Origin of the sequence: Pseudomonas sp. FG-3G (assembly GCF_901007645.1) — a bacterium.
GTDB classification, from domain to species: Bacteria; Pseudomonadota; Gammaproteobacteria; order Pseudomonadales; family Pseudomonadaceae; genus Aquipseudomonas; species Aquipseudomonas rhizophila.
This window is the reverse complement of sequence record NZ_CAAKGZ010000025.1, coordinates 1-381,372: the sequence shown is the minus strand read 5'-3', so window position 1 is coordinate 381,372 and position 381,372 is coordinate 1. Positions and strand designations below refer to the sequence as shown.

Below are 381,372 nucleotides of genomic sequence, written 5' to 3'. Positions count from 1 at the left end.
GAAGGCCTGGACACCGAAGGCGGTGAGCTGAACCTTCAGGAGAAAAACCTCAGCGACGGCACCAGCCCGGACGCTCCAGCGCTGACCCAAAGCGGCACCTTCACCATCACCGCGCTGGACGGTGTGCAGACCCTGAGCGTGGGCGGCATCAATGTCGTCACGGGCGGTGTTGCGGCCGGTTTCCCACAATCCATCACCACGGCCTTGGGCAACACACTGACCATCACCGGCTTCAACGCCGCCACCGGCGTGGTGAGTTACAGCTACACCTTGCTGGACAACGAAGCCCACGCAAACGCCAACGGCGCCAACAGCCTTAGCGAGCAATTTGCCGTCGTGGTCACCGACGACAACGGCACCACGGCCACCGGCAATCTGGATGTGAATATCGTTGATGATTTGCCCACCGCCCATGCTGATTCCGCCTCGGTGGACGAAGGCGGGACGGTCAGCGGCAACGTCCTGAACAACGATGTGGGCGGTGCCGATGGACCCGCCGCAAGCGGCGCGGTGATCGGTGTGCGTGCTGGCAGCGACACCTCAACCTCGGCGGTTGGCGGCCTCAACACCCAGATCAACGGCACCTACGGCTATCTCACGCTGGACGCCAATGGCAACGCCGTTTACCACAGCAACCCGAACACCGTCAGTGCACCCGGTGCCACCGACGTATTCACCTACACCGTGCGCGATGCCGACGGCGATGAAAGCACCACCACCATCACCATCGATGTCTACAACAGTTGCCTCGTTGCCGAAACTGATCAGGACATCACCGTCTACGAAAAAGCCTTGGACCTGAACCAGGACGGTCAGGACCTGGCCCCCGGTACCGTCACCGGCAGCGCGCCGAACGCTACCACTGAAACCGCCAGCGGTAGCCTGGTCGGCTCGGTCACAGGTGCAATCGGCGCCGTCACCTTCGCCCTGGTAGGCAACGCCACCGGTGCCTATGGCCAACTGCTGCTCAACCCCGACGGTTCCTACACCTACACCCTGACCTCGCCAGCCACCACCGCACCTTCGGCCAACGATGGTCCGAATGTCCTGAGTGAAAGCTTTACCTATCAAGCCACCGATTCGCTGGGCAATACCGTCACCAGCACCATCGTTATCAACATCGTTGACGACGTACCCAACGCCCAGGCCGATTTGGCTTCGGTAGTGGAGGGCGGCACGGTCAGCGGCAATGTGCTGGACAACGACGTACTCGGCGCCGACGGTGGCGCAGTGATCGGCGTACGTGCTGGCAACGACACCTCAAACCCTGCAACAGGTGGTCTCAACACCCAGATCAACGGCACCTACGGCTATCTCACGCTCGACGCCAATGGCAATGCGGTCTACCACAGCAACCCGGACGCCGTCGGCGCGCCGGGGGCCACTGACGTATTCACCTACACCGTGCGCGATGCCGACGGCGATGAAAGCACCACCACCATCACCATAGATGTCTACAACAGCTGCCTCGTCGCCGAAACCGATCAGGACATCACCGTCTACGAAAAAGCCCTGGACCTGAATCAGGACGGCCAGGACCTGGCTCCCGGCACCGTCACCGGCAGCGAGCCGAGCGCCACCAGCGAAACCGCCAGCGGTAGCCTGGTCGGTTCGGTGACCGGTGCCAGTGGTGCGCTGACGTTCAGTCTGGTGGGCAACGCCACCGGCGCCTACGGCCAGTTGTTGCTCAACCCCGATGGCTCGTACACCTACACGCTGACTTCGCCCGCCACGACGGCGCCCAACGCCAACGACGGCCCAAATGTATTGAGCGAAAGCTTCACCTACCAAGCCACGGACGCCTTGGGCAACAGTGTCACCGGCAACCTGGTGGTGAGCATCGTCGACGACGTGCCCACGGCCGTCGCGTCCGAGCGTTCGGTGACGGCGGTGGAGATCGACTCGAACCTGTTGATTGTGCTCGATGTGTCCGGGAGCATGGCCGACCCCTCGGGTGTACCGGGGCTCTCGCGGCTGGACCTGGCGAAACAGGCCATCAGTGCCTTGCTCGATAAATACGACGATCTGGGGGATGTGAAAGTCCAGCTCGTGACCTTCAGCAGCAGCGCCACCGACCAGACTTCCGTGTGGGTGGACGTGGCGACCGCCAAGTCGCTCCTCTCCGGCCTGTCAGCGGGCGGTGGGACCAACTACGATGCGGCGGTAGCGGCGGCCAAGACCGCGTTTGTCACCTCGGGGCAACTGACCGGCGCACAGAACATTGGCTATTTCTTCTCCGACGGCAAGCCCACGACGGGCCAGGGGATCGATGCGGCGGACGAAGCGGCGTGGAAAGCATTCCTCGACGCCAACGGCATCAAGAACTACGCCATCGGTCTGGGCGGTGGGGTCAGTGACACTCACCTTGACCCGCTGGCCTACGACGGCAGTACCCACACCAACACCGACGCGGTGCTGGTCACCGACCTGAACCAGCTCAACTCGGTGCTCTCCGGCACCGTGCAGGGTGTGCCGGTCACTGGCAGCCTGCTGGGCGAGGGCGGCTCGTTCGGCGCCGACGGCGGGTTTGTCAAAAGCCTGGTGGTCGATGGCACCACCTACAGCTACGATCCGGCCGCCAACGCCGGACAGGGTGCGCTGACCGCCAGCGGCGGGGCCAACCATGGCACCTTCAACACGGCCAACAACACGCTGAGTATCGCCACCGACCACGACGGCACGCTGGTGGTGAATCTCGACACCGGCGAGTACAGCTACACCTCCCAGACCGCCACCAGCACATTGATCACCGAGACCATCGGCTTCACTGTCAGCGACCACGACGGCGACCTGGCCAGTTCCAGCCTGGTGATCAAGGTTCTCCCCAACAGCCCGCCCGTGGCAGTCGACGACAACATCATCACCAACGTCCTGTCGGGCAACATCGTGATCCCGGGAGAAATGCTGCTGGGCAACGACAGCGACGCCAACGGCGACCCGCTCACGGCGTCGCCCACCGGCTTCAACACCGGCTGGGTTGCCAGGGGCGCAGACTTCACCGGCAGTACCGGCACGGTCAGCTTCACCGGTAACAACGTGCAGTCGATCAACCTCAACCGCGGCGCTTTTGTCGCCAATGCCGCGACCATGACCGCGGTGCTGGTGGTCAGCGGCGCACTGGGGATGGTGTCCAACCACAACACCAACGATGAAGACCGGCTCAACATCAGCCTCAAGCAGGGGGAAACCCTCACCCTGGACCACAACCTGGCGGCCGGACGGATCGCCCTGGAGTACTCCCTCAACGGCGGGCCTTTCATCGCGATCACCGACGGTGCCTCGTTCACCGCGGCGGCGGATGGCAACTACCAGATCCACGTCACCAACATCGCCAATGGCAGTGGTGGCAACCCCAACGGCGCGGAAAACTACCAACTGACCTTGACCGTCAACTACGCCGGCGCCCAGGACAGCACGCCGGATTACCACGGCAGCTACACCGCCAGCGACAATCACGGTGGCAGCGACAGCGCAGCGGTCGGCATCAGCTATCAGGCAGGCCACACCCTGACGGGCACGACAGGGGACGACGTGCTGATCGCCGGCGAGGGGGACAACATCCTCAACGCGGGCGACGGCAACGACATACTCAGCGCCGGTTCGGGCAACAACGCCTTGCACGGCGAGGCGGGCAACGACTTGCTCTACAGCGGCGCCGGCAACGACCTGCTCGACGGTGGCACCGGCAACGACACCGCCAGCTACGCCCACGCCAGTGCCGGGGTTACGGTGAACCTGGGTCTGTTAGCCGCCCAAAACACCGTGGGCGCCGGCATCGACACCCTGGCGGGCATCGAAAACCTGGTCGGCTCGAACTTCAACGACACCCTCACCGGCGATAGTGCCAGCAACCGCATCAACGGCGGCCTGGGCGACGACGTGCTCAATGGCGGTGGTGGCGATGACGTGTTGATCGGAGGCCTGGGCAACAACACCCTGACCGGAGGCAGCGGCGCTGATACCTTCCAATGGCAGGTGGGCAACAGCGGCCATGACCTGGTCACGGACTTCACCCCTGGCCTCGACAAACTCGACCTGTCGCAACTGTTGCTGGGGGAGAACGGCAGCAGCGCGTCCCTGGACGACTACCTGCACTTCAGCGTCACCGGCAGTGGTGCGTCGGTCATGACCAGCATCGACGTCAGCTCCACGGCCGGCGCCGCACCGAACCAGACCATCGACCTGGCCGGCGTCAACCTCGCCAGCTACTACGGCGTCACACCGGGCGTGGACGGCATGATCGCCGGCGCGGATACAGCGACCATCATCAACGGAATGTTGAATGATCATTCGTTGAAGGTGGACACCGTGTGAGGTGAACTGAAACGACAAAACCCGTCATGTTCAAATAGGACATGGCGGGTTTTGTGTTTTTGAGGGGATGCACACTTTTGCGTGAACGGCATGCATGCTTTTGTGGTGAGGGAGAAGGTGTGTCGACTAGCGCGGCTCGACGTTATCCAGCGCGCGGTTTGCCAGCAATCCGCCCAGTTCGATCAATTGCTGAATACCCAGCGCCACATGCCGTCGCGAGCCGTCCAACTCGAAGGCCAGGTCACTGATCATGGCATCGGCCGAAGCCAGGGTTTCGCGCAGGTTGGCGAGCAGGCATTCGGTGTCGACGCCGTTGACGACAGTGAAGAGTTGGCCTGGAGGCGGATCAGTTTCGGGTTGGGTCGGTTTGGGTTTCAGGTAAAAGTCGAGGGCGCGTTCGGCGGCTTGATCGAATGCTTTTGAATCGAGGGTGTCGCAGGGGGATGACGGGGCGGTGTCTGGTGGGTTGGGGGTTACTTTGAACATGATGAAACTCCTTGATGAGTGGAGCCGTCATCCATCGCTGCTAAACGAAGAAGGTGGCGGCTGTACGCGGGTTAGCAGACCAGGCATCAAGGAACCCGGCGCACCGAAGTGCCCCACGCATAGCCGCCATAATGCTGACCAGCCGAAGATGATCGACTGATCAATGGCGACACTGGCGTGCCTTGATGGTTCGAGCTGCTAAACCCGATCGCTGATTCATCAGCGACCAGGAAACGATAAAGCCCGACCCCAAGGCGCACAAGCCGGCGGATTCTGGCGCAGTTGTAGGCAATGGCGCAAGAATCGGTGGTTTGAGGGTGAGGCACGCTGGGAGTCTCACCGGTTTAGTGGATTATTCCTTCAACTGCTTCTTTATCTTGGCTGTGAGATTGAAGCTTGAGCGAGGTACCGCGTGATGCCGGGGGCGTAATAAGAGACCTGACCGCGCAATTGCCCTCGGCGCGCCCGTTGTGGCGACTGGCGTGGGTCAACGTAGCTTCGCGCCGGCTTCAGGGCTTATGCAGGGTTTTTTGCTTGAGGATATAAACCGTCACCAGCACCGCACTGGTGAGCATGAACACCCGCGCCCACGGCAGTGGCACCAGATAGCAGGACAACAGGATGCTCACCCACATCAGCCCGATGGCGTAGACCTTGCCCTTGAGCGGGATGCCGTTGCCGCTGAGGTAGTCAGCGATCCAGGGCCCGAGCCGCGGATGGCCCACCAGCCAGCGATAGAAGCGTGGCGAGCTGCGGGCGAAGCAGGCCGCGGCCAGTAGCAGGAAAGGGGTAGTGGGCAATACGGGAATGAAGATCCCGATGACCCCCAGCACCACGCTCAACCAGCCAATGGCCAGCAGGGCGTAGCGCAGGATCAGCGAGCGGTTGCCGATGGGCGCGGGCACCCGGTGGCTCAGTGGTGGCGCGGCTTGAGGATCGCCGGTTTCTCGTCCGGGGCGTTGCACAGCAGGTACAGGGCGGTGAGGGCTTCAGGGATCTGCACGATCATGTCGTCCATCAGGTTCGCGTCGGCGGCGATGTCGGAAAACTCCGGTTGCTCGTCGAACAGACCGGAACCGACCATGATCGGCAGCAGCATTTCGCTGACTTCTTCCTCGGCGGTTTCGAACCAGGCGGCTTCGCGCAGGAACACGCCTTCCATGAAACCGATGCACCAGCCACGCAGTTCCGAATCGTCCGGGTCATCGCCCAGGTCCAGCTCGCATGGCAATTCGAATTCTTCGTCGGAAGCCAACTGACGGGCGATGTGGGCCTTGAGCAACACCAGCGTGGTTTCGATGACCTCACGCTCGGCATCGTCGGCGTAATGCGGCTCTTCGGCGAACAGCGCGTCGATCCACTCACGCTCCGGCACCTGTTCGGAGCAGATGGACAGGGCGGTCAGGTAGCCGTGAGCGGCCACGTAATCCAGCGCCTCTTCGTGCAGCTCATCGGCGTCGAGGAAGACTTGCAGGCGGGTCAGTTGCTCAGCGAAGGACATTACAGGCTACCTTGGGGAATAAACAATGCGGGAATTCTAGGCCTTCTTGAGCGCCCAGGCCAGCCGCGTGGTGTATTTGCCTCTCCAATGCCCGGGGTGGACACAAATTTGCGCTCGCCCACAGATCAAATGTGGGAGCGAGCCTGCTCGCGATAGCGGTGGAGCAGCTTGCATTGATGTTGAATGGGCCGATGTCATCGAGAGCAGGCTCGCTCCCACAGGGACTGATGGCAACCGGAAGACCCCCGACACCTCTTGTCAGCATCACCCTTCACAACGAAACCCTCGGGTATACTGCCGCGTTTTGTGATGCCCTGCGGCGTCCCGGCGTTTCGAAACGCGCACTTACGATTTGCCGGTGCAGCGTTTTTGATTCTGAACCAGCCTTGCAGGGATGTTTCGGTGATTTTTGGAGTTTTTATGCTCGAACAGGCTCAACGCGTCCTCAAGGACATCTTCGGCTACGACAGTTTCCGTGGCCGCCAGGGTGCCATTATTGAGCGCGTGGCCAGCGGTGGCGATGCCCTGGTGCTGATGCCCACCGGCGGCGGCAAATCGTTGTGCTTCCAGGTGCCGGCGCTGTTGCGCAACGGCCTGGCGGTAGTGGTCTCGCCGCTGATTGCGTTGATGGACGACCAGGTCGCGACCCTTGAAGAGCTGGGGGTTGCAGCCGCTTCGCTGAACTCGACCCTCAGTGCCGAGCAGCAACGGGACCTGGCGGCGCGAATCAAGCGCGGTGAAATAAAAATGCTCTACCTGGCCCCGGAACGCCTGGTGCAGCCGCGCATGCTGGCGTTCCTGCAGAGCCTGGAAATCGCACTGTTTGCCATCGACGAAGCCCACTGTGTGTCCCAATGGGGCCACGACTTCCGTCGTGAATACCTGCAACTGGGGCAACTGGCCGAACTGTTTCCCGACGTGCCACGCATCGCCCTGACCGCCACCGCCGACAAACGTACCCGCGAAGAAATCGTCGATCGCCTGCATTTGCAGAACGCCGAGCGCTTCCTTTCCAGCTTCGACCGCCCCAACATTTTCTATCGCATCGTGCCCAAGGAGCAGCCGCGCAAGCAGTTGCTGGCGTTTATTGCCGAGCGGCGCAGCGATGCCGGCATCGTTTATTGCCTGTCGCGCAAAAAGGTCGATGAAGTGGCGGCGTTTCTCTGCGAACAAGGTTTTCCGGCGTTGCCGTATCACGCCGGCCTGCCCAATGACTTGCGGGCCTATCATCAGAAACGCTTCCTCAATGAGGAAGGCCTGATCATGGTGGCCACCGTGGCGTTTGGCATGGGCATCGACAAGCCCAACGTGCGTTTCGTCGCGCACCTGGACCTGCCCAAATCCCTCGAGGCGTATTACCAGGAAACCGGGCGCGCCGGCCGTGATGGCTTGCCGGCCGACGCGTGGATGGCCTACGGCCTGCAAGACGTGGTGATGCTCAAGCAGATGCTGCAGAACTCCGAGGGCGACGAGCGCCACAAGCGTCTTGAACAGCACAAGCTCGACGCCATGCTTTCGCTGTGCGAAGAGACCCGCTGCCGGCGCCAGACCTTGCTGGCCTATTTCGACGAAGACATGCCCCAGCCTTGCGGACATTGCGACAACTGCGTCGACGGCGTGGAAACCTGGGACGCCACCGAACCGGCCCGCCAGGCGTTGTCGGCGATTTATCGCACCGGGCAGCGCTATGGCGTGGGGCATCTGGTGGACGTGCTGCTGGGCAAGGACAACGAAAAGGTGCGCAGCTTTGGCCACCAGCATCTTTCGGTGTTCGGTGTAGGCAAGGCACGCACGGAAAGTGAGTGGCGTTCATTGTTCCGCCAGCTCGTGGCCCGCGGGTTGGCCGATATCGACCTGGAAGGCTACGGCGGCCTGCGCCTGAGTGCGAGTTGTCGGCCGTTGCTCAAAGGCGAGGTCTCCCTCGAACTGCGCCGTGATCTCAAGCCGGCAACGGCGATCAAGAACAGCAAGAGCCAGGCCAGCCAACTGGTGCGCGGCGAAGAGCGGGACCAGTGGGAAGCCTTGCGCGCCTTGCGTCGCAAGCTGGCCGAAGAGCATGGCGTGCCGCCGTATGTCATCTTCCCCGACTCGACGCTGCTGGAGATGCTCCGCAGCCAACCCACGTCCCTGGCGGAAATGGCCCGGGTCAGTGGCGTGGGCGCGCGCAAGCTGGAGCGTTACGGCGAAGCCTTCCTCCAAGTGCTGGGCGGCGAGGTCGAGGCGCCGAAAGCGGTGGCCGATGTTCGTCACGAATTGATCACCCTGGCCCGCGCCGGCATGACCCCGTTGCAGATTGCCGGACAACTGCAATGCTCGGAAAAGAACGTTTATACGATGCTGGCCGAGGCCATCGGCAAGCAGCAGTTGTCTTTGGAGCAGGCGTTGGATTTACCCGAGGAATTGATGGGCGAGGTGCAGGATGCGTTTCTGGACGGCGAAGGCGAGTTGCCAGCGGTGTCGGAAGTTGCAGCACTGTTTGTCGGTCGGGTTCCGGAAGGTGTCCTGTATTGTGTCAGGGCTGCGTTGCAGTCGGAATTTGAAGTCTGATCAGTGAGTTACCTTCCTTTAACGATTCACTACAGGGTAAACCTTGCCTGAATCCGAAGCTCATGCTTAGCTGACTAATAATTAGTTTTTCTCTATTTCAGATCTGATGAGTTTTTTTATGCCGTTAACCGATCAACACCGTTTTGGCATGCAGTTGGCACAGATGTCTCGAGGCTGGCGCGCCGAGCTGGATCGTCGCCTGGCCGGGTTGGGTCTGTCTCAGGCCCGCTGGCTGGTGCTGTTGCACCTGGCCCGTTTCGAACAGGCGCCGACCCAGCGCGAACTGGCCCAGAGTGTCGCTGTCGAAGGCCCGACCCTGGCCCGGTTGCTCGACAGCCTGGAAGCTCAGGGCCTGGTGCAGCGTCAGGCCGTGGCCGAGGATCGTCGTGCCAAGAAAATCGTGCTTTGTGCACCGGCGCTGCCGCTGATCGAACAGATCGAAACCATTGCCACGCAACTGCGCCGCGAGTTGTTCGAGGGGGTCGATGAAGCCGACATGCGCGTGTGCATGCGGGTCCATGGCACGATTCTGGCCAATCTGGAAAAATCCTGAGGCATATCCCAGGCATCAGACTTTTGAGATTCGGCGGTTCGCGAACTATAACCAGTACTTAGGCGCTCAGTCTGGTAATCAAAAGGGATGCCCATGCTTGTAAGTTTGCAGTGCACGTTGCGCAGTTGGCTCAACGTGTTGGTAGTCGTGGCAGCCATGGGGTATTCGGCGTTGGCATCGGCGCTGGGGCTTGGGGAGATCACCCTCCATTCCGCGCTGAATCAGCCGTTGCGTGCCGATATCGCTCTGGTCGATGTGACCGGGGTAAGTGAAAGCGATTTGTCGGCCAGCCTGGCGAGCGCGGACGATTTCAGCCGTGCCGGCGTGGAGCGGGTGTTCTATCTCAATAGCTTGCGCTTCACGCCAGTGCTGCGCGGCGAGCGCGGCTACATTCGGGTGACCTCCAGCAAACCGGTGGAGGAACCCTTCCTCAATTTCCTGGTGCAGCTCAATCAACCCAACGGGCGTCTGCTGCGCGAATACACCGTGCTGATCGACCCACCGGGCACGCCGGGTATCGTACCGGCGCGGGACGAGCCAGCCGCCGCGGCCCAGGCAACGCCTGCGATCAAGCCGCCTGCGGCTACTCAAGGCAAGCGCTATACCGTCGTGCAGGGAGACAACCCCTGGTCCATCGCCAAACGACTGCATGACGCCGGCAGCAATGCTTCGGTCAATGAGCTGATGCAGGGCATCCAGGCCCTGAACCCCGGCAGTGACCGGCTTTCCGTGGGCCAGCGTTTATTGCTGCCCGATTCTGCGGTGCTGCCATCAGCGGCAGAAACGGCTGCCGTCCCGGCCTCCGCCGTGTCCGACGAGCAACTGGCCGCCAGCGTGCTGCAAAACGAGCAGCAACAAAAAACCATCGAGCAACTGCAGGCGCTGCTCCAATCCCAAGACGAAGAAATCGCGAGTCAGCGCAAGCAGATCAGAGAGTTGCAGACACAACTGGCCGAGGTCGCGCCAGCCCCTGCTGAATCTGCGCAGCCGGAGTCTGTGCCTGCCGCAACCCCCGCGCCGCCAGATCAAGCACAACCCGTCACAGAACCGGTCCCGGAACCAGAGGAGGGCATTAACTGGTTGTGGATAACGGCGCTGGTGGGGCTGTTGGGGTTGCTCGGGTTATTGCTGTTTCTTCGTCGACGGCAGCAAGAACAGGCGGAAATGGAGCCCCTGCCCGAGCGTCCTGAACCGATGCTTGAAGACGACACCCAAACCTACGCTTCGACCGCCGACACGGAACAGCCTGAGGCCGCCACGTCGTTCAGCAACGGTGATGCACCTTTGGGGGACGTGCTGGAAGGGGTCGGGATTTACCTGACCTACGGTCGTTTCACCGAAGCGGCGGGATTACTGCGCGCCGCGCTGCTGACAGAGCCCGCGCGCACCGACCTGGGCCTCAAGTTGCTGGAAGTGCTGGGCAAGCAGGGCGATACCATCGGTTTCCAGGCCCAGGAGCATCATTTGTTGGCGCAGGGCATTGACGTCAGCACACTCGAAGAAATCCGCGGGCGTTATCCGAAGGTCGCCGCGGTGGCCGCGCCCATGGTCACAGAACCTCAGCCGCCGCTGACTGACGTTGCTCCTGCGTCCAGTGACGAGTTCGAACTCGATCTGGATGCGCTGTCCATGGAAACCAGTTGGGACCTTGCCGAGCCGCAGCACAGCACCACTGAAAGAACACCTGTTGCGCCCGAAGGCTTTGGGGACTTGTCGCTTTCGAGTTTCGACGAGCCCGACCTGCAGTGGAGCGCGCCGTCGGAAACCGAATCGCTGGACGATGCATTTCTCGATGGGTTTGCTGATGAAGAACAGTCGCTGGAACTGGAGCCGATGGCCCTCGAACCTGTCCGCCAAGAGCCTCAGGTACCGGAACACTCCGACAAGCTGGAGCAGGCGCAGAACTGCATTGACGATGGCGATCTGAAAACCGCCGTCGAACTGCTGGAAGAGTTGCTCGAAGAGGGCAACGAACCTCTCAGGCAGACCGCGCGCGTGCTCCTGGCGGGGATTCGCTGAAGTCCTTTATTAGTGAGCCTGCAGGCCCCTTCGCGAGCAGGCTCGCTCCCACAGGGGATTTGCGGTGAACGCCAAGCCCGCGAACGACACGAAACCAATGTGGGGGCTGCTGCGGATACAGGGCCATCAAAACGTCTGCCCCAGATTCAGATACACCGCCTGCTCGTCATCATCGTTAAACCCATAGCTGAAATTCAGTGGCCCCAACGGCGTATCAAACCCCAGGAAAATACTGGCGGCATTGATGTAGCCGCTGTCGAACTCATTGTCGTTGTTCCACGCCCGGCCGCGTTCCAGGGAGCCGCCGATGTACAGCGGGAAATCCAGCGGCAGGTAGGCTCGCGGTGTGAGCCTTCGGTAATACACGGCGCGCATCAGGCTCATGTTCTGCCCGGAGATGCCGTCTTCGCGAAAGCCCGACAGTTGCCGCGCACCACCGAGTACAAAGCTTGAGGTCACCACTTCAGCGGTGTCCAGGGTACGCCCGTAACGCCCGCCGAGGATGAAGGTGTCCGGGCCGTGGCTCAGCGCCTTGTCCAGATTGAGTTCCCATTGGCGGTAACGCTGGTCGGAACCCAATCCCGGCTCATACTGGCGCCAGGTCAGGCCGATGTCTTCGCCTTCATGGGGGAAGTACACATTGTCGAAGGAGTCGAATGAATACTTCAGGTCGTAGAAGCCTTCATTGAAACTTTCGCTGGGCTGGTCGTGATCGCCAATGCGTACATCTGCCTCGCCCCAGGCTTGGCCGACACCGAAACGGATTTCGCCGCTGTTGCCAATCTGCCGGCCCAGGTTCAGGCCAAAGCCATAACGTTCGACGCGGTACTGGGCCACCGGGTCGTTGTCCAGGATGGACTCGACGTTGCGGGATTCGAATTGTCCGTAAGGTGCGATGAAGTAGCGCGAGCCGACATCCAGCGGCTGGTAGAACTCGCTGTACAGCTCCTGCTTGTCGCCAATCTGTGCCCGGGTCAGCCACTCGGCGCCGAGGCGATTGATGCCATTGACCCGATAGCTGGCGCCAAGGTTGAAAGCGCTGTCGCCGCGCATGTCGTCCGACAGGCTCAACCCCAGCCGCAGGTAATCGGTGCCGGTGCGTTTGCCCCGGGCACTGATGACCAGCGTATGGTCCGGGGCCTTGTGCACTACGCGGTACTGCACCTGCTCGAAGTAATCCAGCCCGTACAACGTGCCCATATCGGTCTGCAAACGACCCAGGTCCAGCGGCTCGCCGACTTGCTGGCGAACGTAATAGCGAATCACGTCGTCACCGACTTTGGAGTCATTCTCCACACGAATGGCGGTGATGACCGGCGTGCGCTCGCTTGGGGTACGCGCCGCCATGAGCTCGGGGTCGGCCGGCTCCGTGGGGCGCAGGTGCGCCAGGCGGGCCTCGAGTATTTGGGTGGCACGGTAACCGGCGTCGATCATTTCCTGGGCGCGGCCGAAGTCTGTGGCGCCGAAGCTCGCCAGCGCCGGCTGGATCAGCACATCGTCTTCTCTGAGCGTTGCCAATTGTTCTTCTGAGTTGCGCCGGGTCATCAGGGTGGTCGACTGGTTCAGGACGTCGATCACGGTGACCAATTGCTTGCGGGTGCTCAGCGGGGTGCCGATGTCCACCACGATGGCCCTGTCCACGCCCATTTCCCGGGCCACATCCAGCGGGATGTTGTCGGTCATGCCGCCATCCACCAGCAACCGGCCGTCCAGTTCCACCGGCGCGAATACCGCCGGGATCGACATGCTGGCGCGGATGACCTTGGGCAGGTGGCCCTTGCGAAACACCACCTTCTCGCCACTGGCGATGTCGGTCGCCACGGCGCGGAAAGGGATTGGCAGTTTGTCGAAGTCCCGGGTGTCGCTGGCGTGGGCCAGCAGGCTTTCAAGCAGCAGGGCCAGGTTCTGCCCCTGGATAACGCCCAAGGGCAGGCCGAGGCTGCCGTCATCACGAAAGCTGAGTTTCTGTTTCACCAGAAAGTCCCGATCGTCCTGCTTGCGCCGGAACGGTACGTCCTTGCGCGGCGGAGCGTCGGACAGGGCCTGTTGCCAGTCGATGCCCAGGGCGAGTTTTTCCAGCTCGTCGATTTTGTAACCCGAGGCATACAGCCCACCGATCACTGCGCCCATGCTGGTGCCCGCGATGGCGTCGATCTGGATGCCTTGTTCTTCCAGGGCCTTGAGCACCCCGATGTGGGCCAGGCCCCGGGCGGCGCCGCCGGACAGTACCAGGCCGATTTTCGGACGCGGCGCCTCGACGGCGGGCTCGTTGGCATGAACGAGCAGGGGCAGCAGTAGCAGAAGCAGGCAAGGCAGCAGGCGGCGCATCGTCAATCTCGGGGCGGGCAATCAAAGGCAGGTATTATAGCGATGCCTTTGCCCCCAGGAGTTCACCCGCAATGACCGAGCACAAGCCGGAAGTCGTCATCACCTATTGCACCCAATGTCAGTGGCTGCTGCGCGCCGCCTGGCTGGCTCAGGAACTGCTCAGCACGTTTAGCGACGACTTGGGCAAGGTGTCGTTGGTTCCGGGCACCGGTGGGGTGTTTCATATCAGTTGCGACGGCACGCAGATCTGGGAACGCAAGGCCGATGGTGGTTTTCCCGAGGCCAAGGTTCTCAAGCAGCGGGTCCGCGACCGGATCGACCCGGAGCGGGACCTGGGCCACAACGACCGGGTTCAGTGAGACGCGGCTTGGGCGCTTACACCCGGTTTCTTTGTGCCGCCACTGAGTTGGCTCGACATCACGATCGCGACGATGATCAGCGCGCCACCCAGCAGCATGCGCAACGTCGGGTTTTCATCGAATAGCAACCAGGCGATGGTGATGCCGTAGACCGGTTCCATGGCAAACACCACCGCCGCCGTGCGGGCCTTGATCACCGCCAGGCTGGCGACAAACAGGCTATGGGCCAGGCCGGTGCAGAACACCCCCAGCAGGGCGATCCACAGCCAGTCGACAGGGCGCACGTCAATCAGTTGCGGCGCTGCCATTGGCAACAGGCAAAAGCCGACCACCAGGTTCTGGCACAAAGCGGCCTGTACCGGCGGCACCCGTGTGGAACCGGCGCGGTTGACCAGCGAAAGCAGCGAGAACAGCAACCCCGAAAGCACGGCCCACAGCAGGCCGGTGGTGGCGCCGCTGGCCAGGTCGAAGTGCGGTGTGACCAGCACCAGGCCGATGCTTACCATTGCCACCAACAGGATTTCATTGGCACGGATCCGCTCGCGGAAAATCAACCCTTCGAGCAGCACCGTGAAGGCCGGGAAGCTGGTAAAGCCCAACGTGGCGATTGCCACACCGGCGACTTTGACCGATATGAAGAAGCTCACCCAGTGCCCGGCGAGCAATAGGCCGCCCAGCAGCAGGCGTCGAAGGTCCTGTGCGTGGAGCTTGTGCCAGCGGGCGCTGCTGGCGAAGCGGGCAAAAAACGCCAGGGCCAGCACGGCGAATACGGCGCGGCCGAACACAATGACCGCTGGCGAGGCGGCGGCGAGCTTGCCGAATACACCGGTCAGGCCAAACATGAGTGCGCCAATGTGCAGGGCGCCGAGGGCGGTACGGGGAGTCATTGCGATCCTTGTCCAACGGTTGAGCGTCTGGGTATTGAACCCGCTACCGGCCGTTCATGTCTGTCGCGATCCTCGCGTTTTTTAGCGCGAAGCTAGCGCTGGCGCCGCAGCTTGCCCGGTGAGGCGCCGAATTCGCGCAGCACTGCGGCGGCAAAGGCGCTTTGCGAGCTATAACCGACCCGGTGGGCGATTTCACCGATGGGCAGTTGCGAATCACGCAGCAGGTCCACCGCCTTGTGTAGACGGCGACTGCGGATGTAGTCCATCGGGGTTTGCCCGCATTCGGCGACGAAGCGGGCATGCAAGCGGGCACTGGAGAGCCCGGCGACCTGGGCCAGGTCCGCCACTTGCAGCGGATAGGCGGCGTACTGGTCAATGTGGGCGTTGAGCGCCGCATAGGGCAGGCGCCGGCCGCCGACGATGTCCTGGCCAGTGCCATTGAGGCTGGCCAGGAGCAGCACGGCCCCTTGTTGGGCGATCACCGGGTCGTCCACCGGGCTGCCCGCCAGCCAGCTGACCAACTGGCTTTGCCCCGCATCCAGGGGCCTGCGCGCGGCATTGTCGAGCAATCGGCGGCTGGCGTCGGCGTGATCACCCAAGGCTTGCCCGATCCAGTCATCGCTCGGCACATCCAGCACCAGGCAACGGCTGCCACGGGGGCTGCCGCAGGCGTGATGGGCACCGGCGGGTATCACCACGAAACTCTGCTGCACGACCTGGCTGCCACAACCTTCGACCTCGAAATCCAACAGCCCGGACAACCCGAACACCAGTTGGGCGTGGTCGTGGCTGTGGACAATCAGGTCGTGGCTGTAATGGCGTAGCGTCAGGGTCGGTCTCATCTCGGTCTCCCGGGGCAGGCCGTCAGCATACACCGAGGCCACGCTGCTTCGCGCTGTCATGTAACGGACTTGTGTTTGTCATGGGGTATTAACCGCAGGAAGGCACAGTGGCTAAAACGATCAGAGGGTTGCCCATGACCAGCGCCGAGCTCGCCAGACCCAGCCGCAAACAGCGTGTTCGCACCTTATGGATTTCCGATGTGCACCTGGGCACCCGGGACTGCCAGGCCGAGCATTTGTCGCAGTTTCTCAAGGGCTACCATACCGACAAGATCTACCTGGTGGGTGACATCATCGACGGCTGGAAGCTGCGCGGCGGCATGTACTGGCCACAGGCTCACACCAACGTCATTCGCCGCTTGCTGACCATGAGCAAGCGCGGCACCGAGGTGATCTACGTCACCGGTAACCATGACGAATTTCTGCGGCGATATTCGAAGCTGATCCTGGGCAATATCCAACTGGTGGACGAAGCGGTGCACGTGACCGCGGACGGCCGGCATTTGCTGGTGATCCATGGCGATCAGTTCGATGTCATCACCCGGTACCACCGTTGGCTGGCATTCCTTGGCGATTCGGCCTACGAGTTCACCCTGACCCTGAACCGCTGGCTCAACCATTGGCGGGCCCGTTATGGCTACGGTTACTGGTCGTTGTCGGCGTACCTCAAGCACAAGGTCAAGACGGCGGTCAGCTTCATCAGCGACTTCGAAGAAGCCATCGCCCATGAATGTGTGAAGCGTGAGCTGCACGGCGTGGTATGCGGGCACATCCACCATGCCGAGATGCGCAGGGTGGGCGAGGTGGAGTATCTCAATTGTGGCGATTGGGTCGAGTCGTGCACGGCGCTGATCGAGCATTGGGACGGGTCGATCGAGTTGTATCGGTTGGCCGATGCCCAGGCGCGGGAGGCGTTGATCCGGGCTGAGTTGAAAGTCACCGAACCGGCGTGAGCCGATCTGACGCCATCGCGGGCAAGCCTTGCTCCCACAGGTATTCACAGCCTGCGAGAGCAAGCACCAGCTGTGGGAGCAAGGCTTGCCCGCGATGGACGGCGCCGCGATCCCCAGCAATCAGTCAGGCTTGAGCCTGTTCAGCCATCGCCGCCTTGTAGATCGACTGCTTCGGTGCGGCAAACAGCCTTTCCAGCATCGGCTCGAAGAAACTCAACGGCAGGGTGTCGTACTCGGCATCGAACGCCGCGGCGTCGTATCGGGCGCAGAAATCAATGGTCGCCTGGTATTGGGGATGCGCTTTGAATTGCTCGCGCAGGTGCCGGTCCATGCCCAGGTGATGGAAGAAGTAATAGCCCTGGAATATCCCGTGTTTCTCCACCATCCACAGGTTTTCGGCGCTGACGAACGGCTTGAGGATGGCGGCGGCAATGTCCGGGTGGTTGTAGCTGCCCAAGGTGTCGCCGATGTCGTGAAGCAAGGCGCAGATCACATATTCCTCGTCCCGTCCGTCACGATAGGCGCGGGTGGCGGTTTGCAGGGAATGGGTCAGGCGATCCACCGGAAAACCACCGAAATCGCCGTCCAGCAACTTCAAATGGGTCAGGATTCGACCCGGTAATTGCCGGGCATAGGCGCTGAAGTCGGCAGCGATGATTGCCCAGTCTTCCTCAGTACCGTCCTTCATGTGGGTAAAGCGCGCGTGGGAGTTCATGGGCAGTCCTTTGAGAGTGGCTAGAACGCAACTTTGCCCCGCAGCATGTCGCGGTACATGACGAAATCGCCGAGCAGGCTGTAGAACGGGTGCTGGAACGTGGCGGGACGGTTCTTTTCAAAGAAGAAATGCCCGACCCAGGCAAAGCCGTAGCCGGCAATGGGCAAGACGATCAGCCACCAGCCGTTGCCGACGATCAGAGCCAGGGCAACAATCAGGATGACCAGAGAGGTGCCGATAAAGTGCAAGCGCCGGCAGGTGCTGTTGCTGTGTTCGCTGAGGTAATAGGGATAGAACTCAGCGAACGTATTGAAGCGTCTGGTGTTTTCCACGACTGCGGGCTCTGTGGTTATTGTTCTGTTGGTTCTGGGCGACCAACGGTTTGATTGAAGTCTAGAGCGATCACTTGCAACGACCAGTGACAATGGGCGCCACTTTAGTATCCTTCGCAAATCCAGCCGTACCCTGCGGCTCGTCATGCAAGTAAAACGTCATGAGCGAACGAACGACTTCTTCAAGCTGGGCGATGGGGATTGTCAAGGCACTGGAAATGGACGGCCTGGATTGTCGGATGCTGTTCAAACAGCTGGGGCTGGACTATGACGCGCTGGAAGATCCGGATGCACGTTTCCCCCAGGATTCGATGACCCGACTCTGGCAACGCGCCGTGGAGTTGTCGGGCAACCCGGCCATCGCCTTGAACATGGGTAAAGTGGTGCGCCCGGCGTCGTTTCACGTGGTCGGGTATGCCTTGATGTCCAGCCGCACGCTGGTCGAGGGTTTCCAGCGGCTCGTGCGTTATCAGCGGATCATCGCTGAAAGCGCCGACCTGAGCTTTCGTCAGATGGAGGGGGGCTACGGGTTGGTTCTGACAGTGCATGGCGACCATCTCCCGCCCACCCGCCAGAGTGCCGAGGCTTCCCTGGCCTGTGCACTGGCCATGTGCAACTGGTTGACCGGACGCACCCTGCACCCGATGAAGGTGCTGTTCCAGGGCGCCGAACCGGTTGATCTGGCGCCTTATCAACAGGCGTTTCCCGCGCCACTGATGTTCGGCGCACCTTACGACGCGTTGATCTTCGAACGTAGTGACATGGAAGCACCGTTACCCACCGCCAACGAGGCCATGGCGCAGCTCCACGACCGGTTTGCCGGTGAATACCTGGCGCGTTTTTCCGAAAGCCGCGTGACCCACCAGACCCGGCAAGTGTTGTGCCGGCTGCTGCCACGGGGCGAGCCTAAGCGTGACGTGGTGGCGCAGACGCTGCACCTGTCCCAGCGCACCTTGCAGCGACGCTTGCAGGAAGAGGGCACCACGTTCCAGAGCTTGCTCGATGATACCCGCCGCGAACTGGCCGAACAGTATCTGGCGCAGCCGGCCCTGACCCTGTTGGAAATCGCCTATCTGCTGGGTTTCGCCGACCCGAGCAATTTTTTCCGGGCCTTTCGACGCTGGTTCGACACGACGCCCGGCGAATACCGGGCGCGGTCAAACGGCCAGGCCGGTCAGTGACGCCAGAACGCCGGGATACACAGCACGAATACGGTGATGATCTCCAGTCGGCCCAGCAGCATGCCAGCCGACAGAATCCACTTGGCCGCATCCGGCAGCGGCGCAAAGTTGCCGGCCGGGCCGATGGTCTCTCCCAGTCCCGGGCCGACGCCGGACACGGTGCTGGCCGCGCCGGTCAGGGCGGTCATCCATTCCACGCCCAATAGCGAGAGCAGCAGGGCGATCACGCAGATGGTGATGGCGAAGAAGAACGAGAAGGTGAGAATCGAGCGTACGATTTCTTCGTCGAGGCGGTGGCCGTTGTATTTTTGCTTGATCACCGCGCGCGGGTGGATCAATTGCTTGAGGTTGGCCCTGAGCAGGATGTAGGCAACCTGGAAGCGGAAGATCTTGATCCCGCCGGCCGTCGAACCGGAACAGCCGCCGACGAAACCCAGGTAGAAGAACAGCATCAGCGAGAAATTGCCCCACAGGCTGTAGTCTCCCAGCGCGAAGCCTGTGGTGGTGACGATCGACGTCACGTTCAACGCCACGTGCCGCAGGGCCTCCAGCCAGTGCAGGTCGGTTGTCGCCCAATACCAGGTGCCCAGTACCACCCAGGTCACCAGCAGCACCGCCAGCAGGCCTTGGACCTGTTGGTCCTTGATCAGCGCCCGGCGATTGCCCCGCAGTGTCGAGACGTACAAGGCAAACGGCAGGCTGCCGAGGATCATGATGACGATAGTGACCCAATGCACCGCCGGTTCGGTCCATTTGGCCAGGGATTTGTCCGACGTCGAGAACCCGCCGGTGGAGATCGCCGACATCGCATGGTTGATGGCATCGAACAGGTTCATCCCCGCCCACCACAGTGCGAGGGTGCCGAGAATGGTGATGCCTACATAGGACGCCACGATCAGCCGCGCCACCATGTGGGAGCGGGGCATGACTTTCTCCGAGCGGTCGGAGGATTCGGTCTGGAACAGCCTCATGCCACCGATGCGCAACAGCGGCAGGATCGCCACCGCCATCGCAATGAAGCCGATCCCGCCGAGCCAGTGCAACAACGACCGCCACATCAGGATGCCGGGGGACATGTTATCCAGGCCGCTCAGGACCGTGGCGCCGGTGGCGGTGATCCCGGACATGCTTTCGAAAAACGAGTCGGTGTAGCTGATGTGCTGGGTCAGCAGGAAGGGCAACGCGGCAAAGATACACACCACCAGCCAACTGCTGACGGTCAGCAGGTACATGTCCCTGGGCCGCAGATGCACGTGTTCCGGGCGTCCGGGAAGGATCAGGGCCAGGCCGGCGACAAAAGTGATCATGCTCGACCAGAGGAACGATGGCAGGTCGTTGGTGCGCTCGAAGATCAGCAAGGTGGCCATGGGCACGACCATGAAGATCGCCAGGGTGATCAGGAAGATGCCGATGATGAAACCAATGATCCGTAGGGTCGGCAACGCCATGAAGTCCGCTCGGGCTGAAAGGGAAGGGCGTCATTCTACCCGCGACAAGCGGCATGTAAACCGGCACCCGGTGGCGCGTGAGGCCAGTGGCCTGCGCAATGGACTTCTGGTTGCGGAATTTGAGCTAACGAACTCGCCGTACAAGCCACTAGAATAGCTGGACATTTTTTCAGGAGGTGGCCGATGCAGGCTCTCGACGCTTTGCTCAACCGTGTTTCCGTCCCGCGCCTGGTGGACCCGGCGCCTACCGCCGAACAGCGCGAGGTCATGTTCGCCGCGGCGATGCGGGCTCCGGATCATGGCCAGTTGCGGCCATGGCGTTTTCTGACGGTCGAAGGGCAGGCGCGTCATCGCATGGGCGAGCTTCTGGCCGAAGCAGCGCGGTTCAATGATCCGCTGGTAGCCGAGGCCGTCGTGGAGAAGGCGCTCAACGGCCCGCTGCGCGCGCCGCTGGTCGTGGTGGTGATTGCACGGTTGCAGGACCATTTCAAGATTCCCAAATCCGAACAAATGCTGGCGGCCGGCTGTGCGGCCCACGCAATCCTGTTGGCGGCGTATGCCCAAGGGGTGGGCGGAGTCTGGCGTACGGGTGAGCTGGCGTATTCACCTCATGTGGCCAAGGGGCTTGGTCTTGAGGACGGGGAAGAGGTGATCGGTTTTCTCTACTTGGGCACACCGCAGAAAGAAGCACGCACGGCGCCGAAGGAAGACGTCGGTCAGTTTGTCCGGGAGTGGACGGGCCCGCAGGTCTAGCGTCTGGCGCAGCTCTTGTGGTGAAAAGGACTTATCTGTGGCGAGGGGATAAATCCCCCTCGCCACAAGGGGATGTGTTCAGCTATTCAAAGGCTGGTTACTTGCACACGTCAGCAATAGCCTCAGCCAGCAAATCCAGGCGCGTGGCGTCGATGCCTGCCACGTTGGCCCGGCCTGTGCCGACCATGTACACGCTGTGGCGTTCGCGCAGGAGCCTGACCTGTTCCGGCGTCAGGCCGGTGTAGGAAAACATTCCCCGTTGCACGCCGATATGGGCGAAGCGCTCACGCAACCCGTGGGGTTCGAGCGCTTCCAGCAGGCCGCTGCGCAACTGCGCAATGCGCAGGCGCATGGTCTGCACTTCGTCGGCCCACAGGCTTTTGAGGTCCGGGTTGCCCAGGATCGTCGCCACTACCGCCGCGCCATGATCCGGCGGCGTCGACCACAGGTTGCGAGCGATGTTCGCCAGTTGGCTGCGGATATCCACCAGTTTGTCGGCATCGCCGGCGCAGACGATCAGCGCACCGGTGCGGTCGCGGTACAGGCCGAAGTTCTTCGAACAGGAACTGGTGATCAGAACTTCAGGCAGTGCCTGGGCAAACAGCCGGACGGCCCAGGCGTCCTGCTCCAGCCCATCGCCGAAACCTTGATAAGCGAAGTCGATCAACGGCAGCAGGTTGCGGCTGCGCATCACTTCCAGCACCTGGCGCCATTGTTCCTGGGTCAAGTCGAAGCCGGTGGGGTTATGGCAGCAGGCATGCAGCAACACCACATCGCCCTTGGGTGCCTGGCTCAGGGTCGCCAGCATCGCTTCGAAATCCAGGCGGTTGTCGGTGCCTACATAGGGGTAATGGCTGGCTTTGACCCCGGCGGCGGCGAAGATGGTTTCGTGAATCGGCCAGGTCGGGTTGCTCAACCAAACGCCGCGGCCCGGCAGGCACTGGGCAATGAAGTCGGCACTCAGGCGCAGGGCGCCGGTGCCGCCCGGCGTCTGGGTCGCACCGGCGCGTTTGTCCTTGATCAGCGTCGAGTCGGCGCCCAGCACCAGTTCATTGATCAACTGGCCGAACGCGGCGTCGCCATGACCGCCGATGTAGGTCTTGGTGCTCTGGCGGTCCACCAGGCGCTGCTCGGCCTGTTTGACTGCCGCAAGAATCGGCGTCAGGCCTTGGGCGTCTTTATAGACGCCCACGCCCAGGTCGAACTTGCCCGGATTGCTGTCAGCCGCGTAAGCCTCCATCAGGCCGAGGATCGGATCGCCGGGCACCCGGCCGATGGCATCGAAATGCATTACTTGCGGCCCTCGGCGGTCTTGGCCACGTCATCGGTGCGGGCGGCCATGATGAAGTCGTTGCGGTGCAAGCCCTTGATGGAGTGGCTCCACCAAGTCACGGTGACTTTGCCCCATTCGGTGAGCAGACCCGGGTGATGACCTTCGGCCTCGGAGATTTCCCCAACGGCGTTGGTGAAGGCCAGGGCGTGCTTGAAATTCTTGAACAGAAAGACTTTTTCCAGCTGCATCACGCCGTCGCGCACTTCGATGTTCCAGTCCGGGATCTGCTTGATCAGTACCGGCAGTTCTTCGTCGCTGACTTGTGGCGCGTCGGCGCGGCAGGCTTCGCAATGGGCTTGGTTCAGAGTGTTCATGGTGTGTTCCCGGATCGAATATTTGAAAAACGTCGATGCACTCACGCTAAAGCAAAGCCGCGTTGTGCAACAGACTCAATTGAGATTAAAAGACGCGGTTCACGCAGCTTTTGGCGGAAATTTCGGAGCGTGCAGGCCCAGTTCGCGACCGCGCTTAACCATGCCCATGATGTCTTCGTGGGCCAGGTCGAACAGGCGCTTGAGCTCGGGGAGCACGAAATACACCGGCTGCAGGATGTCGATGCGATACGGCGTGCGCATGGCTTCCAGCGGATCGAAGGCTTGATGCTCCGGCTCGTCCGACAGGCAGTAAACAGTTTCCTTGGGCGAAGACAGGATGCCGCCACCGTAGATGCGTCGGCCTTGCGGGGTTTGCACCAGGCCGAACTCAATGGTCATCCAGTACAAGCGCGCCAGGTAGACGCGTTCTTCCTTGGAAGCCTGTAGGCCGAGTTTGCCGTAGGTGTGGGTAAATTCTGCAAACCAGGGGTTGGTCAGCAGCGGGCAGTGGCCAAATATCTCGTGGAAAATGTCCGGCTCTTGCAGGTAATCCAGTTCTTCGCGGGTACGAATAAACGTCGCGACGGGAAACTGCTTGCTGGCGAGCAATTCAAAAAAGGTCTGGAAGGGGATCAGCGCTGGTACCCGGGCCACTTGCCAACCGGTGGTTTCGCCCAACACCTTGTTGATTTCACCCAATTGCGGAATACGGTCGTGGGGCAGGCCGAGCTTGTCGATACCGTCCAGGTACTCCTGGCACGCACGGCCTTCGATGACTTTGAGCTGGCGGGTGATCAGCGTGTTCCACACCGCGTGTTCTTCGGCGGTGTAGTGAATAAAACCTTGCGCATCGGGCTCGCGGGCCACGTATTGCGTCTGCTTCATGCTGCTCTCCTGCTGATTTCCCTCGGGGGGACGGCTTGTTTGTTGTTATGTCCAGCGATGCATTAGAGATAACCCGAAGCAGGGATGTGTGCAGCAGGCAGACAAGAGCGGGTATCGCGATAAAGGTGTGGTTTCGTAAAATTTTCGTTACAGGGCTGGCTGTTCTTCGCTATTGTCGGGTTTTTCGACTGGGAAATGGCCTACAACTGTCACATAATCTTGACGTTTATTTGCGCTGCCACGCAGAAAAAACTTGTGGCGAGGGAGCTTGCTCCCGCTGGGCTGCGAAGCAGCCCGCTCTCCCATGCTTGCATACACATCGATATCGGGCCTTTTCATGCGCATCAAAGTCCATTGCCAGAACCGCATCGGCATCCTGCGGGACATCCTCAACCTGCTGGTGGAGTACGGCATCAACGTCGCCCGCGGGGAAGTGGGCGGTGAGCACGGCAATGCGATTTATCTGCACTGCCCGAATCTGATCAACATCCAGTTTCAGGCGCTTCGCCCGAAGTTCGAAGGCATTGCCGGGGTCTTCGGCGTCAAGCGGGTGGGGTTGATGCCCAGTGAACGTCGGCACATGGAGCTCAACGCGCTGCTCGGCGCCCTGGAGTTTCCGGTGCTGTCCATCGACATGGGGGGTTCCATCGTCGCCGCCAACCGGGCTGCGGCGCAGTTGCTCGGGGTGCGAGTGGACGAAGTGCCGGGGATTCCACTGTCCCGGTACGCCGAGGATTTTGACCTGCCGGAGCTGGTGCGCGCCAATCAGTCACGCATCAACGGTTTGCGGGTCAAGGTCAGGGGCGATGTGTTTCTGGCGGACATCGCGCCACTGCAATCGGAGCACGACGACAGCGAGGCCATGGCCGGTGCGGTGCTGACGCTGCATCGGGCAGACCGGGTTGGCGAGCGCATTTATAACGTGCGCAAGCAGGAACTGCGCGGCTTCGACAGCATTTTCCAGAGTTCGAAGGTGATGGCCGCTGTCGTCCGGGAAGCCCGGCGCATGGCGCCACTGGATGCGCCGCTGTTGATAGAAGGCGAAACCGGCACTGGCAAAGAGTTGCTGGCTCGCGCCTGTCACCTGGCGAGTCCGCGCGGGCAGTCACCGTTGATGGCACTCAACTGTGCGGGGTTGCCCGAATCCATGGCCGAGACCGAACTGTTCGGCTACGGCCCCGGTGCTTTCGAGGGGGCCCGGGCCGAAGGCAAGCTCGGTTTGCTCGAACTGACCGCCGGAGGCACGTTGTTCCTCGATGGGGTAGGGGAAATGAGCCCGCGCCTGCAAGTGAAATTGCTGCGCTTTTTGCAGGACGGTTGCTTCCGTCGTGTAGGCAGCGATGAAGAGGTGTACCTGGATGTCAGGGTGATCTGTGCGACCCAGGTGGATTTGTCTGAGCTCTGCGCCCGAGGGGAATTTCGTCAGGATCTGTACCACCGTTTGAACGTCCTTTCGCTGCACATCCCGCCTCTGCGCGAATGCCTCGACGGCTTGATGCCGCTGGTGGAGCATTTTCTTGACCAGGCCAGTCGGCAGATTGGTTGTGCGCTACCGAAACTGGCCCCGGCGGCGATGGACCGTCTCAGCCACTACCATTGGCCAGGCAACGTTCGGCAGCTGGAGAACGTGCTGTTCCAGGCTGTCTCCCTGTGTGATGGCGCAACGGTGAAAGCCGAGCATATCCGTCTGCCGGACTACGGCGTGCGTCAGCCTCTGGGGGACTTTTCCCTGGAGGGTGGGCTGGACGACATCGTCGGGCGATTCGAGAAAGCCGTGCTTGAGCGGCTGTATTCCGAACACCCCAGCAGCCGGCAACTGGGCAAGCGGCTGGGGGTTTCCCATACGACCATTGCCAATAAGTTGCGTGAGTATGAGGTGGGTAAGGCCGGCTCATAATAGTTGCTTACCTGTTGTGTTTGGTGGGGACTTCTATTGCGAGCAGGCTCGCTCCCACAGGGGTATCGAGTGTTCAAAAATCCTGCGAGCACCCAAGATCCATGGTGGGAGCGAGCCTGCTCGCGATGACGGCAGTAGCCGTTGCCAGAAGGTCAAGCGTTGCCACCAAACGGCATGACACCGCCGGTTTTTCGTCTTCGATACATTTACCCAAATCCCTTCAATAACCCTGAAGCCCTTTGTTTGTGCGGCTCGACGGCGCCAGAAAAAAGTTGGTCTGCAAATTGCTTAGTGCTCAGCAGTACAGCAGTGGACGGCAAACGTCCGGCATGCAGAGGAACGACAGTGGACAAGTACCTTTATGTGGCAATGACCGGCGCCAGCCAGAACGCACTGGCGCAGCGGGCCCATGCCAACAACCTGGCGAACATCTCCACCAACGGTTTTCAGAAAGACCTGGAGCAGGCTCGTTCGATGCCGGTGTTTGGCGACAGCTTTCCGGCGCGGGCATTTGCCATGTCCGAGCGTCCAGCCACCGACTTCACTCCTGGCGCGCTGGTGGAAACCGGTCGCGACCTTGACGTGGCAGTCAGCGGGCCGGGCTGGATAGCCGTGCAGAACCCTGAAGGCGGCGAAAGCTACGTGCGCACCGGCAGCCTCAACGTTGACGCCCTGGGCGTGCTGCGGGCCGGCAACGGTATGCCGGTGATGGGCAACGGTGGTCCGATCGCCGTGCCGCCAGAGCAGAAAATCGAAATCGGCCAGGACGGCACCATCAGTATCCGCGCCATGGGTGAAGGCCCGCGCGTGATGGCTGAAGTCGACCGCATCAAGCTGGTCAACCCGGATCTTCGCAACATGACCAAGGGCCTGGACGGCACCATCCGCACCAAGGACGGCCAGCCGGCTGTCATTGATGCCAACGTGCAACTGGTGTCGGGATTCCAGGAAGCGAGCAACGTCAATGCCGTGGACGAGATGACTTCGGTGCTGGCCCTGGCCAAGCAGTTCGAGCTTCACGTCAAGATGATGAACACCGCCAAAGAAGGCGACGAAGCCATGGCTCGGGTCTTGCAGATCTAATCATTAATTACAGCGTCGCGCCGAAAAACAGGCGTACGAGGAGAATCGAATGCTTCCGGCTCTTTGGGTTGCCAAAACAGGTCTGTCCGCCCAGGACACCAACCTTTCTACTATTTCCAACAACCTGGCGAACGTGTCGACCACGGGCTTCAAGCGTGATCGCGCCGAATTTCAGGACCTGCTGTACCAGGTCAAACGCCAGCCAGGCGCCCAATCGACCCAGGACAGCGAATTGCCGTCGGGCCTGCAAGTGGGTACCGGTGTGCGCATCGTCGGCACCCAGAAAAACTTCACCGCCGGTAGCCTGCAAACCACCGAGCAGCCGCTGGACATGGCCATCGACGGTCGCGGTTTCTTCCAGATCCTGCAGCCCGATGGCACCACGTCCTACACCCGTGACGGTACGTTCCACCTCGATTCCAATGGCCAGATCGTCAACGCCAGCGGTTTCGCCCTGGAACCGGCGATCATCATCCCGAACGACGCCCAAACGTTCACCGTGGGCCGCGACGGCACCGTGTCCATCACTGTGGCGGGCAACCCTGCTTCGCAGGTGATCGGCAACCTGCAGACTGCCGACTTCATCAACCCGGCCGGCCTGCAAGCGGTGGGTAACAACCTGTTCCTGGAAACCGCGGCCAGCGGCGCGCCACAAGTCGGCACGCCAGGCCTGAACGGCTTCGGTACCACGCTGCAGAACACCCTGGAAACGTCCAACGTGAGCACCGTGGAGGAGATGGTCAACATGATCACCACCCAGCGCGCCTACGAGATGAACTCCAAGGTGATCTCCACCGCCGACCAGATGCTCTCGTTCGTTACGCAGAATCTGTAATCACGTCTATAGGGCGGCCTGAGGCCGCCTGCAACACCAAGAGGTAGGGTCATGAATCGCTTCGTATCTGTTCTGGCACTGAGTGGAGTTACTGCGCTCGCGGGCTGTGTCGCGCCAACGCCCAAGGCCAATGACCCGTACTACGCTCCGGTGTTGCCGCGCACGCCGTTGCCGGCCGCTGCCAACAACGGTTCGATCTACCAGGCTGGCTTCGAGCAGAACCTGTATAGCGACCGTAAGGCTTTCCGGGTTGGGGACATCATCACCATCACCCTGAACGAACGGACCCAGGCCAGCAAGAACGCCAACTCGCAGATCGACAAGACCAGCGAGACCAGCGTTGGCCTGACGTCGTTGTTCGGCTCCAGCCTGACCACCAACAATCCCATCGGTGGCGGGGACCTGAGCCTCAACGCCGGTTATGGCTCCGACCGGGCCACCAAGGGCGACAGCAAGTCCGGACAGAGCAACAGCCTGACCGGCTCGATCACCGTGACCGTCGCCGATGTGTTGCCCAATGGCATCATCGTTGTGCGGGGCGAGAAGTGGCTGACCCTCAACACCGGTGACGAACTGGTGCGCATCGCCGGCATGGTTCGCGCCGATGATATCGCTACCGACAACACCGTCTCGTCGACCCGTGTAGCCGATGCACGTATTACCTACTCGGGCACCGGTGCTTTTGCCGATGCGAGTCAGCCAGGCTGGTTCGACCGTTTCTTCCTCAGCCCGAAGTTCCCTTTCTAGGTGGCCCAGTTGAATCTTAAGCGGTTGAATCTCAAGCAGCTGTTGATGGGGGCACTGCTGATGTCGGCGGCCTTCACCGCTCAAGCCGAGCGTCTGAAGGACATCGCCAGCATTTCCGGCGTGCGCTCCAACCAGTTGATCGGCTATGGCCTGGTCGTGGGTCTCAATGGCACGGGCGACCAGACCACCCAGACCCCGTTCACCCTGCAAACCTTCAACAACATGTTGTCGCAGTTCGGCATCAAGGTGCCGGCGGGTTCGGGCAACGTGCAGTTGAAGAACGTGGCGGCGGTGTCGGTCAGTGCCGACCTGCCGGCGTTCGCCAAGCCCGGGCAGCAGGTGGATATCACTGTTTCGTCCATCGGTAACTCCAAGAGCCTGCGCGGCGGCACCCTGTTGTTGACGCCGCTCAAGGGTATCGATGGCAACGTCTACGCCGTCGCCCAGGGCAACCTGGTGGTGGGTGGCTTTGACGCCGAAGGCCGTGACGGTTCCAAGATCACCGTCAACGTTCCGTCGGCTGGCCGCATTCCTGGTGGTGCGTCGGTGGAACGTGCGGTGCCGAGCGGTTTCAACCAGGGCAACAGCCTGACTCTGAACCTCAACCGTTACGACTTCACGACCGCCAAGCGCATCGTTGACAAGATCAATGACATGCTCGGCCCTGGCGTGGCACAGGCCATCGACGGCGGCTCGGTGCGCGTCACCGCGCCTCTGGATCCGAGTCAGCGGGTCGACTATTTGTCGATCCTGGAGAACCTCGAAGTCGATCCGGGCCAGGCGGTTGCGAAAGTCATCATCAACTCGCGCACCGGCACCATTGTGATCGGCCAGAACGTCAAGGTTTCACCCGCCGCGGTGACCCACGGCAGCCTGACCGTGACCATTACCGAAGACCCGATCGTCAGCCAGCCTGGACCCTTGTCCAACGGCCAGACCGCCGTGGTGCCCCGTTCGCGGGTCAATGCCGAGCAGGAAGCCAAGCCGATGTTCAAGTTCGGCCCGGGCACCACCCTGGATGAAATTGTCCGGGCGGTGAACCAGGTCGGCGCGGCGCCGGGCGACTTGATGGCGATTCTCGAAGCCTTGAAGCAGGCCGGCGCGTTGCAAGCCGACCTGATCGTGATTTAAGGAACGAGCCATGGATATGCGCAAGGGCGCTTTGATCAGCGGGGATTCGGGTTCCTACTCGGACCTCAATCGCCTGAACCAGCTCAAGGTCGGCGACAAGAACAGTGACGGCAACCTGCGCAAAGTGGCGCAGGAATTCGAGTCGCTGTTCATCGGTGAAATGCTCAAGTCCATGCGTGCGGCGACCGAGTCGATGGGCAAGGACAATCCGCTCAATACCGCTGAAGCCAAGCAGTACCAGGAAATGTACGACCAGCAGTTGGCCGTTTCCATGTCTCGCGAGGGCGGTGGTATTGGCCTGGCTGACGTGCTGCTGCGCCAGATGTCCAAGAACAAACCCCTGGTGTCAGGCGAGGCGGCAACGCTGTCGGCCGGCAAGCAGGAGCAAGCGTTGGACGAGGCCGTCAAGGCCCCGGTGCCGACGCCCATTGCCGCCGGCACGTTGCCCGACGGGCCATTGTCGCGCTCCAACGGCCAGCGTCCGCTGTGGGCTTCGCGGGCCGTGAGTGCGCCGCAAGGGGCGGGCGAGGGCGTTCACCGCAACGACATGGAATTGCTCAACCAGCGCCGCCTGGCTTTGCCGCCAAAACTGGCCGATCGGCTGCTTGCCGGGTTGGTGCCTTCGGCTGCCGCCGCGCCTGACGTCAAGGCGCAGAATATTTTGCCGGATCGTGCCATCACCGCCGTCAAGCCTGCCACCGGCGAACTGGCCAATGGCGACTGGTTGGCCGCGCTCAAGGCGTCAGAACCGAGCGGGTCCATGCAGGTGTACGGGCGTGCCGTGGCGCAGCCACCCCTGGCGCCAGCCCGCAAGGCCTTCCGCGATGCTGACGAATTCGTCGATGCCATGCTGCCAATGGCCAAGGAAGCCGCGGACCGTATCGGCGTGGACCCTCGTTACCTGGTGGCCCAGGCGGCCCTGGAAACCGGCTGGGGCAAGTCGGTCATGCGTCAGCCTGATGGCAGCAGCAGCCACAACCTGTTCGGTATCAAGGCCAGCAAGAACTGGACGGGCGATTCGGCGCGGGCGATCACCAGCGAATTCCGCAATGGCGAGATGGTCAAGGAGACGGCTCAGTTCCGTTCCTACGCCTCGTATCGCGACAGCTTCCATGACCTGGTCAATCTGCTGCAAAGCAACAGTCGCTATCAAGATGTGCTGAAGTCGGCCGATAACCCGGAACAGTTTGTGCGTGAGTTGCAGAAGGCCGGTTACGCCACCGACCCGAACTACGCCAGCAAGATTTCGAATATAGCCCGGCAGATGACCAGTTACCAAAACTACGCTTCGGCTGGCGCCACTACGACTTTATAAGGTCTGAACCATGAGTTTGCTCAACATCGGGATGTCGGGTCTGTCCGCAAGTCAGACCTCATTGGTGACCACGGGTAACAACATTGCCAACGTTGATACCGCCGGTTATTCGCGTCAGCAGACCGTGCAGACCACCAAGGCGTCCAATCAATACGGCAACGTCTTCATCGGCTCCGGCACCACCCTGGCCGATGTGCGCCGGGTCTATAACGCCTACCTTGAAGCGCAGTTGAAGACCACGACCTCGCTCAACAGCGATGCGGCCGCGTATCAAGGGCAGATCACCCCGCTCGATGCCTTGCTGTCGGACAGCGGCACGGGCCTCAATGGCGCGCTGACCAAGTTCTTCGCCTCGGTGCAGAACGTCAACGCCAAGCCGGGCGATGATGCATCCCGTCAGTTGCTGCTCAGCGATGCGCAAGCCTTGAGCAATCGTTTCAATTCGGTCGCCAGCCAATTGACGGAGCAGAATCAGAACATCAACGGCAACCTGTCGAGCATGGTCGATCAGGTCAACAAACTGGCTACCACCGTCGCTCAGTTGAACAAGAAAATCGCCGAAGTCTCCAACTCCGGCGGTGCTCCCAACGACCTGCTCGACGCCCGCAACCAGACCATTCTCCAGCTCTCGGCCTTCACCGGCACTCAGATCGTGGAGAACGGCAGCAGCCTGGACATCTACTTGGGTTCCGGCCAGCCGTTGGTGATGGGCAATACGGTCAACACCCTGGAAACCGTGCCGGACAAGAACGATCCGGGCCGCCTGGGGATCCAGCTCAATAGCGGTTCCAGTGTCATGGACCTCACCCAGGTACTTACCGGCGGCGAGATCGGCGGCCTGATGCGCTATCGCAGCACTGTGCTTGACCCGGCCATGAATGAACTGGGCCGCGTGGCCCTGGTGGTCGCCGACCAGATGAACGCGATCCAGGCCTCGGGCATCGACAAGAACGGCGCCTTCGGTTCCAACCTGTTCACCAACATCAACAGTGCCGCGCAGATGAGTCAGCGCAGTATTGCCGCGTTGAACAATAGCGCCGGTTCCGGCAACTTCAACGTGGCCATCGAAGACACCGGCGCGCTGACCACCAATGATTACAAGGTGAAGTTCACCAGCGCCACCGACTACACGGTCCAGCGCCTGCCTGACGGCACTTCGATGGGTTCGTTCAATACCGCGACGACGCCGCCGCCGGTGATCGACGGTTTTTCGATGACCTTTGCCAATGGCACCGCTGCCGCTGGCGATTCGTTCAAGATCACCCCGACCCGCAACGCGGCGACCAGTATCAAGACCGAGATGACCGACTCCAAGCGGTTGGCGATTGCCGCGCCGCTGGGCGCAGCCATCGTGCCGGGCGGCAGCGGTACGCTGACCATTCCGGCCAGCGGCCAGCCGACCATGACGTCGCAGTTGGACATCTACGACGAAGCCACCACCACCATCATCCAGAACGGCATCAAGACCTCGATGCCAGTCAAGGTAGTCTTCGGCGCGACGTCCGCCGACGGCACCAGCCAGGCTTACCAGTTGCTCGATGCCACGGGTGTCGAGATCAGCAATGGCACGATCAAGCCCGGCCAGAGCAATACCTTGAGCCTGAGCGTTCCACTCAAGGATGCCAGCGGCAACCCGATCATGGATTCCTCGGCACCGCCGGTGCAGCGTACCGTCACCTTCGACATGTCGATTGCTGGCGCGCCGTCCAACGGTGCCGCGATCGATGTGAGCGTCAGCCAGGCCGGCAGCCTGGATAACCGTAACGGCACTGTCCTGGCCGGTTTGCAGACTGCCAAGACCGTGGACACCGGTTCCGCCAGCAAGGGCATTTCGTTGAACGATGCCTACGGCAAGCTGGTGGAGGGCGTAGGTTCCAAGGCCGCCCAGGGCAAGCTCGACAGCGCTGCCACCGGCGCGATCCTGGATAACGCCAAGGGCGCTCGCGATTCGCTGTCGGGCGTGGACCTGGACGAAGAAACCGGCAACCTGGTCAAGTATCAGCAGTACTACACCGCGTCTTCGCAGATCATCAAGGCTGCGCAGGAAATCTTCAGCACATTGATCAACAGTCTTTAAGGAGTCGTAGCCCATGCGAATTTCTACCGCCCAGTTTTACGAATCCACGGCTGCGAACTATCAGAAAAACTTCGCCAATGTGGTCAAGACCAGCGAAGAGGCCAGCAGCCTGGTGCGCGTCAATACCGCTGCCGATGACCCGGTAGGGGCTTCACGTCTGCTGCAACTGGGCACACAGGCCTCGATGCTGGCCCAGTACGAAACCAACGCCAACACCATCAAGGCAACCCTGGGCACCACTGAAGCAGTGATGACCAGCATTGGTAACGTGCTGCAGCGCGCCAAGGAATTGGCCGTCGGTGCCGGCAACGCTGGCTACACCGACGCCGACCGCCAGGCCAACGCCTCGGAGCTGGCGCAGATCGAAGAGCAGTTGCTCAGCCTGATGAACAGCAAGGACGAAAACGGCAAATACATTTTCGCCGGTTCCAAGGGCGACACCATCCCGTTCACCCGCAACACCGATGGCAGCTACAGCTACAACGGTGACCAGGTGACCCTCGACCTGCCGGTCGGCGATACCATGTCGATGGCCACCAACAGCACCGGCTGGGAAGTGTTCCAGCAGGCCGTCAACACCAGCCGCAGCCAGGTCACCATGACCGCACCGGCGGTGGACGATGGTCGCGTGGTGCTGTCCAACGGTCAGGTCTCGTCCAGTGTCAGCTACAACAGCAAATTTCGCAGCGGCGAACCCTATACCGTTGAATTCACCAGCGGCACGCAGCTGAGAATCACCGACTCCGGCGGCAACGACGTCACCGCCGAAGCCAGCCAGGGCGGCGCTTTTGATCCCAGCAGCAAAAAAGGTCAGGCGGTGCAGTTCCGTGGTCTGGAACTGACCCTGAACATCAATCTGCAAACCGGTGATGATGCCAATACCGTGTTGCCGGGCCATACCTTCACCCTGGCCGCCAAGCCGGACACCTTTGCCGCGACCCGCAGCCCGGGCAACCCGACCACCGTCCAGGTCACGGGCAGCGAGATCACCGACCCGGTGGCGTATCACGCCAGTTTCCCTACCGGTTCGGCCGTATTGAAGTTCACCAGCGCCACCGACTTCGACCTGTACGCCGCGCCGTTGACTGCCAACAGCCAGCCGGTGTCCAGCGGCACCCTGGCCGGCAACGTGGCCACCGCCTCGGGTGTGAGCTTCACCCTGGACGGTACGCCCGGTGCGGACGATCAGTTCAGCATCGCGGTCAATACCCACGAGACCCAGAACATTCTGGACACCGTGAACCAACTGAAAACCGCGTTGAGCACGCCAACCAACAACGATCCGATTGCGCTGCAAAAGCTGCAGGCTTCGCTGGCCTCCGGTATTGGCAACCTGGCCAGCGGCACCGACCAGTTGTCCAGCGCCTTGAGTTCGGTAGGTGGGCGTGGCCAGGCTCTGGAAACCCAAAGCGACACGAACCAGAGCCTGTTGTTGGCCAATAACCAGACCCAATCGTCGATCCGCGATTCCGATCCGGCCGAAGTGATGACCCGCTTGACCTTGCAACAGACCATGCTGCAAGCCTCGCAACTGGCGTTCAGCAAGATCACCCAACTGGGCCTGTTCAACAAGATCTGAGCCGGTATCGACCGAGCCGCCAACCGTCTTTTTTAAGCGGTTCCGGGGCTCCGGCCTGAAAAGGTCGGGGCCCGCCGCTCGAGAGTTTTCGCCGTGAAACCATTGCCCCTCGTCAGTATTGTCATTCCTGCGTACAACCCCCGGTTCTTCGACCAGGCACTGCTCAGTGCCCTGGCCCAGACTTACGAGCAGATCGAAATCGTTGTTTGCGACGATTCGCCTGGCGATGAAATTCGCCGGACAGTCGATTCCTTCACTGAGCCGTCCCATCCGATCCGCTATCTGCGAAATCCGCAGCGACTGGGGCTTCAGGGCAACCTGTTGCGTTGTGTCGAAGAGGCCAGGGGCGAGTTCATCAAAGTGTTGTGCGACGATGATCGGCTGTTTGCGCCGAGCATTGCGATGCAGGCCCAGGCGTTGATGGATCATGCTGACGTCAGCGTTGTGTTCGCGCTTCGGTTGTTGTGTGACGCCGGTAACTTCATCTTGCCGCCTCGCGTCGATAATTGCCGATTCTCGCCGAACGATGCTCTGCTCAAGGGCGATGACATGCTGGCGATTTTCGAGAGCACGCCGACTAATTTCGTTGGTAATTTCAGTTCCGCCCTGATGCGCCGGGCCGATGTGCTCGAGCTGCTGCCAGCGCTGGTCCAGGGCGGAGCCGGTTTCGTTGCCACCCTCGACTTTGCCTTGTTTGTCTGTCTGATGCGCCGCGGTAACCTGGCAGCGCTCAATACGGTTTTGAGTATCGAGCGCTTGTACCCTGAGCGTTTGAGCAAGACTGCTGAAATGCTCAAGGCTGCGAAAGTGGAGTGGCAATGGTTGGCGCAGATGCTCGCCGCACGCAACGGTGAAGCGGCTCCGGCCTCTGGCTGGGTGCGTTGCGTTGATCTGGACAAAGTCACCGATCAGCCTCACGCCTGGCAGGAATTATGTGTGACCCGCGTGCTGGGCAATCGCAATACGGTCGTCAATGGCCGGGTAGGTGCCCAGAGCGAGAGTTATGCCGAGTTCTACCGCGAGTGGCTGTCGATTCGTCGCTTCAGCGAGGTCGAGCAGCGTGTCATGCCTGCGCGCATCGACAGTTGGCCATTGCGTCCGAACATCGTGCCGATTGTCATCGACAGTGCCGGCGACGACGTGGCATTGGCGACCACGCTGCGCAGCATAGAGGGCCAGCTCTATCCGGCCCAGGCTGTCGTGGTGCTTTCCGACGCCCGTTGTGAGGTCAATGATCGGGTGTTGCAGTTGCCTTATCAGTCCGACTGGGCGCGGCAACTCAATGCCATCGTTGCGCAGTTGGAGGGCGCACATTGGTTCTATCTTCTGCGTGCTGGCGATACCCTCCGTGATTCAGCGTTGTTGATCCTGGCCGAACGCGTGGCGGGCAAGAGCGGAATTCTCTGCGCTTACAGCGACGAAGGCGCGCTGGTAAACGGCGAGTCCATCGAACCGGTGTTCAAGCCTGATTTCAACCTCGACCTGATGCGCGCCTATCCCTACGTCGGTCGGGCACTGGCCTTCGAGCGTGAACGCTTCATGACCCTGGGCGGGTTCGACCCGGCTCGCGGTGAGCTGGCGCCTCACGATCTGCTCTGGCGGCTGGTGGAAGAGGCCGGCCCGCAAACCATCGAACACATTGCCGAGATCCAGGTTGAATCCACACTGAGCTTCGCCCAGTGGTTGTCGTGGCCCGAGGTGATCGAGGGCAACGCTCCTATGGTCGGCGCTCACCTGGAGCGTATTGGCGCACCTCATGAGATTCGCCAGGATGTGTTGCCGCTGATCAATCGCATCGACTACCGCTACGGCACCCGTCCGTTGGTGTCGATCATCCTGCGCACGGGTGATTCACTGGCAGCCTTGCAGCGCTGCTGCGAAAGCCTGATCGAGCGCACTGCCTATACGCACTATGAAATCCTGATCGTGGACAGCGGCGTCCGGGATTCGGCCATGCTTAGCTGGCTCGAGGACATGGCGCAGCTGGGCGCGAGCATGCTGCGCGTGCTTCGCTACGCCGGTGACGACAATGACGCCTCGGTGCGTAACTTTGCCGCGGGTCAGGCTCAGGGCGACTACCTGGTGCTGCTGAGCCCGCAGATTGTCATTTGCGAAAGTGACTGGTTGGACGAGATGATCAACCATGCCCTGCGCCCGGAAGTCGCGGTGGTCGGCGCAAGGATACTCAGCCCCCAGGGCACGGTTGTCGGTGGTGGGCAAATTCTTGGGTTGGCCGGGCCGGTGGGAACACCGTTTTATGGCGAACCGGCGGCCGCTCGTGGCTACATGCAACGTCTGCACACGACCCAGAACTGGAGTTCGGTCAACAGCGACTGCCTGATGGTGCGCAAGCAGGTGTTCGAGGAACTGGGTTGTCTTGATGACGCGACATTCAGCCAGGGCCTCAGTGACGTCGATTTGTGCTTGCGTGCAGGTAAAGATGGCTACCTGGTGGTCTGGACACCCTACGCCAGCGTCATGCAAACGACCGGGCAATCGTCAGCCCAGTCGGAAGAAGTGTTGCAGGAGCGCGAGCGCGAAGTTTTCTATCGCAAATGGTTGCCGCAGATTGCTCGTGACCCGGCTTACAGTCCTACCTTGAGTCTTGGGGCTTCCAGTTTCAGCCTGGAACCGTCACTGCGCAATAACTGGAATCCGTTCTGCACCCGTGCATTGCCCTTGGTACTGGGACTGCCGGTCAACTCCACCGCGGTCGGCCACTATCGGGTCACCGCCCCGCTGGCCGAACTCGAAGCCAGCGGGCGGGTGATTGCCCGGGTGGCCTACGAGTCGCCTTCGACCGTGGAAATCGAGCGGCTGTCCCCGGATACCATCGTTTTGCAGGGGCGCTACAGCGAAGGCGCTGCCGGTGACATCCTGCGGATGAAGAAGTACTCCGGCGCCTTGCGGATTTTCGAGCTCGATGACTACGTCGTCAGTGCCCCCAAGAAAAATACCCACGCCCGCAACAAACCGGTCAACACTGAGCAGATGCTGCGCGAGGGAATTGGCTTGTGTGACCGGGTGGTGGTGACGACCCAGGCGCTGGCCGATGCCTTGTCGAGCATGCATAGCGAAATTCGGGTAGTGCCCAACATGCTGCCGCCCGAACCGTGGACCCGGTTGACCAGCCGGCGCGGAACATCTTCCAAGCCGCGGGTTGGCTGGGGCGGCGGGACCAGCCACAGCGGTGACCTGGAAATCATTGCCGACGTCGTCCGCGAACTGGCCAATGAGGTGGAGTGGGTGTTCTTCGGGATGTGCCCGGACGCGTTACGCCCCTACATTCATGAGTTCCACGGCTCCGTCGGGTTGCAGACGTACCCGTTCAAACTGGCCAGCCTGAACCTTGACCTGGCGCTGGCGCCCCTGGAGTTCCACATCTTCAACGACTGCAAGAGCAACCTGCGCTTGCTGGAATACGGCGCCTGCGGCTACCCGGTGATCTGCACCGATACCAAGGCTTACGACGGCTTCCTGCCGTGTACCAAGGTACGCAGCAACAGCACCGAGGAATGGATCGCGGCGATCCGCATGCACCTGGCCGACCCTGACGCCAGCTACCGCATGGGCGATGAACTGCGCGAAGCGGTGCTTCGTGATTTCATGCTCAGTGGCGACAACTTGCAGCATTGGTTGTGGGGTTGGTTGCCGGACTGAGCATGAGCTGTTTGGGCCGGAAGGCCGTGGCGAGGGGATAAAATTCCCTCGCCACTAAGATCAGTATTCAACCCTGTTTTGATTCAAATCCCCTCCGGCGAGCTGGCGCGTTTCCTGCAAGCCCCCCTCATATCGCCATAAAACGAGCGCTTGCGGCATACCGCGGCGCCCGGATCGGCATCGAAGGTGTAATCCCCGCGCCCGCAAAGCGAAACAACGCTTGGCCGAGCCCGGTGATGGACAAGAGGGGAGACGATGAAGGCAGTTATCTTGGCAGGTGGTCTCGGCACGCGGATCAGCGAGGAGTCGCACCTCAAGCCAAAACCGATGATCGAAATCGGTGGCAAGCCAATTCTTTGGCACATCATGAAGCAGTATTCCGCTCATGGAATCCACGACTTCGTCATTTGCCTGGGCTACAAGGGCTACGCCATCAAGGATTTCTTCGCCAACTACTTCCTGCACACCTCCGATGTCACGTTCGACATGTGCAACAACCGCATGGACGTTCACCAGAACTACAGCGAGCCGTGGCGCGTGACCTTGATCGACACCGGTGAAGACACCATGACCGGCGGCCGGCTGCGGCGGGCGGCGCGTTATCTGGAAAACGAAGAGGCGTTTTGCTTTACCTATGGCGACGGCGTCTCGGACCTCAACATCGGTGCGCTGGTGGATTTTCACCTGGCGCACGGCAAGCTCGCCACGGTGACGGCAGTCCAGCCTCCTGGACGTTACGGTGCGCTGGAGCGCGACGGCGATAGCGTCCTGGGTTTCACCGAAAAACCTCGGGGTGACGGTGGCTGGATCAACGGTGGTTTTTTTGTCCTCTCGCCGAAGGTCCTGCCCTATATCGCTGACGACCAGACTTCCTGGGAGGCCGAGCCGCTGGCAGCGTTGGCAACGCAACAGCAACTGCAGGCGTTCCAGCACGACGGTTTCTGGCACCCGATGGACACCCTGCGCGATAAAAATCATCTTGAGGCCCTGTGGCAAAGCGGGGAGGCCCCATGGAAACAATGGGGTTGAGCCCGGAGTTCTGGCGCGGCAAGCGGGTGCTGGTCACCGGCCACACCGGTTTCAAGGGCAGTTGGCTGGCGCTGTGGCTGCAAAGCCTGGGCGCTCGGGTCAGCGGTTTTTCCCTGGATCCGGCCACCGAGCCCAACCTGTTCGAGCTGGCAAGGGTGGGCGAGGGCATCGATGATCGGCGCGGTGATTTGCGCGACCTCGGCGCGTTGCTGGAAGTGCTCGCCGACGTGCAGCCGCAGATCGTCCTGCACCTGGCGGCTCAACCATTGGTACGCGAGGGTTATCGCGATCCGCTGGGCACTTATTCCAGTAACGTCATGGGCACCCTGAACCTGCTCGAAGCGGTCCGCCAGATCGGCGGCGTGCGTGCCTGTGTCCTGGTCACTACCGATAAGGTCTACGCCAATCAGGAATGGCTGTGGCCCTACCGCGAAAACGAAGCCCTGGGTGGCCACGATCCTTACAGCAGCAGTAAGGCCTGCTGCGAGTTGCTGGCGCAGTCTTATGCCGCCTCGTTTTTCTCCGCCGATCGTTACGCCGAACACGGCCTGGCCCTGGCCACGGCCCGGGCTGGAAACGTACTGGGTGGCGGTGATTTTGCCCCTGAGCGGCTGATTCCAGACGTGCTCAAGGCCTGGTCGGCGGACGAACCGGTGACGCTGCGTTATCCCCAGGCCGTACGCCCCTGGCAGCACGCCCTGGAGCCGTTGGCCGGTTACCTGCAATTGGCCGCGCGCCTCTATGAGCAAGGCCCGGAGTTTGCCGGTGCCTGGAACTTTGGCCCCGGCGAGGCCGACATGTGCAGCGTCGGCGAAGTCGTCCAGTTGCTCGCCGAACGCTGGCCGCTGGCGCCGGGCCTGCGGATCGAAGCGAGTGATTTGCATGAAGCCGGCCTGTTGCGCCTGGACAGCAGCCGCGCCCGACAGTTGCTGGGTTGGCAGCCGCGTTGGTCGTTGCAGCAGTGTCTTGCCCAGACTCTCGATTGGCATTTGGCGTGGCAGAACGGCGATGACATGCGCCAGGTCACCCTCGGCCAATTGAACCTGTACCGAGGCGCGGTGTGAGCGAGTTTTTGTTAAAGGCATTGCCTCTTGCCGGACTGTTCAGCGTCCAGCACAAACGCTTCGAAGACCAGCGCGGGCATTTTGCCCGGCTGTTCTGCGAGGGCAGTCTGAGCGCGTTCGGCCAACCGTTTCATATCCGTCAGATCAACCATTCCTGCACCCGCGAGCGAGGTAGCGTACGGGGTCTGCATTACCAGAGCGCGGCGCAACCGGAGGCCAAATTGATCGCTTGCCTGCGCGGTGAGGTCTGGGATGTGGCGGTGGATTTGCGTCCCGATTCCGACACTTTCCTGCGCTGGCATGCCGAGCATTTAACGGCGGGTGACGGCCGCAGCCTGTTGATCCCGGCCGGGTTTGCCCATGGGTTCCAGACCCTGACCGACGATGCCGAGCTCCTGTATCTGCACAGTGCCGATTACGCCCCGGAGCATGAGGGTGGCGTATCGGTCAATGATCCGCGGCTGGCGATTGCCTGGCCGCTGCCTGTCAATAATCTGTCGATGCGGGACAGCAGCCATCCCTTGCTCGACGAGCATTTCGCTGGAGTGCGTGTATGAATTGCCGAGGTTGCGGGACTGCCCTGGTGTTGCCACTGATTGACCTTGGCACGTCGCCGCCGTCCAACGCATACGTGCGGGCCGACCAACTGGAGCAGGCCGAGCAGTGGGTGCCGCTCAAGGTTGCGGTATGCCAGCAGTGCTGGCTGGTACAGACCGAGGATTACACCCGCGCCGACAGTCTGTTCGATGCCGACTACGCCTATTTCAGTTCGTTCTCCAGTACCTGGCTGGCCCATGCCGAGCGCTATGTGGCCGAGATGGTCGAACGCTTCGATTTGACCTCGGACAGCCGCGTGGTGGAGATTGCCGCCAACGACGGTTACCTGTTGCAGTACGTGGCCAAGCGCGGCATTGCGTGCCTGGGCGTCGAGCCGACCCGCAGCACCGCCGAGGCGGCTCGTGAAAAAGGTCTGGAAATTCGCGAGCTGTTCTTTGGCCGCGATACCGCGTCGCAACTCATGGGTGAGGGTTGGGCAGCCGACCTGATGGCGGCCAATAACGTGCTCGCCCATGTGCCGGACATCAATGATTTCCTCGCCGGTTTCGCCACGCTGCTGAAGCCGACGGGCGTCGCGACGTTTGAGTTTCCGCAATTGCTCACGCTGATGGCCGGGCAGCAGTTCGACACCCTGTATCACGAACATTTTTCCTACCTGTCGCTGACGGCCGTGCAAGCACTGTGCGAGCGCAACGGGCTGGAAGTATTCGATGTCAGCCAACTGTCGACCCACGGCGGTTCGTTGCGGGTGTTCGTCCAGCGCGCCGATGGCGAGCGTCGTCCGGTGCTGGCCACGGTGCAACAGCAATTGCAGGCTGAGCTATCCGCAGGCGTGAAAACCTCTGCGTATTACGCCACTTTGGCGCCGGCCGCTGAGGCCATCAAGCATGGTTTGCTGCGCTTCCTGTTGCAGGCCAAGGCTGATGGCAAGCATGTAGTCGGTTATGGCGCGGCCGCCAAAGGTAATACGTTGCTCAACTATGCCGGGGTCAAACCCGACCTGCTGGCATGGGTAGCCGATGCCAATCCGCACAAACAGGGCAAGTACCTGCCGGGCAGCAGAATCCCAGTGGTGTCGCCCGAGCGTATCGCGCGGGAGAAACCCGATTACGTCCTTGTCCTGCCCTGGAACCTGTTGAGCGAAGTCAGCCAGCAGTTGGCCGAGGTTCGTCAATGGGGTGGGCAGTTCGTGATCGCCGTGCCTGAGTTGACGGTGCTATGAAGGTCCTGGTGACTGGCGCTTCGGGGTTCGTCGGCCGTCATCTGGTCCAGGCGTTGCTAGCGCGTGGCTGTGAGGTAAGGGCCGTTGCCCGTCGGGTCGAACCGGCGAGAGCATTGCCTTGGTTCGACCAGGTCGAGTTCGTGGCGGCTGATGTCCACGACGAGGCGCTGGACGTCGCGGCGCTGGTCGAAGGGGTCGATGCGTTAGCGCACCTGGCCTGGCCTGGGTTGCCGAATTACCAGGCATTGTTTCATTTCGAACACAACTTGATGGCTGATTATCGCTTCATCAAAAAGGCAGTCGAGGCAGGCACCTCCCAAGTGCTGGTCACTGGCACCTGTTTCGAATACGGCCTGCAAAGCGGGCCGCTCGACGAGCAGACTGCGCCGCAACCGGCCAATCCTTACGGATTGGCGAAAAATACTTTGCGCCTGTTTCTCGAACACCTGCAACGCGAGCATCCCTTTACCTTGCAGTGGGCCCGCTTGTTCTACCTGCATGGCGCTGGCCAGAACCCCAACAGCTTGTTGGCGGCGCTGGACCGGGCCATCGATACACAAGCAGCGGTATTCGATATGTCCGGGGGTGAACAGTTGCGCGATTACCTGCCGATCGAGACTGCGGCCGCCCATTTGGCTGGCCTGCTGCTGCGGCGCCGATTTAATGGCGTGGTCAATTGTTCCAGCGGCAAACCGGTGTCAGTGCGCGCGCTGGTGGAAGCACACCTGCGCGAGCGTGGTGCCGCCCTTCGCCTGAACCTGGGCCATTATCCTTACCCGACTCACGAACCCATGGCGTTCTGGGGCGTGGCTGACCGTTTGCAAACCTTATTGGGAGCCGCACATGACGCGTGAGCTGTACCGGGCTACCGGTCTTCCGGTGCTGCAAAACCGGACCTTCGCCGATGAGCAGTCGGCCAAAGCGTCGGCGTGTGCCGATATGGTACTCGTCCAAGACGAAGTGAGCGGGTTGGTCTTCAACCAGGCATTCGATGCCGACAAGCTCAGCTACGACAGTGATTATCAGAACGAACAGGCCCACTCGGCTCAGTTCCAGCGGCACCTGTCTGAGGTAGAAGGCATCATTGCCCGGCACTTCAGCGCTCAGGAGCTGATCGAGGTCGGTTGTGGCAAGGGCTATTTCCTGGAACTGCTCAAGCAGCGTGGCTACGCCATCACGGGCATCGACCCGGCCTACGAGGGCGATAACGCCGATGTGATCAAGGCGCCGTTCACTCGTGACCTGGGCCTGTCGGCCGACGCGGTGGTGCTTCGTCATGTGCTTGAGCACATCCAGGACCCGCTGAGCTTTCTCACCGAAATCGCAGCGGCCAATCAGGGCGGCCAGATCTACATCGAAGTGCCATGCCTGGACTGGATCCTGGAGCATCGCGCCTGGTTCGACCTGTTCTACGAGCATGTCAATTATTTCCGCCTCGATGACCTGCGCCGAATGTTCGGCACGGTGCATGAAGCCGGACATCTGTTCGGCGGCCAGTACCTGTACATCGTGGCTGACCTGGCTACGTTGCGCCTGACGCCGGAAGAACCCGCGGTGGAACTTGCGTTGCCGGACGGCTTCACTGCCAGTCTCGGGCGCGCGGTGCAGATTATCCAGGCTGCGCCGCAGCAGGGCTCGGCGATCTGGGGGGCTTCGTCCAAAGGTGTGATCTATTCGCTGTTCCTGCAACGCGCTGGTGTTGCGGTGGACTGCGTGGTGGATATCAACCCGGCCAAGCAGGGACGGTATCTGCCCTTGAGTGGCGCACGTGTCTGCTCACCGGATGAGGCGATGGATACCTTGCCTGAAGGGGCGCACGTGTTTGTGATGAATTCCAATTACCTTGAAGAGATCAAGCGGATGACCGGTGGGCGTTACGTCTACCACGCCGTTGACAGTGCTTCGTTCCAATAACCACGAGATTCGAACATGACCGACAACACGATCCATAAAGCCTTCGAAGCCCAATGCCAGACCGAAATCGCCGGTCAAGGCCAAGACCAGAAACTCGTTGGCCTGGCCAAAGAGTTCTTCAACGAATCGGCCCGTCACAAGTACAGCTACCATTTTTCCTGGATGGGCCGCCCCATCATCCAGTTGCCGCAGGACATGATGGCCATGCAGGAACTGATCTGGCAGATCAAGCCTGACCTGATCATCGAGTGCGGCATCGCCCACGGCGGTTCGATCATCTACTACGCCTCGTTGCTGGAACTGCAAGGCCACGGTGAAGTGCTGGGCATCGACCTGGATATCCGCCCGCATAACCGTGAAGCCATCGAAAACCACCCGATGAGCAAACGCATCTCGATGATCGAGGGTTCGAGCATCGATGCGGCTATCGCCGAGCAGGTCCATGCAGCGGCCAAAGGCAAGAAAGTCATCCTGGTGCTCGATTCCAACCACACCCACGACCATGTGCTCGAAGAACTGCGTCTGTACGCGCCGCTGGTTTCGGTAGGCAGCTATTGCGTGGTGATGGACACCGTGGTCGAGGACATGCCGGCGGACTTTTTCCCGGATCGTCCATGGGGCCCGGGCGACAACCCGAAAACCGCGGTGTGGAAATACCTCGAGGAAAATGGCGATTTCGAAATTGACCGGCAGTTGCAGAACAAGCTGCTGATCACCGTCGCACCGGATGGCTATCTGCGCCGGGTTCGTTAATTCATCCGTATCAAATCATTGGCGTCTGGCAGGTTGTGGGGACAGGAAATATGCAGGTTCGAAACAATGCTCAAAGCAACGTGGCACCGCTGAACGAGCGGTTCACAGTGGTGGTGATCTCCCACAACCGCAGTGCGTTCCTGCGCCGGACATTGCATTACTACAGCGGTTATCCATGTTCGGTGCTGGTGCTTGATTCATCGGTCGAGCGCGATGAGCAAATTGCCCGGGACTTTCCCTCGGTCGATTACCGGCACTTGCCTCAGTTCACCTACAAGGGGCTGCAAGACAAGCTGGTGTACGGCGTCAATCAGGTCACGACGCCCTACATGGTGTTCGCCGCCGATGACGATTTCCTGCTGCGCGATGCCTTGACCGAATCGGTGGAGTTCCTCGAAGCCAACCCTGACTATGGCCTGTGCCATGGCTACGGGATCATGTATTTGTCCTGCGCCACAGAAGTCTGCTATTTCCGCCGTGATCGCAAGGTGCATGAGGACTACAACAGCGAACTGGCCGAGGACCGTGTGATTCGCTTCATGGATCAGTTCCTTCCGCCGTTCTACGCCGTGACCCGCACCGACCTGCTGCAGCAGTGGTACGGCATGCTGCCGCCAGGCACCAGTTTCGAATGGCAGGAAATCGGTCATACCTTTTACTTGCTGGCGTGCGCCAAGGCGCGGATCCTGCCGATTCCGTTCGCCGTGCGCGAACTCAACTACGGCGGTTCCGAACACAACACCAATGTGTTGACCGTGCTTAGCTACAAGGACGCCAAAAGCGTTGCCGAGCGGGAACAGTTCGCCGAGTTTCTCGCATCCGTGCCTACCCAGCTTACCGAGCAGGCTCCGGAGCGTATCAAACAGATTGCTTTGGACAGTTTTGCGGCCATGGCTGACTGCTTGCAGCAGGGGCGCTCACTCAAAGGTACACAGATCATTCGTTCCGCCTGGCTGGAAGCAGGGGGCGAGCCGATACGTTCGTTTGGCCCACAGCAGTTTGTCGAAATGCCATTTTATAATCAGAGGGTTTTCGATCTGCTGACCCAGTTTGAATTCCTGCTGCATGCAATGCCGGCCGGTCGCCTTCAGCTTCAGCAACTGGAAGGCATCCTGCTGCGCCAGCACGAATTGATGCAGGTGCAACCCAACGACAACGAACGCACGATACGCAGCCGCTTGTGGGAAGCCCAAGGTCTTTATGCGTTCAACCGTACCGTGGTCAAGCGCCTGGCCGAGTCGTTGAAGAACAGCGACGAGCCTGAAGAGGCGGTGAAATTGCAGGCCTGGCTCGAGCGTCTGGACTCGGTGCCGGGGCAGCAGGATCGCCGGTTACTGGAGAACATGCACTCTGGTCGCTTGTTGAGCTGGCTTGAAGCACGTAACCCTGATGAACAGCAACTCAAGTCCATCGCCGCCCACCTGGTCGAGCATCAGGGCGGGCCGCGGTTTGGCATCCTGTTGCTGGATCTGGACGCTGACATGTTCAAGTTGCAGGCCACCTTCGACAGCCTGGTCAACGGCCATTGCAAAGCATTCAACGTCGTGGTGTTCACCACGGGTGACTTGCCGGCGACCACCACCGTGCGTGACACCGTGCACTTCGTCAAAGTCAGCACCACCAATTACGTCGAGCGCATCAATCAGATCGTCGGGCAATCCACAGCCGACTGGCTGTTGCTGGCCGAAGCGGGTGACCAGTTCACCCAAAGCGGCCTGCTGCGCGCCAGTCTCGAACTGATCGGTGCCGAGGGCGTGCGCGCGGTGGCCATGGATGAAATCCAGCGCAAGGCCGATGGCGGCCTCACCGACGTATTCCGTCCGGGGGTCAACCTCGATCTGTTGCAATCGGTACCTTCGTTGATGGCGCGGCACTGGCTGATTCGCCGTGAGGTGCTGACCCAGGCCCGTGGCTTTACCGCGCAATACACCCAGGCCCTGGAACTGGACCTGCTGTTGCGCCTGATCGAGGACGAAGGGCTCAGCGGCCTGGCGCATCTGGCCGAGCCGTTGTTGATCTGCAACGCCCCGACGCAGGAAGAAAACCCTCAAGAGCGTCAGGTGTTGACCCGTCACTTGACTGCCCGGGGCTATCGCGCCCAGGTCACTTCGGCCCAGCCGCTGACCTACCAGATCGATTACCAGCACGCCGAACGGCCGCTGGTGTCGATCATCCTTGAGAGCCGCGACAACTTCGAACACATCCAACAGGCGTTGGTCAGCGTGCTGCAGCGTACCCGCTACCATCGTCATGAAATCGTGATTGCCGACAACCACAGCCAATCCGAAGACCTGATCCAGTGGCTGGATAGCCTGGAAGGCAAGGGCGACCGGATTAGCATCCTGCGCAGCGACCGGCGCTTGAGTACTTCGGCGTTGTACAACTGGGCCAGCGGCCAGGCCAAAGGTGACTATCTGGTGCTGCTGTCGGCCCAGGTGCAAGTGATCAATGCCAACTGGCTCGACAGTCTGCTCAACCAGGCCCAGCGGCCTGAAGTGGGGATCGTCGGCAGCAAACAGATGGACATCCGCGGTGTCACCACCCAGGCCGGTCTGGTGCTTAAACCCGACGGCCAGGTGGGCTCGGTGTTTGTTGGCGAACGCAAGGACGCCAAGGGCTACCTCAACGGTCATCAGGTGGAGCAGAGCTACTCGGCGGTGTCGGGCGCTTGCCTGATGATCCGCAAGGAGCTGTTCGAAGCCGTGGACGGCCTGGACGAGGAGCACTTCGCTGACGCGTTAGCCGATGTCGATCTGTGCCTGAAAGCGGCCGATGCGGGGTATCTCACCGTCTGGACCCCTCAGGCCCAGATGCTGCACCCCGGCACATTCGCCCAAGCGCCACAGGCTGCCGGCGCTCTGCAGGACAAATGGCAGGCGCGCTTTGAACACGACCCGGCCCGTAACCCCAATTTGGCCTTGACCGGCACCGGCTTTGCGCTGGGCACTGCTACGGTCGTGGACTGGGCGCGGTTGCTTGCATAGGCCTGGCTGTCAGGCAAAGGGACTCAAGGTATGCTCAACGACAAGCTGAAAGTTAACGAAACTCGCATGTGCTGGCTGGATACGTCTTGTGTTGAGTGCCAATTATGATGCCGTATCGGATTCCTTATGGCAGGCAAAGCATCAATCAGGCGGATATCGACGCTGTTATGGAAGTGCTTAATTCGCCTTGGCTGACACAAGGCCCCACTATTGAGCGCTTTGAGAAAGCCCTGGCCGATCATTGCCAAGCGAGTTATGCAGTCGCCGTTTGCAATGCCACTGCAGCTTTGCATATTGCCTGCCTTGCCGCAGGGTTGGGGCCAGGAGATCGCCTTTGGACGAGCCCCAATACCTTCGTAGCGTCGGCAAATTGCGGCCGCTATTGCGGGGCAGAGGTCGATTTCGTTGACATTGATCCGGGCACGCTCAACCTTGACGCGAATTTGCTGGCAGACAAGCTCGCAGCAGCTGAGGTAGCCGGAAAGCTGCCCAAGGTGGTAGTAGCTGTTGCATTTGCAGGGCAGAGTTGCGACATGCGGGCTATTTCGCAGTTGTCTGTGCGTTATGGATTCACGTTGATAGAGGATGCTGCTCACGGAGTAGGTGCCTCATACCTTGGACGACCGGTAGGCTGCGGCCAATACGCTGCGATGACCATCTTCAGTTTCCATCCTGTCAAAATCATCACCAGCGCCGAAGGCGGCATGGTACTCACTAATCATGCGGATCTTGCCGAACGCCTTCGACGATTGCGAAGCCATGGAATTACAGGTGATCCTGCGCAGATGAACCTGCCCGCCACTGGCCTATGGTATTACCAGCAGCTGGAGTTAGGCTTCAATTACCGAATGACCGACCTTCACGCCGCGCTGGGCTTGTCTCAACTGGCGCGTCTGGATGCTTTTGTTGCCAGGCGTCGTCAACTGGCTACACGTTATGAGGTGCTGTTGGCGGATGTAGCGGTCACCTTGCCAGCCATTCAACCGGGCGCCGAGTCCGCATGGCACCTTTATGTGGTGCGATTGCAGTTGGCTCAGATCAAATTGAGCCAGACACAAATTTTTGATGCCTTGAGAGCTGCGGGACTGGGTGTGAACTTGCACTACATTCCGGTACATCTACAGCCTTACTATCAAGCCCTGGGATTCAGACAGGGTGACTTTCCTGAAGCCGAGCGCTATTTCAGTGAGGCTCTCAGCTTGCCACTTTATCCTGACCTCACGGACGAACAGCAGGTTGAAGTGGTGGAGATTTTGAGGCGGGTGTTGGGTTGAACATGGGAAAAAGTCGGTCAAAAGCGATTTGTTCAAGGGGCCGGGGGCGACTTTTTTATGGCCAAAGAACGTCGTCGAGAAGTTTCACTTGAACGCCATCGCGATCATTCCCGCCCGGGGCGGCAGCAAGCGGATTGCGCGCAAAAACCTGAAGCTGTTCGCTGGCGTACCCATCATTGTCCACTCGATTCGCACGGCCCTGGCCTCGCGGCTGTTCGATGAGGTGATTGTCAGCACCGACGACGAAGAAATCGCCGAGCTGGCGCAGGTTCATGGCGCGCGGGTACCGTTCATGCGTCCGGGCGCGCTGGCTGATGATTTCACCGGGACGGCAGCGGTGATCGCCCATGCGGTGGGCGAGTTGCGCGAGCGGTCGTTCGATTTCGCCTGTTGTATCTATGCCACCGCGCCGCTGTTGCAGGCGCGGTTCCTGCGTGAGGGATTTGAGTTGTTACGCGAGCACCCCGACAAGTCGTTCGCGTTTTCAGTGACCGGTTTTGGTTTTCCCGTACAACGGGCCTTGACCCTGGATGAGCAGGGCGCGCTGACCCCGCTTTATCCGCAGTTTCGCGACACTCGCTCTCAGGACCTGCCGGAAGCTTTCCAGGATGCCGGCCAGTTTTATTGGGGGCGTCGGGAGGCCTGGTTGCGGGGTGACGTGCTGTTTTCTCCCAACAGCCTGCCGGTGATCCTGCCCCGCCATCTGGTGCAGGACATCGATACCCCTGAAGACTGGAAACGGGCCGAATACCTCTACGCCGCCTTGAAAGCAGGCGGGGAGCTGCAATGAGGGTACTGATTCGCGCGGACGCCTCGCCAACCATTGGCAGCGGGCACATTGCTCGCTGCCTGACGCTGGCTCGCGTGCTGCGCGGGCAGGGGGCGCACGTCGCGTTTGCCTGTCGCTCGCTGTCAGGGCATCGATTACAGGCACTAGAAACCGAGGGCTTTGAAACATTTGCCTTGCCGGATCTTTATCCCAGCGAGGACCCGCTGCAGGCGATCGAGTCGTTGCTGCCCTGGCAGGCGGATATCACTGCGTTGGAACAGGCCTTGAGCGCTCAGCAGCGTTTTGACTGGATCATCGTCGACCATTATGGCCTGGATCATCATTGGCAAACCGCCGCACGGCGCTTTGCGCCCCGGATCATGGCCCTGGACGACCTGGCAACACGCACCTATAGCGTCGATCTACTGCTCAATCAGAACCTGTCCGGCACCCGGGACGCGTACGCAGGGCTATTACCCGAGCACTGCCAGACACTGCTCGGGCCGCGGTACGCGTTGTTACGTGATGAGTTTTGTGGTCGGGCGATTGAGCCAAAACCCAATGTCAGACGGGTACTGGTCAACTTCGGCGGGTTTGATGCCGCGATGCAAACCCATCACGCCATGCAAGCGCTGGCGGATTTTCATGATCTTGACGTCGATTTTGTCGCCGGTGCCGACAACCCGGCCTGGGCTCAGATGCAGGCGATGGTGGCGACTCGGCCGCGCTGGCGGTTGCACAGTTTCGTGCGCAACTTTCATCAGCTCATGTTCGAGGCGGACCTGTTCGTCGGCGCCGGTGGAGGTACCAGTTGGGAGCGCGCCGCGATGGGCCTGCCTACGATTTGCATTGCGGTGTCGAACAATCAGCAGGCCAATGGCGAGGTGATGGCGACGTTCGGCGCACACGTTTATCTCGGACCTCGGGAGACGGTCAGCATCGAGCAGTTGCGCCAAGCCATCGGGTTCGTTGCGGACAATCACGGCATGCGCTGTAGTTTGGCCCAGCGCTCACGGCAATTGGTCGATGGCTTGGGCGCAAAAAGGGTCGCAGCGACGCTGGCCGGTGCTTTGCTGCGGATTCGCCCGGCCACGCAAGCCGACGCCCGGCTGCTTTTTGACGGACGTAACGCCGAGGCCGTGCGCCGCGTATCGCTGGATACGTCGATCATTGACTGGGACGGCCATTGCCAATGGCTGCAAGCAAGCCTGGTGAACGCACAGCGCCTGTTGCTGATCGGTGAAACCACGGACGGGCCCGTGGGCGCGTTACGTTATGACTTGCAAGGCACCGAGGCGCTGGTGTCGATTTATCTGTTCGAAAGTCGCCTGGGGCTGGGGTGGGGCAGGGCGCTGCTGGCCCATGGCGAAGCCTTTGCCAGCGCCCATTGGCCTCAACTGCGGACTCTCACCGCGCAAATACTGCCCGGTAATCAAGCATCCCTGAACCTGTTTCGGCAGGCCGGTTTTATTCAAAGTACCTGCGTGTTTACGCGTGTATTGAAGGATCACCCCCATGAGTAGTTTCAAGATCGGCCACCGCAGCATCGGGTCGCAGGTGCCACCGTTCATCATTGCCGAGATGAGCGGCAACCATAACCAGTCCTTGGACGTGGCGTTGCAGATCGTCGAGGCCGCCGCCCGGGCCGGTGCCCACGCCTTGAAGCTTCAAACCTACACCGCCGATACCATGACGCTGGATTTGAGCGAAGGTGAGTTCTTCATCAAGGACCCCAACAGCTTGTGGGCCGGGACCTCGCTTTATGACTTGTACGAAAAGGCTCATACACCGTGGGAATGGCATGCGCCGATTTTCGCCCGGGCCAAGGCGCTGGGCATGCTGGCGTTCTCGACGCCGTTTGACGAGACAGCCGTGGATTTCCTCGAGAGTCTGGAGGTGCCGGCCTACAAGATCGCCAGTTTCGAAAACACGGACCTGCCGCTGATCCGTCGGGTCGCCGCCACCGGCAAGCCGTTGATCATTTCCACCGGCATGGCCAGCATCGCAGAACTCGACGAAACCGTGCGTGCCGCCCGCCAAGCCGGCTGCAAGGATCTGGTGCTGCTCAAATGCACCAGCACCTATCCGGCCACGCCGGCCAACAGCAACGTGCGCACCATTGCTCATTTGCGAGAATTGTTCGGCTGTGAGGTGGGCTTGTCGGACCATTCCATGGGCGTCGGGGTGTCTGTCGCCGCCGTGGCGTTGGGCGCCACCGTGGTGGAAAAACATTTCACTCTTGACCGCGCCGCCGGCGGAGTGGACGCCAGTTTCTCGCTGGAACCGGCGGAACTCGCGGCGCTGGTGATCGAAACCGAGCGCGCCTGGCAGGCGCTTGGGCAGGTGCACTATGGCGTGACGGAGGCTGAGCGCAAGTCGCTGGTCTATCGTCGTTCGCTGTACGTGACGCAAGACATGAACCCTGGTGATGCGTTTACACCGCAGAACCTGCGGGCCATCCGCCCGGGTCTGGGACTGGCTCCCAAGCATGCGGACGCCGTGATGGGCCGGCACGCGCGCCAGGCGATCGCGCGGGGTACACCCCTGGCCTGGGCACTGGTTGAATAGCTTTGTGATCGAGCTAATCAGTAAAATCGCGTGACCTGTGAGTCATAACGCGCATCTTCACTGTATTGTATTGACCGGGAAGATGGCGCCTGGCCCTTATCAGGCCCAGTGATAGCCCTTTACACTTCCCGTTTGTCGGCGCCCCTCGAATCCTTGCGAGCGGTGGTATTGGGCTGTTTTTAATTGGGAAGCCGTAATGATTGGCATAAAAGGCATTGCGAGCTACGTTCCTGTAGCCGGCGTGGACAATTACGCACAAGGTGCGAAGTTCGACAAGGATGAAGAATTCATCCTGGGCAAGATCGGTTCCGCCTTCTTGCCGCGCAAGGATGACGGGCAGGAAACCTCGGACCTGTGTGTAGAAGCGGCCAATGCGCTGTTTGCCAACAATCCCGGACTGAAGCGCGAATCTGTCGATGTACTGATCGTCGTTACCCAGAACGGCGACGAAGAAGGCTTGCCTCATACGGCGGCCATCGTTCAGGACAAGCTCGGTTTGCCGACCACCGTGGCGGCGTTTGATATTTCCCTGGGCTGCTCGGGTTATGTCTATGGCATCTACGCCATCAAGGGCTTCATGGAAGCCGCCGGCCTGAAGAATGGCCTGCTGATAACGGCGGACCCGTATTCGAAAATCGTTGATCCAGAAGATCGCAACACCACGATGTTGTTTGGCGACGCCGCTACCGCTACCTGGATGGGCGAGGATGCACCGTGGCACCTGGGCAAGGCCAAGTTCGGCACGGACGGTTCCGGTGCGCCGCACCTGAAGGTCAGCGACGGGGTGTTCTTCATGAACGGTCGCCAAGTGTTCAATTTCGCCTTGATCAAGGTTCCGGCTCATTTGCATGAGTTGCTCGCCGATTCCGATCTGCAAGCCAGCGACATCGATGCGTTCTGCATTCACCAGGGCAGTGCGGCGATTGTCGATGCGGTGGCGCGGCGTTTCGAAGGCGAGCCGGAGAAGTTCATCAAGGATATGGTCGAGACCGGGAACACCGTGTCGTCGAGCATTCCATTGCTGCTGGAAAAGCACGTGCTCGATTCCGACTGGAAACGCGTGGCGTTAAGTGGTTTTGGCGTGGGCCTGTCCTGGGGGTCGGCGATCATTTATCGTCCTTGAGCCGTTAATGCCCGAGCACAAAAAATAGCGTCCAAGGTGTAACCTTGAACGCTATTTTTTTGCCTGATGGAAAAGCGAGACGCCATGAGCGAGTTCTTTGAGCGCAATTTTCAGGTGATCGAGCAACGCTGGCCGGCCGTGGCCCAGCGGCTGCTGCTGGAGAATGCCGGTGAGTTGCAGGCCGATCTGGTGGAGGGCCTGGGTTCGACCCTGAGCATCAACGGCATCCAGCTGACCAGCCGGCATGACCGTCTCGCCGAAGCTGATCTGCAAGCCGGCAGCCTGCCGCCAGACGCCACTGCGGTGCATGTCTATGGCACCGGGCTGGGGGATCTGCAAAACCGGCTGCTGGAGCAGGCAGAGGTTGAACGTCTGTACGTGCATATCCTCAATGGCTCAGTGTTCGCCCTTGTGTTGCAGTTGCTGGACCAGTCGTCATGGCTTGCTGACCCGCGTGTCGAAATGCTTTATGCCGGCGATCTGGCGGAGCTCCAGTTGCCGTTTTTCGCCCTGCCCGCCGAACTGGTGCTGGCCGACGATTTCAACGCGAAGATACGCGACCGGCTGATCAGTGAAACGCATCTGGCCTTCAACAACCGGGAATTCGACCCACGGGCTCCGGAGATCATCGAGCGTCTGCAATCCACCTTCGGTCTCGTGCAAAGGGATCGCGATGTCGCCGAGCTGTTTGGCACCCTCAATGGACGCGAAGTTTTTGTCATCGCCACCGGGCCAAGTCTCGAACAGCACTTCGAGCAGCTGCGCGGCTTGAATAGCCAAGCCGAGCGGCCGCTATTGATCTGTGTCGATACGGCTTATCGGCCCTTGATCACCCAGGGCATCCGACCGGATATCGTGGTAAGCATTGATCAACGCATTTCGGCGCGCCACCTTCCGCCCGAAGACACTGGTGCCATTGCACTGGTTTACCTGCCAATGGCGGACCCATCGGTGATTGAAGCCTGGCAGGGCCGCCGTTATGCCGGTTATTCCGCCAGCCCTGTCTATCATCAAATGCGCCAGCAACTGCCTCGGGGCGAGCTGTACGTAGGTGGCAGCGTGATTCATCCGGCCGTGGACCTGGCCGTCAGGATGGGCGCAGAGCAGGTCACTTTGTTCGGAGCCGATTTCGCTTTTCCCCATGACAAGACCCATGCGGGTTGGGGCGACGGCGACCTGGGGCCACAGTTGGACGCATCCAGGCACTGGGTGCTTGATGGCCATGGCCAGCGGGTCAAGACTCAGCTCAACTTCCGTAGCTATCTGTGTGAGCTGGAGCGATTTGTCGCCGGGCACCCTCAGGTGCGCTTTTATAACAGCAGTCGAGATGGAGCGATGATCGTGGGCACTGCTTTTCATCCGGAGTTTGTGCGATGAGCAGCCTTGAGGTGGTCATCGAAGACGCGCGCGGGTGTGCTCGGCTGTTTCGTCTTGGCCGCGATGTCGAGGCGGGGCTGGCGATGGTTGCAGTGGTCGAGGCGGCCCAGCCTTTTGTCGAGCTTATGCCAGGCGATGTCCAGTCATCGTGGGGCGGTTTGCTTGGCTTGATGTTCAACGATCAGCAGGCTCAGAACTGGCTTTCACTGGCGGACTATCTGGAGTTCGAGCTGGTTGACCTATTGACCGCTGGTCAGGCGGTTTAAGTCTTTTCTCCCTCAGCTAGGGCCGCCGCCTGGACGAGTGGCGGTTCCGGCATTTCCCTGTCGTCATTTTTTTACCTTCTGAGCGCTGCCAAGTCCTTGATTTACGAGGGGTGGCACCCTGATGGCAAATTATTTGAAAAAACAGCTAAAGCAAGTTCCGATTACGACGATAACTATTACGAAGGTTCTCTAGGCCACACCCGGCGGTTGCCAGGGCCGGAAGCCGCAGTACCCAACCAACGAGGAATTCGTCATGGCTTTAACAGTAAACACCAACGTCACATCGTTGAACGTTCAGAAGAACCTGAACCGGGCTTCCGATGCTCTGTCCACTTCGATGACCCGTCTGTCTTCCGGCCTGAAAATCAACAGCGCCAAAGATGACGCCGCCGGCCTGCAGATCGCTACCCGTATGACTTCGCAAATTCGCGGTCAGACTGTTGCGATCAAAAACGCCAACGACGGTATCTCCATCGCTCAGACCGCTGAAGGCGCTCTGCAGGAATCCACCAACATCCTGCAGCGTATGCGTGAACTGGCTGTCCAGGCTCGAAACGACTCCAACGGTACTGCTGACCGTGAAGCTCTGAACAAAGAATTTGCTCAGATGTCGGACGAACTGACCCGTATCGCCGAGTCGACCAACCTGAACGGCAAGAACCTGATCGACGGTTCCGCTGGCACCATGACTTTCCAGGTCGGCTCCAACACTGGTGCTACCAACCAGATCACTCTGACCTTGGATAGCGGCTTCGACGCTGCAACCTTGAGCGTTGACTCTGGTGCCATCGCCATCACCGGTAACAGTAGCGCCACTGCTGAAGCAAGCACTTCGGCTGCAATCGACGCAATCGACGCTGCTCTGGCAACCATCAACTCCAGCCGTGCTGACCTCGGTGCTGCACAAAACCGTCTGACCAGCACCATCTCCAACCTGCAGAACGTCAACGAAAACGCCGCTGCTGCACTGGGTCGTGTACAAGACACCGACTTCGCTGCTGAAACTGCCCAGCTGACCAAGCAGCAGACTCTGCAACAGGCTTCCACTTCGGTTCTGGCCCAGGCCAACCAACTGCCATCCGCTGTACTGAAGCTGCTTCAGTAATCGTCGGATGAGTTTTAGCGGGGGAGTGCGCTTGCGTACTCTCTCGCTTTTTCCGTTCAAGAGGTGATGGACATGGATATGAGCGTGAAGCTGAACTTGTCTTATCCAGCTGCGAAGCCGGCGACGACATTTGCCGACAAGCCAGTGGAGAAGCCTCGAGCCGATGCTGCCACCGTGGTACCGGTCAAGGATGAGCCAAAAGACGCTGAGGCCGAGCAGGAAAAGCTGAAGAGAGCGGTTCAGGAAATCGAAACCTTTGTTCAGTCGGTCAAGCGCAACCTGGAGTTCTCAATCGATGAGCCTTCAGGCAAAGTGGTCGTCAAAGTGATTGCCAGTGGTTCCGGTGAAGTGATTCGCCAGATCCCTAACGAAGAAGTGCTCAAACTGGCGAACAGTTTGAATGATGCAAGCAGCCTGTTGTTCAGCGCACAAGCCTGATAGCTGGCACGAATTTTGTTGTTTGGTTCTTTTGACGTTTAAAGGTCAAAAGACCGGCGGCACACTGAAGGGAGTCCCACATGGCAAGTCCAATTCTACCTGGCTTGGGTTTAGGCTCTGGCCTTGATACCGGTGCTATCGTCAAGGCATTGGTGGATTCTGACAAAGCAGCCAAGCAAGGTCAGATTGACCGTGCCACCAAGACCAATACGGCCAATATTTCGGGGATCGGCACCCTGAAGTCACTGTTGGCTACCTTCCAGTCCGCGCTTGAAAGCCTGGGCAGCACGACCACGCCTCAATTCACCGGTGTTTCTGCTACTTCGGCCAATACCAGTGCGCTGACGGTGACAGCCGGGAACTCGGCGGTAAGTGGTATCTACTCGGTCGACGTCACTCAGCTGGCAACCTCCTCCAAAGTTGCCACGGCGGCTTTTGCAGGTGGTGCTTCCAGTGCGGTGGAGACCGGTACGCTGACCATCAGTCAGGGCGGTACGGATTACACCCTTGATATCCCTGCTGATTCGACGCTGCAGTCGGTTCGGGACGCTATCAACAGCAAATACTCCTCCAGCGGTCTGACCGCCAACATCGTGACCGACAGTTTTGGTTCACGTCTTGTGGTGGGCTCGACTAAAACTGGTGCGGGTAACGATATTTCCCTCAGCGGTGTTGCCAGTCTTGCGGCTGACGGCTCTGTAGCGATGGCTACCCCCCCCACCGCGACTTCTTCAGGTTCTCTGGTGTTCGCACAGGATGCCGAGTTCAGCGTCGACGGCCTGGCGATGACCAGTCCGACCAACAAGTTGGATAACGTGGTCTCAGGCTTGAGTATGACGTTAGTCGTTGCCGATACCGGCCCGACGACCGTCACCGTTGCTGCCAATACCGACGGTCTGAAAGCTTCGATCCAGAAATTTGTCGATGCTTATAACGCGATCGCGAAGGCCGTGACTTCCCTGACCAAGCCATCGACAGATGCCGAAGGTAACTCGGTTCCGGCAGCATTGACCGGCGACTCATTGCCTCGTTCGCTTTTGGCGGCCATTCGCGCGCCTTTGTCCGAAACCGGTGCTGGCGATAAGCTGACCGTGTTGTCGCAGCTGGGTATTACCACCAATCAGACGACTGGTGCCCTGGATTTTGACAGTACAAAGTTTGCAACCGCTGTGAACGAAAAGCAGTTGGGTGGGGAAATCCAGACCCTGTTCACTGGGGAGAATGGCCTGATCGAGCGCATGCAGAATGCACTCAATCCCTACACGGAGACCAGTAAGAAGGACTCCAACGGGAAGACCGTGGATAACATCCTGACGGCTCGATCCAAGAACCTGGAAGTTCTCAAGGCGAAACTGAGCGAAGATCAGTTGGCCCTTGATCGCCGAATCGAGACCCTCACCGCGGTGCTGACCAAAAAGTACAACGACATGGACACCCTGGTGGGCAGGCTGAAAGCCACTGCCAGTAACATCACCTCGATGTTCGAAGCCATGACGGCACAGCAGAAAAACAGCTGATTCTGGTCGATACACAAAAGCCCGGTAGCGTCTCAGGACGCTCCGGGCTTTCGGCTTTTTCGATCTAAAGTTTTTTGACGCGGCGTCGATACGCTGTTTATACGAACCGAAGTTTTTTTGATGAGGTAGAACATGAATCCGATGTTAGCCCTTCGCCAATACCAGAAGATTGGCGCCCAGGCGCAAACCTCCGAAGCAAGTCCCCATCGTCTGGTGCAGATGCTGATGGAGGGCGGGCTGGACCGCATTGCCCAGGCCAAGGGTGCGATGGAGCGCAAGGATATCGCCAATAAAGGCGTACTGATCAGCAAGGCCATCGGCATCATTGGCGGTTTGCGTGAAGGCCTGGACCTGGAAAACCAGGCTGAGTCGGTCACCGAGCTGGATAGCCTCTATACCTACATGATGAAGCGCCTGGCCGAAGCCAACGCCAAGACTGATCCGAAGATCCTCGACGAAGTCGCCGATCTGCTGAGCACGGTCAAGGAAGGTTGGGATGCCATCGCCGTACCGGGTCCGCAATTCTAAGGAGCACGCTCATGAGTCTTGTCTTGCAGCGAATCGAACAAACCCGTGATGCCCTGGTCGGTGCCCTGGCCGAGCGCAACTGGGAGGCAATCGGTCAATTGGACCTGGCTTGCCGTTCCTGCATGGAAGACGTTCTGAGCGAGCCTGAGGTAGACGAGGCGGCGTTGCGGAGCAATCTTGAGGAGTTGCTGGGGGTCTATCGGCAGCTGCTGGAGGCGGCCACTGGCGAGCGTCAGGCGATTGTCGACGAGATGTCGCAGATCCATCAAGCGCAGAACGCGGCAAAGGTTTACCATCTGTTCGGTTAACGCTCAGTTAATCCGAACAAAGTGCGCCATAAATTTGACTGTGCACGGTTTTTTGACTTAACTAGTGGCTGTTTACAGATTTCAGGCGTCTACAGGCATGACAAGTCTGCAAGCGTCTAGCTTGCCCCCAAATTCCGGGCATTGAGTTGACTAGGGAAGTTGCTATTGCATGTGGCGTGAAACCAAAATTCTCCTGATCGATGACGATAGCGTCCGCCGCCGCGATTTGGCGGTGATCCTAAATTTTCTTGGTGAAGAAAATTTACCCTGCGGAAGCCATGACTGGCAGCAGGCCGTCGGCTCTTTGTCGTCCAGTCGTGAGGTCATTTGCGTTCTGATCGGAACCGTAAATGCACCCGCAACGCTTTTGGGCTTGCTAAAGACACTCTCAACCTGGGATGAGTTCCTTCCGGTTTTGTTAATGGGCGAAAATTCTTCCGTTGACTTGCCTGAGGACCAGCGCCGCCGGGTGCTTTCCACGTTGGAAATGCCACCCAGCTACAGCAAGTTGCTCGATTCGCTGCACCGCGCCCAGGTTTATCGCGAGATGTACGACCAGGCGCGCGAGCGCGGCCGGCATCGCGAGCCCAACCTTTTCCGTAGTCTTGTTGGCACCAGTCGGGCGATCCAGCATGTGCGCCAGATGATGCAGCAGGTCGCCGATACCGACGCCAGCGTGTTGATCCTGGGTGAGTCGGGCACCGGCAAGGAAGTGGTTGCGCGTAACCTGCACTACCATTCCAAGCGTCGCGAAGCGCCGTTCGTGCCGGTCAACTGCGGTGCGATTCCGGCCGAGTTGCTCGAGAGCGAACTGTTCGGACACGAGAAGGGAGCCTTCACCGGCGCCATCACCAGCCGGGCCGGGCGGTTCGAGCTGGCCAACGGGGGCACGCTGTTTCTCGATGAAATCGGTGATATGCCGTTACCGATGCAGGTCAAGTTGCTGCGAGTCTTGCAGGAACGCACCTTCGAGCGCGTGGGCAGCAACAAGACCCAGAGCGTCGATGTGCGAATCATCGCCGCGACCCACAAGAACCTCGAGAGCATGATCGAGGTGGGCAGTTTCCGCGAAGACCTCTATTACCGCCTCAATGTTTTCCCGATTGAAATGGCACCGCTGCGTGAGCGGGTCGAAGACATCCCGCTGCTGATGAACGAACTGATTTCGCGCATGGAGCACGAGAAGCGCGGCTCGATCCGTTTCAACTCGGCGGCAATCATGTCCCTGTGCCGCCACGGTTGGCCGGGTAACGTCCGTGAGCTGGCCAATCTGGTCGAGCGCATGGCGATCATGCATCCCTACGGTGTGATCGGCGTGGTCGAGTTGCCGAAGAAATTCCGTTATGTCGACGATGAAGACGAGCAAATGGTTGATAGCCTGCGCAGCGATCTGGAAGAGCGCGTGGCGATCAACGGCCATACGCCCGACTTCACCGCCAATGCCTTGCTGCCACCAGAAGGCCTTGACCTCAAGGATTATCTGGGAGGCCTGGAACAAGGCCTTATCCAGCAGGCCCTGGACGATGCCAACGGTATCGTGGCCCGCGCCGCCGAACGCCTGCGCATCCGTCGTACCACCCTGGTGGAGAAGATGCGCAAGTACGGCATGAGCCGTCGCGAAGGAGATGAACAGGCGGATGATTGACGCCTGTTTTCCAACCGCCTGATTTTTCAGGCGGTTTTTTTTCGGCACGGGTATTGCTACATCCCTCGCAACGTTCCGTTTAACTGACGGTCAGCCAAGCGAGAGAGCACGATGACCCAAGCCGCCCAGATCTCACCTGTCCCCGAGCCGGGGATCATGCCGTCCGCCGAGCAGGCAAGCCGGGTTGGACTTGAGCAGGCCTTTTCGCTGTTCGACCAGATGTCCAGCCGGTTGACCGATTCCTACAGCCTGCTCGAAGCTCGCGTCACTGAGCTCAAGGGCGAGCTGGCAGTGGTCAGTGCCCAGCGCATGCAGGAGCTGGCGGAAAAGGAACGGCTGGCTAATCGGCTGCAAAATCTCCTCGACCTGTTGCCCGGTGGCGTTATCGTCATCGATGCTCATGGGCGCGTGCGCGAAGCCAACCCGGCGGCCTGCGAGCTGCTTGGCCTGCCATTGGAGGGCGAGTTGTGGCGTCACGTCATCGCCCGCTGCTTCGCCCCACGTGAAGACGACGGCCATGAAGTGTCGCTCAAGGACGGTCGGCGCCTGTCCATCTCCACTCGTTCGCTGGACGCCGAGCCCGGGCAGCTCGTGTTGCTCAATGACCTGACTGAAACCCGTCACCTGCAAGATCAACTGGCCCGCCACGAACGCCTGTCTTCCCTGGGGCGGATGGTGGCCTCGCTGGCTCATCAGATTCGTACGCCGCTGTCGGCTGCTTTGCTGTACGCCAGTCATCTGACCGAGCAGCAACTGCCGGTGGAAACCCAGCAACGCTTCGCCGGGCGCTTGAAAGAGCGGCTGCACGAGCTGGAGCATCAGGTGCGCGACATGCTGGTGTTCGCTCGTGGCGAGTTGCCATTGACCGATCGCGTGACCCCCAAGGTCTTGCTGCAATCCTTGCAAGCCGCCGCATTGACTCACGTGCAGGACCTGCCAATTCGCTGGCAATGCGACAGCCATGATGGCGAGGTGTTGTGTAATCGCGACACCCTGGTGGGCGCAGTGTTGAACCTGATCGAAAACGCGGTCCAGGCCAGCGGCGGCGACGTCCGGCTGAAAGTGCACTTGTACACACGGGGCAACACCTTGCGCTTGTGTGTCAGTGACAGTGGTAGCGGCATCGAGCCAGCGGTGCTGGCGCGTTTGGGCGAACCCTTTTTTACCACCAAGACCACAGGCACGGGCTTGGGCCTGACCGTAGTCAAGGCAGTGGCGCGTGCCCATCAGGGAGAATTGCAACTGCGCTCGCGTCTGGGGCGTGGCACCTGTGCACTGGTGCTTTTGCCATTGTTTTCCAGTACGCCGGGAGTGGAGTGAAGGTCATGGCGATCAAGGTGTTACTGGTTGAGGATGACCGGGCCCTGCGTGAGGCGCTGGCCGATACCCTGGTGCTGGCCGGGCACGATTACACCGCCGTCGGTTCGGCGGAAGATGCTTTGCTGGCCGTGGCTCAAGAGACCTTCGGCCTGGTGGTCAGTGACGTCAACATGCCGGGCATGGATGGGCACCAGCTGCTTGGTTTGTTGCGCGCCCGCCAACCTCAATTGCCGGTCCTGCTGATGACTGCCCACGGTGCCGTCGAGCGCGCCGTGGATGCCATGCGCCAGGGGGCTGCGGATTATCTGGTCAAGCCGTTCGAGCCCAAGGCGCTGTTGGACCTGGTGGCCCGCCATGCCCTGGGCAGCCCTGCCGTCGAGGGTGAAGGCCCGGTCGCGATCGAACCGGCCAGTGCGCAGTTGCTGGCGTTGGCCGCGCGGGTGGCTCGCAGCGACTCCACTGTTTTGATTTCCGGCGAATCCGGCACCGGCAAGGAGGTGCTGGCGCGCTACATTCACCAGCAATCCCGGCGTGCCAGCGAACCGTTCATTGCCATCAACTGTGCGGCGATTCCCGACAATATGTTGGAGGCGACGCTGTTCGGTCACGAGAAGGGCTCGTTTACCGGCGCCATCTCGGCCCAGGCCGGCAAGTTCGAGCAGGCTGACGGTGGCACCATTCTGCTCGATGAAATTTCCGAAATGCCCCTTGGCCTGCAAGCCAAGCTGTTGCGCGTGTTACAGGAGCGGGAAGTGGAGCGGGTGGGTGCGCGCAAGCCTATCAGCCTGGATATCCGCGTGGTGGCGACCACCAACCGCGACCTGGCTGGCGAAGTGGCGGCAGGGCGTTTTCGCGAAGACCTTTACTACCGTCTGTCAGTATTTCCGCTGGCCTGGCGACCGTTGCGCGAGCGCACCGCCGATATCCTGCCGCTGGCCGAGCGTCTGCTGACCAAACACGTCAATAAAATGAAGCATGCGGCAGCCAGGCTGTCCCCCGAGGCCCAGGCGTTTCTGATCGCCTACCCTTGGCCTGGCAACGTACGGGAGCTGGATAACGCGATTCAGCGGGCATTGATTCTGCAGCAGGGCGGTCTGATCCAGCCGGAAGATTTTTGCCTGAGCGGTCCGGTGGCCTGCGCGCCATTGCCGGCCGTGTCAGCGGTCCCGGCGTTCGCCCCTCCGGCGGAAGTGGAGGGCGAATCGGCCGGTGCTTTGGGAGACGACCTGCGTCGTCGCGAATTCCAGATGATCATCGACACCCTGCGCGCCGAGCGCGGGCGTCGCAAGGAAGCGGCCGAGCGCCTGGGGATCAGCCCGCGCACCCTGCGCTACAAGCTGGCGCAAATGCGTGACGCCGGCATGGACGTCGAGGCCTACCTGTTCGCCAGTTGAGTGATGTGCACCGAATATCCCTTGTGGGAGCGGGCTTGCTCGCGAAAGCGATTTACCAGTCGCCGTTGCATTGACTGAACCACCGCCTTCGCGAGCAAGCCCGCTCCCACATGCATTTGTTTTTTACGGTCACGGAGCTGGCACCCTTGTTGCTAATACCTGTGTACCCGCTGAGTAAGTGTCAAAAAAATGCGGGCCGCCAGAGAGAGTAGACCATGAGCCAAGGTATTGAATTTAATCGGTTGATGCTGGACATGCGGGCCATGCAAATGGACGCCATGGCACAGCCTAAGTCGGTCGCGGTCCCGGAAGTGGGCGCCAGCAGTTTTTCCGACATGCTCGGTCAGGCCGTCAATAAAGTGAACGATACCCAGCAGGCATCGAGTCAGTTGGCCAGTGCTTTCGAGATTGGCAAAAGTGGCGTCGATCTGACGGACGTGATGATCTCTTCGCAGAAAGCCAGTGTCTCGTTTCAGGCGTTGACCCAGGTTCGTAACAAGCTGGTTCAAGCCTACCAAGACATCATGCAGATGCCGGTCTAAGGAAATTATTGAGTCATGGCAGAAGCAGTCGCTGATAACGTTCCGGCCAAGGCCACTCCGCCCGACGGCAAACCGCCGCTGTTCGGTCTGTCCTTCCTGGAAAACCTCTCCGAGATGACCATGCTGCGTCAGGTGGGCCTGTTGGTCGGCCTGGCTGCCAGCGTGGCGATCGGGTTTGCCGTGGTGCTGTGGTCCCAGCAGCCAGACTACCGTCCTTTGTACGGCAGTCTGGAGGGCATGGACGCCAAGCAAGTCATGGAAACCCTGGCTGCCGCCGACATTCCTTATACCGTCGAACCCAATTCCGGCGCCTTGCTGGTCAAGGCCGACGACGTGGCGCGCGCGCGCCTCAAGCTCGCCGCTGCTGGCGTAACGCCCACCGATGGCAATATCGGTTTCGAGATCCTCGACAAGGACCAGGGCCTGGGTACCAGCCAGTTCATGGAGGCGACCCGTTATCGTCGCGGCCTTGAAGGCGAATTGGCGCGCACCATTGCCAGCCTGAACAACGTCAAGGGTGCCCGTGTGCACCTGGCGATTCCAAAAAGCTCGGTGTTTGTGCGCGATGAGCGCAAGCCAAGCGCCTCGGTACTGGTTGAACTGTATTCCGGTCGCTCTTTGGAGCCCAGCCAAGTCGTGGCCATCGTCAATCTGGTGGCTACCAGTGTTCCCGAGTTGAGCAAGTCCCAGATCACCGTGGTCGACCAGAAGGGCAACCTGTTGTCCGATCAGGCGGAGAACTCTGCTCTGACCATGGCCGGCAAGCAATTCGACTACAGCCGTCGCATGGAAGGCATGCTGACTCAGCGTGTGCACAACATCCTGCAACCGATCCTGGGTAACGACCGCTACAAGGCCGAGGTGTCGGCCGATGTGGATTTCAGCTCCGTCGAATCGACGTCCGAACAGTTCAACCCCGATCAACCGGCGTTGCGCAGCGAACAGTCGGTGAACGAGCAACGCACCGCCAGCAATGGCCCGCAAGGCGTGCCTGGTGCGCTTAGCAACCAACCGCCGTCGCCGGCCAGCGCGCCCCAGACCACCGGTGGTGCCACTGCGGCCGCTGGCATGGTGCAACCGGGCCAGCCGCTGATCGACGCCAACGGCCAACAGATCATGGACCCGGCCACCGGTCAGCCGATGCTGGCGCCATACCCGGCCGACAAGCGCCAACAATCGACCAAGAACTTCGAACTCGACCGCTCCATCAGCCACACCAAGCAGCAACAGGGCCGTTTGAATCGCCTGTCGGTGGCGGTGGTGGTGGACGATCAGGTCAAGATCAACCCGGCCAATGGCGAAACCAGCCGTGCGCCGTGGAGTGCCGACGAACTGGCGCGGTTCACTCGCCTGGTGCAGGACGCGGTCGGTTTCGACGCCAGCCGTGGCGACAGCGTGAGTGTGATCAACGTGCCGTTCTCCCAGGAGCGCGGCGAAGAAATCGCCGACATTCCATTTTATTCGCAACCCTGGTTCTGGGATGTGGTCAAGCAAGTATTGGGTGTGCTGTTCATCCTGATCCTGGTGTTCGGCGTGCTGCGTCCGGTGCTCAACAACATTACCGGTGGCGGCAAGAACAAGCAGTTGGCTGGCTTGGGTGATGTAGAGCTGGGAGGCATGGGCGGCCTGGATGGCGAATTGGCCAATGATCGCGTCAGCCTCGGTGGGCCGCAGAGCATTCTGCTGCCAAGTCCGAGTGAAGGCTATGACGCTCAGTTGAACGCTATCAAGAGTCTGGTGGCAGAAGACCCGGGTCGTGTGGCCCAGGTCGTGAAAGAGTGGATTAACGCAGATGAGTGATAATCGAGCCGCTGTTGCCAAATTGTCCCGGGTCGACAAAGCCGCGATTTTGCTGCTGTCCCTGGGGTCGACCGACGCCGCCCAAGTGTTGCGTCACATGGGGCCCAAGGAGGTCCAGCGCGTGGGCGTGGCCATGGCGCAGATGGGCAACGTGCACCGTGAGCAGGTCGAACAGGTGATGAGCGAGTTCGTCGACATCGTCGGCGACCAGACCAGCCTGGGCGTCGGATCTGACGACTACGTGCGCAAAATGCTCACCCAGGCCCTGGGCGAGGACAAGGCCAATGGCCTGATCGACCGGATTCTGCTGGGCGGCAATACCAGCGGCCTGGACAGCCTCAAGTGGATGGAGCCGCGCGCGGTGGCTGACGTGATTCGTTACGAGCACCCGCAGATCCAGGCGATCGTGGTGGCTTACCTCGACCCGGACCAGGCCGGTGAAGTGCTGGGCAACTTCGATCATAAGGTGCGCCTGGACATCATCCTGCGGGTATCGTCGCTCAATACCGTGCAGCCGGCGGCCCTGAAAGAATTGAACCAGATTCTCGAGAAGCAGTTCTCGGGTAACTCCAATGCCTCGCGCACCACTCTGGGTGGCATCAAGCGCGCGGCGGACATCATGAACTTCCTCGACAGTTCGATCGAAGGCCAGCTCATGGACTCGATCCGCGAGTTCGACGAAGACCTGTCCGGTCAGATCGAAGACCTCATGTTCGTGTTCAACAACCTGTCCGATGTCGACGATCGCGGCATTCAGGCGCTGTTGCGCGAAGTGTCCTCCGACGTCCTGGTACTGGCCCTCAAGGGGTCGGACGAAGGCGTCAAGGAAAAGATCTTCAAGAACATGTCCAAACGGGCGGCCGAACTGTTGCGCGACGATCTCGAGGCCAAGGGCCCGGTACGTGTCAGCGACGTGGAAACCGCACAAAAGGAAATCCTCACCATCGCCCGCCGTATGGCCGAAGCCGGAGAGATCGTGCTCGGTGGCAAGGGCGGCGAAGAGATGATCTAAGGTCGTTATGTCTGCCAAGAGTGATGGTTCACCCAGCGACCTGATCCGCGCTCGGGACGTCGGTGGTTTTGACGTCTGGTCGCTGCCCAGCTTCGATCCCCACGTGCCCGAGCCTGAGCCTGAGCCCGAGGAAGAACTGCCGGAAATGGAGGAGGTGCCGCTGGAAGAAGTCCAGCCACTGACCCTCGAAGAAGTCGAAAGCATTCGTCAGGAGGCCTACAACGAAGGCTTCGCCATTGGTGAAAAAGAAGGTTTCCATAGCACCACGCTCAAGGTTCGCCAGGAAGCCGACGTAGCGCTGACAGCCAAGCTCCGCGCGCTGGAATCGCTGATGCTCAACCTGTTCGAGCCCATCGCCGAGCAGGACACTCAGATCGAGAAGTCCCTGGTCGGGCTGGTGCAGCACATCACTCGACAAGTGATCCAGCGGGAACTGGCCATTGATTCGAGCCAGATCGAACACGTCATGCGCGAAGCCCTCAAGCTTTTGCCGTTGGGCGTGGGCAATGTGCGGCTGTACATCAATCCTCAGGATTTCGAACTGGTCAAGGCGCTGCGTGAGCGTCATGAAGAAACCTGGCGCATCGTCGAGGACGAATCCCTGCTGCCGGGCGGTTGCCGTGTGGAAACCGAGCACAGCCGCATTGATGCGACCATCGAAACCCGCATCAGCCAGATCATGGCCAAGCTCTTCGACCAGTTGCACGAACAGGCACTGCACCCGGCTGCTGCCGACCTGAGCCTGGAATTGCCGGACGAGCCCCAGGTTGACACCTCTATTGATCCAGACGCCGCAGAGTCGGATGCTCTTGAACTCAGTCCCCCTGAACTGGACGGCCGCGATGCGCCTTGAGCGAACCAGCTTCGGCAAGCGCCTGGGCAGCTACGCCGAGGCCACCGAGCTGGCCGGGCAGCCGATCCTGGAAGGTCGCTTGCTGCGCATGGTTGGCCTGACCCTCGAAGCCGAGGGCCTGCGTGCCGCCATGGGCAGTCGCTGCATGGTGATCAACGACGACAGTTATCACCCGGTCCAGGTCGAAGCCGAAGTCATGGGCTTCTCCGGCAGCAAGGTCTTTCTGATGCCGGTGGGCAGCGTAGCCGGCATCGCACCTGGCGCGCGGGTTGTGCCTTTGGCTGACACCGGTCGGCTGCCCATGGGCATGAGCATGCTCGGACGGGTGCTGGACGGCGCCGGGCGTGCCCTGGACGGCAAGGGCGGCATGAAGGCCGAGGATTGGGTGCCGATGGACGGCCCGACGATCAACCCCCTCAAGCGCGACCCCATCAGCGTGCCGCTGGACGTGGGCATTCGTTGCATCAACGGTTTGTTGACGGTCGGGCGCGGTCAGCGTCTGGGCCTGTTTGCCGGTACGGGGGTGGGCAAGAGTGTGCTGCTGGGCATGATGACCCGATTCACCGAGGCGGACATTATCGTGGTCGGGCTGATCGGCGAACGGGGCCGCGAGGTGAAGGAGTTCATCGAGCACATCCTCGGCGAAGAGGGCCTCAAGCGATCAGTGGTCGTGGCTTCGCCAGCCGATGATGCGCCGTTGATGCGCCTGCGGGCCGCCATGTACTGCACGCGAATCGCCGAGTATTTCCGCGACAAGGGTAAGAATGTCCTGCTGCTGATGGACTCGTTGACCCGTTTCGCCCAGGCCCAGCGGGAAATCGCCCTGGCCATCGGCGAACCGCCGGCCACCAAGGGCTATCCACCCTCGGTATTCGCCAAGTTGCCCAAGCTGGTTGAGCGCGCCGGTAATGCGGAAAAGGGCGGCGGTTCGATCACGGCGTTCTATACCGTGCTGTCCGAAGGCGACGATCAGCAGGATCCCATTGCCGACTCGGCCCGTGGCGTGCTCGACGGTCACATCGTGTTGTCCCGGCGTCTGGCCGAAGAAGGGCACTATCCGGCCATCGACATCGAGGCGTCCATTAGTCGGGTCATGCCGTCGGTCATCAGCGCCGAGCACCTCAAGCGTGCCCAACAGTTCAAGCAATACTGGTCGCGCTATCAGCAAAGCCGCGATCTGATCAGCGTCGGTGCCTACGTGCCCGGCGGTGATCGTGAGACCGATACCGCCATCAATCTCTATCCGGCAATGGCGGTCTATCTGCGCCAGAGCCTGAACGACAACATCGGCATGGGCGCCAGCGAGGCGCACCTGCAGAGCATCTTCACTCCGGTCGCCGGCGGATAACCGGCCATGGCCACGAGTCGTGCGGCGCGTCTGGCGCCCGTGGTGGAGATGGCGGAAAAAGCCGAAAAAACCGCCGTCCAGCGTCTGGCATATTTCCAGGGGCAGGTGGCCGTCGCCGAAAGCAAACTGGCGGACCTGGAAAACTTCCGTCTCGAATACCAGGAGCAGTGGATCGCCCGTGGCAGCCATGGGGTTTCCGGCCAATGGTTGCTGGGTTACCAGGGCTTTCTTGCGCAATTGGGCACCGCCATTGACCAGCAGCGCCAGAGTCTGGTCTGGCACCAGAACAACCTGGAAAAGGCTCGCCAGAGTTGGCAGGAGGCTTTCGCCCGGGTCGAAGGGCTGCGCAAACTCGTACAGCGTTATATCGACGAAGCGCGGCGATTGGAGGACAGGCGCGAGCAAAAACTGCTGGATGAATTGTCCCAGCGTCTGCCGCGTCAGGATCCGTATTGATCATCGGGCCGGGATTTTGAGAGGGAAGTGTTCCAAACCTTGCTCAGACTTCTACCAGGTGCTAAACCTTGTACACGTATGTCCATGACAAGGAAGCCGAACATGTCAGTCGTTACCGAAGTATCCCCCGATGGGCAAAAGCTGACGATCTCGATCAAGGGTCGTTTCGATTTTGGGCGGCATCAGGAGTTTCGCGAGTCTTACGAGCGGCTCAACAAAAAGCCCGAATCCATTGTGGTGGACTTGAAAGAAGCCACTTATCTCGACAGTTCCGCCTTGGGCATGCTCCTGCTGCTACGCGATCATGCCGGCGGCGAAGATTCGGATATCCGGATCGTGAACAGCAACAGTGACGTCAAGAAAATCCTCGCGATCTCCAACTTCGACAAGCTGTTCGATATCTATCCGAAAGAAGAAGCAGGGAAAGACAGCTCGGGAGAAAAAGACAAGCCACAGGCAGGCCATCTCCAGGACAAACTTCATCCCGGAAAAGCTTGACCGGCAGCCATGTTGTCCGACCTCGAACCGCTGACGGTCCTGATTGCCGAAGACAGTGCCGCTGACCGACTGCTGCTGTCGACTATTGTCCGTCGTCAGGGCCATCACGTGCTCACCGCGGCTGACGGTGCCGAAGCGGTGGACATCTATATCCAGCAGCGTCCGCACCTGGTGCTGATGGATGCGATGATGCCGGTGATGGATGGTTTCGAGGCGGCGCAAAAGATCAAGCAACTGGCCGGGGAGCAGTTGGTTCCGATCATCTTTCTCACCTCGTTGACCGAAAGCGAAGCCTTGGCCCGATGTCTGGAAGCCGGGGGTGACGATTTTCTGGCCAAGCCGTATAACCAGGTCATCCTGGCCGCCAAGATCAAGGCCATGGACCGCTTGCGTCGGTTGCAGGCCACTGTCGTGGAACAGCGTGACCAGATATCCCGGCACCATGACTACCTGCTCAACGAGCAGCGCGTGGCCAAGGCCGTGTTCGACAAGATCGCCCATTCCGGCTGTCTGAGCGCACCGAACATCCGTTACCTGCAATCCCCTTACGCCCTGTTCAACGGCGATCTGCTGCTGGCCGCATTCAACCCGGCGGGCGATATGCACATCCTGCTGGGGGATTTCACCGGACACGGTTTGCCGGCCGCTGTCGGCGCGATGCCGCTGGCGGAGGTGTTCTACGGCATGACCGCCAAAGGTTATGGCCTGGCGCAGATCCTGCGGGAGATGAATGCCAAGCTCAAGCGCATCCTGCCGGTGGACATGTTCTGTTGCGCGACCCTGTTATGCCTGAGTTTCCAGCGCTGCACGGTGGAAGTCTGGAACGGCGGCATGCCCGATGGTTACCTGCATGACAGCCTCAGCGGTGTGCGCACGCCATTGCCAGCGCGGCACCTGCCGCTGGGCGTGCTCACTCCCCAGTTGTTCGATGACCGCACTGAAGTACACCCCATGTCGCTGGGTGACCGGGTATTCCTGCTGTCCGATGGCGTGATCGACACCGCTGACGACAATGAGCAGCTGTTTGGCGTGGAGCGTTTGCAACAGGTCTTTTCGGCCAATCGTGAGCCCGACTGTCTTTTCGAAGACATCCAGCAAGCCTTGCGGGACTTTCGCGGCGAGCCGCGGGACGACTTCAGCATGGTCGAGGTGCGCTTGGTCGCGCCGACGCAACTCAACCCGCCACCGCCGGTCTATTCCGATAGCGGCCAGTCCAGTCCCCTGGACTGGTCGATGAGTTTCGAGTTTCGCGCGCAGACGCTCAGGCGGTTCAACCCGATGCCGTACCTGTTGCAGCTGTTGCTTGAGGTTCATGGGCTCAGGGCTCAGAGTGGCGCTCTTTACAGCGTGCTGTCGGAGCTCTACTCCAATGCGCTGGACCATGGCGTATTGGGGCTCGATTCGAGTCTCAAGCGCGACGCGTCGGGTTTCGCCCGTTACTACAGCGAGCGCAACCAGCGCCTGGATGAATTGAACAGCGGTCACGTCCGGGTTCATGTGCACGTCACGCCTCACGGTGACGGTGGTCGTCTGGTCATTGAAGTCGAAGACAGTGGCCAGGGGTTCGATGTCGCCCGGGTGTTGGCACGACCTGCGGACAGTAACCGGTTGTCGGGGCGCGGCGTGAGCCTGGTGCGTCAGTTGAGCCATCAGGCCTGCTGGTCCGACGATGGTCGTAGTGCACGCGTGGAGTTTTTCTGGGAGGCTCTGGCATAATCGGCGCCATTCTTGATCAGGGAGCGAACAAGTGAGTGAGATTCATCTGGACCGCGACGTACTGAGTACGTTGAAGGAAGTCATGGAGGACGGGTATCTGGAGCTGCTGGATACCTTTCTTAACGATTCCGAAGCACGCCTGCGTGTGCTGCATGAGGCTCGGGACGCGGAAAAGCTCAGTGCCACGGCCCACAGCTTCAAGGGCAGCAGCAGCAACATGGGCGCCATCCGCCTGGCAGAACTGTGCGGCGAACTGGAGCAACGTGCCAAACAGCCGTCGTTAGGCGGGATTGAAAAGCTGGTCAGCGAAATCGACAGTGAATTCGCCCACGTTCGCAAGCTTTGCAGGGAAGAGCGTGAAGGGTTCCACTGCTGAGATTCGAGCATTGCCAATAGGTTGGCCCGTCCCTTGCATTGTCCTCTCTCGACTGTACCTATGATTCCAGTGCAGCGGAGACCTTTTTATGCCCGTAACGCCCAATACACTGCTTCAGGCCACCCCGCAGGCCAAGCCTCAGGCCGCCGTCAATTCACCGGCAGCGGCCCCTGAGTTCGGGAATAAAGCCTCCAGCTTCGCCCAGGTCTTCGCCCGCCAGGCCCCCGCCAAGTCGTCGACGGCCCCCGAGCCATCGGTTAAACAGGTACGCGACCAGGCTTCTGATAACACCGTCAAAAAAGACGAAGGCAACGAAACGGCTGCCGCCTCCGAGACGACGGTTGCCGATAGCGGCAAATCCTTGCCCGCCGACAAACCGTCAACGGCCGATGACAAGGTGGCCAGTGATGACGGTGCCGACACGACTGAAACCCCAGTGGCGGAAGTTGATTCTGACGATCCGGCTGTGGACCCCGCGCTGCTGCCGGATATGATCGCAACGGTTGTCGCAACCGAGGCAGAACCCGCCCCCGTGGTGGCCACGACGACGCCTCAAGTCGCCGCTGCGGCGGCGCCGGTTGCTCCATTGGCCACAGCGGCCCAGGCTTCGGTGGCGGTCGATCCTGAGTTCGATCCGGCGGCCGATCCGCTCGATGCATTGCCTGCCTTGCGCCTGGCGATGGAGCAGAGCGGCCATGTTTCCGCTGCCAGCCAGGCGCAGTCCAAGACACCTGCCCCTGCATCGCTTGACGGTGAGCCGACATCGGCCCAAACCTTTGCCGCTGGCATGGCAAGCATGCTCACCGTCCAGGCTGACCAGAACAGTACTGGCCCCGGCAGCCAAGGCGGTGAAAAGGCATTTGGCGGCTTGATCAATGAGGGCCTCAAGGATCTGACCGCTGCTTCCAGCGATACTCGCGTGGATGACTTCGCCAACCGTCTGGCAGCGCTAACCCAGGCCGCCACGCCAAAAACCGCCAATGCGATACCGGTCAACCAGCCTATCGCCATGAATCAGAGCGGCTGGACCGAAGAAGTGGTCAATCGGGTGATGTACCTGTCGAGTGTCAACCTCAAGGCGGCCGATATCCAGTTGCAGCCGGCCGAACTCGGTCGTCTGGATATTCGGGTGAACATGGTTCCGGATCAGCAGACCCAAGTGACGTTCATGAGCGCTCATTCCGGCGTTCGCGAAGCGCTCGAAGGTCAGATGCATCGCCTGCGCGACAGTTTTGCCCAGCAGGGCATGGGCCAGGTCGACGTCAGCGTGTCCGACCAATCCCGTGGCTCCCAAGGGCAGGAACAGCAAGCGCAGCAACAGGCTCAGGCTGGGCGCACAACATCGTCCGGCGGGCGGGTGGATTCGGTAGAGGAAGACCTGCCAGCCAGCATTGCTGAAGTAGCAGCCACCGCCACCAGCGTGATCGGCACCAGCGCGGTCGATTTCTACGCCTGACCCCAAGATGCCCCCAATGTGGGAGCGAGCCTGCTCGCGATAGCGGAGTGTCAGTCACCCATTTGGGGGACTGATCCATCGCTATCGCGAGCAGGCTCGCTCCCACATTGGTTTTATGGCGTTCTGCAGATTGCATCCCAATCGTGATCCTTGTGCCCCGACACTTCTGGCATAACACTTGCTCCTGCCTTGCCGTGCAACAGTGAAAACCCCGATTAGTGACGGATTATTGGCATGGCGAAGAGCGAAGCAGCAGCTGTAAAGGACCCGGCAACCAAGGGCAAAATCAAGCTGATCATCTTGATCGTGGTGGGCTTGCTCCTGGCCATTGGGGTCTCTGTGGGGGCGACCTGGTATTTCATGCACAACGCTCAAAGCAAGCCGGCCGTGGCGGTCGAAGCCGCGCCAGTGGGCAAGCAGCCGGCGATTTTCGAGCCGATGGCGCCCGCTTTCGTGACCAACTACACCCAGAACGGCCGCCAACGCTACATGCAGGTCAGTATCACCCTGTTGGGCCGCAATCAGGCTGATCTGGAAGCGCTGCGGGTGCACATGCCACTGATCCGCAATAACCTGGTGATGCTCTTTTCCGGACAGAATTTCGACACCCTGGCCACGCCCGTCGGCCAGGAAATGCTGCGTCAGAAAGCCACGGCCAGCGTGCAGGAAGTGGCTCAGAAAGAGCTCGGCAAAGTGGTGATCGAACAGTTGCTCTTCACTAACTTCGTATTGCAGTAGGAACCCGACATGGCCGTGCAGGACCTGTTGTCCCAGGATGAAATCGACGCGCTGTTGCATGGTGTCGACGATGGCCTGGTGCAGACCGAAAACGCTGCTGAGCCGGGCAGCGTCAAAAGCTACGACCTGACCAGCCAGGATCGCATCGTTCGCGGACGGATGCCGACCCTGGAAATGATCAACGAGCGTTTCGCCCGATACACCCGCATCAGCATGTTCAACATGCTGCGCCGTTCGGCCGATGTGGCCGTCGGTGGCGTGCAGGTGATGAAGTTCGGTGAATACGTGCACTCGCTGTATGTACCCACCAGCCTCAACCTGGTGAAGATCAAGCCGTTGCGCGGCACAGCGCTGTTCATCCTTGACGCCAAACTGGTGTTCAAGCTGGTGGACAACTTCTTCGGCGGTGACGGTCGTCACGCCAAGATCGAAGGGCGTGAATTCACCCCGACCGAGCTGCGGGTAGTGCGCATGGTGCTGGAGCAGGCCTTTGTCGATCTGAAGGAGGCCTGGCAGGCGATCATGGAAGTGAACTTCGAGTACATCAACTCGGAAGTGAACCCGGCCATGGCCAACATCGTCGGCCCGAGCGAAGCCATTGTGGTTTCGACCTTCCACATCGAGCTCGATGGCGGTGGTGGCGATCTGCACGTGACCATGCCGTACTCGATGATCGAGCCGGTACGGGAAATGCTCGACGCCGGCTTCCAGTCGGATCTCGACGATCAGGACGAGCGCTGGATCAATGCTTTGCGTCAGGATGTGCTGGATGTCGACGTGCCGATCGGCGCGACGGTTGCCCGGCGTCAGCTGCGCCTGCGGGACATCCTGCATATGCAGCCGGGGGACATTATTCCTGTCGAGATGCCTGAAGACATGATCATGCGCGCCAACGGTGTACCGGCCTTCAAGGTCAAGATGGGCTCTCACAAAGGCAACCTGGCGTTGCAGGTGATCGAGCCGATCGAACGCCGCTGAGCGGTGTCGAATCCTTACGTTTTTAACTGAATTTTTGCCCGCCGAGGACAAATGATGGCTGACGATATGAACACCCAGGATGACCAGGCGCTGGCCGACGAGTGGGCTGCGGCCCTGGAAGAAACCGGCGACGCCGGGCAGGCCGACATTGACGCTTTGCTGGCGGCCGACACTGGCGCTCACGCCTCCAACCGCCTGCCGATGGAAGAGTTTGGCAGCGTGCCCAGAAGCAACGAACAGGTGACGCTGGACGGGCCGAACCTGGACGTGATTCTCGACATCCCGGTGTCGATTTCCATGGAAGTGGGCAGCACCGACATCAACATCCGCAATCTGCTGCAGCTTAACCAGGGCTCGGTGATCGAGCTGGATCGCCTGGCTGGCGAGCCGTTGGATGTACTGGTCAACGGCACGCTGATCGCCCATGGCGAGGTAGTGGTGGTCAACGAGAAGTTCGGCATTCGCCTGACGGACGTGATCAGCCCGAGCGAACGCATCAAGAAGTTGCGCTGAGTGAAAGGTTTTTTCGCCGCAGCCTTGATGCTGCCATTCAGAGTGCTGGCGGCCGAACCGGTAGCCACCGTAGCGGCTGCGCCGGCGGCGGGTAGCGGGATCGCCGGGCAACTGGCGCAATTGGTGCTCGGTCTGCTGCTGGTGCTGGGGTTGATCTTCTTCCTGGCCTGGTTGCTGCGGCGTGTGCAGCAGGCGGGGCCAGCCGGCAAGGGGCAGGTCATCGACATCGTCGGTTCCCGCGCGCTTGGCCCGCGGGACCGGCTGGTGCTGGTTCAGGTTGGCAACGAGCAGATTCTGCTGGGGCTGAGCCCGGGCACCATTACTGCATTGCATGTTCTCAAGGAGCCGGTGCAGGTGCCTGCCACCGACCAGGCCACCCCCGAGTTTGCCCAGCGTCTCATGGAACTGTTGGGTAAAGATCAGAAGGATAAAAAGTAATGCCATTGCGCATTCTGTTGGCGGTGGTCCTGATGCTGGCCGCGCCGTTGGTGCTTGCCGCCGATCCACTGTCGATCCCGGCAATTACCTTGGGCACCAACGCCGAAGGAGCTCAGGAGTATTCGGTCAGCCTGCAGATCCTGCTGATCATGACCGCGCTGAGTTTCATCCCGGCGTTCGTCATGCTGATGACCAGTTTCACTCGGATCATTATCGTCTTTTCGATCCTGCGCCAGGCCCTGGGCTTGCAGCAGACGCCGTCGAATCAGATTCTTACCGGCATGGCGCTGTTCTTGACGATGTTCATCATGGCACCGGTCTTCGACCGGGTGAACCAGGATGCGCTGCAGCCCTATCTGGCGGAAACCATCACCGCCCAAGACGCGGTGGCCAAGGCTGAAGTGCCGATCAAGGATTTCATGCTGGCCCAGACCCGCACCAGCGACCTGGAACTGTTCATGCGCCTGTCCAAGCGCACTGACATTGCCAGCCCGGATCAAGCGCCGCTGACCATCCTGGTGCCGGCGTTCGTGACGTCCGAGCTCAAGACCGCGTTCCAGATTGGTTTCATGATTTTCATCCCGTTCCTGATCATCGACCTGGTGGTCGCCAGTGTGCTCATGGCCATGGGTATGATGATGCTGTCGCCATTGATCATTTCCCTGCCGTTCAAGATCATGCTGTTCGTGCTCGTGGACGGCTGGGCCCTGATCATCGGCACCCTGGCGGGCAGTTTCGGCGGTGTTTAGGCCATTTGTGCGGGTAGCAAGAATATGACGCCTGAAGTAGCGGTAGACCTGTTCCGCGAAGCGCTCTGGCTGACGACCATGATGGTCGCCGTGCTGGTGATACCCAGCCTGCTGGTGGGCTTGCTGGTGGCGATGTTCCAGGCCGCGACCCAGATCAACGAACAGACCCTCAGCTTCCTGCCGCGCCTGCTGGTGATGCTGGTGACGTTGATCGTCGCCGGTCCCTGGCTGGTGCAAACTTTCATGGAATACATCCTGCAGCTTTACGGCAGTATTCCGCAGTTGATCGGCTGACCGATGTCGATGCTCGAACTGACGGATACCCAGATCAGTACCTGGGTGGCGTCATTTATCCTGCCGCTGTTTCGTGTCACCGCGGTGCTGATGAGCATGCCGGTGTTTGGCACTACCCTTGTGCCGACCCGCGTACGGCTGTATTTCGCCCTGGCGATTACGGTGGTCATCGCGCCAGGGTTGCCGCCTATGCCGCCGGTCAACGCTCTGGACCTCAGTGCATTGATGCTGGTGGCCGAGCAGATTCTGATTGGCGTCTTGATGGGCTTTTCGCTGCAGCTGTTTTTCCAGGCGTTTGTGGTGGCCGGGCAAATCATTTCGATCCAGATGGGCATGGCGTTCGCCTCCATGGTCGACCCCACCAACGGCGTGAACAGCGCTGTGATCGGGCAGTTCCTGACGATGCTGGTGACCCTGCTGTTTCTGGCCATGAACGGGCACTTGGTGGTGTTTGAGGTGTTGACCGAGAGCTTCACCACATTGCCGGTGGGCAGCGCGATGCTGGTCAATCATTTCTGGGACATCGCCGGCAAGCTTGGCTGGGTTCTAGGGGCGGCGATGGTGTTGGTATTGCCCGCGATTACCGCGTTGCTGGTGGTCAATATTGCCTTTGGCGTGATGACCCGGGCGGCGCCGCAGTTGAACATTTTCTCCATTGGCTTTCCGTTGACCCTGGTGCTGGGCCTGGTGATTTTCTGGATCAGCCTGGGGGATCTTCTCAATCAGTACCAGCCGCTGGCGACCCAGGCCCTGCAGCTGTTACGCGACATGGCACAGGCGCGCTGAACCATGGCCGAAAGCGAGAGTGGGCAGGACAAGACAGAAGACCCCACGGAGAAGCGCAAGAAGGAGTCTCGGGACAAGGGCGAGATTGCGCGCTCCAAGGAGCTCAATACCCTGGCGGTGATGTTGGCCGGGGCGGGCGGTCTGTTGATTTATGGCGGCGGGCTGGCCCTGGATCTGCTGGAAATCATGCGCCTGAATTTTTCCTTGCCCCGCGAGGTACTGCTCAGTCCCGGTGCCATGGGGCAATACCTGCTGCACTCCGGCAAGATCGCGATCCTGGCCGTGCAACCGGTCCTGATCTTTCTGCTGTTGGCGGCCATTATTGGCCCGATTTCCCTGGGGGGCTGGCTGTTTGCCGGTAAGAGCCTGGCGCCCAAGTTCAGTCGGATGAACCCGGCCAACGGCCTCAAGCGAATGTTTTCCAGCACGGCGCTGATGGAGTTGCTCAAGGCGCTTGGGAAGTTTTTCCTGATCCTGTTTGTCGCGCTGACGGTACTGCAGGCCGATATCGACGACTTGCTGCGCATCGCCCATGAACCCTTGGAGCAGGCGATTATCCACAGCGTGCAGCTGGTGGGCTGGAGTACCTTGTGGATGGCTTGCGGCTTGATTCTGATCGCCGCCATCGACGTGCCGATCCAGCTGTATCAGAGCAAGCAGAAGCTGATGATGACCAAGCAGGAGATCCGCGACGAGCATAAGGACCAGGAGGGCAAGCCGGAGGTCAAGCAACGGATTCGCCAGTTGCAGCGTGAAGTGTCCCAGCGCCGGATGATGGCGGCGATCCCGGATGCCGACGTGGTCATCACCAACCCGACTCACTACGCCGTGGCACTCAAGTACGACCCCGATAAAGGCAATGCTCCGGTGTTGCTGGCCAAGGGCAGTGATTTCCTGGCGCTGAAAATCCGCGAGATTGCCGTAGCCAACGAAGTGATGCTGCTCGAATCCCCCGCGTTGGCGCGATCGATTTACTACTCCACCGAACTCGACCAGGAAATCCCCGGAGGCCTGTACCTGGCCGTGGCCCAGGTGTTGGCCTACGTCTATCAGATCCGTCAACACCGCGCCGGCAAGGGCAAGCGCCCCGAGCCTCTCAAGGATTTGCCGATTCCACCGGATTTGCGCCGCGACTCCTGATTCGGGCCTGCGTTGATTGCGCTCGGATGCAGAACCAGTGGGAGCGAGCCTCGATTGCATACGGCGCCTTGGCTAGCGCCTCTATTTCAGCCTCTGACAAAAGTTGGAAGGCTTCTTGCAATACCCCGTCTACGCCCGTTCCGGGCGTCAAAAGTTTGCTTCACAGGAACGGGGATTATTGGTGGATCGCTCTCAGTTATTCAACACCGCGCGCAACAACGTAGCCGACCTCAGCCGGGGTAATCTGGGCGTGCCGTTGTTGCTGCTGGTCATGCTCGCCATGATGATGCTGCCGGTGCCACCGTTTCTGCTGGACGTGTTCTTCACGTTCAACATCGCTTTGTCCATCGTTGTACTGCTGGTGTGTGTGTACGCATTGCGGCCACTGGATTTCGCGGTGTTCCCGACCATTCTGCTGGTGGCGACGCTGATGCGCCTGGCGCTCAACGTGGCGTCCACCCGGGTGGTGATGATCCACGGGCATGAAGGCCACGCCGCTGCCGGTAAGGTGATCCAGGCCTTCGGTGAAGTGGTGATCGGCGGAAACTACGTGGTGGGTATCGTCGTCTTCGCCATTTTGATGATCATCAACTTTGTCGTGGTGACCAAGGGTGCCGGACGGATTTCCGAGGTGAGCGCGCGTTTCACCCTCGATGCAATGCCCGGCAAGCAAATGGCAATCGACGCCGACCTCAACGCTGGCCTGATCGATCAGGGCCAGGCCAAGGCCCGTCGTCTGGAAGTGGCCCAGGAAGCCGAGTTCTATGGCTCCATGGACGGTGCCAGTAAATTCGTGCGCGGCGATGCCATCGCCGGCCTGCTGATCCTCTTCATCAACCTGATCGGCGGTATGGCTGTCGGTATCTTCCAGCACGGCATGACATTCGGCGATGCCGGCAAGGTTTACGCGCTGTTAACCATTGGTGACGGTTTGGTGGCGCAATTGCCATCACTGTTGTTATCCACAGCTGCCGCGATCATGGTGACCCGTGCGTCCGGCTCCGAAGACATGGGTAAGCAGATCGGCCGGCAGATGTTTGCATCGCCCAAGGCGTTGGCCGTTGCAGCCGGACTGATGGCCGTGATGGGCCTGGTCCCCGGGATGCCCCATTTCTCGTTTCTGAGCATGGCCGCATTGGCGGCGGGTGGCGCCTACCTGTTCTGGAAGAAACAGAACGTACAAAAGGTTCAGGCCCTGCAGGAGGTCAAGCGTCAGCAGGAACTGTTGCCGTCGCCGGCTCGTGCCATGGAAACCAAGGAGCTGGGCTGGGACGACGTGACGCCGATCGACATGATCGGCCTGGAAGTCGGTTACCGTCTGATCCCCTTGGTGGACCGCAATCAGGGTGGTCAATTGCTCGCGCGGATCAAGGGTGTGCGCAAGAAGCTGTCCCAGGACCTGGGCTTTTTGATGCCCACTGTACATATTCGTGACAACCTCGATCTGGCGCCAAGTGCCTATCGCTTGACGCTGATGGGGGTGATCCTGGCCGAAGCCGAGATTTACCCGGACCGTGAACTGGCGATCAACCCGGGACAGGTCTACGGTTCGCTCAACGGCATTACCGCCAAGGATCCGGCTTTTGGTCTGGAAGCGGTATGGATCGAAATCAGCCAGCGGGCCCAGGCCCAGTCCCTTGGCTATACCGTGGTGGACGCCAGTACCGTGGTCGCGACCCACTTGAACCAGATTCTGTACAAGCACTCCAGCGAGCTGATCGGTCACGAAGAAGTCCAGCAATTGCTGCAAGTGCTGGCCAAAGGCTCGCCGAAGCTGGCCGAAGAGCTGGTGCCTGGCGTGGTTTCGTTGTCGCAATTGCTCAAGGTGTTGCAGGCGCTGTTGGCTGAGCAGGTGCCGGTGCGCGACATTCGCAGCATTGCCGAGGCTATCGCCAACAACGCTTCCAAGAGTCAAGATACCGCCGCTCTGGTGGCTGCGGTGCGGGTTGGCGTATCCCGCGCAATCGTCCAAAGCATTGTAGGCACTGAGTCGGAGCTGCCTGTGATCACGTTGGAGCCAAGGTTGGAACAGATATTGCTCAATAGTCTGCAGAAGGCAGGACAAGGCTCGGAAGAGGGCGTTCTGCTGGAGCCAAGCATGGCCGAGAAGCTGCAGCGTTCGCTGATCGATGCAGCCCAGCGGCAGGAGATGCAAGGCCAACCGGTGATCCTGCTGGTGGCCGGTCCGATTCGCGCGATGCTTTCGCGATTCGGGCGCCTCGCGGTCCCGGGGTTGCATGTGCTGGCGTACCAGGAAATACCGGACAACAAGCAAGTGACCATCGTTGCGACAGTAGGGCCCAACGGCTGAGGTAGTGGTTTATGCAAGTGAAGCGTTTTTTCGCCGCCGATATGCGTCAGGCCATGAAGCTGGTTCGTGACGAGCTGGGCGCTGAAGCCGCCATCATCGGCAACCGTCGGATCGCCGGCGGTGTCGAGCTGACGGCGGCTCTGGATTACAAATTGTCGGCGCTGGCCCCACGTGTTCCCAACATGGAACTCGAGGATGAGCTGCGCAAGACCCAGTCGCGCATCGCCAGTGCCCAGGCCGAATTGAGCTTGCGCAGCAGTGACGGCGAAGCCAGCGCGGGCACCAATCGTCAATTGTTCGCCGGCCAGCCTCTGACCGCCGGATTGCCGTTGACCGCTGCTGAGCCACTGGTCGAGCAGGCCAAGGCCGAGCCGCGTCGTCCGGCGCCGGTTCAGGCTGCCTCAGGCGGTGGCGTCGACCCGCGCGCCCTGGACTCGATGCGCTTCGAACTCAACAGCCTGCGTGAACTGATGGAAGTTCAGCTCGGCTCCCTGGCCTGGAACCAGTTGCAAGGCAACCGTCCGGCCCAGGCAAACCTGTGGCGTCGCCTGCAACGTATCGGCCTGTCCGGTCCGTTGTCCCGCGACCTGCTGGCGCTGATCAACGATATCGAAGAACCTCGTCAGGCCTGGCGCATGTTGCTGGCGCACCTGGCGCGGATGATCGCCACGCCGGAAGTCGAGCCTCTCGAAGAAGGTGGCGTCATTGCCATGGTCGGCCCGGCCGGCATGGGCAAGACCACCACCCTGGCCAAGCTCGCGGCGCGTTATGTACTCAAGTACGGCGCCCAGAGCATCGCCCTGGTGAGCATGGACAGTTTCCGTATCGGTGCCCAGGAACAACTCAAGACCCTTGGCCGGATCCTCAATGTGTCGGTGACCCATGTGGATCCGGGCCAATCCCTGGCCCAGGCGCTGGAACCGCTGTTGCGCAAGCGCGTCGTGCTGATCGATACCGCCGGCCTGCAAGCCAGCGATCCGGCCCTACGCATGCAGCTTGAAAGCCTGGCCGGGCGTGGGATCCGGTCAAAAAATTATCTCGTGTTGGCAACCACCAGCCAGAAACAGGTTCTAACCGCCGCATACCACAGCTACAAACGCTGCGGGCTGGCCGGCTGCATCCTGACTAAGCTGGACGAAACGGCAAGCCTGGGCGAGGTGTTGAGCCTGGCGATCGGTCATGATTTACCGGTGGCCTACCTGACCGACGGGCCGCGGATCCCGGATGATTTGCATCTGCCGCGCCGTCATCAACTGGTCAGTCGTGCCGTGAGTGTGCAAATGCAGGAAGAACCCAGCGAAGAAGCCATGGCTGATATGTTCGCTGATATCTACCACAGCCCGACCAAGCAGGTCGGCTGAGGTAATCATGAATATTTTTTGTACCTACATCGATGGTCTGCCATGCATTGTTCCTTCATGCGAGCGCGCAGCCAGTAATGTGGCCTCCGTCTAAGTAAGACAAGGTAAAGAACGAACATGGGCAGCATGCATCCCGTACAGGTGATCGCGGTGACCGGCGGCAAAGGTGGCGTCGGCAAGACTAACGTGTCAGTGAACTTGTCCCTGGCTCTGGCAGAGCTTGGCCGACGGGTCATGCTGCTGGACGCCGACCTGGGCCTGGCGAACGTCGACGTGCTGCTGGGGCTCACGCCCAAGCGCACGCTGGCGGACGTGATAGAGGGCCGCTGCGAACTGCGCGACGTGCTGCTGCAAGGGCCGGGCGGGATTCGCATCGTGCCGGCTGCCTCGGGCACCCAGAGCATGGTTCACCTGACCCCGGCTCAACACGCCGGCCTGATCCAGGCCTTCAGCGACATCGGTGACAACCTCGATGTGCTGGTGATCGACACCGCTGCCGGTATCGGTGATTCGGTCGTCAGTTTCGTACGCGCTGCCCAGGAAGTCTTGCTGGTGGTCTGCGACGAACCGACGTCCATCACCGACGCCTATGCCCTGATCAAGTTATTGAACCGTGACTACGGCATGAACCGCTTCCGCGTCCTGGCCAACATGGCCCAGAGCCCGCAGGAAGGTCGCAACCTGTTCGCCAAGTTGACAAAGGTCACGGATCGTTTCCTGGACGTCGCCCTACAATACGTCGGCGCTGTGCCCTACGACGAAAGCGTACGCAAGGCCGTCCAGAAGCAACGTGCGGTTTATGAAGCCTTTCCCCGTTCCAAATGCGCACTGGCGTTCAAGGCTATTGCCCAGAAGGTTGATACCTGGCCACTGCCAGCCAACCCTCGCGGGCATCTGGAGTTTTTCGTCGAGCGTCTCGTGCAACAAACAGCAGGGCCCGTGTTATGACAGCCAGCGGTTACAACCATCTCTACAAGAAATCGGCACGGGACGCCCAGTACGAATTGATTGAGCGATACGCGCCTCTGGTCAAGCGTATCGCCTATCACTTGCTGGCGCGGTTGCCGGCCAGTGTCCAGGTTGAAGACCTGATCCAGGCGGGCATGATCGGCCTGCTCGAAGTGTCGAACAAATACGACGCGAGCAAGGGCGCCAGTTTCGAGACCTATGCCGGTATTCGCATTCGCGGGGCGATGCTCGATGAAGTCCGTAAGGGTGATTGGGCGCCGCGTTCGGTGCATCGCAATACCCGCATGGTCAGTGACGCCATTCGCGCCATTGAAGCTAAAACCGGGCGTGACGCTAAAGATCACGAGGTTGCGGCCGAACTCCAATTGAGTCTCGATGATTATTACGGGATTTTGAACGATACCTTGGGCAGTCGCCTGTTCAGTTTCGACGACCTGCTGCAGGACGGCGAACACGAAGGGCTGCACGAGGACGGCGCGAGTGCTCACATGGAGCCATCGCGTGACCTGGAAGATGAGCGTTTCCAGAGCGCGCTGGCGGATGCGATTGCCAATTTGCCGGAGCGTGAGCGACTGGTCTTGGCGCTGTACTACGACGAAGAGCTGAACCTCAAGGAAATCGGTGAGGTCCTGGGTGTCAGCGAATCGCGGGTCAGCCAGTTACACAGCCAGTGCGCGGCCCGTTTGCGGGGGCGTTTGGGGGAGTGGCGAGCGCGCTGACAGCAGTGTGGGGACACTGCGAACGAGGCTGGCCTGGCATGTGCTGAGCCAGTCTTCCTCTGTTGTCCTCCAGACCGTTGTCGAGTGTTGTGCCGGATTGATTGAAATGGCGCGTTCAGGTGCTGGGCGCGTTTAAGACTGCTTGGAGGTCGAATTGGACAAGAACATGAAAATCCTCATCGTTGATGACTTCTCAACGATGCGGCGGATCATAAAAAACCTGTTGCGTGACCTTGGGTTCACCAACACGGTCGAGGCCGACGATGGCACCACTGCCATTCCGGTTCTCAACAGCGGAAGCATCGACTTTCTGGTGACTGACTGGAACATGCCCGGCATGACCGGTATCGACTTGCTGCGCCATGTGCGCGCCGACGAAAAACTCAAGCACCTTCCGGTGCTGATGGTCACTGCCGAAGCCAAGCGCGAGCAGATCATCGAAGCGGCCCAGGCCGGTGTGAACGGCTACGTGGTCAAACCCTTCACGGCCCAGGCGTTGAAAGAGAAGATCGAAAAAATCTTCGAACGCATCGGTTAACGGCGCCACGGGGGAGCTATGGATAACGAATCTTCAATGGGTGATTTCGAATCGACCCTGAAAAAACATGCCCGCGAACTGGTCGACAGCCTTGAGAAAGGCCGCTTTGGCGATGCGGTTCAAATGATCCATGAGCTCAACCAGACCCGTGACCGCGGTCTGTATCAGGAAGTGGGCAAGCTCACGCGTGAACTGCACAGCGCGATTGTCAATTTTCAGATCGATCCGAACATGCCGCAGGCCGAGGAGGTCTCGCAGATCACCGATGCGACCGAGCGTCTGGGTTATGTGGTCAAGCTGACCGAGGCCGCGGCCAACCGCACCATGGACCTGGTGGAGAACGCAACGCCGCTGGTCAATGGCCTGAGCGATGAAGCCCAGGCCTTGAGCACCGACTGGGGTCGCTTCATGCGGCGCGAAGTCGGGGCTGAAGAGTTTCGCGAGCTGGCCCGTCGGGTCGACGGTTTCCTGACGCGCAGTAGCGCCGAGAACCGCGCCGTGGCGAGCAACCTCAACGACATTCTGCTGGCTCAGGACTATCAAGACCTGACCGGCCAGGTGATCAAGCGGGTGACCCAACTGGTCACCGAAGTGGAAAGCAACCTGCTCAAACTGGTGTTGATGGCCAGCCAGGTAGACCGCTTTGCAGGCATCGAACACGACCGTGAAGCGATGCTCGCTGAAAAAGATCCACAAAAACATCTCTCTCAGGGTGAAGGTCCGCAAATTCATGCCGATAAAAGAGAAGACGTTGTGTCCGGTCAGGACGATGTGGACGATTTGCTGTCCAGCCTTGGATTTTAGGTTTTAGACCTCTAGGAGCACCCATTAATGAGCTTCGGCGCCGATGAAGAGATCCTTCAGGATTTCCTGGTTGAGGCCGGCGAGATTCTAGAGCAACTGTCCGAACAGCTGGTCGAGCTGGAAAGCCGACCTGATGATGCGGATCTGCTCAATGCAATTTTTCGCGGTTTCCACACTGTAAAAGGAGGCGCCGGCTTCCTCCAGCTCAATGAGCTGGTGGAGTGCTGTCACATTGCCGAAAACGTGTTCGACATCCTGCGCAAGGGTGAGCGTCGCGTTGACTCGGAATTGATGGACGTGGTGCTCGAAGCGCTGGATGCGGTCAACAGCATGTTCAGTGAAGTGCGCGAGCGCTCACCGATCACCGCTGCTACGCCTGAGCTGCTCGCCGCGCTGTCGCGCCTGGCCGAGCCGCAGTCGGCTGACGAAGCTGCACCGGTAGCCGCGCCAGTGGTTGAGGAACCGGTCGCCGAGGAATCAGGCGACATCACCGATAACGAATTCGAACAACTGCTGGACTCGCTGAACGCCGTCAAGGCTCAAGCCCAGGCTCCGGCAGCGCCTGCTGTCCCGGCTGCGCCGGCCGCCGATGCTGCCGCCAGCGATGAAATCACCGACGCCGAGTTCGAGTCGCTGCTCGATCAGCTTCACGGCAAGGGCCAGTTCGCCGTGGATGCCGTCGTCCCCCCGAGTGCCCCGGCCGCCCCGAAAGCGGCGGGCGACAACTCCGATATCACCGACGATGAGTTCGAGGCTTTGCTCGATCAGTTGCACGGCAAGGGTAACTTCGCCGTGGACGCACTGGATTCGGCCATCGCCTCCGCGCCGACCCCAGCCAAGCCTGCCGCCGCCGCAGCGGGCAGCGACCTGATCAGCGATCACGAATTCGAATCACTGCTCGACGAACTGCACGGCAAGGGCAAGTTCAGCGAAGTCGGCACCGCCTCAACAGCCACTGCGCCCGCCGCCACTGCCACAGCGGCTGCGCCAGCGGAGAAGGCCGCGGCCAAACCCGCTGCCAAGGCACCGGAACCGAAGGCTGAGACACCCAAGCCTGCTGCCGCCGCCCCGGCGCCAGCCCGCGCACCGGCGGCCGCGCCGGCGGAAAAGCCGGCCAGCGAAGCCGAGACCACTGTACGGGTCGACACCGCTCGCCTGGACGAGATCATGAACATGGTCGGCGAACTGGTGCTGGTGCGTAACCGCCTGGTGCGCCTGGGCCTCAACAGCCAGGACGAAGCCATGGCCAAGGCCGTGTCGAACCTGGACGTGGTCACGGCTGACTTGCAGACGGCGGTCATGAAGACCCGGATGCAGCCGATCAAGAAAGTCTTCGGGCGCTTCCCGCGCCTGGTTCGCGACCTGGCACGCCAGCTCAAGAAAGAAATCAACCTGGAACTGGTGGGCGAAGAGACCGACCTGGACAAGAACCTGGTCGAGGCTCTGGCCGATCCACTGGTCCACTTGGTGCGCAACGCGGTCGACCACGGTATCGAGTCGCCGCAAGAGCGCGAAGAGTCAGGCAAGCCCCGCAGCGGCAAGGTGGTATTGGCCGCCGAGCAGGAAGGCGACCACATCCTGCTGTCGATCTCCGACGACGGCAAAGGCATGGACCCGAACGTACTGCGCTCCATCGCGGTGAAGCGCGGTGTGATGGACAAGGATGCCGCCGACCGCCTGAGCGACACCGAGTGCTACAACTTGATCTTCGCCCCGGGGTTCTCGACCAAGACCGAGATTTCCGACGTGTCGGGCCGTGGCGTGGGCATGGATGTGGTGAAAACCAAGATTTCCCAGCTCAACGGTTCGATCAACATCTACTCGACCAAGGGCCAGGGCTCGAAAATCGTCATCAAGGTCCCGCTGACCCTGGCGATCATGCCGACCCTGATGGTGATGCTGGGCAACCAGGCATTCGCCTTCCCGCTGGTCAATGTCAACGAAATCTTCCACCTCGACCTGTCGCGCACCAACGTGGTGGACGGCCAGGAAGTGGTGATCGTGCGGGACAAGGCACTGCCGCTGTTCTACCTCAAGCGCTGGCTGGTCAGCTCCGCCGCTCATGTCGAGCAGGGTGAAGGCCATGTGGTGATCCTTTCGGTGGGCACCCAGCGGATCGGCTTCGTCGTCGATCAGTTGGTGGGCCAGGAAGAAGTGGTCATCAAGCCGCTAGGCAAGATGCTCCAGGGCACCCCGGGCATGTCCGGCGCCACCATCACCGGCGACGGTCGCATCGCGTTGATTCTCGATGTGCCAAGCATGCTCAAGCGTTACGCCGCACGGCGTATTTGATTCTGGAGGGGCGCGGCCCGCAGCCGCGTCTCGTCTAACGGAGTGTTTATGGTAGTTAAAGTCCTGGTGGTGGACGATTCGGGGTTTTTCCGCCGCCGCGTCTCGGAAATTCTCTCGGCGGACCCGAGTATTCAGGTCGTCGGTACGGCGACCAACGGCAAAGAGGCAATCGATCAGGCGCTGGCGCTCAAGCCGGACGTGATCACCATGGACTACGAGATGCCGATGATGGATGGCATCACGGCGGTGCGGCATATCATGCAGCGCTGCCCGACCCCAGTATTGATGTTCTCCTCCCTGACCCATGAAGGCGCCCGGGTGACCCTCGATGCGCTGGACGCCGGGGCGGTGGATTTCCTGCCGAAAAATTTCGAAGACATTTCGCGCAACCCCGACAAGGTTCGGCAGTTGCTGTGCGAGAAGGTCCACAGTATTTCCCGCAGCAACCGGCGTGTCGGTGCCTATAGCACACCTGCGCCAGCGCCTGCACCAGCCCCGGCTTCATCGGGCAGCTTCAATCCGGCCCCAGCGCGCAGTGCCCCGGCCCCAGCGCCAGCTCGTTCCGCGCCCGCCAGTACGTCATCGTCACCGGCCCCCAAGCGCAAAGCCTACAAACTGGTCGCTATTGGTACGTCCACCGGCGGCCCGGTGGCGTTGCAGCGGGTCCTGACCCAGTTGCCGGCCAACTTTCCGGCGCCGATCGTGCTGATCCAGCATATGCCCGCGGCCTTCACCAAGGCGTTCGCCGAGCGTCTGGACAAGCTGTGTCGTATCAGCGTCAAGGAGGCCGAGGATGGCGACATCCTGCGTCCGGGCCTGGCGCTGTTGGCGCCAGGCGGCAAGCAGATGATGATCGATGGTCGCGGCGCGGTGAAAATCCTGCCCGGCGATGAGCGGCTCAATTACAAACCGTGCGTGGACATCACTTTCGGCTCCGCCGCTAAATCCTACGGCGACAAAGTTCTGGCGGTGGTGCTCACCGGCATGGGCGCCGACGGTCGCGAGGGCGCGCGCCTGCTCAAGCAGGGCGGCAGCGCCATTTGGGCCCAGGATGAAGCCAGTTGCGTGATCTATGGCATGCCGATGGCGATTGTCAAAGCGGAACTGGCCGACGCGGTGTACGGGCTGGACGACATCGGTAGACACCTGGTCGAGGCGTGCCTGTAATGGATGTGCTCAGCCTGATCGGCATCATCATGGCGTTCGTCGCCATTATTGGTGGCAATTACCTGGAAGGCGGTCACCTGGGGGCCTTGGCCAACGGCCCGGCGGCGTTGATCGTGATCGGCGGCACCGTGGGCGCGGCGCTGTTGCAGTCGCCCATGAGCGCCTTCAAGCGCGCCATGCAGGTGCTCATCTGGATTCTGTTCCCGCCGCGCGTCGACCTGGCCGGTGGCATCGACCGTGTGGTGAACTGGAGCCTGACCGCCCGCAAGGAAGGTTTGCTGGGTCTGGAAGGGGTGGCCGACGCCGAACCCGACAACTACTCGCGCAAAGGCCTGCAACTGCTGGTGGACGGCGCTGAGCCGGAAGCCATCCGCAGCATCCTGGAAGTGGATTTCTACACCCAGGAAAGCCGTGACATCGAAGCGGCCAAAGTCTTTGAAAGCATGGGTGGCTATGCGCCGACCATCGGCATCATCGGTGCGGTGATGGGCCTGATCCACGTGATGGGCAACCTGGCCGATCCGTCGCAACTGGGCAGTGGTATCGCCGTGGCTTTCGTCGCGACCATTTATGGTGTGGCCAGTGCCAACCTGGTGCTGCTGCCGATCGCCGCCAAGCTCAAATCCATTGCGTTGCGCCAGTCGCGTTATCGCGAAATGTTGCTGGAAGGGATCCTGTCGATCGCCGAAGGTGAAAACCCGCGTTCCATTGAGTTGAAGCTTCAGGGCTTCATGGACTGATGGGAGACATGGAAAATGGCACGTCGCAGGCATCGTGAAGAACACGTCAACCATGAACGCTGGCTCGTCTCTTACGCCGACTTCATCACGCTGCTGTTCGCTTTTTTCGTGGTCATGTATTCGATCTCGTCGGTCAACGAAGGCAAGTACAAGGTTATTTCCGAGGCGCTGATCGGCGTGTTTACCGACTCCGACCGCGCCCTCAAGCCCATCCCCATTGGTGATGAGCGGCCCAAGACCACCACGCCGGCCAAACCGCTGGTCAGGGATTCCGAGCAGGTCGATGCCGGTATCGCTGGCGGCAGCGATCCGTTGAAAAGCATTGCCGATGACATCAGCGCGGCGTTTGGTGATCTGATCAGCTCCAATCAGATGACCGTGCGCGGCAACGAGTTGTGGGTTGAGATCGAACTCAACTCCAGCCTGTTGTTTGGCAGCGGCGATGCCATGCCCAGCGACATGGCGTTCAACATCATCGATAAAGTGGCCGCGATCCTCAGGCCGTTCGACAACCCGATCCACGTAGAAGGCTTCACAGACGATCAGCCGATTCGCACTGCGCAGTACCCGACCAACTGGGAACTGTCCTCGGCGCGTTCGGCGAGCATCGTGCGCATGCTCGCGATGCAGGGCGTAAACCCCGGCCGGCTGGCGTCGGTGGGCTATGGTGAATTCCAGCCGGTGGCCAACAATGCCACCGCCGAGGGGAGGGCGCGCAACCGGCGAGTGGTGTTGGTGGTGTCGCGCAACCTTGAGGTGCGCCGCAGCCTGACCGGGACCGGTACGGCCCATGCAACACCGGATGCGGCATTGAAGCGTGCTGGCACACAAACTGCACCGACCCAGCCCAAGTCGCCGGGAAGACAGAGCGCCGTCAATTCTCCGTCACCCGCTTTATAACCGAGCTATTTCTCGGTCGAGCCTTTATCGACCGGGAGGAACAATCCGAATGAGAGTCTGGGCAGTCGCCAATCAAAAAGGTGGTGTGGGTAAAACCACATCTTCCATCGCTTTAGCCGGATTGCTGGCCGAGGCGGGCAAGCGCGTGGTCATGGTCGATCTGGACCCCCACGGCTCGATGACCAGCTACTTTGGTTACGATCCCGACAGTCTGGAGCACAGCAACTACGACCTGTTCCTGCACAAGGGCGGTGTGCCCGAAGGCCTGCCGGGGCAGTTGCTGCTGTCCACCAGCGATGAGCGGATTTCCCTGTTGCCATCCAGCACCGCCCTGGCGACCCTGGAACGGCAGTCCCCGGGACAAAGCGGTCTGGGCCTGGTGATCGCCAAGAGTCTGGCGCAACTGTGGCAGGATTTCGATTACGCGATCATCGACAGCCCGCCGCTGCTGGGCGTGCTGATGGTCAACGCCTTGGCGGCCAGCCAGCAATTGGTTATCCCGGTGCAGACTGAGCATCTGGCAGTCAAGGGCCTGGAGCGCATGGTCAATACCCTGGCGATGATCAACCGCTCACGCAAGCAATCGTTGGCCTTCAACATCGTGCCGACCCTGTTTGATCGTCGCACCCAGGCGTCCCTGGGCACCCTGCGCGTGCTACGGGACATGTACCCGGATGACATCTGGCAAGGCTACATTCCGGTCGACACGCGTTTGCGTGACGCCAGCCGTGCCGGTGTGACCCCTTCGCAATTCGATGGCAAGAGCCGCGGCGTGCTGGCCTACCGGGCGCTGCTCAAGCACCTGCTGGCCCAGCAGCTCGTTTCGCAGCAGGTGGCTTAAGGTGACGAGGCTTACCAAAGGCATTGCACTCGCTTGTGAGCGCTCAAGTCCTGGCGCATACATGCCGATAACCTTTTCAAGTGGCGCACTGTTCCCATGAGCCGCCCGATAAAGACAACCTCGCGTCCGCAACTGGCCCTGCAGTCTTATCTGGATGGGCTGCTGCAGGAAGCAACCGAAGAACTGCCACCGCAACCGAGCGTGATCGAGGCGTTGCCCGAGACCGTCGAAGCCGAAGGTGGACTGGATGAATTTCAGGCGGCCGTGCTCGAAGAGCAGGCCCGTGATGCACACAAAACAGTGATTGCCGCGGCAGTCGAGGCTCCGTTCATCAAGCCTCAGGTGGCAGTGATGCAAGCGCCTGCGCCGATCCTGGCGCCGGTCTCGACCGTTGCACCGTTGCTGCAGGGCCTGGTGACGCCGGTGGTGGAAGTCCATCTGCCACCAAGCAGCCCACCGCCGCCGGTGCCGACCGACGACCGTCCGGCCTGGGCCGCCGAGCCGTTCGAGTGTTTGTTGTTCGATGTGGCCGGGTTGACCCTGGCGGTGCCGCTGGTATGCCTGGGATCGATATATTCCCTGGCCGGGCAGGAACTGACGCCTTTGTTCGGTCAGCCGGAATGGTTCCTGGGGATCCTGCCGAGCCAGGCCGGCAACCTGAAGGTGCTGGATACCGCGCGCTGGGTGATGCCGGACCGTTATCGCGATGATTTTCGCCAGGGCCTGCAATACGTGATTTCGGTGCAAGGGTATGAATGGGGATTGGCGGTGCATCAGGTCAGTCGCTCGCTGCGCCTGGACCCGAACGAGATCAAGTGGCGTAGCCATCGAGGCCAACGGCCATGGCTGGCCGGTACGGTGATCGAGCACATGTGCGCCTTGCTGGACGTTTCCGAGCTGGCCGAATTGATCGCCAGTGGCGGGGCAAAACACCTGGGCGGCGCCAAGCCGGTTCAGAAACCGAAATAAGACAACCCGTGGCGCACCACGTCACGGGGCAGAACACACACCGCCACAGGCGGTTTTTCGAGGGGTCAGGGTATGAATGATAAGGCGTCGTCTCTCAAGGGTTCCGAAGATCCGATTTTGCAATGGGTGACCTTCAAGCTCGATAACGAAACCTACGGCATCAACGTGATGCGCGTTCAGGAAGTGCTGCGCTATACCGAGATCGCCCCGGTACCCGGTGCGCCAAGCTACGTGCTGGGCATCATCAACCTGCGCGGTAACGTGGTCACGGTGATCGACACTCGCCAGCGGTTTGGCCTGAACTCCACCGAGGTCAACGACAACACCCGTATCGTGATCATCGAGGCCGACAAGCAAGTGGTCGGCATCCTCGTCGACAGCGTCGCTGAAGTGGTTTACTTGCGTCAGTCGGAAATCGAAACCGCGCCTAACGTCGGTAACGAAGAGTCGGCCAAGTTCATCCAGGGCGTGTGCAACAAGAACAACGAGTTGCTGATCCTGGTCGAGCTGGAGAAGATGATGAGCGAAGAGGAATGGTCGGAACTGGAGAGTATCTGATTTGATTCTTGAGGTAGCAGTCATTGTCCTGTTCCTTTTCTGGGCAGGCACGCTGGCGATGTTTGTCGCGTACATACGCGGCCAGCGGCAGATCGCCGCTCAGCAGGCCCAGGGCGATGCGTTGCGTGATCAACGCATCCGCGACCTGGCCAAACGCGTCGACGATTACCAGAACGGCACCGTGCGCATGGGCGAAGCCCTGCACGAGCTACGCGCCGTGGTCGCTCCGTTGCCGGACAAACTGGCCCAGTTGGAGCAGCGCGACCCCTCCAGCCTGTCCTTCGCCCAGGCCGCTCGCCTGGTGGGCATGGGCGCCAGCGTCGACGAACTGACCCAAGCCTGCGGCCTGACCCAGGCCGAGGCGGAGTTGATGAGCAAGTTGCATAAGGGCGGCTGATAGTTTCAAGCGGCAAGCTGCAAGAAAGATCAAGAGATCGCAGCCTTTGGCAGCGTCTACAGGGTTCACATTCCCCTGTAGGCGTTGCTGAAGGCTGCGATTTTTTTTTACAAAGGCCCACCTATCTTCAGTGAATACATCACCGTGGCGAGGGAGCAAGCTCCCTCGCCACAAGAGCGGTCCTTGCTGGATCTGGAGATCAATAATCGTCGCCGCGATCGGTCACATCCTTCTCGACACTTGGCGCGTTCGGGTCATAGCCCTGGGGGAATTTGCCTTTCAAGTTCCAGGCAAAGGCAATGATTTCGGCAATGGTGCGATACAACTCTTCCGGGATGCTGTCGCCCAGTTCCATCCGCGCCAACAGCTTCACCAATTCAGCGTTTTCATAGATCGGCACTTCGCTTTCGCGGGCGATCCGCAGGATTTCCTCGGCAAGGGCTTCGTCGCCCTTGGCGGTGAGGGTCGGGGCGTGGAGGCCGTCGTACTTGAGGGCGATGGCCTGGCGTGGTGCGGTGTCGGTTGTCATGCGGTTTCGTCCACCCAGCGTTGTTCCAGTCGCGTCTTGGGGCCTTGGGGCGGGGTGCCGAGGTGGCAATCCAGGTCGCCAACGTTCAGGCCGCAGGTCACCAGGCGTTCACGCAGCGCGGTCAGATTGTTTTCGATCAGGTTGGCGGTATACGGCCGCTCTGCCCATAGCTGGCTCGACAGGCTGCCGCTGAGCAACTGGGCCTGAATCTGCAGCGGCCCCAGTGGCTCCATGTCGAACGCCAGCTCGACCCGCCAGAGCTGCTGTTTCGGCTCGCGCTCTTCACGGCGTTCCGGTGACTCCTCCCGGGGCGGGGTTTCCTCGCGCTGGAACTTGACCTGCAGCGGCACGATGTCCTGCAGGTTGCGCATGGGGATTTCCAACTGCCAGGTGCTCATCAGCCGACCGTCGTCGGTCAGGCCCGTCTGTTCCAGGCTCGACAACTGATGGCTTTGCAGGCGCGACACGGCAGCGGCGGCCAGGCGCAACAGCTGTTCCAGATCGCCTTCATCGTCCTGGCCTTTCAACAGGCGCGAGGGCAGGGGGAAACTGGTGGGTTGCGGCTTGACGCTGACCTGGCCGAGGGTGCCGAGGGCGTTACGCACGAAGCTGGGCAGCGCCTGGGCCAAGGTGTTGGCGGCGATGATGGCGGCGAGGTTGGTTGAGGCGGGCAGAGCCGGGGTCAGTTGGGCGATCAGTTTCAGCAGATCGCCCTTCATGTCTGGCGCCAGGCTCGGTACTTGCCCGGCCAGCAGTTTGCTTTCCAGGAACGCGCCGCTGGCGGCCATGGCCTGGGCCAGGCCCTTGGGTGTACTCAGTTGCTGGATGTCCGGCAGGCCCGCCAACAGGCGTGTCACCGCAGCGCGCAACTCGACGCCAGTGTCGTCGCTGGCCGGAAGCTTTTGCAGCGAGGTGTTTTGCAGCGCGGTGACCAGGCTGTCCAACGAGCCCTGGCGGCTCATCTGCGTGACCAGTTGCTGACTCACCGCCAGTTGTTCCTGGCGGTTGCTCAAGGGGACAAATTTCAAGGTTTGGGCATCTTGTACCTGAGCGCTCAATAGCGTGCCGATGCGCAGCGGTTGCGGGCTGTCGATGTCCAGGGTACTTCCGGCCTGGGCGGTGTTGAGCAGGCTCACCAGCGACCGGTACACCGCGGGTTGCCCCGGCAACTGCGGCAACGCCTGGCTGGTCAGTACCTTGCCTTGCAGCAGCGTGCCGACCGGCATCTGTGCCGTGTTGATACGGGTCAGGGTGGCGACGCTCGAGGCGATGGCCTGCTGCACGGTAATCGCCAGGTTGCTGGCGGACGGCTGAGTCACGGCCAAGCTGGTGCCTTGGGGCAATGGCTGGGTGCTGGTGGCTTGCACGGTGGTTTGGCGACCGCTCTCCAGGGTGACCTTGAGCAACAGCTGGAAGGTCTGTTCCGCCTGCTTGAGCGACAACACCTCGGCCTTGGCGGTCTGGCCCGCACCGATAAGGCCTTCGACCGGCGTCAGCAATTTGAGCAGCTCGCCCGTGACCGCCGGCATACGGGTTGTTGCCGAGGCCTGAGGCAACGGCGGGATGTTCATGTCGCCTGTCATCTGCGGTCTTACCTTGGGAAACTAATTGAGCACGCCCCCTGGGGCATGACATGTATAATGCCGCCGGTCTTTCAGGGAGTGGCGAAAACCTTGCAATTGTTTGACGCAGCTCTGTGGAACCGGCCGCCAAAGCATCTATGCTGCACCTCTTTAACGGCCGCTGCATTGCCGACTTGAACCGTATAAGGCCCGCTATCCCTTGACCAGTCCTCTCCTGCAAACCGTTGGCCTCGCCTGTGAGCGAGATTTGCGGCTGCTTTTCGAGAATCTCCAATTGAGACTCTTGCCTGGCGATATGGTGCAGATCAGCGGCCCCAACGGCAGTGGCAAGACCAGCCTGTTGCGCCTGTTGGCCGGGTTGATGCAGCCGACCGCCGGCCAAGTGCTGCTCAATGGCCAGCCGTTGCACAGCCAGCGCAGCGAACTGGCCCGCAATCTGCTCTGGATCGGCCATGCCGCCGGCATCAAGGATTTGCTGACGCCTGAAGAAAACCTCAGTTGGCTCTGCGCGTTGCATCGACCGGCCGGGCGCGAGGCGATCTGGCAGGCGCTGGCGACGGTGGGCCTGCGCGGCTTCGAAGACGTGCCGTGCCACACCCTGTCCGCCGGCCAGCAGCGCCGCGTGGCCCTGGCCCGGTTATATCTCGACAGCCCGCCGCTGTGGATTCTCGACGAGCCGTTCACCGCTCTGGACAAGCAGGGCGTGGCGCAGCTTGAGGAGCACCTGGCCGGGCACTGCGAGAGGGGCGGCATGGTGCTGTTGACCACCCACCACACATTGGCGCGGATGCCATCCGGTTATCGCAACATCGATCTTGGGAACTGGGCTGTATGAGTGTGTTTGGCCTGCTGCTTGCCCGCGAGGCGCGCCTGTTGTTCCGCCGTCCGGCCGAACTGGCCAATCCGCTGGTGTTCTTCGCGATTGTCATCGCACTGTTCCCGCTGGCGGTCGGTCCCGGGACTCAATTGTTGCAAACCTTGTCGCCGGGGCTGGTCTGGGTGGCGGCCCTTTTATCGGTCCTGCTCTCGCTGGACGGGCTTTTCCGCAGTGATTTCGAGGACGGATCCCTGGAACAGTGGGTCCTTTCGTCGCACCCCCTGGCCCTTCTGGTTTTGGCCAAGGTACTGGCACACTGGGTTTTTTCCGGCCTGGCACTGGTGCTGCTCTCGCCGCTGCTGGCAATGATGCTGGGCTTGCCCGCTGCCTGCATGCCGGTATTGTTGGTATCGCTGTTGCTGGGCACGCCGGTGTTGAGCCTGCTCGGCGCAGTCGGCGCGGCATTGACGGTGGGGTTGAAGCGCGGCGGCCTGTTGTTGGCGCTGCTGATCCTGCCGCTGTATATCCCGGTGTTGATCCTCGGCAGTGGCGCCTTGCAAGCCGCGCTGCAAGGCATGCCGGCAACCGGTTATCTGCTGTGGCTTGGGAGCCTGACCGCCCTGGCGATAACCCTGACACCCTTTGCAATAGCCGCTGGCCTGAAAATCAGCGTCGGCGAATAATAATGAGGCCTGGTCAAGAACTGACCACTTCTTTTGAAGTAAAGGCAGACCTGGCGACTCGTAATGACGAGTCGCAACCGTGATGGAAACAGCAATGAACTGGACCTGGTTTCATAAGCTCGGCTCACCCAAGTGGTTCTACGGCATCAGCGGCAAACTGCTGCCCTGGTTGAGCATCGCCGCACTGCTGCTGATCGGCATCGGCGTGGTCTGGGGCCTGGCCTTCGCACCGCCGGACTACCAGCAGGGCAACAGCTTTCGCATCATCTACATTCACGTTCCCACGGCGCTGTTGGCCCAGTCCATCTACGTGATGCTGGCGGTGTGTGGCGTGGTCGGGCTGGTGTGGAAGATGAAACTGGCGGACGTGGCCCTGCAATGCGCCGCGCCGATCGGTGCCTGGATGACCGCCGTAGCGCTGGTCACCGGGGCGATCTGGGGCAAGCCGACCTGGGGCTCATGGTGGGTCTGGGATGCCCGACTGACGTCGATGCTGATCCTGCTGTTTCTGTACTTCGGTCTTATTGCGCTGGGCAACGCCATCAGCAATCGTGACAGCGCCGCCAAGGCCTGCGCGGTACTGGCGATTGTCGGCGTGATCAACATCCCGATCATCAAGTACTCGGTGGACTGGTGGAACACCCTGCACCAGGGCGCGACCTTCACCCTCACCGAAAAACCGGCGATGCCTGTGCAAATGTGGCTGCCGCTGTTGCTCACCGTGCTGGGTTTCTACTGTTTCTTCGGCGCGGTGCTGCTGCTGCGCATGCGCCTGGAAGTGCTCAAGCGCGAGTCCCGGGCCAGTTGGGTGAAGGCCGAAGTACAGAACAGCCTGGAGGCCGCTCGATGAGTTTTGCATCATTCGGCGATTTTCTCGCCATGGGCCATCACGGCCTGTATGTCTGGTCCGCCTATGGCATCTGCCTGGCGGTGCTGGCCCTCAACGTGGCGGCGCCGATCCTGGCCCGCAAGCGGTATCTGCAACAAGAGGCGCGTCGTCTGCGCCGGGAGAATGGTCAGTGAATCCGCTGCGCAAAAAACGTCTTGTCATCATTCTTGCCATCCTGGTGGGGGTCGGCGCCGCAGTCGGCCTGGCCTTGAGCGCCTTGCAACAGAACATCAACCTGTTCTACACCCCGACCCAGATTGCCAACGGCGAAGCACCCAAGGACACGCGCATTCGTGCCGGCGGCATGGTGGAGGAGGGGTCCCTGGAGCGTTCCGGGGATTCGCTGGACGTGAAATTCAACGTCACCGATTTCAACAAGACCGTGACCATCACCTATCGTGGCATCCTGCCGGACCTGTTTCGCGAAGGGCAGGGCATCGTCGCCCTGGGTAAGCTCAATGCCGAAGGCGTGGTGGTGGCCGATGAAGTCCTGGCCAAGCACGACGAAAAATACATGCCGCCGGAAGTGACCAAGGCTTTGAAAGACAGCGGCCAGTCGGCGCCCGCTCCCGTGAAGGAGGGTTGATCGATGACCGGTCTGTTTATTCCCGAGCTGGGTCACCTGGCGATGATCCTGGCCTTGTGTTTCTCCATCGTTCAGGCGGTGGTGCCTTTACTCGGTGCCTGGCGTGGCGATCGTTTGTGGATGAGCCTGGCCCAGCCGGCGGCTTGGGGGCAGTTCGCCTTCATGTTGTTCGCCTTCGGTTGCCTGACCTACGCGTTCATGGCTGATGATTTCTCCGTGGCCTACGTTGCCGGTAACTCCAACAGCGCCTTGCCTTGGTACTACAAGTTCAGCGCGGTGTGGGGCGCCCATGAAGGGTCTCTGTTGCTCTGGGCGTTGATCCTCGCCGGCTGGACCTTCGCGGTCTCGGTGTTCTCCCGGCAGTTGCCCCAGGTAATGCTGGCCCGGGTGCTGGCGGTGATGGGGATGATCAGCATCGGTTTCCTGTTGTTCCTGATCGTTACCTCCAATCCGTTCGAGCGCATCCTGCCCCAGGTGCCGATGGACGGTCGCGACCTCAATCCGTTGCTGCAGGACATCGGCCTGATCGTTCACCCGCCGATGCTCTACATGGGCTACGTTGGATTCTCCGTGGCCTTCGCCTTCGCCATCGCCGCGTTGCTGGGCGGTCGTCTCGATGCCGCCTGGGCGCGCTGGTCGCGTCCCTGGACCATCGTCGCCTGGGCCTTCCTGGGCATTGGCATCACCCTGGGTTCGTGGTGGGCCTACTACGAACTGGGCTGGGGTGGCTGGTGGTTCTGGGACCCGGTGGAAAACGCCTCCTTCATGCCCTGGCTGGTGGGCACCGCGCTGATCCACTCCCTGGCCGTCACAGAAAAACGTGGCGTGTTCAAGAGCTGGACCGTGCTGCTGGCCATCGCCGCATTCTCCCTGAGCCTGCTGGGAACCTTCCTGGTGCGTTCCGGCGTACTGACTTCGGTGCATGCCTTTGCCTCTGACCCTGAGCGTGGCGTGTTCATCCTGATGTTCCTGCTGTTCGTGGTCGGCGGCTCGCTGACGCTGTTCGCTGTGCGCGCACCGGTGGTGAAAAGCCAGGTCGGCTTCAACCTCTGGTCCCGGGAAACCCTGCTGCTGGGCAACAACCTGGTGCTGGTGGTTGCCGCGTCGATGATCCTGCTGGGCACGCTGTACCCGTTGGTGCTCGACGCGCTGACCGGCGCCAAGCTGTCGGTCGGCCCGCCGTACTTCAATGCTCTGTTCATTCCGCTGATGGCGATCCTGATGGTGGTGATGGCTGTCGGCATGCTGGTGCGCTGGAAAGACACACCGGTCAAATGGCTGATGGGCATGCTGACGCCCGTGCTGCTGGGCACTGCTGCCCTGGCCGTCATCGCCGGGATCGCGTATGGCGATTTCAACTGGGCGGTGCTGGCGACCTTCGTGCTGGCGGCCTGGGTGTTGCTGGCCGGGGTCAGGGATATCTTCGACAAGACCCGCCACAAGGGCTTGATCAAGGGCCTGCCAACCCTGACCCGCAGCTACTGGGGCATGCAGCTCGCCCACCTGGGTATCGCGGTCTGTGCCTTGGGCGTGGTGCTGTCCAGCCAGAACAGCGCCGAGCGCGACCTGCGCCTGGCGCCCGGAGAGTCCATGGATCTGGGTGGCTATCAGTTTGTCTTCGAGGGTGCCAAACATTACGAAGGCCCGAACTTCACTTCGGACAAAGGCACCGTGCGGGTGCTCCGCGACGGCCAGGAAGTGACCGTGCTGCATCCGGAAAAGCGCCTCTATACCGTGCAGAATTCGGTGATGACCGAAGCCGGGATCGATGCCGGTTTCACCCGCGACCTCTACGTAGCGCTGGGTGAGTCCCTGGGCGATGGCGCGTGGGCTGTGCGGGTCCACGTCAAGCCGTTCGTGCGCTGGATCTGGTTCGGCGGCTTGCTGACCGGCCTGGGTGGCGTGCTGGCGGCCTTGGATCGTCGTTATCGGGTCAAGGTAAAAACCCGGGTGCGTGAAACCCTGGGCATGACGGGAGCCCCTGCATGAAACGTTGGTTGATGCTGTTGCCGCTGGCGCTGTTTTTGTTGATGGCGGTGTTTTTGTACCGGGGGCTCTACCTGAACCCGGCCGAATTGCCCTCGGCGATGATCGGCAAGCCGTTCCCTGAGTTTTCCCTGCCGTCGGTGCAGGGCGACAAGACACTGACGCGGGCGGACCTGTTGGGTAAACCGGCACTGGTCAATGTCTGGGGCACCTGGTGCATTTCCTGCCGGGTTGAACATCCGGTATTGAACAAACTGGCCCAGAACGGCGTGGTGATCTACGGCGTCAATTACAAGGACGTCAACGCCGATGCCTTGAAGTGGCTGGCCGAATTCCACAACCCGTATCAACTGGATATCCGCGATGAAGAGGGCTCCCTGGGCCTGAACCTGGGCGTCTACGGGGCGCCGGAAACTTTTTTCATCGACGCCAAGGGTGTCATCCGCGACAAGTTCGTCGGCGTGATCGACGAACAGGTCTGGCGCGAGAAGCTGGCCGCCAAGTATCAGGCGCTGGTCGACGAGGCCAAGCCATGAAGCGCTGGTTAGCAGCCCTCATCCTCGGGGTGAGCCTGGCTGGCGTGGCCCACGCCGCCATCGATACCTATGAATTCGCCAACGAGGGCGAGCGCGAGCGGTTTCGTGAATTGACCAAGGAGCTGCGCTGCCCCAAGTGTCAGAACCAGGACATCGCCGATTCCAACGCACCGATTGCCGCCGACCTGCGCAAGGAAATTTTCCGCATGCTCGGCGAAGGCAAGGACAACCAGCAGATCATCGATTTCATGGTGGACCGCTACGGGGAGTTCGTACGCTACAACCCGGCCTTGACCTCCAAGACCGCGCTGCTCTGGTTTGGCCCCGCCGGCTTGTTGCTCGGTGGTTTCGTTGTCATCGCGGTGATTGTGCGCCGCCGCCGGGTCCAGCGCACGGCTGCCCCGGACACGCTTTCTGTCGAAGAGCGCCAGCGCCTCGACCAACTGTTGGATAAAACCAAGCATGATTGATTTTTGGCTCGCCGCAGGTCTGCTTCTCCTGGTTGCCCTGAGTTTTCTGTTGATCCCTGTATTGCGCGGTCGCCGCGCCCAGCGCGAAGAGGACCGCACCGCGCTCAACGTGGCGCTGTACCAGGAGCGTGTCGCCGAGTTGCAGGCCGAGCAGGAAGAGGGCGTGCTGAACGCCGCGCAACTGGACACCGGCCGCGCCGAAGCCGCGCGTGAACTGCTCGCCGACACCGAAGGTGCCGATGCGCCGCGCGAGTCTCGCTTGGGGAAACCGTTGCCGTTACTCGCCGCCGTGCTGGTGCCGGTGTTGGGCCTGGGGTTGTATCTGCATTTCGGCGCCAGCGACAAGGTCGAGCTGACCCGTGAGTTCGCCCAGGCACCGCAGTCGATGGAAGAAATGACCCTGCGCCTGGAGCGCGCAGTGGCCGCGCAACCGGATAACGCCGAGGGCTTGTATTTCCTCGGTCGCACCTACATGGCCCAGGACCGACCGGCGGATGCGGCGAAGATCTTCGAGCGCACCGTGGTGGTGGCCGGCCGGCAACCCGAGCTGCTCGGGCAATGGGCTCAGGCGCAGTATTTCGCCGATGGCAAGAAATGGTCGGACAAGGTCCAGGCCCTGACCGACGAAGCGCTCAAGCTCGATCCCAAGGAAGTCACCAGCCTGGGCCTGCTGGGAATCGCCGCGTTCGAAGGCGAGCGCTATCAGCAAGCCATTGATTATTGGGGCCGCCTGCTCGCGCAACTGCCGGAAGGCGACAAGTCCCGTGAGGCGCTGCAGGGCGGTATCAACCGCGCCACCGAGAAGCTTGAGGCCAGCGGCGGCAAGGTCGCCCAAGCGCCAGTGAGCAAGGCTGCGGCATTGCTCAAGGTGCGCGTCGAGCTGGCGCCAGCGCTCAAGGCCAAGGTGCAGCCGGGCGACAGCGTGTTCATCTTTGCCCGCGCCGCTTCCGGCCCGCCGGCGCCGCTGGCGGCCAAGCGCCTGACCGTCGCTGATCTGCCTGTTACCGTGGAACTGGGCGACGCGGACGCCATGATGCCGCAACTGAAACTGTCGAACTTCCCTGAAGTCCAACTGGTGGCGCGCATTTCCCGGGCCGGTCAACCGACCGCCGGTGAATGGATCGGCCGCAGCAAGCCTCTGGCGAGCAGCACCACGGCGCAGCAACAACTGACTATCGACAGCCCGGATAAATAACAGGAATTCGCACCATGACCGCCATCGCTCGTATCACCCTGCTCACGCTCGTCCTGGGCCTGAGTGCTTGTGCGGTCCAGCGTCCGCCGCAGCCGTCGGCGCCGCTGCCTCCCATCCCGTCTTCAGGCCCGGCCACCAAGCCGGGGCCGTCGACCGCCCCAAGCAAGCCCGTCACGCCGAACACACCGGCCAAGCCGTTGCCTCGTACTTCCGCCAGCTTCGCCCCACCACCCGGCGGCAATAGCCACTGGGACGCCAAACTTGGGGTCTATGTGCTGGACAACCACACCAACACCTTCTATCGCCAGCGCACCTATTACCGCTGGAGCAACGGCTGGAGCCGCTCCATCAGCCCGAACGGGCCGTGGGAAGAAACCACCATCGAAGGCGTTCCGGCGGGGTTGGGGCGTCAATTCCACTAAGAGAGACCAGCCTGTGGCGAACCGGCTCGCCCCGGCTGGGCTCGACAGCTGCTACGCAGTTTGGCCGGTGATGAGTTCAAGGTTCGACCTGTCATGCCCGGCGTCGTAGAATGCGCGCCTTTGCGAGCCTTCACCGGCCAACCGCGTATTTATCGGAGCACCTGACCATGACGACTACCCCGACCGGCGACTACCTGGAAACCCTCTACGAAGGCTACGGCCAGCGTTTTCGGATGGACAAGCTGCTGCACGAAGTGCGCACCGAGCACCAGCACCTGGTGATTTTCGAGAACCCGCGCATGGGCCGGGTGATGGCGCTGGATGGCGTGATCCAGACCACCGAAGCCGATGAATTCATCTACCACGAAATGCTGACCCATGTACCGATCCTCGCCCACGGCGCGGCCAAACGCGTGCTGATCATCGGCGGTGGCGACGGCGGCATGTTGCGTGAAGTGACCAAGCACCTGGGCGTTGAGCACATCACCATGGTGGAAATCGACGGCACCGTGGTGGACATGTGCAAGGCGTTCCTGCCCAACCACTCCAAGGGCGCCTACGACGACCCGCGCCTGAACCTGGTGATCGATGACGGCATGCGTTTCGTCTCCACCACCCAGGAGAAGTTCGACGTCATCATCTCCGACTCCACCGACCCGATCGGCCCGGGTGAAGTGCTGTTTTCGGAAAACTTCTACCAGGCCTGTCATCGCTGCCTGAACGAAGGCGGCATTCTGGTGACCCAGAACGGCACGCCGTTCATGCAACTGGGCGAAGTACAAACCACTGCCGGGCGTCTGCGTGGCCTGTTTGCCGACTGGCATTTCTACCAGGCCGCCGTGCCGACCTACATTGGTGGCGCCATGACTTTCGCCTGGGGCTCGACGGATACTGGCTATCGCAAGCTGACCCGCGAGACCCTGCGTGAGCGCTTCATTGGCAGCGGCGTTGTTACCCGCTACTACAACCCTGAAGTTCACATCGGCGCGTTCGCCATGCCGCAGTACGTCTTGCAGGCGATCAACAAGCCAAGCAACGACTGATCAGGACTCACAAGCTGTGGCGGGGGTTATATCCCCTGACCACAGAGAGGTTCGACACAGACTCATCGGGCAATCCGGAGTTTTTTGTGTTTACTAATAGCTATTGAACAAATTTTTCACAGGACCTTGCGGACAATCCCGGGCGCCTGTTGCCGTCGGTGAATGAATGGCGATGCTCAGCCATTCATTCAACGCTCGCGCACTCGCGCAGACCCAGGGACCCGGGTGATGGTCGGCATAGGACGCGCCGTTGTTCTATTCGCCCTCAACCCCATTAGGTCCTTACACGACATGGCAATCCCGGACGCCCTGAGTCAGCAACGCACCACGCATCGCCTGCTGCAACCGACCGTCAAATCTCACCTGGCCTACACGTTGCTCTGTGCCCTGGTCATGATGATCATGTTCAGCCTGTTGCGCGTTGCGCTACTGGTCTACAACCGCGAAATGATCCTCGACACCCCGGCCTCGACCTTCGTCGAGGCGTTCGTCAACGGTCTGCGTTTTGACCTGCGTCTGGTGGTCTATCTGTGTATTCCGCTGCTGCTGGCCTTGTTCAGCGCGCGGGCCATGGCGGCTCGTGGTTTTTTTCGTTTCTGGCTGACCGTGACCGCCAGCATCGCGCTGTTCCTCGGTCTGATGGAGATGGACTTCTACCGCGAGTTTCACCAGCGTCTCAACGGCCTGGTCTTCCAGTATGTGCAGGAAGACCCGAAAACCGTGATGAGCATGCTCTGGTATGGGTTCCCGGTGGTGCGCTACCTGTTGGCGTGGGTCGTGGGCACGCTGATCCTCACGATGGCGTTCAAGGGCGCCGACCGCGCGACTCGACCGCGCGGGCCGTTCAGTGGCGGCACCATTGGCACACGCCAGGTGGCTCCGTGGTACGGGCGTGTCGCGGTGTTCATGGTCTGCTTGGTCGTGGCCGTGGGCGCCGCCCGGGGCACCTTGCGCCAGGGGCCGCCGCTGCGCTGGGGTGACGTCTACACCACCGATTCGAACTTTGCCAACCAGTTGGGCCTTAATGGCACGTTGTCACTGGTGGCCGCGGCCAAGAGCCGGATGTCCGAACACCGCGACAACATCTGGAAAGCCACCCTCGAGCAACCGCTGGCCCAGCAGACGGTGCGGGACATGCTGGTGATGCCCGACGACAAACTGGTCGATGCAGACACCGCCGCCGTACGTCGCGACTACACGCCACCGGCCGACAAGACTTTGCCGATCAAGAACGTGGTAGTGATTCTCATGGAAAGCATGGCGGGGCACTCGGTAGGCGCCCTGGGCGCGCCGGGCAATATCACGCCTTATCTGGACAAACTTTCCAAGGAAGGTCTGCTGTTTGACCGCTTCTTCTCCAATGGTACCCACACCCATCAGGGCATGTTCGCCACCATGGCCTGCTTCCCGAACCTGCCGGGCTTCGAGTACCTGATGCAGACACCTGAAGGCAGCCACAAGTTTTCGGGGCTGCCGCAACTGCTCAGTGCCCGCAACTACGACGACGTGTATGTCTACAACGGTGATTTCGCCTGGGACAACCAGTCGGGTTTCTTCAGCGGCCAAGGTATGACCACGTTCATCGGGCGCAATGATTATGTGAACCCGGTGTTCTCCGACCCCACCTGGGGCGTGTCCGACCAGGATATGTTCGACCGCAGCCTGATCGAACTCAAGGCACGGGAAAACGGCAAACCGTTCTATGCGTTGCTGCAGACCCTGTCCAACCACACGCCGTATGCGCTGCCGACACCGTTGCCGGTGGAACCGGTCACTGACCGTGGCAGCCTGAATGCGCACCTGACTGCCATGCGTTATTCCGATTGGGCCTTGGGTCAGTTCTTCGAAAAGGCCCGCAAGGAGCCTTATTTCAAGGAGACGCTGTTTGTCATCGTCGGAGACCACGGCTTTGGTAACGAGCGCCAGATTACCGAAATGGACTTGGGCCGTTTCAACGTACCGATGCTGTTGATCGGCCCGGGTATCCAGGAAAAGTTCGGCCAGCGCAACCACACCGTGGGCACGCAGGTCGATATCGTCCCGACCATCATGGGCCGGATCGGCGGGCAAGTGCGTAACCAGTGCTGGGGCCGCGATCTGTTGAACCTGCCGCCAGGCGACAGCGGATTTGGCGTGATCAAACCGTCGGGCAGTGATCAGACCACGGCGATCATCCGCGACGACAAAATTCTGGTACTGCCAAGGGAAAAGGAGATGGCGCCGAAGCTGTATCGCTACCAACTGGGTACTCAGCCACGCGCGGATGTCATTTCCGACGCGCCGCAGGCTGCCGAAATGAAACTCAAGCTGGAGGCGTTTCTGCAAACCGCCACCAAGAGCCTGCTGGATAACACTGCCGGCGTGACACATGGTGTTCCAGACTGAGAAGTTCCGCCCATAAAAAAGAGGCCTTAACGGGCCTCTTTTTTTTGTCACTTAGTGGTTCATATCTTGCCCAGTAATAGCAGGATCAACAGCACTACCAGTACGACACCGATGATTCCGGACGGACCGTAACCCCAACTTCTAGAGTGCGGGAAGACCGGCAGGCCACCGATCAGCAGGAGGATCAGGATAATGATGAGTATTGTGCCCATTGTTGATTTCCTTATTGGTCAGTTCTGGAGTGATGCAACTTTCAACTACCAGCACGCATGCGTTAAATCCGGGCGGCTTAATAAGTACGACCGTAACGTCCTGTAAAAAATTCAAAGTCTTTTTGAGGCGTGAAAGAACCCGTCTTCGGGAGCAAAGCGGGCTCGCGCTGCAAACGACACCATCTTCCAGAACTGCGTCGCGCCGATCGTGAGCAAGCTTTGCTCCCGCAGGCGGTTCCACTGGGTTGTTCCCCTCAAAACCTATTAAGGTTTGCCCTCGCCATTCAGCACTCTGATGGAGCGTGGGTGCGGCGGGGTCCTTCGCTACACTCGGCGCATCTCTCCCGGAACAACAAGGCTGTTTCCTATGCAAAATCGCATGATGATTACCGGTGCCGGTTCTGGCCTGGGTCGCGAAATCGCGCTGCGCTGGGCCCGCGAAGGCTGGCGCCTGGCCTTGTCGGATGTCAGTGAGCCGGGCCTTCAGGAAACCCTCAGGCTGGTGCGTGACGCGGGCGGCGACGGTTTTGTCCAGCGCTGCGACGTGCGCGACTACAGCCAACTGACGGCGTTTGCCCAGGCCTGCGAAGAGAAGCTCGGTGGCATCGACATCATCGTCAACAATGCCGGTGTGGCCTCGGGTGGGTTCTTCAGTGAACTGTCCCTGGAGGATTGGGACTGGCAGATCGCGATCAACCTGATGGGCGTGGTCAAGGGTTGCAAGGCGTTCTTGCCGTTGCTGGAAAAAAGCCGCGGTAAGATCATCAACATCGCCTCCATGGCCGCCCTGATGCAAGGCCCGGCCATGAGCAACTACAACGTGGCCAAGGCTGGCGTGGTGGCGCTGTCGGAAAGCCTGTTGATCGAGCTGGCACAGCAGGAAATCGGTGTGCATGTGGTGTGCCCGTCGTTTTTCCAGACCAACCTGCTGGACTCCTTCCGCGGCCCGACTCCGGCGATGAAAGCCCAGGTTGGCAAGTTGCTGGAAAGCTCGCCGATTAGCGCTGCCGAGATTGCCGATTACATCTATGAACAGGTCGCCCAGGGCCAGTTCATGATCCTGCCCCACGAGCAAGGGCGCATGGCCTGGGCCATCAAGCAGAAGAATCCGCAATTGCTGTACGACGAAATGACCGTCATGGCCGACAAGATGCGCGCCAAGGCTCGACAGAACCCGAGTTGACCTGAGTGTCCGGCGTCCTCAGGATGGCCGCATTCGGCCCTCCTGATGGACGCTCACATGCTCAACTATTTTTGGTTCTTTCTCGCCGCGCTGTTTGAAATCGCCGGCTGTTACGCGTTCTGGATGTGGCTACGCCAGGGCAAGAGCGCCTGGTGGATTGTGCCGGCCCTGTTGAGTCTTACGCTGTTCGCCCTGTTGCTGACCCGCATCGAAGCGACCTACGCCGGTCGTGCCTACGCCGCTTATGGCGGTATCTATATCATCGCCTCGATCGGCTGGCTGGCCGTGGTGGAGCGAGCGCGGCCGCTGACTTCCGACTGGGTGGGGGTGGCGCTCTGCGTGTTGGGGGCGAGTGTGATTCTGTTCGGTCCGCGGTTTTCCGCCTCTTGAATAAGCCCGCTAGCTGACAGGGTTTTGCAGGACGTTTCCTTCAGTTGCCAGAGTGTTGCTTGTAGGGCGTTACTGAATTCTTGAAGGTGGCTTGAGAACCTCAGGCGGGGCGGGCATGGTCAAGGTCCAGATATTCTTAAGGACAAGAACCATGCTCGTACTTAGCCGCGCTGTGGGTGAACTGATTTCCATCGGTGATGATATTTCCGTCCGAGTGCTCTCGGTCAACGGCACCACTGTTCGTTTTGGCGTGGAAGCGCCACGGCACATCGACGTTCATCGCTCCGAGATATACGAAAAGATTCAGAAAAAAAGGGCCCTGGCCAGTCGCAAGGTCTGCTCAGTCGAATAGATGCTTGGGCACGTCGTGCTTGAGCATCAACTGGCACTGTTCGCTTTCCGGGTCGAAGACGATCATCGCCTGGCCTTTGGTCAAGGCCTGCCGGACCCGCAATACGCGGGTCTCCAGCGGCGTGTCATCGCCATTGTCGGTGCCGTCGCGGGTCACGAAATCTTCGATCAGGCGAGTGAGCGTGTCGACTTCGAGTTGGTCGTAAGGGATCAGCATGGGGTACCTCGGCTAGACAATGTCGCGATGCTACGACCAAAGGGCTTTTGCGGCTAGCCTGGCTTGGGGCTTGCGGTGTCTGTTGCGGCGCTATCGCGAGCAGGCTCGCTCCCACAGTGGGCCTGCGTCGGGCACGAACTTTATGCTCACGAAGGTCTCCTTGTGGGAGCGAGCCTGCTCGCGATGGCGTCATGACGGGCACTGAGATTCTGGAACTGTGCTCAGTTATCCGACCGCTGCCCAATCAAACTATCCACCGACGGCACCCGGGTATCGCTTTCCATCTGCGCATCGTGTTCGAGCTGATGGCTGAAGCGGTCCAGCGAACCCTGGGCCGGTTGGGCGTCGCTGGCGAATACCGGTGGGCTGAGGATGTAGGCGCCCAGCAGGCGGCTCAGGGCGGCCAGGCTGTCGATGTGGGTGCGTTCGTAGCCATGGGTGGCGTCGCAGCCGAAGGCCAGCAGGGCGGTGCGGATATCGTGGCCGGCGGTGACAGCGGAATGGGCATCGCTGAAGTAATAACGGAACAGGTCGCGGCGCGCCGGCAGTTCGTTTTCCCTGGCCAGCTTCAGCAAGTGCCGTGACAGGTGATAGTCGTAAGGGCCCCCGGAATCCTGCATCGCCACGCTCACCGCGTGTTCGCTCGAGTGCTGGCCCGGTGCGACCGGCGCGATGTCGATGCCGACGAACTCGCTGACATCCCAAGGCAGTGCAGCCGCCGCGCCGCTGCCGGTTTCTTCGGTAATCGTGAACAGCGGGTGGCAGTCGATCAGCAGTTCTTCGCCACTGTCGACAATCGCCTTGAGCGCCGCCAGCAGCGCCGCGACCCCGGCTTTATCGTCCAGGTGCCGAGCACTGATATGGCCACTCTCGGTGAACTCCGGCAAAGGATCGAACGCCACATAGTCGCCAATGCCCACCCCCAGTGTTTCGCAATCGGCGCGGGTGGTGCAGTAGGCGTCCAGGCGCAGTTCGATGTGATCCCAACTGATGGGCATTTCGTCCACGGCGGTGTTGAATGCATGCCCGGACGCCATCAGCGGCAGTACGCTGCCTCGGATCACCCCCGTGTCCGTAAACAGGCTGACGCGACTGCCCTCGGCAAAGCGGCTGGACCAGCAACCCACCGGAGCCAGGGTCAGGCGCCCGTTTTCCTTGATGGCACGCACCGAGGCGCCGATGGTGTCCAGGTGAGCCGACACGGCCCGATCGGGGCTGCTCTTGCGGCCCTTGAGGGTGGCGCGGATCGTGCCGCGCCGGGTCATTTCAAACTCGATACCCAACTCTTCGAGCCGCTCGGCGACGTAGCGCACGATGGTGTCGGTGAAGCCGGTGGGGCTGGGAATGGCGAGCATTTCCAGCAGGACTTTTTGCAGGTATTCGAGATCCGGTTCGGGAATTTTGCTGATCATGGAAACTCCTGATGAGTTGAGCGCATCGATGGTTTCGATGAGGAAGGGAATGTCTCTGACCTATGAAAGGTTGGTGTCCTTCAAGCCGCCATCGCGAACAGGTTCGCTCCCACAAGGTTTCTGCGGCGGTGCATACCCCCGGGTGGGAGCGAGCCTGCTCGCGATGAGGCCCGCCCAGGCACTACACCTCTATTGGGCCACCGCCTGACTATGGGGAAACAACAAATCCACAAAGCGTTCGGCAGTGGGTTGCGGTTCGTGGTTGGCCAGGCCGGCGCGTTCGTTGGCTTCGATGAACACGTATTCGGGCTGATCGGCCGCCGGCACCAACAGGTCGAGGCCAACCATGGGAATATCCAGGGCCCGCGCGGCGCGTACCGCAGCTTCGCTCAGGGTCGGATGGAGGATGCCCGTGACATCTTCCAGCACGCCGCCCGTATGAAGGTTCGCCGTACGCCGTACGAACAGGTGTTTGCCGGCGGGCAGCACACTGTCGTAGTCATAACCTGCCGCGCTCAATGTGCGTTGCGTCTCGGCGTCCATGGGAATCTTGCTTTCACCTCCCGTGGCCGCTTGTCGGCGGCGGCTCTGGGCTTCGATCAGCGCGCCGATGGTGTGCCGACCGTCGCCGATCACCTCCGCTGGTCGCCGGATCGCCGCTGCCACCACTTCAAAACCAATCACCAGCACGCGCAGGTCCAGGCCCTCGTGGAAGCTCTCCAGCAGCACCCGGCTGTCAAACTGGCGGGCCGTTTCAATGGCGCTCTGCACCTCTTCAATCGTGCGCAGATCCACCGCCACACCCTGGCCCTGTTCACCGTCCAGTGGCTTGACCACCACCCGTTCGTGCTCATCGAGAAAGGCCAGGTTGTCATCGGCGTTGCCTGCCAACTGTTGCGCCGGCAAGTTCAAGCCGGCGTTTTTCAGCACCTTGTGGGTCAGGCTTTTGTTCTGGCACAGGGTCATGCTGATAGCGCTGGTCAGGTCGCTGAGGGATTCACGGCACCTGATCCGGCGGCTGCCGTGGACCAGGGTAAACAATCCACCTTCGGCGTCGTCCACCTGGACTTCGATGCCCCGGCGGTGAGCCTCTTCGACAATGATGCGCGCATAAGGATTGAACTGCGCCTCGGGGCCCGGCCCCAGGAACAACGGCTGATTGATGCAGTTCTTGCGTTTGATGGCGAACGTCGAAAGATTACGGAACCCGAGCTTGGCGTAGAGACTTTTCGCCAGGCGATTGTCGTGCAGCACCGAAAGGTCCAGGTAACTCAGGCCCCGGCTCATGAAGTGCTCGATGAGGTGGCGCACCAGGACCTCCCCGACACCGGGCCGCGAGCACTGCGGATCCACGGCCAGGCACCAGAGGCTGCTGCCGTTTTCCGGGTCGTTGAAGGCTTTCTGGTGATTCAGGCCCATGACGCTGCCGATCACCGCGCCGGTGTCATCATCTTCGGCCAGCCAGTAGACTGGCCCGCCCTCATGGCGCGGCGTGAGTCGTTGCGGATCGATGGGCAACATGCCCCGGGCCTGATACAGCAGGTTGATCGCCTGCCAGTCGGCGTCGCTTTGCGCCCGGCGAATCCGGAAACCGCGAAATACCCGGGTGGCCTGGCGATAGTCGCTGAACCACAGGCGCAAGGTGTCGGATGGATCGAGAAACAGCTGCGCCGGTTCCAGCCCGAGTATTTGCTGGGGGGCGGCGACGTACAAGGCAATGTCGCGCTCACCCGATTGCTCATTGAGCAGCTCTTGGGCCAGGCTTGCCGGGTCCGGGAAGGTGTGGCCGATCAGCAATCGGCCCCACCCGCAGTGCACCGCGATCGGGTCGGCGCCCAGTTCGCTGCCGTCTTCGGCCAATCGCGCCTGTAGGCGTTCATAGGAGGGCGCCTGGCCCCGCAGCAGGCGTTGATTGTGGGGTTTCATCGATCAGATTCCTTGCTCGCTGAGCCACAGGTTCAGCGCCGCCAGTTGCCACAGCCTTGAGCCGCGCAACGGGGTGAGCTGGCCGTTGGGGTCGGTCAGCAGTCGATCAAGCATCGCCGGGTTGAACAGGCCGCGATCCTGGCTCGGGTCCAGCAGCAGTTCGCGGACCCAGGCCAAGGTGTTGCCTTCCAGATGCTTGAGACCGGGTACAGGGAAATAGCCTTTTTTGCGGTCGATGACCTCGCCGGGGATCACCCGTCGAGCGGCTTCCTTCAGGACCTGTTTGCCGCCGTCGGGCAGCTTGAATTTCGCCGGGACCCGTGCCGAGAGTTCCACCAGTCGGTAATCCAGGAATGGCGTGCGCGCTTCCAGGCCCCAGGCCATGGTCATGTTGTCGACGCGCTTGACCGGGTCGTCCACCAGCATCACCGTGCTGTCCAGACGCAGGGCCTTGTCCACCGCTGCGTCGGCGCCCGGTTGGGCGAAGTGTTCCTTGACGAAATCACCGGCCGCGTCATTGGCCGTCAGCCATTTGGGCTGCACGGTAGCGGCATATTCTTCGTAGCTGCGATCAAAGAATGCAGCGCGATAGGCCGCGTATGGGTCACTGGCGCCGTCCACTTGTGGATACCAGTGGTAACCGGCGAATAGCTCATCGGCGCCCTGGCCGCTTTGCACCACTTTGCAATGCTTGGACACTTCCCGCGACAGCAGGTAGAAGGCGATACAGTCGTGACTGACCATCGGCTCGCTCATGGCCCGAAACGCCGCCGGCAGTTGCTCGATGATTTCTTTTTCGTCGATGCGTAACTGGTGGTGATGAGTGCCGTAGTGCTTGGCGATCAGGTCCGAATACTGGAACTCGTCACCGCGCTCGCCACCGGCATCCTGGAAGCCGATGGAAAATGTGGAAAGGTTTTCCACACCGACCTCCCGCAGCAGGCCCACCAGCATGCTGGAGTCCACGCCGCCGGAAAGCAGCACGCCGACATCCACGGCGGCACGCTGACGAATGGCGACCGCTTCACGGGTGCTGTCGAGCACGCGGTCGATCCAGTCTTGCAGATCCAGGTGCTGTTCGTCGGCCCGGGGACCGTAGGGCAGGGTCCACCAGGTTTTCTGCTCGGTGGTTCCGTCGGCTTCGACCCGCATCCAGGTGGCAGGCGGCAGCTTTTCAACGCCGGCCAGCAGGGTGCGAGGAGCCGGGACCACGGCATGGAAGTTCAGGTAATGGTTCAGCGCCACCGGGTCGAGCATCGGACTGATGTCGCCGCCCTTGAGCAGCGCCGGCAACGCCGAGGCAAAGCGCAGGCGCTGGCCGGTGCGCGACAGGTACAGCGGTTTGACACCGAGGCGGTCGCGGGCGATGAACAGCCGCTTGGCGTCGCGTTCCCAGATGGCGAAGGCGAACATGCCGTTGAGCTTGGGCAACAGTGCTTCGCCCCAGGCGTGGTAGCCCTTGAGCAGCACTTCGGTGTCGCCACCGGAATAGAAGGCGTAGCCCAGGCCTTCCAGCTCGGCGCGCAATTCAGGGTAGTTGTAGATCGCGCCGTTGAAGGCCAGGGACAGGCCCAGTTGATTGTCGATCATCGGCTGGGCCGAGCCGTCGGACAGGTCCATGATTTTCAGGCGCCGATGGCCCAGGGCAATGGGGCCCTGACTGTGGAAACCCCACGCGTCGGGGCCGCGAGGAGCCAGGTGATGGGTGATTCGCTCTACGGCCGCAAGGTCCGCAGGTTGTTGATCGAAACGTAACTCTCCAGCTAATCCGCACATAAGTCCTTACCGGTTTTTCCGTTGGGGAGGGTCAAACAGCATACGCCAAAATGGCGGGTACTTTGAAACTGACCGGTGGGATTGGTGTGAGTTTTAGATCAATGCGTTATAAGCAGCTGAAGTAGGGGCGCTCGGGCGGCTGAAAAACCACGGCAAAACATCAACCTGTGGGAGCGAGCCTGCTCGCGATCGCGGTGTGCCAGTCACTTGGATGCCAGATGATCTGGTGCAATCGCGAGCAGGCTCGCTCCCACAGGTTTTTGTGGCATACCGGCAATCTGCATTAGGCCTTGCCCCGAACCAGCGCCCGCAACGCAAACCGGTTCGGATGGCAGGCCTCGGCCACGCTTCGGGGCAGGGGCAAAGGTTCGTTGTCCAGCCAGGCGGCAATCAACTCGCCCGACAATGGCGCGGTGATCAGGCCTCGGGAGCCGTGGCCGCTGTTGATGTACAAGCCGTCGAGCCAGGGGCATGGGCAGTCCGGCACCTGACGGGCGTCCTTGCTCAGCGCCGAGTACGCCTGGGTGAAGGCCTGACTCTCAGCCAAGGGACCGACAATCGGCAGATAGTCCGGACTGGTGCAACGGAACGCTGCGCGGCCCTGAAGGTGTGCCGGGTCCAGGGTGCCGGCGTCCAGGCGTTCCACCAGATCAGCGGAGATTTGCTCCAGCAGCTGCAGGTTGCCGGCGTGCTCGGCGGCGGTAGGGGTCAGGTCGTCGTTCTTGAAATCGAAACTGGCACCCAGGGTGTGCTCGCCCAACCGGGCCGGAGCCACGTAGCCTTCGGCGCAGACCACCGTGCGCAGTGCCTGGCTGTGGGTGGTTTGCGACAGGCGGGTGATTTGCCCGCGAATGCGCTTGAGGGGCAAGTCGGCGGCCGCATCGAAGCGTTTGATCTCGGCGGCGCTGGCGAGGATCACTACCTGTGCGCTGGCCAGGCAACGTTCACCGTCCCAGGCCTGCCACTGACCGTCGACGCGGCGCAGCTCGAGGACTTCATGGTGGTTTTGCACCTCAATCTTGGGGGCGGATGCCTGCCAGCGGCACAGCGCGGGCGGATGGACCCAACCGCCTTGCGGGTAAAACAGACCGCCACAGGCCAGGCCGATACCGGACTGCGCCTCGGCCTGGGACTGATCCAGGACGTGCAGCAAATCCTCGGCAAAGGCCTCGGACAATTGCGTCTGGCGCTCGGCTTCCTTGGCGCTGAAGGCCAGTTGCAAGACACCGCAGCCGTCCCAGTCCACACCTCGCTGCAGATGTTCGAGCAGGCGCCGGGTGTAACCGAAACCGCTGAGGATCATCTGCGACAGCGCCGTACCATGGGCCGAAAGCTTGAGATACAACACGCCCTGCGGGTTGCCGGACGCTTCTTCGGCCAACCCGGCATGCCGTTCCAGCAGCGTCACCTGCCAGCCACGGGCCGCGAGGCTGGACGCGCTGGCGCAACCGGCCAGGCCGCCACCGATCACCAGGGCCCGACGCTCGCCGCTGTGTGCCGTGGGGCGGGTGTACCAGGGTTTTACCGGGGGCGGTGCGGGTGTCAGTTGCGGCCAGCCGAGAAACACCCCGCGAAGGATTTCCCATTTATGGCCGATGCCCGGCGTGCGCTTCATCTTGAAGCCTGCCGCGTTCAATAACCGTCGCACCCAGCCGGTGCTGGTGAAGGTGCTGAGAGTCGCGCCGGGGGCAGCCAAGCGCGCCAGTTCGGCAAACAGCTCGGCGGTCCACATCTCGGGATTTTTCGCCGGCGCGAAACCGTCCAGGAACCAGGCATCGATTTGCGCATCCAGCTGCGGTAATTGCTCCAGGGCGTCGCCGATCAACAACGTCAGGGTCACCCGGCCACCTGCCAGCGTCAGGCGCTGGAAGCCCTGATGGATAGCGACGTACTGCGCAAGCAATTGATCCGCCTGAAGCTTGAGTTGCGGCCACAAATCCAGTGCCCGGCGCAGGTCGGGGGGGCTCAAGGGGAATTTCTCGACACTGACAAAATGCAGCCGCGCCCCGGCCGGTGCGCACTGCTCGAACAACTGCCAGGCGCAGAGAAAATTCAGCCCGGTGCCAAACCCGGTCTCGCCGATCACCAGCCGCCCGTCGTCCGGCAGCGCGGCAAAACGCTCGGTCAGGTTGTTCTGTTCAAGGAACACATAGCGGGTTTCTTCCAGGCCCGACTGATCGGAAAAATACACATCGTCGAACACCCGCGAGCGCGGGCGACCCTGATCGTCCCAGTCGAGTTGGGCGTGGTGCTGTACGGGTGTCATGGCAGGCTCGGTCAAAACTGGGAGGCCATTCTAGCCGATCGGTATGGGCTTGCTTGACCCATCGCAATACAGCGTTCGTCTGGATGGAATCTGCTGCACCGGCCCGCGTCCAATCCGCTAGTCTTGCCCCATTCCCTGGAAGGAGCTGTCCATGTTCGAATCCGCTGAAATCGGTCACGCCGTCGATAAAGACACCTATGACGCCGAAGTGCCGGCACTGCGTGAAGCGTTGCTCGAAGCCCAGTACGAGCTACACCAGCAGAGCCGTTTTCCGGTCATCGTGCTGATCAACGGCATCGAAGGCGCGGGCAAGGGCGAAACGGTGAAATTGCTCAATGAGTGGATGGACCCGCGGCTGATCGAAGTGCGTACCTTCGATCAGCAGACCGACGAGGAGCTGGCGCGGCCACCGGCCTGGCGTTATTGGCGGATGCTGCCGGCCAAGGGACGCATGGGGATTTTCTTTGGCAACTGGTACAGCCAGATGCTGCAGGGGCGCGTTCATGGCCAGATCAAGGACCCACGACTCGACCAGGCCATCAATGGCGCTGAACGGTTGGAGAAAATGCTCTGCGATGAAGGCGCGCTGATCTTCAAGTTCTGGTTTCACCTGTCCAAGAAACAGATGAAAGCCCGGCTCAAGGGGCTCAAGGACGACCCGCTGCACAGCTGGCGCATCAGCCCGCTGGACTGGCAGCAGTCCCAGACCTACGACAAGTTCGTCAAATACGGTGAGCGGGTCCTGCGCCGCACCAGTCGAGACTACGCCCCGTGGCATGTGATCGAAGGCATGGACAGTTATTATCGAAGCCTTACGGTCGGACGGATCCTGCTTGACGGGATGCGCCAGGCCTTGCACCGCTCGAGGATCAAAGCGGAAAAGGTCAATGTGGCGCCACTGCCGCCGCTGGACGACCAGGTCACGCTGCTGGACAGCCTGGACATGACCCTGCGTCTGGACAAGGCCGATTACGAAGAACAACTGATCGCCGAGCAGGCGCGTTTTTCCGGCCTGTTGCGCGATAAACGCATGCGCCGCCATGCCCTGGTGGCCGTGTTTGAAGGCAACGATGCGGCGGGCAAGGGTGGGGCGATCCGGCGGGTCGCGGCAGCGCTCGACCCGCGCCAGTACAGCATCGTACCGATTGCCGCACCCACCGAGGAAGAGCGCGCCCATCCCTACATGTGGCGGTTCTGGCGGCATATCCCGGCGCGGGGCAAGTTCACCGTGTTCGATCGCTCCTGGTACGGCCGGGTGCTGGTGGAGCGGGTCGAAGGTTTTTGCAGCAAGGCCGACTGGCTGCGGGCCTACGGCGAGATCAACGATTTCGAGGAGCAGATTGCCGACGCCGGAGTCGTGGTCGTCAAGTTCTGGCTGGCCATCGACAAGGAGACTCAACTGGAGCGCTTCCAGGAACGCGAGGAAATTCCTTTCAAACGTTTCAAGATCACCGAGGACGACTGGCGCAACCGTGACAAATGGGATGCCTACCGGGCGGCGGTGTGCGACATGGTCGACCGCACCAGCACCGAGATTTCTCCCTGGACCCTGGTGGAGGCCAACGACAAGCGCTGGGCGCGGGTCAAGGTGTTGCGCACGCTTAATGAAGCGCTGGAGGAGGCCTTCGAGCGCTCGGCAAAGCAGGCTCGCAAGGCGAGCAAGGGCAAATAGTGGGCGATGGGAACGCATACGCGGGGTGAATGATCGTCGCGGTCGGTTATGCAGTGGATTTATGCTCAATTGACTCCTAACCGACAATAACAATTGAGGTACAGCCATGCGTGAAGTGGTGATCGTCGACAGCGTGCGGACCGGCCTGGCCAAGTCTTTTCGCGGCAAGTTCAACATGACCCGTCCGGACGACATGGCGGCTCATTGTGTCGATGCATTGTTGGCGCGCAACGGGATCGATCCGGCCAGCGTCGAGGACTGCATCGTCGGCGCCGGTTCGAACGAGGGCGCCCAGGGCTATAACATCGGCCGTAACGTGGCGGTGCTTTCGCAATTGGGCATCGGCACCGCCGGCATGACCCTCAACCGCTTCTGCTCCTCGGGCCTGCAAGCCATCGCCATCGCCGCCAACCAGATCGCCTCCGGTTGCAGCGAGATCATTGTTGCCGGTGGCGTGGAATCCATCAGCCTGACAATGAAAAGCGTCAATACCGATCACCTGATCAACCCGCTGCTCAAGGAGCAAGTGCCGGGGATTTATTTCCCCATGGGCCAGACCGCCGAGATCGTCGCCCGCCGTTATCAGGTCAGCCGTGAAGAACAGGACCGCTACGCCTTACAGAGCCAGCAGCGTACTGCCCAGGCCCAGGCGGCCGGGCTGTTCGACGACGAGATCGTGCCGATGGCGGTCAAGTACAAGGTCGAGGACAAGAACACCGGTGCGGTGCAGATTCTCGACGGCGTGGTTGATCGCGACGATTGCAACCGCCCCGACACCACCTATGAAAGTCTGGCGGGCTTGAAGCCGGTGTTCGCCGAAGACGGCTCGGTGACGGCAGGCAACTCGTCACAGTTGTCCGACGGGGCTTCGATGACCCTGGTGATGAGCCTGGAAAAAGCCCTGGCCCTGGGACTCAAGCCCAAGGCGTTTTTCCGTGGCTTTACCGTGGCCGGTTGCGCGCCGGACGAAATGGGCATCGGTCCGGTGTTTTCGGTGCCCAAACTGCTCAAGGCCAAGGGCTTGCATATCGATGATATCGACTTGTGGGAACTCAACGAAGCCTTCGCATCCCAGTGTCTCTACAGTCGTAACCGGCTGGAAATCGATAACGAGAAGTACAACGTCAATGGCGGTTCGATTTCCATTGGCCACCCGTTCGGCATGACCGGTTCGCGCCAGGTCGGCCATCTGGTGCGCGAACTGCAACGGCGCAGCCTGCGCTACGGCATCGTGACGATGTGCGTGGGCGGCGGGATGGGGGCGACGGGGTTGTTTGAGGCGGTGAGATAACCGGGCGCTGACAGTTAGCGAGATGATTACTTGTGGCGAGGGGATTTATCCCCGCTGGGTTGCGCAGCAACCCTAAAATCTACAACCGAGGTATATCAGGCTGACAGAGTGGTTTGCTTTGGGGCTGCTTTGCAGCCCAGCGGGGATAAATCCCCTCGCCACAAGGGGGGCTGCGTCAGCTGCGCTAGCTGGCAACCTGGGTCAGTTGCTGCATCCGCGCGATATACGCTTTTATCTCCCGTTCTGCCGCCTCGCGGCTGGCGAACGGGCCTTCCTGCGTGCCTTCTCGGGTATTGAAATAAAACTCGCCGTTTACCCGGCAGATCCGGTCGCTGCGAAAAATCGTCGTAGGGGCGGGATCCTGGGCGCGTTTGCCAAACATGGCGGTCTCCAAAGGCAGCGGGGCAATGTCATTTGAGCTTATGCGCAGTCCTTGATTTGCGCCTGGCCAGGCGATCGACGGCAACGACCCGTACAGTCCCATGGACGTCCACGGCCTAACTGTCCCTGTGTCCTGAAGCGATCCGCGCCTAGAATGGGGGCTCTTTGTCTTGAGCTGCGAGGGTTGCATGCACATATCGTCCGGTCGCTGGGTCTACGGCCTGTTCCTTGCCCTGCTGACCGCCCTGCTGTGGGGCATCCTGCCGATCAAGCTCAAGCAAGTGCTGCAGGTGATGGATCCGGTCACCGTGACCTGGTTTCGCTTGCTGGTGTCCGGTGGCTTGCTGTTCATCTACCTGACGGCCACTGGCCGTTTGCCCAGTCGCAAGGTGTTGGGCCCCCGGGGCGGCTGGCTGGTGGCGATGGCGGTGTTGGGGCTGGTCGGCAACTACGTGCTGTACCTGATGGGCCTCAATCGCTTGAGCCCCGGCACCGCGCAACTGGTGGTGCAGATGGGGCCGATCATGTTGCTGGTGGCCAGCCTGTTTGTGTTCAAGGAGCGTTTCAGTGTAGGGCAGGGCATCGGCCTGCTGGTGTTGTTGATCGGCTTCACGCTGTTTTTCAACCAGCGCCTCGGCGAGCTGCTGACTTCCCTGAGCGACTACACCGCCGGGGTCTTGATGGTGTTGCTGGCGTCGACGGTCTGGACCTTCTATGCCCTGGGCCAGAAGCAACTGCTGACGGTGTGGAATTCGTTGCAGGTGATGATGGTGATCTACCTGTTCTGCGCGCTGCTGCTCACGCCCTGGGTACATCCGCTGGAGGCGCTGCAACTGAGCCCGTTGCAAGGCTGGCTACTGCTTGCTTGCTGCCTCAATACCCTGATTGCCTACGGCGCCTTTGCCGAGGCCCTGGCTCACTGGGAAGCGTCGCGGGTCAGCGCGACCCTGGCGATCACGCCGTTGGTGACCTTCGCCGCGGTGGCGTTGGCAGCCTGGTGGTGGCCTGACTACGTGCATGCCGAGCAGATCAATCTGTTGGGGTATGGCGGGGCGGTGCTGGTGGTGTTGGGATCGGCATTGGTTGCCCTCGGGCCGTCGCTGATTGCCGGGCTCAGGGCCCGGCGTGAGCGACTGGCTGTCGGGCGATGACCGCGACCACAAAAAGAACCGCTCTTTTGTGGGAGCGAGCCTGCTCGCGATAGCGGTCTGGTCGTCGATAATGTCGAGCCGACCGGCCTCATCGCGAGCAGGCTCGCTCCCACAGGTGGGTTGTGTTGAGCGCACGCTTTGCGTCCAACCAAGCACACATCTCAACCCTGGCTTCCGGCCTCCAGCATATTCTCCGGCCGCACCCAGGCATCGAACTCTTCGTCGGTCAGATACCCCAACTGCAAGGCCGCTTCGCGCAGGGTCAGCCCTTCGCCGTAGGCTTTCTTGGCGATTTCGGCGGATTTGTCATAGCCGATGTGTGTGTTCAGGGCGGTGACCAGCATCAAGCCACGTTCCAGATGCGCCGCCATCTGCTCGGCATCCGGTTCGAGCCCGGCGATGCAGTGCTGCTGGAAATTGCTGCAGCCATCGGCCAGCAGACGGATCGACTGCAACAGGTTGTGAATGATCACCGGCTTGAACACGTTCAATTGCAAATGACCCTGGCTGGCGGCGAAACCGATGGTCACGTCGTTGCCCATGACCTGGCAGGCCAGCATCGACAAGGCCTCGCACTGGGTCGGGTTGACCTTGCCGGGCATGATGGAGCTGCCCGGTTCATTGGCCGGCAACTTCACTTCGGCGAAGCCGGCCCGTGGCCCGGAACCCAGCAGGCGCAGGTCATTGGCAATCTTCATCAGGGTCACAGCCAGGGTTTTCAGCGCGCCGGACAAGGTGGTCAGGGGCTCATGGCCGGCCAACGCCGCGAACTTGTTTGGCGCGGTGACGAAGGGCAGGCCAGACAGCGCCGCCAGTTCAGCGGCGATCGCCTCACCGAAGCCGTGGGGCGAATTGAGCCCGGTGCCCACTGCCGTACCGCCCTGGGCAAGTTCGCAAACCGCCGGTAGAGCCGCACGGATCGCCCGTTCGGCGTAATCGAGTTGAGCGATGAAGGCTGACAACTCTTGGCCGAAGGTGATCGGCGTGGCATCCATCATGTGGGTGCGGCCGGTCTTGACCAGTTTCATGTGGCGCGCCGCCAATTCCGCCAGTGCGCCGGACAACTCGGCGATCGCCGGCAGCAATTGCTGATGGACCGCCTGGATGGCGGCGATGTGCATGGCGGTGGGGAAGCAGTCGTTGGAGCTCTGGGAGCGGTTGACGTGATCGTTCGGGTGCACCGGGCTCTTGCCGCCGCGGGGATTGCCCGCCAGCTCGTTGGAGCGCCCGGCGATCACTTCGTTGACGTTCATGTTGCTCTGGGTTCCGCTGCCGGTCTGCCAGACCACCAGCGGGAATTGGTCGTCATGCTGGCCGGCCAGGACTTCGTCGGCGGCCTGTTCGATCAGGCGCGCGATGTCGGCAGGCAAGTCGCCATTGCGGTCATTGACCCGCGCGGCGGCTTTCTTGATCAGCGCCAGGGCGTGCAGCACCGACAGCGGCATGCGTTCGTTGCCAATGGCAAAGTTGATCAGGGAGCGCTGCGTCTGGGCGCCCCAGTAGGCTTCATCCGGGACTTCAACCTGGCCAAGGCTGTCGGTTTCGATACGGCTCATCGGGTCAAACTCCTGTAGGTCTGAATGCGCAGTTTAGGCCCTGAAGGGCGACACGGGTTCCCTCAATCATTTTTCGATCGTTTCGGCCCGTCAATCGGACGCGCAGAGCAATGGGGTTGAGGGCCGGCGTTTATTAGGCGCAGAATGATCGCCCTTGGGGTTTTACCTCGCCTGTAGAAAAGGAAACTCGATGACCCGTCTTCGTGCCATCTGTACCGCAGTTGCTCTGGTGTGTGCCAGCAGTCCTGTTTTTGCCGATACCGCCAGCCACAACGCAAGTGCCGAAGAGTTCCTGACCCTGGCGCACGCCGACAAACTGGGTACCCCGGTGTACATGCAAGTGCAGCAGATGTTTGCCCAGCGCTTTGAGCAGACCAAGGCTCCCGAGTCGAAAAAAGCCACCCTCGAAACCTACCAGGCCAAGGCCAACGCCGCACTGGACCAGGCCATCGGCTGGAAGAAGCTCAAGCCGGACATGGTCAAGCTTTACACCTCCAACTTCAGCGAGCCGGAACTCAAGGAACTGGTGTCCTTCTACCGTTCGCCCCTGGGCAAGAAAGTCCTGGAAAAAATGCCCCAGCTGACCCAGCAATCGGCCCAGTTGACCCAGGCCAAGCTGGAAAGCGCGGTGCCGGTGGTCAACAAGCTGCTGGCGGACATGACCGCCGAGCTTGAGCCCAAAGCCGCCCCTGCCAAGAAAAAGCCGTAAGCGGAGCCCGGTATGAGCATGCAACAACGCATCGAATCGACGCTCGGGCTGTTGCAGCCCGAGCACCTGCAAGTGCTGGATGAAAGCCACATGCACAGCCGTGGGTTACAGACCCACTTCAAGGCCGTGGTGGTCAGTCACCAGTTCGAGGGGCTCAATCGCGTCAAGCGTCATCAGAAGGTCTACGGCACGCTGGGCGAGCTGATGGGTGAGTTCCATGCGTTGGCGCTGCACACCTATACCCCCGAGGAATGGGCGCAGATCGATACAGCCCCGGCTTCGCCGACTTGTGCCGGTGGCAGCAAGCACTGATCTGCAGAGAATGACTGCTGTTGTGGCTGTTGTCGCTGCACTCCTGCAACCCGTCTGTTTTTTGTTAGAATCCGCAACGCGCCTCACGGGGCGCGTTTTTTTTCGCATCCGGTTCACCCTTTGCGAGGGTAGCCACCTGGAGAAATACCCATGACACCATCCATTGTCGTGGCGGCACTGTATAAGTTCGTCACCCTTGAAGATTACGTCGAGCTGCGTGAGCCATTGCTCAAGGCCATGCTCGACAACGGCATCAAAGGCACGCTGCTGATCGCCGAAGAAGGCATCAACGGCACCGTTTCCGGCACTCGCGAAGGCATCGACGGATTGCTGGCCTGGCTCAAGAACGACCCGCGCATGATCGACATCGACCACAAAGAGTCGTACTGCGATGAGCAGCCGTTCTATCGCACCAAGGTCAAGCTCAAGAAGGAAATCGTCACCCTCGGCGTCGAAGGCGTGGACCCCAACAAACAGGTTGGCACTTATGTCGAACCGCAGGACTGGAACGCACTGATCAGCGATCCGGAAGTCTTGCTGATCGACACGCGTAACGACTACGAAGTGTCCATCGGCACCTTTGAAGGCGCGATCGACCCCAAGACCACCAGCTTTCGCGAGTTCCCCGAGTACATCAAAGCCAACTTCGACCCGGCCAGGCACAAGAAAGTCGCGATGTTCTGCACCGGTGGCATTCGCTGCGAAAAAGCTTCCAGCTACATGCTCGGCCAGGGTTTCGACGAGGTCTATCACCTCAAGGGTGGCATCCTGAAGTACCTTGAAGAGGTGCCTCAGGAAGAAACCAAATGGCGCGGCGACTGCTTCGTGTTCGATAACCGCGTGACCGTTCGCCATGACCTTAGCGAAGGCGACTACGATCAGTGTCATGCCTGTCGTACACCGGTGAGCGTAGAAGACCGTGCTTCGGAGCACTACGTGCCAGGCATCAGTTGCCCGCATTGCTGGGACAAGCTGAGCGAGAAGACCCGGCGCAGCGCCATCGACCGGCAAAAGCAGATCGAACTGGCCAAGGCCCGCAACATGCCGCATCCGATCGGCTACAACTATAAGCAATCACCTTCCGAGGCTTGAACCATGGCGCCACGCCTGCTCTATGTGATGGACCCGATGTGTTCCTGGTGCTGGGGTTTTGCGCCGGTTGCCGAGGCACTGGTCGAGCAGGCGCAGGCCGCCGGGGTAGAACTGCACCTGGTGGTGGGCGGTTTGCGCACCGGCAGCGGTTCGGCCCTGGAGCCGACCACCCGACGCTACATCCTCGAGCATTGGCAGGCCGTCACCCAGGCCACCGGCCAGACGTTCAAGCTTGAAGGGGCGCTGCCGGACGGTTTTGTCTATGACACCGAACCGGCCTGCCGGGCACTGGTGACGGCCCGTGGCCTGGCGCCGGACCTGGCCTGGAAGCTGTTGAAGCTGATCCAGCAGGCGTTTTATGTCGAGGGTCGTGATGTGACCCACGCCAGCGTCCTGGTGGAACTGGCCGAACAGGCTGGACTGCCACGCATCGAGTTCGCCGCAGCCTTTGACCGCGCCGAGCAACATGCGGCCACTGCCGCGGATTTCACCTGGGTGCAGGATCTTGGCATCGCGGGTTTTCCTACGCTGCTGGCCGAGCGTGACGGTCAATTGGCTTTGCTTACCAACGGCTACCAGCCCCTGAGCCAGTTGTCTCCACTGTTGGGCCGCTGGCTGGAGCGCGCGGCCTGTGCCTGACCGGGCGGATGACGCATCCCCTGGGCAGCGCGTCGACGGTTTGAGCTGGGCAGAAATCCGCCGTCTGGCCCTTAAACACAAGAAAGCCCTGTGGATCGCCAACGGCGTGGCCGTGCTGGCGACGCTGTGCAGCGTACCGATCCCGCTGCTGCTGCCGCTTTTAGTGGACGAAGTGCTGCTGGGCCAGGGCGACGCGGCGTTGAAGGTCATGAACCATGCGTTGCCCAGCGGCTGGCAAAGCGCGGCCGGTTATATTGGCCTGATGCTGGTGGTGACCCTGGTCCTGCGATGCGGCGCTTTGCTGTTCAACGTGCTGCAGGCGCGATTGTTCGCCAGGCTGGCGAAGGACATCGTCTATCGCATTCGCGTCAGGTTGATCGAACGGCTCAAACGTATTTCCCTGGGCGAGTACGAAAGCCTGGGCAGCGGTACCGTGACCACGCACCTGGTCACCGACCTGGACACCCTGGACAAATTCGTCGGCGAAACCCTCAGTCGTTTCCTGGTGGCGATGCTGACACTGGTGGGCACTGCCGGCATCCTGGTGTGGATGCACTGGCAACTGGCGCTGCTGATCCTGTTGTTCAACCCGTTGGTGATCTACGCCACGGTCCAGTTGGGCAAACGGGTCAAGCACCTCAAGAAGCTGGAGAATGACAGCACCTCGCGCTTCACCCAGGCCCTGACCGAAACCCTGGATGCCATCCAGGAGGTGCGTGCCGGCAACCGCCAGGGTTATTTCCTGGGTCGATTGGGGACACGGGCCAGGGAGGTCCGTGATTACGCAGTGAGCTCACAGTGGAAAACCGATGCCTCGAACCGCGCCAGCGGTTTGCTGTTTCAGTTTGGTATCGATATTTTCCGCGCAGCGGCGATGCTCACCGTGCTGTTCTCCGACCTCTCCATCGGCCAGATGCTGGCGGTGTTCAGCTACCTGTGGTTCATGATCGGACCGGTGGAGCAACTGCTTAATCTGCAGTACGCGTTTTATGCCGCCGGGGGCGCATTGTCGCGGATCAACGAGTTGTTGGCCCGTGCCGACGAACCGCAATACACCGGCAGTGTTAACCCGTTCCAGGGGCGTGCCACCGTGGGTATCGAAGTTCAGGGGCTGAGTTTCGGCTACGGCGACGAACTGGTGCTGAACCAGATGAACCTGTCGATTGCCCCCGGTGAGAAAGTCGCGATTGTCGGGGCCAGCGGGGGTGGCAAAAGTACCTTGGTCCAGTTGCTGTTGGGGCTGTACACGCCGCTGGCCGGGACTATCCGTTTCGGCGGTTCGACTCAGCAGGAAATCGGCCTGGAAACCGTGCGCGACAATGTTGCCGTGGTCCTGCAGCATCCCGCGCTGTTCAACGACACGGTACGGGCCAACCTGACCATGGGCCGCGAGCGCACGGATGAGGCCTGCTGGCAGGCACTGGAAATCGCCCAACTGCACCAGACGATCATAAGTTTGCCCAACGGTCTGGACAGCATCGTCGGCCGTTCCGGCGTGCGTCTGTCCGGCGGGCAGCGCCAGCGCCTGGCCATTGCCCGGATGGTACTGGCCGAGCCCAAGGTGGTGATCCTCGACGAGGCGACGTCGGCGCTGGACGCCGCCACCGAGTACAACCTGCACCAGGCGCTGGCGCGGTTCTTGAGCAACCGTACCACCTTGATCATCGCGCACCGGTTGTCGGCCGTGAAGCAGGCCGACCGGGTGCTGGTGTTCGACGGCGGACAAATCGCCGAGGATGGCGACCATCAGCAACTGATTGCTGACGGTGGTTTATACGCCAAGCTCTACGGGCATCTGCAGCAGCATTGATCGCCAGGGATCAATCGGATTCGGTTGAAGAGCTCATTTCAGTTGCCGGACGCTTACGGCGCTGTCCCCAGATGACGTTCAACGCAGCGGCTCCGCGCTCATGACCGAACTCCTTCATGACAATCGCGCAGGATTCGCAGGGAGGCAGGGTGGTGGCAAGCGTGATCGACTTGATGTCTTCAGGGTTTGGATACTTTTCGCTGATGTAGGCAATCAGTTTGCTTTCACTGTCCGCAGAGGTCACTCGACTGAGCCTGTCCGAGGTGCCCGGAGCATCCATCAGATGAGGGATGGCGAGCAATTTTCCATCGGCGCTCAGAGTGAGGGAGGCAGGGTCAATCGCGTTCCTGATGCCATCAACATTGAAGTAAGTGGCATCTTTGACGTTGACTTGCGTATAGCCACTGTGGGATTTGAACAGCGGCAGGTGCCGGGTGTAGTCCTCGATTCCGGAAACACTGACATATATTTCGTTGTTTCCGGATGCCGTGATGACGTGGGCAAAAGCTATGTTCTTTTGATTTTTGGTCGGAAGGGTTTTTTGCAGTTCTCGCATGGCGTCATTGATGGTCACCGCTCGGGTGGTGGATTGAGACGGGCCGGCAATGGCCGGCGATGTAAAAAGCGCGTTGAAGATGCTTGCGGTTGATTTTTGTATGGCTTCGGGCGCTTGTGTGGTGGGTTGCCACACGGCTGCTCCGTTAGGCAAATCAGAGACAATCATTCTGGTGCGACGATCGAATAACACCGCCTCGGCGGGGTAGGTACTGACTTTCAACCACTTCATATTGGAGGGTGGATGGCTCGGTGCGCCAATGGGTATCGAAATTTCATCGATCTTGTCCAGTGCCCGTTCGACCTGGTCTTTGCCGTAGATTCGCGCGGCGTTGTTGGCGTTCAACGAACCGATATAAACCCGTTGCAGCTCCTCTCCCAAAGAGCCGGGCGTCAGGTCGCTTGGGCCAAGCCTTTTCAGGCTCAGAGCAGCCTCGACACTCTCAGTGGAGAGCAATCTGGTCATGTAATAATCATCCGTGTTCAAGCGGGTGAATATGTACGTGAACTGCTCATCGATCGAGGGAATGATGAGCGCGCCGGTTTGATGGATATCGTCAATTTTTTCTGCCGAACCGGTTACTTTGATGCCACCGTACAGACCGGTTTGAAATTCCAGGGTCGCCGTAATGGTTTCTCTGGGGATGGGGATTCTGCTGGAGAGACCGATCCATTGCGGTTTGCCTTTGTAGGTGTTGAGCTTGCCGTCCTTGAGTTCATAGATTTTCCCTTCGAAGGCGAGCAGGGCGCGATCGTTGGGATGCTTGGGCGTGGAGGGATAAAACGTTGCGTCACCAAACCAGGGCGCCCAGCTTAACTCAGTGCTGAATTCTCCGGCGGGTGGGCGCTCGGCAGGTTTGTCTTGCACTACATACCTGGTTTTGCACACCTCATCCGGCGCACGACGAACACGGCACGCCAGTTTCCTGAAGGGTGGATTGTCATCCGGGTGGCTGATGCGACGCAGGGTTCCGGCCTTCAAACGATAGGGCACGCCATCCACATAGAAGAGGCGGCTGCCATCGGCTTCAAGCACTTCTAGTACCCGGGCATTTTCCGGTAACTCAACGAGGGTCTCGGTGTCGGTTTGCGCCCGTGTGTTGAAGTGGGAGCGGCCCGGTGACACGTCAGCACCCAGCCCAGGGCCGTAAGGCCTGGACGATAAAGGGTCAATCAAACGGTAATCGGCGCTGCCTGTGGCTGTGGTGTTGCGCACAGGAACATCGTCAACTCCGCGCACCGTGCTCAACTGGTCATTCATTGTCAGTGGACGCCAGCGGCCCGGGTCCGTGGCTTGGGCCATGCCTTGGACGAAATCGTATTGGCCGGCGCGCCCGGACAACGTCTTGAGACTCAGATAGCCCTTTTTACTGAACCTGTACACGCTCTGGCTGCCTGCCCGTAGCAAGGACGCAATGCCGTCGAGCGGGTTCAGGGTGGCGTTGAGCAAACTACCTGTCAGCGTTGCAAAGGCAGGCAGTGCTTTGCCAATGCTCAACTTGCCCGCGGCGCTGACCAACTTCAGCGAGCCTGACGCAAACTTGCCCATGGGTCGGGCGAATGCAACAAAATCTGTGAACAGGCCAAAGGCTCCACTCACCAGGCGATCACGGTCCCCCGAAGCCAAGTCTTCGATACTGCCCCAGAAGGGCACAAACATTTTGAGGATTTCCAGGTTTTTTTCACGCCTGGCCTTTTGACGGTCGAATTCGGTTTTGCCATAACAACTGTCGTAGAGCTGTTTTTCGTCAACGAAAAGCAGCTTCTCGCAAATGTACCGGGCCAGGTCCAGGGTGACTTTCGACTCCAATGTCCGCGGTAGAGTGTGGTTGGCGTCGCTATTGTTCGATTCGCCGAACGTGCCGCCAAGTGGGTCCAGGATGGCTTGGCATTCTTTGTGAGCGCCGGGGAGGGTGCCTTTTACGTGGGCATCCCAATCGAACGGAAGGGTTTTATGGCGAAGAACATCCACACTCACTGCCGAGCCGTGGCTGATTCTCCACTTTTCGATTTTGCGCTCTGCGCCAATATGGTGTGGCTGAATATCTGGGCGTGGGCGGATCACCCCAGCCCGCGGGAGCAGTTCGTAGTACGAGGTTTTGCGCTGGCTCGTCGTTTCCAGAATGAAGCCATTACGCGCGCGCAGGGGCAGCGTCTTATCTTCGGATTCATTGTTTGCTTCAATGCCCGTGGTTTCTTTTCTGAGGGTGTAGACCTTTGTCACGCCGTACTCCAGGGCTTGGCGATCAGCCAGGGGTAGGGATGCGAGCAGGTGGGTGATCAACGTGCGATAGGAACTTCTGATGAAGCTGAGGTAGATGTCGAAATGGGTTTTGAACGTTTGCTCGATATCGGTGAGCTTCCTGTCCTGCTGGGCAATAGCGCTAAAGCCGGGCCCGGCAAAGTTAGTCTGTAGGGTCGTATCGTGGTCGATCTTGAACCAGACATCGGTGATGACTTTTCCATCGGGCCGGGTGACGAACCATTTATGCTCAGTGAGTTGGCCGGCTGCATACACATCCACGAATGTGTAGGTTTGGGGGGCGAGTCTTGCGATGGGGCCGCTGAGCCGAGTCACGGGAGCGGCATAAGTGCTGGCCTCCTTCACCAGCTTCCTGCCATCCGTCACGAACCGGCCGTCTGCGAAGAGCTTCGCCATTTTAAGCCTGGCGATGTTCAGCCTCTCGGGGGGGCGGCTATCCAGCCAGTTGACCGCCCGGGTCATGCTATCGATGGTGAAGTCGAGCTTTTCTGCAGCAGTCTGTATGTCCTGCAGGGTGTAGTGTCCGTCGGCCTTATGGGCAACCAGGCCGTTTGTCACGGCCCATTCCAGCATGGGTTTCAATCTGGTCAGGGTGACCAGTTTCAGGTCATCAGCCGTGGCTTCACTGGCGTATTGGCCAGGGAAGTCGACCAGTTGCTGGAAACTCAGTCTTTGCAGCAATGTCGGGTCGATCGCGTCAGCCAGATACACACCATGAGCAAAATTTACCCAAACGGTAGAGCTTCGGTAAGGCAGTTGCGACGGTATATCGTGAATCTGGAAGTGCGGCGGGAACAAGGGTTGATAAAGACGCGCGAGCAGAATGGATTCGTTCACTGACGCGGCGCGTTTTGAAGACAGCAGATGCACCTCGAACTCGGCCCGAATCTGCCCATAGCTTTTCCCCCAGTTGGACGAACGTTGCCACGGGTAACCGGCGATACTGTCCGGGCTCTCGTTTTGCCCGTTTTCAAGCCAAAGACGAATGGCGTGGGCGAGCAGCTTGGTGCATATCCCTGCAGCCGTGTCCTCACCGGGTCTGCCGCCAAACCAGCCCAGCACTTGCAATAACCTGGTTGCCAGCTGCCGGGCGTTCGTCGATTGCAGAATAGCCTCCAGATACGCCGAAGGCTTCGCCCGGATTTGCGTCGTCGTCAATGTGTCGATATCCGAAGCGCCGAGGTAGGCCAGCAATGGGGTGTGCGGCGTAGGCAGGAATTGACGCACTGTGTCAGTGATCAGGTTCTCAGTGTGGGGGCTCAGGGCGTCGATGTTTATTCCATGTCCAAGCCCCAGCGTGTGGTGAGCGCGTTTCTCTTCCAGCGCATTCATCGTGGCGTGGCGTTGCTCGGTGTTTTGCCGATTGCATGGGGTAATACCGTAAAACCAGGTCATTCGTGCAAATGTTACTTGGCCGTCGAAACGAATTTGCCCGCCTAATAGTCGAGCAGTTTTTTCAATCTTTGCACGCAGCCCGTTCCAAGAGGGGTCGTTGTTCAGTGGAATCTGAATGGTGGTTTCTCTGTTTCTTGACAGTGTCTCGTAGAGGGCTTTGCCGTCTTTTAAAGTGACGATCAAGTGGTAATGAGGGGCGCTTAGCGTTTTGCACAACGCCTGATAGTTTTTATCCTGGATGAGCGTGTGCAGTGCTCGTTGTCCGGTTTCATTTTCCAACGCCATGGGTGAACAAAGCCTGGGCTTGACCAGGCTGTCGGCCAACGTCTGCAGCGGTATCTGATGGTTTCGAACGAGCGATAGCATGGCCTCGTAATCGCCCAGCAAACCCTGATGTTTCTCGGCATAAGAGGGTGTCGGGCTCAGACTCGTTGAAAGGCCGGGGGCGGCGGTAGATTGCATATGAAGGTTTCCTGGTGATTAACGAACGTTTCTCTACGCGCCTCGATAAAGTGCAAGGTCTAGAGAAGTTCCGTATCAAAACAGTCCAGGCAAACCCGGGGTGGTAGATATGTATGGGGTGCAGGAAAGTTGTAACGGCGTTTGGCAATTACCAGGGCTTTATCACCGCTGTTGTCTCAGGCATCCAGGGGCATGGGGTGTCAAATAGTGTCCGGCCTCTTGCGGGGAGCTGCTACGCCTCCTAGTCTTGCGGGAATGAGCGGTCTGAATGCTGATCGCCTACGCCTATGCAAGGGATCTCATGACTCAAGCGCGGACTCTCGGAACCCCCCGGTTGTTGGGCATCGTCTGGCCTTTTATCGCCGTCGTCCTGTTTCAGGCATTGTTGGGGGGTGTCAGTCTTTACGTGTTGTCTGCGGTGCGCGGCTACGTGGCGGGAGAAAGCCTTTGGTCCAAGGGGCAGAAAGACGCCATTTACTACCTCAATCTTTATGCCGACAGTCGTGACGAAACAATCTTTCAGAAGTACCAGCGGGCTATCGCCGTACCTGAGGGTGGGCATGAGCTGCGGGTGGCCCTGGACCGTCAGCCGCCGGATCTGGAGGCGGCACGGGCGGGAATCCTCAAGGGCGGCAACCACCCGGACGACGTGTCCAGTCTGATCTGGCTCTACCTGAATTTTCGGCACTTCAGTTACCTGGAAGAGGCTATCGATCTCTGGACGGTGGGCGACGGCTACCTGATTGAACTGGATGACGTCGCCCGCCAGATGCACAGTCGGATTACCGCAGGTCAGGCTTCTGAGGCCGATATTCGTGGCTGGAAGGCGAAAATCTTTGCCATCAACGATTCCGTCACCCCGGCAGCCAAAGCTTTCAGCGATGCGCTGGGGGAGGGGTCGCGCTTCATCCTGCGCCTGTTGCTGGTGACCAACTTCGCCACCGCACTGGGGTTGATCGTGCTGGCGCTGTTGCGCACGCATAAACTGCTGGCCCAGCGGCAGGTCTTCGCCAATGCCCTGCAACTGGAAAAGGAGCGGGCGCAGATCACCTTGCAGTCCATTGGCGACGGCGTGATCACCACCGATGTGGAAGGGGCAATCGCCTACATGAACCCCGCCGCCGAAGCGATGACTCACTGGAAGGCCGAGCACGCCACGGGATTGCCTCTGGCCGCCCTGTTCAATTTGCTCGATGACAACGCCCAGAGTGAAGGGCTGACCCTGATCGAGCATATTCTCAGCGGCCGGCTCGGTGGCGGCAGCGAGCATTCCAAACTGATCCAGCGCCTGGATGGCAGCACTGTGTCCGTCACGCTCGTAGGTGCGCCGATCCGCCACGCCGGCAAGGTCAGCGGAGCGGTGCTGGTGTTGCACGACATGACCCAGGAACGCCAATACATCGCCAACCTGTCGTGGCAAGCCACCCATGATGCGCTGACCGGCCTGGCCAATCGCCGGGAATTCGAATATCGCCTTGAGCAAGCCTTGCACAATCTGACGCGCCAGGTGGGGCGCCATGCATTGATGTTCCTCGACCTGGACCAATTCAAGCTGGTCAATGACACCTGTGGTCATGCCGCCGGTGACGAACTGTTGCGGCATATATGCGCACTGTTGCAATCGGGGCTGCGGGAAAACGACACCCTGGCCCGACTGGGGGGCGATGAGTTCGGTATCTTGCTGGAGAACTGCTCGCCGGAGGCCGCGGAAAAGATCGCCGAAGGGCTGCGCCAGACCGTACAGAACCTGCATTTTGTCTGGAAGGGCCGGCCATTCGTGACCACCGTTAGCATCGGTCTGGTGCATATCGCCCAAAGCCCGACGACGCTGGAGGCGTCCCTGCGTGCCGCCGATATGGCCTGTTACATGGCCAAGGAAAAGGGCCGCAATCGCGTCCAGGTCTATCACGCCGACGACTCGGAGCTGTCCCTGCGCTTTGGCGAGATGGCTTGGGTCCAGCGCTTGCACATGGCTCTGGAGGAGAATCGCTTCTGTCTTTATGCCCAGGAAATTGCCGCGCTGGGTCCGGGCGACCATGGCGGCGGGCATATCGAGATCCTGTTGCGCCTGCATGATGAAGCCGGAAGGATGATTCTGCCGGACAGTTTCATTCCTGCGGCAGAACGCTATGGCTTGATGACTTCCCTGGATCGCTGGGTGGTGGAAAACGTCTTCAAGATCATCCGCCAGTGCCTGAACGATTCGCGACAGGGACCGATGGCCATGTGTGCGATTAATCTGTCAGGCACAACTATCGGAGATCAGGCATTCCTTGATTTCCTGCGTAAACAGTTCGCGGCCTACTCGATTCCACCAGAAATGATTTGTTTTGAAATAACCGAGACCAGTGCTATTTCGAATTTGGGCAGCGCCATCCGCTTTATCAATGAACTCAAGAGCTTGGGTTGTTACTTTTCGCTCGATGACTTTTGTGCCGGAATGTCTTCATTCGCTTACCTGAAACATTTACCTGTAGACTTCCTGAAGATCGACGGGAGTTTCGTAAAGGATATGCTGGACGACCCGATTAACCGTGCAATGGTCGAGGTGATCAATCACATCGGCCACGTCATGGGTAAGCGCACGATTGCCGAGTTTGTTGAAACTACCCAGATCGAGCAGGCGTTGCTGGAGATTGGGGTGGACTACGCTCAAGGGTATGTGATTGAACGCCCGCAGTTGTTTACCTGTGATACGTTGCAATGCAGGCCGGCCCGGCCGCAGCCGCTGTTATTCAAGGCCCCCGGCACGTTCCGCTGAACCTCTTGTTGATCCGGAAAAAATCACAATCAAAAGGAGCCCGACAGTGATCGACACATTCAACCGAACAGGCCCGCTCATGGACGCCACAAGCTATCCGAAATGGGCACAACAGCTCATTACCGATTGCAGCGAGAGCAAGCGCCGGGTTGTCGAACACGAGCTGTATCAACGCATGCGCGATAACAAGCTCAGTGCCAAGACCATGCGCCACTACCTTATTGGTGGTTGGCCGGTCGTTGAACAGTTCGCCTTATACATGGCACAGAACCTCACCAAGACACGCTTTGCCCGCCATCCCGGCGAGGACATGGCGCGTCGCTGGCTGATGCGCAACATTCGTGTCGAACTCAACCATGCCGATTACTGGGTCAACTGGAGCGCCGCCCATGGCGTGACCCTGGAAGATCTGCAGGCGCAGCAAGTGCCACCCGAACTCCATGCGCTGAGCCACTGGTGCTGGCATACGAGTTCTTCGGACTCGCTGATCGTGGCCATCGCCGCGACCAACTATGCCATCGAGGGGGCAACCGGGGAGTGGTCGGCACTGGTGTGTTCCAGCGGTATCTACGCGGCGGCTTTCGCCGAGGAAGACCGCAAGCGAGCCATGAAGTGGCTGAAGATGCACGCCCAGTACGATGATGCCCATCCCTGGGAAGCCCTGGAAATCATCTGCACCCTGGCGGGCATGAACCCGAGCAAGGCCTTGCAGATCGAACTGCGCCAGGCTGTCTGCAAGAGCTACGACTACATGTACCTCTTCCTGGAGCGCTGCATGCAACTGGAGCAATCGGAATCGGTGGGGAAAACCTCATCGCCCCGTGAGCGCCTGGCACTGGCCGGAAGCTGATATCCGATAGCCAGCCCATGTGGGAGCGAGCGTGCTCGCGAAGGGGTCAGGACAGTCAACGGGGAGGTTGATTGCCTGATCGCCATCGCGAGCACGCTCGCTCCCACATTTTTCGACGGTGTTCACAGAATCTGTCATTGCTGGCTTTCAACCCGCCATCGCCAGCCGGTTGCGGCCCTCGCGCTTGGCCACGTACAACGCGTTGTCGGCCCTGCGCAGCAGGCTTTCGACTGACTCACCCGGCAGCAGCGTCGCGCAACCCAGGCTGACCGTCAGTTCGATCCGCGTACCTGCGGCAAAATAATCCTGCGCCTGGGCGGCATGACGCAGTCGTTCTCCGACCAAGGCCGCGGCGTCCCTGCTGGTGTTCGAGAGCAGAATCAGGAATTCTTCGCCGCCGAACCTGAACACCATGTCCACATTGCGCAGCTGATTCTTGATGGCCTCGGCTACGCCCTTCAACACCTCATCGCCGATACCGTGCCCATGACTGTCGTTGACGCGCTTGAAATGATCGATGTCCAGCATCAACAGTGACAGCGGTTGCAAATGACGCTTGGCCATATCAATTTCACGGATCAGCGTCTGGTCCATGGCGATGCGGTTGCCGGTGCCGGTCAGTGGGTCACGCAGGGCACTTTGGGTCGCAGCGCGGTAGAGCAGAGCATTGCGCAACGGAAACAGCAGCGTCGACAACACAGATTCAAGGTCGGCTTGTTCGGTCTCGGTGAAGCGTTGATTGCGGCGAAACACCAGCTCGCCCAAATACTCGCTTTCATGGCTGAGGTTGTAGGTGAGGGTGTGATGCCCGCGTTGCCCCAGCTCCAGGCGCAGATCGCTGGGGCTGTGGCGGTAGATCAGCGCGTCCAGCGGCACCAGCCGCTGAACCTCACGAAAAAACAGCCCCAGGATCCGTTGCGGCTCCAGGCTGGTTTGCAATTGCTGGCTCAGCTGCTGACGCAACTGCGAAAGATTGACAGAGCGTGCCACCAGCGGTGACGGCTGGCCAAAGCCCAGGCGCTGCAGTTTGGCGCTGTCGAAATCAATCGCGTTGATCTGGGTTGGCGTTTTCATATGGCGTGAGCCCCTAAGCAAATCTGTCCTGACAGGTTGGGTGAGGCGGCTTTGGGCGGCGCGTCGTACTGGTCCTTCAGTCCCGTAGGACATCTGATTTGAGTTTAGTCCGCTTTACCTGGCAGGCATAAGTCTCATCTCAACATCCATTACCCGCCGAACATGGCGTGTTTGAGGATCTTTAGAGCGAAAGTCGTGCCATTCGGTTCAGTAGAATAAAAACCGATTGTAAATCAATGTATTGACTACAAACGGCGAGCGCGTCGTCGGCATGGGGCGACATGGACTTGGCGGTTCGCCTGGCTACGTATCGGGCGCAGGGACGTCGCGACGGTAAACCGACGCGACGCGAAGGTGAACAATTATTGGGCGTTGAACGCCTGACCGTTGACGCCTGTGCTATCCGGCCCCATGAGGTACAGGTAGACCGGCATGATTTCTTCAGGCGTAGGGTTGTTGAGCGGATTTTCCCCCGGATAGGCCTGGGCGCGCATGCTGGTGCGGGTGGCGCCGGGGTTGATGCTGTTGGCGCGCATGGGTGCGACGGTCTCGACTTCGTCGGCCAGGGTTTGCATCAGCCCCTCGGTGGCAAACTTGGAGACGCCATAAGCCCCCCAGTAAGCCCGTCCCTTACGCCCGACGCTGCTGGAGGTGAACACCACGGACGCGTCCTTGGACAGCTTGAGCAGCGGCAGCAAGGTGCTGGTGAGCATGAACATGGCGTTGACGTTCACCTGCATCACCCGCATGAAGTTCTCGCCGGACAACTGCTCCAGCGGCGTACGCGGGCCGATGATCGAGGCGTTGTGCAGCAGGCCGTCCAGATGGCCGAATTCGGTTTCAATCATCGCCGCCAGTTCATCGTACTGATGGGGCAGGGCGGTTTCGAGGTTGAACGGGATTACCACCGGCTGTGGATGCCCGGCCGCTTCGATTTCATCGTAGACCTGGGTCAGGTTGGCTTCGGTCTTGCCCAGCAGCAATACAGTAGCGCCGTGGGCGGCATAGGCCTTGGCGGCTGCGGCGCCGATGCCGCGACCAGCGCCGGTGACCAGGATGACCCGGCCATTGAGCAGGTCGGGGCGGGCGGAATACTCAAACATAAAAAAACCTCAACAATTAAAGCAGCACGGTTCCTGTGGCACAGAACTGTCATGGCGAGTGAGCTTTTGTGGCGAGGGAGCTTGCTCCCGCTCGGCGGCGAAGCCGTCGCCAGCTGACTCAGGGACCGCTTCGCGGTCCAGCGGGAGCAAGCTCCCTCGCCACAAGAGCGGTCAGCTCAGCAACTGCACAGCGCGTTATCCAGCACTTCACGCAGCGCCGAGGGGTGATCGATCACCACATCCGCGCCCCAATGGTTCGGGTTGTCGTCTGGGTGAATGTAGCCGTAGGTCACCGCGCAGGTCCTGGTGCCGGCGCTGCGGCCAGACTCGATGTCCCGCAGGTCGTCGCCTACGAACAATACGCTGGCCGGATCCAGGTCGAGCATCTTGCACGCCAGGGTCAGCGGTTCGGGGTCCGGCTTGCTGTTCTTTACATGGTCGGGGCAGATCAGCACTTTCGAGCGTTCGGCCAGGCCTAGCTGCTGCATGATCGGCTCGGCAAAGCGCACCGGTTTGTTGGTGACCACCCCCCAGATCAGGTTGGCGGCCTCAATGTCGGCCAGCACCTGGGCCATGCCGTCAAACAGGTGGCTGTGCACCGCGCAGCCCTTGAGGTAGCGGTCGAGGAATTCCTGGCGCAGTTCCTCGAAACCCGGCGACTCCGGGTCCATGGAGAAGGTCACCGCGACCATCGCCCGGGCGCCCCCGGAAATCTCGTCGCGAATATGCTGCGTGTTCATCGGTGGCAGGCCACGGTCGGCACGCATGGCCTGGCAGATGGCGATGAAGTCCGGCGCGGTGTCGAGCAGCGTGCCGTCCATGTCGAAGAGAACCGCTTTGAGACGCATCGACTTACTCCTCGCGCAAGGTCTGGATCATGTAGTTGACATCAACGTCGGCGGCCAGCTTGTAGTGCTTGGTCAGCGGGTTGTACGTCAGGCCGATGATGTCCTTGACGGTCAGCCCGGCCATGCGGCTCCAGGCCCCCAGCTCCGAAGGGCGGATGAATTTCTTGAAGTCGTGAGTGCCACGTGGCAACAGCTTCATGATGTATTCGGCGCCGATGATGGCGAACAAGTAGGCCTTCGGATTGCGGTTGATGGTGGAGAAGAACACCTGGCCACCGGGCTTGACCATGCGAAAGCACGCACGGATGACCGATGATGGATCCGGTACGTGTTCAAGCATTTCCAGGCAAGTGACCACATCGAACTGCTCGGGCATTTCCTCGGCCAGGGCTTCGGCGGTGGTCTGCCGGTATTCCACGCTGACGCCGGATTCCAGTTGATGCAGTTGCGCAACCGCCAGCGGTGCTTCGCCCATGTCGATGCCCATCACCGTCGCTCCGCGCTGGGCCATGGCTTCGCTGAGGATGCCGCCGCCGCAGCCGACATCGAGCACCTTCTTGCCAGCCAGACTGACTCGCTCGTCAATCCAGTTGACCCGCAGCGGGTTGATATCGTGCAGCGGTTTGAATTCGCTTTCACGGTCCCACCAGCGATGGGCCAGGGCTTCGAATTTGGCGATTTCAGCGTGGTCGACGTTGCTCATGTGCAGATCCTCGAAAAACTTGAAAAATCGTAGGGCCCGAGCCGTGGCTCAAGGGACCTGGTTATTCGTTGTGGCCGCTGATGCGACGACCCCATGCCTGTGCCGTGGCACTGAGCTGCGATTCGTCCAGGCGGGTCAGGCGGCCGTCCTCAAGCAAGGGCTTGCCGGCCACCCACAGATGTTTCACGCAGTCGCGACCGGTGGCGTAGATCAGTTGCGACACCGGGTCATAGACCGGCTGCTGGGCCAGTCCCGACAAGTCAAAGGCCACCAGGTCGGCGGCCTTGCCGACTTCCAGCGAGCCGACCGTCGCTTCGATGCCCAGTGCCCGGGCGCCATTGAGCGTGGCCATGCGCAACGCCCGGTGGGCGTCCAGGGCCGTGGCCGAACCGGCGACGGCCTTGGCCAGCAATGCGGCGGTACGCGTCTCGCCCAACAGGTCCAGATCGTTGTTGCTCGCCGCCCCGTCAGTGCCGACCGCGACATTGACCCCGGCCTGCCACAAGCGCTCCACCGGGCAGAACCCGCTGGCCAGCTTCATGTTCGATTCCGGGCAGTGGATCACGCTACAGTTGCTTTCTACCAGCAACGCCTGGTCTTCATCGCTGACCTGAGTCATGTGCACCGCCTGAAAGCGTGGCCCCAGCAGGCCCAGGCGCCCCAGCCGGGCCATGGGTCGCTCACCGGTGTTATCCACAGCCTGCTGTACTTCGAACGCGGTTTCGTGAACATGCATATGAATGGCCGCGTCCAGTTCTTCGGCGATCACCCGGATTTTTTCCAGGTTCTCGTCGCCGACGGTGTAGGGCGCATGGGGGCCGAATGCCACTTTGATTCGTGGATGATGCTTGAGGTCGCCAAACAATTCGATGCCCTGACGAATGGCATCGTCGGCGCTGGCGGCACCGGGGATCGGAAAATCGAGGATCGGAATGGCGATTTGTGCGCGGATACCGCTGTTATGCACACGCTCGCTGGCAACCTTGGGGTAGAAATACATGTCCGAGAAACACGTGATGCCGCCCTTGAGCTGCTCGGCGATCGCCAGGTCAGTGCCGTCGCGAACAAAATCTTCGTCGACCCATTTACCCTCGGCCGGCCAGATGTGTTGTTCAAGCCAGGTCATCAAGGGCAGGTCGTCGGCCAGCCCGCGGAACAGGGTCATCGCCGCATGGCCGTGGGCGTTGATCAATCCGGGGCTCAGGAGCATGCCCGGCAGTTCGCGGACCTGGGCTGAGTCACACTTCAGGGCTTCTGCCCGTGGACCGATGAACACAATGCAGCCGTCGCGGATGCCCAGGCCATGATCCTTGAGCACGACACCGGCGGGTTCGACAGGCACCAACCAGGTCGGCAGCAGTAATAAGTCGAGCGCAACGGCAGGCTTGGGCATCGTGGAACGGTTCCATGGCGTATAAAGGATGGCGAAGTATACCCGAGCGTCTTCGCGGAGGGATCGCTATAATCGGCGGCTTTTGTTCATGAGTGCGGGGTGTGGGATGCGCGATCGACTGTTGGCTGCGGAGAAGGTGAAGGCCATCGATTGGCGTGATGGCGCCCTCTATCTGTTGGATCAGCGTATTTTGCCGTTCGAGGAAACCTGGATCGCCTATACCTCGGCGGCCGGCGTGGCCGAGGCCATTCGCTCGATGGTGGTGCGGGGCGCGCCGGCCATCGGCATCAGTGCGGCCTATGGCGTGGTGCTGGCAGCGCGGGCGCGGGTGGCCGAGGGCGGGGACTGGCAGGCGGCGCTGGAAGCTGATTTTGCCCTGCTGGCCAACTCGCGGCCGACAGCGGTGAACCTGTTTTGGGCGCTTGACCGGATGCGCGACCGGCTGGGGCGCTTGAAAGAGCATGCCGAACCGCTGGCTGCCCTTGAGGCCGAAGCCATCGCCATCCATGAAAGCGACCGCGAAGCCAACCTGACCATGGCTCAGTTGGGTGTCGACCTGATCCGCAAGCATCAGGGCAACGCCCAGGCCATCCTGACCCATTGCAATACCGGCGCCCTGGCCACCGGCGGCTTTGGCACGGCCCTTGGCGTGATCCGGGGGGCGTTCCTCGAGGGCATGGTCGAGCGCGTCTACGCCGACGAAACCCGTCCGTGGCTGCAAGGCTCGCGCCTCACCGCGTGGGAGTTGGCCAATGAAGGCATCCCGGTGACCCTCAATGCCGATTCCGCCGCCGCCCACATCATGAAGACCAAGGGCGTGACCTGGGTCATCGTCGGCGCCGACCGCATCACGGCCAATGGCGACGTGGCGAACAAGATCGGCACCTATCAACTGGCGGTCTGCGCCATGCACCATGGCGTGCGCTTCATGGTGGTGGCGCCGAGTTCGACCATCGACATGAACTTGGCCAGCGGCGAAGACATTCCGATTGAAGAGCGCGACGGGCGCGAACTGCTGGAGGTTGGCGGCAAGCGGGTCGGGGCGGAGGTGGATGCCTTCAACCCGGTGTTCGACGTCACCCCGGCGGACCTGATCGACGCCATTGTCACCGAGAAAGGCATCGTCGAGCGCCCGGATACGGCGAAGATGGCGCAGTTGATGTGTCGCAAGCGGTTGCACTGAAGGCTTTGAGTGGCGGGTCTGCCGCTATCGCGAGCGGGCTCGCTCCCACATTGGATCGGTGTTGTGGCCGGAATCTTCGGCATACACAGATCCCCCGTGGGAGCGAGCCCGCTCGCGATGAGGCCCTGAAAGTCAGCAAATGAGCCTGAATTGAACCTCAAATCTGCTTTCGGCAAGCCTCTAAGCCCCTCTCGTCCCATATCAGCCTGTCACCGGTCAACTAACTATGCTCCATGCGCATCAGGGGGATAGGTGCGTGGCGGCTCTTGTGATAACATCCGGCGGTTTCCAGGGCTGCCTCACGAGGTGGCCTTTACTGCGCAGATCCATGGCATAACTCGTTGATTTGTCGTAAGTCGCTGCATGGCACTTGTTCTGCAGCGGCGAGCTTCGTTCGTCCCATCTGGATGTGACGAGGTTTCACCAGAAAAAGGAATCAGGCTTCTCATGGGCGAACTGGCCAAAGAAATCCTCCCGGTCAATATCGAAGACGAGCTGAAACAGTCCTACCTCGACTACGCAATGAGCGTAATCGTCGGGCGGGCGCTGCCGGATGCGCGCGATGGCTTGAAGCCCGTGCACCGGCGCGTGCTGTTCGCGATGAGCGAGCTGGGCAACGACTTCAACAAGCCGTACAAGAAATCAGCCCGTGTCGTCGGTGACGTGATCGGTAAGTATCACCCCCACGGTGACACCGCCGTGTACGACACCATCGTCCGGATGGCCCAGCCATTCTCCCTGCGCTACTTGCTGGTAGACGGCCAGGGCAACTTCGGTTCCGTGGACGGCGACAACGCCGCGGCCATGCGATACACCGAAGTGCGCATGACCAAGCTGGCCCACGAACTGCTGGCCGACCTGCATAAGGAAACCGTGGACTGGGTGCCGAACTACGACGGCACCGAAATGATCCCGGCGGTCATGCCGACCCGTATCCCGAACCTGCTGGTCAACGGCTCCAGCGGTATCGCCGTGGGCATGGCGACCAACATCCCGCCGCACAACCTCGGTGAAGTCATCGACGGTTGCCTGGCCCTCATCGACAATCCCGAGCTGACGGTCGATGAGTTGATGCAGTACATCCCTGGTCCTGACTTCCCGACCGCTGCGATCATCAACGGTCGCGCCGGTATCATCGAAGCCTACCGCACCGGTCGCGGCCGCATTTACATGCGCGCCCGCTCGACCATCGAAGACATCGACAAGGTCGGTGGTCGCCAGCAGATCGTCATCACCGAACTCCCATACCAGCTGAACAAGGCCCGTCTGATCGAGAAGATCGCCGAGCTGGTGAAAGAGAAGAAGCTTGAAGGCATCACCGAGCTGCGGGACGAGTCCGACAAGGACGGCATGCGCGTCGTGATCGAACTGCGTCGCGGCGAAGTGCCCGAGGTGATCCTCAACAACCTCTATGCCCAGACCCAGCTGCAAGCGGTGTTCGGCATCAACATCGTGGCGCTGATCGACGGCCGTCCGAGGATCCTGAACCTCAAGGATCTGCTGGAAGCCTTCGTGCGTCACCGTCGCGAAGTGGTCACCCGCCGCACCGTGTTCGAGCTGCGCAAGGCCCGCGAGCGTGGTCATATCCTCGAAGGCCAGGCCGTTGCCCTGTCGAACATCGACCCGGTCATCGCTCTGATCAAGGCCTCGCCAACCCCGTCGGAAGCCAAGGAAGCGCTGATCAGCACGCCTTGGGAATCCACCGCGGTAGTGGCGATGGTCGAGCGTGCCGGCGCCGACTCGTGCCGTCCGGAAAACCTCGACCCGCAATACGGCCTGCGCGATGGCAAGTACTTCCTGTCCCCGGAACAGGCGCAAGCCATCCTGGAACTGCGTCTGCACCGCCTGACCGGCCTGGAACACGAGAAGCTGCTGGCTGAATACCAGGAAATCCTCAACCAGATCGGCGAGCTGATCCGCATCCTCAACAGCGCCACGCGCCTGATGGAAGTGATCCGCGAAGAATTGGAAGTGATCCGCGCCGAATACGGCGACGTGCGCCGCACCGAGATTCTCGATGCGCGCCTGGACCTGACCCTGGGTGACATGATCCCGGAAGAAGAGCGCGTGGTGACCATTTCCCACGGCGGCTACGCCAAGACCCAGCCGTTGGCCGCCTACCAGGCCCAGCGTCGCGGCGGCAAAGGCAAGTCGGCCACAGGCGTCAAGGACGAGGACTACATCGCTCACCTGCTGGTTGCCAACAGTCACACCACGCTGTTGCTGTTCTCCAGCAAGGGCAAGGTGTACTGGCTCAAGACCTACGAAATCCCCGAAGCGTCTCGTGCCGCCCGTGGTCGTCCGCTGGTCAACCTGCTGCCGCTCGATAGCGATGAGTACATCACTACCATGCTGCCAGTGGAGGAATACACCGAAGGTCACTACATCTTCATGGCCACCGCCAAGGGCACCGTGAAGAAGACTCCGCTGGAATCCTTCAGTCGTCAGCGCAGTGTCGGCCTGATCGCCCTGGAGCTGGACGAAGGTGACGTGCTGATTTCCGCTGCCATCACCGACGGTGAGCGTGAGGTCATGCTGTTCTCCGACGGCGGCAAGGTTACCCGTTTCAAGGAATCCGACGTTCGCGCCATGGGCCGTACCGCCCGCGGTGTGCGCGGCATGCGCCTGCCGGAAGGTCAGAAGCTGATTTCCATGCTGATCCCCGAAGAAGGCAGCCAGATCCTCACCGCTTCGGCGCGTGGTTATGGCAAGCGCACGGCCATCAGCGAATTCCCTGAGTACAAGCGTGGCGGCCAGGGCGTGATCGCCATGGTCAGCAACGACCGTAACGGTCGTCTGGTCGGCGCTGTCCAGGTGCTCGATGGCGAGGAGATCATGTTGATCTCCGACCAGGGCACCTTGGTGCGCACGCGGGTGGCCGAAGTGTCGAGCCTGGGTCGTAACACCCAGGGTGTGACGCTGATCAAGCTGGCCAGCGACGAAACGCTGGTCGGGCTTGAGCGGGTGCAGGAGCCATCGGAAGTCGAAGGCGAGGAGCTGGAAGGCGAGGAGGGCGTGGCGTTCGACGGCACTCTTGCTACCGACGTTGACGACATGACCGGCGACCAACCGCTCGACGCTGCCGCAGACGAAGAAGAACCGCAGGACTAAGCGGACATGCGGGGGGCGGATGAAGATTCGCCCCCTTGTTGTTTGTCCCGTTTGAAAATTTGCGACACTGCACATGACGCGCAACTGTGGGAGCGAGCTTGCTCGCGATTTCGGTGGATCAGCAGCATTGATATTGACTGACACACTGCAATCGCGAGCAAGCTCGCTCCCACATTGGGCCCTATGTGCAGAACACAAGATTGATGTGACCACCAGATCAGAGCGAGATTGGATGTGAGCAAGAGAGCCTATAACTTCTGTGCCGGCCCGGCGGCGCTTCCTGAAGCGGTCCTGAAGCGTGCCCAAGGTGAACTTCTCGACTGGCATGGCAAGGGCCTGTCCGTCATGGAAATGAGCCATCGCAGCGATGAGTTCGTGTCCATTGCCACCAAGGCCGAGCAGGACTTGCGTGATCTGCTGAACATCCCCTCCAACTACAAGGTGCTGTTCCTGCAGGGCGGCGCCAGCCAGCAGTTTGCGCAGATCCCGCTGAACCTGCTGCCTGAAAGCGGCAAGGCCGACTACATCGACACCGGGATCTGGTCGCAGAAAGCCATCGAAGAAGCCTCGCGCTACGGCCACGTCAATGTCGCGGCCACTGCCAAGCCCTACGACTATTTCGCCATTCCCGGCCAGAACGAGTGGAACCTGTCCAAGGACGCGGCCTACGTTCATTACGCGCCGAACGAAACCATCGGCGGCCTGGAATTCAACTGGATTCCGGAAACCGGCGACGTGCCATTGGTGGCTGACATGTCTTCGGACATCCTCTCGCGCCCTGTGGATATCTCCCGTTTCGGCATGATCTACGCCGGCGCCCAGAAGAACATCGGTCCCAGCGGCATCCTGATCAGCATCATTCGCGAAGACCTGCTGGGGCGCGCCCGTTCCTTGTGCCCGACCATGCTCAACTACAAGGTCGCCGCCGACAACGGCTCGATGTACAACACCCCGCCGACCCTGGCCTGGTACCTGTCCGGCCTGGTATTCGAGTGGCTCAAAGAGCAGGGCGGTGTCGAGGCCATCGGCAAGCTCAACGAAGTGAAGCAGCGCACGCTCTATGACTTCATTGACGCCAGCGGCCTCTACAGTAACCCGATCAACAAGACTGATCGTTCGTGGATGAACGTACCGTTCCGCCTGGCCGACGATCGTCTCGATAAGCCGTTCCTGGCCGGTGCTGACGAGCGCGGGCTGCTGAACCTCAAGGGTCACCGTTCGGTCGGCGGCATGCGCGCTTCCATCTACAACGCCGTCGATATCAACGCGGTCAATGCGTTGATTTCCTACATGGCAGAGTTCGAGAAGGAACATGGTTGATGTCTGAGCAAGAACTCAAGGCGCTGCGCCTGCGCATCGATGCCCTGGACGAAAAGGTCCTGGAGCTGATCAGCGAGCGCGCGCGCTGCGCCCAGGAAGTGGCGCGGGTGAAAATGGCCTCCCTGGCCGAAGGCGAAGTGCCGGTGTTCTATCGCCCGGAGCGTGAAGCGCAGGTACTCAAGCGTGTCATGGAGCGCAACAAGGGGCCTCTGGGCAACGAAGAAATGGCGCGGTTGTTCCGCGAGATCATGTCTTCGTGCCTGGCCCTCGAGCAGCCTCTGAAAGTCGCTTACCTGGGCCCTGAAGGCACCTTCACCCAGGCGGCCGCCATGAAGCATTTCGGCCACGCCGTGATCAGCAAGCCGATGGCGGCCATCGACGAAGTCTTCCGTGAAGTGGCGGCGGGCGCGGTGAACTTCGGCGTGGTGCCGGTGGAAAACTCCACCGAAGGCGCGGTCAACCACACGCTGGACAGTTTCCTTGAGCACGACATGGTGATCTGCGGCGAAGTCGAGCTACGCATCCACCATCACCTGCTGGTGGGGGAGAACACCAAGACCGACAGTATCAGCCGGATCTACTCCCACGCCCAGTCACTGGCCCAGTGCCGCAAGTGGCTGGATGCCCACTACCCGAATGTCGAGCGCGTGGCGGTCTCCAGCAACGCCGAGGCGGCCAAGCGGGTCAAGGGTGAATGGAACTCGGCGGCGATTGCCGGCGACATGGCGGCCGGCCTCTACGGCCTGACCCGCCTGGCGGAAAAAATCGAGGATCGCCCGGACAACTCCACGCGATTCCTGATGATTGGCAGCCAGGAAGTGCCGCCGACCGGCGACGACAAGACGTCGATCATCGTCTCCATGAGCAACAAGCCCGGCGCGCTCCATGAGCTGCTGGTGCCGTTCCATGACAATGGCATCGATCTGACACGGATCGAGACCCGTCCGTCGCGCAGCGGTAAATGGACCTACGTGTTTTTCATCGATTTTGTCGGCCACCACCGCGATCCACTGGTAAAAGGTGTGCTGGAAAAAATCAGTCAGGAAGCAGTGGCACTCAAGGTGCTGGGTTCCTACCCCAAAGCAGTTCTTTAAGGGCGGATAGCTAATGAGTGGCAACTTCCTCGCTCTGGCTCAGCCAGGCGTGCAACAACTCTCGCCTTACGTTCCAGGCAAGCCGGTGGACGAATTGGCCCGTGAGCTTGATCTGGACCCGGCCAGCATCGTCAAGCTGGCAAGCAACGAAAACCCTTTGGGGGCGAGCCCCAAGGCGCTGGAGGCGATCCGGGACGAGCTGGCCGAGCTGACTCGTTATCCCGACGGTAACGGTTTCGCCCTCAAGAGCCTGCTGGCCGAGCGCTGTGGCGTGGAGTTGAGCCAGGTCACCCTGGGCAACGGTTCCAATGACATTCTCGAGCTGGTGGCGCGTGCCTACCTGGCGCCAGGTCTCAATGCCGTGTTCAGCGAGCATGCGTTTGCGGTCTACCCGATCGCCACCCAGGCCGTCGGCGCCGACGCCCATGTGGTGCCGGCCAAGGATTGGGGGCACGACCTGCCGGCCATGCTAGCGGCCATCGACGCCAACACGCGGGTCGTCTTCATCGCCAACCCAAACAACCCGACCGGCACCTGGTTCGACGCCCAGGCGTTGGACGACTTCCTGCAGGACGTGCCCGAGCACGTGCTGGTGGTGCTGGATGAGGCCTACATCGAATACGCCGAAGGCAGCGATTTGCCCGATGGCCTGGATTTTCTCGCCGCCTACCCGAACCTGCTGGTCTCGCGCACGTTCTCCAAGGCCTATGGCCTGGCGTCTTTGCGGGTTGGCTATGGCTTGTCCACCGCCGTGGTGGCCGATGTGCTCAACCGCGTGCGTCAGCCATTCAACGTCAACAGCTTTGCCTTGGCCGCTGCCTGCGCTGCGCTCGGGGACGACGCCTACCTGGCCGAAAGTCGCCGCCTGAACGAGACTGGCATGCAGCAGTTGGAAGCCGGATTCCGCGAGCTGGGCCTGAGCTGGATTCCATCCAAAGGCAACTTCATCTGCGTCGACCTGGGCCGTGTCGCAGCCCCGGTGTTCCAGGGCTTGCTGCGCGAGGGTGTGATCGTGCGTCCGGTGGCCAACTACGGCATGCCGAACCACCTGCGCGTCACCATTGGCCTGCCGGCGGAAAACGGCCGCTTTCTCGAGGCGTTGAGCAAGGTTCTGGCTCGTGGTTGATGTCACTTCACTGCAACCTGCTGCACCTATGATCGGTCGCCTGGTGGTGGTCGGTCTGGGGTTGATCGGCGGCTCTTTCGCCAAAGGCCTGCGCGAAAGCGGTCTGTGTCGTGAAGTGGTGGGTGTCGATCTGGACCCGCAGTCGCGTCGGCTGGCGGTGGAACTGGGAGTGGTGGATCGCTGTGAGGACGACCTGGCGATTGCTTGCCAGGGTGCGGACGTGATCCAGTTGGCTGTGCCGATCCTGGCCATGGAGAAGCTGCTGGCACGCCTGGCGACCATGGACCTGGGGCAGGCGATTCTCACGGACGTCGGCAGTGCCAAGGGCAATGTCGTGCGGGCGGCCACCGAAGCCTTCGGCGGGATGCCGGCGCGCTTTGTGCCCGGTCATCCGATTGCCGGTTCCGAGCAGAGCGGGGTGGAAGCCTCCAACGCCGAACTGTTTCGTCGTCACAAAGTGATATTGACGCCTCTGGAGCAGACCGATCCGGCTGCGCTGGCAGTGGTGGATCGCCTGTGGCGCGAGCTGGGTGCGGACGTCGAGCACATGCAGGTCGAGCGCCACGATGAAGTATTGGCCGCCACCAGCCATTTGCCGCACCTGTTGGCGTTCGGTCTGGTGGATTCATTGGCCAAACGCAATGAAAATCTTGAGATCTTCCGTTACGCTGCCGGCGGTTTCCGCGATTTCACGAGAATCGCCGGTAGCGACCCGGTCATGTGGCACGACATCTTCCTCGCCAACCGCGAAGCTGTCCTGCGCACACTCGATACATTTCGCAGCGATCTCGACGCCTTGCGCGACGCGGTCGATGCAGGGGACGGGCACCAATTGCTGGGCGTTTTCACACGCGCCAGGGTGGCCCGCGAGCATTTCAGTAAAATCCTGGCCCGTCGGGCCTATGTGGACGCTATGAACTCCAACGATCTGATTTTCCTGGCACAACCTGGTGGCTCCCTGAGTGGGCGTATTCGTGTACCGGGCGATAAATCGATTTCCCACCGTTCGATCATGCTCGGCTCCCTGGCCGAAGGCGTGACCGAAGTGGAAGGCTTTCTCGAAGGTGAAGACGCCCTGGCGACGCTGCAAGCGTTCCGCGACATGGGCGTGGTCATCGAAGGCCCGCATCACGGTCGCGTGACCATTCATGGTGTCGGCCTGCACGGCCTCAAGCCGGCTCCGGGGCCGATCTACCTGGGCAACTCCGGCACGTCGATGCGCCTGCTGTCAGGCCTGCTGGCCGCCCAGGACTTCGACAGCACCCTGACCGGTGACGCTTCGCTGTCCAAGCGGCCGATGAATCGCGTGGCCAACCCCCTGCGGGAAATGGGTGCGGTGATCGAGACGGCGGCCGAAGGTCGTCCGCCAATGACCATTCGCGGTGGCAACAAGCTCAAGGGCCTGACCTACACCATGCCGATGGCCAGCGCCCAGGTGAAATCCTGCCTGCTGTTGGCCGGTCTCTATGCCGAAGGCAAGACCACTGTCACCGAGCCGGCCCCGACCCGCGACCACACCGAGCGCATGCTGCGCGGCTTCGGCTACCCGGTCACGGTCAACGGTGCCACGGCCTCCGTCGAGTCCGGCAGCAAACTGACCGCGACCCACATTGAGGTGCCGGGCGATATCTCGTCCTCGGCGTTCTTCCTGGTGGCCGCCTCGATTGCCGAAGGCTCCGAGCTGGTGCTCGAGCATGTGGGCATCAACCCGACCCGTACCGGTGTGATCGACATCCTGCGCCTGATGGGCGCTGACATCACTCTGGAAAACCAGCGTGAAGTGGGTGGCGAGCCGGTTGCAGACCTGCGCGTACGAGCAGCTGAACTCAAGGGTATCGAGATTCCCGAAGCGCTGGTGCCACTGGCCATTGACGAATTCCCGGTACTGTTCGTGGCGGCGGCCTGTGCCGAAGGGCGCACCGTGCTGACCGGCGCCGAAGAGCTTCGGGTCAAGGAATCGGATCGTATCCAGGTGATGGCTGACGGCCTGATCGCGTTGGGCGTGAAATGCCAGCCGACGCCGGACGGCATCATCATCGACGGCGGCCAGATCGGCGGCGGCGAAGTCCATGGTCACGGTGATCACCGTATCGCCATGGCCTTCAGTGTTGCGTCTTTGCGCGCCAGTGCGCCGATCCGCATCCATGATTGCGCCAACGTCGCGACGTCGTTCCCGAACTTCCTGGCACTGTGTGCCCAGGTCGGTATTCGAGTAGCACAAGAGGCACAGTCGTGAACATCAAGGCACCGGTTATCACCATCGATGGCCCAAGCGGTTCAGGCAAGGGCACCATCGCCGGAATACTGGCCAAACAACTGGGCTGGAACCTGCTCGATTCGGGTGCCTTGTATCGTCTGCTGGCGTTCGCCGCGGCCAATCATGGCGTCGATCTGACCAACGAAGAACTGCTCAAGGCCTTGGCTGCGCATCTGGATGTGCAGTTCATCGCGGCGACCGACGGTCAGCTGCAGCGCATCATTCTGGAGGGTGACGAAGTCAGCAATGTCATTCGTACCGAAAGCGTCGGGGCCGGGGCCTCCCAGGTCGCCGCACTGCCGGCGGTGCGCGAGGCGTTGCTGCAGCGCCAGCGCGCTTTCCAGGAGCCACCCGGATTGGTGGCCGATGGGCGCGACATGGGTACCGTGGTGTTTCCCGATGCCCCGCTGAAGATTTTCCTCACCGCCAGTGCCGAGGAGAGGGCTCGTCGCCGATATTTGCAGTTGAAGGGCAAAGGCGAGGATGTTAGTCTGTCGAGTCTGCTAGATGAGATCCGTGCACGCGACGAGCGTGACACCCAGCGCGCAGTAGCCCCGCTCAAGCCGGCGGCTGACGCGATACAGCTGGATTCCACGGAGTTGTCCATCGATCAGGTGTTGCAACGCATCATGAGCGAGATCGCCATTCGCGATATCGCCGGGTGACCAGGAAGCTCCGCAGGGGACCAGTCATAGTCCTGCGGTGCTTCTTTTATATGAAACTAACCCACACCGTCTGGGGTGTGGAGGCGGGCGTATTCTTCGCCCTAATCAACAGGAATTAAAATGAGCGAAAGCTTTGCGGAACTCTTTGAAGAAAGCCTGAAAACCCTGAACCTTCAGGCAGGCTCCATCATCACCGGTGTTATCGTTGATATCGATTACCAAGCTCGCTGGGTAACCGTTCACGCTGGTCTGAAGTCTGAAGCACTCATCCCGCTTGAGCAGTTCTACAACGACGCTGGCGAACTGAACATCAACGTCGGTGACGAAGTTCACGTTGCGCTGGACTCGGTTGAAGATGGCTTCGGTGAAACCAAGCTGTCCCGTGAAAAAGCCAAGCGCGCTGAATGCTGGATCGTTCTGGAAGCGGCTTTCGCAGCTGAGGAAGTGGTCAAGGGCGTTATCAACGGTAAGGTTAAAGGCGGCTTCACTGTCGACGTTAACGGCATCCGTGCGTTCCTGCCAGGTTCCCTGGTTGACGTCCGTCCAGTGCGCGACACCACGCACCTGGAAGGCAAAGAGCTGGAATTCAAGGTCATCAAGCTGGACCAGAAGCGCAACAACGTTGTCGTTTCCCGTCGCAGTGTCCTGGAAGCCGAGAACTCCGCCGAGCGTGAAGCTCTGCTGGAATCGCTGCAGGAAGGCCAGCAGGTCAAGGGTATCGTCAAGAACCTCACCGATTACGGCGCATTCGTCGATCTGGGTGGCGTCGATGGCCTGCTGCACATCACCGACATGGCCTGGAAGCGTATCAAGCATCCTTCGGAAATCGTCAACGTTGGCGACGAGATCGATGTCAAGGTTCTGAAGTACGATCGCGAGCGCAATCGTGTTTCCCTGGGCCTCAAGCAACTGGGTGAAGATCCATGGGTTGCTATCAAAGCCCGTTACCCAGAAAGCACCCGCGTCACCGCTCGTGTTACCAACCTCACCGACTACGGCTGCTTCGCTGAGCTGGAAGAAGGCGTTGAAGGTCTGGTACACGTTTCCGAAATGGACTGGACCAACAAGAACATCCACCCTTCGAAAGTCGTACAAGTCGGCGACGAAGTGGAAGTCATGGTTCTGGACATCGACGAAGAGCGTCGTCGTATCTCCCTGGGCATCAAGCAGTGCAAATCTAACCCATGGGAAGATTTCTCTGGCCAGTTCAACAAGGGCGATAAAATCTCCGGCACCATCAAGTCGATCACCGATTTCGGTATCTTCATTGGTCTGGACGGTGGCATCGACGGTCTGGTTCACCTGTCCGACATCTCCTGGAACGAAGTGGGCGAAGAAGCCGTACGCCGCTTCAAGAAGGGCGACGAGCTGGACACCGTTATCCTGTCGGTTGACCCAGAGCGCGAGCGCATCTCCCTGGGCATCAAGCAACTGGAAAGCGATCCGTTCTCCGAATACGTTCAAGAGAACGACAAAGGCGCAATCGTTAAGGGCATCGTGAAAGAAGTTGACGCTAAAGGCGCCATCATCACCCTGGCCGACGATATCGAAGCGACTCTGAAAGCCTCCGAAATCAGCCGTGACCGCGTTGAAGACGCGCGCAACGTTCTGAAAGAAGGCGAAGAAGTAGAAGCCAAGATCATCAGCGTTGACCGCAAGAGCCGCGTAATCCAGCTCTCCATCAAGTCGAAAGACGATGCTGAAGAGAAAGAAGCAATCCAGAGCCTGCGCGACAAGCCAGCTACCTCTGACATTGCTGCTGGTCCTACCACTCTGGGCGACCTGCTGCGTGCACAAATGGAAAAGCAGAACTGAGTTCTGTCAGACCATAGAAAAAGGGCGACTTCGGTCGCCCTTTTTTGTGGGCGCGATTCGGCAAAAACGGGCCTGTTTGTAAGTTGGCTCCTCTGTCTGACTCGGCAGTGAAACCAATCCTGCAACCAAACTGTCTCTTTCTTTAAGCAGATCAATCACCTATTCAGGGCTAGACTGCGGATGCTCCCCTGGGCCAATGTGGGAGCGAGCCTGCTCGCGATAGCGTCAGATCAAACACCACCCCGTCGGGTGCTGCATATTCAAGGAGATTAATGAACAGGCTCATCCTGGTATTCGCGGCATTGACCTTGGCAGGTTGTACCACAAGCGCCAAGACCCATGCGGTGCGTGGCGTCAGTGGCATCGAGGTCGATTGTTCCGGCCTGGGATCGGGCTGGGAGAAATGCCACAAGCGCGCTGCGAAAGAGTGCAAGGGCGCAGGGTACAAAGTCATCACTCGCTCCGATGATGCCAAGGATGAAGATCAATACCCATTCGGCTTCAATCCAGCAGGCTACCTGACCCGCACAATGTTGGTCATTTGTCGCTGAATGCGCTCAAGTGCAAGGCTTGTGCAGAAATGGGGCAAATACGACAGGGTGAAGATATGTCAAGACTTGGGCTGTTCAAAATCTTCCGGTCATGCTAAAACCTTTTCAAGCGATTTTCCTAGCTGCTTGAAAAAGAAGGGAAAAATATGACGAAGTCGGAGTTGATCGAACGAATTGTCACCCATCAAGGGCTACTCTCATCTAAAGATGTGGAGCTGGCCATCAAGACCATGCTTGAGCAAATGTCCCAGTGCCTGGCGACCGGAGACCGCATCGAGATCCGTGGCTTCGGCAGCTTCTCTCTCCATTACCGCGCCCCGCGGGTGGGCCGCAATCCTAAAACCGGTCAGTCCGTGAGCCTGGACGGTAAATTTGTCCCGCATTTCAAGCCGGGCAAGGAACTCAGGGATCGCGTCAATGAGGAGGAGGGGGATGACCTGTAAGGAGGCGTTTATGCAAGGGGAAATTCATGCGCAGCTTTAAACGTTTTGCCCTCGTCTTGCTCGCGTTGCTAGTGGCTGCAGTCATCGTTCTGTTTGTGCTTGAAAATACCCAACCTGTCGCGCTGTTGTTCCTGGGCTGGTCGGTTCCGCAACTTCCTGTTTCAGTTTGCGTGCTAGTGTCACTTCTCGCTGGTATGATGGTTGGCCCGTTGCTCGCGTGGTTCATGGGGGCGCGTAGGCGATTGAAATAAATGGATGCGTGGCCCAGCAGTCTTGGTAAGGATCACTGTCTACAATTTTTTCTGACTTTGGGTGCGTTTTGTTCGTATTTAATCTAACTCAGTTTGCCGCTCAGTCCGACGCGGCCTTGCCCGTCTTGCCTTTTGATGCGTTTGGTGTGTACACGAACGTGATGCCAAGCGAGGCTTTCCATGCAAAATGATCGTATTGATGCGCGTCGTGATGATGAAATTGATCTGATCGAACTTGTTCGGGGGCTCTGGGCACAAAAATGGCTCATTCTGGGTGTCTCTCTTCTAGTTACTGTTGGCGCTGGCTTTTATGCGTTTCTCAGTAAGCCTGTCTATGAAGCCAAGCTTTTTATTGTGCCGCCTACTCAGAATGATATTGCTGAGTTGAATTATGGTCGTGGGAAAAGTACGGAGCTGGATATTTATTCTATCCGACACGTTTATGATGTTTTTGCTCGCAATCTTCAGGCGGAGACGCTTCGTCAGAAGTTCTTTAATGAGGTTTACCTTCCTTCACTTGATGAGTCTAGGCGGAAGGGGACGCTTGATAGCTTGTACGATCGCTTCTCCCGAGATCTGGTAATAAAGGGGCCTGGTAAAGATACGCCTGACCGTTTCTCGATTGTCGTTCAAGGCGCAGATCCTGCTCAAGCCGCTGAGTGGGCGAAGAGCTATGTCCAGCGTGCTAGTCAGGCCGCTGAGTCTGAGTTGATTAAGAACGTCACGGCTGAAGCCTCGGTCAGGGCGCGTAACCTAGAGCAACGAATTGTCAGCTTGCGTGAGAATGCACAGCGCGTACGCGAGGACCGTATTCAACAGCTGCGCGAAGCGTTGAAGGTTGCTAAGTCCATTGGTCTGATTACCCCGGCAATTAACTCCACCGCCGCAGTAGATATCACCGTAGAAACTGGAAACAAAATGGACTACCAGCGGGGAAGTAAAGCGCTGGCGGCTGAGATTGATGCATTGGAGACTAGATCTTCCGATGATGCTTTTATTAAGGATTTGCGCTCGTTACAAATGAGGTACAGCTTTTATCGTAAATTAAATATCGACGCTGAAAGTATTGCGGTGTATCGGCAGGATGGTAGTGTTGAGGTGCCCGATAATCCGATAAAGCCTAAAAAGGGTTTGCTCCTAGTGTTGGGGTTCTTGGCGGGGTTGCTATTGGGAGGGTTTGTCGCATTGATCAGGTTTGTATTGAATCGCAATGCGGAAGAGCAACGTGGTGGCCAAACCAGTCTCGACTGAATGCCATTCACCGGCATGAATTATATAAAGTATAAGTGATCTCTGTTCGGTTTTATCGAGCCTGTCGGCATTAGGTATTATCCAGTGCAGGCAGGCTTTTTTGGTGCGCAAGAAAAGTTCAACGCGCTGTTGTCTAATTTTTATGTCACGCCCGGGCTAGCTTGGTGCCTCCCGACGGGGTTGGAGTTGGTGTGTGATCGTCTCGATGGTCATGTACAAAAAAGACGAACTGCTTGGCGAAAGCGGGCTCCGGCTAATATGGACATTGCCTGGATCGGACATCCAAGCTCGTATGTGGGTGACCCTAAAGCCATTTTGATCGAGAGCAGGCATAATACGCGTAGGCTGAGTGTGCCTTCTGAGTGGTTACTGGCCTGGGGCCAACTGGGTCACTGCATCATCGAGCAGGATGACAAGTTGATGGATGCCATCACTAACCAGAATGGATTGTGAAGCAGGTGATCACCTGGGATGAGAAAGGGAGGGAAATGCAAGCTAGGCCACGATACCCAAGCGCCTGATGACCCAGATTGACGCGGGTATCTTGTGCAGTGCAAGCCTCGTCAAGATTAGAGTGCGCAGTGCGCAAGACAACCTTGGCCGGCAAGGTTGCGAGTGCGTGTGTTCTATTATGCAAGCGTGAGCGCCTCGTGTGTTGACAGTTGCGGATAGGAACATCCCTCTTTCTGGGTGAAAAACGTCTGTGTCCTACACTGCGATCATGCTGGGATAGCTGCTGTGCATCTGGCCATGGACGGGATGAAAGGGGCATTTTGCTGGTCAGGTGCTCAATCGCCAACTAACCAATTGTACCGTTGGTGCCTGTTGTTGCAGCCTAATCAAGCAGTCATGAGAATGGAGGCGACAGATAGTTAAGTGATCGCTTTCTCATGAAAGCGACGGCGTAGTCTTGGGAGCGGCACCGTGTTAAGAATCAAACACAAGGATAAAAAGTGCTTTTTATGCGGCTGTTATCAGGTATGAACGTGAAAAGACCAATTTAATGCCTGTTCGAAATTTTTTACAGATTTCCAATGTTGCAATTCGTGGCGTGACGCTTGTCAGCAAATTTTTGCTGATTTTTTTTCTTGCCCGTTTTTTAGAACCGGCCGAGCTAGGTCTCTATGGCTTGTTGGCTGCGACCGTTGGTTATTCGCTGTATTTTCTCGGATTCGATTTTTATACCTATAGCACTCGTGAGCTGCTCAAGCGCGAGCGTCAGGAATGGGGGGGGTTACTCAAGGCGCAAGGGGTTTTGACCCTGGTGCTCTACGCCATTTTTTTACCGGTGCTGAGTCTGGTTTTTATCGAAGGCTTGCTCCCAATGAAGGTTGTCGGCTGGTTCTTCGTTTTGCTGATACTGGAACATCTGACTCAGGAATTGGGTCGCTTGCTGATTGCGATTTCGGATCAACTCTTTGCGAGCCTGATACTGTTTTTTCGCGCGGGGGTCTGGGCCGTCCTGATCACGGGGTTGATGTTCGTTGAACCTGATACGCGAAATCTGGACATGGTATTTGGAGCCTGGACGCTGGGATCGGCGACAGCGCTTTTTTTGGGTGTATACCGCGTCAAGCGCATGGGGCTATCTGGTTGGCGGCAAGATGTTGACTGGATCTGGATCATCAAGGGATTGAAGGTAGCGTCCGCGTTGCTGATTGCGACCTTGGCCATTCGGGGGGTCTTCACTCTGGATCGCTACTGGCTCCAGGACCTGGCGGGATTGGACGTGTTGGGGGCCTATGTCTTGTTCATGGGCGTCAGTATGGCGTTGATGTCATTTCTGGATGCTGGTGTATTTGCATTTACTTATCCAGGGCTGATCAGCGCCTACCAGCAGCGCGACCCAATCGGTTTTCATCGAGGTATACGCAGGTTGTTGCTGCAGACCGTTGGTCTTTGCGGCGCTTTTTCGGTAGTCGCACTGGTTACGATAGGCCCATTGCTGGCTTGGCTGGGCAAGCCGCTTTACAGTGAGCAGGAGGGGCTTTTCGTCTGGATCCTTCTTGCGACGGTTTTATACGCTGTTGGCATGATTCCCCACTTTGGGTTATATGCCCAAGGTCGTGATAAGCCGATCGTTCATAGCCACATAGCCAGTTTGATCATTTTCGTTCTGGCGACCTGGATTTTTGCGCAGGCTTGGCCTCTTCTTGCAGTACCGCTGGGGCTGTGCGTTAGCTTTTTTGTCGTTTTGTGCTGGAAATCGTGGAGCTTCTATCGCCTCACCCCCGCACCTTATCGTTTATTTCAATCCTGACTTCGTGCAGGAAGCAACCAAGGGACGCGTCAATGTTCACCAACAAAACCATTCTCATCACCGGCGGTACCGGCTCTTTTGGTAACACGTTTGTGCCGATGACCCTGGCCAAATACAACCCGAAAAAGATCATCATCTTTTCCCGAGATGAAATGAAGCAATGGGACATGGCGAAGAAATTCGAGGGTGATTCCCGCGTTCGATTCTTCATCGGCGACGTCCGCGACAAGGAGCGCTTGTACCGGGCTCTGGACGGTGTTGATTATGTGGTTCACGCAGCAGCGACCAAGATCGTGCCAACCGCGGAATACAACCCCTTCGAGTGCATCAAGACCAACATCAACGGCGCGATGAACCTGATCGATGCCTGCATCGACAAAGGCATCAAGCGAGTAGTTGCGTTGTCCACTGACAAGGCCAGCAGCCCGATCAACCTGTACGGCGCCACCAAGTTGGCGTCCGATAAGCTGTTTGTTGCCGGTAATTCCTACGCCGGCGGTCACGAAACCCGCATGGCAGTAGTACGTTATGGCAACGTGATGGGATCGCGTGGTTCAGTCATCCCTTTCTTCATGTCGATCAAGGACAAAGGTGAGTTACCGATCACCGATGAACGCATGACCCGTTTCATGATTTCCCTGGAAGAGGGCGTTGAGCTGGTTTGGCATGCCTTCGAAGACATGGAGGGCGGTGAGATATATGTTAAGAAAATCCCATCGATGAAAGTGACAGATCTCGCTCGTGTTGTTGCGCCTGATGCTACCCAGAAGATCGTTGGCATTCGTCCTGGCGAAAAACTGCATGAGCAAATGATCAGCGCCGAAGACTCCTACTACACGTACGAGTACCCTGAGCACTTCAAGATCCTGCCGGTCATCAACGAATGGGCAACCTGCCCCAAACGTATTAAAGACGGCAAGAAGGTCGCAGAAGGCTTCGTTTACGCCAGTGACAACAACACTGAGTGGATGAGCGACGAAGATCTTAAGAGTTGGATCACCCTAAACGAAGCCAAGATCGGGAGTATCTGATACATGATCCCGTACGGTCGCCAGGACATAACCCAAGCTGACATTGATGCCGTGATTGGGGTGTTGCAATCCGACTTCCTCACCCAAGGCCCTATGGTGCCCCGCTTCGAACAGCAGGTCGCCCAGCATGTGGGTGCCAGCCATGCGCTGGCGGTGAACAGCGCGACGTCCGCGCTGCATATCGCTTGTCTTGCACTGGGTCTCGGCCCAGGTGACCGTTTGTGGACAAGCCCCATTACCTTCGTGGCTTCTGCCAACTGCGGTTTGTACTGTGGGGCGCAGGTTGATTTCGTGGATATCGATCCACGCTCCTACAACCTTTGCCCGCTGGCGCTGGAGCGCAAGCTGGAGCAGGCCAAACGAGAAGATGCGCTGCCCAAAGTTGTTGTGGCTGTCCACCTCTGTGGTCAACCCTGCGACATGCAGGCGATCCACGCATTGGCCCAGCGCTATGGCTTCAAAGTGATCGAGGACGCCTCCCACGCCATCGGCGGCAAATACCAAGGCGAATTTATCGGGAATGGAAAATATAGCGACATTACTGTATTCAGTTTTCACCCGGTAAAGATCATTACCACCGCTGAAGGTGGTATGGCTTTGACCAACGACGCCGAGCTGGCCAAAAAAATGGCTCTGCTGCGTAGCCACGGCATTACCCGTGATGCGCAACAGATGACTCATGAGTCGGATGGTCCCTGGTATTACCAGCAGATTGATCTGGGGTTCAACTACCGAATGACTGAACTGCAGGCTGCCTTGGGCGTCAGTCAGATGGAGCGCTTGGATCAATATATTGCTCGCCGCCATCAATTGGCTGCGCGCTATAACGATCTGTTGGTGGCGTTGCCAGTCACAGTTCCTTGGCAACACGCCGACAGCTACTCGGGCCTGCATCTTTATGTGATTCGTTTGCAACTGGATAAAATCAGCAAGACCCACCGCCAGGTATTCGAATCGCTGCGTGAGCAAGGGATTGGCGTGAACCTGCATTACATTCCGGTTCACACCCAGCCTTACTATGCGCAGATGGGCTTCAAGCCTGAGGACTTTCCGGCAGCGCAAGATTACTATCGTGAAGCCATCAGCATCCCGATGTTCCAGACCATGAGCGATGAGCAGCAGGATAAGGTAGTTGCTTCGTTGCGAAAGGCCGTTTCATGACAAGTATTGCAGTATTGCAGGCGAGAACTACCTCATCTCGCCTTCCTGGCAAAGTGCTATTGCCTGTCAATGGTATTCCGCTGGCGGTATTGGCAGCGAAGCGTGCGGCTAACACCGGGCGGGAAGTGATCGTTGCAACTTCCTGCTTGGCTAGTGATGATGCGCTCGCCGACGTGCTCAAGGCTCATAGCTTGAGTTGCTTTCGGGGAAGTCTGGAAAATCCTCTGGAACGTATAGTCCGAGCATTGGAGGCCTACCATGATGAGGCCATTGTTTTTCGTTTGACCGCAGACAATATTTTTCCAGATGGTCGTTTGTTAGATGAAATCGAAGAGGCCTTCGTTCAGGACGAGTGTGAGTACCTCTGTTGCAACGGTATGGAGTCCGGTTTGCCTTACGGAGTCAGCGCCGAAGTTACGCGGCTCGGGCACCTGCGCTGGGCTTTGGACAATGCTGTTGATGCTTTTGATACCGAGCACGTAACGCCTTTGATCATCAGGCGTTTTGGTCGTCGTTATTTTGAGCGTTATAAATCTCGCAGACTGGGACTGTTGCGCTGCACTGTCGACAACCTCGACGATTATCTGCTGGTCCAAAGGGTGTTCAGCTCGGTTACAGACGCTGTGAATGTACCCTGTGAAGAGTTGATGCAACGGCTGGAGGTCTCACCGGACCGGCCGATCGTAGTTCAAAAGCCTGACAAGCTGGTATTTGGTACCGTGCAGCTCGGGCTGGATTACGGAGTGAGCAATAAATTCGGTCGTCCTGATCTCGTCCAGGCTTGTGAAATGCTTCGTATAGCAGTGACCAACGGCGTCAAGTATATCGATACCGCGCGGGCTTATGGCTCTAGCGAGACCGTTGTGGGGACTGCTTTCAAGGGCGGGTGGGAAGGGCGCGCCACTGTCATTACCAAACTCAGTCCTTTGGCCGATTGTCCAGATGATGCTGATCCCTTGTGGGTGCGAGCGGCTGTAGATGCCAGTATTTTCGAGTCATGCCACCACTTGGAAACAAAGACGCTGAATGTAGTCATGCTGCACCGTGCTGCCCAGCTTGTTCAATGGCAAGGGGCGGCTTGGGAAAGGCTCGGCGAGTTACGGCAGCAAGGCGTCATCGCGGCATTAGGTGTTTCTGTGCAGAACCCGGCAGAGCTGCACCGAGCTTTGGTAGAGCCGCTGGTCAGCCATATCCAACTGCCCTGCAACCTTCTGGATTGGCGTTGGGACGACTCGATACCACTCATTGAGGAAGCCAAACAAGGCCGGTCGCTCATCGTCCATGTGCGTAGCGCCTTGTTACAGGGGCTACTGGTAAATGACAATGAGGCTAGTTGGCGCTCAGCTCATGTGGATGATTCGGCAACGGTGCGTGAATGGTTGGAGAGTCAGGTCTCGATTTTAGGGCGCAACAGCATTGTGGATCTTTGTTTCGCCTACTTGCGTGCATTGACTTGGGTCGATGGAATTGCCGTTGGAATGGAGAATACTGAACAGCTATTGGAAAATCTGGATCTGTTCTCCCAACCGTCGTTAGAGCCTTGGCAAATATCAGCGCTGTTGGCTTCCCGCCCTCTGTTGACGGAGCAGGCATTGAATCCGGCATGTTGGTTGAGGGGGTGAGATTGAGCAAAGGAACAGAGCTGTTTTCATTGACGGGCAAAACGGTACTGATAACTGGTGCGACGGGGTACTTGGGCGCAGCGATGAGCAATGCTGTGGCTGCTGCAGGCGCGCATGTATTGGTTAATTCCCGTTCCTTTGAGCGTGGTACCTTGCTAGTTGAGGAGCTGTTGAGCCAAGGTTTTTCCGCTGAGTTGGCGGTATTCGATGTGGGCGACGAAATACAAGTGCGGGAATTTATGGACGGATTTGCCCCGCGTGAGCTACATGTATTGATCAATAATGCCTACGCAGGGGGCGGTGGTACGGTGGAAACCAGCAGCGGTGAACATTATATCGATGCTTATGAAGTATCGTTGGTGGCCGCTCATAACGTTCTAAAATGCGCCCTGCCGGCGATGCGGCGAGCTGTGTGCTCCGCGGGCGAAGCATCGGTCATCAATGTCGGGTCGATGTATGGCGTGGTCAGCCCGGATGCTCGAATTTATGACACTGCTGCGGGAACCAATCCTCCTTTTTACGGTGCGGCCAAGGCCGCAATAATCCACTGGAGCAAATACGCAGCATGTGAGTTTGGTAAGGAGGGTATCCGTATCAATTCAATTTCACCTGGTCCATTTCCGTCAATCCAAGTCCAACAGGCCGCTCCGGAGTTTATTGCCAAACTCGCACAGAAAGTCCCTATGGGGCGTATTGGCCAAGCCAGAGAGATAATGGGACCGATCTTGTTTCTTGCCTCCTCGGCGGCGTCTTTTGTAAACGGTACTAACGTGGTAGTGGACGGTGGTTGGACGGCATGGTGAACAAGACCACCGTGGCTTTCCGAGTGGACGCGTCGCTGCTAATAGGTAGCGGGCACGTCATGCGTTGCCTGACGTTGGCCGATGCTCTTCGGCTTGAGGGGGCTGAATGCCACTTCATTTGCCGTGAGCATCCAGGACACTTGCTGGATTTTATTCGTGGCAAGGGATTCAATATCCATCGTTTGAGCACGGTTGACAGCACTGCCTCCTCGGGCGGTCCGGTTCGACAATCTGTTGAGCCAGCACATACTCATTGGTTAGGTGTCACTCAATTACAGGATGCGGAAGCCTGTCGTAAGATTCTTGAAAACTTAAAACCTGACTGGCTAGTCGTCGATCATTATGCCTTGGATGCGCAATGGGAAACGTCGCTCCAAGCGTTTGCTCCCCGTCTTTTGGTGATTGACGATCTGGCTGATCGCACACATGTCTGTGATTTATTACTTGACCAGAATCTGGGACACACGGAGCGGGATTACTCGACATTGGTACCTAATGATTGCCGGTTAATGGTCGGTCCGCAATACGCGCTGCTGCGACCCGAATTCGCCAGACTCCGCGAACAAAGTCTGGAGCGGCGACACTCCCCAGAGCTCCAACATATTCTGATTACTATGGGAGGAGTTGACCAGGCGAATGCTACTCGAGTGACGTTGGAAGCCTTGAAAACATGTCCTTTGCCAGCGAACTGCCGAATTAGCGTTGTGATGGGTCTCAAAGCACCTAACTTGGCAGATGTAGCTGACGCTGCGACCAATATGCCATGGTCAACCGAAGTGCTGGTTAATGTTACCGATATGGGCGAGCGAATGGTATCGGCGGACCTCGTTATCGGGGCAGCCGGAGCTACTTCTTGGGAGCGATGCTGTCTGGGAGTTCCCACAATAATGGTGGTATTGGCGGACAATCAAAAATCAGGTGCTGCGGCACTGTTAAGTTCTGGATGTGTTGAGTTGATCGAACAGGTTCGGGATATTCCCAAGAAATTGCCAGCCGCCATACGTGCCTTGGCGAACGAGAGAGCATTGACAGAACTGAGTGAGAATGCACGCAGAATCTGCGATGGCTTGGGGGTTCAGAAAGTTATCAAGCAAATGGGTGATACGAATGGATAATTCGCAGGCAGTGCATTTATCGATACGTAAAATGACAGCGGATGATCTGAATGTTGTCCTTGGATGGCGTAATCATCCCGACATTCGTCGTTATATGTACACCCAACATGAAATCTCAATCGAAGAGCATCGCACGTGGTTTGAGCGTGCTTCTCAAGATTCACACAAACACCTACTGGTTTTCGAGATAGATAAAAAACCTCAAGGCTTTGTGAATATTACGGAGCTGAGTTCGCACGGAGTGGCGGACTGGGGGTTCTACATTGCACCGGATGCTGTTAAAGGCACTGGTCGGAAGTTGGGAAAAGCAGCTCTAGAGTATGCTTTTAATAACCTCAATCTGCATAAGGTCTGTGGTCAGTCACTCGCGTTCAATGAGCGATCAATTCAGTTTCATCATGGTTTGGGATTTCAGCAGGAAGGTACTCTGCGCGATCAGCACTACGATGGCGAAAATTATCATGCGGTCATCTGCTTTGGTTTATTGAGCAATGAATGGCAGCCAGAAGATGGGAATCAATAATATGCCGAATCCTAGTATCACTATTTCAGGTCGAAAAATTGGGGTTGATGAGTCACCGTATATTATAGCCGAGTTGTCTGCTAATCATAACGGTAACTATGAAACCGCGAAGAGAATTATCGAAGAAGCAAAAAAGGCTGGTGCTGACGCGATCAAGTTGCAAACTTATACTGCCGATACCATTACGCTGGATTGTGACTCTCCGGATTTCAAAATCAGTGGTGGGCTATGGGATGGACGGACGCTTTATGAACTCTATCAAGAGGCTCACATGCCTTGGGAATGGCATGCGCCGCTTTTTGATTATGCGCGTAAATTAGATATTACGATTTTCAGTTCGCCCTTCGACAGTACGGCAGTCGATCTGCTGGAAGGATTAAATGCTCCGGCCTATAAAATAGCGTCATTTGAGGCTATTGATTTACCTCTCATAAAATATGTTGCCAGCACCGGTAAGCCCATGATTATCTCCACCGGGATGGCCGACGCCGAGGAGATAGCGGAAGCTATCGAGGCTGCTCGTGAGGGGGGTTGTAAAGAGCTAGCAATACTTCACTGTGTAAGTGGTTATCCTGCTCCGGCACATGATTATAACCTACGTACAATACCTGACATGATCCAGCGTCATGGGCTGGTGACTGGTTTGTCCGACCATACATTGGACAACACTACTGCCATAACCAGTGTTGCACTGGGCGCTTCAATCATTGAAAAGCATTTCACTCTTGATCGGAGCGGTGGTGGTCCCGATGACAGTTTCTCACTCGAGCCTGCAGAACTGGTAGCCTTGTGTCGGGATAGTAAGACTGCATGGGCTGCGCTGGGTAAGGTTGATTATGGTCGGAAGTCAAGTGAGCAAGGGAATGTGCAGTTTCGGCGATCATTGTATTTTGTGAAAAAATTGAAAGCTGGTGAAGTCATCACTGCTGATTCGGTTAGGAGCGTCAGGCCAGGATTTGGCTTGCATCCAAAGCTGATGGGAAGTGTAGTTGGTAGCGTGTCGACTCGCGAAATTGATAAAAATACCCCTGTCAAAATGAATGATTTTTATGTTAAGTAAAAAACATGTCAGGGCGGCTCTTGGGAATTTGCCGCTGGCGCTTCAGCTCCTGTGTACACGATTGATACTTCGGTTAGAGTCCATCGTACAGTGGTTGCGAGCTTCAAAACTAAAGCGTCTGGGGATGCAGGAGTTTGTTGCTTCTCTTAATAGGTTCGATTCTTCGCTTGAGTGTCATATTCTTGCATCAGGTTGGAGCCTGAATCATTCCTATGAAACAATTGATCGTACAAGGTCATTTGTTATAGGTTTTAATTATTCTTTTTTGAAATGTAATGATGCTGACTTGCATTTCATTGAAAATGCGTCGATTAAGGATTTGCGTTTTTTTGTGAACACCTATCAGACATATTATGCTTTGGAGAAGTTTAATGTTTTTACGAATTCAAAAGTTATTTTTAAGAATTTGTCTGAGTTAAAAAACTCAGTGCGCCTTATCGGTATGTTGTATTCGGATAAAGCATATTTTATGAGGGATCAACATTTCAGGATTTTTGGCAGTAAAGGAGTCGCTCCTGTCGTAGCACAGATGTGTGCAGAAACCCACGGTTTGCCTCAAGCCGTATCGAGTGTTGTTGGGTTGACTATTTTGGCCAAAATGATGGGGTTTAAGAAAATAATTGTTCATGGTCTGGACTTTCAGGGGCCGCACTTTTATGGGCATGATGCTTCTAGCATAATTTTCAAGGACGAGCTGCTGCCGAAACCGTTAAATTTGAATGAGTGCGGTTTCGAATTGCATAAAACCGCAGTTGGCGAAAATGGTGTTGGTGTAGTGTCAGTGATAAAAGCGCTAAAACACGAGCTAAAGAAATGCGATGTGGAAATATTGGCGGCAAGTAAGTTATCTCCGTCGGCCGAAATTTTGGGGTGGGCTGAGTTGGAATGATGAGCCGAATTCATTTCGTGAGGGAGATTTAAGTGGTCGCTGTCCTTCGAGGTAGCGCATTTTTTTGTGCGTGTATGTATCTTATTTTTTCTACGCTGGCTTTTTATTATGGAGAGATTAGCTATCGTACAGCGGCAGTGGTCGTCGGGGTTGCAGTATTTGCTATTATGCTTTCGGTTTCTCGAGAACGGCGTGGTTTGTCTTTTTTTGGTATAGTGCTTTTGTTTTTTTGTTTGTTCGTCTTTTCGTTGTTTAACTATGATTGGTCGGAATATAGAAGTGTTTTCACGGTTTTTGTTTTTGTTTCGGGGCTTGGTGTCGCATGGTATGCAGTGGAGTTTAGGAAGACATGGGTGTTCTTTGAACTTCCTTTCTTTGTGTTTTTGGTTGTTACTCTTTGGTTGATTTTGATAGAGGGGTATGGGGCGGCGGAGTTTAACAGGGTTCTTTCTGGGTCAAGTCGAAATGTATATTCTGGAATATTGCTGGCACTCGCAAGTGGATATATTTTTTCTAGGGAGTATGCGGGTAAATCTATATCTGTGACATTGTTTTTTTTGGTGTTTTTAATAAGTATTCCTTTGTATAGTCGTAACGGGATCTTTGTCTCTTTTGTGCTTCTGTTATGTGTCTTGTGGCGAAGAAGTATTCTTGCGGTTTCTGTGATGGCTATTGTAAGTGTTGTTGTTTTGGCTTTTGGTTGGGAGTATTTTTATGCTCTTTTGCAATCTCGTACAAATTTGGCTGCAGGTTTGGAAAGCGATAGATATTATATAGCTCAGGATTATTTTGCGCATTTGGATCTGACTGGTTTTTTGGCTGGAGTAGATCTAACGAGCGTGCCGATGGTCGAAGCCTTTGGAGGTAATCCTCATAGTGCTTTCTTGAGGTTGCATTCTTTTTTTGGTGTTTCAATATTTTTCTTTGTGTTTATTTTTGTTATTTCATTGATTAGATTGATGCTAGATAGGCAGTATTTGTTGATGATTGTGCTTTTGCTGTACCTGTTTCGTGCTGCATTCGATATATTTTATTTATTTAACTTGATGGATTTTTTGGTTTTTCCACTTGTTTTTTATTGGTATTTCAAGAGGTTTATACCCTATTTCAGAAGAGAGGTGATATTGCCTCCTTCGCGCGGTGAGACGGATTCATCTGTCGTTGCTAGAACTTAAAAAAGACTGGGAGAGTAGTCGCATGAAAAGAGCTTTAATTACCGGGGTTACGGGGCAGGATGGTTCTTATTTGGCTGAACTGCTACTCGAAAAAGGTTACGAAGTCCACGGTATCAAACGTCGAGCTTCTTCATTTAACACTCAACGTGTCGATCATATCTACCAGGATCCACATGTCGATAACCGCAATTTTGTCCTCCATTACGGTGACTTGAGCGACTCTTCGAACCTCACCCGAATCATCAAAGAAGTTCAGCCGGATGAGGTCTACAACCTAGGGGCCCAGTCTCACGTTGCGGTGAGTTTCGAGTCACCCGAATACACTGCTGATGTCGATGCGATGGGCACCTTGCGGATTCTTGAAGCTATTCGCTTGTTGGGATTGGAGAAAAAAACCCGTTTTTATCAAGCATCGACTTCCGAGTTGTATGGTCTAGTGCAGGAGATTCCGCAAAGGGAAACGACTCCTTTCTACCCTCGGTCTCCGTATGCTGTGGCAAAACTGTATGCTTACTGGATTACCGTGAACTATCGCGAAGCCTATGGCATGTATGCCTGCAATGGCATCCTTTTCAACCATGAATCTCCACGCCGTGGTGAGACTTTCGTAACACGCAAGATCACCCGAGCCTTGGCGAATATTTCTCAAGGATTGGAGCAGTGTTTGTTCCTGGGCAATATGGACGCATTGCGCGATTGGGGGCATGCCAAGGACTACGTGCGCATGCAGTGGATGATGCTGCAACAGGACCAACCGGAAGATTATGTGATCGCCACAGGTGTTCAGTATTCAGTACGTGAGTTTGTGCGCTGGTCTGCGGCTGAACTAGGGATTACCTTGCGCTTTGAAGGCGAGGGTATAGAAGAACGAGCTGTGGTCGAGCGCATTGACGGCGAGTTGGCGCCGGCGTTGAATGTCGGGGACGTAATCGTACGTGTCGACCCGCGTTATTTTCGACCTGCCGAGGTTGAGACCTTGCTGGGAGATCCGAGCAAAGCCAAAAAGAACCTTGGCTGGGTGCCGGAAATCACTGTGCAGGAGATGTGTGCTGAAATGGTCCGTGAAGACCTCAAGGCCGCTCAGCGCCACGCCTTACTCAAACAACATGGTCACGAAGTTCCGGTCGCTGTGGAGAACTGATGATGTCCCGCGAATTGAACCAGAACATTTTCGTCGCCGGCCATCGAGGCATGGTTGGCTCGGCTATCGTGCGTCGTCTCCAGGCCCTGGGCTATCGCTCCATCCTTTGCGCCAGGCGGGACGAACTGGATCTGCTGGACCAGCGGGCGGTACGCGCCTACTTCGCTGCGCACCGAATTGATCAGGTGTATCTGGCTGCCGCCAAGGTGGGGGGAATTCACGCTAACAATACATTCCCCGCAGACTTCATCTATGACAACTTGATGATTCAGGCGAATGTGATTCAGGCTGCTCATGCATCGGATGTTCAACGCTTGTTGTTTCTTGGGTCTTCCTGCATCTATCCCAAGCATGCGACTCAGCCTATGAAGGAGGACGCGTTGCTGACGGGGATTCTGGAGCCAACCAACGAGCCGTATGCGATCGCCAAAATTGCCGGGATCAAGTTGTGCGAGAGCTATAATCGTCAATATGGCCGCGATTACCGTAGCGTCATGCCGACCAACCTTTATGGGCCCCATGATAATTACCACCCACAAAACAGCCACGTGATTCCAGCATTGCTTCGCCGCTTCCATGAGGCTGTGCAGACCGACCAAGCCGAAGTGGTTATCTGGGGCAGCGGCAACCCCATGCGCGAGTTCCTGCATGTCGATGACATGGCTGCGGCCAGCGTCCACGTGATGGAGCTTGATGGTGCTACCTATCAGGAAAACACCCAGCCAATGCTATCGCATATCAATGTGGGGACTGGTAGAGACTGTACAATCCGAGAGCTTGCACAGACCATCGCCAAGGTCACCGGCTACAAGGGGCAGCTGTCTTTTGATGCGAGCAAGCCTGATGGTTCTCCGCGTAAGTTGATGGATGTCTCGCGGCTTCGCGCACTGGGCTGGCAAGCGACGATAGATCTGGAGGAAGGGCTGGGCGATGCTTATCGCTGGTTTGTAGAGCATCGGTTGGAAGCCAGGGATTAATGCACTGCGAATTGGATTTATCAGGCTATTGATGTAATAAGCCTATGAATAAAAAGAACTTAATGGCCGCATCGATAGCAGCAAAGGACGATTTTGTATGTTTCTTCCAGTAATCATGGCTGGTGGCTCGGGGTCTCGCCTCTGGCCGTTGTCTCGCCAGCTCAATCCCAAGCAATTTTTGCCTTTGGTTGATTCCGAACAATCATTGCTCCAAGCGACAATCTCACGTCTGGAAGGCCTTGATCATCATCTGCCGATACTGATCTGCAACGAGCAGCACCGCTTCCTAGCCGCTGAACAGTTACGTCAGTTGGAAATGGAGCAAGCTCGAATTTTGCTGGAGCCGGTGGGGCGAAATACCGCCCCAGCGATTGCGTTGGCTGCGTTGCAAGCCACCGCTCTAGGTGATGATCCGATTCTGCTGGTATTGGCCGCCGATCATCTTATTCAGGACGTTAAAGCTTTCCACACCAGTATTGGTCGGGCGTTGGCCCTCGCGGAGGCCGGTAAGCTGGTTACCTTTGCAATTGTACCGACCCATCCAGAGGTTGGTTTTGGCTATCTGGAAAAGGGCGACGCGTTTGGCCACGATGGTTTCGTCGTCAGCCGGTTTGTGGAGAAGCCCGACTCCGTCACCGCGCAAATGTACCTGGACAGTGGCCAATATTTTTGGAACAGCGGGATGTTCATGTTCCGTGCCAGTCGTTATCTGCAGGAGCTTGAGCGTTTTGCACCGGATATTCTGCGTGCCTGCCGTGCTTCTTTTAAGAATGCAGAACAGGACATGCATTTTACCCGGGTCGATCTTGAAGCTTTTACTGCTTGTCCCGAGAACTCTATTGACTACGCGGTGATGGAGCACACCGCTGATGCTGTCATGGTACCGCTCGATGCAGCCTGGAGTGATGTAGGATCATGGTCGGCCCTTTGGGACACGGGCGACAAGAACACTGACGGCAATGTACTCAAGGGCGACGTAATTACCGAACGCACGAGCAGTAGTTATGTGCATGCCACCCATCGGCTTGTAGCGACTATCGGGATTGATAATTTGGTGATCGTCGAAACCAAGGATGCGGTGCTTGTAGCCTGTAAGGATCATGTGCAGGATGTGAAGAAAATTGTTGAACAACTGAAAAACTGTAAACGTTCTGAATATGCCAACCATCGTGAAGTTTATCGGCCATGGGGCGTTTACGACTCGGTCGATAATGGCCTGCGTTATCAAGTCAAGCGCATTACCGTTAATCCAGGGGCCAAGCTGTCGGTACAGATGCATCATCATCGCGCGGAACACTGGATAGTAGTCAGTGGAACGGCGCGGGTGACCAATGGGGATAAAACCTATCTGGTGACGGAAAATCAGTCGACCTATATACCTATTGGTCAGGTTCATGCGCTGGAGAACCCAGGGGTCATTCCTTTGGAGTTGATTGAAGTGCAGTCAGGCACTTACCTGGGTGAAGATGATATTGTTCGTTTTGAAGACAGATATGGTCGTGTAAAGGAATGATGGCTTGAAGATTTCAATTATTACCGTGTCTTATAATAGTGTGGCGACAATCCGTGACACTATTGAGTCGGTCTTGTCTCAAAGTTATAATAATATTGAATATATTATCGTGGATGGTGCCTCCAAAGATTCGACGATGGCTATCGTCAACGAGTACAGCGACAGGATAGCAAAAATCGTTAGTGAGCCAGATAAAGGCATCTACGATGCAATGAACAAGGGCATAGCGCTCGCCACAGGGGACGTGATCGGAATTCTTAATTCTGATGATTTTTTTGAAACCAATGATGTGATTGATTCTGTTGTAAAAGCATTTGCGTCTTCTCCAGAGAGCCAACTTGTTTTTGGCGATATCGTGTTTGTAGACACTGATGACCTGAATACAGTGACCCGTTTTTATAGTGCTGGGCACTTTCGTCCTTGGAAACTCCGTTTTGGCTGGATGCCGCCTCACCCGGCAACATTCGTACGAGCTGAAGCTTACAAAACAATAGGTCCATATTCCGTGGAGTATAAGATTTCTGCGGATTATGAGATGTTTGTTCGTTTGTTATTGGTCCATACGTTCAAGTTTGCCCGGCTTGAGAAGGTTTTGGTTCGCATGCGCGCCGGTGGTGTTAGTACTTCGGGTGTCAGAAGCAGCCTTCATCTGAATCAGGAAATTGTTCAGGCTTGTCGAAGGAATGGTGTTTATACCAATATTTTTATGGTGCTGAGCAAGATACCGTTTAAGTTGTTTGAGTATATTCGGCGTCCAAAAGGTTCCATCCAATGACTCGTGTGCTAGTGACGGGAGGGACCGGGTTTGTGGGGGCTGCGCTGGCTAAAAAAATCAAACACGATGGTCGGTTTGAAGTCAGCGTCTCTGTTCGTGATGAACAACAATTGCCAGGTATTCATACCTGTCGTGTATCGAGTTTGGATGCTGAAACTTCTTGGTCGACGGCGCTTGACGGTGTGAATGTGGTTGTCCACACCGCTGCGCGTGTTCATGTAATGCGCGATTCTTCAAGCGATCCGTTGACCGAGTTCAGAAAGGTTAACGTCGAAGGAACGCTGAATCTGGCTCGCCAAGCTGCCGCTTCTGGAGTACAGCGCTTTGTTTTCCTGAGTTCGATCAAGGTGAACGGTGAGGGCACCGAGCCGGGAAAAATTTACAAGCCGGATGATGTCCCACATCCGCTTGATCCTTACGGCGTTTCAAAAATGGAAGCCGAGAATGCGCTGCTTGAACTGGCGGAAGAAGTACAAATGGAAGTGGTCGTGATTCGACCCGTTCTGGTTTACGGTCCTGGAGTCAAAGCGAATTTCCTCAATATGATGCGCTGGCTTGACAAAGGGGTTCCGCTGCCCTTGGGAGCCATTCATAACGCACGCAGTCTGGTTGCCTTGGACAATCTCGTCAGTTTGATTGTGACGTGTGTGGACCATCCAGCGGCTGCCAATCAGGTCTTTCTTGTCAGCGACGGGGAAGATCTATCTACCACTCAGTTATTAACTCGTATTTCGCAAGCGCTGAAAAAAACTCCCCGTTTGATTCCGGTTCCCTCTTGGGCGCTTGACCTTGTTGCGCGCTTGTTGGGTAAAGGTGATTTTTCGAAGCGATTATGTGGTTCGCTTCAGGTCGATATCAGTAAAACACGCTCATTGTTGAACTGGTCTCCGGAAATCAGTGTTGATCAAGGACTGGCCAAGACAATCAGTCATTTTGTGGAACAGGGTAAATAATGGTCTGGCAAGGTTTAGTAGTCATAGTAGCGGTATCTTTTTTGACGACCTGGCTGCTGCGCCGTTATGCATTGGCCCGAAGCATCATCGACATCCCCAACGCCCGCAGCTCACATACGGTCCCAACCCCACGCGGTGGCGGCGTGGCAATTGTCCTGAGCTTTCTGTTGGCCTTGCCTTTATTGGCACTTGCCGGTTTTCTACCGTGGGCGACTATATGGGCCATGCTGGGAGCAGGCACGGCCATCGCTGTTCTCGGTTTTCTTGACGATCATGGACACATTGCGGCCCGCTGGCGTTTGCTCGGGCATTTTGCTGCGTCGGTATGGGCGTTATATTGGTTGGGTGGCTTGCCCTCCCTTACGTTCTTCGGCCTGGAGCTTGAATTGGCTTGGCTAGGGCACGTCCTTGCGGTTTTTTACCTGGTCTGGATGCTCAACCTCTACAACTTCATGGACGGCATCGACGGTATTGCAAGTGTCGAGGCCATTTGCGCCTGCCTTGGTGCGTGCCTGTTGTACTGGCTGGCTGGCTTTGACAGCTTGATAGTTGTCCCCTTGGTACTGGCAATGGCGGTAGCGGGTTTCCTGTATTGGAATTTCCCTCCCGCTCGAATTTTCATGGGAGACGCAGGAAGTGGGTTTCTTGGCATTCTCCTCGGTCTGTTGTCATTGCAGGCAGCCTGGGCTTCATCCAAATTGTTTTGGGTGTGGCTGATTTTGTTGGGTGTCTTCATCGTCGATGCAACCGTCACCTTGATACGGCGCCTGCTTCGAGGCGATAAGGTGTATGAGGCTCATCGCAGTCATGCGTACCAATTCGCTTCGCGCCATTATGGTCGGCATTTGCCGGTAACATTGGTTGTGGCGGCGATCAACTTGTTCTGGCTTTTGCCGCTGGCGGCATGTGTCGTATTGTGGGATCTGGATGGCGCGTTGGTGTTGGTAGTGGCCTATGTTCCGTTGGTGCTGCTTGCCCTCAGGTTTCATGCTGGAGAGCTGGAGAAGGCCTGATTTCAGGGTAAGGTTCGCGTTTTTTCCGTTTGTTGGGTGTCTAACAGACGGAAATGTAATCGCGAGGCTTTAGGAATGCATATGTTTTAGGAGCTGGCCAAGGTGCGTGAAGGGGTTATGGATAAAATAAGATCGGCTCTGTTGGGGTTGCCAAGACGTCACAAACGTGCAATTCAGGTAGCCACAGACGTGATTTTGGTTTGGGCGGCCCTATGGCTGGCATTTGTTGTTCGACTCGGTGTCGAGGCCTTGGCGAGCCCGATCGAAACGCATCTTTGGCTTTTCGCATCTGCTCCGCTCATCGCTATCCCGATTTTCATTCGCTTTGGCATGTACCGCGCCGTCATGCGTTATTTCGGCAATGACGCGCTGATCACTATCTGCAAGGCAGTCAGTCTATCTGCCTTGCTATTGGCTCTCTTGGTATACTGGTACAGCAACCATAAAAATGTGGTACCACGGTCCATCATCTTCAACTATTGGTGGCTCAGCCTGATCATGATCGGCGGCTTGCGCCTCATGATGCGCCAATACTTCTTGGGAGACTGGTTCACCGCAGCCCAGCATGTACCCTTCACCAACCGTGACGACGGCTTACCGAAAGTCGCTATTTACGGTGCCGGTGCCGCCGGTAACCAGCTTGTCGCCGCGTTGCGCATGGGGCGGGTGATGCGCCCGGTAGCATTCATCGATGATGATCGCAGCATCGCAGACCGGGTGATCGCCGGCCTGCAGGTCTACCAACCCAAACATATTCAAAAGATGATCGATGCGACCGGTGCGCAAGAGATTTTGTTGGCGATCCCGTCCTCGTCGCGGGGGCGTCGTCGTGAAATATTGACGTTGCTGGAAGGTTTTCCGCTGCATGTGCGCAGTGTTCCCGGCTTCATGGATCTGGCGAGTGGCCGGGTCAAGGTTGATGACATCCAGGAAGTGGACATTGCGGATCTTCTTGGGCGCGATCCTGTGCCTGCACAAGCAGATTTGCTTGAGCATTGCATCGCCGGACAGTCGGTTTTGGTGACGGGGGCGGGAGGTTCAATCGGCTCTGAGCTTTGTCGGCAAATCGTAGCCCTCAAACCCACTACGCTGCTGCTATTCGAACATAGTGAGTTCAATCTCTACAGTATTCTGTCTGAACTTGAGCCGCGAATCGCTCGGGAATCGTTGTCTGTCCGCTTGCTGCCTATCCTGGGTTCGGTGCGCGATCAGCACAAGTTGCTCGACGTGATGAAGACCTGGAATGTCGACACGGTCTATCACGCTGCCGCTTATAAGCATGTGCCCATGGTTGAGCACAATATTGCCGAAGGTGTCTTGAACAACGTGATCGGGACGTTGAACACCGCGCAAGCTGCGTTGCAGGCGGGCGTCTCGAATTTTGTATTGATTTCCACCGACAAAGCCGTGCGCCCCACCAACGTGATGGGCAGTACCAAGCGCCTCGCAGAACTGACCTTGCAAGCCCTGAGCCGTGAACTGGCGCCAGTGCTGTTCGGCGACAAGGCCAATGTCTCGCGCGTTAATAAAACTCGCTTCACCATGGTCCGGTTCGGCAATGTGCTGGGCTCCTCAGGATCGGTGATTCCTCTGTTTCATAAGCAGATCAAGTCCGGCGGCCCGTTAACCGTTACGCATCCCAAGATCACGCGTTATTTCATGACCATTCCCGAGGCCGCACAGTTGGTGATTCAGGCTGGCTCCATGGGCTTGGGTGGGGATGTGTTTGTACTGGACATGGGCGAGCCGGTGAAGATTGTCGAGCTGGCGGAGAAGATGATTCATCTGTCTGGCTTGAGTGTTCGTTCGGAAAAGAACCCTCATGGCGACATTTCAGTCGAGTTCACAGGCCTGCGTCCTGGCGAGAAGCTTTACGAGGAGTTGCTGATCGGCGATAACGTTGTCGCGACCCCGCATCCGATGATCATGAGTGCCAACGAAGATCACCTGCCCTGGGATGTGCTCAAGGCCCGGCTGGCGGAGCTGCTGGCTGCCATCGAACACGATGATTACGCGAGAGTCCGTCAGTTGCTGCGCGATACCGTCAGTGGCTACGCCCCGGACGGTGAGATCGTCGACTGGATCTACCAGCAGCGCCGCCTCGAACCCTGATTGTTACACACCCTGTAACGTACACACTTTTGACAGTTCCCTATCGTCGCCTAAGTTTGAGAAGCAGCTTCGGAAAAGCTGCTTCTCTCTTAACGATGTCATGGAGCGTCACTTATGCGTACAGGCTATTTCTACTCTCTGGTTTTTGCCCTTCTGACCAGCGCCTCTATCGCTGTTATCGCTGCGCCCGCGGTCAAGCCCGAGATGACGGCGGCCCCGCAGGCACTGGAACTGTCGGCTAAACCGCAAGGCGCCAAGGTGGATCTGAACGTGGCGGACGCCGCTACGCTACAACGCGAGCTGGCCGGGATAGGCAAGGCCAAGGCTGAGTCGATTGTTGCGTATCGCGAGAGTAATGGAGTCTTCTCTTCGGTAGAGGAGTTACTGGAGGTCAAGGGGATTGGTAAGGCGATTCTGGACAGAAATCGTGACAAGCTGGAAGTTAATTGAGCCGTAACGAGCAGAGAAGGCCGATCAAAATGATCGGCCTTTTTCGTATGACTATTTCCTTAACAGCTCGTCGCTCCGTGACCGTCCTTGCGAGAAAAGATTCTGCTTCGATCGAGTGGTTAAGCGCTTCCCAAAATTAATGACGGGTATCTCAACAAACTTATGAACGAAATAGCTTAAAATAATTGTGATTGGTAGGGTGATAATACAGAAGAACTGTAATTTTTCATGCGGCGAAGGCGCGCTAAAAAATAAAGGCAGAGCATATTTTGAAGTATAAAAAAATGCTGCGCCGTGGAGTAGGTAGGTTGAATATGAAATGTCACCCATGAGCTTCAGTATTTTTGCAATATACTTTTGCGGCTTTGTGTCCAAATTCAAGACGGACCAGCAAGCTATACCGCATATCAAAGTAAAGACTACTCTATTGAGTCCTGTGACGATGTTGATTTGGTTGCCGTCGACGGGCCAATATGCAAAAGCTATGCAGGCACCAATGAGCGTGATCAGAGGGTATAGATTGTTTGTGGGTGTATGTGATTTTCTAATAATTCCGATTCCGACGCCTATAGAGAAAAGAAATGCTTGGTTAAATGGATTTATATATGTTTCCCATTGTTGAGCTAAGGTCTGTGTGGTGGCGAGTGAATAGCTTGAAATATAAAAGTACATGAAGCCAAGGATCAAGCTTGCGCAGAGATAGAGAATTTTCCGTCTTGCTAATATGACAAGAAGTGGAAATAAAGCATAAAAAACCATTTCGTTTCCGATTGACCAACCGCCTACAGGTATATAGTTCTTGGGTGAGTAAAAACCAAAGGCAAGGGTGAGATTAGATATGTATTTGCTCCAGTCAATAACGAAATTAGGTGTTGCTAGGTGTAGATAAAATCCTGTTAGAAGTGTGGCTATCCAGTAAACTGGAGCAATTCTTAGTATTCGTTTTATAAGGTAGTCATGTAGTTTTTGATTGGAGAGTTTCAGATCAAAGTAGGCGATGTAGAGAGAAATGCCGCTGATGATATAGAATGTTGATACAGCATACACCCCAAGTCTTCCTAGGGTGGTGCTGCTGTCGGGGGTTCCTATGCTCCAACTCATGAAATGATAAATCATTACGCATAAGGCAAGAATGCCTCTCAGGTAGTCTATGGAGTCTATTCGATGCATGAGTTTTCTTGCTCGGAGTTAATTATACTTAGTTAATATAGCGCTATCATAGGGCATTAGATTGCTTGCCTCAGTAGTATCGCAGATTTCGAGGCTTGTAGCCCATAGCGAATCAAGCTGAAAAAGTGGTGTTCGAAGTGTGGTGTTAGGCCATGAAAATTAAAGGGTCGGCTGGGCGTAAAATTTGAATACCCGACGCGACTGACTCTGAACAAGACGTGGAGCATGGGCAGTGGAACTTCCCTGTCCACCGGCCGATTAAAGCTACGCACCAGTGTCATGGCAGGATGCTGACAGCGGGTCTATTCGTGACTGGCAAATCTACGACTAGCTGACCAAGAGGGCAAGCGCCCGGCGTACCAAGCGATGAACCTCTACCTCAACGACTCCGAGCAACTACATTCAAGTTGCTCAATCTCGCCACTGACCAAGGAGTTTATTGTCATGCACAAAAACTACCCAGCCGCCTACCAAGTCAGCAAAGGCTCGGCTCTGCAAGTGGACAAACCCTTCTACGACCGCATCCGCACCCAGCAGGACAAGCGCACCCTGATCGAACAGTTCGAGGTCCCCATCCGTACCGGCCGCGCTTGGCACGTACCCGCCGGGCATGTGTTCCGCGTTACGGCTCCGGTGGGCCCGCAGGTGGGGGACTTCAACGTGTGGAATGCCCACGATCCACGGGAACGCCTGTGGGCTGCGCGCACGCGTCAGCTGCAGGGCGCTCATGTCAGCACTCATGATCGGTTGTGGTCGAACCTGCCATTCTTGCGTCCATTGGTGACCATTACCGATGACAGTCTGGCCGATTATGGCATCGACGAGCATGGTGGACGATTGCACGACCTGCTGGGGACGCGCTGTGATCCGTACGTGAACAGGATGCTGACCGGCGAGGATTTTCACCATCACTGCCACTCGAACCTGACCCGTGCGGTATTACCCCATGGGCTGACCGAGTTCGATGTGCACGATGTGCTGAATATTTTCCAATGTACTGGGCTCAATCATGATGACATGTACTTCATGAAGGCCTGTCCGGCGAAGAAGGGCGATTATTTGGAGTTCTTTGCCGAGATCGATTTGCTGTGTGCCTTGTCCACTTGCCCCGGCGGCGATCTGTCGCTGGCGATGTGGGGGCCGGATGCGCAGGATCCCCTCAGTGTCTGTCGTCCGTTGGGGGTGGAGATCTATCGATTGGAGGATTCATTGCTGTCGGGCTGGAGCCAGCCTGAGCGGGCGGCGTACAAGGGGTTGCATGGCTTGCATATCGCCAAGGCTGATTGGGAGAAGTAGCGCTGCGCTGGCCGTCTATGTGCAGGCCGTTGTGGCGAGGGGATAAATCCCCCTCGCCACAAACTCACCACCAAGGTGTTGGACAGGGTCGCAATCAACGATCCTTGGCCTCCTTCGCATCCATCTCGGCATTGCGCTCGGCAACACGCTTGCGTTGTTCATCCGTCAGTTCGACCTTGTGGGCGGTGTCGCGCAGCATCATCAAGCCACCCACGATCGAGCCGATTGCAACAATCAGAATTAACCAGGCGTACCAGGGCATAGGGTTCTCCTTGAGGGGGCGATGGACGACGAACGTTTCGCCTGTCCACCGCACCTACCACTTATGAGCGAAGGTTGTTCGCAGTGGTTCCATATTACGCCCGTTGTGCCGGGTTCACCTCAAAGCCCGGTGAGCATCGCATCGGCCGGGGCATCGGCGCGCAGTTGTGCGGTCAGCACAAAGTACAAGAAGCCTACCGCCATGAAACCGAGGAAGATCAGCCCGATCAGCGCATTGAACCAGGCCATCGCTACCAGGCACACCACTGCCAGTACCAGGGCGATACCCGGGATGATCGGATAGCCCGGCGCGCGGAAGGTGCGTTCCAGGTTGGGTTCGGTTTTACGCAGTTTGAACAGGCTGAGCATGCTCATGATGTACATGACGATCGCGCCGAACACCGCCATGGTGATCATCGCTGCGGTCAGGGTCATGCCACCGAGGTTGATCAGGCCGTCGCTGTAGATCGCCGCGATGCCGATCAGGCCGCCGGCGATGATGGCCCGGTGCGGGGTCTGGAAGCGTGACAGTTTGGCCAGGGAGGCGGGCAGGTAGCCGGCGCGGGCGAGGGCGAAGAACTGGCGCGAGTAGCCGAGGATGATGCCGTGGAAGCTTGCCACCAGGCCGAACAGGCCGATCCATACGAGCATGTGCAACCAGCCGGAGCTTTCGCCGACTACGGTTTTCATGGCTTGGGGCAGCGGGTCGTTGATGTTGGACAGGGTGCGCCAGTCGCCTACGCCACCGGCGAAGAACATCACGCCCATGGCCAGGAACACCAGGGTCAGGATGCCGCTGATGTAGGCCTTGGGAATTGTGCGTTTCGGGTCCTTGGCTTCTTCGGCGGCCATGGCCGCGCCCTCGATGGCCAGGAAAAACCAGATGGCGAAGGGGATTGCGGCGAACATCCCGGCGATGGCCGGCGCGCCGAACACATCGGAACCGGCCCAGCCGTTCAAGGCGAAGCTGCTGAAGCTGAACGCCGGGGCGACTACGCCCATGAACACCAGCAGTTCGGCCACCGCCAGCACGCAGACGATCAGTTCGAAGGTCGCCGCCAGTTTCACCCCGAGGATGTTCAGGCCCATGAACACGATATAGGCACCGACCGCTGCGTGTTTCGGGTCCAGGGCCGGGAATTGCACGTTCAGGTAGGCACCGATGGCCAGAGCGATGGCCGGTGGGGCGAAGACGAATTCGATCAGCGTCGCCAGGCCGGCGATTAACCCACCTTTCTCTCCGAAGGCCCGGCGGCTGTAGGCGAACGGTCCGCCAGCGTGGGGGATGGCGGTGGTCAGCTCGGTGAAGCTGAAAATGAAGCAGGTGTACATGGCCGCGACCATGAATGATGTCACCAGAAAGCCCAGCGTTCCGGCAACGCCCCAGCCGTAGCTCCAGCCGAAGTACTCGCCGGAGATCACCAGCCCGACGGCAATGCCCCATAAATGCAGGGTGCCCAGGGTGGGTTTGAGTTGTGTGTTCATCGGTGGCTCCCCCTCGATCCATAGCAAAAGCGCTGGGGTGGGGCAGTGCAGTGGGCGTGCCAGTGTGGCAGTTGTGGTCGTAATGGGTGAAATTGTGTCGTATCGGGGATGTTCGCTGCCTGATGGCTCGATTTTGTGCTCCAGTTCGGAGCGTCAGCGCCAGGGCGGGCCTCATCGCGAGCAGGCTCGCTCCCACAGGGGATCTTCAGTGGAGGCAAATTCTCTATTCACAACAGATCAAATGTGGGAGCGAGCCTGCTCGCGATGAGGCCCACCCAGCCAATCACCAACCCCTTTTTTACACATTCTTTATCCCTCGCCCCCTCTCTCGATCTCGTTCCTTTACGCCCTCCCTGCCGACAATCACTCCACACACGGCATGACGCCGTACGACGGAGAAATCCCATGAGCCTTCTGGACGGGGTGTCGCTGCTGCTGGCAGCGGCGCTGTTCATTTATCTACTGATTGCGCTGCTGCGCGCGGATCGGAACTAGGAGTGGCTATGCACGGTTATGACTACGGGCTGATCCTCGCCTTCTTTGCGCTGGTGCTGATCCCTGCACCGTTTCTGGGGCGTTTCTACTACCGGGTGATGGAAGGCCAGCGCACTTGGCTTTCACCTGTTCTTGGCCCGGTGGAGCGTGGTTGCTATCGCTTGGCCGGCGTCGATCACACCGTTGAGCAGAGCTGGCAGAAATACACCCTGGCCTTGCTCGCTTTCAACCTGGCCGGCTTTTCGCTGTTGTTCGCGATTCTGTTGTTACAGGGACATTTGCCACTCAACCCCGAAAAAGTGCCGGGTATGGAATGGACCCAGGCATTCAATACGGCGGTGAGTTTCACCACCAATACCAATTGGCAGTCCTACAGCGGTGAAGCGTCGTTGAGCTACCTGAGCCAGATGCTTGGCCTGGCTGTGCAGAACTTTGTCAGCGCTGCTACCGGCCTGGCCGTGCTGGTGGCGCTGTGTCGCGGAATCGGGCGCAAATCCGCTGCAACGCTGGGTAACTTCTGGGTCGACATGACCCGCGCCACCCTCTACGGGCTGTTACCGCTGTGCCTGTTGCTGGCCCTGTTCCTGGTGTGGCAGGGCGTGCCGCAAACCTTCGCGCACTATGTGCATGGGTTGACGATGCAAGGCGCGGATCAAGTGATTCCATTGGGCCCGGCCGCGAGCCAGATCGCGATCAAGCAACTGGGCACCAACGGTGGTGGTTTCTTCGGCGTCAATTCGGCACACCCCTTCGAAAACCCGACGGCCTGGAGCAACCTGTTCGAAGTTGCCTCGATCATCCTGATTCCCGCCGCGCTGGTGTTCACCTTCGGCCATTACGTCAAGGACCTGCGCCAGAGTCGGGCGATCATCGCCTGCATGCTCGTACTGTTTCTGATCGGCGGCGCCACCTCGTTGTGGGCCGAATCCCAACCCAATCCGGCGCTGCATAACGCTTCGGTGGAGCAGACCGCGCCACTGGAAGGCAAGGAGGCGCGCTTTGGCACCACGGCCACGGTGCTGTGGTCCGTCACCACCACGGCGGCATCCAATGGCTCGGTCAATGGCATGCATGACAGCCTCAATCCTCTGAGCGGCATGGTCTCGCTGGTGAACATGATGGTCGGCGAAGTCATTTTTGGCGGCGTCGGCGCGGGGCTCTACGGGATGCTGCTGAACGTGCTGATCGCGGTGTTCCTGGCTGGATTGATGATTGGCCGTACCCCGGAATACCTGGGCAAAAAGCTCGCTGCCAGGGAAGTGCAACTGCTGGTGATAACCCTGTTGGTCATGCCGGTGAGCGTGTTGGGGCTGGGGGCCATTGCTGCGAGCCTGCCCGGACCTGCTGCAGCGGTGAGCAACCCTGGCGCCCATGGTTTCAGCCAGTTGTTGTATGCCTACACCTCGGCGGGTGCGAACAACGGTTCGGCCTTCGCCGGTTTTGGTGCCAACACACCCTTTCACAATCTGATGCTGGGCCTGGGCATGTTGATCGGTCGTTTCGGCTACATCCTGCCGGTGCTGGCCTTGGCCGGTAGCCTGGCGCTGAAGAAAACCGCGCCTATCGGCCCGAACAGCTTCCCGACCCACGGCCCGCTGTTCGTGACCCTGCTCACCGTGACCATTTTGTTGGTGGGCGGCCTGACCTTCCTGCCGACCCTGGCCCTGGGGCCGATTGCCGAACACCTGAGCCTGGGTTTCTGAGGATCTGATGATGAATATGCCAATGAGCAAAACCGTCGTCGCCAAGGCGTCGGAGCAACCGAAAACCGCGATTTCGGCCTTGTGGCGGCCAGCGCTGGTGCAAGCTTTCGTCAAGCTCGATCCGCGCCAGTTGCACCGCGCCCCGGTGATGCTGGTGGTGGAGCTGACCGCAATTCTCACCACGGTGTTGTGTTTCGTTCCGGACAGCAGCGTGCCGACTTTTGTTGCCGCGCAAATTGCCCTGTGGCTATGGTTCACGGTGCTGTTCGCCAACTTTGCCGAAGCCCTGGCCGAAGGTCGTGGCAAGGCTCGGGCAGACAGTCTCAAGGCCGGTAGCGAAGGCCTCAGCGCACGTCGCCAGACGGCCAACGGCTTTGAGGTGATAGCCGCCACCCGCCTGCGAAAAGGCGACGTGGTACGCGTCGAGGCGGGGGAGATGATTCCTGGCGATGGTGAAGTGATCGAAGGCATCGCCGCAGTGAACGAGGCGGCGATTACTGGCGAATCGGCCCCGGTCATCCGCGAGTCCGGCGGCGACCGTTCAGCCGTCACCGGCAACACGCGCCTGGTCTCCGACTGGCTGCTGGTGCGCGTCACCAGTAACCCCGGTGAATCCACCCTGGACCGTATGATCGCCCTCGTCGAAGGCGCCAAGCGGCAGAAGACGCCCAACGAAGTGGCGTTGGATATTCTGCTGATCGGCCTGACGCTGATCTTCCTGCTGGTGGTGGTGACGCTGCAGCCGTTCGCGCATTTCGCCAACGGTAATTTGCCGCTGGTGTTTCTGGTGGCGCTGCTGGTGACGTTGATTCCCACCACCATCGGCGGGCTGTTGTCGGCCATCGGCATCGCCGGGATGGATCGACTGGTACGCCTGAACGTGATCGCCAAGTCCGGCCGCGCCGTGGAAGCGGCGGGGGACGTGCATGTGCTGATGCTGGACAAGACCGGCACCATCACCTTCGGCAATCGTCGTTGTGCCGCGGTTCACGCCGCGCCCGGCGTGAGCGTCAAGGAACTGACCGAAGGCGCGTTATTCGCTTCGTTGGCCGACGACACGGCGGAGGGCAAGTCCATCGTCGAGTACCTGCGGGGGTTGCATTCGCAACCCGAGCCTGGCGCCGAACTGCTGACCGCTGTGCCGTTCAGTGCTGAAACCCGCTTGTCCGGTGTCGATTACCAGGGCCGGGTGTATCGCAAGGGTGCCGTGGATTCGCTGCTGAGTTTTATCGGCCTGTCGAAAAGCGAACTGCCACCTGCACTGGCGCGGGAGGTGGACAAGATCGCCCAGAGCGGCGGTACCCCCTTGCTGGTGTGCGTTGACGGCAAGCTGCTGGGGGCGATTCATCTGAAGGACGTGGTCAAGCCCGGTATCCGCGAGCGCTTTGCCGAGTTGCGCAAGTTGGGGATTCGCACGGTGATGGTCACCGGCGACAACCCACTCACCGCCGCCGCCATTGCTGCCGAGGCCGGCGTCGATGACGTGCTGGCCGAGGCCACACCGGAGAAAAAACTGGCGCGCATCCGTCATGAGCAGAATGACGGTCGTCTGGTGGCGATGTGTGGTGACGGTGCCAACGATGCGCCGGCCCTGGCCCAGGCTGACGTCGGCATGGCGATGAACGACGGCACCCAGGCGGCGCGAGAGGCGGCCAACATGGTCGATCTGGACAGCGATCCGACCAAGTTGCTGGACGTGGTGCAAATCGGCAAGGAACTGCTGGTGACCCGTGGGGCCTTGACGACGTTTTCCATCGCCAACGACATCGCCAAGTACTTCGCCATCCTGCCGGCGCTATTTGCCTCGATTTATCCACAACTGGGTGTGCTGAACGTGATGCACCTGAGCAGCCCGCAGAGCGCGATTCTGTCGGCCATTGTGTTCAACGCCTTGATCATCGTGGTGCTGATCCCGTTGGCGTTGCGTGGCGTGCGGGTGCAGGCCGCCAGCGCGGCGGCGCTGCTGCGGCGCAATCTGCTGATCTATGGCCTGGGTGGGATCGTGGTGCCGTTCGTGGGGATCAAGGCGATCGACATGTTGCTGACGGCGTTGGGGTTGGTTTGAGCGGATAACCAACGCTCGCCTTCACCTTGCGGGAGCAAGGCTTGCCCGCGATGAGCGATGACGCGGTGTTGGTTCAGACCGAGGTGACCGCATCGCGAGCAAGCGTTGCTCCCACAAAGTGGTTCCCACAGGTAATTTTTCATTCAATTCGAGGATTTCTGGATGTTCACTCTGATACGCCCGGCCTTGAGCCTATTGCTTCTGATGACCCTGATCACCGGCGTTGCGTACCCCTTGCTGGTTATGGGCGTGGCGCAAGTCGCGTTTCCCGCCCAGGCCAACGGCAGCCTGATCGTTGATGCCGACGGCAAGGTCCGCGGCTCTCTGTTGATCGCCCAGGATTTCCAGGGCGATGCCTGGTTCCATCCACGTCCATCGGCGGGTGCTTTCGCCACGGTAGCCAGCGGCGCCAGCAACTTTTCCCCGAGCAATCCGGCCCTGGCCGCACGGGTGATCGGTGACGCCCAGGCCTTGCAAGTGCCGGGTCAAGGCCCAGTGCCGTTGGCGCTGCTGACCACCTCGGGCAGCGGACTGGATCCCCACTTGCCACCAGCAGCGATTGCCTATCAACTGGCGCGTGTCGCCGCCGCACGCAATCTGCCGGTATCGTCCGTGCAGCAACTGCTCGACGCTCACATCGAACAACCGCTGGTGGGGCCGCCGGTGGTAAATGTGCTGGCCTTGAACCTGGCGCTGGAAAAACTGTAGACCCCTGTGGGAGCAAAGCTTTGCTCCCACAGGGCGTTTGATCAACATCTGAAAGAGAACCCGAACACATGAGCGACTCCGGCCGCGCCGATGCACTGTTAGCCAAGCTGCCCCGCAATGACCGGGGCCGGCTCAAGGTCTTCCTGGGTGCGTCGCCGGGTGTCGGCAAGACCTACGCCATGCTGCAGGCGGCCCACACGCAACTGCGCCAAGGTGTCAGGGTGGTTGCCGGCGTGGTGGAGACTCACGGCCGCAGTGAGACTGAAGCGCTGCTCGGCGGTTTGGTGCAGCAGCCGCTGGTGCGTTCGGAGTATCGCGGTGTGATGCTCGAGGAAATGGACCTTGATGGTCTGCTCGCGGCTCGACCGGCCTTGGTGCTGGTGGACGAACTGGCCCACAGCAACGCGCCCGGCAGCCGACATGCCAAACGCTGGCAAGACATTCAGGAGTTGCTGGCCGCCGGCATCGATGTCTACACCACCGTCAACGTCCAGCACCTGGAAAGTCTCAACGATCAGGTGCGCGGTATCACCGGCGTGCAAGTTCGAGAGACGCTGCCCGACTGGGTCCTGCAGGAGGCCGATGAACTGCTGTTGATCGACCTGCCACCGCGCGAGCTGCTGGAGCGCCTGCGCGATGGCAAGGTTTATGTGCCGGAACAGGCGCGCGCTGCGATCGATGCATTTTTCAGCCAGACCAACCTCACCGCATTGCGTGAGCTGGCCATGCAAACTGCCGCGGCACAGGTGGATAACGATCTTGCCCAGGGCTATCGCCAACTGGGCCAGGCGGCTCCGGCGGTGCGGGGACGATTGTTGGTGGGGGTTGACGGTGATGCCCAGGCCGAACGTCTGGTACGCCACGCCAGCCGCGTCGCCCAGCGTCGGCATCTTCCCTGGAGCCTGGTACACGTGGACAACGGCAGCACGCGGGACGAGCCATCGCGCCAGCGCCTGCAAAATGCCCAGCAACTGGCCGAACGCCTGGGCGGGGAAGTGGTGCTGCTACGGGCCGGTGAAGTCGCCAGGACCTTGATCCAGCACGCCACCGAACGTCGCGCTACGCTGGTTCTGGTGGGGCAGTCCAGGCGGCGTCTGCGTCGGCGGCTGTTCGGTGGTGGCTTGGCTGCGCGTTTGCTGCGCGATGCCAGTGGGTTGGAAATCAACGTACTGGACCGCGATGAACAGCCCCCTGCGGCCCGTGAGCGTTCAAACGCCGCCCTGGCTGGTTTCGACTACGTGCTGGCGCTGTTGGCGACGGCGGCGGCCAGTGCGCTGGCTTGGGGGGTCTCCGGGCTTCTTCCCTTGCCTAATATCTCCCTGGTGTTTCTGATGGCGGTATTGCTGGTGGCGGTTCGCAGCAGCCTCGGCCCTGCGCTGGCCTGCGCGGCGCTGTCGTTCCTGGCCTATGACTTTCTGTTCATCCCACCGAATTTTTCCTTCACCATCCAGCGTGAAGAAGACGTACTCACTCTGGTGTTCTTCTTGCTCATGGCGGCCCTGACCGGCAACCTTGCGGCCCGCCAGCGACGACAGTTGCAGGCGCTGCGCGAGACCCAGCAGGAAACCGGCGAGCTGCTTGACCTGTCCCGCAAACTCACCGCCGCGACCGACCGCCAGGCGGTGATCAGCGCCGCCGCGCAACACCTCAACGGCTGGCACGACCTGCAACTGTGCCTGCTCAACCGTGACGGCCAGGACGGCTGGAAGGTTGAGACAGCTGAACCATTGACCTTCACTGAAGCTGAGCGCGCGGCCGCCGATTGGGCCTGGCAACACGACCAACCGGCCGGCGCCGGCACCGGGACGCTGCCGTCCGGGCGCTGGTGGTGGTGGCCGTTGTCGACAGAGGAGGGCCCGCTGGCGTTGCTGGGCGTTTGCCCGAAAGAAGGCAAGCCGTTGAGCGGCCAGCGGCGTCGTCTGCTGGCAGCTCTCAGTCAGCCACTGGCGCAGGCCCTGGCGCGGGCGCAACTGGCCCAGGATCTGGAAGCAGCGCGCCTGCACGGCGAAACCGAGCAACTGCGCAGTGCGTTGTTGGCGTCGGTGTCCCACGATTTGCGCACGCCGCTGACCTCCATGCGCGGCAGTATCGACAGCCTGTTGGCGTTGGGAGAGGCGATCCCGCTGGCCGATCGCCGCGAACTGCTGGAAGGCACCCGTGATGAAGCTGAGCGCCTGGATCGCTACATCCAGAACTTGCTGGACATGACTCGTCTCGGCCATGGGGCTCTGAAGCTGGCGCGGGACTGGGTGTCGCCGGCCGATATCGTCGGCAGCGCGTTGAACCGGTTGCGGGCGGTGCTGGCACCGTTGACGGTGGGCATCGAAGTGCCGGCCGAGTTGCCGTTGTTGTATGTTCACGCGGCGTTGATCGAACAGGCCTTGGTGAACGTGCTGGAGAACGCCGCACGATTTTCACCGACTCACGGGCGATTGCTGCTCAGCGCAGGGGCGACGGACAGCGAAGTTTTTTTCGCCGTGGCCGACGAGGGGCCCGGGATCCCTGAAGAAGAGCGCGAGAAAATCTTCGACATGTTCTATACCGCTGCGCGCGGGGATCGCGGCGGGCAGGGCACGGGGCTGGGGCTGGCGATCTGTCAGGGCATGGTCGGTGCCCATGGCGGGCGGATCAGCGTGGACACCGGCCTGGACGGACGCGGTACCTGCATCACCCTGCACCTGCCATTACAGACACAACCGGGCCTGGACGATGAAGCCTGAGCGGCGCTGGGTTACTCTCTTTCCACCTGATTGCATTGAACGGACCTCATGAGCCAGACCGCGACCCTTTTGGTCATCGATGACGAACCGCAGATTCGCAAATTCCTGCGCATCAGCCTGACTTCCCAAGGCTACAAGGTGCTCGAAGCCGGCACCGGCGCCGAAGGCCTGGCCCAGGCGGCGCTGAACAAGCCCGATCTGCTGGTGCTCGACCTGGGCCTGCCGGACATGGACGGCCAGCAGGTACTGCGCGAGTTTCGCCAATGGTCCACGGTGCCGGTGCTGGTGCTCTCGGTGCGGGCCAGCGAAGCGCAGAAAGTCGAGGCGCTGGACAACGGCGCCAATGATTACGTCACCAAGCCGTTCGGCATCCAGGAGTTTCTGGCGCGCATTCGTGCCTTGTTGCGTCAGGCCCCGGCAGGCGAGGCGCGGGAAGCGGCGCTGACGTTTGGTCCGCTGACGGTGGACCTGGCTTATCGCCGGGTTCTGCTCGATGGCACTGAAGTGGCCCTGACCCGCAAGGAATACGCCGTGCTGGCGCAATTGGCGCGCCATCCCGGGCGGGTCATTACCCAGCAGCAATTGCTCAAGGACATTTGGGGCCCGACCCACACCGAAGACACCCATTACTTGCGGATCGTGGTCGGTCATCTGCGGCAAAAACTGGCGGACGACCCGACCCGGCCCCGGTTCATTGCGACCGAGGCGGGGGTTGGGTATCGGTTGTTGGGGGAGGGTGGTGTTTAACCACAAGGTTTCAAGCCAAGCGCTATTGTGGCGAGGGGATTTATCCCCGCTGGGGTGCGAAGCAGCCCCGAAAAAGGCATCAGACATGATTTTGTCTGACACACCGAGTGTTCAGGTTTTAGGGCTGCTTCGCACCCCAGCGGGGATAAATCCCCTCGCCACAGAGTTTAGTGCCACATTCAGTTCTGCTCATTCTCATAGCGATCCAACGTATCGCTGGCAATCTCCCGCCCCAGGGCGATCAGCTCCGGCGCCTTGTAGAACTCGAAAAACCGGCACACCCGTTTCGGCACGTTGATCAGCACATCCGGTGGATACCCGGCGATCTTGTATTGGGCCAGGGACGTCTGCATCACCTCGAAACTCTGGTTGATCAGATCCAGCAGCGAGGCCGGGCCAACGTTGTCGATGATGAACGAACCGGTCGCCGATTTCGGCGCACCTTCGGATTCCGGCGCGGCGGCCGGTTGTTGGCCCTCGGGCTCGGCGGATTCCAGCCATGGATTGATCTCGGCGGCTTCGGCTTTTAGCGCCTCCTGTTCCAGCAGCAGCAACTGCTCGGCTTGCTTGCGACGGAACGGTAGACGCGAGCCCAGGGAACTGACGAGGGTGTCGAAGCGACGCTTGAACGCTGCCGGGCGCTGGATGACTGGCAGTCGGTACTGTTTCTGGTTGGTGGCGTTGAGGTTGACCGCGATGATCAGGTCGCAATGGCTCGACACCACCGGCACGATGGGTAACGGATTGAGCAGGCCGCCATCCACCAGCATGCGGTTGCCTTGCATCACGGGGGTGAACAGGCTGGGAATCGCCGCCGAGGCGCGCATTGCCTGATGCAGGCAACCTTCCTGGAACCAGATTTCCTGCTGATTGGTCAGGTCGGTGGCCACGGCAGTGTAGGGAATACGCAGGTCTTCGATATTGAGTTCGCCGACGATCTTGCGAATTTGCCCGAAGACTTTCTCGCCGCGAATCGCCCCCAGGCGAAAGCTGACGTCCACCAGTCGCAGCACATCCAGGTAATCCAGGCTTTCAATCCAGTTACGGTAATCGTCGAGCTTGCCCGCGGCATAGATTCCGCCCACCACGGCACCCATGGAGCAGCCGGCGATGCAAGCGATGTCGTAGCCACGTCGTTCGATTTCTTCGATCACCCCGATATGGGCGTAGCCCCGGGCGCCACCCGATCCCAGTACCAATGCGACACGTTTTGTCATGACCCGGCCTCTTGTAAAACAGACTTTAACAATGCACTTATCGACGGCTGGGCTCAATCGTTGTGGCGCAGGTGTCGTTTTTTGATACGCCGTGCCGGCATTTGCGTATGCTCGCCCACACTTGTATTTACGCGGTCGGGCATTGGCACTTTTTGCGGGCTGGACCGTCTTACTTGCACGACTGTTGACCTGACTTGAGGTGTAATTGATGAAAGCCCGAATTTGTCTGCCCCTGGTGGCATCCTTGATGGTTTTGGCTCTGGCCGGTTGTGCCGGCAAGACCGCTTACCGCGATAGCTGCGGCAGCCAGCTCGACAGCGCCTGGCGCGAACTGGACCTGGCCAAGGCCGAAGGTTTTGCCGGCACCGTGAGTTATTCCAAGGCCCTGTCGTTGTTGACCGGCGCCAAGACCCAGCAGCAGTTCGAAGCGTTTGAGGGGTGCACCAAAAAGGCCGAGAAGGCCCGTTTCTACATCCGCGAATCCCGCGCAGGGCGTTAATAGCAGCGACAAGCTGTCAGCGGCAAGCTACAAGTTAGGGGAGCACTCTGCTCCTCACTTGAAGCTTGCCGCTTGACGCTCAACGCTACGTACGGAGTACGTCCCCATGATTGATCGGCTGGTGGCCCGGATACTGGGCCTGGAAGTCCGGCTGCTGGCCTGTCAGGCCCGCCTCAATGCCCATACCGACAGTGAAGCCCTGCATGACCTGCGGACCACGGTCCGCCGTTTGCGCAGCTTGCTTCGTCCGTTGCGCGGTTTGCCGGGTGTCGAACAACTGGAAACGGCGGCTTCGGCGGTCGGCGCGCTGACCACGCCCCTGCGTGACCGGGAAGTGCTGGCCGCCTACCTTGAGCAGCACGGCAAGATCGAAGCCGCGCGGCAGCGCCAGGTGCAAATGGCCGATGCTTATCCCGCCGTTGCCGGCAGCCCGGAGCTGGCCCAATTGCTGATGGTGCTCGATGCTTTCCCGCGCTTCATTCGCGCGGCGCAACGTCAGGACCTGCTTAAAGGTCTGCGCAAACGCATCGAAAAGCGCCTGGACAAACAATGGAAGAAACTCGGCGAAGCCTTGGGCGATCCGGCCCATGATCGCCATCGTTTGCGGCTGTTGATCAAGCGCGTGCGCTACGCCATCGAAGCCTACCCCGAACTTGACCGCCTGCCCGAAGCAGCCATGCCACGGCTCAAGTCCGCCCAAGGCGCTCTGGGGGACTGGCACGATTGCTGGCAATGGCTGGCCCGGGCCAAGGAGGAAAGCGACTTGCAATCCTGCGTGCCGGTCTGGCTCAGCACCATGGAAAAGGCCGAGGCCAAGTCCGATAAAGTGCTCGATAAACTCGTTGCCAGTTGCTTCAAAAAATCCTGAGTCCTGCAGATATTCCCTTGTGGGAGCGAGCCTGCTCGCGATAGCGCCGCGTCAGTCACCAGTTATTCAAGCTGACTCACCGCTACCGCGAGCAGGCTCGCTCCCACGGTAGATTGGCGGGGTTGGGATGCCGCGGCCTATCTGTCAGTCTCTTTGGCCAGAATGAGCGCTGTGCCACCCGTCTGGGCTGGTTAAGATTCCTGCATCTTTTCCCATGTTTTCGAGGTTGTCATGCGCTTTTCCGATTTGATCGATGCCGTGCGTCGTCAGCCTGACTGCGTGATCATCGCGCCTGAATGGGGCCAGGGACGCGCCAGTTTTGGCGGTCTGGTGGCGGCGCTGCAATATGAAGCGATGCGTGCGCGGGTTCCGGCGGATCGCCCGGTGCGTTCGCTGGCGATCACCTTCGTCGGGCCGGTAGCGGCCGACGTACCCGTCAGTTTCGAAGTCGACGTATTGCGTGAAGGCAAGGCGGTCAGCCAGGTATTGGGGCGAGCGGTACAGAACGGTCAGGTAGTGACCGTGGTACAAGGCAGCTTCGGCGCCTCACGCTCTTCCGTGGTGGCGGTCCAGGCCGACCCCGCGCCTGAGTTCAAAAGCGTGGAGCAATGCCAGGAACTGCCCTACATCAAGGGCGCTACACCGGAATTCATGCGTCACCTGGCGCTGTGCTGGAGTGTTGGTGGCCTGCCGTTTACGGGCAACAAATCCCGCAGCATGGGGGGCTGGGTGCGCTTGCGTGGTGATGTCAAAGAGGAGCCGCTGAACGAGGGGCACATCCTGGCATTGGTCGATGCCTGGCCTCCGGCGTTGCTACCCCATCTCAATCAAATGGCACCGGGCAGTACGCTCACCTGGACCATTGAGTTCGTCCAGCCACTGCTGGAACTCACGACACTGGACTGGTGTAAATACCTGGCCGAGATCGAGCATGCTCAGGACGGTTACGGCCATGTCGCCGCCAGGTTCTGGAGCGCGGATGGTCGCTTGATCGCCCTGAGCCGGCAGACAGTGACAGTTTTCGCCTAAGGCTCTTCATGACCGTGGCACTGCAACACGAGTGCGGCAATCATGCCGAGGGAGCCGATGGCGACATTGGCCAGGCTCAGGCTGAACACCCCCGATACCATCAGCAAAAACGCGACGATGAACAGCGGTACGGCAATCTGGTGCAACACCGGATTGCTCGGGTGACCATGATGGTCAAGGCAGGTGCGCCATTGCCAGGCCGGGAAGTGGGGGTGACGTTTGCCCATGATGCTGATCCTTGAGTTCGATAAACCGAATAACCCAAGCGTAAGCCCGGCCGGGCAGCGCGACGAATCGCGGTTGGCTATCGACGTGATAGGTGGCCATAGCCTTTCACCGTTGTGGGAGCAAGGCTTGCCCGCGATGCAGGCGCCTCGTTCCCCAGGGAGACCATATTGTCTTCATCGCGGGCAAGCCTTGCTCCCACAGATAACCCCCAGGCCAGGTCAATTGGCAGCGGGGCCCTAGAGCCTGAGCTGCCCGATCGCCTTGTTCAGCTCACCGGCCAACGTTGCCAGTTCATGGCTGGTGGTGGCCGAGTCCACCGTCTGGCGCACGGTGTTTTCAGTCACGTCACGAATACTCACGACCGCCCGGTTCATTTCCTCGGCAACCTGGCTTTGCTGCTCGGCCGCCACGGCGATCTGGGTGTTGCTCTCGCGCATCTGCGCCACCGCCCCGGTGATTTGCTCCAGAGCCTCACCGGCTTCCCGGGCCTGTTGCACGCAATCGTCGGCCTTGTAGGAGCTTTCCTGCATGAAATCCACCGCGTCCCGGGTTCCCGCCTGCAAGGCCGACACCATGGCGGTGATTTCATCCGTGGAGGTCTGTACCCGCTTGGCCAGGTTGCGTACTTCGTCGGCCACCACTGCAAACCCTCGACCCATTTCCCCGGCTCGCGCCGCTTCAATGGCCGCGTTGAGCGCCAGTAGATTGGTCTGTTCGGCGATGCTGTGGATCACGCTGACCACGCTGTTGATCTTCTGGCTGTCCTCGGCCAGGCGCTGGATCATTTCGGCGGTCTGCTGCACGCCGCGGGAGAGCCCGGTGATCGACTGTTGCACCCGGCTGACTACTTCGCGGCCATTGCCGGCCAAGGTATCGGCGCTTTTCGACAGGTCGCGGGTGGCGCCGGCATGTTGGGCGATGTGATAAACCGTAGCGGACATCTCGTTGATCGCCGTCGCCGCCTGATCGGTTTCGCTTTGCTGGCCGAGCATGCCGTGGCGAACATCGTTCATGCTCGATGCCAGGCGTGCTGCACCGCTGTCCAGTTGCCGAGCAGTGCTGGCAACGGTGTCAACCACACGTTGATATCCGGCTTGCATGGCATTGAACGCCGCCGCCATCTGGCCCACTTCGTCCTTGCAGGCCAAGGGGACGCGGGCGGACAGGTCACCGGTTTTTTCCACGTGCAGCATCACATCCTTCAGGGTGTTGAGCTGGCTGAGCAGAAACCGGATTAGCAGCTGCGATGCGCCCAGCATGGCCAGCATCAACACGAACACCGCCACGGCGTATTGGCTGAAGCGTTCCCTGAACACCTGGCTCAGGCTTGCGCCTTGGGCCAGCACGGCCAACTGTTGGCCGTCACCGCCACGGATTACTTCGGCGCCCAGCAGTGGGTTGTCGCCCAACAGGGGGCTGGCCGAGAGTGCTACCCAGCCGTTGGCCTCTGCTATTGAAGGCAATGATTGATCATTCAATGTGGGAATCTGGCCGCGCTGGAATGCCAGCAGGTGATCGGCCTTGGGCAATGGCTGCCCGGCAGGCCAGGCACTGAGCAAGCGTGCCTGGGCCTGGGCGTTTGCCTGGGCCGCATGGTTGCGCGCCTGTTGTTCGAGCTGCACCGCGTAGAGTACGAGCAGCAAGGTCGTGACAAAGGCGACCGCATTGACCGCCCAGAATTTGTATTTCAGTGAGATATTGCTAAGCCAGGCACCCATGGAAGGTCTTCTCTGATAGCGGAAACAGTTTTGGCAAGGTGCCATTATTGTGCCGCTATCCAAGGTGTGGAGTGTTGATATGGGTCAACAGACAACGCCTATCCCCTGTGGGAGCGAGCCAGCTCGCGATAGCGGTGTATCAGTCGGCCTATGGGCAAGCTGATCCACTGCTATCGCGAGCAGGCTCGCTCCCACAGGTTTTCATTGGGTCAGGAGAGGGTGGGCAAGCCAAAAAACGCGCGGGCACAGGCGGTGCTATGGGCAGCGAGGTCTTCCTGGCTTTCGCCCCGGTGCAAGGCGACTTCGCGCAACGTTTCCGTCAGGTAGGCCGGTTCGTTACGACCATTCTTGGGTTTGGGGCGCAGTGTGCGAGGCAACAGGTACGGTGCATCGCTTTCAAGCATCAAGCGAGTGCGAGGAATTTCCCGTACCAATGGATGCAAATGGGTGCCCCGGCGCTCATCGCAGATCCAGCCTGTGATGCCTATATGCAAGTCCAGGTCTAGATAGCTGAACAGGGCCTTTTTTTCACCGGTAAAGCAGTGCACCACCGCTGCGGGCAATTGGTCGCGAAACTCCCGCAGGATTTCCAGCAGTCGCTGATCGGCATCACGTTCGTGAAGAAAGACCGGCAATTGCAACTCCACCGCCAGGGCGAGGTGTTCTTCCAGGACTTTTTCCTGCTGCGGGCGCGGGGAGAAGTCCCGGTTGAAATCCAGTCCGCATTCACCCACTGCGCGGACGCGGTCTTGTTTCAGCAGGTCTTTGAGATGCCTGGCGCTATCGGCGGTCCAGTCGCTGGCGCTATGAGGGTGAATACCGGCGGTGGAAAACAGCCGCTCCCCGGTGTCATCGAGGCGCTGGCACAGCTCAAACGCCTGTTCGCTGCCCTCGACGCTGGTACCGGTCAAGACCAGTTGGCAGATACCGGCTGCATAGGCGCGCTCAAGCACGGCCTCGTGTTTGTCGGCAAAACTGGGGTTGGTCAGGTTGACGCCGATATCGATGAGTTGCATGGTGCTACCTCGACCCAAAGGCCGCAAAGCATATCAGAGCTGTAGATTTATAAGAAAAGCCAAGAACTACAACGAGTTGAGGCTGTCTGTTGAGGCCGTTAGACCGGTCGGGTTGGTATAAACGCCAGCACTGTGCCAGTCTTTCGCACTTTTCAGCGCCCCTGGTGCTCTGTTTCTGTCGACCCCAGCTTCGATATTTCAAGGCTGTGGGCCGCGGTATCCTTTCGGAGAGTGGATGACACGTCCCCAAGTGTTGTTGCTGCTGTGTTGTTCGCTGTTGCTGCCGATGCCGGCCGAGGCGCGGCTGCCCGGCCCGGTACAGGTGGTAGCGCCGACTACGGTGCGCGACCTTGCGCAAATCCGCAGCAGCCGGGTTCTGAAAGTTTTGGTCAACCAGAGCCGCAACAGCTCTGGCGAAGTCAAGGGGCAACCCATTGGCGTCGAATATCATCGCTTACGTGCCTTCGAGCAATACCTCAACGGCCACGCTCGGGATGACCAGAAAATCACCCTCAAAATCATTCCCAAGGCCAAGGACCAACTGCTGGGCGCCTTGCAGCGCGGAGAAGGCGATCTGGTCGCGCCCGGCGAGTTGATCGAGCCCCTGGCTGGCCTTGCGGTCAGCGCCAGCAATCCGATTCGCACCGACGTGCCGTTGCTCCTGGTGGGAGCCAAGGGCCAGCGACGCTACACACGCGTAGAGCAACTGTCGGGCAAGACCCTGGCCCTGCCCAACGGTAGCGCCGCAGGGGAGGCCCTGAGTCAGATCAACCAGAAGCTGGCACTGCGTAAATTACCGCCGGTGAAGATCGAGTGGGTCGACCCGACCCTGGCGGTGGAAGATGTGCTGGAAATGGTTCAGGCCGGGATTTTCCATCTGACCATCGTCGAGCAGCCCATTGCCGAACGCTGGAGCAAGATCCTGCCCAAGCTGCGTTTCGACCGGCAGGTGCTCATTGGCGAGCCGGCTGACGAGTATTGGTTTGTCCGTCGTGACGCCGCCATGCTGCGAGCGAGCATCGACCGCTTCCTGACGACTTATAAGGCGCCTTCCAATCAGGACGCGGCGTTTCTGCGCATCTATCGCCGCTTGTACCGGGTTCACTATCCGCTGGCCCGTGCCAATCGCCAGCGTCTTGAGAAACTGCGCCCAGTGTTGCAAAAACATGCCACGGCCCAAGGCATGGATTGGCTGAACCTGGCGGCACTGGCGTTCAAGGAGTCTTCCCTGCAACCCAATGCCCGCAGTGGCAGCGGCCCTACGGGTCTTATGCAGATTACCCCTTCAGCAGCCCAGAGGGTCGGGGTGCGCAACATCCAGAACCTGGACGCCAACGTGCAGGCTGGCGCCAAGTACCTGGCCTTGATACGCCGAAAGTTTTTCGCCAGCCCCAAGCTCAATGAGCGCGAGCGAATGGCCTTCGTCCTGGCCGCCTACAACATGGGGCCTGAGCGTGTCCAAGGCATGCGGGCCGAGGCCAGGCGGCGGGGACTCAATCCCAATCAGTGGTTCTTCCAGGTCGAACGCATCGCCATGGAGCAGGTGGGAATGGGCGCAGTAAGCTACGTTAATAGTGTGAACAAATACTATCTGGCATTTGATCGTGAACGGGAGTCGCTGGAACCCAGGGAACAAAAGGTTGTTGTGCGTAAATGATCGAGTAAACTGATTGGTATCACGGATTTTTTCCGCTTTTATCATGCATTTTGTTGATTAATATAGCGGACAACCCACTTATCCCAAGGAATGAACCTAATGAGCACTTTCATCAACAAAGTTCTGTTTACTCGCGCTGGCTATGGCCTGACTGTCCTGCGCATCGTTGTCGGGATCATCTTCGCCGCCCACGGCTCACAGAAACTCTTCGGCCTGTTCGGTGGCTACGGCCTGACGGGGACGGCGCAGTGGATGGAAAGCATTGGCCTGACCCCCGGTTATCTGATGGCGACACTGGCCGGCGGTACTGAGTTTTTCGCCGGGCTGGCCTTGATCATCGGTCTGCTGGCCCGTCCAGCGGCGCTGGGACTGGCCTTCCTGTCGCTGGTGGCGATTTTCTCCGTGCACATCGGCAACGGTCTGTTCATGGCCAATAACGGTTATGAGTTTTCCCTGGCTTTGCTGGCAGGCAGCGTCGCGGTGCTGATCGAAGGTGCTGGCAAGTTGTCGGTCGACCAGGCCATCGCCCGCTGATTGCATACCTGAATCATTGAAGGCCCGTCTGGAACGGGCCTTTTTTGTGCGCGCAGATTCTTGACACTGGCCGGTCAGCTTCTCTAGGATGCCGCTCATGCGCCGATTTAAACAGCTACTTGCGGGGCGCCAGGTGACTCATTCAGTCACCGATAGAAGCCGGTCACACGGGGCTTCGAAATACCGCTAAAGCGCTGGTTCGGTGTTGCCTCTCACCTGCCATGCAGACTTTTGAGGCAGAGACACGACACGATGAACGCATCCAGCCCCCTTGTACGTCTTGCGCCGATCACGGCGAACCTTCTGCAACGCAATCCAAAAATCCTTCTGGGCGGTACTCACCAGCCTACGCTATTGCGCTATCTCGACGGCTGGCCGCGACGCAACCACGGGCCGGCGGCGTTCCTTATCCAGTTTGTCGAAGACGGTGAGTCTCTGGCGCGTTTTGCCGACGACAGTTTCGATCTGGCCGTTATCCAGTCCCCCAGTGCGGCGCACGCCAGCGAAATGATCCGGCAATTGACCCGCGTGGCCCGACAGGGGCTGATTACCCGCCGCTGAGGTGAGCTGAGATGACTGGGTTTTTCGGGCCTTGGGCCGGTGAAGCTTTATATGTATTCAATGTGAGTGACATATAAAAGTTGTTCACCTGCGGGTGTCTGAACCTTGATCTCAGCATCCAGCGCTTTGCCGATCAACGCCCGCGCCAAGGGCGAGTCGATGCTGATGAGGTTCTTTTTCAGGTCCAGTTCGTCGGGGCCGACGATGCGATAGCGAGACTCTTTGCCGTCCTCATCTTCAACCGTGACCCAAGCGCCGAAATACACTTTGTTCGGGTCACTGGGTTTTTCACTGACCACCTTGAGGGCTTCCAGGCGCTTGGTGAGGAAACGCACGCGGCTGTCGATTTCCCGCAGCATTTTCTTGCCATAGGTGTATTCGGCGTTTTCCGAACGATCCCCCTGGGCCGCCGCCTCGCTGACTGCTTGGGTCACCTGAGGGCGGCGCACATGCCACAGTTCATGAAATTCAGCGCGCATCCGCGCCTCGCCCTCAGGGGTGATCAACGCGGTGCCGGCGGTGCGGGGTGGGCGATAACGGCTCATGGCAACTTCTTGTGGTGGCGAAGCCGGGAGTCTATCAACCCTCGCGCAAGACTGTCAGCGGGCTGGCATTGAGGGCTCGACGCGTGCCGAACACACCAGCAGCCCCGATCAATAACGCTCCCACCAAAGGCAGTACCAGCAACCATGGATGCGGATGCCAGGGCAGGTCGAACGCGTAACGGTAAAGCACCAGGCTCACCAGTTCCGAACCCAAGGCCGCGAGCAAGCCACTGACCGCACCCAACAGCCCGAACTCGATGCGCCGGGCCTTGACCAACAGGGCTCGTTCGGCACCCAGGGCGCGGAGCAGCGCACCCTGGTGGATCCGTTCATCGAGGGTGGCTTGCAGGCCGGAGAACAGCACGGCCATTCCCGCAGCCAGTACAAACAGCAACACATATTCCACGGCTAGGGTGACCTGGGCCAGGATGCTGCGCAACTGCTCGAGCAGGGCTTCGACTTGCAGGATCGTCACCGCCGGGAAGGCCCGGGACAGGTCGACAATCTGCTGGTCGTGGCCCGCCGCCAGATAGAAGCTGGTGAGATAGGTGGCCGGTAGATCCTTCAGCGTGCCGGGTTGGAAGATCATGAAAAAGTTAGGCTGGAAGTTGTCCCAGTTGATTTCTCGCAAGCTGGTGACCTTCGCCTCGCGATTGACGCCGCCCACGTTGAAAACCAGACGGTCCCCCAGCTGGATCTTGAGGTTCTCGGCCACCTTGCCTTCTACCGAAACGCCCGGCATATCGTCCGGCGGTTGCTGCGGCCACCAGGTCCCGGCCGTGACGACGTTGCCCGCCGGCAGGTCCGCAGCCCAGGTCAGGCTCAGGTCGCGCTGCAGGGCCCGGTCACCAGCCGAGTCCTTGGTGACAAACTCCTTGGCCGGCTCGCCGTTGATACTGATCAGGCGTCCCGGTACCACTGGGTAGAGCGGCGCCGATTGCGCCGACAACGCTAGCAGCTTGTCGGTGAAGGCCTGCTTGTCGTTGGGCAAGATATTCAGGGCGAAATAGTTCGGGGCGTTTTTCGGCAACTGGTTTTGCCAGGTGTCCAGCAGCTCGCCGCGCAAGAGGGCGATCAGCGCCATGGACAACAGAATCAAGCCGAATGCCAACGCCTGGCCGGCCGCCGCCAAGGGGTGGCGCAGCAACTGGCCCAGGCCGAGCCGCCAGGGTAACGAGGCGCGGGCCAGCATCCTGCGCAAGCTTTGGAGCAGCAGCAACAGCAGGCCGCCGAGCACCAGTGCTGCGATGACGCCACCGCCGAGCAGGGCGAACGTCAGGACCAGGTCCAGGCTCAAGCGCCACATGATCAGGCCAAGGGCACCCAGGGCGGCCCCATAGACCACCCAGGTGCTGGAAGGAATCGGCAGCATGTCCCGGCGTAAAACGCGCAAGGGGGGTACCCGTCCCAACGCGGCCAGAGGGGGCAGGGCGAAGCCGGCCAACGCCACCATTCCGGTGCCGATTCCGGCAATGGCCGGCAGCAGGCCACCCGGCGGGACGGTCGTGGGTAACAGGTCATGCAGCAGTGCAAACAGACCCAGTTGGGCGACCCAGCCAAGCAGCGCACCGCTGAGGCTGGCCAGCAGGCCCAGCACGGTCAATTGCAGGCTGAACAGCACCATGGTTTCCCGGCGTGACAACCCCAGGCAACGCAGCAGTGCGCTGGCATCAAAGCGTCGGGTGGCAAAGCGGTTGGCCGAGAGGGCGACGGCGACGCCGGACAGCAGCACCGCCACCAGGCTGGCCATGTTCAGATACCGTTCGGCCTTGCCCAGGGCGCCACCGATCTGCCGGTTGCCATCGCGTGCATCCTGCAGCCGCTGATTGGGCTCCAGGCCCGGCTTGATCAGGTCGCGGTAGGTTTGCAACGCTGGTGCCGGGCCGCGCCACAGGTCGCGATAACTGACGCGGCTGCCGGGCTGCACGACGCCGGTAGCGTCCAGGTCCTTGAGGTTGATCATGACCCGGGGCGTGAGGCTATAGAAATTGCCGGCGCGATCCGGTTCGTAGGTCAACACACGGCTCAGGCGCAGGGGCTGGTTGCCGACGTCGATGCTGTCGCCTATTTTCAGGTCCAGTGCCGTCAGCAGCCGTGCTTCAACCCAGGCCTCGCCTGGGTTCGGTCGCCCGCCGGTTTCTTCCGGGGCGAACGGGGCAGGGGCGCTTTTCAGTTCGCCGCGCAGGGGGTAGATGTCATCGACGGCCTTGACGCTGGAAAGTTGAATGCCATTGTCGGTGGCCACGACGCTGGAAAACTCCACCACCCGGGCATGTTCGAGGCCCAGATCGGTGCCGCCGCGAATCTGTTCGGGACGGGCAGGCGAGCTGCCTTCGAGCAGCAGGTCGGCGCCAAGGAATTCGGTGGCGCGCATCATCATCGCGCCGTTGAGACGGGCTCCGAAGTAGCCGATGGCGGTACTCGCCGCCACCGCCACCAGCAGGGCGAAGAACAACACCCGCAGTTCGCCGGCGCGGGCGTCGCGCAGCAATTGGCGGACAGCGAGACTGAACAGACGCAACAGCGGCAAGCGTGCCATCAAGGCTCCAGGGGGGCGACCATCTGGCCGGCTTCAAGTCGAATCAGGCGCCGGCAACGATGGGCCAGGCGTTCGTCATGGGTGACCAGCACCAGGGTCGTGCCGCTTTCCTTGTTCAACTCGAACAGAAGATCGCTGATGCGCTCACCGGTGTGGCTGTCGAGGTTGCCAGTGGGTTCGTCGGCAAACAGCACGTCCGGCTCGGCCGCAAAGGCACGGGCAATCGCCACGCGTTGCTGCTCGCCGCCAGAGAGCTGGCGGGGCGAATGGGTCAGGCGCTGGCCCAGGCCGACCCGCTGCAGCAATTCCGTAGCGCGTTCGCGGGCATCCTGGCGGCCATCAAGTTCCAATGGCAGCATGACGTTTTCCAGCGCATTGAGGCTGTCGAGCAACTGGAACGACTGGAAGACAAAGCCGACATGCTCGGCGCGGATCCGGGCCCGCTGGTCTTCATCCAGAACGCTGAGGGCTTGACCTGCGAGGGTCACTTCACCGCTGCTGGGCAGGTCGAGGCCGGCCAGCAGGCCCAGGAGGGTGGATTTGCCGGAACCGGATGCGCCGACAATGGCCAGGCTGTCGCCCTTGTTCAGTTCCAGGCTGAGTTCGTGCAGGATAGTCAGTTCACCTTCCGCGCTGGGAACCACTTTGCTAAGGTCCTTCGCGGTGAGAATGCTTGAGCCCATGGAGAATCCGATGCGTGTGTGGTTTTTGAGTGCCGGCCTGGCCCTGATGTGCATGGCCCAGAACGCAGCGGCGGGTACAGTCCTGATCGTTGGCGATAGTATCAGCGCCGCTTTCGGCCTGGATACCCGGCAAGGTTGGGTATCCTTGCTCGAACAACGGCTCAAGGCCGAAGGTTTCGACGACAAAGTGGTCAATGCTTCTATCAGTGGTGACACCAGTGCAGGCGGCCAGGCGCGGCTGCCGGCGCTGCTTGCAGCCCATAAGCCGGACCTGGTGATCCTGGAACTGGGTGGCAACGATGGCTTGCGTGGACAGCCGCCAACGCAATTGCAACAAAACCTTGCAGCGATGATCGACAGCTCCCGCGCCAGCGGTGCCAAGGTACTGCTGCTGGGCATGCAGTTGCCGCCCAATTATGGGCAGCGCTACACCGATGCCTTTGCCCGGGTCTACAGCACCCTGGCCGAGGAGAAAAACGTGCCGCTGGTGCCGTTTTTCCTTCAGGACGTTGGCGGTGTTCCGGGGATGATGCAGGGCGATGGCTTGCACCCGTCCGTCGCGGCCCAGGGCAAGTTGCTGGAAAATGTCTGGCCGACGCTAAAACCGCTGCTGTGAAGCTTTTCTACAGGCGGTCTTTCGGCTAATGTGGCGCCCCCGATTTGGAGCCCCCGATGCCGCGTCCCGCCTGGTCCCTGTTTGCCTACCAACTGATCGAGCCTGACGAACAGCTGGACCTGTTCGCCTGCCAGGAAGTGCGGGTGCATCTGGTGACCCGGCAACTGGAGCTTGGTGGCTCGGCCGACCGGACCCTGTGCGGCAGCCTGCTGCCGGCCCAGCCGCGCTGGTCGGCTGTTGATCGCAAGATATTCCAGGACCATCGCCTGTGTTCATTGTGCCGGGCGATCCTGGAGTCCCAGAAGCGCGGCACCTCGCCGATCTGGCCGGAACTGCGGTTCGAATTGTAATTCCCCAGATTCCCCGCATGCCCCCTTGTGGGAGCGAGCCTGCTCGCGATGGCGGTGGGCCTGCTTGCATTGATGTTGGATGTGCCGCCGCTATCGCGAGCAGGTTCGCTCCCACAGGTTTTTATTTCAGTCTCCAAGCATGCTAGGCATCGGACGCCTCATTCCTGCCCTCCCCGAAATAACGGGGGCCGGTGTACAATCACAGTCTTCATACCCTCTGTTCGACCTGCAAAGGATTTCCCGGATGTTGCTGCGCTTGCCTGCCGTCACCCGCTGCCTGTCTCTTGCCGCCCTGTGCATGGCTGGTCCCGTTGCCGCCCTGGAGCTGCCTCTGCCACCGCCAGGCGAAGACATTGTCGGCCAGGTGCAGGTCATCAAGGCCAAATACGAAGACACCTTCGCCGACCTGGGCACTACCTACGACCTGGGCTACACCGAGATGGTCGCTGCCAACCCGGGCGTCGATCCCTGGTTGCCGGGTGCGGGCACCGAGGTCGTGCTGCCGACCCGTTTCATCCTGCCGCCTGGCCCGCGCGAAGGCATCGTGATCAACCTCGCCGAGTACCGTCTCTACTACTTCCCCAAGGGCCGGAATGTGGTCTACACCTTCCCGCTGGGCATTGGCCGTGAAGGTTGGGGATCGCCGATCGCCCACACCAGCATCATTGCCAAGACCCCGAATCCGACCTGGACTCCGCCGGCCTCGATCAAGGCTGAGCATGCCGCCGACGGCGATCCGTTGCCGAACGTGGTGCCGGCCGGTCCCGATAATCCCTTGGGTCCGTTCAAGTTCACCCTGGGCACCCCGGGTTACCTGATCCACGGTTCGAACAAGAAGTTCGGCATCGGCATGCGCACCAGCCACGGCTGCTTCCGCATGTTCAACAACAACGTACTGCAGATGGCCGGCATGGTGCCGGTGGGCACCTCGGTACGGATCATCAACGATCCCTACAAGCTGGGTGTGAGCGGCGGGAAGGTTTATCTGGAGGCCCACACGCCGCTGGACGACAACGGCAACCCATCGGTGGTGGACAAGCACACCGCGGTGATCAACACGATGCTCAAGCGTGAGGACATCACCAGCAACCTGCGCATGGACTGGGATGTGGTGCGTGATGTGGTGGCTGCCGAAGACGGCCTGCCGGTCGAGATCGCCGTTCCGAATACTTCGGCACCGATGGTCTCCAGCGCGCCGATCGATCTGCAACAGTAAAACCTGCAATAGAGACCCGCCGGCGTTTCGCGATGTCGGCGGGTTTTTTATCGCCTGGGGAAACGCCGGGCAATAAAAAAGCCGACCCAAAAAATGGGTCGGCTCGATAACAATCCCGGAGGACTATTACTTGCGGCTAGCTTTTTCCAGCATGCGCAGAGCACGCTCGTTAGCTTCGTCAGCAGTCTGTTGTGCTTTTTGAGCAGCAGCCAGAGCTTCATCAGCTTTACGGTAAGCTTCGTCTGCACGAGCTTGGGCGCGAGCTGCTGCGTCTTCGGTAGCAGTCAGACGTGCTTCGGTTTCTTTCGATGCGCTGCTGCAACCGGTAGCCAGAACTGCGGCCAGGGCCAGAGCAGAGAATTTCAGAACGTTGTTCATCGTGTTCCCCTTCAAGGACTTTCTATTAAGTGACTGTCTCCTCACAGCGAGGAGTTAGCCGGCGTACATACTACCCATTACTTGTAGTAAGTAAACTGACGTCGCGCAAGAAGCAAAAAAATTGTAGGCGGTGATTCTTTTTCGAGCAACTTTTTGGGGTGTTGTTTAAAAAATATGCAGCCTCCGGCACCTGGCTTGAGCGCGTCATTGAGCAAAAGTTCCGTGCGCGGGAGAACTTTCCTTAAGCCGTTAACGTCGTTGTTTATTGATTCGCCTACACTTTTGAGCGTTTTTTGCTCAGGGGGGCGGCTATCTTTATTGGTGTTGGCGGTGACTTTAATAACCGGCGCTCGTCTCACGACTCAACAACTGGCGATGTTCAGCTATTGCGCCTTGGCCGACTAGCGCGTGACGGTGGCGCTCAATCGATAAACCCGACCGGGTTTTACCCCCATTGACGGGCGTGCCTTGAGCATTTGCGTCATTGGTGCCTACTATTCACGACGTGCTCGGGGTTGAGCGGTGGGTGTTGGCGCTCGGTGACCAGACAGGCACGGGGTGGCGTAGATGTTCCTTCGCCGGAAAAACATCGGTAAGGTAGGGGTCAGCATTCAGACCCGCGAGGAGTAGTGATGAGCGAGGCGTTGTCCATCCACCATGACCAGGCTGGTCATCAGTTCGAGACCAATGTGGACGGTCATCGTGCCTATCTGACTTATATGGACCTGGGCAAACAGACCCTGGATATCTATCGCACCTTCGTGCCCAACGCCTTGCGCGGACGCGGCATTGCGGCGGCGCTGACCGAAAGGGCGCTGCAATACGCCGACGAAATGGGCTACACGGTGATCCCGTCCTGCTCCTACGTGGAGCGCTACATGGAGCGTCACCAGCGTCACGCGGCCAAGCTCTGACCTTACGGATTCCCCAATAAAAACGCCGGGCTGAAAAGCCCGGCGTTTTTTTTAGCCTTGAAAAGAGCAAAGGTCGCAGCCTTCGCCTACACATAGCCGGCCTAGGCGCCGTCGAGTGCCACGAGGCTGCGATCCTTTTAGCCACGCTGACGTTTAGGCAACACGTCCTTGAGCTTGGCATGCATGCTGCGTAGGGTGTTCTCGGTTGCGCTCCAGTCGATGCAGGCATCGGTGATGGACACACCGTACTGCAAGTCCGCCAGATCCTTGGGGATCGCCTGGCAGCCCCAATTCAAATGGCTTTCGACCATCAGGCCGATGATCGACTGGTTGCCTTCCAGAATCTGGTTGGCCACGTTCTCCATCACCAGCGGTTGCAGCGCCGGATCCTTGTTGGAGTTGGCGTGGCTGCAGTCGACCATGATGTTCGGCTTGATCTTGGCCTTGTTCAGTGCCTGCTCACACAGCGCGACGCTGACCGAATCGTAGTTCGGTTTGCCGTTGCCACCGCGCAGCACCACGTGACCATAAGCGTTGCCCTTGGTGGTGACGATCGAGACGCCACCCTCCTGGTTGATGCCCAGGAAGCGGTGAGGGCTGGAAACCGACTGCAAGGCGTTGATCGCCACGGTGAGGCCGCCGTCGGTGCCATTCTTGAAACCCACGGCCGAGGACAAGCCGGAGGCCATTTCACGGTGAGTCTGGGATTCGGTGGTCCGCGCACCGATGGCCGACCAACTGATCAGGTCCTGCAAGTATTGCGGGGAGATCGGGTCCAGGGCTTCGGTGGCGGTGGGCAGGCCCATTTCGGCCAGATCCAGCAGCAATTGGCGACCGATGTGCAGGCCATCCTGGATCTTGAAGGAGTCGTCCAGGTACGGGTCGTTGATCAGGCCTTTCCAGCCGACGGTGGTGCGCGGCTTTTCGAAATACACCCGCATTACCAGGTACAGGGTGTCGGAAACTTCCGCCGCCAGCACTTTCAGGCGCTCGGCATATTCGTGGGCGGCCTTGATGTCATGGATCGAGCAGGGCCCGATGACCACGAACAGGCGATGGTCGGTGCCGTCGAGAATGTTGCGAATGACTTCCCGGCCCTTGGTCACGGTGCGCAGTGCAGCGTCGCTCAGGGGGATATCGCGCTTGAGCTGGTCAGGCGTGATGAGGGTCTCGTTGGAGGCGACGTTAAGGTCATTGATCGGTAAATCAGCCATCGTGTTACTCGTCAGGTCACGGGTGCCGGCCGCCAGCGATCCCCGCGCGGCGGTGCACAGCGGATTTAAGCGCGTCGGGGAGCGGAACCTTAGCGCGTTACGAGGTTGCTCGACAATGGGCAGGGACGGGTTAATTGCGGCGGGGGAGCTTGCTCGCGCTTGACGGCGCAGCTTTCACAAAAGGACCTGCTGCGCCCGAACGTGAACCGGCCCGGCGGAACCCGGCTGTCTCGCCACGTTGGCCCGCACCTATGTAATGATGCGCAGGGACTGTTAGCTGAGGAGTGGCAATGATGCAGGCAGGCGTTAAACCGCGGATCGGGATGATCGGCACCGGTGCGATCGGTGGGTTCTATGGCGTGATGCTGGCTCGCGCCGGTTTTGACGTGCATTTTTTACTGCGCAGCGAATTTGGGGCGGTGGCCGAGGGCGGCTTGCGAGTCGACAGCGCGGTTCACGGCGCCCTGACGCTCAACCCGGTCCAGGCGTATCGTTCGGCGGCGGACATGCCGCCCTGCGACTGGCTACTGGTCGGTGCCAAGACCACCAGCAATGCCGACCTGGCCCCGGCCATCATTCAAGCTGCCGCTCAGGGTGCAAAAGTCCTGTTGCTGCAAAATGGCCTGGATGTTGAGGACGACCTCCGACCGTTGCTGCCCGATTCGCTGCATCTGCTGGGCGGCCTGTGCCTGATCTGTGTGCATCGGGTCGGTCCTGGCGTCATTGCCCACCAGGCCCTCGGTGCAGTCAACCTCGGTTACCACAGCGGTCCTTGCCACGATCAGGCGCAACGCATGGCGATTGTCGAGCAAGGGGCCGGGCTGTTCCGTGCCGCCGGCCTGGATTCCCAGGCCATGCCCGACCTGCGGCAGGCGCGCTGGCAGAAACTGGTGTGGAACGTGCCCTACAACGGTCTTTCGGTTCTGTTGGGTGCCAGTACCACGCCGTTGATGGCCGACAGTGACAGCCGAGGCTTGATCCAGGCCCTGATGGGGGAGGTGGTGCGGGGTGCTCTGGCTTGCGGTCACCAGATTGCGCCGGGCTATGCCGAGTACCTGTTTGCGATGACCGAAAAGATGCCCGACTACTGGCCGAGTATGTATCACGATTATTCCCACCAGCGCGCGCTGGAGCTGGAGGCTATTTACAGCCGACCATTGGCGGCGGCGAAAAAAGCCGGTTGTGAGCTGCCGAAAATCGAAGCCTTGTATCAGGCGTTGGCATTTATGGACCGACGAAACCGCTGATCAGGCGAAAGGGGGAGCGACATGGCAAACAACATCGACGACAAACTGGTGCTGGCGATTTCGTCGCGGGCGCTGTTCGATCTGAGTGACAGCCATAAGGTGTATCTGTCGGGCGGCGTCGAGGCTTACCGGCAATATCAGATTGAGCATGAGGACGAAGTCCTCGAACCCGGCGACGCCTTCGCTCTCGTACAAAAGCTGCTGAATCTCAACGAGCATCTGGGGCGTGCGCGAGTCGAGGTAGTTCTGGTTTCGCGCAACAGCGCCGACACCGGCCTGCGGGTGTTCAACTCGATTCATCATTACGGGCTGGCGATTTCCCGCGCGGCGTTCGTCGGCGGCCGCAGTCCTTACCCCTATCTGAAGGCGTTCGGCTGTGATCTGTTTCTGTCCACCCACGCTGAAGATGTGCGCAGTGCCCTGGACGCCGGATTCGCCGCTGCGACCATTCTGTCGGGTGGCGCCAGCCGCGCCGCCAGCGAGGAACTGCGTATCGCTTTCGACGGCGATGCGGTGCTGTTTTCCGACGAATCCGAGCGTGTCTATCAGAGCGGCGGCCTGGCTGCATTCCAGGCCAGCGAACGGCAAGCGGCTCGTGAGCCGCTGCGAGGCGGGCCGTTCAAGGGGTTTCTGGCGGCACTCAATGCACTGCAACGCGAGTTCCCCGAAGACGCCTGCCCGATTCGCACGGCGCTGGTCACTGCCCGTTCGGCACCGGCCCACGAGCGCGTCATCCGGACGTTGCGCGAATGGGACATTCGTCTGGATGAGTCGCTGTTTCTCGGTGGCCTGACCAAATCGGCGTTTCTCGAAGCCTTCGCCGCCGACGTCTTTTTCGACGACCAGACCGGTCACTGCGAACTGGCTCGCGAGGTGGTCGCCACGGGTCATGTGCCTCACGGCATCAGCAATGAAGTGAAGCTCTGACTGCCCGTTGTTTAGGGCGTTACGCTGGACGTCGTACTCCTCAAGGCGCTGCTAAGCTGAATCCATCTCCGCCATTCTGGCACGCGAGGAGGTCACATGATTCGTTCGATGCTGTACGCCACAGACCTGGGACTTTACGCCCCTTATGTGATGCAGCATGCCTTGGCGTTGGCACGGACGTTCGAAGCCGAGTTGTATGTGGTGCACGCAGTAGAGCCCATGGGGCTGTTCGCGGAGTCGGTGTTGCAAAGTTATCTCGATGAGCAAGCGCTGAACGAATTTCATCGCCAGGGTCTGAATACGGTGATGGCCAACATTGAGCAGCGGGTGCTCGACAGCTTTCGTGAAGAGTTGGGTGAGGGGCAGCAGGACTTGAAGCTGATCAAGTCGGTGCGGGTTTTCCAGGGCGATCCATCCCAGGTCATTCTCGATCAGGCTGCGAAACTCTCTGTGGATTTGCTGATCGTAGGCAGTCACTGCCAAGGGGCGAGCGGTGAAACGCCGCTAGGCAGGACCGCTGCGCGGGTATTGCAGTTATCCCGGGTACCGGTCTACCTGGTGCCGTTGGTGCAGCGGCGACGTCAAGGGGAGGCTTGAGGCAAAGTAGTGGCTTTTTCATAAAAAGTTCTAGATTAATTGATGCAACCATTCATATAGTTATATACCGTCGCTGATGCCCGTGGCGTCCAACTGCTTTGAGGGATACATATGAAGCTTCAACAACTGCGCTACATCTGGGAAGTGGCGCACCACGACCTCAACGTTTCCGCTACTGCCCAAAGCCTCTACACGTCGCAACCCGGCATCAGCAAGCAGATCCGCCTGTTGGAGGATGAGCTGGGTGTCGAAGTTTTCGCCCGCAGCGGCAAGCACCTGACCCGCGTGACCCCGGCCGGTGAGCGCATCATCACCACGGCCGGAGAGATCCTGCGCAAGGTCGAAAGCATCAAGCAGATTGCCCAGGAATTTTCCAACGAGAAAAAAGGCACGCTGTCGATTGCCACCACCCACACCCAGGCCCGTTATGCACTGCCTCCGGTGATCAGCAACTTCATCAAGCAATACCCGGACGTAGCCTTGCATATGCACCAGGGCTCGCCGATGCAGATTGCCGAAATGGCGGCGGACGGCACCGTGGATTTCGCCATCGCCACCGAGGCTCTGGAACTGTTCGGCGATCTGGTGATGATGCCGTGCTACCGCTGGAACCGCTGCGTGGTTGTGCCTCAGGGCCATCCGCTGACCAAGCTGCCAAAGTTGACGCTTGAAGCCTTGGCCGAATACCCCATCGTGACTTATGTGTTCGGTTTTACCGGCCGTTCGAAACTCGACGAAGCCTTCAGCCATCGCGGCCTGACCCCGAAAGTGGTGTTCACCGCCGCCGACGCCGACGTCATCAAGACCTATGTCCGCCTTGGCCTGGGCGTGGGCATCGTGGCGAAAATGGCCGTCGATACCAAGCTGGACGGCGATCTGGTGGTGCTGGATGCCAGCGAGTTGTTCGAGTCCAGCGTGACCAAGATCGGTTTCCGGCGTGGCACCTTCCTGCGTGGCTTCATGTGCGACTTCATCGAAAAGTTCGCGCCACACCTGACCCGGGAAGTCATGGCCAAGGCCATCCAGTGCCACAACAAGCAGGAACTCGAAGAGCTGTTCGACGGTGTGGAATTACCGGTGCACTGAACAGTGAGTGCTAGATCGCCTCGGTGACAGCGAACTGTTGCCGGGCGCCTGCGACGACGATCTCTACTTCATCCCCTTCGAACTTGCCCAGCAGGCTTCGTCCCAGCGGCGAGCGAGGGGTGATGACGGTGATTGGCTGGCCCACCAGCGACACTTTCAAGCCCGCGGCATCCGGTCCCAGAAACAACCATTGCTGGCGGTCATCCTCATCCGCCAGCCCGATCAGGGTGCCAATCTGAATGCCGCGCTGTTCGTCGTAGGGCCGGAGTATCAGGTTCTGGCAGAGGGCGAGGGCCTGGCGGATTTCTTCGACACGCCTGGCTTGCCCGGCAGCGAGGTAAGACGCTTCAAGACCCAGGGTGTCGTATTTGTTCTCGGCAATGTTTTCCTCGTGGGTCGCGGTTTCGTAGGCCGTCTGCGCGGCGCGCTCAGCGATACCCAGGTCAATCCTGAGTTTGTCGAGAATCAGTTGGTGGACAATCTGTTTGTTCATGATCAATCGCAAAACTGCAAAACGTTGGCCCGGCTCTTTTCACTGGGCGCGTTCTGGTCCTGTTGCAACCAGAACTGACACTTGGGGTTGGACAGGTTGCGAGGATCGCTGCGGGCTTGATCCAGGGCCTGTCGTTGTTCGTTTCGTTGCAGATTTTGCTGGTACTGCTCGAACATGGGGGTTGGCGGTTCCGGGGCCGGTTGCACCGCCGGTGGTTGCCCCAGTTGGTGCACGGCTGCGGCCACTGGCGCCAGTTGTTCGTTGAACAGGAATCTGGACAGCAGCCAGCCGGTCAATACGATGGCGAGGAACCCCAGCCACAGGCCCAGGGCAATGCTGACGGTCAATTGCAGGGCTGTAAGGCGTGGCGCTGGCGGGTGATCGGACATGGCTGCTTCCTGGCAATGAACACGTGATAGGCGGCGATTGTCGCATGAAGATTAATCGCCGTCGGCTCTTCTGCATCATCGGTTTAATGCGGGACAATCAGGCCTTTGCCACAGGGAGTCGGGAATGACCGTGCGCTGGGATATTTTTTGCACCGTCGTCGATAACTTTGGCGACATCGGCGTCACTTGGCGCCTGGCTCGGCAATTGGTGGCCGAGCATCAATGTGCGGTGCGGCTATGGGTAGATGACCTGCGGGCCTTTGAACGACTGTGTCCGCAAATCGACATCACGCTGTCCGAGCAATGGCAGCAGGGTGTGCAAGTCTGCCATTGGCCTGAGGTCTGGCCGTCCACCGACGCCGCCGATGTAGTCATCGCCGCGTTTGCCTGCCAGTTGCCGAGCGCCTACATGGATGCGATGGCCGAGCGGCAGACCACGCCGTTGTGGATGAACCTCGATTACCTGAGTGCGGAAGATTGGGTGATCGGGTGCCACGGATTACCCTCGGTCAAATACAAGCACGTGCAGAAATATTTCTTTTTTCCGGGCTTCCGCGAGGGCACGGGCGGGCTGCTGCGTGAAGCCGGCCTGCTGGAGCGGCGTCGGCAGTTTCAGCAGGATGCCCAGGCGCAACGGATTTTCCTGGAGGCGTTGGGCGTCCATCGGACGCCGGGCTCGCGTCTGATCTCGCTGTTTGCCTACGAAAACGCCGGGCTTGCCAGTTGGTTCGATGCCATGGCAACCGATACCCAGGCCTCTCATGTATTGATCCCCGAAGGTCGGGTGCTCGGCGATGTCCAGCGTTGGCTCGGCATCGATGGCCTGAAGGCCGGTGCGGTACAACAACGTGGTGCCCTGACGGTGCAGGTGCTGCCGTTCGTCCGCCAGGATCAGTACGATCAACTGCTATGGTGCTGCGATTTCAACGCCGTGCGGGGTGAAGACTCCTTCGTGCGCGCCCAATGGGCGGGTCGGCCGCTGCTCTGGCATATCTACCAGCAGGAAGAAGACGTTCATCTGGAAAAACTCGAGGCATTCCTCCGGCTGTACACCCACGGCCTTTCGGAGCCGGCTGAAAAAGCGATCAGCGGTCTCTGGCGATCCTGGAATGCTGGCCAAGACATGGCCGAACACTGGAAAATGGTCGATCAACAGCAGCAGGAACTGCTTGATCATGCCCAGGCATGGTGTCTGGAACAGGCCTCACGACCCGATCTTGCCGCAGCGCTGGTGAAGTTTTATGTAAATTGGATATGATACGCGGCCTAGATTTTTGTAAATCCCATCCAAATTCGGATATTCGCAATGAAAACTGGTAAAGAACTGAAACCCGGGACCGTGATCCGTCTCGAAAACGATCCTTGGCTGGTTCAGAAAGCTGAGTTCACCAAGTCGGGTCGTAACAGCGCGATCATGAAGACCAAGCTGAAGAACCTGCTGACCGGTTACAAAACCGAGATCGTCTACAGCGCCGATGACAAACTGGACGACGTGATCCTCGACCGCAAAGAAGCGACCCTGTCCTTCATCAGCGGCGACACCTACACGTTCATGGACACCACTGACTACACCATGTACGAGCTGAACGCCGAAGACATCGAAAGCGTTCTGCCGTTCATCGAAGAAGGCATGACCGACGTCTGCGAAGCCGTGTTCTTCGAAGAGCGTCTGGTCTCCGTAGAACTGCCGACCACCATCGTGCGTCAGGTTGACTACACCGAAGGTTCCGCTCGCGGTGACACTTCCGGCAAGGTAATGAAGCCTGCCAAACTGAAGAACGGTACCGAGCTGTCGGTTGCTGACTTCATCGAAATCGGCGACATGATCGAGATCGATACCCGCGAAGGCGGTTCCTACAAAGGCCGCGCTAAATAAGCGAAGTCTTGTGTATGAAAAAGCCCGACCATTGAGTCGGGCTTTTTCATGCCTGCGGATCATGTTCAGACAGAGGGCAGGATGGAGACGGTGGCGAGGGGATTTAATCCTGCCCTGTGGGAGCAAAGCTTGCTCGCGATCCAGGCGCCTCGGTTCCGCGCTGTGTTCATCGCGGGCAAGCCTTGCTCCCACAGGGTTGCGCCACAAGTCACTTCAGATGTTGTTTCAGTTCTTGGGATACCTGCAACATCGCCGAACGCACCGCTGGCACCTGGCTCACCACATTGAGCAAACCATAATCGTGAATCATGCCGTTGTAGCGCACCGCCGTGACCGGCACGCCAGCCGCGTCCAGTTTACGGGCGTAGGCTTCACCCTCATCGCGCAACACGTCGGCCTCGGCGGTCTGTACCAGCGCGGGCGGCAGGCCCTTGAGTTGCGCGGTGCTGGCGCGTAACGGGGAGGCATAGATCTCGTTACGTTGCCCGGCATCGGTGGTGTAGTTGTCCCAGAACCACTTCATCATGTTTTTACTGAGGAAGTGTCCCTCGGCGAATTGGTTGTAGGACGCCGTCTCGAAGCTGGCATCGGTCACCGGCCACAACAAGGCCTGGAATTTGATCGCCGGGGTACCTTTGTCCTTGGCCATCAACGCCACGACCGCTGCCATGTTGCCGCCGACGCTGTTGCCCACCACGGCCAGGCGCTTGCCGTCGACATTGATTTGCTTGCCATGCTCGGCCACCCATTTCGTCGCGGCGTAGGCCTGATTGATCGCTACCGGGTAATGCGCTTCCGGCGAAGGCGTGTAGTTGACGAACACTGCGACGGCACCTGATCCGGCCACCAGATCCCGAACCAGCCGTTCGTGGGTTGGGAAATCCCCCAATACCCAACCACCGCCGTGGAAGAACATGAACACCGGCAGTTCACCCTTGACGCCGGCCGGCCGGACGATGGTCAGGCTGATCGGCTGGCCATCGACCTCAATAGTTTTCTCGCTGACGTCGGCCTTGGGCAAGCTCAGTTTCACCCCGGCCTGGGCGCCGACCAGTACCGCGCGGGCGTCCTTGGGCGACAGTTGCTCCAATGGCTTGCCGGTGCCGGCATTCAGCGCGTCGAGAAACGCCTGGGTGTTGTGTTCCACGATGCCGTCGGCGAACGCGCTGCCGACGCTCAGTGCCAGAAGGGTGCCGGTCAAGGCTTTGCTGAAGGTGTTCATGTGCATCTCCTTAAGTGCAGGCTGGAAGGCGTTGGTTAAACGGTGACGTGCAGGCGCACATCGACGTTGCCACGAGTGGCGTTGGAGTACGGGCAGACTTGGTGAGCTGCGTCCACCAGGCTCTGTGCATCGGCCAGGTCCAGACCGGGCAAGCTGATGTGCAGGTCGATGTCGAGGCCGAAACCACCGGGAATCTGGCCGATACCGACATGGGCGGTGATCGAGGCGTCATCCGCAATCTTGCGCTTGCTTTGGCTTGCGACGAATTTTAGGGCACCGATGAAGCAGGCCGAGTAACCGGCAGCGAACAGTTGTTCCGGGTTGGTTGCCGCGCCGCCTGCACCGCCGAGTTCTTTGGGGGTGGCGAGTTTGACGTCCAGGATGTTGTCGCTGGAGATTGCACGACCATCACGGCCACCGGTGGAAGTTGCGATTGCGGTGTAGAGCGTTTGCATGGTGAGAGCCTCGGTTTTGGTTGCTGTTGCAGCGCTAAATGTTTGTGCGCTAAGTAGGTGTGAGGCAAATGTATAGCGCCAATATTTTGCGCGCAAGATAAATTTTTAAGGGGAATTGAATTTCGCTCGCTCAAACGGCGTAGATCCCTTGAGATAGAGCGGTTTCATCAGCTGAAATTTTTTTTTCAGGGAGGGGCGAAGGGGGTCAGGAGGTGATCGGACTGGTGCCATCGCGAGCAGGCTCGCTCCCACATTTTGATCTTTGGTGGACGCACTTTTTGTGTTCAACAGATCGTTGTGGGAGCGAGCCTGCTCGCGATAGCGTTGGGGCAGTTGACGGTGCTGCTGGACAGGCTGCGTTTCAGAGGCTGTCTTGCAAATTCCCGCGCAGCTCTTGCAGGTCATGCTGCAGCTTCTTCAATTGCTCCAGGGTCTGGCCACTGGCGCCGAGAATGCACTGGGGAATGTTGAGGGCCTTTTCCTGCAGGGCGCGTCCCTGTTCGGTGAGCTCGACGATGACCACGCGTTCATCCTCACGACTGCGGGTGCGGCTCAGCAAGCCCTCGGCCTCCAGGCGCTTGAGCAACGGGGTCAGTGAACCCGGATCGGTGAGCAGGCGGTTGCTGATTTCCCCGACAGTCAGGCCGTCCTTTTCCCACAGCACCATCATCGCCAGGTACTGCGGATAAGTCAGGCCCAGGGCTTGCAGCAGCGGCTTGTAGACTTTGGTCATCAGCAGCGACGTGGAGTGCAGGGCGAAGCACACCTGGTTGTCGAGCAACAGGGCTTCGCAGGGGTCGGGGGTGTCGCGTTGGGTGCTCATGGCAGAACCTTCAATCAATGATCGCTACGAATCTAGCGGGCGAACCTTTAATGCGCCAGATAATTCTGACGTTCTGATCGGAAGTTGCGTTCCCCCGCGGGCGCCGACTGCGTAGGATAAGCGCCCTGATCAAGGGGGAATCGGCTGTGATCGAAGGTGTGATGTATCTGGCGTTCGGTGCCGCATTGGGCACTTTGGGGGGATTGTTCGGGATTGGTCGCGGGTTGATCGCCATTCCGGTGCTGGGCCTGTTGTTCGGCCTCGATCAGCAGATCGCCCAGGGCACGGCCCTGGTGATGGTCGTGCCAAACGTGATGCTCGCTTTGTGGCGCTACCACCAGCGCAATCGCATTGAAATGCGTCATGTACTGCCACTGGCCTCCATGGGTTTTTGCTTTGCCTGGCTTGGCTCGATCTGGGCGGTGGGTATCGACGCGCAAAGCATGCGAATCGGCTTCGTGGCCTTCCTGATCGTGCTGGCGGCCTACAACCTGATTCGCATGTTTGCCGCCAGCCCCCCGGCTTCGGCGCAGATGCGTTATGGCTGGCCGTGGCTCGCCGTGTTGGGGGCGGCGTCGGGGACCATGGGCGGATTGTTCGGTGTCGGCGGGGCGGTCGTCGCGACGCCGTTCCTGACCAGCCTGTTCGGTACCAGTCAGGTGGTCGCCCAGGGATTGTCTCTCTCGTTGGCCTTGCCGAGTACTGGTGTGACCCTCGCCACGTATGCGGTGCATCACCAAGTGGACTGGTGGATCGGCCTGCCGCTGGCCGCTGGTGGCTTGCTCAGTATCAGTTGGGGGGTAAAAGTCGCCCACGCCATGCCGGAGCGGCTGCTGCGCGGGCTGTTCTGCGGTTTCCTGGTGCTGTGCGCGATCTTGCTCGCCTTTAAAGTTTGAAACCTTCGACGATGTGCTCGGCCAGGCACTCGGTGATCGGCGACGGATTATGCAGGTTGCGGATCAGCATGATGCTTGCTTCGGGCAACTGCGGCAGGTTTTCCGCCTCGCCCAGCACGCGCATGTCCGGGGTCAGCAGGCTTTCCAGTTGCGCGGTGATCGCCAGGCCCGCGCCAACCACTGCCATGAGCGCCGACAGGCTCGAGCTGTTGTACGCCACGCGATAATCGCGGCCCATGGCATCCAGTGCATTGCAGGCCCATTGCCGGCAGAAGCAATCACTGTTGAACATCGCCAGCGGCAACGGTGTTTGTTCGTGGACGTTGAAGCATGCCGCTTCGGCCCAGACAAAGCGCTCCTTGCGCAATAACTGGCCGATTTCGTCCCCCGGTTTGCGGGTGACGATGGACAGGTCCAGATCCTGGCGCAGCAGCAACTGCTTGGACGACTCGCAGTGCACTTCAATTTCGATCAAGGGATAGAACTGGGCGAAGCGCTGCAGGATCCCCGGCAAAAAACGCATCACATAATCGTCCGGGGTGCCGATGCGCACCGTGCCGACCATGTGCGGCTCACGCAGGGTGTTGAACACTTCGCTGTGCAGCTTGAGGATCCGCCGGGCGTAGCCGAGCAACACCTGGCCTTCGGCGGTCAGCTTGACCTGGCGCCCGTCACGCTCGAACAGCCGCCGCTGCAATACATCTTCTTCCAGTCGCTTCATCTGCATGCTGACGGCGGACTGGGTGCGATTGACCAACTCACCGGCACGGGTGAAACCGCCCTGGTCAGCGATGGCGACAAAGGTACGCAGCACTTCCGTATCGATGCTCGGGTAACTCGACAATTGATCAATCTCCGAGATGTATTGCATAAGAAACATTCGTTGGATTGATCTTAGCGTTAGCGTGAGACTTGAGCCATCCCCAACGGAGGACATCACGATGAAAGGTCAAAAAGGTTATCTGCTGATAGAAAAACTCTCATCCCATGGCTTTTCCATCAGCGCTCTGCTGCACAAGTTTAGCCGCTGGTACGAATTGCACCACGAACGTGAACTGCTTGCCGGAATGAGCGATGAGGCGCTCAAGGACATCGGCGTCAGCCGTGCCGACGTCGAAAAGGAAGTGGTTCGGCCATTCTGGGATGACCCGATGCACAAATGAGCCATCCTTCCCTACACAAACCGCTTAATGGTGAGGTAGGTTGCGAGCAGACAAGGAGATCTTCATGCCCGCGACTCTGTCCTTTACCCTCAAACAGGCCCGGCGTCTGGCGCTGGCCGCCCAAGGATTCGACGGGCGGCCGACGTCAGCTTCGGTGCAACCGGCGCGCCTTAACCGCCTGATTGAACGCCTCGGCGTCCTGCAGATTGATTCGGTCAATGCATTGGTGCGTTCGCACTACCTTCCGCTGTTTTCCCGTCTCGGTCACTACACCCCTGATTTGCTCGACCAGGCAGCCTGGAGCCAGGGTCGACGTCGTACGCTGTTCGAATACTGGGGTCATGAAGCCTCATTGCTGCCGCTGGCGATGTATCCGCTGATGCGTTGGCGCATGGAGCGTGCGTCCCGCGGTGAGGGCATTTATCGACAGTTGGCGCAGTTCGGTCAGGAGCGTCAGGATGTCATTCGTCGCGTACTGGCTTCGGTCCGCGAGCAAGGCGCCGTGGGGGCGGGCAGCTTGTCCACGCGCCAGGAAAAGGCCGGCCCCTGGTGGGACTGGAGCGCCGAGAAGCATGCGCTGGAATGGCTGTTCGCGGCGGGTGAAGTGACGGTGGCGGGGCGGCGGGGCTTCGAGCGGCTTTACGACTTGCCGGAACGCGTGTTTCCGTCCTCGGTCCTGCAACAACCACTGCCGGACGAGCCCCAGGCTCAGCGCGCCTTGCTGCTGCATGCCGCCCAAGCCTTGGGTGTGGGCACCGAGAAAGATTTGCGCGACTATTTTCGACTCGATCCGGCCGATAGCCGTGGACGACTGGCCGAACTGGAGGAGGCCGGTGAACTGGTGCGCTGCCAGGTGCAAGGCTGGAAGCAACCGGCCTGGTGCCGACCCACCGCGAAGATTCCCCGTAAGGTGGCGGCCAGTGCGTTGTTGTCGCCCTTCGATTCATTGGTCTGGGAGCGTAGCCGTACCGAGCGGCTGTTCGATTTCCGTTATCGACTGGAGATTTATACCCCGGCTCACAAGCGGGTGTATGGCTACTACGTGCTGCCATTCCTGCACAACGAACGTATCGCCGCGCGGGTGGATCTGCGGGCGGAGCGGGCTTTGGGTCGATTGGCGGTGCATGCCGTGCACGAGGAGGAACCGGGGCTGGACGAGGAGGGGATGCAGGCTTTGGCGGTGAGCCTGCGACGCTTGGCCGACTGGCTGGGGTTGGCGCGGGTCCAGCTCAATTGCGCTCGGGCGGGTGGGGTTCGGCTGGCGGGGGCGTTGGCTGAGGTGGGGGGTGACTGAATTGGCCTCATCGCGAGCAGGCTCGCTCCCACAGTTGACCTTTGGTGAACACAGGATTTGTGAACGCCGCGGTCAATGTGGGAGCGAGCCTGCTCGCGATAGCAATCCAACAAACGGCGAATGACTTACTGACTCACCGCCTCACCTGCTTCAACGTCTCGGCAATCAAAAACGCCAGTTCCAGCGACTGATCGGCATTCATCCGCGGATCGCAATGAGTGTGGTAACGGTCCGACAGCCCGTCCTCGGTGATCGGCCGCGCGCCGCCAATGCACTCGGTGACGTTCTGCCCGGTCATTTCGATGTGGATGCCCCCGGCATAGGTGCCCTCGGCTTCGTGAACCTGGAAGAACTGTTTCACTTCCCCGAGGATTTGCGCGAAGTCCCGGGTCTTGTAACCGCTGCTGGCCTTGATGGTGTTGCCGTGCATCGGGTCCGAACTCCACAGCACCTGCTTGCCTTCTCGTTGCACGGCGCGCAATAGCTGCGGCAGGTGATCGCCGACCTTGTTCGCGCCCATTCGCGCGATCAGGTTAAGCCGCCCCGGATCATTGTCCGGATTGAGCACGTCGATCAGACGGATCAAGTCGTCGGGGTTCATGCTCGGGCCGACCTTGACGCCGATCGGGTTGTTCACCCCGCGCAGGAATTCGACATGGGCACCGTCCAACTGACGGGTGCGGTCACCGATCCACAGCATGTGGGCCGAGCAGTCGTAGTAGTCGTTGGTCAGGCTGTCGCGGCGCACGAAAGCTTCTTCGTAATTGAGCAGCAGCGCTTCGTGGGCGGTGAAGAAGCTGGTTTCGCGCAGTTGCGGCGAGCTGTCCATGCCGCAGGCGCGCATGAAGGCCAGGGTTTCGTCGATACGGTCGGCCAGGTGGCTGTACTTCTCAGCCAGGGCCGAGTTGGCGATGAAGTCCAGGTTCCACTTGTGCACCTGATGCAGATCGGCGAATCCACCCTGGGCGAAGGCCCTTAGCAGGTTCAAGGTGGCGGTGGACTGGTGGTAGGACTGCAGCAGCCGCTCCGGGTCCGGCACGCGACTTTTCTCGTCGAAGCCGATGCCGTTGACGATGTCGCCGCGATAGGCCGGCAGGGTTACCCCACCAATCGTCTCATCGTTGGCCGAGCGCGGTTTGGCGAACTGTCCGGCCATACGACCGACCTTGACCACCGGGCAACCGGCGGCGAAGGTCATGACGATGGCCATTTGCAGCAATACCTTGAAGGTGTCGCGGATCTTCGCCGCCGAGAACTCGGCAAAGCTCTCGGCGCAGTCGCCGCCCTGCAGCAGGAAGGCCCGGCCTTGGGTGACTTCGGCGAACTGACGGCGCAACTCCCGGGCTTCACCGGCAAACACCAGCGGCGGATAACTGGCCAGGGTCTGCTCGACCTGCAGCAAATGCGCCGCGTCGGGGTATTGGGGTTGCTGCTGGATCGGCAGGGCGCGCCAGCTGTCAGGGCTCCAGGGTTGGCTCATCATGATCTCTAGGTGGTTTACGCTCGGGCTGCCATGTTATCAGCAAATTAGTGCGTGACCTGTTTGCGTCGCTTCGCGGACAATCGCGCTTTTGCCCCGGTTATGTTCAGGGTCAGAGCAGCCACAGGAGATGAAATGACAGAGGAGCGCGTCGAGCATTTGCTCGCCGAAGTGCATGACGAGTTCGGTGTTATCCGGGTTCTCGAAGTGGCGGACTACCGTTTTCTGGAATTTGGCGATGCCATCGAACAGAGCTGCGTGTTCACGGCCGACCCGAGCTGGCTCGAATATGATTACACCCGCGCCATGTTGATTGGCGCGTTGTGCCACGAGCAGCCGGAAAGCGCGCTGTTTCTTGGGCTGGGCGCCGGGACGCTGACCCAGGCTTGCCTCAAGTTTCTGCCGCTGGAAGATGTCGAAGCCATCGAACTGCGCCCCGATGTGCCGCGCCTGGCCATCCAATACCTGGGGCTGGACGACGATCCGCGGCTGTACATCCGCGTCGGCGATGCCCTGGAGCTGCTTGAAACCGCCGAGCCTGCGGATTTGATCTTTGTCGACCTCTATACCGACGTCGGCCCTGGCGTCGGGCACCTGGCCTGGGGTTTTCTGGAGAACTGCCAGAAACGCCTCAACCCCGGCGGCTGGCTGGTGATTAACCAATGGGCCACCGACGACGGCAAGCCATTGGGCGCGGCGCTGCTGCGCGGCTTGTACCACCGGCATTACTGGGAGCTGCCGGTTAAAGAAGGCAATGTCATCCTGATCGTGCCGGCGGATCTGGACCAGGAACTGGACATGCAAGGACTGGTCGCCCGGGCCGAAGGGCTGGCGCCGCGGCTGGGTTATTCGTTGCAGTCGTTGATCAAGGCCATTCGTCCGGCGACTTGATAGGCAAGCTGTCGGAAGGTAAATCGTTTAAGCCGGCTGTCCCGACGCCCATGACAGCCAGTCCCATAACCGGGTTTGGCAATAAAAAATCTCCCTTTTCGGGCGATTTCCGGTATAGTGCGCGCCGGCCTTTAGCCGGGCCGCGTCAAGGTAGCGCAATTCCCCGAAGCCAGCTTCGGTTGCATGTCCGCACAACGGATGCTTCCACGACGTTCTTTTTCATTCATTCGTTTTCGCAAATCCCCGCCGACAAAGCAGCCAGGGCGACTCTTGAGTCTCAACACGGCATGCGCAGCTTTGGAGCATGGGTCTTTGCGGATGCACTTAGAGGCAGACCCATGACCCAGGAAACCGGCGGCTTCGTCGCTTTTAATCTTAATCCGAACATTCTTGCAGCCGTCATTGCGACCGGTTACGAAGAACCTTCGGCTATTCAGCAGCAATCGATCCCGATCATCATGGCCGGTCACGACATGATTGGTCAGGCGCAAACCGGTACGGGTAAAACCGCCGCGTTCGCCCTGCCGATCCTGCATCGCATCGATCCTGCTAAGCGCGAACCGCAAGCCCTGATCCTGGCGCCAACTCGTGAGTTGGCGCTGCAAGTAGCAACCGCTTTTGAAACCTACTCCAAGCAGATGCCTGGTGTAACCGTTGTGGCTGTTTACGGCGGCGCTCCAATGGGCCCGCAACTCAAAGCCATCCGTAACGGCGCGCAGATTGTTGTCGCCACTCCGGGCCGTCTGTGCGACCACCTGCGTCGTGACGAAAAAGTACTGGCCACCGTGAACCACCTGGTTCTCGATGAAGCCGACGAAATGCTCAAGCTGGGTTTCATGGATGACCTGGAAGTCATCTTCAAGGCCCTGCCAGCGACCCGTCAGACTGTATTGTTCTCGGCCACTCTGCCGCAGTCGATCCGCGCCATTGCCGAGCGCCACCTGCGCGATCCGCAACACGTAAAGATCCAGACCAAGACCCAGACCGTCACCGCGATCGAACAGGCTCACCTGTTGGTTCACGCCGACCAGAAGACCTCGGCCGTACTGAGCCTGCTGGAAGTCGAGGATTTCGACGCCCTGATCATGTTCGTACGTACCAAGCAAGCGACCCTGGACCTGGCCAGCGCCCTGGAAGCCAAAGGCTACAAAGCCGCTGCGCTGAACGGTGACATTGCCCAGAACCAGCGTGAGCGTGTGATCGACTCCCTCAAGGATGGCCGTCTGGACATCGTTGTGGCCACTGATGTTGCCGCCCGTGGCCTGGACGTTCCGCGCATCACCCACGTGTTCAACGTGGACATGCCGTACGATCCGGAATCCTACGTTCACCGTATCGGCCGTACCGGCCGTGCCGGTCGCGAAGGTCGTGCACTGCTGCTGGTCACCCCGCGTGAGCGCCGCATGCTGCAAGTGATCGAGCGTGTAACCGGTCAGAAGGTCGCCGAGGTTCGCCTGCCGGACGCCCAGGCGGTTCTCGATGCCCGCATCAAGAAACTCACCAACAGCCTGTCGCCACTGGTGGCTGACGCCGAATCGACCCACGGTGATCTGCTCGATCGCCTGACCGCCGACATCGGCTGCACCCCACGTGCCCTGGCCGCTGCTCTGCTGCGCAAGGCCACCAATGGCCAGGCGCTGACCCTCGCTGCGATCGAGAAGGAACGTCCATTGGTGCCGAACAACGCACCGCGTGGCGATCGTCCAGAGCGTAGCGGTGATCGTCCGGACCGTGGTGATCGCGAGCGTCGTGCGCCGATCCCGCTGGCCGAAGGCCGTGCGCGCTGCCGTACTGCGCTGGGTGCCCGTGACGGCATCGCGGCCAAGAACCTGCTGGGCGCCATCCTCAACGAAGGCGGGCTGGCTCGTGAGGCCATCGGTCGCATCCAGGTACGTGACAGCTTCAGCCTGGTAGAGCTGCCGGAAGATGGTCTGGAGAAGTTGCTGACCAAACTGAAGGACACTCGTGTCGCCGGCAAGCAGCTTAAACTGCGTCGCTATCGCGAAGATTGATCCGCTCTCGGGTTGATTGATCGAACATAAAAAATCCCCGACTGGTTCGGGGATTTTTTTTGCCTGAAGCTGGGTGTCTTTTCAGGGGGAGCCCATCGCGAGCAGGCTCGCTCCCACAGTGGCACAGGTAAATGCAGTCAAATGTGGGAGCGAGCCTGCTCGCGATTGAACGCGACTCGGTTCATCAGTCAAACCGATAGATGTCCATCCCCAAAGCGCCCAGGGTGAACCCCTGATGGGCAACGCTGAATTCACCTCCCGCACCCCGGGCAAAATACAACGGCAACAAGTGCTCGTCACTGGGATGGTTGCGCACGGCGTGGGGGGCCTGGCGACGGTAATCATGCAGCGCGGCTTCGTCGTCCTCTGCCAATTTCTCCACCATCCAGTCACGAAAAGCCTTGGCCCAGGGCTCAATGCTTTCGGGGCCGGCGTTCCAGTCCAGGTCGCGCAGGTTATGGGTGATGCTGCCTGAGCCGATCAGCAACACGCCTTGCTGGCGCAGGCTCGCCAAGGCCCGGCCGACCTGGGTTTGCAGGGCCGGCCCTTGTCGGCTGGGCAGGGAGATCTGCACGACGGCAATCTCGGCCTTGGGGTACATCAAGGACAACGGCACCCACACGCCATGATCGGAGGGGCGCTCTGTGTCCAGGCGTGCCGGCAGGTGTGCGGCGTTGAGCAGGTCCGCCACTTGCACTGCCAGTTGTGGATCGCCCGGCGCCGGATATTGCACCCCGTACAGAGCCGGCGGGAAGCCGCCGAAGTCGTGCCAGGTCCGTGGATGCGGATTGGCGCTGACCAGCAGTTCACTGCTTTCCCAGTGCGCGGACACGATGACGATGGCTTTGGGTGTGGGCAATTGCGCGGCGAGGCGAGCCAGTGCCGGGCCGCTGTCGCCGGGTTCCAGGGCCAGCATCGGTGAGCCATGGGAGATAAACAGGCTGGGCAGCATGAACGGACTCCTGAGCGTTAAGATGTCGCCATCTTCTGTCAGGTCTATGATCTAAATCTAATATAAGTTTTAGCCCGTTTTAATCGGTTTTTCTGGAGTGAGTGATGGAGCCTGAGTTTTGGCACAAGCGCTGGTCAACGAATCAGATCGGTTTTCATCTGCCAGAGGTGAATCCCTATCTGCAACGTTTCTGGCCGCAACTGGGGGTGGAGCGGGGCAGTCGGGTGCTGGTGCCCCTATGCGGGAAGACGCTCGACCTCTTGTGGCTTGCTCAACAGGGGTATTCGGTACTGGGGGTGGAGCTGTCGGAAAAAGCCGCCGCGGATTTCTTCCTTGAGCATCAGCTTGAGCCGAGCGTAAGTGAAGAGGGCGCATTCAAGGTGTTCCGTGCCGCTGACATTGAAATCCGCTGCGGTGATTTCTTTGCCCTGAGCCCGGAGGATGTGAGCGATTGCGCGGCGCTGTACGATCGCGCTGCATTGATCGCCCTGCCTGGGCCGATGCGGGAGCGGTATGCGACTCATCTGCAGAAGATACTTCCGCAGTGTGTCGGATTGCTCATTACTCTGGATTACTCACAGGATGAAATGCCTGGCCCGCCGTTTTCCGTAGGGGATGACGAAGTGCAGAGGTTGCTGGGCGAGGTCTGGCAACTGGAGGTATTGCAGGAGCAAGATGTGCTGGGGGAAAGCTGGAAGTTCTTGCAGGCTGGGGTCAAAAGGCTGGATGAGCGGGTGTATCGGGTTTCCAGTCGTTGACGTGGCGTGCCCGCTGGCCTTATCGCGAGCAGGCTCGCTCCCACAGTTGATCCGTTGCGAACTGAGAATTGGCGCTCGCCGAAGCCCCCCTGTGGGAGCGAGCCTGCTCGCTATGGGGCCAGACCAGGCAACTCATAAATCAGACAGAAAAAAGCCCGCATCGCTGCGGGCTTTTTCTTGAAGCTTGAACCTGTCAGCCGCGACGACGCAGTGCGTCGATACGCTCTTCCAGTGGCGGGTGACTCATGAACATGCGAGCCAGGCCTTGCTTGATGCCACCGTTGATGCCAAAGGCATTGAGGGTGTCGGGCATGTGTACCGGCAAACCTTGCTCGGCACGCAAGCGTTGCAGGGCGCCGATCATGGCGCTGGTGCCAGCCAGGCGTGCGCCGGCATCATCTGCGCGGAACTCACGTTTGCGCGAGAACCACATGACGATGGCGCTGGCGAGGATGCCCAATACCAGCTCGGCGAAAATGGTCGCCACGTAGTAGGCGATGCCCTGGCCTTCTTCATTCTTGAAGATCACCTTGTCGACGAAGTTGCCGATGATACGGGCAAAGAACATGACGAAGGTGTTCACGACACCCTGGATCAGCGCCAGCGTCACCATGTCGCCGTTGGCGACGTGACCGATCTCATGGGCCAGCACAGCCTTGACTTCATCCGGCGAAAACCGCTCGAGCAAGCCCTGGCTGACGGCGACCAGCGCGTCGTTCTTGTTCCAGCCGGTGGCGAAGGCGTTGGCCTCGTAGGCTGGGAAGATGCCCACCTCCGGCATCTTGATGCCGGCTTCGCGTGACAGCTGCTCGACGGTTTGCAGCAGCCATTGTTCGTGGCGAGTGCGCGGCTGAGTGATGATCTGGGTGCTGGTGCTCATCTTCGCCATCCACTTGGAGATGAACAGCGAGAACAGGGAACCGGCGAAACCGAACACCGCACAGAAGATCAGCAGCTGACTGAGGTTGAGGTCAACCCCGTTGGCCGCCATGAACCCGTTGAAGCCAAAAAGGCTCAGGGTGATGCTGGCAATCAGCACGACCGCCAGGTTAGTGGCCAAAAACAGCAGGATGCGCATCATGGTTGTGGAAATCTCCTCATGCTAAAGATGTAGCGTTATGCGGGGTATATAAGGTGCCGCCGCAGGCTATTCAACACGCCGACTATTTCAAACTGTGTCCTACACGCCTCGCAAATGTTTGAAAGACTTTTCTGAAAGTGACCGCGGAAAAGAAAAGGAGCGCCCGTACCCCGTGAACGTTGAGTCGCGCCGCGCACCGTCTGCCGCGCCTTCAGTGTAGAAGGCCTGCCGCAACGGGCGAAACGGATGTGTTGCTGAATCAAACAGCGTGCGAGTCGTCCCCTCGCACGCCACCTGGATTACTGGCGGTAGGACTTGAGGAAGTTGCCGATCCGGCCAATGGCCTGGTCCAGGTCGTCGACCCGGGGCAGGGTCACGACGCGGAAGTGATCCGGCCATGGCCAGTTGAACGCCGTGCCCTGGACCACCAGCAGCTTTTCGGACAGCAGGAGGTCGAGGACGAATTTTTCATCGTTGTGGATCGGGCAGACCTTCGGGTCGATCCGCGGAAAGGCGTACAACGCACCCATTGGCTTGACGCAACTGACACCAGGAATGTCGTTGAGCAATTCCCAGGTACGGTTGCGTTGCTCCAGCAACCGGCCCTGGGGCAGGACCAGGTCGTTGATGCTCTGGTAGCCACCCAGCGCCGTCTGGATCGCGTGTTGGCTCGGTACGTTGGCACACAGGCGCATATTGGCCAGCATGTCGATGCCTTCGATGTAGCTCTGGGCGTGATGCTTGGGACCGGAAATAACGATCCAGCCGGAGCGGAAACCCGCCACCCGATAGGATTTGGACAGGCCGTTGAAGGTCAGGCACAACAGGTCCGGCGCCAGGGAAGCGGTGCAGACGTGCACGGCATCGTCGTACAGGATCTTGTCGTAGATCTCGTCGGAAAACACCACCAGGTTATGCTGGCGAGCCAGTTCCAGCATGCCCAGCAGGACCTCCCTGGAGTACACCGCGCCAGTGGGGTTGTTCGGGTTGATGATCACCAGTGCCTTGGTGTTCGGGGTGATCTTGGCCTTGATGTCCGCCAGGTCGGGAAACCAGTTGGCCTGTTCATCGCACAGGTAATGCACCGGGTTGCCGCCCGACAGGCTCACGGCGGCGGTCCACAATGGGTAGTCCGGGGCCGGCACCAGCACCTCATCGCCGTTGTTGAGCAGGGCCTGCATCGACATCACGATCAGTTCGGACACGCCGTTGCCCAGGTAGATGTCTTCGATGCCGACACCTTCGACCTGTTTCTGCTGGTAGTACTGCATCACGGCCTTGCGGGCGCTGAACAGGCCCTTGGAGTCGCTGTAGCCCTGGGCGGTCGGCAGGTTGCGGATAACGTCCTGGAGGATTTCATCGGGCGCTTCGAAACCAAAGGGTGCCGGGTTGCCGATGTTCAGCTTGAGGATGCGATGGCCTTCCTCTTCCAGGCGTTTGGCGTGCTTGAGCACCGGGCCGCGAATGTCGTAGCAGACGTTGGCGAGCTTGTTCGATTTGCTGACCTGCATGGCGATGTGTTCCCGAAAATGAACGATCCAGGCGGCGAGTGAACTACCGTACTGGGGATCCTGCGTCTGTGCCCAGGCTTGACGCGGTACATGCGTGACAATCCGTTTGAATGCGCATGACGTGACTGCCAGACTGGCGTCTGACGAGGCGCAATCATACGTGCCGCCCGATCTGCGGAAAAGCGTCGGATCGGGCTTTTTCAATTGCCGAGGTAGGACGATGGAAAAGTTGCAGAAAACCCTTGAAGAATGGCGCGCCATGCTCGACCCGGAGCAGTACAACGTCTGTCGGTTGAAGGGCACCGAACGGCCATTCTCCGGTAAATACAACGACACCAAGACTGATGGTGTGTACCACTGCATCTGCTGCAACGAGCCATTGTTCGATTCGCAGACCAAATTCGATTCCGGCTGCGGCTGGCCCAGTTTCTACGCGCCGATCGAAGGCAGCGCAGTGGTGGAAGTGCGCGATGTCAGCCACGGCATGATCCGCACCGAAGTGGTCTGCGCCAAATGTGACGCGCACCTGGGCCACGTCTTCCCTGACGGCCCGCCACCCACGGGCTTGCGTTATTGCATCAATTCGGTGTGCCTGGATCTGGTGCCCCGAGGGTAACTCTGTGGGAGCAAAGCTTGCTCGCGATGAAGGCACCTCGATCTTTGAAAGACCGTGTCGCCTTCATCGCGGGCAAGCCTGGCTCCCACAATCTGTGATGCGGGTATTTTTGGATAATTAAATTGCATGCAATTTAATTGCTCGCTATCTTCAGTGTCCTCTTCTTCCCATCTGGAGCCTTGCCATGAGCGACAACCTGCTGAGCATCCCGTGCACCACGATCAAGGGGGAGCAAAAGACCCTCGCCGATTTCGCCGGCAAGGCAGTGCTGGTGGTCAATACCGCCAGCCAGTGCGGCTTCACTCCACAGTACAAGGGGCTTGAGGCGTTGTGGCAGACCTACAAGGACCAGGGCCTGGTGGTGCTGGGCTTTCCCTGCAATCAATTTGGCAAGCAGGAGCCGGGCAACGAGGGGGCGATTTCCGAGTTCTGCGAGCTGAACTTTGGTGTCAGTTTTCCGCTGTTCAAGAAAATCGAGGTCAACGGCGCCAATGCCCATCCGCTGTTTGTCCAGCTCAAGCAGCGGGCGCCCGGCGTACTGGGGTCCAAGGGCATCAAGTGGAATTTCACCAAGTTCTTGATCGGCAAGGACGGCCAGGTGGTCAAGCGGTTTGCGCCGACCACCAAACCCCAGGACCTGACCGGTGAGATCGAAGCCTTACTCAAATGAATGATCTGTCAGTCGATGCGCTGAAACTTGACAGCCAGTTGTGCTTCAAACTGTACGCCGCGTCGCGGGCGGTCATTCGCGGCTACAAGCCCATGCTCGATCAGCTCGGCCTGACTTATCCGCAATACCTGGCGATGCTGGTGCTGTGGGAGTGGCAGGTAAATGCGCCGGAACAACCCACGGTCAAGGCTCTGGGCGAACGGCTACTGCTGGATTCGGGCACGCTGACGCCGTTGCTCAAGCGCCTGGAACAACTGAGCCTGGTTCAGCGCCAGCGTTCGGCCCGCGATGAGCGGGAGGTGCATCTGAGCCTTACGCAAACCGGCTGGGAATTGCGTGAGCAGGTCGGTCCGCTCAAGGCCCGCCTGTTATGCGACAGCGGGCTTGACCTGGACCGCCTGGGAGAGTTGCGAGACGGTCTCGATCATCTGTTGGGGCAGATCAAAGCGCTGACGTAAGCGGCACCCACTGGTCCAGCAACGCCGCCAGCTCTTCGCGCCGAAACGGCTTGGACAGGTAATCGTTCATGCCGGCGGCCCGGCATCGCTCACGTTCCTCAGGCATGGCGTTGGCTGTCAGTGCGACAATCGGCAGATCCGGCCAGCGCCCGCTGCGACGGATCTGGCGACTGGCTTCGTAACCGTCCATGACCGGCATGTTGCAATCCATCAGGACCAAATTGAAATCCCTCTGTTCGAGCAGGTCCAGGGCTTCGGCGCCATGGGCCGCGACGATGACTTCGCAACCGAGCTTCACCAGCATGCCCTTGGCCACCAGTTGGTTGACCGGATTGTCTTCCACCAGCAACACCCGCCCGCGTTTGGACGGCGCCAGGGTGTCGATCTGAGCGTCATTGATGGTGGTGGCGTCGCTTTGCAAGGCGCGACGCAGGATCTGATAGAGGGCATGGCGCGCCAGGGGCCGGGCCTGCTGTAACAAGGGGGCGAGGGCGGCGGCTTCTTCGCTGGGCAGAAAACTGCCATATGCGGTGACCAGCAGGATGGGCGCGTCGAAAGTGGGACGCATAGTGAACAGACATTCCGGGCAGTCGGTAATCAGGATGTCAGGCTTGAGGCCCAGCAATCCGTCATCCACTGAACGTCTTTCATAGTCCAGCCCCCAGCCGGGCAATAGCATGTTGAGCAATTCGGCCAGGCCGCTGCCGCGGTCGGTGATGGCCACGACATTGCCGTGCAAGGGTTCGACGGGCGTCGCCGGGGTATGGCAGGGCAGGGGCAGGTCAGCGCAGAACTGGCTGCCGAAACCGGCCTCGGAGGTGATCGTCAACTGGCCTTGCATGGCTTCACAAAGGTTGTAGGTCAGCGCCAGGCCCAGCCCGGTGCCACCGAACTGGCGGGTAATGCCAACACCGGCCTGGGTGAACGGCTGGAGAATTCGTGCTTGGGCTTCCTGGGGAATGCCGATGCCGGTATCACAGATCTCGATTCGCACGCCGTCTTCATGTGGACTCAAACGTACGTCGACTCGGCCGAAGCGAGTGAATTTCAGCGCATTGGACAGCAGGTTGCTGACGATCTGGCGCACCCGGGTCGGGTCACCCAGGACCTGAGTTGGAAGCGCCGGATCAATCAGGCAGGCCAGCTCGACGCTGGGAGCGGCGTTCTGGGAAAGCAGGTTGGCGGTGTCTTCGACCAGCGAGCCAAGGTCGAACGGGATGCGTTCGAGTTCCAGTTGACCGGCGTCGAATTTCGACAGATCAAGGATATCGTTGAGCAGTTCAACCAGCACCTTGCCCGAGTCATGGGCGATCGATAGCTGTTGCTGTTGTTCGGCCGTCAGGGGGCCATCCAGTGACAGCGCGATCATTCCCAACAGACCGTTGAGCGGCGTGCGGATCTCATGGCTCATGTTGGCCAGAAAGACGGAGCGGGCTTCGGCCATATCCAGGGCGGTGCGCCGGGCCACTTCCAACTCCTCGTTGGACTGGCTGAGGCGGGCATTGATGGCTTTGAGTTCGGCGGTACGGGCCGAGACAATGTTTTCCAACTGCGCCAGGTAATCGGTGAGGCGATTTTCGGCCGTGCGCCGTTGCTGGATCTCGGTGGCGATATTTTCGAACTGCTGGTTGGCCACCGAGACCAGTACACCGATCTCGTCCTGCTGGTGGCCGGAGGGGCATTCCAGACGACTCTGCTCGCCGCTACTGGGATCGCGGCTGCTCAGTTCGCGGATCACCCGAACCAGCGGCTTGGTCAGCATCACATAAAACAACGCCAGCAGCAGACCGGTCAGGATCAGGCTGCGGGCGAAACCGTTGAGCAGCGTCACTTCGGCCCGGCGCAGGAACCGGCTGCCGAAAGCATAGGTGTCGACCTCCAGCCGCAGCACGCCCAGGGACTCGGCCGGCAGGTGGTCCAGATAGAGGCGGTCTTCGAACTGGCGCTGGGCACCGAAGAGAAAGTCGCTGATGAACCGGTAACTGCTCTGCAGTTCGGGGCGTTTGACGCTGGCCAGCACGGTGTTGTTGTTATCGATCAGTTGGGCACCGATGATGGCCGGTGAGCGCAACAGGCCCAAGGACAGCTCCTGGGCGAGTTCGGCATCGATGTTATAGGCGATACGCGATGCCGGGTTGTGGCTGATTTCCAGCAGCGACAGGATTTCACGGTTGATCGACGCGTCTTCGCTGGCATAATCGATGCCGATCTGCATCAGGCTGAGCAAAGTACCCAGCACGAAACCCACCAGAACGGTCAGCCGGGCCTGCTTGTAGGACAGCCGTTGGGTGAATCTGATGTCCATGGAATGATGAACCACTTACGTTTCCCTTCGCCGCTCAAGCATAGCTGATCATCTCTGAATACCGATGCAGCCGGTTTATGTTGTGTGGGATAGACCCGCCATTGGGTACGGCGTTTCGTCGCTGTAGCGCCATCATCACTGTGAACCTGTCCGAGGAGAAGACATGGACTCTCGATTGAATGCTTTTCTTGAGCGTGCCGATGCGGTGCTGGCTCGCATAGAGCCCTTGTTGCCTGCTCCACGGCCGGCTATCGATTGGACCCGAACGCTGGCGGCCCGTTGGCAGCGCGACGGGCGCAGTGGTTACCTGCTGCCGCTTGAAGTCAGCCTCGACATGCGCCTGTCGGACCTGATTGGCGTGGATCGTCAGGTTGAACAGCTGGGTCGCAACACCCGCCAGTTCATCGATGGCATGCCGGCCAACCATGCGTTGCTGTGGGGCTCGCGTGGCACTGGCAAGTCGTCTCTGGTGCGCGCGTTGCTGGCCGAACATGCCCAGCATGGCTTGCGGTTGATCGAGATCGAGCGCGATCACCTGGCCGATCTGCCGCGGGTGGTCGAACAAATCGCAAAGCTGCCGCAGCGCTTTGTGCTGTTCTGCGATGACCTGTCGTTCGAGTCCGGGGAGGGCGATTACCGCGTTCTTAAAAGCGTGTTGGACGGGTCTCTGGAACAGGCGCCGGACAACGTGCTGTTGTACGCCACCTCCAACCGCCGTCACCTGGTGCCGGAAAAGGAAAGCGACAACGAGAACTGGAAGCGGGTCGATGGCGAGCTTCACCCCAGCGAGGCCGTGGAGGACAAGATCGCCCTGTCTGACCGTTTCGGGTTGTGGCTGTCGTTTTATCCGTTTACCCAGGAGCATTTCCTCAACGTGGTGGAGCACTGGATCGGCGAGCTGGCGGCCAAGGCCGGGCTGGCCTGGCAGCGTGATGAAGCGCTGGATGTGCAGGCAGTGCGTTGGGCCACCGGGCGCGGCAACCGCAACGGACGTTGCGCTTATCAGTTTGCCCGATATTGGGTGGGCCTCAAACTTCTGGAGAATAAGGCATGATCGATTTGAAAGGCACGGGCGAAGGTCTCGACGGCTATGGCTTGTTAGCGGCACAGCTTGAGTCCTTGCTGGCCGATGAGCGGGACTTCATCGCCAATGCCGCGCAGTTTTCGGCCTTTCTGTTCAGTCAGTTGGACGACTTGAACTGGGCCGGCTTTTACCTCAATCGCAACGAAGAACTGGTGCTGGGCCCATTCCAGGGGCAGATCGCCTGCGTGCGAATTCCCTTTGGCCGTGGTGTGTGCGGGACAGCGGCGGCGACCCGCCAGACTCAGCGTGTTGAAGACGTCCATGCCTTTGCCGGGCATATCGCCTGCGACAGCGCGTCGAACAGCGAACTGGTGGTGCCGCTGGTCAAGGGCGGGCGCCTGATCGGCGTGCTCGACCTGGACAGTCCGAAACTGGCACGTTTTACCGAGCATGACCGGGCCGGTATCGAGCAACTGGCCGATATCTTCCTGCGCCTGACAGACTGCTGACCCGCTTGCCGTAGCAGTTGGCCAAAGCTCGGACCGCGTTCGGCTCGGCAGCGCCTACAACGGCGGCTTTCATGCCTTCAGTCCGGCCTTGTCCAGCAGGCTGTCCGGGTCGACTTCATCGATCTGGCGCGGATCGAGAAACTGGTTGGCGTAGCTCAGGTAGATCTTTTCATCGATGAACAGCCCGAACAGCTCTGGATCGATGTGGGCGTCACGGCACATGGTGGCCATGATGCCCAGGGCTTCACTCAGTTTCTTGGCCTTCTTGTAAGGACGATCGGCAGCCGTCAGTGCTTCGAAAATGTCCGCAATCGCCATCATGCGTGCCGGCAGGCTCATCTCCTCGCGTTTGAGCCGCTTGGGATATCCCGTGCCGTCCATCTTCTCGTGATGCCCGCCAGCGATCTCCGCCACGTTGCCCAAATGGCTGGGAAAGGGTAACTGGCTGAGCATCAGGATTGTTTGCACCATGTGATGGTTGATGACGTAACGCTCTTCACGCGTCAGCGTGCCTCGTTTGATGCTGAGGTTGTAAAGCTCGCCGCGGTTGTACTTCCAGGGCGGCACGTCGAGCTGGAACCCCCACGGGTTGTCTGTCGGGATCAGCTCGGCTTCGTACCGCTCCAGCAGGTGCTCGGGCTTGTCCGCCAACAACCGTTCAGTGACTGGAAGCGCAGGCTTGGGCGTGCGTGCCTGGCGCCGGTTCTCTTCCCAGGAAACCCCCAGGCGGTCATCCAGGGTCCGGGTCCAGGGGCGTTGGGCGATATCTTGCAAGCGTTGCAGGTCGGCGTCGGCCATGGCCTCGGAGCCGAGGTTGCAGCGGGCGACGAAGGCAAAGTCGTCATCGAGGCTGGCCAGTGTGGCGTCGCGTCGCTGGGCCAGGGATGACGGCTCGCCACCCGTTGCCAGGGCCTGCCAATAATCGACCCAGGCGTCGCGCTTGAGCACCTCGAAGCGCGTGCGGATCTCGTGGATCCGGTCGTTCAGGGTTTCCAGTTTGGTGGCTTTGTCGACCACGTATTCGGGTGTGGTGACCTTGCCGCAATCGTGCAGCCAGGCGGCGATGTGCAGCGCTTCCCACTCATCTTCCGTGGGACGGTAGGCCTGGAATGCCGACGCCTGGCTGGCAGCGGCGGCCTGGGCGAGCATCAGCGTCAGGGCTGGCACCCGCTGGCAATGACCGCCGGTGTAAGGACTCTTGGCATCGATCGCCCCAGCCAGCAGTTGAATGAACGAATCGAGCAGTTGTTTTTGCCGGGCTTGCAGGCGCTGGCCTTCAATGCTCACGGTGGCGGCGCCGGACACGGCCTGCAGGAAGGCGATGCGGTCTGGCTGCAGTTTTTCCAGGTCGGCTTCGGTGCCGCTGTCGGTTATCAGCAACACCAGAACCCCGACGGTTTCCTGGTGACGATTGCGCAGGCGGATGCCGATCAGGTGAACCCGTGGCGCATCCAGTGCCAGCAGGACACTCTTGAGGTCGCCGACCTGCTCGAAGCCCAACGAGGTGACGAGGTTGTCCGAGGCGTCCAGTTGCTGCAGCCATGGCGGGCTGTCCTGTGCCTTGAGCGCATGACCTTGCAAGCCGAAGGCAGCAAGGTCCCGAGGCCTTCCATCAATGACCAACCCATAGGGCCTGACCTGATCGTCATCGTTCTCGCGCAGGTAAATCAGGCCGGCCTGGGCCTGGCCGATTTTCACTGTTTCGAACAGCACCCGCTCCAGCAACGGGGCAAAGCGGGTTTCGGCGCGCAGACTGGCGGTGATTTCGAAGAAGCTTGCCAGGGTCTCTTTCATTCGCGCCATCGAGACGCCCAACTGATCGACCTCCAGCACGGGGGAGCGACGGGACACCGGGTAGTTGAAATCGAAGCTGCGAATGGCGTCCGCCTCCTGCACCAGTGCGCGCAGGGGCTTGACCAGAATCCTGGAGGTCAACCAGCCCAGGGGCAGGCACAGGAGCAGAGTGGCGAGGGTAATCAGTGCGCCTTGCCAGCGCATGCGATAGGCATCGGCCAGCAACTCATCCTCAGGGACCAGCAACGCCAGTTCCAGGCCCTGCGGCCCGCCTTCCTGCATGTGGCTGCGCGAAACGATCCATTGGCGTCCACCAGCCTCCAGGCGTGGGGTGTCGGTGTTGTCGTCGAGTGCGGCGGCGATGGCCGGGCTGAGGTCGCGGGCCTTGATCAGGCGTGCCGACTGGGTGTCGGTGATCAGCCGATGACTGTCGGGGTAGGCGACTGTATTGCCCTGGGGGTCGAGCAGCACAATTTCGGTGCCGGCGGTCACCCTGTGCTTGGCCAGGGTCTGGGACAGGGACGCCAGGGTCAGGTCGGCAGCGATGACCGCCTGTTCGCCACTGCGCCGGGCGAGGGTGGTGCCCAGGTTTTGGGTGGAGAAGAATACGTAGGGTTCGGTGGTGATTTGCTCGGCGCTTCCCAGCGCGCTGCGAAACCAGCCTCGGTTGCGCGGATCGTAGGATTCGTCGGCAATGTCCTGACGGCTGACGAGCGTCAGGCTCTGGTCGTAGAACAGCGACTGGGCACGAACCTGGCCGGGGGTAGCTGTCCTATCCACGGTCCAGACCTGGTAGGCCGCGTTGGCCGGTGCTTTCAGCGCGGTCTTCAGGGCTTCGGTACGCAAGGGACGGACCATCAGGAAGTCGCCATTGCTGTCGCCCAGGTACAGCGACGCCAGGTTCGGGTTGTCCCGCAGCGCCTGGCTGAAGGGGGCGAGCAGGGCCAGGCGCTGAGCGATCCTGGGTTCACGTGTCGCCGGGTAATCGGCTAGCAGACCCAACAGGTGGCGGATGGGTTCATAGGTGTCATACAAATCCAGGCGTACGTCCTGCTCGATGCGGTTGAACAGTTTTTCACTGCTGGACAGGATGATTTGCGTGGTCTGGCGATAGTTGAAAATGCCTAGCACCACACCGGTCAGCAGCAGGAGCAACGTAAACATCACGCTGATGTGTACGTGCAAGGGGAACCGGCGTTGTTGCGGACGCGGTGCGCTGGGCATTGCAGTCACTCCAAGTGTTGGTGGGCGTTCCCAACTCATTCCCTGCCGCGCCGGGGGAAACCAATCGAGAACGCCCCTGGTGCGCACTGCTGAGCGATCAGCATAGTAAACGCTGGATTATTTTGCCTTGGCGATCTCTGTTTCCAGGGCGCGCTCCAGTTCGGTCATGGCCTGGTCGAGCGCCTCGGTACATTCGCCAATGGGTTGCGCACCCTGTGCCTGGTGGCAGGCGTGTTCCAGCGCCTCACATCTTTGTATCAACGAGGTCGCCTGCACGATTCGGGCGACGCCTTTTATTTTGTGCGCGGCCTCGGTCAGTGCCTGTCGGTCCCCACTGCGGGCAATATCGAGCAACTCCCGGCGGTCCGAGCGATTGCTGCTGAGCAGTTCTTCCAACAGGCGCCGGATGGACAAGGGGTTGCCACCGGTCAAGGTCTGCAAGCTTTGCACATTGAAAGTCTTGGGCCGGCTGGTGGATCTGACTGTTTTCATCCACTGGCTCAGGGCGCTCAGGCTGATCGGTTTGAACAGGCAGTCGTCCATTCCGGCGTCCTGGCAGCGTTGTTTTTCCTCCGGTTGTGCGTTGGCGGTAAACCCCAGGATGGTGCAGCGCGGCAGTTCGCGTTCGCACTCATGGCGACGAATCGAACTGGCCAGTTCGTAGCCACTCATGATGGGCATGTTGCAATCGGCGATGACCAGGTCGAAATCCCCTTCATGCCAGGCTTTGAGTCCTTGTGCGCCATCATGGGCGACCTGATGGTGATGACCCAGGTACTCCAGTTGCTGCGACATCAACAAGCGATTGGCCGGATGGTCATCCACGACCAGAACGCTCAAGGCGGCCGTGGCCGTTTCAACGACAGGTTCCGGGAGCACGCAAACCGTGGTGGGCGCCAGGGTAGTCAGTTGCAGTGAAATCTGGACCCGGGTGCCGACGCCCGGCTCACTGCTCATGTGCAGACTGCCGCCCATCATCTGACACAGGTTGCGACTGATCACCAGGCCAAGTCCTGCGCCCGTTCGCGCCATCCGGCCGGTGTTGTCGACCTGGGAAAACGGCTCGAACAGACGTTGCAGGTCTGCCGCACTGATGCCGATGCCGCTGTCGCTGACCTCCAGTTGCATGTGCAGGGTGTCATCCGGGGCGGCCGGAGACAGTTGGACCTTGATTTGAACTTGACCCTGTTCGGTAAATTTGAGGGCATTGCTGATCAGGTTCGAGAGCACCTGTTTGAATCGCAAGGGGTCTATCAGGACGTCCGGGTTGCCTTCGGCCGGGTCGAACAGCAGCGACAATGCCAGGTTCTTCTGTCGAGCAACGCCTTCGAAAACCCGTATGACCGATTGCAGCAAGGCCCTGAGATTGACCCGCTCGGGCGCCAGGCTCAGGTGACCTGACTCGATCCGTGCAATGTCCAGGATGTCGCCGATCAGCTCGAGCATGCCGGAAGCCGATTCATACGCCACTTCTATGGTCGAACGGTCCAGATGGCCCTTGTCGGCATGTTTCAAAGCCAGCTCCAGCATGCCGATCACCGCGTTCATGGGGGTGCGGATCTCATGGCTCATGGTCGCCAGAAACGTGCTTTTGGCGCGGTTCGCATTGTCGGCCCGCTCCTTGGCGGCGCGCAGTTCGTCGAACAGCTGGCGTCGTTCGCTGATGTCGATCCAGCCGCCAATGATGCCCTGTACTTCGGCGTTTGAGTTGCGATAGGGGAGAATCCAATGGTAGATGGTCAGCTTGTCAGCCCCGATATGTAACGGGCGATCCAGGACCAGCGGAGTGCCTTCGGCCATGACCCGCTGATAGTCCGCCTGGTACTCCTGCGCTTCGAAAGCATTGCTCATGGACCCAGGCATGACGTTCTTGCCGATGACCTCTTCGCGTTTCACGTTGAACGTCTGCAGGTAACTGTCATTGCAACTTTGCAGGAAACCGTTGCGATCTCTGACGTAGATCGGGTGAGGGGTGCCGTTGAGCAGTGAGTGCATGAACTCAAGCTGGTCATTGAGGGCCAGCTCCGCCCGTTGACGTTGCCTGATCTGGCGCTGCATGTAGGCATTCCATGCCAGCGACAGCAGCAACAAGAGGCCGACGCCGGCGACGATCTGGAAAAACAGGCGGTTATAGGTGCGCCACGCGTGTTCCGATGCCGACACGTAACCTCGCCAACGATTATTGATCACGCCCAGTTCGTCCGGGTCGATGCTGGTGAGGGCTTTGTCGAGAATGGAGTTCAGCTCCACGGCGTCTTTGGCAGTGGCCAACGAGAACATGGCCTGGCGGGTTCCTACGGTGCTGCTGATTTGCAAGGTGTCTCGCAACGAGTGCGACGAGATGAAGTAGTTGGCCATGACCAGAGAGTTCACGCTGCCATCGATCTGGCCCTTGGCGAGCATTTCAACGGCATGGAGAGGGTCGTCGGTTTCGATGATCTTGATGTCCGGATACTGGCTGCGTAGCCATTCAATGACCGGATTGCCTTGAGTGATGGCCAGGCTTCGGTCCCCGAACTGGTCGAGGGTTGCCGGGGTGTCGGCTTGCTTGCGGGTCAGCAGGACGAATGAGCTGTCGACGTAGGGGCGGCTGAACTTCAACTGTTGCTGCCGCGCGCTGCTCGGCAAAAGCGCTGCAATCATGTCGGCCTGACCGTTCAGGACCGCGGCAATCATTTCGCTGTCATTCTGAGTGCGCTGGATCTCCAGGCGGATGCCGGTGCGCAACCGGATCAGTTCCAGCAGGTCGGCACTGATGCCGCGAAAGTCACCATCGGAGTCGAAAAAAGTGAAGGGCGCCGCGGTTTCGTTGACCACGACTCGCACCACCGGGTGCCGTGCCAGCCAGCGTTGCTCCCGGGCGGTCAGTTGTATCTTGTGTTCCGTGAGATACAAGTCGCTGCCAGCGCTCCAGCGTTTGGAAATGGCCGCTTGCTCGGTGATGGAAATCTGGTTCAGCGTGGCATTGATGGCCTCCAGCAGCCGGGTATCGTGACTTCGAACCGCGAAACCGAATCCATAGGACTCATGCTTGCCGAAGCTGGCCATGCGGATGTTGCTCAGGTAACCCTTGCTGATCATGTAGTGGGTGGAAATGGTATCGCCGAGAAAGACATCCGCCTGGCCGAAAGCGACGGCGTTTATGGCGTTCTGGTAGGAGGGGTAGGTGCTGATGATTGCCTTGGGGTAAAGCTTTTCGATTTCCCGCAGCGGCAGGTAGTGATAAACCATGCTCAGCCGCAATCCCTGGAGATCTTCGGTCAGGGAACGGCTTTCATTCGTCCGGGTGACGAGAACGGGCTGGTCCACTGCATAAGGGGTCGATAGCACAATGCCGGGGGTGCGAGCTTCGAAACCATTGGCGGTGCCGAGCAGGTCGATTTTTCCATTCTTGAGGGCAGCAATGGCCTCGTCCCGGGAAGCGAAACGCAAAACCCGCATTGGCAGACCGATCGCCCTGGCGATGACGCCGGCGTAGTCGGCAGTCATGCCCTCGTAGTCTTGCCCGCTGGTGGACAGATCGAAGGGCGGATAATCAGGGGCAGACGTTCCCAGTACCAATTCCTGCCGGTCCTGTAACAGGCTACGGTGAGCGTCATCCAGCAGGACCTCGACATGAGCCGCCGTCGAACGACCCAAAAGCGTGTAGTGCTCGGGCGTGCCCGGCGTCGCCATGAGGACGTGCGCATATAACCCCGCGCTTAATAGCAGGAGGCATCTATTTATGCATTTGAGCATCCGGTCTTTTCTCACACCAGCGCGTTGCGCTTCGCCATTTCAATCAGTTCTACCAGGGACTTGACCTTGAGTTTTTGCATCAATCTTTTTTTGTAAGTGCTGACGGTCTTATTACTGAGAAACATACCTTTGGCTATTTCCTTATTGGTGCGGCCCTGAGCAAAAAGTTGCAGCACCATCAACTCTCGGTCATTGACGCTCTTGAACAAATCCAGCTCTATGCTGCGAGGATCATCCTGGCGGACCGGGTTCAGTGCCTGGCTGGGGAAATAGTTATAACCGGACAAAACGGCCTTGATTGCACTGACCAGTTCGCTGAGGTCTTCCTGTTTACAAACGTATCCCGAGGCACCGGATTGCATGCACCGGATACCGAAAAGCGTTGGGGACTGAGCGGTGAGCACCAATGTTTTAAGGGGCGTGGTCATGGCGTTGAACCGTGAGAGAATTTCCAGCCCGTCAAGCCTGGGGATGCTGATGTCCAGAATGACCAGGTCCGGCATGCATTCGCGCACCATTTGCATCGCATCCACACCGTTGTCAGTTTCCCCTACGACTTTATAGCCCTCATGCTCCAGGAGCATGCGAACGGCGAGGCGGATGACCGGGTGGTCGTCGACAATGAAAACGGAGTTCATGAATAAAGTCCCTACGAGCTTAATAAAGCGCGCACCTTAGCCCAGTTAATGCCGGGGTCGTATGAGGAGACAGGCATACATATTCAATTTCAGAAGTTTCCTACAAAAAAAGAGGCGGGGTACTACGGTGTGATTGGGTTTTTAGTAGGTGAATGAACTAGGAAGGGGAATTATTGCCCGTTTTGAAGGGGAGATTTCTTTCAGGATGTTGTTTATACAAACAAATAGAGCAAGGGTTTTATTCAGTATTAAATGGCAGGTCATCGACTTTTCAGAAACGAGTACGACGCTTCATTGCCGTTTACCCCGCCCCGTGGGGCGGGCCTGCCAAACCTCAATGACTGTGCCTTCGCATCCAGGCTTGCCGCCGACGCCCTCTCATTGGCGAGTACGGCCCGTCATCTCCTGAGCCATTTCGCTGGCGTAGCTGTCGGTCATCCCGGCGATAAAATCGATCATCCGCAAGAATGCACCATGCAACGAACCGTTCGGATCGGGCGCGTTGTTACCCAGCAGGTCGAGAATTCGCCGATTCTTGAACGAAGGCGTGCGACCGCCATGTTGCTCCAGGGCGGCGCCGCAAAATCCGTTGAGCAGGATTTCCAACGTGGTGTAGGCGCCGATCTCATGCAGGGTCTTGCGCTTGTCCTGGAAGATCTTCTTGCGCGCCATGTCCTTGGCATTCAATACGCAACGTTTGGCTGGGCCATGCATTTGTTCCACCAGGTCCCCTGGCAGCGTACCGGCCAGCAATGCTTGCTGCTGCTCGACGAAAGCCCTGGCTGCGGCGTTGGTCAGATGTTCGATGGCCTTGCCCCGCAGGATCGCCAGTTTGCGTCTTCGCGAGTCCAGTGGTCCCAGTTGACGGTAAGTGTCCGGGAGATCGTCGCCCACCAGGTCCAGAAGCAGCGACTCCACTTGCGGGTATTCCAGCAGCTCCATTTCCACGCCGTCTTCCAGGTCGATCAGCGCGTAGCAGATGTCATCGGCCGCTTCCATCAGGTAAACGAGCGGATGCCGTGCCCAGCGCTGGTCTTCGAGCTGAGGCAGGCCGAGCTTGTGGGCGATCTGTTCCAGCAACGGCAGTTCGCTCTGGTAGCAACCGAACTTGTGCTTCTTGTAGCCCAGGGAATCCGCGTGACGGGCGGTCCAGGGGTATTTGAGGTAAGTGCCGAGGGTGGCATAGGTCAACCGCGTACCACCGTCGAACTGGTGATATTCAAGCTGGGTGAGCACCCGGAACCCCTGGGCGTTGCCTTCGAAATTGAGAAAGTCGTTGCGCTCGGCCTCGGTCATGGCGTCGAGCCAACCGCGGCCGGCGGCCTGCTGGAACCAATAGCGGATGGCGTCTTCACCGGAATGACCGAATGGCGGGTTGCCGATGTCATGGGCCAGGCAGGCCGATTGCACCACCATGCCCAGGTCACTTGGCTCGCACCACTCAGGCAGGGCGCTGCGGATGGTTTCTCCCACGCGCATGCCCAGGGAGCGTCCGACGCAACTGACTTCCAGCGAATGGGTCAGGCGTGTGTGGATGTGGTCGTTGCTGGAGACCGGATGCACCTGGGTCTTGCGTCCCAGGCGCCGGAACGCGCCGGAAAAAATGATGCGGTCATGGTCTTTGTGGAACGGGCTGCGGCCCAACTCTTCCGGGCTGTGCAGCGTTTTCCCGAGGCGCTCGCGAGTCAGCAGGGTGTGCCAATCCAAGGCTGGTTGCTCCGTTTGATAAGGTCGATGTCCTAGCTTCGCGGTTCACGGGGCACCTCGCAAGGCCTATAGGCTATTGCTGCGTCAGGGTTTGCGCACACTTTTGGCCAGCTTGATGAGCGGCAGCAGGGTCGTTGCCAGCCGGATCAGTCCCGTCAGGCTGCTGGTGCGGCCGCTACGGGTCCGTTTGCCGGTGAGAAAACCGAGCAAGGACACCGCCGCCACACCCCAGAGCGGGGCATGCTTGATGCCGAAGCCCTCGTGCCAACTCTGCGTGAAACCGCGCACCCGCTGCAGAGGTTGCAACAGTTGACGGGTTTCCTGGCGGATTTCCTGTCGGTGCATTTCCATGCGCAGACGTACCAGCGCCTTGCGCATTTCCTGGCGGGTCCGGGCTTGAGGAATATCAGGCAGGCTCATGGCAACAGGCGCTCCCGGTCGTTGGCCAATTCTTCCAAAGTGGCATGGAAAGGGGAGGACTCGTCATAGATCGCTGCTTTGAGTCGCAGGCCGCAGAACAGGGCGGCCAGCAGATAAAACAGGCACAAGCCAATAATCCCCGCCAGACGATAGGTATCCCATACCAGGATCAGTACCAGCGCCGACAGCCCCACCAGTAGCAACAACGCAAATACCAGCGCCAGCCCGGCGAACAACAACAGGCTGACTGTGCGTGCTTTCTGTTCCTGCAATTCGATGCCGAACAATTCGACATGACTGTGCAGCAAGCCAAGGAACGCGGCGCCCAGGCGGCGTGCTGTAGGTTGTGTGCCCGCTTCGGACGAGCCGGATTCGTCAATGCCCATCATTAGCGCCGTGTCGCCAGCAGGCCGATCAGAAAGCCCACGCCGGCTGCGATGCCGACGGATTGCCAAGGATTGGCCTGAACGTATTCCTCGGTGGCGATCACCGCCGCCTGGCCGCGCTCACGCACCGAGTCTTCGGTCAACTTCAGGGTCTCGCGGGCGCGCAGAAGGGTTTCATGGATCTGACTGCGCAGCTCATCGGCCTGGTCGCCAGCCAGTGTCGCGGTGTGATCCAACAGCCGTTCGGTGTCGCTGACCAGCGTCTGAAAATCTTCCATCAGGATTTCTTGAGCAGTCTTTGCCTGGGTTCTGGCCATGGGGGAATCTCCGTAAGTGACGTCTGAAGCGTTCGAGTATGAGCCATACCGGAAGGTTCAGTGAAACTGACTGGTACAACTTTTGCTCAGGGTTTTGCCATGTACTGGTGCGTCCCCCTGCGCCTGTGCGCTGAAGCTGGGCGTCAGCCCGCAAAACCTTAACCCAGAAAAACAAAATCCGCGAAGCACTCCAAGCGCAACACCGCATTGTCGATTTTTTGTGCACTCATTCGGTTCATCGGTTTTTCGGTAGTCAGATGAGATGTCTCGACTTGGTGCGTCGTCTGGGCGGGCGAACCGGTTTGGTGCTTTTTTCAACTTTTCAGGTCTGCCAACCATGGAAAATATGCAAAGCGCTGTGGACACTCTGGTCCATAGCTCCAACACGCTGTTCATTTTGCTCGGTGCGGTCATGGTTCTGGCGATGCACGCCGGTTTCGCGTTCCTTGAAGTGGGAACTGTCCGACAGAAGAACCAGGTCAATGCACTGTCGAAAATTCTCAGTGATTTCGCCGTCTCCACCCTGGCCTATTTCTTCGTGGGCTACTGGGTTTCCTACGGCGTGACCTTCCTGCAACCTGCTGCGGCGCTCAACGTCGATCATGGTTACAGCCTGGTGAAGTTTTTCTTCCTGTTGACGTTCGCCGCCGCGATCCCGGCGATCATTTCCGGCGGTATTGCCGAGCGTGCCCGATTTGCCCCTCAGTTGTGTGCCACGGTGTTGATCGTCGCGTTTGTGTATCCATTCTTCGAAGGCGTGGTCTGGAACGGCAATTTCGGCCTGCAGGCCTGGTTGCAAGCCCAGTTCGGCGCCGGCTTTCATGATTTTGCCGGTTCGGTGGTCGTGCATGCCATGGGCGGATGGCTGGCGCTGGCGGCCGTGCTCTTGCTGGGGCCGCGTAACGGCCGTTACCGCGACGGTCGCCTGGTGGCGTTCGCGCCATCGAGTATTCCTTTCCTGGCCTTGGGGTCGTGGATCCTGATTGTCGGCTGGTTCGGCTTCAACGTGATGAGCGCCCAGACGCTGCCGGCGGTGAGCGGGTTGGTGGCGATCAATTCATTGATGGCCATGGTCGGCGGTACCGTGGCGGCGTTGGTCGTCGGACGCAATGACCCCGGCTTTCTGCACAACGGTCCGTTGGCCGGGCTGGTAGCGGTCTGTGCCGGTTCGGACCTGATGCACCCGATCGGCGCACTCGTGACCGGAGCTATCGCCGGTGCCTTGTTTGTCTGGTTTTTCACCGCGGCCCAGGGCAAGTGGAAGATCGACGATGTGCTCGGTGTCTGGCCGCTCCACGGGTTGTGTGGTGTCTGGGGCGGCATTGCTTGCGGGATCTTCGGCCAGAGCGCTCTGGGCGGCCTGGGCGGGGTCAGTTTGATCAGCCAACTGATCGGCACCACGCTGGGCGTTGTCGTTGCCCTGTGCGGCGGGTTCGCGGTCTATGGTGCGATCAAGGCTGTGGTGGGACTGCGGCTGACTCAGGAGCAGGAGTATTACGGCGCCGACCTTTCGATCCACAAGATCGGCGCGGTCAGTCAGGACTGATCCTAAGGCTCTTTGTCCTGATTCCCAGGATAAAAACCGTGTAGCAAGCGATAGCGGTCGTGGCGGACCTGATCCACATGCTGCTGGACCTGCTGGTTCGGCAGCCCGAGCATGATCAGGGCGTGGGAGGCCAGCATCAGGCTTGACTCCAGCAGCTCCGGGACCACTTCGCTGGCCCCGGCAGCCTGCAACTCCGCCAATTGGCTGTCATCGCGGGTACGCACCAGAATCGGCACCTGGGGATTGAGCCGGCGGGCTTCCTTGAGCACGCTGATGGCGATGTCGGTTTTGTCCACGGCGATCACCAGCAGCTTGGCGCGACTCAGTCCGACGGCGGCCAGCAGGTCGCCCCGGCGTGAATCTCCATAGTGCACGCAGCTTTCCCCGACGCTGGCTTCCTGAATGATGACTGGATCGTCGTCCAGGGCCACGAACGCCTGGTGTTCCCTGCGTAGAAACCTGCCGATTGACTGGCCGACGCGACCATACCCGCAAATGACTACATGACCCGACAAATCGGCGTTGAGTGCGCTTATCTGGTCCAGCTGTGCCTCTTCGTTGGGTTTGCGGTGCAGGCGGGCAGCAATGCGCGGCGCGGCACGCAACAGCAGTGGCGTCAGCAGCATCGAGCAGAAGGTCGCTGCCAGCAGCAGGCCGCTGATGTCGGCGGGCATGAGGCGGTTCTGCTGCATCAGTGCCATCAGGGCAAAACAGAATTCGCCGCCCTGGGCCAGGGCCAGGCCACTACGCCAGGAGGTTTCGCCGTCGTCCCCTTGCCATTTCACCAGCACTGCGACCACGCAGCCTTTGATAAGCATCAATCCCAGGGTCAAGCCGAGGATCAGCAAGCCGTCCTCCACAAACAACTGCAGATCGATCAGCATGCCGATGCTGACGAAAAACAGCCCCAGCAGAATGTCGCGGAACGGCCGTATGTCTGCCTCGATCTGATGTCGGTAATGGCTTTCCCCCAACAACATGCCCGCCAGAAACGCCCCGAGGGCCGGTGACAGACCCAGCAGATGGGTCAGCCACGCTGTCAGCAATACGATCACCAGGGCCAGCAGCACGAACAGCTCAGCGGACCGGGATTCGGCCACTTCATGGAACAGCCGTGGCAGCAGCAGACGACTGGCCAGCAGTAAACCGCCGAACAGCACCAGGGTCTTGCCCAGGGTCAGGGGCAACGCCCAGTACCATGGTTGCTCGCTGCTGCCGGCGAACACGGGGACGAGGGTCAACAGCAACACCGCGACGACATCCTGGAACAGCAGCACACCGATTGCGTTCTGGCCATGGCTGCTGAATATTTCCCCCAGGCTGGTCAGCTCCTTGCTGACAATAGCGGTGGAGGACAAGGCCAGCCCGGCGCCGAGCAGCATGGCGGCGACAGGTGGGGCGCCGAAGAGCAGCAGCAAACTGCCCAGCAGTATCCCTGAGCACAGCACCTGCAGGCTGCCAAGGCCGAACACGACCCTGCGCAGTTCGATCATCTTCGCCAGGGAGAACTCCAGCCCCAACGAGAACAACAGGAAAACCACCCCGAGCTCGGCCAGGTCTGGCAGTTCCTCGCTGTCGTTCACCCAGTCCAGGGCGGTGGGGCCGACCGCCAGACCGACACAGAGATAACCCAGTACCGGCGGCAGGCGCAGTCGCCTGAACAGGGCGATGACCACCAGGGACGAGGCAAGAATGATCAGCAGATTGGCAAACAAGGGGTACTCCGTTTCAAGGTTTGCGCCACACAGCGTAGAAGGAAAATAAGCGACGGGCATTGCCGGAAAAGTATTGGCGCTCAATGATTTGCACAGCGTTTTACCGAAGCACTGTCAGATTTTCTACCCGGCTCGACGGTTTTGCAGGGTGGGCCTAGAATGACCGTCTCTCTTTAGTGGGTCTACCTGCCATGCCTCCTGAATGCCAGTTGTTCGGCACCCTGGGTTGTCATCTTTGTGAAGTTGCCGAAGGTGTATTGATGTCTTTCGTCGAGCATGGATTGTTGGTGGAGCTGGTGGATATCGCCGAGAGCGAGGTTTTGTCCGAACGTTATGGGCTGCGAATCCCGGTCCTGCGCCGGATCGATACGGGCGCGGAACTGGATTGGCCTTTCGATGATGCTGATCAGGTCGCCGCTTTCCTGAGTTGAAGCCTGCCATACGTCGCGTCCGGGCACTGGCATTGGCGAAAATCCCCTTCTTCGGTTACTGTATGCCCATACAGCTATCTGGAGTGCGTCCCTTGGTCAATGTCGAACAACTGAAAAACAGCGTGAACAGGATGTCCGTGGACGTTGTGCGCGAGGCGGTCCAGGAGTTGCGCCTGGACGGGCTGGTAACCGAAGGCAAGACGCCCTTCAACAAACTGCATTTCAACACCTGCTTCGCCGAGATCGAAGCACTGTTCCAGCGTGCCGGCTACCACAAGCAACTGGATGTGGTGGGTTACCAGGGTCTGTTGTATGCATTGTACGATCCGGGTCGCTGGGAGGCGGTGGAGGTGCTGCGCTGGCTGAAAGAGTTCACTGAAGCGGCAGCAAAGACGACGTCGATCCCGGCGTGAAGCAATCATTGCTGGGCTGACATGCGCGGCTGGCGGATAATGCCGCCCTGCCAAAGGATTAGAGTTTTCAATGTCCCGGTCATCATTTTGCGCCGCTCACCATCAGGCCAGTACCTTGTATCTTCCGCCCGGCTCCTGGCAGACGGTGCTGGAGTGCCTGTGCGAGCATTTCAGCACCATCAGTCGCGAGCAGTGGCTGGACCGCATCACCCGGGGGCGGGTATTGGACGGCGAGGGCAGGGCCATTGCTGCCGACCTGCCGTACCGGGAAGGCCTGCGCATCCACTACTTTCGTGAGGTGCCTGACGAGAAGCCGATCCCGGTCGTGGAATCGATTCTGTATGCCGACGAACATCTGGTGGTAGCAGACAAGCCGCATTTTCTGCCTGTCACTCCAGCGGGCGAGTATGTCGAGCAGACCCTGTTGCGACGTCTGATCCGACGTCTGGACAATCCCCATCTGGTGCCCTTGCACCGTATCGACCGGCATACGGCGGGGCTGGTGCTGTTTTCAGCCAACCCGCAGACCCGTTCGGCTTATCAGTCGCTGTTTCCAACGCGCAAAATCGAGAAACGCTACCAGGCCATAGCCCCTGCGTTACCTCAGATGACCTTCCCTCGGGTGCATAAGAGCCGAATGATCAATGGCGAGCCGTTCTTCCGGATGCAGGAAGGGCCGGGCGAGCCCAATACCGAAACGGCCATCGAAGTCCTGGAAAAGAACGGCGAGTTGTGGCGCTACGGTCTGTCTCCGGTCACGGGCAAGAAGCACCAGTTGCGAGTGCATATGAATGCCCTCGGGGCGACTATCTGTAACGATCCGTTCTACCCGGACGTGCTGCGGGACGTGGAGGACGATTACGCCAACCCGCTCAAGCTGCTGGCCCAGGGGTTGAGTTTTATCGATCCTGTCACCGGCCAGGAACGTGTTTTTCAAAGCGATATCAGCTTGCAGTGGTAATCGGGCTGACTTTCGAACAGGCATCAAAAAGCCCGCAAGTATCGCGGGCTTTTCTGTAGCTGGCTGTGGCGTTGAAGGTTACAGGTCTTTAACGGTACGAACCTGATCCTTGTTCACGCGAGTCTCTTTACCGTCCAGTTGCTCGAATTCGTAGAAGCCGGTGTCTTCGTCGTACTCGGGGGTGTCGACGGCCTGGATTTCGCGACCGTCATTCAAGGTAATCACTGTTGGCGATGCGCACCCGGCGAGAGTGGCGAGGCCCAGTGCGAGCATGAAAGTGGCGAGGGTCCGTTGAGTCATGGTGTTTCTCCGAAATAGGATTCTTCAAGTTACTGACCTTCAGACGTATACAGCGCGCGCAAGTTCCTGGCTAGTGTCAATCTGACACACCTTTGTGGCCGCTGAGCAGTTCAGGCGTGTTCAGATTTGCCAGGCGAATATCGTTGGCAGGGCATTGCAGTGCAGTCGCATGCAACGCCCGCATGATGCGGCCCGGGCTGCGTTCGCCTTCGCTCCAGGCCTGTTCGAAAGCCGGGGCCAGCGCCACAGGAATGACGCACAGCAACGGTTCCCAATGTTCACCATGACGTACCATCAGCGGCTTGTCGGGATGCTGGCTCGCCTCGCTGAGCATGCTGTCGAGCAGGCTGGAGTCGATCTGCGGTACATCACACGGCAGCACCAGCAGAGAAGGGTATCGTGCCACCTTGAGGCCCGCCCGGATGCCTGCCAACGGACCGGGGAAGCCCCCTTCATCGTCATGCACCAATTGATCGGCATACAGCGCATAGCGTTCCGGATTGCGGTTGCAGGAGATAATCAGGTCGTCGCTCAGTGCGCGCGTCTGTCGATGCAGATGGGCGATCAACGGTTCGCCCTGCCACTGCAACAGGCCCTTGTCCTGCCCGCCCATGCGTTGTCCGCGCCCCCCCGCCAGCAGCAGGATGGAGCATGATGGCGGGGAAGTATTCGAGGTCATGGTGTGTCTCCGCACGGGCGAAAAAATGAAGCGCTGTGATATAACACCGGGCTGTTTCCTCTACAACTGGACGAGCCTATGAAAGCCAAGGCTGATGTACCTTTCGTGCCGCTCAATATCGCGGTGCTGACAGTCAGTGATACCCGCACCCTTGAAACCGATACGTCGGGGCAGGTTTTTGTCGATCGGCTCACGGCGGCCGGTCACAACCTGGCGGCGCGGGTTCTGCTCAAAGATGATTTGTACAAGATCCGCGCGCAAGTCGCGAACTGGATCGCCGAGGACGTGGTGCAAGTGGTGCTGATTACTGGCGGCACCGGTTTCACGGGGCGCGACAGCACTCCGGAAGCCGTCGCGTGCCTGCTGGACAAACAGGTCGACGGCTTCGGTGAACTGTTTCGCCAAATATCGGTGGCGGACATCGGCACTTCCACCGTCCAGTCTCGGGCGCTGGCAGGTCTGGCCAATGGCACGCTGGTTTGTTGCCTGCCTGGCTCAACCAACGCGGTGCGTACTGGCTGGGACGGGATACTGGCCGAGCAACTGGATGCGCGGCATCGTCCGTGTAACTTCGTGGCCCATCTGAAACAGGCAGCGCCCTGTGAATCCCGTGGGTAAACCGGGCAAGGCCGGTGCCTTGATGGCCGTGGAGGTGGCGTTGGAGCGTTTGCTCGAGATGGCGGCGGCTACGTCGATTGTCCAGCGTGAACGTTTGCCTTTGGCCGCGGCGCAAGGCCGGGTGCTTGCAGAAGATCTGGTATCGACCCTTGATTTGCCGCCATGGCCCAACAGCGCCATGGACGGCTACGCGTTGCGGCTGGCTGACTGCACAGGTGAGCCGCTGGTGGTCAGTCAGCGAATTTTCGCCGGCCAGGCCCCGGAGCCGCTGGCTGCAGGAACCTGTGCACGGATCTTCACCGGAGCGCCTGTCCCTGCCGGCGCTGACTGCGTCGAGATGCAGGAAAACGCCGTGGTTGAAGATGACCTGCGCGTACGCTTTACCGAGCCCATGGTGAGCGGGCAAAACATCCGCCCGCAGGGGCAGGAGACAACTGTCGGAGAAACGGTTCTTTCCTGCGGTACTCGCCTGGGGCCGATTGAACTGGGGCTGGCGGCGTCTCTTGGCTGCGCGTCGCTGGAGGTGGTGCGCAAGGTGCGTGTTGCAGTGCTCTCCACCGGTGACGAACTGGTAGAGCCAGGTCAGGCGCTGGGCCCTGGTCAGATCTATAACAGCAATCGCGTACTGCTCTGTGGCTGGTTGCAGCAGCTGGGTTGTGAGGTGGTCGACGCAGGTATTCTGCCCGACGACTTGCCCGCCACCCGCCAGCGTCTGGGGCAGTTGTCGGATGTCGATCTGATCCTGTCCACTGGCGGCGTATCGGTGGGGGAGGCTGACTTCCTGGGGACCGCCTTGCGCGAAGAGGGGGAACTCGCGCTCTGGAAGCTTGCCATCAAGCCTGGGAAACCGCTGACGTTCGGGCATTTTCGTGGTGTGCCTGTGATCGGCCTGCCCGGAAACCCTGCCTCGACCTTGGTGACGTTCGCATTGTTAGCCCGGCCTTACTTGTTACGCCGCCAGGGTGTTCAGGCGGTAACGCCGCTCAAGTTCAAGGTACCAGCCGGCTTCGACTGGCCTAAGGCAGGCGGTCGACGAGAATACTTGCGAGGTCGCCTCGAGAACGGTCGGGCGATCATCTACCGCAATCAAAGCTCCGGTGTGCTGCGCAGCGCGGCCTGGGCTGAAGGACTGGTTGAGGTGCTTGAGGGGCGAACCCTGGTCGAAGGCGACGAAGTGGGTTTTATTCCCTTGAGCGAGGTCCTGGGCTAGCGCTGCGGCACTGGGGTATCCGGCCCGAGTCGAGTGCTCGGGCTTTTCATGCCCATCGATTTTATCGCGAGAGCAGCATGACCAGTTGATCGAATCGACTGTTCGCAATCCAGCCCAGCAGGCCAAAGACCACCGCTGCTGCGCCTGCCGAATAGGCGAGCCTGTGGCGGATGACTTTCACATCGGTTCGGATTTCATCCATGTCTTTACGGATGTATTTAAGGTGGGTTTCCAGTTCAACGACGCGCGGTTCCAAATCAATTCCTCCTGCGGGATTACTGCAACTTTTGCATTCGTTTTGAACGTTGGCCTGTTCGCTTCCAAATGATGCGAGCTGCCGGGGCGACAGCTTGTATTTATGGTTATGCATGGGGCGCTTCATCCCCTTGGCCATAACTGTTCGAACCACTGTTCCGGCCCCTGCGGGCCGTGATGTATCCATCCATGGGTTAAGACATCCTTGTGTAATGAGCATTTAAACGATCCAGCACAACAGAGCACCAAAGTGTCTCAATACCGTTGACGGGTCAATTGAGCTGATTCGCCAGTTCTTGTAAGAAAATTCTTCGAGTCGAGAAGTGGGCGGCGGGGGCTGTCCGCCGGTTTTCCCCATGGGCGCGCGGCGCAGTCTTTTATTTAATTTGAATCGGTCCGGGCTTTTTCGGCCGTGTGAGTGGTCCCATTCTCTGAACCTTCCCATGACGGAGATAACAATGAGCAAAGGCAAGGCGCTGTTGATTTTGCATGGCAAGCAAGCGCTCAACGATGAGGTTCGCGCCGCAGTGATGCTCAAGCGCAAGCAGGGCTGGGACCTTGCGGTCCGAGTGACGTGGGAGGCCGGCGATGCCCGACGCTGTGTCGATGAGGCGCTGGATGCCGGTTACACGACGCTGATCGCCGGCGGTGGGGACGGGACCTTGCGTGATATCGCCGAGGCGATCGTGCGTAAATCGAGTGAGGTCAGCCTGGTATTGCTGCCGCTGGGTACGGCCAATGACTTTGCCCGTGCCGCCGGTATCCCGCTGGAGCCGGAGCAGGCCCTGGATCTGCTGGATGTGACGCCCCAGGCTATCGATTTGGGCGAAGTGGGCGGTCAGATCTTCCTGAATATGGCCACGGGCGGTTTTGGCAGCCAAGTGACGGCGAACACCTCCGAGGACTTGAAAAAGGTCTTGGGTGGCGCCGCCTATTTGTTCACCGGTTTATCACGTTTCAGTGAACTGAGTGCGGCCTACGGTGAGCTGCAGGGCCCGGATTTCCACTGGCAGGGCGATTTGCTGGCGCTGGGCATCGGCAATGGCCGGCAGGCCGGAGGGGGGCATGTACTGTGCCCTGAGGCGCTGGTCGATGATGGATTGCTGGACATCAGTGTCCTGCCGGCGCCTCAGGAGGTGGTCAGTACCCTGAAGGATTTGCTGGCCGGTGGCCTGGGGATCGACAACATGTTCGTGCGCGCACGCCTGCCATGGGTGGAAATCAAGGTCGCTCAAGGCCTGGATATCAATCTTGATGGCGAACCGTTGCAGGTCGACAGTTTGCGTTTCACTGTGCAGGCCAAAGCGCTGCGTGTTCACCTGCCCGCCGATTCGCCTTTGCTGAGTACCTCGGTGGCGCTTAATCGTCCAGGCTGATGATCTGCTCGCGCACGGCGAACAGCACCAGTCCGGCCACATCATGGATCTGCAGGCGTTTCATGATTTGCGCCCGGTGGGTTTCTATGGTCTTGATGCTCAAGCTCAGGCCGTTGGCGATTTCCCGGGTGGACTTGCCACGCACGATCAGCCGCAGGATCTCCAACTGGCGGGCGGTCAGATTATGAGCCTGGCCAGGATCGGGTTGCGGTTTCTGGGTACGGGTCAGTGCCTGGTTGATCACGGTGTGGGCAATGGCAGGGCTCAGGTAGCGTTCGTTGTTGCGCAGCGCTTCCAGCGCGTGTTCCAGCTCGGTGGCGGTGGTGTCCTTGAGCAGATAGCCATGGGCTCCGGATTCCAGCGCCTGCATGATTAACGCCGGATCGGTGTGCATCGACAGAATCAGCACTTTGCTCTGGGGACGCACGCGCTTGAGCTGTTGCAGCGCGTCCAGGCCGCAGGTGTCTTTCATGGAGATATCCAGCAAGACGATATCTGGAACCAGCCGTTCAACCAGTTCCAGCAATTGCGTCCCGTCACTGGCTTCGCCGATCACGGCATATCCGGGCAGATCCATGACCAGGGCGCGCACACCGGCCCTGATCAGCGAGTGGTCATCTATCAGAAGCAAATTACAAATCAATGGAGAACCTTATTCTTGCTGGCCCGTTCCAGGGCGCGAGGTGTCCAGGGAAAGCTTGCCTCAATATGGGTACCTTTGCCGGCCTCGCTGATGACCTTCAAGGTGCCGCCCAGTTGTTCAACCCGCTCCGACATGCCGGCCATGCCGCGTTGTCCTTCGTGAGCGGGGTGGGAGGCCGGGACGAATCCCTTGCCATCGTCACTGATCAACAGGGTCAGGCCTTCGGGCAAGCGTTGCAGGCGCACCAGCAGGTTTTTCGCCTGGGCATGGCGCAAAATATTGGTCACGGCTTCCTGGGTGATTCGAAACGCGGCGACCGTCATTTCCTCAGGGATGCCGGTCATGCGTTGTTGGCAGTCCAGGCTCCATTTCAGCGGCGTATTAGCCAGCGTCTTGAGCAGGTGCGCGCGCAGGCTGGCTTCAAGTCCCAGGCTGGTCAGTTGTCTTGGGTTGAGAATGGCTGATACGTCGCGAACCTTATTGAGCGTTTCGTCCAGCGTCTCGCAGAGGATCGTGCACTGGCCGTGCAGTTCTTCCGGAATACGGCGCTTGAGCCATTCGCTTTGCAGTTTGGCTGCGGTCAGCAACTGGCCGATATCGTCGTGCAATTCACGGCTGAGCCTGTGACGCTCGTTTTCCTGGACCTCAAGCAACCGATCGGCCAATTCCTGGGGCTGGAACTTGATGGATTTGTGTGACAGGCGATGCTGGATCCAGACACAGGTCATGGCTGCGCTATTGAGCGCCAGCAAACTCAACGGGACGGTCGAGGCGAACAGATAGGCCAGCAGGCTGCCAAGGGTCGAGCAGATGCACAACAACAGCGTGAAACGGCGGGCATTTTCTCGGGAGGGTGGCCAGGTGATGATTGACTTGAGGCTGGCGTACATGACGGATGGAGCCAATGAATGTTCGCTGCGGGCAGGCTGGTCAGCGTATCTGACAGGCCGGGACGGATAAACGTTTCAGGTCGAAGATGGCCTCAGTTGGCGGCTTAATGCCACTATCTTGAAGCCTCTGACGCGGGAGATAGTACCACTTCATATTTCGTTGGTCGCGTTCAGCATGGTGGCGTGAAAGTGCCAAGTGTCAGCCGCATCGGGTCGAACCGCACTCATCGGCCTCAGGCCTGCTTTTGTGAGTAGGGCACCAAACCCAGGGGGCGCGAAGCAGGCAATGTCTGGCCAGGACTCTGGCCTACCTGGAAGGCAAAGGCTTCGATCAACGAGGTCTGTTCGCTGCTGTCCAGGCTGAGCTGGCCGGTGGTGTGATCGACCAGTTCCAGTTGCCAGGCCATCAGGGTGAAGCAATCCTTCAGCGCGCCCAGCGCCTGCTCATGCAATTCAACGTGACTCTGCGCATTGCTGAGCAAGCCATGGATATGCAGCGAAAATTCTGAAATGGCTTCCAGCGCCAGGGCGTCGGCCTTGTTTGCCAGCTTCAGCAAGGTGCTGAGCATGCAATCAATGGCGTCCCTGTCGTCGTTGATCAGCTGCAGATGGGTCAGGCATTCCTCTGACTTGGCCAAAAGCGTTTCGGCCTCGATCAGAAATTCGGGAAGGCGCTGATTCCAGTTTTTACGATCGTTCGGCATGCTTATCTCCACAACATCATGTCAGACGCAAGAAAATCGCGTGTGGCGAACGGCTGGACTTCTCGGCCGGCAACTGACGAAGACCCGCAGGCACTCTTTCGCCCGTAGACAAAGGCATGCGCGCAAACGATTGCACTGGCGGGATCGGCCAAATGGCTGGAAGTCCGGTGTCCTGCGGTCGCGCACAAAGGCCTGACTCCGTTCAGCAATGAGAATGGCGTCACATTAATGGCTATTGGATAGCGGGAATATCAGGTTGGACCTGATTGTCCCTAGGGGAAACCCCTAGGCGGGGGAACTTTGTGCGCAAACTGAGGTCGCGCAGCGGCAGAGCTGGGGGATGAAATCCGTGAAGCAAGTAAAGCATGATGCTAATGTGACATCAATGCCCTGCGCGAGATTTTATACAGGGGTCAAGATCCCGTCTGCACGGCCGATATCTCCTTCATGGATTCATCCGAACAAGCCTAGGAGTCATAGATGGCCGGCATTCTCGACACAGTAGATCAACGAACCCAACTGGTGGGTGAGAATCGCCTGGAAATTCTCATGTTTCGCCTGGCAGGGCGGCAGTTGTTCGCCATTAACGTGTTCAAGGTCCAGGAAGTACTGCAGTTGCCGAAGCTGACGTTGATGCCGCAGCGCCATCCGTTTGTGTGCGGTGTAGTCAATCTGAGGGGCCAGACATTGCCGGTGATCGACCTGTCCCAGGCCATCGGTATGCGTCCGCTGGTGCCGGGAGCTAACAGCACCATTATCGTCACTGAATACAACCGTTCGGTTCAGGCGTTCCTGGTGGGCGGCGTGGACCGCATCGTCAATATGAACTGGGAAGCCATCTTGCCGCCCCCGACCAGCGCTGGGCGTGAGCACTACCTGACGGCGATCAGCAAGGTTGACGATCAGTTGGTGGAAATCATCGACGTGGAAAAGGTCCTGGCCGAAATCGTGCCTTATAACGCCAAGGTTTCCCGGGACAAGCTCGAAGATCCGGTACTGGAGCGCGCCCGTGGACGCGAAGTGCTGCTGGTGGACGACTCCAATGTCGCGCTCTCTCAACTGCGCGATACGCTGGGTCAGTTGGGTGTGAAGATGCACGTTGCCAGCGACGGTTTGAAAGCCCTGAACATGCTCAAGGCCTGGGCCGATACTGGCGAAGTGATGACCGACAAATTACTGATGATTTTCACCGACGCGGAAATGCCGGAAATGGACGGCTATCGCCTGACTACCGAGATCCGCAACGACCCACGTTTGCGCGGGCTCTACGTGGTGCTGCACACCTCGCTGTCCGGTAGCTTCAACGATTCGATGGTCAAGAAGGTCGGCTGCGACAACTTCCTCTCCAAATTCCAGCCGGACAAGCTGGTTGATGTGGTGCGCCAGCGACTGATGCTCGACTGAGGCTGATCATGGTTTGCTTCAATGGCCGGCTCGTATAAGGTGGCGTTTTTTCGTCACCGGGGAAGTCGACCATGTTGCGGCTGAGCGCGCTGTATCGTTATCCGTTGAAGTCCGGCAAGGGCCAGCTCCTGCAAGGCATAGGCCTGGACAAGCTGGGCCTGGACGGTGACCGGCGCTGGATGCTGGTGGACGAGGGCACCGGGCGCTTCCTGACCCAGCGGGCGGTGACCCAGATGAGCCAGCTCTCGGCATTGTGGAATGAGGCCGGCGGTCTGACGCTCAGTGCGCCAGGTTTTGCCACCCTGGATGTGCCCCTGCCACCTGTTGACGAAGAGCAACGGCGCGGAGTGATCATCTGGCGCGACACCTTGCGCGTACCGGATGCCGGTGACGAGGCGGCGGCCTGGGTCAGCGAGTTCATCGGCAAGCCCACCCGGCTGGTTCACGTTCCGGTGGAACTGGCGCGCACCACCGCCGCCGGTTACGGCAAGGATGACGACAAGGTGGCGTTCGCGGACGGTTTCCCCTTGCTGCTGATCGGCCAGGCCTCTTTGCAGGACGTGTCCGATCGGGTCGGCCGCCCTTTGGAGATGCTGCGCTTTCGTCCCAACCTGGTTATCGAGGGCAGTGAGGCATTTGCCGAGGATGGCTGGAAGCGCATTCGTATCGGCGATGTGGAGTTCCGGCTGGTCAAGCCCTGCTCACGCTGCATCATGACCACGGTCGACCCGCAAACCGGCGAACGCGACCCTGACCGCGAACCCTTCGCCACGCTGCAGCAGTATCGTTCGACACCGGACGGTGCGATGTTCGGCCAGAACCTGGTCAATGACAGCAATGGTTGGCTTGAAGTGGGTATGCCGGTTGAAGTGCTCGAATAAACACCGCTTTTGAAAAAACAATGCCCGTGTCCACTGGACACGGGCATTTTTCATTATCCGATGCCACGCCGGGGCTTTTGTGGCGAGGGGATTTAGCGAAACGTCGCACCGCCCCTCGCCACAGGCTTAGCCGCGGTATTCACACAGGTAGGCGGTGTCGACGGCGACCTTGAGCTGGAACTTGCTATTGGCCGGTACATTGAACTGGCTGCCGGCCTCGAAGGTTTCCCAGTCGGTGCTGTCGGGCAGTTTCACGGTCAGGGCGCCGGAGACGACGTGCATGATTTCCCGCTGGGCCGTGCCGAATTCGTATTCGCCCGCAGCCATGACGCCGATGGTCGCAGGGCCTTCGGCTGTGCCGAAAGCGATCGACTTGACGGTGCCGTCGAAGTACTCGTTGACTTTAAACATGGGCGATTCCTCGAAAAAAGGGGCTGGAAAAGGCCGGCCAGTATGCACAAGGCTTCAACGTTCGTCATCTGCCGCGCCGCAGTCGTGGCTCGCGTTCAGCCTGGGAGTACCAGGGGTAGTAACCGCGCCGTATTGCGCGCATCTTCCAGGGCCCGGTGTTGTTGACCGCAGAATTGCAGGCCGGCCAGTTGCAGCGCCCCGTTGAGCCCCAGTGGTCGCTCCAGCCGGCGGGCTTTGGCGAAGCGCTGCTTGAGGTTCATGTGCGGCACTTGGCCGAGAAAGCTGTGCAACCGCTGATGCTGCCATTCCTGAAGCAATTGCTTGCGGTCGTAATCGCCCCAACTGACCCAGCTCTCCAGGTTCGCGTGGTACTGCGCCAGCCAGCGTTCGAACGCCGGCCAGACCTCGGTCAAAGGCGCGGCGCTGTCGATATTGGCCTGGGTGATATGGGTCAGCTCGCGACAGAAAGGTGTGAGCAAGGGACGCCTCAACGGCTTTACGAACCGCTGGAAGTGGTCCAGCTCGCGGCCATCCCGATTCACCAGCGTGGCGCCGATTTCGATAATTTCCATTTCGGTTACCGGCCAGCCACCTTCATCGGTGGTGGCCTCCAGATCAATCACCAGCCAGTGAGGCATCGCAAGGTTCCCGGTATCGGCGTGCTGATGGGTTTGAGCGTAGTCAAACCCTGCGCATCCGCCTAGTGCGCTGTTTCAACCTGCAATAATAACTGGCGGTTTTTCACCTGATCGCCTGGCTTGACGTGTAAGGTCCTGACCACTCCATCAATACCTGCCTTGAGTGGGTGCTCCATTTTCATCGCTTCGAGCACCATCAGTAGCTGTCCCTGGCGTACTGCCGTCCCTTCGCTGACCAGTACTTCGACGATAGCGCCGTCCATTGGTGCCTTGAGGGAGCCATCGCTGACGCTGGCCCTGGCGGCGACGGGGGCCTGGGTCCGATCCTGCAAATGCAGGCCGCCTGGGCGAGTGAACAGCCACAGGTCGTTACCATCGAGGTGCCAGGCATGGCGTTGGCGAATACCGTCGATCATCAGCGTTACGCCGCACTGATCAGCTTCGAGCAATTTCAACTCGATCACACGCTCGGCTATCCGGATATGCAGCGTGCCGCCGGTTCCGGCGGTCAGGGTCAGGGTCCAGTCGCGCTCGCCCAGGCCAATGCGATAGCGCCGCACCGCGCCGCTATTGTTGCTCCATCCTCCCAGGCCGGGCGCATGACGTGCATGCATGGCCTGATAGAACAAGGCTGCGGCGATGGCGAGCTGCTCAGCCGAGGGGGCGGGGGCCTGCAAGGCAGGATGATCGGCGAGGTGTTGCTGGATGAAACCGGTGCCGAAATCTCCATCAATGAATTGTGGATGAGCCAGCAACCCCGCCAGCAAGCGCTGATTGGCCTGTATACCCAGGAGCACGCAGTCCTCCACGGCTCGCAGCAATTTGCGTCGGGCCTCTTCACGGGTAGCGCCGTGGGCGATGACTTTGCCCAGCATCGGGTCGTAGAACGGGCTGATGGTCTGGCCTTCAAGCAAACCATGGTCGATTCGTACACCGTCGCGGATAGGGGGTTCCCAACTGAGTAAATGGCCGGTTTGCGGCAGAAAGTTCGCAGCCGGGTCTTCGGCATACAACCGCACCTCCATGGCGTGACCACTGAACTGGACCTGGTCCTGGCGCAGGGGCAGTGGCAGGCCGGCGGCCACATCCAGTTGCCAGGCCACCAGGTCCAGTCCGGTGATCAGCTCGGTGACCGGATGTTCGACCTGCAAGCGCGTGTTCATCTCCAGAAAGTAAAAACCGCCGTCCGGGGCGAGCAAAAACTCCACGGTCCCGGCACCCACATAATTGACCGCGCGGCCAGCCTTGAGCGCGGCGTCACCCATGGCCTGGCGCAGATCGGCGGTCATGACCGGGCAGGGCGCTTCTTCAATGATTTTCTGGTGGCGTCGCTGGATCGAGCAATCCCTTTCGCCCAAATGGAGCAGATTGCCGTGATGGTCAGCGAAAATCTGGATTTCCACATGCCGTGGATTGATCAGGGCCTGTTCGAGGATCAACTCATCGTTGCCAAAACCATGCAACGCCTCGGAGCGCGCGGTGCGTAACTGTTCCAGCAGGTCTTCAGCCCGCCAAACCAGGCGCATGCCTCGGCCACCACCGCCGGCGCTGGCCTTGATCATCAACGGATAGCCGATGCGTTCGGCTTCACGGCACAAGGTGTCGTTGTCCTGATCGGTGCCTTCGTAACCGGCGATGCACGGTACGCCGGCGGCGATCATGGCGACTTTCGAACGGCGTTTGCTGCCCATCAGGTCGATGGCGTCGGGGCTGGGGCCAATGAACACGATACCGGCCTCTGCGCAGGCCTTGGCGAACCCGGCGTTTTCCGAGAGAAAACCGTAGCCGGGGTGGATGGCGTCGGCGCCAGTACGCCGGGCCGCATCGAGAATGGCCGGCTGATTGAGGTAGGACTGCGGCACCGGTGCTGCGCCGATGAGTACCGCTTCATCGGCCATGCGCACATGCAGCGCGTCGGCGTCGGCCTCGCTGAACACCGCCACGGTGCGATAGCCCAGGGCCTGGGCGGTACGCTGGATCCGGCAGGCGATTTCACCGCGGTTGGCGATGAGGATCTTGCTGAAGGCGGGCATGGTGGTCATTCCTGGGTTTTTCGGTGGCAGTCAGGGCCTCATCGCGAGCAGGCTCGCTCCCACAATGGAGAGTGAACACAGTCATTTTTTCTTGCCCGGCAAAATGCCCATGAGTTTGCAGATGATGCCCAGCATGATCTCGTCCGCACCGGCGCCGATGGACACCAGTCGCACGTCGCGATACGCCCGCGCCACCGGGTTGTCCCACATGAAACCCATGCCGCCCCAGTATTGCAGGCAACTGTCGGTGACTTCCCGGGCCAGGCGCCCGGCCTTGAGCTTGGCCATGGACGCCAGCCGCGTCACATCCTGGCCGTTGATGTACTGCTCGGTGGCCTGGTAGACCAGCGCCCGCAGGCATTCGATCTCGCTGGCCAGTTCCGCCAGGCGAAAGTGGATCACCTGGTTGTCGATCAGGGCGGTGCCGAAGGTCTTGCGCTCCTTGCAGTACTCGATGGTGCTGTCGATGCAGTGCTCCAGCCCCTTGAGCATGTTCGCCGCGCCGAACAGGCGTTCCTCCTGGAACTGCAACATCTGCATCATGAACCCGGCACCTTCCTGGCCAACGCGATTGCGTTGCGGCACCCGTACGTCGTCAAAGAACACCTGGGCGGTTTCCGAACTGCGCATGCCGAGCTTGTCCAGGTGCCCGCCGAGGCTGATACCCGGGCTGTTCATCGGCACCATGATCAGTGATTTGTTGATGTGGGGCTTGTCGTCCGAAGTGTTGGCCAGCAGGCACATGAAATCGGCGCTCGGTGAATTGGTGATCCACATCTTGCTGCCGTTGATGACGTAGTCATCGCCATCCTTGCGGGCCGTGGTCTTGAGCCCGGCGACATCAGAGCCGGCCCCGACTTCCGAGACGCCGATGCAACCGACCTGCTCACCGCTGATGGCCGGGCGCAAGAATGCTTCACGCAGCTCATCGGAGCCGAAACGCGCCAGGGCCGGGGTGCACATGTCGGTCTGCACGCCGATGGACATCGGCACGCCGCCACAATGAATGGTGCCGAACTCCTCGGCAGCGACGATCGAATAGCTGTAGTCCAGGCCCATGCCGCCGAACTGCTCCGGCTTGGATATACCCAGCAACCCCAGTTCACCGGCCTTGCGGAAAACCTCGTGGATGGGAAACCGTCCGGCCTTCTCCCATTCGTCGACATAGGGGTTTATCTGCTGGTCGACAAACTGGCGAACGGTGCGCCGCAGAGCTGCGTGTTCCTGGGTGAAGATCATTTTATTGTTCTCCTGTGAGCAGCGATCAAAAGTCCTTCACACGTTCAGAAACGGGCCACACCGAAACTGTTGGGTTGCAGCGGGCGAAGCTCAGCCGCGTGGCAGATGTCCAGCAGGTAGCCTAGCAACGTGCGGGTGTCGCGCGGGTCGATGAGCCCGTCATCCCACAGGTTGGCGCTGCCGTATAGCGCAGTGGACTGGCTGTCGAGTGTCTGCGCGGTGGTGTGTTCGAGCAGGTCCAGCATCTTCGGGTCGGGGGTGAGGCCATTCTTGATCTGCGTCGCCTGCGTGACGATGCGCAAAACCTTGCCGGCCTGGGCTCCACCCATCACCGCCGTGTGGCTGTTGGGCCAGGCGAAGATGAAGCGTGGGTCCAGCCCTCGGCCGCACATGGCGTAGTTGCCGGCGCCGTAGGAACCGCCCACCACGACTGTCAGCTTCGGCACCCGGGCGTTGGCCACGGCCTGGATCATCTTCGCCCCATGCTTGATCACCCCTTGTTGTTCCGACTCGGTGCCGACCATGAAGCCGGTGGTGTTGTGCAGGAACAGCAGCGGTGTGCGGCTCTGGTCGCACAGCTGGATGAACTGCGCGGCCTTGCTCGCGCCCTTGGGCGTGATCGGGCCGTTGTTGCCGATCAGGCCACAGGCATGGCCACGAATGCGCAGGTGGCCACAAATCGTCTGTTGATCGAACTCGCTTTTGAATTCGAGGAAGTCCGAACCATCGGCGATGCGGGCGACGATTTCCCGCACGTCATAGGGCTTTTTCGGGTCGTCGGGGATCAACCCCAGCAACTCATCGGCCGGGTAGAGCGGCTCTTTCCAGGTGCGTTCAGGCGGTGTCGGCCGTTGCTCGTTCCAGGGCAACAGGCTGACGATCTCCCGGGCCAGGCGTATGCCATCGGCGTCATTCTCGGCCAGGTATTCAGCGGTGCCGGCCACCTGCGCATGCATTTGCGCACCGCCCAGTTCTTCTTCCGTGGCGACTTCGCCAGTGGCGGCCTTGAGCAGCGGGGGGCCGGCCAGAAACAGCCGTGCTTTGTCGCGCACCACTACTACGTAATCCGAGAGCCCCGGCTGGTAGGCCCCGCCCGCCGTGGCCGAACCATGCACCACAGTAATCTGCGGCAAGCCCATGGCGGACATCCGCGCCTGATTGGCGAAGCTGCGTGCTCCTTCGACAAAAATCTGCGCGGCATAATTGAGGTTGGCGCCGCCGCTTTCGGCCAGGGTGATGATCGGCAGTTTGTTCTCCATGGCGATCTGTTGCAGACGCAGGGTCTTGTTCAAGCCGCTGGGGGAGATGGTCCCGCCCTTGATCGCGCTGTTGTTCGCCACCACCAAGACCTGAGCGCCGGAGACGTAGCCGATCCCCGCGATCAAGCCGCCCCCGGCCTGGCTGCCGTCCTTGTCGTCATGGAGTTTGTAGCCGGCCAGGCTCGCCAGTTCCAGGAACGGCGCGCCGGGGTCCAGCAGCAGGTTCAAACGCTCGCGCGGCAGCAGTTGGCCGCGTTGCTCGAACTTGGCCTGGGCCAGGGCGGCGTTCTCCAGCACCGCCTGTTCGATCTGACGCAGGTGTGCGACGCCAGACAGCATGGCCGCGTGGTTGCGGGCGAAGTCGGCGCTGTGTGGGTCAAGGTGCGATTCGATGACTGGCATGGGTGTTCCTTGTGCTCGAACCGAACGCCATGGCGATCGTCCTTTAATTGACCTGATCGGCGATGCTCTGGGGCACCGGTATCTGGATCTCCAGCAATTGCTGAGCGAACGCCTTGCCCTGCGGGTCGATGCGCAGGCTGGCGACACCGCCGCCGCCAAGGGCATTTTCCAGCACGAAGTTCAGGCTGTGGGTGCCCGGCAGATACCAGCGTTCGACGCGCCCCAGCAGTGGGTCGAGCGCGTGGCTCATCCAGTCAACCAACACTTGGGGCGTCAGCGCCTCGGCGATCCACGGCAAGTATTCGGGGGCGCGGGCGAGCACACCGATGTTGCTGTGGTTGCCCTTGTCGCCGGAGCGCGCCACCGCCAGTTTGACCAACGGCACGCTGGCATCAGCCCGGCCCTGGGGTTTGGGCAGGTCGGGAGCGACCGGCAAGTCGCGGGTTTTCAGCGCTTTGACGGCGGGCAGCAGGCAAGGATGACTCTGCCCGTCGAGTTCGATGTGGAGCCGGCAGGCGGATTTGTCGATCAGGAACGAGAACAGGCGAATCAACGGATACACCGTCGGGCGACCGCCCATCAGGCCGGTCAGCCCCGGCACCATGCCGGTGGCGGCCTGGGCGATTTCCCTGGAAAACAGCACCAGCGGCTGTTTGTCGGGGTGGCGCACCGCCAGTTTGATCACCACTTCACGGCTGTCCTGGCGCCTGCCGTGCTGGCCGTAAGTGGCTTCGCTGCCCAGAAGCTCGATGTTCACCTCGCTGTAGGGCGCCCAGCCGCGCGAACTGAACAGCTGCGAAGTCCTGGCGATGATCGCCTGGCTGACCCGTTCGGCCTTGGCCACCGCATCGATGCCGGCGATCAGGCACAGGGCGGTGCAGCGAAAACCGTCGGCCCAGGTGGCGCAGACCTTGTATTGATCGGTGGGCGGCAAGCCCTTGGCGCCTTGGACGCGCACCGCGTGTTTGCCTTGCTGGATCAACCTGACCTGACTGAAGTCGCAGATCACGTCCGGCAAGAGATAGCCTTGGGGATCGCCGATTTCATAGAGCAGTTGTTCCCCGACCGTCAGCGGCGTGACCAGCCCGCCGCTGCCTTCGGCCTTGGTGACGATGAATTGGCCGTCGGCGCTGACTTCAACGATGGGAAAACCGATGTGCTCGTAATCCGGTACTTCCCGCCAGTCGGTGAAATTACCGCCCGTGCATTGGGCCCCGCACTCAATGAGGTGCCCGGCCAATGCGGCCTGGGCCAGTTTGTCGTAGTCGTGCCAGGCCCAGCCAAACTCATGCACCAGGGCCGCGCTGACCACGGCGCTGTCCACCACTCGGCCGGTGATCACGATGTCGGCTCCCAGACGCAAGGCCTCGACAATGCCGGGGGCACCCAGGTAAGCGTTGGTGGACACGCACACCGCCGGCAGGGGCGCGCCGCTGAACATCTCGATAATGCCCTGGCTGGCGAGCTGTTCGAATTGTGGTTGCAGGTCGTCCCCCTGCAGCACCGCGATCTTCAAGGGCACGCCGGCCTTGTCGCAGGCCGCTTGCAGAGCGGCGGCGCAGGCCTGGGGGTTGACCCCGCCGGCATTGCTGATGACGCGGATCTTGCGTTCATGCAAACGAGCAAGCAGCGGTGTGAGCACTTCGATGAAGTCCGTGGCATAGCCGCCCCGAGGGTCTTTCATGCGCGCCCCGGCCATGATCGACATCGTGACCTCGGCCAGGTAATCGAACACCAGGTAGTCCAGTTCGGCGCCTTCGACCAGTTGCGCCGCAGCGGTACAGGTGTCGCCCCAGAAGGCGCTGGCACAACCGATACGTATCGTTTTTGGCATGGTGCTCCCTCCGGCCGACGTCGCTCGAGACTACCAAGCAAGCGCTTGGTTTGTAAACGACCGCCGGTTCTTCGATCCAAGCGCTTGCTTGGGTGCCCCGGCCAGCTTAAATTGCCCGCGCCACCTCGCCGGTTCCGCAAGCGTGGCCCGACGTTGATCGATCGACTGTAGGAGAGAATGGGTGGATGAGCAAAAAGCCCTGAACGTGATGCGTGAGCTGGTCGATAACGGGCAACTGACCGATCCTGACAGCGCTCGCGGCAAACTGCTCCAGACCGCCGCCCACCTGTTTCGCAACAAAGGGTTCGAGCGCACCACGGTGCGCGACCTGGCGAGCGCGGTGGGCATCCAGTCGGGCAGCATCTTTCATCACTTCAAAAGCAAGGACGAGATCCTGCGGGCGGTGATGGAAGAGACCATTCGCTACAACACGGCGTTGATGCGCGCGGCGCTGGCCGAGGCCGATAGTGTGCGCGAGCGGGTCCTGGCGCTGATTCGCTGCGAGTTGCAATCGATCATGGGCGGCAGCGGCGAGGCGATGGCGGTCCTGGTCTACGAATGGCGTTCGTTGTCTGAGCAAGGTCAAAGACAGGTGCTGGCTTTGCGTGATATTTATGAGGCCCTGTGGCTTGAGGTTCTTGGGCAGGCCAAGGACGCGGGGTATATTCGGGGCGACGTGTTCATCACCCGTCGTTTCCTGACCGGCGCCCTGTCCTGGACCACCACCTGGTTTCGCGCCGAGGGCAGCATGAGTCTTGATGAGTTGGCCGAGCAGGCCTTGATTCTGGTGCTTGAAGAAAAATAAAAAGAGGCAGCAATGCCGCTGAGTGGTCGCCCTGCGTGCCCTGCGTGATGCATTGAGATGCCTGGTTGGATTCACTGATGATTAATTTTCTGGGGAGTGAGCTGTCTTGACGTTTTCAACGATGGGGATAGCCTCGCGCGTCTTGCTGGCTGCGTTTATTGCAGTGTTCGCGTTGCCGGCCACGGCTGCGCAACTGGTCCGGATTGGCGCAGCGCATTTTCCGCCCTACACGATACGCCCCGAAACTGGCGCGGATACCGGTTTGCTGCCGCAGTTGGTAGAAGCCTTGAACAAGGCCCAAAGCGACTATCAATTCGTGCTGGTTCCGACGTCGATTCCGCGCCGTTTCAATGATTTCAAGCAGGGCCGGGTCGACATGGCCATTTTCGAGAACCCGGACTGGGGCTGGAAGGATGTGCCTCATACTGCGGTAGACATGGGCCTGGAAGATGCGGAAATCTTCGTTGCCCAGCGTCAACCGGATCGTCAGCAAGACTATTTCTCTGATCTGAGGGGCAAGCGCCTGGCGCTCTTCAGCGGCTACCACTACGCCTTTGCCGAATTCAACGCCGACCCCAAGTTCCTGACCGGCCAATACAACGCCACGCTGACGTATTCCCATGACAGCAACCTGCTGATGGTCTTGCGCGGGCGTGCGGACATTGCGCTGGTCACCCGTTCGTACCTCATCGACTACGTGCTGCGCAATCCTGACGTCGACCCTCAATTGCTGATATCCGAACGTATCGATCAGATTTACCACCATTACGCGCTGATCCGCCCCCAGGCGCCGATCTCTGGCGAAGCGTTCGAGCGACTGCTGCAAAAGCTGCGGGACGACGGGCAGATGCTGGCGATTTTCAAGCCCTACCAGATACAGCTGGTGCCAGCGCACGATCATTGAACGGGGCACTAAATTTCCCTGCCTGGCTCACGTCACACGTTAACTACCGACGACTACGTGAGCCCCGCCCATGTCCAATCTCAAGCACCCGACGACGCTGCCTTTACCCGGCGGTCGCCGTCTCGGCGCCGATGAAACCGAACGCCACCTGAGCCTGATGCTTGAGGGCGCGCCGCTGATCCGGCTGCGCCTGGAGCGTGGTACCGAGCTGCATGTGCATTTGCAGGAAATCAACGATCGGCCCGTAGGCCCGGCGCTTTGGGCGGCCTGCTATTGGCTGTTCGCCCGCGATCCTGAATGCCGGCGCCTGACTTGGCATCTGCCCGAGCGCCCCGGTGAAGCCTTGCTCAGCGGACTGCTGACGCCCGGCGAGTGTGCCGACGAATACATCTGTGAGCGCACGATGTTCTGGCAACTGCCGCAACCCTGGCTGGGGGAGTCGTTCAACGGCAGCTATCCGCAACAGATGATTATCACCGATGGCAAGCGTCATCCGCGCCGGCCCATGAAGCCGCGAGGCGAGGTGTATCGGCGCTTCGATGCGCGCCTGGGAGCCTGGGTGTCCTTGCGCACCCTGGAAATCGAACAGGACCTGACGCGCTTCAACCGCTGGCAGAACAGTCCTCGGGTGGCGAGTTTCTGGCAGGAGGAGGGCAGCCTGGAACAACATCGCGAGTATCTGAGCACACTGCAGCGCGATCCCCGGGTGCTGACCTTGATCGGTTGTTTCGACGACCAGCCTTTCGCCTACTTCGAAGCCTATTGGGCCAAGGAGGATCGGATCGCGCCGTTCTATGACGTGCACAATTATGATCGCGGCATTCACATGTTGGTGGGCGAGGAGCAACACCGCGGCCCGCACAAGGTGGCGAGCTGGCTGTCGGCGCTGGTGCATTACCTGTTTCTCGACGACCCGCGCACCGAGCGGGTGGTGGCCGAACCTCGAGCCGACAACGCCCGGATGATCGGTCATCTGCACAACCAGTGTTTCCACTGTGAAAAGGAATTCGATTTCCCCCACAAGCGCGCGGCGCTGATGATTCTGGGGCGTGAGCGGTTTTTTGATCGGTGTGGGTTGAGGTGAGGTTGTAAGCCCCTAGAGCTCCATCGCGAGCAGGCTCGCTCCCACAGGGATTGCGCACAGCACAGACTTTGTGAGTGCGCAGATCCATTGTGGGAGCGAGCCTGCTCGCGATAAGGCCCGAAAAATCAGTGCAAAATCACCGCCGGGCAAAGGTATCCCCACGCACTCCCGACACCTTGCGGCAATGCACCAGGGCGTCGCGGATCATGAAGTTCACCAGGGTCGGCGAGACCCCCAGCTCCTTGGCGATATCCTTCTGTGGCACACCGTGCAGGCGGTACATCTCGAAGGCATAGCGGGTGCGGCTGGGCAGTTCGGTGAGCGCGTCGGCGATGTGCTCCAGCGTCGAGAAATTGATGTGTGACGTTTCTGGCGAAGCACCCTGGATCACCACATTCAACCCTTCCTCTTCCGGCCCCGAGTATTTCTGTTCCAGCGCCTGCTTGCGGTAATGGTCGATCGCCAGGTTGCGCACGATCTGAAACAGGTAACTGAGCTGAGCCTTGAAGGACGAGGTGATCTGGGGCGCCGATTGCAGCCGGAAAAACGCATCCTGCACCACGTCTTCTGCCCGGGACCGGCAACCGGTGATTCGTGCTGCGATCTTGACCAGGATCATCCGGTTATCCACGAATGCCTGAAGTAACGGTGAGTCGCACCTGCTTGTGGATACTTGTTCCGTCATGGAATTCACCTTGTTGCAAAAAGTTAGCAGGACGAGGGATCTGTCCGACTCGTCCTGCATATCGAGCGACAAATTAGGCTGAATGATAATGATTGTCAATTGAGAAGAAGAATTATTGATGCTGAGAAGTCCAGCGTGAGAACTGCGACCCGTTGCCGCGGTGTTCTGCTTTCCGGCGGGTCTGGATCAAGAGGCCGCTGACTAATTATTTGCCGGCGGTATCCGTTCTCAGGGATGAAGGTTTCGGGCGGCAGTCCCGATACCGAACCGCATTCCGCAGGCCACCAGATACCACTAGCAAGCCGAATTTCAGGCAGGAAACCTCATGACCGACGCGTTCGAACTCCCCAGCACCCTGGCTCATGCCCTTCAGCGCCGCGCCGCGTTGTCGCCGGACCGTGTGGCCTTGCGCTTCCTTGCCGACGTTCCGGAGCAAAGTGTTGTACTGAGTTATCGCGACCTGGACCTGCGTGCCCGGACCATCGCCGCCGCCTTGCAGGCCGAAGCGGCGTTTGGTGACCGTGCGGTTTTGCTGTTTCCCAGTGGCCCGGACTACGTCGCGGCGTTTTTTGGCTGTCTGTACGCGGGTGTGATCGCGGTGCCGGCCTATCCGCCGGAGTCCGCCCGTCGCCACCACCAGGAACGCCTGCTGTCGATCATTGCCGATGCCGAGCCGCGTCTATTGCTCACCCGCAGCGATCTACGCGAGCCGCTGCAAGCCATCGAGTCGGCTCCGCCGGTGCTGTGCGTCGATACCCTTGATCCGGCCCGCGCCGGGCAATGGCTGCAACCGAATCTGCAGGACCATGACATCGCTTTCCTGCAATACACCTCTGGCTCCACCGCATTGCCCAAGGGGGTGCAGGTCAGCCATGGCAACCTGGTGGCCAACGAATTATTGATCCGCCACGGCTTCGGCATCGATCTGAACCCTGACGACGTGATCGTCAGCTGGCTACCGCTGTACCACGACATGGGCCTGATCGGCGGCCTGTTGCAGCCGGTTTTCAGCGGTGTGCCCTGCGTATTGATGTCGCCCGCATACTTTCTGGCCCGGCCATTGCGCTGGTTGGAGGCGATCAGCGAATACGGCGGCACCATCAGCGGCGGCCCGGACTTCGCCTATCGGCTATGCAGCGAGCGGGTCAGTGAGTCGGCGCTCAAGCGCCTCGACCTGAGCGGCTGGCGCGTGGCTTATTCAGGCTCCGAGCCGATTCGTCTCGACAGCCTGGAACGCTTTGCCGAGAAATTCGCGCCGTGCGGCTTCACGCCGGACAGTTTCATGGCGTCCTATGGCCTGGCTGAAGCGACCTTGTTCGTCGCGGGCACACCGCGCAGTCAAGGCATCCCGTCGTTGCAAATGGACGACACGGCACTGGCGCACCACCGTGCCGAGCCAGGGCAGGGCTGTACGGTGATGAGTTGCGGCGTGAGCCAGCCCGGGCATGCGGTGCTGATCGTCGAGCCCAACACCTTGCAGCCGCTGACCGACAACCGGGTCGGCGAAGTCTGGGCCTGCGGGCCGAGCATTGCGCATGGCTACTGGCGAAACCCTGAGGCCAGCGCCAAGACATTCGTCCAGCACGATGGCCGCACCTGGCTGCGCACCGGCGACTTGGGTTTCCTGCGTGAGGGTGAGCTGTTCATTACCGGCCGCCTGAAGGACCTGATGATCGTGCGCGGTCATAACCTCTACCCCCAGGACATCGAGCAAACCATCGAGCGGGAAGTGGAAGTCGTGCGCAAGGGCCGGGTGGCGGCGTTCGCGGTCGACGCTGGCGGCGAGGAAGGCATCGGCATCGCGGCGGAAATCAGCCGCAGCGTGCAGAAGATCCTGCCACCCGAAGCGTTGATCAAAGCCATTCGCCAGGCGGTGGCCGAAGCCTGTCAGCAAGCGCCGAGTGTGGTGGTGTTGCTCAATCCGGGCGCGTTGCCCAAGACCTCCAGCGGCAAGTTGCAACGCTCGGCCTGTCGGACCCGATGGGCCGACGGCAGTCTTGACAGTTATGCGCTGTTCCCCTCAGTCGCGGTTGAAGCAAGCCCTGACGCTCGCTCGTCATCGCCGTTGCAAACATTGATCGGCCAAGTCTGGTGCGAGCAGTTGCAGATTGAACACGTCCATGGCGACGATCATTTCTTCCTGTTGGGCGGTAACTCCATCGCCGCTACTCAAGTGGTCGCACGGCTGCAAGAGCGGCTGGGGCTGGCGCTGAATCTGCGCTTGTTGTTCGAAGCGCCGACCCTCGCAGCGTTCACGGCAGCGGTGGCGAATCAGCAACAGGCAGGGGGCGAGGCCCAAGGCGTGATCAGCCCGTTGCCGCGCCACGAAGCGTTGCCGCAATCCCTTGCCCAGAATCGGTTGTGGATCACCTGGCAACTGGATCCGGCGAGCAGCGCCTACACCATCCCCGGCGGCTTGCACCTGCACGGTGAGTTGGACGAAGACGCACTACGGGCCAGTTTCCAGCAACTGCTCGAACGCCACGAAGCCCTGCGCACACGATTTCTGGAGCGCGAGGGTGTCGCCCTGCAACAGGTCGATCCGGCCGGTGAGTTCAAGCTGCGCGTGATCGACCTCAGCGACCTGCCCGCCGACCAACGCGAAGCCCAGGCGCGGCAGATGCGTGACGATGAAGCGGCGCTGCTGTTCGATTTGCAGAAGGGCCCACTGTGGCGGGTCACCTTGTTGCGTCTCGATGAGGGTGACCACCAATTGTTGGTCACGCTACACCACATCATCGCCGACGGCTGGTCGATGAGCGTACTGATCGATGAGTTTGCCCGGTTGTATGCTGCTGCATGCCAGGGGCAGGTCGCCGCGTTGGCGCCGTTGCCATTGCAGTACGCCGACTACGGCAGTTGGCAGCGCCAGTGGTTGGCTCAAGGGGAGGCCGAGCGGCAACTGACATACTGGAAACAGCAACTGGGCGACGAACATCCGACCCTCGCCCTGAGCACGGACCATCCCCGCAGTGCGCAACGCCAGCGCAGCGCCGCCCGCCATAGTCTGCGCCTGGACAAAGGCCTCGGCGATGCCTTGCGCCAAGTGGCCCAGGCCCACGATGCAACCCCGTTCATGCTGTTGCTGGCGGCCTTCCAGGCGCTGTTACAGCGTTACACCGGCCAATCCGACATCCGCATCGGCGTGCCCAACGCCAACCGTCCACGCCTGGAGACCCAGGGGCTGATCGGCTTTTTCATCAATACCCAGGTGCTGCGCGGGCAGATCGATTCGCGCCAGCCGTTTGCCGCACTGTTGGCCCAGGCCCGGGAGGCCACGCTCGGTGCCCAGGCCCATCAGGACCTGCCGTTCGAACAACTGCTCGAAGCGTTCCCCCAGGCGCGCGAGCAAGGTCTGTTCCAGGTGATGTTCAACCATCAACAGCGAGACCTGAGCGCCTTGCGTCGTTTGCCGGGGCTGTTGGCCGAGGAGTTGCCGTGGCACAGCCGCGAAGCCAAGTTCGACCTGCAACTGCACAGCGAAGAGGATCGCAACGGCCGGCTGACGCTGTCGTTCGACTACGCCGACGAGCTGTTCGAGGCTCCGACCATCGCGCGGTTGGCGATGCATTACTGCAACCTGTTGCACGCGGTCTGTGCCGATCCGCAGCAGGCCATCGGCGATGTGCCGTTATTGAGCGCCGATGAATACACCCAACAGCAGCAGTGGGGCGCGGCCCCGTGCGCGCCGGCCGGCCAATGGCTACCGGAGCTGTTGAACGAGCAGGCCCGGCGCACGCCGCAACGCACTGCGCTGCTGTGGGACGATGGCTGCCTGGATTACGCCGAGCTGCACACCCAGGCCAATCGCCTGGCCCATTACCTGCGCGACAAAGGCGTCGGTCCGGACGTGTGCGTGGCGATTGCCGCCGAGCGTTCGCCGCAGTTGCTCATCGGTGTCCTGGCGATCCTCAAGGCCGGCGGCGCCTACGTGCCGCTGGATGCCGATTACCCGGCCGAGCGTTTGGCCTACATGCTCAAGGACAGCGGCGTCGATCTGCTGCTGACGCAAACTGCATTGCTTGAACGCTTGCCCCTCTGCGAGGGCGTCAGCGTCATCGCCATGGATGCCTTGCACCTGGAGCAATGGCCGAGCAACCCGCCGGGCTTGCACCTGGATGGCGATCACCTGGCCTACGTGATTTACACGTCCGGCTCCACCGGCCAACCCAAAGGCGTCGGCAACACCCATGCCGCCCTGGCCGAGCGACTGCAATGGATGCAGGACACTTACGGGCTGGACGAAACCGATGTGTTGATGCAAAAGGCGCCGATCAGTTTCGACGTGTCGGTGTGGGAGTGTTTCTGGCCGCTGATCACCGGTTGCCAACTGGTGCTGGCCGGCCCTGGCGAACACCGTGACCCGCACCGCATCGCGCAGTTGGTCCAACAATTTGGCGTGACCACGCTGCACTTCGTGCCGCCGCTGCTCAGCCTGTTTATCGACGAGCCCCTGAGCGCCCGCTGCACCAGCCTGCGCCGGGTCTTCTGTGGCGGTGAGGCCTTGCCGGCCGAACTGCGCAACCGCGTGCTGGCGCAGCTGCCGTCGGCGCAATTGCACAACCGTTATGGCCCGACCGAAACCGCCATCAACGTCACCCACTGGCATTGCAGCGTCGCCGACGGCGAGCGTTCGCCCATCGGCCGGCCGCTGGGCAATGTGGTGTGCCGCGTGCTCGACAGTGAACTCAACCCCGTGCCCGCCGGTGTGCCGGGTGAATTGTGTATCGGCGGCCTGGGGCTGGCTCGGGGTTACCTCGGGCGTCCGGGTTTGAGCGCCGAGCGCTTTATCGCCGACCCGCTGGGTGTGGCGGGCACGCGGTTGTATCGCAGCGGTGACCGGGTGCGCTGGAGCGCCGATGGCGTGATCGAATACCTTGGCCGTCTCGACCAACAGGTCAAGCTGCGTGGCTTCAGGGTCGAACCACAGGAAATCGAAGCGCGGCTGCTGGCCCAGGACGGCGTGGCCCAAGTGGCGGTGCTGGTACGCGAGACCTCGGCCGGCCCGCAACTGATCGGCTATTACACCGCTTGCGATGTCGGGCAAGATCAGGACCTCCAAAACGCCCGACTCAACGCCGCCCTGGCCGCCGAACTGCCGGACTACATGGTGCCCGCGCAATTGCTGCGCCTGGACGCCATGCCCCTGAGCCCCAGCGGCAAACTCGACCGGCGTGCCTTGCCCGAACCGCACTGGCAAGTACGTGAACACGTCGAGCCGGTCAGTGCCCTCGAGCAGCAGGTCGCTGGCATTTGGCGCGACGTGCTGGGGCTCGACCGCATCGGTCTGCGGGACGACTTTTTTGCCCTGGGCGGTCATTCGCTGCTGGCGACCCAGATCATTTCCCGCACCCGCCAGGCCTGCGATATCGAGCTGCCGTTGCGCACCTTGTTCGAGGCCAGCGAGTTGGGTGCGTTCGCCGAACAGGTGCGCTTGATAAAGGCCAGCGGCCAGACCAACCGGCAACCGCCGATCGAGAAGGTCGATCGCAGCCAACCGGTGCCGTTGTCTTATTCCCAGCAGCGCATGTGGTTCCTCTGGCAAATGGAGCCCGACAGCCCGGCCTACAACGTCGGCGGCATGGCGCGGTTGCGCGGGGTGCTGGATGTCGGGCGTTTCGAGGCGGCGTTGCAGGCGTTGGTCCTGCGCCATGAAACCCTGCGCACCACTTTCCCCAGCGTCGATGGCGTGCCCCGGCAACAGGTGCACGCCAACACCGGCCTGCGCATGGACTGGCAAGATTTCTCGACGTTGGCCGTCGATATTCGCCAACAGCGGGTGCAGCAACTGGCCGACAGCGAAGCCCACAAACCCTTCGACCTGGAAACCGGGCCATTGCTGCGGGTCTGTCTGGTCAAGACCGCCGAGCAGGAACATTATCTGGTGCTGACCCTGCACCACATCGTCACCGAAGGCTGGGCAATGGATATTTTTGCCCGGGAACTGAGTGCGCTGTACGAAGCCTTTATCGACGACCGTGAATCGCCACTGGAACCCTTGCCGGTGCAGTATCTGGACTACAGCGTCTGGCAGCGCCAGTGGCTGGAGTCTGGCGAGCGTCAACGGCAACTGGACTACTGGACCGCACAACTGGGTCGCGAACACCCGTTGCTCGAATTGCCGGGCGACCGTCCGCGTCCGCTGGTGCAAAGCCATCGCGGTGAATTGTTCCGATTCGACCTCAGTGATGATCTCGCCTCCCGAGTCCGCGCCTTCAACGCGCAACAGGGCTTGACCCTGTTCATGACCATGACCGCCGCCCTGGCCGTGCTGCTTTATCGCTACAGCGGCCAGACCGACCTGCGCATCGGCGCGCCGGTGGCCAACCGCATCCGTCCGGAAAGCGAAGGGCTGATCGGTGCGTTCCTCAATACCCAGGTACTGCGCTGCCAGCTCGATGGGCAAATGTCGGTGGCTGAGTTGTTCGAGCAGGTGCGTCAGACGGTGATCGAAGGCCAGTCCCATCAGGATTTGCCGTTCGATCATCTGGTCGAAGCCCTGCAACCACCGCGCAGTGCCGCGTACAACCCGCTGTTCCAGGTGATGTGCAACGTGCAGCGCTGGGAGTTCCAGCAGAGCCGCACGCTGGCCGGGATGAGCGTCGAATACCTGGCCAACGACGCCCGGGCCACCAAGTTCGACCTGAATCTGGAAGTCACCGACCTGGACCATCGCCTGGGTTGTTGCCTGACCTACAGCACCGACCTGTTCGACGAACCGCGCATCGCCCGCATGGCCGGACACTGGCGCAATCTGCTGGAGGCACTGCTGGCCGATCCGACCCAGCGGCTAAGCGAATTGCCGTTGCTCGATGCCCGCGAGCAGCAACAGATGCTCGACAGCCTCGGCGTCGAACCCGGCGAACACCGCCTGGATCAATGCATCCATCAACTGTTCAGCGAACAGGCCCTGGCGCGCCCCGACGCACCGGCCCTGACCTTTGCTGGGCAGACCCTGAGTTACGCCGAACTCGAACGCCGTGCCAACCGCCTGGCCTGGATGCTGCGCGAGCGCGGCGTCGGGCCGCAGGTGCGGGTGGGCCTGGCCCTGGAACGGTCGCTGGAGATGGTCGTTGGCCTGTTGGCGATCCTCAAGGCCGGCGGCGCCTACGTGCCGCTGGACCCGGAATACCCGCTGGACCGTTTGCATTACATGATCCAAGACAGTGGCCTCGGTCTGCTGCTAAGCGACCGGGCGATGTTCCAGGCCTTGGGCCCATTGCCGGCCGGTGTAAGGGGCTGGTGTCTGGAGGACGATAGCCCGGCCCTGGCCGGCTACCCGGACCAGGCACCGCCGCTGATCAACCTGCCGCAGCATCAGGCCTACCTGATCTACACCTCAGGTTCCACTGGCAAGCCCAAGGGCGTGGTGGTGTCCCACGGTGAAATCGCCATGCACTGCCAGGCGGTGATCCAGCGTTTTGGCATGCGCCCGGACGATTGCGAGCTGCATTTCTATTCCATCAACTTCGACGCCGCCACCGAGCGCCTGCTGGTGCCGCTGCTCAGCGGTGCCCAGGTGGTGCTGCGCGCACAAGGGCAGTGGGACGCCGAACAGATCTGCGGGCTGATTCGCGAACAGCGCATCAACATCCTCGGCTTCACCCCCAGCTACGGCAGCCAGTTGGCGCAATGGCTGGCGACCCAGGGACAAACCCTGCCGGTGCGCATGTGCATCACCGGTGGCGAAGCCCTGACCGGCGAGCATTTGCAACGCATCCGGGCGGCGTTCAAGCCGAGCCTGTTCTTCAACGCCTATGGCCCGACCGAAACCGTGGTCATGCCACTGGCGAGCCTGGCCCCTGAGCAACTGGAAGAGGGCGCGGCGAGTGTGCCGATTGGCAGCGTGATCGGCGCGCGGGTGGCCTATATCCTCGATGCCGACCTGGCTCTGGTGCCCCAAGGTGCCACCGGGGAGTTGTACGTCGGCGGCGCGGGATTGGCCCAGGGCTATCACCAGCGTCCGGGCATGACCGCCGAACGCTTCGTCGCCGATCCGTTTGCCGCCGATGGTGGACGGCTGTACCGCACCGGTGACCTGGTGCGCCAGCGCGTCGATGGTCAGGTGGAATATTTGGGACGGATCGACCATCAGGTGAAGATTCGCGGTTTCCGCATCGAACTGGGGGAAATCGAAAGCCGCCTGCTGGAACATGACGCTGTGCGCGAGGCGGTGGTACTGGCGCTCGATCTGCCAGGCGGCAAGCAACTGGCCGGCTATCTGGTAACCGACGTCGTTGAACAGGACACCGAGCAACATGCGGCCCTGCGCGAAGCGCTGAAAAATCACCTCAAGGCTCAACTGCCGGACTACATGGTGCCCAACCACCTGATCCTGCTGGCGAGCATGCCGCTGACCGCCAATGGCAAGCTCGACCGGCGTGCCTTGCCAATGCCGGATCCTGAGTTCAATCGCCAACATTACCTGGCACCGAGCAGTGCCCTGGAGCAGGCCCTGGCGGCGATCTGGTGCGACGTACTGAACGTGAAGCAGGTCGGCCTGAACGACAACTTCTTCGAACTGGGTGGCGACTCGATCCTGTCCATCCAGGTTGTCAGCCGTGCCCGGCAACAGGGCATTCACTTCACGCCCCGCGACCTGTTCCAGCACCAGACCGTGCAGGCCCTGGCCTGTGTCGCCAGCCACAGTCAGTCAGTGAGCGCTGAGCAGGGGCTGCTCGCCGGTGAGTCGGCGCTTACGCCGATCCAGCATTGGTTCTTCGATAGCAGGATTGCCAACCGTCACCACTGGAACCAGGCGTTGTTGCTGGAGCCGGCCATCACCCTGCAACCCTCCGTGCTGGAACAGGCACTGCGCAGCGTTTTCCAACAGCACGATGCGTTGCGCCTGGGCTTTGCCGAAATGGCCGGGCATTGGCGCGCCGAGCACCGACCATTGTCCGAAGCGGCGCTGTTGTGGCAGGTGGACGTGGAGAGTGAGCAGGCCTGTGAAACGGTGTTTGCCCAGACGCAGCGCAGCCTGAATCTGTCGAGCGGACCTTTGCTGCGCGCGGTGTTGGCGCAGTTGCCCGATGGCCGCCAACGTCTGCTGATCGTGATCCATCACCTGGTCGTTGATGGTGTGTCGTGGCGGGTGTTGATGGATGACCTGCAAACGCTCTACCGCCAGATCAGCGCCGGGCAAACCGCAGACCTGCCGGCCAAGACCAGCCCGTTCCGGGATTGGGCCGCGCGCTTGCAGGCCTACGCCGGCAGCGAGTCGCTGCGCGAGGAACTGGGTTGGTGGCAAGCGCGGTTGAGCGGCCCGGATGTGGCGCTGCCCTGCGCCCATCCTGACGGCGGGCTTGAGGAGCGTCACGCCGAAACCGTCAGCGTGCGTCTGGACGCCGAGCGCACCGGGCAGCTGTTGCAACAGGCACCGCGGGCCTACCGCACCCAGGTCAACGACCTGCTGCTCACCGCCCTGGCCCGGGTGCTGTGTCGCTGGAGCGGCCACGAATCGGCGCTGATCCAGCTCGAAGGGCACGGCCGTGAGGCGCTGTTCGATGACATCGACCTGACCCGTACGGTGGGTTGGTTCACCAGCGTTTATCCGCTGCGCCTGAGCCCGGCGGGTGACGACTTCGGCACCTCGATCAAGGCCATCAAGGAACAACTGCGCGCGGTGCCTCACAGGGGCCTCGGTTACGGCGTGCTGCGCTACCTGGCTGACGCCGCGACGCGCCAGGCGATGGCCGGCCTGCCGCACGCGGCGATCACCTTCAACTACCTGGGGCAGCTCGATCAGACCCTGGGCCACGACGCGCTGTTCCAGCCGCTGGACGCTGCGTTGGGGGCGATCCACGACCCCGATGCGCCGCTGCCCAACGAGCTGAGTGTCGACAGTCAGGTCAGCGGCGGCGAGCTGGTGCTGCGCTGGACGTTCAGCACTGAGCGGCACGATCGCCAGGCCATCGCTGCGCTGGCCGATGCCTACCTCAATGAGCTGCAGGGCCTGATCGAACATTGCCTGACGGACGCGGCGGGCGGCCTGACGCCCTCGGACTTCCCCCTGGCGAAACTGACCCAGGCCCAACTCGACAGCCTGCCGGTGCCAGCCGCGCAGATCGAAGACGTCTACCCGCTGACGCCGATGCAGGAGGGCATGCTGCTGCACACCTTGCTGGAGCCGGGCACGGGCCTGTACTACATGCAGGACCGCTACCGCATCAACAGCGAACTGGATCGGCAACGTTTCGCTCAAGCCTGGCAAGCCGTGATCGCTCGTCACGAAGCCTTGCGCGCGTCGTTCTGCTGGAATGTCGGCGAAGAAATGCTGCAAATCATCCACAAGCCTGGCAGCACGCCAGTGGATTATCTGGACTGGTGTGAAGTGCCCGAGGATCAGCAGGACGCCAAACTCCAGGCGTTGCTCAAGCACGAGCGCGAGGCCGGTTTCGATCTGTTGAACCAGGCCCCGTTCCATTTGCGCCTGATCCGGGTTGGCGCGGCGCGTTACTGGTTCATGATTTGCAACCACCACATCCTGATCGATGCCTGGTGCCGTTCGTTGCTGATGGAGGATTTCTTCGAGATCTACACCGCCCTTGGCGAACACCGCGAACCGCGACTGGCCGAGCCGCCGCGTTATCGCGATTACATCGGCTGGTTACAACACCAGAGTCTGGCCGAGGCGCGGCAATGGTGGACGCGCAACCTGCAAGGTTTCGAACGGACCACGCCGATCCCCACCGACCGGCCGTTGCTGCGTGAACACGCCGGTGACAGCGGCGGCATGATTGTCGGTGACTGCTACACCCGCCTCGATGTCCACGACGGTGCCCGGTTGCGCGAACTGGCCCAGGCTCACCAACTGACGGTCAACACCTTCGCCCAGGCCGCGTGGGCGCTGGTGCTGCGGCGGGTGAGCGGCGATCGGGACGTGCTGTTCGGCGTCACCGTGGCCGGACGCCCGGTGGAACTGCCGCAAATGCAACGCACCGTCGGCCTGTTCATCAACAGCATCGCCTTGCGCGTGCGGATGCCCGACGATCATCAGCGTTGCAGTGTGCGCCAATGGCTCAGTGAGTTGCTCGACAGCAACATGCAACTGCGCGAGTACGAATACCTGCCATTGGTGAGCATCCAGGAAGTCAGCGAACTGCCCAAGGGCCAACCGTTGTTTGACAGTCTGTTCGTGTTTGAGAACGCGCCGGTGGAAGTTTCGGTGTTGGATCGCGCCCAAAGCCTCAACGCCACCTCTGACTCGGGCCGCACCCACACCAACTTCCCGCTCACGGCGGTCTGCTACCCGGGGGATGACTTGGGGTTGCATCTGTCCTACGACCAGCGTTACTTCGATGAATCCACTGTCCAGGGCTTGCTGGGTGAGTTCAAGCGCTTGCTGCTGGCACTGATGGAAGGTTTTCACGGTGACATGGCCGAGCTGCCGCTGATTGGCGCCCAGGAGCAGGACTTCCTGATCGAAGGCTGCAACCAGAGCGAGCGTGCCTATGCGTTGGAGCAAAGTTACGTCGAGCTGTTCGAGGCCCGGGTCGCGGCCCATCCGCAACGGGTGGCCGCCACCTGCCTGGACAGGACGTACAGCTACGCCGAGTTGAATGCACGGAGCAACCGCCTCGGCCATGCCTTGATCGCGTCGGGCGTGGGCCTCGATCAACCGGTGGCGTTGCTGGCCGAGCGCGACCTGGACCTGCTCGGCATGATCATCGGCAGCTTCAAGGCCGGTGCCGGTTACCTGCCGCTGGACCCAGGCCTGCCGAGTCAGCGTCTGAGCCGCATCATTGAGCTGAGCCGCACGCCGCTGCTGGTCTGCACCCAGGCCTGTCATGCCCAGGCGCTGGCGCTGCTGGACGAGTTCGCCTGTTCCGGGCGACCGAAGTTGCTGGTGTGGGAAAGTATCCAGGCCAGCGATGTTTCGCAGCAAAACCCTGGCATCTACAGCGGCCCGGACAACCTGGCGTACGTGATCTACACCTCGGGCTCCACCGGGTTGCCCAAAGGCGTCATGGTGGAACAACGCGGCATGCTCAACAACCAGCTCAGCAAGGTGCCGTACCTAGCCTTGAGCGAGACTGACGTGATCGCCCAGACCGCCTCCCAGAGTTTCGACATTTCCGTCTGGCAGTTCCTCGCCGCGCCGTTGTTCGGCGCCGGGGTGGACATCGTGCCCAACGTTATCGCCCACGACCCGCAAGGGCTGCTCGAGCATGTGCAACGCCAGGCCATCACGGTGCTGGAAAGCGTGCCGTCACTGATCCAGGGCATGCTCGCCCAGGACCGCATCGGCCTGGACGGCCTGCGCTGGATGCTGCCCACTGGTGAAGCGATGCCGCCGGAGCTGGCCCATCAATGGTTGTTGCGTTACCCGGACATTGGCCTGGTAAACGCCTATGGCCCGGCGGAATGCTCCGATGACGTGGCGTTCTTCCGGGTCGACATGGCCTCGACCCGTGGCAGCTACCTGCCGATTGGTACGCCCACCGACAACAACCGTTTGTACTTGCTTGATGGTGCGCTGGACCTGGTGCCGCTGGGTGCGGTGGGCGAGTTGTGCGTGGCAGGCACCGGGGTAGGGCGCGGTTACGTCAGTGATCCATTGCGCACTGCCCCAGTGTTTGTGCCCAACCCGTTTGGGGCGCCAGGGGAGCGCTTGTACCGCACTGGTGACCTGGCGCGGCGGCGTCGCGATGGCGTGCTGGAGTACGTCGGACGCATCGATCATCAGGTAAAGATTCGTGGTTACCGCATCGAACTGGGGGAAATCGAAGCGCGCTTGCATGAACAGCCCGAGGTGCGCGATGGCGCGGTGGGGGTGCAGGAAGGCGCCAACGGCAAGCATCTGGTGGGCTATCTGGTCGCCGCCGATTCGGCATTGAAGCCGACCGAACGCCTGGAACGCATCAAGCAGCATCTGCGCGCCGAACTGCCGGAGTACATGGTACCGCTGCACTGGCTGTGGCTTGAGCGCTTGCCCCTCAACGCCAACGGCAAACTCGACCGCAACGCCTTGCCGGCCCTGGAAATCGGCCAGTTGCACAGCCAGGATTACCAGGCGCCAGGCAATGAGCTGGAGCAGACCCTGGCGGACATCTGGGCCCAGGTGCTCAAGGTCGAGCGGGTGGGGGTGCGAGACAATTTCTTCGAACTGGGCGGCCACTCGTTGCTGGCGACGCAAATCGCCTCGCGGGTACAAAAGGCCCTGCAACGCAATGTGCCGCTGCGGGCGATGTTCGAGTGCAGCACGGTGCAGGAATTGGCCGAATACATCGATGGGTTGGCGGCGAGCGAAATCACCGAGGAGAAGGTGGATCGGTTGAATGATTTGATGGCGCAATTGGAAGGATTGTAGTTCTGCGGCGTCTATAAGAGGCCTCATCGCGAGCAGGCTCGCTCCCACAATGGATTTGTGATCGACGCAAATCCCCGGTGGGAGCGAGCCTGCTCGCGATGGCGTCATTACTAACACCGCAAAGCCCAAGGTTGACGCCTCGCCCCGTACGGCTCAGTCTCCCAAGGCTTTTTCTCCATTCAACACAAGGAGGTCTCAATGCCTTTTGCAACCCTTGATGGGCAATCACTTCACTACCTGGACCAAGGCCAGGGCCCGGTGGTGCTGCTGGGCAGCAGCTACCTGTGGGATCACACCATGTGGGCGCCGCAGATCGAGGCACTGTCCCGGCATTACCGGGTGATCGCCCTGGACCTTTGGGGCCACGGCCAGTCCGGGCGTTTGCCTGAGGGCATGACGTCCCTGGACGATCTGGCTCGCCAGGCACTGGCGTTGATGGATCATCTGGAGGTCGATTGCTTCAGTCTGGTGGGGCTTTCGGTGGGCGGGATGTGGGGCGCACGGCTGGCGCTGATGGCGCCCAAGCGGCTTGAGGCGTTGGTGTTGATGGATACTTACGTGGGGGTCGAACCTGAACCGACTCGCCAGTATTACTTTTCGCTGTTCGACAAGATCGAAGCCAGCGGCAGCATCCCCGAGCCGTTGCTGGACATTGTCGTGCCGATCTTTTTCCGGCCGGGCATTGATCCGCAGTCAGCGCTCTACCAGCAGTTTCGCGCCACACTGGCCGCACTGCCGACCGACCGCCTGCGCGACAGTATCGTGCCGTTGGGACGGATCATTTTTGGTCGGGACGATATCCTGCCGCGCCTGCCTGAGCTCGACGCCACGCGCACCCTGGTGATGTGCGGCGACCAGGACAAACCGCGACCACCGTCCGAGGCGCTGGAAATGGCTGAGCTGATCGGCTGCCCGCATGTGCTGATTCCAGAGGCAGGGCATATCTCCAACCTGGAAAACCCTGAATTCGTCACCCGAGCCTTGCTGGAGTTTCTGCGCAGATGACCTGACGCCATCGCGAGCAGGCTCGCTCCCACATTTTGATCTGTGCCTGACGCTGATTTTGTCGTCGCCACACATCCCCTGTGGGAGCGAGCCTGCTCGCGATGAGGCCCTCTAGGTCGATCTCACTTCGGCCCGAGAATCTTCACCAGCTTGTCCGGCGACGGTGCGCCTTGCTGCTGTTGCAGTTCGCCCTTGTCATCCAGGTAGAAAATCGCCGGGGTGGCGGACAGTTCCAGTTCTTCCATCAACTGCAGATTGGTGTCCAGTTTTGCCTGGATGGCCGGCGGTATGTTCTTGAGGGGTTTGAGCGCGCTGCCCTTGCCGGCCTTCTCGTGGGTTTCCAAGGCCTGCTCAGGGTCCTTGGCCGCCAGCAATGCGGCGGATTTTCCTGGGCTGTCTTCACGGATGATGCCCACCATGATGTGGCGTAACTGCACCTTGCCGGCTTTGACCCATGGCCGTGCCTGTTCCCAGAACATGTTGCAGTACGGGCAGTTCGGGTCACTGAACAGATAGACGGTGCGCGGCGCGTCCTTGCTGCCGTCGGCGATCCAGTTGCTCGCTTCCATCTTCCCCCAGATGGCCTTGGCCATTGGGGCATAGACCAGCTTTTGCAGCGGCTCGGCGCTCAGGTCCTTGCCGTCGGCGTCGTACAGGTTGCCCAGCAAGACATGCTGGCCATCGGGTGTCAGGTACAGCGCCATCCCACGGTTCTGGTATTGCGCCGCGTAACCGCGCAATCCGTCCGGCGCCTCGAACGTGCCGACGATTTTCGCGCCCTTGGCTTCGATTTTCTTGATGGCCGCGGGCAGTTCTTCGGCGTGCAGCAGCGGTGCCTGCGACAGCGTGGCGGCGACGGCCAGGGTCAGCAAGTGGCGGAGGCGGGGCATGAGGGTTTCCTTGTGGCGGAGTGGGGAGCCGAGGTTGAATCCGGCGTTTCGAAGTTCTCCAGGGCGCGGGCCAGGCTCGCTTCTGACAATTCGCCCAAGTGACTGTCCAGCAGGCGGCCGTCGGCGCTGTAGAACAAGGTGGTTGGCAGTGCCATGGAACCGACGGCTTGACCGAGGCGACCGCTGCCATCAAACAGCACGTTGTCCAGGCTCAAGCCCTGGGTGGCCAGATAAGTGCTGACGCTTTGCATGCTTTCGGCCTGGTTGACGAACAGGAACGTCAGGTCCGGGCGCTGCTGCTGGGCCTCTTCCAGCACGGGCATTTCGCGCCGGCAGGGTGGGCACCACGTGGCCCAGAGGTTGATCACCAGGGGCCCGCCCTGATAATCGGTGAGTTTCACCGTCTCGCCGTTGGCGTTACGCAGATTGATTTCCGGCAGTCGGGTGCCTTGTTCATAGATCGTCAACGACATCGTCGCCACCAGCCAGAACAACAGGCCGCTGCCCACGCCGAAACCCAACGGCCGGCGCAAGGCCGGTCGGTGCCGGCTCCACAGCAACGCGCCAATCACCAGCGCGACAATCCCCGGCCAGGCCAGGAAACCGCCGTCGCGCAGGTCGACGATCTGCCACAGGTCATCCTGGTAGTGGTTCCAGTAGGCGGCGACGAAGCCGATCCGTGCGGCCAGAAGCCCCAGCAAAAACAGCACGAACAGCACCGATTCCGGGTTTTCGCCACCGCGCTTGGCTACTCGCCAGCCCACCAGGGTCGCCAGTGCCAACGCGCTGATCAGCAATAGATGGTTAAGCGCAATGGCAAAGGTGCCGAGGGTAAACGTCAGCATCAGCGCGCGTTCCGAGTCATGTTCCAGTGCTCCAGGAATTCCTTGGCATTGACTTCCCCGGTGATCCGCTGGCTGCGCCGCTCTTGACCGTCGGCGCCAATCCACAGCAGGCTCGGTGGCCCCGGCACTTGATAGCGGCCCAGCAGTTCGCGACTGGCGGCATTGTCGGCGGTGACGTCCAGACGCACCAGACGTACGTCTTTCAAGGCGTCCAGCACATCGGCGCGGCCGAACACCTGTTTTTCCATGATCTTGCAGGACACGCACCAGTCGGCGTAGTAGTCCAGCAGGACCCATTGGCCCTGGGCCTTGGCCGCATCCAGTTCCCGTTGCAGGGCGGCAGGCTCGCTGACCGTGATAAAGGCATCATGGGCGCTGACGGCCGAGCTTTCCGAGGTGCCTGCATAGACCTTCAGGGGCTGGAAGAAATCATCGCCGCCACCCGCCGCGCCGATCACCAGCAGGCTGCCCCACAGACCGAACAGCAGCGACGCGCTGCCGCATACATAGGCTGTGCGACCGAAACCTTCGGTCTGCCGCCAGGCGCTATAGGCGGCAATCAACAAGAGCGTGCCCCACAGGCCGATCCACAGCGAGCCGTCGATGACCGGGCGGATCATGAGGATCGCGGTGCCCAGGAACAGGAAACCGAACACGCCCTTGAGCACATTCATCCAGGCGCCGGGTTTGGGCAGGAAACGATTGCCCACGGTCACCAATAGCAACAGCGGCAGGCCAATGCCCACGCCCATGGCGAACAGGATCAGCCCGCCGTGCAACGCATTGCCGCTTTGGGCGATGTACAGCAGCGCACCGGCCAGCGGGGCAGTCATGCACGGGCCCACCAACAGGCCGGACAAGGCTCCGAGAATACCGGCGCCCACCAGGCTGCCGCCGCGGCGCTGGCGTCCGGCACTTTCCAGGCGGTCGCGCAGGGCGGCCGGTAACTGCAATTCGAAGAAACCGAACATCGGTAGCGCCAGCACCACGAAGATCGCCGCGAAAGTGCCCAGCAGCCACGGTTGTTGCAGCAGTGCCTGAAGGTTGGCCCCCAGCAGCGCGGCGATTACGCCCATGGCGGCATACACCAGGGCCATGCTGATCACGTAGCTGATGGCCAATGCCAATCCACGCCGAGGGCTGGCACCGCTGCCCACCACCACCCCGGCCAGGATCGGCAGCATGGGCAGCGAACACGGCGTAAACGCCAGCAACAGGCCCAGGCCAAAGAACACCAGCAGGCTCCAGCCCAAGGCCCGTTGCTGCAGGCCGCTGGCCAGGGCCTGGTCCGGCGCCTCGCCATTGGCAACCGCTGGTGCAGTGCCACCCAGGTCCACCACCTGGGTCTGGGGTGGATAGCACAAGCCCGCGTCGGCGCAGCCCTGGAAGCCGACCTTGATCTTGCCGGTGGCGCCGGCGGGAATCTTCAGTTCCAGCGCCTGACGATAAACCTGTTGATCGCCGAAAAACTCGTCGCTATGGGCTTCACCCTCCGGCAACTTCGGCTTTTGCGCCTCGGCAAGACCGTCGAATTTGAGTCGCTGCTGATACAGGTAGTAGCCGTCGGCAATCTGCCAGAACAACTGGGTTTCACCGGAGTCCAGGCGTTCGGAGGTGAACACGAAGGCCTTTTCCACCGGCAGGAAATCGGTTTTGGTCTCGAAGGGATTGGCGGCCTGGGCCAGGCCCGAGATCAGCAGCAGCCACAGCAAAAACAATCGACGCATGGATAAAGCCTTAGAACGGAGCAAGTGGAATGCACGATGGCGACTGGCGATTAACCGTCGATTAACCCGGCGACAATCGGCAGGTAGCAATGATCGCCCATGTTTGCCGTACTCGTCGCATAATGTCGGCTTAATCGGCCGGCGGCCTAATGTACCTTTTTCCACGGGGCTTACCATGCACGTACTGGTCTGCGAAGACGATGAGTTGATCGCCAGCGGGATCGTCGCCGGGCTGACGGCCCAGGGCCTGACCGTCGAACACGTCGCCACGGCGTCGGCGGCGCGGGCGATGGTTGGCGTGGCCCGGTTCGACGTCATGGTGCTGGACCTGGGGCTGCCCGACGAGGACGGCCTTAAATTGTTGCGCCAATTGCGCCAGCAAGGTCTGGAAATACCGGTGCTGATCCTCACCGCCCGGGACTCGGTGACCGACCGGGTCGACGGCTTGCAGGCCGGTGCCGATGATTATCTGCTCAAACCCTTTGATCTGCGTGAACTCGCGGCGCGCCTGCACACCTTGCTACGGCGCGTGGCGGGGCGCAGCGTCAATCTGATCGAGCACGGTCGCCTGACTTACGACCCCAGCAGCCGGGAAACCACCCTCGGCGGACAGCCGGTGGACCTTTCCCGGCGTGAGCAGTCATTGCTGCAGGCGCTGTTGCACAGTCGCGGTCGGGTCCTGTCCACCGAGCAACTCAAGGACAGTGTCTACGGGTTCAATGACGAACTGGAAAGCAACGCTCTCAACGTCCATATCCATCACCTGCGGCGCAAGCTCGGCAATGGCATTGTCGAGACGGTCCGCGGGCTGGGTTATCGGCTGGGGCCGGCCGACGGCGGGGAGTCCTCCAAGTGATGAGCCTGCGATTGCGCCTGAGTCTGACCCTCGGCGCGGCCTTCGCCCTGATCTGGGCCCTGGCGGCGGCGTGGATGCTCAGTGATCTGCGCAACCAGATGATGTTTTCCCTTGACCAGCGGCTGGTGGCTTCGGCGCGGATGGTCGCCGGGCTGCTGGAACAGATGCCATTGCCCAGCAAAGGGGAAGGCACGCACCTGAAAACCGAGCAGGTGAGCATTCCGGGGGGCATGGCTTGCCAGGTCAGCTCCTTGCGGGGGGAGATCCTGGCCCGCAGCCATGGCACTCCAGACCAAACCCTGGAAGCCGAGAAGCTGGGCTTTCACGACCAGATGATCGACGGCGCGCCCTGGCGCAGTTTCACCCTGGCCCGAGGGGATTTGCGCATCACCACCGCCGACCGCCAGATCGAACGCGAAGCCTTGAACATGTCGGTGCTGTTGGCGGCCTCGGTACCGGTCGGCGTGGCGCTGCTGGGCTGCCTGTGCCTGTTATGGCTGGGCATTGGCCAGGGCCTGGCGCCGCTCAATCGCATGCGCGATGCATTGATGCGACGCAATGCCGACTCCCTGGAGCCGTTGCAGATCCATCCGCTGCCCAGTGAACTGCGGCCGTTGCTGGAGACTCAGAACCAGCTGTTCCAGCGGATCGGCAAGACTATTGAGCGCGAGCGCCGGCTGACCGGTGATGCCGCCCATGAACTGCGCAGCCCATTGACGGCCATCAAGACTCACCTGCAAGTGGCGCGCATGACCGAAGGCGTCGCCCGCGATCAGTCCCTGGCCCGGGCCGAGGAGGGCGCCGACCGCTTGCACCGCACCCTCGAACAGTTGTTGCTGCTGGCCCGGGTCGAGGGCAGCCTGTCGTTCGACGATGGCGTGCAGTGCAACGCCGAGCAAGTGGCGCGACTGGCGATCCAGGATGCGACCGGCGGCGCTCCCCAGCGGATCAAGCTGCATTTGGCACCCGGGGTGTCCGACGCGCCGGTGCAAATGCCGGCGGTGCTTTCCATCGCCGCCTTGCGCAATCTGCTGGACAACGCCTTGCGGCATACGCCGGACGGGACCGAGGTGCAATTGAGCCTGGAAATGATTGGCCAGCGTGTACGCTTCCAGGTTCGCGATCATGGTCCCGGCATTGACGCCGACGATATCCAGTACCTGACCCAGCGCTTCTGGCGCAACGGCCAGAGCACCGGCTGCGGACTGGGGTTGGCGATTGTCCAGGCCATCGTCCAGCGTTGTGGTTGCGGTCTGCATTTCGACAGCCGTCCGGACGGATTGCGGGTTGAATTGACGATGCCTGTACAGGTGGGTTAACCCAGGTCTACCGGGGAGCTGCATACATCCGTTGTAACGACCTGCCATTGGCGCACCCACCTCATCCGAGGCTATGTTTTTCTCAGCTCGACTCAAGGACTGAGGAACACCGCGCCATGGAACCACTCATTGAAATCAGCACCGCCACCCCCAGCGATGCCGGCATCATCAGCCGGATCGCCGAACGCTCCATCCGCCTAGGATGTGCCGCCGAACACCGTAACGACCCGCGCATCGTGGCAGCCTGGATACGCCACAACACCCTCGCTCACCTACAACCCTTACTGCTCGACCCAAGGTTGCGCCTGACCCTGGCGCGTTTGCAGGGGCGGCTGGTGGGCACCGCCATGGCCTCGGTTTCAGGACGAATCGCGTTCTGCTATGTGCAACCGGAATGGTTTCGCCGCGGTGCCGGGCGAGCGCTGGTACGGGACATCGAGGCGTGGTTGCGCGGTCGCGGGGTCGTCCAGGCGACCCTCAACAGCACGCGCAGCAGCCATGGGTTCTATCGACATCTGGGGTTCAGGCAAAGCGCCGAGGCGTTCGCCATCGGCGGTGTCACCGCCATTGCCATGCACAAGCCACTGGTCGAGCCTGCGGGGGAAAGTTCGATTCCAGAGTAAATCCTTGCCGCGCCGGTGCGTTTCCACAACAGGAAACCTGCACGTGCGCCCCGACCGGATGCGCACCTGCCCGGTGTGCCATTTGGGTCACTACTACAGTGTATTGCGGGGTCGAGAGATGTCAGTCGCCAATAGTCTTATCGAAGCACAGCCGGCGCGGGTCAGTTGCGCGCCGACCGAGACGCTCTACCAATTCAACGAGTCGCCGCTGCTGGCCCGCCAGAGCCGGCAGGAGTCCAACGCCCGCAGCTATCCACGGCGCATTCCCTTGGCCCTCAAGCGCGCCAGGGGTTTGTATGTCGAGGACGTCGAGGGTCGCACTTTCATCGACTGCCTGGCCGGGGCCGGCACCCTGGCCCTGGGGCATAACCATCCGGTGGTGATCGAGGCGATCCAGCAGGTGCTGAGCGATGAGTTGCCTTTGCATACCCTGGACCTGACCACGCCGGTCAAGGATCGCTTCGTCCAGGACCTGTTCGGCCTGTTGCCGGCAGACCTTGCCGCCGAGGCGAAGATCCAATTCTGCGGCCCTACCGGTACTGATGCGGTGGAAGCGGCCCTCAAACTGGTGCGCACGGCCACCGGGCGCAGCACCGTGTTGTCGTTTCAGGGCGGTTATCACGGCATGAGCCAGGGGGCGCTGAGCCTGATGGGCAGCCTGGGACCGAAGAAACCCTTGGGCGCCTTGCTCGGCAACGGCGTGCAATTCATGCCTTACCCCTACGATTACCGTTGTCCGTTCGGTTTGGGCGGTGCCTCGGGGGTGAAGGCCAATCTGCATTATCTGGAAAACCTGCTGACCGACCCCGAGGCCGGCGTGCAATTGCCGGCGGCGGTGATCGTCGAGGTGGTGCAGGGCGAGGGCGGGGTCATACCGGCCGATCTGGATTGGTTGCGCGGGTTGCGGCGCATCACCGAGCAGGCGGGCGTGGCGTTGATTGTCGACGAGATCCAGAGTGGTTTTGGCCGCACCGGTAAAATGTTTGCGTTCGAACATGCCGGCATCATTCCTGACGTGGTGGTGCTGTCCAAGGCCATCGGCGGCAGCCTGCCGCTGGCGGTGGTGGTTTATCGCGACTGGCTCGACACCTGGCTGCCGGGAGCCCATGCCGGGACCTTCCGTGGCAATCAAATGGCCATGGCTGCCGGTTCCGCGGTGATGCGTTATCTGGTGGAACACAACCTGCCGGCCCACGCCAGCGCCATGGGCGATCGCTTGAGCGAACACCTGCACGTCCTGCAGCGGGATTTTGCGCAACTGGGCGATATCCGTGGACGCGGGCTGATGCTTGGCGTCGAACTGGTTGACCCGGCCGGAATGCCGGATGCCTTGGGCCACCCGCCGGTAGATGCGCGCTTGGCGCCACGGTTGCAACGTGAATGCCTCAAACGTGGGTTGATCCTGGAGTTGGGTGGCCGGCAGGGCGGCGTGGTGCGTTTCCTGCCGCCGCTGACCATCACGGCGACGGAGATCGACCGGGTTGCCGAAATTTTCGGACGCGCCTTGAAGGCTGCCGTTGCCCAAGCCTAATTTTCACCCGGCTCCAAACGTTCCTTTCATACCCTGGCTGCGCACGCGCCGCAGTGAACCTCGAACAAAGATGGAGAGACACCCATGACTTCAGTATTCGACCGCGAGGACATCGTCTTTCAGGTCGTGGTCAACCACGAAGAACAGTATTCGATCTGGCCTGAGTACAAAGCCATCCCCGAAGGTTGGCGTGCGGTTGGCAAAAGCGGCTTCAAAAAGGACTGCCTGGCCTACATCGAAGAAGTCTGGACCGACATGCGTCCCTTGAGCCTGCGCAAGAAAATGGATGAGCAGGTGGCTGTGGTTCACTGATTGCAGAGCATGTAAGAACGCCTCAACCCCTGTGGGAGCGAGCCTGCTCGCGATAGCGGAGTGCCAGCCAACATTAATGTTGCTGGTCCACCGCTATCGCGAGCAGGCTCGCTCCCACAGGGTTTTGTGTTGTTGCGGGTTTACTTGAACCGCCGCTCCACCCCTTTCTCCACCAGGATCTTCGCCGAAATCTCTTCCACGGAAAAATGCGTGGAGTTGATGTGGGGAATGTTCTCCCGCCGGAACAGGTTTTCTACCTCGCGCACTTCGAATTCGCACTGGGCGTAGCTCGAATAGCGGCTGTTGGGCTTGCGCTCGTTGCGGATCGCAGTGAGGCGATCCGGATCGATGGTCAAACCGAACAGCTTGTGCTGGTGGGCGCGCAGGGCGCTGGGCAGTTGCAGGCGCTCCATGTCGTCCTCGGTCAGCGGATAGTTGGCCGCGCGGATACCAAATTGCATCGCCATGTACAGGCACGTCGGCGTCTTACCACAGCGCGACACACCCACTAGGATCAAATCGGCCTTGTCGTAATAATGCGTACGGGCGCCATCATCGTTGTCCAGGGCGAAGTTGACCGCCTCGATGCGCTCCATGTAGTTGGAGTTATGACCAATGGAATGGGACTTGCCGACCGAGTAGGAGGAATGCTCGCTCAGCTCCTGCTCCAGAGGCGCCAGGAAGGTGGAAAAAATGTCGATCATGAAACCATTGGAGGTTGCGAGAATCTCACGGATGTCCTGATTGACGATGGTATCGAAGATAATCGGGCGGAAACCGTCGGTTTCGGCGGCTTTATTGATTTGCTGTACCATGGCCCGCGCCTTGTCGACACTGTCGATGTACGGACGTATGAATTTGGCGAAGGTAATGTTTTCGAATTGCGCCAACAGGCTTTGGCCCAGTGTTTCGGCTGTAATGCCGGTGCCGTCGGAGATAAAGAAAGCAGATCGTTTCATTTGCGCCTTGGGCCCTAGTGAGCTAGTGACGATTCTTGGATATGATAGGCGCGATTTGCCGGCCGCCAGTGGCCCGCATTCTCACTTATTTTCCAGGTCCAGGCCATATCGCCGGTATTCGCTCCCCTGGAGCCACCGGTGCCTTGAGCTTTTCCAACACAGTTAGTGGAGAGATCACCTTGGTAGAGTACGTAGTTTCCCTCGATAAGCTCGGCGTCCATGATGTAGAGCATGTGGGGGGCAAGAACGCATCCCTGGGCGAGATGATCAGTAACCTCGCCGGTGCCGGCGTATCGGTGCCAGGTGGCTTCGCCACGACGGCTCAGGCTTATCGTGACTTTCTGGAACTGAGCGGCCTGAACAAACAGATCCACGACGCGCTCGATGCCCTGGACGTCGATGACGTCAACGCCTTGGCCAAGACCGGCGCCCAGATCCGCCAATGGATCATGGAAGCCGAGTTTCCCGAGAAGCTGAACGCCGAAATTCGCACCGCCTTCGCCAAACTGTCCGAAGGCAATCCCGACGTTGCCGTCGCCGTGCGCTCCTCGGCCACCGCCGAAGACCTGCCGGATGCCTCCTTCGCCGGCCAGCAGGAAACCTTCCTGAATATCCGTGGCGTGGAAAACGTCATCCGTGCCGCCAAGGAAGTCTTCGCTTCCCTTTTCAATGACCGTGCCATTTCCTACCGTGTGCATCAGGGCTTCGACCACAAACTGGTCGCCCTGTCTGCCGGTGTTCAGCGCATGGTCCGCTCCGAAACCGGCACCGCCGGGGTAATGTTCACCCTCGACACCGAGTCGGGTTTCCGTGACGTGGTGTTCATCACTGGCGCCTACGGCCTGGGTGAAACCGTCGTACAAGGCGCGGTGAACCCGGATGAGTTCTATGTCCATAAAGGCACACTGGAAGCCGGTCGTCCGGCCATCCTGCGCCGTAACCTGGGCAGCAAGGCCATCAAAATGATTTACGGCGACGAAGCCAAGGCCGGTCGTTCGGTCAAGACCGTCGACGTGGACAAGGCCGAGCGCGCGCGCTTCTGCCTGAGCGACGCCGAAGTCAGCGAGCTGGCCAAGCAGGCGATGATCATCGAGAAGCACTACAAGTGCCCGATGGACATCGAATGGGCCAAGGACGGTGACGACGGCAAGCTGTATATCGTGCAGGCCCGTCCGGAAACCGTGAAGAGCCGTACCCAGGCCAATGTCATGGAGCGCTATCTGCTCAAGGAAACCGGCACCGTGCTGGTGGAAGGCCGTGCCATCGGCCAGCGCATCGGCGCCGGCAAGGTGCGGATCATCAAGGACGTCTCGGAGATGGATAAGGTCCAGGCCGGCGATGTGCTGGTTTCCGACATGACCGACCCGGATTGGGAACCGGTGATGAAGCGCGCCAGCGCCATCGTCACCAACCGCGGCGGACGTACCTGCCACGCGGCGATCATCGCCCGTGAACTGGGCATTCCGGCTGTGGTCGGTTGCGGCAACGCCACTCAGTTGCTCAAGGACGGCCAGGGCGTCACCGTGTCCTGCGCCGAAGGCGATACCGGCTATATCTTCGAAGGCGAACTGGGCTTCGACATCAAGAAGAACTCCGTGGACGCCATGCCGGACCTGCCGTTCAAGATCATGATGAACGTCGGCAACCCGGATCGCGCCTTCGACTTCGCGCAACTGCCGAACGCGGGTGTGGGCCTGGCCCGCCTGGAATTCATCATCAACCGCATGATTGGCGTGCACCCCAAGGCGTTGCTGAACTACGACGGCTTGCCGCCGGAGATCAAGGACAGCGTCGACAAGCGCATTGCCGGTTACAACGATCCGGTCGGTTTCTACGTCGAGAAACTGGTGGAGGGCATCAGCACCCTGGCGGCTGCGTTCTGGCCGAAAAAGGTCATCGTGCGCCTGTCGGACTTCAAGTCCAACGAATACGCCAACCTGATTGGCGGCAAGCTCTACGAGCCGGAAGAAGAAAACCCGATGCTGGGCTTCCGAGGCGCTTCGCGTTACATCAGCGAATCGTTCCGTGACTGCTTCGAACTCGAGTGCCGCGCCCTCAAGCGTGTGCGCAACGAGATGGGCCTGACCAACGTCGAGATCATGGTGCCGTTCGTGCGCACCCTGGGCGAAGCGAGCCAGGTTGTCGACCTGTTGGCGGAAAACGGCCTGGCCCGTGGTGACAACGGCCTGCGCGTGATCATGATGTGCGAGCTGCCGTCCAACGCGATCCTCGCTGAAGAATTCCTTGAATTCTTCGACGGTTTCTCCATCGGCTCCAACGACCTGACCCAGCTGACCCTGGGCCTGGACCGTGACTCCGGCATCATCGCGCACCTGTTCGACGAGCGGAACCCGGCGGTCAAGAAGCTGCTGGCCAATGCCATTGCCGCCTGCAACAAGGCCGGCAAGTACATCGGCATCTGCGGTCAGGGCCCTTCGGACCACCCGGACCTGGCCAAGTGGCTGATGGAGCAGGGCATCGAAAGCGTTTCGTTGAACCCCGACTCCGTGCTGGAGACCTGGTTCTTCCTGGCTGAAGGTCAGGCTGCGGTCTGATCGAGTGAAGGGGCCTCACCGGCTGATGTCAGTCGGTGAGCGCAGCCCTTGTGGGAGCGAGCCTGCTCGCGATGGCGGAGTGTCAGTCAACGTTGATTTGCTGATCCACCGCCATCGCGAGCAGGCTCGCTCCCACAGGTTGCGCGGCAGCCCCTTTTGATTGAAGTAGGGCGGGCTCCAGGCGGATGCCGCCCTTTTTTGTGCAAGAGCATTATGCAAAGCAGCAGCAACCTTTTTCCTGTCGCCCTGATCAGCGCCGAGCGGCGTGGTGATCTGAGCGAAGACGTCTATCGTCTGAAGCCCGGCAACAGCCCGGACTACAGCGTTGAACTGGCCGTCACCCGACTGGGCATGGCCGACGGCAGCGAGGTTCGCGGCGTTCCCGTGATCCTGCTGCACGGCAGTTTTTCCAACCGGCGCTTCTGGTATTCGCCTAAGGGCCTGGGACTGGGGGCCTATCTTGCGCGGCTGGGCTTTGACGTGTGGATTCCCGAAATGCGCGGTCATGGCCTGTCCCAGCGCAATCACGACTACCGCAAGAACCGCGTGGCCGATTACGCTCGTTACGACCTGCCGGCCATCGGTGCCTTCGTGCGTGAGCAGAGCGGGCAGGTGCCACACTGGATCGGCCACTCTTTGGGCGGCATCACCCTGGCGGCGGCGTTGGGCGGTCACTATCTGGGCGAGCCGGCGGTGGCTTCGGCGGCGTTTTTTGGCACCCAGGTCAGCCGCACCTATTGGCCGCTGAAGATCCCGCCGGTGGAATGGAGCGGACGTTTCATTCTCAAGCGTTTTGCCCAGTTGTCCGGTTCGCGGCTCAAGCGCGGCCCGGAGGACGAGCCCATCGGCCTGGCGCTGGAGAGCATGCGCTGGTATGGCCTGTTCGGGCGTTTTGGTGATGCGCAGAAGAACTGGTGGGCGGGGCTGGCCGATGTGCAGGTGCCGATACTGGCGGTGAGCGCGGCCGGCGACCAGCAGGATCCGACCTGGGCTTGCCGCAAACTCTTCGAGCAGGTCGGCTCTGCGCACAAGCAGTTTGTCTGCCTGGGCCGGGAGCAGGGCTTTACCGACGATTTCGGCCATGTCGAGATGCTGGTCAGCAAAGCGGCCCATGCTGAGGTCTGGCCGCTGGTGGCGCGTTGGCTGGCAGATCAGCATGCACCGCTACTGGCGGATCCATCCAGGCTGGCCGAAGCGGTTTGAAGCGAAGGCTCTGACAAGGGCATTTCGCTCTTGTCGGCTTGCGGCTAAGATATGACGCGATACGCGGTTCCGGTCACAAACGGTTGCTCACTCAGCCTGACGTTCCAGCCTTTACAGGAGTTGTTCAATGAACCATTACCTCACGCCCGACCTGTGCGACGCCTACCCGGAGTTGGTGCAAGTGTTGGAGCCGATGTTCAGCAATTTCGGTGGCCGCGATTCCTTCGGCGGCGAAATCGTGACCATCAAGTGCTTCGAGGACAACTCCCTGGTCAAGGAGCAGGTGGAACTCAAGGGCAACGGCAAAGTGTTGGTGGTCGATGGCGGCGGCTCACTGCGCCGGGCATTGCTGGGTGACATGCTGGCCGAAAAAGCCGCGAAAAACGGCTGGGAAGGGCTGGTGATTTACGGTTGCATCCGCGACGTCGACGTCATCGCCCAGACAGACCTTGGTGTCCAGGCCCTGGCCAGCCATCCGATGAAAACCGACAAGCGTGGCATCGGCGATCTCAATGTCGCGGTGACCTTTGCCGGCGTGACGTTTCGTCCAGGCGAGTATGTCTATGCGGACAACAACGGCGTGATTGTGTCGCCCAGCCCGCTGAAAATGCCTGAATGAAGCGTCAAAGCCATAAGGGATGAGGATGTTCGAGGAAGAAAACGCGCAATGGGGGCTGGTGCATGCCCTGGTGCTGGACGGTAATGGTGGCGCGCGTTCGATAGCCCGGACAGAACTCGACGATTTGCAGTTACAGGCCCACGAAAGCTTGTGGCTGCACTGGGATCGCAGTCATCCGCAAACCCACACCTGGCTGCGCAAGTCCAGTGGCCTGAGCGAATTCAACTGCGACCTGCTGCTGGAGGAGAACACCCGGCCGCGCCTGTTGCCGCTGCCCAACGCCGAACTGCTGCTGTTTCTGCGCGGCGTCAACCTCAATCCGGGCGCAGAACCGGAGGACATGGTGTCGGTGCGGATCTTCGCGTCCCCCCAGCGAGTGATCTCCCTGCGCCTGCGTCCGTTGCGCGCCACCGATGAACTGTTGACGCAACTGGCCGAGGGCGAGGGGCCAAGGACTGCGTCGGAACTCATCCTTTATATGGCGCAGTACCTGACCAACAAGGTGCAGGATCTGGTCACCCAGCTCTCGGAAATCGTCGATAGCGAAGAAGAAAAGATTGATACCGACGAACGGTATACCCCCGAGCATGATGCCATTTTGCACATTCGCAGAAGGGCGGCCGGGCTGAAGCGGTTCCTGGCCCCCCAGCGGGATATTTTCGGCCAGATGACACGGCTCAAACTGCCGTGGTTTGTCGAGGATGATGGCGATTACTGGAATGAATTGAACAACAGCCTGACCCGCTACCTCGAAGAGCTGGAATTGACCCGAGAGCGCGTGGGGCTTGTGCTGGAGGCCGAGGACCGGCGTCTGTCGGTGCGTATGAATCGCACCATGTACCGCTTCGGCATCATCACCGGGATTTTTCTGCCGATGAGTTTTCTCACCGGTCTTTTGGGCATCAACGTCGGCGGTATTCCGTTCTCCGAAAGCCCTTATGGCTTCCTGGTTGCATGCCTGTTGATGGTCGGCGTGGCCCTCGGTCAGTGGTGGCTGTTCCGCCGTTTGCGCTGGGTTTGACGGGGCGCCATGTGACCTGCCGAAATTTGATCGCGTCTTTCACAGACATCACGAGAGGTGCGTATGCACGATCCGTTTGAACAGTCTTTGCGCGACATGCTCAAGGCTTCGCCGTCCAGCCGGGACGACGATGCATGCCTGGGACGTGTACTGAAAACCGCCAACCGCCAGGTTGGCGCCGGCGATCTGTTCAGCCTGCTGGGCCGCTGGTTGCCCGCGCTGATGATCGCCCTGAATAACGGGTCGGCCCACGTTTCGCCGGTTTCCCGTCGTAAACCTGTTACTCGCACCGCTGATAAGGCTGATTGAATATGGAACTTGATCTCTGGACCCAGAGCCTCGTCACGGCAATGACCGCGTTGTGGACCAAGGTGGCTAATTTCATCCCCAACCTCTTCGGCGCCCTGGTGGTGCTGTTGTTGGGGTTCGTGGTGGCCAAGCTGCTGGACACCCTGCTTTCAAAACTGCTCGCCAAATTGGGGCTCGACCGCCTGATGGGCGGCACCGGCCTGACCAAGCTGCTGTCGCGCGGTGGCATTCAGGTTCCGATCTCGACCTTGGTCGGCAAGATCGTCTACTGGTTCGTTCTGCTGATTTTCCTGGTTTCTGCCGCTGAATCCCTGGGCCTTGAGCGAGTTTCAGCTACGCTCGATATGCTTGCGCTGTATTTGCCGAAGGTTTTCGGTGCCGCGCTGGTATTGCTGGTGGGCGTTCTGCTGGCGCAATTGGCCAACGGGCTGGTGCGCGGCGCGGCCGAAGGTGTCGGGCTTGACTACGCCCAGGGCTTGGGGCGAATTGCCCAGGGCCTGGTGATCATCATCAGTATTTCGGTCGCGATCAGCCAGTTGGAGGTCAAGACTGACCTGCTCAACCATGTGATCGTCATCGTATTGATTACCGTTGGTCTGGCGGTTGCGCTGGCAATGGGGTTGGGAAGCCGGGAAATCGCCGGCCAGATTCTTGCGGGAATCTATGTGCGTGAATTGTATGAGGTTGGGCAACAAGTGCGTGTTGGCGAGGTCGAAGGCCAGATCGAAGAGATCGGCACGGTGAAGACCACATTGCTGACCGAGGAGGGTGAATTGGTATCGCTCTCCAATCGGATCCTACTGGAACAGCATGTGAGTAGCCGCTAACCCGGCAAACCCTGCTAATGTATGCCGCCGCAAAATGCCCGTTAACGCAGGCTGCGGCGCACATTGACCTAGACTGTCGGCCCGACTTGTTTTGAACAAACCCCAATCGCTATCCACGCGCTACGACCCCCGTGATCTCTCCGATGAGGAGTTGGTCGCGCGCGCGCATACGGAACTTTTCCACGTAACGCGTGCTTACGAAGAATTGATGCGCCGTTACCAGAGAACATTATTTAACGTTTGTGCGCGTTATCTGGGGAACGATCGTGATGCTGACGATGTCTGTCAGGAGGTGATGTTGAAGGTGCTGTATGGCCTGAAGAACTTCGAGGGGAAATCGAAGTTCAAGACATGGCTCTATAGCATCACGTACAACGAATGCATCACGCAGTACCGCAAGGAACGGCGAAAGCGTCGCTTGATGGATGCTTTGAGCCTGGATCCTCTGGAGGAAGCGTCTGAAGAAAAGGCGCCCAAACCAGAGGAAAAGGGTGGGCTGGATCGCTGGCTTGTCCATGTGAACCCGATCGACCGGGAAATTCTGGTGCTACGATTTGTCGCAGAGCTGGAATTCCAAGAGATCGCAGACATAATGCACATGGGGTTGAGCGCGACAAAAATGCGTTACAAGCGCGCTCTTGATAAATTGCGTGAGAAATTTGCGGGTATTGCTGAAACTTAGTTCGGCGCAAATATCTCTTACGTGTAGGCAAGTTCTGATAGACTTGTCGCCGAGTTGTCCCCCGGTTTGCGGGACTGCTTTACAATCACCAGATGGGGATTTAACGGATGAAACTGAAAAACACCTTGGGCTTTGCCATTGGTTCTTTGATTGCTGCCACTTCGTTCGGCGCTCTGGCACAAGGCCAAGGCGCAGTTGAAATCGAAGGCTTCGCCAAGAAAGAAATGTTCGACAGCGCTCGCGACTTCAAGAACAACGGCAACCTGTTCGGCGGCTCGATTGGTTACTTCCTGACCGACGACGTAGAACTGCGTCTGGCCTACGACGAAGTGCACAACGCACGTGCCGAAGACGGTCGTAACATCAAGGGCTCCAACACCGCTCTGGACGCTCTGTACCACTTCAACAACCCAGGCGACATGCTGCGTCCTTACGTATCGGCTGGTTTCTCCGATCAGAGCATCGGTCAGAACGGCCGTAGCGGTCGCAACGGCTCCACCTTCGCCAACGTTGGCGGCGGTGCCAAGCTGTACTTCACTGACAACTTCTACGCCCGTGCCGGCGTTGAAGCTCAGTACAACATCGACCAGGGCGACACCGAGTGGGCTCCAAGCGTCGGTATCGGTGTGAACTTCGGTGGCGGCTCCAAGCCTGCTGCTGCTCCAGTTCCAGCTCCGGCTGAAGTCTGCTCCGACAGCGACAACGATGGCGTGTGCGACAACGTCGACAAGTGCCCTGACACCCCAGCCAACGTAACCGTTGACGCTGATGGCTGCCCGGCTGTTGCTGAAGTCGTACGTGTTGAGCTGGACGTCAAGTTCGACTTCGACAAAGCGGTCGTTAAAGATAACAGCTACGGCGACATCAAGAACCTGGCTGATTTCATGAAGCAGTACCCATCCACCACCACTACTGTTGAAGGTCACACTGACTCCGTCGGTCCTGACGCTTACAACCAGGCTCTGTCCGAGCGTCGTGCAAACGCCGTTAAGCAAGTCCTGACCAACCAGTACGGTGTTGAATCGTCCCGCGTTCAGTCTGTTGGCTACGGCGAATCCCGCCCAGTTGCCGACAACGCTACTGACGCTGGCCGTGCTGTTAACCGTCGCGTAGAAGCGCAGGTTGAAGCCGAAGCTAAGTAATTAGCCCACAGCTTTGGAAAAGCCCGGCTTAGGCCGGGCTTTTCTTTGCCTGCGATTTATGAAAATCAGGGGCGGGGCTGGAGAAACACAAAAAACTGTGGGAGCGAGCCTGCTCGCGATGGCGGTGTGTCAGTCAGCATCAATGTTGCTGATCCACCGCCATCGCGAGCAGGCTCGCTCCCACAGGTTTGCTGGTGTCTGTGCTATAGCGCCGAAGCCTGGACCCAGGCCGGTTGCGCTCCTGCCAGCTCAGCAGCTCTGGCTACCTCGCCAATCACCAGGATCGCCGGGCTCTTGAGTTGAAATGCGCCTGCATCGGCCTCCATCGAGGTCAGGTCACTGCGACAGTCGCGCTGATGGGGCAGGGAGGCATTTTCAATCATCGCCACCGGCGTGTCCGCCGCCAGGCCTCCGGCCAGCAGTTGCTCGCGGATCTCGCTCAGTTTCGCCACCCCCATGTACACCACCAAGGTGGTCCCGCTTTGTGCCAAGGCTTGCCAGTTCAGGCTGCTACCGTCCTGGGTGTGGGCGGTGACCAGCGTCACGCCCCGGGCAATCCCACGCAGCGTCAGCGGAATATCACATTGCGTCGCACCCGCGAGGCCGGCCGTAATGCCATTGACCAGTTCCACTTCGACGCCATGCTCGCGCAGCCACTGCGCCTCTTCGCCGCCCCGGCCGAAGATGCACGGGTCGCCGCCCTTGAGGCGCACCACGCATTTGCCCTGGCGGGCATAACGCAGCATCAGCCGATGGATAAAAGCCTGTGGCGTGGAACGGCATCCGCCGCGCTTGCCGACGGCGATGATCCGCGCGCCAGGGCAGTGCTCCAGCACCGCATCGTTGACCAGATCGTCGATCAACACCACGTCGGCTTCGCCCAAGGCGCGCACGGCTTTGAGGGTCAGCAATTCAGGGTCGCCAGGACCTGCACCCACCAGCCAGACTTTTGCGTTCATAGTGTTTTCCTCACGAGACAGCGGCCACCGGTTGCGCGGTGGCAACCAGCAGGCGTTTGATTTCCGGTACACAGGAGCCGCATTGCGTGCCGCAGCCCAGTTCCTGTTTCAGCCCCTGCAAGTCCAGGCCACGTTCAATGCCGGCGCAGATCGCACGCTGGCTGACGTTCATGCAGTTGCACAGTGTTTTGCTGCCGCCAACGGCGGCACCGGCATTGCCTGGTGGGGCGCTCAAAGGCGCCAGCAGCCAGCGCCGCAACTGCTCATCGGCGCGGCCTTCCAGCCAGAGGTTTTGCAGCCAGTGGCGGGCCAGGGTTTCGCCGGCCAGGCGAATGGCGGTGATGCGACCGTTCTCGATTCGCACCCGTTTACCGATGGAACGACGCGGGTCGTCATAGGCCAGCACTGGCCCTTCGATCAGCCCCAATTGCTCGTCGATCGCCTGCAGCAACTGCGGTTCGGGGGCGACGGCGCTGGCCGCGCGAATCAGCAACGCGGGACGTTCGCGCCCAGTCAGGCTCAGGCTGACGTAGGCAAACGCCTCGCACAGTGGTCGCAAAGTCTCCAAGTGCTGTTGAACATCGCCTTCGACCAGGGCGAAAAGCTGCCAGGGCAGGTTCACCGGTTCCAGGCGCACGCCGCTGTGTTTGAGTTCCGGCTGTTTTGACAGAGGGTCGAAGGCCGGTTGAGTCAGGGTATTGACCCCACCCTTGAGAAAGCGATCGCCCCAGTGCATGGGCAGAAACGCCTGCCCGGGGCGCACGCTGTCGTCGCTGTCCACCGCCACGATCACGGCGCCACGACGGCTCTTGAGGCTGACCAGGTCACCGGCTTGCAGCCGATGGCGAAGCAGTTCGTCAGGGTGCAGGCTGAGCACGGCTTCGTTCACATGGCCGAACAATTGTGCTGCGGTGCCGGTGCGGCTCATGCCATGCCATTGGTCCCGCAGGCGACCCGTGTTGAGGGTCAATGGGTAGCGGGCGTCGCGCAACTCTTTGGCGGCGCGATACGGTTCTGCGACAAACCGCGCGCGGCCATTGTCGGTAGGAAAAATCCCGTCCAGATACAGGCGCGGTGTTCCGCTGCTGGCGCCTTGCGGGAAGGGCCATTGCTGAGGACCGAGTTGATCGATCAGGGCATGGCTGATACCGGACAAGTCCAGGTCGCGGCCATGGGTCAGTTGCTTGTATTCATCGAACAACTGGGCCGGAGTTTCAAAGGCGAACAGGCTGGGTTGACCCGGGCGCAGGCGTTTCTCCAGGCGTTGGGCGAAATCCACGGTAATTGCCCAGTCCGGCCGTGCCTCACCCGGTGCGGCAATCGCCCGGCGGACGTGGGAAATACGCCGTTCAGAATTGGTCACCGACCCTTCTTTCTCGCCCCAACTGGCCGCTGGCAGCAGCAGGTCGGCAAACGCGGCGGTTTCGGTGGTCCGGAAGGCCTCTTGCAGCACCACGAATGGACAAGCTTGCAGGGCTTCCCGGACCGCCGTCTGGTCAGGCATCGACTGCGCGGGGTTGGTGCAGGCAATCCACAGTGCCTTGATCTTGCCACTGCGAACCTGTTCGAACAGTTCGATGGCGCTCAAACCCGTGGTCGCGGGCAATTGCTCAACACCCCAGTAGCGAGCGACTTCGGCGCGATGTTCGGCGTTGGCGGCGTCGCGATGACCCGGCAGCAGGTTCGACAAGCTACCGGTTTCCCGACCGCCCATGGCATTGGGCTGACCGGTCAGCGAGAAGGGCCCGGCGCCCGGCCGGCCGATTTGCCCGGTGGCCAGGTGCAGGTTGATCAACGCGCTGTTCTTCGCACTGCCGGCGGTGGACTGATTCAAGCCCATGCACCACAACGACAGGAAGCTGGGCGACGTGCCGACCCATTCGGCGCACTGGTGCAGTTGCTCGACGCTGATGCCGCAGATCTGGGCGACCATGGCCGGGGTGTAGTCGCGCACCAGGTTCTTGAGGTCCGCCAGGCCTTCGGTGTGGGCCTTGATGAAGCCGCGGTCGACCCAGTCTTCCCACAACAACAGGTGCAAAATCCCATGGAACAAGGCGACATCGGTGCCCGGCAGGATCGCCAGATGCAGGTCGGCAAGGTCGCAGGTGTCGGTACGCCGTGGGTCGATGACGATGATTTTCATCTGTGGTCGGCGGGACTTGGCGTCCTCGAGGCGGCGAAACAGGATCGGATGGGCGTAGGCCATGTTACTGCCGACAATCATCACACAGTCGCTCAGCTCCAGGTCTTCATAGCTGCAGGGCGGGGCGTCGGCACCGAGGCTGCGCTTGTAGCCCACCACCGCCGAGGACATGCACAGCCGGGAATTGCTGTCGATGTTGTTGGTGCCCACCAGTGCCCGGGCGAGTTTGTTGAAGGCGTAGTAGTCCTCGGTCAGCAGTTGCCCGGAGATGTAGAACGCCACGCTGTCGGGGCCGTGTTCGGCGATGGTATCGGCGAAGATGCTGGCCGCGTGATCCAGCGCGCTGTCCCAATCGGTGCGGGCGCGGGACAGGCCCTTGCCCAAGCGCAGTTCGGGATACAAGGCGCGCGCGGCGAGGTCGCCGGTCAGGTGCAGGGTCGAACCCTTGCTGCACAGTTTGCCAAAGTTGGCCGGGTGGGCGGGATCGCCACTGACGCCGAGGATGCGCTCGTCGTCATGTTCGATCAGCACGCCGCAACCGACCCCGCAATAACAGCAGGTCGAGGCGGTGGTTTGACGGCTCATCAGCTTGCTTCCCGCAATGCCAGCATCACCCGGCCGTTTTCGACCCGCGCCGCATGATGATGAGCGCAACCCACATCCGGGGCCTGGGCCTGGCCGGTTTCCAGGTCGATCTGCCAGTTGTGCAGCGGGCAGGCCACGCGCTTGCCATAGATCAACCCCTGGGACAGCGGGCCACCCTTGTGCGGGCAGCGGTCATCGAGTGCGAAAACCTCATCGTCGCTGGTACGAAAAATCGCGATATCGCCTTTCGGGCCATTGATGATGCGCGAGCCCAGGGCGTTGATCTCTTCCAGTGCGCAGATATCCAGCCAGTTCATGCCGGTACCTCCAGGTTTTTCACGGTGATGACTTCAAACTCTTTCTTCAGCTGGGGCTGTTCCAGGCGTTCTTTCCAGGGGTCCTGTTCCAACGACAGGGAGAACTTCAGGCGGTCATGCAAGTCTTTGCGTCGTTGTGGATCTTCAAGTACCGCTTTCTTGATGTGCTCCATGCCGACCCGTTGCATGTAGTGCACGGTGCGTTCGAGGTAGAAGGCTTCTTCGCGGTACAACTGCAGGAATGCGCCGTTGTATTCGCGCACTTCTTCGGCGGTCTTGAGTTTGACGAAGAATTCGGCGACCTCAGTCTTGATCCCGCCGTTACCGCCGATGTACATCTCCCAGCCGGAATCGACGCCGATAATGCCGACATCTTTGATGCCCGCTTCCGAGCAGTTGCGGGGGCAACCGGAAACGGCCAGCTTCACTTTGTGGGGCGACCACATGTTGAAGAGGTCGTGCTCCAGCTCGATTCCCAATTGGGTGGAGTTCTGCGTGCCAAAGCGGCAGAACTCGCTTCCTACGCAGGTTTTTACGGTGCGGATGGATTTGCCATAAGCGTGGCCGGACGGCATGTCCAGGTCTTTCCAGACTCCGGGCAGGTCCTGCTTTTTGATCCCTAGCAAGTCGATACGCTGGCCGCCGGTGACCTTGACCATCGGCACGTTGTATTTGTCGGCCACATCGGCAATGCGCCGCAGCTCAGACGGATTGGTCACGCCACCCCACATCCGCGGGACGACGGAGTAAGTGCCATCTTTCTGGATGTTGGCGTGGGCACGCTCGTTGATCAGGCGCGACTGCGGATCGTCGTGCGCTTCGCCGGGCCAGGTGGAAATCAGGTAGTAGTTGAGCGCCGGGCGGCAGGTGGCGCAGCCGTTCGGGGTGCGCCAGTTCAGGTAGCTCATGGTTGCGGCGATGGTCAGCAGATGCTGGTCGCGGATCGCCTGGCGAATCTGCCCATGGTTGAGATCGCTGCAACCACAGATGGCTTTTTCGCTTTTCGGTTTGACGTCCGCCGCGCCGCCCACGGTGTTGATCAGGATCTGCTCCACCAAACCGGCGCAGGAGCCACAGGAACTGGCGGCCTTGGTGTGTTTTTTTACGTCATCGACGCTGAACAGCCCATGCTCCTGGATCGCCTTGACGATGGTGCCCTTGCACACGCCGTTGCAGCCGCAGACTTCGGCGGTGTCGGCCATGTTCATGGCTTTGTCCTGGCCCTGATGTCCTACGTCTCCCAGGGCGTTTTCCCCAAACATCAGGTGATCGCGGATCTCGCTGATGGTGTGGTTCTCACGGATCTGACGGAAATACCAGCCACCGTCTGCCGTATCGCCGTACAGACAGGCGCCGACCAGCACGTCATCCTTGATCACCAGTTTTTTGTAGACGCCACCAATCGGGTCGGAAAGGGTGATGGTCTCGGTGCCTTCGCCGCCCATAAAATCCCCGGCGGAGAACAGGTCGATGCCGGTGACTTTGAGTTTGGTCGAGGTCACTGACCCCTTGTAGGTGGCGAAGCCCAGTTGCGCGAGGTGGTTGGCACAGACCTTGGCTTGCTCGAACAGCGGTGCCACCAGGCCGTAGGCGGTTCCACGGTGGCTGGCACATTCACCGATGGCATAGATGCGCGGGTCGTAGGTTTGCATCGTGTCGTTGACCAGAATCCCGCGGTTGCAAGGGATGCCGGACTTTTCCGCCAGTTCGGTATTGGGGCGGATACCGGCGGCCATCACCACCAGATCGGCCGGGATGATGTCACCGTTCTTGAATTGCACCGAGCCGACCCGGCCATTGCCGGCGTCGTGCAGGGCTTGCGTTTGTTCGCTCAGGCGGAATTTCAGCCCGCGATTTTCCAGGGCGGTTTGCAGCAACTGACCGCTGGTCTTGTCCAACTGACGCTCCAGCAGCCATTCACCCAGGTGCACCACTGTCACGTCCATGCCCCGCAGTTTCAAGCCGTTGGCGGCTTCCAGGCCGAGCAACCCGCCGCCGATCACCACGGCGTGTTTGTGGGTCTTGGCGGTGTTGATCATCGCCTGGGTGTCGGCGATGTCGCGGTAGCCGATGACGCCCTCCAGGGTGTTGCCGGGGATCGGCAGGATGAATGGCGTGGAGCCTGTGGCGATCAGCAGACGGTCGTATTCGGCTTCGCTGCCGTCCTCGGCGATGACCCGGCGCTTGACTCGGTCGATCTCCACGACCTTGCGGTTGAGCAGCAGCTTGATGTTGTTGTCCAGGTACCAGCTCAGGTCGTTGAGCACGATCTCTTCAAACGTCTGCTCCCCGGCGAGCACGGGCGAGAGCAGGATGCGGTTGTAGTTGGTATGAGGCTCGGCGCCGAACACCGTGATGTCGTATAGCTCATTGCTCAGCTTGAGCAGTTCTTCGAGGGTTCGAACCCCGGCCATGCCGTTGCCGATCATCACCAGTTTGAGTTTCTTCATCAGGGTTCTCCACAAGCTCAGGCCCGGTTCATCACGGTGCTCGGACTGGCTCGATACTTTTACGAAAACAAAAAAAGGCGTCCCGCTAGTTGCCTAGCGAGGACGCCTTTGTCCTTGTCCCGTTCTCTCGGGAAGCACCGCCCTCATCGTTGGAGGCGTTGCTTTATGTATGGTGAGAGAGGTTATGCAGTGGTTGTGCCAACTGGCTTGAGGGCGCGGATTTATTGGAGGGGAGGCGGGTTGTGCGGATTGGAGCGGGATTTATTGCACCGAATCAAAGCGTGTTGCCCGGTAATGGAGCGTCCCGCAGGCGCAGTTGCAGGGACCATCAGGCCGCCATCGCGAGCAGGCTCGCTCCCACATTGGATCTGCGGTGGACACAAAACCTGTGGGAGCGAGCCTGCTCGCGATAGACGCGACTGGGTTTCAGCCATGAAACGCTAAATACAGCAGCACCAGATTCACCACCAAAGACACCAGCGCCAACGTGCGCCAGACCTTCAGCGGCTCCCTTTCCAGTAGCGGCCGAGGCCTGACGCTCAAGCTGCGCCGTTCGCCCTGTTCCAGCAGTAACAGCCATTCCTCGGCGGTTTCAAAGCGTTGCCCAGGATCCGCCGCCACGGCACGCTCCAGGCTTTGCCCAAGCCATTCGGCCAGGTCCGGTCGATAGCGATGGGCACTGACCGGTATGCCAAAGCGCGGTCGCTGGAACGCCTCGATTTCGCCGTAGGGATAGTGTCCGGTGAGCAGGAAATACAAAGTCACGCCGACCGCATACAAGTCTTGTTGCGCCGTCGGCGGCGCACCCCCGAAGGCTTCCGGGGCGATATAGCTGGGCGTGCCGGGCAGCACGTTGGCCTGGTCTTCGGACAATCCCGGGCAGTACGCCAGTCCGAAATCCAGCAAGCGCAGTTCCCCATCCTCGCCCAGGTGCAGGTTCTCCGGCTTGATATCGCGGTGAAAGATCTGTCTTCGATGCAACAGGCCCACCGCGTGCACCAGCCGCTGCGCCAGGTCCTGCCACTGGGGCAGAGGCAACGGGCCGCCCTGGTTGAACAGCTCGGCCAGGGTCTTGCCCGAATATTCCCGCATGACGTAGTACAAATGCTGACGCTGGGGAACGCCGTGGACTTCCGGAAACTGCCGCCCGGCGACCCGCCTGAGGAACCACTCTTCCGACAGCAACGACTGCCCGGCCTGAGTATCGTCCCGTAGATGCCCCGGCAAGGTTTTCAGCAACCACGGTTGGCCCTGGCCATCGTGTACCCGGTAGAGCAACGATTGCTGGCTCTGGCCGAGCAGGCTTTCGATCTGCCAGCCCTCGAACACTTGCCCCGGTTTCAATGCCGGGGGAAGGGGCCATTGCTGCAACTGGGCCAGCGCATCGCCAATGCTCGCTTCGCCCACCGCATCGACCCGCACCAGCAGTGCGCTGGCGTTGTCCTGGCTGCCGGCCAGGTGCGCAGCGTTGACCAGGGTTTGCGCGGCAATGTCCAGGTCCGGCTGGTCGCGAAGGATACCGGCGATGGCCGTGTCCCCCAGAACCGCCCAGACGCCATCGCTGAGCAGTACGAAGGTCTCGTCGGTGCGCAGTTCGCCATCGAGGAAGTCCAGGATCAGGTGCTGATCCAGCCCCAGGGCACGCTTGAGCACGTGCTGCATGCCCTGTTGTTCCCAGACGTGATCCTCACTGACCCGCTGCAGATGATTGTCGTGCCAGCGGTAGACCCGGCAATCGCCCACGTGGGCCAGGGTGAAGCGCCGGCCCCGCAGGACCAGCGCGCTGACGGTGGTGAGCAGCGGTTGCCCGCCCCCGTTGGCTTGCAGCCAGCGATTCTGGGCCAGTAACAGCCGGTCCAGCGCTTGGGCCACACCCCAGGTTTGCGGCGTGGAATAGTAGTCCAGGGCCAGGGCCTGCAAGGTCGAACGGGCGGCCAGCCCGCCATCGGCGCATTGGCTCACACCGTCGGCGATGGCGAACAGGTACCCCTTGCTCGCGGCCAGGGCCGGCGCCGGGGTCACCAGGCGCAGGGCGTCCTGGTTTTCTTCCCGAGGGCCAATGGCACTGGCTTCGGCAAAACTCAGTTGCAGGCTCATGGAGGCTATTTATACCCGAGCCGCGGTGACAGCGGCCGAACCCCAGGTGGTCCTCCAGCGACGCTTGACGCCGTACAGGCCGAACCAGGCCAGGACGCCGAGGCTGGCGAACAACCACAGTGCCAGTTGATAGCTGCCGGTGCTTTGCTTGATCGCGCCCATGCCTGCCGCCAGGGCGAAACCGCCGATGCCGCCGGCCATGCCGATCAATCCGGTCATCACGCCGATCTCGCGACGGAAGCGTTGTGGCACCAGTTGGAATACCGCGCCGTTGCCCGCACCCAAACCGAGCATGGTGCAGACGAACAAGGCCAGGGCCGCGTAGGAGCTTGGCAGGTTGAAGCCCACTGCCGCGATGCAGACAGCGGCCACGGTGTACATGCCCAACAGGGTGCGAATGCCACCGAAACGATCCGCCAGGGCGCCGCCCAGTGGACGCATCAGGCTGCCCCCGAAGACGCAAGCGGCGGTGTAGTAACCGGCGGTCACCGGGCTCAGGCCGTACTGGTCGTTGAAGTAGCCGGGCAGTGCGCTGGCCAGGCCGATGAAGCCGCCGAAGGTCACACTGTAGAAGAACATGAACCACCAGCTGTCCCGGTCGCCCAGGGCCTTGAGGTAGTCGCCCATGGATTTGGCTTTTGGTCGCTCGGGAGCGTTCTTGGCCAGCCAGGCAAAGAGGATCAGGGTCACGATCAGCGGGATCAGCGCGAAACCGAACACGTTGCTCCAGCCGAATGCCACCGCCATCACCGGGGCGATCAGCGCAGCCAGTACGGTGCCCGAGTTACCAGCGCCGGCAATGCCCATGGCCTTGCCCTGGTGCTGTGGCGGATACCACTGGGAGGCCAGCGGCAGGGCCACGGCGAATGAAGCACCGGCCACGCCGAGGAACAGTCCCAGCAGCAAGGCTTGTTCGTAGCTGTGGATGCCCAGTTTCCAGGCACAGAACAGTGCACCGATCACAATCACCTGACCGACCATACCGGCGGTTTTCGGTGAAATCCGGTCGGCGAGCAGGCCCATGAACAAGCGCAGCACGGCACCGGCCAGGATCGGCGTAGCCACCATCAGGCCGCGTTGCTGGGTGGTCAGGTGCAGGTCGGCAGAGATCTGCACCGCCAGTGGACCGAGCAGGTACCAGACCATGAAACTCAGGTCGAAATAGAGGAAGGCCGCGAACAGTGTCGGGGTGTGGCCGGATTTCCAGAAGCTTGAATTCATCGCGCACCTCAGCTGTAAAAGTCTCGAGAAATGAGTCAGTGCCTTGAAGCAGTGCGCCGCCTGTGGCTGCACCACCGACCCCGGACTGTGGGATCAAAACAAAAAAACGCCGCAACCCGAATCGCCAGGGGGCGAGGAGGGTGTGCGACGTCTTTGTCGTAGGTGGGGCAACCGCCGTTGGTTACCTGTGGCTTTGCTAAAGCGAGAACTGTGCCAACAGGGGAGCAGTGTGAGACCTATCGCGAGCAGGCTCGCTCCCACAGTGGATCTTCAGTGGCCATGAAACCTGTGGGAGCGGGCCTGCTCCCACATTGGAGTTCCAGTGGCCACAGGATCTGTGGGAGCGAGCCTGCTCGCGATAGCGCCGGGCCAGGCGCTGCAAGGCTTTCAGCCGAGCAGCTCATTCATCGCAATGATCTGCTCGGCCACCTGGATCAGCTTCTGCTGGCGACTCATGGCCTGGCGGCGCATCAGGGTGTAGGCCTGTTCTTCGTTGCATTCTTTCATCTTCATCAGCATGCCCTTGGCCAGTTCGATGCGTTTGCGTTCGGCCAGTTGCTGGTCCCGGGCCAGAAGCTGGGCGCGCAGGGCCTGGTCGCTTTCGAAGCGCGCCATGGCCACGTCGAGGATCGGTTGCAGGCGCGCGGCGTGGATGCCTTCGACGATGTAGGCGCTCACGCCCGATTTGATCGCCTGGCGCATTACATCCGGGTCGTGCTCGTCGGTAAACATGACGATCGGTCGTGGCTGGTCGCGGCTGACCAGCACCACTTGCTCCATGACATCGCGTCCGGGTGACTCGGTATCGATCAGGATCACGTCCGGACGCACTGTTTCGACGCGTGCCGGCAGGTCGATGGTCAATCCGGATTCATCGATGACTTCGAACCCGGCCTCAATCAGGGCCGCTTTGAGACGGCCGACTTTTTTCGCGGTGTCGTTGATCAGCAGGATACGCAGCATGGTCGTGGCTCCTGTCAGCGGCTGGCGAAGAGGGGAGCCGCATCGCTCAAAGCGTGCAGTTTGAAGCTTTTGGCATAAGCGGCCGGATCCGAGCCGTCCCAGATGGTGCCGTCGATCAATTGGCTGCTGCGCATGTCCTGGCGGGGGGCGGCGATGTCCAGTGCCGCGCAGGCTTGACGGTAGAGCGTGAGTTGCTGGACTTGCCGCGCCACGGCCAGGTAATCCGGGTCTTCGCGCAACAGGCCCCAGCGGCGGAACTGGGTCATGAACCACATGCCATCGGACAGGTAGGGCAGGTTCACTTCGCCGTTGCCGTGGAAACGCATCGCGTGAGGGTCCTGCCAGCTGTTGCCCAGCCCGTCGGCGTAAATCCCTAACAGGCGCGGCTCGATGCAATCCAGCGGCGCGTCCAGGTATTCGGGGGCACTCAATAGTTGTGCGGTGCTGCGGCGGTTCTCGGTGCTTTGCTCAATGAAGCGACTGGCTTGCAGGATCGCCATCACCAGTGCGCGGGCGGTATTGGGGTATTGCTCGACGAATGCACGGGTGCAGCCGAGGACTTTTTCCGGGTGATCGGGCCAGATGGTTTGAGTCGTCGCCAGGGTGAAGCCCAGGTTCTGTTTGACCGCACTGGCGCACCACGGCTCGCCCACGCAGAACCCGTCGATCCGTCCGGCCTGCAGGTGGGCGATCATTTGCGGCGGCGGTACCACCACGCTGTCGACATCCGACAGCGGATGGATGCCTTGAGCGGCGAGCCAGTAATAGAGCCACATGGCGTGGGTGCCAGTGGGGAAGGTCTGGGCGAAAGTCAGTTTCGGGCGAGTTTGGTGCACATGTTGTTCCAGTGCCTCAGGACTGGTCACGCCTTGGGCCTGCAAGCCATGGGAAAGGTTGATGCTCTGGCCGTTCTGGTTCAGCCCCATCAACACCGCCATGTCGGTCGGCGCGACCCCGCCGATGCCCAGGTGCACCGCGTAGATCAGGCCATACAGGCTGTGGGCGGCATCGATTTCACCACTGACCAGCTTGTCCCGCAGGTTGGCCCAGGACGCTTGGCGCTTGAGGTTCAAAGTCAGCCCGTAAGGCTGGGCGAAGCCCTGGGTGGCGGCCACCACCAGCGGCGCGCAGTCGCTCAAGGCCATGAAGCCAAGATTGATCGCGCTCTTTTCCGGGGCATCGCTGCCATTGACCCAGGCCAGGGGGTTGGCTGGAATTTCATTCATCGCGCATCACCTTTCCACAAAAAAAGGCGCCGTATCCGGACGCTTGCAAGGCCGGATGACGACGCCGTTGTCCTTCAAATACAGTGTGGCACTCATTCCGTCGTTGGCATGGGTGCCGATGAACGCAAGTGGTGCAAGGCATATGCCATCGCCGCTGTTTTGTGCAGGCGCCTCGCGTGCATCGTCGTAGCCCGGCTATAATCGCCGCCTCATTTCGTCGCCCGAGTCCAAGCCGCCCATGTACACCCTGGCCCGTGAACTGCTGTTCAAACTTTCCCCGGAAACCTCCCACGATCTGTCCCTGGACCTGATCGGTGCGGGTGGACGTTTGGGCCTCAATGGTCTGCTGTGCAAGGCGCCGGCTAAATTGCCGGTGAATGTGATGGGGCTTGAGTTCCCCAACCCGGTCGGGCTGGCGGCGGGCCTGGACAAGAATGGCGCGGCCATCGACGGTTTTGCCCAGTTGGGGTTCGGTTTCGTCGAAATCGGCACCGTCACCCCGCGTGCCCAGCCGGGCAACCCAAAGCCACGGATTTTCCGCCTGCCGCAAGCCGAGGCGATCATCAACCGCATGGGCTTTAACAACCTGGGCGTCGACCATTTGCTGGGGCGTGTGGCTGCCGCCAAGTACAAGGGCGTGCTGGGCATCAACATCGGCAAGAACTTCGATACACCGGTGGAGCGCGCGGTCGACGATTATCTGATCTGCCTGGACAAGGTCTACGCCCACGCCAGTTATGTGACCGTCAACGTCAGTTCCCCGAACACTCCGGGGCTGCGCAGCCTGCAATTCGGTGATTCGCTCAAGCAACTGCTGGCCGACCTGGCCCGACGTCGCGCCGAATTGGCGGTGATCCATGGTAAGCATGTGCCACTGGCCATCAAGATCGCACCAGACATGACCGACGAAGAGACCTCACAGGTGGCCCAGGCCCTGATCGACACTGGAATGGACGCGGTGATTGCCACCAACACGACGCTGGGTCGCGAAGGTGTCGAGGGGGTGGAACACGCTGACGAGGCGGGCGGGCTGTCCGGTGCGCCGGTGCGGGACAAGAGCACCCACACTGTGAAGGTGCTGGCCGCGGAACTGGCGGGGCGCTTGCCGATCATCGCGGCGGGTGGCATCACCGAGGGCAAGCATGCTGCCGAAAAAATCAGCGCAGGCGCGAGTCTGGTGCAGATTTATTCAGGCTTTATCTATAAGGGGCCGGCGTTGATTCGGGAATCGGTGGATGCGATTGCTGCACTGCGTTGATTCTCAAGGTGCAACGCGATTCAACTGTGGCGAGGGGATTATCCCCGCTGGGGCGCGAAGCGGCCCCAAACAGCTCACTCGTTAAACCTGACACTCTGAGGGCTGCTGCGCAGCCCAGCGGGGATAAATCCCCCTCGCCACAACTGTATTCACAGCCCGGCTTTTTGCAGTGTTCATGAAACCCAGGCATTAAAAAGGGCTCCTCGAAGGAGCCCCCTGGGCCGAAGCCCGCCGTCCGGATGGGACGTGCGTGGTTAAATCGATGTGAGTATCAAATTGTCGAGTTCTTGAGTGTTAAGCCCTGTGTCAGCCGACGGCGTGAAGTTCGTTGAGTCTATGGATACCCGCAGTGCCGGTCATACCGTCCCAGTTGTCGCCGCGTCCTTCTCGCCAGCCATTGATCCAGGCTTGACGTACCGACGGTAGAGTAAAGGGGCAAAGCTCACGGGATTTACCACCAACGCCATATTGGTAACCGCGTAAAAATGCTCTTTCCAACGGATCACGCTTAAGTCTTCTCATAGGGTGTTGCCCTCACTTGTTGACTGTTGCTTAGCGTCGACCTCTATTGAGGCCGGGGCAGAATCATTCTGCCGTTGGTGGCTCGTTGCCGGCGTGACGAGCCGAGGTGTTGACGCCGTTGCGACGTCAACCTGTGTTGAGTTCTAACCAAAGCGTCACATGGATGGAATGATCGTTTTGTCATAAGCACGTAACAATAAAGATGTTAGGGCGATAAGTAACATGATGTTCGTCACCCGCTTTCAGGCAAGACCCCTGTATGATCGGCCCTGCATCGAAGGGTGCAGCCCTCAGGCGAATGAGAATGTCCCCCCGTTGCACTCGGGTACTATTCGACGAAAGGGTCGAGTTTTCACAATTTGTTGCACAGAATTTTTTATCTGCCCTCGCCTCTAAGCTCTTTTAACCTGAGCGGCGAGGGCGGCACGGCACACTTTCGTGCCACACGGGTGCTCTTGAGAAAAGCACCTGATTGAACCCGGCCCGGCAATGCGTTGCCCGGTCCACTTAGCCAAAGGCTCTGGAAATCCCATGTCCGATCGTTTCGAACTCTTCCTCACTTGCCCCAAAGGTCTTGAAGGCCTGCTGATCGAGGAAGCCGTCGGGCTTGGCCTTGAAGAGGCGCGTGAGCACACCTCGGCCGTGCGCGGCATGGCCGACATGGAAACGGCTTATCGCCTGTGCCTGTGGTCGCGCCTGGCCAACCGCGTATTGCTGGTGCTCAAGCGCTTCCCGATGAAGGATGCCGAAGACTTGTACCACGGCGTGCTGGATGTGGATTGGCAAGACCACATGCTCGCCGATGGCACCCTGGCGGTGGAGTTCAGCGGCCACGGCTCGGGTATCGACAACACCCACTTCGGCGCCTTGAAGGTCAAGGACGCCATTGTCGACAAGCTGCGTACCCCGACAGGCGAGCGGCCATCCATCGACAAGCTCAACCCGGACCTGCGCATCCACCTGCGCCTGGACCGCGGCGAAGCGATCCTTTCCCTGGACCTTTCTGGCCACAGCCTGCACCAGCGCGGCTATCGCCTGCAGCAAGGCGCCGCGCCCCTGAAAGAAAACCTCGCCGCGGCCATCCTGATCCGTGCCGGCTGGCCGCGTATTGCCGCTGAAGGCGGGGCGTTGGCTGACCCGATGTGCGGCGTCGGTACCTTCCTGGTGGAAGCCGGCATGATCGCCGCCGACATGGCGCCGAACCTGCGTCGCCAGCAGTGGGGTTTTACCGCCTGGCTCGGCCATGTGCCGGCGTTGTGGAAGAAGCTCCACGAAGAAGCCACCGAGCGTGCCGCTGCCGGCCTGGCCAAGCCACCATTGTGGATTCGCGGCTACGAAGCCGACCCACGGCTGATCCAGCCGGGCCGCAACAACGTTGAGCGGGCGGGCCTGAGCGAGTGGATCAAGATTTATCAGGGGGAAGTCGCCACGTTCGAACCCCGCCCGGACCAGAACCAGAAAGGCCTGGTGATCTGCAACCCGCCGTACGGCGAGCGTCTGGGCGACGAAGCCAGCTTGCTCTATCTCTATCAGAACCTCGGCGAGCGCCTGCGCCAGGCCTGCCTGAACTGGGAGGCCGCAGTGTTCACCGGCGCGCCGGACCTGGGCAAGCGCATGGGCATTCGCAGTCACAAGCAGTATTCGTTCTGGAACGGCGCCTTGCCGTGCAAATTGCTGCTGATCAAGGTACTGCCCGATCAGTTCGTCACCGGCGAGCGTCGTACCCCGGAACAGCGCCAGGCCGAGCGTGAGCTGGCTGAGTACGATCAGGCGCCGGAAGTACCGCAAGAGCGCCAGTACAACAAGAACGGTAACCCGATCAAGCCGGCTCCGGCTCCGGCTCCTGTGGTCGAGCAGGCCCGTTTGAGCGAAGGCGGGCAGATGTTCGCCAATCGCCTGCAAAAAAACCTCAAGCTGCTGAGTAAATGGGCCAAGCGTGAAGGCGTGGACTGCTACCGGGTCTACGATGCCGACATGCCGGAATACTCCATGGCCATCGACCTGTACCACGATTGGGTTCACGTCCAGGAATACGTCGCGCCAAAATCCATCGACCCGGAAAAGGCCTCGGCCCGGCTGTTCGACGCCCTGGCGGCGATTCCCCAGGCACTGAACGTCGACAAGAGCCGAGTGGTGATCAAGCGTCGCGAGCGGCAGAGCGGCACCAAGCAGTACGAGCGCCAGAGCACCCAAGGCAAGTTCACCGAGGTCAACGAAGGCGGCGTGAAGCTGCTGGTCAACCTCACCGACTACCTGGACACTGGGCTGTTTCTCGACCACCGGCCGATGCGCCTGCGGATCCAGAAAGAGGCGGCCGGCAAGCGCTTCCTCAATCTGTTCTGCTACACCGCGACCGCCAGTGTCCACGCTGCCAAGGGCGGTGCGCGCAGCACCACCAGTGTCGACCTGTCGAAAACCTACCTGGACTGGGCGCGGCGCAACCTGTCGCTCAATGGTTTTTCGGACAAGAACCGCTTGGAGCAGGGCGACGTGATGGCTTGGCTTGAAGCCAGTCGTGACGAATACGACCTGATCTTCATCGATCCGCCGACTTTCTCCAATTCCAAGCGCATGGAAGGGGTGTTCGATGTGCAGCGCGACCACGTCCAACTGCTGGACTTGGCCATGGCCCGCCTGGCGCCGGGTGGTGTGCTGTACTTCTCCAACAACTTCCGCAAGTTCCAGCTCGAGGACAATCTGGCGGAGCGTTACGCGGTGGAGGAAATCACCGCCAAGACCATCGATCCGGATTTTGCCCGCAATGGCAAGATTCACCGTGCCTGGAAGATCATGGCCCGCTGACCTGTAGCCGATTGGATCCATGGAAGCCTTGAAACTCAAGGCTTCCAGGCGTTTTTGTGCTGGTCAAAGTGATGGCTAATAGCTATAACTTAAGCCTGTGGACAGGGCAGTACCTACTGCCTGCCCCTTTCTGAGTTGTATTTATGGCATTGCATCAGGTACGCCCCAGAATCCTGGGTTTTATCAGCGAAGATGTGTCGGCCTGGCTGGTGGCTTCGCTGGTGCTGCTGGCCGGTGCGTTCCTGACCGGTTTGTTGACCTGGGCGATGGCCAATCTGTTTGACCAGCAATTGCGCCAGCGCTTTGAACTGCAAGCCGATGAACGCTTTAGCCGCATCGAGGAACGTTTTCAGGACCAGGAGCAACGTCTCGACAGCCTGAGGCGTTTCTTTGCCAACTCGGCCGGGGTTTCCGAGAGAGAATTCCATGGCTATGCCGAAGCGTTGCTGCGGCGCACCCAGGCGTTCGCCTGGGCGCCTCGGGTGCTGCGCGACGAACGATCATCGTTCGAACAACAAGCCCGCACAGAGGGGGGCGATACGTTTTCCATCCGTGAGCCTGACGACTCCGGTGGCTTGCGTCTGGCCGCCGAACGGGACGAATACGTGCCGGTGTTGTACCTCCAGAATCAACCTTCCTTCAAGGCTCCACGGGGCTTGGACCTGCTCGCCCATCCCTTGCGCCGTGCCACCCTTGAGCGCGCTCGCCACCGGGAGACCATAGTGGTATCGCAACCTTTGGACCTGGCGGGAGAGGCCGCCACCGCCACCCGCGGGGTGTTGCTGGTCGCGCCGGTCTCCAAGGCGTGGTCCAAGGAACCTTTCGGTTACGTCGTGGCTGCCGTCAGCATGCGCCAACTGGTGGGTGATGGCCTGCCGGCGCCCGGTCAGGACAACCTTTCGATGCGGGTCATGGACCTGTCCACGGACGATCGGGAGGAAGTGCTGTTCGAGTCACTCGATCCACCGGGCGAAAGTGACTTGTCGGCGACCCGCCTGTTGCGCCTGGCCGATCGTGACTATCGGATAGAGTTGCGGCCCAGTCACATGTTCCTGTCCACCAACCCTTCCTCGGTGGCCAGTCTGGTGGTATTGGGGGGCTTGCTCAGCCTGCTCCTCAGTGCGCTGCTGTATGTGCTGGTCAGCCAGCGACAGCGGGCCCTGCAGTTGGTCGAGCTGCGGACCCGAGAGCTGCGCGAGCGTGAGCAGGAACTGCGGGGCACTCATGGTCAGTTGCGTGGTGTGCTGAATGCCGCGACCCAGGTTGCGATCATCGCCACGGATCTTCGCGGGGTGATCACCACGTTCAATGCGGGCGCCGAGCAGATGCTTGGCTACGACAGCGGCGAGGTTCTGCACTGCATGACCCTCGAAAGCCTTCACTTGCCGCGCGAGCTCCAGGCCCGGGCCGTACAACTTGCTGCGCGTTATGGCAAACCGATCCCCACGTGCCACGCAATGTTGGTCGAGGGCGGCGAACAGGGTGGCCAACAGGCCCGGGAATGGACCCTGGTGCGCCGCGATGGCAGCCATCTGACCGTGAACATGCTGGCGACACCGATGCTCGATGATCAGGGGCTGTGGGTCGGGCATCTGGCGATCTGCATCGACATCACCGAACGCAAGCGCGTTCACGAGGCCCTGGCCGCCCGGGACCTGTTGCTGAAAAAGCTCAGTGCCCACGTGCCTGGGGGCATCTACCAGTTCAAGATGGATTTCAATGGGCGTTTCAGCGTGATTTATGCCAGTGATGGCATTCGCGATATCTATGAACTGGAGCCCGAGACACTGGTGCGCAACGCCGAATCGATTTTCTCGCGCATCCATCCGCTGGACAGTGCGCGCGTGCGCAGATCGATCCGCACTTCGGCCGACACCCTGAGCCCATGGCGCGAGGAGTATCGCCTGCAGCTGCCGCAGCGGGGGTTGCGTTGGGTGCGCGGCGAGGCCACGCCTGAGGAGCTGCCAGGCGGCGGAGTGTTGTGGCACGGTTATATTTCCGACATTTCCGATCTCAAGCGGGTGGAGGAGGAACTGCGAGCCTTGTCAGTGACCGACGCCCTGACAGGTATTCGCAACCGGCGCTATTTCCAGGAGCGCCTGACCACGGAGATGGCGCGGGTGGAACGGGGTACCGGGGAACTGGCGGTCATCATGCTCGACATCGATCACTTCAAGCGCATCAACGATCAGCATGGTCATGCAGTGGGTGATCGGGTGTTGCAGGCGGTTTGCCAGCGCATCACCCAGCGGCTGCGACGGACCGACGTGTTCTGTCGGCTGGGCGGTGAAGAGTTCGTGGTGTTATGCCCGGACACCGACGGCGAAAGTGCCCACGCCTTGGCCACGGGGTTGTGGGAAGGGCTGCGCAGCGCGCCGATCGAGGACGTGGGCGTCATCACGGCCAGTTTCGGTATCGCCACCTGGCGCGTGGGGGAGGGGGCGGATGCGCTGCTGTTGCGGGCCGACTCGGGGGTGTACGCGGCCAAGCAGGCCGGACGGGATCGGGTTGAGGTGCAGTTGGGGTAGGCGTTCGCGCCGGTGATCGATGTGGGAGCGAGCCTGCTCGCGATAACGGTGTGCCATTCAACATCGCTGTTCACTGGCTGACGCATCGCGAGCAGGCTCGCTCCCACATTCAATTTGGTACGGGTTTAGAGCACCGAAGCCGTCTGCGGCAGTTTCGGCTGGCGGTACAGGTCCAGCAGCACCTGGTCCAGCACCGACGAAGCGCCCCATGGCCGCGGATCGTTGAGAATCGCCACGACGGCCCAGGTGTTGCCGTTGATGTCACGGCTGTAGCCCGCGATGGCGCGAACGGTGTTCAGGGTGCCGGTCTTGACGTGCGCTTCGCCGGCCATGGCGGTGGTCTTGAGACGTTTGCGCATGGTGCCGTCGGTGCCGGCGATGGGCATCGAACTGATGAATTCGGCGGAGTACGGGCTGCGCCACGCGGCTTGCAGCATTGCCGCCATTTCCCGGGCACTCACCCTTTCGGCGCGGGACAGGCCGGAGCCGTTTTCCATGACCAGGTGCGGCGCGGTGATGCCTTTCCTGGCCAGCCACTGGCGTACCACCCGCTGTGCCGCTTTGGCGTCGTCACCGTCGGCTTCGTTGCGGAACTCTGCGCCCAGGCTCAGGAATAATTGCTGGGCCATGGTGTTGTTACTGTATTTGTTGATGTCGCGAATGATCTCCGCCAGGTCCGGCGAGAACGCCCGGGCCAGCACCTTGGCGCTGCTCGGGGTCGCCGCCAGGCGATCCTTGCCCTGAATGCTGCCGCCCAGTTCCTTCCAGATCGCCCGCACCGCTCCGGCGGTGTAGGTGGGGTGGTCCAGCAGCGCCAGGTAAGTCTGGGAGCTGCAACCGTCACCGAGCTGGCCGCCGACGGTCACGGTCACGCTGCCGTCTGCCTGGGGCACCGGGTTGTAGCGCACGCCACCGGTGCATTGCTTGGAGTTGAGTGCCTTGACCTGGTTTTCGATGCGAATGCTGGCAATCGGCGGCTCCACCGACACCAGCACCCGGCCGGCGTCATTGCGGGCGACAAAACGCAGGGCCTTGAGGTTGACCAGCAAGGAGTCGGGCTTGACCAGGAACGGTTTGTTCTTGTCGTTGCCGTCGTCGTTGAATTCAGGCAACTGCGGTTTGATGAAGAAACCACGGTCCAGCACCAGGTCCCCGGTCACCTGTTGCACGCCGTTGGCCCGCAGGTCGCGCATCAGCAGCCAGAGTTTTTCCATGTTCAGCTTGGGGTCGCCGCCACCCTTGAGGTACAGGTTGCCGTTGAGAATCCCGCCGCTGAGGGTGCCGTCGGTGTAGAACTCGGTTTTCCACTGGTGATTGGGCCCCAGCATCTCCAGGGCGGCATAGGTGGTCACCAGCTTCATGGTGGAGGCCGGGTTCACCGAGACGTCGGCGTTGTACAGGGTCGGGGTGCCAGGGCCGTTGAGCGGGATCATCACCAGGGACAAGGCGTTGTTTTGCAGCTTGCTGTTCTTGAGGGCCTTTTGCACATTGGGCGTCAGGGCCGTGTTGATAGTGGCGGCGCTGGTGGATGCGGGCAGGGCCAGGGGAAGAAGAAGGCTGGCCAAAAGCAGTGGACGCAAAGATCTGATCATTTGAAATAAAACCCTACGGGCGAGGGGGAAAAAACGAGGGCATGAAAATGAACGCCCTCAACGTCATGAAAGTGTCGGCATTATGCCCCAAGGTGCAACGGCTTGTGCCGTGCCTGAGCCCTTCAGGGCGCTATTTTTTACCGACGGTAGGCCCACACACCCGATCAGGCGGGCAAACAGTGCACCAAACTGGTAGAGTGCCGGCCGTTATTACTTATGAGGATTGTTCCAATGGCGACTAACCGTTCCCAGCGTCTGCGCAAAAAACTGTGCGTGGATGAATTTCAAGAGCTGGGTTTCGAACTGAACCTGGATTTCAAAGAAGATCTGGCCGATGAGGCCGTTGACGCTTTCCTCGACGCTTTCCTGAAAGAAGCCATGGAAGCCAATGGCCTGGGCTATGTTGGCGGCGACGACTACGGTCTGGTTTGCCTGCAGAAGCGTGGCTCGGTATCCGAAGAGCAGCGTGCGGCCGTTGAAGCCTGGCTCAAGGCGCGTCCTGAGCTGACCAGCGTTGAAGTCAGCCCGCTGATGGACGTCTGGTACCCGGAAAAGCCGATCAATCCGGTCGCTTGATGGTCTGAAACCGGCAGCCCGTTTGGGTGCCGGTTTTTTTGTGCCTGTCGGTTGGGTAGGTGTTGCCCTTCAGGCTGCCATCGCGAGCAGGCTCGCTCCCACAGGATTGTTGTGAACGACACAGATCCTTCTGTGGGAGCGAGCCTGCTCGCGATGCCTTCAGGCGTTACGCCAGTTCAGGATCACTAAGGTCAACACCCCCGCCACAATCCCCCAGAACGCCGAGCCGATGGAAAACAGCGTCAACCCCGATGCCGTGACCATGAAGGTGATCAGTGCCGCTTCCCGTTCCCGGGCTTCGCTCATGGCGATGCTCAAGCCATTGATGATTGAGCCGAACAGCGCCAGCGCCGCGATGGACAGTACCAACTCCTTGGGCAGCGCCGCGAACAACGCCGCCAGTGTCGCGCCGAACACCCCGGCAAGCCCATAGAAAACCCCGCACCAGACTGCTGCCGTATAGCGTTTGTTACGATCCTCATGGGCGTGGGGCCCAGTGCAGATGGCCGCGCTGATGGCCGCCAGGTTAATGCCGTGGGAACCGAACGGCGCCAGCAGCAGCGAGGCGATGCCGGTGCTGGTGATCAGCGGCGAGGCCGGTACGTTGTAACCGTCGGCCCGCAGCACCGCGATGCCAGGCATGTTTTGCGAGGTCATCGCCACCACGAACAATGGAATGCCGATGCTGATGGTGGCCGCCAGGGAGAAGTGCGGCGTGGTCCATACCGGTGTGGCCACTTCCAGGGCAAAGCCGCTGAAGTCCAGCAGCCCCATCAAGCCTGACAGAGCTGTACCGATCAGCAGCGCAGCCAGCACTGCGTAGCGCGGCGACAGGCGCTTGACGATCAGGTAGGTGAAAAACATCCCCAGCACCAGACCGGTTCGATGCTGGGCGGCGACGAAAATCTCGCTGCCGATCTTGAACAGGATCCCCGCCAGCAACGCCGCCGCCAGCGAGGCCGGAATGCGCTTGACCAGGCGCTCGAAGCTGCCGGTCAGGCCACAGATCGTTACCAGCACCGCGCAGGTGATGTAGGCGCCGATGGCCTCGCCATAACTGACCCCGCCCAGGCTGGTGATCAGCAGCGCCGCGCCGGGTGTCGACCAGGCGATGGTGATCGGTGTGCGATACCGCAACGACAGGCCAATGGAGCACACGGCCATGCCGATGGAAATCGCCCAGATCCACGAAGAAATCTGCCCGCTGGTCAGCCCTGCCGCCTGTCCGGCCTGGAACATCAACACCAGCGAACTGGTGTAGCCGGTCATCATGGCGATGAAACCGGCGACGATCGCCGATGGCGATGTATCGGCCAACGGACGAAGTGGCGTGGTCGTGACTTCGGTCATGGTGGGCGGTGGTCCTTGTTGTAAATTGCAGGAGGGCGGGGGCCACAGATTCGGGGTTTAAGCCTAAACTCAACTCCGTTGCCAATTGCAATACAGCCACGTCCGTAAACAGCCGTACAGTCGTGTTGCCATCAGAGGTTGTGTACAATCGACGTATTATTTACGTGATACTTGTCAGCGACCCGCTGAGGCGTATTACAGTCACGGTCAATTCGCCGCAGTTCTCCGACTCGAGTGCCCATGAACGAACAGTTGCAGCCCCTCAAGAAACAACCGCGAGCAGGCAAAGCCGGCCGCAGCGGAACCCAGGACGATATTGTCTATGCGCATATTTTCGAGGCCATCCTCGAACAGCGTCTGGCGCCCGGTACAAAGTTGAGCGAAGAGGCGTTGGGGGAGATTTTCGGGGTCAGTCGCACCATCATTCGCCGCGCGTTGTCACGCCTGGCCCACGAAGGCGTGGTGCTGTTGCGGCCCAATCGCGGCGCCGTGGTGGCCAGCCCGAGTGTTGAAGAGGCCCGCCAGGTATTCATGGCCCGGCGTCTGGTGGAGCGGGCCATCACCGAACTGGCCGTGCAGCACGCCACCGCCGAGCAGCTTGCCGAGCTGCGGCAGATGGTCAGCGACGAGCGCGACAGTTTTTCCCGTGGTGACCGTGGCGCCGGCATCCGCCTGTCAGGCGAGTTCCACCTCAAGCTGGCCGAGGCGGCGAAGAACGCCCCGCTGATCAGCTTCCAGCGCAGCCTGGTGTCGCAGACCTCGCTGATCATCGCCCAGTATGAAAGCGGCAACCGCTCCCACTGTTCCTACGACGAACACACCCAATTGATCGACGCCATCGAGGCCCGCGATGCCACCCTGGCGGTGGACCTGATGATGCACCACATGGACCACATCGACAGCAAGCTCAACCTCGACGAAGAAAGCGCGTCGGATGATTTGCATGCGGTGTTTTCGCATTTGTTGCAGAGCAAGAAGCCAGGGCGGTCGACGGCCAAGCTTTGATGGGTTGAGTCAGACGTACCGAGTTGCCTTCATCGCGAGCAGGCTCGTTCCCACAAGGGTTATGTGACTGACACAAATCCACTGTGGGAGCGAGCCTGCTCGCGATTGGCGGTCTGACAGTCGCTAGAAATCTAGCGCTGATGCACCAATCGGCCCGCCGCAAAGGTCTGCGCCACCGTCCGGTCATCCCCCAGCGTCATCAACACAAACAACTTCTCGGCAATGTCCCGGGCCTGCTTGAGGCGATAGCTCAACAGCGGCGTGGCGTTGTAGTCCAACACCAGAAAGTCCGCATCGCTGCCCGGCTGTAAAGTCCCGATCCGGTCTTCCAGGCGCAAGGCCCGGGCGCCGCCAAGCGTGGCCAGGTACAGTGACTTGAACGGGCTCAGGCGGGCGCCCTGCAACTGCATCACCTTGTAGGCTTCGTTCAGGGTTTGCAGCAACGAAAAACTGGTTCCGCCCCCCACATCCGTACCCAACCCCACGTTCACTTTGTGCTTCTCGGCCATTGGCAGGTTGAACAGGCCGCTGCCGAGGAAAAAGTTCGAGGTCGGGCAGAACGCGATGGCCGAACCGGTCTCGGCCAGGCGCGCGCATTCGTCGTCACACAGGTGCACGCCGTGGGCGAACACCGAGCGTTCGCCGAGCAGTTGGTAGTGGTCGTAGACGTCCAGATAACCTTTGCGCTCGGGGAACAGCTCCTTGACCCATTGCACTTCCTGCAGGTTCTCACTGATGTGAGTCTGCATGTACAGTTCGGGATATTCCCCCAGCAACTGACCCGCCAGGGCCAGTTGCTCCGGCGTGCTGGTCGGCGCAAAACGCGGGGTCACGGCGTAATGCAGGCGGCCCTTGCCATGCCAGCGCTCGATCAGCGCTTTGCTTTGGGTGTAGCTGGATTCGGCGGTGTCGGTCAGGTAGTCCGGGGCGTTGCGATCCATCATCACTTTGCCGGCGATCATCCGCAGGTCGAGTTTCTCGGCCACCTCGAAAAACGCGTTCACCGATTGCGGGTGCACACTGCCGAACACCAGCGCGGTGGTGGTGCCGTTGCGCAGCAGTTCCTTGACGAAAATATCGGCGACGGCGTCGGCATGGGCCTTGTCGGCGAACTGACTTTCGCAGGGGAAGGTGTAGGTGTTGAGCCAGTCCAGCAATTGCTCGCCGTAAGCCCCGACCATGCCGGTCTGCGGCAGGTGGATGTGGGTGTCGATGAAGCCGGGCGTGATCAGCGCGTCCTGGTAATGAGTGATCTCGATGTCGGCCGCCAGGGTGGGTAGCAATTCGCTGGCGTGGCCGATGGCGCTGATCTGGCCGTTTTCCACCACCAGCAGGCCGTCTTCAAAATATTCATAGGACGCTTCAATGCCGACTTCGGCAGGGTCGGCGAGGCTGTGGAGCAGGGCGGCGCGGTAGGCTTTACGTGTCAGGGGCATGGGAATTCTCAACGATTGTTCAACGGTTCGCCTGGCTGCGGCGCGAGGCCGGCAGCAGCTTGGCAATCGGTTCGGCGCGCGTGGTGTGCTGGCCGAAATCCGCGTTATAGGTGGCGATGATTTCACCGGCGATGGAGATGGCGATTTCCACAGGCAACTTGCCTTTGACGTCACCAATGCCCATCGGGCAGCGCATGCGCTGCAAGGTGCTGCTGTCGAAGCCGCGATCGCGCAGGCGATGTTCGAACTTGACCCGTTTGGTTTTCGAACCGATCAGGCCGAAGTAAGCGAAGTCGTTGCGCTTGAGGATCGCGGCGCTCAGTTCCAGGTCGAGCTGATGGTTGTGGGTCATGACGATGCAGTAGCTGCCGGCGGGCAGCTCGTCGATTTCATCCAGCGGCTCCTCGCTGACGATCTTGCGCACGCCGTGGGGCAGGTGTTCAGGAAACTCCGCTTCCCGGGAGTCGATCCAGCGCACCTTGCAGGGCAGGCTCGCCAGCAGCGGCACCAGGGCGCGGCCGACGTGGCCGGCGCCGAATACGGCGATCTGCGCCTGGACCTGGCCCATGGGTTCGAACAGCAGCACGGTCACGCCGCCGCAGCACTGGCCCAGGCTGGCACCGAGGCTGAAGCGCTCCAGATGGGTGCTTTGCTGGCCGCTGGCGAGCATCTGCCGGGCGATCTCCATGGCCTTGTATTCCAGGTGGCCGCCACCGATGGTGTCGAACGTCTGGCTGGCGCTGATCACCATTTTCGAACCGGCATTGCGCGGGGTCGAGCCGAGTTCTTCGATGATCGTCACCAGCACGCAGGGTTCACCGCGATCTTGCAGGTCGGCGAGGGCGCTGATCCAGTTGTACATATTCACCTCGACATCTCTGTTGTCTGTTCCGGCCTCATCGCGAGCAAGCTCGCTCCCACATTGGGTCGGTGTTCACAAATCCCCTGTGGGAGCGAGCTTGCTCGCGATTGGCCGCGCCGCGGTCTTAGAGCGAAGCCAACTCGGTTTCAGCTTCCCCAACCTTCGCCACCCTCAACCCACGCATCTGCTCACACCCCCACAACACCCGCTCCGGGGTCGCCGGTGCATCGATTTTCGGCTGGTGCTGGTAATTCCCCAGGCTCGCCACGGCATCCTTGATGGCGCACCACGCGGCGATGCCGAGCATGAACGGCGGTTCGCCCACGGCTTTGGAATGGAACACCGTGTCTTCCGGGTTCTTGCGGTTTTCCACCAGCTTGACCCGCAGATCCAACGGCATGTCGGCCACCGCCGGAATCTTGTAGCTGGCCGGGCCGCAGGTCTGTAGCTTGCCTTTGTCGTTCCATACCAGCTCTTCCATGGTCAGCCAGCCCATGCCCTGGATGTAACCGCCCTCGACCTGGCCGATGTCGATGGCCGGGTTCAGCGAGGCGCCGACGTCGTGGAGGATGTCGGTGCGCAGCATCTTGTATTCGCCGGTCAGGGTGTCGACGATCACCTCGGCGCACGCCGCGCCATAGGCGTAGTAGTAGAACGGCCGCCCTCGGGCCTGGCTGCGGTCGTAGTAGATTTTCGGGGTCTTGTAGAAACCGGTGCTCGACAGCGAAACCTGGGCGAAATACGCCTGCTGCACCAGCGCCTCGAACGTCAGGATGTGATCGCGCACCCGCACATGGCCGTTGTGGAACGCCACGTCTTCTTCGCTGACCTTGTACTGCCGCGCGGCGAACTCCACCAGGCGCTGCTTGATGGTTTCGGCGGCATTCTGCGCAGCCTTGCCATTGAGGTCGGCACCGCTGGAGGCAGCGGTGGGCGAGGTGTTCGGCACCTTGTCGGTGTTGGTCGCGGTGATCTGCACCCGGTCCATTTCCACCTGGAACACTTCGGCCACCACTTGCGCGACTTTGGTGTTCAAGCCCTGGCCCATTTCCGTGCCGCCATGGTTCAGGTGGATGCTGCCGTCGGTATAGACATGAATCAGCGCCCCGGCCTGGTTGAGGAAGCTGGCGGTGAAGGAAATACCAAATTTCACCGGGGTCAGCGCCAGGCCTTTTTTCAGGATCGGGCTATTGGCGTTGTAGCGGCGGATCGCTTCGCGGCGCTCGGCATACTGGCTGCTTTGCTCGAGTTCGGCGGTCATCTCCTCGAGCATGTTGTGCTCGACGGTCTGGTAGTAGTGGGTGACGTTACGCTCGGTCTTGCCGTAGTAGTTGGCCTTGCGCACCGCCAGCGGATCCAGCCCCAGATGCCGGGCGATGGCGTCCATCACCTCTTCGATGGCGACCATGCCTTGCGGCCCGCCGAAGCCACGGTAAGCGGTGTTCGACGCGGTATTGGTCTTGCAACGATGGCCGTTGATGGTTGCATCGCCCAGGTAGTAGGCGTTGTCGGCATGGAACATCGCCCGGTCGACAATCGAGGCCGACAGGTCCGGCGAGCAACCGCAGTTGCCGGCCAGCTCCAGGGCAATACCGTGCAGGCGCCCGGTGCTGTCGAAGCCGACGTCGTATTCGATGTAGAAAGGGTGGCGCTTGCCGGTCATCAGCATGTCTTCGACCCGGGGCAGGCGCATCTTGGTCGGTTGGCCGGTGAGGTGGGCGATGACCGCGCACAGGCACGCCGGGCTGGCGGCCTGGGTTTCCTTGCCACCAAAGCCGCCGCCCATGCGGCGCATGTCCACCACGACTTTGTTCATCGAAACGTCCAGCACTTCGGCCACCAGTTTCTGCACTTCGGTGGGGTTCTGTGTGGAGCAGTAGACGATCATGCCGCCGTCTTCGGTGGGCATCACCGAGGAAATCTGGGTTTCCAGGTAAAAGTGTTCCTGGCCGCCAATGTGCAGCGAGCCCTGGATGCGATGCTCGGCGCTGGCCAGTGCCGCCGCCGAATCTCCGCGCTGGTGGGTGTGGCTATCCAGCACGAAATGCCGCTTGCGCAGGGCCTCGACCACGTCCAGCACCGGTTCCAGGTCTTCATATTCGATGATGGCCGCCATCGCTGCCTTGCGCGCGGTTTCCAGGTCCCTGGCGGCAACCGCCAGCACCGGTTGGCCGACGAACTGCACGTCATCAATGGCCAATAGCGGGTCACCGGGCAGCAGCGGGCCGATGTCCTTGAGACCCGGCACGTCTGCATGGGTGATGGCGATGCGCACGCCTTCGAAGGCGTAGCAAGGCGCGGTGTCGATGCGCAAGATCCGGGCGTGGGCACGGTCCGACAGCCGGGCGTACACGTGCAACTGGTTCGGAAATTCCAGGCGATCATCGATGTACTGGGCTTCGCCGGACACATGCTTGGCGGCGCTGTCATGCTTGACGCTGCGGCCCACGCCGGTGGTCAGGTCGCGGGCGAACAGTTCGGCCAGCTCGGCTTGAGTCTTCTCTACGGCGTGATGGTTAGACATAAGCGGTCACCCGAGTCTCGATGTGCGGCGTTTGCAGTTCGATGAAGTATTTGCGCAGCAAATTGCGGGCGCTGAGCAGGCGATATTCCTTGCTGGCGCGGAAGTCCGACAGCGGTGTGAAGTCCTCGGCCAGGGCGGCGCAGGCACGTTCGACGGTGCTGTCGTTCCACGCGGCACCGATCAACGCGGCTTCACAATGCTTGGCGCGCTTGGGCGTCGCGGCCATGCCGCCGAAGGCCACCCGGGCGTCCTGGACCACGCCATGCTCGATACGCAGGTTGAACGCCGCGCACACGGCGGAAATGTCATCGTCCAGGCGCTTGGAGACCTTATAAGCGCGGAACGCCTGCTCAGCGCTGGCCCGGGGCACGATGATCTTCTCGATGAATTCGCTTTCCTGGCGGGCGGTGACCCGGTAATCGATGAAATAGTCTTCCAGCGCCAGGGTGCGACGGGTCTGGCCCTTGCACAAGACGATCTGCGCGCCGAGGGCGATCAGCAAGGGCGGCGAGTCGCCAATCGGCGAGGCGTTGCCGATGTTGCCGCCCAAGGTGCCCTGGTTGCGGATCTGCAACGAAGCGAAGCGCTGCAGCAGTTCGCCGAAGTCCGGGTATTCAGCCTGCAAGGCTTCGTAGCAGTCGGAGAGTGCGGTGGCGGCGCCAATCTCCAGGCGATCGGCGAAACGCTCGATACGCTTGAGCTCAGCGACGTTGCCCACGTAGATCATCACCGGCAGGGTGCGATGGAACTGGGTGACCTCCAGGGCCAGGTCCGTGCCACCGGCCAGCAGGCGCGCCTGGGGATACGCGTCATAAAGATCGGCCAGGTCGGCCACGGTCAACGGCACCAGGCAGCGTTTGTCGCCGCTGTTGAGTTCACCCGTGTCAGTCGGTGCGATGGCTTTGAGGCGAGTGATGGTCTCGGCTTCGCGGGCGTCGAACTGGTCCGCTTGCCTGGCGCAGCAGACCTGCTCGGCGGCCGCCAGAATCGGCCGGTAGCCGGTGCAGCGGCACAGATTGCCGGCCAAGGCTTCGTGGGCCTTATGGGCGTCGGGCTGTTCGCTGTTCTTTTGCAGGGCGAACAGAGACATCACGAAGCCCGGTGTGCAGAAGCCGCATTGCGAACCGTGGCAATCGACCATCGCCTGTTGGACGCTGTGCAACTGGCCCTGGTGCTTGAGGTCTTCGACGCTGATCAACTGCTTGCCGTGCAGGGACGAGACGAAGGTCAGGCACGAATTGAGGCTGCGATAACGAATGCGTTCACGGCCGTCCTCGTCGGTCTGCAACTCGCCCACCACCACGGTGCACGCACCACAGTCGCCGCTGGCGCAGCCTTCTTTGGTGCCGGATTTGCCGAGGTGTTCGCGCAAATAGTTGAGCACGGTCAGGTTCGGGTCCAGGGCGTGCTCGCTACGGAGTTCCTGGTTGAGTAAAAACTGGATCACGGAAGGCCTCGCAGACTCATTATTGTTGTATCGACTTGGGCTGAATTTAGCAGGTCTGACTTTGCGGTCAACGATTTTCTGACTTAAAGGTCAAGAAAATCCGCTTGGTCGATGAACAACGGTCTATAGACACTGTAGAACCCTGTGGGAGCCGAGCTTGCTCGCGATGACGGCGGTACATTCAGTATGGATGCATGCTGACAGACCGCTATCGCGAGCAAGCTCGGCTCCCACAGGTTCTTCCACAGATTCTGTTTCAGGATGAGGGCTCAAACTTTTTTGCTTGGATCGTGCCAAAAACCCGCTGCAGGCCCTGCGCCATGACGTATTGAGTGCGCTACACTGCGCCGCTTGTGCAAATCGAAGAGTTTGAAGGACAACCATGACGTTCAAGGCCCCGGACAGCCTCGCCGAGCAAATCGCCCATCACCTGGCCGAGCGCATCATTCGTGGTGAAATGAAGCCGGGCGAGCGCATCCAGGAGCAGAAGGTCACGCTGGCGCTCAACGTGAGTCGCGGTTCGGTCCGTGAGGCTTTGCTGATACTGGAGCGCCGGCATCTGATCGCGATCCTGCCGCGCCGTGGTGCACACGTCACCGAATTGAGCGAACACAAGGTGCGCAGCCTCTGTGCTCTGATGAGCGAGCTGTACATCCTGCTGGGCAATGCCGTGGCTCATGGCTGGCAGGAACAGGCCGACATGGCGCCGTTCATCGAGATCCAGCAGCGTCTCCAGGACGCCTTCGCGCGCCAGGACATCCGCACCTTCGTCGATGAAAGTTTCAGCGTGATGCGCGCCGCGTATCCCTTTGCCAACAACCCGTACTTGCAGGAAACCGTCGAGAACCTGCAACCGGCCATGAGCCGCGCCTACTTCCTGGCCCTGGAACAACGCAAGGCCGAGATGAGCGAATTCCTCGACCTGTTCCAGCGCCTGCTGACTGCTGTGCTGGCCCGTGATTTGCCGCAGATCCGCATCGTGCTGACGGCCTATGCCCAGCGCAGTTGCGATCTGGTGGTTTCTGCCCTGACGGCGGCCTGAACGTGCGGCTCAAATGCATCAAACTGGCGGGGTTCAAATCCTTCGTCGACCCGACCACGGTGAACTTCCCCAGTAACATGGCGGCGGTGGTGGGGCCCAACGGTTGCGGCAAGTCGAACATCATCGACGCCGTACGCTGGGTGATGGGCGAGAGCTCGGCCAAGAACCTGCGCGGCGAGTCGATGACCGACGTCATCTTCAACGGCTCCACCAGTCGCAAACCGGTGAGCCAGGCGAGCATTGAGCTGGTGTTCGACAATTCCGACGGCACCCTGATCGGCGAGTACGCGGCCTACGCGGAAATCTCCATCCGCCGCAAAGTGACCCGCGACAGCCAGAACAGTTATTTCCTCAACGGCACCAAATGTCGACGTCGCGATATCACCGATATTTTCCTCGGCACCGGCCTCGGCCCGCGCAGCTATTCGATCATCGAGCAGGGCATGATCTCCAAGCTGATCGAGGCCAAGCCCGAAGACCTGCGCAACTTCATCGAAGAAGCCGCCGGCATCTCCAAGTACAAGGAGCGGCGCCGCGAGACCGAAAACCGCATCCGTCGCACCCACGAAAACCTGGCCCGCCTGACCGACCTGCGCGAAGAACTCGAACGCCAGCTCGAACGCTTGCACCGCCAGGCCGAAGCCGCCAAGAAATATCAGGAATACAAAGGCGAAGAACGTCAGCTCAAGGCCCAGCTTTCGGCCCTGCGCTGGCAGGCGCTGAACGAGCAGGTCGGCCAGCGCGAGGCGATCATTGGCAACCAGGAAGTCAGCTTCGAGGCCCTGGTGGCCGAGCAGCGCAATGCCGACGCCGCCATCGAGCGCCTGCGTGACGGCCACCACGACCTGTCCGAACGCTTCAACCTGGTGCAAGGGCGCTTCTATTCGGTGGGTGGCGACATCGCCCGGGTCGAGCAGAGCATCCAGCACGGTCAGCAACGGCTGCGCCAGCTGCAGGATGATTTGAAAGAGGCCGAGCGCGCGCGCCTGGAAACCGAATCCCACCTGGGCCACGACCGCACGTTGCTGCTGACCCTGGGCGAAGAACTGGACCGGCTCACGCCCGAGCAGGAACTCACCAGCGCCGCCGCCGAAGAGGCTGCCGCCGCCCTGGAAGAAGCCGAGCTGAGCATGCATGGCTGGCAAGAGCAGTGGGACAGTTTCAACCCGAGCTCTGCCGAGCCGCGGCGTCAGGCCGAAGTCCAGCAGTCGCGCATCCAGCAACTGGAAGCCAGCATGGAACGCCTGGCCGAGCGTCAGCGCCGTTTGGCCGAAGAGCGCGCCTTGCTCGCGGCGGACCCTGAAGACGCGGCGATTGTCGATCTGAGCGAACAACTGGCTGCCAGCGAAGCCACCCTTGAAGACTTGCAAGCCAGCGAAGATGCCCAGGTCGAGCGGCTCGAGCAACTGCGCCAGGCCTTGCAACTGGCCCTGCAGAATCAGCAGCAGGCCCAGGGTGAATTGCAGCGCCTCAATGGCCGTCTGGCTTCGCTGGAGGCCTTGCAGCAAGCGGCGCTGGACCCCGGCACCGGCGCTGCCGAATGGCTGCGCGACCAGCATCTGGCCGAGCGTCCGCGACTGGCCGAAGGCCTGAAGGTCGATGCCGGTTGGGAACTGGCGGTGGAAACCGTGCTGGGCGCCGATCTGCAAGCGGTGCTGGTGGATGACTTCGCAGGCTTCGATCTGTCGGGCTTCACTCAGGGCGATCTGCGCCTGCTCAGCCCGCCTGGCGATGGCGTGCGGATGCCGGGCAGCTTGCTGGATAAAGTCGAGGCCCAGGTCGACCTGTCTCCCTGGTTGGGGCAGGTGAAACCGGTGGACAGCCTTGAACAGGCCTTGGCCCTGCGCGGACAACTGGCGGCCGGGGAAAGCCTGATCAGCCGGGATGGCTATTGGGTCGGTCGGCATTTCCTGCGGGTGCGCCGGGCCAGCGAAGCCGAGAGCGGCATGCTTGCCCGGGGCCAGGAAATCCAGCGCCTGAGCGCTGAGCGTGAAGAACGCGAAGCGAGCGTCGAAGCCCTGGAAACCGAATTACAGAATCTGCGGGCGCAACAGCGCCAGCAGGAGAATGGTCGCGAACACTTGCGTCGGCTGTTGCAGGACGAAGCACGCCAGCAAGGCGAACTCAAAGCGCAGCTGTCCGCCGGCAAGGCCAAGGTTGAACAACTGGCCTTGCGCCGCACGCGCCTTGAGGAAGAAATCGCCGAGCTGGGCGAGCAACGGGCGCTGGAGCATGAGCAGATCGGTGAAGCGCGCCTGCAACTGCAGGAAGCCCTCGATGCCATGGCCGTGGACACCGAGCAGCGCGAGTTGCTGCTGGCTCAGCGCGACAGTCTGCGCGAACGCCTCGACCGGGTGCGCCAGGATGCCCGCCAGCATAAGGATCACGCCCATCAGTTGGCGGTGCGCCTGGGCTCGCTCAAGGCCCAGTACGATTCCACGCGCCAGGCATTGGAGCGGCTGGAAATGCAGTCCGAACGCCTGACCGAAAAACGCGAGCAATTGAGCCTGAACCTGGAGGAGGGCGAAGCGCCGCTGGAAGAGTTGCGCCTCAAACTCGAAGAGTTGCTCGACAAACGCATGAGCGTTGATGAAGAACTCAAGACTGCGCAAATTGCCCTGGAAGATGCCGACCGCGAACTGCGCGACGCCGAAAAGCGTCGTAGCCAGGCCGAACAGCAATCCCAGCTGATCCGCAGCCAGATGGAACAGCAACGCATGGAATGGCAGGCCCTGACGGTGCGCCGCAAAGCCTTGCAGGACCAATTGCTGGAAGACGGCTACGACCTCGACGGCGTGCTCGCCACGTTGGTGGCCGGGGCCAACGAGAAAGACGCCGAAGAAGAGCTGGAACGCATCGCCGCGCGCATTCAGCGTCTGGGCGCTATCAACCTGGCGGCCATCGACGAGTACCAGCAGCAGTCCGAGCGCAAGCGCTATCTGGATGCCCAGAACGACGATCTGGTGGAAGCGTTGCAGACCCTGGAAAACGTCATCCGCAAGATCGACAAGGAAACCCGTAATCGCTTCAAGGATACCTTTGATCAGATCAACGGCGGTTTGCAGGCACTTTTCCCGAAAGTTTTCGGTGGCGGCAGCGCTTACTTGGAACTGACGGGCGAAGATTTACTCGATACAGGGGTGACCATCATGGCGCGTCCCCCGGGCAAGAAGAACAGCACCATCCATTTGCTCTCCGGGGGTGAAAAAGCGCTGACGGCATTGGCCCTGGTTTTTGCCATTTTCAAATTGAACCCGGCGCCGTTCTGCATGCTCGATGAGGTGGACGCGCCGCTGGACGACGCCAACGTGGGGCGTTATGCGCGGCTGGTAAAAGAGATGTCTGAGACTGTGCAGTTCATCTACATCACCCACAACAAGATCGCCATGGAAATGGCCGACCAGTTGATGGGCGTGACCATGCATGAGCCGGGTTGCTCGCGTCTGGTGGCGGTGGATGTGGAGGAGGCGATGGCGATGGTGGACGCGTGAAACACTGCTTGTAGGGCATCTATTTAGGATGCTGTAGGATTTTTTTGAGGCTTGGGCTTGTCGTTCAATTCACAGAATGGCGCAAGCCTATGCGACAGACGGTGTAAAGTTATCTTTGGTCGTGCTAGTTTAATGTCAATTTTTCGTATGCGTGGGCAAAACGCCATTCAGAACATAGAGTTGGCGCCACGTTTTAAAGCGGTTTGCACATAGCTAAGCCCCTTATTTTTCAGCATTTTTATAGAGGCACGGGATTACATGGAAATCGGTCTGCGCGAGTGGCTGATCGTCATCGGCATTATTGTCATTGCCGGTATTCTTTTCGACGGCTGGCGCCGCATGCGCGGCGGCAAGGGGAAACTCAAGTTTCGTCTCGACCGCAGCCTGTCGAACCTGCCGGATGACGATGGCAATGCCGAGCTGTTGGGCCCGCCCCGGGTGCTGGATACCCATAAGGAGCCGCAACTGGATGAGCATGACCTGCCGTCGATGAGCGCGCCAGTGCGCGAGCCACGGGAAACGGGTTCCAAGCGCGGCAAGCGCAACAGCGAACCGTCCCAGGGCGACCTGAACCTCAATCTTGACCTGGACGGCGGCCCGAGCTTCAGCAGCCGCGACGACGACTTCCCGGACGAGAACAAACCCGTGCGCGGCGACAAGGACCAGGCCCAGGCCGAGGAAGTGCTGGTGATCAGCGTGATCTGCCGCGACCCGGCCGGCTTCAAGGGCCCGGCGCTGTTGCAGAACATCCTGGAGAGCGGCCTGCGTTTTGGCGAGATGGACATTTTCCACCGCCATGAAAGTATGGCCGGCAACGGCGAGGTGCTGTTCTCCATGGCCAACGCGGTCAAGCCAGGCGTGTTCGACCTGGACGACATCGACCATTTCAGCACCCCGGCGGTGAGCTTCTTCCTCGGCCTGCCCGGCCCGCGTCATCCCAAGCAGGCCTTTGACGTGATGGTGGCCGCGGCGCGCAAGCTGTCCCAGGAACTCAACGGCGAGCTGAAGGACGACCAGCGCAGCGTGCTGACCGCCCAGACCATCGAACACTACCGCCAGCGCATCGTCGAATTCGAACGCCGGGCGCTGACCCAGAAGCGCTGAGCGATGACACAGGCTCTCCCTGGCCAGAGAGCTTCTTGCGGCAGGAGAGCTTTTGTGGCGAGGGAGCTTGCTGTGGCGAGGGAGCTTGCTCCCGCTGGGGTGCGAAGCACCCCCCATGTTTTGAGAAAATTGAGCAGCCTAGGCTGCTCTTTTGCTTTATGAGAGAACATCCATGACTGCCGTCCAAACCCGCATCCAACAGCTGCGTACCGAGCTGGATCAGCACAACTACCGCTACCACGTCCTCGACGAACCGAGCATCCCGGACGCCGAGTACGACCGCCTGTTCCATGAACTCAAGGCCCTGGAAGAGCAGCATCCGGAGCTGGTGACCAGCGACTCCCCGACCCAGCGTGTCGGCAGTGTTGCACTGTCAGCCTTCAGCCAGGTCCGTCACGAAATCCCGATGCTCAGTCTGGGCAATGCCTTCGACGAAACCACCATGCGTGAATTCGACCGCCGGGTGACCGAAGGCCTCGACCTGCCCATGGGCGACTTGCTGGGCGGTGGCGCGGCGGTGGAGTACAGCTGTGAGCCGAAGCTCGACGGCCTGGCGGTCAGCCTGTTGTACCAGGACGGCCTGCTGGTGCGTGGCGCCACGCGCGGCGACGGCACCACCGGCGAAGACATCAGCGTCAACGTGCGCACCGTGCGCAACATCCCCCTCAAGTTGCAGGGCAGTGGCTGGCCGCCGGTGCTGGAAGTGCGCGGCGAGGTGTACATGTCCAAGGCCGGCTTCGAGCGTCTCAACGCCACGCAACTGGAGGCGGGCGGCAAGACATTCGCCAACCCGCGCAACGCGGCCGCGGGTAGCCTGCGCCAGCTGGATTCGAAGATCACCGCCAATCGTCCGCTGGAATTCTGCTGTTACGGCATCGGCCAGGTGACGGCGGACATTGCCGACACCCACATCGGCAATCTCAAGCAGCTCAAGGCCTGGGGTCTGCCCATCAGCCGCGAACTGAAACTGGCCCACGGCATCGACGAGTGCCTGGATTACTACCGTGACATCGGCGAGCGGCGTAACGCGCTGCCATACGAAATCGATGGCGTGGTGTTCAAGGTCAACAGCATCGCCTCCCAGCGCGAACTGGGTTTCCGCGCCCGGGAACCGCGCTGGGCCATCGCCCATAAATTCCCGGCCAGCGAAGAACTCACCGAACTGTTGGACGTCGAGTTCCAGGTCGGCCGCACCGGCGCCGTGACACCCGTGGCGCGGCTCAAGCCGGTCAAGGTGGCCGGTGTGACCGTGGCCAACGCCACGCTGCACAACATGGACGAAGTGGCGCGCCTGGGCCTGATGATCGGCGACACGGTGATTATCCGCCGCGCCGGTGACGTGATCCCGCAAGTGGTGCAAGTGGTCACCGAGCGTCGCCCGGAAAACGCCCGTCCCGTTGAAATCCCGCAACAGTGCCCGGTGTGTGGCTCCCATGTGGAGCGTACGCAGTTGGTCAAGCGCAGCAAGGGTCGTGAAACCATCAGCGAAGGCGCGGTGTACCGCTGCGTTGGTCGTCTGGCCTGTGGTGCGCAGCTCAAGCAGGCAATCATTCATTTCGTGTCGCGCCGGGCCATGGACATCGAAGGCCTGGGCGAGAAGAGTGTCGAGCAGTTGGTGGACGAAGGGCTGGTGGGCTCGCCTGCCGATCTGTATGCCCTGACCTTCGAGCAAGTGGTCGACTTGGAAGGCTTCGCCGAACTGTCGAGCAAGAACCTGTTGGCGGCCATCGTCGACAGCAAGAAGCCGAGCCTGGCGCGCTTCATCTACGCCCTCGGCATCCCGGACGTGGGCGAGGAAACCGCCAAGGTCCTGGCCCGCTCCCTCGGTTCACTGGAGCGTGTGCAGGCGGCCTTGCCGCAAGTGCTCACGTACTTGCCGGACGTCGGCCTGGAAGTGGCCCACGAGATCCACAGCTTCTTCGAAGACTCGCACAACCGCCAGGTGATCGAGGGCTTGCTGCGCCATGGCCTGGATATCCAGGACCAGGGCGAACTGGGCGCCGAGTTCTCCGCCAGCACCACCCTGGGCGGTTTCCTGGACAAGCTGAACATTCCTTCGGTCGGGCCTGGCGGGGCACAGAAACTGGCGGACAAGTTCGGCTCGCTCGAAGCAGTGATGAATGCCGACTGGCTGGACATGCGCCAGGCCCTGCCGGAAAAACAGGCCAACGCCGTGCGCGAGTTCTTCGCCATCGCCATCAACCGCCAACAGGCCGAAGCCGCCGAGAAGCAACTACAGGCCTTCGGCATGCACTGGCAGAGCGAGAAAAAAGTCGTCGAAGGTTTGCCCGAAGCCGGGCACACCTGGGTGCTGACCGGATCGCTGGAATTGATGAGCCGCGATGTCGCCAAGGACAAACTGGAAAGCCTGGGGGCCAAGGTGGCCGGTTCCGTGTCGGCGAAAACCCATTGCGTCGTCGCCGGGCCGGGGGCCGGGTCGAAACTGACCAAGGCCAATGAGCTGGGGCTCAAGGTGCTGGATGAAGAAGCGTTTGTGGCGTTCTTGAGCCAGCACGGCATTACGGTTTAGTCATGTCGCCAGGAAACTCGGACCCATTGTGGCGAGGGGATTTATCCCCGCTGGGCTGCGCAGCAGCCCTAAAATCTGCCATCTCGGTCTGTCTGGTTGATTGAGTCGACAGGATTGGGGCCGCTGCGCGGCCCAGCGGGGATAAATCCCCTCGCCACAGGGTTATGTGGCGAGTCGGCTAGCGCGGGTCGACGTTATCCAGTGCCCGATTCGCCAGCAACCCTCCCAGCTCGATCAACTGCTGAATACCCAGCGCAACATGCCGCCGCGAACCCTCCAGCTCGAACGCCAGATCACTGATCATGGCATCGGCCGAAGCCAAGGGTTTCACTGAGGTTGGCGAGCAGGCATTCGGTGTCGATGCCGTTGATCACGGTGAAGAGCTGAGCGGGTGCGGGATCAGCTTCCGGCGTTTCCGGTTTTGGCTTCAGGTAGAAGTCGAGGGCGCGCTCGGCGGCTTCGTCGAGTTTTTTTGCGGCGGCGGTTTTGTGCGGGGATGTTGGATCGGTGTCCGGTGGGTTGGGGGTTGCTTTGAACATGGTGACGCTCCTATGGGATGGAGCCACCAAGGCCTGTCGCTAAACAGAAATGGTGGCGGCTGCACGCAGGTTAGCGAACCGGTCATAGGCACCCGGCAGACTCGAAGGTCTCCCACATACAGCCGCCATAACGTCATTGCAGTTAGACCTGCAACGAAGCATGGGCCGCTTATGCACCTAGAATGATCCGGGTCGCTAAACCCGATCGCTGATTCGTCAGCGACCCGGAAACGATAAAGTCCGGCCCATAGGCGCACAAGCCGGCGGATTCTGGCGCAGTTGTAGGCAATGGCGCAAGGCGGGGTAGCCTGGCCCGGCAGCGTTCTACACAATGCTCACAATCTTCGGATGATTCGCACGCTCCTGGGAACGATCACGCACAGGAGGGGATCTAGTCTTGCAGGCCCCCGGAGATCACCATGTACCGCTTCTTCGAGCAACTGAGTTCACGCATCGCCGCGCCCTTTACGGGCGATCGTTCGCGTAACAGCAAGATCTGGCCGTGTCGTTGCGGCCAGTCGCTGTTTTTTCGCAACAGCCAGTGCCTGGCCTGCCAGGCGGTGTTGGGCTATCAGCCCGAGCAAAGCCGCTTGTCGTCCCTGCAATCCGGCGAGCAACCCGGCACCTGGACCCTGGATGCCGACCCACAAGCCGGGCTGTTCCGCCGTTGCGCCAACCTCGACACACCGGCGGCCTGCAATTGGCTGCTGCCGGCCAATGGGCACGACACCTTGTGCATCGCCTGCAGCTTGAATCGCACCATTCCCGACCTGTCGATTCCGGAAAACCCCGAACGCTGGTGCAAGGTCGAAACCGCCAAGCGCCGGCTGGTGGCGCAATTGATCACCCTCGGTTTGCCAGTCATCCCAAAAACCGTCAGTGAAAGTGAGGGGCTGGCCTTCGATTTCATCGGCGTCGACCTCGATGGCACGCCTCCGACCACCGGCCACGCCAGCGGGTTGGTCACGCTCGACATCAAAGAGGCCGACGATGCCCACCGCGAGCATGTGCGCCAGCAGATGCGCGAGCCGTATCGCACTTTGCTCGGGCACTTTCGTCATGAGGTGGGGCACTACTACTGGGACCGGTTGATCGCCAACAGCCATTGGCTCGATGCATTTCGCGAGCAGTTTGGTGACGAGCGGGCCAGCTATTGCGATGCCCTGGAGCGTCACTATCAGCAAGGCGCGCCGCTGGACTGGCAAACCCACTACGTCAGCGCCTACGCCACCATGCATCCTTGGGAAGACTGGGCGGAAACCTGGGCGCATTACCTGCATATGATGGACGCGGTGGACACGGCCCTGGGTTTTGGCATGAGCGCCGGGGAAATGGATTTCGACTACCAGCCGTTCCCGCCCGAGACCTTGTTCGACCCTGAACATACGGGGGGCGTGGCCTTTCTTTCGTTCGTCAACGCCTGGATCGAACTGGCCGGCATGCTCAACGAACTGTCGCGCAGCATGGGCCAACCGGATTTCTACCCGTTCGTCGTACCCGCCGCGGTGATCACCAAGCTGCATTTCATCCATCTGGTGATTCAGGAGGAGGGCGGCCGGGCTGACGAGGTGCTGCTGTAACCGCCGACTTGTGGGAGCAAGCTTTGTTCTCACAGGCAAGTGCTTGAACATCTTCAGTTTTTTAATCCGGCGCGAACGGTTGTAACTTCTCGTCAGATAGGTACAATGGCGCGGCTCGCCGTCAGGCGGGCGTCGTTATGGTGACCCCATCGGTCCCCCCGCAACGATTACCCGTGAACCTGGTCAGATCCGGAAGGAAGCAGCCACAGCGGGAACATTGTGTGCCGGGGTGTGGCTGGTGGGGTTGCCTCCATAACGCCCAGGCCTTCGTTCGCAAGGTTTGTCGAATTTTCTTATCTACTTTGTTTGTTGATCGATTACCGGTCGATATTTTCTGCTGCCTGATGGAAAGCAAAGAGCTCCAGTGCGTTGCTGCGCAAGTGGGGCTTTTTGACTGGAGGGGGCAAAGGATTTGCGTACGGGCCCTTGCAGTGCTCATTCTCGATATCGCACCAATAGTATGATAATTTTGCGTGAGTCGATCATTTTCCCGGAGGCTCATCATGGGTACCGTTCGAAAAACCATCACCGTCACCGACCAACAAGACGGCTGGATCAAGGCTCAGATCGAAGCGGGTCACTACACCAATGATAGCGAATACATTCGCGATCTGATTCGGCGCGAGCAGGAGCGTAGCGCTGAACTTGAGGCTATCCGGTCCGCCCTGAAAGAGGGTGAATCCAGTGGAAAACCTCAACCATTCGATCCCGATGCGTTCAAGAAGAGAATGCTGACAGCGCATGGCTGAATACCGCCTTACACCTGCCGCCGAGCGTGATCTTGAAATTGTCTGGACCTATACCGCCCAACGATGGGGCGTGGCGCAGGCCAATCGATACGTTGATACCATCATTGCGGCGTTTTCTGAACTGGCGCAGCAGCCTAAGATAGCTCCAGCCTGTGACCATGTTCGAACTGGTTATCGCCGACGTAGTGTCGAACGACACATGATTTACTTTCGGATCACGGCTTATGGGATTGCGGTGAGCCGTGTCTTGCATGATCGGAGGGATACACTTCGGAATTTGTGACAGTAGCCTTTCAATAGAGCCGGACAGCGAACAAGCAAAAAAGCCAAAGAGGAACCCGATCCGTCGCACACCGACAGCCCGGACTCCTCTTTTTTCATGTCTGCTTCAAGGCTTCGACAGTGCCTGGTCTACCGCCGCAATCAGCTTCCCCAGATCCTTCGCGGTGGCTCTGTGTATGACACCAAACAGGTACGCTCGCTGTTCGTCCTCATCGTCCATGTCGGCAAAAAATGCTTTGAGTTGCACATCCAGTTTGTCGGCAAGCAAGACCAAGGCTTCGATGCTCGGGGTGTAGGTGCCGGTTTCGAAGCGGCTGATGGTTTTGGGGTCAAAACCGGTTTTTTCGCCAAGTTCAGCCTGAGTAAGCCCCGCTACTTTGCGATAGCGTCTGATGGCCGGACCCAAACTTGAAATTTGCATCGCTTAATTCCCATTTAGAATCAAGAACTTAACGATAGATTTTTGCATTAGGCAACCGCATGATCCATCACCTTGCTTTGCAAAATGTGATGTGTTTCGTAGAATCGGCCTTTGGCACGGGCATTTGGTGACCTGCTTCAGAAGCCTGGATGTGCGAAAAAGGCAGGCCTTGCATTTTTCTTGTTGTACACAAGGCGATGCTTGGCGCCTTCAGGTAGCACCGCCACGGCCCGCGCTCCAGCGTATCTCAAGGTGTTTGAGCCTAGTTGATTTTTCGCCTGTCCTGGGGCGGTGCAACCGCGCGCGACAAATGAGCCTGACTCATGGATGACTGCTTCGATGGATAAGAAGTACCGCAGAGCCGTTGACGCCGCCGCGATTTTTTCTGAAACCGATCTGAGCGGGCGCATTACCTACGTCAACGACCAGTTCTGTAAGCTTTTTGGCTACCCGCGCGATGAGCTGTTGGGGGCTAACCATCGCCTGATCAACTCCGGCCAGCACCCGGACGAGTTCTTCAGCGCCATGTGGCGCACCATCGCCCTGGGGCAGGTTTGGAAGGGTGAGATCTGCAACCGGGCCAAGGACGGTACGCTGCATTGGGTCGATACCACCCTGGTGCCAGTGATCGACGATGCGACCGGTCGGATCGAACGCTACCTGGCGATTCGTTTTGATGTCAGCGAGAAGCGTCAGTTGTTGCATTCGCTGCAATGGCGGGTCGGTCACGACGTGTTGACCGGGTTGCCCAACCGCACCTACCTGTCCGACCTGCTGGATCAGGCCCTGGAATTTTCCAGGGCGCAGAGCTTGCCTCTGGCGGTGTGCATGCTTGATCTGGATGGCTTCAAGGCCGTGAACGACGGTCACGGCCATGCCAGTGGTGACCAGTTGCTGGTGGAGGTCGCCCGGCGTCTGCGCAGTATCGTGCGCGGGGAGGATGTGGTGGCGCGGTTGGCCGGCGATGAGTTTGTGCTGGTACTGCGCCATGTACGCGGCCTTGAGGAATTGCATGCCGCGTTGAACCGGGTGCTGATTGCCGTCTCCATGCCGTATGCCATTGATGGCAAGGCCATCAAGGTTTTCGCCAGCATTGGCGTCACCCTGTTTCCTGGTGACAACGAAGACGCCGATACCTTGTTGCGCCACGCCGACCAGGCGATGTACGTGGCCAAGCAGAGCGGCCGCAATCGCTTTCATTTGTTCGACGTGTCCCGGGACCAGGAAGTGCGGGCCACTTACCAGACCGTCGAGCGGGTGCGGCAAGCCATGGCCGGCAACGAATTGCGCCTGCATTTCCAGCCCAAGGTCAACATGCGCCATGGCACGGTGGTGGGGCTTGAAGCGCTGCTGCGCTGGAAACACCCCCAACGGGGCCTGGTGCCGCCCAGGGAGTTCCTGCCGCTGGTGGAGGAAACCGACCTGATCGTCGAGATCGGTGAGTGGGTCATGGAGCAGGTGCTGATTCAGTTGCAGCAATGGCAGCACGCGGGGCAAGTCTGGCCGGTGAGCATCAATATCTCGGCGCGGCATTTCCAGCGGGCAGATTTCGTCGAGCGGTTGCGGCAGGTGCTGCAACGGCACCCGGCGGTGTCGCCGCGCATGCTGGATCTGCAGATCGTTGAATCCTTGGCGGTGGAAAACCTTGCCCACGTCAGCGCCTGTCTCCAGGCGTGCCAGGCCTTGGGCGTGGGGTTTTCCCTGGGCGGTTTCGGCACGGGATACTGTTCGCTCAATGACCTCAAACACCTGCGCACGCAGACCATCAAGATCGACAAGACCTTTGTCCGCGACATACTCAATGACCGCGATGATCTGGCGCTGACCGAAGCGGTCATCGGTTTGGCCAGGGCGTTTGGGCGCCAGGTGGTGGCGGAGGGGCTGGACAGCCTGGAGCATGGTCAATTGCTGCTGCGCCTGGGCTGCGAAGTGGCCCAAGGCTATTTCATCGCCCGACCCATGCCACCCGACCAGGTGCCTGGCTGGGTCAAAGGATTTGTTTCGCCGCCGCAATGGCAGCATCAGTCGGACGTTCAGGACGAATCGGATCCGGCTTGCGGCGACTCTTTATGTCCGGTGTAGGACTGGATGATCGCGTCGATTTCCCCCGACGTTTTCATCTTCAATAAGGTGCGCAGAATGCGCTGGGCCGGAATGTTTTGATCATCGCGCACATAACAGCCCAGCACGCGCTCCTGGAGAACCGCCACGGCACGCAGTTGCCGGTCCGGGGGATGTCGTTGATTGAACCAGTCCAGCGCCCATTGATTGCTCACCGCGTAGCGATAGCGCCCGGCCAGAAGCTTGGCCAGGACTTGTTCCTGGCTGCGTGCATCGTCACGTCGCAGATGCCCGCCGTCGAACAACGGCTGCAAGGTCGGGTAGGTATAACTGAGCACGGTCCCGACCGGCTGGTGGGGCAGGGTGGCGGGCGTCACCACCTTGGGGGCGCTGGCCGTGCCCACCAGCACGTCGCGCTGGAAAAACAGCGGGACGCTCCACAGGTAATTGCCCCCCGTATCCTTTACCCAATCGGGGGTGACATAACACCGTACGTCGACTTCGCCGTGTTTCATGGCATTGTCCAGCCGGGCGCGGGCCAGCACATGAAACTGTGCCGACATCCCCACCTGGGCCGCCAGGCGGGTCATTACGTCGGGGATGATACCCTGGATCGGGCGACCTTCTTCAGTCTGCACCATGGGCATGGCCCAGCTATCGGTAATGGCGAAACGCAACGGGATTTCGCCAGCAAAACACCCTGAACCCAATAACAGCAAAGCCCCCATGGCCGAACGCATAAACTCTCCTGATGGTGCAAAATCCTGTCGGCAACCAGGCCCCTGACCCAAGCTTAGACAGATTAGACGAGCACACCGGATGCAATTTCGCCCCTGCTCCGCTAGCATTAGCCGCTTCTGCTTCCCAGTGGCGATGGTTTTCGATGAGTTATCAGGTTCTTGCACGTAAATGGCGTCCGCGCTCGTTCCGCGAAATGGTCGGCCAGACCCATGTGCTCAAGGCCCTGATCAATGCCTTGGACAGCCAGCGGCTGCATCACGCCTACCTGTTCACCGGCACGCGCGGCGTCGGCAAGACGACCATCGCGCGGATCATCGCCAAGTGCCTGAACTGTGAAACCGGTATTACCTCGACGCCGTGTGGCGAGTGCTCGGTATGCCGGGAAATCGACGAAGGCCGTTTCGTCGACCTGATCGAGATCGACGCCGCCAGCCGCACCAAGGTCGAAGACACCCGTGAACTGCTCGACAACGTGCAGTACGCGCCAAGCCGTGGGCGCTTCAAGGTCTACCTGATTGACGAAGTGCACATGCTTTCCAGCCATTCCTTCAATGCGCTGCTCAAGACCCTCGAAGAGCCGCCGCCCTACGTCAAGTTCATCCTGGCGACCACCGACCCGCAGAAGCTTCCTGCAACGATTTTGTCCCGCTGCCTGCAGTTCTCCCTCAAGAACATGACCCCGGAGCGGGTGGTCGAGCATCTGACCCACGTGTTGGGTGTCGAGAACGTACCGTTCGAAGACGATGCGCTGTGGCTGCTGGGTCGCGCCGCCGATGGTTCGATGCGTGACGCCATGAGCCTGACCGACCAGGCCATTGCCTTTGGTGAAGGCAAGGTCATGGCTGCCGATGTGCGGGCCATGCTTGGCACCCTCGACCACGGCCAGGTCTACGACGTGTTGCATGCGCTGATCGACGGTGACGCCAAGGCGTTGCTCGAAGCGGTGCGTCACCTGGCCGAGCAGGGGCCGGACTGGAATGGCGTGCTTTCGGAAATTCTCAACGTGTTGCACCGTGTCGCCATCGCCCAGGCTTTGCCCGAGGGTGTCGACAACGGTCATGGCGACCGCGATCGGGTGCTGGCACTGGCTCAGGCGCTGCCGGCCGAAGACGTGCAGTTCTACTACCAGATGGGGCTGATCGGTCGGCGCGACCTACCCCTGGCGCCGGATCCGCGCGGTGGTTTCGAAATGGTGCTGCTGCGAATGCTCGCGTTCCGGCCAGCCGACACGGACAACGCCCCGAGGCAACCGCTAAAGCCAGTGGGGATCAGCCAGGCCACAGCTGATTCCGCCAAGCCAGTGGCTGCCGCGCCCGTCGTTGCGCCGGCAGTGGCCTCTGCCCCGGCAGCGGTTGAGCAACCGGCCCCGGTGCCTGTCGTCGCGGCGCCTGAGCCCGAGCCTGAGCCTGTCGTCGAGGCGTTGCCGCAGCCGGTCGCTGAAGAAGTGGTCGACCTGCCCTGGAACGACCCGGTCGAGGCTCAGGTCGTCCAGCAGCCTGCCGTGGAACCGGTGCTGGAAACCGTCGCCGAGCAACCCGAGTTGCCACCGATGCCTATGCCCACGCCCGACAGCGTGGTACCCGACGCGCCCGAGTGGGTGGCTGCACCGGTGCCTGAGCCCACGGTGGCGGACGTTGATGTCGCCACGCCAGGCATGGACCTGGATGATGAGCCGCCACTGGACGAGGATTACATCGAGCCGGACATGGATTCGGCCTACAGCTATCTGGATGAACTGGCCAGCGAGCACGCCGCCGAACCGGCCCCGGAGCCCGAGCCTGAACCGGCGGCGATGCCGGCTACCGGGCTGGCCCTGCAATGGCTGGAGCTGTTCCCGAAACTGCCGATTACCGGCATGACCGGCAGCATTGCCGCCAACTGCACGCTGATCTCCGTGGAGGGCGACCACTGGCTGCTGCACCTGGACCCGGCCCACAGCGCGCTGTTCAACGCCACGCAGCAGCGCCGTCTCAACGATGCACTGAACCAGTATCACCAGCGCACGCTGACGCTGAGCATCGAGCTGATCAAGCCTGAGCAGGAGACGCCGGCCCAGGCCGCGTCCCGCCGCCGTGCCGACCGTCAGCGCGAAGCCGAGGAGTCGATCCACGGTGATCCGTTCATCCAGCAAATGATGCAACAGTTCGGTGCCGTGGTCCGTCACGATACTATCGAACCTGTCGAGGCCCCGGTGACCCAGGGCTCATAACTGAAAGCGTCAGGCCGAACGGGCCGGGCGCGGTGTTTATCCAAGTACTTTCGAGGTGATTCCCATGATGAAAGGTGGCATGGCCGGCCTGATGAAGCAGGCGCAGCAGATGCAGGAAAAAATGGCCAAGATGCAGGAAGAACTGGCCAACGCCGAAGTCACCGGCAAGTCCGGCGGCGACATGGTGACCGTGGTCATGACCGGTCGCCACGACATCAAGCGCGTGAGCATCGACCCGAGCGTGGTCGAAGGCCTGAGCGAAGACGACAAGGAAATGCTCGAAGCCCTGTTCGCCGCCGCCGTCAATGATGCAGTGCGCAAGATCGAAGCCAACAGCCAGGACAAAATGTCCGGCATGACCGCTGGCATGCAACTGCCGCCGGGCATGAAACTGCCGTTCTGACTCGCCATCCCGATCGGGATGGGCTACATACAATGCCAGGCATCGCGCCTGGCATTTTTGTTTGTGTCACAAGGCGAGTGCGCTAGAAACTTTACCTGTGGGAGCAAGGCTTGCCCGCGATGGACGATGACGTGCCGCTGCGACGAACCGAGGCGTCTGGATCGCGGGCAAGCCTTGCTCCCACCAGTACCCACTGAACAAACATCGAACGCCGTCCAGCCGGCAATGGTCTGCTTCCTGTAAGTGCCACTCAACGATCAAGGAGACGCTTCCATGTCACAAGCATCGACCACCCACCAGCGCATCGTCCTCGCCTCCCGCCCCACAGGTGCTCCCACCCCGGACAACTTCCGTCTGGAGCAGGTGACGTTGCCGGAGCTGCAGGAGGGGCAGATCCTGCTCAAGACGCTGTTTCTCTCATTGGACCCTTACATGCGTGGGCGTATGAGTGATGCACCTTCCTATGCCGCGCCGGTGGAAATCGATGAGGTGATGACCGGTGGTGCTGTCAGCCGGGTCGAACGTTCGATGCATCCGAAGTTTCAGGAGGGGGATCTGGTGGTGGGCGCCACGGGGTGGCAGAGCCACACTGTCAGCGATGGCCGCAATGTCATTCCGATCCCGTCCGGGCTGCCCAGCCCGTCGATGGCGCTGGGTGTGCTGGGCATGCCGGGCATGACCGCGTACATGGGGTTGATGGAGATCGGTCAGCCCAAGGCCGGGGAAACCCTGGTGGTCGCGGCAGCCTCGGGCGCAGTCGGCTCGGTGGTCGGCCAGGTGGCGAAGATCAAGGGCCTGCGTGTGGTCGGTGTGGCCGGCGGCCCCGAGAAATGCAAGTACGTGGTCGACGAGTTGGGGTTCGACGCCTGTGTCGATCACAAGCGCGATGACTTTGCCGAGGCACTGGCCCGGGCTTGCGACAAGGGCATCGACATCTATTACGAAAACGTCGGTGGCAAGGTGTTCGACGCCGTAGTGCCGTTGCTCAACGCCAAGGCGCGCATTCCCCTCTGTGGCCTGATCGCTTCCTACAACGAGCATGAAGCCCCTAGCGGCCCGGATCGCTTGCCGCAATTGCAGCGCACCTTGCTGACCAAGCGCGTGCGGATCCAGGGGTTTATCGTGTTCGACGACTTCAGTGGTCGTCAGCCGGAGTTCATCAGCGCCATGGCGCCTTGGGTGCGTGACGGCAAGGTCAAGTTCCGCGAAGACGTGGTCGATGGCCTTGAGAATGCACCACAGGCCTTTATCGGCCTGCTGGAAGGGCGCAACTTCGGCAAGCTGGTGGTGCGGGTGGCGCAGGATTGAGTATTTGACGCTAATCGGAGGCGCGGGTATAAACCGCGTCTCGTTGTTATGTCGGACATTTCCTCCATGAGCTTCAGCCCTTTGATTCGCCAACTGATCGACGCCCTGCGAACTTTGCCGGGTGTGGGTCAGAAAACTGCTCAGCGCATGGCGTTGCAATTGCTTGAGCGTGATCGCAGCGGCGGTTCGCGTCTGGCTCTGGCCCTGAGCCAGGCCATGGAAGGGGTAGGGCATTGCCGCTTATGCCGCACCCTCACTGAAGACGACCTCTGTCCGCAATGCGCCGACCCGCGTCGGGACGACAGCCTGCTATGCGTCGTGGAAGGACCCATGGATGTGTACGCCGTGGAGCAGACCGGTTTTCGCGGCCGTTATTTCGTGCTCAAGGGGCATTTGTCTCCGCTCGACGGCCTGGGGCCGGAAGCCATCGGCATTCCGCAACTGATGGCGCGGATCGAAGAGGCCGGGACTTTCACCGAAGTCATCCTCGCCACCAACCCGACGGTCGAAGGCGAAGCCACCGCCCACTACATCGCGCAATTGCTCAACAACAAGGGCCTGATCGCCTCACGCATCGCTCATGGCGTGCCGCTGGGCGGCGAGCTGGAACTGGTGGACGGCGGGACGCTGGCGCATTCGTTTGCCGGGCGCAAACCGATCGCTTTATAACTGCTACGAAGAACCCTGTGGGAGCGAGCCTGCTCGCGATAGCGGCAGATCAGCCACCATTGATGTCGGCTGACACACCACTATCGCGAGCAGGCTCGCTCCCACATGGGGTGTGTGTGCTATTGACGGGCGTTACCTTTCGCTCAACGAAAACTGCGTCAGGCAGAACGTCGGTATCCCCATGTCTTCCAGGCGCTGCGAGCCAAGCAACTCCGGCAGGTCGATGATCGCCGCGGCCTCGTGGACCTTGGCGCCCATGCGGCGGATCAGGTTGGCGGCGGCGATCAGCGTGCCGCCGGTGGCGATCAGGTCATCGAACATCACCACCGAATCACCCTCGCACAGGCTGTCGGCGTGAACTTCAAGGAAGGCTTCGCCGTATTCGGTCTGGTAACCCTCGGCCAGCACATCCGCCGGCAGCTTGCCTTGCTTGCGAAACAGCACCAAGGGCTTGTTCAACTGATAAGCCAGGATTGAGCCGATCAGGAAGCCTCGCGCATCCATCGCGCCGATGTGGGTGAATTCGGCCTCGACATAACGATGGGCGAAGCTGTCCATCACCAGCCGCAGCGCGGTGGGGGACTGGAACAGTGGGGTAATGTCGCGAAAGATCACGCCCGGCTTGGGGAAATCGATCACGGGGCGGATCAGGGATTTGATATCGAAGGAGTCGAAGACCATCGTCTAGGTGTCCTGGCAGGCTGCAAACGCCGGAGTATAGCGCGGCAAGGCGAACCTGGGCCGCGCGCATGCTCATCAGCCGTCGATCGAGCCACCCGCCAGGGCGCAGAGCTGGATCGGGTCGAGAATATGGATCTCCTTGCCTTCGGCGGCGATCAACTCGTTCTGTTGGAAACGGGTGAATACCCGGGACACGGTCTCCACCGCCAGGCCCAGGTAGTTGCCGATTTCGTTACGCGACATGCTCAGGCGGAACTGGTTGGCCGAAAACCCGCGAGCGCGGAAACGTGCCGAGAGGTTGACCAGGAACGTGGCGATGCGTTCGTCGGCGGTTTTCTTCGAGAGCAGCAGCATCATTTGCTGATCGTCGCGGATCTCCCGGCTCATGACTCGCATCAACTGACGACGCAGTTGCGGCAGTTGCAAGGCCAGTTCGTCCAGGCGATCGAAGGGGATCTCGCACACAGAGGTGGTTTCCAGCGCCTGGGCCGAGACCGGATGGGTTTCGGTGTCCATGCCCGACAGACCCACCAGCTCGCTGGGCAGGTGGAAGCCGGTGAGCTGTTCTTCGCCGCCATCGCTCAGATTGAAGGTTTTCAAGGCGCCCGAGCGCACGGCATAGACGGAATCGAAGGTGTCGCCCTGGCGAAACAGGAATTCACCTTTTTTCAACGGTCGGCCCCGTTTAACGATGTCGTCCAGCGCGTCCATATCCTCCAGATTCAATGAAAGTGGCAGGCAGAGCGGAGCCAGGCTGCAATCCTTGCAATGGGCCTGGTTGTGGGCGCGCAGTTTGACTGGCTCGGACATTTCTTAAATCCTTGTGGGAAACACACATAAGCCGTAAGGGTAACTCAGCTAAGGTACTCCGACCAGTGGGCTTTCATCGTCAAATTGTCGCGCTCAGATGACTCGGGAGAAGCGCTGTCGATTGTGTCCTTCCAGATAGGCATCAAAGACCATGCACACCGAGCGCACCAGCAGGCGCCCGGCGGGCAGTACCTTGATGTGGCTACTGTCCAATTCGATCAGGCCGTCCGCGGCCATCTCTTGCAGTTGTGGCCACAACGGTGCGAAGTAACCGCGAAAATCGATGTTGAACGTTTGTTCGATGTCGGTGAATAGCAGATTGAAATGGCAGATCAACTGCTGGATCACCGCGCGCCGCAGCCGATCGTCGGCATTGCACAGCAGCCCGCGACTGGTCGCCAGTTGACCGTCGGCCAGGGTGTTCTGGTAATGGCTCAGGTCACTGCTGTTCTGGCAGTACAAATCGCCGATCTGGCTGATGGCTGACACGCCAAGGCCGATCAGGTCGCAGTGACCATGGGTGGTATAGCCCTGGAAGTTGCGTTGCAGGGTGGCGTCTTCCTGGGCAATCGCCAGTTCGTCGTCGGGCAGGGCGAAGTGGTCCATGCCGATATAGCGATAACCCGCCGCAGTCAGCTGTTCGATGGTGCCTTGCAGCATTGCCAGTTTCTGCGCCGGGTTGGGCAGGTCCTGGCTGTTGATCCGGCGTTGCGGCATGAAGCGTTCCGGCAAGTGGGCGTAGTTGAACACCGAAAGCCGGTCCGGCTGCAGCTGGATGACTTCCTGGACCGTGCGGGCGAAATTTTCCGGGGTCTGTTTGGGCAGCCCGTAGATCAGGTCGATGTTGATCGAACGGAACTGCAAGGTCCGGGCGGCTTCGAGCACTGCGCGGGTTTCTTCCAGGCTTTGCATGCGGTTGACGGCGCGCTGCACGGCCGGGTCAAGGTCTTGCAGGCCGATGCTGACGCGGTTGAAGCCAAGCTCCCGCAGCAGGCCCATGGTGGACCAGTCGGCTTCCCGGGGATCGATTTCGATACCATAGTCGCCGGAATCGTCCTCCAGCAGGTTGAAGTGTTGGCGCAACCTGGCCATCAGTTGGCGCAGTTCGTCATGGTTGAGGAACGTCGGGGTGCCGCCGCCCAGATGCAACTGTTCTACGCGCTGGGCCGGGTCGAGGTGGCAGCCGATCAGCTGGATTTCCTGCTCCAGGCGTTGCAGATAGGCATGCGCGCGGCTGCGGTCCTTGGTGATGACTTTGTTGCAGGCGCAGTAGTAGCAAATGTTCGCGCAGAACGGCACATGCACATACAACGACAGTGGCCTCAAGGCTTTGCGGCTGTCGCGCAGGGCGTGGAGCAGGTCGAAGGTCCCCACCTGGCTGCCGAATTGCGCCGCGGTCGGATACGAGGTGTAGCGGGGCCCCGCCAGGTCGTAACGGTGGATCAGGTTTGAGTCCCAACGAATGGCGTCGAGCATGCGGGCGTTTCCCGGATAGGCTGGCATGGGCGAGAGTTTAAGAGGGAGGGCGCGGGGCGGTTTTGATTTGCGTCAACGGGGGGTGGAGTCTGGGCGAGGGCCAATCGCGAGCAAGCTCGCTCCCACAGGGATTTGCGGTGTTCATGAGGTTTGGGTCAGCCGCGATCCAGTGTGGGAGCGAGCCTGCTCACGATGGCGGCGACTCGGTCAATGCCCCATGAGCCAATGCTGATGCGGCCCTGGCAGGGTCCAGACACCAAAGACAATCACCAGCAAACCACCGGCCATGCGCACGCTGCGTTTGCGCAACAGGGCGGTGATGCGTTCGGCGGCCATGCCGGTGGCGAGCAACACCGGCCAGGTGCCGAGACCGAAGGCGAGCATCAGCAACGCGCTGTCCAGCGCATCGCCCTGGCTGGCCGACCAGAGCAGGGTGCTGTAGACCAACCCGCACGGCAGCCAGCCCCAGAGCGCGCCGAGCAGCAAGGCCCGGGGCAGGCTCGACACGGGAAGCAAGCGGTTGGCGACGGGCTGGATATGCCGCCACAGGCCACGACCGACGCCTTCGATGCGGGTCAGGCCGCTCCACCAGCCCGCCAGGTACAGGCCCATGGCGATCAACAGCAGGCCGGCCAACACGCGCATGACCATCGCCGCCGGACTATTGGCCACGGCCCAACCAGCCAGGCCGATCAGTAGCCCTGCGCTGGCGTAGCTCAGAATCCGCCCAACGTTGTAGGCCAGCAGCAACCGAAAGCGCCGGCTGCGCTGTTCCTTGGGGATTGCCAGGGTCAGGGCGCCCATCAGGCCGCCGCACATCCCCAGGCAATGGCCGCCGCCCAATAAACCCAGGATGAGCGCCGAGACCAACAGTGGCGCCAGATCAAGCATGGGGCGGGGCCTTGTCGTCCGGTTTGCGGGGCTCGCCGCTGGCTTCGTCCACCGCTGCCTTGTGGTTCGGATCCTGATCGTCGAACAGAATGCTGTGGGCCGGACCGTCGAGGTCGTCGTACTGCCCGCTGTCCACGGCCCAGAAGAAGATGTAGACGGCAATGGCCACGATCAGCAGTGCGGCCGGGATCATCACGTAAAGAGCTGGCATGTCGGAACTCCATGCCCGCGCGGCTCAGGCCGGCAGCGGGCGGGTATCGGGCGAGGCATCGAAAACCTGCATCTTGGGCTGGCGAGTCAGCCTCAGCGCATTCAACACCACGGTCAGCGAACTGATGGACATGCCGATCGCGGCCCACACCGGCGTAATCCAGCCGAGGGCGGCGAACGGCAACATGAGGCCATTGTACAGTGCCGCCCACACCAGGTTCTCGATGATCACCCGCCGTGTGCGCCGCGCCAGGCTGAAGGCGTGGATCAGGGCGTCGAGACGGTTGGACAGCAGCACCGCATCGGCGCTGGTCTTGGCAAGATCGGTGGCCGAGCCCATGGCGACACTGATGTCCGCCGCCGCCAGCACCGGCACGTCGTTCACCCCGTCGCCGAGCATCAGCACCTTGCGGCCCTGCTGGTGCAATTGTTGCAACACGGCCAGTTTGTCGTCCGGGCGCAAACCGCCGCGGGCTTCATCGATGCCCAGTTCGGCGGCGACACTGGCAACCATGGGCGAACTGTCGCCCGACAGCAACAGTGTGCGCCAGCCCCGCGCTTTGCAGGCGGCCAGCAGTGCCGGGGCGTCGGCACGCAAGCGGTCGTCGAGGACGAACCAGGCCAACGGACCGATGTCATCACCCAGCAGCAACCATTGTCCGGGCTCATCCGGCATCACCGGCACCGCCGCGCCACTGAGTTCGCAGACAAAACCGGGTTGGCCGATGCGCAGGCGCTGGTCACCCACCAGCCCTTCCAGGCCTAGCCCCGGGGTGCTTTGCACATGCTCGGCGGCCAGTGGCGCGCGGCCAAAGGCACGGGCGATGGGGTGTTCGGAGCGATTTTCCAGGGCAGCGGCCAGGCCCAGGCATTGATCACTGTCCAGGGCCGTCAGCGTTCGAATGGCGCGCAACGCCAGACGCCCTTCGGTGAGGGTGCCGGTCTTGTCGAAAATCACCGTGTCGATCTGGTTCAGGCCCTCCAGCACATGGCCGCGAGTCAGCAGCAGGCCAAGCTTGTGCAGCGTGCCGGTGGCGGCGGTAAGAGCGGTTGGCGTGGCCAGGGACAGTGCGCAAGGGCAGGTGGCGACCAGCATCGCCAGCACAATCCAGAAGGCGCGAGAGGCATCCAGTTGCCACCACAGCACACCGATGGCCGCCGCAGCGACCAGGGAGAACAGCAGGAACCATTGCGCGGCGCGGTCGGCGATTTCCGCCAGCCGCGGCTTCTCGGCCTGGGCTCGTTCCAGCAACCGGACGATGGCCGACAGCCGGGTGTCTTGCCCCAGTGCCAACACCTGGACCGTCAAGGCGCCTTCCACGTTAAGGGTGCCGGCCGTCACCGTGTCGCCCACATGGCGAGGTTGTGGCAGGTATTCGCCGGTCAGCAGTGATTCGTCCACGCTGGACTGGCCGTCGAGGATTCTGCCGTCGGCCGGCAGAACCGCTCCGGGATGCACCAGGACCCGGTCACCGGTGCGCAATTCGCTGAGCAGGATGCGTTCACTCTGGCCGTTATCCTCCAGGCGCAGGCACGAGGCCGGCAGCAGATTAACCAGTTGTGCGGTGGCGGCAGCGGTGCGCTCCCGGGCACGGCGTTCCAGGTAGCGACCGGCTAGAAGGAACAGTGCGAACATGCCCACGGCATCGAAATACAACTCGCCCACCCCAGTGACTGACGTCCAGATCCCGGCCACGTAGGCACCGCCAATGGCCAGGGACACCGAAACGTCCATGGTCAGGTGTCGGGTGCGCAGGTCGCGCATCGCGCCCTTGAAGAACGGCGCGCAGCTATAGAACACGATAGGTGTGGTGAGGAACAGCGCGACCCAGCGCAGGATGGTGTGCATCTCCGGGCTCAGGTCGATGTTGAATTCCGGCCAGGTGGCCATGGTCGCCATCATCGCCTGGAACCAGAGCAAACCGGCTACGCCCAATTGGCGCAGGGCCAGGCGGTTTTGCGCGGCCAGTTGTTCGCTGGCCTGATCGGCCTGGTAGGGATGGGCGACGTAGCCGATCTGGCGCAGTTCGGCCAGCAAGGTGCTCAGCGGCAATTGAGCGTCGGCCCAGCTCACGTGCAAGCGGTGATTGGACAGGTTCAGCCGCGCCTCGGCCACGGCGGGCAGGCTGCGCAGTTGTTTTTCGATCAGCCAGCCGCAGGCGGCGCAACTGATGCCTTCGATCAGCAGCGTGGTTTCGGCCAGCTCGCCTTCATGGCGCACGAACGACTGCTGCACGTCCGGGCGGTCGTACAGCGCCAGCTCATCGGTCAACTGGACCGGCAGGGTTTCGGGGTTGGCCGACGCTTCGCTGCGATGCTGGTAATAACTTTCCAAACCACCGGCGACAATGGCCTCGGCCACCGCCTGGCAGCCCGGGCAGCACAGCTCACGGGTTTCACCCAGGACAACGGCGGTGAAGCGACTGCCTGGGGGGACGGGCAGGGCGCAGTGGTAGCAAGGCAGTGGGGTGGTCATGGTTGTCGCTATGAAGGCCTTTGTGGCGAGGGAGCTTGCTCCCGCTCGACTGCGAAGCAGTCGTAATCCTGGAACTCAATATGCCTGAAAGGAGCCTCAGGCCAAAAGACAGGGCCGCTTCGCAGCCCAGCGGGAGCAAGCTCCCTCGCCACAGGAAAGCAGCTTATTTCTTCAGGTCTTCAGCGCCTTGCAGCGGTTCATCGCCGAGCAGGATGGCCTGGTCATGGTTGATCTGCTCTTCTTCGAACAGGCGCCAGGTCTTGTCGTTCTCCACACCCAGCAATTCGACAAAGCGCCGGCCTTCGATCTTGTCCGTCAATTGACCGACATACCGTCCCGGCTCGCTGTCGTTGCGCGTCAGGACGATCTTGCGATCCTTCTCCGGCTGGGTGGGCGAGATCAGGCTCAGTTCCAGGGTCTGGGGCCGGCTGTCGCCGCTCAGGCGCAGGTTTACTTCGCCGGTGACGTCATCCAGTTGCACGTTGGCATGCAGTTGCAGGGTCTGGCCCAGCAGTTCGCGCTCCAGGGAGCGGTTGATGCCCTTGCCGGCTTCGTAGTAGTTGTCGTTGACTAGGTTGTCCGGGTTGTTCACGGCGATGGTCACCATGGTCAGACTCAGCGTCACCGAGCAGGCCAGGATCGCAATGATGATCCACGGCCAGAGATGCTTGTACCAGGGGCTGGTGGCGGTTGCTGCAGGCATGTTCAGTTCTCTCAACGAATTTGTGGGCCGATGAACCGGCTCTTGGCTTCAACATGAACGCTGTCGTCATCGGCATCCTTGAGGATGAACGTCACCTCGTTGGTGCTCGACGGCAGTTGGTCCGGTGCACTGGACAGTTCTACCGGCTGGGTGAAGATCTCACCGGCCGCGACCTTGATTTCCCGGCGTCCCTGGAGCTTGAGATCCGGCAGGCCGGAGGCCTCCAGCACGTACGTATGGTCGTGCTGGTCCTTGTTCATGATCTTGAGGCTGTAGACGTTCTCGATCCGGCCTTCGGCGTTCTCGCGGTACAGCACGCGGTCCTTGCTGACATCGAAACCGACCAGCGAACGCATGAAGAACGCGGTCACCAGCAGACTGATCATTGCCAGCAGCACCAGGGCATAACCGATCAGGCGTGGGCGCAGTTTATGGGTTTTCTGCCCCGAGAGGTTATGTTCGGTGGTGTAACTGATCAGCCCGCGCGGATAATCCATCTTGTCCATGATGTTGTCGCAGGCGTCGATGCACGCCGCGCAGCCGATGCATTCAATCTGCAGGCCATCGCGAATGTCGATACCGGTGGGGCAGACCTGGACGCACATGGTGCAGTCGATGCAGTCCCCCAGGCCCAGGGCCTTGTAGTCAACGCCCTTCTTGCGCGGGCCACGGCTTTCGCCCCGACGCGGGTCGTAGGAAACGATCAGGGTGTCCTTGTCGAACATCACGCTCTGGAAACGGGCGTAAGGACACATGTAGATGCACACCTGCTCGCGCAGCCAGCCGGCGTTGCCGTAGGTGGCGAGGGTAAAGAAGCCGACCCAGAAATACGACCAGCCATCGGCCTGGCCGGTAAAGAATTCGAACACCAGTTCGCGAATCGGCGTGAAATAACCGACGAAGGTCATGCCGGTCACAAAACCGATCAGCAGCCACAGGCTGTGCTTGGCCAACTTGCGCAGGAACTTGTTCCCGCTCATGGGCGCCTTGTCGAGCTTGATGCGTTGGTTGCGGTCGCCTTCGGTGACCTTCTCGCACCACATGAAAATCCAGGTCCACACGCTTTGCGGACAGGTGTAGCCGCACCAGACCCGCCCGGCATAGACCGTAATGAAAAACAGGCCGAAGGCGGCAATGATCAGCAGTCCGGACAGGAGGATGAAGTCCTGGGGCCAGAAGGTCGCACCGAAAATGAAGAATTTGCGTTCGGGCAGGTTCCACCAGACGGCCTGATGCCCGCCCCAGTTCAGCCAGACCGTACCGAAATACAGCAGGAACAACACGCCACCGCCGACCATCCGCAGGTTGCGGAACAGGCCGGTGAAGGCACGGGTGTAGATTTTTTCCCGAGAGGCATACAGGTCGACGCTTTGATTCGCGTCCTTGGCAGGCGGGGTGACGTCATGTACCGGAATCTGGTTACTCATCAAAATGCATCCCACGGCAGTGGAAAAGTGCCGGGATCAGTACGTGCCGACCACGGTCAGAAAGGGTATTGCAGTGGTGCAATGATACGCCTGTAGGTCTAGCTCAAGGGTGCGACCTTTGGTCGCGTTGGGACTCTGCATAGAATGGTGTAGCGGATGTAACAAGTCATGACCCAGATCAATTGACTATAGACATTCCATGGCGTTGACGAAAAAAACCATGGGCCGGCGACTCGTTCGACAGCCCCTCCTGATTGTTTTGTGCCACTATTTTTAGCGGCTCCGCCGCCCAGCGGGAGTAAGTTACCTCGCCACGGGGATTTGCGCTTAACCTGCGCCTGGTCATTTGTTCGCAAGCGCCAGATCGAACTGCTTGTTTCCCAATTTGATCTAGCCGCCAGGGTTTTCTTGAGCACAGCCGAATCCCGGCTCTGATTATTTTTGTGCGCTGCAAAGAGAAGCGTCAGGCGCACAAATGCATCAAGTTTCTACCGGCGGTACAAAATGTTGTAGAACGCGGTTTGCTCATCCTTGATCAAGGACAGATCGTGCCCCGTGAGAATTTTTTCGAACAGCGCTTTGTTGACTGCCATCCGACGCATGATGATCACCTCCAGCAATTGGCCGAACAGCGCTTCATCACGGACGTGTTTTTTCAGTTTTAGAATTTCGTGAGGCTTGTCTTTCAGGACGTGAAAGGCGTAATTCATCACAACCATATTGGAGACGAACAGGTTTGCCGTTGACTGAAGCGGATTGACCGCGTCGATCAAAGAATCAAATATTTTTTGCCTGTCCTGAGCATAGGTGGGCAAAAAAACGTCGGGGTACATAAGCTCGCTGTGACGATCATTGATCGCGCAGCGGTAATGGGTATCGTCGGGCTCGCTGAGTAATCTGACCGTGCTTGTTTGAAACGTTTTCAACGTACTCAGCAGTTGATGCTCTTTCCTGCTGTCGGCCTTGATCGCTTTGTAAACCAGATCAATCACATCCAGAAAAGCCACGGACCCCAGCCCATCGGTCGCCATCATCAACTGATTGCCCTCGATGCTGAACCGACGATACGCCTCGTCATCGATGCTCAATTCGAAGAGGAGGAACCTAAGCATGTAGTTCCTGAGGCGCGCATCCGCATCCAGGGTGCTGTTCTTCAAGCTGATCAGTTGGATCAGGTAGAAGAAAATAAAATATTCCTTGTTGGTTCGTTGACGGTTGTCGATTTCAAACAGGTAGCCAAAGCGCGACAGGACCAGGAGGAGGGCGTAGCAGTCGGGTTCCGTGAAGCCGTTCTTCAGCATGGCTTTTTCGAAAGCGCTGGTGGAAAACAAGTCCCGCCAGCGGCTAACGCTGAAGGGAGCGCCATTGTGTTTTTTCGCGACGACGTTCAGTAGCGAAGGCTCGTCTTCTTTGTAAAAAACAGCACCCAACGCCTTCGGATACGGCCGGACGTTCAGGAAATTTTCAAGCTTGTATGAGAGAAGATCGAATATGTCCATCTGGCTTTATCCGCAGGTCTTCCATTTTCCGTTCGGGCCTTTCTTCTCGACACGAAATGACGTAATGGTTTTATTGAATTTATCCAATAATCGGAAACCGATGCCTCTGGCCTTGGGCTCATTCGTCTTGGACAGCACGCCATCTTTCAGGCCCGTCTCTTTATAGTCAACGGTAGAGATGTCCTTGTGGTTATTGAGCATGCTGACCCCTTCGTTATTGACGGTGGCCACTACCCGATACTTCTCATTACCTGGGTTGAATCCAGGGTTACTGTCCTGGTTGACCCAGACCGCTTTCTCTCCTCGGATATTCGGAACCAAGCCGCCTTTGCCTCCGTTGGCGGCCTTGGACGAGACGGTTTCGCTCTCGCCCATGTACCGGATAATCTCATTCTCTTTAAGCCCCAGCGGGTCGATCCAGGTAAATGGATTCGGTGCGTAGCGATAAAGATTCAGGCTTGCGGCCAGGCCCAAGGGGTCGGGCGTGGTAAAGCGGCCTATGTCGGGATCATAGAAGCGGAAGGTGTTGTAGTGCAGGCCTGTTTCCCGGTCCAGGTATTGCCCCTGAAAACGCAGGTTCTGTTCTTCGATGTAGTACGGCTCACGGACTTCATCAGTGGTATTGCCCCATACCTGGTAGTGAGCGTGCCATAGCGGATAGCCGTCACTTTCCGTCAAGGCCTGTGGCTGACCATTGGGGTCGTTGTGGTAATAGCGGATGCGTTGATGTTCACCGATGCCGTCGACCCGGGCCAAGGGCTCGTGACTGTCGCCAATATAGAGGTACAGGCTGGTCAGGCTATTTTTATGTTCCTTGAGTAATTGCAGGCCATCCCAGTCGAAACGCGTGCGGGCGATGAGACGCCCGTTGTCGTCATGTTCGGTTTTCTCAATCCTTCGGCCCAACGGGTCGTAGCGCATCCTGACGACGTTTTCACCGTCGGATTTCTGGGTTCGAACTTCAACCAGCCGGTGATCCGAGTCGTAACTGAAGCGCTGCAGGCCATGTCGCCCACTGCGCTTTTCAATCATTCGGCCAAAATCATCGTAGCGATAGTGCTTATCCTGATAGCGCTTGAGTTGGTTGTGCGTAACCCGCCCACCTGTACCAAGTGAACTGTCGAGGAGATTGGCGGCGGCATCGAAGGAAAATGTTTCATTCTGGCCTTGTCGAGTGCCCTGGCTTGCCAGGATGCGGCCGGTCACATCGTAGTGCAGCAATTGGCGTTGTTGACCTTTTGGCTGCCGTTCAAGGCGCGCCACCAGGTGGTCGCCAGGATCAAACTCAAAATGGGTTTGATCTGCGGCAGGCATCAACGACGGCTGGCTGGTATGCCGGCGTTGGCGGCTGCGTAAGCGCCCGCTACGGTCATATTCACTCCGTGTGCTGATTTGGCCTTGGGTGCGCAGCACCTCTCGATGTAGCCGGTCGCGTTCGAAGTCGCTGATGACGTGGCCGTCGAGGTTGATTTGGTGCAGATGACCACTGCCATAGTACAGGCGGCTGACCCAACGGCCGTCGGGTAGGTGGGTCTGGATCAGGTTGCCGAGTTCGTCGTAGTGATGCTTCAGAACGCCCGCTGAACTCTGCTCCTCAATCAGATAACCCAGCGCGTCATAAGCAAAGCCCAGTCGTTGTTCGTTGCCGTCGTTAGCGATGACGGTGGCTTCGATTAACTGATTCAACGGGCTATAGCTGTACCGGGACTGTCCATCAGGTGTGATTCGGGTGGTCAGCCGGCCAATGGCATCACGTTCGAGATGATGAACAATGGTCCTTTCACTGGTCTGATGATCACCTCGCGGCGCTGCGATGGTTTCGACTCGTTTTACGTTGTTGAGGACGTCGTACGTGTAGCCTTTGGCGCTGCCATCAAGGTTGCGCTGTTCGGCCAACCGATCCCCCGCATCCCAGGCAAACCGGTAGCTCTCGCCATTCTCATTGGTCAGCGCCTGCAGCCGCCCGTAGCTGTCGTACGCGAATTGCACCTGCCGGCCGTGGGCGTCGGTGCGTTGGCGGACCTGACCGCGACGGTTGTGCTGGTAGAGCGTGGTGTGCCCGGCCGGGTCGGTGTAGCCGGTCAACTGCCCGGCGAGGTCGCGCTGGTACTGTTCGGTGCGGCCATCCGGCAATTGGCTGCTGAGCAAACGGCCTTGGGCGTCGTAGCTGAACTGGGTGCGCTCGCCGAGGGCGTCGGTGATGGTCTGCAGGTAGCCGCGCTGGTCGTAGCTGAACCGTGTCGGGTAACCCGAGCAATCGATGTGCTCCACCAACTGCCCGAACGGATTCCAGCGCAGCTTTTTAAGCTTGCCGGTGGCGTCGATGATTTCGATGACCTGACCGTGGGCGTCATAGCGATAGCGGGTGACGTGGCCCAGGGGATCGGTTTCGGCGGTGCAGTTGCCGCGTTGATCGTAGCGGTATTTCCAGCTGTGGCCGGCGGCGTCGGTGTCCACCAGCGGCAGCGCCCAGTGCTCGAGCCATAACGTCGAATCACTGCGGCCCAACGGATCGGTTTCGCCGATCAGGTTACCGGCCTCGTCATAGCTGTATTCATAGCGCCCGCCCTGTGGGTCGGTGGCGCTGAGCAGTTGGCGTTCGTCGTTCCACTCGAACAGCCAGGTCTGGCCGAGGTTGTCGCTGTATCGGGTGATCTGGTGTTGGCTGTTCCAGTGGCGCGTGCTGACGCGCTGCAAACCGTCGGTAATGCGGGTTACACCGGCCTTGAGGTCATAGTCGAACTGGTAGGTGTCGCCCTCGTCGGTCCAGTGGCGGACCACGCGCCATTCCTGGTCTTCGACCAAGGCCCATTCGTAGAAGCAACGCAGCCCGGTGGGCAGTTGGTGTTCCAGCATTCGCTGGCCGGCGTCGTAGCTGAAACGCCGTTGCACCTGGCCGGTGGCGTCGCGTACTTCGCTCAGGTTGTTCGCCGTGTCGTAGGCGTAGCTGACCAGCACTTCGCGCTGTTGGTCGGGGTAGAGACGTTCTATCCGGGTGACGCGTTCGCGCTCGCGGATCAGCTCGACTTGCACCAGATCGAAGGTGTCGCGCAGGCGTATCAGCCGTCCGGCGGCGTCGTAGTCGAAGAAGATGCGATTGTCGTTGCGGTCACCGAGTTGGCTCAGGCGCAGCAGGGATGTGTGGCCCGGCGTGGGTTCGAACAGGCGATACACGCCGTCGTCGCTTTCGATCAGCAACTGCCCGTTGAGATGACGTCGCACGGCCAGGCCTTCGCCAGCACTGAACACCGCGCCGCCCAACGGGATCGAACCCATGTCGATGGGCCGGGCCTGTTCGTCGGTGTAGAGCAGGGTCTCGCCGCCCTCGGGATGGGCGAGGATCTCCACCTGCACCTCGTAGACCACGCTCCAGCCCGCACCGAACATCCCTTCGCGGCGCTCGTCGCGGCTGTTGTAGAAGCGTTGCCAGTCGATTGGCAGAACACCGGGCAAAACGAAGTCCAGTTCTTCATCGCGGCCCAGCACTTTGGCGCCGGTGGCGGCATGCACTGGGTTCGACGAGCCCATGGTGGCGTTGGCCGCGGCGCCCATGGCGCTGCTGACCGCCATCGACGCCGCGCCACCGGCCAGCATGCACGGCAGTTTGCTGAAGAACTTGCCCTTGCCCCCCTTGAGCATCAGCAACGCGGTGACCGCCAGCCCCACGCCCGGGGTCTTGCCGCTGCGAATCTCACGCACCACCACTGAGCCGCCGCCGATGGTCACGTCCGGGGAAATCAACCCGGCCGAGACCACCGTCGCATCGCAGGTGCTGCGGTCGCCGCTGCGCACGGCGGGCTGGCCATTGATGGTGACTTTGTCCGAGCCTTCAGCCATGAACTGCGGCGGCATCGGTGGGTGCTTGGTGCAGATCACCAGGTCTTCCGGCCGAGTCTCTGTGCCGGGGGCGGGCGAGGCGACGGTGGGGCGCCACATCTGCGAGAAGAAGTTGCCGGCCATGTCCAGGTAACTGGCCTCGGCTTCTTCTTCCGGCTCGGGCATGTCCAGTTCGGTGCCGGCCGGCGCGACATGGGAAACAACCGCTCCGGCGGCGCGGGCCGAGGGGATGTTGTTGGTAAAGGTGTCCTTGGAGCCGGTGAGGATGTTGGCCTGCACCGTGGGCGGGAAGAGCGCGTTGCCGATGCCTTCGCAGATATTGCTCAGGCCTTCGTCGGCCCCGGTCTTGCTCATGGCAATGCCCACGACCGCCCCCACCACCGCACCGAGCAGGAAACAACCCAAGCCACCCGTGGCGACGGTGATGCCGGTGGCGGCCACCACCGCTGCCGTCGCCAGGGCGGTGATGGCGATGTTGGCCGCCACTTCCAGCACGCCGCCGAGAATGTCGGCCATCATGGAGGTGTGGTTCAGTGCATCGCCCAGGCGAGCGGCCCAGAGCGCGTCAGACATGCCGGGGGCTCATCGTTGCGCGCTGAAGTGTTTCGATGCCCATTGCGCCTATCTCCTTGGCGGTAATTGATGGTCCGTCGCGACGTTATATTAGCTTGACCATGGATTGAGCAAGGCCACGCCGCTGCTTTGAAAATCACTCACATTGCGGGTGACCACGGTCAGGCCATGGACCAGCGCCGTGGCGGCAATCAGTGCATCGCATTCATTGCTGCGATCCGGTACAGGCAGGCGAGCGCAGCGCAGCGCGACGGTGCGGTCGACCGCCAGGATCCTGCCGGAAAATGCGGGCAGGACGTGGTTATCCAGCCACGCGCGCAGGCGGCTGCCTTGCACCGGATCCTTGCGTTCGAAGCGCATTACACCAGTTTCCAGCTCCAATACGGTGATTGCCGAGACATACAGGTTGGGGGCGGACACGCTCCGTGCCCAGGCCTGTACGTTTTTATCTGCATGTGGCTTGCGCAGTTCCGAAATGACATTGGTGTCGAGTAGAAACATCAGGACAGGTCCACTGGCCGGGGAGTGATGATGGCACGTTCGGTATCGAAATCGATATCCGGCGCGTCAGGCATGACCAGCAACTCGACAATGCTGGTGCCAATGCCGGTCAGTTTCTGGTACTGCTCAATGCTTAGCAGTACGTGGGCCGGCTTGCCACGGTCAGTGATGATGACTGGCCCCTGGCGGGCGGCTTTTTTGGCACCACTTGTGTCGTGGTTGAATTCGCGGCTGGAAATGGTCGTGATGGACATGGCAGTGCCCTCATAAACTACAATGTAGGCACGTTACTACTGGCGTGGGAGGCGAGCAAGTGAAACAGCTTCGCTCCTGGATACCCACCAATAAAAAGGCCCCGCCAACATGGGTTGACGGGGCCTTTGGTACATCAGGCGTGTGCCTTACTGGGCATCGGCAGCTGGCGCCGGTTCCCCATGAGACAGGCTGTAGACGTACGCAGCCAGCAGGTGGACCTTGTCGTTACCCTGCAGATCGGCCTGGGCAGGCATCTGGCCCTGGCGACCGTAACGGATGGTCTGCTGCAGTTGAGCGAAGCTCGAACCGTAGATGAAACCGGCCGGGTGCGTCAGGTCAGGTGCGCCCATGGCAGGCGTGCCCTTGCCAGCTGGGCCGTGGCAGGCCACGCAGTTAGCCGCGAACAGCTTCTGGCCGTTGGCCGGATCGGCCTTGGCGCCTTCCGGCAGTTTACGGCCGTGCAGACTGGTCACCACGTAGGCGGAGACGTCGGCAACACCTTGCTCGCCAACCACGGCAGCCCAGCCCGGCATTACGGCATGACGACCGCCCATAATGGTGGTCTTGATGGTTTCCGGCTCACCACCCCAGCGCCAGTCGGCGTCGGTCAGGTTCGGGAAGCCGTAGGCACCCTTGGCGTCGGAACCGTGGCAGACCGAGCAGTTGGAGGCGAACAGGCGGCCACCCATCTTCAGGGCTTGCGGGTCCTTGGCGACTTCTTCAATCGGCATGGAAGCGAACTTGGCGAAGATCGGACCGAACTTGGCGTCCGAACGAGCCATTTCCTTTTCCCACTCGTGAACGCCGGTCCAGCCGGTCTGGCCATTGGCGAAAGGGGTCTGCTTTTCAGTGTCCAGGTAGTTATACCCTGGCAGCAGGCCTTTCCAGTTGCCCAGGCCCGGGTAGAGCACCAGATAACCCAAGGCGAAGACAATGGTGCCCACGAACAACATGAACCACCATTTAGGCAGTGGGTTGTCGTACTCTTCGATGCCATCGAACGAGTGACCAACAGTCTCGTCCGTTTGTTCGGCGCGCTGGCCCTTACGGGTCGACAGCAGCAGCCAGGTCAGGGCGAAGATCGTACCCAGACTGAGGACTGTGACGTACAGACTCCAGAACGTAGTCATTCTTTGTTACTCCTAGAAGCTTGCTCGACGTGCTTGATGGCTTCGGGATCATCCGCGAACGGCAGCAAGGTCGCGTCGTCAAACTCCGACTTGCGCTTGGGGCTGAACACCCACAACGCCAGACCGATAAAGGCCACCATCACGACGACGGTGCCCAGGCCACGAATCATCCCGATATCCATCTAAATCACCGTTTGCTTTTGATGATGGTGCCCAGGCCTTGCAGATAGGCCACCAGCGCGTCCATTTCAGTCTTGCCTTTCACGGCATCCTTGGCACCGGCGATGTCTTCATCGGTGTAAGGCACGCCCAGGGTACGCAAGACTTCCATTTTCTTGGCGGTGTCTTTGCCGTCGAGCTTGTTTTCTACGAGGAACGGGTAAGCCGGCATTTTCGACTCAGGCACTACGTTGCGCGGGTTGTACAGGTGCGCACGCTGCCAGTCGTCGGAGTAGCGACCGCCCACACGGGCCAGGTCCGGGCCGGTACGCTTGGAACCCCACAGGAACGGGTGGTCCCAGACGCTTTCACCGGCAACCGAGTAGTGGCCATAGCGTTCGGTTTCGGCGCGAAACGGACGGATCATCTGCGAGTGGCAGCCGACACAGCCGTTGGCGATGTAGACGTCGCGACCTTCCAGTTCAAGGGCGGTGCGCGGCTTCATGCCTTCGACCGGCTTGTTGGTCACGTCCTGGAAAAACAGCGGAACGATCTGGGTCAGGCCGCCGATGCTGACGGCGATGACCATGAAGAAGGCCAGCAGGCCAATATTCTTCTCTACTGTTTCGTGCTTCATCAGTGAGCTCCAACTACGGCGATCTTGGCGGCGGCTTCAGCTTCAGCCGGGTCAGAGGCACGAACGGTGCGATACACGTTGTAGGCCATGAACAGCATGCCGCTGGCGAAGAACGCGCCGCCCAGGGCACGGACGATGAAACCAGGGTGGCTGGCTTGCAGCGCTTCAACGAACGAGTAGGTCAGGGTGCCGTCGTCGTTGATTGCACGCCACATCAGGCCCTGGGTGATGCCGTTGACCCACATCGAGGCGATGTAGAGCACGGTGCCGATGGTGGCGAGCCAGAAGTGAGTGTTGATCAGGCCGGTGCTGTGCATCTGCGCACGACCGAACAGTTTCGGGATCATGTGGTAGATCGCGCCGATGGAAATCATCGCAACCCAGCCCAAGGCCCCGGCGTGTACGTGACCGATGGTCCAGTCGGTGTAGTGGCTCAGGGAGTTGACGGTCTTGATGGCCATCATCGGGCCTTCGAAGGTCGACATGCCGTAGAACGCCAGGGAAACCACCAGGAACCGCAGGATCGGGTCGGTGCGCAGCTTATGCCAGGCGCCCGAGAGGGTCATCATGCCGTTGATCATGCCGCCCCAGCTTGGAGCCAGCAGGATGATCGACATCGCCATGCCCAGGGACTGTGCCCAGTCCGGCAGCGCGGTGTAGTGCAGGTGGTGCGGGCCGGCCCAGATGTACAGGGTGATCAGCGCCCAGAAGTGGACGATGGACAGGCGATAGGAATAGATCGGACGCTCGGCCTGTTTCGGCACGAAGTAATACATCATCCCCAGGAAGCCGGTGGTCAGGAAGAAGCCCACGGCGTTGTGGCCGTACCACCACTGGATCATCGCGTCGGTGGCGCCCGAGTAGGCCGAGTAGGACTTGAAGAAGCTGACCGGCAGGGACGCGTGGTTGACGATGTGCAGCATGGCGGTCACGACGATGAAGGCACCGTAGAACCAGTTACCGACATAGATGTGCTTGGTCTTGCGCTTGACGATAGTGCCGAAGAACACCAGACCGTAGGTCACCCAGACGATGGCCAGCAGAATAGCCAGGGGCCATTCCAGCTCTGCGTATTCCTTGGTGGTGGTGAAACCCATCGGCAAGGTCACGATCGCACCGACGATGACCGCTTGCCAACCCCAGAAGGTGAAGGCGGCGAGGCTGTCGGAAATCAGTCGCGTTTGGCAGGTTCGCTGCACGACGTAATAGGAAGTGGCAAACAACGCACAACCACCGAAGGCGAAGATCACCAGGTTGGTGTGCAGCGGGCGCAGGCGTCCAAACGTCGTCCATGGCAGATCGAAGTTCAACTCCGGCCAGACCAGTTGCGAGGCGATGAATACACCGAGCCCCATGCCAAGGATCCCCCAGACCACCGTCATGATGGCGAACTGGCGGACTACCTTATAGTTATAAGCAGTCGGACTGATTGCTGTGCTCATTCTAAGGTTCCACGGTTTGGGTGTTTTATTAGGATAAAAATCGGTCGCAAGTATGGAGAAAGCGGGGGGTCATTGCAACGCGCCATGACCTGGGTCAATGCTTTCCAAAGCAGATTCTGCGGCCTTTCCATGTGCTGAGTAGGGACAAAATTGGCCCTCGGTAAAATGTCGCAACGAAGGAAAGAGGCGAGGGGGGCAGGTCGGTTGTAACGGGGTGTGTTCGAGCACGGCGTTCGGGTGATGCCAGGTAACTGTCGCAACAGCCGGTATTCACCTGCCTTTGCGGCCTTTTTGTCGAACGATTGTCGAACGCATCGGGTCGGGTCGACCTGAAACCGGCAGTCGCCAGCGCACGCAGAGGCAAGCTTAGACTTGATTCCGGGGAACCGAAAGGAAGACGAAGGGAGGGTGCGACAATGCGTCGCGCAGGGGCACGAAACAGCCGCATCCAGATGGATGCGGCTGTTCGCGTGGTCAGGATTTATTCGCTTTTGCGTTCAGCTTGCAGACGCTCGGCGCCCGCCGCGTGGGACAGGCTGTAGACGTAAGCCGCGAGCAGTTGCACCTTGTCATTGCCGAGCAGCTCATTCTGCGCCGGCATATGGCCCTGGCGGCCATGACGGATGGTCTGTTGCAGTTGCGCCAGGCTGGTGCCGTAGATGAAGCCGGCCGGCAAGGTCAGGTCTGGCGCGCCCATGGCTTCGGTGCCTTTACCGTTGGCACCGTGGCAGGCAACGCAAGTGGTGTTGAACGCTTGCTGGCCTGCTTGCAGGTCGGCGCCGCTGTCTGCCGGCAGCGGCAGGCCCGCCAGATCATGGCGCACATACGCGGCCACGTTCTTGACGCCGGCTTCGCCCAGCACTTCGCCCCAGGCCGGCATCGCGGCCATGCGACCGCCCATGATGGTGGCCTTGATGGTTTCGGCACTGCCGCCCCAGCGCCAGTGGCTGTCGGCCAGGTTCGGGAAGCCGAAGGCACCCTTGGCGTCCGAGCCGTGGCAGACCGAGCAGTTGGAGGCGAACAAGCGGCCACCCATCTTCAAGGCCTGTGGGTCCTTGGCGACTTCTTCCACCGGCATGGCGGCGAATTTGGCGAAGATCGGCCCGAACTTGGCGTCGGCCCTGGCCATTTCCTTTTCCCATTCATGGGCGCCGGTCCAGCCATTTTCGTAGCCGGGCAGGATGCCTTTCCAGTTGCCCAGGCCCGGGTAGAGAACCAGGTAGCCGACGGAAAACACCAAAGTGCCGGCGAACAACAGGAACCACCACTGCGGCAGCGGGTTGTCGTACTCCTCGATGCCGTCGAAGCTGTGGCCCATGGTCTGGTCGACACTGCCCTTGGTCTCGCCCTTGCGGGTGCCGATCAGCAGCCAGGTCAGACCGATCAGGCTGCCGATGGTCAGTACGCTGATCCACGTACTCCAGAAGGTGGTCATGGCCGGGTGCTCCTTGTTGCAGGGTCTTGGGGGTTGGCGATGTCGGCGGATGGCTCGTCGGCGAACGGCAGCAGGCGCGCCTGAGCGAACTCCGAGTTGCGCTTGCTGCTGAATACCCACAGGGTCAGGCCGATGAAGGCCACGAACACCACGACCGTGCCCAGGCCGCGGATCATTCCAGTGCTCATTTCAAGAAACATAGGCTCACCTCTTGCTCTTGATGGCAGTGCCGAGCACTTGCAGGTAGGCCACCAGCGCGTCCATCTCGGTCTTGTCCTTGAGCGAGGCCACGCTGCCGGCGATGTCGTCGTCGGTGTACGGCACGCCCAGGGTGCGCATGGCGCGCAGCTTGCCTTCGGTGTGGCTGCTGTCCACCGTTTGGGTCACCAGCCACGGATAGGCCGGCATCTTCGACTCAGGCACGACGTTGCGCGGGTTGTACAGGTGGGCGCGATGCCAGTCATCGGAGTAGCGCGCGCCGACCCGGGCCAGGTCCGGCCCGGTGCGCTTGGAGCCCCACAGGAACGGGTGGTCCCAGACGCTTTCACCGGCCACCGAGTAGTGGCCGTAGCGCTCGGTCTCGGCGCGGAACGGACGGATCATCTGCGAATGGCAGCCGACGCAGCCTTCGCGGATATAGATGTCGCGACCTTCCAGTTGCAGCGCGGTGTAGGGCTTCATGCCGTCCACCGGTTTGTTGGTCACGTCCTGGAAGAACAGCGGCACGATCTGGGTCAGGCCGCCAATGCTCACGGCCAGAACCATCAGCAGCATCAGCAGGCCGACGTTTTTTTCGATTGTTTCGTGTTTCATGGCGGACTCCTCAAGCCATCTGCGCGGCAGCGGCGGCTTCGGCAGGCTGGTAGGCCCGCACGGTGCGCCAGGTGTTGTAGGCCATCAGCAGCATGCCGAGGAGGAAGATCGCCCCGCCCGCCAGCCGTACGACGAAACCGGGGTGGCTGGCCACCAGGGTTTCAACGAAGGAGTAGGTCAGGGTCCCGTCCTCGTTCACCGCACGCCACATCAGGCCCTGGGCGATGCCGTTGACCCACATGGAGGCGATGTAAAGCACGGTGCCGATGGTCGCGAGCCAGAAGTGCGCGTTGATCAGGCCGATGCTGTGCATCTGGGGGCGGCCGAAGACTTTCGGGATCATGTGATACAGCGCGCCGATGGAAATCATCGCCACCCAACCCAAGGCACCAGCGTGTACGTGGCCGATGGTCCAGTCGGTGTAGTGGGAGAGGGCGTTGACGGTCTTGATGGCCATCATCGGGCCTTCGAAGGTCGACATGCCGTAGAACGCCAGGGACACAACCAGGAACCGCAGGATCGGGTCGCTGCGCAATTTATGCCAGGCACCCGACAGGGTCATCATGCCGTTGATCATGCCGCCCCAGCTTGGCGCCAGCAGGATCAGCGACATCACCATGCCGAGGGACTGCGCCCAGTCCGGCAGTGCGGTGTAGTGCAGGTGGTGCGGGCCGGCCCAGATGTACAGGGTGATCAGCGCCCAGAAGTGCACGATGGACAACCGATAGGAGTACACCGGACGCTCGGCCTGCTTCGGCACGAAGTAGTACATCATCCCCAAAAAGCCGGCGGTGAGGAAAAAGCCTACGGCGTTGTGGCCGTACCACCATTGCACCATCGCATCCGTGGCCCCGGCATACACCGAGTAGGATTTGGTGAAGCTCACCGGCAATTCCAGGTTGTTGACGATGTGCAGGATCGCCACGGTCAGGATGAACCCGCCGAAGAACCAGTTACCGACATAGATGTGTTTGGTGTTGCGCTTGGCCACGGTGCCGAAGAACACGATGGCGTAGGCGACCCAGACGATGGTGATCAGAATGTCGATCGGCCATTCCAGTTCGGCGTATTCCTTGGAGCTGGTGTAGCCCAGCGGCAGGCTGATGGCCGCCAGCAGGATCACCAATTGCCAGCCCCAGAAGCAGAACGCGGCGATTTTCGGCGCGAACAGCTGTGTCTGACAGGTGCGTTGCACCGAGTAGAACGAACTGGCGAACAGGGCGCAGCCGCCGAAGGCGAAGATCACCGCGTTGGTATGCAACGGGCGCAGGCGGCCGAAGCTGGTCCACGGCAAATCGAAGTTGAGCTGTGGCCAGACCAATTGGGCCGCGAGAAAAACCCCGAGCCCCATGCCGACGATGCCCCACACCACCGTCATAATGGCGAATTGGCGGACCACCTTGTAGTTGTAGGCGGTACTGATAGATGTGTTCATGGTTCCCCATCCACGGTTCAGCCGAAGTGAGCGCTTGCGCAAGGCAGTGCGGCATTCTTCGCCTGGAGTTATAGGCAGACTAAAAGCGAGGCAAGCATGGACAAACAGCACAAGGCCAGTATTGACGGGGATCAATGGGCGCGATGTGTGGCCGAACACGGTTGGCTATGGACGGCGGCGCAAACGGGTGTCAGCGCCGAGCCACCGACCCTGATCCTGGCCCATGGCGCCGGCGCGCCGATGGACAGCGGGTTCATGAACGAAATGGCCGCGCGCCTTGCCGGGCATGGCATCAACGTGTTGCGTTTTGAGTTTCCCTACATGGCTCAACGACGCCTGGACGGCGGTAAACGTCCGCCGAACCCGGCTCCCAAGTTGCTGGAATGCTGGCGTGAGGTGTACGCCACGGTGCGGCCTTATGTCGCTGGGCGGTTGGCCATTGGCGGCAAGTCCATGGGTGGGCGCATGGCGAGTTTGCTGGCCGATGAGCTGAAAGCTGATGCCCTGGTGTGCCTGGGGTATCCCTTCTACGCGGTGGGCAAACCGGAGAAACCGCGGGTCGAGCACTTGGCAGCATTGAAGACCCGGACCTTGATCGTCCAGGGCGAGCGCGATGCCTTGGGTAACCGCGAGGCGGTGCAGGGTTACGTGTTGTCACCGAGTATCGAGGTGATGTGGCTGGAGGCGGGGGATCATGATCTGAAACCGCTGAAGGCCTCGGGGTTTAGTCATGAGCAGCATCTGGAGGCGGCGGCGGGCAGGGTGGCCGGGTTTCTTCAGTAGGTTCCTTGCCGACTATCAAGGCCTCATCGCGAGCAGGCTCGCTCCCACAATTGGAATGCCTTTGAATGAGCAACCTTGACCCTCTGAGGGAGTAAGCCTGCTCCCACAATTGGAATGCCTTTGAATGAGCAACCTTGACCCCCTGTGGGAGCGAGCCTGCTCGCGATAGCGGCCTGTCAGGCAACAAAAAACCCGGAAGCTTTCGCTGTCCGGGTTTTTCATGAGGCAGGCTTCTATCAGCGGTTGAACCGCTCCACCAGCGAATACTGCGTATTGGCGGTGCGGGTCAGTTCTTCGCTCAGTAGCGCCGAGCTGTGGGCCTGGCCCGAGGTCTGGTCGGCCAGTTCCGAGATGTTACTGATATTGCGGCTGATCTCTTCGGCCACCGAACTCTGCTCTTCGGTCGCGGCAGCGATCTGTGTGGTCATGTCGGTGATGTTGGCCACCGCTTCACTGATGCCCACCAGCGCTGCGTCCGCCTCCATGACCCGAGCCACGCCTTCTTCAGCCTGGCGGTGGCCGGCATCCATGGTCTGCACGGCATTGGTAGCGGTTTGCTGGAGTTTGGCGATCAGGGCGTGGATCTGCCCGGTGGACTCACTGGTACGTTGCGCCAGTTGGCGCACTTCGTCCGCCACCACGGCAAAGCCGCGACCCATCTCACCGGCGCGGGCCGCTTCGATGGCGGCGTTGAGGGCCAGCAGGTTGGTCTGGTCGGCAATGCCTTTGATCACGTCCACCACGCCACCGATCTCGTCGCTGTCCTTGGCCAGCTGGGTCACGGTCTGCCCGGTCTCGCCCACCACCACCGACAAACGCTCGATGGCTTCACGGGTTTCCCCGGCGATGTCGCGTCCACGACTGGTCAGGCGATTGGCTTCCTGGGTGGCGTCGGCGGTGCGTTGCACGTGGCTGGCGACTTCCTGGGTCGTCGCGGCCATCTCGTTGACGGCGGTGGCCACCTGTTCGGTCTCCACTCGTTGGCGTTCCAGCCCACTGGAGCTGTTATGGGCCAGCGAGTTCGACTGCCGCGCCTGCTCGTTGAGGTGTTCGGCAGTGTCCTGCAACCGGGTCAGGCAGGTTTTCAGGCGAGCTTCCTGGCTGAGGATCGACATCTCCAGGCGCGCCTGGACGCCCCGGCTGTCGGTGTACATCCGGGCGATCAACGGGTCGGAGGTGGTTTGCTCGGCCAGACGCAGCAGGCGCTTGATCCCACGCTGTTGCCATTGCAAGCCCATCAGGCCCAGGGGCACCGAGAGCACGGCAGCCAGGGCAAAGCCCCAGGAGGAATTGAGAAACGCACCAACGACGAAGCTCAATTGGCTGACCAGGATAAACGGCAGCCAGTCCTGCAGGATCGGCAACCATTTGTCGCTGCGCGGGATCGCCGGCTTACCCTGGTTGATGCGTTGATAGAGCGCTTCGGCCCGGCTGATCTGCTCGGCGCTGGGCTTGACCCGCACCGACTCGTAGCCGATCACCTGGTTACCTTCGAACACGGGGGTGACATAGGCGTTGACCCAGTAATGGTCACCGCTCTTGCAGCGATTCTTGACGATGCCCATCCATGGCAAGCCTTGTTTGAGCGTGTTCCACATATGGGCGAACACGGCCGACGGCACATCGGGATGGCGTACTAGGTTATGGGGCGAGCGGATCAGTTCCTCCTTGGAAAACCCGCTGATTTCAACGAACGCGTCGTTGCAATAGGTGATCACACCTTTGGCATCGGTAGTGGAAATCAGACGTTGTTGGGCCGGGAAGGTCCTTTCGCGTTGTGTGACGGGCTGGTTGTTACGCATGGTGTGTAGATCCGCAAGGCTTTGAAAGGTTGTCGGCGCCGTCAGGTTTTTATTGAAGTTATTTTTCCGGTCGGTATCACGCCAGCATCGGGTAGGTAAATAGGGCGAAATGAAGCAGATTGAGGCCAAAGTGGGCGGCAATCGCCGCGCCCAGCCCACCAAAGCGATAAGCCAGGCCATAACCGACCCCCGCCATGCCCGACAGCAACACCCATTGCCATCCCGCCCCGGCATGCACCAGGCCGAACAGCAGTGAGGCCAGGATTAATGCCAGATTGTCGCCATAGTTCAGATGTTTGAAGCGTCGGCTCAGGCCACCCTGAATGTAGCCACGAAACAGCGCTTCCTCCACCAACGTCACCAATAAAAGATTATTGAGTACCCATATCCAGGCCGGCTCCGGCCACTTCGGTGCCCAATGGATCATTCCCAGCAGCATCGCCCCGCCCAGCGCCAGCACGGCGCTCAGGGTAAGCCCCAGGGCCGTGGCCTGTAGCGACAGGCGAAACGAGCGCCTGCCGACGATCCAGGGACACGCCAGCAGTAACCAGAAGCCGATCAGTGGCTTGTCCTGGTTCAGGTACATGGCAAACGGCACGGCATCGTCGGTAAAACGTTGCGGCGCGATTGCCCGGCCATTGAAAAAACCCGGCATCCAGTGCAAGGCCAACGCCAGGGCCATCACCACAAACAGGGCGTGGCCGAGAAACTGCCCGACCGGTGTCTGCTGCTGGCGCACCGCATACCCGGCGAACAGCAGCAGCGCGACCGAGATCGCAGCAGTCCAGGCCAGATGGCCGAAGGCCAGGGCCAAGGCATAGCCGATGGAAAGGAAGGCCAGGTATGGCCAGGGCAGGGCAGGCATATCACATCCTTTGAGACTGAAGAACCGTTTGTGGCGATGGTGATGGCAGGACCGGCGGGATTATAGGCAGACCCATACGAAAACACCGCCTATTAACAGGCGGTGTTTTCGTAAGACGCTTCTTTTTATTCTGAAATCAATTGCCGTAGGACGTAGTGCAAAATCCCCCCAGCCTTGAAATATTCCACTTCATTCAAGGTGTCGATCCGGCACAGCACTTCAATCCGCTCCTGGCGGCCGTCCTCGCGGGTGATGACCAGTGGCAGGTTCATGCGTGGCGTCAGTTCGACGTCGCTCAGGCCCAGGATGTCCAGGGTTTCCTTGCCGGTGAGGTTCAGGCTCTTGCGATTCTGATCGAGCTTGAACTGCAACGGCAGCACGCCCATGCCCACCAGGTTGGAGCGGTGGATGCGCTCGAAGCTCTCGGCGATCACCGCCTTGACCCCCAACAGATTGGTGCCCTTGGCGGCCCAGTCCCGACTCGAGCCGGTGCCATATTCCTGTCCGGCGATCACCACCAGAGGTGTGCCCATGGCCTGATACAACATGGCGGCGTCGTAGATCGGCATTTTCTCGCCACTGGGGATGTAGATCGTATTGCCGCCTTCTTCGCCGCCGAGCATTTCGTTGCGGATCCGGATATTGGCGAAGGTGCCGCGCATCATGACCTGATGGTTGCCGCGTCTTGAACCGTAGGAGTTGAAGTCCCGGGGCTCCACGCCCTGTTCGCGCAGATAACGGCCGGCCGGGCTGTCGGTCTTGATATTGCCGGCCGGAGAGATGTGGTCGGTGGTCACCGAGTCGCCGAGCAAAGCCAGGATTCGTGCACCTTCGACATTGTTGATGGCCGGTGGCGGCCCACTGATGTTCTCGAAGAACGGCGGGTGCTGGATGTAGGTCGAGTCCGATTGCCAGACGTAAGTCGCGGCTTGCGGCACCTCGATAGCCTGCCATTGCTCATCACCGGCAAACACGGCGGCGTATTCCTTGTGGAACATGCTGGTGTTGACCTGGGCCACCGCGTTGGCGACTTCCTGGCTGCTGGGCCAGATATCGCGCAGGTACACCGGGTTGCCGTCGCGGTCATTGCCCAGCGGTTCACTGCTGATGTCGATGCGCACCGTGCCGGCCAGGGCATAGGCGACCACCAGGGGCGGTGACGCCAGCCAGTTGGTTTTTACCAACGGGTGCACGCGGCCTTCGAAGTTACGATTACCCGACAGCACCGAGGCCACCGTCAGGTCGGCGCTCTGGATGGCTTTTTCGATCGGCTCGGGCAACGGCCCCGAGTTGCCGATACAGGTCGTGCAACCGTAACCCACCAGATCGAAACCCAGTTTGTCCAGGTACTCGGTCAGCCCGGCGGCCTTGTAGTAATCGGTGACCACCTTCGAACCTGGCGCCAGGGAACTCTTGACCCACGGCTTACGGGTCAGGCCTTTCTCCACGGCTTTTTTCGCCAGCAGCCCGGCGGCCATCATCACGCTGGGGTTGGAGGTGTTGGTGCAGGAGGTAATGGCCGCAATCACCACTGCGCCGTTTTTCAGGCGATGGGTTCGGCCCTCGAACTCGTATTCGCTTTCCCCCACCTGATCGGCGTTGCCTACCGCGACCCCACCGCCACCCTCGCTTTCCAGGCGGCCTTCTTCCTTGCTGGTGGGTTTGACGTTCAGGCCCAGGAAGTCGCTGAAAGCCTGGCCGACATTCGGCAGTGAGACCCGGTCTTGAGGACGCTTTGGCCCGGCGAGACTGGCCTCGACACTCCCCATGTCCAGTTCCAGCGTGTCGGTGAATACCGGTTCCTGGCCGGGCAGCCGCCACAGGCCCTGAGCCTTGCAGTAGGCTTCCACCAGCTTCACGGTTTCGGTCGGACGTCCGGACAGGCGCAGGTAGTCCAGGGTCACGTCGTCCACCGGGAAGAAACCGCAGGTGGCGCCGTATTCCGGGGCCATGTTGGCGATGGTGGCGCGGTCGGCCAGCGGCAGGTCGGCAAGGCCGTCGCCATAGAACTCGACGAATTTGCCCACCACACCTTTCTTGCGCAGCATTTGGGTGACCGTCAGCACCAGGTCGGTGGCGGTGATGCCTTCGCGCAGCTTGCCGATGAGTTTGAAACCGATGACTTCTGGAATCAGCATCGACACCGGCTGGCCGAGCATGGCCGCTTCGGCCTCAATCCCGCCGACGCCCCAGCCTAGTACACCGAGGCCGTTGATCATGGTGGTGTGGGAATCGGTGCCCACCAAGGTGTCCGGGAACGCATAGGTCCGTCCGTCTTCCTCTTTGGTCCACACGGTGCGGCCCAGGTATTCGAGGTTGACCTGGTGGCAGATGCCGGTGCCCGGTGGCACCACGCTAAAGTTGTCGAAGGCGCTCTGGCCCCAACGCAGGAAGGCGTAGCGCTCTCCGTTGCGCTGCATTTCGATGTCGACGTTCTGTTCGAACGCCTGGCTGCTGGCGAAATTGTCCACCATCACCGAGTGGTCGATCACCAGGTCCACGGGTGACAGCGGGTTGATCCGCTGCGGATCGCCACCGGCCTTTTCCATGGCGGCGCGCATGGCGGCCAGATCGACCACGGCCGGGACGCCGGTGAAGTCTTGCATCAGTACCCGAGCAGGACGGTATTGAATTTCCCGGTCGGAACGACGCTCCTTCAGCCAGCCGGCGAGGGCCTTGAGATCGGTGCCGGTGACCGTTTTTACATCTTCCCAGCGCAGCAGGTTCTCCAGCAGCACTTTGAGGGACATGGGCAACCGGTCCAGGTCTCCCAGGCTTCGGGCGGCGTCGGGCAGGCTGAAATAGTGGTAAATCCTGGCGTCGACTTGCAGCGTTTTAAGGGTTTTCAGGCTATCGAGGGACGGCATTGAAATGACTCCTTTGAGTCCGCACGGCTACGGACTGACGGGACGGACAGAGCCTTTAACCTAGCTCTGTTTTGAGCGTATGACTAATCACTGGACTCTACGAGCGGGTTTGGGGTTCCGAACTCCGCTATCATGCGCCGGGTTTCGTGACAGGCTTTGCTACGGAGTTTCAATGAACACGCTTTTCATGCACTGCCGACCAGGCTTCGAAGGCGAGGTCTGTTCCGAGATCGCCGAACACGCCGCACGGCTGAACGTGGCCGGCTACGCCAAGGCCAAGCCGGCCAGCGCCTGCGCCGAATTTGTCTGTACCGAAGACGACGGCGCCGAGCGACTGATGCGCGGCCAGCGTTTCGCCGAGCTGATTTTTCCGCGCCAGTGGGCGCGTGGCAGCTTCATCGATCTGCCGGAAACAGACCGCATCAGTGTCATCCTGGCCCACATGAGCGCCTTCCCGACCTGCGGTAGCTTGTGGCTGGAGGTGGTGGACACCAATGACGGTAAAGAGCTGTCGAACTTCTGCAAGAAATTCGAAGGGCCGCTGCGCAAGGCGCTCACCGGCGCCGGCAAACTGGTGGATGACCCGTACAAGCCACGCCTGCTGTTGACCTTCAAGAGCGGTCGCGAAGTCTTCCTGGGCCTGGCGCAGGCCGATAATTCGGCCATGTGGCCGATGGGCATTCCACGCCTGAAGTTTCCTCGGGAGGCGCCGAGCCGGTCCACCCTCAAGCTTGAAGAGGCCTGGCACCACTTTATTCCTCGGGATCAGTGGGACGAGCGCCTGCACAGCGACATGACCGGTGTGGACCTAGGCGCCGCGCCGGGCGGCTGGACCTGGCAATTGGTCAACCGCGGCATGCTGGTGACGGCCATCGACAACGGGCCGATGGCCGAAAGCCTGATGGACACGGGGCTGGTGCAGCACCTGATGGCGGACGGCTTTACGTTCAAGCCCAAGCAGCCGGTGGACTGGATGGTCTGCGACATCGTCGAGAAGCCGGCGCGTAATGCGGCGATGCTGGAAGAGTGGATCGGCGAAGGGCACTGCCGCGAGGCGGTGGTCAACCTCAAACTGCCGATGAAGCAGCGTTACGCCGAAGTGAAACGCCTGCTCGAACGTATCGCCGACGGCTTCAAGGCCCGGGGCATCAAGGTCGAGATCGGCTGCAAACAGCTGTACCACGACCGTGAGGAAGTGACGTGCCATCTGCGGCGGCTGGACACCAAAAAGCCCAAGTCCCGCTAGCGCTTGAAAGGCAATGAAATCCCTGTGGGAGCGAGCCTGCTCGCGATATCGGTGCATCAGTGGACATCGATGTTGGGTGGCCCGACGCTATCGCGAGCAGGCTCGCTCCCACAGGGGGCGGTGTTAAGCCAGAGGTGACCTTGCACCGACATTGCGCGACAATGCCCGCCAGTTTCAGGAGTAGAACATGAGTGAAATGAACGATACACCGGTCGACGGTACGCTGGATGCCTCCGGCCTCAATTGCCCGGAGCCGGTGATGATGCTGCACCAGCACATCCGCGACCTGATGCCCGGCGGGCTGTTGAAGGTGATTGCCACCGACCCCTCGACCCGTCGCGACATTCCCAAGTTCTGTGTGTTCCTCGACCACGAACTGGTGGCCCAGGACGAGGTCGATGGCACCTACCGCTACTGGATCCGCAAGAAGCTCGCTTAGTCCGCCGAACGACTGATGCGGATCTGCTTGCGTGCGCTGCGTGTCAGGCGGATCGACAGCATCAGCGCCGCGCAGCTCAAGCCCACGATCAGGCCCTGCCACAACCCGCTCGGACCGCTGGCGGTGCCGAGCCAGTCGGTCAGGCCCAGGATGTAACCCACGGGCAGGCCAATGCCCCAGTAGGCGAACAGCGTCAGGATCATCGTCACCCGGGTGTCCTGGTAGCCGCGCAACGCGCCCGCCGCCGTGACCTGGATCGCGTCGGAAAACTGAAACAACGCCGCATAGACGATCAACATCGACGCCACTTCGATCACCACCGGATCGCCGGTATAGATCGCCGCGATGGGCCCGCGCAGCCAGAACATCAGGCTCGCCGACAGGCAGGCATACGCCAGCGCCGTACCCATGCCGACTCCGGCGGCGAAGCGCGCTTCGCGAGGCTGGCGCCGGCCCAGGGCCTGGCCGACCCGCACCGTCACAGCCATGCCCAACGAATAGGGAATCATGAACACCAGGGAGCTGAAGTTCAGGGCAATCTGGTGCCCGGCCACCACGGTGGCGCCGAGGCTGCCGATCAGCAGGGCAATCACTGCAAAAATGCTCGATTCGGCAAATACCGCGATGCCAATCGGCAGGCCGATACCCAGCAGGCGCTTGATGACGGTCCATTGTGGCCAGTCGAAGCGGTTGAATAACCGGCTCGACTGGTAGGCCGGTGCCCAGCGCGCCCAACCGGCCATGCCCAGGGCCATGAACCACATCACCAGGGCCGTGGCCCAGCCGCAACCGACGCCGCCCATGGCGGGCAGGCCCAGATGCCCGTAAATGAAGATGTAATTGAGCGGGATGTTCAGCGCCAGCCCGCACAAACCCAGGACCATCGCCGGTCGCGTTCGGCCCAGGCCGTCGCTGAAGCAGCGAAGCACGTGATACAGCGCCACCGCCGGCAGGCCGGTGGCGATGCCTTGCAGGTACTCCATGCAGGGTCCGATCAGTTCGGGGTCCACGTTCATGATGTGCAGGATCGGTTCGGCGCCGAGCAGCGCCAGCGTGGCAATCAACCCCACCACCAGCGCCAGCCACAACGCCTGGCGCACCAGCGGACCAATCTCGTCGTACGTGCCGGCGCCGAAGCGCTGGGCGACTTTCGGCGTGGTGGCCAAAAGTGTGCCGGTCATCAACAGGAACACCGGCACCCAGATCGAATTGCCCAGTGCCACCGCCGCCAGGTCCCGTGGTCCGACCCGGCCGGCCATCACCGCGTCGACAAAGCCCATGGCAGTGGTCGCCAGCTGCGCCACCATGATCGGCAATGCCAGGGCCAGGAGCGTCTTGAGCTCCAGGAGAACCCGGGCCGGGCGGGAGAGGGTGGTGGCGTGGTCGATCACAGGATTCACAGGCGAAACGTCCGAAAAAATAAGCGCGAGGCGGCGCATTCTACGCCTTGACGCAGTGGTCAGGAAAAAACCTGTGTTGTGGATTTGTAATCGCTCGCTTAGCCATGCGAATGCTGTTGTGGCGAGGGAGCTTG

Annotated in this window: 323 protein-coding genes, 1 other RNA gene and 3 pseudogenes; 209 read left to right on the top strand and 118 right to left on the bottom strand. The window is 60.3% G+C overall.

Translation table 11 applies throughout. The annotated features are described in order from the left end of the window. Positions 1-4,314, top strand: a 4,314-nt coding sequence (locus PSEUDOMOFG3G_RS19020) for an S-layer family protein (protein ID WP_139050846.1), incomplete at its 5' end; no start/stop codon positions are given. Between the two features lie 126 nt (positions 4,315-4,440). On the opposite strand, the gene PSEUDOMOFG3G_RS19015 is transcribed toward PSEUDOMOFG3G_RS19020, so the two are convergent. The 3 genes from PSEUDOMOFG3G_RS19015 to PSEUDOMOFG3G_RS19005 form a co-directional block, all read right to left on the bottom strand. Beyond that, on the bottom strand, positions 4,441-4,800 hold the full coding sequence (locus PSEUDOMOFG3G_RS19015) for a DUF6124 family protein (RefSeq protein ID WP_139050845.1): 360 nt from the start codon (positions 4,798-4,800) through the stop codon (positions 4,441-4,443). A gap of 509 nt (positions 4,801-5,309) precedes the next feature. After that, positions 5,310-5,705 (bottom strand): YbaN family protein, encoded by a 396-nt coding sequence (locus PSEUDOMOFG3G_RS19010; RefSeq protein ID WP_139050844.1) that lies wholly within the window; start codon positions 5,703-5,705, stop codon positions 5,310-5,312. Between the two features lie 8 nt (positions 5,706-5,713). Next, positions 5,714-6,301, bottom strand: a complete 588-nt coding sequence (locus tag PSEUDOMOFG3G_RS19005; RefSeq protein ID WP_047226200.1) for a YecA family protein — start codon at positions 6,299-6,301, stop codon at positions 5,714-5,716. A gap of 420 nt (positions 6,302-6,721) precedes the next feature. On the opposite strand from PSEUDOMOFG3G_RS19005, the gene recQ reads away from it, so the two are divergent. The 3 genes from recQ (at position 6,722) to PSEUDOMOFG3G_RS18990 (ending at position 11,420) form a co-directional block, all read left to right on the top strand. Next, a complete protein-coding gene (recQ, locus tag PSEUDOMOFG3G_RS19000; protein ID WP_139050842.1) occupies positions 6,722-8,848 on the top strand; it encodes a DNA helicase RecQ in 2,127 nt (708 codons plus the stop codon). Between the two features lie 118 nt (positions 8,849-8,966). Then, positions 8,967-9,401, top strand: coding sequence for a MarR family transcriptional regulator (locus tag PSEUDOMOFG3G_RS18995; protein ID WP_047226202.1), 435 nt, complete (start codon positions 8,967-8,969; stop codon positions 9,399-9,401). 93 nt (positions 9,402-9,494) lie between these two features. Next, positions 9,495-11,420: a FimV/HubP family polar landmark protein gene (locus PSEUDOMOFG3G_RS18990; protein ID WP_139050841.1), complete on the top strand. Its 1,926-nt coding sequence runs from the start codon at positions 9,495-9,497 to the stop codon at positions 11,418-11,420. Positions 11,421-11,546: 126 nt separating this feature from the next. Here the strand turns inward: PSEUDOMOFG3G_RS18990 and PSEUDOMOFG3G_RS18985 are convergent, their stop codons facing one another. Further along, a complete protein-coding gene (locus PSEUDOMOFG3G_RS18985; RefSeq protein WP_139050840.1) occupies positions 11,547-13,748 on the bottom strand; it encodes a patatin-like phospholipase family protein in 2,202 nt (733 codons plus the stop codon). A 71-nt stretch (positions 13,749-13,819) separates the two neighbouring features. Between PSEUDOMOFG3G_RS18985 and PSEUDOMOFG3G_RS18980 the strand changes: the two genes are divergently transcribed. Further along, positions 13,820-14,107 carry a SelT/SelW/SelH family protein gene (locus tag PSEUDOMOFG3G_RS18980; protein WP_047226205.1) on the top strand — a complete coding sequence of 96 codons (288 nt, stop codon included), beginning with the start codon at positions 13,820-13,822 and terminating at the stop codon, positions 14,105-14,107. Here PSEUDOMOFG3G_RS18980 and PSEUDOMOFG3G_RS18975 read toward each other — a convergent pair. Both PSEUDOMOFG3G_RS18975 and PSEUDOMOFG3G_RS18970 read right to left on the bottom strand, forming a co-directional pair. Further along, positions 14,101-14,994 carry a DMT family transporter gene (locus tag PSEUDOMOFG3G_RS18975; RefSeq protein ID WP_076385870.1) on the bottom strand — a complete coding sequence of 298 codons (894 nt, stop codon included), beginning with the start codon at positions 14,992-14,994 and terminating at the stop codon, positions 14,101-14,103. The genes PSEUDOMOFG3G_RS18980 and PSEUDOMOFG3G_RS18975 overlap by 7 nt on opposite strands. Before the next feature lie 92 nt (positions 14,995-15,086). After that, positions 15,087-15,836, bottom strand: coding sequence for an AraC family transcriptional regulator (locus PSEUDOMOFG3G_RS18970; protein ID WP_076385868.1), 750 nt, complete (start codon positions 15,834-15,836; stop codon positions 15,087-15,089). Positions 15,837-15,970: 134 nt separating this feature from the next. On the opposite strand from PSEUDOMOFG3G_RS18970, the gene PSEUDOMOFG3G_RS18965 reads away from it, so the two are divergent. Then, positions 15,971-16,789 carry a UDP-2,3-diacylglucosamine diphosphatase gene (locus PSEUDOMOFG3G_RS18965; protein WP_047226208.1) on the top strand — a complete coding sequence of 273 codons (819 nt, stop codon included), beginning with the start codon at positions 15,971-15,973 and terminating at the stop codon, positions 16,787-16,789. A 124-nt stretch (positions 16,790-16,913) separates the two neighbouring features. Here the strand turns inward: PSEUDOMOFG3G_RS18965 and PSEUDOMOFG3G_RS18960 are convergent, their stop codons facing one another. Beyond that, a complete protein-coding gene (locus PSEUDOMOFG3G_RS18960) occupies positions 16,914-17,504 on the bottom strand; it encodes an HD domain-containing protein (RefSeq protein WP_107322116.1) in 591 nt (196 codons plus the stop codon). Positions 17,505-17,524: 20 nt separating this feature from the next. After that, a complete protein-coding gene (locus PSEUDOMOFG3G_RS18955) occupies positions 17,525-17,836 on the bottom strand; it encodes a DUF962 domain-containing protein (RefSeq protein ID WP_047226210.1) in 312 nt (103 codons plus the stop codon). A gap of 161 nt (positions 17,837-17,997) precedes the next feature. Between PSEUDOMOFG3G_RS18955 and PSEUDOMOFG3G_RS18950 the strand changes: the two are divergent. Next, a pseudogene (locus tag PSEUDOMOFG3G_RS18950) lies at positions 17,998-19,054 on the top strand (AraC family transcriptional regulator). Here the strand turns inward: PSEUDOMOFG3G_RS18950 and PSEUDOMOFG3G_RS18945 are convergent. After that, positions 19,011-20,465, bottom strand: coding sequence for a TrkH family potassium uptake protein (locus PSEUDOMOFG3G_RS18945; protein ID WP_076385864.1), 1,455 nt, complete (start codon positions 20,463-20,465; stop codon positions 19,011-19,013). The pseudogene PSEUDOMOFG3G_RS18950 and the gene PSEUDOMOFG3G_RS18945 overlap by 44 nt on opposite strands. Before the next feature lie 183 nt (positions 20,466-20,648). Between PSEUDOMOFG3G_RS18945 and PSEUDOMOFG3G_RS18940 the strand changes: the two genes are divergently transcribed. Then, positions 20,649-21,218, top strand: coding sequence for an NAD(P)H nitroreductase (locus PSEUDOMOFG3G_RS18940; protein WP_139050839.1), 570 nt, complete (start codon positions 20,649-20,651; stop codon positions 21,216-21,218). Positions 21,219-21,315: 97 nt separating this feature from the next. Here the strand turns inward: PSEUDOMOFG3G_RS18940 and PSEUDOMOFG3G_RS18935 are convergent, their stop codons facing one another. From PSEUDOMOFG3G_RS18935 to phhA, 3 genes are all read right to left on the bottom strand, one after another. Further along, positions 21,316-22,509 carry an amino acid aminotransferase gene (locus PSEUDOMOFG3G_RS18935; protein WP_076385860.1) on the bottom strand — a complete coding sequence of 398 codons (1,194 nt, stop codon included), beginning with the start codon at positions 22,507-22,509 and terminating at the stop codon, positions 21,316-21,318. Continuing rightward, positions 22,509-22,865, bottom strand: coding sequence for a 4a-hydroxytetrahydrobiopterin dehydratase (locus PSEUDOMOFG3G_RS18930; RefSeq protein WP_003184087.1), 357 nt, complete (start codon positions 22,863-22,865; stop codon positions 22,509-22,511). The genes PSEUDOMOFG3G_RS18935 and PSEUDOMOFG3G_RS18930 overlap by 1 nt, the downstream gene beginning before the upstream one ends. A gap of 99 nt (positions 22,866-22,964) precedes the next feature. Further along, positions 22,965-23,750 (bottom strand): phenylalanine 4-monooxygenase, encoded by a 786-nt coding sequence (phhA, locus tag PSEUDOMOFG3G_RS18925; RefSeq protein WP_047226214.1) that lies wholly within the window; start codon positions 23,748-23,750, stop codon positions 22,965-22,967. Positions 23,751-24,087: 337 nt separating this feature from the next. On the opposite strand from phhA, the gene PSEUDOMOFG3G_RS18920 reads away from it, so the two are divergent. The 64 genes from PSEUDOMOFG3G_RS18920 (at position 24,088) to PSEUDOMOFG3G_RS18605 (ending at position 93,489) form a co-directional block, all read left to right on the top strand. Further along, entirely contained in the window at positions 24,088-25,647 is a 1,560-nt protein-coding gene (locus PSEUDOMOFG3G_RS18920; RefSeq protein WP_076385858.1) for a sigma-54-dependent transcriptional regulator, read from the top strand. A gap of 345 nt (positions 25,648-25,992) precedes the next feature. Then, the gene (locus tag PSEUDOMOFG3G_RS18915; RefSeq protein WP_139050838.1) at positions 25,993-26,730 is read left to right on the top strand and encodes a flagellar basal body rod protein FlgF; all 738 of its coding nucleotides are present in this window, start codon (positions 25,993-25,995) and stop codon (positions 26,728-26,730) included. 49 nt (positions 26,731-26,779) lie between these two features. Then, positions 26,780-27,565, top strand: coding sequence for a flagellar basal-body rod protein FlgG (gene flgG / locus PSEUDOMOFG3G_RS18910; RefSeq protein ID WP_047226217.1), 786 nt, complete (start codon positions 26,780-26,782; stop codon positions 27,563-27,565). A 51-nt stretch (positions 27,566-27,616) separates the two neighbouring features. Next, a complete protein-coding gene (gene flgH / locus PSEUDOMOFG3G_RS18905) occupies positions 27,617-28,312 on the top strand; it encodes a flagellar basal body L-ring protein FlgH (protein ID WP_047226218.1) in 696 nt (231 codons plus the stop codon). A 45-nt stretch (positions 28,313-28,357) separates the two neighbouring features. Further along, entirely contained in the window at positions 28,358-29,443 is a 1,086-nt protein-coding gene (locus PSEUDOMOFG3G_RS18900) for a flagellar basal body P-ring protein FlgI (protein ID WP_160892017.1), read from the top strand. 10 nt (positions 29,444-29,453) lie between these two features. Then, on the top strand, positions 29,454-30,758 hold the full coding sequence (flgJ, locus tag PSEUDOMOFG3G_RS18895; protein ID WP_139050837.1) for a flagellar assembly peptidoglycan hydrolase FlgJ: 1,305 nt from the start codon (positions 29,454-29,456) through the stop codon (positions 30,756-30,758). Positions 30,759-30,768: 10 nt separating this feature from the next. Then, positions 30,769-32,835 (top strand): flagellar hook-associated protein FlgK, encoded by a 2,067-nt coding sequence (flgK, locus tag PSEUDOMOFG3G_RS18890; protein ID WP_047226220.1) that lies wholly within the window; start codon positions 30,769-30,771, stop codon positions 32,833-32,835. Positions 32,836-32,848: 13 nt separating this feature from the next. Continuing rightward, complete coding sequence (locus PSEUDOMOFG3G_RS18885; RefSeq protein ID WP_139050836.1) at positions 32,849-34,414, top strand: flagellar hook-associated protein 3; 1,566 nt, start codon at positions 32,849-32,851, stop codon at positions 34,412-34,414. A 93-nt stretch (positions 34,415-34,507) separates the two neighbouring features. Then, complete coding sequence (locus PSEUDOMOFG3G_RS18880) at positions 34,508-38,074, top strand: glycosyltransferase (protein ID WP_139050835.1); 3,567 nt, start codon at positions 34,508-34,510, stop codon at positions 38,072-38,074. A 255-nt stretch (positions 38,075-38,329) separates the two neighbouring features. After that, positions 38,330-39,103: a glucose-1-phosphate cytidylyltransferase gene (gene rfbF, locus PSEUDOMOFG3G_RS18875; protein ID WP_139050834.1), complete on the top strand. Its 774-nt coding sequence runs from the start codon at positions 38,330-38,332 to the stop codon at positions 39,101-39,103. Further along, positions 39,085-40,167 carry a CDP-glucose 4,6-dehydratase gene (gene rfbG / locus PSEUDOMOFG3G_RS18870; RefSeq protein WP_139050833.1) on the top strand — a complete coding sequence of 361 codons (1,083 nt, stop codon included), beginning with the start codon at positions 39,085-39,087 and terminating at the stop codon, positions 40,165-40,167. The genes rfbF and rfbG overlap by 19 nt, the downstream gene beginning before the upstream one ends. Beyond that, positions 40,164-40,724: a dTDP-4-dehydrorhamnose 3,5-epimerase family protein gene (locus PSEUDOMOFG3G_RS18865; protein ID WP_139050832.1), complete on the top strand. Its 561-nt coding sequence runs from the start codon at positions 40,164-40,166 to the stop codon at positions 40,722-40,724. The genes rfbG and PSEUDOMOFG3G_RS18865 overlap by 4 nt, the downstream gene beginning before the upstream one ends. Further along, positions 40,721-41,947, top strand: a complete 1,227-nt coding sequence (locus tag PSEUDOMOFG3G_RS18860) for a class I SAM-dependent methyltransferase (RefSeq protein ID WP_139050831.1) — start codon at positions 40,721-40,723, stop codon at positions 41,945-41,947. Before PSEUDOMOFG3G_RS18865 ends, PSEUDOMOFG3G_RS18860 begins: the two co-directional genes overlap by 4 nt. Continuing rightward, entirely contained in the window at positions 41,944-42,801 is an 858-nt protein-coding gene (locus tag PSEUDOMOFG3G_RS18855; protein WP_139050830.1) for an NAD(P)-dependent oxidoreductase, read from the top strand. Before PSEUDOMOFG3G_RS18860 ends, PSEUDOMOFG3G_RS18855 begins: the two co-directional genes overlap by 4 nt. Continuing rightward, on the top strand, positions 42,791-43,861 hold the full coding sequence (locus tag PSEUDOMOFG3G_RS18850) for a class I SAM-dependent methyltransferase (RefSeq protein WP_139050829.1): 1,071 nt from the start codon (positions 42,791-42,793) through the stop codon (positions 43,859-43,861). Before PSEUDOMOFG3G_RS18855 ends, PSEUDOMOFG3G_RS18850 begins: the two co-directional genes overlap by 11 nt. A gap of 15 nt (positions 43,862-43,876) precedes the next feature. Beyond that, a complete protein-coding gene (locus PSEUDOMOFG3G_RS18845; RefSeq protein WP_139050828.1) occupies positions 43,877-44,614 on the top strand; it encodes a cephalosporin hydroxylase family protein in 738 nt (245 codons plus the stop codon). Between the two features lie 50 nt (positions 44,615-44,664). Further along, entirely contained in the window at positions 44,665-47,598 is a 2,934-nt protein-coding gene (locus PSEUDOMOFG3G_RS18840; RefSeq protein ID WP_139050827.1) for a TIGR00180 family glycosyltransferase, read from the top strand. Between the two features lie 104 nt (positions 47,599-47,702). Next, on the top strand, positions 47,703-48,872 hold the full coding sequence (gene pseC / locus PSEUDOMOFG3G_RS18835; protein WP_139050826.1) for a UDP-4-amino-4,6-dideoxy-N-acetyl-beta-L-altrosamine transaminase: 1,170 nt from the start codon (positions 47,703-47,705) through the stop codon (positions 48,870-48,872). An 88-nt stretch (positions 48,873-48,960) separates the two neighbouring features. After that, a complete protein-coding gene (gene pseF, locus PSEUDOMOFG3G_RS18830) occupies positions 48,961-49,662 on the top strand; it encodes a pseudaminic acid cytidylyltransferase (protein WP_139050825.1) in 702 nt (233 codons plus the stop codon). After that, entirely contained in the window at positions 49,659-51,164 is a 1,506-nt protein-coding gene (pseG, locus tag PSEUDOMOFG3G_RS18825; RefSeq protein WP_139050824.1) for a UDP-2,4-diacetamido-2,4,6-trideoxy-beta-L-altropyranose hydrolase, read from the top strand. The genes pseF and pseG (PSEUDOMOFG3G_RS18825) overlap by 4 nt, the downstream gene beginning before the upstream one ends. Then, the gene (pseI, locus tag PSEUDOMOFG3G_RS18820; protein WP_139050823.1) at positions 51,157-52,209 is read left to right on the top strand and encodes a pseudaminic acid synthase; all 1,053 of its coding nucleotides are present in this window, start codon (positions 51,157-51,159) and stop codon (positions 52,207-52,209) included. Before pseG (PSEUDOMOFG3G_RS18825) ends, pseI (PSEUDOMOFG3G_RS18820) begins: the two co-directional genes overlap by 8 nt. A gap of 196 nt (positions 52,210-52,405) precedes the next feature. After that, positions 52,406-53,332: a ketoacyl-ACP synthase III gene (locus PSEUDOMOFG3G_RS18815; RefSeq protein WP_047226235.1), complete on the top strand. Its 927-nt coding sequence runs from the start codon at positions 52,406-52,408 to the stop codon at positions 53,330-53,332. An 84-nt stretch (positions 53,333-53,416) separates the two neighbouring features. Further along, positions 53,417-54,709 (top strand): motility associated factor glycosyltransferase family protein, encoded by a 1,293-nt coding sequence (locus PSEUDOMOFG3G_RS18810; RefSeq protein ID WP_139050822.1) that lies wholly within the window; start codon positions 53,417-53,419, stop codon positions 54,707-54,709. Beyond that, the gene (locus tag PSEUDOMOFG3G_RS18805; RefSeq protein WP_139050821.1) at positions 54,706-54,975 is read left to right on the top strand and encodes a hypothetical protein; all 270 of its coding nucleotides are present in this window, start codon (positions 54,706-54,708) and stop codon (positions 54,973-54,975) included. The genes PSEUDOMOFG3G_RS18810 and PSEUDOMOFG3G_RS18805 overlap by 4 nt, the downstream gene beginning before the upstream one ends. 253 nt (positions 54,976-55,228) lie before the next feature. Beyond that, a complete protein-coding gene (locus PSEUDOMOFG3G_RS18800) occupies positions 55,229-56,080 on the top strand; it encodes a flagellin domain-containing protein (RefSeq protein ID WP_139050820.1) in 852 nt (283 codons plus the stop codon). Positions 56,081-56,152: 72 nt separating this feature from the next. Then, complete coding sequence (locus tag PSEUDOMOFG3G_RS18795) at positions 56,153-56,518, top strand: flagellar protein FlaG (RefSeq protein ID WP_047226239.1); 366 nt, start codon at positions 56,153-56,155, stop codon at positions 56,516-56,518. 80 nt (positions 56,519-56,598) lie between these two features. Next, a complete protein-coding gene (fliD, locus tag PSEUDOMOFG3G_RS18790) occupies positions 56,599-58,035 on the top strand; it encodes a flagellar filament capping protein FliD (protein ID WP_139050819.1) in 1,437 nt (478 codons plus the stop codon). Positions 58,036-58,167: 132 nt separating this feature from the next. Continuing rightward, positions 58,168-58,563: a flagellar export chaperone FliS gene (gene fliS / locus PSEUDOMOFG3G_RS18785; RefSeq protein ID WP_047226241.1), complete on the top strand. Its 396-nt coding sequence runs from the start codon at positions 58,168-58,170 to the stop codon at positions 58,561-58,563. Positions 58,564-58,574: 11 nt separating this feature from the next. Continuing rightward, on the top strand, positions 58,575-58,871 hold the full coding sequence (locus tag PSEUDOMOFG3G_RS18780; protein ID WP_047226242.1) for a hypothetical protein: 297 nt from the start codon (positions 58,575-58,577) through the stop codon (positions 58,869-58,871). Positions 58,872-59,040: 169 nt separating this feature from the next. Beyond that, on the top strand, positions 59,041-60,516 hold the full coding sequence (locus tag PSEUDOMOFG3G_RS18775) for a sigma-54 dependent transcriptional regulator (RefSeq protein WP_047226243.1): 1,476 nt from the start codon (positions 59,041-59,043) through the stop codon (positions 60,514-60,516). Between the two features lie 111 nt (positions 60,517-60,627). After that, complete coding sequence (locus PSEUDOMOFG3G_RS18770; RefSeq protein WP_076385832.1) at positions 60,628-61,836, top strand: PAS domain-containing sensor histidine kinase; 1,209 nt, start codon at positions 60,628-60,630, stop codon at positions 61,834-61,836. A 5-nt stretch (positions 61,837-61,841) separates the two neighbouring features. After that, the gene (locus PSEUDOMOFG3G_RS18765; RefSeq protein ID WP_047226245.1) at positions 61,842-63,230 is read left to right on the top strand and encodes a sigma-54 dependent transcriptional regulator; all 1,389 of its coding nucleotides are present in this window, start codon (positions 61,842-61,844) and stop codon (positions 63,228-63,230) included. 215 nt (positions 63,231-63,445) lie between these two features. Next, positions 63,446-63,772 carry a flagellar hook-basal body complex protein FliE gene (fliE, locus tag PSEUDOMOFG3G_RS18760; protein WP_047226246.1) on the top strand — a complete coding sequence of 109 codons (327 nt, stop codon included), beginning with the start codon at positions 63,446-63,448 and terminating at the stop codon, positions 63,770-63,772. Between the two features lie 15 nt (positions 63,773-63,787). After that, on the top strand, positions 63,788-65,572 hold the full coding sequence (fliF, locus tag PSEUDOMOFG3G_RS18755; RefSeq protein ID WP_047226247.1) for a flagellar basal-body MS-ring/collar protein FliF: 1,785 nt from the start codon (positions 63,788-63,790) through the stop codon (positions 65,570-65,572). After that, entirely contained in the window at positions 65,565-66,584 is a 1,020-nt protein-coding gene (fliG, locus tag PSEUDOMOFG3G_RS18750; RefSeq protein WP_003199086.1) for a flagellar motor switch protein FliG, read from the top strand. Before fliF ends, fliG begins: the two co-directional genes overlap by 8 nt. Before the next feature lie 7 nt (positions 66,585-66,591). Beyond that, positions 66,592-67,437 carry a flagellar assembly protein FliH gene (gene fliH, locus PSEUDOMOFG3G_RS18745; protein WP_139050818.1) on the top strand — a complete coding sequence of 282 codons (846 nt, stop codon included), beginning with the start codon at positions 66,592-66,594 and terminating at the stop codon, positions 67,435-67,437. After that, positions 67,427-68,785: a flagellar protein export ATPase FliI gene (fliI, locus tag PSEUDOMOFG3G_RS18740; RefSeq protein ID WP_047226249.1), complete on the top strand. Its 1,359-nt coding sequence runs from the start codon at positions 67,427-67,429 to the stop codon at positions 68,783-68,785. The genes fliH and fliI overlap by 11 nt, the downstream gene beginning before the upstream one ends. A 6-nt stretch (positions 68,786-68,791) precedes the next feature. Further along, positions 68,792-69,241 (top strand): flagellar export protein FliJ, encoded by a 450-nt coding sequence (gene fliJ, locus PSEUDOMOFG3G_RS18735; protein WP_047226250.1) that lies wholly within the window; start codon positions 68,792-68,794, stop codon positions 69,239-69,241. A gap of 102 nt (positions 69,242-69,343) precedes the next feature. Continuing rightward, a complete protein-coding gene (locus PSEUDOMOFG3G_RS18730; RefSeq protein ID WP_331717220.1) occupies positions 69,344-69,739 on the top strand; it encodes an STAS domain-containing protein in 396 nt (131 codons plus the stop codon). A 9-nt stretch (positions 69,740-69,748) separates the two neighbouring features. After that, the gene (locus PSEUDOMOFG3G_RS18725) at positions 69,749-71,455 is read left to right on the top strand and encodes a fused response regulator/phosphatase (RefSeq protein WP_047226251.1); all 1,707 of its coding nucleotides are present in this window, start codon (positions 69,749-69,751) and stop codon (positions 71,453-71,455) included. A 31-nt stretch (positions 71,456-71,486) separates the two neighbouring features. After that, positions 71,487-71,831 (top strand): Hpt domain-containing protein, encoded by a 345-nt coding sequence (locus PSEUDOMOFG3G_RS18720; RefSeq protein ID WP_092458410.1) that lies wholly within the window; start codon positions 71,487-71,489, stop codon positions 71,829-71,831. An 88-nt stretch (positions 71,832-71,919) separates the two neighbouring features. Next, positions 71,920-73,287, top strand: coding sequence for a flagellar hook-length control protein FliK (locus PSEUDOMOFG3G_RS18715; RefSeq protein WP_139050817.1), 1,368 nt, complete (start codon positions 71,920-71,922; stop codon positions 73,285-73,287). 234 nt (positions 73,288-73,521) lie between these two features. Beyond that, positions 73,522-74,025: a flagellar basal body-associated protein FliL gene (gene fliL, locus PSEUDOMOFG3G_RS18710; RefSeq protein ID WP_139050816.1), complete on the top strand. Its 504-nt coding sequence runs from the start codon at positions 73,522-73,524 to the stop codon at positions 74,023-74,025. Between the two features lie 9 nt (positions 74,026-74,034). Further along, positions 74,035-75,003: a flagellar motor switch protein FliM gene (fliM, locus tag PSEUDOMOFG3G_RS18705; RefSeq protein WP_003184019.1), complete on the top strand. Its 969-nt coding sequence runs from the start codon at positions 74,035-74,037 to the stop codon at positions 75,001-75,003. Positions 75,004-75,057: 54 nt separating this feature from the next. Beyond that, the gene (fliN, locus tag PSEUDOMOFG3G_RS18700; protein ID WP_047226255.1) at positions 75,058-75,516 is read left to right on the top strand and encodes a flagellar motor switch protein FliN; all 459 of its coding nucleotides are present in this window, start codon (positions 75,058-75,060) and stop codon (positions 75,514-75,516) included. Continuing rightward, on the top strand, positions 75,517-75,954 hold the full coding sequence (fliO, locus tag PSEUDOMOFG3G_RS18695; protein WP_139050815.1) for a flagellar biosynthetic protein FliO: 438 nt from the start codon (positions 75,517-75,519) through the stop codon (positions 75,952-75,954). Continuing rightward, positions 75,954-76,703, top strand: a complete 750-nt coding sequence (fliP, locus tag PSEUDOMOFG3G_RS18690; RefSeq protein WP_047226257.1) for a flagellar type III secretion system pore protein FliP — start codon at positions 75,954-75,956, stop codon at positions 76,701-76,703. The genes fliO and fliP overlap by 1 nt, the downstream gene beginning before the upstream one ends. 24 nt (positions 76,704-76,727) lie before the next feature. Beyond that, positions 76,728-76,997 (top strand): flagellar biosynthesis protein FliQ, encoded by a 270-nt coding sequence (gene fliQ, locus PSEUDOMOFG3G_RS18685; protein ID WP_047226258.1) that lies wholly within the window; start codon positions 76,728-76,730, stop codon positions 76,995-76,997. Positions 76,998-77,000: 3 nt separating this feature from the next. Then, complete coding sequence (gene fliR, locus PSEUDOMOFG3G_RS18680) at positions 77,001-77,783, top strand: flagellar biosynthetic protein FliR (RefSeq protein ID WP_047226259.1); 783 nt, start codon at positions 77,001-77,003, stop codon at positions 77,781-77,783. Positions 77,784-77,786: 3 nt separating this feature from the next. Next, positions 77,787-78,923, top strand: a complete 1,137-nt coding sequence (gene flhB, locus PSEUDOMOFG3G_RS18675) for a flagellar biosynthesis protein FlhB (RefSeq protein ID WP_047226260.1) — start codon at positions 77,787-77,789, stop codon at positions 78,921-78,923. Positions 78,924-79,104: 181 nt separating this feature from the next. Continuing rightward, a complete protein-coding gene (gene flhA / locus PSEUDOMOFG3G_RS18670) occupies positions 79,105-81,234 on the top strand; it encodes a flagellar biosynthesis protein FlhA (RefSeq protein ID WP_047226414.1) in 2,130 nt (709 codons plus the stop codon). 11 nt (positions 81,235-81,245) lie between these two features. Further along, complete coding sequence (gene flhF / locus PSEUDOMOFG3G_RS18665; protein WP_047226261.1) at positions 81,246-82,595, top strand: flagellar biosynthesis protein FlhF; 1,350 nt, start codon at positions 81,246-81,248, stop codon at positions 82,593-82,595. A 117-nt stretch (positions 82,596-82,712) separates the two neighbouring features. Next, positions 82,713-83,543 carry a flagellar synthesis regulator FleN gene (fleN, locus tag PSEUDOMOFG3G_RS18660; protein ID WP_003184001.1) on the top strand — a complete coding sequence of 277 codons (831 nt, stop codon included), beginning with the start codon at positions 82,713-82,715 and terminating at the stop codon, positions 83,541-83,543. After that, positions 83,540-84,283 (top strand): RNA polymerase sigma factor FliA, encoded by a 744-nt coding sequence (gene fliA, locus PSEUDOMOFG3G_RS18655; RefSeq protein WP_003184000.1) that lies wholly within the window; start codon positions 83,540-83,542, stop codon positions 84,281-84,283. Before fleN ends, fliA begins: the two co-directional genes overlap by 4 nt. Before the next feature lie 166 nt (positions 84,284-84,449). Beyond that, positions 84,450-84,821, top strand: coding sequence for a chemotaxis response regulator CheY (locus PSEUDOMOFG3G_RS18650; RefSeq protein WP_003183998.1), 372 nt, complete (start codon positions 84,450-84,452; stop codon positions 84,819-84,821). An 18-nt stretch (positions 84,822-84,839) separates the two neighbouring features. Further along, the gene (locus tag PSEUDOMOFG3G_RS18645) at positions 84,840-85,625 is read left to right on the top strand and encodes a protein phosphatase CheZ (RefSeq protein ID WP_047226262.1); all 786 of its coding nucleotides are present in this window, start codon (positions 84,840-84,842) and stop codon (positions 85,623-85,625) included. A 27-nt stretch (positions 85,626-85,652) separates the two neighbouring features. Further along, complete coding sequence (locus PSEUDOMOFG3G_RS18640; RefSeq protein ID WP_139050814.1) at positions 85,653-87,917, top strand: chemotaxis protein CheA; 2,265 nt, start codon at positions 85,653-85,655, stop codon at positions 87,915-87,917. Between the two features lie 48 nt (positions 87,918-87,965). After that, positions 87,966-89,084: a chemotaxis response regulator protein-glutamate methylesterase gene (locus tag PSEUDOMOFG3G_RS18635; protein ID WP_139050813.1), complete on the top strand. Its 1,119-nt coding sequence runs from the start codon at positions 87,966-87,968 to the stop codon at positions 89,082-89,084. Then, positions 89,084-89,824: a flagellar motor protein gene (locus tag PSEUDOMOFG3G_RS18630; protein ID WP_018606553.1), complete on the top strand. Its 741-nt coding sequence runs from the start codon at positions 89,084-89,086 to the stop codon at positions 89,822-89,824. The genes PSEUDOMOFG3G_RS18635 and PSEUDOMOFG3G_RS18630 overlap by 1 nt, the downstream gene beginning before the upstream one ends. A gap of 15 nt (positions 89,825-89,839) precedes the next feature. After that, on the top strand, positions 89,840-90,724 hold the full coding sequence (gene motD / locus PSEUDOMOFG3G_RS18625) for a flagellar motor protein MotD (RefSeq protein WP_047226265.1): 885 nt from the start codon (positions 89,840-89,842) through the stop codon (positions 90,722-90,724). 49 nt (positions 90,725-90,773) lie between these two features. Next, positions 90,774-91,565: a ParA family protein gene (locus tag PSEUDOMOFG3G_RS18620; RefSeq protein WP_047226266.1), complete on the top strand. Its 792-nt coding sequence runs from the start codon at positions 90,774-90,776 to the stop codon at positions 91,563-91,565. Positions 91,566-91,661: 96 nt separating this feature from the next. Then, positions 91,662-92,534 (top strand): CheW domain-containing protein, encoded by an 873-nt coding sequence (locus PSEUDOMOFG3G_RS18615; protein WP_047226267.1) that lies wholly within the window; start codon positions 91,662-91,664, stop codon positions 92,532-92,534. A gap of 72 nt (positions 92,535-92,606) precedes the next feature. After that, a complete protein-coding gene (locus tag PSEUDOMOFG3G_RS18610; protein ID WP_024778681.1) occupies positions 92,607-93,092 on the top strand; it encodes a chemotaxis protein CheW in 486 nt (161 codons plus the stop codon). Between the two features lies 1 nt (position 93,093). Further along, on the top strand, positions 93,094-93,489 hold the full coding sequence (locus PSEUDOMOFG3G_RS18605; protein WP_047226268.1) for a DUF2802 domain-containing protein: 396 nt from the start codon (positions 93,094-93,096) through the stop codon (positions 93,487-93,489). 199 nt (positions 93,490-93,688) lie between these two features. On the opposite strand, the gene PSEUDOMOFG3G_RS18600 is transcribed toward PSEUDOMOFG3G_RS18605, so the two are convergent. Together PSEUDOMOFG3G_RS18600 and PSEUDOMOFG3G_RS18595 are read right to left on the bottom strand one after the other, a co-directional pair. Further along, positions 93,689-94,018, bottom strand: coding sequence for an EscU/YscU/HrcU family type III secretion system export apparatus switch protein (locus PSEUDOMOFG3G_RS18600; RefSeq protein ID WP_047226269.1), 330 nt, complete (start codon positions 94,016-94,018; stop codon positions 93,689-93,691). Next, positions 94,015-95,601, bottom strand: coding sequence for a flagellar hook-length control protein FliK (locus PSEUDOMOFG3G_RS18595; protein WP_139050812.1), 1,587 nt, complete (start codon positions 95,599-95,601; stop codon positions 94,015-94,017). The genes PSEUDOMOFG3G_RS18600 and PSEUDOMOFG3G_RS18595 overlap by 4 nt, the downstream gene beginning before the upstream one ends. Positions 95,602-95,800: 199 nt before the next feature. Here PSEUDOMOFG3G_RS18595 and ccmA point away from each other — a divergent pair, with 199 nt between their 5' ends. From ccmA to PSEUDOMOFG3G_RS18535, 12 genes are all read left to right on the top strand, one after another. Beyond that, positions 95,801-96,436 (top strand): cytochrome c biogenesis heme-transporting ATPase CcmA, encoded by a 636-nt coding sequence (gene ccmA / locus PSEUDOMOFG3G_RS18590; protein WP_139050811.1) that lies wholly within the window; start codon positions 95,801-95,803, stop codon positions 96,434-96,436. Next, complete coding sequence (gene ccmB / locus PSEUDOMOFG3G_RS18585) at positions 96,433-97,101, top strand: heme exporter protein CcmB (RefSeq protein WP_047226272.1); 669 nt, start codon at positions 96,433-96,435, stop codon at positions 97,099-97,101. Before ccmA ends, ccmB begins: the two co-directional genes overlap by 4 nt. Before the next feature lie 94 nt (positions 97,102-97,195). After that, positions 97,196-97,951, top strand: a complete 756-nt coding sequence (locus tag PSEUDOMOFG3G_RS18580) for a heme ABC transporter permease (RefSeq protein WP_047226273.1) — start codon at positions 97,196-97,198, stop codon at positions 97,949-97,951. Continuing rightward, a complete protein-coding gene (ccmD, locus tag PSEUDOMOFG3G_RS18575) occupies positions 97,948-98,124 on the top strand; it encodes a heme exporter protein CcmD (protein ID WP_007939192.1) in 177 nt (58 codons plus the stop codon). Before PSEUDOMOFG3G_RS18580 ends, ccmD begins: the two co-directional genes overlap by 4 nt. Beyond that, positions 98,121-98,576, top strand: a complete 456-nt coding sequence (ccmE, locus tag PSEUDOMOFG3G_RS18570; RefSeq protein WP_076385818.1) for a cytochrome c maturation protein CcmE — start codon at positions 98,121-98,123, stop codon at positions 98,574-98,576. Before ccmD ends, ccmE begins: the two co-directional genes overlap by 4 nt. A gap of 3 nt (positions 98,577-98,579) precedes the next feature. Continuing rightward, entirely contained in the window at positions 98,580-100,565 is a 1,986-nt protein-coding gene (locus tag PSEUDOMOFG3G_RS18565; protein ID WP_047226275.1) for a heme lyase CcmF/NrfE family subunit, read from the top strand. Further along, positions 100,562-101,098 (top strand): DsbE family thiol:disulfide interchange protein, encoded by a 537-nt coding sequence (locus tag PSEUDOMOFG3G_RS18560; RefSeq protein WP_047226276.1) that lies wholly within the window; start codon positions 100,562-100,564, stop codon positions 101,096-101,098. Before PSEUDOMOFG3G_RS18565 ends, PSEUDOMOFG3G_RS18560 begins: the two co-directional genes overlap by 4 nt. Next, positions 101,095-101,568, top strand: coding sequence for a cytochrome c-type biogenesis protein (locus PSEUDOMOFG3G_RS18555; protein WP_139050810.1), 474 nt, complete (start codon positions 101,095-101,097; stop codon positions 101,566-101,568). Before PSEUDOMOFG3G_RS18560 ends, PSEUDOMOFG3G_RS18555 begins: the two co-directional genes overlap by 4 nt. After that, positions 101,561-102,763, top strand: coding sequence for a c-type cytochrome biogenesis protein CcmI (gene ccmI / locus PSEUDOMOFG3G_RS18550; RefSeq protein WP_047226278.1), 1,203 nt, complete (start codon positions 101,561-101,563; stop codon positions 102,761-102,763). The genes PSEUDOMOFG3G_RS18555 and ccmI overlap by 8 nt, the downstream gene beginning before the upstream one ends. Positions 102,764-102,777: 14 nt before the next feature. Next, a complete protein-coding gene (locus PSEUDOMOFG3G_RS18545) occupies positions 102,778-103,185 on the top strand; it encodes a lipoprotein (RefSeq protein ID WP_047226279.1) in 408 nt (135 codons plus the stop codon). Positions 103,186-103,352: 167 nt separating this feature from the next. Beyond that, on the top strand, positions 103,353-104,228 hold the full coding sequence (gene speE, locus PSEUDOMOFG3G_RS18540) for a polyamine aminopropyltransferase (protein ID WP_139050809.1): 876 nt from the start codon (positions 103,353-103,355) through the stop codon (positions 104,226-104,228). 291 nt (positions 104,229-104,519) lie between these two features. After that, complete coding sequence (locus tag PSEUDOMOFG3G_RS18535) at positions 104,520-106,613, top strand: LTA synthase family protein (protein ID WP_139050808.1); 2,094 nt, start codon at positions 104,520-104,522, stop codon at positions 106,611-106,613. A gap of 59 nt (positions 106,614-106,672) precedes the next feature. Here PSEUDOMOFG3G_RS18535 and PSEUDOMOFG3G_RS18530 read toward each other — a convergent pair whose 3' ends face one another. After that, the gene (locus tag PSEUDOMOFG3G_RS18530; RefSeq protein ID WP_018606531.1) at positions 106,673-106,825 is read right to left on the bottom strand and encodes a DUF3309 family protein; all 153 of its coding nucleotides are present in this window, start codon (positions 106,823-106,825) and stop codon (positions 106,673-106,675) included. Positions 106,826-107,192: 367 nt separating this feature from the next. Between PSEUDOMOFG3G_RS18530 and PSEUDOMOFG3G_RS18525 the strand changes: the two genes are divergently transcribed. The 3 genes from PSEUDOMOFG3G_RS18525 to csrA all read left to right on the top strand — a co-directional run bounded on the left by PSEUDOMOFG3G_RS18525 (position 107,193) and on the right by csrA (position 108,750). Next, complete coding sequence (locus tag PSEUDOMOFG3G_RS18525) at positions 107,193-108,008, top strand: SDR family oxidoreductase (RefSeq protein ID WP_076385809.1); 816 nt, start codon at positions 107,193-107,195, stop codon at positions 108,006-108,008. A gap of 57 nt (positions 108,009-108,065) precedes the next feature. Next, on the top strand, positions 108,066-108,398 hold the full coding sequence (locus PSEUDOMOFG3G_RS18520; RefSeq protein WP_139050807.1) for a YnfA family protein: 333 nt from the start codon (positions 108,066-108,068) through the stop codon (positions 108,396-108,398). A gap of 151 nt (positions 108,399-108,549) precedes the next feature. Continuing rightward, the gene (gene csrA / locus PSEUDOMOFG3G_RS18515; protein WP_047226284.1) at positions 108,550-108,750 is read left to right on the top strand and encodes a carbon storage regulator CsrA; all 201 of its coding nucleotides are present in this window, start codon (positions 108,550-108,552) and stop codon (positions 108,748-108,750) included. Here csrA and PSEUDOMOFG3G_RS18510 read toward each other — a convergent pair. The 5 genes from PSEUDOMOFG3G_RS18510 to mnmC form a co-directional block, all read right to left on the bottom strand. Next, positions 108,739-108,966, bottom strand: coding sequence for a YheU family protein (locus PSEUDOMOFG3G_RS18510; protein WP_047226285.1), 228 nt, complete (start codon positions 108,964-108,966; stop codon positions 108,739-108,741). The two genes, csrA and PSEUDOMOFG3G_RS18510, sit on opposite strands and share 12 nt — an antisense overlap. A gap of 221 nt (positions 108,967-109,187) precedes the next feature. Beyond that, positions 109,188-110,378: an osmoprotectant NAGGN system M42 family peptidase gene (locus PSEUDOMOFG3G_RS18505; RefSeq protein WP_139050806.1), complete on the bottom strand. Its 1,191-nt coding sequence runs from the start codon at positions 110,376-110,378 to the stop codon at positions 109,188-109,190. 189 nt (positions 110,379-110,567) lie between these two features. After that, a complete protein-coding gene (gene ngg / locus PSEUDOMOFG3G_RS18500; RefSeq protein ID WP_139050805.1) occupies positions 110,568-112,304 on the bottom strand; it encodes an N-acetylglutaminylglutamine synthetase in 1,737 nt (578 codons plus the stop codon). A 3-nt stretch (positions 112,305-112,307) separates the two neighbouring features. Further along, positions 112,308-114,080 carry an N-acetylglutaminylglutamine amidotransferase gene (locus tag PSEUDOMOFG3G_RS18495; protein ID WP_139050804.1) on the bottom strand — a complete coding sequence of 591 codons (1,773 nt, stop codon included), beginning with the start codon at positions 114,078-114,080 and terminating at the stop codon, positions 112,308-112,310. A gap of 283 nt (positions 114,081-114,363) precedes the next feature. Continuing rightward, positions 114,364-116,346 carry a bifunctional tRNA (5-methylaminomethyl-2-thiouridine)(34)-methyltransferase MnmD/FAD-dependent 5-carboxymethylaminomethyl-2-thiouridine(34) oxidoreductase MnmC gene (gene mnmC, locus PSEUDOMOFG3G_RS18490; RefSeq protein WP_139050803.1) on the bottom strand — a complete coding sequence of 661 codons (1,983 nt, stop codon included), beginning with the start codon at positions 116,344-116,346 and terminating at the stop codon, positions 114,364-114,366. A 151-nt stretch (positions 116,347-116,497) separates the two neighbouring features. Between mnmC and pap the strand changes: the two genes are divergently transcribed. After that, complete coding sequence (gene pap, locus PSEUDOMOFG3G_RS18485; protein WP_047226290.1) at positions 116,498-118,018, top strand: polyphosphate:AMP phosphotransferase; 1,521 nt, start codon at positions 116,498-116,500, stop codon at positions 118,016-118,018. Positions 118,019-118,124: 106 nt separating this feature from the next. Beyond that, positions 118,125-119,309, top strand: coding sequence for a thiolase family protein (locus PSEUDOMOFG3G_RS18480; protein WP_139050802.1), 1,185 nt, complete (start codon positions 118,125-118,127; stop codon positions 119,307-119,309). 184 nt (positions 119,310-119,493) lie between these two features. On the opposite strand, the gene PSEUDOMOFG3G_RS18475 is transcribed toward PSEUDOMOFG3G_RS18480, so the two are convergent. Next, on the bottom strand, positions 119,494-119,691 hold the full coding sequence (locus tag PSEUDOMOFG3G_RS18475; protein ID WP_047226415.1) for a DUF6316 family protein: 198 nt from the start codon (positions 119,689-119,691) through the stop codon (positions 119,494-119,496). A 187-nt stretch (positions 119,692-119,878) separates the two neighbouring features. Between PSEUDOMOFG3G_RS18475 and PSEUDOMOFG3G_RS18470 the strand changes: the two genes are divergently transcribed. Next, on the top strand, positions 119,879-120,841 hold the full coding sequence (locus PSEUDOMOFG3G_RS18470) for a DMT family transporter (protein WP_047226292.1): 963 nt from the start codon (positions 119,879-119,881) through the stop codon (positions 120,839-120,841). 161 nt (positions 120,842-121,002) lie between these two features. On the opposite strand, the gene PSEUDOMOFG3G_RS18465 is transcribed toward PSEUDOMOFG3G_RS18470, so the two are convergent. Beyond that, on the bottom strand, positions 121,003-122,397 hold the full coding sequence (locus PSEUDOMOFG3G_RS18465; protein WP_139050801.1) for a class II fumarate hydratase: 1,395 nt from the start codon (positions 122,395-122,397) through the stop codon (positions 121,003-121,005). 190 nt (positions 122,398-122,587) lie between these two features. On the opposite strand from PSEUDOMOFG3G_RS18465, the gene PSEUDOMOFG3G_RS18460 reads away from it, so the two are divergent. The 5 genes from PSEUDOMOFG3G_RS18460 to PSEUDOMOFG3G_RS18440 all read left to right on the top strand — a co-directional run bounded on the left by PSEUDOMOFG3G_RS18460 (position 122,588) and on the right by PSEUDOMOFG3G_RS18440 (position 126,959). Continuing rightward, the gene (locus PSEUDOMOFG3G_RS18460; protein WP_047226294.1) at positions 122,588-123,106 is read left to right on the top strand and encodes a DUF2059 domain-containing protein; all 519 of its coding nucleotides are present in this window, start codon (positions 122,588-122,590) and stop codon (positions 123,104-123,106) included. A 12-nt stretch (positions 123,107-123,118) separates the two neighbouring features. Next, positions 123,119-123,418, top strand: a complete 300-nt coding sequence (locus PSEUDOMOFG3G_RS18455; RefSeq protein ID WP_047226295.1) for a BolA family transcriptional regulator — start codon at positions 123,119-123,121, stop codon at positions 123,416-123,418. Positions 123,419-123,568: 150 nt separating this feature from the next. After that, a complete protein-coding gene (locus tag PSEUDOMOFG3G_RS18450; RefSeq protein ID WP_092397619.1) occupies positions 123,569-124,510 on the top strand; it encodes a rhodanese-related sulfurtransferase in 942 nt (313 codons plus the stop codon). 36 nt (positions 124,511-124,546) lie between these two features. Beyond that, entirely contained in the window at positions 124,547-125,149 is a 603-nt protein-coding gene (locus PSEUDOMOFG3G_RS18445) for a DsbA family protein (RefSeq protein WP_171061403.1), read from the top strand. After that, positions 125,142-126,959 (top strand): ABC transporter ATP-binding protein, encoded by a 1,818-nt coding sequence (locus tag PSEUDOMOFG3G_RS18440; protein WP_139050800.1) that lies wholly within the window; start codon positions 125,142-125,144, stop codon positions 126,957-126,959. Before PSEUDOMOFG3G_RS18445 ends, PSEUDOMOFG3G_RS18440 begins: the two co-directional genes overlap by 8 nt. 10 nt (positions 126,960-126,969) lie before the next feature. Here PSEUDOMOFG3G_RS18440 and PSEUDOMOFG3G_RS18435 read toward each other — a convergent pair whose 3' ends face one another. Next, positions 126,970-131,634 carry a deaminase domain-containing protein gene (locus PSEUDOMOFG3G_RS18435; RefSeq protein WP_139050799.1) on the bottom strand — a complete coding sequence of 1,555 codons (4,665 nt, stop codon included), beginning with the start codon at positions 131,632-131,634 and terminating at the stop codon, positions 126,970-126,972. A 301-nt stretch (positions 131,635-131,935) separates the two neighbouring features. On the opposite strand from PSEUDOMOFG3G_RS18435, the gene PSEUDOMOFG3G_RS18430 reads away from it, so the two are divergent. Further along, the gene (locus tag PSEUDOMOFG3G_RS18430) at positions 131,936-134,395 is read left to right on the top strand and encodes an EAL domain-containing protein (RefSeq protein ID WP_047226416.1); all 2,460 of its coding nucleotides are present in this window, start codon (positions 131,936-131,938) and stop codon (positions 134,393-134,395) included. 79 nt (positions 134,396-134,474) lie between these two features. Continuing rightward, positions 134,475-135,245, top strand: coding sequence for a TenA family transcriptional regulator (locus PSEUDOMOFG3G_RS18425; RefSeq protein ID WP_218575624.1), 771 nt, complete (start codon positions 134,475-134,477; stop codon positions 135,243-135,245). Positions 135,246-135,392: 147 nt separating this feature from the next. Here the strand turns inward: PSEUDOMOFG3G_RS18425 and PSEUDOMOFG3G_RS18420 are convergent, their stop codons facing one another. From PSEUDOMOFG3G_RS18420 to PSEUDOMOFG3G_RS18400, 5 genes are all read right to left on the bottom strand, one after another. Continuing rightward, positions 135,393-136,319, bottom strand: a complete 927-nt coding sequence (locus PSEUDOMOFG3G_RS18420) for a GGDEF domain-containing protein (protein ID WP_047226301.1) — start codon at positions 136,317-136,319, stop codon at positions 135,393-135,395. Between the two features lie 362 nt (positions 136,320-136,681). Continuing rightward, positions 136,682-137,422 (bottom strand): YciK family oxidoreductase, encoded by a 741-nt coding sequence (locus PSEUDOMOFG3G_RS18415; protein WP_047226302.1) that lies wholly within the window; start codon positions 137,420-137,422, stop codon positions 136,682-136,684. A 176-nt stretch (positions 137,423-137,598) separates the two neighbouring features. Then, on the bottom strand, positions 137,599-138,270 hold the full coding sequence (mupP, locus tag PSEUDOMOFG3G_RS18410) for an N-acetylmuramic acid 6-phosphate phosphatase MupP (RefSeq protein WP_047226303.1): 672 nt from the start codon (positions 138,268-138,270) through the stop codon (positions 137,599-137,601). A gap of 4 nt (positions 138,271-138,274) precedes the next feature. Further along, positions 138,275-138,973 carry a bifunctional 2-polyprenyl-6-hydroxyphenol methylase/3-demethylubiquinol 3-O-methyltransferase UbiG gene (gene ubiG / locus PSEUDOMOFG3G_RS18405; protein ID WP_047226304.1) on the bottom strand — a complete coding sequence of 233 codons (699 nt, stop codon included), beginning with the start codon at positions 138,971-138,973 and terminating at the stop codon, positions 138,275-138,277. Positions 138,974-139,034: 61 nt separating this feature from the next. After that, positions 139,035-140,366: a TRZ/ATZ family hydrolase gene (locus PSEUDOMOFG3G_RS18400; RefSeq protein WP_047226305.1), complete on the bottom strand. Its 1,332-nt coding sequence runs from the start codon at positions 140,364-140,366 to the stop codon at positions 139,035-139,037. Between the two features lie 106 nt (positions 140,367-140,472). Here PSEUDOMOFG3G_RS18400 and mtnA point away from each other — a divergent pair, with 106 nt between their 5' ends. The 30 genes from mtnA to PSEUDOMOFG3G_RS18250 all read left to right on the top strand — a co-directional run bounded on the left by mtnA (position 140,473) and on the right by PSEUDOMOFG3G_RS18250 (position 176,006). Beyond that, the gene (gene mtnA, locus PSEUDOMOFG3G_RS18395) at positions 140,473-141,549 is read left to right on the top strand and encodes an S-methyl-5-thioribose-1-phosphate isomerase (protein WP_047226306.1); all 1,077 of its coding nucleotides are present in this window, start codon (positions 140,473-140,475) and stop codon (positions 141,547-141,549) included. 447 nt (positions 141,550-141,996) lie between these two features. Beyond that, positions 141,997-144,660 carry a DNA gyrase subunit A gene (gyrA, locus tag PSEUDOMOFG3G_RS18390; RefSeq protein WP_047226307.1) on the top strand — a complete coding sequence of 888 codons (2,664 nt, stop codon included), beginning with the start codon at positions 141,997-141,999 and terminating at the stop codon, positions 144,658-144,660. 234 nt (positions 144,661-144,894) lie between these two features. Continuing rightward, entirely contained in the window at positions 144,895-145,980 is a 1,086-nt protein-coding gene (serC, locus tag PSEUDOMOFG3G_RS18385; protein WP_139050797.1) for a 3-phosphoserine/phosphohydroxythreonine transaminase, read from the top strand. Next, the gene (gene pheA, locus PSEUDOMOFG3G_RS18380; RefSeq protein ID WP_003199233.1) at positions 145,980-147,074 is read left to right on the top strand and encodes a prephenate dehydratase; all 1,095 of its coding nucleotides are present in this window, start codon (positions 145,980-145,982) and stop codon (positions 147,072-147,074) included. Before serC ends, pheA begins: the two co-directional genes overlap by 1 nt. A gap of 13 nt (positions 147,075-147,087) precedes the next feature. Continuing rightward, the gene (hisC, locus tag PSEUDOMOFG3G_RS18375; protein ID WP_139050796.1) at positions 147,088-148,200 is read left to right on the top strand and encodes a histidinol-phosphate transaminase; all 1,113 of its coding nucleotides are present in this window, start codon (positions 147,088-147,090) and stop codon (positions 148,198-148,200) included. Positions 148,201-148,228: 28 nt separating this feature from the next. Then, positions 148,229-150,436 (top strand): bifunctional prephenate dehydrogenase/3-phosphoshikimate 1-carboxyvinyltransferase, encoded by a 2,208-nt coding sequence (locus PSEUDOMOFG3G_RS18370; protein ID WP_257220848.1) that lies wholly within the window; start codon positions 148,229-148,231, stop codon positions 150,434-150,436. Then, positions 150,433-151,122: a (d)CMP kinase gene (gene cmk / locus PSEUDOMOFG3G_RS18365; RefSeq protein WP_047226311.1), complete on the top strand. Its 690-nt coding sequence runs from the start codon at positions 150,433-150,435 to the stop codon at positions 151,120-151,122. Before PSEUDOMOFG3G_RS18370 ends, cmk begins: the two co-directional genes overlap by 4 nt. Before the next feature lie 120 nt (positions 151,123-151,242). Continuing rightward, positions 151,243-152,937 carry a 30S ribosomal protein S1 gene (gene rpsA, locus PSEUDOMOFG3G_RS18360; protein ID WP_014337228.1) on the top strand — a complete coding sequence of 565 codons (1,695 nt, stop codon included), beginning with the start codon at positions 151,243-151,245 and terminating at the stop codon, positions 152,935-152,937. Positions 152,938-153,209: 272 nt separating this feature from the next. Next, positions 153,210-153,488: a hypothetical protein gene (locus PSEUDOMOFG3G_RS18355; protein WP_139050794.1), complete on the top strand. Its 279-nt coding sequence runs from the start codon at positions 153,210-153,212 to the stop codon at positions 153,486-153,488. Positions 153,489-153,634: 146 nt separating this feature from the next. Next, positions 153,635-153,931 carry an integration host factor subunit beta gene (gene ihfB, locus PSEUDOMOFG3G_RS18350; protein WP_047226313.1) on the top strand — a complete coding sequence of 99 codons (297 nt, stop codon included), beginning with the start codon at positions 153,635-153,637 and terminating at the stop codon, positions 153,929-153,931. A 26-nt stretch (positions 153,932-153,957) separates the two neighbouring features. After that, positions 153,958-154,182: a LapA family protein gene (locus tag PSEUDOMOFG3G_RS18345; protein ID WP_139050793.1), complete on the top strand. Its 225-nt coding sequence runs from the start codon at positions 153,958-153,960 to the stop codon at positions 154,180-154,182. A 180-nt stretch (positions 154,183-154,362) separates the two neighbouring features. Then, complete coding sequence (locus PSEUDOMOFG3G_RS18340) at positions 154,363-155,433, top strand: LPS O-antigen chain length determinant protein WzzB (RefSeq protein WP_139050792.1); 1,071 nt, start codon at positions 154,363-154,365, stop codon at positions 155,431-155,433. Between the two features lie 1,003 nt (positions 155,434-156,436). After that, a complete protein-coding gene (locus PSEUDOMOFG3G_RS18335; protein ID WP_139050791.1) occupies positions 156,437-157,693 on the top strand; it encodes a lipopolysaccharide biosynthesis protein in 1,257 nt (418 codons plus the stop codon). A 32-nt stretch (positions 157,694-157,725) separates the two neighbouring features. After that, positions 157,726-158,724: a UDP-N-acetylglucosamine 4,6-dehydratase (inverting) gene (gene pseB, locus PSEUDOMOFG3G_RS18330; RefSeq protein WP_139050790.1), complete on the top strand. Its 999-nt coding sequence runs from the start codon at positions 157,726-157,728 to the stop codon at positions 158,722-158,724. A gap of 3 nt (positions 158,725-158,727) precedes the next feature. Then, on the top strand, positions 158,728-159,885 hold the full coding sequence (pseC, locus tag PSEUDOMOFG3G_RS18325) for a UDP-4-amino-4,6-dideoxy-N-acetyl-beta-L-altrosamine transaminase (protein ID WP_139050789.1): 1,158 nt from the start codon (positions 158,728-158,730) through the stop codon (positions 159,883-159,885). Then, positions 159,882-161,507 (top strand): aldo/keto reductase, encoded by a 1,626-nt coding sequence (locus PSEUDOMOFG3G_RS18320; protein ID WP_139050788.1) that lies wholly within the window; start codon positions 159,882-159,884, stop codon positions 161,505-161,507. The genes pseC (PSEUDOMOFG3G_RS18325) and PSEUDOMOFG3G_RS18320 overlap by 4 nt, the downstream gene beginning before the upstream one ends. Before the next feature lie 2 nt (positions 161,508-161,509). Beyond that, positions 161,510-162,310, top strand: a complete 801-nt coding sequence (locus tag PSEUDOMOFG3G_RS18315) for an SDR family NAD(P)-dependent oxidoreductase (protein ID WP_218939016.1) — start codon at positions 161,510-161,512, stop codon at positions 162,308-162,310. Further along, complete coding sequence (gene pseG / locus PSEUDOMOFG3G_RS18310) at positions 162,304-163,425, top strand: UDP-2,4-diacetamido-2,4,6-trideoxy-beta-L-altropyranose hydrolase (RefSeq protein WP_139050787.1); 1,122 nt, start codon at positions 162,304-162,306, stop codon at positions 163,423-163,425. Before PSEUDOMOFG3G_RS18315 ends, pseG (PSEUDOMOFG3G_RS18310) begins: the two co-directional genes overlap by 7 nt. Then, positions 163,418-163,948, top strand: coding sequence for a UDP-4-amino-4,6-dideoxy-N-acetyl-beta-L-altrosamine N-acetyltransferase (gene pseH, locus PSEUDOMOFG3G_RS18305; protein WP_257220846.1), 531 nt, complete (start codon positions 163,418-163,420; stop codon positions 163,946-163,948). Before pseG (PSEUDOMOFG3G_RS18310) ends, pseH begins: the two co-directional genes overlap by 8 nt. 1 nt (position 163,949) lies before the next feature. Then, positions 163,950-165,008, top strand: coding sequence for a pseudaminic acid synthase (gene pseI, locus PSEUDOMOFG3G_RS18300; protein ID WP_139050851.1), 1,059 nt, complete (start codon positions 163,950-163,952; stop codon positions 165,006-165,008). Beyond that, positions 164,998-165,897, top strand: a complete 900-nt coding sequence (locus PSEUDOMOFG3G_RS18295) for a hypothetical protein (protein ID WP_139050786.1) — start codon at positions 164,998-165,000, stop codon at positions 165,895-165,897. Before pseI (PSEUDOMOFG3G_RS18300) ends, PSEUDOMOFG3G_RS18295 begins: the two co-directional genes overlap by 11 nt. A gap of 32 nt (positions 165,898-165,929) precedes the next feature. Beyond that, positions 165,930-167,072 carry a hypothetical protein gene (locus PSEUDOMOFG3G_RS18290; protein ID WP_139050785.1) on the top strand — a complete coding sequence of 381 codons (1,143 nt, stop codon included), beginning with the start codon at positions 165,930-165,932 and terminating at the stop codon, positions 167,070-167,072. A gap of 22 nt (positions 167,073-167,094) precedes the next feature. After that, on the top strand, positions 167,095-168,213 hold the full coding sequence (gmd, locus tag PSEUDOMOFG3G_RS18285) for a GDP-mannose 4,6-dehydratase (protein ID WP_139050784.1): 1,119 nt from the start codon (positions 167,095-167,097) through the stop codon (positions 168,211-168,213). Positions 168,214-168,215: 2 nt separating this feature from the next. Further along, positions 168,216-169,190 (top strand): GDP-L-fucose synthase, encoded by a 975-nt coding sequence (locus tag PSEUDOMOFG3G_RS18280; protein WP_139050783.1) that lies wholly within the window; start codon positions 168,216-168,218, stop codon positions 169,188-169,190. A 97-nt stretch (positions 169,191-169,287) separates the two neighbouring features. Next, the gene (locus PSEUDOMOFG3G_RS18275) at positions 169,288-170,703 is read left to right on the top strand and encodes a mannose-1-phosphate guanylyltransferase/mannose-6-phosphate isomerase (protein ID WP_139050782.1); all 1,416 of its coding nucleotides are present in this window, start codon (positions 169,288-169,290) and stop codon (positions 170,701-170,703) included. Between the two features lie 4 nt (positions 170,704-170,707). Further along, on the top strand, positions 170,708-171,478 hold the full coding sequence (locus tag PSEUDOMOFG3G_RS18270; RefSeq protein ID WP_139050781.1) for a glycosyltransferase family 2 protein: 771 nt from the start codon (positions 170,708-170,710) through the stop codon (positions 171,476-171,478). After that, entirely contained in the window at positions 171,475-172,431 is a 957-nt protein-coding gene (locus PSEUDOMOFG3G_RS18265; RefSeq protein WP_139050780.1) for an SDR family oxidoreductase, read from the top strand. Before PSEUDOMOFG3G_RS18270 ends, PSEUDOMOFG3G_RS18265 begins: the two co-directional genes overlap by 4 nt. Continuing rightward, positions 172,431-173,444 (top strand): glycosyltransferase family 4 protein, encoded by a 1,014-nt coding sequence (locus PSEUDOMOFG3G_RS18260; protein ID WP_171061397.1) that lies wholly within the window; start codon positions 172,431-172,433, stop codon positions 173,442-173,444. Before PSEUDOMOFG3G_RS18265 ends, PSEUDOMOFG3G_RS18260 begins: the two co-directional genes overlap by 1 nt. A 117-nt stretch (positions 173,445-173,561) precedes the next feature. Then, the gene (locus tag PSEUDOMOFG3G_RS18255) at positions 173,562-175,556 is read left to right on the top strand and encodes a nucleoside-diphosphate sugar epimerase/dehydratase (RefSeq protein ID WP_139050850.1); all 1,995 of its coding nucleotides are present in this window, start codon (positions 173,562-173,564) and stop codon (positions 175,554-175,556) included. Positions 175,557-175,670: 114 nt separating this feature from the next. Then, positions 175,671-176,006, top strand: a complete 336-nt coding sequence (locus PSEUDOMOFG3G_RS18250) for a helix-hairpin-helix domain-containing protein (protein ID WP_139050778.1) — start codon at positions 175,671-175,673, stop codon at positions 176,004-176,006. 51 nt (positions 176,007-176,057) lie between these two features. Here PSEUDOMOFG3G_RS18250 and PSEUDOMOFG3G_RS18245 read toward each other — a convergent pair whose 3' ends face one another. Beyond that, complete coding sequence (locus PSEUDOMOFG3G_RS18245; RefSeq protein ID WP_139050777.1) at positions 176,058-177,176, bottom strand: acyltransferase; 1,119 nt, start codon at positions 177,174-177,176, stop codon at positions 176,058-176,060. Positions 177,177-177,620: 444 nt separating this feature from the next. Between PSEUDOMOFG3G_RS18245 and PSEUDOMOFG3G_RS18240 the strand changes: the two genes are divergently transcribed. Continuing rightward, on the top strand, positions 177,621-178,472 hold the full coding sequence (locus PSEUDOMOFG3G_RS18240) for a DUF1989 domain-containing protein (protein ID WP_139050776.1): 852 nt from the start codon (positions 177,621-177,623) through the stop codon (positions 178,470-178,472). A 94-nt stretch (positions 178,473-178,566) separates the two neighbouring features. Here PSEUDOMOFG3G_RS18240 and PSEUDOMOFG3G_RS18235 read toward each other — a convergent pair whose 3' ends face one another. Then, positions 178,567-178,734, bottom strand: a complete 168-nt coding sequence (locus tag PSEUDOMOFG3G_RS18235; RefSeq protein ID WP_014337248.1) for a DUF2897 family protein — start codon at positions 178,732-178,734, stop codon at positions 178,567-178,569. Between the two features lie 119 nt (positions 178,735-178,853). Beyond that, positions 178,854-180,218 (bottom strand): ethanolamine permease, encoded by a 1,365-nt coding sequence (gene eat, locus PSEUDOMOFG3G_RS18230; RefSeq protein WP_047226332.1) that lies wholly within the window; start codon positions 180,216-180,218, stop codon positions 178,854-178,856. 405 nt (positions 180,219-180,623) lie between these two features. Here eat and kdpF point away from each other — a divergent pair, with 405 nt between their 5' ends. The 6 genes from kdpF to PSEUDOMOFG3G_RS18200 all read left to right on the top strand — a co-directional run bounded on the left by kdpF (position 180,624) and on the right by PSEUDOMOFG3G_RS18200 (position 188,656). Continuing rightward, positions 180,624-180,713: a K(+)-transporting ATPase subunit F gene (gene kdpF, locus PSEUDOMOFG3G_RS18225; RefSeq protein WP_047226333.1), complete on the top strand. Its 90-nt coding sequence runs from the start codon at positions 180,624-180,626 to the stop codon at positions 180,711-180,713. 8 nt (positions 180,714-180,721) lie between these two features. Further along, the gene (gene kdpA, locus PSEUDOMOFG3G_RS18220; protein WP_047226334.1) at positions 180,722-182,416 is read left to right on the top strand and encodes a potassium-transporting ATPase subunit KdpA; all 1,695 of its coding nucleotides are present in this window, start codon (positions 180,722-180,724) and stop codon (positions 182,414-182,416) included. A 10-nt stretch (positions 182,417-182,426) separates the two neighbouring features. Beyond that, positions 182,427-184,481, top strand: a complete 2,055-nt coding sequence (kdpB, locus tag PSEUDOMOFG3G_RS18215) for a potassium-transporting ATPase subunit KdpB (protein ID WP_076385736.1) — start codon at positions 182,427-182,429, stop codon at positions 184,479-184,481. A gap of 162 nt (positions 184,482-184,643) precedes the next feature. Further along, positions 184,644-185,189 (top strand): potassium-transporting ATPase subunit KdpC, encoded by a 546-nt coding sequence (gene kdpC, locus PSEUDOMOFG3G_RS18210; protein ID WP_139050774.1) that lies wholly within the window; start codon positions 184,644-184,646, stop codon positions 185,187-185,189. A 68-nt stretch (positions 185,190-185,257) separates the two neighbouring features. Beyond that, positions 185,258-187,909 carry a sensor histidine kinase KdpD gene (locus PSEUDOMOFG3G_RS18205; RefSeq protein WP_139050773.1) on the top strand — a complete coding sequence of 884 codons (2,652 nt, stop codon included), beginning with the start codon at positions 185,258-185,260 and terminating at the stop codon, positions 187,907-187,909. A 48-nt stretch (positions 187,910-187,957) separates the two neighbouring features. Then, a complete protein-coding gene (locus tag PSEUDOMOFG3G_RS18200; RefSeq protein WP_076385732.1) occupies positions 187,958-188,656 on the top strand; it encodes a response regulator in 699 nt (232 codons plus the stop codon). A 179-nt stretch (positions 188,657-188,835) separates the two neighbouring features. Here the strand turns inward: PSEUDOMOFG3G_RS18200 and PSEUDOMOFG3G_RS18195 are convergent, their stop codons facing one another. After that, entirely contained in the window at positions 188,836-189,873 is a 1,038-nt protein-coding gene (locus PSEUDOMOFG3G_RS18195; protein ID WP_047226339.1) for a patatin-like phospholipase family protein, read from the bottom strand. A gap of 208 nt (positions 189,874-190,081) precedes the next feature. Here PSEUDOMOFG3G_RS18195 and PSEUDOMOFG3G_RS18190 point away from each other — a divergent pair, with 208 nt between their 5' ends. From PSEUDOMOFG3G_RS18190 to PSEUDOMOFG3G_RS18180, 3 genes are all read left to right on the top strand, one after another. Further along, positions 190,082-190,372 (top strand): hypothetical protein, encoded by a 291-nt coding sequence (locus PSEUDOMOFG3G_RS18190; RefSeq protein WP_039588883.1) that lies wholly within the window; start codon positions 190,082-190,084, stop codon positions 190,370-190,372. 106 nt (positions 190,373-190,478) lie between these two features. Further along, positions 190,479-191,240 carry a CHAD domain-containing protein gene (locus PSEUDOMOFG3G_RS18185; RefSeq protein WP_139050772.1) on the top strand — a complete coding sequence of 254 codons (762 nt, stop codon included), beginning with the start codon at positions 190,479-190,481 and terminating at the stop codon, positions 191,238-191,240. Between the two features lie 231 nt (positions 191,241-191,471). Next, entirely contained in the window at positions 191,472-192,269 is a 798-nt protein-coding gene (locus PSEUDOMOFG3G_RS18180; protein WP_139050771.1) for an acyl-CoA thioesterase II, read from the top strand. 8 nt (positions 192,270-192,277) lie between these two features. On the opposite strand, the pseudogene PSEUDOMOFG3G_RS18175 reads toward PSEUDOMOFG3G_RS18180, so the two are convergent. The 3 genes and pseudogenes from PSEUDOMOFG3G_RS18175 to PSEUDOMOFG3G_RS18165 form a co-directional block, all read right to left on the bottom strand. Beyond that, positions 192,278-192,496: pseudogene (locus tag PSEUDOMOFG3G_RS18175) on the bottom strand (terminase); the annotation flags it as partial. Positions 192,497-192,733: 237 nt separating this feature from the next. After that, positions 192,734-194,215, bottom strand: a complete 1,482-nt coding sequence (locus PSEUDOMOFG3G_RS18170; RefSeq protein WP_047226342.1) for a methyl-accepting chemotaxis protein — start codon at positions 194,213-194,215, stop codon at positions 192,734-192,736. Positions 194,216-194,424: 209 nt separating this feature from the next. Beyond that, positions 194,425-195,231: a TatD family hydrolase gene (locus tag PSEUDOMOFG3G_RS18165; RefSeq protein ID WP_139050770.1), complete on the bottom strand. Its 807-nt coding sequence runs from the start codon at positions 195,229-195,231 to the stop codon at positions 194,425-194,427. A gap of 235 nt (positions 195,232-195,466) precedes the next feature. On the opposite strand from PSEUDOMOFG3G_RS18165, the gene PSEUDOMOFG3G_RS18160 reads away from it, so the two are divergent. From PSEUDOMOFG3G_RS18160 to PSEUDOMOFG3G_RS18150, 3 genes are all read left to right on the top strand, one after another. Beyond that, positions 195,467-196,888: a transglycosylase SLT domain-containing protein gene (locus PSEUDOMOFG3G_RS18160; RefSeq protein WP_139050769.1), complete on the top strand. Its 1,422-nt coding sequence runs from the start codon at positions 195,467-195,469 to the stop codon at positions 196,886-196,888. A gap of 99 nt (positions 196,889-196,987) precedes the next feature. Next, on the top strand, positions 196,988-197,422 hold the full coding sequence (locus PSEUDOMOFG3G_RS18155; RefSeq protein WP_139050768.1) for a DoxX family protein: 435 nt from the start codon (positions 196,988-196,990) through the stop codon (positions 197,420-197,422). A gap of 252 nt (positions 197,423-197,674) precedes the next feature. Beyond that, a complete protein-coding gene (locus PSEUDOMOFG3G_RS18150) occupies positions 197,675-197,983 on the top strand; it encodes a hypothetical protein (protein WP_047226346.1) in 309 nt (102 codons plus the stop codon). 47 nt (positions 197,984-198,030) lie between these two features. Here PSEUDOMOFG3G_RS18150 and greB read toward each other — a convergent pair whose 3' ends face one another. The 3 genes from greB to PSEUDOMOFG3G_RS18135 are packed head-to-tail and all read right to left on the bottom strand — an operon-like array spanning position 198,031 to position 201,750. Then, the gene (gene greB / locus PSEUDOMOFG3G_RS18145; protein WP_047226347.1) at positions 198,031-198,528 is read right to left on the bottom strand and encodes a transcription elongation factor GreB; all 498 of its coding nucleotides are present in this window, start codon (positions 198,526-198,528) and stop codon (positions 198,031-198,033) included. 34 nt (positions 198,529-198,562) lie between these two features. Next, positions 198,563-201,067 (bottom strand): ABC transporter permease, encoded by a 2,505-nt coding sequence (locus PSEUDOMOFG3G_RS18140; protein ID WP_139050767.1) that lies wholly within the window; start codon positions 201,065-201,067, stop codon positions 198,563-198,565. Then, entirely contained in the window at positions 201,067-201,750 is a 684-nt protein-coding gene (locus tag PSEUDOMOFG3G_RS18135) for an ABC transporter ATP-binding protein (RefSeq protein WP_092397715.1), read from the bottom strand. The genes PSEUDOMOFG3G_RS18140 and PSEUDOMOFG3G_RS18135 overlap by 1 nt, the downstream gene beginning before the upstream one ends. A gap of 10 nt (positions 201,751-201,760) precedes the next feature. Between PSEUDOMOFG3G_RS18135 and PSEUDOMOFG3G_RS18130 the strand changes: the two genes are divergently transcribed. The 3 genes from PSEUDOMOFG3G_RS18130 to PSEUDOMOFG3G_RS18120 all read left to right on the top strand — a co-directional run bounded on the left by PSEUDOMOFG3G_RS18130 (position 201,761) and on the right by PSEUDOMOFG3G_RS18120 (position 203,932). Beyond that, positions 201,761-202,366 (top strand): arylesterase, encoded by a 606-nt coding sequence (locus PSEUDOMOFG3G_RS18130; RefSeq protein WP_047226350.1) that lies wholly within the window; start codon positions 201,761-201,763, stop codon positions 202,364-202,366. A 56-nt stretch (positions 202,367-202,422) separates the two neighbouring features. Then, positions 202,423-202,716, top strand: coding sequence for a hypothetical protein (locus PSEUDOMOFG3G_RS18125; RefSeq protein ID WP_047226351.1), 294 nt, complete (start codon positions 202,423-202,425; stop codon positions 202,714-202,716). A 244-nt stretch (positions 202,717-202,960) separates the two neighbouring features. Next, on the top strand, positions 202,961-203,932 hold the full coding sequence (locus tag PSEUDOMOFG3G_RS18120) for a L,D-transpeptidase family protein (protein ID WP_047226352.1): 972 nt from the start codon (positions 202,961-202,963) through the stop codon (positions 203,930-203,932). Positions 203,933-204,058: 126 nt separating this feature from the next. On the opposite strand, the gene oprI is transcribed toward PSEUDOMOFG3G_RS18120, so the two are convergent. Further along, the gene (gene oprI, locus PSEUDOMOFG3G_RS18115) at positions 204,059-204,310 is read right to left on the bottom strand and encodes an outer membrane lipoprotei OprI (protein ID WP_011335311.1); all 252 of its coding nucleotides are present in this window, start codon (positions 204,308-204,310) and stop codon (positions 204,059-204,061) included. A gap of 632 nt (positions 204,311-204,942) precedes the next feature. Between oprI and PSEUDOMOFG3G_RS18110 the strand changes: the two genes are divergently transcribed. Next, positions 204,943-205,224, top strand: coding sequence for a GNAT family N-acetyltransferase (locus tag PSEUDOMOFG3G_RS18110; protein ID WP_047226353.1), 282 nt, complete (start codon positions 204,943-204,945; stop codon positions 205,222-205,224). A gap of 137 nt (positions 205,225-205,361) precedes the next feature. On the opposite strand, the gene PSEUDOMOFG3G_RS18105 is transcribed toward PSEUDOMOFG3G_RS18110, so the two are convergent. Further along, the gene (locus PSEUDOMOFG3G_RS18105; protein ID WP_003199364.1) at positions 205,362-206,438 is read right to left on the bottom strand and encodes a 3-deoxy-7-phosphoheptulonate synthase; all 1,077 of its coding nucleotides are present in this window, start codon (positions 206,436-206,438) and stop codon (positions 205,362-205,364) included. Positions 206,439-206,731: 293 nt separating this feature from the next. Between PSEUDOMOFG3G_RS18105 and PSEUDOMOFG3G_RS18100 the strand changes: the two genes are divergently transcribed. The 4 genes from PSEUDOMOFG3G_RS18100 to cysB all read left to right on the top strand — a co-directional run bounded on the left by PSEUDOMOFG3G_RS18100 (position 206,732) and on the right by cysB (position 210,295). Continuing rightward, positions 206,732-207,685 (top strand): putative 2-dehydropantoate 2-reductase, encoded by a 954-nt coding sequence (locus tag PSEUDOMOFG3G_RS18100; protein WP_139050849.1) that lies wholly within the window; start codon positions 206,732-206,734, stop codon positions 207,683-207,685. A 21-nt stretch (positions 207,686-207,706) separates the two neighbouring features. Further along, a complete protein-coding gene (locus PSEUDOMOFG3G_RS18095; RefSeq protein ID WP_047226354.1) occupies positions 207,707-208,612 on the top strand; it encodes a 5'-nucleotidase in 906 nt (301 codons plus the stop codon). Between the two features lie 96 nt (positions 208,613-208,708). Continuing rightward, complete coding sequence (locus tag PSEUDOMOFG3G_RS18090; protein WP_047226355.1) at positions 208,709-209,209, top strand: universal stress protein; 501 nt, start codon at positions 208,709-208,711, stop codon at positions 209,207-209,209. 111 nt (positions 209,210-209,320) lie between these two features. Then, a complete protein-coding gene (cysB, locus tag PSEUDOMOFG3G_RS18085) occupies positions 209,321-210,295 on the top strand; it encodes an HTH-type transcriptional regulator CysB (protein WP_018603112.1) in 975 nt (324 codons plus the stop codon). Between the two features lie 10 nt (positions 210,296-210,305). On the opposite strand, the gene PSEUDOMOFG3G_RS18080 is transcribed toward cysB, so the two are convergent. Next, the gene (locus PSEUDOMOFG3G_RS18080; protein WP_047226356.1) at positions 210,306-210,788 is read right to left on the bottom strand and encodes a GreA/GreB family elongation factor; all 483 of its coding nucleotides are present in this window, start codon (positions 210,786-210,788) and stop codon (positions 210,306-210,308) included. A gap of 2 nt (positions 210,789-210,790) precedes the next feature. Then, complete coding sequence (locus PSEUDOMOFG3G_RS18075) at positions 210,791-211,177, bottom strand: cytochrome b/b6 domain-containing protein (RefSeq protein ID WP_139050766.1); 387 nt, start codon at positions 211,175-211,177, stop codon at positions 210,791-210,793. Positions 211,178-211,301: 124 nt separating this feature from the next. On the opposite strand from PSEUDOMOFG3G_RS18075, the gene earP reads away from it, so the two are divergent. Both earP and PSEUDOMOFG3G_RS18065 read left to right on the top strand, forming a co-directional pair. Then, the gene (earP, locus tag PSEUDOMOFG3G_RS18070) at positions 211,302-212,435 is read left to right on the top strand and encodes an elongation factor P maturation arginine rhamnosyltransferase EarP (RefSeq protein WP_047226358.1); all 1,134 of its coding nucleotides are present in this window, start codon (positions 211,302-211,304) and stop codon (positions 212,433-212,435) included. A gap of 48 nt (positions 212,436-212,483) precedes the next feature. Beyond that, entirely contained in the window at positions 212,484-213,053 is a 570-nt protein-coding gene (locus PSEUDOMOFG3G_RS18065) for an elongation factor P (RefSeq protein WP_003199385.1), read from the top strand. 208 nt (positions 213,054-213,261) lie between these two features. On the opposite strand, the gene PSEUDOMOFG3G_RS18060 is transcribed toward PSEUDOMOFG3G_RS18065, so the two are convergent. The 3 genes from PSEUDOMOFG3G_RS18060 to PSEUDOMOFG3G_RS18050 all read right to left on the bottom strand — a co-directional run bounded on the left by PSEUDOMOFG3G_RS18060 (position 213,262) and on the right by PSEUDOMOFG3G_RS18050 (position 215,553). Further along, positions 213,262-214,275 (bottom strand): alpha/beta hydrolase, encoded by a 1,014-nt coding sequence (locus tag PSEUDOMOFG3G_RS18060; RefSeq protein ID WP_047226359.1) that lies wholly within the window; start codon positions 214,273-214,275, stop codon positions 213,262-213,264. A gap of 35 nt (positions 214,276-214,310) precedes the next feature. Beyond that, the gene (locus PSEUDOMOFG3G_RS18055) at positions 214,311-214,730 is read right to left on the bottom strand and encodes an organic hydroperoxide resistance protein (RefSeq protein ID WP_047226360.1); all 420 of its coding nucleotides are present in this window, start codon (positions 214,728-214,730) and stop codon (positions 214,311-214,313) included. Between the two features lie 361 nt (positions 214,731-215,091). Then, positions 215,092-215,553, bottom strand: coding sequence for a MarR family winged helix-turn-helix transcriptional regulator (locus PSEUDOMOFG3G_RS18050; RefSeq protein WP_047226361.1), 462 nt, complete (start codon positions 215,551-215,553; stop codon positions 215,092-215,094). A gap of 161 nt (positions 215,554-215,714) precedes the next feature. Here PSEUDOMOFG3G_RS18050 and PSEUDOMOFG3G_RS18045 point away from each other — a divergent pair, with 161 nt between their 5' ends. Further along, complete coding sequence (locus PSEUDOMOFG3G_RS18045; protein ID WP_139050848.1) at positions 215,715-216,449, top strand: sulfite exporter TauE/SafE family protein; 735 nt, start codon at positions 215,715-215,717, stop codon at positions 216,447-216,449. Here the strand turns inward: PSEUDOMOFG3G_RS18045 and PSEUDOMOFG3G_RS18040 are convergent. Then, positions 216,439-217,293 carry a LysR substrate-binding domain-containing protein gene (locus tag PSEUDOMOFG3G_RS18040; protein ID WP_171061402.1) on the bottom strand — a complete coding sequence of 285 codons (855 nt, stop codon included), beginning with the start codon at positions 217,291-217,293 and terminating at the stop codon, positions 216,439-216,441. The genes PSEUDOMOFG3G_RS18045 and PSEUDOMOFG3G_RS18040 overlap by 11 nt on opposite strands. Before the next feature lie 97 nt (positions 217,294-217,390). On the opposite strand from PSEUDOMOFG3G_RS18040, the gene PSEUDOMOFG3G_RS18035 reads away from it, so the two are divergent. Together PSEUDOMOFG3G_RS18035 and PSEUDOMOFG3G_RS18030 are read left to right on the top strand one after the other, a co-directional pair. Beyond that, positions 217,391-217,612: a DUF1127 domain-containing protein gene (locus tag PSEUDOMOFG3G_RS18035; RefSeq protein WP_047226364.1), complete on the top strand. Its 222-nt coding sequence runs from the start codon at positions 217,391-217,393 to the stop codon at positions 217,610-217,612. Positions 217,613-217,676: 64 nt separating this feature from the next. Beyond that, positions 217,677-218,906, top strand: coding sequence for a winged helix-turn-helix domain-containing protein (locus tag PSEUDOMOFG3G_RS18030; RefSeq protein ID WP_139050765.1), 1,230 nt, complete (start codon positions 217,677-217,679; stop codon positions 218,904-218,906). Positions 218,907-219,039: 133 nt separating this feature from the next. On the opposite strand, the gene PSEUDOMOFG3G_RS18025 is transcribed toward PSEUDOMOFG3G_RS18030, so the two are convergent. Further along, positions 219,040-220,386, bottom strand: coding sequence for a class II 3-deoxy-7-phosphoheptulonate synthase (locus PSEUDOMOFG3G_RS18025; protein WP_047226366.1), 1,347 nt, complete (start codon positions 220,384-220,386; stop codon positions 219,040-219,042). Positions 220,387-220,521: 135 nt separating this feature from the next. Between PSEUDOMOFG3G_RS18025 and PSEUDOMOFG3G_RS18020 the strand changes: the two genes are divergently transcribed. Both PSEUDOMOFG3G_RS18020 and PSEUDOMOFG3G_RS18015 read left to right on the top strand, forming a co-directional pair. Continuing rightward, a complete protein-coding gene (locus tag PSEUDOMOFG3G_RS18020) occupies positions 220,522-221,277 on the top strand; it encodes a spermidine synthase (protein ID WP_047226367.1) in 756 nt (251 codons plus the stop codon). 338 nt (positions 221,278-221,615) lie between these two features. Next, entirely contained in the window at positions 221,616-223,289 is a 1,674-nt protein-coding gene (locus tag PSEUDOMOFG3G_RS18015) for a DEAD/DEAH box helicase (protein WP_047226368.1), read from the top strand. Positions 223,290-223,473: 184 nt separating this feature from the next. Here PSEUDOMOFG3G_RS18015 and PSEUDOMOFG3G_RS18010 read toward each other — a convergent pair whose 3' ends face one another. Continuing rightward, positions 223,474-224,241 carry a class III extradiol ring-cleavage dioxygenase gene (locus PSEUDOMOFG3G_RS18010; protein ID WP_139050764.1) on the bottom strand — a complete coding sequence of 256 codons (768 nt, stop codon included), beginning with the start codon at positions 224,239-224,241 and terminating at the stop codon, positions 223,474-223,476. A 104-nt stretch (positions 224,242-224,345) separates the two neighbouring features. On the opposite strand from PSEUDOMOFG3G_RS18010, the gene PSEUDOMOFG3G_RS18005 reads away from it, so the two are divergent. Continuing rightward, positions 224,346-224,999 (top strand): thiopurine S-methyltransferase, encoded by a 654-nt coding sequence (locus PSEUDOMOFG3G_RS18005; protein ID WP_139050763.1) that lies wholly within the window; start codon positions 224,346-224,348, stop codon positions 224,997-224,999. A 193-nt stretch (positions 225,000-225,192) separates the two neighbouring features. On the opposite strand, the gene htpX is transcribed toward PSEUDOMOFG3G_RS18005, so the two are convergent. Both htpX and PSEUDOMOFG3G_RS17995 read right to left on the bottom strand, forming a co-directional pair. Next, positions 225,193-226,080, bottom strand: a complete 888-nt coding sequence (gene htpX / locus PSEUDOMOFG3G_RS18000; RefSeq protein ID WP_047226371.1) for a protease HtpX — start codon at positions 226,078-226,080, stop codon at positions 225,193-225,195. A 299-nt stretch (positions 226,081-226,379) separates the two neighbouring features. Next, entirely contained in the window at positions 226,380-227,591 is a 1,212-nt protein-coding gene (locus tag PSEUDOMOFG3G_RS17995) for a pyridoxal phosphate-dependent aminotransferase (RefSeq protein ID WP_047226372.1), read from the bottom strand. Positions 227,592-227,811: 220 nt separating this feature from the next. Here PSEUDOMOFG3G_RS17995 and msrB point away from each other — a divergent pair, with 220 nt between their 5' ends. From msrB to PSEUDOMOFG3G_RS17980, 3 genes are all read left to right on the top strand, one after another. After that, a complete protein-coding gene (gene msrB, locus PSEUDOMOFG3G_RS17990; RefSeq protein WP_047226373.1) occupies positions 227,812-228,207 on the top strand; it encodes a peptide-methionine (R)-S-oxide reductase MsrB in 396 nt (131 codons plus the stop codon). A gap of 184 nt (positions 228,208-228,391) precedes the next feature. Further along, entirely contained in the window at positions 228,392-228,877 is a 486-nt protein-coding gene (locus tag PSEUDOMOFG3G_RS17985; protein WP_047226374.1) for a glutathione peroxidase, read from the top strand. Continuing rightward, a complete protein-coding gene (locus PSEUDOMOFG3G_RS17980) occupies positions 228,874-229,335 on the top strand; it encodes a MarR family winged helix-turn-helix transcriptional regulator (protein ID WP_047226375.1) in 462 nt (153 codons plus the stop codon). The genes PSEUDOMOFG3G_RS17985 and PSEUDOMOFG3G_RS17980 overlap by 4 nt, the downstream gene beginning before the upstream one ends. On the opposite strand, the gene PSEUDOMOFG3G_RS17975 is transcribed toward PSEUDOMOFG3G_RS17980, so the two are convergent. After that, positions 229,319-231,640 carry a response regulator gene (locus tag PSEUDOMOFG3G_RS17975; RefSeq protein ID WP_139050762.1) on the bottom strand — a complete coding sequence of 774 codons (2,322 nt, stop codon included), beginning with the start codon at positions 231,638-231,640 and terminating at the stop codon, positions 229,319-229,321. The genes PSEUDOMOFG3G_RS17980 and PSEUDOMOFG3G_RS17975 overlap by 17 nt on opposite strands. Before the next feature lie 163 nt (positions 231,641-231,803). Between PSEUDOMOFG3G_RS17975 and PSEUDOMOFG3G_RS17970 the strand changes: the two genes are divergently transcribed. Beyond that, positions 231,804-232,694: an ATP-binding protein gene (locus tag PSEUDOMOFG3G_RS17970; protein WP_047226377.1), complete on the top strand. Its 891-nt coding sequence runs from the start codon at positions 231,804-231,806 to the stop codon at positions 232,692-232,694. Next, positions 232,691-233,173 (top strand): GAF domain-containing protein, encoded by a 483-nt coding sequence (locus tag PSEUDOMOFG3G_RS17965; protein ID WP_047226378.1) that lies wholly within the window; start codon positions 232,691-232,693, stop codon positions 233,171-233,173. The genes PSEUDOMOFG3G_RS17970 and PSEUDOMOFG3G_RS17965 overlap by 4 nt, the downstream gene beginning before the upstream one ends. A gap of 69 nt (positions 233,174-233,242) precedes the next feature. Here the strand turns inward: PSEUDOMOFG3G_RS17965 and PSEUDOMOFG3G_RS17960 are convergent, their stop codons facing one another. The 7 genes from PSEUDOMOFG3G_RS17960 to PSEUDOMOFG3G_RS17930 all read right to left on the bottom strand — a co-directional run bounded on the left by PSEUDOMOFG3G_RS17960 (position 233,243) and on the right by PSEUDOMOFG3G_RS17930 (position 243,397). Next, positions 233,243-236,191 carry an HD domain-containing phosphohydrolase gene (locus tag PSEUDOMOFG3G_RS17960; RefSeq protein ID WP_139050761.1) on the bottom strand — a complete coding sequence of 983 codons (2,949 nt, stop codon included), beginning with the start codon at positions 236,189-236,191 and terminating at the stop codon, positions 233,243-233,245. A 117-nt stretch (positions 236,192-236,308) separates the two neighbouring features. Continuing rightward, positions 236,309-239,929: a transporter substrate-binding domain-containing protein gene (locus PSEUDOMOFG3G_RS17955; protein ID WP_171061396.1), complete on the bottom strand. Its 3,621-nt coding sequence runs from the start codon at positions 239,927-239,929 to the stop codon at positions 236,309-236,311. 11 nt (positions 239,930-239,940) lie between these two features. Beyond that, positions 239,941-240,567: a response regulator transcription factor gene (locus PSEUDOMOFG3G_RS17950; protein WP_047226381.1), complete on the bottom strand. Its 627-nt coding sequence runs from the start codon at positions 240,565-240,567 to the stop codon at positions 239,941-239,943. Between the two features lie 378 nt (positions 240,568-240,945). After that, positions 240,946-242,274, bottom strand: coding sequence for a deoxyguanosinetriphosphate triphosphohydrolase (locus PSEUDOMOFG3G_RS17945; protein ID WP_139050759.1), 1,329 nt, complete (start codon positions 242,272-242,274; stop codon positions 240,946-240,948). A gap of 84 nt (positions 242,275-242,358) precedes the next feature. Further along, positions 242,359-242,694, bottom strand: a complete 336-nt coding sequence (locus PSEUDOMOFG3G_RS17940; RefSeq protein WP_047226383.1) for a hypothetical protein — start codon at positions 242,692-242,694, stop codon at positions 242,359-242,361. Continuing rightward, positions 242,691-243,080 (bottom strand): phage holin family protein, encoded by a 390-nt coding sequence (locus PSEUDOMOFG3G_RS17935; protein ID WP_047226384.1) that lies wholly within the window; start codon positions 243,078-243,080, stop codon positions 242,691-242,693. The genes PSEUDOMOFG3G_RS17940 and PSEUDOMOFG3G_RS17935 overlap by 4 nt, the downstream gene beginning before the upstream one ends. Before the next feature lie 2 nt (positions 243,081-243,082). After that, positions 243,083-243,397, bottom strand: a complete 315-nt coding sequence (locus PSEUDOMOFG3G_RS17930; protein ID WP_047226385.1) for a YqjD family protein — start codon at positions 243,395-243,397, stop codon at positions 243,083-243,085. Between the two features lie 337 nt (positions 243,398-243,734). Between PSEUDOMOFG3G_RS17930 and PSEUDOMOFG3G_RS17925 the strand changes: the two genes are divergently transcribed. Next, positions 243,735-244,943: an ammonium transporter gene (locus PSEUDOMOFG3G_RS17925; protein WP_047226386.1), complete on the top strand. Its 1,209-nt coding sequence runs from the start codon at positions 243,735-243,737 to the stop codon at positions 244,941-244,943. A gap of 2 nt (positions 244,944-244,945) precedes the next feature. Here the strand turns inward: PSEUDOMOFG3G_RS17925 and PSEUDOMOFG3G_RS17920 are convergent, their stop codons facing one another. Beyond that, positions 244,946-246,658 (bottom strand): monovalent cation:proton antiporter-2 (CPA2) family protein, encoded by a 1,713-nt coding sequence (locus tag PSEUDOMOFG3G_RS17920; protein WP_047226387.1) that lies wholly within the window; start codon positions 246,656-246,658, stop codon positions 244,946-244,948. 191 nt (positions 246,659-246,849) lie between these two features. Here PSEUDOMOFG3G_RS17920 and PSEUDOMOFG3G_RS17915 point away from each other — a divergent pair, with 191 nt between their 5' ends. From PSEUDOMOFG3G_RS17915 to PSEUDOMOFG3G_RS17905, 3 genes are all read left to right on the top strand, one after another. Next, positions 246,850-247,089, top strand: a complete 240-nt coding sequence (locus PSEUDOMOFG3G_RS17915; protein WP_047226388.1) for a glutaredoxin family protein — start codon at positions 246,850-246,852, stop codon at positions 247,087-247,089. A gap of 92 nt (positions 247,090-247,181) precedes the next feature. After that, positions 247,182-247,502, top strand: a complete 321-nt coding sequence (locus PSEUDOMOFG3G_RS17910) for a transcriptional regulator (RefSeq protein WP_047226389.1) — start codon at positions 247,182-247,184, stop codon at positions 247,500-247,502. Between the two features lie 70 nt (positions 247,503-247,572). Then, a complete protein-coding gene (locus PSEUDOMOFG3G_RS17905; protein ID WP_139050758.1) occupies positions 247,573-248,463 on the top strand; it encodes a pseudouridine synthase in 891 nt (296 codons plus the stop codon). A gap of 78 nt (positions 248,464-248,541) precedes the next feature. On the opposite strand, the gene PSEUDOMOFG3G_RS17900 is transcribed toward PSEUDOMOFG3G_RS17905, so the two are convergent. Both PSEUDOMOFG3G_RS17900 and mobA read right to left on the bottom strand, forming a co-directional pair. Beyond that, positions 248,542-248,763 (bottom strand): YgdI/YgdR family lipoprotein, encoded by a 222-nt coding sequence (locus PSEUDOMOFG3G_RS17900; RefSeq protein WP_047226391.1) that lies wholly within the window; start codon positions 248,761-248,763, stop codon positions 248,542-248,544. 76 nt (positions 248,764-248,839) lie between these two features. After that, the gene (gene mobA, locus PSEUDOMOFG3G_RS17895; RefSeq protein ID WP_047226392.1) at positions 248,840-249,442 is read right to left on the bottom strand and encodes a molybdenum cofactor guanylyltransferase MobA; all 603 of its coding nucleotides are present in this window, start codon (positions 249,440-249,442) and stop codon (positions 248,840-248,842) included. A 78-nt stretch (positions 249,443-249,520) separates the two neighbouring features. Between mobA and moaB the strand changes: the two genes are divergently transcribed. Together moaB and glp are read left to right on the top strand one after the other, a co-directional pair. Then, on the top strand, positions 249,521-250,060 hold the full coding sequence (gene moaB, locus PSEUDOMOFG3G_RS17890; protein ID WP_047226393.1) for a molybdenum cofactor biosynthesis protein B: 540 nt from the start codon (positions 249,521-249,523) through the stop codon (positions 250,058-250,060). Between the two features lie 22 nt (positions 250,061-250,082). After that, complete coding sequence (gene glp / locus PSEUDOMOFG3G_RS17885; protein WP_171061401.1) at positions 250,083-251,270, top strand: gephyrin-like molybdotransferase Glp; 1,188 nt, start codon at positions 250,083-250,085, stop codon at positions 251,268-251,270. A 61-nt stretch (positions 251,271-251,331) separates the two neighbouring features. Here glp and PSEUDOMOFG3G_RS28130 read toward each other — a convergent pair whose 3' ends face one another. Beyond that, the gene (locus tag PSEUDOMOFG3G_RS28130; RefSeq protein ID WP_223194406.1) at positions 251,332-251,640 is read right to left on the bottom strand and encodes a hypothetical protein; all 309 of its coding nucleotides are present in this window, start codon (positions 251,638-251,640) and stop codon (positions 251,332-251,334) included. Positions 251,641-251,983: 343 nt separating this feature from the next. On the opposite strand from PSEUDOMOFG3G_RS28130, the gene yegS reads away from it, so the two are divergent. After that, positions 251,984-252,901: a lipid kinase YegS gene (gene yegS / locus PSEUDOMOFG3G_RS17875; RefSeq protein ID WP_047226396.1), complete on the top strand. Its 918-nt coding sequence runs from the start codon at positions 251,984-251,986 to the stop codon at positions 252,899-252,901. On the opposite strand, the gene PSEUDOMOFG3G_RS17870 is transcribed toward yegS, so the two are convergent. The 3 genes from PSEUDOMOFG3G_RS17870 to PSEUDOMOFG3G_RS17860 all read right to left on the bottom strand — a co-directional run bounded on the left by PSEUDOMOFG3G_RS17870 (position 252,885) and on the right by PSEUDOMOFG3G_RS17860 (position 255,138). Beyond that, complete coding sequence (locus PSEUDOMOFG3G_RS17870; RefSeq protein WP_047226397.1) at positions 252,885-253,544, bottom strand: response regulator transcription factor; 660 nt, start codon at positions 253,542-253,544, stop codon at positions 252,885-252,887. The genes yegS and PSEUDOMOFG3G_RS17870 overlap by 17 nt on opposite strands. After that, positions 253,541-254,434, bottom strand: coding sequence for a sensor histidine kinase (locus PSEUDOMOFG3G_RS17865; protein WP_139050847.1), 894 nt, complete (start codon positions 254,432-254,434; stop codon positions 253,541-253,543). Before PSEUDOMOFG3G_RS17865 ends, PSEUDOMOFG3G_RS17870 begins: the two co-directional genes overlap by 4 nt. Before the next feature lie 233 nt (positions 254,435-254,667). Then, positions 254,668-255,138 (bottom strand): hypothetical protein, encoded by a 471-nt coding sequence (locus tag PSEUDOMOFG3G_RS17860; protein WP_047226399.1) that lies wholly within the window; start codon positions 255,136-255,138, stop codon positions 254,668-254,670. A 480-nt stretch (positions 255,139-255,618) separates the two neighbouring features. Between PSEUDOMOFG3G_RS17860 and PSEUDOMOFG3G_RS17855 the strand changes: the two genes are divergently transcribed. Continuing rightward, a complete protein-coding gene (locus PSEUDOMOFG3G_RS17855; RefSeq protein WP_076385689.1) occupies positions 255,619-256,542 on the top strand; it encodes a chemotaxis protein CheV in 924 nt (307 codons plus the stop codon). Positions 256,543-256,613: 71 nt separating this feature from the next. Further along, positions 256,614-257,423: an MOSC domain-containing protein gene (locus PSEUDOMOFG3G_RS17850; RefSeq protein WP_076385687.1), complete on the top strand. Its 810-nt coding sequence runs from the start codon at positions 256,614-256,616 to the stop codon at positions 257,421-257,423. Between the two features lie 126 nt (positions 257,424-257,549). On the opposite strand, the gene PSEUDOMOFG3G_RS17845 is transcribed toward PSEUDOMOFG3G_RS17850, so the two are convergent. The 6 genes from PSEUDOMOFG3G_RS17845 to PSEUDOMOFG3G_RS17820 form a co-directional block, all read right to left on the bottom strand. After that, positions 257,550-257,834, bottom strand: coding sequence for a pyrimidine/purine nucleoside phosphorylase (locus PSEUDOMOFG3G_RS17845; protein WP_047226402.1), 285 nt, complete (start codon positions 257,832-257,834; stop codon positions 257,550-257,552). 95 nt (positions 257,835-257,929) lie between these two features. Beyond that, positions 257,930-258,472 carry an exonuclease domain-containing protein gene (locus PSEUDOMOFG3G_RS17840; protein WP_047226403.1) on the bottom strand — a complete coding sequence of 181 codons (543 nt, stop codon included), beginning with the start codon at positions 258,470-258,472 and terminating at the stop codon, positions 257,930-257,932. A 62-nt stretch (positions 258,473-258,534) separates the two neighbouring features. Next, the gene (locus PSEUDOMOFG3G_RS17835) at positions 258,535-260,505 is read right to left on the bottom strand and encodes an acetyl/propionyl/methylcrotonyl-CoA carboxylase subunit alpha (RefSeq protein WP_139050756.1); all 1,971 of its coding nucleotides are present in this window, start codon (positions 260,503-260,505) and stop codon (positions 258,535-258,537) included. 81 nt (positions 260,506-260,586) lie between these two features. Then, positions 260,587-261,744 (bottom strand): citronellyl-CoA dehydrogenase, encoded by a 1,158-nt coding sequence (gene atuD, locus PSEUDOMOFG3G_RS17830; RefSeq protein ID WP_107322182.1) that lies wholly within the window; start codon positions 261,742-261,744, stop codon positions 260,587-260,589. Between the two features lie 44 nt (positions 261,745-261,788). Next, positions 261,789-263,405 carry a geranyl-CoA carboxylase subunit beta gene (gene atuC / locus PSEUDOMOFG3G_RS17825; protein ID WP_139050755.1) on the bottom strand — a complete coding sequence of 539 codons (1,617 nt, stop codon included), beginning with the start codon at positions 263,403-263,405 and terminating at the stop codon, positions 261,789-261,791. A gap of 43 nt (positions 263,406-263,448) precedes the next feature. Continuing rightward, positions 263,449-265,239 carry an acyclic terpene utilization AtuA family protein gene (locus tag PSEUDOMOFG3G_RS17820; protein ID WP_139050754.1) on the bottom strand — a complete coding sequence of 597 codons (1,791 nt, stop codon included), beginning with the start codon at positions 265,237-265,239 and terminating at the stop codon, positions 263,449-263,451. Positions 265,240-265,420: 181 nt separating this feature from the next. On the opposite strand from PSEUDOMOFG3G_RS17820, the gene PSEUDOMOFG3G_RS17815 reads away from it, so the two are divergent. The 3 genes from PSEUDOMOFG3G_RS17815 (at position 265,421) to PSEUDOMOFG3G_RS17805 (ending at position 268,032) form a co-directional block, all read left to right on the top strand. Then, positions 265,421-266,044 (top strand): TetR/AcrR family transcriptional regulator, encoded by a 624-nt coding sequence (locus PSEUDOMOFG3G_RS17815; protein WP_139050753.1) that lies wholly within the window; start codon positions 265,421-265,423, stop codon positions 266,042-266,044. Between the two features lie 121 nt (positions 266,045-266,165). Further along, positions 266,166-266,948: an ABC transporter substrate-binding protein gene (locus PSEUDOMOFG3G_RS17810; RefSeq protein WP_171061399.1), complete on the top strand. Its 783-nt coding sequence runs from the start codon at positions 266,166-266,168 to the stop codon at positions 266,946-266,948. Positions 266,949-267,018: 70 nt separating this feature from the next. Continuing rightward, entirely contained in the window at positions 267,019-268,032 is a 1,014-nt protein-coding gene (locus tag PSEUDOMOFG3G_RS17805; protein WP_139050752.1) for a GNAT family N-acetyltransferase, read from the top strand. 136 nt (positions 268,033-268,168) lie between these two features. On the opposite strand, the gene PSEUDOMOFG3G_RS17800 is transcribed toward PSEUDOMOFG3G_RS17805, so the two are convergent. After that, complete coding sequence (locus PSEUDOMOFG3G_RS17800; protein ID WP_025212663.1) at positions 268,169-268,717, bottom strand: RNA polymerase factor sigma-70; 549 nt, start codon at positions 268,715-268,717, stop codon at positions 268,169-268,171. A gap of 325 nt (positions 268,718-269,042) precedes the next feature. On the opposite strand from PSEUDOMOFG3G_RS17800, the gene PSEUDOMOFG3G_RS17795 reads away from it, so the two are divergent. Continuing rightward, entirely contained in the window at positions 269,043-282,029 is a 12,987-nt protein-coding gene (locus PSEUDOMOFG3G_RS17795; RefSeq protein ID WP_139050751.1) for a non-ribosomal peptide synthetase, read from the top strand. 198 nt (positions 282,030-282,227) lie between these two features. Further along, entirely contained in the window at positions 282,228-283,034 is an 807-nt protein-coding gene (locus PSEUDOMOFG3G_RS17790; protein ID WP_139050749.1) for an alpha/beta fold hydrolase, read from the top strand. A gap of 122 nt (positions 283,035-283,156) precedes the next feature. Here PSEUDOMOFG3G_RS17790 and dsbG read toward each other — a convergent pair whose 3' ends face one another. Genes dsbG through dsbD form a run of 3 tightly spaced genes read right to left on the bottom strand, consistent with a single transcriptional unit; the run spans position 283,157 to position 286,496 of the window. Beyond that, positions 283,157-283,924, bottom strand: a complete 768-nt coding sequence (gene dsbG, locus PSEUDOMOFG3G_RS17785; protein WP_139050748.1) for a thiol:disulfide interchange protein DsbG — start codon at positions 283,922-283,924, stop codon at positions 283,157-283,159. Then, positions 283,900-284,769 carry a TlpA disulfide reductase family protein gene (locus tag PSEUDOMOFG3G_RS17780; protein WP_139050747.1) on the bottom strand — a complete coding sequence of 290 codons (870 nt, stop codon included), beginning with the start codon at positions 284,767-284,769 and terminating at the stop codon, positions 283,900-283,902. Before PSEUDOMOFG3G_RS17780 ends, dsbG begins: the two co-directional genes overlap by 25 nt. Further along, positions 284,769-286,496: a protein-disulfide reductase DsbD gene (gene dsbD / locus PSEUDOMOFG3G_RS17775; RefSeq protein ID WP_139050746.1), complete on the bottom strand. Its 1,728-nt coding sequence runs from the start codon at positions 286,494-286,496 to the stop codon at positions 284,769-284,771. Before dsbD ends, PSEUDOMOFG3G_RS17780 begins: the two co-directional genes overlap by 1 nt. Before the next feature lie 175 nt (positions 286,497-286,671). On the opposite strand from dsbD, the gene PSEUDOMOFG3G_RS17770 reads away from it, so the two are divergent. The 5 genes from PSEUDOMOFG3G_RS17770 to PSEUDOMOFG3G_RS17750 all read left to right on the top strand — a co-directional run bounded on the left by PSEUDOMOFG3G_RS17770 (position 286,672) and on the right by PSEUDOMOFG3G_RS17750 (position 291,137). After that, complete coding sequence (locus PSEUDOMOFG3G_RS17770; protein WP_139050745.1) at positions 286,672-287,352, top strand: response regulator; 681 nt, start codon at positions 286,672-286,674, stop codon at positions 287,350-287,352. Next, a complete protein-coding gene (locus PSEUDOMOFG3G_RS17765; RefSeq protein WP_107322189.1) occupies positions 287,349-288,671 on the top strand; it encodes an ATP-binding protein in 1,323 nt (440 codons plus the stop codon). Before PSEUDOMOFG3G_RS17770 ends, PSEUDOMOFG3G_RS17765 begins: the two co-directional genes overlap by 4 nt. 116 nt (positions 288,672-288,787) lie before the next feature. Continuing rightward, positions 288,788-289,294, top strand: coding sequence for a GNAT family N-acetyltransferase (locus PSEUDOMOFG3G_RS17760; RefSeq protein WP_139050744.1), 507 nt, complete (start codon positions 288,788-288,790; stop codon positions 289,292-289,294). A gap of 118 nt (positions 289,295-289,412) precedes the next feature. Beyond that, entirely contained in the window at positions 289,413-290,825 is a 1,413-nt protein-coding gene (locus PSEUDOMOFG3G_RS17755; protein WP_047227280.1) for an aspartate aminotransferase family protein, read from the top strand. A gap of 84 nt (positions 290,826-290,909) precedes the next feature. Next, entirely contained in the window at positions 290,910-291,137 is a 228-nt protein-coding gene (locus PSEUDOMOFG3G_RS17750) for an MbtH family protein (RefSeq protein ID WP_047227138.1), read from the top strand. A gap of 140 nt (positions 291,138-291,277) precedes the next feature. On the opposite strand, the gene PSEUDOMOFG3G_RS17745 is transcribed toward PSEUDOMOFG3G_RS17750, so the two are convergent. Continuing rightward, on the bottom strand, positions 291,278-292,096 hold the full coding sequence (locus tag PSEUDOMOFG3G_RS17745; RefSeq protein WP_003199510.1) for a pyruvate, water dikinase regulatory protein: 819 nt from the start codon (positions 292,094-292,096) through the stop codon (positions 291,278-291,280). 179 nt (positions 292,097-292,275) lie between these two features. Here PSEUDOMOFG3G_RS17745 and ppsA point away from each other — a divergent pair, with 179 nt between their 5' ends. The 8 genes from ppsA to PSEUDOMOFG3G_RS17705 all read left to right on the top strand — a co-directional run bounded on the left by ppsA (position 292,276) and on the right by PSEUDOMOFG3G_RS17705 (position 300,454). After that, positions 292,276-294,651 (top strand): phosphoenolpyruvate synthase, encoded by a 2,376-nt coding sequence (gene ppsA, locus PSEUDOMOFG3G_RS17740; protein ID WP_047227140.1) that lies wholly within the window; start codon positions 292,276-292,278, stop codon positions 294,649-294,651. A 213-nt stretch (positions 294,652-294,864) separates the two neighbouring features. Next, entirely contained in the window at positions 294,865-295,854 is a 990-nt protein-coding gene (locus PSEUDOMOFG3G_RS17735) for an alpha/beta fold hydrolase (RefSeq protein WP_047227141.1), read from the top strand. Positions 295,855-295,981: 127 nt separating this feature from the next. Then, positions 295,982-296,473, top strand: a complete 492-nt coding sequence (gene rraA, locus PSEUDOMOFG3G_RS17730) for a ribonuclease E activity regulator RraA (protein WP_047227142.1) — start codon at positions 295,982-295,984, stop codon at positions 296,471-296,473. Positions 296,474-296,498: 25 nt separating this feature from the next. Further along, positions 296,499-297,494: a zinc transporter ZntB gene (locus PSEUDOMOFG3G_RS17725; protein ID WP_047227143.1), complete on the top strand. Its 996-nt coding sequence runs from the start codon at positions 296,499-296,501 to the stop codon at positions 297,492-297,494. A 63-nt stretch (positions 297,495-297,557) separates the two neighbouring features. Beyond that, on the top strand, positions 297,558-297,803 hold the full coding sequence (locus tag PSEUDOMOFG3G_RS17720; RefSeq protein WP_014337331.1) for a hypothetical protein: 246 nt from the start codon (positions 297,558-297,560) through the stop codon (positions 297,801-297,803). A 2-nt stretch (positions 297,804-297,805) separates the two neighbouring features. Next, on the top strand, positions 297,806-298,630 hold the full coding sequence (locus PSEUDOMOFG3G_RS17715; protein WP_047227144.1) for a mechanosensitive ion channel domain-containing protein: 825 nt from the start codon (positions 297,806-297,808) through the stop codon (positions 298,628-298,630). A 91-nt stretch (positions 298,631-298,721) separates the two neighbouring features. Continuing rightward, positions 298,722-299,312, top strand: a complete 591-nt coding sequence (sigX, locus tag PSEUDOMOFG3G_RS17710) for an RNA polymerase sigma factor SigX (protein ID WP_042729583.1) — start codon at positions 298,722-298,724, stop codon at positions 299,310-299,312. Positions 299,313-299,419: 107 nt separating this feature from the next. After that, the gene (locus PSEUDOMOFG3G_RS17705) at positions 299,420-300,454 is read left to right on the top strand and encodes an OmpA family protein (RefSeq protein WP_047227145.1); all 1,035 of its coding nucleotides are present in this window, start codon (positions 299,420-299,422) and stop codon (positions 300,452-300,454) included. 203 nt (positions 300,455-300,657) lie between these two features. On the opposite strand, the gene cobA is transcribed toward PSEUDOMOFG3G_RS17705, so the two are convergent. From cobA to PSEUDOMOFG3G_RS17665, 8 genes are all read right to left on the bottom strand, one after another. Beyond that, positions 300,658-301,413 carry a uroporphyrinogen-III C-methyltransferase gene (cobA, locus tag PSEUDOMOFG3G_RS17700; protein ID WP_047227146.1) on the bottom strand — a complete coding sequence of 252 codons (756 nt, stop codon included), beginning with the start codon at positions 301,411-301,413 and terminating at the stop codon, positions 300,658-300,660. 10 nt (positions 301,414-301,423) lie between these two features. Then, positions 301,424-304,141, bottom strand: a complete 2,718-nt coding sequence (locus tag PSEUDOMOFG3G_RS17695; protein WP_139050743.1) for a nitrate reductase — start codon at positions 304,139-304,141, stop codon at positions 301,424-301,426. Next, positions 304,141-304,458 carry a nitrite reductase small subunit NirD gene (nirD, locus tag PSEUDOMOFG3G_RS17690; RefSeq protein WP_047227148.1) on the bottom strand — a complete coding sequence of 106 codons (318 nt, stop codon included), beginning with the start codon at positions 304,456-304,458 and terminating at the stop codon, positions 304,141-304,143. Before nirD ends, PSEUDOMOFG3G_RS17695 begins: the two co-directional genes overlap by 1 nt. Next, positions 304,455-306,908: a nitrite reductase large subunit NirB gene (nirB, locus tag PSEUDOMOFG3G_RS17685; protein ID WP_139050742.1), complete on the bottom strand. Its 2,454-nt coding sequence runs from the start codon at positions 306,906-306,908 to the stop codon at positions 304,455-304,457. The genes nirD and nirB overlap by 4 nt, the downstream gene beginning before the upstream one ends. A gap of 426 nt (positions 306,909-307,334) precedes the next feature. After that, positions 307,335-309,005 carry a bifunctional protein-serine/threonine kinase/phosphatase gene (locus PSEUDOMOFG3G_RS17680; RefSeq protein WP_139050741.1) on the bottom strand — a complete coding sequence of 557 codons (1,671 nt, stop codon included), beginning with the start codon at positions 309,003-309,005 and terminating at the stop codon, positions 307,335-307,337. A 9-nt stretch (positions 309,006-309,014) separates the two neighbouring features. Beyond that, positions 309,015-310,226, bottom strand: coding sequence for a NarK/NasA family nitrate transporter (locus PSEUDOMOFG3G_RS17675; RefSeq protein ID WP_047227151.1), 1,212 nt, complete (start codon positions 310,224-310,226; stop codon positions 309,015-309,017). Positions 310,227-310,613: 387 nt separating this feature from the next. Then, positions 310,614-311,189 carry an ANTAR domain-containing response regulator gene (locus PSEUDOMOFG3G_RS17670; protein WP_025212689.1) on the bottom strand — a complete coding sequence of 192 codons (576 nt, stop codon included), beginning with the start codon at positions 311,187-311,189 and terminating at the stop codon, positions 310,614-310,616. A 14-nt stretch (positions 311,190-311,203) separates the two neighbouring features. Next, positions 311,204-312,415: a CmpA/NrtA family ABC transporter substrate-binding protein gene (locus tag PSEUDOMOFG3G_RS17665; protein ID WP_139050740.1), complete on the bottom strand. Its 1,212-nt coding sequence runs from the start codon at positions 312,413-312,415 to the stop codon at positions 311,204-311,206. A 238-nt stretch (positions 312,416-312,653) separates the two neighbouring features. Here PSEUDOMOFG3G_RS17665 and PSEUDOMOFG3G_RS17660 point away from each other — a divergent pair, with 238 nt between their 5' ends. Further along, positions 312,654-313,673, top strand: a complete 1,020-nt coding sequence (locus PSEUDOMOFG3G_RS17660) for a quinone-dependent dihydroorotate dehydrogenase (RefSeq protein ID WP_139050739.1) — start codon at positions 312,654-312,656, stop codon at positions 313,671-313,673. Between the two features lie 306 nt (positions 313,674-313,979). On the opposite strand, the gene rmf is transcribed toward PSEUDOMOFG3G_RS17660, so the two are convergent. Continuing rightward, complete coding sequence (gene rmf / locus PSEUDOMOFG3G_RS17655; protein WP_003223300.1) at positions 313,980-314,195, bottom strand: ribosome modulation factor; 216 nt, start codon at positions 314,193-314,195, stop codon at positions 313,980-313,982. A gap of 531 nt (positions 314,196-314,726) precedes the next feature. Between rmf and rlmKL the strand changes: the two genes are divergently transcribed. Further along, complete coding sequence (gene rlmKL / locus PSEUDOMOFG3G_RS17650; RefSeq protein WP_139050738.1) at positions 314,727-316,997, top strand: bifunctional 23S rRNA (guanine(2069)-N(7))-methyltransferase RlmK/23S rRNA (guanine(2445)-N(2))-methyltransferase RlmL; 2,271 nt, start codon at positions 314,727-314,729, stop codon at positions 316,995-316,997. Positions 316,998-317,140: 143 nt separating this feature from the next. Beyond that, positions 317,141-319,525 (top strand): GGDEF domain-containing protein, encoded by a 2,385-nt coding sequence (locus PSEUDOMOFG3G_RS17645; protein WP_139050737.1) that lies wholly within the window; start codon positions 317,141-317,143, stop codon positions 319,523-319,525. Between the two features lie 125 nt (positions 319,526-319,650). Here PSEUDOMOFG3G_RS17645 and dacB read toward each other — a convergent pair whose 3' ends face one another. Continuing rightward, on the bottom strand, positions 319,651-321,117 hold the full coding sequence (gene dacB, locus PSEUDOMOFG3G_RS17640; RefSeq protein ID WP_076385650.1) for a D-alanyl-D-alanine carboxypeptidase/D-alanyl-D-alanine-endopeptidase: 1,467 nt from the start codon (positions 321,115-321,117) through the stop codon (positions 319,651-319,653). 231 nt (positions 321,118-321,348) lie between these two features. Here dacB and PSEUDOMOFG3G_RS17635 point away from each other — a divergent pair, with 231 nt between their 5' ends. Next, complete coding sequence (locus PSEUDOMOFG3G_RS17635) at positions 321,349-321,693, top strand: YggL family protein (protein ID WP_047227158.1); 345 nt, start codon at positions 321,349-321,351, stop codon at positions 321,691-321,693. A 159-nt stretch (positions 321,694-321,852) separates the two neighbouring features. Here PSEUDOMOFG3G_RS17635 and PSEUDOMOFG3G_RS17630 read toward each other — a convergent pair whose 3' ends face one another. Then, entirely contained in the window at positions 321,853-323,043 is a 1,191-nt protein-coding gene (locus PSEUDOMOFG3G_RS17630) for a benzoate/H(+) symporter BenE family transporter (RefSeq protein WP_047227159.1), read from the bottom strand. Positions 323,044-323,283: 240 nt separating this feature from the next. Between PSEUDOMOFG3G_RS17630 and PSEUDOMOFG3G_RS17625 the strand changes: the two genes are divergently transcribed. Then, positions 323,284-324,048: a GntR family transcriptional regulator gene (locus tag PSEUDOMOFG3G_RS17625; protein WP_003183531.1), complete on the top strand. Its 765-nt coding sequence runs from the start codon at positions 323,284-323,286 to the stop codon at positions 324,046-324,048. A 131-nt stretch (positions 324,049-324,179) separates the two neighbouring features. Here the strand turns inward: PSEUDOMOFG3G_RS17625 and guaD are convergent, their stop codons facing one another. The 4 genes from guaD to xdhA form a co-directional block, all read right to left on the bottom strand. Continuing rightward, the gene (gene guaD, locus PSEUDOMOFG3G_RS17620; RefSeq protein WP_139050736.1) at positions 324,180-325,484 is read right to left on the bottom strand and encodes a guanine deaminase; all 1,305 of its coding nucleotides are present in this window, start codon (positions 325,482-325,484) and stop codon (positions 324,180-324,182) included. Positions 325,485-325,503: 19 nt separating this feature from the next. Then, complete coding sequence (xdhC, locus tag PSEUDOMOFG3G_RS17615; protein ID WP_139050735.1) at positions 325,504-326,346, bottom strand: xanthine dehydrogenase accessory protein XdhC; 843 nt, start codon at positions 326,344-326,346, stop codon at positions 325,504-325,506. A gap of 124 nt (positions 326,347-326,470) precedes the next feature. Continuing rightward, entirely contained in the window at positions 326,471-328,870 is a 2,400-nt protein-coding gene (xdhB, locus tag PSEUDOMOFG3G_RS17610) for a xanthine dehydrogenase molybdopterin binding subunit (RefSeq protein WP_139050734.1), read from the bottom strand. Beyond that, on the bottom strand, positions 328,863-330,317 hold the full coding sequence (gene xdhA / locus PSEUDOMOFG3G_RS17605) for a xanthine dehydrogenase small subunit (RefSeq protein ID WP_139050733.1): 1,455 nt from the start codon (positions 330,315-330,317) through the stop codon (positions 328,863-328,865). Before xdhA ends, xdhB begins: the two co-directional genes overlap by 8 nt. A 382-nt stretch (positions 330,318-330,699) precedes the next feature. On the opposite strand from xdhA, the gene PSEUDOMOFG3G_RS17600 reads away from it, so the two are divergent. The 4 genes from PSEUDOMOFG3G_RS17600 to ligA all read left to right on the top strand — a co-directional run bounded on the left by PSEUDOMOFG3G_RS17600 (position 330,700) and on the right by ligA (position 338,484). Then, entirely contained in the window at positions 330,700-331,359 is a 660-nt protein-coding gene (locus PSEUDOMOFG3G_RS17600; protein WP_047227164.1) for a GntR family transcriptional regulator, read from the top strand. Between the two features lie 2 nt (positions 331,360-331,361). Further along, entirely contained in the window at positions 331,362-334,850 is a 3,489-nt protein-coding gene (gene smc / locus PSEUDOMOFG3G_RS17595; protein ID WP_139050732.1) for a chromosome segregation protein SMC, read from the top strand. Positions 334,851-335,108: 258 nt separating this feature from the next. Beyond that, the gene (gene zipA, locus PSEUDOMOFG3G_RS17590; protein WP_047227166.1) at positions 335,109-335,954 is read left to right on the top strand and encodes a cell division protein ZipA; all 846 of its coding nucleotides are present in this window, start codon (positions 335,109-335,111) and stop codon (positions 335,952-335,954) included. A 172-nt stretch (positions 335,955-336,126) separates the two neighbouring features. Next, complete coding sequence (gene ligA / locus PSEUDOMOFG3G_RS17585) at positions 336,127-338,484, top strand: NAD-dependent DNA ligase LigA (RefSeq protein ID WP_139050731.1); 2,358 nt, start codon at positions 336,127-336,129, stop codon at positions 338,482-338,484. Between the two features lie 178 nt (positions 338,485-338,662). Here the strand turns inward: ligA and PSEUDOMOFG3G_RS17580 are convergent. After that, positions 338,663-339,023: pseudogene (locus PSEUDOMOFG3G_RS17580) on the bottom strand (DUF6124 family protein). Between the two features lie 419 nt (positions 339,024-339,442). Here PSEUDOMOFG3G_RS17580 and PSEUDOMOFG3G_RS17575 point away from each other — a divergent pair. From PSEUDOMOFG3G_RS17575 to PSEUDOMOFG3G_RS17560, 4 genes are all read left to right on the top strand, one after another. Next, positions 339,443-340,603, top strand: coding sequence for a putative zinc-binding metallopeptidase (locus PSEUDOMOFG3G_RS17575; protein WP_139050730.1), 1,161 nt, complete (start codon positions 339,443-339,445; stop codon positions 340,601-340,603). A gap of 147 nt (positions 340,604-340,750) precedes the next feature. After that, positions 340,751-340,847, top strand: an RNA gene (ffs, locus tag PSEUDOMOFG3G_RS17570) — signal recognition particle sRNA small type. A 259-nt stretch (positions 340,848-341,106) separates the two neighbouring features. After that, entirely contained in the window at positions 341,107-341,352 is a 246-nt protein-coding gene (locus PSEUDOMOFG3G_RS17565) for a type II toxin-antitoxin system ParD family antitoxin (protein WP_047227170.1), read from the top strand. Beyond that, positions 341,345-341,635 carry a type II toxin-antitoxin system RelE/ParE family toxin gene (locus PSEUDOMOFG3G_RS17560; protein WP_139050729.1) on the top strand — a complete coding sequence of 97 codons (291 nt, stop codon included), beginning with the start codon at positions 341,345-341,347 and terminating at the stop codon, positions 341,633-341,635. The genes PSEUDOMOFG3G_RS17565 and PSEUDOMOFG3G_RS17560 overlap by 8 nt, the downstream gene beginning before the upstream one ends. Before the next feature lie 105 nt (positions 341,636-341,740). Here PSEUDOMOFG3G_RS17560 and PSEUDOMOFG3G_RS17555 read toward each other — a convergent pair whose 3' ends face one another. After that, positions 341,741-342,055: a helix-turn-helix domain-containing protein gene (locus PSEUDOMOFG3G_RS17555; RefSeq protein ID WP_092401703.1), complete on the bottom strand. Its 315-nt coding sequence runs from the start codon at positions 342,053-342,055 to the stop codon at positions 341,741-341,743. Between the two features lie 339 nt (positions 342,056-342,394). Here PSEUDOMOFG3G_RS17555 and PSEUDOMOFG3G_RS17550 point away from each other — a divergent pair, with 339 nt between their 5' ends. Then, complete coding sequence (locus PSEUDOMOFG3G_RS17550; protein WP_139050728.1) at positions 342,395-344,137, top strand: bifunctional diguanylate cyclase/phosphodiesterase; 1,743 nt, start codon at positions 342,395-342,397, stop codon at positions 344,135-344,137. On the opposite strand, the gene PSEUDOMOFG3G_RS17545 is transcribed toward PSEUDOMOFG3G_RS17550, so the two are convergent. Then, positions 344,089-344,856, bottom strand: coding sequence for an ABC transporter substrate-binding protein (locus PSEUDOMOFG3G_RS17545; protein ID WP_139050727.1), 768 nt, complete (start codon positions 344,854-344,856; stop codon positions 344,089-344,091). The two genes, PSEUDOMOFG3G_RS17550 and PSEUDOMOFG3G_RS17545, sit on opposite strands and share 49 nt — an antisense overlap. 143 nt (positions 344,857-344,999) lie before the next feature. Between PSEUDOMOFG3G_RS17545 and dnaX the strand changes: the two genes are divergently transcribed. From dnaX to recR, 4 genes are all read left to right on the top strand, one after another. Beyond that, on the top strand, positions 345,000-347,066 hold the full coding sequence (gene dnaX / locus PSEUDOMOFG3G_RS17540) for a DNA polymerase III subunit gamma/tau (RefSeq protein ID WP_139050726.1): 2,067 nt from the start codon (positions 345,000-345,002) through the stop codon (positions 347,064-347,066). Positions 347,067-347,130: 64 nt separating this feature from the next. Beyond that, entirely contained in the window at positions 347,131-347,469 is a 339-nt protein-coding gene (locus PSEUDOMOFG3G_RS17535; RefSeq protein WP_003183512.1) for a YbaB/EbfC family nucleoid-associated protein, read from the top strand. 273 nt (positions 347,470-347,742) lie between these two features. Next, positions 347,743-348,777 (top strand): NADP-dependent oxidoreductase, encoded by a 1,035-nt coding sequence (locus PSEUDOMOFG3G_RS17530; protein WP_139050725.1) that lies wholly within the window; start codon positions 347,743-347,745, stop codon positions 348,775-348,777. 66 nt (positions 348,778-348,843) lie between these two features. Further along, positions 348,844-349,446 carry a recombination mediator RecR gene (recR, locus tag PSEUDOMOFG3G_RS17525; protein ID WP_047227281.1) on the top strand — a complete coding sequence of 201 codons (603 nt, stop codon included), beginning with the start codon at positions 348,844-348,846 and terminating at the stop codon, positions 349,444-349,446. Between the two features lie 132 nt (positions 349,447-349,578). Here recR and PSEUDOMOFG3G_RS17520 read toward each other — a convergent pair whose 3' ends face one another. The 20 genes from PSEUDOMOFG3G_RS17520 to ccoN (PSEUDOMOFG3G_RS17425) all read right to left on the bottom strand — a co-directional run bounded on the left by PSEUDOMOFG3G_RS17520 (position 349,579) and on the right by ccoN (PSEUDOMOFG3G_RS17425) (position 371,836). Next, positions 349,579-350,127 carry an adenine phosphoribosyltransferase gene (locus PSEUDOMOFG3G_RS17520; RefSeq protein ID WP_041020481.1) on the bottom strand — a complete coding sequence of 183 codons (549 nt, stop codon included), beginning with the start codon at positions 350,125-350,127 and terminating at the stop codon, positions 349,579-349,581. Between the two features lie 75 nt (positions 350,128-350,202). Beyond that, entirely contained in the window at positions 350,203-350,937 is a 735-nt protein-coding gene (fnr, locus tag PSEUDOMOFG3G_RS17515; RefSeq protein ID WP_047227176.1) for a fumarate/nitrate reduction transcriptional regulator Fnr, read from the bottom strand. A 93-nt stretch (positions 350,938-351,030) separates the two neighbouring features. After that, complete coding sequence (gene hemN, locus PSEUDOMOFG3G_RS17510; RefSeq protein ID WP_139050723.1) at positions 351,031-352,413, bottom strand: oxygen-independent coproporphyrinogen III oxidase; 1,383 nt, start codon at positions 352,411-352,413, stop codon at positions 351,031-351,033. A 207-nt stretch (positions 352,414-352,620) separates the two neighbouring features. After that, positions 352,621-353,304: a sulfite exporter TauE/SafE family protein gene (locus PSEUDOMOFG3G_RS17505; protein WP_047227178.1), complete on the bottom strand. Its 684-nt coding sequence runs from the start codon at positions 353,302-353,304 to the stop codon at positions 352,621-352,623. After that, the gene (gene ccoS, locus PSEUDOMOFG3G_RS17500; RefSeq protein WP_047227179.1) at positions 353,297-353,515 is read right to left on the bottom strand and encodes a cbb3-type cytochrome oxidase assembly protein CcoS; all 219 of its coding nucleotides are present in this window, start codon (positions 353,513-353,515) and stop codon (positions 353,297-353,299) included. Before ccoS ends, PSEUDOMOFG3G_RS17505 begins: the two co-directional genes overlap by 8 nt. A gap of 24 nt (positions 353,516-353,539) precedes the next feature. After that, complete coding sequence (locus PSEUDOMOFG3G_RS17495; RefSeq protein WP_139050722.1) at positions 353,540-355,990, bottom strand: heavy metal translocating P-type ATPase; 2,451 nt, start codon at positions 355,988-355,990, stop codon at positions 353,540-353,542. A 163-nt stretch (positions 355,991-356,153) separates the two neighbouring features. Then, complete coding sequence (locus PSEUDOMOFG3G_RS17490; protein WP_047227181.1) at positions 356,154-356,693, bottom strand: FixH family protein; 540 nt, start codon at positions 356,691-356,693, stop codon at positions 356,154-356,156. Between the two features lie 11 nt (positions 356,694-356,704). Further along, a complete protein-coding gene (gene ccoG, locus PSEUDOMOFG3G_RS17485; protein WP_047227182.1) occupies positions 356,705-358,120 on the bottom strand; it encodes a cytochrome c oxidase accessory protein CcoG in 1,416 nt (471 codons plus the stop codon). A gap of 488 nt (positions 358,121-358,608) precedes the next feature. Beyond that, the gene (locus PSEUDOMOFG3G_RS17480; protein ID WP_139050721.1) at positions 358,609-359,619 is read right to left on the bottom strand and encodes a hypothetical protein; all 1,011 of its coding nucleotides are present in this window, start codon (positions 359,617-359,619) and stop codon (positions 358,609-358,611) included. A 6-nt stretch (positions 359,620-359,625) separates the two neighbouring features. Next, the gene (locus tag PSEUDOMOFG3G_RS17475) at positions 359,626-364,029 is read right to left on the bottom strand and encodes an RHS repeat-associated core domain-containing protein (protein WP_257220832.1); all 4,404 of its coding nucleotides are present in this window, start codon (positions 364,027-364,029) and stop codon (positions 359,626-359,628) included. Positions 364,030-364,119: 90 nt separating this feature from the next. Next, positions 364,120-364,530: a type II toxin-antitoxin system VapC family toxin gene (locus tag PSEUDOMOFG3G_RS17470; RefSeq protein WP_139050720.1), complete on the bottom strand. Its 411-nt coding sequence runs from the start codon at positions 364,528-364,530 to the stop codon at positions 364,120-364,122. Further along, a complete protein-coding gene (locus PSEUDOMOFG3G_RS17465; RefSeq protein ID WP_139050719.1) occupies positions 364,530-364,784 on the bottom strand; it encodes a type II toxin-antitoxin system Phd/YefM family antitoxin in 255 nt (84 codons plus the stop codon). The genes PSEUDOMOFG3G_RS17470 and PSEUDOMOFG3G_RS17465 overlap by 1 nt, the downstream gene beginning before the upstream one ends. Before the next feature lie 147 nt (positions 364,785-364,931). Beyond that, the gene (gene ccoP, locus PSEUDOMOFG3G_RS17460; protein ID WP_076385618.1) at positions 364,932-365,915 is read right to left on the bottom strand and encodes a cytochrome-c oxidase, cbb3-type subunit III; all 984 of its coding nucleotides are present in this window, start codon (positions 365,913-365,915) and stop codon (positions 364,932-364,934) included. Further along, positions 365,912-366,097 carry a CcoQ/FixQ family Cbb3-type cytochrome c oxidase assembly chaperone gene (locus PSEUDOMOFG3G_RS17455; RefSeq protein ID WP_003183474.1) on the bottom strand — a complete coding sequence of 62 codons (186 nt, stop codon included), beginning with the start codon at positions 366,095-366,097 and terminating at the stop codon, positions 365,912-365,914. Before PSEUDOMOFG3G_RS17455 ends, ccoP (PSEUDOMOFG3G_RS17460) begins: the two co-directional genes overlap by 4 nt. 5 nt (positions 366,098-366,102) lie before the next feature. After that, a complete protein-coding gene (gene ccoO, locus PSEUDOMOFG3G_RS17450; RefSeq protein ID WP_014339380.1) occupies positions 366,103-366,711 on the bottom strand; it encodes a cytochrome-c oxidase, cbb3-type subunit II in 609 nt (202 codons plus the stop codon). After that, positions 366,711-368,153 (bottom strand): cytochrome-c oxidase, cbb3-type subunit I, encoded by a 1,443-nt coding sequence (ccoN, locus tag PSEUDOMOFG3G_RS17445; RefSeq protein WP_047227187.1) that lies wholly within the window; start codon positions 368,151-368,153, stop codon positions 366,711-366,713. Before ccoN (PSEUDOMOFG3G_RS17445) ends, ccoO (PSEUDOMOFG3G_RS17450) begins: the two co-directional genes overlap by 1 nt. A 481-nt stretch (positions 368,154-368,634) precedes the next feature. Next, entirely contained in the window at positions 368,635-369,588 is a 954-nt protein-coding gene (ccoP, locus tag PSEUDOMOFG3G_RS17440; protein WP_047227188.1) for a cytochrome-c oxidase, cbb3-type subunit III, read from the bottom strand. Further along, positions 369,585-369,788 carry a cbb3-type cytochrome c oxidase subunit 3 gene (locus PSEUDOMOFG3G_RS17435; protein WP_047227189.1) on the bottom strand — a complete coding sequence of 68 codons (204 nt, stop codon included), beginning with the start codon at positions 369,786-369,788 and terminating at the stop codon, positions 369,585-369,587. The genes ccoP (PSEUDOMOFG3G_RS17440) and PSEUDOMOFG3G_RS17435 overlap by 4 nt, the downstream gene beginning before the upstream one ends. A 4-nt stretch (positions 369,789-369,792) precedes the next feature. Continuing rightward, positions 369,793-370,401 carry a cytochrome-c oxidase, cbb3-type subunit II gene (gene ccoO, locus PSEUDOMOFG3G_RS17430; protein WP_047227190.1) on the bottom strand — a complete coding sequence of 203 codons (609 nt, stop codon included), beginning with the start codon at positions 370,399-370,401 and terminating at the stop codon, positions 369,793-369,795. A gap of 10 nt (positions 370,402-370,411) precedes the next feature. Continuing rightward, positions 370,412-371,836 carry a cytochrome-c oxidase, cbb3-type subunit I gene (ccoN, locus tag PSEUDOMOFG3G_RS17425; protein ID WP_014339375.1) on the bottom strand — a complete coding sequence of 475 codons (1,425 nt, stop codon included), beginning with the start codon at positions 371,834-371,836 and terminating at the stop codon, positions 370,412-370,414. 96 nt (positions 371,837-371,932) lie between these two features. Between ccoN (PSEUDOMOFG3G_RS17425) and PSEUDOMOFG3G_RS17420 the strand changes: the two genes are divergently transcribed. Next, the gene (locus PSEUDOMOFG3G_RS17420) at positions 371,933-372,619 is read left to right on the top strand and encodes an alpha/beta family hydrolase (RefSeq protein WP_139050718.1); all 687 of its coding nucleotides are present in this window, start codon (positions 371,933-371,935) and stop codon (positions 372,617-372,619) included. A gap of 236 nt (positions 372,620-372,855) precedes the next feature. Here the strand turns inward: PSEUDOMOFG3G_RS17420 and PSEUDOMOFG3G_RS17415 are convergent, their stop codons facing one another. From PSEUDOMOFG3G_RS17415 to acnA, 3 genes are all read right to left on the bottom strand, one after another. After that, positions 372,856-374,421, bottom strand: coding sequence for a PAS domain-containing methyl-accepting chemotaxis protein (locus PSEUDOMOFG3G_RS17415; protein ID WP_076385612.1), 1,566 nt, complete (start codon positions 374,419-374,421; stop codon positions 372,856-372,858). A gap of 76 nt (positions 374,422-374,497) precedes the next feature. Then, on the bottom strand, positions 374,498-375,286 hold the full coding sequence (locus PSEUDOMOFG3G_RS17410; RefSeq protein WP_139050717.1) for a CPBP family intramembrane glutamic endopeptidase: 789 nt from the start codon (positions 375,284-375,286) through the stop codon (positions 374,498-374,500). Positions 375,287-375,411: 125 nt separating this feature from the next. Next, complete coding sequence (gene acnA / locus PSEUDOMOFG3G_RS17405) at positions 375,412-378,153, bottom strand: aconitate hydratase AcnA (RefSeq protein ID WP_139050716.1); 2,742 nt, start codon at positions 378,151-378,153, stop codon at positions 375,412-375,414. Positions 378,154-378,325: 172 nt separating this feature from the next. Between acnA and rlmM the strand changes: the two genes are divergently transcribed. Then, on the top strand, positions 378,326-379,399 hold the full coding sequence (gene rlmM / locus PSEUDOMOFG3G_RS17400; protein ID WP_047227196.1) for a 23S rRNA (cytidine(2498)-2'-O)-methyltransferase RlmM: 1,074 nt from the start codon (positions 378,326-378,328) through the stop codon (positions 379,397-379,399). Between the two features lie 187 nt (positions 379,400-379,586). Then, entirely contained in the window at positions 379,587-379,838 is a 252-nt protein-coding gene (gene tusA / locus PSEUDOMOFG3G_RS17395; protein ID WP_139050714.1) for a sulfurtransferase TusA, read from the top strand. On the opposite strand, the gene PSEUDOMOFG3G_RS17390 is transcribed toward tusA, so the two are convergent. Further along, positions 379,835-381,277 (bottom strand): MATE family efflux transporter, encoded by a 1,443-nt coding sequence (locus tag PSEUDOMOFG3G_RS17390; RefSeq protein ID WP_373685094.1) that lies wholly within the window; start codon positions 381,275-381,277, stop codon positions 379,835-379,837. The genes tusA and PSEUDOMOFG3G_RS17390 overlap by 4 nt on opposite strands. Between the last annotated feature and the right edge of the window lie 95 nt (positions 381,278-381,372).

Bases quoted from the DNA above. Each gene is read 5' to 3' on its own strand.
- PSEUDOMOFG3G_RS19015 (WP_139050845.1), bottom strand. From the start codon at position 4,800: ATGTTCAAAGTAACCCCCAACCCACCAGACACCGCCCCGTCATCCCCC.
- PSEUDOMOFG3G_RS19005 (WP_047226200.1), bottom strand. From the start codon at position 6,301: ATGTCCTTCGCTGAGCAACTGACCCGCCTGCAAGTCTTCCTCGACGCC.
- recQ (WP_139050842.1), top strand. From the start codon at position 6,722: ATGCTCGAACAGGCTCAACGCGTCCTCAAGGACATCTTCGGCTACGAC.
- PSEUDOMOFG3G_RS18995 (WP_047226202.1), top strand. From the start codon at position 8,967: ATGCCGTTAACCGATCAACACCGTTTTGGCATGCAGTTGGCACAGATG.
- PSEUDOMOFG3G_RS18990 (WP_139050841.1), top strand. From the start codon at position 9,495: ATGCTTGTAAGTTTGCAGTGCACGTTGCGCAGTTGGCTCAACGTGTTG.
- PSEUDOMOFG3G_RS18985 (WP_139050840.1), bottom strand. From the start codon at position 13,748: ATGCGCCGCCTGCTGCCTTGCCTGCTTCTGCTACTGCTGCCCCTGCTC.
- PSEUDOMOFG3G_RS18980 (WP_047226205.1), top strand. From the start codon at position 13,820: ATGACCGAGCACAAGCCGGAAGTCGTCATCACCTATTGCACCCAATGT.
- PSEUDOMOFG3G_RS18975 (WP_076385870.1), bottom strand. From the start codon at position 14,994: ATGACTCCCCGTACCGCCCTCGGCGCCCTGCACATTGGCGCACTCATG.
- PSEUDOMOFG3G_RS18970 (WP_076385868.1), bottom strand. From the start codon at position 15,836: ATGAGACCGACCCTGACGCTACGCCATTACAGCCACGACCTGATTGTC.
- PSEUDOMOFG3G_RS18965 (WP_047226208.1), top strand. From the start codon at position 15,971: ATGACCAGCGCCGAGCTCGCCAGACCCAGCCGCAAACAGCGTGTTCGC.
- PSEUDOMOFG3G_RS18960 (WP_107322116.1), bottom strand. From the start codon at position 17,504: ATGAACTCCCACGCGCGCTTTACCCACATGAAGGACGGTACTGAGGAA.
- PSEUDOMOFG3G_RS18945 (WP_076385864.1), bottom strand. From the start codon at position 20,465: ATGGCGTTGCCGACCCTACGGATCATTGGTTTCATCATCGGCATCTTC.
- PSEUDOMOFG3G_RS18940 (WP_139050839.1), top strand. From the start codon at position 20,649: ATGCAGGCTCTCGACGCTTTGCTCAACCGTGTTTCCGTCCCGCGCCTG.
- PSEUDOMOFG3G_RS18935 (WP_076385860.1), bottom strand. From the start codon at position 22,509: ATGCATTTCGATGCCATCGGCCGGGTGCCCGGCGATCCGATCCTCGGC.
- PSEUDOMOFG3G_RS18930 (WP_003184087.1), bottom strand. From the start codon at position 22,865: ATGAACACTCTGAACCAAGCCCATTGCGAAGCCTGCCGCGCCGACGCG.
- phhA (WP_047226214.1), bottom strand. From the start codon at position 23,750: ATGAAGCAGACGCAATACGTGGCCCGCGAGCCCGATGCGCAAGGTTTT.
- PSEUDOMOFG3G_RS18920 (WP_076385858.1), top strand. From the start codon at position 24,088: ATGCGCATCAAAGTCCATTGCCAGAACCGCATCGGCATCCTGCGGGAC.
- flgG (WP_047226217.1), top strand. From the start codon at position 26,780: ATGCTTCCGGCTCTTTGGGTTGCCAAAACAGGTCTGTCCGCCCAGGAC.
- flgH (WP_047226218.1), top strand. From the start codon at position 27,617: ATGAATCGCTTCGTATCTGTTCTGGCACTGAGTGGAGTTACTGCGCTC.
- PSEUDOMOFG3G_RS18900 (WP_160892017.1), top strand. From the start codon at position 28,358: ATGGGGGCACTGCTGATGTCGGCGGCCTTCACCGCTCAAGCCGAGCGT.
- flgJ (WP_139050837.1), top strand. From the start codon at position 29,454: ATGGATATGCGCAAGGGCGCTTTGATCAGCGGGGATTCGGGTTCCTAC.
- flgK (WP_047226220.1), top strand. From the start codon at position 30,769: ATGAGTTTGCTCAACATCGGGATGTCGGGTCTGTCCGCAAGTCAGACC.
- PSEUDOMOFG3G_RS18885 (WP_139050836.1), top strand. From the start codon at position 32,849: ATGCGAATTTCTACCGCCCAGTTTTACGAATCCACGGCTGCGAACTAT.
- rfbF (WP_139050834.1), top strand. From the start codon at position 38,330: ATGAAGGCAGTTATCTTGGCAGGTGGTCTCGGCACGCGGATCAGCGAG.
- rfbG (WP_139050833.1), top strand. From the start codon at position 39,085: ATGGAAACAATGGGGTTGAGCCCGGAGTTCTGGCGCGGCAAGCGGGTG.
- PSEUDOMOFG3G_RS18860 (WP_139050831.1), top strand. From the start codon at position 40,721: ATGAATTGCCGAGGTTGCGGGACTGCCCTGGTGTTGCCACTGATTGAC.
- PSEUDOMOFG3G_RS18855 (WP_139050830.1), top strand. From the start codon at position 41,944: ATGAAGGTCCTGGTGACTGGCGCTTCGGGGTTCGTCGGCCGTCATCTG.
- PSEUDOMOFG3G_RS18850 (WP_139050829.1), top strand. From the start codon at position 42,791: ATGACGCGTGAGCTGTACCGGGCTACCGGTCTTCCGGTGCTGCAAAAC.
- PSEUDOMOFG3G_RS18845 (WP_139050828.1), top strand. From the start codon at position 43,877: ATGACCGACAACACGATCCATAAAGCCTTCGAAGCCCAATGCCAGACC.
- PSEUDOMOFG3G_RS18840 (WP_139050827.1), top strand. From the start codon at position 44,665: ATGCAGGTTCGAAACAATGCTCAAAGCAACGTGGCACCGCTGAACGAG.
- pseC (WP_139050826.1), top strand. From the start codon at position 47,703: ATGATGCCGTATCGGATTCCTTATGGCAGGCAAAGCATCAATCAGGCG.
- pseG (WP_139050824.1), top strand. From the start codon at position 49,659: ATGAGGGTACTGATTCGCGCGGACGCCTCGCCAACCATTGGCAGCGGG.
- pseI (WP_139050823.1), top strand. From the start codon at position 51,157: ATGAGTAGTTTCAAGATCGGCCACCGCAGCATCGGGTCGCAGGTGCCA.
- PSEUDOMOFG3G_RS18815 (WP_047226235.1), top strand. From the start codon at position 52,406: ATGATTGGCATAAAAGGCATTGCGAGCTACGTTCCTGTAGCCGGCGTG.
- PSEUDOMOFG3G_RS18810 (WP_139050822.1), top strand. From the start codon at position 53,417: ATGAGCGAGTTCTTTGAGCGCAATTTTCAGGTGATCGAGCAACGCTGG.
- PSEUDOMOFG3G_RS18805 (WP_139050821.1), top strand. From the start codon at position 54,706: ATGAGCAGCCTTGAGGTGGTCATCGAAGACGCGCGCGGGTGTGCTCGG.
- PSEUDOMOFG3G_RS18800 (WP_139050820.1), top strand. From the start codon at position 55,229: ATGGCTTTAACAGTAAACACCAACGTCACATCGTTGAACGTTCAGAAG.
- PSEUDOMOFG3G_RS18795 (WP_047226239.1), top strand. From the start codon at position 56,153: ATGGATATGAGCGTGAAGCTGAACTTGTCTTATCCAGCTGCGAAGCCG.
- fliD (WP_139050819.1), top strand. From the start codon at position 56,599: ATGGCAAGTCCAATTCTACCTGGCTTGGGTTTAGGCTCTGGCCTTGAT.
- fliS (WP_047226241.1), top strand. From the start codon at position 58,168: ATGAATCCGATGTTAGCCCTTCGCCAATACCAGAAGATTGGCGCCCAG.
- PSEUDOMOFG3G_RS18780 (WP_047226242.1), top strand. From the start codon at position 58,575: ATGAGTCTTGTCTTGCAGCGAATCGAACAAACCCGTGATGCCCTGGTC.
- PSEUDOMOFG3G_RS18775 (WP_047226243.1), top strand. From the start codon at position 59,041: ATGTGGCGTGAAACCAAAATTCTCCTGATCGATGACGATAGCGTCCGC.
- PSEUDOMOFG3G_RS18770 (WP_076385832.1), top strand. From the start codon at position 60,628: ATGACCCAAGCCGCCCAGATCTCACCTGTCCCCGAGCCGGGGATCATG.
- PSEUDOMOFG3G_RS18765 (WP_047226245.1), top strand. From the start codon at position 61,842: ATGGCGATCAAGGTGTTACTGGTTGAGGATGACCGGGCCCTGCGTGAG.
- fliE (WP_047226246.1), top strand. From the start codon at position 63,446: ATGAGCCAAGGTATTGAATTTAATCGGTTGATGCTGGACATGCGGGCC.
- fliF (WP_047226247.1), top strand. From the start codon at position 63,788: ATGGCAGAAGCAGTCGCTGATAACGTTCCGGCCAAGGCCACTCCGCCC.
- fliG (WP_003199086.1), top strand. From the start codon at position 65,565: ATGAGTGATAATCGAGCCGCTGTTGCCAAATTGTCCCGGGTCGACAAA.
- fliH (WP_139050818.1), top strand. From the start codon at position 66,592: ATGTCTGCCAAGAGTGATGGTTCACCCAGCGACCTGATCCGCGCTCGG.
- fliI (WP_047226249.1), top strand. From the start codon at position 67,427: ATGCGCCTTGAGCGAACCAGCTTCGGCAAGCGCCTGGGCAGCTACGCC.
- fliJ (WP_047226250.1), top strand. From the start codon at position 68,792: ATGGCCACGAGTCGTGCGGCGCGTCTGGCGCCCGTGGTGGAGATGGCG.
- PSEUDOMOFG3G_RS18730 (WP_331717220.1), top strand. From the start codon at position 69,344: ATGTCAGTCGTTACCGAAGTATCCCCCGATGGGCAAAAGCTGACGATC.
- PSEUDOMOFG3G_RS18725 (WP_047226251.1), top strand. From the start codon at position 69,749: ATGTTGTCCGACCTCGAACCGCTGACGGTCCTGATTGCCGAAGACAGT.
- PSEUDOMOFG3G_RS18715 (WP_139050817.1), top strand. From the start codon at position 71,920: ATGCCCGTAACGCCCAATACACTGCTTCAGGCCACCCCGCAGGCCAAG.
- fliL (WP_139050816.1), top strand. From the start codon at position 73,522: ATGGCGAAGAGCGAAGCAGCAGCTGTAAAGGACCCGGCAACCAAGGGC.
- fliM (WP_003184019.1), top strand. From the start codon at position 74,035: ATGGCCGTGCAGGACCTGTTGTCCCAGGATGAAATCGACGCGCTGTTG.
- fliN (WP_047226255.1), top strand. From the start codon at position 75,058: ATGGCTGACGATATGAACACCCAGGATGACCAGGCGCTGGCCGACGAG.
- fliP (WP_047226257.1), top strand. From the start codon at position 75,954: ATGCCATTGCGCATTCTGTTGGCGGTGGTCCTGATGCTGGCCGCGCCG.
- fliQ (WP_047226258.1), top strand. From the start codon at position 76,728: ATGACGCCTGAAGTAGCGGTAGACCTGTTCCGCGAAGCGCTCTGGCTG.
- fliR (WP_047226259.1), top strand. From the start codon at position 77,001: ATGTCGATGCTCGAACTGACGGATACCCAGATCAGTACCTGGGTGGCG.
- flhB (WP_047226260.1), top strand. From the start codon at position 77,787: ATGGCCGAAAGCGAGAGTGGGCAGGACAAGACAGAAGACCCCACGGAG.
- flhF (WP_047226261.1), top strand. From the start codon at position 81,246: ATGCAAGTGAAGCGTTTTTTCGCCGCCGATATGCGTCAGGCCATGAAG.
- fleN (WP_003184001.1), top strand. From the start codon at position 82,713: ATGGGCAGCATGCATCCCGTACAGGTGATCGCGGTGACCGGCGGCAAA.
- fliA (WP_003184000.1), top strand. From the start codon at position 83,540: ATGACAGCCAGCGGTTACAACCATCTCTACAAGAAATCGGCACGGGAC.
- PSEUDOMOFG3G_RS18650 (WP_003183998.1), top strand. From the start codon at position 84,450: ATGAAAATCCTCATCGTTGATGACTTCTCAACGATGCGGCGGATCATA.
- PSEUDOMOFG3G_RS18645 (WP_047226262.1), top strand. From the start codon at position 84,840: ATGGATAACGAATCTTCAATGGGTGATTTCGAATCGACCCTGAAAAAA.
- PSEUDOMOFG3G_RS18640 (WP_139050814.1), top strand. From the start codon at position 85,653: ATGAGCTTCGGCGCCGATGAAGAGATCCTTCAGGATTTCCTGGTTGAG.
- PSEUDOMOFG3G_RS18635 (WP_139050813.1), top strand. From the start codon at position 87,966: ATGGTAGTTAAAGTCCTGGTGGTGGACGATTCGGGGTTTTTCCGCCGC.
- PSEUDOMOFG3G_RS18630 (WP_018606553.1), top strand. From the start codon at position 89,084: ATGGATGTGCTCAGCCTGATCGGCATCATCATGGCGTTCGTCGCCATT.
- motD (WP_047226265.1), top strand. From the start codon at position 89,840: ATGGCACGTCGCAGGCATCGTGAAGAACACGTCAACCATGAACGCTGG.
- PSEUDOMOFG3G_RS18620 (WP_047226266.1), top strand. From the start codon at position 90,774: ATGAGAGTCTGGGCAGTCGCCAATCAAAAAGGTGGTGTGGGTAAAACC.
- PSEUDOMOFG3G_RS18615 (WP_047226267.1), top strand. From the start codon at position 91,662: ATGAGCCGCCCGATAAAGACAACCTCGCGTCCGCAACTGGCCCTGCAG.
- PSEUDOMOFG3G_RS18610 (WP_024778681.1), top strand. From the start codon at position 92,607: ATGAATGATAAGGCGTCGTCTCTCAAGGGTTCCGAAGATCCGATTTTG.
- PSEUDOMOFG3G_RS18600 (WP_047226269.1), bottom strand. From the start codon at position 94,018: ATGACAACCGACACCGCACCACGCCAGGCCATCGCCCTCAAGTACGAC.
- PSEUDOMOFG3G_RS18595 (WP_139050812.1), bottom strand. From the start codon at position 95,601: ATGACAGGCGACATGAACATCCCGCCGTTGCCTCAGGCCTCGGCAACA.
- ccmB (WP_047226272.1), top strand. From the start codon at position 96,433: ATGAGTGTGTTTGGCCTGCTGCTTGCCCGCGAGGCGCGCCTGTTGTTC.
- PSEUDOMOFG3G_RS18580 (WP_047226273.1), top strand. From the start codon at position 97,196: ATGAACTGGACCTGGTTTCATAAGCTCGGCTCACCCAAGTGGTTCTAC.
- ccmD (WP_007939192.1), top strand. From the start codon at position 97,948: ATGAGTTTTGCATCATTCGGCGATTTTCTCGCCATGGGCCATCACGGC.
- PSEUDOMOFG3G_RS18565 (WP_047226275.1), top strand. From the start codon at position 98,580: ATGACCGGTCTGTTTATTCCCGAGCTGGGTCACCTGGCGATGATCCTG.
- PSEUDOMOFG3G_RS18560 (WP_047226276.1), top strand. From the start codon at position 100,562: ATGAAACGTTGGTTGATGCTGTTGCCGCTGGCGCTGTTTTTGTTGATG.
- PSEUDOMOFG3G_RS18555 (WP_139050810.1), top strand. From the start codon at position 101,095: ATGAAGCGCTGGTTAGCAGCCCTCATCCTCGGGGTGAGCCTGGCTGGC.
- ccmI (WP_047226278.1), top strand. From the start codon at position 101,561: ATGATTGATTTTTGGCTCGCCGCAGGTCTGCTTCTCCTGGTTGCCCTG.
- PSEUDOMOFG3G_RS18545 (WP_047226279.1), top strand. From the start codon at position 102,778: ATGACCGCCATCGCTCGTATCACCCTGCTCACGCTCGTCCTGGGCCTG.
- speE (WP_139050809.1), top strand. From the start codon at position 103,353: ATGACGACTACCCCGACCGGCGACTACCTGGAAACCCTCTACGAAGGC.
- PSEUDOMOFG3G_RS18535 (WP_139050808.1), top strand. From the start codon at position 104,520: ATGGCAATCCCGGACGCCCTGAGTCAGCAACGCACCACGCATCGCCTG.
- PSEUDOMOFG3G_RS18530 (WP_018606531.1), bottom strand. From the start codon at position 106,825: ATGGGCACAATACTCATCATTATCCTGATCCTCCTGCTGATCGGTGGC.
- PSEUDOMOFG3G_RS18525 (WP_076385809.1), top strand. From the start codon at position 107,193: ATGCAAAATCGCATGATGATTACCGGTGCCGGTTCTGGCCTGGGTCGC.
- PSEUDOMOFG3G_RS18520 (WP_139050807.1), top strand. From the start codon at position 108,066: ATGCTCAACTATTTTTGGTTCTTTCTCGCCGCGCTGTTTGAAATCGCC.
- csrA (WP_047226284.1), top strand. From the start codon at position 108,550: ATGCTCGTACTTAGCCGCGCTGTGGGTGAACTGATTTCCATCGGTGAT.
- PSEUDOMOFG3G_RS18510 (WP_047226285.1), bottom strand. From the start codon at position 108,966: ATGCTGATCCCTTACGACCAACTCGAAGTCGACACGCTCACTCGCCTG.
- PSEUDOMOFG3G_RS18505 (WP_139050806.1), bottom strand. From the start codon at position 110,378: ATGATCAGCAAAATTCCCGAACCGGATCTCGAATACCTGCAAAAAGTC.
- ngg (WP_139050805.1), bottom strand. From the start codon at position 112,304: ATGAAACCCCACAATCAACGCCTGCTGCGGGGCCAGGCGCCCTCCTAT.
- PSEUDOMOFG3G_RS18495 (WP_139050804.1), bottom strand. From the start codon at position 114,080: ATGTGCGGATTAGCTGGAGAGTTACGTTTCGATCAACAACCTGCGGAC.
- mnmC (WP_139050803.1), bottom strand. From the start codon at position 116,346: ATGACACCCGTACAGCACCACGCCCAACTCGACTGGGACGATCAGGGT.
- pap (WP_047226290.1), top strand. From the start codon at position 116,498: ATGTTCGAATCCGCTGAAATCGGTCACGCCGTCGATAAAGACACCTAT.
- PSEUDOMOFG3G_RS18480 (WP_139050802.1), top strand. From the start codon at position 118,125: ATGCGTGAAGTGGTGATCGTCGACAGCGTGCGGACCGGCCTGGCCAAG.
- PSEUDOMOFG3G_RS18475 (WP_047226415.1), bottom strand. From the start codon at position 119,691: ATGTTTGGCAAACGCGCCCAGGATCCCGCCCCTACGACGATTTTTCGC.
- PSEUDOMOFG3G_RS18470 (WP_047226292.1), top strand. From the start codon at position 119,879: ATGCACATATCGTCCGGTCGCTGGGTCTACGGCCTGTTCCTTGCCCTG.
- PSEUDOMOFG3G_RS18465 (WP_139050801.1), bottom strand. From the start codon at position 122,397: ATGAGCCGTATCGAAACCGACAGCCTTGGCCAGGTTGAAGTCCCGGAT.
- PSEUDOMOFG3G_RS18460 (WP_047226294.1), top strand. From the start codon at position 122,588: ATGACCCGTCTTCGTGCCATCTGTACCGCAGTTGCTCTGGTGTGTGCC.
- PSEUDOMOFG3G_RS18455 (WP_047226295.1), top strand. From the start codon at position 123,119: ATGAGCATGCAACAACGCATCGAATCGACGCTCGGGCTGTTGCAGCCC.
- PSEUDOMOFG3G_RS18450 (WP_092397619.1), top strand. From the start codon at position 123,569: ATGACACCATCCATTGTCGTGGCGGCACTGTATAAGTTCGTCACCCTT.
- PSEUDOMOFG3G_RS18445 (WP_171061403.1), top strand. From the start codon at position 124,547: ATGTGTTCCTGGTGCTGGGGTTTTGCGCCGGTTGCCGAGGCACTGGTC.
- PSEUDOMOFG3G_RS18435 (WP_139050799.1), bottom strand. From the start codon at position 131,634: ATGCAATCTACCGCCGCCCCCGGCCTTTCAACGAGTCTGAGCCCGACA.
- PSEUDOMOFG3G_RS18430 (WP_047226416.1), top strand. From the start codon at position 131,936: ATGACTCAAGCGCGGACTCTCGGAACCCCCCGGTTGTTGGGCATCGTC.
- PSEUDOMOFG3G_RS18425 (WP_218575624.1), top strand. From the start codon at position 134,475: ATGGACGCCACAAGCTATCCGAAATGGGCACAACAGCTCATTACCGAT.
- PSEUDOMOFG3G_RS18420 (WP_047226301.1), bottom strand. From the start codon at position 136,319: ATGAAAACGCCAACCCAGATCAACGCGATTGATTTCGACAGCGCCAAA.
- PSEUDOMOFG3G_RS18415 (WP_047226302.1), bottom strand. From the start codon at position 137,422: ATGTTTGAGTATTCCGCCCGCCCCGACCTGCTCAATGGCCGGGTCATC.
- mupP (WP_047226303.1), bottom strand. From the start codon at position 138,270: ATGCGTCTCAAAGCGGTTCTCTTCGACATGGACGGCACGCTGCTCGAC.
- ubiG (WP_047226304.1), bottom strand. From the start codon at position 138,973: ATGAGCAACGTCGACCACGCTGAAATCGCCAAATTCGAAGCCCTGGCC.
- PSEUDOMOFG3G_RS18400 (WP_047226305.1), bottom strand. From the start codon at position 140,366: ATGCCCAAGCCTGCCGTTGCGCTCGACTTATTACTGCTGCCGACCTGG.
- mtnA (WP_047226306.1), top strand. From the start codon at position 140,473: ATGCGCGATCGACTGTTGGCTGCGGAGAAGGTGAAGGCCATCGATTGG.
- gyrA (WP_047226307.1), top strand. From the start codon at position 141,997: ATGGGCGAACTGGCCAAAGAAATCCTCCCGGTCAATATCGAAGACGAG.
- pheA (WP_003199233.1), top strand. From the start codon at position 145,980: ATGTCTGAGCAAGAACTCAAGGCGCTGCGCCTGCGCATCGATGCCCTG.
- hisC (WP_139050796.1), top strand. From the start codon at position 147,088: ATGAGTGGCAACTTCCTCGCTCTGGCTCAGCCAGGCGTGCAACAACTC.
- PSEUDOMOFG3G_RS18370 (WP_257220848.1), top strand. From the start codon at position 148,229: ATGATCGGTCGCCTGGTGGTGGTCGGTCTGGGGTTGATCGGCGGCTCT.
- rpsA (WP_014337228.1), top strand. From the start codon at position 151,243: ATGAGCGAAAGCTTTGCGGAACTCTTTGAAGAAAGCCTGAAAACCCTG.
- PSEUDOMOFG3G_RS18355 (WP_139050794.1), top strand. From the start codon at position 153,210: ATGAACAGGCTCATCCTGGTATTCGCGGCATTGACCTTGGCAGGTTGT.
- ihfB (WP_047226313.1), top strand. From the start codon at position 153,635: ATGACGAAGTCGGAGTTGATCGAACGAATTGTCACCCATCAAGGGCTA.
- PSEUDOMOFG3G_RS18345 (WP_139050793.1), top strand. From the start codon at position 153,958: ATGCGCAGCTTTAAACGTTTTGCCCTCGTCTTGCTCGCGTTGCTAGTG.
- PSEUDOMOFG3G_RS18340 (WP_139050792.1), top strand. From the start codon at position 154,363: ATGCAAAATGATCGTATTGATGCGCGTCGTGATGATGAAATTGATCTG.
- PSEUDOMOFG3G_RS18335 (WP_139050791.1), top strand. From the start codon at position 156,437: ATGCCTGTTCGAAATTTTTTACAGATTTCCAATGTTGCAATTCGTGGC.
- pseB (WP_139050790.1), top strand. From the start codon at position 157,726: ATGTTCACCAACAAAACCATTCTCATCACCGGCGGTACCGGCTCTTTT.
- pseC (WP_139050789.1), top strand. From the start codon at position 158,728: ATGATCCCGTACGGTCGCCAGGACATAACCCAAGCTGACATTGATGCC.
- PSEUDOMOFG3G_RS18320 (WP_139050788.1), top strand. From the start codon at position 159,882: ATGACAAGTATTGCAGTATTGCAGGCGAGAACTACCTCATCTCGCCTT.
- pseG (WP_139050787.1), top strand. From the start codon at position 162,304: ATGGTGAACAAGACCACCGTGGCTTTCCGAGTGGACGCGTCGCTGCTA.
- pseH (WP_257220846.1), top strand. From the start codon at position 163,418: ATGGATAATTCGCAGGCAGTGCATTTATCGATACGTAAAATGACAGCG.
- pseI (WP_139050851.1), top strand. From the start codon at position 163,950: ATGCCGAATCCTAGTATCACTATTTCAGGTCGAAAAATTGGGGTTGAT.
- PSEUDOMOFG3G_RS18295 (WP_139050786.1), top strand. From the start codon at position 164,998: ATGTTAAGTAAAAAACATGTCAGGGCGGCTCTTGGGAATTTGCCGCTG.
- gmd (WP_139050784.1), top strand. From the start codon at position 167,095: ATGAAAAGAGCTTTAATTACCGGGGTTACGGGGCAGGATGGTTCTTAT.
- PSEUDOMOFG3G_RS18280 (WP_139050783.1), top strand. From the start codon at position 168,216: ATGTCCCGCGAATTGAACCAGAACATTTTCGTCGCCGGCCATCGAGGC.
- PSEUDOMOFG3G_RS18275 (WP_139050782.1), top strand. From the start codon at position 169,288: ATGTTTCTTCCAGTAATCATGGCTGGTGGCTCGGGGTCTCGCCTCTGG.
- PSEUDOMOFG3G_RS18265 (WP_139050780.1), top strand. From the start codon at position 171,475: ATGACTCGTGTGCTAGTGACGGGAGGGACCGGGTTTGTGGGGGCTGCG.
- PSEUDOMOFG3G_RS18260 (WP_171061397.1), top strand. From the start codon at position 172,431: ATGGTCTGGCAAGGTTTAGTAGTCATAGTAGCGGTATCTTTTTTGACG.
- PSEUDOMOFG3G_RS18255 (WP_139050850.1), top strand. From the start codon at position 173,562: ATGGATAAAATAAGATCGGCTCTGTTGGGGTTGCCAAGACGTCACAAA.
- PSEUDOMOFG3G_RS18250 (WP_139050778.1), top strand. From the start codon at position 175,671: ATGCGTACAGGCTATTTCTACTCTCTGGTTTTTGCCCTTCTGACCAGC.
- PSEUDOMOFG3G_RS18245 (WP_139050777.1), bottom strand. From the start codon at position 177,176: ATGCATCGAATAGACTCCATAGACTACCTGAGAGGCATTCTTGCCTTA.
- PSEUDOMOFG3G_RS18240 (WP_139050776.1), top strand. From the start codon at position 177,621: ATGCACAAAAACTACCCAGCCGCCTACCAAGTCAGCAAAGGCTCGGCT.
- PSEUDOMOFG3G_RS18235 (WP_014337248.1), bottom strand. From the start codon at position 178,734: ATGCCCTGGTACGCCTGGTTAATTCTGATTGTTGCAATCGGCTCGATC.
- eat (WP_047226332.1), bottom strand. From the start codon at position 180,218: ATGAACACACAACTCAAACCCACCCTGGGCACCCTGCATTTATGGGGC.
- kdpF (WP_047226333.1), top strand. From the start codon at position 180,624: ATGAGCCTTCTGGACGGGGTGTCGCTGCTGCTGGCAGCGGCGCTGTTC.
- kdpA (WP_047226334.1), top strand. From the start codon at position 180,722: ATGCACGGTTATGACTACGGGCTGATCCTCGCCTTCTTTGCGCTGGTG.
- kdpB (WP_076385736.1), top strand. From the start codon at position 182,427: ATGAATATGCCAATGAGCAAAACCGTCGTCGCCAAGGCGTCGGAGCAA.
- kdpC (WP_139050774.1), top strand. From the start codon at position 184,644: ATGTTCACTCTGATACGCCCGGCCTTGAGCCTATTGCTTCTGATGACC.
- PSEUDOMOFG3G_RS18205 (WP_139050773.1), top strand. From the start codon at position 185,258: ATGAGCGACTCCGGCCGCGCCGATGCACTGTTAGCCAAGCTGCCCCGC.
- PSEUDOMOFG3G_RS18200 (WP_076385732.1), top strand. From the start codon at position 187,958: ATGAGCCAGACCGCGACCCTTTTGGTCATCGATGACGAACCGCAGATT.
- PSEUDOMOFG3G_RS18195 (WP_047226339.1), bottom strand. From the start codon at position 189,873: ATGACAAAACGTGTCGCATTGGTACTGGGATCGGGTGGCGCCCGGGGC.
- PSEUDOMOFG3G_RS18190 (WP_039588883.1), top strand. From the start codon at position 190,082: ATGAAAGCCCGAATTTGTCTGCCCCTGGTGGCATCCTTGATGGTTTTG.
- PSEUDOMOFG3G_RS18185 (WP_139050772.1), top strand. From the start codon at position 190,479: ATGATTGATCGGCTGGTGGCCCGGATACTGGGCCTGGAAGTCCGGCTG.
- PSEUDOMOFG3G_RS18180 (WP_139050771.1), top strand. From the start codon at position 191,472: ATGCGCTTTTCCGATTTGATCGATGCCGTGCGTCGTCAGCCTGACTGC.
- PSEUDOMOFG3G_RS18170 (WP_047226342.1), bottom strand. From the start codon at position 194,215: ATGGGTGCCTGGCTTAGCAATATCTCACTGAAATACAAATTCTGGGCG.
- PSEUDOMOFG3G_RS18165 (WP_139050770.1), bottom strand. From the start codon at position 195,231: ATGCAACTCATCGATATCGGCGTCAACCTGACCAACCCCAGTTTTGCC.
- PSEUDOMOFG3G_RS18160 (WP_139050769.1), top strand. From the start codon at position 195,467: ATGACACGTCCCCAAGTGTTGTTGCTGCTGTGTTGTTCGCTGTTGCTG.
- PSEUDOMOFG3G_RS18155 (WP_139050768.1), top strand. From the start codon at position 196,988: ATGAGCACTTTCATCAACAAAGTTCTGTTTACTCGCGCTGGCTATGGC.
- PSEUDOMOFG3G_RS18150 (WP_047226346.1), top strand. From the start codon at position 197,675: ATGAACGCATCCAGCCCCCTTGTACGTCTTGCGCCGATCACGGCGAAC.
- greB (WP_047226347.1), bottom strand. From the start codon at position 198,528: ATGAGCCGTTATCGCCCACCCCGCACCGCCGGCACCGCGTTGATCACC.
- PSEUDOMOFG3G_RS18140 (WP_139050767.1), bottom strand. From the start codon at position 201,067: ATGGCACGCTTGCCGCTGTTGCGTCTGTTCAGTCTCGCTGTCCGCCAA.
- PSEUDOMOFG3G_RS18135 (WP_092397715.1), bottom strand. From the start codon at position 201,750: ATGGGCTCAAGCATTCTCACCGCGAAGGACCTTAGCAAAGTGGTTCCC.
- PSEUDOMOFG3G_RS18130 (WP_047226350.1), top strand. From the start codon at position 201,761: ATGCGTGTGTGGTTTTTGAGTGCCGGCCTGGCCCTGATGTGCATGGCC.
- PSEUDOMOFG3G_RS18125 (WP_047226351.1), top strand. From the start codon at position 202,423: ATGCCGCGTCCCGCCTGGTCCCTGTTTGCCTACCAACTGATCGAGCCT.
- PSEUDOMOFG3G_RS18120 (WP_047226352.1), top strand. From the start codon at position 202,961: ATGTTGCTGCGCTTGCCTGCCGTCACCCGCTGCCTGTCTCTTGCCGCC.
- oprI (WP_011335311.1), bottom strand. From the start codon at position 204,310: ATGAACAACGTTCTGAAATTCTCTGCTCTGGCCCTGGCCGCAGTTCTG.
- PSEUDOMOFG3G_RS18110 (WP_047226353.1), top strand. From the start codon at position 204,943: ATGAGCGAGGCGTTGTCCATCCACCATGACCAGGCTGGTCATCAGTTC.
- PSEUDOMOFG3G_RS18105 (WP_003199364.1), bottom strand. From the start codon at position 206,438: ATGGCTGATTTACCGATCAATGACCTTAACGTCGCCTCCAACGAGACC.
- PSEUDOMOFG3G_RS18100 (WP_139050849.1), top strand. From the start codon at position 206,732: ATGCAGGCAGGCGTTAAACCGCGGATCGGGATGATCGGCACCGGTGCG.
- PSEUDOMOFG3G_RS18095 (WP_047226354.1), top strand. From the start codon at position 207,707: ATGGCAAACAACATCGACGACAAACTGGTGCTGGCGATTTCGTCGCGG.
- PSEUDOMOFG3G_RS18090 (WP_047226355.1), top strand. From the start codon at position 208,709: ATGATTCGTTCGATGCTGTACGCCACAGACCTGGGACTTTACGCCCCT.
- cysB (WP_018603112.1), top strand. From the start codon at position 209,321: ATGAAGCTTCAACAACTGCGCTACATCTGGGAAGTGGCGCACCACGAC.
- PSEUDOMOFG3G_RS18080 (WP_047226356.1), bottom strand. From the start codon at position 210,788: ATGAACAAACAGATTGTCCACCAACTGATTCTCGACAAACTCAGGATT.
- PSEUDOMOFG3G_RS18075 (WP_139050766.1), bottom strand. From the start codon at position 211,177: ATGTCCGATCACCCGCCAGCGCCACGCCTTACAGCCCTGCAATTGACC.
- earP (WP_047226358.1), top strand. From the start codon at position 211,302: ATGACCGTGCGCTGGGATATTTTTTGCACCGTCGTCGATAACTTTGGC.
- PSEUDOMOFG3G_RS18065 (WP_003199385.1), top strand. From the start codon at position 212,484: ATGAAAACTGGTAAAGAACTGAAACCCGGGACCGTGATCCGTCTCGAA.
- PSEUDOMOFG3G_RS18060 (WP_047226359.1), bottom strand. From the start codon at position 214,275: ATGAACACCTTCAGCAAAGCCTTGACCGGCACCCTTCTGGCACTGAGC.
- PSEUDOMOFG3G_RS18055 (WP_047226360.1), bottom strand. From the start codon at position 214,730: ATGCAAACGCTCTACACCGCAATCGCAACTTCCACCGGTGGCCGTGAT.
- PSEUDOMOFG3G_RS18050 (WP_047226361.1), bottom strand. From the start codon at position 215,553: ATGAGCACCCAACGCGACACCCCCGACCCCTGCGAAGCCCTGTTGCTC.
- PSEUDOMOFG3G_RS18045 (WP_139050848.1), top strand. From the start codon at position 215,715: ATGTATCTGGCGTTCGGTGCCGCATTGGGCACTTTGGGGGGATTGTTC.
- PSEUDOMOFG3G_RS18035 (WP_047226364.1), top strand. From the start codon at position 217,391: ATGAAAGGTCAAAAAGGTTATCTGCTGATAGAAAAACTCTCATCCCAT.
- PSEUDOMOFG3G_RS18030 (WP_139050765.1), top strand. From the start codon at position 217,677: ATGCCCGCGACTCTGTCCTTTACCCTCAAACAGGCCCGGCGTCTGGCG.
- PSEUDOMOFG3G_RS18025 (WP_047226366.1), bottom strand. From the start codon at position 220,386: ATGAGCCAACCCTGGAGCCCTGACAGCTGGCGCGCCCTGCCGATCCAG.
- PSEUDOMOFG3G_RS18020 (WP_047226367.1), top strand. From the start codon at position 220,522: ATGACAGAGGAGCGCGTCGAGCATTTGCTCGCCGAAGTGCATGACGAG.
- PSEUDOMOFG3G_RS18015 (WP_047226368.1), top strand. From the start codon at position 221,616: ATGACCCAGGAAACCGGCGGCTTCGTCGCTTTTAATCTTAATCCGAAC.
- PSEUDOMOFG3G_RS18010 (WP_139050764.1), bottom strand. From the start codon at position 224,241: ATGCTGCCCAGCCTGTTTATCTCCCATGGCTCACCGATGCTGGCCCTG.
- PSEUDOMOFG3G_RS18005 (WP_139050763.1), top strand. From the start codon at position 224,346: ATGGAGCCTGAGTTTTGGCACAAGCGCTGGTCAACGAATCAGATCGGT.
- htpX (WP_047226371.1), bottom strand. From the start codon at position 226,080: ATGATGCGCATCCTGCTGTTTTTGGCCACTAACCTGGCGGTCGTGCTG.
- PSEUDOMOFG3G_RS17995 (WP_047226372.1), bottom strand. From the start codon at position 227,591: ATGCAGGTCAGCAAATCGAACAAGCTCGCCAACGTCTGCTACGACATT.
- msrB (WP_047226373.1), top strand. From the start codon at position 227,812: ATGGAAAAGTTGCAGAAAACCCTTGAAGAATGGCGCGCCATGCTCGAC.
- PSEUDOMOFG3G_RS17985 (WP_047226374.1), top strand. From the start codon at position 228,392: ATGAGCGACAACCTGCTGAGCATCCCGTGCACCACGATCAAGGGGGAG.
- PSEUDOMOFG3G_RS17980 (WP_047226375.1), top strand. From the start codon at position 228,874: ATGAATGATCTGTCAGTCGATGCGCTGAAACTTGACAGCCAGTTGTGC.
- PSEUDOMOFG3G_RS17975 (WP_139050762.1), bottom strand. From the start codon at position 231,640: ATGGACATCAGATTCACCCAACGGCTGTCCTACAAGCAGGCCCGGCTG.
- PSEUDOMOFG3G_RS17970 (WP_047226377.1), top strand. From the start codon at position 231,804: ATGGACTCTCGATTGAATGCTTTTCTTGAGCGTGCCGATGCGGTGCTG.
- PSEUDOMOFG3G_RS17965 (WP_047226378.1), top strand. From the start codon at position 232,691: ATGATCGATTTGAAAGGCACGGGCGAAGGTCTCGACGGCTATGGCTTG.
- PSEUDOMOFG3G_RS17960 (WP_139050761.1), bottom strand. From the start codon at position 236,191: ATGCCCAGCGCACCGCGTCCGCAACAACGCCGGTTCCCCTTGCACGTA.
- PSEUDOMOFG3G_RS17955 (WP_171061396.1), bottom strand. From the start codon at position 239,929: ATGCTCAAATGCATAAATAGATGCCTCCTGCTATTAAGCGCGGGGTTA.
- PSEUDOMOFG3G_RS17950 (WP_047226381.1), bottom strand. From the start codon at position 240,567: ATGAACTCCGTTTTCATTGTCGACGACCACCCGGTCATCCGCCTCGCC.
- PSEUDOMOFG3G_RS17940 (WP_047226383.1), bottom strand. From the start codon at position 242,694: ATGAGCCTGCCTGATATTCCTCAAGCCCGGACCCGCCAGGAAATGCGC.
- PSEUDOMOFG3G_RS17935 (WP_047226384.1), bottom strand. From the start codon at position 243,080: ATGGGCATTGACGAATCCGGCTCGTCCGAAGCGGGCACACAACCTACA.
- PSEUDOMOFG3G_RS17930 (WP_047226385.1), bottom strand. From the start codon at position 243,397: ATGGCCAGAACCCAGGCAAAGACTGCTCAAGAAATCCTGATGGAAGAT.
- PSEUDOMOFG3G_RS17925 (WP_047226386.1), top strand. From the start codon at position 243,735: ATGGAAAATATGCAAAGCGCTGTGGACACTCTGGTCCATAGCTCCAAC.
- PSEUDOMOFG3G_RS17915 (WP_047226388.1), top strand. From the start codon at position 246,850: ATGCCTCCTGAATGCCAGTTGTTCGGCACCCTGGGTTGTCATCTTTGT.
- PSEUDOMOFG3G_RS17905 (WP_139050758.1), top strand. From the start codon at position 247,573: ATGTCCCGGTCATCATTTTGCGCCGCTCACCATCAGGCCAGTACCTTG.
- PSEUDOMOFG3G_RS17900 (WP_047226391.1), bottom strand. From the start codon at position 248,763: ATGACTCAACGGACCCTCGCCACTTTCATGCTCGCACTGGGCCTCGCC.
- mobA (WP_047226392.1), bottom strand. From the start codon at position 249,442: ATGACCTCGAATACTTCCCCGCCATCATGCTCCATCCTGCTGCTGGCG.
- moaB (WP_047226393.1), top strand. From the start codon at position 249,521: ATGAAAGCCAAGGCTGATGTACCTTTCGTGCCGCTCAATATCGCGGTG.
- glp (WP_171061401.1), top strand. From the start codon at position 250,083: ATGGCCGTGGAGGTGGCGTTGGAGCGTTTGCTCGAGATGGCGGCGGCT.
- PSEUDOMOFG3G_RS28130 (WP_223194406.1), bottom strand. From the start codon at position 251,640: ATGCATAACCATAAATACAAGCTGTCGCCCCGGCAGCTCGCATCATTT.
- yegS (WP_047226396.1), top strand. From the start codon at position 251,984: ATGAGCAAAGGCAAGGCGCTGTTGATTTTGCATGGCAAGCAAGCGCTC.
- PSEUDOMOFG3G_RS17865 (WP_139050847.1), bottom strand. From the start codon at position 254,434: ATGTACGCCAGCCTCAAGTCAATCATCACCTGGCCACCCTCCCGAGAA.
- PSEUDOMOFG3G_RS17860 (WP_047226399.1), bottom strand. From the start codon at position 255,138: ATGCCGAACGATCGTAAAAACTGGAATCAGCGCCTTCCCGAATTTCTG.
- PSEUDOMOFG3G_RS17855 (WP_076385689.1), top strand. From the start codon at position 255,619: ATGGCCGGCATTCTCGACACAGTAGATCAACGAACCCAACTGGTGGGT.
- PSEUDOMOFG3G_RS17850 (WP_076385687.1), top strand. From the start codon at position 256,614: ATGTTGCGGCTGAGCGCGCTGTATCGTTATCCGTTGAAGTCCGGCAAG.
- PSEUDOMOFG3G_RS17845 (WP_047226402.1), bottom strand. From the start codon at position 257,834: ATGTTTAAAGTCAACGAGTACTTCGACGGCACCGTCAAGTCGATCGCT.
- PSEUDOMOFG3G_RS17840 (WP_047226403.1), bottom strand. From the start codon at position 258,472: ATGCCTCACTGGCTGGTGATTGATCTGGAGGCCACCACCGATGAAGGT.
- PSEUDOMOFG3G_RS17835 (WP_139050756.1), bottom strand. From the start codon at position 260,505: ATGCCCGCCTTCAGCAAGATCCTCATCGCCAACCGCGGTGAAATCGCC.
- atuD (WP_107322182.1), bottom strand. From the start codon at position 261,744: ATGATCTTCACCCAGGAACACGCAGCTCTGCGGCGCACCGTTCGCCAG.
- atuC (WP_139050755.1), bottom strand. From the start codon at position 263,405: ATGCCAGTCATCGAATCGCACCTTGACCCACACAGCGCCGACTTCGCC.
- PSEUDOMOFG3G_RS17820 (WP_139050754.1), bottom strand. From the start codon at position 265,239: ATGCCAAAAACGATACGTATCGGTTGTGCCAGCGCCTTCTGGGGCGAC.
- PSEUDOMOFG3G_RS17810 (WP_171061399.1), top strand. From the start codon at position 266,166: ATGGGGATAGCCTCGCGCGTCTTGCTGGCTGCGTTTATTGCAGTGTTC.
- PSEUDOMOFG3G_RS17805 (WP_139050752.1), top strand. From the start codon at position 267,019: ATGTCCAATCTCAAGCACCCGACGACGCTGCCTTTACCCGGCGGTCGC.
- PSEUDOMOFG3G_RS17800 (WP_025212663.1), bottom strand. From the start codon at position 268,717: ATGACGGAACAAGTATCCACAAGCAGGTGCGACTCACCGTTACTTCAG.
- PSEUDOMOFG3G_RS17795 (WP_139050751.1), top strand. From the start codon at position 269,043: ATGACCGACGCGTTCGAACTCCCCAGCACCCTGGCTCATGCCCTTCAG.
- PSEUDOMOFG3G_RS17790 (WP_139050749.1), top strand. From the start codon at position 282,228: ATGCCTTTTGCAACCCTTGATGGGCAATCACTTCACTACCTGGACCAA.
- dsbG (WP_139050748.1), bottom strand. From the start codon at position 283,924: ATGCCCCGCCTCCGCCACTTGCTGACCCTGGCCGTCGCCGCCACGCTG.
- PSEUDOMOFG3G_RS17780 (WP_139050747.1), bottom strand. From the start codon at position 284,769: ATGCTGACGTTTACCCTCGGCACCTTTGCCATTGCGCTTAACCATCTA.
- dsbD (WP_139050746.1), bottom strand. From the start codon at position 286,496: ATGCGTCGATTGTTTTTGCTGTGGCTGCTGCTGATCTCGGGCCTGGCC.
- PSEUDOMOFG3G_RS17770 (WP_139050745.1), top strand. From the start codon at position 286,672: ATGCACGTACTGGTCTGCGAAGACGATGAGTTGATCGCCAGCGGGATC.
- PSEUDOMOFG3G_RS17760 (WP_139050744.1), top strand. From the start codon at position 288,788: ATGGAACCACTCATTGAAATCAGCACCGCCACCCCCAGCGATGCCGGC.
- PSEUDOMOFG3G_RS17755 (WP_047227280.1), top strand. From the start codon at position 289,413: ATGTCAGTCGCCAATAGTCTTATCGAAGCACAGCCGGCGCGGGTCAGT.
- PSEUDOMOFG3G_RS17750 (WP_047227138.1), top strand. From the start codon at position 290,910: ATGACTTCAGTATTCGACCGCGAGGACATCGTCTTTCAGGTCGTGGTC.
- PSEUDOMOFG3G_RS17745 (WP_003199510.1), bottom strand. From the start codon at position 292,096: ATGAAACGATCTGCTTTCTTTATCTCCGACGGCACCGGCATTACAGCC.
- PSEUDOMOFG3G_RS17735 (WP_047227141.1), top strand. From the start codon at position 294,865: ATGCAAAGCAGCAGCAACCTTTTTCCTGTCGCCCTGATCAGCGCCGAG.
- rraA (WP_047227142.1), top strand. From the start codon at position 295,982: ATGAACCATTACCTCACGCCCGACCTGTGCGACGCCTACCCGGAGTTG.
- PSEUDOMOFG3G_RS17725 (WP_047227143.1), top strand. From the start codon at position 296,499: ATGTTCGAGGAAGAAAACGCGCAATGGGGGCTGGTGCATGCCCTGGTG.
- PSEUDOMOFG3G_RS17720 (WP_014337331.1), top strand. From the start codon at position 297,558: ATGCACGATCCGTTTGAACAGTCTTTGCGCGACATGCTCAAGGCTTCG.
- PSEUDOMOFG3G_RS17715 (WP_047227144.1), top strand. From the start codon at position 297,806: ATGGAACTTGATCTCTGGACCCAGAGCCTCGTCACGGCAATGACCGCG.
- PSEUDOMOFG3G_RS17705 (WP_047227145.1), top strand. From the start codon at position 299,420: ATGAAACTGAAAAACACCTTGGGCTTTGCCATTGGTTCTTTGATTGCT.
- cobA (WP_047227146.1), bottom strand. From the start codon at position 301,413: ATGAACGCAAAAGTCTGGCTGGTGGGTGCAGGTCCTGGCGACCCTGAA.
- PSEUDOMOFG3G_RS17695 (WP_139050743.1), bottom strand. From the start codon at position 304,141: ATGAGCCGTCAAACCACCGCCTCGACCTGCTGTTATTGCGGGGTCGGT.
- nirD (WP_047227148.1), bottom strand. From the start codon at position 304,458: ATGAACTGGCTGGATATCTGCGCACTGGAAGAGATCAACGCCCTGGGC.
- nirB (WP_139050742.1), bottom strand. From the start codon at position 306,908: ATGAAGAAACTCAAACTGGTGATGATCGGCAACGGCATGGCCGGGGTT.
- PSEUDOMOFG3G_RS17680 (WP_139050741.1), bottom strand. From the start codon at position 309,005: ATGAGCCTGCAACTGAGTTTTGCCGAAGCCAGTGCCATTGGCCCTCGG.
- PSEUDOMOFG3G_RS17675 (WP_047227151.1), bottom strand. From the start codon at position 310,226: ATGAATTCAAGCTTCTGGAAATCCGGCCACACCCCGACACTGTTCGCG.
- PSEUDOMOFG3G_RS17670 (WP_025212689.1), bottom strand. From the start codon at position 311,189: ATGCTGCGTATCCTGCTGATCAACGACACCGCGAAAAAAGTCGGCCGT.
- PSEUDOMOFG3G_RS17665 (WP_139050740.1), bottom strand. From the start codon at position 312,415: ATGAATGAAATTCCAGCCAACCCCCTGGCCTGGGTCAATGGCAGCGAT.
- PSEUDOMOFG3G_RS17660 (WP_139050739.1), top strand. From the start codon at position 312,654: ATGTACACCCTGGCCCGTGAACTGCTGTTCAAACTTTCCCCGGAAACC.
- rmf (WP_003223300.1), bottom strand. From the start codon at position 314,195: ATGAGAAGACTTAAGCGTGATCCGTTGGAAAGAGCATTTTTACGCGGT.
- rlmKL (WP_139050738.1), top strand. From the start codon at position 314,727: ATGTCCGATCGTTTCGAACTCTTCCTCACTTGCCCCAAAGGTCTTGAA.
- PSEUDOMOFG3G_RS17645 (WP_139050737.1), top strand. From the start codon at position 317,141: ATGGCATTGCATCAGGTACGCCCCAGAATCCTGGGTTTTATCAGCGAA.
- dacB (WP_076385650.1), bottom strand. From the start codon at position 321,117: ATGATCAGATCTTTGCGTCCACTGCTTTTGGCCAGCCTTCTTCTTCCC.
- PSEUDOMOFG3G_RS17635 (WP_047227158.1), top strand. From the start codon at position 321,349: ATGGCGACTAACCGTTCCCAGCGTCTGCGCAAAAAACTGTGCGTGGAT.
- PSEUDOMOFG3G_RS17630 (WP_047227159.1), bottom strand. From the start codon at position 323,043: ATGACCGAAGTCACGACCACGCCACTTCGTCCGTTGGCCGATACATCG.
- PSEUDOMOFG3G_RS17625 (WP_003183531.1), top strand. From the start codon at position 323,284: ATGAACGAACAGTTGCAGCCCCTCAAGAAACAACCGCGAGCAGGCAAA.
- guaD (WP_139050736.1), bottom strand. From the start codon at position 325,484: ATGCCCCTGACACGTAAAGCCTACCGCGCCGCCCTGCTCCACAGCCTC.
- xdhC (WP_139050735.1), bottom strand. From the start codon at position 326,346: ATGTACAACTGGATCAGCGCCCTCGCCGACCTGCAAGATCGCGGTGAA.
- xdhB (WP_139050734.1), bottom strand. From the start codon at position 328,870: ATGTCTAACCATCACGCCGTAGAGAAGACTCAAGCCGAGCTGGCCGAA.
- PSEUDOMOFG3G_RS17600 (WP_047227164.1), top strand. From the start codon at position 330,700: ATGACGTTCAAGGCCCCGGACAGCCTCGCCGAGCAAATCGCCCATCAC.
- zipA (WP_047227166.1), top strand. From the start codon at position 335,109: ATGGAAATCGGTCTGCGCGAGTGGCTGATCGTCATCGGCATTATTGTC.
- ligA (WP_139050731.1), top strand. From the start codon at position 336,127: ATGACTGCCGTCCAAACCCGCATCCAACAGCTGCGTACCGAGCTGGAT.
- PSEUDOMOFG3G_RS17575 (WP_139050730.1), top strand. From the start codon at position 339,443: ATGTACCGCTTCTTCGAGCAACTGAGTTCACGCATCGCCGCGCCCTTT.
- PSEUDOMOFG3G_RS17565 (WP_047227170.1), top strand. From the start codon at position 341,107: ATGGGTACCGTTCGAAAAACCATCACCGTCACCGACCAACAAGACGGC.
- PSEUDOMOFG3G_RS17560 (WP_139050729.1), top strand. From the start codon at position 341,345: ATGGCTGAATACCGCCTTACACCTGCCGCCGAGCGTGATCTTGAAATT.
- PSEUDOMOFG3G_RS17555 (WP_092401703.1), bottom strand. From the start codon at position 342,055: ATGCAAATTTCAAGTTTGGGTCCGGCCATCAGACGCTATCGCAAAGTA.
- PSEUDOMOFG3G_RS17550 (WP_139050728.1), top strand. From the start codon at position 342,395: ATGGATAAGAAGTACCGCAGAGCCGTTGACGCCGCCGCGATTTTTTCT.
- PSEUDOMOFG3G_RS17545 (WP_139050727.1), bottom strand. From the start codon at position 344,856: ATGCGTTCGGCCATGGGGGCTTTGCTGTTATTGGGTTCAGGGTGTTTT.
- dnaX (WP_139050726.1), top strand. From the start codon at position 345,000: ATGAGTTATCAGGTTCTTGCACGTAAATGGCGTCCGCGCTCGTTCCGC.
- PSEUDOMOFG3G_RS17535 (WP_003183512.1), top strand. From the start codon at position 347,131: ATGATGAAAGGTGGCATGGCCGGCCTGATGAAGCAGGCGCAGCAGATG.
- PSEUDOMOFG3G_RS17530 (WP_139050725.1), top strand. From the start codon at position 347,743: ATGTCACAAGCATCGACCACCCACCAGCGCATCGTCCTCGCCTCCCGC.
- recR (WP_047227281.1), top strand. From the start codon at position 348,844: ATGAGCTTCAGCCCTTTGATTCGCCAACTGATCGACGCCCTGCGAACT.
- PSEUDOMOFG3G_RS17520 (WP_041020481.1), bottom strand. From the start codon at position 350,127: ATGGTCTTCGACTCCTTCGATATCAAATCCCTGATCCGCCCCGTGATC.
- fnr (WP_047227176.1), bottom strand. From the start codon at position 350,937: ATGTCCGAGCCAGTCAAACTGCGCGCCCACAACCAGGCCCATTGCAAG.
- hemN (WP_139050723.1), bottom strand. From the start codon at position 352,413: ATGCTCGACGCCATTCGTTGGGACTCAAACCTGATCCACCGTTACGAC.
- PSEUDOMOFG3G_RS17505 (WP_047227178.1), bottom strand. From the start codon at position 353,304: ATGCTTGATCTGGCGCCACTGTTGGTCTCGGCGCTCATCCTGGGTTTA.
- ccoS (WP_047227179.1), bottom strand. From the start codon at position 353,515: ATGCCAGCTCTTTACGTGATGATCCCGGCCGCACTGCTGATCGTGGCC.
- PSEUDOMOFG3G_RS17495 (WP_139050722.1), bottom strand. From the start codon at position 355,990: ATGACCACCCCACTGCCTTGCTACCACTGCGCCCTGCCCGTCCCCCCA.
- PSEUDOMOFG3G_RS17490 (WP_047227181.1), bottom strand. From the start codon at position 356,693: ATGCCTGCAGCAACCGCCACCAGCCCCTGGTACAAGCATCTCTGGCCG.
- ccoG (WP_047227182.1), bottom strand. From the start codon at position 358,120: ATGAGTAACCAGATTCCGGTACATGACGTCACCCCGCCTGCCAAGGAC.
- PSEUDOMOFG3G_RS17480 (WP_139050721.1), bottom strand. From the start codon at position 359,619: ATGGACATATTCGATCTTCTCTCATACAAGCTTGAAAATTTCCTGAAC.
- PSEUDOMOFG3G_RS17475 (WP_257220832.1), bottom strand. From the start codon at position 364,029: ATGTCTGACGCGCTCTGGGCCGCTCGCCTGGGCGATGCACTGAACCAC.
- PSEUDOMOFG3G_RS17470 (WP_139050720.1), bottom strand. From the start codon at position 364,530: ATGTTTCTACTCGACACCAATGTCATTTCGGAACTGCGCAAGCCACAT.
- PSEUDOMOFG3G_RS17465 (WP_139050719.1), bottom strand. From the start codon at position 364,784: ATGTCCATCACGACCATTTCCAGCCGCGAATTCAACCACGACACAAGT.
- ccoP (WP_076385618.1), bottom strand. From the start codon at position 365,915: ATGACTACGTTCTGGAGTCTGTACGTCACAGTCCTCAGTCTGGGTACG.
- PSEUDOMOFG3G_RS17455 (WP_003183474.1), bottom strand. From the start codon at position 366,097: ATGGATATCGGGATGATTCGTGGCCTGGGCACCGTCGTCGTGATGGTG.
- ccoO (WP_014339380.1), bottom strand. From the start codon at position 366,711: ATGAAGCACGAAACAGTAGAGAAGAATATTGGCCTGCTGGCCTTCTTC.
- ccoN (WP_047227187.1), bottom strand. From the start codon at position 368,153: ATGAGCACAGCAATCAGTCCGACTGCTTATAACTATAAGGTAGTCCGC.
- ccoP (WP_047227188.1), bottom strand. From the start codon at position 369,588: ATGACCACCTTCTGGAGTACGTGGATCAGCGTACTGACCATCGGCAGC.
- PSEUDOMOFG3G_RS17435 (WP_047227189.1), bottom strand. From the start codon at position 369,788: ATGTTTCTTGAAATGAGCACTGGAATGATCCGCGGCCTGGGCACGGTC.
- ccoO (WP_047227190.1), bottom strand. From the start codon at position 370,401: ATGAAACACGAAACAATCGAAAAAAACGTCGGCCTGCTGATGCTGCTG.
- ccoN (WP_014339375.1), bottom strand. From the start codon at position 371,836: ATGAACACATCTATCAGTACCGCCTACAACTACAAGGTGGTCCGCCAA.
- PSEUDOMOFG3G_RS17420 (WP_139050718.1), top strand. From the start codon at position 371,933: ATGGACAAACAGCACAAGGCCAGTATTGACGGGGATCAATGGGCGCGA.
- PSEUDOMOFG3G_RS17415 (WP_076385612.1), bottom strand. From the start codon at position 374,421: ATGCGTAACAACCAGCCCGTCACACAACGCGAAAGGACCTTCCCGGCC.
- PSEUDOMOFG3G_RS17410 (WP_139050717.1), bottom strand. From the start codon at position 375,286: ATGCCTGCCCTGCCCTGGCCATACCTGGCCTTCCTTTCCATCGGCTAT.
- acnA (WP_139050716.1), bottom strand. From the start codon at position 378,153: ATGCCGTCCCTCGATAGCCTGAAAACCCTTAAAACGCTGCAAGTCGAC.
- rlmM (WP_047227196.1), top strand. From the start codon at position 378,326: ATGAACACGCTTTTCATGCACTGCCGACCAGGCTTCGAAGGCGAGGTC.
- tusA (WP_139050714.1), top strand. From the start codon at position 379,587: ATGAGTGAAATGAACGATACACCGGTCGACGGTACGCTGGATGCCTCC.
- PSEUDOMOFG3G_RS17390 (WP_373685094.1), bottom strand. From the start codon at position 381,277: ATGCGCCGCCTCGCGCTTATTTTTTCGGACGTTTCGCCTGTGAATCCT.